This window comes from Paracoccus versutus (assembly GCF_029909795.1).
Taxonomy (GTDB): Bacteria; Pseudomonadota; Alphaproteobacteria; order Rhodobacterales; family Rhodobacteraceae; genus Paracoccus; species Paracoccus versutus.
Genome location: NZ_CP038196.1, coordinates 111,489 through 568,424, shown reverse-complemented (window position 1 = coordinate 568,424; position 456,936 = coordinate 111,489). Strand labels below are relative to the sequence as shown.

415 protein-coding genes, 29 pseudogenes and 2 other annotated features (2 of these 446 running past the window's edge) are annotated in these 456,936 nt (G+C 64.3%); of the genes and pseudogenes, 223 read left to right on the top strand and 221 right to left on the bottom strand.

The window, feature by feature from the left end; all coding sequences use genetic code 11:
• Positions 1–385, bottom strand: the 5' end (the start) of a protein-coding gene (gene arcA, locus E3U25_RS02750) for an arginine deiminase (RefSeq protein WP_036759509.1). Its footprint begins 842 nt before the window's first position; the window shows 385 of its 1,227 coding nt (coding positions 1–385); it begins with the start codon at positions 383–385; the stop codon falls past the left edge of the window.
• Positions 386–400: 15 nt separating this feature from the next.
• Positions 401–1,834 (bottom strand): YfcC family protein, encoded by a 1,434-nt coding sequence (locus E3U25_RS02745; protein WP_036759507.1) that lies wholly within the window; start codon positions 1,832–1,834, stop codon positions 401–403.
• 445 nt (positions 1,835–2,279) lie between these two features.
• Between E3U25_RS02745 and kdpF the strand changes: the two genes are divergently transcribed.
• Genes kdpF through E3U25_RS02720 form a run of 6 tightly spaced genes read left to right on the top strand, consistent with a single transcriptional unit; the run spans position 2,280 to position 10,108 of the window.
• Positions 2,280–2,366, top strand: coding sequence for a K(+)-transporting ATPase subunit F (gene kdpF / locus E3U25_RS24975; protein ID WP_036759505.1), 87 nt, complete (start codon positions 2,280–2,282; stop codon positions 2,364–2,366).
• A gap of 9 nt (positions 2,367–2,375) precedes the next feature.
• Positions 2,376–4,061: a potassium-transporting ATPase subunit KdpA gene (gene kdpA / locus E3U25_RS02740; protein WP_116221267.1), complete on the top strand. Its 1,686-nt coding sequence runs from the start codon at positions 2,376–2,378 to the stop codon at positions 4,059–4,061.
• 55 nt (positions 4,062–4,116) lie between these two features.
• Positions 4,117–6,141: a potassium-transporting ATPase subunit KdpB gene (gene kdpB / locus E3U25_RS02735; RefSeq protein ID WP_116221268.1), complete on the top strand. Its 2,025-nt coding sequence runs from the start codon at positions 4,117–4,119 to the stop codon at positions 6,139–6,141.
• Between the two features lie 12 nt (positions 6,142–6,153).
• Positions 6,154–6,732 (top strand): potassium-transporting ATPase subunit KdpC, encoded by a 579-nt coding sequence (kdpC, locus tag E3U25_RS02730; protein ID WP_116221269.1) that lies wholly within the window; start codon positions 6,154–6,156, stop codon positions 6,730–6,732.
• Positions 6,733–6,740: 8 nt separating this feature from the next.
• Positions 6,741–9,428, top strand: a complete 2,688-nt coding sequence (locus tag E3U25_RS02725; RefSeq protein WP_116221270.1) for a sensor histidine kinase — start codon at positions 6,741–6,743, stop codon at positions 9,426–9,428.
• Positions 9,425–10,108: a response regulator gene (locus tag E3U25_RS02720; RefSeq protein WP_116221271.1), complete on the top strand. Its 684-nt coding sequence runs from the start codon at positions 9,425–9,427 to the stop codon at positions 10,106–10,108. Before E3U25_RS02725 ends, E3U25_RS02720 begins: the two co-directional genes overlap by 4 nt.
• A gap of 311 nt (positions 10,109–10,419) precedes the next feature.
• On the opposite strand, the gene E3U25_RS02715 is transcribed toward E3U25_RS02720, so the two are convergent.
• The 9 genes and pseudogenes from E3U25_RS02715 to E3U25_RS02675 all read right to left on the bottom strand — a co-directional run bounded on the left by E3U25_RS02715 (position 10,420) and on the right by E3U25_RS02675 (position 16,088).
• Entirely contained in the window at positions 10,420–10,722 is a 303-nt protein-coding gene (locus tag E3U25_RS02715; protein WP_072463914.1) for a TFIIB-type zinc ribbon-containing protein, read from the bottom strand.
• A 288-nt stretch (positions 10,723–11,010) separates the two neighbouring features.
• Positions 11,011–11,364: a DUF2200 domain-containing protein gene (locus E3U25_RS02710; RefSeq protein ID WP_116221272.1), complete on the bottom strand. Its 354-nt coding sequence runs from the start codon at positions 11,362–11,364 to the stop codon at positions 11,011–11,013.
• Positions 11,365–11,678: 314 nt separating this feature from the next.
• A pseudogene (locus E3U25_RS02705) lies at positions 11,679–11,843 on the bottom strand (H-NS histone family protein); the annotation flags it as partial.
• Positions 11,844–11,921: 78 nt separating this feature from the next.
• Positions 11,922–12,353 (bottom strand): SAM-dependent methyltransferase, encoded by a 432-nt coding sequence (locus E3U25_RS02700; RefSeq protein WP_072463899.1) that lies wholly within the window; start codon positions 12,351–12,353, stop codon positions 11,922–11,924.
• 5 nt (positions 12,354–12,358) lie between these two features.
• Positions 12,359–12,769: a VOC family protein gene (locus E3U25_RS02695; RefSeq protein WP_036761387.1), complete on the bottom strand. Its 411-nt coding sequence runs from the start codon at positions 12,767–12,769 to the stop codon at positions 12,359–12,361.
• A gap of 33 nt (positions 12,770–12,802) precedes the next feature.
• Positions 12,803–13,648, bottom strand: coding sequence for an aminoglycoside 3-N-acetyltransferase (gene aac(3), locus E3U25_RS02690; protein WP_116221273.1), 846 nt, complete (start codon positions 13,646–13,648; stop codon positions 12,803–12,805).
• A gap of 4 nt (positions 13,649–13,652) precedes the next feature.
• A complete protein-coding gene (locus E3U25_RS02685) occupies positions 13,653–14,060 on the bottom strand; it encodes a cupin domain-containing protein (RefSeq protein ID WP_116221274.1) in 408 nt (135 codons plus the stop codon).
• Positions 14,061–14,168: 108 nt separating this feature from the next.
• Entirely contained in the window at positions 14,169–14,810 is a 642-nt protein-coding gene (locus tag E3U25_RS02680) for a Vgb family protein (protein ID WP_116221275.1), read from the bottom strand.
• Between the two features lie 9 nt (positions 14,811–14,819).
• Entirely contained in the window at positions 14,820–16,088 is a 1,269-nt protein-coding gene (locus tag E3U25_RS02675) for a helix-turn-helix domain-containing protein (protein ID WP_425355723.1), read from the bottom strand.
• A gap of 17 nt (positions 16,089–16,105) precedes the next feature.
• On the opposite strand from E3U25_RS02675, the gene E3U25_RS02670 reads away from it, so the two are divergent.
• The 3 genes from E3U25_RS02670 (at position 16,106) to E3U25_RS02660 (ending at position 18,129) form a co-directional block, all read left to right on the top strand.
• The gene (locus tag E3U25_RS02670) at positions 16,106–16,339 is read left to right on the top strand and encodes a hypothetical protein (RefSeq protein ID WP_116221277.1); all 234 of its coding nucleotides are present in this window, start codon (positions 16,106–16,108) and stop codon (positions 16,337–16,339) included.
• A 2-nt stretch (positions 16,340–16,341) separates the two neighbouring features.
• The gene (locus tag E3U25_RS02665) at positions 16,342–17,028 is read left to right on the top strand and encodes a DUF899 domain-containing protein (protein WP_116221278.1); all 687 of its coding nucleotides are present in this window, start codon (positions 16,342–16,344) and stop codon (positions 17,026–17,028) included.
• A 312-nt stretch (positions 17,029–17,340) separates the two neighbouring features.
• On the top strand, positions 17,341–18,129 hold the full coding sequence (locus tag E3U25_RS02660; RefSeq protein ID WP_116221720.1) for a phytanoyl-CoA dioxygenase family protein: 789 nt from the start codon (positions 17,341–17,343) through the stop codon (positions 18,127–18,129).
• Positions 18,130–18,226: 97 nt separating this feature from the next.
• Here the strand turns inward: E3U25_RS02660 and E3U25_RS02655 are convergent, their stop codons facing one another.
• From E3U25_RS02655 to E3U25_RS02640, 4 genes are all read right to left on the bottom strand, one after another.
• Entirely contained in the window at positions 18,227–19,603 is a 1,377-nt protein-coding gene (locus tag E3U25_RS02655) for a Do family serine endopeptidase (RefSeq protein WP_116221279.1), read from the bottom strand.
• A gap of 99 nt (positions 19,604–19,702) precedes the next feature.
• Positions 19,703–20,068, bottom strand: a complete 366-nt coding sequence (locus tag E3U25_RS02650) for an SPW repeat protein (protein ID WP_116221280.1) — start codon at positions 20,066–20,068, stop codon at positions 19,703–19,705.
• Between the two features lie 36 nt (positions 20,069–20,104).
• Positions 20,105–20,278, bottom strand: coding sequence for a hypothetical protein (locus E3U25_RS02645; RefSeq protein WP_181180950.1), 174 nt, complete (start codon positions 20,276–20,278; stop codon positions 20,105–20,107).
• Between the two features lie 107 nt (positions 20,279–20,385).
• Positions 20,386–20,637: a hypothetical protein gene (locus tag E3U25_RS02640; RefSeq protein WP_208861533.1), complete on the bottom strand. Its 252-nt coding sequence runs from the start codon at positions 20,635–20,637 to the stop codon at positions 20,386–20,388.
• A 30-nt stretch (positions 20,638–20,667) separates the two neighbouring features.
• Here E3U25_RS02640 and E3U25_RS02635 point away from each other — a divergent pair, with 30 nt between their 5' ends.
• Genes E3U25_RS02635 through arsH form a run of 4 tightly spaced genes read left to right on the top strand, consistent with a single transcriptional unit; the run spans position 20,668 to position 23,245 of the window.
• The gene (locus tag E3U25_RS02635) at positions 20,668–21,027 is read left to right on the top strand and encodes an ArsR/SmtB family transcription factor (protein WP_116221281.1); all 360 of its coding nucleotides are present in this window, start codon (positions 20,668–20,670) and stop codon (positions 21,025–21,027) included.
• Positions 21,028–21,029: 2 nt separating this feature from the next.
• Positions 21,030–21,455, top strand: a complete 426-nt coding sequence (arsC, locus tag E3U25_RS02630) for an arsenate reductase (glutaredoxin) (protein WP_116221282.1) — start codon at positions 21,030–21,032, stop codon at positions 21,453–21,455.
• Between the two features lie 12 nt (positions 21,456–21,467).
• Positions 21,468–22,541, top strand: coding sequence for an ACR3 family arsenite efflux transporter (gene arsB / locus E3U25_RS02625; RefSeq protein ID WP_116221721.1), 1,074 nt, complete (start codon positions 21,468–21,470; stop codon positions 22,539–22,541).
• Complete coding sequence (gene arsH, locus E3U25_RS02620; protein ID WP_116221283.1) at positions 22,538–23,245, top strand: arsenical resistance protein ArsH; 708 nt, start codon at positions 22,538–22,540, stop codon at positions 23,243–23,245. Before arsB ends, arsH begins: the two co-directional genes overlap by 4 nt.
• Positions 23,246–23,820: 575 nt before the next feature.
• Here arsH and E3U25_RS02615 read toward each other — a convergent pair.
• Genes E3U25_RS02615 through E3U25_RS02570 form a run of 10 tightly spaced genes read right to left on the bottom strand, consistent with a single transcriptional unit; the run spans position 23,821 to position 33,666 of the window.
• Positions 23,821–25,365, bottom strand: a complete 1,545-nt coding sequence (locus E3U25_RS02615; protein ID WP_116221284.1) for an ABC transporter substrate-binding protein — start codon at positions 25,363–25,365, stop codon at positions 23,821–23,823.
• Positions 25,366–25,404: 39 nt separating this feature from the next.
• Complete coding sequence (locus tag E3U25_RS02610) at positions 25,405–26,127, bottom strand: urease accessory protein UreF (protein ID WP_072463412.1); 723 nt, start codon at positions 26,125–26,127, stop codon at positions 25,405–25,407.
• Entirely contained in the window at positions 26,124–26,651 is a 528-nt protein-coding gene (locus tag E3U25_RS02605; protein WP_052095812.1) for an urease accessory protein UreE, read from the bottom strand. The genes E3U25_RS02610 and E3U25_RS02605 overlap by 4 nt, the downstream gene beginning before the upstream one ends.
• Positions 26,652–26,661: 10 nt before the next feature.
• The gene (locus E3U25_RS02600) at positions 26,662–27,477 is read right to left on the bottom strand and encodes an urease accessory protein UreD (RefSeq protein WP_036752936.1); all 816 of its coding nucleotides are present in this window, start codon (positions 27,475–27,477) and stop codon (positions 26,662–26,664) included.
• On the bottom strand, positions 27,474–28,088 hold the full coding sequence (gene ureG / locus E3U25_RS02595; protein ID WP_036752934.1) for an urease accessory protein UreG: 615 nt from the start codon (positions 28,086–28,088) through the stop codon (positions 27,474–27,476). Before ureG ends, E3U25_RS02600 begins: the two co-directional genes overlap by 4 nt.
• A 13-nt stretch (positions 28,089–28,101) precedes the next feature.
• Positions 28,102–29,817: an urease subunit alpha gene (ureC, locus tag E3U25_RS02590; RefSeq protein WP_062564123.1), complete on the bottom strand. Its 1,716-nt coding sequence runs from the start codon at positions 29,815–29,817 to the stop codon at positions 28,102–28,104.
• Between the two features lie 2 nt (positions 29,818–29,819).
• Positions 29,820–30,503 (bottom strand): urease subunit beta, encoded by a 684-nt coding sequence (locus E3U25_RS02585; protein ID WP_116221285.1) that lies wholly within the window; start codon positions 30,501–30,503, stop codon positions 29,820–29,822.
• A 4-nt stretch (positions 30,504–30,507) separates the two neighbouring features.
• Complete coding sequence (locus tag E3U25_RS02580; RefSeq protein WP_062564121.1) at positions 30,508–31,215, bottom strand: ABC transporter ATP-binding protein; 708 nt, start codon at positions 31,213–31,215, stop codon at positions 30,508–30,510.
• Positions 31,212–33,005 (bottom strand): branched-chain amino acid ABC transporter ATP-binding protein/permease, encoded by a 1,794-nt coding sequence (locus E3U25_RS02575; protein ID WP_208861534.1) that lies wholly within the window; start codon positions 33,003–33,005, stop codon positions 31,212–31,214. The genes E3U25_RS02580 and E3U25_RS02575 overlap by 4 nt, the downstream gene beginning before the upstream one ends.
• The gene (locus E3U25_RS02570) at positions 32,998–33,666 is read right to left on the bottom strand and encodes a branched-chain amino acid ABC transporter permease (RefSeq protein WP_208861585.1); all 669 of its coding nucleotides are present in this window, start codon (positions 33,664–33,666) and stop codon (positions 32,998–33,000) included. The genes E3U25_RS02575 and E3U25_RS02570 overlap by 8 nt, the downstream gene beginning before the upstream one ends.
• Before the next feature lie 78 nt (positions 33,667–33,744).
• On the opposite strand from E3U25_RS02570, the gene istA (E3U25_RS02565) reads away from it, so the two are divergent.
• On the top strand, positions 33,745–35,241 hold the full coding sequence (gene istA / locus E3U25_RS02565; RefSeq protein ID WP_116220988.1) for an IS21-like element ISPve1 family transposase: 1,497 nt from the start codon (positions 33,745–33,747) through the stop codon (positions 35,239–35,241).
• A complete protein-coding gene (istB, locus tag E3U25_RS02560) occupies positions 35,238–35,993 on the top strand; it encodes an IS21-like element ISPve1 family helper ATPase IstB (RefSeq protein ID WP_116220987.1) in 756 nt (251 codons plus the stop codon). Before istA (E3U25_RS02565) ends, istB (E3U25_RS02560) begins: the two co-directional genes overlap by 4 nt.
• Before the next feature lie 133 nt (positions 35,994–36,126).
• Here istB (E3U25_RS02560) and E3U25_RS02555 read toward each other — a convergent pair.
• The 5 genes and pseudogenes from E3U25_RS02555 to E3U25_RS02535 all read right to left on the bottom strand — a co-directional run.
• Positions 36,127–36,237: pseudogene (locus E3U25_RS02555) on the bottom strand (branched-chain amino acid ABC transporter permease); the annotation flags it as partial.
• A gap of 52 nt (positions 36,238–36,289) precedes the next feature.
• Positions 36,290–37,447: a substrate-binding protein gene (locus tag E3U25_RS02550; RefSeq protein WP_062564120.1), complete on the bottom strand. Its 1,158-nt coding sequence runs from the start codon at positions 37,445–37,447 to the stop codon at positions 36,290–36,292.
• 24 nt (positions 37,448–37,471) lie between these two features.
• Positions 37,472–38,347 carry a nitrilase family protein gene (locus tag E3U25_RS02545; RefSeq protein WP_116221286.1) on the bottom strand — a complete coding sequence of 292 codons (876 nt, stop codon included), beginning with the start codon at positions 38,345–38,347 and terminating at the stop codon, positions 37,472–37,474.
• A 215-nt stretch (positions 38,348–38,562) separates the two neighbouring features.
• Complete coding sequence (locus tag E3U25_RS02540) at positions 38,563–39,141, bottom strand: ANTAR domain-containing response regulator (RefSeq protein ID WP_062564128.1); 579 nt, start codon at positions 39,139–39,141, stop codon at positions 38,563–38,565.
• A 26-nt stretch (positions 39,142–39,167) separates the two neighbouring features.
• Positions 39,168–40,310: a transporter substrate-binding domain-containing protein gene (locus E3U25_RS02535; protein WP_116221287.1), complete on the bottom strand. Its 1,143-nt coding sequence runs from the start codon at positions 40,308–40,310 to the stop codon at positions 39,168–39,170.
• 692 nt (positions 40,311–41,002) lie between these two features.
• On the opposite strand from E3U25_RS02535, the gene E3U25_RS02530 reads away from it, so the two are divergent.
• Positions 41,003–41,500 carry a TIGR02444 family protein gene (locus E3U25_RS02530; RefSeq protein WP_116221288.1) on the top strand — a complete coding sequence of 166 codons (498 nt, stop codon included), beginning with the start codon at positions 41,003–41,005 and terminating at the stop codon, positions 41,498–41,500.
• A 74-nt stretch (positions 41,501–41,574) separates the two neighbouring features.
• Here the strand turns inward: E3U25_RS02530 and E3U25_RS02525 are convergent.
• The 6 genes and pseudogenes from E3U25_RS02525 to E3U25_RS02500 form a co-directional block, all read right to left on the bottom strand.
• Positions 41,575–42,124 (bottom strand): annotated as a pseudogene (locus tag E3U25_RS02525) (UbiX family flavin prenyltransferase).
• Between the two features lie 21 nt (positions 42,125–42,145).
• Positions 42,146–42,505 carry a Rid family hydrolase gene (locus E3U25_RS02520; RefSeq protein ID WP_116221723.1) on the bottom strand — a complete coding sequence of 120 codons (360 nt, stop codon included), beginning with the start codon at positions 42,503–42,505 and terminating at the stop codon, positions 42,146–42,148.
• Between the two features lie 92 nt (positions 42,506–42,597).
• On the bottom strand, positions 42,598–43,422 hold the full coding sequence (locus E3U25_RS02515) for an FAD-dependent oxidoreductase (protein WP_244295124.1): 825 nt from the start codon (positions 43,420–43,422) through the stop codon (positions 42,598–42,600).
• Positions 43,416–43,916, bottom strand: a complete 501-nt coding sequence (locus tag E3U25_RS02510) for an FAD-dependent oxidoreductase (RefSeq protein ID WP_116221290.1) — start codon at positions 43,914–43,916, stop codon at positions 43,416–43,418. Before E3U25_RS02510 ends, E3U25_RS02515 begins: the two co-directional genes overlap by 7 nt.
• A 22-nt stretch (positions 43,917–43,938) precedes the next feature.
• The gene (locus tag E3U25_RS02505) at positions 43,939–44,991 is read right to left on the bottom strand and encodes a UbiD family decarboxylase domain-containing protein (RefSeq protein WP_181180832.1); all 1,053 of its coding nucleotides are present in this window, start codon (positions 44,989–44,991) and stop codon (positions 43,939–43,941) included.
• A gap of 130 nt (positions 44,992–45,121) precedes the next feature.
• Positions 45,122–45,274 (bottom strand): annotated as a pseudogene (locus tag E3U25_RS02500) (UbiD family decarboxylase); the annotation flags it as partial.
• A gap of 22 nt (positions 45,275–45,296) precedes the next feature.
• Between E3U25_RS02500 and E3U25_RS02495 the strand changes: the two are divergent.
• From E3U25_RS02495 to E3U25_RS02490, 3 genes and pseudogenes are all read left to right on the top strand, one after another.
• Positions 45,297–46,097: pseudogene (locus E3U25_RS02495) on the top strand (aldehyde dehydrogenase family protein); the annotation flags it as partial.
• A gap of 11 nt (positions 46,098–46,108) precedes the next feature.
• A pseudogene (locus E3U25_RS24970) lies at positions 46,109–46,276 on the top strand (aldehyde dehydrogenase family protein); the annotation flags it as partial.
• Positions 46,252–46,851, top strand: coding sequence for an aldehyde dehydrogenase family protein (locus E3U25_RS02490; RefSeq protein WP_116221291.1), 600 nt, complete (start codon positions 46,252–46,254; stop codon positions 46,849–46,851). The pseudogene E3U25_RS24970 and the gene E3U25_RS02490, both read left to right, overlap by 25 nt.
• Positions 46,852–48,006: 1,155 nt before the next feature.
• Here the strand turns inward: E3U25_RS02490 and kynA are convergent.
• Positions 48,007–48,837, bottom strand: a complete 831-nt coding sequence (kynA, locus tag E3U25_RS02485; RefSeq protein ID WP_116221292.1) for a tryptophan 2,3-dioxygenase — start codon at positions 48,835–48,837, stop codon at positions 48,007–48,009.
• 237 nt (positions 48,838–49,074) lie between these two features.
• A pseudogene (locus tag E3U25_RS02480) lies at positions 49,075–49,716 on the bottom strand (kynureninase); the annotation flags it as partial.
• Positions 49,717–50,114: 398 nt separating this feature from the next.
• On the opposite strand from E3U25_RS02480, the pseudogene E3U25_RS02475 reads away from it, so the two are divergent.
• Positions 50,115–50,387: pseudogene (locus E3U25_RS02475) on the top strand (IS3 family transposase); the annotation flags it as partial.
• A gap of 125 nt (positions 50,388–50,512) precedes the next feature.
• Positions 50,513–50,797 (top strand): annotated as a pseudogene (locus E3U25_RS02470) (ceramidase domain-containing protein); the annotation flags it as partial.
• 451 nt (positions 50,798–51,248) lie between these two features.
• On the opposite strand, the gene aldA reads toward E3U25_RS02470, so the two are convergent.
• The 6 genes from aldA to E3U25_RS02440 are packed head-to-tail and all read right to left on the bottom strand — an operon-like array spanning position 51,249 to position 59,287.
• The gene (aldA, locus tag E3U25_RS02465; protein WP_116221726.1) at positions 51,249–52,715 is read right to left on the bottom strand and encodes an aldehyde dehydrogenase; all 1,467 of its coding nucleotides are present in this window, start codon (positions 52,713–52,715) and stop codon (positions 51,249–51,251) included.
• 32 nt (positions 52,716–52,747) lie between these two features.
• Positions 52,748–54,076 carry an NAD(P)/FAD-dependent oxidoreductase gene (locus tag E3U25_RS02460; RefSeq protein WP_244294994.1) on the bottom strand — a complete coding sequence of 443 codons (1,329 nt, stop codon included), beginning with the start codon at positions 54,074–54,076 and terminating at the stop codon, positions 52,748–52,750.
• A 36-nt stretch (positions 54,077–54,112) separates the two neighbouring features.
• Positions 54,113–55,966: an ABC transporter ATP-binding protein gene (locus E3U25_RS02455; RefSeq protein WP_244294996.1), complete on the bottom strand. Its 1,854-nt coding sequence runs from the start codon at positions 55,964–55,966 to the stop codon at positions 54,113–54,115.
• Positions 55,963–56,775, bottom strand: coding sequence for an ABC transporter permease (locus E3U25_RS02450; protein ID WP_036752903.1), 813 nt, complete (start codon positions 56,773–56,775; stop codon positions 55,963–55,965). The genes E3U25_RS02455 and E3U25_RS02450 overlap by 4 nt, the downstream gene beginning before the upstream one ends.
• Positions 56,772–57,719 carry an ABC transporter permease gene (locus E3U25_RS02445; RefSeq protein WP_036752900.1) on the bottom strand — a complete coding sequence of 316 codons (948 nt, stop codon included), beginning with the start codon at positions 57,717–57,719 and terminating at the stop codon, positions 56,772–56,774. The genes E3U25_RS02450 and E3U25_RS02445 overlap by 4 nt, the downstream gene beginning before the upstream one ends.
• Before the next feature lie 38 nt (positions 57,720–57,757).
• Positions 57,758–59,287, bottom strand: a complete 1,530-nt coding sequence (locus E3U25_RS02440; protein ID WP_116221295.1) for an ABC transporter substrate-binding protein — start codon at positions 59,285–59,287, stop codon at positions 57,758–57,760.
• A gap of 402 nt (positions 59,288–59,689) precedes the next feature.
• Here E3U25_RS02440 and E3U25_RS02435 point away from each other — a divergent pair, with 402 nt between their 5' ends.
• From E3U25_RS02435 to E3U25_RS02415, 5 genes are all read left to right on the top strand, one after another.
• The gene (locus tag E3U25_RS02435) at positions 59,690–61,744 is read left to right on the top strand and encodes a hydantoinase/oxoprolinase family protein (RefSeq protein WP_116221296.1); all 2,055 of its coding nucleotides are present in this window, start codon (positions 59,690–59,692) and stop codon (positions 61,742–61,744) included.
• A 2-nt stretch (positions 61,745–61,746) separates the two neighbouring features.
• Positions 61,747–63,345, top strand: coding sequence for a hydantoinase B/oxoprolinase family protein (locus E3U25_RS02430; protein WP_116221297.1), 1,599 nt, complete (start codon positions 61,747–61,749; stop codon positions 63,343–63,345).
• A 72-nt stretch (positions 63,346–63,417) separates the two neighbouring features.
• The gene (locus tag E3U25_RS02425; protein ID WP_166435428.1) at positions 63,418–64,212 is read left to right on the top strand and encodes a helix-turn-helix domain-containing protein; all 795 of its coding nucleotides are present in this window, start codon (positions 63,418–63,420) and stop codon (positions 64,210–64,212) included.
• Between the two features lie 17 nt (positions 64,213–64,229).
• A complete protein-coding gene (locus E3U25_RS02420; protein ID WP_208021329.1) occupies positions 64,230–64,931 on the top strand; it encodes an SDR family NAD(P)-dependent oxidoreductase in 702 nt (233 codons plus the stop codon).
• 11 nt (positions 64,932–64,942) lie between these two features.
• The gene (locus tag E3U25_RS02415; RefSeq protein WP_166435429.1) at positions 64,943–65,779 is read left to right on the top strand and encodes a sulfurtransferase; all 837 of its coding nucleotides are present in this window, start codon (positions 64,943–64,945) and stop codon (positions 65,777–65,779) included.
• Positions 65,780–65,839: 60 nt separating this feature from the next.
• On the opposite strand, the gene E3U25_RS02410 is transcribed toward E3U25_RS02415, so the two are convergent.
• Positions 65,840–66,835: a 1-aminocyclopropane-1-carboxylate deaminase/D-cysteine desulfhydrase gene (locus tag E3U25_RS02410; protein WP_116221300.1), complete on the bottom strand. Its 996-nt coding sequence runs from the start codon at positions 66,833–66,835 to the stop codon at positions 65,840–65,842.
• A 199-nt stretch (positions 66,836–67,034) separates the two neighbouring features.
• On the opposite strand from E3U25_RS02410, the gene E3U25_RS02405 reads away from it, so the two are divergent.
• The gene (locus E3U25_RS02405; protein ID WP_116221301.1) at positions 67,035–68,861 is read left to right on the top strand and encodes an ABC transporter ATP-binding protein; all 1,827 of its coding nucleotides are present in this window, start codon (positions 67,035–67,037) and stop codon (positions 68,859–68,861) included.
• Between the two features lie 6 nt (positions 68,862–68,867).
• Here the strand turns inward: E3U25_RS02405 and E3U25_RS02400 are convergent, their stop codons facing one another.
• From E3U25_RS02400 to E3U25_RS02380, 5 genes are read right to left on the bottom strand one after another with little or no spacing between them, the layout of a single operon-like run.
• Positions 68,868–69,815: an ornithine cyclodeaminase gene (locus tag E3U25_RS02400; protein ID WP_116221302.1), complete on the bottom strand. Its 948-nt coding sequence runs from the start codon at positions 69,813–69,815 to the stop codon at positions 68,868–68,870.
• Complete coding sequence (locus E3U25_RS02395; protein WP_116221303.1) at positions 69,812–71,155, bottom strand: M20 family metallopeptidase; 1,344 nt, start codon at positions 71,153–71,155, stop codon at positions 69,812–69,814. The genes E3U25_RS02400 and E3U25_RS02395 overlap by 4 nt, the downstream gene beginning before the upstream one ends.
• Positions 71,152–72,072 carry an ABC transporter permease gene (locus E3U25_RS02390; protein ID WP_036752876.1) on the bottom strand — a complete coding sequence of 307 codons (921 nt, stop codon included), beginning with the start codon at positions 72,070–72,072 and terminating at the stop codon, positions 71,152–71,154. Before E3U25_RS02390 ends, E3U25_RS02395 begins: the two co-directional genes overlap by 4 nt.
• Before the next feature lie 5 nt (positions 72,073–72,077).
• Positions 72,078–72,917, bottom strand: a complete 840-nt coding sequence (locus tag E3U25_RS02385) for an ABC transporter permease (protein ID WP_116221304.1) — start codon at positions 72,915–72,917, stop codon at positions 72,078–72,080.
• Positions 72,918–72,921: 4 nt separating this feature from the next.
• Positions 72,922–74,409: an ABC transporter substrate-binding protein gene (locus E3U25_RS02380; protein ID WP_072463438.1), complete on the bottom strand. Its 1,488-nt coding sequence runs from the start codon at positions 74,407–74,409 to the stop codon at positions 72,922–72,924.
• A 154-nt stretch (positions 74,410–74,563) separates the two neighbouring features.
• Here E3U25_RS02380 and E3U25_RS02375 point away from each other — a divergent pair, with 154 nt between their 5' ends.
• Positions 74,564–75,241 (top strand): GntR family transcriptional regulator, encoded by a 678-nt coding sequence (locus E3U25_RS02375; RefSeq protein ID WP_208861539.1) that lies wholly within the window; start codon positions 74,564–74,566, stop codon positions 75,239–75,241.
• A 96-nt stretch (positions 75,242–75,337) separates the two neighbouring features.
• On the opposite strand, the gene E3U25_RS02370 is transcribed toward E3U25_RS02375, so the two are convergent.
• The 6 genes from E3U25_RS02370 to E3U25_RS02345 all read right to left on the bottom strand — a co-directional run bounded on the left by E3U25_RS02370 (position 75,338) and on the right by E3U25_RS02345 (position 81,486).
• Positions 75,338–75,688 (bottom strand): hypothetical protein, encoded by a 351-nt coding sequence (locus E3U25_RS02370; protein ID WP_116221305.1) that lies wholly within the window; start codon positions 75,686–75,688, stop codon positions 75,338–75,340.
• A gap of 74 nt (positions 75,689–75,762) precedes the next feature.
• The gene (locus E3U25_RS02365) at positions 75,763–77,247 is read right to left on the bottom strand and encodes an aldehyde dehydrogenase family protein (RefSeq protein WP_116221306.1); all 1,485 of its coding nucleotides are present in this window, start codon (positions 77,245–77,247) and stop codon (positions 75,763–75,765) included.
• 21 nt (positions 77,248–77,268) lie between these two features.
• Positions 77,269–78,339, bottom strand: coding sequence for an ABC transporter ATP-binding protein (locus E3U25_RS02360; RefSeq protein WP_116221307.1), 1,071 nt, complete (start codon positions 78,337–78,339; stop codon positions 77,269–77,271).
• A gap of 4 nt (positions 78,340–78,343) precedes the next feature.
• Positions 78,344–79,186 carry a carbohydrate ABC transporter permease gene (locus tag E3U25_RS02355; protein ID WP_114537785.1) on the bottom strand — a complete coding sequence of 281 codons (843 nt, stop codon included), beginning with the start codon at positions 79,184–79,186 and terminating at the stop codon, positions 78,344–78,346.
• Between the two features lie 11 nt (positions 79,187–79,197).
• Entirely contained in the window at positions 79,198–80,124 is a 927-nt protein-coding gene (locus tag E3U25_RS02350; RefSeq protein WP_052095805.1) for a carbohydrate ABC transporter permease, read from the bottom strand.
• Between the two features lie 60 nt (positions 80,125–80,184).
• Positions 80,185–81,486, bottom strand: coding sequence for an ABC transporter substrate-binding protein (locus E3U25_RS02345; RefSeq protein ID WP_166435430.1), 1,302 nt, complete (start codon positions 81,484–81,486; stop codon positions 80,185–80,187).
• Between the two features lie 41 nt (positions 81,487–81,527).
• Here E3U25_RS02345 and E3U25_RS02340 point away from each other — a divergent pair, with 41 nt between their 5' ends.
• The 9 genes from E3U25_RS02340 (at position 81,528) to E3U25_RS02300 (ending at position 89,575) form a co-directional block, all read left to right on the top strand.
• Positions 81,528–82,706 carry a substrate-binding domain-containing protein gene (locus tag E3U25_RS02340; protein WP_116221309.1) on the top strand — a complete coding sequence of 393 codons (1,179 nt, stop codon included), beginning with the start codon at positions 81,528–81,530 and terminating at the stop codon, positions 82,704–82,706.
• Between the two features lie 74 nt (positions 82,707–82,780).
• Positions 82,781–83,803, top strand: a complete 1,023-nt coding sequence (locus E3U25_RS02335) for a proline racemase family protein (RefSeq protein ID WP_036752848.1) — start codon at positions 82,781–82,783, stop codon at positions 83,801–83,803.
• 12 nt (positions 83,804–83,815) lie between these two features.
• On the top strand, positions 83,816–85,483 hold the full coding sequence (locus tag E3U25_RS02330) for a choline dehydrogenase (protein ID WP_116221310.1): 1,668 nt from the start codon (positions 83,816–83,818) through the stop codon (positions 85,481–85,483).
• The gene (locus tag E3U25_RS02325; protein WP_052095804.1) at positions 85,480–86,025 is read left to right on the top strand and encodes a cupin domain-containing protein; all 546 of its coding nucleotides are present in this window, start codon (positions 85,480–85,482) and stop codon (positions 86,023–86,025) included. Before E3U25_RS02330 ends, E3U25_RS02325 begins: the two co-directional genes overlap by 4 nt.
• A gap of 5 nt (positions 86,026–86,030) precedes the next feature.
• On the top strand, positions 86,031–86,828 hold the full coding sequence (locus E3U25_RS02320) for an alpha/beta fold hydrolase (protein ID WP_116221311.1): 798 nt from the start codon (positions 86,031–86,033) through the stop codon (positions 86,826–86,828).
• Entirely contained in the window at positions 86,825–87,622 is a 798-nt protein-coding gene (locus tag E3U25_RS02315) for an aspartate dehydrogenase (protein ID WP_036752840.1), read from the top strand. The genes E3U25_RS02320 and E3U25_RS02315 overlap by 4 nt, the downstream gene beginning before the upstream one ends.
• Before the next feature lie 9 nt (positions 87,623–87,631).
• Entirely contained in the window at positions 87,632–88,387 is a 756-nt protein-coding gene (locus tag E3U25_RS02310; RefSeq protein ID WP_072463615.1) for an SDR family oxidoreductase, read from the top strand.
• Positions 88,388–88,391: 4 nt separating this feature from the next.
• Positions 88,392–88,706, top strand: a complete 315-nt coding sequence (locus tag E3U25_RS02305; protein ID WP_036752838.1) for an NIPSNAP family protein — start codon at positions 88,392–88,394, stop codon at positions 88,704–88,706.
• Complete coding sequence (locus E3U25_RS02300) at positions 88,706–89,575, top strand: DMT family transporter (protein ID WP_116221312.1); 870 nt, start codon at positions 88,706–88,708, stop codon at positions 89,573–89,575. Before E3U25_RS02305 ends, E3U25_RS02300 begins: the two co-directional genes overlap by 1 nt.
• Positions 89,576–89,582: 7 nt before the next feature.
• On the opposite strand, the gene E3U25_RS02295 is transcribed toward E3U25_RS02300, so the two are convergent.
• On the bottom strand, positions 89,583–90,800 hold the full coding sequence (locus E3U25_RS02295) for a metal-dependent hydrolase family protein (protein WP_116221313.1): 1,218 nt from the start codon (positions 90,798–90,800) through the stop codon (positions 89,583–89,585).
• Complete coding sequence (locus E3U25_RS02290) at positions 90,797–91,741, bottom strand: amidohydrolase family protein (protein ID WP_116221314.1); 945 nt, start codon at positions 91,739–91,741, stop codon at positions 90,797–90,799. The genes E3U25_RS02295 and E3U25_RS02290 overlap by 4 nt, the downstream gene beginning before the upstream one ends.
• A 104-nt stretch (positions 91,742–91,845) precedes the next feature.
• Here E3U25_RS02290 and E3U25_RS02285 point away from each other — a divergent pair, with 104 nt between their 5' ends.
• On the top strand, positions 91,846–92,799 hold the full coding sequence (locus tag E3U25_RS02285) for a LysR family transcriptional regulator (protein WP_166435431.1): 954 nt from the start codon (positions 91,846–91,848) through the stop codon (positions 92,797–92,799).
• A 20-nt stretch (positions 92,800–92,819) separates the two neighbouring features.
• Here the strand turns inward: E3U25_RS02285 and E3U25_RS02280 are convergent, their stop codons facing one another.
• The 4 genes from E3U25_RS02280 to E3U25_RS02265 form a co-directional block, all read right to left on the bottom strand.
• Entirely contained in the window at positions 92,820–94,034 is a 1,215-nt protein-coding gene (locus E3U25_RS02280) for a sugar ABC transporter permease (protein ID WP_036752829.1), read from the bottom strand.
• Positions 94,027–94,824: an ATP-binding cassette domain-containing protein gene (locus tag E3U25_RS02275; RefSeq protein ID WP_072463600.1), complete on the bottom strand. Its 798-nt coding sequence runs from the start codon at positions 94,822–94,824 to the stop codon at positions 94,027–94,029. Before E3U25_RS02275 ends, E3U25_RS02280 begins: the two co-directional genes overlap by 8 nt.
• Positions 94,825–94,856: 32 nt before the next feature.
• The gene (locus tag E3U25_RS02270) at positions 94,857–95,930 is read right to left on the bottom strand and encodes a substrate-binding domain-containing protein (RefSeq protein WP_166435432.1); all 1,074 of its coding nucleotides are present in this window, start codon (positions 95,928–95,930) and stop codon (positions 94,857–94,859) included.
• 171 nt (positions 95,931–96,101) lie between these two features.
• Complete coding sequence (locus E3U25_RS02265) at positions 96,102–97,721, bottom strand: GMC family oxidoreductase (protein WP_166435433.1); 1,620 nt, start codon at positions 97,719–97,721, stop codon at positions 96,102–96,104.
• A 192-nt stretch (positions 97,722–97,913) separates the two neighbouring features.
• On the opposite strand from E3U25_RS02265, the gene E3U25_RS02260 reads away from it, so the two are divergent.
• From E3U25_RS02260 to E3U25_RS02240, 5 genes are all read left to right on the top strand, one after another.
• A complete protein-coding gene (locus tag E3U25_RS02260; protein ID WP_116221317.1) occupies positions 97,914–98,705 on the top strand; it encodes a DeoR/GlpR family DNA-binding transcription regulator in 792 nt (263 codons plus the stop codon).
• 160 nt (positions 98,706–98,865) lie between these two features.
• Positions 98,866–99,894 (top strand): extracellular solute-binding protein, encoded by a 1,029-nt coding sequence (locus E3U25_RS02255; protein ID WP_147304477.1) that lies wholly within the window; start codon positions 98,866–98,868, stop codon positions 99,892–99,894.
• Positions 99,895–99,957: 63 nt separating this feature from the next.
• Positions 99,958–101,067, top strand: a complete 1,110-nt coding sequence (locus E3U25_RS02250; RefSeq protein WP_116221319.1) for a putative 2-aminoethylphosphonate ABC transporter ATP-binding protein — start codon at positions 99,958–99,960, stop codon at positions 101,065–101,067.
• Complete coding sequence (locus tag E3U25_RS02245; RefSeq protein ID WP_116221320.1) at positions 101,064–102,755, top strand: putative 2-aminoethylphosphonate ABC transporter permease subunit; 1,692 nt, start codon at positions 101,064–101,066, stop codon at positions 102,753–102,755. The genes E3U25_RS02250 and E3U25_RS02245 overlap by 4 nt, the downstream gene beginning before the upstream one ends.
• 25 nt (positions 102,756–102,780) lie before the next feature.
• A complete protein-coding gene (locus E3U25_RS02240) occupies positions 102,781–103,563 on the top strand; it encodes an inositol monophosphatase family protein (protein ID WP_116221321.1) in 783 nt (260 codons plus the stop codon).
• Between the two features lie 58 nt (positions 103,564–103,621).
• Here E3U25_RS02240 and E3U25_RS02235 read toward each other — a convergent pair whose 3' ends face one another.
• From E3U25_RS02235 to E3U25_RS02205, 7 genes are all read right to left on the bottom strand, one after another.
• Positions 103,622–104,821, bottom strand: a complete 1,200-nt coding sequence (locus tag E3U25_RS02235) for an MFS transporter (RefSeq protein WP_116221322.1) — start codon at positions 104,819–104,821, stop codon at positions 103,622–103,624.
• Between the two features lie 292 nt (positions 104,822–105,113).
• Positions 105,114–105,479 carry a MarR family winged helix-turn-helix transcriptional regulator gene (locus E3U25_RS02230; RefSeq protein WP_166435434.1) on the bottom strand — a complete coding sequence of 122 codons (366 nt, stop codon included), beginning with the start codon at positions 105,477–105,479 and terminating at the stop codon, positions 105,114–105,116.
• A gap of 241 nt (positions 105,480–105,720) precedes the next feature.
• Positions 105,721–106,398, bottom strand: a complete 678-nt coding sequence (locus E3U25_RS02225; protein WP_116221324.1) for a cupin domain-containing protein — start codon at positions 106,396–106,398, stop codon at positions 105,721–105,723.
• Between the two features lie 451 nt (positions 106,399–106,849).
• The gene (locus E3U25_RS02220) at positions 106,850–107,572 is read right to left on the bottom strand and encodes an amino acid ABC transporter ATP-binding protein (protein WP_116221325.1); all 723 of its coding nucleotides are present in this window, start codon (positions 107,570–107,572) and stop codon (positions 106,850–106,852) included.
• The gene (locus E3U25_RS02215) at positions 107,569–108,240 is read right to left on the bottom strand and encodes an amino acid ABC transporter permease (protein ID WP_083539254.1); all 672 of its coding nucleotides are present in this window, start codon (positions 108,238–108,240) and stop codon (positions 107,569–107,571) included. Before E3U25_RS02215 ends, E3U25_RS02220 begins: the two co-directional genes overlap by 4 nt.
• Positions 108,230–108,895: an amino acid ABC transporter permease gene (locus tag E3U25_RS02210; protein ID WP_114537807.1), complete on the bottom strand. Its 666-nt coding sequence runs from the start codon at positions 108,893–108,895 to the stop codon at positions 108,230–108,232. The genes E3U25_RS02215 and E3U25_RS02210 overlap by 11 nt, the downstream gene beginning before the upstream one ends.
• Before the next feature lie 9 nt (positions 108,896–108,904).
• Positions 108,905–109,738, bottom strand: coding sequence for an ABC transporter substrate-binding protein (locus E3U25_RS02205; RefSeq protein ID WP_166435435.1), 834 nt, complete (start codon positions 109,736–109,738; stop codon positions 108,905–108,907).
• 185 nt (positions 109,739–109,923) lie between these two features.
• Between E3U25_RS02205 and E3U25_RS02200 the strand changes: the two are divergent.
• A pseudogene (locus tag E3U25_RS02200) lies at positions 109,924–110,287 on the top strand (IS66 family transposase); the annotation flags it as partial.
• Between the two features lie 576 nt (positions 110,288–110,863).
• Here the strand turns inward: E3U25_RS02200 and E3U25_RS02195 are convergent.
• From E3U25_RS02195 to E3U25_RS02175, 5 genes are all read right to left on the bottom strand, one after another.
• Positions 110,864–111,949, bottom strand: a complete 1,086-nt coding sequence (locus E3U25_RS02195; protein ID WP_116221326.1) for an ABC transporter ATP-binding protein — start codon at positions 111,947–111,949, stop codon at positions 110,864–110,866.
• Between the two features lie 5 nt (positions 111,950–111,954).
• On the bottom strand, positions 111,955–112,773 hold the full coding sequence (locus E3U25_RS02190; RefSeq protein ID WP_036752799.1) for an ABC transporter permease: 819 nt from the start codon (positions 112,771–112,773) through the stop codon (positions 111,955–111,957).
• A gap of 13 nt (positions 112,774–112,786) precedes the next feature.
• Complete coding sequence (locus E3U25_RS02185; protein ID WP_036752796.1) at positions 112,787–113,632, bottom strand: ABC transporter permease; 846 nt, start codon at positions 113,630–113,632, stop codon at positions 112,787–112,789.
• Positions 113,633–113,693: 61 nt separating this feature from the next.
• Positions 113,694–114,821: a polyamine ABC transporter substrate-binding protein gene (locus E3U25_RS02180; RefSeq protein ID WP_116221327.1), complete on the bottom strand. Its 1,128-nt coding sequence runs from the start codon at positions 114,819–114,821 to the stop codon at positions 113,694–113,696.
• Positions 114,822–114,937: 116 nt separating this feature from the next.
• Positions 114,938–115,831: a LysR substrate-binding domain-containing protein gene (locus tag E3U25_RS02175; protein ID WP_036752790.1), complete on the bottom strand. Its 894-nt coding sequence runs from the start codon at positions 115,829–115,831 to the stop codon at positions 114,938–114,940.
• A gap of 99 nt (positions 115,832–115,930) precedes the next feature.
• Here E3U25_RS02175 and E3U25_RS02170 point away from each other — a divergent pair, with 99 nt between their 5' ends.
• Positions 115,931–116,710 carry a creatininase gene (locus E3U25_RS02170; RefSeq protein WP_116221328.1) on the top strand — a complete coding sequence of 260 codons (780 nt, stop codon included), beginning with the start codon at positions 115,931–115,933 and terminating at the stop codon, positions 116,708–116,710.
• A gap of 56 nt (positions 116,711–116,766) precedes the next feature.
• Here the strand turns inward: E3U25_RS02170 and E3U25_RS02165 are convergent, their stop codons facing one another.
• Both E3U25_RS02165 and E3U25_RS24965 read right to left on the bottom strand, forming a co-directional pair.
• On the bottom strand, positions 116,767–117,981 hold the full coding sequence (locus E3U25_RS02165; RefSeq protein WP_116221329.1) for a M24 family metallopeptidase: 1,215 nt from the start codon (positions 117,979–117,981) through the stop codon (positions 116,767–116,769).
• Positions 117,982–118,206: 225 nt separating this feature from the next.
• Entirely contained in the window at positions 118,207–118,383 is a 177-nt protein-coding gene (locus E3U25_RS24965) for a hypothetical protein (protein WP_425355722.1), read from the bottom strand.
• Between the two features lie 80 nt (positions 118,384–118,463).
• Here E3U25_RS24965 and E3U25_RS24960 point away from each other — a divergent pair.
• Positions 118,464–118,643, top strand: a pseudogene (locus E3U25_RS24960) (transposase); the annotation flags it as partial.
• A 99-nt stretch (positions 118,644–118,742) separates the two neighbouring features.
• Positions 118,743–118,859: a sequence feature (AL1L pseudoknot), on the top strand.
• Here the strand turns inward: E3U25_RS24960 and E3U25_RS24955 are convergent.
• From E3U25_RS24955 to E3U25_RS02145, 4 genes are all read right to left on the bottom strand, one after another.
• The gene (locus E3U25_RS24955) at positions 118,795–119,523 is read right to left on the bottom strand and encodes an MFS transporter (protein WP_370362699.1); all 729 of its coding nucleotides are present in this window, start codon (positions 119,521–119,523) and stop codon (positions 118,795–118,797) included. (Overlaps the previous feature by 65 nt.)
• Before the next feature lie 97 nt (positions 119,524–119,620).
• Complete coding sequence (locus tag E3U25_RS02155; protein ID WP_166435436.1) at positions 119,621–120,037, bottom strand: acyl-CoA thioesterase; 417 nt, start codon at positions 120,035–120,037, stop codon at positions 119,621–119,623.
• Positions 120,038–120,041: 4 nt separating this feature from the next.
• A complete protein-coding gene (locus tag E3U25_RS02150) occupies positions 120,042–120,962 on the bottom strand; it encodes a beta-keto acid cleavage family enzyme (RefSeq protein ID WP_116221332.1) in 921 nt (306 codons plus the stop codon).
• Between the two features lie 18 nt (positions 120,963–120,980).
• Entirely contained in the window at positions 120,981–121,235 is a 255-nt protein-coding gene (locus tag E3U25_RS02145) for a hypothetical protein (RefSeq protein ID WP_147304478.1), read from the bottom strand.
• Positions 121,236–121,271: 36 nt separating this feature from the next.
• Between E3U25_RS02145 and E3U25_RS02140 the strand changes: the two genes are divergently transcribed.
• The 3 genes and pseudogenes from E3U25_RS02140 to E3U25_RS02130 all read left to right on the top strand — a co-directional run bounded on the left by E3U25_RS02140 (position 121,272) and on the right by E3U25_RS02130 (position 125,090).
• Positions 121,272–122,381, top strand: a complete 1,110-nt coding sequence (locus tag E3U25_RS02140) for an AAA family ATPase (RefSeq protein ID WP_244294999.1) — start codon at positions 121,272–121,274, stop codon at positions 122,379–122,381.
• 648 nt (positions 122,382–123,029) lie between these two features.
• On the top strand, positions 123,030–123,266 hold the full coding sequence (locus E3U25_RS02135; RefSeq protein ID WP_140849445.1) for a hypothetical protein: 237 nt from the start codon (positions 123,030–123,032) through the stop codon (positions 123,264–123,266).
• A gap of 33 nt (positions 123,267–123,299) precedes the next feature.
• Positions 123,300–125,090, top strand: a pseudogene (locus E3U25_RS02130) (recombinase family protein).
• Here the strand turns inward: E3U25_RS02130 and E3U25_RS02125 are convergent.
• Positions 124,983–126,623, bottom strand: a complete 1,641-nt coding sequence (locus E3U25_RS02125) for a recombinase family protein (protein ID WP_116221333.1) — start codon at positions 126,621–126,623, stop codon at positions 124,983–124,985. The pseudogene E3U25_RS02130 and the gene E3U25_RS02125 sit on opposite strands and share 108 nt — an antisense overlap.
• A 16-nt stretch (positions 126,624–126,639) precedes the next feature.
• Complete coding sequence (locus E3U25_RS02120) at positions 126,640–126,852, bottom strand: hypothetical protein (protein ID WP_116221334.1); 213 nt, start codon at positions 126,850–126,852, stop codon at positions 126,640–126,642.
• Between the two features lie 242 nt (positions 126,853–127,094).
• Here E3U25_RS02120 and E3U25_RS02115 point away from each other — a divergent pair, with 242 nt between their 5' ends.
• Positions 127,095–127,523, top strand: a complete 429-nt coding sequence (locus tag E3U25_RS02115; RefSeq protein ID WP_116221335.1) for a putative toxin-antitoxin system toxin component, PIN family — start codon at positions 127,095–127,097, stop codon at positions 127,521–127,523.
• A complete protein-coding gene (locus E3U25_RS02110; RefSeq protein WP_116221336.1) occupies positions 127,520–127,771 on the top strand; it encodes a toxin-antitoxin system HicB family antitoxin in 252 nt (83 codons plus the stop codon). The genes E3U25_RS02115 and E3U25_RS02110 overlap by 4 nt, the downstream gene beginning before the upstream one ends.
• 117 nt (positions 127,772–127,888) lie before the next feature.
• On the opposite strand, the gene E3U25_RS02105 is transcribed toward E3U25_RS02110, so the two are convergent.
• Positions 127,889–130,204 carry a coiled-coil domain-containing protein gene (locus E3U25_RS02105; protein ID WP_281029265.1) on the bottom strand — a complete coding sequence of 772 codons (2,316 nt, stop codon included), beginning with the start codon at positions 130,202–130,204 and terminating at the stop codon, positions 127,889–127,891.
• A 209-nt stretch (positions 130,205–130,413) separates the two neighbouring features.
• On the opposite strand from E3U25_RS02105, the gene istA (E3U25_RS02100) reads away from it, so the two are divergent.
• The 4 genes from istA (E3U25_RS02100) to E3U25_RS02085 all read left to right on the top strand — a co-directional run bounded on the left by istA (E3U25_RS02100) (position 130,414) and on the right by E3U25_RS02085 (position 133,511).
• Positions 130,414–131,910, top strand: coding sequence for an IS21-like element ISPve1 family transposase (gene istA / locus E3U25_RS02100; protein ID WP_116220988.1), 1,497 nt, complete (start codon positions 130,414–130,416; stop codon positions 131,908–131,910).
• Entirely contained in the window at positions 131,907–132,662 is a 756-nt protein-coding gene (istB, locus tag E3U25_RS02095) for an IS21-like element ISPve1 family helper ATPase IstB (RefSeq protein WP_116220987.1), read from the top strand. The genes istA (E3U25_RS02100) and istB (E3U25_RS02095) overlap by 4 nt, the downstream gene beginning before the upstream one ends.
• A 94-nt stretch (positions 132,663–132,756) precedes the next feature.
• Positions 132,757–133,206, top strand: a complete 450-nt coding sequence (locus E3U25_RS02090; protein WP_425355726.1) for a PTS sugar transporter subunit IIA — start codon at positions 132,757–132,759, stop codon at positions 133,204–133,206.
• Between the two features lie 17 nt (positions 133,207–133,223).
• Positions 133,224–133,511: a PTS sugar transporter subunit IIB gene (locus E3U25_RS02085; RefSeq protein ID WP_116221339.1), complete on the top strand. Its 288-nt coding sequence runs from the start codon at positions 133,224–133,226 to the stop codon at positions 133,509–133,511.
• Positions 133,512–133,635: 124 nt separating this feature from the next.
• Here E3U25_RS02085 and E3U25_RS02080 read toward each other — a convergent pair.
• From E3U25_RS02080 to E3U25_RS02055, 6 genes and pseudogenes are all read right to left on the bottom strand, one after another.
• Positions 133,636–133,815 (bottom strand): annotated as a pseudogene (locus E3U25_RS02080) (transposase); the annotation flags it as partial.
• Between the two features lie 308 nt (positions 133,816–134,123).
• Positions 134,124–135,092 (bottom strand): sugar-binding transcriptional regulator, encoded by a 969-nt coding sequence (locus E3U25_RS02075; protein ID WP_116221341.1) that lies wholly within the window; start codon positions 135,090–135,092, stop codon positions 134,124–134,126.
• Positions 135,093–135,129: 37 nt separating this feature from the next.
• Positions 135,130–136,110: an ABC transporter permease gene (locus E3U25_RS02070; RefSeq protein WP_116221342.1), complete on the bottom strand. Its 981-nt coding sequence runs from the start codon at positions 136,108–136,110 to the stop codon at positions 135,130–135,132.
• A gap of 30 nt (positions 136,111–136,140) precedes the next feature.
• A complete protein-coding gene (locus tag E3U25_RS02065) occupies positions 136,141–137,631 on the bottom strand; it encodes a sugar ABC transporter ATP-binding protein (protein ID WP_116221343.1) in 1,491 nt (496 codons plus the stop codon).
• A 74-nt stretch (positions 137,632–137,705) separates the two neighbouring features.
• Positions 137,706–138,656, bottom strand: coding sequence for a substrate-binding domain-containing protein (locus E3U25_RS02060; RefSeq protein WP_116221344.1), 951 nt, complete (start codon positions 138,654–138,656; stop codon positions 137,706–137,708).
• A gap of 88 nt (positions 138,657–138,744) precedes the next feature.
• Positions 138,745–139,695 (bottom strand): carbohydrate kinase family protein, encoded by a 951-nt coding sequence (locus E3U25_RS02055; protein WP_244295003.1) that lies wholly within the window; start codon positions 139,693–139,695, stop codon positions 138,745–138,747.
• Positions 139,696–139,918: 223 nt separating this feature from the next.
• On the opposite strand from E3U25_RS02055, the gene E3U25_RS02050 reads away from it, so the two are divergent.
• The 3 genes and pseudogenes from E3U25_RS02050 to E3U25_RS02040 all read left to right on the top strand — a co-directional run.
• Positions 139,919–140,950 carry a zinc-dependent dehydrogenase gene (locus E3U25_RS02050; protein WP_116221345.1) on the top strand — a complete coding sequence of 344 codons (1,032 nt, stop codon included), beginning with the start codon at positions 139,919–139,921 and terminating at the stop codon, positions 140,948–140,950.
• Positions 140,943–142,562 carry a glycerol-3-phosphate dehydrogenase/oxidase gene (locus tag E3U25_RS02045; RefSeq protein WP_116221346.1) on the top strand — a complete coding sequence of 540 codons (1,620 nt, stop codon included), beginning with the start codon at positions 140,943–140,945 and terminating at the stop codon, positions 142,560–142,562. Before E3U25_RS02050 ends, E3U25_RS02045 begins: the two co-directional genes overlap by 8 nt.
• 214 nt (positions 142,563–142,776) lie before the next feature.
• Positions 142,777–143,143, top strand: a pseudogene (locus E3U25_RS02040) (transposase); the annotation flags it as partial.
• A 132-nt stretch (positions 143,144–143,275) separates the two neighbouring features.
• Here the strand turns inward: E3U25_RS02040 and istB (E3U25_RS02035) are convergent.
• The gene (gene istB / locus E3U25_RS02035; protein WP_116220987.1) at positions 143,276–144,031 is read right to left on the bottom strand and encodes an IS21-like element ISPve1 family helper ATPase IstB; all 756 of its coding nucleotides are present in this window, start codon (positions 144,029–144,031) and stop codon (positions 143,276–143,278) included.
• The gene (istA, locus tag E3U25_RS02030) at positions 144,028–145,524 is read right to left on the bottom strand and encodes an IS21-like element ISPve1 family transposase (protein ID WP_116220988.1); all 1,497 of its coding nucleotides are present in this window, start codon (positions 145,522–145,524) and stop codon (positions 144,028–144,030) included. The genes istB (E3U25_RS02035) and istA (E3U25_RS02030) overlap by 4 nt, the downstream gene beginning before the upstream one ends.
• Before the next feature lie 119 nt (positions 145,525–145,643).
• Here istA (E3U25_RS02030) and E3U25_RS02025 point away from each other — a divergent pair.
• The 6 genes and pseudogenes from E3U25_RS02025 to ptsP all read left to right on the top strand — a co-directional run.
• Positions 145,644–146,087: pseudogene (locus E3U25_RS02025) on the top strand (IS5 family transposase); the annotation flags it as partial.
• 131 nt (positions 146,088–146,218) lie between these two features.
• Positions 146,219–146,638, top strand: a complete 420-nt coding sequence (locus E3U25_RS02020; protein WP_116221348.1) for a transcriptional regulator GutM — start codon at positions 146,219–146,221, stop codon at positions 146,636–146,638.
• An 88-nt stretch (positions 146,639–146,726) separates the two neighbouring features.
• Positions 146,727–147,464, top strand: coding sequence for a PTS glucitol/sorbitol transporter subunit IIC (srlA, locus tag E3U25_RS02015; RefSeq protein WP_116221349.1), 738 nt, complete (start codon positions 146,727–146,729; stop codon positions 147,462–147,464).
• A 21-nt stretch (positions 147,465–147,485) separates the two neighbouring features.
• Entirely contained in the window at positions 147,486–148,490 is a 1,005-nt protein-coding gene (gene srlE / locus E3U25_RS02010; protein WP_116221350.1) for a PTS glucitol/sorbitol transporter subunit IIB, read from the top strand.
• A 62-nt stretch (positions 148,491–148,552) separates the two neighbouring features.
• Positions 148,553–148,933, top strand: a complete 381-nt coding sequence (locus tag E3U25_RS02005) for a PTS glucitol/sorbitol transporter subunit IIA (protein ID WP_116221730.1) — start codon at positions 148,553–148,555, stop codon at positions 148,931–148,933.
• A gap of 39 nt (positions 148,934–148,972) precedes the next feature.
• Positions 148,973–150,913 carry a phosphoenolpyruvate--protein phosphotransferase gene (ptsP, locus tag E3U25_RS02000; RefSeq protein WP_208861542.1) on the top strand — a complete coding sequence of 647 codons (1,941 nt, stop codon included), beginning with the start codon at positions 148,973–148,975 and terminating at the stop codon, positions 150,911–150,913.
• A 414-nt stretch (positions 150,914–151,327) separates the two neighbouring features.
• Here the strand turns inward: ptsP and E3U25_RS01995 are convergent.
• A pseudogene (locus tag E3U25_RS01995) lies at positions 151,328–152,109 on the bottom strand (IS5 family transposase).
• A 172-nt stretch (positions 152,110–152,281) separates the two neighbouring features.
• A complete protein-coding gene (locus E3U25_RS01990; RefSeq protein ID WP_116221351.1) occupies positions 152,282–153,316 on the bottom strand; it encodes a sugar-binding transcriptional regulator in 1,035 nt (344 codons plus the stop codon).
• 498 nt (positions 153,317–153,814) lie between these two features.
• Here E3U25_RS01990 and E3U25_RS01985 point away from each other — a divergent pair, with 498 nt between their 5' ends.
• Together E3U25_RS01985 and E3U25_RS01980 are read left to right on the top strand one after the other, a co-directional pair.
• Positions 153,815–154,243 carry a hypothetical protein gene (locus E3U25_RS01985; RefSeq protein ID WP_116221352.1) on the top strand — a complete coding sequence of 143 codons (429 nt, stop codon included), beginning with the start codon at positions 153,815–153,817 and terminating at the stop codon, positions 154,241–154,243.
• On the top strand, positions 154,236–154,823 hold the full coding sequence (locus E3U25_RS01980) for a hypothetical protein (RefSeq protein WP_116221353.1): 588 nt from the start codon (positions 154,236–154,238) through the stop codon (positions 154,821–154,823). Before E3U25_RS01985 ends, E3U25_RS01980 begins: the two co-directional genes overlap by 8 nt.
• Here E3U25_RS01980 and E3U25_RS01975 read toward each other — a convergent pair.
• The gene (locus E3U25_RS01975) at positions 154,820–155,473 is read right to left on the bottom strand and encodes an HAD family hydrolase (protein WP_116221354.1); all 654 of its coding nucleotides are present in this window, start codon (positions 155,471–155,473) and stop codon (positions 154,820–154,822) included. The two genes, E3U25_RS01980 and E3U25_RS01975, sit on opposite strands and share 4 nt — an antisense overlap.
• Before the next feature lie 192 nt (positions 155,474–155,665).
• On the opposite strand from E3U25_RS01975, the gene E3U25_RS01970 reads away from it, so the two are divergent.
• The 5 genes from E3U25_RS01970 (at position 155,666) to E3U25_RS01950 (ending at position 161,541) form a co-directional block, all read left to right on the top strand.
• On the top strand, positions 155,666–156,988 hold the full coding sequence (locus E3U25_RS01970; RefSeq protein ID WP_208861543.1) for an NAD(P)H-dependent oxidoreductase: 1,323 nt from the start codon (positions 155,666–155,668) through the stop codon (positions 156,986–156,988).
• 91 nt (positions 156,989–157,079) lie between these two features.
• Positions 157,080–158,108 carry a thiamine pyrophosphate-dependent dehydrogenase E1 component subunit alpha gene (locus tag E3U25_RS01965; RefSeq protein ID WP_116221355.1) on the top strand — a complete coding sequence of 343 codons (1,029 nt, stop codon included), beginning with the start codon at positions 157,080–157,082 and terminating at the stop codon, positions 158,106–158,108.
• A 24-nt stretch (positions 158,109–158,132) separates the two neighbouring features.
• Positions 158,133–159,128 (top strand): alpha-ketoacid dehydrogenase subunit beta, encoded by a 996-nt coding sequence (locus tag E3U25_RS01960; RefSeq protein WP_116221356.1) that lies wholly within the window; start codon positions 158,133–158,135, stop codon positions 159,126–159,128.
• Positions 159,128–160,462 (top strand): acetoin dehydrogenase dihydrolipoyllysine-residue acetyltransferase subunit, encoded by a 1,335-nt coding sequence (locus tag E3U25_RS01955; RefSeq protein ID WP_116221357.1) that lies wholly within the window; start codon positions 159,128–159,130, stop codon positions 160,460–160,462. Before E3U25_RS01960 ends, E3U25_RS01955 begins: the two co-directional genes overlap by 1 nt.
• A 161-nt stretch (positions 160,463–160,623) precedes the next feature.
• The gene (locus E3U25_RS01950; RefSeq protein ID WP_166435438.1) at positions 160,624–161,541 is read left to right on the top strand and encodes a LysR family transcriptional regulator; all 918 of its coding nucleotides are present in this window, start codon (positions 160,624–160,626) and stop codon (positions 161,539–161,541) included.
• A 23-nt stretch (positions 161,542–161,564) separates the two neighbouring features.
• Here E3U25_RS01950 and E3U25_RS01945 read toward each other — a convergent pair.
• Positions 161,565–162,366, bottom strand: a pseudogene (locus E3U25_RS01945) (IS5 family transposase).
• 244 nt (positions 162,367–162,610) lie between these two features.
• Between E3U25_RS01945 and trbB (E3U25_RS01940) the strand changes: the two are divergent.
• The 11 genes from trbB (E3U25_RS01940) (at position 162,611) to E3U25_RS01890 (ending at position 172,480) form a co-directional block, all read left to right on the top strand.
• The gene (gene trbB / locus E3U25_RS01940; protein WP_116221635.1) at positions 162,611–163,609 is read left to right on the top strand and encodes a P-type conjugative transfer ATPase TrbB; all 999 of its coding nucleotides are present in this window, start codon (positions 162,611–162,613) and stop codon (positions 163,607–163,609) included.
• A complete protein-coding gene (locus E3U25_RS01935) occupies positions 163,606–163,938 on the top strand; it encodes a TrbC/VirB2 family type IV secretion system protein (RefSeq protein ID WP_116221634.1) in 333 nt (110 codons plus the stop codon). The genes trbB (E3U25_RS01940) and E3U25_RS01935 overlap by 4 nt, the downstream gene beginning before the upstream one ends.
• 109 nt (positions 163,939–164,047) lie before the next feature.
• Positions 164,048–164,341 carry a VirB3 family type IV secretion system protein gene (locus tag E3U25_RS01930; protein WP_116221633.1) on the top strand — a complete coding sequence of 98 codons (294 nt, stop codon included), beginning with the start codon at positions 164,048–164,050 and terminating at the stop codon, positions 164,339–164,341.
• A 12-nt stretch (positions 164,342–164,353) separates the two neighbouring features.
• On the top strand, positions 164,354–166,939 hold the full coding sequence (gene trbE, locus E3U25_RS01925) for a conjugal transfer protein TrbE (protein WP_116221632.1): 2,586 nt from the start codon (positions 164,354–164,356) through the stop codon (positions 166,937–166,939).
• Positions 166,936–167,715 carry a P-type conjugative transfer protein TrbJ gene (gene trbJ / locus E3U25_RS01920; RefSeq protein ID WP_116221631.1) on the top strand — a complete coding sequence of 260 codons (780 nt, stop codon included), beginning with the start codon at positions 166,936–166,938 and terminating at the stop codon, positions 167,713–167,715. Before trbE (E3U25_RS01925) ends, trbJ (E3U25_RS01920) begins: the two co-directional genes overlap by 4 nt.
• A 20-nt stretch (positions 167,716–167,735) precedes the next feature.
• Positions 167,736–168,032, top strand: coding sequence for a putative entry exclusion protein TrbK-alt (gene trbK-alt, locus E3U25_RS01915; RefSeq protein ID WP_116221630.1), 297 nt, complete (start codon positions 167,736–167,738; stop codon positions 168,030–168,032).
• A gap of 6 nt (positions 168,033–168,038) precedes the next feature.
• Entirely contained in the window at positions 168,039–169,382 is a 1,344-nt protein-coding gene (gene trbL, locus E3U25_RS01910) for a P-type conjugative transfer protein TrbL (protein WP_116221629.1), read from the top strand.
• Positions 169,379–170,068: a conjugal transfer protein TrbF gene (gene trbF / locus E3U25_RS01905; protein WP_116221628.1), complete on the top strand. Its 690-nt coding sequence runs from the start codon at positions 169,379–169,381 to the stop codon at positions 170,066–170,068. Before trbL (E3U25_RS01910) ends, trbF (E3U25_RS01905) begins: the two co-directional genes overlap by 4 nt.
• 32 nt (positions 170,069–170,100) lie before the next feature.
• Entirely contained in the window at positions 170,101–171,102 is a 1,002-nt protein-coding gene (gene trbG / locus E3U25_RS01900) for a P-type conjugative transfer protein TrbG (protein ID WP_244295134.1), read from the top strand.
• Entirely contained in the window at positions 171,099–172,241 is a 1,143-nt protein-coding gene (locus E3U25_RS01895; RefSeq protein WP_116221626.1) for a TraB/TrbI/VirB10 family type IV secretion system protein, read from the top strand. The genes trbG (E3U25_RS01900) and E3U25_RS01895 overlap by 4 nt, the downstream gene beginning before the upstream one ends.
• A gap of 2 nt (positions 172,242–172,243) precedes the next feature.
• Positions 172,244–172,480, top strand: coding sequence for a DUF2274 domain-containing protein (locus tag E3U25_RS01890; RefSeq protein WP_116221625.1), 237 nt, complete (start codon positions 172,244–172,246; stop codon positions 172,478–172,480).
• A gap of 36 nt (positions 172,481–172,516) precedes the next feature.
• Here the strand turns inward: E3U25_RS01890 and E3U25_RS01885 are convergent, their stop codons facing one another.
• The 4 genes and pseudogenes from E3U25_RS01885 to E3U25_RS01870 all read right to left on the bottom strand — a co-directional run bounded on the left by E3U25_RS01885 (position 172,517) and on the right by E3U25_RS01870 (position 176,659).
• Positions 172,517–173,473: an aldo/keto reductase gene (locus tag E3U25_RS01885; protein WP_116221774.1), complete on the bottom strand. Its 957-nt coding sequence runs from the start codon at positions 173,471–173,473 to the stop codon at positions 172,517–172,519.
• A gap of 689 nt (positions 173,474–174,162) precedes the next feature.
• Positions 174,163–174,867 carry a hypothetical protein gene (locus tag E3U25_RS01880; RefSeq protein WP_147304498.1) on the bottom strand — a complete coding sequence of 235 codons (705 nt, stop codon included), beginning with the start codon at positions 174,865–174,867 and terminating at the stop codon, positions 174,163–174,165.
• A 63-nt stretch (positions 174,868–174,930) separates the two neighbouring features.
• Positions 174,931–175,326, bottom strand: a complete 396-nt coding sequence (locus E3U25_RS01875; protein WP_116221624.1) for a hypothetical protein — start codon at positions 175,324–175,326, stop codon at positions 174,931–174,933.
• Positions 175,323–176,659 (bottom strand): annotated as a pseudogene (locus tag E3U25_RS01870) (recombinase family protein). The gene E3U25_RS01875 and the pseudogene E3U25_RS01870 overlap by 4 nt, the downstream one beginning before the upstream one ends.
• Positions 176,660–176,954: 295 nt before the next feature.
• Between E3U25_RS01870 and E3U25_RS01865 the strand changes: the two are divergent.
• Genes E3U25_RS01865 through darG form a run of 3 tightly spaced genes read left to right on the top strand, consistent with a single transcriptional unit; the run spans position 176,955 to position 178,899 of the window.
• Positions 176,955–177,173: a helix-turn-helix domain-containing protein gene (locus E3U25_RS01865; RefSeq protein ID WP_116221623.1), complete on the top strand. Its 219-nt coding sequence runs from the start codon at positions 176,955–176,957 to the stop codon at positions 177,171–177,173.
• 21 nt (positions 177,174–177,194) lie between these two features.
• The gene (gene darT / locus E3U25_RS01860) at positions 177,195–177,851 is read left to right on the top strand and encodes a type II toxin-antitoxin system toxin DNA ADP-ribosyl transferase DarT (protein ID WP_116221622.1); all 657 of its coding nucleotides are present in this window, start codon (positions 177,195–177,197) and stop codon (positions 177,849–177,851) included.
• Between the two features lie 13 nt (positions 177,852–177,864).
• Positions 177,865–178,899 carry a type II toxin-antitoxin system antitoxin DNA ADP-ribosyl glycohydrolase DarG gene (darG, locus tag E3U25_RS01855; RefSeq protein WP_116221773.1) on the top strand — a complete coding sequence of 345 codons (1,035 nt, stop codon included), beginning with the start codon at positions 177,865–177,867 and terminating at the stop codon, positions 178,897–178,899.
• Positions 178,900–178,908: 9 nt separating this feature from the next.
• On the opposite strand, the gene E3U25_RS01850 is transcribed toward darG, so the two are convergent.
• Together E3U25_RS01850 and E3U25_RS01845 are read right to left on the bottom strand one after the other, a co-directional pair.
• Entirely contained in the window at positions 178,909–179,673 is a 765-nt protein-coding gene (locus tag E3U25_RS01850) for an HNH endonuclease (protein WP_116221621.1), read from the bottom strand.
• A 13-nt stretch (positions 179,674–179,686) separates the two neighbouring features.
• On the bottom strand, positions 179,687–181,663 hold the full coding sequence (locus tag E3U25_RS01845) for a chromosome segregation protein SMC (protein WP_116221620.1): 1,977 nt from the start codon (positions 181,661–181,663) through the stop codon (positions 179,687–179,689).
• 315 nt (positions 181,664–181,978) lie between these two features.
• On the opposite strand from E3U25_RS01845, the gene istA (E3U25_RS01840) reads away from it, so the two are divergent.
• Positions 181,979–183,475, top strand: coding sequence for an IS21-like element ISPve1 family transposase (gene istA, locus E3U25_RS01840; RefSeq protein ID WP_116220988.1), 1,497 nt, complete (start codon positions 181,979–181,981; stop codon positions 183,473–183,475).
• Positions 183,472–184,227: an IS21-like element ISPve1 family helper ATPase IstB gene (gene istB / locus E3U25_RS01835; RefSeq protein ID WP_116220987.1), complete on the top strand. Its 756-nt coding sequence runs from the start codon at positions 183,472–183,474 to the stop codon at positions 184,225–184,227. The genes istA (E3U25_RS01840) and istB (E3U25_RS01835) overlap by 4 nt, the downstream gene beginning before the upstream one ends.
• Positions 184,228–184,412: 185 nt before the next feature.
• On the opposite strand, the gene E3U25_RS01830 is transcribed toward istB (E3U25_RS01835), so the two are convergent.
• The 3 genes from E3U25_RS01830 to E3U25_RS01820 all read right to left on the bottom strand — a co-directional run bounded on the left by E3U25_RS01830 (position 184,413) and on the right by E3U25_RS01820 (position 188,209).
• A complete protein-coding gene (locus tag E3U25_RS01830) occupies positions 184,413–186,395 on the bottom strand; it encodes a conjugal transfer protein TraG (RefSeq protein ID WP_116221619.1) in 1,983 nt (660 codons plus the stop codon).
• Positions 186,396–186,490: 95 nt separating this feature from the next.
• Entirely contained in the window at positions 186,491–187,447 is a 957-nt protein-coding gene (locus E3U25_RS01825; RefSeq protein WP_281029262.1) for a LysR family transcriptional regulator, read from the bottom strand.
• 99 nt (positions 187,448–187,546) lie between these two features.
• Complete coding sequence (locus tag E3U25_RS01820) at positions 187,547–188,209, bottom strand: O-methyltransferase (protein WP_208861573.1); 663 nt, start codon at positions 188,207–188,209, stop codon at positions 187,547–187,549.
• A gap of 118 nt (positions 188,210–188,327) precedes the next feature.
• Here E3U25_RS01820 and E3U25_RS01815 point away from each other — a divergent pair, with 118 nt between their 5' ends.
• Positions 188,328–188,966 carry a TetR/AcrR family transcriptional regulator gene (locus tag E3U25_RS01815; protein ID WP_116221616.1) on the top strand — a complete coding sequence of 213 codons (639 nt, stop codon included), beginning with the start codon at positions 188,328–188,330 and terminating at the stop codon, positions 188,964–188,966.
• A gap of 310 nt (positions 188,967–189,276) precedes the next feature.
• Positions 189,277–189,756: a GNAT family N-acetyltransferase gene (locus E3U25_RS01810; protein WP_208861572.1), complete on the top strand. Its 480-nt coding sequence runs from the start codon at positions 189,277–189,279 to the stop codon at positions 189,754–189,756.
• Between the two features lie 9 nt (positions 189,757–189,765).
• Here the strand turns inward: E3U25_RS01810 and E3U25_RS01805 are convergent, their stop codons facing one another.
• From E3U25_RS01805 to E3U25_RS01730, 16 genes are all read right to left on the bottom strand, one after another.
• Positions 189,766–190,998, bottom strand: coding sequence for a DUF3363 domain-containing protein (locus tag E3U25_RS01805; protein WP_166435506.1), 1,233 nt, complete (start codon positions 190,996–190,998; stop codon positions 189,766–189,768).
• 1,060 nt (positions 190,999–192,058) lie between these two features.
• The gene (locus E3U25_RS01800) at positions 192,059–192,430 is read right to left on the bottom strand and encodes a hypothetical protein (RefSeq protein WP_244295091.1); all 372 of its coding nucleotides are present in this window, start codon (positions 192,428–192,430) and stop codon (positions 192,059–192,061) included.
• A complete protein-coding gene (locus tag E3U25_RS01795; protein WP_244295086.1) occupies positions 192,418–192,633 on the bottom strand; it encodes a hypothetical protein in 216 nt (71 codons plus the stop codon). The genes E3U25_RS01800 and E3U25_RS01795 overlap by 13 nt, the downstream gene beginning before the upstream one ends.
• Positions 192,630–193,298, bottom strand: a complete 669-nt coding sequence (locus E3U25_RS01790) for a lytic transglycosylase domain-containing protein (RefSeq protein ID WP_208861571.1) — start codon at positions 193,296–193,298, stop codon at positions 192,630–192,632. The genes E3U25_RS01795 and E3U25_RS01790 overlap by 4 nt, the downstream gene beginning before the upstream one ends.
• Positions 193,299–193,475: 177 nt before the next feature.
• The gene (locus E3U25_RS01785) at positions 193,476–193,808 is read right to left on the bottom strand and encodes a DUF736 domain-containing protein (RefSeq protein WP_116221612.1); all 333 of its coding nucleotides are present in this window, start codon (positions 193,806–193,808) and stop codon (positions 193,476–193,478) included.
• Between the two features lie 2 nt (positions 193,809–193,810).
• Entirely contained in the window at positions 193,811–194,380 is a 570-nt protein-coding gene (locus E3U25_RS01780) for a S26 family signal peptidase (RefSeq protein WP_116221611.1), read from the bottom strand.
• On the bottom strand, positions 194,377–194,895 hold the full coding sequence (locus E3U25_RS01775) for a DUF2840 domain-containing protein (RefSeq protein ID WP_116221610.1): 519 nt from the start codon (positions 194,893–194,895) through the stop codon (positions 194,377–194,379). Before E3U25_RS01775 ends, E3U25_RS01780 begins: the two co-directional genes overlap by 4 nt.
• The gene (locus E3U25_RS01770) at positions 194,892–196,382 is read right to left on the bottom strand and encodes a DNA cytosine methyltransferase (protein ID WP_244295084.1); all 1,491 of its coding nucleotides are present in this window, start codon (positions 196,380–196,382) and stop codon (positions 194,892–194,894) included. The genes E3U25_RS01775 and E3U25_RS01770 overlap by 4 nt, the downstream gene beginning before the upstream one ends.
• The gene (locus E3U25_RS01765) at positions 196,382–197,410 is read right to left on the bottom strand and encodes a replication initiator protein A (protein WP_116221608.1); all 1,029 of its coding nucleotides are present in this window, start codon (positions 197,408–197,410) and stop codon (positions 196,382–196,384) included. Before E3U25_RS01765 ends, E3U25_RS01770 begins: the two co-directional genes overlap by 1 nt.
• Positions 197,411–197,680, bottom strand: coding sequence for a helix-turn-helix transcriptional regulator (locus E3U25_RS01760; RefSeq protein WP_043868761.1), 270 nt, complete (start codon positions 197,678–197,680; stop codon positions 197,411–197,413).
• Between the two features lie 148 nt (positions 197,681–197,828).
• Positions 197,829–198,356, bottom strand: coding sequence for a DUF2285 domain-containing protein (locus E3U25_RS01755; protein WP_116221607.1), 528 nt, complete (start codon positions 198,354–198,356; stop codon positions 197,829–197,831).
• A 58-nt stretch (positions 198,357–198,414) separates the two neighbouring features.
• Positions 198,415–198,621, bottom strand: a complete 207-nt coding sequence (locus tag E3U25_RS01750) for a transcriptional regulator domain-containing protein (RefSeq protein ID WP_244630474.1) — start codon at positions 198,619–198,621, stop codon at positions 198,415–198,417.
• Positions 198,622–198,955: 334 nt separating this feature from the next.
• Positions 198,956–199,249 carry a hypothetical protein gene (locus E3U25_RS01745; RefSeq protein WP_116221606.1) on the bottom strand — a complete coding sequence of 98 codons (294 nt, stop codon included), beginning with the start codon at positions 199,247–199,249 and terminating at the stop codon, positions 198,956–198,958.
• 41 nt (positions 199,250–199,290) lie between these two features.
• Positions 199,291–199,968 (bottom strand): DNA methyltransferase, encoded by a 678-nt coding sequence (locus E3U25_RS01740; protein WP_116221605.1) that lies wholly within the window; start codon positions 199,966–199,968, stop codon positions 199,291–199,293.
• A gap of 351 nt (positions 199,969–200,319) precedes the next feature.
• Positions 200,320–200,877 (bottom strand): P-loop nucleotide/nucleoside kinase family protein, encoded by a 558-nt coding sequence (locus E3U25_RS01735; RefSeq protein WP_208861570.1) that lies wholly within the window; start codon positions 200,875–200,877, stop codon positions 200,320–200,322.
• Between the two features lie 16 nt (positions 200,878–200,893).
• Positions 200,894–201,241 (bottom strand): SdpI family protein, encoded by a 348-nt coding sequence (locus E3U25_RS01730; RefSeq protein ID WP_166435474.1) that lies wholly within the window; start codon positions 201,239–201,241, stop codon positions 200,894–200,896.
• Between the two features lie 327 nt (positions 201,242–201,568).
• On the opposite strand from E3U25_RS01730, the gene E3U25_RS01725 reads away from it, so the two are divergent.
• The 4 genes from E3U25_RS01725 to E3U25_RS01710 all read left to right on the top strand — a co-directional run bounded on the left by E3U25_RS01725 (position 201,569) and on the right by E3U25_RS01710 (position 204,759).
• Positions 201,569–202,195 carry a LysE family translocator gene (locus E3U25_RS01725; RefSeq protein ID WP_116221770.1) on the top strand — a complete coding sequence of 209 codons (627 nt, stop codon included), beginning with the start codon at positions 201,569–201,571 and terminating at the stop codon, positions 202,193–202,195.
• A gap of 178 nt (positions 202,196–202,373) precedes the next feature.
• The gene (locus tag E3U25_RS01720) at positions 202,374–203,255 is read left to right on the top strand and encodes a DUF3626 domain-containing protein (RefSeq protein ID WP_116221603.1); all 882 of its coding nucleotides are present in this window, start codon (positions 202,374–202,376) and stop codon (positions 203,253–203,255) included.
• A 66-nt stretch (positions 203,256–203,321) separates the two neighbouring features.
• A protein-coding gene (locus tag E3U25_RS01715; protein ID WP_116220537.1) for an IS5-like element ISPbe2 family transposase occupies positions 203,322–204,103 on the top strand; the annotation gives its coding sequence in 2 pieces (ribosomal slippage) (positions 203,322–203,652 and positions 203,652–204,103; 783 coding nt in all).
• Positions 204,104–204,456: 353 nt separating this feature from the next.
• Entirely contained in the window at positions 204,457–204,759 is a 303-nt protein-coding gene (locus tag E3U25_RS01710) for a DNA -binding domain-containing protein (protein WP_116221602.1), read from the top strand.
• Between the two features lie 69 nt (positions 204,760–204,828).
• Here E3U25_RS01710 and E3U25_RS01705 read toward each other — a convergent pair whose 3' ends face one another.
• Together E3U25_RS01705 and E3U25_RS01700 are read right to left on the bottom strand one after the other, a co-directional pair.
• Positions 204,829–205,587 carry an abortive infection family protein gene (locus E3U25_RS01705; protein ID WP_244295082.1) on the bottom strand — a complete coding sequence of 253 codons (759 nt, stop codon included), beginning with the start codon at positions 205,585–205,587 and terminating at the stop codon, positions 204,829–204,831.
• A 70-nt stretch (positions 205,588–205,657) separates the two neighbouring features.
• Positions 205,658–205,888: a DUF6429 family protein gene (locus E3U25_RS01700; protein ID WP_116221600.1), complete on the bottom strand. Its 231-nt coding sequence runs from the start codon at positions 205,886–205,888 to the stop codon at positions 205,658–205,660.
• A 148-nt stretch (positions 205,889–206,036) separates the two neighbouring features.
• On the opposite strand from E3U25_RS01700, the gene E3U25_RS01695 reads away from it, so the two are divergent.
• From E3U25_RS01695 to E3U25_RS01665, 7 genes are all read left to right on the top strand, one after another.
• Positions 206,037–206,234, top strand: a complete 198-nt coding sequence (locus tag E3U25_RS01695; protein ID WP_116221599.1) for a hypothetical protein — start codon at positions 206,037–206,039, stop codon at positions 206,232–206,234.
• 66 nt (positions 206,235–206,300) lie between these two features.
• Positions 206,301–206,555, top strand: a complete 255-nt coding sequence (locus E3U25_RS01690) for a type II toxin-antitoxin system prevent-host-death family antitoxin (RefSeq protein ID WP_036703366.1) — start codon at positions 206,301–206,303, stop codon at positions 206,553–206,555.
• Between the two features lie 10 nt (positions 206,556–206,565).
• Positions 206,566–206,991, top strand: coding sequence for a hypothetical protein (locus E3U25_RS01685; protein WP_116221598.1), 426 nt, complete (start codon positions 206,566–206,568; stop codon positions 206,989–206,991).
• A gap of 26 nt (positions 206,992–207,017) precedes the next feature.
• Positions 207,018–208,751: a recombinase family protein gene (locus tag E3U25_RS01680; RefSeq protein WP_116221597.1), complete on the top strand. Its 1,734-nt coding sequence runs from the start codon at positions 207,018–207,020 to the stop codon at positions 208,749–208,751.
• Between the two features lie 351 nt (positions 208,752–209,102).
• Positions 209,103–210,599, top strand: a complete 1,497-nt coding sequence (istA, locus tag E3U25_RS01675) for an IS21-like element ISPve1 family transposase (protein WP_116220988.1) — start codon at positions 209,103–209,105, stop codon at positions 210,597–210,599.
• Positions 210,596–211,351, top strand: coding sequence for an IS21-like element ISPve1 family helper ATPase IstB (gene istB / locus E3U25_RS01670; protein WP_116220987.1), 756 nt, complete (start codon positions 210,596–210,598; stop codon positions 211,349–211,351). The genes istA (E3U25_RS01675) and istB (E3U25_RS01670) overlap by 4 nt, the downstream gene beginning before the upstream one ends.
• A gap of 336 nt (positions 211,352–211,687) precedes the next feature.
• Complete coding sequence (locus E3U25_RS01665; protein ID WP_116221769.1) at positions 211,688–212,143, top strand: DIP1984 family protein; 456 nt, start codon at positions 211,688–211,690, stop codon at positions 212,141–212,143.
• A gap of 404 nt (positions 212,144–212,547) precedes the next feature.
• Here E3U25_RS01665 and E3U25_RS01660 read toward each other — a convergent pair whose 3' ends face one another.
• The 17 genes from E3U25_RS01660 to E3U25_RS01580 all read right to left on the bottom strand — a co-directional run bounded on the left by E3U25_RS01660 (position 212,548) and on the right by E3U25_RS01580 (position 244,895).
• The gene (locus E3U25_RS01660; RefSeq protein ID WP_116221596.1) at positions 212,548–214,710 is read right to left on the bottom strand and encodes a DEAD/DEAH box helicase; all 2,163 of its coding nucleotides are present in this window, start codon (positions 214,708–214,710) and stop codon (positions 212,548–212,550) included.
• Positions 214,711–214,722: 12 nt separating this feature from the next.
• On the bottom strand, positions 214,723–216,027 hold the full coding sequence (locus E3U25_RS01655) for an ATP-binding protein (RefSeq protein WP_116221595.1): 1,305 nt from the start codon (positions 216,025–216,027) through the stop codon (positions 214,723–214,725).
• Positions 216,027–218,462, bottom strand: coding sequence for a tellurite resistance TerB family protein (locus E3U25_RS01650; protein ID WP_166435473.1), 2,436 nt, complete (start codon positions 218,460–218,462; stop codon positions 216,027–216,029). Before E3U25_RS01650 ends, E3U25_RS01655 begins: the two co-directional genes overlap by 1 nt.
• Before the next feature lie 36 nt (positions 218,463–218,498).
• Positions 218,499–220,175 (bottom strand): hypothetical protein, encoded by a 1,677-nt coding sequence (locus E3U25_RS01645; protein ID WP_208861568.1) that lies wholly within the window; start codon positions 220,173–220,175, stop codon positions 218,499–218,501.
• Complete coding sequence (locus E3U25_RS01640) at positions 220,175–228,427, bottom strand: peptidoglycan-binding domain-containing protein (RefSeq protein ID WP_116221593.1); 8,253 nt, start codon at positions 228,425–228,427, stop codon at positions 220,175–220,177. Before E3U25_RS01640 ends, E3U25_RS01645 begins: the two co-directional genes overlap by 1 nt.
• On the bottom strand, positions 228,424–229,530 hold the full coding sequence (locus E3U25_RS01635; RefSeq protein WP_116221592.1) for a hypothetical protein: 1,107 nt from the start codon (positions 229,528–229,530) through the stop codon (positions 228,424–228,426). Before E3U25_RS01635 ends, E3U25_RS01640 begins: the two co-directional genes overlap by 4 nt.
• Positions 229,527–229,988 carry a hypothetical protein gene (locus E3U25_RS01630; RefSeq protein WP_116221591.1) on the bottom strand — a complete coding sequence of 154 codons (462 nt, stop codon included), beginning with the start codon at positions 229,986–229,988 and terminating at the stop codon, positions 229,527–229,529. Before E3U25_RS01630 ends, E3U25_RS01635 begins: the two co-directional genes overlap by 4 nt.
• Entirely contained in the window at positions 229,988–232,078 is a 2,091-nt protein-coding gene (locus E3U25_RS01625) for a hypothetical protein (protein ID WP_116221590.1), read from the bottom strand. Before E3U25_RS01625 ends, E3U25_RS01630 begins: the two co-directional genes overlap by 1 nt.
• A complete protein-coding gene (locus tag E3U25_RS01620) occupies positions 232,062–233,519 on the bottom strand; it encodes a hypothetical protein (protein WP_147304497.1) in 1,458 nt (485 codons plus the stop codon). The genes E3U25_RS01625 and E3U25_RS01620 overlap by 17 nt, the downstream gene beginning before the upstream one ends.
• A 92-nt stretch (positions 233,520–233,611) precedes the next feature.
• Positions 233,612–234,667, bottom strand: a complete 1,056-nt coding sequence (locus tag E3U25_RS01615) for an AAA family ATPase (protein WP_116221588.1) — start codon at positions 234,665–234,667, stop codon at positions 233,612–233,614.
• Positions 234,668–234,686: 19 nt separating this feature from the next.
• Positions 234,687–235,472 carry a hypothetical protein gene (locus tag E3U25_RS01610; RefSeq protein ID WP_116221587.1) on the bottom strand — a complete coding sequence of 262 codons (786 nt, stop codon included), beginning with the start codon at positions 235,470–235,472 and terminating at the stop codon, positions 234,687–234,689.
• Positions 235,469–238,021 (bottom strand): vWA domain-containing protein, encoded by a 2,553-nt coding sequence (locus tag E3U25_RS01605; RefSeq protein ID WP_166435472.1) that lies wholly within the window; start codon positions 238,019–238,021, stop codon positions 235,469–235,471. Before E3U25_RS01605 ends, E3U25_RS01610 begins: the two co-directional genes overlap by 4 nt.
• Positions 238,018–239,712 carry a hypothetical protein gene (locus tag E3U25_RS01600; RefSeq protein WP_166435471.1) on the bottom strand — a complete coding sequence of 565 codons (1,695 nt, stop codon included), beginning with the start codon at positions 239,710–239,712 and terminating at the stop codon, positions 238,018–238,020. The genes E3U25_RS01605 and E3U25_RS01600 overlap by 4 nt, the downstream gene beginning before the upstream one ends.
• Positions 239,709–240,704 carry a DUF58 domain-containing protein gene (locus tag E3U25_RS01595; RefSeq protein WP_166435470.1) on the bottom strand — a complete coding sequence of 332 codons (996 nt, stop codon included), beginning with the start codon at positions 240,702–240,704 and terminating at the stop codon, positions 239,709–239,711. The genes E3U25_RS01600 and E3U25_RS01595 overlap by 4 nt, the downstream gene beginning before the upstream one ends.
• Before the next feature lie 10 nt (positions 240,705–240,714).
• The gene (locus E3U25_RS01590; RefSeq protein WP_208861567.1) at positions 240,715–241,929 is read right to left on the bottom strand and encodes an AAA family ATPase; all 1,215 of its coding nucleotides are present in this window, start codon (positions 241,927–241,929) and stop codon (positions 240,715–240,717) included.
• A gap of 14 nt (positions 241,930–241,943) precedes the next feature.
• A complete protein-coding gene (locus tag E3U25_RS01585) occupies positions 241,944–243,902 on the bottom strand; it encodes a hypothetical protein (protein WP_116221585.1) in 1,959 nt (652 codons plus the stop codon).
• A gap of 315 nt (positions 243,903–244,217) precedes the next feature.
• Positions 244,218–244,895: a thermonuclease family protein gene (locus E3U25_RS01580; RefSeq protein ID WP_116221583.1), complete on the bottom strand. Its 678-nt coding sequence runs from the start codon at positions 244,893–244,895 to the stop codon at positions 244,218–244,220.
• Positions 244,896–245,197: 302 nt separating this feature from the next.
• Between E3U25_RS01580 and E3U25_RS01575 the strand changes: the two genes are divergently transcribed.
• The 4 genes from E3U25_RS01575 to E3U25_RS01560 are packed head-to-tail and all read left to right on the top strand — an operon-like array spanning position 245,198 to position 256,543.
• A complete protein-coding gene (locus tag E3U25_RS01575) occupies positions 245,198–248,191 on the top strand; it encodes a phospholipase D-like domain-containing protein (protein ID WP_244295080.1) in 2,994 nt (997 codons plus the stop codon).
• On the top strand, positions 248,188–250,755 hold the full coding sequence (locus tag E3U25_RS01570; protein ID WP_244295077.1) for a helicase-related protein: 2,568 nt from the start codon (positions 248,188–248,190) through the stop codon (positions 250,753–250,755). The genes E3U25_RS01575 and E3U25_RS01570 overlap by 4 nt, the downstream gene beginning before the upstream one ends.
• Positions 250,752–253,409: a PD-(D/E)XK nuclease family protein gene (locus E3U25_RS01565; protein WP_116221582.1), complete on the top strand. Its 2,658-nt coding sequence runs from the start codon at positions 250,752–250,754 to the stop codon at positions 253,407–253,409. Before E3U25_RS01570 ends, E3U25_RS01565 begins: the two co-directional genes overlap by 4 nt.
• A complete protein-coding gene (locus E3U25_RS01560) occupies positions 253,406–256,543 on the top strand; it encodes a UvrD-helicase domain-containing protein (RefSeq protein ID WP_116221581.1) in 3,138 nt (1,045 codons plus the stop codon). Before E3U25_RS01565 ends, E3U25_RS01560 begins: the two co-directional genes overlap by 4 nt.
• Positions 256,544–256,590: 47 nt before the next feature.
• Here E3U25_RS01560 and E3U25_RS01555 read toward each other — a convergent pair whose 3' ends face one another.
• From E3U25_RS01555 to E3U25_RS01530, 6 genes are all read right to left on the bottom strand, one after another.
• Entirely contained in the window at positions 256,591–257,631 is a 1,041-nt protein-coding gene (locus E3U25_RS01555; protein WP_166435469.1) for a helix-turn-helix transcriptional regulator, read from the bottom strand.
• A 31-nt stretch (positions 257,632–257,662) separates the two neighbouring features.
• Entirely contained in the window at positions 257,663–259,660 is a 1,998-nt protein-coding gene (locus E3U25_RS01550; protein WP_166435468.1) for an AAA family ATPase, read from the bottom strand.
• A gap of 311 nt (positions 259,661–259,971) precedes the next feature.
• On the bottom strand, positions 259,972–260,916 hold the full coding sequence (locus E3U25_RS01545) for a hypothetical protein (RefSeq protein WP_147304496.1): 945 nt from the start codon (positions 260,914–260,916) through the stop codon (positions 259,972–259,974).
• A gap of 41 nt (positions 260,917–260,957) precedes the next feature.
• Complete coding sequence (locus E3U25_RS01540; protein ID WP_116221578.1) at positions 260,958–261,626, bottom strand: hypothetical protein; 669 nt, start codon at positions 261,624–261,626, stop codon at positions 260,958–260,960.
• Positions 261,627–261,665: 39 nt separating this feature from the next.
• The gene (locus E3U25_RS01535) at positions 261,666–262,301 is read right to left on the bottom strand and encodes a hypothetical protein (protein WP_116221577.1); all 636 of its coding nucleotides are present in this window, start codon (positions 262,299–262,301) and stop codon (positions 261,666–261,668) included.
• Between the two features lie 87 nt (positions 262,302–262,388).
• On the bottom strand, positions 262,389–263,054 hold the full coding sequence (locus E3U25_RS01530; RefSeq protein ID WP_166435467.1) for a HEPN domain-containing protein: 666 nt from the start codon (positions 263,052–263,054) through the stop codon (positions 262,389–262,391).
• A 522-nt stretch (positions 263,055–263,576) separates the two neighbouring features.
• Here E3U25_RS01530 and E3U25_RS01525 point away from each other — a divergent pair.
• The gene (locus tag E3U25_RS01525) at positions 263,577–263,795 is read left to right on the top strand and encodes a hypothetical protein (protein WP_116221576.1); all 219 of its coding nucleotides are present in this window, start codon (positions 263,577–263,579) and stop codon (positions 263,793–263,795) included.
• A 601-nt stretch (positions 263,796–264,396) separates the two neighbouring features.
• On the opposite strand, the gene E3U25_RS01520 is transcribed toward E3U25_RS01525, so the two are convergent.
• Positions 264,397–264,579, bottom strand: a complete 183-nt coding sequence (locus E3U25_RS01520) for a hypothetical protein (protein WP_116221575.1) — start codon at positions 264,577–264,579, stop codon at positions 264,397–264,399.
• Positions 264,580–264,703: 124 nt separating this feature from the next.
• Here E3U25_RS01520 and E3U25_RS01515 point away from each other — a divergent pair, with 124 nt between their 5' ends.
• On the top strand, positions 264,704–265,111 hold the full coding sequence (locus tag E3U25_RS01515) for a hypothetical protein (protein ID WP_166435466.1): 408 nt from the start codon (positions 264,704–264,706) through the stop codon (positions 265,109–265,111).
• 407 nt (positions 265,112–265,518) lie between these two features.
• On the opposite strand, the gene tnpC (E3U25_RS01510) is transcribed toward E3U25_RS01515, so the two are convergent.
• From tnpC (E3U25_RS01510) to E3U25_RS01495, 4 genes are all read right to left on the bottom strand, one after another.
• The gene (gene tnpC / locus E3U25_RS01510) at positions 265,519–267,084 is read right to left on the bottom strand and encodes an IS66 family transposase (RefSeq protein WP_116221375.1); all 1,566 of its coding nucleotides are present in this window, start codon (positions 267,082–267,084) and stop codon (positions 265,519–265,521) included.
• 69 nt (positions 267,085–267,153) lie between these two features.
• Complete coding sequence (tnpB, locus tag E3U25_RS01505) at positions 267,154–267,510, bottom strand: IS66 family insertion sequence element accessory protein TnpB (RefSeq protein WP_425355721.1); 357 nt, start codon at positions 267,508–267,510, stop codon at positions 267,154–267,156.
• The gene (gene tnpA, locus E3U25_RS01500) at positions 267,507–267,944 is read right to left on the bottom strand and encodes an IS66-like element accessory protein TnpA (RefSeq protein ID WP_244295007.1); all 438 of its coding nucleotides are present in this window, start codon (positions 267,942–267,944) and stop codon (positions 267,507–267,509) included. The genes tnpB (E3U25_RS01505) and tnpA (E3U25_RS01500) overlap by 4 nt, the downstream gene beginning before the upstream one ends.
• Positions 267,945–268,417: 473 nt before the next feature.
• Positions 268,418–269,416, bottom strand: a complete 999-nt coding sequence (locus tag E3U25_RS01495) for an aldo/keto reductase (protein WP_116221573.1) — start codon at positions 269,414–269,416, stop codon at positions 268,418–268,420.
• A gap of 528 nt (positions 269,417–269,944) precedes the next feature.
• Here E3U25_RS01495 and E3U25_RS01490 point away from each other — a divergent pair.
• Positions 269,945–271,771, top strand: a complete 1,827-nt coding sequence (locus E3U25_RS01490; protein WP_244295074.1) for a DUF927 domain-containing protein — start codon at positions 269,945–269,947, stop codon at positions 271,769–271,771.
• 374 nt (positions 271,772–272,145) lie between these two features.
• Here E3U25_RS01490 and E3U25_RS01485 read toward each other — a convergent pair whose 3' ends face one another.
• Positions 272,146–272,325, bottom strand: coding sequence for a ribbon-helix-helix protein, CopG family (locus E3U25_RS01485; protein WP_116221572.1), 180 nt, complete (start codon positions 272,323–272,325; stop codon positions 272,146–272,148).
• 116 nt (positions 272,326–272,441) lie between these two features.
• Here E3U25_RS01485 and E3U25_RS01480 point away from each other — a divergent pair, with 116 nt between their 5' ends.
• The 3 genes from E3U25_RS01480 to E3U25_RS01470 all read left to right on the top strand — a co-directional run bounded on the left by E3U25_RS01480 (position 272,442) and on the right by E3U25_RS01470 (position 276,842).
• Positions 272,442–272,978, top strand: coding sequence for a hypothetical protein (locus tag E3U25_RS01480; protein WP_166435465.1), 537 nt, complete (start codon positions 272,442–272,444; stop codon positions 272,976–272,978).
• Between the two features lie 157 nt (positions 272,979–273,135).
• Positions 273,136–274,293, top strand: a complete 1,158-nt coding sequence (locus E3U25_RS01475; RefSeq protein ID WP_116221570.1) for a hypothetical protein — start codon at positions 273,136–273,138, stop codon at positions 274,291–274,293.
• A gap of 281 nt (positions 274,294–274,574) precedes the next feature.
• On the top strand, positions 274,575–276,842 hold the full coding sequence (locus tag E3U25_RS01470) for an AAA family ATPase (RefSeq protein WP_244295071.1): 2,268 nt from the start codon (positions 274,575–274,577) through the stop codon (positions 276,840–276,842).
• A 39-nt stretch (positions 276,843–276,881) separates the two neighbouring features.
• Here E3U25_RS01470 and E3U25_RS01465 read toward each other — a convergent pair whose 3' ends face one another.
• Complete coding sequence (locus E3U25_RS01465; protein WP_116221568.1) at positions 276,882–277,181, bottom strand: hypothetical protein; 300 nt, start codon at positions 277,179–277,181, stop codon at positions 276,882–276,884.
• 543 nt (positions 277,182–277,724) lie between these two features.
• On the opposite strand from E3U25_RS01465, the gene E3U25_RS01460 reads away from it, so the two are divergent.
• From E3U25_RS01460 to istB (E3U25_RS01440), 5 genes are all read left to right on the top strand, one after another.
• Positions 277,725–279,479: a recombinase family protein gene (locus E3U25_RS01460; RefSeq protein ID WP_116221567.1), complete on the top strand. Its 1,755-nt coding sequence runs from the start codon at positions 277,725–277,727 to the stop codon at positions 279,477–279,479.
• A 259-nt stretch (positions 279,480–279,738) separates the two neighbouring features.
• Positions 279,739–280,203 (top strand): excisionase family DNA-binding protein, encoded by a 465-nt coding sequence (locus E3U25_RS01455; RefSeq protein WP_116221566.1) that lies wholly within the window; start codon positions 279,739–279,741, stop codon positions 280,201–280,203.
• Positions 280,200–280,769, top strand: coding sequence for a PIN domain-containing protein (locus E3U25_RS01450; protein WP_116221565.1), 570 nt, complete (start codon positions 280,200–280,202; stop codon positions 280,767–280,769). Before E3U25_RS01455 ends, E3U25_RS01450 begins: the two co-directional genes overlap by 4 nt.
• Positions 280,770–281,138: 369 nt before the next feature.
• Positions 281,139–282,635: an IS21-like element ISPve1 family transposase gene (gene istA / locus E3U25_RS01445; protein ID WP_116220988.1), complete on the top strand. Its 1,497-nt coding sequence runs from the start codon at positions 281,139–281,141 to the stop codon at positions 282,633–282,635.
• Positions 282,632–283,387 carry an IS21-like element ISPve1 family helper ATPase IstB gene (gene istB, locus E3U25_RS01440; protein WP_116220987.1) on the top strand — a complete coding sequence of 252 codons (756 nt, stop codon included), beginning with the start codon at positions 282,632–282,634 and terminating at the stop codon, positions 283,385–283,387. The genes istA (E3U25_RS01445) and istB (E3U25_RS01440) overlap by 4 nt, the downstream gene beginning before the upstream one ends.
• A 79-nt stretch (positions 283,388–283,466) precedes the next feature.
• Here istB (E3U25_RS01440) and E3U25_RS01435 read toward each other — a convergent pair whose 3' ends face one another.
• From E3U25_RS01435 to E3U25_RS01420, 4 genes are all read right to left on the bottom strand, one after another.
• Positions 283,467–284,333, bottom strand: a complete 867-nt coding sequence (locus E3U25_RS01435) for a hypothetical protein (RefSeq protein ID WP_116221564.1) — start codon at positions 284,331–284,333, stop codon at positions 283,467–283,469.
• The gene (locus E3U25_RS01430; protein ID WP_166435464.1) at positions 284,326–285,678 is read right to left on the bottom strand and encodes an AAA family ATPase; all 1,353 of its coding nucleotides are present in this window, start codon (positions 285,676–285,678) and stop codon (positions 284,326–284,328) included. The genes E3U25_RS01435 and E3U25_RS01430 overlap by 8 nt, the downstream gene beginning before the upstream one ends.
• Positions 285,679–285,769: 91 nt before the next feature.
• Complete coding sequence (locus tag E3U25_RS01425) at positions 285,770–286,165, bottom strand: ubiquitination-like system serine protease family protein (RefSeq protein WP_116221562.1); 396 nt, start codon at positions 286,163–286,165, stop codon at positions 285,770–285,772.
• A complete protein-coding gene (locus tag E3U25_RS01420; RefSeq protein WP_244295068.1) occupies positions 286,165–286,362 on the bottom strand; it encodes a hypothetical protein in 198 nt (65 codons plus the stop codon). The genes E3U25_RS01425 and E3U25_RS01420 overlap by 1 nt, the downstream gene beginning before the upstream one ends.
• Positions 286,363–286,546: 184 nt before the next feature.
• Between E3U25_RS01420 and istA (E3U25_RS01415) the strand changes: the two genes are divergently transcribed.
• Entirely contained in the window at positions 286,547–288,043 is a 1,497-nt protein-coding gene (istA, locus tag E3U25_RS01415) for an IS21-like element ISPve1 family transposase (protein WP_116220988.1), read from the top strand.
• Positions 288,040–288,795: an IS21-like element ISPve1 family helper ATPase IstB gene (gene istB, locus E3U25_RS01410; protein WP_116220987.1), complete on the top strand. Its 756-nt coding sequence runs from the start codon at positions 288,040–288,042 to the stop codon at positions 288,793–288,795. Before istA (E3U25_RS01415) ends, istB (E3U25_RS01410) begins: the two co-directional genes overlap by 4 nt.
• 631 nt (positions 288,796–289,426) lie before the next feature.
• Here the strand turns inward: istB (E3U25_RS01410) and E3U25_RS01405 are convergent.
• The 9 genes and pseudogenes from E3U25_RS01405 to E3U25_RS01365 all read right to left on the bottom strand — a co-directional run bounded on the left by E3U25_RS01405 (position 289,427) and on the right by E3U25_RS01365 (position 296,303).
• A complete protein-coding gene (locus E3U25_RS01405) occupies positions 289,427–290,437 on the bottom strand; it encodes a nucleotidyl transferase AbiEii/AbiGii toxin family protein (RefSeq protein WP_116221561.1) in 1,011 nt (336 codons plus the stop codon).
• Positions 290,430–291,023, bottom strand: coding sequence for a DUF6088 family protein (locus E3U25_RS01400; RefSeq protein ID WP_116221560.1), 594 nt, complete (start codon positions 291,021–291,023; stop codon positions 290,430–290,432). The genes E3U25_RS01405 and E3U25_RS01400 overlap by 8 nt, the downstream gene beginning before the upstream one ends.
• A 93-nt stretch (positions 291,024–291,116) precedes the next feature.
• Entirely contained in the window at positions 291,117–291,932 is an 816-nt protein-coding gene (gene aac(3) / locus E3U25_RS01395) for an aminoglycoside 3-N-acetyltransferase (RefSeq protein WP_116221559.1), read from the bottom strand.
• A gap of 4 nt (positions 291,933–291,936) precedes the next feature.
• The gene (locus tag E3U25_RS01390) at positions 291,937–292,344 is read right to left on the bottom strand and encodes a cupin domain-containing protein (RefSeq protein ID WP_116221558.1); all 408 of its coding nucleotides are present in this window, start codon (positions 292,342–292,344) and stop codon (positions 291,937–291,939) included.
• A gap of 317 nt (positions 292,345–292,661) precedes the next feature.
• Positions 292,662–293,222, bottom strand: a complete 561-nt coding sequence (locus E3U25_RS01385) for a hypothetical protein (protein ID WP_116221557.1) — start codon at positions 293,220–293,222, stop codon at positions 292,662–292,664.
• Positions 293,223–293,351: 129 nt separating this feature from the next.
• Positions 293,352–293,654 (bottom strand): annotated as a pseudogene (locus E3U25_RS01380) (integrase core domain-containing protein); the annotation flags it as partial.
• A 4-nt stretch (positions 293,655–293,658) separates the two neighbouring features.
• The gene (locus tag E3U25_RS01375; protein WP_208861564.1) at positions 293,659–295,065 is read right to left on the bottom strand and encodes an IS30 family transposase; all 1,407 of its coding nucleotides are present in this window, start codon (positions 295,063–295,065) and stop codon (positions 293,659–293,661) included.
• 46 nt (positions 295,066–295,111) lie between these two features.
• Positions 295,112–296,043: pseudogene (locus E3U25_RS01370) on the bottom strand (IS3 family transposase); the annotation flags it as partial.
• Positions 295,646–295,762: a sequence feature (AL1L pseudoknot), on the bottom strand. It overlaps the preceding pseudogene by 117 nt.
• A 50-nt stretch (positions 296,044–296,093) precedes the next feature.
• Positions 296,094–296,303 carry a glyoxalase superfamily protein gene (locus E3U25_RS01365; RefSeq protein WP_147304495.1) on the bottom strand — a complete coding sequence of 70 codons (210 nt, stop codon included), beginning with the start codon at positions 296,301–296,303 and terminating at the stop codon, positions 296,094–296,096.
• A gap of 73 nt (positions 296,304–296,376) precedes the next feature.
• On the opposite strand from E3U25_RS01365, the gene E3U25_RS01360 reads away from it, so the two are divergent.
• Positions 296,377–298,800: an ATP-binding protein gene (locus tag E3U25_RS01360; RefSeq protein WP_208861563.1), complete on the top strand. Its 2,424-nt coding sequence runs from the start codon at positions 296,377–296,379 to the stop codon at positions 298,798–298,800.
• Here the strand turns inward: E3U25_RS01360 and E3U25_RS01355 are convergent.
• Positions 298,787–298,927, bottom strand: a complete 141-nt coding sequence (locus E3U25_RS01355) for a hypothetical protein (RefSeq protein WP_208861562.1) — start codon at positions 298,925–298,927, stop codon at positions 298,787–298,789. The genes E3U25_RS01360 and E3U25_RS01355 overlap by 14 nt on opposite strands.
• Positions 298,928–299,177: 250 nt before the next feature.
• Here E3U25_RS01355 and tnpA (E3U25_RS01350) point away from each other — a divergent pair, with 250 nt between their 5' ends.
• The 6 genes from tnpA (E3U25_RS01350) to E3U25_RS01325 all read left to right on the top strand — a co-directional run bounded on the left by tnpA (E3U25_RS01350) (position 299,178) and on the right by E3U25_RS01325 (position 305,873).
• Complete coding sequence (tnpA, locus tag E3U25_RS01350; protein WP_116221554.1) at positions 299,178–299,570, top strand: IS66-like element accessory protein TnpA; 393 nt, start codon at positions 299,178–299,180, stop codon at positions 299,568–299,570.
• A gap of 26 nt (positions 299,571–299,596) precedes the next feature.
• Positions 299,597–299,920, top strand: coding sequence for an IS66 family insertion sequence element accessory protein TnpB (tnpB, locus tag E3U25_RS01345; RefSeq protein ID WP_244295063.1), 324 nt, complete (start codon positions 299,597–299,599; stop codon positions 299,918–299,920).
• A gap of 124 nt (positions 299,921–300,044) precedes the next feature.
• Complete coding sequence (tnpC, locus tag E3U25_RS01340; RefSeq protein ID WP_420872912.1) at positions 300,045–301,532, top strand: IS66 family transposase; 1,488 nt, start codon at positions 300,045–300,047, stop codon at positions 301,530–301,532.
• A 149-nt stretch (positions 301,533–301,681) separates the two neighbouring features.
• Complete coding sequence (locus E3U25_RS01335) at positions 301,682–302,971, top strand: SIR2 family protein (protein ID WP_244295060.1); 1,290 nt, start codon at positions 301,682–301,684, stop codon at positions 302,969–302,971.
• A complete protein-coding gene (locus tag E3U25_RS01330) occupies positions 302,958–305,009 on the top strand; it encodes an ATP-binding protein (protein WP_116221550.1) in 2,052 nt (683 codons plus the stop codon). Before E3U25_RS01335 ends, E3U25_RS01330 begins: the two co-directional genes overlap by 14 nt.
• A gap of 96 nt (positions 305,010–305,105) precedes the next feature.
• Positions 305,106–305,873: a hypothetical protein gene (locus tag E3U25_RS01325; protein WP_147304494.1), complete on the top strand. Its 768-nt coding sequence runs from the start codon at positions 305,106–305,108 to the stop codon at positions 305,871–305,873.
• A 243-nt stretch (positions 305,874–306,116) separates the two neighbouring features.
• Here E3U25_RS01325 and E3U25_RS01320 read toward each other — a convergent pair whose 3' ends face one another.
• The 7 genes and pseudogenes from E3U25_RS01320 to E3U25_RS01290 form a co-directional block, all read right to left on the bottom strand.
• Entirely contained in the window at positions 306,117–306,614 is a 498-nt protein-coding gene (locus E3U25_RS01320; protein WP_116221549.1) for a GNAT family N-acetyltransferase, read from the bottom strand.
• 8 nt (positions 306,615–306,622) lie between these two features.
• On the bottom strand, positions 306,623–306,886 hold the full coding sequence (locus E3U25_RS01315; RefSeq protein ID WP_116221548.1) for a YjhX family toxin: 264 nt from the start codon (positions 306,884–306,886) through the stop codon (positions 306,623–306,625).
• 327 nt (positions 306,887–307,213) lie between these two features.
• Complete coding sequence (locus E3U25_RS01310) at positions 307,214–308,650, bottom strand: DUF6880 family protein (protein WP_116221547.1); 1,437 nt, start codon at positions 308,648–308,650, stop codon at positions 307,214–307,216.
• A gap of 184 nt (positions 308,651–308,834) precedes the next feature.
• Positions 308,835–309,565 (bottom strand): annotated as a pseudogene (locus tag E3U25_RS01305) (class I SAM-dependent methyltransferase).
• Between the two features lie 78 nt (positions 309,566–309,643).
• Entirely contained in the window at positions 309,644–309,904 is a 261-nt protein-coding gene (locus E3U25_RS01300; protein ID WP_147304493.1) for a hypothetical protein, read from the bottom strand.
• A 282-nt stretch (positions 309,905–310,186) separates the two neighbouring features.
• A complete protein-coding gene (locus tag E3U25_RS01295) occupies positions 310,187–310,774 on the bottom strand; it encodes a TetR/AcrR family transcriptional regulator (protein WP_116221545.1) in 588 nt (195 codons plus the stop codon).
• A 2-nt stretch (positions 310,775–310,776) separates the two neighbouring features.
• The gene (locus E3U25_RS01290; RefSeq protein WP_116221544.1) at positions 310,777–311,238 is read right to left on the bottom strand and encodes a MaoC family dehydratase; all 462 of its coding nucleotides are present in this window, start codon (positions 311,236–311,238) and stop codon (positions 310,777–310,779) included.
• 124 nt (positions 311,239–311,362) lie between these two features.
• Between E3U25_RS01290 and E3U25_RS01285 the strand changes: the two genes are divergently transcribed.
• Both E3U25_RS01285 and E3U25_RS01280 read left to right on the top strand, forming a co-directional pair.
• Positions 311,363–312,577: an MFS transporter gene (locus E3U25_RS01285; RefSeq protein WP_116221543.1), complete on the top strand. Its 1,215-nt coding sequence runs from the start codon at positions 311,363–311,365 to the stop codon at positions 312,575–312,577.
• Positions 312,574–312,717 (top strand): hypothetical protein, encoded by a 144-nt coding sequence (locus tag E3U25_RS01280; RefSeq protein ID WP_166435463.1) that lies wholly within the window; start codon positions 312,574–312,576, stop codon positions 312,715–312,717. Before E3U25_RS01285 ends, E3U25_RS01280 begins: the two co-directional genes overlap by 4 nt.
• Positions 312,718–312,759: 42 nt before the next feature.
• Here the strand turns inward: E3U25_RS01280 and E3U25_RS01275 are convergent, their stop codons facing one another.
• A complete protein-coding gene (locus tag E3U25_RS01275; RefSeq protein WP_116221542.1) occupies positions 312,760–313,029 on the bottom strand; it encodes a DUF6429 family protein in 270 nt (89 codons plus the stop codon).
• Between the two features lie 190 nt (positions 313,030–313,219).
• On the opposite strand from E3U25_RS01275, the gene E3U25_RS01270 reads away from it, so the two are divergent.
• On the top strand, positions 313,220–313,537 hold the full coding sequence (locus tag E3U25_RS01270; protein ID WP_116221541.1) for an H-NS histone family protein: 318 nt from the start codon (positions 313,220–313,222) through the stop codon (positions 313,535–313,537).
• 62 nt (positions 313,538–313,599) lie between these two features.
• Here the strand turns inward: E3U25_RS01270 and E3U25_RS01265 are convergent, their stop codons facing one another.
• Both E3U25_RS01265 and E3U25_RS01260 read right to left on the bottom strand, forming a co-directional pair.
• Positions 313,600–313,971, bottom strand: coding sequence for a hypothetical protein (locus E3U25_RS01265; RefSeq protein WP_116221540.1), 372 nt, complete (start codon positions 313,969–313,971; stop codon positions 313,600–313,602).
• Between the two features lie 285 nt (positions 313,972–314,256).
• On the bottom strand, positions 314,257–314,451 hold the full coding sequence (locus E3U25_RS01260; RefSeq protein WP_116221539.1) for a DUF1127 domain-containing protein: 195 nt from the start codon (positions 314,449–314,451) through the stop codon (positions 314,257–314,259).
• Positions 314,452–314,812: 361 nt separating this feature from the next.
• On the opposite strand from E3U25_RS01260, the gene E3U25_RS01255 reads away from it, so the two are divergent.
• The 15 genes and pseudogenes from E3U25_RS01255 to E3U25_RS01185 all read left to right on the top strand — a co-directional run bounded on the left by E3U25_RS01255 (position 314,813) and on the right by E3U25_RS01185 (position 329,732).
• Positions 314,813–315,769 (top strand): ArdC family protein, encoded by a 957-nt coding sequence (locus E3U25_RS01255; RefSeq protein ID WP_116221762.1) that lies wholly within the window; start codon positions 314,813–314,815, stop codon positions 315,767–315,769.
• On the top strand, positions 315,766–316,137 hold the full coding sequence (locus E3U25_RS01250) for a DUF2958 domain-containing protein (protein ID WP_116221538.1): 372 nt from the start codon (positions 315,766–315,768) through the stop codon (positions 316,135–316,137). The genes E3U25_RS01255 and E3U25_RS01250 overlap by 4 nt, the downstream gene beginning before the upstream one ends.
• Before the next feature lie 45 nt (positions 316,138–316,182).
• A complete protein-coding gene (locus tag E3U25_RS01245; RefSeq protein ID WP_028710442.1) occupies positions 316,183–316,467 on the top strand; it encodes a hypothetical protein in 285 nt (94 codons plus the stop codon).
• A gap of 89 nt (positions 316,468–316,556) precedes the next feature.
• A complete protein-coding gene (locus E3U25_RS01240; RefSeq protein WP_116221537.1) occupies positions 316,557–318,677 on the top strand; it encodes a ParB/RepB/Spo0J family partition protein in 2,121 nt (706 codons plus the stop codon).
• Positions 318,678–318,775: 98 nt separating this feature from the next.
• Positions 318,776–319,102 carry a hypothetical protein gene (locus E3U25_RS01235; RefSeq protein WP_116221536.1) on the top strand — a complete coding sequence of 109 codons (327 nt, stop codon included), beginning with the start codon at positions 318,776–318,778 and terminating at the stop codon, positions 319,100–319,102.
• Positions 319,099–319,396 (top strand): annotated as a pseudogene (locus E3U25_RS01230) (hypothetical protein). The gene E3U25_RS01235 and the pseudogene E3U25_RS01230 overlap by 4 nt, the downstream one beginning before the upstream one ends.
• Before the next feature lie 423 nt (positions 319,397–319,819).
• Complete coding sequence (locus E3U25_RS01225; RefSeq protein WP_166435462.1) at positions 319,820–319,984, top strand: hypothetical protein; 165 nt, start codon at positions 319,820–319,822, stop codon at positions 319,982–319,984.
• 175 nt (positions 319,985–320,159) lie between these two features.
• Positions 320,160–320,528, top strand: coding sequence for a thermonuclease family protein (locus tag E3U25_RS01220; protein ID WP_116221534.1), 369 nt, complete (start codon positions 320,160–320,162; stop codon positions 320,526–320,528).
• A 127-nt stretch (positions 320,529–320,655) separates the two neighbouring features.
• Positions 320,656–321,213, top strand: coding sequence for a hypothetical protein (locus tag E3U25_RS01215; protein WP_116221533.1), 558 nt, complete (start codon positions 320,656–320,658; stop codon positions 321,211–321,213).
• A gap of 70 nt (positions 321,214–321,283) precedes the next feature.
• A complete protein-coding gene (locus tag E3U25_RS01210) occupies positions 321,284–321,700 on the top strand; it encodes a hypothetical protein (RefSeq protein ID WP_116221532.1) in 417 nt (138 codons plus the stop codon).
• On the top strand, positions 321,693–322,337 hold the full coding sequence (locus E3U25_RS01205; protein ID WP_116221531.1) for an antitoxin of toxin-antitoxin stability system: 645 nt from the start codon (positions 321,693–321,695) through the stop codon (positions 322,335–322,337). Before E3U25_RS01210 ends, E3U25_RS01205 begins: the two co-directional genes overlap by 8 nt.
• A gap of 159 nt (positions 322,338–322,496) precedes the next feature.
• Positions 322,497–326,849 (top strand): strawberry notch-like NTP hydrolase domain-containing protein, encoded by a 4,353-nt coding sequence (locus tag E3U25_RS01200; RefSeq protein ID WP_116221530.1) that lies wholly within the window; start codon positions 322,497–322,499, stop codon positions 326,847–326,849.
• Positions 326,849–327,892, top strand: a complete 1,044-nt coding sequence (locus E3U25_RS01195) for a DUF7146 domain-containing protein (protein ID WP_116221529.1) — start codon at positions 326,849–326,851, stop codon at positions 327,890–327,892. Before E3U25_RS01200 ends, E3U25_RS01195 begins: the two co-directional genes overlap by 1 nt.
• Positions 327,893–328,223: 331 nt before the next feature.
• A complete protein-coding gene (locus E3U25_RS01190) occupies positions 328,224–329,159 on the top strand; it encodes a DUF2493 domain-containing protein (RefSeq protein WP_116221528.1) in 936 nt (311 codons plus the stop codon).
• Positions 329,160–329,312: 153 nt separating this feature from the next.
• Positions 329,313–329,732, top strand: coding sequence for a hypothetical protein (locus E3U25_RS01185; protein ID WP_116221761.1), 420 nt, complete (start codon positions 329,313–329,315; stop codon positions 329,730–329,732).
• A 231-nt stretch (positions 329,733–329,963) separates the two neighbouring features.
• Here the strand turns inward: E3U25_RS01185 and E3U25_RS01180 are convergent, their stop codons facing one another.
• Complete coding sequence (locus E3U25_RS01180; protein ID WP_208861560.1) at positions 329,964–330,620, bottom strand: hypothetical protein; 657 nt, start codon at positions 330,618–330,620, stop codon at positions 329,964–329,966.
• Positions 330,621–331,689: 1,069 nt separating this feature from the next.
• On the opposite strand from E3U25_RS01180, the gene E3U25_RS01175 reads away from it, so the two are divergent.
• The 29 genes from E3U25_RS01175 (at position 331,690) to E3U25_RS01035 (ending at position 354,509) form a co-directional block, all read left to right on the top strand.
• On the top strand, positions 331,690–332,094 hold the full coding sequence (locus E3U25_RS01175; RefSeq protein WP_116221527.1) for a single-stranded DNA-binding protein: 405 nt from the start codon (positions 331,690–331,692) through the stop codon (positions 332,092–332,094).
• 369 nt (positions 332,095–332,463) lie between these two features.
• Positions 332,464–332,838: a hypothetical protein gene (locus E3U25_RS01170; protein ID WP_116221526.1), complete on the top strand. Its 375-nt coding sequence runs from the start codon at positions 332,464–332,466 to the stop codon at positions 332,836–332,838.
• A 445-nt stretch (positions 332,839–333,283) separates the two neighbouring features.
• The gene (locus E3U25_RS01165; protein ID WP_116223323.1) at positions 333,284–333,532 is read left to right on the top strand and encodes a helix-turn-helix domain-containing protein; all 249 of its coding nucleotides are present in this window, start codon (positions 333,284–333,286) and stop codon (positions 333,530–333,532) included.
• Positions 333,533–333,630: 98 nt separating this feature from the next.
• Positions 333,631–333,906, top strand: a complete 276-nt coding sequence (locus E3U25_RS01160) for a DNA -binding domain-containing protein (RefSeq protein ID WP_116223324.1) — start codon at positions 333,631–333,633, stop codon at positions 333,904–333,906.
• A gap of 106 nt (positions 333,907–334,012) precedes the next feature.
• Positions 334,013–334,237 carry a transcriptional regulator domain-containing protein gene (locus tag E3U25_RS01155; protein WP_116223325.1) on the top strand — a complete coding sequence of 75 codons (225 nt, stop codon included), beginning with the start codon at positions 334,013–334,015 and terminating at the stop codon, positions 334,235–334,237.
• 67 nt (positions 334,238–334,304) lie between these two features.
• On the top strand, positions 334,305–334,784 hold the full coding sequence (locus E3U25_RS01150; protein ID WP_244295389.1) for a DUF2285 domain-containing protein: 480 nt from the start codon (positions 334,305–334,307) through the stop codon (positions 334,782–334,784).
• 140 nt (positions 334,785–334,924) lie between these two features.
• Positions 334,925–335,206 (top strand): helix-turn-helix transcriptional regulator, encoded by a 282-nt coding sequence (locus tag E3U25_RS01145; protein ID WP_116223327.1) that lies wholly within the window; start codon positions 334,925–334,927, stop codon positions 335,204–335,206.
• A gap of 18 nt (positions 335,207–335,224) precedes the next feature.
• The gene (locus tag E3U25_RS01140) at positions 335,225–336,400 is read left to right on the top strand and encodes a replication initiator protein A (protein ID WP_116223328.1); all 1,176 of its coding nucleotides are present in this window, start codon (positions 335,225–335,227) and stop codon (positions 336,398–336,400) included.
• Positions 336,397–337,050 carry a ParA family partition ATPase gene (gene parA / locus E3U25_RS01135; protein WP_116223329.1) on the top strand — a complete coding sequence of 218 codons (654 nt, stop codon included), beginning with the start codon at positions 336,397–336,399 and terminating at the stop codon, positions 337,048–337,050. Before E3U25_RS01140 ends, parA begins: the two co-directional genes overlap by 4 nt.
• The gene (locus tag E3U25_RS01130) at positions 337,047–337,790 is read left to right on the top strand and encodes a DNA-methyltransferase (protein ID WP_116223330.1); all 744 of its coding nucleotides are present in this window, start codon (positions 337,047–337,049) and stop codon (positions 337,788–337,790) included. Before parA ends, E3U25_RS01130 begins: the two co-directional genes overlap by 4 nt.
• Positions 337,787–338,041, top strand: coding sequence for a ribbon-helix-helix protein (locus E3U25_RS01125; protein ID WP_116223331.1), 255 nt, complete (start codon positions 337,787–337,789; stop codon positions 338,039–338,041). Before E3U25_RS01130 ends, E3U25_RS01125 begins: the two co-directional genes overlap by 4 nt.
• A complete protein-coding gene (locus E3U25_RS01120; RefSeq protein ID WP_116223332.1) occupies positions 338,038–338,523 on the top strand; it encodes a DUF2840 domain-containing protein in 486 nt (161 codons plus the stop codon). The genes E3U25_RS01125 and E3U25_RS01120 overlap by 4 nt, the downstream gene beginning before the upstream one ends.
• A complete protein-coding gene (locus tag E3U25_RS01115; protein ID WP_116223333.1) occupies positions 338,520–339,062 on the top strand; it encodes a S26 family signal peptidase in 543 nt (180 codons plus the stop codon). Before E3U25_RS01120 ends, E3U25_RS01115 begins: the two co-directional genes overlap by 4 nt.
• A 67-nt stretch (positions 339,063–339,129) precedes the next feature.
• On the top strand, positions 339,130–339,465 hold the full coding sequence (locus E3U25_RS01110) for a DUF736 domain-containing protein (protein ID WP_116223334.1): 336 nt from the start codon (positions 339,130–339,132) through the stop codon (positions 339,463–339,465).
• Between the two features lie 2 nt (positions 339,466–339,467).
• Positions 339,468–340,232 (top strand): lytic transglycosylase domain-containing protein, encoded by a 765-nt coding sequence (locus E3U25_RS01105; protein ID WP_116223344.1) that lies wholly within the window; start codon positions 339,468–339,470, stop codon positions 340,230–340,232.
• A 243-nt stretch (positions 340,233–340,475) separates the two neighbouring features.
• Entirely contained in the window at positions 340,476–342,215 is a 1,740-nt protein-coding gene (locus tag E3U25_RS01100; RefSeq protein WP_116223335.1) for a relaxase/mobilization nuclease domain-containing protein, read from the top strand.
• A 24-nt stretch (positions 342,216–342,239) separates the two neighbouring features.
• Positions 342,240–344,225 (top strand): conjugal transfer protein TraG, encoded by a 1,986-nt coding sequence (locus E3U25_RS01095; protein WP_116223336.1) that lies wholly within the window; start codon positions 342,240–342,242, stop codon positions 344,223–344,225.
• Between the two features lie 4 nt (positions 344,226–344,229).
• The gene (locus E3U25_RS01090) at positions 344,230–344,661 is read left to right on the top strand and encodes a CopG family transcriptional regulator (protein ID WP_116223337.1); all 432 of its coding nucleotides are present in this window, start codon (positions 344,230–344,232) and stop codon (positions 344,659–344,661) included.
• 183 nt (positions 344,662–344,844) lie between these two features.
• Positions 344,845–345,843 (top strand): P-type conjugative transfer ATPase TrbB, encoded by a 999-nt coding sequence (gene trbB, locus E3U25_RS01085; protein WP_116223338.1) that lies wholly within the window; start codon positions 344,845–344,847, stop codon positions 345,841–345,843.
• On the top strand, positions 345,840–346,169 hold the full coding sequence (locus E3U25_RS01080) for a TrbC/VirB2 family type IV secretion system protein (RefSeq protein ID WP_116223339.1): 330 nt from the start codon (positions 345,840–345,842) through the stop codon (positions 346,167–346,169). Before trbB (E3U25_RS01085) ends, E3U25_RS01080 begins: the two co-directional genes overlap by 4 nt.
• Complete coding sequence (locus E3U25_RS01075) at positions 346,169–346,450, top strand: VirB3 family type IV secretion system protein (RefSeq protein WP_116221359.1); 282 nt, start codon at positions 346,169–346,171, stop codon at positions 346,448–346,450. Before E3U25_RS01080 ends, E3U25_RS01075 begins: the two co-directional genes overlap by 1 nt.
• Before the next feature lie 11 nt (positions 346,451–346,461).
• A complete protein-coding gene (trbE, locus tag E3U25_RS01070; protein ID WP_116223340.1) occupies positions 346,462–348,978 on the top strand; it encodes a conjugal transfer protein TrbE in 2,517 nt (838 codons plus the stop codon).
• On the top strand, positions 348,975–349,742 hold the full coding sequence (gene trbJ, locus E3U25_RS01065; RefSeq protein ID WP_208861544.1) for a P-type conjugative transfer protein TrbJ: 768 nt from the start codon (positions 348,975–348,977) through the stop codon (positions 349,740–349,742). The genes trbE (E3U25_RS01070) and trbJ (E3U25_RS01065) overlap by 4 nt, the downstream gene beginning before the upstream one ends.
• A 16-nt stretch (positions 349,743–349,758) precedes the next feature.
• Complete coding sequence (trbK-alt, locus tag E3U25_RS01060; protein WP_116221360.1) at positions 349,759–350,049, top strand: putative entry exclusion protein TrbK-alt; 291 nt, start codon at positions 349,759–349,761, stop codon at positions 350,047–350,049.
• Between the two features lie 3 nt (positions 350,050–350,052).
• A complete protein-coding gene (trbL, locus tag E3U25_RS01055) occupies positions 350,053–351,411 on the top strand; it encodes a P-type conjugative transfer protein TrbL (protein WP_116221361.1) in 1,359 nt (452 codons plus the stop codon).
• Positions 351,408–352,097 (top strand): conjugal transfer protein TrbF, encoded by a 690-nt coding sequence (gene trbF / locus E3U25_RS01050; RefSeq protein ID WP_116221362.1) that lies wholly within the window; start codon positions 351,408–351,410, stop codon positions 352,095–352,097. The genes trbL (E3U25_RS01055) and trbF (E3U25_RS01050) overlap by 4 nt, the downstream gene beginning before the upstream one ends.
• Positions 352,094–353,119: a P-type conjugative transfer protein TrbG gene (trbG, locus tag E3U25_RS01045; RefSeq protein ID WP_116221363.1), complete on the top strand. Its 1,026-nt coding sequence runs from the start codon at positions 352,094–352,096 to the stop codon at positions 353,117–353,119. Before trbF (E3U25_RS01050) ends, trbG (E3U25_RS01045) begins: the two co-directional genes overlap by 4 nt.
• Positions 353,116–354,243 carry a TraB/TrbI/VirB10 family type IV secretion system protein gene (locus tag E3U25_RS01040; protein ID WP_116221364.1) on the top strand — a complete coding sequence of 376 codons (1,128 nt, stop codon included), beginning with the start codon at positions 353,116–353,118 and terminating at the stop codon, positions 354,241–354,243. Before trbG (E3U25_RS01045) ends, E3U25_RS01040 begins: the two co-directional genes overlap by 4 nt.
• A gap of 2 nt (positions 354,244–354,245) precedes the next feature.
• Complete coding sequence (locus E3U25_RS01035; protein ID WP_116221365.1) at positions 354,246–354,509, top strand: DUF2274 domain-containing protein; 264 nt, start codon at positions 354,246–354,248, stop codon at positions 354,507–354,509.
• Here the strand turns inward: E3U25_RS01035 and E3U25_RS01030 are convergent.
• Together E3U25_RS01030 and E3U25_RS01025 are read right to left on the bottom strand one after the other, a co-directional pair.
• Positions 354,463–355,377 (bottom strand): LysR family transcriptional regulator, encoded by a 915-nt coding sequence (locus tag E3U25_RS01030; RefSeq protein ID WP_116221366.1) that lies wholly within the window; start codon positions 355,375–355,377, stop codon positions 354,463–354,465. The genes E3U25_RS01035 and E3U25_RS01030 overlap by 47 nt on opposite strands.
• A 313-nt stretch (positions 355,378–355,690) precedes the next feature.
• A complete protein-coding gene (locus E3U25_RS01025; RefSeq protein ID WP_208861545.1) occupies positions 355,691–355,996 on the bottom strand; it encodes a YciI family protein in 306 nt (101 codons plus the stop codon).
• A gap of 389 nt (positions 355,997–356,385) precedes the next feature.
• Here E3U25_RS01025 and E3U25_RS01020 point away from each other — a divergent pair, with 389 nt between their 5' ends.
• The 3 genes and pseudogenes from E3U25_RS01020 (at position 356,386) to E3U25_RS01010 (ending at position 359,146) form a co-directional block, all read left to right on the top strand.
• A complete protein-coding gene (locus E3U25_RS01020) occupies positions 356,386–357,399 on the top strand; it encodes a zinc-binding alcohol dehydrogenase family protein (protein WP_116221735.1) in 1,014 nt (337 codons plus the stop codon).
• A gap of 108 nt (positions 357,400–357,507) precedes the next feature.
• Positions 357,508–358,020: a nuclear transport factor 2 family protein gene (locus E3U25_RS01015; protein ID WP_116221368.1), complete on the top strand. Its 513-nt coding sequence runs from the start codon at positions 357,508–357,510 to the stop codon at positions 358,018–358,020.
• A 74-nt stretch (positions 358,021–358,094) separates the two neighbouring features.
• A pseudogene (locus E3U25_RS01010) lies at positions 358,095–359,146 on the top strand (aldo/keto reductase).
• 59 nt (positions 359,147–359,205) lie between these two features.
• Here E3U25_RS01010 and E3U25_RS01005 read toward each other — a convergent pair.
• Complete coding sequence (locus E3U25_RS01005; protein WP_116221369.1) at positions 359,206–359,943, bottom strand: IclR family transcriptional regulator; 738 nt, start codon at positions 359,941–359,943, stop codon at positions 359,206–359,208.
• A 254-nt stretch (positions 359,944–360,197) separates the two neighbouring features.
• On the opposite strand from E3U25_RS01005, the gene E3U25_RS01000 reads away from it, so the two are divergent.
• The 7 genes from E3U25_RS01000 to tnpC (E3U25_RS00970) all read left to right on the top strand — a co-directional run bounded on the left by E3U25_RS01000 (position 360,198) and on the right by tnpC (E3U25_RS00970) (position 366,984).
• Positions 360,198–360,884, top strand: coding sequence for an SDR family NAD(P)-dependent oxidoreductase (locus tag E3U25_RS01000; protein ID WP_116221370.1), 687 nt, complete (start codon positions 360,198–360,200; stop codon positions 360,882–360,884).
• 180 nt (positions 360,885–361,064) lie between these two features.
• Positions 361,065–362,294, top strand: a complete 1,230-nt coding sequence (locus E3U25_RS00995; protein WP_166435439.1) for an MFS transporter — start codon at positions 361,065–361,067, stop codon at positions 362,292–362,294.
• 47 nt (positions 362,295–362,341) lie between these two features.
• On the top strand, positions 362,342–363,550 hold the full coding sequence (locus E3U25_RS00990; RefSeq protein ID WP_116221372.1) for an MFS transporter: 1,209 nt from the start codon (positions 362,342–362,344) through the stop codon (positions 363,548–363,550).
• A gap of 30 nt (positions 363,551–363,580) precedes the next feature.
• On the top strand, positions 363,581–364,474 hold the full coding sequence (locus tag E3U25_RS00985) for a LysR family transcriptional regulator (RefSeq protein ID WP_116221373.1): 894 nt from the start codon (positions 363,581–363,583) through the stop codon (positions 364,472–364,474).
• Positions 364,475–364,558: 84 nt separating this feature from the next.
• Positions 364,559–364,996: an IS66-like element accessory protein TnpA gene (tnpA, locus tag E3U25_RS00980; RefSeq protein ID WP_244295007.1), complete on the top strand. Its 438-nt coding sequence runs from the start codon at positions 364,559–364,561 to the stop codon at positions 364,994–364,996.
• Complete coding sequence (gene tnpB / locus E3U25_RS00975) at positions 364,993–365,349, top strand: IS66 family insertion sequence element accessory protein TnpB (protein ID WP_425355721.1); 357 nt, start codon at positions 364,993–364,995, stop codon at positions 365,347–365,349. The genes tnpA (E3U25_RS00980) and tnpB (E3U25_RS00975) overlap by 4 nt, the downstream gene beginning before the upstream one ends.
• A gap of 69 nt (positions 365,350–365,418) precedes the next feature.
• On the top strand, positions 365,419–366,984 hold the full coding sequence (tnpC, locus tag E3U25_RS00970) for an IS66 family transposase (RefSeq protein ID WP_116221375.1): 1,566 nt from the start codon (positions 365,419–365,421) through the stop codon (positions 366,982–366,984).
• 53 nt (positions 366,985–367,037) lie between these two features.
• On the opposite strand, the gene E3U25_RS00965 is transcribed toward tnpC (E3U25_RS00970), so the two are convergent.
• A complete protein-coding gene (locus tag E3U25_RS00965) occupies positions 367,038–368,066 on the bottom strand; it encodes an AraC family transcriptional regulator (protein WP_116221376.1) in 1,029 nt (342 codons plus the stop codon).
• Between the two features lie 187 nt (positions 368,067–368,253).
• On the opposite strand from E3U25_RS00965, the gene E3U25_RS00960 reads away from it, so the two are divergent.
• The 5 genes from E3U25_RS00960 (at position 368,254) to E3U25_RS00940 (ending at position 373,966) form a co-directional block, all read left to right on the top strand.
• A complete protein-coding gene (locus E3U25_RS00960) occupies positions 368,254–368,997 on the top strand; it encodes an SDR family oxidoreductase (RefSeq protein ID WP_116221377.1) in 744 nt (247 codons plus the stop codon).
• Positions 368,998–369,142: 145 nt separating this feature from the next.
• Complete coding sequence (locus tag E3U25_RS00955) at positions 369,143–370,168, top strand: alpha/beta hydrolase (RefSeq protein WP_425355725.1); 1,026 nt, start codon at positions 369,143–369,145, stop codon at positions 370,166–370,168.
• A gap of 106 nt (positions 370,169–370,274) precedes the next feature.
• Complete coding sequence (locus E3U25_RS00950) at positions 370,275–371,021, top strand: dihydrofolate reductase family protein (RefSeq protein WP_116221378.1); 747 nt, start codon at positions 370,275–370,277, stop codon at positions 371,019–371,021.
• A gap of 731 nt (positions 371,022–371,752) precedes the next feature.
• Complete coding sequence (locus E3U25_RS00945; RefSeq protein WP_208861547.1) at positions 371,753–372,511, top strand: SDR family NAD(P)-dependent oxidoreductase; 759 nt, start codon at positions 371,753–371,755, stop codon at positions 372,509–372,511.
• Between the two features lie 36 nt (positions 372,512–372,547).
• Positions 372,548–373,966, top strand: a complete 1,419-nt coding sequence (locus E3U25_RS00940) for an MmgE/PrpD family protein (protein ID WP_116221379.1) — start codon at positions 372,548–372,550, stop codon at positions 373,964–373,966.
• Between the two features lie 182 nt (positions 373,967–374,148).
• Here E3U25_RS00940 and E3U25_RS00935 read toward each other — a convergent pair whose 3' ends face one another.
• A complete protein-coding gene (locus E3U25_RS00935; protein ID WP_116221739.1) occupies positions 374,149–374,955 on the bottom strand; it encodes an IclR family transcriptional regulator in 807 nt (268 codons plus the stop codon).
• 568 nt (positions 374,956–375,523) lie between these two features.
• Between E3U25_RS00935 and E3U25_RS00930 the strand changes: the two genes are divergently transcribed.
• Both E3U25_RS00930 and E3U25_RS00925 read left to right on the top strand, forming a co-directional pair.
• Positions 375,524–375,979, top strand: a complete 456-nt coding sequence (locus E3U25_RS00930; protein WP_208861548.1) for a type 2 periplasmic-binding domain-containing protein — start codon at positions 375,524–375,526, stop codon at positions 375,977–375,979.
• Positions 375,980–376,080: 101 nt separating this feature from the next.
• On the top strand, positions 376,081–377,097 hold the full coding sequence (locus E3U25_RS00925; RefSeq protein WP_166435440.1) for a sugar ABC transporter substrate-binding protein: 1,017 nt from the start codon (positions 376,081–376,083) through the stop codon (positions 377,095–377,097).
• 176 nt (positions 377,098–377,273) lie between these two features.
• Here E3U25_RS00925 and E3U25_RS00920 read toward each other — a convergent pair whose 3' ends face one another.
• The 4 genes from E3U25_RS00920 to E3U25_RS24950 form a co-directional block, all read right to left on the bottom strand.
• Complete coding sequence (locus tag E3U25_RS00920; RefSeq protein WP_116221740.1) at positions 377,274–378,176, bottom strand: SMP-30/gluconolactonase/LRE family protein; 903 nt, start codon at positions 378,174–378,176, stop codon at positions 377,274–377,276.
• Between the two features lie 763 nt (positions 378,177–378,939).
• Positions 378,940–379,608: an NAD-dependent epimerase/dehydratase family protein gene (locus tag E3U25_RS00915; protein WP_116221381.1), complete on the bottom strand. Its 669-nt coding sequence runs from the start codon at positions 379,606–379,608 to the stop codon at positions 378,940–378,942.
• A gap of 32 nt (positions 379,609–379,640) precedes the next feature.
• Positions 379,641–381,266, bottom strand: a complete 1,626-nt coding sequence (locus E3U25_RS00910; RefSeq protein WP_116221382.1) for a GMC family oxidoreductase — start codon at positions 381,264–381,266, stop codon at positions 379,641–379,643.
• Between the two features lie 526 nt (positions 381,267–381,792).
• On the bottom strand, positions 381,793–382,041 hold the full coding sequence (locus E3U25_RS24950) for an aldehyde dehydrogenase family protein (RefSeq protein WP_276330409.1): 249 nt from the start codon (positions 382,039–382,041) through the stop codon (positions 381,793–381,795).
• Between the two features lie 294 nt (positions 382,042–382,335).
• Between E3U25_RS24950 and E3U25_RS00900 the strand changes: the two genes are divergently transcribed.
• The 5 genes and pseudogenes from E3U25_RS00900 to E3U25_RS00885 all read left to right on the top strand — a co-directional run bounded on the left by E3U25_RS00900 (position 382,336) and on the right by E3U25_RS00885 (position 386,771).
• The gene (locus E3U25_RS00900) at positions 382,336–383,295 is read left to right on the top strand and encodes a Bug family tripartite tricarboxylate transporter substrate binding protein (RefSeq protein ID WP_166435441.1); all 960 of its coding nucleotides are present in this window, start codon (positions 382,336–382,338) and stop codon (positions 383,293–383,295) included.
• Positions 383,296–383,373: 78 nt separating this feature from the next.
• Complete coding sequence (locus tag E3U25_RS00895; RefSeq protein WP_166435442.1) at positions 383,374–383,838, top strand: tripartite tricarboxylate transporter TctB family protein; 465 nt, start codon at positions 383,374–383,376, stop codon at positions 383,836–383,838.
• An 8-nt stretch (positions 383,839–383,846) separates the two neighbouring features.
• Complete coding sequence (locus E3U25_RS00890) at positions 383,847–385,349, top strand: tripartite tricarboxylate transporter permease (RefSeq protein WP_116221386.1); 1,503 nt, start codon at positions 383,847–383,849, stop codon at positions 385,347–385,349.
• 130 nt (positions 385,350–385,479) lie between these two features.
• Positions 385,480–386,106: pseudogene (locus E3U25_RS24945) on the top strand (MFS transporter); the annotation flags it as partial.
• Between the two features lie 266 nt (positions 386,107–386,372).
• The gene (locus E3U25_RS00885) at positions 386,373–386,771 is read left to right on the top strand and encodes a transposase (RefSeq protein ID WP_116221387.1); all 399 of its coding nucleotides are present in this window, start codon (positions 386,373–386,375) and stop codon (positions 386,769–386,771) included.
• Between the two features lie 73 nt (positions 386,772–386,844).
• On the opposite strand, the gene E3U25_RS00880 is transcribed toward E3U25_RS00885, so the two are convergent.
• The gene (locus tag E3U25_RS00880; RefSeq protein ID WP_166435443.1) at positions 386,845–387,816 is read right to left on the bottom strand and encodes a Bug family tripartite tricarboxylate transporter substrate binding protein; all 972 of its coding nucleotides are present in this window, start codon (positions 387,814–387,816) and stop codon (positions 386,845–386,847) included.
• 282 nt (positions 387,817–388,098) lie between these two features.
• Here E3U25_RS00880 and E3U25_RS00875 point away from each other — a divergent pair, with 282 nt between their 5' ends.
• Positions 388,099–388,272 (top strand): hypothetical protein, encoded by a 174-nt coding sequence (locus tag E3U25_RS00875; RefSeq protein WP_166435444.1) that lies wholly within the window; start codon positions 388,099–388,101, stop codon positions 388,270–388,272.
• Between the two features lie 309 nt (positions 388,273–388,581).
• Here the strand turns inward: E3U25_RS00875 and E3U25_RS00870 are convergent.
• From E3U25_RS00870 to E3U25_RS00860, 3 genes and pseudogenes are all read right to left on the bottom strand, one after another.
• Positions 388,582–388,736 (bottom strand): annotated as a pseudogene (locus tag E3U25_RS00870) (IS5/IS1182 family transposase); the annotation flags it as partial.
• Positions 388,737–388,745: 9 nt separating this feature from the next.
• Positions 388,746–388,850, bottom strand: a pseudogene (locus E3U25_RS00865) (IS5/IS1182 family transposase); the annotation flags it as partial.
• Positions 388,851–389,150: 300 nt separating this feature from the next.
• Positions 389,151–390,050: an SMP-30/gluconolactonase/LRE family protein gene (locus E3U25_RS00860; RefSeq protein WP_208861549.1), complete on the bottom strand. Its 900-nt coding sequence runs from the start codon at positions 390,048–390,050 to the stop codon at positions 389,151–389,153.
• A gap of 249 nt (positions 390,051–390,299) precedes the next feature.
• Here E3U25_RS00860 and E3U25_RS00855 point away from each other — a divergent pair, with 249 nt between their 5' ends.
• The gene (locus E3U25_RS00855; RefSeq protein ID WP_147304482.1) at positions 390,300–390,629 is read left to right on the top strand and encodes a putative quinol monooxygenase; all 330 of its coding nucleotides are present in this window, start codon (positions 390,300–390,302) and stop codon (positions 390,627–390,629) included.
• 70 nt (positions 390,630–390,699) lie between these two features.
• On the opposite strand, the gene E3U25_RS00850 is transcribed toward E3U25_RS00855, so the two are convergent.
• On the bottom strand, positions 390,700–391,479 hold the full coding sequence (locus tag E3U25_RS00850; RefSeq protein ID WP_116221742.1) for a glucose 1-dehydrogenase: 780 nt from the start codon (positions 391,477–391,479) through the stop codon (positions 390,700–390,702).
• A 175-nt stretch (positions 391,480–391,654) separates the two neighbouring features.
• Positions 391,655–392,620: a sugar ABC transporter substrate-binding protein gene (locus E3U25_RS00845; RefSeq protein ID WP_166435445.1), complete on the bottom strand. Its 966-nt coding sequence runs from the start codon at positions 392,618–392,620 to the stop codon at positions 391,655–391,657.
• A 612-nt stretch (positions 392,621–393,232) separates the two neighbouring features.
• On the opposite strand from E3U25_RS00845, the gene E3U25_RS00840 reads away from it, so the two are divergent.
• From E3U25_RS00840 to E3U25_RS00830, 3 genes are all read left to right on the top strand, one after another.
• Positions 393,233–394,756, top strand: a complete 1,524-nt coding sequence (locus E3U25_RS00840; protein ID WP_208861550.1) for a sugar ABC transporter ATP-binding protein — start codon at positions 393,233–393,235, stop codon at positions 394,754–394,756.
• A 92-nt stretch (positions 394,757–394,848) separates the two neighbouring features.
• Complete coding sequence (locus E3U25_RS00835) at positions 394,849–395,994, top strand: ABC transporter permease (protein ID WP_166435504.1); 1,146 nt, start codon at positions 394,849–394,851, stop codon at positions 395,992–395,994.
• 177 nt (positions 395,995–396,171) lie between these two features.
• Entirely contained in the window at positions 396,172–397,653 is a 1,482-nt protein-coding gene (locus tag E3U25_RS00830; protein WP_116221392.1) for an aldehyde dehydrogenase, read from the top strand.
• A 124-nt stretch (positions 397,654–397,777) separates the two neighbouring features.
• Here the strand turns inward: E3U25_RS00830 and E3U25_RS00825 are convergent, their stop codons facing one another.
• The 9 genes from E3U25_RS00825 to E3U25_RS00785 form a co-directional block, all read right to left on the bottom strand.
• A complete protein-coding gene (locus E3U25_RS00825) occupies positions 397,778–399,076 on the bottom strand; it encodes a TRAP transporter large permease (RefSeq protein ID WP_116221393.1) in 1,299 nt (432 codons plus the stop codon).
• A 27-nt stretch (positions 399,077–399,103) separates the two neighbouring features.
• A complete protein-coding gene (locus E3U25_RS00820; RefSeq protein ID WP_116221394.1) occupies positions 399,104–399,688 on the bottom strand; it encodes a TRAP transporter small permease subunit in 585 nt (194 codons plus the stop codon).
• 67 nt (positions 399,689–399,755) lie between these two features.
• Positions 399,756–400,841, bottom strand: a complete 1,086-nt coding sequence (gene dctP / locus E3U25_RS00815; RefSeq protein ID WP_116221395.1) for a TRAP transporter substrate-binding protein DctP — start codon at positions 400,839–400,841, stop codon at positions 399,756–399,758.
• A 349-nt stretch (positions 400,842–401,190) separates the two neighbouring features.
• Positions 401,191–401,904, bottom strand: a complete 714-nt coding sequence (locus E3U25_RS00810; protein ID WP_208861552.1) for a hypothetical protein — start codon at positions 401,902–401,904, stop codon at positions 401,191–401,193.
• Between the two features lie 172 nt (positions 401,905–402,076).
• Complete coding sequence (locus E3U25_RS00805; RefSeq protein ID WP_166435446.1) at positions 402,077–403,432, bottom strand: MmgE/PrpD family protein; 1,356 nt, start codon at positions 403,430–403,432, stop codon at positions 402,077–402,079.
• A 43-nt stretch (positions 403,433–403,475) separates the two neighbouring features.
• The gene (locus tag E3U25_RS00800; protein ID WP_116221397.1) at positions 403,476–404,420 is read right to left on the bottom strand and encodes an NADP-dependent oxidoreductase; all 945 of its coding nucleotides are present in this window, start codon (positions 404,418–404,420) and stop codon (positions 403,476–403,478) included.
• A gap of 128 nt (positions 404,421–404,548) precedes the next feature.
• Positions 404,549–404,935, bottom strand: coding sequence for an acyl-CoA thioesterase (locus E3U25_RS00795; protein ID WP_116221398.1), 387 nt, complete (start codon positions 404,933–404,935; stop codon positions 404,549–404,551).
• Positions 404,936–404,975: 40 nt separating this feature from the next.
• Positions 404,976–405,575: a VOC family protein gene (locus E3U25_RS00790; RefSeq protein WP_116221399.1), complete on the bottom strand. Its 600-nt coding sequence runs from the start codon at positions 405,573–405,575 to the stop codon at positions 404,976–404,978.
• 24 nt (positions 405,576–405,599) lie between these two features.
• A complete protein-coding gene (locus E3U25_RS00785; RefSeq protein ID WP_116221400.1) occupies positions 405,600–406,376 on the bottom strand; it encodes an SDR family NAD(P)-dependent oxidoreductase in 777 nt (258 codons plus the stop codon).
• Positions 406,377–406,611: 235 nt separating this feature from the next.
• Here E3U25_RS00785 and E3U25_RS00780 point away from each other — a divergent pair, with 235 nt between their 5' ends.
• Positions 406,612–407,997 (top strand): MmgE/PrpD family protein, encoded by a 1,386-nt coding sequence (locus E3U25_RS00780; protein ID WP_208861553.1) that lies wholly within the window; start codon positions 406,612–406,614, stop codon positions 407,995–407,997.
• Between the two features lie 12 nt (positions 407,998–408,009).
• On the opposite strand, the gene E3U25_RS00775 is transcribed toward E3U25_RS00780, so the two are convergent.
• Positions 408,010–408,603, bottom strand: a complete 594-nt coding sequence (locus E3U25_RS00775) for a VOC family protein (RefSeq protein ID WP_116221402.1) — start codon at positions 408,601–408,603, stop codon at positions 408,010–408,012.
• A 110-nt stretch (positions 408,604–408,713) separates the two neighbouring features.
• Positions 408,714–409,874, bottom strand: coding sequence for an acyl-CoA dehydrogenase family protein (locus tag E3U25_RS00770; protein WP_116221403.1), 1,161 nt, complete (start codon positions 409,872–409,874; stop codon positions 408,714–408,716).
• A 336-nt stretch (positions 409,875–410,210) separates the two neighbouring features.
• Here E3U25_RS00770 and E3U25_RS00765 point away from each other — a divergent pair, with 336 nt between their 5' ends.
• The gene (locus E3U25_RS00765; RefSeq protein ID WP_166435447.1) at positions 410,211–410,972 is read left to right on the top strand and encodes an SDR family oxidoreductase; all 762 of its coding nucleotides are present in this window, start codon (positions 410,211–410,213) and stop codon (positions 410,970–410,972) included.
• Between the two features lie 51 nt (positions 410,973–411,023).
• Here E3U25_RS00765 and E3U25_RS00760 read toward each other — a convergent pair whose 3' ends face one another.
• The 3 genes and pseudogenes from E3U25_RS00760 to E3U25_RS00750 all read right to left on the bottom strand — a co-directional run bounded on the left by E3U25_RS00760 (position 411,024) and on the right by E3U25_RS00750 (position 414,378).
• Positions 411,024–411,923 (bottom strand): IclR family transcriptional regulator, encoded by a 900-nt coding sequence (locus E3U25_RS00760; protein WP_147304483.1) that lies wholly within the window; start codon positions 411,921–411,923, stop codon positions 411,024–411,026.
• Positions 411,924–412,024: 101 nt separating this feature from the next.
• Positions 412,025–412,753: pseudogene (locus tag E3U25_RS00755) on the bottom strand (IS5 family transposase).
• A gap of 206 nt (positions 412,754–412,959) precedes the next feature.
• Positions 412,960–414,378, bottom strand: a complete 1,419-nt coding sequence (locus E3U25_RS00750) for an MmgE/PrpD family protein (RefSeq protein ID WP_116221406.1) — start codon at positions 414,376–414,378, stop codon at positions 412,960–412,962.
• A gap of 153 nt (positions 414,379–414,531) precedes the next feature.
• Between E3U25_RS00750 and E3U25_RS00745 the strand changes: the two genes are divergently transcribed.
• Positions 414,532–415,419, top strand: a complete 888-nt coding sequence (locus E3U25_RS00745; RefSeq protein ID WP_208861554.1) for an enoyl-CoA hydratase-related protein — start codon at positions 414,532–414,534, stop codon at positions 415,417–415,419.
• A 26-nt stretch (positions 415,420–415,445) separates the two neighbouring features.
• Here E3U25_RS00745 and E3U25_RS00740 read toward each other — a convergent pair whose 3' ends face one another.
• From E3U25_RS00740 to E3U25_RS00730, 3 genes are read right to left on the bottom strand one after another with little or no spacing between them, the layout of a single operon-like run.
• Positions 415,446–416,900, bottom strand: coding sequence for an FAD-dependent oxidoreductase (locus tag E3U25_RS00740; protein WP_166435448.1), 1,455 nt, complete (start codon positions 416,898–416,900; stop codon positions 415,446–415,448).
• Positions 416,901–416,943: 43 nt separating this feature from the next.
• Positions 416,944–417,597 carry an NIPSNAP family protein gene (locus E3U25_RS00735; protein WP_116221409.1) on the bottom strand — a complete coding sequence of 218 codons (654 nt, stop codon included), beginning with the start codon at positions 417,595–417,597 and terminating at the stop codon, positions 416,944–416,946.
• 47 nt (positions 417,598–417,644) lie between these two features.
• Complete coding sequence (locus E3U25_RS00730; RefSeq protein WP_147304484.1) at positions 417,645–418,415, bottom strand: SDR family NAD(P)-dependent oxidoreductase; 771 nt, start codon at positions 418,413–418,415, stop codon at positions 417,645–417,647.
• 263 nt (positions 418,416–418,678) lie between these two features.
• Here E3U25_RS00730 and E3U25_RS00725 point away from each other — a divergent pair, with 263 nt between their 5' ends.
• The 4 genes and pseudogenes from E3U25_RS00725 (at position 418,679) to E3U25_RS00710 (ending at position 424,715) form a co-directional block, all read left to right on the top strand.
• Entirely contained in the window at positions 418,679–420,046 is a 1,368-nt protein-coding gene (locus E3U25_RS00725; protein ID WP_116221411.1) for an MmgE/PrpD family protein, read from the top strand.
• Between the two features lie 64 nt (positions 420,047–420,110).
• Positions 420,111–421,934 carry a thiamine pyrophosphate-binding protein gene (locus E3U25_RS00720; protein ID WP_166435449.1) on the top strand — a complete coding sequence of 608 codons (1,824 nt, stop codon included), beginning with the start codon at positions 420,111–420,113 and terminating at the stop codon, positions 421,932–421,934.
• Positions 421,935–421,944: 10 nt separating this feature from the next.
• On the top strand, positions 421,945–423,405 hold the full coding sequence (locus E3U25_RS00715; protein ID WP_116221413.1) for an NAD-dependent succinate-semialdehyde dehydrogenase: 1,461 nt from the start codon (positions 421,945–421,947) through the stop codon (positions 423,403–423,405).
• Between the two features lie 163 nt (positions 423,406–423,568).
• Positions 423,569–424,715 (top strand): annotated as a pseudogene (locus E3U25_RS00710) (IS5 family transposase).
• Positions 424,716–424,971: 256 nt separating this feature from the next.
• Here E3U25_RS00710 and E3U25_RS00705 read toward each other — a convergent pair.
• The 3 genes from E3U25_RS00705 to E3U25_RS00695 are packed head-to-tail and all read right to left on the bottom strand — an operon-like array spanning position 424,972 to position 427,823.
• A complete protein-coding gene (locus E3U25_RS00705) occupies positions 424,972–426,204 on the bottom strand; it encodes an NAD(P)/FAD-dependent oxidoreductase (protein ID WP_244295013.1) in 1,233 nt (410 codons plus the stop codon).
• On the bottom strand, positions 426,201–426,524 hold the full coding sequence (locus E3U25_RS00700) for a 2Fe-2S iron-sulfur cluster-binding protein (protein WP_116221415.1): 324 nt from the start codon (positions 426,522–426,524) through the stop codon (positions 426,201–426,203). The genes E3U25_RS00705 and E3U25_RS00700 overlap by 4 nt, the downstream gene beginning before the upstream one ends.
• A gap of 36 nt (positions 426,525–426,560) precedes the next feature.
• On the bottom strand, positions 426,561–427,823 hold the full coding sequence (locus E3U25_RS00695; protein WP_166435450.1) for a cytochrome P450: 1,263 nt from the start codon (positions 427,821–427,823) through the stop codon (positions 426,561–426,563).
• Positions 427,824–428,073: 250 nt separating this feature from the next.
• Here E3U25_RS00695 and E3U25_RS00690 point away from each other — a divergent pair, with 250 nt between their 5' ends.
• Positions 428,074–429,033, top strand: a complete 960-nt coding sequence (locus tag E3U25_RS00690) for a LysR family transcriptional regulator (protein ID WP_166435451.1) — start codon at positions 428,074–428,076, stop codon at positions 429,031–429,033.
• A 33-nt stretch (positions 429,034–429,066) separates the two neighbouring features.
• Here the strand turns inward: E3U25_RS00690 and E3U25_RS00685 are convergent, their stop codons facing one another.
• On the bottom strand, positions 429,067–429,450 hold the full coding sequence (locus tag E3U25_RS00685) for a carboxymuconolactone decarboxylase family protein (RefSeq protein WP_116221418.1): 384 nt from the start codon (positions 429,448–429,450) through the stop codon (positions 429,067–429,069).
• A 309-nt stretch (positions 429,451–429,759) separates the two neighbouring features.
• Here E3U25_RS00685 and E3U25_RS00680 point away from each other — a divergent pair, with 309 nt between their 5' ends.
• From E3U25_RS00680 to E3U25_RS00660, 5 genes are all read left to right on the top strand, one after another.
• Entirely contained in the window at positions 429,760–431,850 is a 2,091-nt protein-coding gene (locus E3U25_RS00680; RefSeq protein ID WP_116221419.1) for an acetate--CoA ligase family protein, read from the top strand.
• 43 nt (positions 431,851–431,893) lie between these two features.
• Positions 431,894–432,640 (top strand): 3-oxoacyl-ACP reductase FabG, encoded by a 747-nt coding sequence (fabG, locus tag E3U25_RS00675; protein ID WP_116221420.1) that lies wholly within the window; start codon positions 431,894–431,896, stop codon positions 432,638–432,640.
• Between the two features lie 14 nt (positions 432,641–432,654).
• Positions 432,655–433,908: a thiolase family protein gene (locus E3U25_RS00670; protein ID WP_116221421.1), complete on the top strand. Its 1,254-nt coding sequence runs from the start codon at positions 432,655–432,657 to the stop codon at positions 433,906–433,908.
• A 3-nt stretch (positions 433,909–433,911) separates the two neighbouring features.
• Positions 433,912–434,772, top strand: coding sequence for a MaoC/PaaZ C-terminal domain-containing protein (locus E3U25_RS00665; RefSeq protein ID WP_116221422.1), 861 nt, complete (start codon positions 433,912–433,914; stop codon positions 434,770–434,772).
• A gap of 92 nt (positions 434,773–434,864) precedes the next feature.
• Positions 434,865–435,431 (top strand): FAD binding domain-containing protein, encoded by a 567-nt coding sequence (locus E3U25_RS00660; RefSeq protein WP_116221423.1) that lies wholly within the window; start codon positions 434,865–434,867, stop codon positions 435,429–435,431.
• Positions 435,432–435,586: 155 nt separating this feature from the next.
• On the opposite strand, the gene E3U25_RS00655 is transcribed toward E3U25_RS00660, so the two are convergent.
• Positions 435,587–436,663 carry a zinc-dependent alcohol dehydrogenase family protein gene (locus E3U25_RS00655; RefSeq protein WP_116221424.1) on the bottom strand — a complete coding sequence of 359 codons (1,077 nt, stop codon included), beginning with the start codon at positions 436,661–436,663 and terminating at the stop codon, positions 435,587–435,589.
• Between the two features lie 207 nt (positions 436,664–436,870).
• A complete protein-coding gene (locus tag E3U25_RS00650; protein ID WP_116221425.1) occupies positions 436,871–438,400 on the bottom strand; it encodes a xanthine dehydrogenase family protein in 1,530 nt (509 codons plus the stop codon).
• 249 nt (positions 438,401–438,649) lie between these two features.
• On the opposite strand from E3U25_RS00650, the pseudogene E3U25_RS00645 reads away from it, so the two are divergent.
• Positions 438,650–438,868: pseudogene (locus tag E3U25_RS00645) on the top strand (alpha/beta hydrolase); the annotation flags it as partial.
• A gap of 382 nt (positions 438,869–439,250) precedes the next feature.
• Here E3U25_RS00645 and E3U25_RS00640 read toward each other — a convergent pair.
• Positions 439,251–440,876 (bottom strand): MFS transporter, encoded by a 1,626-nt coding sequence (locus E3U25_RS00640; protein ID WP_166435452.1) that lies wholly within the window; start codon positions 440,874–440,876, stop codon positions 439,251–439,253.
• Positions 440,877–441,165: 289 nt separating this feature from the next.
• Between E3U25_RS00640 and E3U25_RS00635 the strand changes: the two genes are divergently transcribed.
• Complete coding sequence (locus E3U25_RS00635; protein ID WP_116221427.1) at positions 441,166–441,939, top strand: SDR family oxidoreductase; 774 nt, start codon at positions 441,166–441,168, stop codon at positions 441,937–441,939.
• Positions 441,940–441,989: 50 nt separating this feature from the next.
• Here the strand turns inward: E3U25_RS00635 and E3U25_RS00630 are convergent, their stop codons facing one another.
• The 4 genes from E3U25_RS00630 to E3U25_RS00615 are packed head-to-tail and all read right to left on the bottom strand — an operon-like array spanning position 441,990 to position 447,229.
• Positions 441,990–442,871, bottom strand: a complete 882-nt coding sequence (locus tag E3U25_RS00630; protein WP_116221428.1) for a carbohydrate ABC transporter permease — start codon at positions 442,869–442,871, stop codon at positions 441,990–441,992.
• Positions 442,868–443,959, bottom strand: coding sequence for a carbohydrate ABC transporter permease (locus E3U25_RS00625; RefSeq protein WP_244295015.1), 1,092 nt, complete (start codon positions 443,957–443,959; stop codon positions 442,868–442,870). Before E3U25_RS00625 ends, E3U25_RS00630 begins: the two co-directional genes overlap by 4 nt.
• A gap of 57 nt (positions 443,960–444,016) precedes the next feature.
• Complete coding sequence (locus E3U25_RS00620; protein ID WP_116221430.1) at positions 444,017–445,681, bottom strand: extracellular solute-binding protein; 1,665 nt, start codon at positions 445,679–445,681, stop codon at positions 444,017–444,019.
• Between the two features lie 45 nt (positions 445,682–445,726).
• Positions 445,727–447,229, bottom strand: a complete 1,503-nt coding sequence (locus tag E3U25_RS00615; RefSeq protein ID WP_116221431.1) for an aldehyde dehydrogenase family protein — start codon at positions 447,227–447,229, stop codon at positions 445,727–445,729.
• 311 nt (positions 447,230–447,540) lie between these two features.
• Between E3U25_RS00615 and E3U25_RS00610 the strand changes: the two genes are divergently transcribed.
• Positions 447,541–448,302, top strand: coding sequence for an SDR family NAD(P)-dependent oxidoreductase (locus E3U25_RS00610; RefSeq protein ID WP_166435453.1), 762 nt, complete (start codon positions 447,541–447,543; stop codon positions 448,300–448,302).
• Positions 448,303–448,313: 11 nt separating this feature from the next.
• Positions 448,314–448,841 (top strand): carboxymuconolactone decarboxylase family protein, encoded by a 528-nt coding sequence (locus E3U25_RS00605; RefSeq protein ID WP_116221433.1) that lies wholly within the window; start codon positions 448,314–448,316, stop codon positions 448,839–448,841.
• Positions 448,842–448,859: 18 nt separating this feature from the next.
• On the opposite strand, the gene E3U25_RS00600 is transcribed toward E3U25_RS00605, so the two are convergent.
• Positions 448,860–449,813: an SDR family NAD(P)-dependent oxidoreductase gene (locus E3U25_RS00600; protein WP_147304486.1), complete on the bottom strand. Its 954-nt coding sequence runs from the start codon at positions 449,811–449,813 to the stop codon at positions 448,860–448,862.
• A gap of 295 nt (positions 449,814–450,108) precedes the next feature.
• Here E3U25_RS00600 and E3U25_RS00595 point away from each other — a divergent pair, with 295 nt between their 5' ends.
• From E3U25_RS00595 to E3U25_RS00560, 8 genes are all read left to right on the top strand, one after another.
• The gene (locus E3U25_RS00595) at positions 450,109–450,705 is read left to right on the top strand and encodes a VOC family protein (protein ID WP_166435454.1); all 597 of its coding nucleotides are present in this window, start codon (positions 450,109–450,111) and stop codon (positions 450,703–450,705) included.
• Between the two features lie 72 nt (positions 450,706–450,777).
• On the top strand, positions 450,778–452,415 hold the full coding sequence (locus E3U25_RS00590) for a GMC family oxidoreductase (RefSeq protein WP_116221436.1): 1,638 nt from the start codon (positions 450,778–450,780) through the stop codon (positions 452,413–452,415).
• Positions 452,416–452,451: 36 nt separating this feature from the next.
• Positions 452,452–453,375: an SMP-30/gluconolactonase/LRE family protein gene (locus E3U25_RS00585; protein ID WP_116221437.1), complete on the top strand. Its 924-nt coding sequence runs from the start codon at positions 452,452–452,454 to the stop codon at positions 453,373–453,375.
• Between the two features lie 98 nt (positions 453,376–453,473).
• Entirely contained in the window at positions 453,474–454,538 is a 1,065-nt protein-coding gene (locus tag E3U25_RS00580; protein WP_116221438.1) for an ABC transporter ATP-binding protein, read from the top strand.
• Positions 454,539–454,570: 32 nt separating this feature from the next.
• Complete coding sequence (locus E3U25_RS00575) at positions 454,571–455,119, top strand: cupin domain-containing protein (protein ID WP_147304487.1); 549 nt, start codon at positions 454,571–454,573, stop codon at positions 455,117–455,119.
• 53 nt (positions 455,120–455,172) lie between these two features.
• Positions 455,173–456,144 (top strand): MBL fold metallo-hydrolase, encoded by a 972-nt coding sequence (locus E3U25_RS00570; RefSeq protein WP_116221440.1) that lies wholly within the window; start codon positions 455,173–455,175, stop codon positions 456,142–456,144.
• On the top strand, positions 456,141–456,698 hold the full coding sequence (locus E3U25_RS00565; RefSeq protein WP_166435455.1) for a TRAP transporter small permease: 558 nt from the start codon (positions 456,141–456,143) through the stop codon (positions 456,696–456,698). Before E3U25_RS00570 ends, E3U25_RS00565 begins: the two co-directional genes overlap by 4 nt.
• Before the next feature lie 11 nt (positions 456,699–456,709).
• A protein-coding gene (locus E3U25_RS00560; protein ID WP_116221745.1) for a TRAP transporter large permease crosses the window boundary here: on the top strand, positions 456,710–456,936 show its beginning. It continues 1,084 nt past the right edge of the window; only the first 227 of its 1,311 coding nucleotides appear in the window; its start codon is at positions 456,710–456,712; its stop codon lies beyond the right edge, outside the window.

The following is a 456,936-nucleotide window of genomic DNA, read 5'->3' as shown; positions in this document are numbered from 1 at the left end:
GTTCGGCCCGGCTCATCCCGCCCAGCAGGATCAGCGACAGCGGATCGGCGTCGATCTCCATCAGATGTGCGCGCAACTCGTCGGCCAGGCCCACGCCCACGGTGTTTTCATTGACGCGCCGCGCCAGCAGCCAGTCGCGGGCCTCGGGGATGCGCATCGTCTCGGCCAGCAACTCGCGCAGGAAGACGACCTCGGCCCCGCGATAGCGCATGGCATCGACGAATTCCATGTGATCGGTCCGCGCCTGCTTGACCCAGATCACGTCGTCGAACAGCAGCTCATGGCAATTCGAGGGCGTCAGCCGCGCCAGCGCCGAGCCGGGGCGGTGGACGAGAACCCGGCGCAGCTTGCCGATTTCCGAATGGACGCCATAGGGGATGGACATGTTCGCTCTCCGGTTTCAGGCGATCAGGGCGCCGATGCTGAGGCAGGCCATGATGATGACCGTCAGGATCACCAGCAGCGGCCACATGAAGCGCAGCCAGCGCTCATAGGGCACGCGCCCGATGGCCAGCGCGCCCATGACCACGGCGAAGGTCGGGTTGATCAGGTTCACCAGCCCGTTCGCCGACTGATAGGCCGTCACCACCAGGTCGCGCCCTACCCCGGCGAAATCCGCGACCGGTGCCATGATCGGCATCGACAGCACCGCCAGCCCCGACGAGGACGGCACGAAGAAGGACATCAGCACCTGCAGCCAATACATCACGTTGATGAAGGCCACCTCGCCCAGGCCTGCGACCGACATCTCGGCCCAATGCAGGATGGTGTCGGTGATGCGCCCGGCATCCATGATGACGACGATGCCGCGCGCCAGCCCGATGATCAGGGCCACGCCCAGCAGGTCGCGCGCGCCATCGACGAAGGAATCGACGAAGGCCTTCTCGCCCGGTCGCACGACCAGCCCGACAAGGATGGCCGAGCCCAGGAACAGCGCGCTCATCTCGCCCATCCACCAGCCGCCCATCAGCACGCCCCAGACCATGACCAGGAAGGTCAGCCCGAAGATCGACAGGACGATCTTGTGGATGGTGGTGAATTCGGTCTTGTCGCCCTGATGCCCGCTGAGGAAATGCGCCTCGTTCCGGGCCTTCATGTCGTAGACCAGCGATTTCGACGGATCGCGGCGGACCTTCTCGGCGTAGCGCATGACATAGATCACGCAGGCCAGCCAGCACAGGACCAGGATCGCCAGCCGCAGCACCAGCCCGCGCGTGAAGGGGATCCCGGCCGCATCCGAGGCGATCACCGTCGCGAAGGCGTTCACGGTCGAGCCCAGGACGCCCACGCCCGCCCCCAGCAGGATGATCGCCACCGCCGTCACCGCATCATAGCGCGCGGCGATCATGATCGGGATCAGCAGCATGTAGAAAGCCAGCGTCTCCTCGGCCATGCCGTAGGTGGTGCCGCCCAGCGCAAAGAGCCCCATCAGCACCGGGATCATCCATTTCTCGCGTCCCGCCAGCGCGGTCATGGCATGGCCGATCCCGGCATTGATCGCGCCGCTGGCGGCGACCACGCCGATGAAGCCGCCGATCACCAGCACGAAGACGGCCACGTCGATGGCATTGGCCTGATAGCTGTCGGGATCGTAGAGCCCGGCGATGGGCGCCATCAGCACATCGGTGATGCCCTGCGGGTTCGGCTCGGTCTCGGCATAGGTGCCGGCTACGGGAACCTCGCGGTCCAGCGCCTCGTTCATCTCGCGCTGGTACTGTCCGGCGGGCACGATCCATGTCAGCGCGGCGACCAGGATGATCAGGCCGAACAGGATGGTGAATGCGGTTGGGAAACGGAACTGTCGTTTCGCGGGCGTTTCGGGCGTCTTGTCCATGATTGCCTCCGGTGGCTGGAATGGCAGCTGGCGCAGCGTCCTGCCGGTGCTGGCCACTGGGGCGGCGCGACATCGCCGCTGTCGAACTCATCCGAAAACTGCAGGGCCGGCGATCGATGACCTTGCGAACTGTACCAAGTGTTTCGGAAATCCGGCGATGCCACTTTGACTCAGATCAACCAGCAGGAAGTTACAAGGCTCCTTTGGGGCTACCGCTTCCTGGTTCCGCCCAAGCGCAGTCCCACGCGACATGATCTTTACGCCGGATTTACGCCTGCGCCCTGAAATCCGCATAGCCCCTTGACGCGCCGCGGACAGATATTGGCCCGTATCGAAACTGCGGGAGTCCTGCCATGGCAGACATCGTCTATCTTGCGCTCGGCGTGATCGGCATCGGCGGTTTCGCCGCGGCGCTGCGCCTGATCGACAGGTCGTGAGGGCGCATATGGTCGACCTTATCCTGGGCCTCGCCGTCTCGGCGGGGATCTTCGTCTTCCTCATCCTCGCGCTCTTGCGCCCGGATCGGTTCTGAGGCGCGCAGATGCAAGACCTGATCGGATATGTCCTGTTCTGCGCCGTATTGACGGCGGGCGGCTGGGTGCTGGCGCCGTTCATGGCCCGCGTCTATGCGGGCGAGCGCAGCTTTCTTTCCCCCGTGCTCGGCCCCGTCGAGCGCGGGCTCTATCGCCTTTGCGGCATCGACCCCGGCGTCCGGCAAAGCTGGCGCGGCTATGCGCTGGCGCTGCTCGCCTTCAACCTTCTGGGCTTCGTCGCGCTTTACCTGATCCTGCGGCTGCAACAGTTCCTGCCCCTGAACCCCGAGGGCATCGGCGCGATCAGCCCGGACCTTGCCTTCAATACCGCCGCCAGCTTCGTGACCAACACGAACTGGCAAGCCTATTCGGGCGAGGCGCAGCTCAGCCATCTGTCGCAGATGGCCGGGCTGACAGTGCAGAACTTCGTCTCGGCCGCGACCGGCATGGCGGTCGGCGTCGCGGTGATCCGCGGCTTCACCGCACCCAAGGGGGTGGGCTTGGGGAACTTCTGGGCCGACATGACCCGTTCGGTGCTTTATGTGCTGCTGCCGCTGTCGGTGATCCTGGCGATCCTTCTGATCCTGCAAGGCGTGCCGCAAACGCTTCTGGGCGGGGCGCATGCGACCACGCTGGAGGGTGCGCAGCAGGTGATCCCGCGCGGCCCCGTCGCCAGCCAGATCGCGATCAAGCAACTCGGCACCAATGGCGGCGGCTTCTTCGGCGCGAACTCGGCCCATCCGCTGGAGAACCCGACGGTGCTGTCGAACATGGCGCAATGCTTGGCGATCCTGCTGATCCCGGTCGGCTTCTGCTTCCTCTTCGGGCGCATGGCGCGGGACCGGCGCCAGGGCTGGGCGATCTATGCCGCCATGGGCGTGCTGTTCCTCGCCGGGCTGCTGGCGATCTGGCTGGGCGAAAGCGGCGGCAACCCGGCGCTTGGCCTTGCCAGCAACCTGGAAGGCAAGGAGATGCGCTTCGGCACCGGCCTCTCGGCGCTTTGGGCCGAGGTGACCACGGCCGCCTCGAACGGTTCGGTCAACGCCATGCATGACAGCTTCATGCCGCTGGCGGGCATGGTGCCGATCATCAACATGGCCATCGGCGAGGTGATCTTCGGCGGCGTCGGCTCGGGGCTTTACGGCATGCTGCTTTACGTCGTGCTGGCGGTGTTCCTGGCCGGGCTGATGGTCGGCCGCACGCCGGAATACCTGGGACGCAAGATCGAGGGGCGCGAGGTCACCCTGGCCATGCTGGCCTTCCTGTCGATGCCGCTGGGCATCCTGGTCGGCGGCGCGATCTCGGTCACCGTCCCGCCGGCGGCCGCGGCCATCCAGGAGGCGGGGCCGCATGGCCTGTCCGAGACGCTTTATGCCTACGCCTCGGCGGTCGGCAACAACGGCTCGGCCTTCGCGGGCTGGGGCGCGGCGCTGCCCTGGCAGACCACCGCGCTGGGGCTGCTGATGATCCTGGGCCGTTTCGCGATCATCGTGCCGATGCTGGCCATCGCGGGCTCGATGATCGGCAAGCAGCAAAGCCCGGTCACGGCGGGCACCTTTCCGACGCATGGGCCGCTGTTCGTCACGCTGCTGGTGCTGACCGTGGTGATCCTGGGTGCGCTGACCTTCTTCCCGGTCCTGGCACTTGGCCCGGTCGCCGAGCAGACGGCGCTGAGCGCCGGCCAGACCTTCTGACAGCGCAGCCCCGCCCGCACGGGGCCGCGCCCTCTCCCAAGCAAGGACAACAGACATGTCCCCCGACATCACCGCCCGATCCGGGCTTTACGGCACGGCGTTCAGGGCATCCTTCCGCAAGCTTCAGCCCCGCGCGCTGATGGGCAACCCGGTGATCTTCGTCACTGCCGTCACCGCCGCGCTGACCACCGTCCTGTCGCTGCGCGACCTTGCCCTCGGGGCCGAGGGCGCAGGCATCGGCCTGCAGGTCGCCTTCTGGCTATGGCTCTGCGTGCTCTTCGCCAATTTCGCCGAGGCGCTGGCCGAAGGCCGGGGCAAGGCGCGCGCCGACAGCCTGCGCGCCACCAAGGCGGAAACCGTCGTCAAGCTGATGGCGCATGCGGACGATCCGGCACCGCGCCAGGTTCCCTCCTCGGGCCTGCGCGCCGGGCAGATCGTGCTGGTCGAGGCGGGCGACCTGATCCCGACCGATGCCGAGGTGATCCGCGGCGTCGCCTCGGTCGATGAAAGCGCCATCACCGGCGAAAGCGCCCCGGTGATCCGCGAATCCGGCGGCGACCGTTCCTCGGTCACGGGCGGCACGCGGATCGTCTCGGACCATCTGGTCATCCGCATCACCGCCGAGCCGGGCAAGAGCTTTCTCGACCGCATGATCTCGCTGGTCGAGGGGGCCGAGCGCCAGAAGACCCCGAACGAGATCGCGCTGAACATCCTGCTGGCCGGGCTGACGCTGATCTTCCTGTTCGTGACCGTCACGCTGGAGCCCTTTGCGCGCTATTCGGGCGTCGTCATTCCCGTCATCACCCTGGCCGCGCTGTTCGTCACGCTGATCCCCACGACCATCGGCGGGCTGTTGTCGGCCATCGGCATCGCCGGCATGGACCGGCTGGTGCGCGCCAACGTCATCGCCAAGTCGGGTCGCGCGGTCGAGGCGGCAGGCGACGTGGACACGCTGCTTCTGGACAAGACCGGCACCATCACCTTCGGCAACCGCATGGCCGACGCCTTCGTCCCGGCGCGCGGCACCGATGAGCGCGGGCTGGCAATGGCGGCTTTCCTGGCCTCGCTTTCGGACGAAACGCCCGAGGGCAAATCCATCGTCGAACTGGCCAAAAAGCTGCTGAAGGACGTGACCCGCATCCCCGAACCGGGGGCCGAGCCGGTGCCGTTCTCGGCCCAGACCAGGCTGTCCGGCGTCGATTTCTCCGGCACGCGGCTGCGCAAGGGCGCCGTCGATGCGATCGAGCGCTTCACCGGGCAGAAGGCCGACGCCGCCCTGCACGCCCGGATCGAGGAGATCGCGCGCTCGGGCGGCACCCCGCTGCTGGTGGCCGAGAACGAGCGCATCCTGGGCGCGATCCACCTCAAGGACGTGATCAAGCCCGGCGTGCGCGAACGCTTTGCGGAACTGCGGGCCATGGGCATCCGCACGGTGATGATCACCGGCGACAACCCGCTGACCGCCGCCGCCATCGCCGCCGAGGCCGGGGTGGACGATTTCATGGCCGAGGCCACGCCCGAGATGAAGCTGGACTACATCCGCCGCGAACAGGCCGGCGGCCGGCTGGTGGCGATGTGCGGCGACGGCTCGAACGACGCGCCGGCGCTGGCGCAGGCCGATGTGGGCGTGGCGATGAACTCGGGCACGCCCGCCGCCAAGGAGGCCGCAAACCTGATCGACCTCGACAGCGACCCGACCAAGCTGATCGAGGTGGTGATGGTGGGCAAGCAGCTGCTGATCTCGCGCGGGGCGCTGACCACCTTCAGCCTGGCCAACGACGTGGCCAAGTATTTCGCCATCCTGCCGGCGGTCTTCGTCGCCGCCTATCCGGGCTTGGGCGTGCTGAACGTGATGGGGCTGGAAAGCCCGCAAAGCGCCATCCTGTCGGCGGTGATCTTCAACGCGCTGATCATCGTCGCGCTGATCCCGCTGGCGCTGCGCGGCGTCGGATACCAGCCCGCCAGCGCGGCGGCCCTGCTGCGGCGCAACCTGACCATCTATGGCCTCGGCGGCCTCGTCGCGCCCTTCGTCGGCATCAAGCTGATCGACATGGGCGTGACCGCGCTGGGGCTGGCATAGGGAGAGCATGCCATGATGACGCATATCCGCCCGGCTCTGGCCATGCTGGTGGCGATGATCCTGCTGACCGGGCTGGCCTATCCGCTGGCGATGACCGGGCTGGCCCGCGCCGTGGCGCCCGGCCTGTCGCAAGGCAGCCTGGTCGAGCGCGACGGCCGGATCGTCGGTTCGGCGCTGGTCGGCCAGCAATTCGCCGGGCCGGGCTATCTGCACCCGCGCCCCTCGGCGGTGGATTACGCGACCATGCCCGGCGGCGCCTCGAACCTCGGCCCCACCTCGGCCCAACTGAAAGAGCAGGTCGCGGGGCGCCGCACCGCCTATGAGGCCCAGAACGGGACCGGCGCGCCGGAGGACGCGGTGACGGCTTCCGCCTCGGGCCTCGACCCCGACATCTCGCCCGAGAATGCGCAGGCCCAGGCCGCGCGCATCGCCGAGGCGCGCGGGATCGACACCGCCATCGTGCAGCAGATCATCCGGCAGCATGTCACGCGCCCGCTTTGGGGGCTTTACGGCCAGTCGCGGGTGAATGTCCTGCGAACCAACCTGGCGCTTGACCTTGCCGCGCCCATGCCGCCTGCTGGGGCGGACTGAGGAAACCGATGTCTGAGCCCCGCCGCCCCGAACCCGAGGCCCTGCTGTCCGAGGCCCGCCGCGAGGGCCGCGGGCGGCTCAAGGTCTTTCTGGGCGCGGCGCCGGGGGTGGGCAAGACCTATGCCATGCTCGAGGCCGCGCGGCTGCGTGCGGCCGAAGGCGTCAAGGTGCTGGTCGGCGTGGTCGAAACCCATGGCCGCGCCGAGACCGAGGCGCTGCTGCGCGGGCTGGAGGTGCTGCCGCGCCGCCGCGTCATCCACAGCGGCCGCATCCTGCACGAGATGGACACCGATGCCCTGATCGCCCACCGCCCCGACCTGGCGCTGATCGACGAGCTTGCGCATTCCAACCTTTCCGGCGGTCGGCACGAAAAACGCTGGCAGGATGTCGAGGACGTGCTGGCGGCGGGGATCGACGTCTATACCACGCTGAACGTCCAGCATGTCGAGACGCTGAACGACACCGTCGCCCGCATCACCGGCGTCCGCGTGCGCGAGACAGTCCCCGACCGCGTGCTGGAAATGGCCGACGAGATCGAGCTGATCGACCTGCCGCCGGACGAGCTGATCGCCCGGCTGCGCGCGGGCAAGGTCTATGTCCAGGACCAGGCCGCGCGCGCGGTGGCGAATTTCTTTGCCAAGGGCAACTTGACCGCGCTGCGCGAACTGGCCATGCGCACCGCCGCCGACAGGGTCGACGCCCAGTTGCAAGAGCATATGGCCACCAATGCCATCGCCGGGCCATGGCCGACGCAGGAGCGCATCCTGGTGCTCTTGCCCGAGGGCGCGGTCGGCCGCGACGCCATCCGCATCGGCAAGCGTTCGGCCGACCGGGCGCGGGTGGAATGGTTCGTGCTGGCGCTGACCAGCCTGCGCGACGAACAGAACCGCCGTGCCGATGGCCAGGACGAGACCGGGCCGGCGCTGCGGCTGGCGGAAAGGCTGGGCGCCGATATCTCGACCTTGCAGGTCGAGGGGGATGCGGTCTCCGAGGTGCTGGATTTCGCCCGGCGCCAGAACATTCGCCGGATCATCCTGCCGCGCCCACCCGCGCGGCCATGGCTGGCACGGCTGCTGCCCGATGCGCGGGAACGTTTCCTTGCCGGCCTGACAAGGCGCGCCACCGATTTCGAGCTGACCCTGGTCGGCGACGAGGCCCGCGCCGGCCGGAAACGGCACGCTCCGGCCCTGCCCGACCTGCCGCACGGCCTGCGTCTTGCGGGCATCGTCATCGCGGTCGTGGCCGGCGCCAGTCTGGTCGCGATCTCTGCCGACCGGCTGTTTCCGGTCCTCAGCTTGTCGCTGATCTATATGACGGCGGTGGTTTCCGTTGCCGCATATTTCGGCCTCTGGCCCTCGGTCGCGACGGCGGTCCTGAGCTTTCTGACCTACAATCTTCTCTTTACCGAACCGCGCCTGACGCTTCACATCTGGAGCCGGGGCGAATTCCTGACGCTGGTGCTGTTCCTGGCCGCCTCGATCCTGACCGGCAACCTGGCCGCGCGGCTGCGCAGCCGCGTCATCGCGCAGCGGGCCATCGCGGACCGGACCCGCAAGCTTTACGATTTCTCGCGCAAGGCGGCCGGGGCGGCCTCTTTCGACGATGTGGTCTGGGCGGCGGTCAGCCATGTGGCGACGGTGCTGGAATGCGAATCGATCCTGCTGGTCCCCGACGAAGGCGGCGCGCTTGCCATAGCCGGCGCCTTTCCGCCCGAGGACCGGCTGGAACCGCGAGAGCGATCGGCCGCGCAATACGCCTTCGACCATGGCGAGCCGGCCGGGCGCGGGTCGGGAACGCTGCCGGCCTCGCGCTGGCTGTTCCTGCCGCTGTCCGGGGCCGAGCGGCGCCTCGGCACGCTGGGCATCGCCTATGAGGACGGGCGCGAGCCCGGCCCCGGCGACCGCCGCCTGCTCGAGGCGCTGGCCGATCAGGTGGCGCTGGCGCTGGAGCGCATCCGCCTGTCCGAGGATCTGGCGCAAAGCCGCGTCACCAGCGAAACCGAGCGGCTGCGCAGCGCGCTGCTGTCCTCGGTCAGCCACGACCTGCGCACGCCGCTGGTCTCGATCCTGGGCGCCGCCGAGGGGCTGGACCAGCCCGGCCTTGGGCCCCAGGGGCGCGACATCCTGGTCGAGACCATCCGCGAAGAGGGCGAGCGGCTGGACCGCTATATCCAGAACCTGCTCGACATGACCCGGCTGGGCCATGGCGCGCTGCGCCCGAACGCGGTGCCGACCGACCTGCGCGAACTGGTGGGCGCGGCGCGGCACCGGCTGCGCGGGCCGCTGCGCGACAACCCGGTCATGGTGACCATCCCCGAGGACATGGCGCCCGCCCATGTCGATCCGATCCTGATCGAGCAGGTCGTGGTCAACATCCTGGACAATGCGCGCAAATATGCCGGTCCCGGCACGCCGATCCGCATTTCCGCAAGCACCCATGGCGCCCGTGCCACCCTGGCGATCGAGGACGAGGGCCCCGGCCTTCCCCCCGGCGCGTCGGGCCATGTCTTCGACATGTTCTGGCGCGTGGGCCAGGGCGACGGCGGACAGGGCGGCACCGGCCTCGGCCTTGCCATCTGCAAGGGAATCGTCGAAGCCCATGGCGGCACGATCCGGGCCGAGCCGGTGCATGGCGACGGCCGCGGCACCCGGATCGCGATCGACCTGCCGCTGACAAACCCGGAGCTGACCCATTGAGCGCCGCCCGCATCCTCATCGTCGAGGACGAAACCCCGATCCGCCGCTTCCTGCGCGTGGCGCTGGAGGCCGAGGGGCATCTGGTCTCGGAGGCCGCGACGGCGCATGAGGGGGTGGCCCTTGCCGCCAAGGAGGCGCCGGCGGCGATCATCCTGGACCTGGGCCTGCCGGATGCCGACGGGATCACGGTGCTGAAGCGGGTGCGCGAGTGGTCCGCGGTGCCGGTGCTGGTCCTGTCCGTGCGCAGCGACGAGGCCGGCAAGATCGCCGCCCTCGACGCAGGCGCGCAGGACTACGTCACCAAGCCCTTCTCGACCGGCGAGCTGCTCGCCCGCCTGCGCGGCCTTCTGCGCGACCGCGCGGCCGAGGCGGCGACAGCGGTGCTGACCCTTGGTTCGCTGTCGATTGACGCGGCCGACCACCGGGCAAGCCTGGCGGGCGAGGACCTGCACCTGACCCGCAAGGAATTCGACCTTCTTTGGCTTCTGGCCACCCATGCCGGCCGGCTGGTCACGCAGGACATGATCCTGCGCGCCATCTGGGGCCCGGCCCATGCCGGCGACAGCCAGTATCTGCGCGTCTATATCCGCCAGCTCCGCGCCAAGCTCGGCGACGATGCCGCCGACCCCCGCTGGATCTTCACCGAACCGGGCGTGGGGTATCGGCTGGCCGAGGGCTGAGACGAGCCGCTGGCCCGGCCGCATCCTGAAACGCAATCTGCATGCCCAATTCCACCGTTCGCAGGAGCGGCGGACTTTGCGTTTACGACGAGCTTGACCCGGCTACGCTGACGTGGCGCGGAATATCCGCGCCGCATTCCCACGCCGCGCGGGTCGGGGCCCGCGGGTTCTGCCCACGACATTCAGGCCCACGACATTCAGGATAGGTGGCAAAGGCTCGCCAACCCGGCCCCCGCCCAGATAGCCGCATGGCGGGATACATTCTTTGTGGATGAAACCCGAGGTGCGGACGCGGCCGGGGAAGCCAGGCGTCAGAAATCGAAGAGATCCCCGAGAAAGCTCTCACGCCGTTTGGGCTTCCTGCCATACCCACGGTCATCGTCCGCAGAGGGATGGCGAGAAAGGTCGCGCCGGTCATCTCTTCTGTCGCGATCCTGAAGCGGCCGACGGTCGCGTTCCGAATCCATGGGCGCGGTTGCCTGTGCCGCGCGCTCGATGATCTTGTCGAGTTCCCCGCGATCCAGCCAGACCCCACGGCATTTGGGACAGTAGTCGATTTCTACGCCCCCGCGCTCGGCAATCACCAGCGTCTCGTCGTCTATCGGGCATTTCATTTTGTGTTCCTCGATGGGGCTGTCGGAGAACTTAAGATGTGCTCCGTGGCGCGAGTACACAAGGCCACATTGAACCGTTGCGCGGAGATCGATCACGACAGGCTGCCAGAGGATGATACACGCCACCTGCGACTGCAGCTCGCTACGCCGGCAGCATCCTCATGACCCGGCGACTGGTCAAGCGAACAGACGGAACGCTCAGAGAATGACGCGGACAGATACCGGAAAAGGCCGCCAGCCAGCGGCATGTCGCCGGACAAGATGTTAACAGCCGTGCCAGTGGGCGGCTCACCCTTTCCGCAGGATCTTCTCCATCCGCTTTCCCTTCGCCAGTTCGTCGATCAGCCTGTCCAGATAGCGGATCTCCCGCATGAGCGGGTCCTCGATCTCCTCCACCCGGATGCCGCAGACCGTGCCCTTGATCAGGAAGCGCGCCGGGTTCATGCGCGGGGCCTCGGCAAAGAAGGTCTCGAAATCCGTTTGGTCGTCCAGCCGGGCCGCCAGTTCCTCCGGGCTATAGCCGGTCAGCCAGAGGATGATCTCATCGACCTCGGCCCTGGTCCGGCCCTTCTTCTCTGCCTTCGCCGCGCAATGCGGATAAACGCTGGCGAAACTGGTGGTGAAGATCCTGTGCCTGGTCATCTCGCCTCCTGACCGAACCGCCCCGGCGCATCGGGCCATGTCCAGAGCCCCTCGTCAGCCAGGATCGCATCCACGACCGCTTCCGCCTTTGGCCGGGCACTCGGGTTGTCGCCCATCCCCCTGTATTGGGTCTCGATGTCGACCAGGAAAGCGACGACATCGTCACGCGGCGTTCCCCTGCGCAGTTGGGATGCCGCCGCGATCAGATAGCTGTCGTATTCGTCCGCGAAGGACAGGTTGGCCTCGTCCTCCCGCCCGGCCGGCTTTCCGGGTCCAGCAAGCCGATGGGATCCCAGAGCGACCAACCGATATCGTGCGAGATCGCTCAAAGAAAGGCCGTGCTGCTTTGCCACCGTTTCCGCCGCTGCACGGGCCTCGGCCTTGCGGCGATCCTCGAAAGAAGCAATGGCCTTCGCCACGTTCTTTTCCAGCTGCTTCAGTTCGGCCAGCGACAAGGCATTCAGGTCGATATCGGCCATAAGCGTCCCCTGTTGTTATGCCGCTCGTTTAATTCAGCAGGGGTTCAGCGGCGATTCCCGCGCTCAATCCATAGCCCGTTACCTGTCCAGCCTGATCTCCCGAACCGGATGCCCCGTGTCGATGAATAGCCGCCCCGCCGGTTTCAATGCGGCCCGCACTCGTTCAAGGGCGCGTTGCCCGATCTCCGGCTGGCGGCCGTCCAATGCTCCGACACGCATCGCGAAGGCGATGTCGAAGGGCGCTTCATCGGACAGCAGTTCGAAATCCTCGATTGCCACCTGCCGGAACCGCAGGCGGCCCGAGGCGATCTCGGGTTTCGATCCGGCCACCGCGCTGTCGATCGCCCTGGCCGAGCGGTCGATGGCCAGGACGAAGCCGTTGCCGATGCGGCGGCAGACCTCGCGGGCCGCCACGCCGGGGCCGCAGCCGATCTCCAGCACCCGATGGCCCGGCACCAGCGGCAGGGCGTCCACGAAACACGCGATGCGGTTCGATATCCGCGGGGCCATGCGCCTCAGCCCTTGTCGGTGACCTTCGGCCACCAGGTGCCGAAGCACCACAGGTTGCCCTCGGGATCGCGGCAGATGAATTCGCGGCTGCCGTAGTCGCGGTCGGTCAGCCCCTCCTCGATCACCGCGCCGGCGGCCTTGGCACGGGCGAACATCGCGTCAGCGTCATCCACGGCGATATAGAGCGACTTGCCGCCCTGCCCCGACGGCTGGCCCACCATCCCGCCATAGGCGTCGTCCCTGTCGTCGCCGCACATGATCATGGACGAGCCGAAGGCCAGTTCGGCATGGGCGACCTTCTCGCCATCCATGTATTTCGCATGGGTGGTGAAGCCGAAGGCCCTTTCCAGCCAGTCGATCATCGCCGCCGCGTCGCGGAAGCGGAAGGTCGGGTAGATGCGCGGAGCTTCCATCATGCGTTCCTCCTGTCAGATTGGGGCCATGCCCGGTCAAATGTCTCGGCCGTCACGACGCATCTGCGGATACGCCACCGATCCGAACTGCCGCTCGAGCCAGTCGACACCAAAGGCGACGATATCCCGTGCGTCGAACAGATGGCAGTGCGCGGCGCCGACCACGCCCTCGCGGTGCCGGCCCGTCTGGACATAGGCGCGGGCAATGGTCTCGACCGCATCCGGCTGACCCTCGGCCGCGAAGCAATCGAGGATGCCGTTCGAGTCGAAATCCGTGGCCGCTTCCCAGATGGTCCGGCCATCCGGGCCCAGCATCGGCATCTCGTAGCTGACGCGGCGCTTGCCGGGGATGTCGGCGACGGCCTCGGCATAATGCAGCACGGTCACCGCATCGAGCGGCGCCCCCAGCAGCAGGGTCTTGCCGCCAAGGCGCACGAAGCGCTCCAGCGGCGAGCCCTCGCCCAGGGCCTGGCCCAGCCGGTGCGGTTCGACCAGGGTGCCGGCCAGCGGGCCGACCGCGATCATCGAGGCATCCGGGTGGGCGCTGCGCCGGGCCGCCGGCAGCGCCGCAAGAAACTGGTTCAGCAGGCCGAAGCCGCGATATGTCCCGGCGGTCCGGGGATCGAAGGCGGGCCAGTCGCGGCGCAGGGCCTCGTCCATGCGAGCGCCGTTCAGGGTTTCCTCATAGGGCGAGCGGTCCCAGGAGGCATATCCCATCACCGTGCCGCCCGGCCCCACGGCATCCATGAGCGCCTGGGCGACCCCGGCTGCGCCACCCTCGACCGGGCCGAGCGCCTTCAGCGAGGCGTGGACCATCACCAGATCGCCCGGCTGCAGGCCAAGCCGCCGAAGATCCGCCGTGATCGAGGACTTGCCGCGCATGACCCTACGGATTGTCCCTGAACCAATCCACGATGGCGGGCATGTCGCGCTCGAACCCGCCGGGGATGAAGACGTTCAGGACACCGACGCGCTCGGCGGTGCGGTTCCTGAAGTCATGCGTCGTCCCGGCCGGGATGCGCAGGAACGTCCCTTGCGGCGCGTCCAGCCAGTCCTCCCCGGCAAGGAAGCTGACCGTGCCGGCAATCACGTAGAAGATCTCGTCATTCACTTCATGCGCATGCGCGCCCGGCCCGTCGGCGCCGGGCTCCAGCCACCATTCCGAGACGCTGTAGCGCGCAGCCGTCTCATCCTCGTCGGCCTTGAACACCGCCGTCATCCGGCCGAGTTCATAGCACCGTCCCTCGCCCGGCGGCAGGTGCAGGACACCCTTGCCCGCGTGTTCGTCGCTCATCGCTGCCTCCCGGTGGCTGATGGAAAGGACCCCGACAGCATAGCCCGCCGAGGCCCCGCTGTCAGGTTCCGAGCGAGGGGCCGGTTTGCGCAGCAAGAACCGAAGGCCCTATGTCGCGTCCTGATCCGCCTTGCGCAGAACGACCCTCAACTTGCCGCTGCTGCCGCCGCCGCAGAAGAACCGCGCGCCGCCATCCGATTCCAGCCCCGAGACCCCGGTGCCCGGCGGCATCTCCAGCCGTTCCAGCACTCCGCCGGTGGCGGGGTCGATGCGCCGGATGTCGCTTTCCTCGCCCTGCCAGGTGCCGTGCCAGAGCGCGCCCTCGATCCAGGTGACGCCAGTGACGAAGCGGTCGCAGTCGATGCTGCGCAGCACCTTGCCGGTCTCGGGATCGACCTGGTGGATGCGCCGCCCGCGATGCTGGCCGACCCAAAGCGAGCCCTCGGCCCAGGCCAGCCCGGAATTGCCGCCCTCCGGCGCGGGAATGGTCGCCAGAACCTCGCCGCTCTCCGGGTCGATCTTGCGGATGACCGGCCCGGCGATCTGGAACAGATGCCGGCCGTCGAAGGCCGTGCCGGCATCGGCGGGGATCTCCAGCGCGCCCACCAGCTCGCCGCTGTCGGGGTCGAGTGCGTGCAGGTGTTCACCGCTGGCGAACCAGACCTGCCTTCTGTCGAAACTGACGCCATGCACCTCCTCGATCCCCGGAAAGGGGCCGTATTCGCGGATGATTTCGGCCATGCGTTTCATGCATCCACCCTAACGCATCGGCAGCGGCGCCGGGAGTAACAAGCTTGTCGGGAAACCCGGCACGGTTCGCGCGACCCAGCGCCGGGCGCGGCCGTGGCCCAGCCATTCGACCCTGCCGGCCCGCTCCAGCGCCTTGAGCCCGCGCTGCACGCTGCGCGGGCTGACATCCAGCGCCAGGGCCAGCGCCGAACTCGACCAGGCCTCGCCATCGGCCAGCAGGGCCAGCAGCCCGGCATGATCACCCTCGACCGGCGGGGCCAGCACGGCGACCCTACGCCCGACGTACGGCTCCAGCACAAAGCCCCGGCCCGTCGCGCTGATCCCGGCCAGCGGGGCGAGGTGTTCGCGCAGCCGCCCGATCTCCACCCGCAATCTTGCCCGATGCGACTCGTCGGCATGGCGGGCGCGAAAGGCACGCGCGAGCAGGGTTTCGCGCGGCACGTCGCCGGGCCATGCTTCGGCCAGCGCGCGCAGCAGCGCCATCAGCACCGGCCGCCCGGCCAGTGGCACCAGCATCGCGCCGCCGCGCAGAAGGTTGCGGCAGGCATCGACCAGCAGCAGGTCCGAGCCGATCAGCGCCTCGACCCCGGACAGGTCCAGCATGGTCTCGCGCCCGCTTTCGATCAGCCGCCCGGCCGGGGCGTCGAAGGCGGCGCGCGCCTGTGCGACCTCGGCCGCCAATGCAGCGATGCCCGTCTGATGCGCGGCACGGGCGGCCCGGTCCAGCGCGGCCCGCGCATCGCCGGCCCGGATGCGCCGCATGGCGATGCCGGCGGCGACCAGCCAGCAGCCGGGACGCGAGGCCGGGGGCAGCGCGGCGGCATCCAGCCCCTCAAGCACCGCCTCGGCCTGATCGAGACGCCCGGTCAGCAGCAGCAGCCGGGCCTGCAGGTAGCCGGCATGGGCGGCGTTCGCCCAGTCGCCTTGCGCCGCAAGCGCGCCTCGCGCCGTGCCAAGCGCCCGCTCCAGACCGCCCAGGTCGCGCGTGACCAGCGCGATTTCCGCCGCGGCCAGCCGGCAGCGGGCGCGGGCCAGGGGATCGGCACCCAACCCTCGCGCGGCGCGGCGCAGCAGGTCCCGCGCCCGGTCGAGATCGCCCAGCTGCGCCATGGCGATGCCGCGCAGCGCCAGCGCCGGCGGATCGTCGCGCAGGGCGACCCGCTTCAGCGCCGTCAGCGCATCCCCCGCCGCCAGCGCCTGCGCCGCTGCCGCAATCCCGTCATCCTTGTTACTCACGCCCGGATGCCGCCCCGTCCTAGAGTCGTTGCTGCAAAGCATCGGACGGGAGGCCCGGAATGACAACGCCCAGGGCAAAACCCGACCCGGCCCGCTGGCTGGCCCTTGCGGCGGCGCCCTGCTTCGCCGTCATGGCCTGGATCACGGCGGCCTCGCCCGCGCTCTGCCTGTCCGGGCCCGGTCCGCTGCCGCTGTACGGCATGACCATGATGTATCTGCTGATGGCCCTGTTCCACCTGCCGCCCTGGTTACGGCTGATGGCAGGCCAAGACCAAACCCGGAAAGGAGACTGACCATGACCCAAGCCATCGTTTCCCGCGAGGAATGGCTGGAGGCCCGCAAGGCGCTGCTGGCCCGCGAACGCGACATGACCCATCAGCTCGATGCGCTGCGGGCCGAGCGGCGGCGGATGCCCTGGGTCCGCATCGACAAGCCCTATCGCTTCATGGGGCCCGACGGCGAGGTGACGCTGGGCGACCTGTTCGGGACCCGCAGCCAGCTTGCCATCTATCACTTCATGCTGACGCCGGGTTCGGATCATCTCTGCTCGGGCTGTTCCTTCGTCGTCGACCATGTCGATGCCGCCCGGCAGCATTTCGAGCAGGCCGACCTGGCCTTCGCCGCCGTCTCGCGCGCGCCGATCCGACGGATCGAGGAGGTCCGACGGCGCATGGGCTGGCGCTTTCCCTGGCTGTCGTCGGACGACGGCGATTTCAACTACGATTTCGGCGTCTCGTTCACCGAGGAGGATCGCGCGGCCGGCCGGGCGATCTACAACTACGGGACGGTGATCGAGAGGAGCCCGGACATGTTCGGGGTCAGCATCTTCGTGCGGCAGGACGGCGTCCTCTTCCACAGCTATTCCACCTATCATCGCGGCGTGGAACTGCTGATGGGCGCGTTCAACTGGCTGGACCTGACCCCAAAGGGCCGCAATGAAAACGGCGCCATGAGCTGGCTCAGGCTGCATGACCAATACTGAGCCGGGCGCAGAGGATCAGGGCGGGCGATCACTTCCCGGCGCTCTGGACGATATCAGGGCATCTGTCCTGACGATGGGCTGGGGTGCCTGCTGGCCGGGCAATGAATGCCCCTCGATAACCGCGAGCAGGGGAAACAGGTCGCAAGCGGCCAGGGGACACGGCTTGCAGCCCCCGGCTGCCCGCCCTAAATTCCGACCATGATGTTCATGTCCACATTCTTCCCGCTGATCTGACCGGCCCTGCCGCCGGTGCTTTCGCGCCATCAGATCGACACGGCGCCCGCGATTGGGGCGCCAAGCGGAGAATGCGTGATGACCAATCCCGAACCCACCGGCCTGACCAAGCATCAGGTTCAAAGCTTCATCGAGGACGGCTTCGTCAGGATCGACGGCGCCTTCCCCACCGACCTCGCCCAGCAATGCCGGGACGAGTTGTGGGCGGCGACGGGCCTCTCGCCCGACCGGCCCGAGGGCTGGACGCGACCCGTCATCCGGATCGCATCGATGTCCACGCCCGCCTTCGTCCAGGCCGCCAACACCCCGCTGCTGCATCGGGCCTATGACCAGCTTGCCGGGCCGGCGCGCTGGCTTGCGCCGCAAGGGCTGGGCAGTTTCCCGATCCGCTTCCCCTCGCCCATCGCCCCCGGCGACGATGGCTGGCATGTCGACATGAGCTTCGGCGACAGCCCGGATTTCATGGAGTGGCGGGTCAATGTCAAAAGCAGTGGCCGCGCGTTGCTGATGCTGTTCCTGTTCTCGGATGTCGGGCCCGGCGATGCACCGACCCGGATCAGGCGGGGCTCCCACGCCACCATCGCCCGCGAGTTGCTGCCCTATGGCACGGCAGGCGCGACGCTGCAGCAATTGTCGGCGAACGGCTATGCCTCGACCGAGACCTGCCCCGAGGCACTGGCGACGGGCGCGGCGGGCACGGTCTATCTGTGCCATCCGTTTCTGGTCCATGCGGCGCAACCGCACCGGGGGACAAGACCCCGCTTCATGGCGCAGCCTCCCTTGCTGCCAAGAGCCGAGTTCGACCCGGCCTTGCCGCCCTCGCCGGTCCAACTCGCCATCCGCAGGGCTTGCGGGCCGGCGTTCTGAAGCCGGCAAGGTCCGGGGCTGCGTCAGATGAGCGACGCCCAGGCATCGGTGACGACACGCTGCGTCTTCCCGGTCCTCTCCATGCCACGGCCGTCGTTCACCTTGCGACCATGAAAAGACGGTTGCCGTCGCGGATCAGTTCCAGCGCCACGATGGCACGACGGCCGGCAAGCATGTCACGCAAATCCGCGACCGATGAAACCGGCGTCCGGTTGACGGCGACGATCATGTCGCCGCGGCGCAGACCGACCCATGCCGCAAGGCTGTCCGGCTCGACGCTGTCGACCGTGATCCCGGCACTGCCCGCCCGGCGCGCCTCCTCCGCCGAGGCGTTGCGCAACCGGGCGCCATCCAGCGGCGTGCCAGCGAAATCACCGGAGGAGGTGGCTTCGGCGGTGATGGACAGGTCGACTTCCTGCTCATCCCCCTCGCGCCTGACCGTCAGGCGAATGGTGCTGCCGACGGGCGTCAGGCCCAATCGGTTGCGCAGATGCGTGGCGCCCTGCACCGGCACCTCGTCGATGGCGGCCACCACGTCCCCCGTCTTCAGCCCCGCCTTCTCGGCAGGCGAGCCGGGCTCGACATTCGCGATGACCGCGCCGTGGATGCCGCCCAGCTCCAGCGCCTCGGCCAGATCGGGCGTCAGGTCGTGCATGCCGATCCCCAGCCTGCCGCGCCGCACCTCGCCATGCTTGATCAGCTGCTGCATCACGGCGACGGCCATGTTGCTGGGCAACGCGAAACCGATACCGATATTGCCCCCCGCCGGGGTCAGGATGGCGGTGTTGATACCGACCAGCCTGCCGTCCAGCGTCACCATCGCGCCGCCCGAATTACCCGGGTTGATCGAGGCGTCGGTCTGGATGAAATCCTCATAGCCCTCGCGGCTGATGCCGCTGCGTCCCAGCGCGCCGACGATGCCCGAGGTCACCGTCTGGCCCAGGCCGAAGGGGTTGCCGATGGCGGCGACGAAATCGCCGACCTGAAGGCGGTCGGAATCGCCGATCTCCAGCGCGACCAGATCCTCGGCCTCGATTCGCAGCAGGGCGATTTCCGTGGCCTGGTCGGCGCCGACGAGTCCGGCCCGGAACTGGCGCCCGTCCTTCAGCGTGACGCTGATCGCGCTGGCCTCGGCGACGACGTGGTGATTGGTCAGCACATAGCCGTTCTGGGCGTCGACGATCACGCCGGAGCCGGCGCTCATCTGCCGCCGCATCGGCGGGTCGGGAAGATCGAAGAAACGGCGGAAATAGGGATCGTTGTAAAGCGGGTTCGATACCGCCGGCGTTTCCGAGACGACCGCGATATTGACCACCGCCGGGGTGACGCGCGACAGCATCGGGGCGATGGTGGGAATGCCGCCCGCCGCCTCGGGCATGGGTTGGCCGACAGCCGCCGGGGACGGCGCGACCAGCGCCAGGATCGTGCACAGCGTGATGGCAGCCGCGCGCAGTCGGAGGATTTTCATCGACATCGGCAATTTCCGTTTGATCGGTGGTGGATTTCCTTTCCCGCCCGAGACCAGACGGAGAACGTGAAAACGGCCCGGCGGGTTGCCGGGCCGTTCGGGACGTCACGCTGTCGAATAGGGCCGGTCGTCGCCCGACCACAGGCTGACGCCTGCCAGGATCGCGACGACCAGACCGGCGATCACATGCACCCACATCGCCGCCGCGAGGGTCGCGAAGCCCAGAACCCAGGGCGCGATCACCGCCCAGAGGCCAAGGGCGGCATTGGCCCATTCCTCAAGCCTGTGGAACGCGAAGAGCGCGGCCAAGGCGATCAGCGTCATCGCGGCCCCGATGATCCAGGCGTTCCCCGCCGCGGCGGTCTCGGCCGCGAAGCCGAGATACCAGGGCGACAGCAGAAGACCGAGACCGGCAACGACATTGGCGATGTCGAATGCCGTCCGGCGATCGAGAGACAGGGATTTCAGCATCGTTCACTCCTCCTTGTCGGTTGCTTGGTGATCCCGTCAATGGACCTTCCCTTGCGGGGGAAGGCTGGATGCGGCGGCGGGCCCGGGCGGCGGCAGGGCTGCCCGGCCTGCTTCGGGCGGGATCGCTGCGATCTCATCCCGCGTCAGCAGCCCCGCCGCGATCTCGTGCAGCGCCAGTTCTGCAGGGCTGGCGCCCGGCATGTCGAGCATCGCCCCGGCGCCCTGAAGCAGCGCCCTGCTGCGGCCAGCGTCAGGGCGAACCTGTCCGGCCGCACCTTCTGGCAATCAAGCACGACGAGCGGGTCCATGGCCGCACCTCATGCCGCCTTCCGCGCGCCGGAAGCGGCCCGCCCCGCCGCCTTGCGCTCCAGCGCCAGCAGCGCCTGCCGGGCCTCGGCCAGATACGAGGGCCGGCCGTTCTCGGGCATGCCCTCGTTGGTCGCCTGGTCGATCAGATATTCGGTCCAGGCTCGGTTCGTCAGGATCCGGCGCCTGACCCCCGCGGATTCCCCGAGCAGCCATCGTCGAGACACACCTGCTGGCTTGACACCCCCAAGTCTCACCTTCATTATATCAACATATCTTGAGAGGTTGATTCGATGGAGGAGCAACGCGCCCTTGCCGGCTTCGCGGCCCTGTCGCAGGAAACCCGGCTGCGCATCGTCCGGCTGCTGGTCAAGGCCGGGCCGGAGGGCATGGCGGCCGGGGCCATCGGCGAGGCCCTGGGGGACGCGACCACTTCGCGGCTATCCTTCCACCTGACCCACCTCGAACATGCCGGGCTGATCCGGTCCCGGCGCGAGGGGCGTTTCATCATCTACAGCGTTGTCTTCCCGACACTGGCGGGGCTGATCGAATTCCTGATGCGCGATTGCTGCGACGGCCATCCGGAAATCTGCGCGCCGGTCGCGGCCGCGCTGGATTGTGCCTGTGACCCCACTTTGACCCGAGAGACCTGAGCATGGATGTCGTCATTTACCACAACCCCGACTGCGGCACCTCGCGCAACGTCCTGGCCATGATCCGCAATGCCGGGATCGAGCCGCATGTGGTGGAATACCTCAAGACGCCGCCCACGCGCGCGATGCTGGAGCGGCTGATCGCCCGGATGGGCATCGCACCTCGCGCGCTGCTGCGGGAAAAGGGCACGCCCTATGCGGAGTTGGGCTTGGACGACCCGGCACTGCCCGACGCGGCGCTGATCGAGGTGATGCTGGCGCATCCGGTGCTGATCAACCGGCCCATCGTGGTCAGCCCCAGGGGGGTGCGGCTCTGCCGGCCCTCGGAGCAGGTGCTGGACCTGCTGCCGCCGCAGCGCGCCGCCTTCAGCAAGGAGGACGGCGAGTCGGTGGTCGATGCCCAGGGCAACCGCATCCGCTCGGCCTGAAAGGAACAGATGATGACCCTCGACAGCCCGGCCCGCCGGCTCTCCTTTCTCGACCGCTACCTGACCGTGTGGATCTTCGCGGCCATGGCGTTCGGCATCCTGCTGGGCACCGTGTTCACCGGCCTGCCGGATGCGCTGAACGCCATGGCGGTCGGCTCGACCAACATCCCCATCGCCATCGGGCTCATCCTGATGATGTATCCGCCGCTGGCCAAGGTGCGTTACGAGGACCTGCCCCAGGTCTTTGCCGACAGGCGCGTGCTGGTGCTGTCGCTGGTGCAGAACTGGCTGATCGGGCCGGTGCTGATGTTCGCCTTAGCGGTGATCTTCCTGCGCGACAGCCCCGAATACATGACCGGGCTGATCCTGATCGGCCTGGCGCGCTGCATCGCCATGGTGCTGGTCTGGAACCAGCTGGCGCGGGGCGACGGGCAATATGTCGCCGGGCTGGTGGCCTTCAACGCGATCTTCCAGATCCTGTTCTTCTCGACCTACGCCTGGCTGTTCCTGACCGTGCTGCCACCCCTGTTCGGGTTGCAGGGCAGCGTGATCGAGGTGGGCTTCTGGACGGTGACGGAGGCGGTGCTGATCTATCTCGGCATTCCCTTCGCCGCCGGCTTCCTGACCCGGCGCCTGCTGATCCGGCGCCGGGGCGAGGAGTGGTATCAAAACGTCTTCCTGCCGAAGATCAGCCCGATCACGCTGGCCGCGCTGCTGTTCACCATCGTCGCGATGTTCAGCCTGAAAGGTGGCGATGTCGTGCGCCTGCCACTCGACACCGTCAGGATCGCCGTGCCGCTGGTGCTCTACTTCGCCATCCAGTTCGTCGTCAGCTTTGCCATGGGGCGGCTGATCGCGCGTGACTATCCCCGCACCACCGCCATCGCCTTCACCGCCGCCGGCAATAACTTCGAGCTGGCCATCGCCGTCGCCATCGCCGCCTACGGCCTCGCCTCGCCCGTGGCCTTCGCCACCGTGATCGGCCCGCTGGTCGAGGTGCCGGTGCTGATCCTTCTGGTCAACGCCGCCCTGTGGCTGGGCCGCCGTTGGTTTCCCGAAGCAACCCCGCAAGAGGCCCGCGCATGATCCCCGACCTGCCGAACCTGTCGCCCGACTGCCTGCGCGCGCCCGCGATCCCAGCCATCCCCCGCGCGACGCATCCGCCGCGCATCCTGCTGCTCTACGGCTCGCTGCGCGAACGCTCCTGCAGCCGCTTCGCCACGCTGGAGGCCGAGCGCCTGCTGCGGCATTTCGGCTGCGAGACGCAGGTGTTCCACGCCAACGGCCTGCCGCTGCCCGAGGATGCCGAACCGTCGCATCCCAAGGTGCAGGAACTGCGCGACCTGTGCCTGTGGTCCGAGGGCCAGGTCTGGACCAGCCCCGAACGCCACGGCGCCATGACCGGGGTGATGAAGGCGCAGATCGACTGGATTCCGCTGTCGATGGGAGCGATCCGGCCGACGCAGGGCCGCACGCTGGCGGTGATGCAGGTCTCGGGCGGCTCGCAAAGCTTCAACGCGGTGAACCAGATGCGGGTGCTGGGCCGCTGGATGCGGATGCTGACGATCCCGAACCAGTCCTCGGTCGCCAGGGCATGGCAGGAGTTCGACGAGGCCGGGCGCATGCACCCGTCGAGCTATTACGACCGCATCGTCGACGTGATGGAGGAACTGGTGAAGTTCACCCTGCTGACCCGCGACCTCTCGGCCTTCCTGACCGACCGCTACAGCGAGCGCAAGGAAGGCGCGGTGAAGCTGGAAGCACGGCTGAACCTCAAGGCCGCGACGTGAGGCTGAGGATGCGCGATATCGGCTGGGGGCTGATCGCGAGATGCAACCGGATCGTGCCGTGAAGAGCTGCTGATCAGGTCTGAACCGGGTATGGAAGGCTCAAGGCCCGACCTGCTGCATTAGCAGGCTGGTGAAAAAGTCCTTGCGACAGGACAGCGCGGGCGGGGAACCGGGAAATCCGCCTCAAATTTGCCGAGAACGCCCCATTTTCGGGCCGATATTAGCTGGATCCAGAACGATTTCCGCTGCGTCGCCCTCTCAAAATCCTTTTTCAGCAGCCTGTTAAATAATCAATCTTGCTGCCGAGCAGTTGATGGGTAAGGAGGCGGGCGCCAAGACCGCCGCCGACTACGATGAGAAGCCCACTGAGCGGCAACAACTCTCATGACTCGGACTGGCAGACTTGGGCCTGCAGCTAGGGTTGTACATCCCCCGCCTACATCCCGAATACTGTTTCCCTCGTCCCTCGAACCGCCGTCTCGTCCATCCGATATCGCGGATGTATCTTTTATCGTCCATGCGGTTCCGTGCAATAATTACCTACGACAGTTTGTCGGGTTTGGACAAATCAGCTGCTAATCGAGATCGACTCCACGCAGATCGTGCCAGCATTGGTTTATGGAAACCAATCCCTTCACCCGGGCCGAAAGCGCGACCATGCCCCGCCGCGTGTTCAGAAGCGGCAAAACCGGCAGTTCTTCCATAACCCGCCGACCGGCTTCCCGATAAAGCCGCAGGCGTTCGGCCCCCGCGAGCGTTCCTGCTGCGCGATCAAGCAATTCATCGAGAAGCGGATCGGATGCATAACCCGCATTGAATCCGACAGGCGAGGCGTTGCGGCTGTGCAATACCTGCCGCAGCCAAAGATCGCTGGACATCGCCCAGCTCATCTCGCTGAAAGAGATGCCGGATGCCGCGCCCTGCCGCCACTCGTTGCAATAGCCGACCCAGTCGGGACGAAGCGTAACCTTCAGCCGGATGCCGACCGCGGCGAGGTTCTGTTCCATCTGCCGGTAGATCGCGCCGGGATCGAGCTGGGCCGAGCCTGCGCGCGCGCCCAGGGCATGAAGCGTCAGCCCTTCTGCCGCGCCCGCCTCGGCAAGCAGAGCGCGGGCACGATCCGGATCGTAGGGATACAGATCCCCGGCCTGCGGATCATGGGACGGCGAGCCGGGAGGCAGCATGCCGAATGCCGGAACCGCGGCACCCGGAAACAGTTTTGCGCACAAGGCTTCACGGTCAATCGCATGGGCAATCGCGCGGCGGACCCTGATGTCGGCCATCTGCGGATCGCGCAGATTGAAGACCAGATACCAGATGTATGGCGGATGGTATTCCGGAATGGTGAAGCCCTGCGCAGCCAGTTCTTCGAGATCGGCGCCCTCGAGGCTATAGGCCATATCCACCCGCCCCTCGGCCAGAGCCCGCAGTCGGTCGCCCAGATCGGGAAAGGGCAGAAAACGTATCCCCGAGAGCCGTGGCCGACCGCCCCAGTAATCGTCGTTCCGCACCAGTTCCACCCCCGAACCATGGGGCGTGTCAAAGCGCCGATGAAAGCGGAACGCGCCGGTTCCGGGCGCGCGGTCGGCGCATCCGTCGGGACCGAAACGCTTCAGCGCCAGCGGGCTGACCAGCGACTGCGCGCCAGGCGCATCCTCTTGCGTCATGTAGCGCAGGAATTCCGGCGACGGCTCTCTGAGCGTGATTTCGACCGTCAGGGAATCGACTGCCCGGACCTTCGCGATCAGCTCTGCCGCCGCGCGGTTCAGATCGGCCGCTTCATGCGAAAACATGGGCGATTCCGGATCGCAGAACCGGGCGTAGTTCAGAACCACGGCTTCGGCATCGAGCAGCGCGCCATCGTGAAAGCGGATGCCGGGGCGCAGACGGAACAGGAACCGGCGGGCGTCGTCCGAGACGTCGCAGCTTTGGGCCAGGCGCGGGACGATTGCGGTCGGCTGGCCCGGACTTGCCGGAGCAGCGTCGAAATCGTCCTCCATCAGGCTTTCATGGGTCTGCTGGACCACGCGACCGGTATTCCAGCCGCCAAAGGACCGGGGCGGGTCGATCCCGTCCACCTCCCAGTCCAGCGCCACGCGCAGAACATCTCTCTCATCCATTCCCATCACTCCGTGCCGGCCCCTGCTTCGTTGCGGTACTCATGTGGCGAACAAGCGACCGTGGTCCCGCGCATGGCGCATGGCGGCCGTCTCGATCACGGCAGCCGCGCTGCATTCCATCTCGTCCAGCGCGGTCGCCAGGGCGATCCGGCTGGCCGCCAGGATCTCGGGCGCGAAACCGGCGAGCACCGCCTGCGACGCCGCCGCAGGCACGATGTCCAGGCGCACCGCCGCCGACAGGATCATCGTGGCGATGCCACGCAGTTCCATCAGAACCGCAGCCGGGCGGGAAACGCCGCAGGCCGCCGAGGTTGCCGCCGAGATCACCGCCAGATGGCCGGGACTGCGGCCCGTGGCGATGGCACCCGCATAATCCGCCAGCACCGCGTCGCGCGACAACGAGGGTGCGAGCACCGCCAGCCTGCGACCGCATCGGCGAGAGGCCGCCTGTGCTGCATCGGTCAGCTTCAGGCAATCGAGCCGGGCGTCGATGGCCAACAACCGGGCCTCGTCCCCGGATGTCAGGGCCTGATGCGCAAGGGATGCCGCCGCCCCGTCGCAGCGGGCGCCCCCCTGCATCAGTGCCGAGACAACGATCTGCCGGAGGCGTCTTTCGTCGGGCACCCGGCCGTCGCGCAGCAGGCGCTCCAGTCCCAGGGCATGGGCGTGCCGCCCGATGGGCAGGGCGGTGTCCGACAGCTGCATCAGGGCCAGCAACGCCGGGCCATCCGCCAGCGCGCCAGACGTCGTGTCATGGGTCATTCTGCGTGATGGTGGTGGTGATGATGACGCGGACGGTCCGCCGGATGATCGTGCCCGGCCCCCGCGCAGACAGGCGGGGCATCCGCCGCAAAGGGTATGCGCGCGAAACGGATATGCGCGGGGTCGATATTGTGCGCCAGCAGCGGGCGTGCGGTCAGTTCGGGGGTCTCGGTCACGGGAACGATGACTTCGCGGCCCCGCAACTCACAGGGGGCGTGGCGATTTCCAAGGGCATGCCCGACCCGGAACGCCGCCAGAATATCGGTTTCGGACAGGGTGACGATCATCACCTCTTCCGGCAGGCGGGCCACGGTCAGGATACGGGTTCCGTCATCGTCCAGAACCGCGCCATCCGACAGCCAGCCTGGCTTTTGCAGGTCGATGCCGACATCGGCGCCCGCTTCGCTGGTCCTGCGAAGCCGGCGCCGGCCCGCATCGGCGGCGGCGATCCATATCCTGTCCCGCCGCCGGTGGCGAAAACGCGTTTCATCGGCATGACCCAGGATTTCACCAACGATCAGCATGATCTTTCCTTCATTTTCTAAGGACAGGCGCCGGACGGTTCCTCATCCGGCGCCTTGCCGCGTCCCAGGCCCGGTGGCTGGCCGCGCGCAATGCTGGAGCATCCGCGGCAAGAAAGCGCGCGACGACGCCGTAACCCGATGCCAGCGGGGCCGCGCCGCCGAAGGCCCCCTGCGTGCCGTCAAGCGAAGCAGCGATGTCGGCGGCCAGAGCCACGGAATCCACCTGCGCGCTCAGGGCAAAAAGCGTTCCGACATAGCCCTCTTCGCCCAAGGCGCCTGCCAGGGCGGGATCGGCCTCTGCGGGGCAGAAGCGCGCGCCGTCGATCAGGATGTCGCGGCCCTCGCACGTCACGACCAGCCGCAGCAGGACAAGGGCATAGTCGTGCCGCTCGCCCCGCGCCACACGGCCCGGCGCCATGCTGTCCAGAAGGATCGCACTCGCATCCCTTTCCATCGCCAACCGGGTAATCTGGTGATGGCAGGCCCCTGCATGGGGGATGACCATGTCCGGCACGGATTCCAGAAAACCGTTCCGCGCCACGGAAATACGGGTCGTCTGCACCGAGAGGACGTCCCCCTGCAACCGCGTCGCGGCGGGTGTCGAGAGGCAGAGTTCCGCCCCCTCATCCAGCCGGATATCGACCGACAGCCTGTCGCCGCCGAAGACCGATCCCGCGGCATTCTGGACATAGATCAGCGCCGTGTCCTCTTCAGCAAGGGGCAGGACCGCCGTCGTCGTCAGGGGATAGCATTGCCGCCGGCGGGCAAGCCGGGTCCGGCCCCCGCCATCCCGGACCAGATGCAGCGACAGATGCCCCTCGTTCATTCGGCGATCCTGTGGAACAGCGCGGATCGGGCGATCTCGTCGAAAACCGGGCGCACGCCCCGATCCCGGCGCAGATCGGTGAAGAGCGAGGGGCGACCCGGCCGCGCGGCGGCGACGTCCTGCCGGATCCGGTCCAGATCGGCATCGACATGCGGGGCCAGGTCGATCTTGTTCACGATCAGCAGGTCGGCACGCAGGACACCCAGGCCCCGCTTGCGCGGAATGTCGTCGCCAGCCGAGACGTCGATGACGAACGCCCACCAATCCACCAACTCGCTGGAAAAGGTCGCGGCCAGGTTGTCTCCACCGCTTTCGATCAGGATCAGGTCGGGGGAAAAGCGGCTTTCCAGATATTCCGCCGCCTCGATGTTCACCGAAGGATCCTCGCGGATCGCCGTGTGCGGGCAGGCCCCGCTTTCGACGCCCAGCACCCGGTCGGGGTCGATCAGGCCGGAACGGCGGACCCGTTCGGCATCCTCGGCAGTCACCAGATCGTTCGTGATCACGGCGACCGATACGCCCTCGTCCTGGCAGATCGGCAGCAAGCGTTCGACCAACCGGGTCTTGCCGCATCCGACCGGGCCGCCGATTCCGATCCTCACCGCCGCCATGTCATCCTCCGTCTCATTTCAGCATGTATCCTTGGCCCAGCGAAACACGTTCTGCCGGGGGGCTGTCCGCCACCTCGCCGTTGATGCGGACCTGGAAGCTTTCGGGATCGACGGCGATGTCGGGCAGCGCGTCGTTCAGCACCATGTCGCGCTTGCGCAGCGCCCGCGTGTCCGAGACGGCTGAAAGCCTTGCGCGCAGGTCCAGCCGCTCGGCAAGGCCGTTCCCGACCGCCGCCGGCGCAACGAAACGCAGGCCAAGGCTTTGCGGAGCGCGCCCGAAACAGCCCCACATCGGGCGATAGCGGACCGGCTCGCATGCCATCAACGAGGCGTTGGCCTCGCCCAGCGGCGCCCAAACCGGGAAGCCCGCCTTCAAGACCAGCTCCGGCTTGACCCCGAAGCTGTCCGGGCGCCAGAAAACCAGGTCGGCCAGCATGCCGACCGCGATCGAGCCGACCTCGTGGCCGATGCCGAACATCAGCGCCGGATTGACCGTGTATTTCGCCACATAGCGGCGGATACGGAAGTTGTCGGCGCCGGTGCCGCGATCCTCGTCCAGGCTGCCGCGCAGGTCGCGCATATGTTCCGCCAGTTGCCAGGTGCGCGCGATGGTCTCGCCGATCCGGCCCATGCCCTGGCTGTCCGAGCCGATGGCGCTGATCGCGCCCAGATCGTGCAGGACGTCCTCGGCCCCTATCGTCTCGCGCCGGATGCGGCTTTCGGCGAAGGCCACATCCTCGGGCAGGCGGGGATTGAGGTGATGGCTGGTCATTGCCATGTCGAAGTGTTCGTCGAACGTATTGATCGTGAACGGGTTCGTCGGGTTGGTCGAGGAAGGCAGGACATTGTCGCGCCCGCAGATGCGGATGATGTCGGGCGCATGACCGCCGCCCGCACCCTCGACATGATAGGCGTGGATGCCGCGGTCGCCGATGGCGCGGATCGTGTGTTCCACGAAACCCGATTCGTTCAACGTGTCGCTGTGCAGCTGGATCTGGCCGCCCCCGATCCCGGCCGCCTTCAGCGCCGCGTCGATCACCGCCGGACTTGCACCCCAGTCCTCATGGATCTTCAGCCCCGCCGCCCCGGCGGCAAGCTGTTCCAGCAGCGGCTCGACCCGATGCGAGGCGGCCTTGGCGATGAAGCCGAAATTCATCGGGAACGCCTCGGCCGCCTGCAGCATCAGCCCAAGGTTGGTGGTCCCGGTCGAGGCGATGGGCACCGTCGTCGGGCCCAACCCACCGCCCATCATTGTGGTGACGCCCGCGCAAAGCGCCTCGTCCACCTGGCCGGGGTCGATGAAATGCACATGGCAGTCGATGCCGCCCGCGGTGACGATCAACCCCTCGGCCGCGCGAACGTCCGTGTTCACGCCCACGGTCAGGCCCGGCGTCACGCCGTCCATGATGTTGGGATCGCCGGCCTTGCCGATCCCGATGATGCGACCCTTGCGGATGCCGATATCCGCCTTGAAGATCCCGGTCACGGCGTCGATGACCAGGGCATTCGTCACGATCAGGTCGGGCATGCCCTCGGCAGCGGTCAGCGCCCCGTCGCAGCCGGTTCCGGCGCGCAGGGTCTTGCCGGCACCGAACACCAGCTCATCGCCACCCACGCACAGATCCCGTTCGACCTTCGCCCACAGGCCCGTGTCGCCCAGCCGCACGCAATCGCCGGTCGTCGGTCCGTAGAGTTGCAGGTAGCGGCTTCTTTCGATGCTGCAAGCCACGCTCAGCCCTCCAGAAACGCGGCGAGACGCGCCATGGCGGCGCTGCGGATGCCGGGATCGTCCAGCGGACCATCGACCAACCCCGCAAGCCCATGCACGATGCGCGCGCCGCCGATGGCCACCAGATCCACGTCGCGGCTGTCGCCGGGCTCGAAGCGCAGCGTCGTCGCCGAGGGGATGTCCAGCCGAAAGCCATAGGCCGCCTGCCGGTCGAAATGCAGCGCGGGATTGACTTCGAAAAAGTGATAATGCGACCCGATCTGGATCGGCCGGTCGGCGGTGCTGACCACGCGCAGCCGCAGGGTGGCGCGGCCGCTATTGACCTCTACCGGCTCGGTCCCCGTTCGCCAGCGCGGCGGCAGGGCATCCGAGGACCGCTTGCCCGGCGCGATGGGGTCATGCACGCAGACAAGCTTCTGGCCGTCGGGAAACAGGGCCTCGACCATGACGACCGGGACCATCTCGGCCACGCCGGGCATCACGTCGTCCTCGGTCAGGGCCGAGGAGCCGAGCGCAACCATATCCGCGACCGTGCCCCCCGCACGCGCGCCTTCGCAGATCGTATCCGCGATCAGGGCGCGCGCCTCGGGTTCGGTCAGGGACAGGCCGTTCGCTCGGCGCAGGCGGGCAAGCTGGGCCGCCTGGAACAAAAGCAGCCGGTCGGTCTCACGCGGGGTCAGGCGCATGGCGTCACACCGCAAGATGGGCGGCAAGCCCGTCACTGGCGGCAAGTTCCTGCCGCGTGCCCTCCTCGACGATCTCGCCCAGCTTCATCATCGCCACCCGATCGGCAACCGACAGCGCGAAATCCAGATGCTGCTCGACCAGCAGGACGGCGATGCCCAGCTCGTCGCGGGCGCGAAGCAGCGCCTGGGCGATGCGGTCGACCATCGTGGGCTGCAAACCCTCGCTGATCTCATCGACCAGCATGATTTTCGGCCGGGCAATCAGCGCCCGCGACATCAGCAGCATCTTCTGTTCGCCGCCCGACAGGGTGCCCGCACGCTGGCCCAGCCGTTCGATCATCCGCGGAAAGACCGCCTCGACCTCGGGCAGGCATTGCCGGAACAGCCGATCCGTCGCCACCCCTAGGCGCAGGTTGTCCCCGACCGTCAGATCCTGGAACAGCGTATGTTCCTGCGGTGCGTGCGCCATCCCGGCACGAGCCATGAAGTTCGGTGCGGCACCGGTCACGTCCCTGCCGTCAAGGGTGATGCGGCCGCTGATGGGACGCACGAAACCCATGATGGTTTTCAGCAGCGTCGATTTGCCCATGCCGTTCTTGCCGAGGATCGCCACGATCCGGGCCCTGTCCACCTGCAAGGAAACATCGTGCAACACCGCTGCGGAACCGTAGCCGCTGGTCAGCGCATCGACAGTCAGAAGGGGCGTGCTCATTGCGCGGCCTCCACATGATGCCCGGCATAGACGGACCTGACCAGCTCCGAGGAAACGACCTCGTCCACGGTGCCCTCCATCAGGATCGAGCCCTGATGCAGCACGACCACGCGGTCGCTGATCTCGCGCACGAAATCCAGGTCATGTTCGATCAGGACGATGCACAGGCCGTAGTCGCGCGTCAGGCGGCCCAGCACCTTGCCGATCACCATGCGCTCGGGCCTGGTCAGCCCGGCGGTCGGCTCGTCCAGCAAAAGCACCGACGGCTCGGTCGCCAGCACCATCGCAAGCTCCAGCCCGCGCTTCATGCCGTGGGACAGGTTGCCCGTCTCATCCGCCAGCCGCTGATCCAGCCCGGTGGCGCGCAGGATGTCCAGCGCGGGTTCCGGCAGGGCGATGCCGACGCCGCTGCGAAACAGCCGGGCGCCGTCGATCCGGTAGCGGGCAAGCAGCAGGCAATCGGCGACGGTCAGCGTGTCGAAAAGATTGGTGTTCTGAAAGCTGCGGCCGACGCCCAACGCCACGATGTCTTGCGGCGCGCCGCGTCCGATCTCGGCACCGTTGATCTCGACCTTTCCGCCGCTACGTTCGCTGCCGTCGCTGATGCAGCGCATCAGCGTCGTCTTGCCCGCCCCGTTCGGCCCGATGATGCCCAGCAGGTGACTGGCCCGTCCGGTCATGGTCACGTCAGTCAGCACGCTGAGGCTGCCGTAGCGGCGCGACAGATGCTCGATCCTCAGCGGAGGTTTCTGGTCGTCCGCCCCCTGCCCCAGGCGGCTGCGCGTGTCGGGGACAAGGACACGGGCCGGCACGCCGGCCGTGCGGACCGGCAGGATCCGGCGAAACAGGCCGCCGACAAGAGGCGCGAAGCCACGCGGCAGAAGGACGATGACCGCCACGAAGACGACGCCGATCAGCAGCTTCCACAGAAAGGGCATCGTTCCCGACAGCCACGAAGACATGGTGTCGATGCCAAGCGCCGCGAATATCGGACCCAGCAGCGTTCCGCGCCCGCCCAGTGCCGTCCAGATCAGGAATTCGGTACCAAGCTGGAAGCTTGCCAGTTCGGGCGCAACGACGTTCGAGAACGCGGCATAGCCGAAGCCCGCAGCCGAGGCGATCACCGCCGAAGCGATCATCAGCATGATCTTTATGCGCGACACCGGGATACCAAGATAGGCACAGCGTTCCTCGTTCTCGCGGATGGCGACCATCACGCGTCCAAAGTCGCTGCGGACCAGCAGCCAGGCGGCGGTGGTCGTCAGCACAAGGAATGTCCCCGCGGTCCAGAACCAGATCCTCAGATCCCAATAATAGGTGGGAAAGCCCGACAATCCGCTGGAAGAGCCGGTAAAGTTGCCGCCAGAAAAGATCACCTGCGTCAGGACGATCGGCAAGGCCAGCGTGATGATCGAGGCGTAAAGCGGCGACGAACCGTGAAAGAAGGCCAGCCAGCCGGTCGCGGTGGCGACGACCGCCGCAACGCCGATCCCCAGGGCAAGTCCGGCCAGCGCCCAGCCTGGACCGAAGCCGTAATGGGTAAAGATCAATCCGCAGGCATAGGCCCCGATGCCGAAGAAGGCGGACTGGCCGAAGGTCAGGATTCCGACCGAACCCCAGAGGATGTCCACAGTCATGACGACCGTGGCCAGAAACAGCGTTCGGATGAGGATATTGGTCAGGTAGGTGTCCAGCAGCCAGGGCGCGACGGCCACGACCAGCAGGCCGATGATGCAGCCGGTCGCCGCCACGCGGAACCGGGTTGTGATGGCGGCGGAAATGTCACGCACGACTGAATCCTTTGGGACTGATGCGCAGAACCAGCGCGGCTGCGACCACGATGGTCATGCCGCCCAGAATCGGGTTCGCATAAGTGCTGACGACGACCTGCGCCCCGCCCAGGATCAGCGAGGCGACGAGGAGACTGGGAAAGGATACGCCCGCGACCATCACCAGCATGAAGCTGTTGACCAGCCAGGGCAGCCCCATGTTCGGATCGACCGATATCAGCGGCGTGATCAGCGCGCCGGCGGCGCAGGCAAGGGCTGCGCCCAGCCCAAAGGTCAGCGCACGCACGCGGGTGCTGTCGATGCCAAGCCCGCGCGCCAGTCTTTCGTTCATGATGACCGCGCGGGCGTTCAGGCCGAAGCGGGTCAACTTCAGCAGCGCGCTCAATGCCACGACCAGAAGCACGGCGATGACCGCGACCGCAAGGCGATAAGCCGAATAGTCCACGCCGAACAGTTCCGTCGTGCCGCTGATCGGGTTCGGTGCAAACTGCACGCCACGGCCGAAGCCCAGCGTGATCAGTTGCCCAATCACGATGCCAAGTCCCCAGGTGGCAAGGATCGCGTCCAGAGGACGATCATAGAGCGGGCGCACGATCACGCGCTCGATCACCAGCCCGCCTGAGAATGGCGGTGCGAAATTAGTCCACGTTAGCGGCGGCATGGTGCTGCTGCGGGCGGCGTAAAAGTCGTCCACCTTTTCCCTTTCTGCGGCTGCAGGGAGGATGGGAGGATCTACAGCGTGGAACTCTATCTCAAGGTTCGTCAGGCCTGTGCTGCTGGTATGAGCCAGCGTCAGGCGGCGACGACATTCAACATATCGCGCGACACGGTCGCAAAGATGATGACGTTCTCGGTTCCTCCGGGCTACCGGCGGACGGCCGAGGTCAGGCGCCCGAAGCTCGATCCGTTCATCCCGATCATCGAGGGTTGGCTGGAGGCGGACCGGACCATGCCGCGCAAGCAGCGGCATACGGCGAAGCGTGTGTTTGACCGTCTGCGCGAAGAATGCGGTTTCACCGGCGGCTACACGATCATCAAGGATTATATCCGGGAACGTGAGCGGCGGGGCCAGGAGGTGTTCGTGCCGCTGGCGCATCCCCCAGGACACGCGCAGGCCGACTTCGGCGAGGCAATGGTTCGGATCGGAGGTGTCGAACAGAAGGCGCATTTCTTCGTGCTGGACTTGCCGCATAGCGACGCCTGCTACGTCCGTGCCTATCCGGCGGCGGTTGCCGAGGCCTGGGTGGACGGTCATGTCCATGCCTTTGCCTTTTTTGGGGCGGTTCCGCAGTCGATCGTCTACGACAATGACCGCTGCCTGGTGGCGAAGATCCTGCCGGATGGCACCCGCAAGCGGGCGGCGCTGTTCAGCGGGTTTCTGTCGCATTACCTGATCCGGGATCGCTATGGCCGCCCTGGCAAGGGGAACGACAAAGGCAATGTCGAAGGCCTGGTGGGCTATTGCCGCCGCAACTTCATGGTGCCGATGCCTGAGTTCGCCAGTTGGGAAGAATTCAACCTCTGGCTGGAGGAGCGCTGCAAGCGGCGTCAGCACGATGTCCTTCGCGGCGAGAGCGAAACGATCGGCGAGCGACTGCAGCGCGATCTCGCCGCGATGCGCCCGCTCCCGGCGGCGCCCTTTGATGCCTGCGATCAGGCGACCGGCCGCGTGTCGTCGCAATCGCTGGTGCGCTACAAGACCAACGATTACTCGGTGCCCGTCGCCTACGGCCATCAGGATGTCTGGATCCGGGGCTATATCCATGAGGTGGTGATCGGCTGCCGGGGCGAAGTGATCGCCCGCCATCCCCGGTGCTGGGATCGCGACGAGATCGTCTTCGACCCGCTCCATTACCTTCCGCTGATCGAGCAGAAGATCAATGCGTTGGATCAGGCGGCACCATTGCAGGACTGGGACCTGCCAGAGGAGTTCGCCACCCTGCGCCGGCTGATGGAGGCACGGATGAACCGGCACGGCCGACGCGAATATGTCCAGGTCCTGCGGCTTCTGGAAACCTTCGATCTGGCCGATCTGCATGCGGCCGTGAGGCAGGCGCTGCAGATGGGGGCGATCGGCTTCGATGCGGTGAAGCATCTCTTGTTGTGCCGGGTGGAGCGCCGGCCACCCCGGCTGGATCTGGACTGCTATCCCTACCTGCCCAGGGCAACGGTCGAGAAGACCGAGGCCCGCTCCTACATGCGGCTGCTGTCTGTCAATGCGGAGGGCGTGGCATGAGCGACGCCCCGGAAATCCTGCTTGCCCATCACCTCAAGGCGCTGAAACTGCCGACCTTCCTGCGAGAACACCAGAAACTGGCCCGGCAATGTGCGGCGGAAGGCGTGGACCATGTCCGATATCTCGCCCGGCTCGTCGAACTGGAACTGATCGACCGGGAACGGCGGATGGTCGAGCGGCGCATCAAGGCCGCCAGGTTCCCGGCCGTCAAAAGCCTGGACAGCTTCGACTTCACGGCCATCCCGAAGCTCAACAAGATGCAGGTGCTGGAACTGGCCCGGTGCGAATGGATCGAGCGGCGCGAGAACATTATTGCTCTCGGCCCCAGTGGCACGGGCAAGACGCACATCTCGCTCGGCCTTGGTCTGGCCGCCTGCCAGAAGGGCCTGTCCGTCGGCTTCACCACCGCCGCGGCCCTGGTCAGCGAGATGATGGAGGCCCGCGACGAGCGCCGCCTGCTGCGCTTCCAGAAGCAGATGGCAGGATACAAGCTGCTCATCATCGATGAACTCGGCTTCGTGCCGCTGTCGAAGACCGGCGCCGAGCTGCTGTTCGAACTGATCTCGCAACGCTACGAGCGCGGATCGACCCTGATCACCAGCAATCTGCCTTTTGACGAATGGACCGAGACATTCGGCTCCGAACGCCTCACCGGCGCGCTTCTCGACAGGCTGACCCACCACGTCAGCATTCTCGAAATGAATGGCCAGAGCTATCGTCTCGCCCAAAGCCGCGCCCGAAAGGCCGGCTGACCCCTTTCAAAAAATACCAACGGCACAAGCACGGAACTCTGGTCGGGCTACGCCCTCCCGACGTTCCGTGCTTGTGCCGCTAACTGGCAGACTTTTGCGCCGCCGCGTGGCCGGGTTTTACTCCGCCGTTGACACCATGGGCGAAGTTGATCAGCTTCATCACCCCGAGGATGATCAGCAGGCCAGCCGATACCGCAAACAGGATCGCGGCGGTCGTCAGTATGTCGAGGACGAGAATAGCCATCTTGCGCTCTTGTCGGAAAGGGATGCGGGGCACGCCCCGCATCATTCAGGGGTCAACCGGCGAGCTGCGGGCACTGCTCGCCCGGATCCACGTCGGGGAAGGACTTGATCACCTCGACCGATCCGTCGGCCGCGACACGACCCAGATACATGGTCAGCGGCGAGTGGCGCTGCTTGTTCATGGTGATCGAGCCGCGCGGGCCGTCCACGGTCACCTCGCCCAACGCTTCGACCACCTTTTCGGCATCGGTCGAGCCGGCTTTCTCGACCGCGGCGGCATAGGCGAGGATGCCTTCGTATTGCGGGACGGACAATTCGCTCGGGGTTTCGGCCTTGGCTCCGAACTTGGCGTTCAGTGCCTCCAGGAACGCCTTGTTCGCGGCGGAATCGATGCCGGTGATGTAGGAGGCAGCGATATAGATGCCCTCGGCATCCGTCCCCATCGTGGCGGCGGTCCCTTCGTCGATGGCGTAGTTGCCATAGGGAATGTCCACGCCGGTGGCGCGAAGCTGCTTGGTCAGGGTGACATTGGGCGCACCGCCCGCGGTCGAGGTGATCAGCGCATCGGGACTGGCGGACCGCATCTGCGAGATGATGGCCGTCCAGTCCGAGCCGTCCATCGGCAGATATTCCTCTCCGACGACCGTGCCGCCCTTGGATTCGACATATTCGCGGGTGAATTCCAGCATCCCCCGGCCAAAGGCGTAGTCGCTGCCGATCAGGAAGAACTTTTTGGCGCCCATCTCGTCCATGAACTGATCGACGATGGGGGCGACCTGCTGTTCGGGAACCCACGCGTTGATATGCATCCAGGGCGAGCAGGACCGGCCCTCGTAGAACGAGGTATAGATGAGAGGGACCTTGCCGCGGTTCACGATGGGCAGGCCGGCATTGCGCGCGGCGCTGGTCTCCATTGCGACGATGGCATCGACCTTCTGCTGGAAGACCAGGCTGTCATAGGCGCGTTGCGCGCCCTGCGCACCCGAGCCGTCATCCGCGATCACCAGTTCCAGCCGACGTCCAAGCACGCCGCCCTTCGCGTTGATCTGGTCCACGGCCAGTTCCGACGCCTGCACCACCGATGGCGCGACAACGCTGTTCGCGCCGCTGAGCCCGACCGGAATACCGATCCTGATGGTTTCCTCGGCCTGTGCGGAAACGGCACAGGCAAGGCCCATCCCGAGTCCAAGAAGAAGTTCACGGATTTTCATGTCGTTTTCCCCTGTTGCAGCGCATTATGGGCGCCGGTCCGATGGCTTTGCTCCCAGTCGTTCGGCATAGATGTCCGTTCGCCTGTCGCGGAGCGGGTGGTTGAAGCTGTTCCAGTTGCGCGCGCGCCGCGCGGCCGAAAGGTCGACCTCGGCCAGAACGATTTCCTCGCTGTCACCGCTGGCCGGACCCGCGACGGGCCAGCCGGTATGGCCGACGATCAGGCTGTGGCCGACAAAGGGCTGACCACGTTCGGTCCCGACCCGGTCGGCACAGGCGATCACCATGGAGTTGCTGTGCGCGGCGGCCATGTGAAGGATGTTCGCCATGGGCCCCCGGCCCTCGGCCTGCCCCGGAATCGGCACCCAGTTGGTCGGCACGCAGACCAGATCCGCTCCTTCGACGGCGGCCAGCCGGAACACCTCGGGGAACCATCCGTCATAGCAGATCGCCACGCCGATGCGGCCATGGGGAGTAGAGAAAACCGGCAGGCCCAGATTGCCCGCCTCGAACCAGAGGTTCTCGTCCGCCCAGAGATGCAGCTTGCGATAGACCCCCAGCACCCCGTCCGGCCCAATGACGACCGCGCTGTTATAGAGCCGATCCCCCTCGCGCTCGGCAATTCCTGCCACCAGGAACAGCTTTCTGCGGGCGGCGACCTCGGCCCAGGCGATCGTGCTGGGACCGTCGGGGATCGGTTCCGCAAGGGCAAAGGCCTCGGCCCTGCTTTGAAACATATAGCCCGAGATCACCAGCTCGGGCAGGATCACGATCCTTGCCCCCGCATCCGCGGCCTGCTCGATCATCGCGATGCTGCGCGCCCGGTTGTCCGCGACCTCGCCAAAGCGCGGCTCGAATTGCAGGCAGGCGATCATGAGCTTTTCTTCGTGTTTTTCAGCCATTCTTCCACTGCCGCCCAGCGGCATCCAATACGCAAAAAGCCTCTGCCATCGCCCCCGGTGGGGTGCGCAATGGAACAGAGGCTTGCCAGCCAGATATGTCGAGAAGGCGGCCTGCCGGGCGCCGTGATCCAAATCACGCCCCCATGCGGCTCAAAGTCAATTTGGTGCTTCGGATAATCCTGCCCGAGACGGAAACTGCCGCGAATGCGAGCAGGCTAGATATCCTTTGACATGTCTTTCAGCACATCCTGCGCATTGATGATGCTTGCAGCGACATCGGCCATCGAGATACGCCGCCGCGTCGCTTGCGCGCGAATGGTTTCGAATGCATCCGATTCCGGCACGCCTTTCACCTCCGCAAGAATACGGGCGGCCTTCGATATGTCGCGTTGCGCCTTTATGGTCTCTTCCAGCTTGCGGACCTTTGCCTCCAGCCGCCGATGGTATCCATGAAGCCAGCGCCCCAGCGTCAGCGTGGACAGGACGCCCGCGGGCCGCAGGGGCTTGACCAGCACGCCATGGACGCCGGTGTCCACAAGGGCTTTCAGGATCACCGGGTTCTCGTATTCCAGGATCGCGATGACAGCGGGGGCATCTTCATCCACGGCCCAGCTTTTCGTGGGCTGAAAGCGATGATCCAGGCTGAGAAAGATCAGGTCCACCCCCCGCGGCGGCATGTCGGGCAGGGGCCAGACCGGCAGAACCTGACAGCCGATGCGGCGCAACTGGCCGACCAGGGCATCGCGATCCTGATCGGGTGCGTGAATGACAGCCACCCGCAGGTCGCGCAGCATCTCGACCACATGGTTTCCGCCCCGGCTCACGCAACACCTTCATCGGTCCGAACCGGGGCAACCGGAGAATTGGCAAGATAGGGATCCGGCCGGACAAGCTCACTTGCCGACCAGACGATATCGAACGCGCCATTTGCATTGGCCCGCCCGATCCTCGGCGTCATCCAGGCATGGTTGTTGTCCGGGTCGATCAATACGGGCCCATCCGGTGCGTCAAACGCCATCCCGTGCAGTACCTGAAGCAAGTGATCCGTGTCGATCGATTGGGTCAGTTCCAGCGCATGACCAAACATCCGCGCCTGGCTGTATGAGGCAGCCGCCCAGCCGCTGACAGGACGATCATCGCCAAAGCTCTTGCGCAGACTCGCCAGGAAACGGTCATTCTGATCGCTCTTCAGAGAAGAGAAATAGGACGAGGCCGTGACGATCCCCTCGGCTCGCTCGGCTCCGATGCGCGCAAGCTCGCACTCGGTCAGGGAAATACCGCCAATCGGGCGTGTTCCGCCAAGATCCAGCCCAGCATCCTGATACAGCCGCGCGAATTCCTGGCCGGTTTCGCCCACCAGGGTCGAAAAGACGAATTCCGGTTGAAGTCTGCGGATCTCGATCAGAACCTTCTGGATCTCATTGCGCGAGGCCATTATCGGCAGATAGCTTTCCCCGACGACCTGTCCCCGCCGCGCCTCGATCAGATCCCGCATGACGCGATTGGTTTCACGCGGGAAAATATAGTCGCATCCGACCAGGAAACCCTTTCCGCCATGCTCGGCGACCAGGTAGTCGGCCAGAGGAAAGATGCATTGATTGGCAACGGGGCCTGTATAGAGAATGTTCGGCGAATATTCGAAGCCCTCATAGCTTGCCGGATACCACAACAATCCGTTGCGGCGCTCGACCGAGCGCGAGACGATCTTGCGCGTATCCGAGGTGTGGCAGCCGAAGATGACCGAGATGCCCTCGGCTGTCATCATCCTTTCGGCATGCTGCCTGAAGGCATTGGGATCACCTGCGGGATCATGTTCCGCAATCTCGACCAAGCGGCCGAGGATCCCTCCATCGCGGTTGAGTTCGTTCACGGCCAGTCGAACGCCCAATGCATGTTCGCTTTCGGGCAGTCCGGTCGGGCCACTTCGAGAGAAGAGCAAACCGATCCGCCAAAAGTCGTTCATCGCATCATCCCTGCCTGATCGCCTCCGAACGAATTGGGTTCGATCCGGGCGAAGCCATCCGCAAGAAGTTCTTGCGACGTTGATACGGCAGCTGCGAAATGGTTAAAAGCCCTCGTCATCGTTGCCGTATAAACTCCGCCCGTAATCGGATCGAGCTCCCATCACACGCAATCTTGACGCATCAATGCCGATTGTGAACGGCCCTTCACCGCTTGCGACCTACCTGCAACCTCTTGGGCTTATAAGTCGACCATGGGCTTGGTCCGTCGGACCTGTTGACCATTGGACCGGCGGGTTGCTGCTGCAGCTCTCACCTGCGCGGCCCTGCGTTGCTCAGCCTGGCCCAACGGTCCAACGGCTTTCCAGGAGGGAGGTGTGCAGATTTTCTCCTTTTGTGAACCTTGCTCATCGCCTCAACCCGGAGCCCCTCCTTGTTTGGCCGTGCGGGTTATCCCCAAGATTCGCATGGGGCGCGCCTCTGTCCACAATATCCCGCCGCCCTGCCGCTGACGTGCACGCCGATCCGCCCCATCATGATGGGCATGGCGCATTCCCGCGCCCAGCCGGGAAAAACGATGCCGGACAACAGCCTTATCGACGCACAGGACCGCAAGCCGGTCGTTGAGAGGAAGGGTCATCGCAGTCTCCGTTCCGAGCCAGAATGTGGCCAATACCATGAAGGCTGAACAGGCATGGACGACAAGAAAACCAAGAAAACCGGAAGGCCGGACCTCTGGTCCTCCGCGCTGGCCTTCTACGCGCAGCCTGGCATCGCGCCGCTGTGTCTGCGCCGGCAGGCCGAGGGCGGGACGGATGTGATGCTACTGATCGCGCATTGCCATGCCCTTGCCCGGCAGGACGCGCCGCTGACCGCGACCGAACTGGACGCCCTGCGCGACCATATGGCCGAGTGGCGCGGCCGCACCGTCCTGCCGCTGCGGGCGCTGCGGGTCGATCTGCGCGAGCCCGTCGCCCATCTGCCGGAAGCCGAACGCGAAGCCCTCCGCGGCCGGCTGAAGCAGGTCGAACTGGCGGCGGAAAAAGTGCAAGCCGGGATGATCGCGGAATGGTTCGCCGCACGGATTCCGGCAGGGAACGGCGATTTCGCGCAGGGATTGCGCATCCTCGCCGGGACCGCCGCGCTACCGGACGCGGATATCGCCCTGCTGCATCGGGCCGCGACTGCCTGACTGGCTTTCCGGTGCGGGCCGGTTCGCTCAGTGGTGTGTCTCAGTGGCCTGCCATTGACAGGCTATGCGAAAAGCTATTCCTTCCAGCGCCTGACCAGGCCTTCGGTCTCGATATCGAACAGGTCCAGCACCCTGCCAAGCGTGTGGTCGATCATGCCCTCCAGCGTTCGGGGCCGGGCGTAGAAGGCCGGGACCGGCGGGACGATGATCGGCCCATCTCGGACAAGGCGGTCATGGTCCGCAGATGGCCGGTATGCAGCGGCGTCTCGCGGACCATCAGCACTAGGCGGCGGCGTTCCTTCAACATGACATCCGCCGCCCGGCTGAGCAGCCCCGAGGTCACGCCCCCTGCGATTTCCGCCATCGAGCGAATGGAACACGGCGCGACCACCATCCCCATGGTGCGAAACGACCCACTGGACACCGGGGCGGCAATGTCGGTCGCGGAATGGACGTGATCGGCCGACGCATGGACCTCGGCCAGCTTGCGCCGGGTCTCATGCGCCAGCGTGATCTCGGCGGCGCGGATCATGACCAGATGCGTCTCGATCCCGCTGCCTTGCAGGATCTCCAGCAGGCGAATACCGTAGATTACGCTGAGGCACCCGAAATGCCGACAACCAGACGCTTGGGGCGGCCACCGCCTCAGCCCGCGCGCGAGGCGGTGATCTCGATCTCAACCTTGGCGCCCTGGGTGGGGATCTGGCAGATCAGCATCGTGTTGGTGGGGCGTATGTCGCGGAACACCTCGCCCAGCCAGGGGGCATCGGTGATATAGACCCGGCAGGCCACGGCATCGGTTAGTCCCGATCCGGCCTGTTTCAGCGCCTTGTCGATGCTGGCCAGCGCGTTGCGGGCCTGCTGGCCTGCGTCATCGGGCGGTTGCCCGTCCTCACCCTGCCCCAGCGTCCCTGAGACATGGATCGTCATCCCGTCGATTACCGCCTTGGCATAGCCTGCGAAATCCTCGGAAGGGGCGCCGTTTCGGATGCCCGATCCGGGCATGATGACATATTCTGCCCGAAAGCTATCCACGGGCGCGGGGCACGCCACTGGGCAATCCTTGCGCGATCGGACGCAAGGGTTTCGACGATGGTCTATGCACCCTGCGCCACAAGCCGCCCGGCCGCTGCCTTGCCGCTGGCTGCCGCCCCGGTAACCAGCGCCTGCGCCAGATAGTCGCAGCAGAAATGCAGCCGCCCTCGGCTCGCTGCCTGACGATCCAGGAAGCGGCGGACCTCGGCCGCGCAGCCGGGATAGAACTCGGGCAGCATGCGGGCGACCCATTGGTTGTGATGGTCCACCCGGTCGGCATCCAGCGTCGGATAGAGCCTGCGAAGATCCTTCGCCACGATCTCGTGGATGCGGTCCGTCATGCCCTCGTCGCGGGCGCAGCGGTTGGCCTCGGGTATCAGCTGCGCGTAAAGCTGCGGATGGCTGCCCTGCGCCTCGTTGCCGGGGATTTTCTGGTAGGTGGCAATGGCGCCGCCTGCCCGATCCGTGAAGAAATTCATCCGGGCCGCTACCTGCCGGTTCAGACGGACATGCACCATCCCCGGCGGGTTGTCGCGCACCTTCGCCATGAAATCACGGTCCTCGGGGGCGAGATCGGGAACCAGCGCATTCGCATGCCCACCCTCGACCGCGCAGACGACCCGGTCGGCTTCCAGTGTCTCGCCCTGGCCGTCCCGCTCAACCTCCACCCGGCACGGGCCGCTGGCCGGGGCCTCGAACCGTAGGGCGCGGGTGTTCAGCATCAGCACCAGGTCGCGCGAAAGCGCCGCAGCCAGGCTGTTCATGCCGCCCTTCAGCACATGCACCGTGCTGCGCCCGATCATATGGGGCATGGTGGTGGCGAAGAAGGCGGCCGAAGTGGCGCCGGCATCCCAACTCCGCGTGCCGCGAAAGACTGGGTTCACCATCCCCTCCAGCACGCGGCGGCTGAGGTGGCGGGTGACATGGGCAGCCAGCGTCTCGCCATTCGCTGCGGGGGCCGAGGTCGCGTCGTCCGGATTGGTGGCGAAGCGCGCTGCCGGCATCCGGGTCCCGCAGCCAGGAAGCGTAGCCGGTCCCCCATCGTCAGCCCCGGCGTCCTCAGCGAGCGCGGGCCGGGCATCAACTCGACTGTCCATGCCTCGTCCGGCCCGTGGCATTCGGCGGCAAGGTGGCGGACCGGCACCAGATCCGGGGTCAGCCCGATATCCAGCAGGCGATTGAAATCCTTGCTGAAGACATAGAGAAGCCGCGCCCCGGTATTGTAGCGGATGCCCCGCGTCTCGCGCGCGCCGACGCGGCCGCCCGGCCGATCCGAGGCCTCGATCACCGTAGCTTCCCATCCCGCACGGCGCAGGTGCCAGGCGGCGATCAGTCCGGCAATCCCGGCGCCCACCACGATAACTGAAAGCTGCTGGGGCATCGATCGCCTCCTTTTCTGGGTTTCAGCCCTCCTGGGTCAACCAGTCGGCCAGGTTGATATCGTCCTGACCGGGGATAGATTTGCGGGCGAACTCCGCCTCGCGCCTCCAGGGCATCGTCGCGTCGATGCAGAGCCTGCCCCAATGGTCCTTCTTCGGATCGCGGTAGAAGCCCGGAATGTCGTTCAGGATCATCGCCCGCGTATCCGCCCGCCTGCGCGTCAGGTAAGCCCACATCACGTCGTCCAGATCGTAGCTGTCCACGTTCTCATCGACCACGATCACCACCTTGTTGTAGTCCAGATAGGATCCCAGCGCCGACAGGAACACATGCCGGACATGGCCCTCATAGGCCTTCCTGATCTTCACGATGGAAATCATCCTGTTCGGGCAGCAGCACACGTCGATGACGCCGGGCACCTGCGCCGCGACATGGCGATAGACGCGGGCGGCGGTCACGGCCTCCAGCGGGCGCAGGTCCTCGGGACTGCCGCAGACCAACCCATGCAGCACCGCATCGGGGCGATAGCTGACATGGGTGATCTCAAGGACGTGATTGTCACCGACCTCGACGTAATTGCCCATGAACTCGCCGAAGGGCCCCTCGGGGCGCTTGATATGGGGCAGGAAGCGGCCCTCGTCCACGATATCGGCGCTGGCGGGCACTTCGAGGTCGATGGTCTCGCAGCGCCGCATGGGGATCTTCTCGGCCTTGATCTGCGCCGCCATCACCAGTTCGGACGCCTCATAGGGCAAGGAGGCGCAGGCCGACAGGAAGATTTCCGGCGGGCAGGACAGCAGCAGCGCGGCCTCCAGCGCCTCGCCGCGTTCCTCGGCCTTCTTCTGATAGCGCGTCAGGTCGTGGGTGCCGCCAAGACGCACCCGCAACTCGGTATCGCTGACCTGCATCGAGCGGCGGAAGGACAGGTTCGGCACGCCGCTGTCGGGCTCCTTCGCCAGGCAGATCGCCGAGGTGAAGTAAGGCCCGGCATCGCGACCGTGATAGGTCACCGCCGGCAGGTCCGACAGCTGGCCGGAGACGAAGCCGCCGGCCTGTCCGGCCGTGGCCGGGACCATCACATCGGTGTCGCGCGCGGCAAGGCGGGCATCGGTCAGTTCGATCCAGCGCTTGCAGAAGGTGGCCGCCGGCGCCGATCATCCGGCATAGCCGGCCATGGTTGCCGTAGAGGTTCGAGACCACTGGCATCGCCAACCCCGCCACGTCCTGGAACAGCACCGCATGTTCGCCCGCGCGCTGCACGGCGGGGGTCACGGCGGCGAACTGGTGGCGCGGATCGACCTGCCGCGAGACGCGTGCCAACTCGCCACGGGATTCGAGATCACGAAGGAAATTCTGCATATGGGCCTCGCGGGTTACAGGGTTGCGGCCAGTAAACCCGGCCGCCGGGCCGGGATACAGCGCGGCGATTTTGCCCGCCCGGCCTTTTCCTTTGGATATCCGCCCCAAGCGCCGCCGGGCCATTCCCCGAAAGCTCCGCCCCGCGCATGTTCAGGCGAAACCAGCCTTTACGAGACCCCGGAGTTCCCATGACCCACAGCATCGACTCCGCAATCCCCGCAGCGGCAAGGTGGATTACCAGATCACGCCGCTGGACCCGCCCGCCCTGACCACCCACACCGAAGCCCTGCACGCCGGACAGGCCAAATGGCTGGAGATCGGCCTTGACGGCCGCATCCGCGCGATGGAGGCGCTGTGCGACGCGGTGGACCGCCATTACCAGCCGATCCTGGACCTGCTTTGCGCCGATACCGGGCGGCATGAATGGTCCGTGAACGAAATCGAGGGGCTGAAGGGCATCACCCGCATGCGTTGCGCCACCGCCGCCGAGGCAATGGCCGAGGCGACCGGCAACTCCTCGGACCCGGCCCTACGCTTCCAGCAGCAATATGTGCCCTATCAGCTGGTCGGCATCATCTCGCCCTGGAACTATCCGCTGATCCTGGCGATGATCGACGCGATCTGCGCGCTGCTGGCGGGCTCCGCCGTCGCGATCAAGCCCAGCGAGGGGACGCCGCGCTTCATCGCCCCCTTCCGCAAGGCCATCGCCGAGGTCGAACACCTGCGCGACGTGCTGGACGTGTTCGAGGGCGGGGCCGAGACCGGCGGCTGGCTCGTGGACCTGACCGACACGCTAGTCTTCACCGGCTCGGTCCCGACCGGGCGCAAGGTAAGGTGCAGGCACGCGCCGCCAGCCAGTTCAAGACCGCCTTCCTGGAACTGGGCGGCAGCGACCCGGTGGTTGTGCTGGACAGCGCCGATGCCGACATGGCGGCGGAAATCATCACCCGCGGCGCGACGGAAAACTCGGGCCGGCTTTGCTGCGCGATCGAGCGAGGCTACCACGGCATCCTCGACCAGGTGACCAAACGCACGGTCGCGCGGATGCAGGCGCTTGGCATGAGCATGCAGGACATCAAGCAGGGAGACTTGGCCCGGTGATCTTCGCCCGCCAGGCCGAGATCCCGCGCGCCCAGCTTGACAACGCCGTCGCCAAGGGCGCGCGCATCCCGACCGGGGGCCGCATCATCGACCACGAAAGCGGGCTGTGGTGCGAACCGACCGTGCTGGCCGACGTCACGCAGGACATGGCGGTGATGCGCGACGAGACCTTCGGCCCCATCGTGCCGATCATGAGCTTCGATACCGTGGACGAGGCCGTGCAACTGGCCAACGACACCGAATTCGGCCTGCCGGCGGCGATCATCGGCGACGAGGATGCCGCCATCGCGGTCGGCCAGCGCATCAATGCCGGCGGCATGTGGATCAACGATTTCGACACGATGAGGGGCGTCGGCGCGCGTGCCGAAAAGACCGCCTTCGGCTCGTCGGGCCTTGGCGGCAGCCGTTACGGCCATGGCGGCTTCCTGCGCTTCCTGTGCAAGAAGGCCATCGTGGTGCGCGGCGCGGCGGCGTGACGGAAAGGGGCGCTTCTGGCCGCACTCGCCAGCCATTGGCCCATCCCCTAGACTGGCGGCCTGGAATCACCGCCAGTCTAGAGACCCCCCGCCATGTCATCCCGCCCTCCGGGAATCAGCATCGTGATTCATCCCGATACCAAGGGGCTGTTCCGCGCCGCCCTTGTCGGGCCGGGCAGCGCGATACGCACGGCCCTCGAGATCATCGCCCAAAGCCCCGGCAACCATCTGCGCCGGATCGACAGTCGCTGGAACATCGCCTTCACCCGTGTCGATCTGCCCCCCGACGAGGGCACCGGCTGCTGGAAGCTGATCTCGATCGGCGACGAGATCTACATGATCGTCACCGATTGCGATTATGTCTCGACCCGCTTCGAGAAGGTCCCCTCGGAAGGGCTGGTCGAGTTCCATTTCCTGCTGGAAGGCTCGGTCGAACTGGCCATGCCCCGCCCCGAGGAACCCGGCCTGACCGCCTCGACCATCATGGCCTGCCACCAGGCGCCGGGGGTCAGCTACGACGTCTGCTGCCTGCCGGGGCGCTTCCGCATGATCAGCCTCTATGTCCGGCCCGAACTGTTGGCCGACAGCTTCGGCTTCGGCGCGCAGCCCGGCAGCCGGGCAGAGCGGCTGATGCGCCCGGCGGCGGGCGCGATGGCACTGGTCGAGGCCGCGACCACGGTCAAGATCGTCACCGCCCTGCGCGACGTCTTCGCGCTGGAATTCAACAGCCAGCGCGACCTGATGATGGTGGTGGCGCGCATCTTCGAACTGCTGTCGCTGACCACGGCGGCGCTGGAGGCCGATCCCGTGGACAGCAACAGCGGGATCGCCTTCACCGAGCGCAGACTGGCCATGTTCGCCCGCGCGCAAGAGATCCTGTCCGACGATGCCGGCGGGCGGCTAACCATCGCCGACCTGGCGCGCGAGCTTGGCACCAACTCGACCAAGATGCTGGCCGATCCCGACATCCCCATCGCCCCCATCGCGCATATGGTGGGCTACGACCACCAGGCCAGCCTCACCACCGCCTTCAAGACCCATTTCGGCCTGCCCCCAAAGAGGCGCGCAAGCTGGCCGCGCCTTCCGGCATCGGCGCCGATACGCAGGCTTGAGATAGGGGCTGGCCCCGGCGCGAAATCAGGCCGGGGGCCGGGTTCACAGCTCGGTGCGCACGCGCCACAGTTCGGGAAACAGTTCCACCTCCAGCATCCGCTTGAGATAAGAGATTCCCGCCGTGCCCCCGGTGCCGCGCTTGAAGCCGATCACGCGCTCGACCGTAGTGACGTGGTTGAAGCGCCAGCGGCGGAAGTAATCCTCGAAATCGACCAATTTTTCGGCGACTTCATAGGCTTCCCAGTATTTTGACGGATTGCGATAGATGGCGGCCCAGACCGCCATGACACCTTCGTTGAATGTCCATGCCTGCCACAGGTCCCGGTTTAGAACCTCTTCGGGGATTGGTAGCCCGGCACGCGCCAGACGCCGCAGCACCTCGTCATAAAGCGAGGGGCGGGCCAGTTCGGCCTTAAGCTTTTCCAGCAAGTCCGGTCGATGTTCATGCGGTTTCAGCATCGCGAGGTTGCGGTTGCCGACAGCATATTCGATCAGCCGGTATTGCCACGACTGGAAGCCCGAGGACTGCCCCAGATCGTCGCGGAACTCGGTATATTCCGAGGGGGTCATGGTGCGCAGTATGTCCCATGCGTTGTTCAACTGCTCGAAGATGCGCGAGACGCGCGACAGCATCTTCAGCGCCTCGGGCGCGCGGTCGGCGGCGATCATGTCCCGCGCGCCGTTCACCTCATACAGCGCCAGTTTCATCCACAATTCGGAGGTCTGGTGCTGGATGATGAACAGCATCTCGTCATGGGCGGTCGAAAGCGGCTTCTGCGCGGTCAGGATCTGGTCGATTTGCAGATAGTCGCCATAGGACATGCGCTGGCGGAAATCCATCTGCGCGCCGTCCCTGGAAGGATCGTAACTCATGTTCGCTCTCTCTTTTCGCTGAAATGGATGCTCAGGGAAAAGTGACTCGCTGGTCCAGAATGGCACATTGCCCGATCCGCCGCCACAGCGCGATCCAGCCCGAGGGGCGGCAGACGCAGGGAAGGATGCGCGCGCGGATCATGTCACCCGCGCCCGCGCCTTGAATTCGGGCCGGTCCCAGCGGCGTTCCTCCATGATCCGCGCCAGGATATCGACCGCGCGGTTGACATCGTCATGGCTGAGATACAGCGGCGTGAAGCCGACGGCGAAATCTGCGCCTTCGGCCGCGACGTGAAGCGGCAGTGCGCCCGCCGAATGGGACAGGTTCCAGATCGCCAGCGCGCCCTTTTCATGCGCGCGCGCCGTCAGCGCCTTCATGTCGTGGCGCCGCCCGGTGCGGCAATCGACCTCGGTGATCAGGATCGCGGCGACGGTTTCGCCGATGGCGTCCAGCACGGCCTCGGGATCGGCGATGCGCAGCTCGTAGCCCTGGCCCAGCGTCCTGACCAGCCCCTGCGCGATATAGAGGTCAGAGGGGAAGTTGCCGTTGTCCGAGAGAACCACGCGGCGGCAGGGGTTCATCTCGAAGGCCGAGGCCAGCGCCTGATAGACCTTGATCCACAGCGTGTCGCCCATCACCACGCTGCCGGGTTCAGCCCCAATCAGCCCGGCGATGCGGTCGCCCACGCGACGGGGCTGCTCCATCCAGCCGGCCTCGTTCCAGCCCCGGATCAGCATTCCGCCCCATTCCTCGCCGACGACGCGGCCCATCCGTTCCTTCACCGCAAGCGGCAGCGGCCCCAAAGAGTTGCTGTCCAGATAGATCACCCCTTCGGGCAGGTCGAACATCGCCCGTGTGAGGGAAAAATCGGTGGTCATGAGTCGCTATCCTGCTGCATGGGTCGATGCGTGACGCCTCCGGAGCGGTTGCCCGGAGGGCCCCCTGATCAGCCCGCGCTGTCCCTCGTTCCGGGTCGATCCTACGAAGAAACCGCGTGGCACCGCAACATCGCGGACACGCCCCGCGCTGGTTCTTTTAATGAATGTCGCCGGATCTTTTCAGATTTTGGGCAGCCCGCCGATACGGCTCGAACACGGCTTGGACGGCATCTCCCGTTTATTCTGCCCATGTCGGGCAGATTGTCACGGGACATTACTGCTGGCGCGCATTTTTCGGCCGACGCTTGCAGGTTGAGCGTGCCGACCGATGCAAATCCGGACAGTTCGTCCATGTCGAGGGTCTCTCCGGGATCTTCTCGTTCGTAACCGCGTGGGTGGTTGATCCGACTGTCAGTTCCGGCATGGACCTCGACTCGCCGCGTGCATCGCTCGCAGCCCTGGCCGAGACGATCAACGGCCTGTTCAAGGCCGAGGTCATCCATCGGCGCGAACCATGGCGCGGCTTCGAAGCGGCGGAATACGCCACGCTCGAATGGGTTGACTGGTTCAACAACCGCCTTCTGCTGGAGCCGATCGGGAACATCCCGCCCGCCGAAGCCGAGGCCAACTTCTACGCCGCGCTGGAAATTGAACCCTTGGCCGCGCAATAAAGCAAGTCAGCCTCTGGCAAGCACGGGCCGTTTTAGGGTGAACTGGCCTCCATTTCGGCCGGACAGTTGGGCGCTGCGCCCCGCACAGCTGGATCCTGACCTGTGTCCAGAAGGATTCCGATGACCTGGCTTGCCCTGTGGAGGCTTATTGCGAACGGACCGGCCCGGACGACTGGGCCGAGCCGATCAACGCGATGACGAACCTCGCCTTCCTGATCGCCGCCCTTGTTCTCTGGCCGCGGCTGCGCGGGCCAGAGATGGCGATGGGTCGGGCGCTGGCGGCGGTGCTGTTCGTGATCGGCGTCGGATCGCGGCTGTTCCACACCCATGCGAGCCAGCTGACCGGGTTGATGGACGTGCTGCCGATCCTTGGCTTCATCCTGCTCTATGTCTTCGCCGCCACCCGCGACTATTGGGCAGAGCCCCGGACAGCGCAGGAAGCGGACGGACTCGCGTCCTTGCTGAACTGCGAAAGCGGGAGCCCGCCGGTGTCACATGGACAGTCGGCGACAATACCCACGCGATTGCTCCCCGAAGCCATGCCGTAACCTCTAGGCCCGCACATAGTCCCCGGGCTGGATGGGTTCGGTTGTGTGTTGGTTGCGGGGGCTGGCAGCACCTGCTGCCATAAGATCTGTTCTCCCCTGTTCCATCGCAACACCGAGGATGCCGATCGACACGCCGCTTAGCTCCGCATAAACCTCCCCGCATTTCTCGCCGGACGCGACGTCCACCTCACCGATGGGGGTGCATAGCGCCTTGGCGAAGCGCACGATATCATGGCTGCAGTTGCCCGCCGATATTCGGATGAACATCCGGCACATCGGCGAGCGTCTCGGCCACGGCAGCAAGCGAGCCGGCTTATCCTTTGATATAGACGGTATGGGTCACGGTAAACTCATACAATCCATGCTTGCCGTCCGCCCCGCCGATGCCGGATTTGCGACGGCCGGCGTGGAAGCCCTGCATTGCCTCGAAATTCTCACGGTTGATATAAGTCTCGCCAAACTTCAACTCGCGCGCCGCTTTCATCGCGGCATTCAGATCGCGGGTATAGATGGACGAGGTCAGGCCATATTCGCTGTCATTGGCCAATGCGATGGCTTCGTCGAGACTGTCGACCGGTTGAACCGGCAGAACTGGACCAAAGGTCTCGCGGCGCATGATGTCCATTTCGGCATTCACCCCGGTAATCAACGTCGGCTCGTAATGGAACCCCTCGGGCAGGTCGGCGAGCTTGCCGCCTGTTACCACGGTCGCCCCCTGCTCGCATGCCCGGTCGACGGCGCCCGCCACCTTGTCCAGACCGGCCCGATTGATCAGAGGGCCCATGTCCAGATCATCCGTGACCGAAGGATCGCCATAGCGCGTTTCCTGAAACAAGGCCGCGAGCTTCTCGACCAGCGCATCGTGGACGGACCGTTCGACATAGACCCGCTCGGCACAATTGCAGACTTGCCCGGTGTTGATCACGCGCGAGGCATGAATCGCCTGCGCGGCCAGGTCGAGATCGGCGTCCTTCAGCACGATGGCCGGAGCCTTGCCGCCCAGTTCCAGATTGACCTTGGTCAGGTTTCGGCCCGCCGCCTGCATGATATGCGCACCCGTGCCGACGCTGCCGGTAAAGGTGATCAGGTCGATGCCGGGATGGGTCACCAATGCCTCGCCGGTTGTCGCGCCACGGCCGCCGATCAGGTTGAAAACCCCCTTCGGCAAGTCCGTTTCCGCCAGCAGTTCGGCGAATAGATAAGCGTTCAGCGGGGTTTCCTCGCTGGGTTTGATGACGATGGTATTGCCGGTCACCAGTGCCGGCGCCATCTTGCGCGCGATCAGGAAGAACGGAAAGTTCCAGGGCAGTATGCCCGCGACCACGCCGATGGGCTTGCGCAACAGCAACATGGTTTCATTCGGGCGATCGCTGGTCAGCACCTCACCCTCGATCCGGCGGGCCCATTCGGCCATGTAGTCGATGTAATTGGCGGTGAAATCGACCTCGACCTGGGCCAGGCCGCGCACTTTGCCCTGCTCCTTGACGATGACGTCGGCAAGCTCCAGGCGATGCTCGCGCAGCTTGGCCGAGACCTGGCGCAGATACCCCGCGCGCTCGATGGCGGGCAGCCTTTCCCAGCCGGCCTGCGCATGGCGGGCGGCCTTCACGGCAGCATCGACCTGGTCCGGCCCCGTGTCGGGGATTCGGCCCAGAAGCCTGCCGTTGGCGGGGTTCAGCACCTCGATTACTCCGGTGCCGCTCTCCACGAACGCGCCGTCGATATAGTTGCGGTAGTCCTGCGGCTCACCCTGGAAAGCCTTGGCGGGAATGCGGGTCATATCGGGTTCCTCCTCCGAAGTCATGAAACGGGTCAGGTAGCCGTCGCGCCATAGCGCGGGCGCAGGCGGCTGATGTCGAAAACCTTGGCATCGACGCGGGTAGGCTCGCCGGTGATCAGGTCGGCCATCAACTGGCCCGCACCGGGGCCGATGCCGAAGCCGTGTCCCGAAAAGCCCGAGGCGACGTGCAGGCCGGGGACGGTATGGACGGGGCTGATGACGGGGATCGCGTCCGGCGTCGCGTCCATGACGCCCGCCCATTCGCGGCGGACGCGGGCACTCGCGAAGCGCGGAAAGGCACGGCCGAGATTCTTCAGCGCCTTGCGGGTAAAGCCGGGCACGGCAGGCGGGTCCATGACCCGGCAAGCCTCGAACGGGGTAGCCTCATCCGCTCGCCAGGATCGCCGGATCAGCGCTTCCTGCAGGAAGATCCCGTTCAGGCGCAGGCTCAACTCGCGCCAGGTGGTCAGGAAGGTCGGGAAGAACTCGGTCAGCAGCCGGAAATGATCCGGCGTCAGGGGGGCAAGGTTCTTGTTCCTGACCGCCACGGTGAACCCGCCATCCAGCCGCTTGCGATAGGCAAAGTCCCCTGCCCCGACCGGCATGTCCGTCAGCCCTTCGACCCCGTCTACGCAGGCCACCGGGCCGATCACCTTCAGTTGCGGAAAATCCAGCCCCATGTTGCCAAGGAACAGCCGCGACCAGATCCCCCCGGCGACGACCGCCACCTGGCAACGGATCGTGCCGCGTTCGGTCACCACGGCGCTGACCCGCCCGGCCGAGGTCTCGACCGTCCGCACCGCGCAGCCGGTCAGGATATGGGCGCCCTTTTCGCGCGCGGCCTCGGCGATGGCGGGAACTGCGATCCACGGTTCGGCCCGCCCGTCCGAGGCAGTATGCAGCACGCCCAGGATACCGCCATTGTTGCCCGGCAGCTTTTCGGCGATCTCGGCCTGCGACAGCATCCGCGCGTCCAGCCCGTGGCGGCGGCCGATCTCTTCCCAGGCCAGCCAGCCTTTCAGGTCGCGGCGGTTATAGGACAGGTAGCTGATGCCGGTGCGGCGCCAGCCGGTGTCGCGCCCGATGCGTTCGTTCATCTGCGACCACATCTCGACCGAATGCATACACAGGGGCAATTCGCGTTCATCCCGGCCCATCTGCCGCGTCCAGCCCCAGTTGCGGCTGGACTGTTCACCCGCGATCACGCCCTTTTCGCAAAGCGCGACCGAGATCCCGCGTTCGGCCAGTTCCAACGCGGTGGTGACTCCGATGATGCCCCCGCCGACGATCACCACATCGACCGCAGCAGGAAGGGTATCGTCACCTGGAAAGGGGGCGACGGGAATGGAAAGCATGGACATGGATGTTGGCTCGCATCGTCAGAATGGGGACTGGCGTCATTGCCAGTCTTCCCCGGAGTCCAGGACAAAATGATCGTCCGAGATTTCAAGATAGCGCCGGACGGGGCGACGATAGTCCGGCGGGCGGACGGGGCTGCGCAGTTCGGTGACTACAGCTGCACCGCGCTGGTGACGCCGGGCCGGATCGGGCACCGGAACCGCGCCCAGCAACCGCCGCGTATAGGGATGGCGCGGATTCTCGAAAATGGCCGCGCGCGGGCCGATCTCGACGATCTCGCCCAGATACATCACCGCGATCCGGTGGCTGATGCGTTCGACCACCGCCATGTCATGGCTGATGAACACGAAGCCCAAGCCCATTTCCTGTTGCAGGTCCATCATCAGGTTGACGACCTGCGTCTTCATCGTCACATCCAGCGCCGAAACCGCCTCATCGGCCACGATGACCTTGGGCTTCATCACCAGGGCCCGCGCGACGCAGATGCGCTGACGCTGGCCTCCCGAGAATTCATGCGGATAGCGCCCGGCCATTTCCGGCTGCAACCCGACGCGGGTCAGCAGCGATGCGGCAATCTCGCGTTGCTCGGTCGCGCTCGCCTTGCCGTGGATGCGCAACGGCTCGGTTATCGCCTCTCCGATGCGCAGGCGGGGGTTCAGGCTGGCATAAGGATCCTGGAAGATCATCTGGATGTCATGGGCGCGTTCGACCGCCGGGATGGCGCCCAGCTCGCGCCCGGCCAGCACGACCCGGCCTTCGTCGCGGTCGTGCAGCCCGGTGATCAGCTTGCCGGTGGTCGATTTCCCGCAACCGGATTCGCCGACGATGGACAGCGTCTCTCCCTGTCGCAGGGTAAAGCTGACGCCTTCGACCGCATGAACGCGGGCGATGGTGCGCTTCAGAATCTTGCTCTGGATGGCAAAGCGCTTGGAAAGGTCGCTGACCTGCAACAGATAGGGCGGCCCCTCGCGCAGCGTGTTGGAACGACGCTCGGGCTCACGCAGTTTGCCGCTGGCGATGTCAAAGACCGGATAGGGCGTCGGCACCGCATTGCCGGTCATCGAGCCCAGACGGGGCACGGCAGAAAGCAGCGCACTGGTATAAGCCTTGGCAGGGTGGCGGAAAATCTGCTCGGTCGTGCCGGATTCGATTACGTCGCCGTGATACATGACCAACGTGCGGTCCGAGACCTCGGCCACGACGCCCATGTCATGGGTGATGAAGATCACTCCCATGCCGCTTTCGGCCTGCAGCTCCTTGATCAGGTCCAGGACCTGCGCCTGGATCGTCACGTCCAGTGCCGTCGTCGGTTCATCGGCGATCAGCAGATCGGGCTGGCAAGCCAGGGCGGCCGCGATCATGACCCGCTGCCTCATGCCGCCGGAAAACTGGTGCGGGAAATCGTCGTAGCGGCTTTTGGCCGAGGGAATGCGCACGCGATCCATCATCGCCAGCGCCTCGGCGCGGGCCTCGGCCTTGCCGATACGACGATGCGTCAGGATCGATTCCGCGATCTGCGCGCCGATGGTCATCACCGGGTTCAACGAGGTCATCGGCTCCTGGAAGATCATCGAGATCCGGTCGCCCCGGATGCGCTCCATCTGGCGTTCGTCCAATTGCAGCAGGTCGATGCCCCGGAACAGCGCCTGCCCCGAGATGCGCGAATTGTCGCGCGGCAGCAGCTGCATCAGCGCCATCGAGGTGACGCTTTTGCCCGAGCCGGATTCACCGACGATGGCCAGCGTCTCGCCCCCGCTGACCGAGAAGCCGACATCGCGGACAACATCGTTCCATTGGCCGCCGCGGCGAAAGCCCACGGTCAGGCCCTGGACCTGCAGCAGCGGATGTTCTGCGGATTGCGTCACCGTCATGTTCTCCCGATTGCGGCTCATGCGCCCGATTCCCGTCTGGGATCGAAGAGCTGCCGCAGGTGGTCGCAAAAGGCGTTCAGGACCAGCACCAGCACGATCAGCGACAGGCAGGGCGCCAGCAGCAGCCATGGTTCCTGCGCGAAGGTCGAGCGTGCGGTGCCGATCATCATGCCCAGGGACGGCTGTGGCGGCAGCACGCCAAGGCCCAGGAACGACAGGCCGGATTCCAGGATCACCGACATCACCACGACGAAGCTGAACTGCACGAACAGCGGTCCGACGATATTGGGCAGGATCGTGCGAAAGATGATGCGGGTCGCCGATGCACCCATCAGGCGCGTGGCGTCGACGTAATCCTGCCCGCGCACGGTCATCACGCTGGCATGGGCCACGCGGGTGAAGCTGGGCACGAAGACCAGCGCCAGCACCGGCACCAGCGTGGACGGGCCGGCACCGTAAAGCGTCGCGGCCAGCATCGCCAGCAGCAGCGGCGGAAAGCACAGGATCACATCCATCACGCGCATCGACAGCGCCTCGGAAAAGCCGCGGACATACCCCGCGACCACGCCGACCGAGACACCGATCACCGCCGAGATCATCGCCGCGCCTCCCGATATCAGGATGGCCGAGCGCAGCGCGTGGACCAGCCGCGACAGCAGGTCGCGCCCGTACTCGTCCTGTCCCAGCGGATGCGCTGCCGAGGGTCCGCCAAACCGCGCCGCCACATCCATGGCCAGAGGATCGGCCAGAGGCAGCAGCGGCCCGATAAAGGCTATGGCCAGGATCAGCGCCAGCAGGATGCCCGATGGGCTTTGGAAAGCCTGTTTCATTTGCGCACCCTCGGGTCGGTGATGCCGTAGATGATGTCGACCAGCAGGTTCAGCCCGATATAGAAGGCCGAGACGACGACCAGCACGCCAGTGACCACCGGGTAGTCGCGCGCGTTCACGCCCGCGACCAGCATTCCCGACAGGCCGGGCCAGTTGAACACGGTCTCGACCAGCACCGTGCCGGCCAGGAGGCCGCCCAGTTGCAGCGCGAACACGGTGATGACCGGCATCAGCGCATTGCGCAGGGCATGGCGGATGATCACCCGGCGGGCGGGAACCCCCTTGGCCCGCGCCGTGCGGATGAAATCCAGCGGCAGCACGTCCAGCATCGATGCCCTGGTGATGCGGAAGACGATGGCGGACAGGCCGATGGCGATGGTCGCGGCCGGCAGGACCAGCAGTTGCAGATGCTTGCCCGGATCGCGCGAAAACGGCACGAAGCCTCCCGCCGGCAGCCAGCCCAGGACCTGGGCGAACAGCACCACAAGCAGCGTGCCCAGCACGAAGACCGGCACCGACTGCGCCGTCCCTGCCACCACCGCCGCACCCCGCGAGAAGCGGCCCCTGGGGCGCAGCGCCGACAGCACCCCCGCCGGAATGCCGATCAGGAGGCTGAGGATGCCCGCCGCCGCGATCAGTTCCAGCGTGCGCGGCAGGCGGCGCATCACCTCCTGGCCGACCGAGCTGCCATCGACCATCGAGGCGCCCAGATCGCCTCTCAGAATCCCCATGACGTTGTGGGAATACTGCTCGGGCAGCGGGCGATCGAGGCCGAGCTGCTCGCGCAGCATCTGCACCATCAGGGGATCGGGCGAACCGCCGTCCTGCGCCAGCAGCAGTTCGGCCGGATCGCCCGGCACGAAATGGATGGACAGGAAGACCAAGGAAACAACCACCCAAAGCATGACGAGGCTTTGGGCCAATCGTCGGACAAACCACCCCATCAGGTCGCCTTTCGTCTGGTTATCGGACGCTGGGCCGTTCAGCCCAGCTTCAGCTTGTCGAACAGCACCGAGGAGAACGGAGACAGTTGGTCGGGCAACATGGCGAGATCCTGCACGCTCGCCTTGGCGGCGAAACCCGTCGCGCGATAGCACAGGCCGCAGAAGGTGGTCGCCTCCAGCACCATCTGGTCGGCCCGGCGATAGATATCCACGCGCTTGGCTTCATCCATCTCGCTGCGCCCCTGCGCCAATGCCTCGCCGAGGCCCTCGACCTCGAAATTGCGGCTGCGCAGGTAAGTGGGCGACAGCGAGGGATCGACCAGCGTCGTGACCGCATCGGGGTCGAGGTTGTCCAGCCCGATGCCCTGCACCGCGAAATCGCCCGCGCCCTGGTTGCCAAGGTTCACCCGCGTCGCCCAATCGGGCATTGTCAGGTTGACGGTGATGCCGATCTCGGCCAGTTGCGCCTGCACCAGCACCGCCGTGTCGCGATGCATCGAATATTGCGACGTCGAAAGCAGCGAGACGGTCAAGCCGTTCTCGTGGCCGGCCTCTTTCAGCAACGCCTTGGCGCGTTCGGGGTCATAGCCCCAGAAGGCGGCCTGGTCGTCATGGCGGTAGGGGCTGCCGGCGGCGCGCGGCAGGCCCGTCATCTCGGCGCCGAAGCCGAAGAAGATCGACTTGACGAACTCGTCGCGACGCAGGCCGAAGGCCACCGCCTGCCGCAGGCGCGGATCGGCAAAGACGCCGCCGCCGTTGAAGCTGAGATACATGAAGGCGCCCGCATCGACCTTGTGCAGAGCCAGAGCCGGATCGGCCTCGATCGCGGCCATGGCCGACCAGGGCACATAGTCGATCATGTCCACATCGCCCGCGTTCAGCGCCGCTACCCGGGCGCTTTCATCGACATAGGGCGTGATGGTGATGCCGGCCAGGGTGGGCAGGCCGGGCTTGAAGTAATGCTCGTTCGGCTCCAACTCGATCGAGACGCCCTTTTCCGCATAGGCGATGCGATAGGGACCGGCGCCGATCCCCTGATCCTCGGCATCGGTCGAACCGGCCTTGAGGATCGAGAGGAACGGAAACGTCATCAGCGCCGGCAGCGTGGCCAGCGGTTCATCCGTGGTCAGGCGGAAATTGCGCTCGTCTATGACCTCGAAGCCGGTGACGGGGCGCAGGGCGTCGAACATATAGGCGCCCGAACCGTCTGCCTGGATCTGCTGGAAGGTCCATTCCACATCCTGCGCCGTGACCGGGCTGCCGTCGTGGAAATGCGATTCGCGCAGGGTAAAGCGCCATGTCTCGGGCGTCTCGTTGTCCCAGCTTTCGGCCAGTTCGCCCACCAGCTGCCCCTGCTCGTCGTAGTTGATCAGGGTGCGATTGATCAGCGAACACAGCAGATGCCCCGAATAGCCGACATTCACCCAGGGACGCAGATGTGGCGGATAGGTCGAAAGCCCGACCCGCAGGGTCTGCCCCCCTTGCGCCTGGGCGAAACGCCCGCCAAGCGCCAGCACCGCGCCCGACATCGTGGCGATCTTCAACAAGTTCCGTCTGTTCAATTGCATGACCTTGCTTCCCTGCTGTCGCCCCTGTGCCAGGGCGGTTTTCCAAGGCCCCTTCGACAGGTCCGCATGGGAGGTGCCGCCGGGCTTTCACTGATGGAAGGGTAGCGATTCATTTTTTCCTCGGTCAAGTATATTCCATTTATCAGATGACAATTTGTAATAAATTCTTATTAACAGAATATAATGCATGGTACTGCTCATCTTTTGGGCAGATTCCTGGACTTCATATCCATTTAATTCTTGTAATCAGAATATATTATAGTTTTTATACCTGATTCAAGAATATGATTGACCATGCGAGCGCTCTGTCCTGATATGGCTCCATGTCAAACCAGGGCAGACGGGCCGGCGCCGAGGGGCTGCCGCGCCTGAACGCCTAGCAACGAATGCAGGAAAAAACCCATGACTTGGCGTATCGGCGTGGATTCGGGCGGCACCTTCACGGATGTCTGCCTCTTCGATGACACCTCGGGCGAGGTAACGATCTGGAAAGTCTCATCGACCCCCGACGATCCGTCGCGCGGCATTACGCAAGGGGTAGCCGAAGGGCTGGAACAGGTTTCTGCCAGCGCCGAGACCATCAGCTTCCTGGGACATGGCACGACCGTTGCCACCAATGCGCTGATCCAGGGCCGCGGGGTCAAGACCGGCCTCATCACCACCGACGGCTTCCGCGACTTGCTGGAAATCGGCCGCCAGAAACGGCCCGACCTTTATGACCTGCAAGCCGACAAGCCCGAAACCCTGGTCACGCGCGACCTGAGGCTGGGGGTGGCCGAGCGCGTGCGCGCCGACGGCTCGGTCGAAGAGGCGCTGGACGAAGGCGCCTTCCGCGAAGCGGTGCGGGAACTGAAGGCACAGGGGGTCAAATCGGTCGCGGTCAGTTTCCTCTACAGCTTTCTCAACGACGCGCATGAGCGCCGTGCGGCCAAGATCATCGCCGAGGAGTTCCCTGACGCCTTTACCGCGATCTCCTCCGATATCGCGCCCGAGTTCCGCGAATACGAGCGCCTGTCCACCACGGTCGTCAACGCCTATCTGGGCCCGGTGATGCAGGGCTATGTCCGCGCGCTGAAGAAGAAGCTGACCGATCTGGGCCTGAAGGTCGCGCCGCAACTGACGCAGTCGAACGGCGGCGTGATCGCCTTCGACACGGCGGCGGAAATGCCGGTGCGCACAGTGCTTTCCGGTCCCTCGACCGGCGTGGTCGCCGCGCAGGCCATCGGGCGGATGACCGGCATCGACAACCTGATCACCTTCGACATGGGCGGCACCAGTTCCGACGTCGCACTGCTGTCGGGCGGAGAATGCCGCGTGGTCAACGAGGCCGTGGTCCATGGCTATCCCCTGAAGGTGCCGATGCTGGACATCCATACGGTGGGCGCAGGCGGCGGTTCGATCGCCTATGTCGACAACGGCGGGCTTCTGAAGGTCGGACCGAGAAGCGCGGGCGCCAATCCCGGCCCGGCCTGCTATGGGCTAGGCAATGACGAACCCACCGTCACCGACGCCAATGTGGTCTTGCAGACGCAGAACCCCGAATATCTGCTGAACGGGCGGATGAAGATCGACCGCACCCTGTCCGTGGCCGCGATCCAGAAGCTGGCCGACAGGCTGGGCATGGAGATGCTGGAGACCGCAAACGGCATCCTCGACATCGTCGTCGCCAACATGGCCAAGGCGATCCGGGTGATCTCGGTCCAGCGGGGACATGATCCGCGCGACTATACGCTGGTGGCTTTCGGCGGGGCGGGGCCGGTCCAGGCCGCGCGCCTGGCGCGCGAACTGGGCATGAGCCGGGTGCTGATCCCGCGCACGCCGGGCGTGCTATGCGCGCTGGGGCTGCTGATGACCGACCTGCGCAGCGACTTCTCGGCAACCAGCCTGATGCGACTGGACCAGGCGACGCCCGAACAGGTCCAGGCGATCTTCGACGACCTGCGCGCCCGCGCCCGCGCCTGGTTCGAGGCCGAAGGCATCGCGCATCCCGCCCGTGTCCTGAATCTTGCCGTCGACGTGCGCTATGCCGGACAGAACTATGAAATAGCCGTGGCTCTTCCCGACGGCCCCGTCGACGCCGCAACCTTCGACACCATCCGCGAGGGTTTCCTGGCCGCGCATCGCCAGCTCTACGGTTTCGTGGCCGAGGGCGAGCCGATGCAGCTTGTCACTTTCCGCGCCGCCGCCAGCGGGCTGGTGCAAAAGGCCGATTTCGTGCCCCAGCCGCTGGAAGGCGACGATGCCAGCGCGGCCGTCACCGGCTCGCGGCCCGTCTGGATGCTCGAGGCGCACGATTTCGTCGAGACCACTCTTTACGACCGCGCATTGCTGAAGCCGGGCAATGTCGTCCGCGGCCCGGCGATCATCGACCAGATGGATTCCACCAGCGTCGTTCCCCCCGGCATGGCCGCGACGGTCGATCCCTATCTGAACCTCATCCTGGAGGCAGCCAAGTGAACATGATCCCCCAAGTGAAACTGAACCCGATCACCGTCGAGGTCATCGGTTCGGCCTTCGCCTCGACGGTCGAGGAAATGGGCGAGGCGCTGGTGCGCGCCTCTTATTCCACCAATATCAAGGAGCGTCGCGACTGTTCGACAGCGCTGTTCGACGCCGAGGGTCGGATGCTGTGCCAGGCCGAGCATATCCCCATGCATCTGGGCAGCTTCATCGGCTTCGTCCCCTATGTCCTGCGCCATTTCGGGCAAGACGGGATCCAGCCGGGCGACGTGTTCATGGGCAACGACGCCTATGAGGGGGGAGGCACCCACCTGCCCGACATCGTCCTGGCCGAGCCGGTCTTCGTCGAGGGCAAGCTGGTCGCCTGGGCGATCAACACCGCGCATCATTCGGATTTCGCGGATCGCGGCCATGCACATATCTATCAGGAAGGGCTACGCATTCCGCCCGTGAAACTGTACCGGCGGGGCGAGCTGCAAGAGGACATACAGCGCCTGTTCCTGCTGAACTGCCAGGTTCCGGCAGAGCGCATCTCGGACCTTCGGGCACAGTTGGCCGCAAACCGGCTGGGCAATATTCGCATGACCGAGCTTTGCGGCAAATACGGGCTGGACACCGTGCTGGCCGCAGGTTCCGAATTGATGGACTACGCCGAGCGCAAGATGCGCGCCGGCATCAGCGCGATCCCCGACGGGCGCTATGCCTTCTCGGACGTCTTCGACAGCGAATCGCTGGAGACGCCATTGGAAATGTCTGTGACCATCGAGGTCAGGGGCGACGAGATCGCGCTGGATTTCACCAGCCCGCCGCAGGTCCGCGCCGGCCTGAACGTCGTCTATACCGCACTGCTGGCGACGGTCTATTACGCGGTCAAGACCGTCGTGGACCCGACGGTCCTGCCGAATGCGGGCCTGGCCCGGCCGATCACCGTCACGGCCGGCGAAGGCACGCTGCTGCGCTGCGCCCATCCGGCGGCTGTCGATGGCCGCATCACCGCCTGCCAGCGGGTCGTGGACCTGATCCACGGCGCACTGGCCCCGGTCGTGCCCCACCGTGTCACCGCAGCCTCGAACGGCTCGGTCGCGGTCGCCAGCTTCGACGGGCGGCGCCAGGATGGCTCGCTGTGGGTCTATCTGGAAACGATCGGCGGCGGGTTCGGCGCGCGCCACAACAAGGACGGACTGGACGGCGTGCATGTGCACATGACCAACACCTCGAACCTGCCGGTCGAGGCGCTCGAGAACGAATATCCCATCACGCTCCGGCGCTATGAACTGGTGGACGGCTCGGGCGGGAACGGGCAATTCGTCGGCGGCATGGGCCTGCGCCGCGTCTATCGCGCCGAAAAGCCCTGCCGCGTGCAGGTGATGGGCGCACGCCTGACTTCGCAGCCCTGGGGGCTGGACGGCGGCAATCCGGGCGCCAGCGGCTATTTCACCCTGAACGGCGCGCGCAGCGGGTTCGAGCGCGCGTCCGTGGACCTGGCGCCGGGCGACATTCTCGAGATCGTGACCCCCGGCGCGGGCGGCTATGGCGACCCGGCCCTGCGTGATGCGACATCCCGCGTGCGGGACTTGCGGGAAAAACGCTTTGCATAGAGGCGCAATGCTTGACTTGCCCGCCGTTCCGGCCAAACCCGGATGGCGGGCAGACCTCAGCTGGAGCGACATTTGGCCAGACAATCCTCTTCGAATGCCGGGCGGGCGGCGGAAATCCTGATCCTGCTGGGACAGGCCGACCGCAAGGGCATGGCGCTGGCGGCCCTGGCAGCCGCCACGGGCGAGGCGAAATCCTCGGTCCACCGGACACTGGTGGCATTGGCCGAATACGGGCTGGTCGTGCAAAACGGCAATCGCGGCAATTACATGCTGGGGCCGGCCACCTATGCGCTGGCTCATCGCAGCCTTGGCGTGAACGAGATCGTCGCCACATATCGCCCGGCCCTCATCGACATCACCGGGCGCACCCAATTCTCGACCTATCTCATGGTGCGTTCAGGGCTGGATACGATCTGCCTGGATTACCAGATGGGTCAGATCGTCGCGCAACCCTATGTCTCGGGCATCGGCGGGCGGATCCCGATGGGGGTCGGCATCTCGGGTGTCTGCATTCTCGGCATGATGGACGCACGCAGCCGCGACCGCTGCCTGGACCTGCTGGAGGATCGCCTGGCCCAATGGGATCTGACCCGGCCGCAAATCGAAGCGGAAATAGCCGAGTTTCAGCGCCTGGGCTTCATGCGGGGCATCCGCCGCAGCGCGGGCATCGAAAGTCTGACGCTGACCGTGCCGATCAACAATGACCACCTGCGCGGGATGGAGACCGCGATTTCGCTTCTGGCACCGCTGAACATCCTTGACGCCGCTGGCGAGCGGGCGGCGATCGCCGTCATGCGCGACGCCATCTCGACGGCCGAGCGACATGCCAGTTCCCCGACCCGCAGCGACGATATGTCTGGCAGATGACCCGAATGGAAGAAAGCATGACGCGAACCGTGATGATTTCCGGCGCCTCGCGCGGGATTGGCGCCGCGATTGCGCAACGGATGCAGGCGGCGGGCTGGAATGTCAGCCTCGGCCTGCGCCGTCCCGAGACGGCAGGCCCTGACACGCCGCAGCGCCTTGCCTGCCGCTATGACGCGCTGGAGCCGGATTCGGAGCGCGCCTGGATCCGCGCAACCATCGCCCGGTTCGGCCGGCTGGATGGGCTGGTGCTGAGCGCAGGCATCCACAGCCGCGCCACCGTGCTGGAGGCCGCCGACGAGGAATTCGATCAGTTGATCGCAGTGAACGTGAAATCGCCGATGCGGCTGGCCCGGCTTGCATGGCCGCATCTTGAAGCCCTGCCGGACGGCAAGCCGCATCCTGGCCGGATCGTGCTGATGTCCTCGCTGTCGGGCAAGCGGGTGAAATCGGCAGGTTCGGGCCTTTACGGCATTTCCAAGTTCGCGCTGATGGGACTGGCGCAGGGCCTGCGACAATGCGGGCGCGACAATCGCGTGCGCACCACCGCGATCTGTCCCAGCTTTGTCGCGACGGACATGGCGGCAGGCGTCGTCCAGGACATGTCCGAACTGACCCGGCCCGAAGACATAGCCGCCATCGTGGAAACCGTCCTGGGCCTGCCTCCCACCGCCTCGGTCGCCGACATTCCCGTCCACTGGTCGGTCGAGGATTGCTATTGAGGAACATGGCCATGCGATCATCACCGCTGATCTTTGCCGCCGAGGCGCTGGCGGCGCCGGAAGGAACCGTCTTCGTCGACACCCGCCCCAGGGAGGATTGGGCAAAGGCGACGATTCCCGGCGCCACCTGCCTGAACGTCTACGACTATTTCATCGCCCACAGCGACGAGAGGGGCATTGCCGCGATGGTGGCCGGCGCCCGCGCGGCGTTCCGGCAGCTTGGCCTCGACCGGGCGCCGCTGGTCGTTTTCTTCGAAGAGCAAACGGGGATGCGGTCGCCGCGCGGGCTATGGTTCCATGAGCTTTGCGGCTTCGACGGCGGCCGCATTCTCGACGGCGGGCTGGCTGCCTGGCGCGCGGCGGGCGGTGGGACCGCCGCCGGAGCCGGTGCGACCGGCAGGATCGGCGACGGCGATCCAGCACAGGCAGGCGCCTTTCGCAGCGAACTGGTCGCAGCCACCGAGGAATTGCTGGAGCCGGGTGCGCCGGAGTTGCATGTCCTGGACGCACGCCGCCCAGCCGAATGGGACGGAAGCTATGTCCACGCCTGCTGCGCCCGCGCGGGCCGCATCCCCGGCGCGGACCTGCTGTTCTATGAAGACCTGTTGCAGGACGGCCGCTATCGCAGCCCCGACGATATCCGCCGCATCGCCGCGGCGGCGGGCTTTGGGCCGGGCCAGCGCATCGTCACCTATTGCCACCGGGGTGCACGGGCGGCGACCACGCTTTACGGGCTGCGCTCGGCCGGCTTCGACAATGTCGCCATCCATCCCGGCAGTTGGCACGAATGGGCAGGCGAGCCCGACCTGCCCGCCGTCGAAGGAACCGGCGCCTTCGTCCACCGCTGAGGCGTGGAAGCACGAGGGGTGCCGGAAATGCGGCGCCCCCTCCCCGTCACGATGGCCGGGTCACAGCTTCGCAAGCTGCTCGGCATGGGGATAAAGCGCCGGCGAGCCGCCCGTGTGCAGGAACAGCACCCGCGCCCCCTTCGGAATCGTGCCGTCCTCGACCAGCCCCAGAAGGCCCGCCATGCCCTTGCCGGTATAGACCGGGTCCAGCAGCAGCCCCTCTTGCATGGCCAGCCGCTTGATCGCGGCATTGCCCGCCTCGGAGGGCACGGCATAGGCCTCGCCGAAATAGCCGGTCTCGACATGGATCTCCTCGGGCCGCCACACCCGGTCCAGCCCAACCAGCTTGGCCCCCTCGGTCGCCATCGGCGCGATGCGGTCGGGAAAGGGGACGGCCGAGCCCGAAACAGCGATGCCGATTGCCTTGGTGCCGGGCCAGTATTGCGTCAGGCCGATCTCGATCCCGGCCAGCGTGCCGCCGGACCCGACGGCAGTGACGATGACATCCGGCGCAGGCAGGGCAAGGGCGGCGAATTGCTCGGCCAACTCGCGCACCGCGCTGGCATAACCCAGCGCGCCAAGCGGCGTCGCCCCGCCGACCGGCATGATATAGGGTTCCTGCCCCCGTTCGCGCGCACGGTCGGCATGGGCCTGCATCCGCGGCCCGATCAGGTCGAAATAGGCGTCGGGGTCCAGAAACTCGATCTCGGCCCCGAACAGCCGGTCGAGCAACAGGTTCCCCTGAAAGCCGGACGGTTCATTGCCGCGCAGCACCAGGACCGGGTGCATGCCGAAATGCCGCGCCGCCGCCGCCGTCATGCGGGCGTGGTTCGACTGGTGCCCGCCCGTGGTGATCAGCACCTTCACCCCCCGCGCCACGGCATCGGCCATCAGGTATTCCAGCTTGCGCACCTTGTTCCCGCCGCCGCCGAAGCCGGTGTAATCGTCGCGCTTGACGAACAGCTCGATCCCCAGATCCGCGCCCAGCCGCATCAGCCGCTCCACAGGCGTCGGTGCGAATGCAAGCGGGATCTTCGGGACATCTCCAAGTTTCATCGTGCCATCTTCCTGTGCAGATTGCGTCCTCTTGCGGGGACATGGGCAAGGCAATGCCCCCTGGATGGGAAAAACCTTGCATTGCCTCGGTTATGAATGAAGATATATCATATATTGATATTGGCAAGCCGCTCCGGCCATCGCGTGCATCTCGGCGCGCATCGCTACGGAGCACAGCCAGAAGACGCGAGGAGTGCCGATGACAGACCCCGTGCTTTCCGTCGCCGACCTGCGTGTGGCGTTTCGCGGCCGTCGCGGCTGGACAGAGGTCGTGCATGGCCTGGATTTCGACATCGCCCCCGGCGAAACGGTGGCGCTGGTCGGCGAAAGCGGCTCGGGCAAAAGCGTGACCTCGCTGGCGGTGATGCGGTTGCTGGACCCGGCCGCCAGCAGGATCACCGGCTCGGTCCGGCTGGAGGGGCGCGACCTGCTGTCCCTTTCCGAAGGCGCGATGCGCCGCATCCGGGGCGACCGGGTCGCGATGATCTTCCAGGAACCGATGACCTCGCTGAATCCGTCGATGAAGATCGGCGAGCAGATCGCCGAGGTTCTGACGACCCATCGCGGCATGGACCGGCAGAAGGCCATGGCGGAAACCGTTCGACTGCTGGAGCGGGTGCGCATCCCGGCGGCCAAGCGGCGAATGCTGGAATATCCGCACCAGTCCTCGGGCGGGATGCGGCAGCGCTTCATGATCGCCATGGCCCTGGCCTGCCGGCCGCGCCTGCTGATCGCGGACGAGCCGACCACCGCGCTGGACGTGACGGTGCAGGCGCAAATCCTGGAGCTGATCCGCGAATTGCAGGCCGAAGAGCAGATGGCGGTGCTGTTCATCACCCATGACATGGGCGTCGTGGCCGAGGTGGCGGATCGCACGCTGGTCATGCTGCGCGGCGATGCGGTCGAACAGGGGCTGACCGCCGAAATCTTTGCCCATCCGCAGCAGCCTTATACCCGCGCGCTTCTGGCAGCCGTGCCCCGGCTCGGCTCGATGGCCGGAACCGGCCGGCCGGCGCGATTCCCGCTGGTCGATGCGGCAACCGGCGCGGCCAGTCCCGGAACCGAATTGCCCGACACCCTGCGCGGCACGGCGCCGCTGCTCGAGGTGCGCGGGCTGACCACCCGCTATGATGCCGGCACGGACCTCCCGGGCCGGACGCAGGCGCGCGTTCATGCGGTCGAGAACGTCTCTTTCGACATCCGGCAGGGAGAGACGCTGGCCCTGGTGGGCGAATCCGGTTGCGGCAAATCCTCGACCGGGCGCTCGATCCTGCGGCTGACGCAGCCCTTCTCGGGCTCGGTAAGACTGGACGGGACCGAGCTGCTGGAGCTTGACCGCCCGGCCCTGCGCCGAATGCGGCGGCAGATGCAGATGATCTTCCAGGACCCCTTCGCCAGCCTCGATCCCCGTCGCCGGGTCGGCGATGCCATTGCCGAGCCGATGGTGACGCATGGCCTGGCGCGAGGATCGGAACTGAAGGACAGGGTCGCGGACCTGCTGACGCAGGTCGGGCTTTCCCCCGACATGGCGCGGCGTTTCCCGAACGAGTTCTCGGGCGGGCAACGGCAGCGCATCTGCATCGCCCGCGCCCTTGGCATCGCGCCGAAGCTGATCGTCGCGGACGAGGCGGTGTCCGCGCTGGACGTGACCGTCAAGGCGCAGGTGGTGAACCTGATGCTGGATCTTCAGGCCGAGCTTGGCCTGTCCTATCTGTTCATCAGCCATGACATGGCGGTGGTCGAACGGATCAGCCACCGCGTCGGCGTGATGTATCTGGGCGAGATCGTCGAGATCGGCCCTCGCGAGGCGATCTTTGGAGCCCCCGCGCATCCCTATACCCAGCGACTGCTCCAGGCGATCCCGGTACCCGACCCCGCCCTTCGCGGCAACCGACCCGCCGGTGAGTTGCGCGAGTTGAAAAGCCCCTTGCATCCGGTGGGTTATCAGCCCCCGGCCCGCGAATGGCGCGAGGTCTCGCCCGGCCATCAGGTGCAGGTTGCCGGCCCGGAATGGCAGGCCGCCTGAGCGGGATCAGCCGGGCAGGCGCGTGCCGATCCCCTGCCCCGACGCGGCGCGCAGCAGCCGCGCCGCCAGCGCGATGTCGAAGATGTTCAGCCCGAAGCTCGAAAAATAGACCGACTCGCCCGGCGCGGGCCGCCAGTCGTCGCAAAGGATGGCCGGCAGGTCGGCCGCGACCTGTGCGGGATCGAAAAGCCCCGCCCGATACATCTGGAACAGGCTCTTGGCACTGGTCCGGGCGAACTCGCCCCACAGGTCGCAAGTCACCCGGTCAAAGGCGGCGATGCCCGCGAAGCTCATCTCGTGAAAGCCTATCTGAAGGACCAGCCGGCCGCCGGTCGCCGCTTCGGGACCAAGGAAGGGCTGAGGCGCGGAACTGCACATCAGCACCGCCTCGGCATTCGCGATGGCCTGCTCGTGATCTGGATGGACGGTGATCCCCGCTCCCAGCCGCTCGACCTCGCGACCCAAGCGGCTCCAGACCGCGATCCGCTCAAGGTCCGGGAACAGGGCGCGCAGCATGGCGAGATGCGCCCGCGCCTGCGCACCCGCGCCCAGCAAGGCGATCCGCCGCAGACCGGGCCGCAATGCGCGCAGCACATGGGCCGAAACGGCGGCCGTCCGCACCCGCGTCAGCAGCGCCGCTTCCACCATGCCCAAGGGCCGGGCGGTGGCCAGATCCTCGATCAACGTGGTCGACGTGATGGCCTCGCCGTCCTCGGGTGCCGCGGGCCGATGCACGGTCCATTTGATCCCGGCGGCGGCAAAGCGGCCCCCAAGCCGGGCCGGAAGCCCGTATGCCTTGGCGCGCGGATCATCGCCAAGCGGCAGCACGGATTCGGCAACCATCTCCGCATCGCCCCGACGCAACAGCCGCACAGCCTCGGCCACATCGTCCAGCGCGGCCTGCCAGTCCAGCGCGCCGGCGCGAAGCAGATCCTTGCGTCCCAGCCAGATCATGCCGCCATCCCTTGGATCCATGCCGAGACCGAGGCGATGAAACGGCCAAACCCCTCGATATGCAGGAACTCGTTGACGCCATGCGCATTGCCGCCCCGCCCCGAGCCACCGATCAGGAAGCTTTCGGTATGGCGGCCGAAGGCATAGGCCGGCGCGGCGCCGATCGCCCAGGGCCAGACCTGCGGCGCCGGACCACCGGCATAGGCATCGTGCAGGGCGCGGACGCCGGCAGCGGACTCGAGAACCCGCGCGCCCGGATAGCTGTCATCAACGCACAGCGCAGCCCCGGCAAAGGCAGGCTCGGCGGCCAGCAGGTCGCGAATGCCCGCGACAAGTGCATCCGGTGCAAGGCTGGGCGGGGCGCGCAGATCGAACGCGGCCGTGGCCGCGGCAGGGATGACCGCGTCGCCGGCTACGGGATCGGTCGCCAGCACAGCGATGTTGAAGGAAGCCGTGGTCAGGACATGGCGCAACAAAGCCTCGGGATCGAGGCAGCCGTATCGGGGCCGGGCGAAACAGGCTGCATGCCGGAAGCGCAGTTCGGCCGCAGGATCGAAATCCCGCGCCAGCGCCGCGACCACGCGCGCCGCATCGGCATCCAGATCTATCTGCGCAAGCTCTCCGGTCTCGGGTCCGCCGATCCTTGCCAGCACATCGACCAGAACCCGTGCGGGATTGGCGATCCATGGCGCATTCGAGGAATGGATGGCCCGCGCAGGGCCGCCCCAGCCCCCCGCAGCCACCTCCAGCCTGCCCTTGGCCATGCCGGAAAACCCCAGGTACAGCCGGGGCGGCCCGCCGCCATATTCGCAGAAGGACGGGAACAACGCCCCTGCCGAAGGTCGCAGCGGGCAGTCCGGCGCCGCCAGCCAGCGGCGCAACGCGGGCGAGGCGCGCTCTTCCTGCCCGTCCAGCAGGATTTCGACATTGACGCGCAGCCGGCCGGAGCGCTTCAGGTCGCGCAGCGCGATCAGCATGCCGGCCAGCGGCCCCTTGTTGTTCTCGGCCCCACGCGCGACGAAGGCACGGCCGATACCGGGCATATCCGCGATGCCGCCCGCCCAGGGGTCGTGCAGCCAGCCCTCGGGCGTGGCGGGCATGACGTCGTACATGTTGTAAAGCAGCACCGTGCGGGCCGAGCCGCTGTCGATCCGCGCATGGATCACCGGTGCCGGCTCGGTTTCGGACGGAGAAGAGGACAGCAGCGCCGCGCCCAGTTCGCCGGACAGCCAGGATCGCAACTCGCGGGCCTGCCGCATCTGGCTGGCGGGATCGCCGGCGTGCGATGGGATCGCGCACCAGCGCGCCGTCAGGGCAAGGGCATCATCCAGCGCGCTCACAGCCGGATCCGGGGGTTGAGCCAGGTATAGGCAATATCGACCAGGAAATTGGCTATGACGAAAACGGCGGCGGTGAACAGCACCACCGCCTGCACGACGGGGAAATCGCGGTTCTGGATCGCCTCGACCGCCAGCCTTCCGATGCCCGGCCAGGCAAAGACGATCTCGGTCACCAGCGCCCCGCCCAGAAGCGCCGCGAAATACATGCCCTGCACGGTGATCACCGGGATCATGGCATTGCGCAACCCGTGCCGCACGACGATCCGCCACTGGCCAAGCCCCTTGGCGCGGGCGGTTCGGATATAGTTCTGGCCCAGCACCTCGATCAGCGAGGCGCGGACCAGCCGGGTCATGGCCGACACATAATAGGCTCCCAGCGCGATGGACGGCATGACCAGATGCTGCCAGCCCCCCATCCCCGACGAGGGCAGCCACCGCAGGCGCAGCGAGAAGAGCAGGATCATCAGCAGCGCAAGCCAGAAGACCGGCACCGCCTGCCCCAGCAGGGCGATGACGCGAATGACGAAATCCAGCCCCGAATTCTTGCGCACGGCCGAGACGACCCCCAGCACCATGCCAATGGCCGAGGACCAGATGAGCGCCGAAAGGGCCAAAAGCGCGGTCGCCGGCAGGCGCTCCCACAAGAGATCGGTCGCCGGCCGCTGATAGCGCAGCGACAGGCCCAGATCGCCTTGAAGCAGATTGCCGAGAAAACGCAGATACTGCAGCCAGATCGGATCGTCGAAGCCCATGGCCCGGCGAAACGCTTCGATCTCGGCTTGGCTGGCGTCGGGCGACATCATCAGCGCGGCGGGATCGCCGGTCAGGAACAGCGCGAAAAAGACCAGCGCCGACACGCCCAGCATCACCACCAACCCCTGAAGCGCACGCGAAAGCAGAAAGCGCAGACCCTTCATGGCAGTTACGACATCTTCATATCGGCCCGGCGGACCAGCCAGTCGCCAAGCAGGTTGCAGCCGACCACCACCGCCCCGATCATCAGGCCAGGATACAGCACCAGCCAGTCGGCAATCAGGATGAAGGATCGCCCCTCGCCGATCAGGTTGCCAAGCGTGGGCCAGGGCGGCTGCACGCCGAGGCCCAGAAAGCCCACCGAGGCCTCAAGGATGATGAGGCGCGGCAGGTCCAGCGTCAGCAGCACGGTCAGCGGGGCAACGATATTGGGCAGGACATGGCGGAGGATGATCGTGCCATCGCTCTGGCCGATGGCGCGGGCGGCCTCGACATATTCCAGTTCGCGCACCGCCAGGGTCTGCCCCCGCGCGACGCGCGCGAACACCGCCCAACCCGTCAGCCCCAGGATCGCCACCAGGTTGGCGATGCTTGGCCCAAGGATCGCCACGAACAGCAAGATCAGAAGGATGAAGGGAATCGCCAGCTGGATGTCCACCAGCCGCATGATCAGCACGTCCACCCAGCCGCCGAAATAACCCGCAACCATGCCCAGGATCGTGCCCAGAACGACCGAGATCGCGGCCGAGGCGAGCACGATCCCCAGCGAGATCAGCGTGCCCAAGCCCAGCCGGGCCAACAGATCCCGGCCAAGCTGGTCGGTGCCAAGCGGATGCAGCCCCGCCTCGGTCACCGTCATCGGAGGCTTGAACGTGGCGGTCAGGGTGCCGCGCAGCGGGTCCAGGGGCCAGAACAGCGGCACAAGGATGCTGACCGTCACGACCGCGACGATCAAAAGCACCGCAAACACGGCATCCTCGTTTCCCCGCAGCCTTGCCCCGGTCCACATCCCGTCAGTCCTTCGTGATGTCGAACAGGACGATGCGGGCATCCGGGCGGCCCTCGAAATGCACGTCCGACGCACGGCCCAGCAGTGCGTCCTCGCGGTAAAGCGAGATCAGCGGCACTTCCCTCGCGGCAAGTTCCTGCACCTCGTGCAGCACTTTTTCGCGCGCGGCAGGATCGACGACCTGTCGGCTTTCGTCCAAGAGCCGGTCCAGTTCAGGCAAGGCCGCGCCGGAATAGGGCTCGCCCGAGCGCATGATGGCATAGATCGCTGCATCGGCATCCAGCGTCTGCGTCGAGCCCCAGCCCAGCATGTAGATCGGGCCGTCGAAGGGCTGCTTCTGCGTATAGACCGACCATTCCAGCACCTGCTGGTTCACCTTGACGCCGACATCGCCAAGCTGCTGGGCAATGGCCTGCGCCACCTCGTTGTTCTTCATATAACGGGTTGAGGATTGCATGGTGATCTCGAAACCGTCGGGAAGGCCCGCTTCGGCCAGCAGCTTGCGCGAAAGCTCGGGGTCGTAGGCGGGGACCGGCAGGTCAAGATAGCCGAAATCGCTTTTGCCGACCTGACCTCCGACCGGAGTTGCCATGCCTTGCAGCAGGTTGTCGGTGATCCCCTGGCGGTCGATCGCGTGATTCAGTGCCTGACGCACCTTCACGTCATCCAGTGGCTCCTTGTCCATGCGCAAGCCAAGATAGATCGTCAGGCCGCCATCCTTGACCTGGACAAGCTCCACATCGGGAGAGGCGGTCAGCATCGGCGCCAGATCCACCGGCACGTCCTCGATCAGGTCCACCTCGCCGGTGACGAGCGCGGTGATGCGGGCGGTGCTATCGGGAATCGGGCGCCAGGTCACTTCGTCCAGCGCCGGCTTGCCGCGCCAGTAGTTCTCGTTGGCCGCCAGCACCACCCGCTCATCGGGCACGAATTCCACGAACTGGTAGGCGCCGGTTCCCACCGGCTGCGAGGCGAACTTGGCATCGCCCATCTCCGCTACGTATTTCGGCGGCACGATGTAGGCGGGATAGCGGCTCATCCGGGTCGGCAGCAGGGGATCGGGCGCCGACGTCGTGATGCGCACGGTCAGCGGATCCACCACCTCGACCGACGCGACGGTGCGGATATAGGATATCGCCGGCGAGTTCGCCGCAGGGTCCAGCACGCGGTCGAGGGTGAACTTGACCGCCTCGGCATCGAAGGGCTCGCCATTGTGGAAGGTGACGCCTTCCCGCAGCTTGAATTCCCAGGTCAGATCATCGACAGCGCGCCATTCGGTGGCCAGGCCGGGGACAAGGTTCATCTGCTTGTCGCGCATGACCAGCGTGTCGAAGATGTTGTCCACGATGGTCGCGGCCTCGCGCATGAAGCCCGGGTCCATCGCATTGGTCGAGACGGCGCGGCCGATGACCAGTTCCGTGTCCTGTGCAAGAGCGGGGATCGCAGGGATCGCAAGCGCGACCCCGAGTGTCAGAGCGGAAAGAAGACGCATCAGTTTTCTCCTGTTGGTGGGCCACCCCTTGCCTGACCATCATTCCGGCGGAATCGCCTTTGCGCAAGTGAAAATATATCATATATTGTCATTCGGCATGCGACTTCTACGCTTGTGTTGATAGGATGTGCATTGTGTCACGCGAGGAATGGCATTGGATTTTGAAGCATTTGAACAGGTGCCCCGCCGCAGCCTGGTTTCGCATGTCGAGGCGCAGATCCGCGACGCATTGGTCGAAGGCAGGCTCGCACCCGGCACGCGGCTTGTGACGAAGGAACTGGCCGACAGGCTGGGAACGTCGATCACCCCGGCGCGCGAAGCGCTTGTGCGTTTTGCGGCTTCGGGCATTCTTGCAGCCGAGCCGGCGTCCTCCTTCCGGGTTCCAGAACTGACCGAGGAGCGGCACGAGGAAATCAGGCTGATCCGCAAGCGTGTCGAGGGGCTGGCAGCCGAAATGGCAACGCAGCGAATCGCCGATGAGGGCATCGCCCGGCTGGAAGCACAGATCGCCGCCTATACCGACTTGCGTCACGCACCGGATCTGCATCTGGCCCTGAAAGCCAACAAGGAGTTGCGCTTCACCCTTTACGCGGCTGCCGGGATGCCAGTGCTGCTTCAACTCATCGAGACACTCTGGCTACGAGCCGGGCCTGGCTTTGCCTATCTGCCCCGCAGTATCGGCGCCGCCGGCGAGGATCACCAGAATTACACCCATCTTGTCCAGGCCCTTCGCGCACGCGATTCCCTCGCGGCCAGCGCTGCCATCATGCGGGCGATCGACGATGGGGCCGATCAAGTGCTGTCTGCGTTGCGCCGCCGACAGGAAGCATAAGCATTGGCGAACGCGCTCCGCCTGTGCGGATGAATAGTGTGGCGCGCCATTGCGCAAGGCCGCGGGCTTGCAGGGCCAGTCCCATCACGTGTCCTCTTAACCTTCTTGGCTACCGAACAACAGGACGGTTTCGACGGGTCTGCGGCCCATGTTGCGGTAGCCGAGATGGGGCCGCTCGGCAGGCAGCAAGAATTGTATCGGCCAAGTCGAGTCCGGCAAGCCGAGGTCGCAGTTCGCATGGGCCGCTGCCTCCTTGATCGCGGCCATCGCGACGATCAGGTCGGACGTGATCGAGGGCGTCTTACCGGCAATCGGCAAGTTCTCGACCGCACGCAGGGTATGGACACCCGAGTATGCGGGTGCGGGAACTTCCCCGCTCCCGATCGAATCGTGCTTGACACGTATGGAAGTGGAATCAGGAATGACGATGGCTATGCCGCCTCTCATGTTGTAGAAGGTGCCCCCGCAACGGTGCTGCGAGGACGCTTGGCCAATCGGCCCAGATGCATCCCCTCACCCGGTCATACCGTATGGGGCAAGACCGCATTGCGCTCGCCCAGCTTGATGAAGGTCGACTTGACCTCGGTATATTCCAGAAGGCCGTCGATGCCATTCTCGCGACCGATGCCCGATTGCTTGAAGCCGCCGAAGGGCATCTGCACCGAGGTTTCCAGGAAGGTGTTCACGAAGACCGTGCCCGAGCGCAGCCGGCGCGAGATCAGGATCGCCTTGTCCAGATCCTTGGTCCAAAGCCCGTTGCCGAGACCATAGACCGTGTCGTTGGCCAGCGCCACCGCCTCGTCCACCGTCCTGAAAGTGGTCACGGTCAGCACGGGTCCAAAGATTTCCTCGCGGAAGATACGCATGTCCGGGGTCACATTGGTGAAGATCGTCGGCATGACGAAATAGCCCTTAGCGAGCGCGCCCTGATCTGCACGGCTGCCGCCGACGGCAACGGTCGCCCCCTCGGCCTTGCCGATTTCCAGGTAGTTCATCACCTGGTCGAACTGCGCCTGATGGATCATCGCGGCCTGGTCGGCATCCTCGTCCAGCGGCAGGCCGGTGCGGATCTTGCGGGTGCGCTCGACAAGGCGCGAGACGAACGCATCGGCCACGGATTCCTCGATCAGCAGGCGGGCACCGCAGACGCATTCCTCGCCCTGGTTCAGGACATAGCCGAACAGCACGCCATCGACAGCCGCATCCAGATCGGCATCGGCAAAGACGACGTTCGCAGCCTTGCCGCCCAGTTCCAGCGCGACGCGCTTGACGCTGTCGGCACAGGTGCGGGCAATGGCCTTGCCCACCTTCGTCGAACCGGTGAAGGAGATCATGTCCACCTCGGGGTGGCGGGTCATCGCCTCGCCCACGACGCCGCCCGTTCCCGTCACGACGTTGTAGACACCCTTCGGCAACCCGGCGCGGATGGCCAGTTTCGCCACCTCCAGCGCGGTGCCCGAGGTCAGTTCCGAGGGCTTGACCACCACCGAGCAGCCTGCCGCCAGCGCATAGGGCAGCTTCTGGAACAGCGTGACCATGGGAAAGTTCCAGGGCACGATCATGCCGACCACACCGCGCGGCTCGCGGCTGACCAGGCCCAGCGCCTGCGGGCCGACATTCTCGAACGCCTCGCCATGCAGCTGCAGACCCAGCGCGGCGGCATAGCGCAGCATGGATACGGAGTGCTCGATCTCACCGCGGGCGAAACGGATCGGCTTGCCGGATTCCTCGGCCTCGATGACCGCCAGCCGCTCCAGGTCGGCGGCGATCAGGTCGCCCCAGGCGTTCAGGATGGCCGATTTCTGCGTGGCGGCCATCTGCCGCCAGGGACCATGCTCGAAAGCCTCGCGCGCAGCGCGGACGGCGGCGTCCAGATCCTCGGCCGTGCCGGCGGCGAAATCGGCCAGCGCCGCGCCATGGGCGGGCGAATGGCGGCGGATCGTCTCGCCAGAGGCGCCGGGACGCTCGGCCCCGTCGATGAAATGGACATAGCTGCGAACGGTCATCGTGAATCCTTCCTTATGCGTTCAGCGATCAAGACCCACCGCGCGGACCTTGTCGCCCGGGGCGATGACCCCGATCGTGTCTCCGGCGCAGAGGGTGGTGCGGTCGGTCACCACGACATATTTCGTGTCGCCCGACAGCAGGTAGATGTTGGTGGTCTGGCCCAGCGGCTCGACCAGCTCGACGATGCCCTCGATCGAGCCGGGCGTGCCAGCGGCGACGCATTGCAGATGTTCGGGGCGGATGCCGACGGCGAAATGGCCGTGACGGTCGGCCATGGCGCGGGCACGTTCACGCTCGGCATCGTCCAGCGCGTCGCCGAAGCCTTGGACCTGGCAAACGACGCGGCCGTTGTTGGCCAGCTCGGCCTTGAACAGGTTCATCGGCGGCGAGCCGATGAAATCCGCGACGAAACAGGTCGCCGGGCGGTCATAGACCTGAAGCGGCGGCGCCACCTGTACCATGTCGCCCTTGCGCATGACGGCGATGCGGTCGGCCATCGACATGGCCTCGATCTGGTCATGGGTGACATAGATGGTGGTAATGCCCAAGTCGGTGACCAGCTTCTTGATCTCGGTTCGCATCACGGCGCGCAGCTTGGCGTCGAGGTTCGACAGCGGCTCGTCCATCAGGAACACCTTGGGATTTCGCACCAGCGCGCGGGCCAGCGACACCCGCTGGCGCTGGCCACCCGACATCTGCGCCGGCTTGCGGCCAAGATAGTCGGAAATGCCCAGGCGGCCCGCCGTCTCCTCGACCTTCCTGCGCCGCTCGGCGGGGGCAAGCTTGCGGATCTTCAAGGGAAACTCGATGTTCTGGAACACCGTCATGTTGGGATAGAGGCCATAATCCTGAAAGGCCATGGCGATGTCGCGGTGGCGCGGCTCGGCATGGGTCATGTCGCGGCCGTTGATGAAGATCCGGCCCTCGCTGGCGGTCTCAAGCCCCGCGACCATGCGCAGGGTGGTGGTCTTGCCGCAGCCCGAGGGGCCGAGCATGACGAAGAACTCGCCGTCCGCGATATCCACCGACACGCCGTTGACGACGGTCAGGCTGCCGAAGCGCTTGTAGATGTTCTTGATCTCGATACCCATGGGATCAGCCTTTCACCGCGCCAAGCGTCAGGCCGCGGACAAGATAGCGTTGCATCATCAGGACCAGCACGACGACCGGCAGCGACATCACCACCCCCGCCGCCGAGGCCAGCCCCCAGGCGATGGCCTTGGGCTTGATCGCATTGGCGGCGATCACCGGCAGGGTCTTGGCGTTCTGCGAGGTCAGCATCGAGGCCAGCAGGAACTCGTTCCAGGCGAACATGAAGACGATGACCATCGTGGCGGCGAGCCCCGGCAGCAGCAGCGGCAGGGTGACCCGCCAGAAGGTCTGGAACCGCGAGCAGCCGTCGATCATCGCGGCCTCCTCGATGGATTGCGGGATGTCCTGGATGAAGACGCGCATCACCCAGACCACGAAGGGCAGGCCCGCGAGGCCATAGGCGGCGGCAAGCAGCCAATAGGTGTCGAAGATTCCCAGCGCGCGGGCGATGATGAACATCGGGATGACGCTGACAATAGGCGGCAGCATGCGGATCGAGAGCACCTCGAAGGCGATGATCTCCTTGCCCTTCACGTCGAAGCGCGCCAGCGCATAGGCGGCCATGGTGCCGCAGACCATGGCGAGCGTGGTGGCCAGCCCGACGATCACGGCGCTGTTGACGAAAGCGTCGAAGGCGTCGAGCTCGCTGGCCAGCTTGGCATAGTTCTCGAATGTCGGGGTGAAGCTCCAGACCGGCGGGTATTGCGAGATGTCGAGTTCGCTCTTGACGGAGGAGCTTGCCATCCAGAACACCGGGAAGGCGAAGAAGGCCGTGGCGACCAGCGCCAGCGCATAGGCAGCGGCCAGCTTGACCGCACGGGACAGCAGGGGTTTTTGCGATGCCATGTCCGCCCTCCTCAGCGGTTTTCCTTGTCGGCCACCAGCTTCATGAAGCCGGTCAGGCGGACGAAGATCAGGACGACAAGCAACACGATGATCAGCACCAGCCAGGACAGCGCCGAGCCGTAGCCGAGATCGAAGAAGCGGAAGTTCACCCGTTGCAGATAGACGCTGACCAGGTCGGTCGAGAAATCCGGGCCGCCGCGGGTGATGATGTAGACCGTGTCATAGGTGCGGAACGCATCGACGATGCGCAGCAGCGTCGCGATCACGATCACCGGCTTCAGCATCGGCAGGGTGATCGAGAAGAAACTGCGCAGCGGCGAGGCACCGTCGATGGCCGCCGCCTCGAACGGGCTTTTCGGCAGCGAGGAGATACCGGCAAAGACGATCAGGAACATGAAGGGCGTCCATTGCCAGATATCGACGAGGATCACCGACAGCAGCGCCGTCGAGGCATTGCTGGCCCAGAGCTGCGGCGGAATGCCGATCAGCCCCAGCAGATAGTTCAGCACGCCCAGGTCCGGCATCATCATCACGCGCCACGTGATGCCGACCGCGATGGGGGTGATCAGCATCGGCACCAGGATGATGGTGCGCAGCACGACGAAGCCCGGATGGCGCTGGTTGAACAGCACCGACAGCGCCACCGCCAGCACCAGCGAAGCCGCCACGCTGATGGCGGTGAAGATCAGCGTCAACCCGACCGCGTTCCAGAACTGTGGGTCCGAAAAGGCGCGGGCGTAATTCTCGAACCAGACGAAGCTGGAGCCGCCGCCGAAGGTCGGGTTGTAGTTCGTCAGCGAGATATAGAGCGAATGCAGAAGCGGATAGAGCCCGACGACGGTCATGACGATCATCGTCGGCGCCAGCAGGAGCATCGCGATCCGACCCTCTCCCGCGCGCTGCGCCTTGTCGGCGGTCTTGGTGTCTGAACGAGCCATGGTTGGTCCCTTCGCGAAAAGCGGCGGGGCGCCGTGGTGGACGCGCCCCGCCCAGGCGGATCAGCGAATGACTCGCGCCAGGCGCGATTCGGCATCCGCCATCGCCTGTTCGGGGGTCTTGCGGCCGTTCACGCCCGCCAGGATCTCTTCGTAAAGCACGCGCTGCACCTCGACGGCGTTCTGCAACCGATAGGGCGGGATCGAGATCGGCGCGGTGCCGCGGGTCTCGAAATCGTGGAAGGCCTGCAACATCGGGATCGCCTCGACCGTCTGGGGGTTGTCGATGTCGCGCTGCAGGCAAAGCGAGGATTCGCCGGCCTCGCGGAACAGTTCATAGGCCCTGCCCTCGCTCATCCAGGCGAGGAAGCGATAGGCATCCTCGAGCTGTTCGGAAGCGGCATTGGCCATGATCGACCAGCCACCAACCATCTGCTGTTCATATCGTTCGGTCGGGGCAACGGTATACCCGAAGCGGCCCTTCATCGGTCCGTCCTCGATGCCGACGATCACGTCCGACCAGGTGATCATCATGGCAGCGCGGCCCTGCTGCATCAGCGACGAGCCCTCGGCATAGTCCAGCCCCTCGACCCCGTTCGGGGTATAGGGCAGCACCTCGCGCAGCCGCTCGATGGCACGGGCGCCCTGCCCTTCGCTGTTGAACACCGGTTTGTTGGCCTCATCCAGCACGCCGTCGTCATGGGGAGCGATCTGGGTCATGCCCATCAGGCGTGACCCCCAGTCGCCGCTCATATGCGCGTCCTGGCCTCCCAGCAGCAACACGTTGCCCGCGACATCCGAGGAATGCAGCTTCGCCGCAGCCTCGCGATAATCGTCCCAATTCTTCGGCACCTCGATGCCGGCCGCTTCCAGCAGATCCTTGCGATAGACGAAGACCGGGGTAGTCATCACCAGCGGCAGGCCCCAGCGTTTCCCCTCGTATTCGGTATAGGTCAGCGAGGCGGGGGCGAAGTTCTGCAGTTGCAGCTCTGGCAGCTCGGCATTGCCCGCCCGGATCTCGTCCAGCGGCGCGGCCCAGCCGTTGCGCATGGGCTGGCGGATCCAGAGATTGTCGGTGGTGAACAGGTCGAAGGTGGAGGAGCCCTGGCTAAGCTCGATCAGCAGCTTTTCGTAATGCGCCTCATAGGGATTGGCCTCGCCGGTGATCCGGGCGCCGTCATAGGCATCGGCGACCGATGCGGTCAGTGCCTCCGCCCATGCGGTATTGCTGTTGAGAATGTTGAGCGCCGCCCCGGATTGCGCAAAGACGCCGCGCGGCGCGGCGGCAAAGGCAGCCATCAAGGCCGTCAGCGTCTTGAGCATGTGCCGGCGGGTAAAGTCGGAACGGGACTGAAATCGGGTCATGGTGCAACCTCCTGTGGGCATAGCCGTGGGCGTTTCTTATCGTGATTTGTAAACGTTTACTGTCCTCAGCATGCATCCCGTGTCAAGAAAAACTTGCCAATCCGTGTCATTTCGGGTCCGAGATAGGGGCAGGTGATTCAGAAAACTTGCAGCAAACAGGAGAAAACCCCGTGGCTAAGCCCAAATCCCAGGCAATCCAGGCGCGCCGGATCCGCCCGACGATCCATGACGTCGCCAAGGCGGCAGGGGTTTCCATCGCCACGGTGTCGCGCGCGCTCAATTCCCCCGATTCGGTGCGAAAGGAGTTGCGCGAGCGTGTGGTGGCTGCTGCTGATTCAATGGATTACATGGCCGATTCGGTAGGCAAGGCGCTGCGCCGCCAGCGCACCCAGATCATCAGCACCATGCTGCCCAGGCTGGCAGACCCGCTGTTCTCGGCCGTGGCCAGCGCCATTCAGGAAACGCTGGAAGAAAACGGTTACCTGGGATTCGTGCAAACCTCGGGCTTCGACAACACGAACCTGTTCGACCGCGCGAAACGGCTGATCGAGCACGGCACCGAGGGGTTGATCATCTTCGGTCGAATCGACGATCAGCGCCTGCTGGACTATTGCCGCGCCCATCAACTGCCCTTGCTGTCTGCCTATTCCTATTTCGAAAAGTCCGAAGTGCCGACGATCGGCTTCGACAACTACCTTGCCACCCGGCAGCTGGTCGAAATGCTGCACACCTTGGGCCACAGCCGGATCGCCATGATCTCCGGTTCGGACAAGGGCAACGACCGGCAGCAATCCCGCATCCGCGCCTTCCGCGACATCAATGCCGAGCTGGGGCAGGAACCGGTGATCGAATTCACCCACATGGATTTCGACATGGCGGATGGCGGCGCCGCCCTGCGGCGAATCATGGAAAACCACCCCGAGACCACGGCGCTGGTCTGCAATCGTTGCGTGATCGCCTTCAGCGTCATGGTCGAGGCCCGCCGCCTGGGTATCGCAGTCCCCGAGCATCTGTCGCTGACGGGTTTCGACGATATCGACTATGCGGCGCTGTTCGACCCGTCCCTGACCACGGTCGCGGTTCCTTCGGAAAAGATCGGCCGCGCCGCCGCCAAGGCCATGATTGCGCATCTGGAAACCGGCGCTCCATTGGGCAGCCGGCGCTTTGAGACCGAGGTGATCTTGCGCCGATCCGTCGCTCGCCCTCGCGCCCCGACATAATTCTGCTTGACAGAAGGGGGTTGCTCCGTCAGATAAAGAAAACGTTTACAAATCATCTGAACGGGAGGTTCGCCATGCGCTTCAGGCGAATGGTCAATGTCGTCAGCGCCCACGCCGCCGGAGAACCCAACGACGTCATCACCGGCGGCGTGCTGAACGTGCCCGGCCAGACCATGTTCGACAAGATGACCTGGCTGCGGGACAAGGGCGACGACCTGCGCCTGTTCCTGCTCAATGATCCGCGCGGCAAGGTCAGCCTATGCATGAACCTGATCCTGCCCTCGAATAATCCCGAGGCGGATTTCGGCTTCGTCATCATGGAATCGGACTACTATGTGCCGATGTCGGGCACGAACACGATCTGCACCGTGACCGTCGCGCTCGAAACCGGCATGGTGCCGATGACCGAGCCCGAGACCCGCATCGTCCTGGAAGCGCCCGCCGGGCTGGTCCCCGTCACCGCGAAATGCCGCGACGGCAAGGTCGAAAGCGTCACCTTCGACAACGTGCCCTCTTTCGTCTTCGGCCTCGACCAGACCGTCGAGGTGCCGAACCTCGGCAGGCTGACGGTGGATGTCGCCTATGGCGGCATGATCTACGTGCTGGTCGATGCCGCGGCGGTCGGCTTCGAGATCAAGCCCGAAGAGGCCCGGCATATGGTCGAGATCGGCGAGCGCATCAAGGCGGCCGCCGCCGAACAGCTTCCCGCCATCCATCCGGAAAACCCCGGTATCCACACCATCAACCAGACGCTCTTTGCCGGCCCGCTGCTGGAAACCGAACGCGGCAAGGTCTCGAAGAACGGTGTGATCGTCTCGCCTGGGCGGCTGGACCGCTCGCCCTGCGGCACCGGAACCAGCGCCCGACTGGCGGTCCTGCATGCCCGCGGCCAGATCGCCGAGGGCGAGACCTTCATCCATCAAAGCATCATCGGCACCGAGTTCACCGGCACCGTCATCGGCACCACCAAGGTCGGCGCGTTGCCCGCGATCCGCCCCGCCATCACGGGCACGGCCTGGATCACCGGATTTCACCAGCATGTGCTGGATCCCGGCGATCCCTTTCCCACCGGCTACCGCCTGAACGACACCTGGTAAAAGGACCGCCTCATGGCCACGCTGCTGCGCGCCCCGAAGCGCAAGAAATACGATTACGTCGTCATCGGTTCCGGCTCTGCGGGCAGCGTCATGGCCTCGCGCCTGGCCGAGGACGGCAAGAACAGCGTCCTGCTGCTCGAGGCCGGCCCCTCGGACCAGCATATCCACATCCGCATGCCCGCCGCCCTGGGGCTGCCCCTGGGCAGCGATCGTTTCAACTGGCGCTTCGAATCCGAGCCCGAGCCGGGCCTGAACGGCCGCACCATCCTTGAAGCGCGCGGCAAGGTCTTGGGCGGCTCGTCCTCGATCAACGGCATGAACTGGGTGCGCGGCAATCCCTGGGATTACGACAACTGGGCCTCGATGGGGCTGGAGGGCTGGTCCTATGCCGAAATCCTGCCCTATTTCCGCCGCGCCGAAAGCTTCGACAAGGGCGCCAACGACTATCGCGGCGACAAGGGCCCGATGCTGGTCGAGACCTGCAAGGCCGAAGGCCCGCTCTACGACGCCTTCATCCAATCCGCCAAGCAGGCCGGCATGCGGCATGTCGAGGATCACAACGCCTATCGTCAGGAGGGCGTGCATATCACCCAGCGCAATGTCGGCAAGGGCATCCGCTGGAGCAGTTCGCAAGGCTATATCCACGCCCGCGGCGACCGGCCCAACCTGGACGTGGTGGTGGGCGGCCGACTGCTGAAGATCAATTTCTCGAACAGGCGGGCGACCCGCGCCGACATCCTCGTCAATGGCGAGCGGCAGTCGGTCGAGATCGACGGCGAGATCATCCTCTGCGCCGGCGCGCTGAACTCGCCGCAACTCTTGCAGCTTTCCGGCATCGGCCCGGCGGACATGTTGCGCAGCGTCGGCATCGACGTGCTGGCGGACATGCCGGGCGTGGGCGCAGGGCTCAAGGACCATGTCGCCGCGCCGGTGCAGTATCGCGCCACGCAGAACGTCTCGGCCGCCCGGCATCTGAACAATTTCGGCAAGCTCAAGCTGGGCCTGCAATGGCTGCTGGCCAAGAAGGGCCTCGGCGCCACGAACTTCTTCGAGGTCGGCGTCTTCATGCGCACCAGGCCGGAAATCGCCGTGCCGAACGTCCAGTTCGAATTCGTCCCCATGCTGGGCGAGATGCAGCACGGCAGCGTCAAGTTGGAGAACGGATTCCAGTATTTCTTCAGCCTGATGCGGCCCAAAAGCGAGGGCAGGGTGTGGCTGCGCGACGCCAACCCGCTGTCCGCGCCGCGCTTCGTGTTCAACTATTTCGCGCATGAGGAGGACCGCCGCGACGCCATCGACGCCGTGCGCGCCATCCGGCATGTCGTCTCGCAGCCGGCCTGGGGCCCCTATCGCGGCGAAGAAGTCACGCCCGGCAAGCTGTTCCAGACCGACGAGCAGATCATGGAGTTCCTGCGCAAGGAGGCGGGGACGAACTATCACCCCTGCTGCTCGGCCCGCATGGGCAATGACGACAATTCCGTGGTCGATGCCCAGGCACGGGTGCATGGGTTTGACAACCTGCGCGTGGTCGATGCCTCGATCATGCCGGAAATTGTCAGCGGCAACCTGAATGCCCCCGTCATCATGATGGCCGAGAAACTGTCCGATATCGTGTTGGGCAAGCAGCCCCTGCCACGCTCAGACGCCCCCTATTACCGCCCCGAAGGAGATGCAGCATGATCCCGTCGAAGAAACCCGAATGGGCCGCCGATCCTGAAAACGACCTGGGCCAGATTCTGGTTCTTGGCCCGCAGGAGGGCAAGAATTTCTATCAGCCCGTGCCCGCCAACGGCAATATCTCGGTCCGTATCGCGCCGGAATTCGTGGATATCCAAAGCCCGTTCAGCATCGGCACCCAGACCCTGCCGCCCGGCGGCTATGTGCGCGAGCATTCGCACCCCGAACATGACGAGGCGCTGCATTTCATCCGCGGCACCGGCAAGGCCGTGGTGGATGGCGTCGAATATCCGATCGAGCCGGGCGTGACAATCTTTGTCGGCAGGAACCGCCGCCACATGTTCATCAACGACTCCGATGCCGAGTTGCATTGGTTGTGGTTCATCCAACCCAACGGGCTGGAGGTGTTCTTCGAAGAGGTCGGCCGGCCGGTGATCCCCGGAGAGCCCGATCCGACGCCCTTCCCCCGCCCCGACAACGTGCTGGAGATCGAGCGCCGCACCGCCTTCGCACCGCAGCCCGCCGACCAGCGCCGGCCAGAGTAAGGCCGATGCCGGTCCATGTCGCCGATGACGGCTGCCGCATTCATTACCAGTTGGACGGCAACGGCCCGCCTTGCCTGCTGATTCCGGGCCTGGGCGGCGAGGCCGGATTCTGGCAAGGGGTCGTATCCACGATTGAAAACGATTACCATCTGATCCGCATCGACCATCGCGGCGCCGGCGGCAGTGATCGCCCCACGGGCGGTTATTCCATCCCCCGCATCATGCGGGACGTGCTGGGTGTGCTGGACGACCTGCATATCCGGCGCGCGCATGTCGTCGGACATTCGACCGGCGGCATGATCGCGCAGACCCTGGCGGTCGAGGCACCGGAGCGCGTCGCCGGCCTCGTGCTCAGCGGCACATGGGAACGGGTGGATACCCGTTTCACCCGGCTGTTCCAGGCCCGGCTGGCGCTGCTGGAACAGGCCGGGCCGGTGGCCTATCACAAGCTGACCCAGGCACTCGGCTATGACGCCGGCTGGATCGAGGCCAATCGCGCCGCGCTGGACGCCGAGCTGGAGCAGGCCGATACGCGCCTGCAACCCATCGCGGTGCAGGCCGCTCGCATCCGCATGCTGATGGAACACGACGTCTTCGACCGGCTGGGCCGGATCACCGCGCCGACGCTGGTGATCGGCGGCAGCGACGATGCGCTGATCCCCTTCGCCTCGTCCGAGCGGCTGGCGGCGGCGATCTCCGGCGCGCGGCTTGCCTCGCTGCCGGGCGGGCATTTCTTTCCCAAGGCCTATCCGGCGCCCTATGCGGCGCTGCTGGCCGATTTTCTCAAGGAGATCGACATATGACCTCTCCGCTCATCGTCTCGATCGGATTCGGCGCCATGGCGCGCAGCCTTGCTGCATCGCTGGAAAAGGGCGACAGCGGCCTGCATCTGGGCGGCTTCCTAGTGCCCGAACACTTGCCGAACGACGCTCCCGCGGGGATGCAGCGCTGGAACAGCGTCGATGAACTGATCGCTGCCAAGCCCGATCTGGTCATCGAATGCGCCACGCATGAGGCGGTGCGCGAAACCGTGCCGCAACTTCTGGAAGCGGGTATCGACGTGGTGATCGTCTCGATCGGCGCGCTTGGCGATGCCGGAACCGTGGCGCGGATCGAAGCGGCGGCCAAGACGGGCCGTGCGCGCGCCATCGCGGTCTCGGGCGCCATTGGTGGGCTCGACGTGTTGCGCTCGGCCAAGCTCGCCGGGCTCGACAGCGTCGCCTATATCGGCAGGAAACCTCCAACAGCATGGAAGGGCACGCCGGCAGAACAGCTTCTGGACCTGCCAAACCTCAAGGAGGCGACCGTCTTCTACGAGGGCGATGCCGTCGAGGCCGCCCGCGACTATCCCAAGAATACCAACGTCACCGCCGCCGTGGCTCTGGCGGGGCTTGGCTTCAAGGACACCAGAGTGCGACTGATCGCCGATCCCGCCGCATCCGGCAACACGCATGAACTGGAAGCCAAAGGCGCGTTCGGCAGCTTCCACATCCTGCTGAACAACAAGCCGCTGCCCGAAAACCCGAAAACCTCCTGGCTTGCCGCGCTCAGCGTCGAACAGGCGGTGTTGCGTCATTTCAGCTCTCTGGAGGTTTGAACCATGGATATGCATCTCAAGGACAAGGTTGTCCTCGTCACCGGCGCGGGCGCCGGCATCGGCGCCGCCACGGCGAAGCTGTTCGTCGAGGAAGGCGCCAAGGTCGTGGTCGCCGACTATCTGGGCGATGCCGCCGGACAGGTCGCGGCCGAGCTGGGCGAAAACGCCCGTGCCTTCACCGTAGACGTTTCGAAGGCCGAGGATTGCAAGGCAATGGTCGATTTCGCCGTGGCCGAGTTCGGCGGGCTGGACGTGCTGGTGAACAATGCCGGGCGCGGCTCGCTGGGCACCGTCGAGACCCAGGACGAGGACGACTGGCGCAGCATCATCGACGTCAACCTGACAGGCGTCTACCTGTGCAGCAAATATGCCGTGCCGGCGCTGCGCAAGCGCGGCGGCGGCGCCATCGTCAACACCGCCTCGAACATCGCCATGGCGATGGCGATCAAGGATCGCGCCGCCTACGTCGCGGCCAAAGGCGGCGTCGCCTCGCTGACCCGCGCCATGGCGCTGGACTTCGCGGCCGACAACATCCGCGTGAACTCGGTGGCGCCGGGCGTGATCTGGTCGAACTATTACAACAAGATGCTGACGCAGGTTGCCGATCCCGAGGCTTTCAAGGCCGGGCTGCGCGCTCGCGCCCCCTCGAACAGCTGGGGGGAGCCCGACGACATCGCCTCGGCCATCGTCTGGCTGGCCTCTGACCGCGCCCGCTTCGCTGTCGGCACCATGCTGACCGTGGACGGCGGTGCCTCGATCTGGTGATGCGATGATCCTCGAGGAACGCGACTATCGCCTTGTGCAAGGCATGACAGGGCCTTTCCTGAAGGCCTATGAAACGCTCGGCCTGCCGGTGCAGCGCAAGCACCTGGGTGAGCCCGTGGGCTTCTTCACCACCGATATCGGCGAGCTGAACCATGTGGTCTCGATGTGGCGACATGACGACTATGCGCAGCGCAGCGCGCGGCGGGCAGCCATGCTGGCCGATCCAGACTGGCCGGCCTATCTGGACGCGATCAAGGGCATGATCGAGGTCCAGACCGTCCGCATCCTGGCACCGGCGCCATTTTCACCGCTGCGCTGATGCCGACTGCAAGGTCCGATGACTGGCGCGGCGCCGGCTTCATGCTGCTGGCAATGGCCGGTTACGGGCTGAACGACCTGATGGTCAAGCTTGTCGCCGCGCACCTCCCCGCCGCGATGATCCTGGCCATCAGGTCGGCCATGGCCGTGCTGCTTTTGTTGGGGCTATTGGCCCTGCGGCGCGAGATCTGGCAGATCCGTGCCAGCCTTACGGGCCGGGCGTTGCTGCGCGCCTTGCTGGATACCGGCGCCACCATCGGCTATGTCCACGCGCTCACCGGCCTGTCGCTGGCCAATGCGGCCGCGATCTACCAAATGACCCCCATCGTATTCATGCTGGCCAGCGCCGCCCTGCTGCGCGAGGCGATCCCGCGCAGCGGCTGGATCGGCACCGCCCTGGGCTTTGCCGGCGTGCTGCTCGTGATCCGGCCCGACGGCGCTATGCTCGACCCGCATGCGCTGGCGGTCGTCGTCGCAGTCCTGTGTTCGGTCGCGCGCGACCTGCTGATGCGGGACAGCCTGATGCCCTCGCCCATCTGCCTGGCGCTGCTGAGCGCGGCCTGCACCAGTCTTTTCGGGCTGGGTGCATTGACGACCAGCGGGACAGCCGCGCCGGAACCGGCGCAGATCGCCCTGCTGGCGCTGGCGGCGACGGCCATCGCCGTGGGCTATGTCTTTCTGGCGCTGGCCACCGCGACGGGGGGAAGCGGCTTCGTCTCGCCCTTCCGCTACAGCATCCTGGTCTATGCGACTTTCCTGGGCATGGTGGTGCTGGGGCAATATCCCGATGCGCCGGCACTGCTGGGGATCGGGCTGATCATGCTGGGCGGCGTCACCGTGGCGCTGCCCAGCAGCCGGCCGCGGCCCTAGCGGCCATTCACGCCGCCTCGCGATAGATGCGGCCGTCCTTCATGATCAGCGACAGGTTCTCGGGCGCCTGCAGCAGACCCAGATCCTCCAGCGGATTGCCCCGCAGCGCGATCAGGTCGGCGCGCAGTCCCTCTTTCACCCGGCCGATCTGGTCCTGCATGTTGAACAGCGCCGCGGCGTTGCAGGTCGCCTGCCGGATCACCTCGGCGGCGGGCAGCACCTCGCCGCGAATGCGGAACTCCAGCGACTGGTGGCGGTGCAGCGGCCCGATCAGGTCGGTGCCGTAGACCATGGGCACGCCGTGCCGGGCGGCGATTTCCAGCTGCCGCGGCCCGGCGTCCAGCACCGGCCTGATCTTGGCGTGAAGCTCGGCCGGCATGCCGACCTGCAGGCCTTCCTCCCACATGGTGGTATAGGCCGAGAGCGTCGGCACCAGATAGGCCCCGGACTCGCGCATCAGCGCCGCGGTCTCGTCGTCCAGGAAATTGCCGTGCTCGATAGAGCGCACACCGCATTCCACCGCATGCCGGATGCAGCGGTTGGTATAGGCATGCGCCATGACATAGGTCGAGGCGTTCCCGGCCTCCTCGACCGCCGCGCGGATCTCCTCGCGCGAGAACTGCACGTAATGGATCGGGTCGGTATAGGAGGCGATGCCGCCGCCGACCATCAGCTTGACCTGATGCGCGCCGCGCCGGATCTCGTCCCGCACCGCCGCCCGGACCTCGGCCACGCCGTTGCAGATGCGGCCGAGGCTGGGGACATAGTAATGGTCGTCATGGGCGGTCTCGCCCGGGCCGCGCATGTCGCCGTGGCCGCCTGATTGCGACAGCGCCTTGCCGGAATACAGGATGCGCGGGCTGGGGATCAGGTCTTCCTCGACCGCGCGGGCCAGGCCGAAATCGGCACCGCCCGCGTCGCGCACGGTGGTAAAGCCGCGCATCAGCATGTCCCGCAGGATCGGCATGGCCCGGATCGCGGTGTAGAAGGGCGACCATTTCGTCAGCAGCGCGAAGCTGTTCATCGGCACGATGACATGGACATGCGCGTCGCACAGCCCAGGCATCAGCGTGCGGCCCTTGAGGTCTATCACCCGCTCGGCCGTCATGGCTCGGCTGCCGATCTCGGCGATACGCCCCTCGGCGATCAGCACGTCGCAGGTCGCGGACAGGCTGCCGGCATCGACATCAAGGATGCTGGCGTTTTTCAGAAGGGTGGTGGTCATGCCGTGAGGTTCCGTTCATGCAGGGGGGACAGGGCCGCGGGGCGATAGATCCGCGCCGCCGTGCCCGAAAGGATCGCCATGCGCTCGGCGGCCGAATAGCCGCCCGTCACGGTCAGGTAGCCGTCGAAGATCTCGCGATAGCCGCGAAACAGCCGGTCAACCGGGAAGTTCGAACCCAGCATGACCCGGTCCGCGCCGAAGGCTTCGACCGTCACCTCCATGACGTGCCGCAACTCGGCCAGCGTCCAGTCCGGCTTCAGCATCGCCAGACCCGAGACCTTGGCACTGACATTGGGCAGTTCTGCCAGCCGCGTCATGCCCGCGCGCCATGCCCGCAGGTCGCCGTCGATCAGCCCGTCGGGCATGCCCGCCTGGTTCAGGATGATCTGCGTGTCTGGGAAGTCGCGCGCCAGTCGGGCGGCATCGCGCATCTGGCCAGGAAAGACCTGCAGGTCGAAGGACAGGCCCGCCGGCCCCAGTCGAGCGAAACCGCGCCGCCAGGCGGGATCGTCCATCAGGTCGCGGCGCACGCCGTAGCTGAGACGCGGGTTCTGGTGCCAGGCCAGGATCTGCCGCACGCCGCGGAACAGGGACGAGGCCGCCTGATGCGCCTCGATCAGCGCCGGCGCCTCGGGCGCAGCCAGATCGACCGCACCGACGATGGCGTTCGGAAAGCCATGCGCCCGATGCGCGGCATCGGCGAAGCGCGTCTCGCCCACCGGGTCGCGCGGATCGAATCCGCCATCCAGATGCACCGTGCCGACCAGGTTCAGCCCAACGCTGTCGGCCAGGAAATCCCCGGCCAGATAGTTGCGGCGGATCGCGCTGGTGTCGCCCACGATGCTGGGCCTGCCCGGCCGCAGCCAGGGATAGTCATGCGCATCGATATCCCAAAGATGGTGATGCGCATCGATGATTGGCGGAGTTTCTGCGGGATTCATGGGCTTTTCATGGTTCCTTCTCTGCGGCCAGACTGCGGCGCGACGGGATGGATTGACAATCGGGCGGCAGTTGTAATCCCATGACTGAAAATCATGAGGCCGGCATGAAGACCCCGAATCCCGCCCCCCGCGACGCGGTCGAGCGCGAGGGCGACCTGCCCTCGGTCAGCGCGTTGCGCGCCTTCGTCATGGCGGCACAGTTCCGCAGCTTCTCGCGCGCGGCGGATGAGCTGGACATCACGCAGAGCGGCATCAGCCGCGCCGTGCGCAGCATCGAGGACATGGCCGGCACCCAGCTTTTCGAGCGCACCGGCCACGGGCTGGTGCTGACCGAGCCGGGCAGCATCTATTACGACGAGATCACCTCGATCCTCAGCGAGTTGGGCGCCGCAACGCTGCGGCTGTCCACCTATGCCGAGGTGGCGGACCAATTGACCATCGCCACCCTGCCCAGCCTCGGCGGGCGCTGGCTGGCGCCGCGCATCGGCCGGTTCATCGCCCAGAACCCCGCCATCGAGGTCTCGATCACCGCGCAGATCGGGCATTTCGATTTCGAGGGCAGCTCCATCGACGCCGCGATCCATTACGGCAACGAGGTCTGGGCGGGTTGCCTCAGCGAGATGCTGATGGACGAGGTGCTGGTCCCGTTCTGCGCGCCGGCGCTGCTGCGGGGCACGGTGCCGCAAGCCCGGCTGCTGCTGGACCTGCCGCTGATCCAGCACCTGCATCGTCCCACCGCCTGGCGCGAGTGGTTCCGCGAGGTCGGCATCGAACATCCCAACCCGACGCGCGGCATGCGGTTCGAACAGTATCAGATGGGGATCGAGGCGGCCAAGACCGGCCTTGGCGCGATCCTGATGCCGCCCTTCATGGTATCCGAGGAAATCCGGAACGGGCAGCTCGTGGCCTTGCACAACCTGCCCGTCGCCTCGCCCTGGCGCTATTACCTAGTCTATCCCAAGGCCAAGCGGTCCAAGCCGGCCGTGCAGAAGCTCCGCAGCTGGATCCGGGCCGAGGCGCGGCGCAGCCTGCAACAGACCGCGCAGATGATCGGCTGACCGCGCCCTGCCCTCCGGCGCTATCTCGCGCCGCCGCGGCGCGACAGCAGCGCATCCAGCACCACCGCCAGGGTCAGGATCGCGCCCTGCACCTCGAGCCGGGTCTGGGTCGAGGCGTTGATCAGCAGCATGCCGTTCGAGACCGAGCCGATGACCAAGGCACCGATCAGCGCCGCCCAGACCGAGCCGCGCCCGCCGAACAGGCTGACCCCGCCGATCACCGCCGCCGCGATGGCTTCCAGCAGCAAGGTGGTATCGGCCGAGTCCGGCGAAACCCCCAGCACCCGCCCCGCCGCGATCATGCCGCCCAGCGCCGCGAACAGCCCGGTCAGGGTGAAGGCGGCGATGCGCACGAAGGGCACCGAGATCCCGGCCCGCCGCGCCGCCTCGGCATTGGCGCCGACGGCGTAAAGGTAAAGGCCGAAACGCGTCTGCGTGGTGACATAGGAAAACGCGGCCAGCAGCACCAGCAGGAAGGCGACCAGACCCGGCACGCCGCGATAGGCGTTGAACACCGCGACGGCGGCTGCCCCGGCGATGGCGATGGCGGCGGTGGGCAGCAAGACCTCGCGCAACAGCGAGCCGCCAAGCGCCTGCTGGTGGCTCGCCCGCCAGGACTGCCAGGACAGGAACCCATAAAGCGCCGTCATCGCCCCAAGCAGCGCGATGCCCATGCCGGGCGACAGATACAGCGTCGCGATCTTGCCCAAGGGCGTGCCGACCAGCGAGATCAGGTTGGTGCCCTCTGGCAGCAGGTCAAGCAGGATGCCTTGCAGGATCAGCGACATGCCCAGGGTCACGATGAAGGCAGGCGCCCGGAACCATGTGACGATCACCCCCTGCAAGGCGCCGATCCCCGCACCGACGCCCAGGCCGACCAGGATGGCGATGCCGATATCCACGCCGGCATTGACCGCAAGCCCGGCCGAGATCGCGGCCGAGACCGCCCCCGAGGCAGCGACCGACAGGTCGATCTCGCCGATGACCAGCACGAACATCAGCCCCAGCGCCACGATGGCGGTCACCACGATCTGCAGCGACAGGTTCGAAAGGTTGCGGGGGCTGATGAACAGCGGGTTCGCCCAGCTGAAATAGGTCCAGATCAGCGCCAGCGCGATCAGCACCGGCACCATGCGCCAGCGCGTGGCCAGCGCCGTCATCAGGTCGTGGCGGTTCATGGGGGGAAATCCTGTCCTGCCCGAGAGGGCCTTGGGGTCCGAACTCAGGTCAGCCATGGGCCAGCTCCTGGCGCAGGGCGGCAAGTTCGGCCGCGTCGAGGGCACCAGTCATCGCGGCGATCAATTCGTCGCGGCTGTAGCCGCCGCGCGTCACCTCTGCCACCTTGCGGCCAAGGCGCAACACCACGACACGGTCGGCGATCTGCTGCACGTCGCCGATGTCATGCGAGATGATGACGACCGCCCTGCCCTGCGCCTTGAGCCGCTCGATCAGCGCCAGCACCTGCTTGCGCTGCGCCACGCCAAGCGCGGCGGTCGGCTCGTCCAGCAGAACCACCTGCGGGTTGGCCAGGATCGAGCGGCAGATCGCCACCGATTGCCGCTGCCCGCCCGAAAGCGAGCTGGATGGCACTCGCGTATCGCGGATCTTGACGTCCAGGTCGGACAGCACCTCTCGGGCGCGCTTTTCCATCCGCGCGCGGTCCATGCGGCGACCCTTCCACCAGGGCAGGCAGATCTCGCGCCCCAGGAACAGGTTCTGCACGGTGTCGAGATTGTCGCAGAGCGCAAGATCCTGATAGACGGTCTGGATGCCCGCAGCGGCCGCATCCTGCGGCCCCTTCATCGCATGGGCCCGACCGGCAACGAGGATCTCGCCCGAGTCCGGCTGCTGGATACCCGAGATGGTCTTGACCAGCGTGGACTTGCCGGCGCCGTTGTCGCCGACCAGCGCCACGACCTCGCCGGGCCAGACGGCCATGGAGACATCGGTCAGCGCCGCGACCCCGCCGAAACGAACCGAGACATTGCGCACTTCAAGCACGGGGGGAGGAGTGTGGGTTGCCATTGCCATTCCCTGTCGATTGTGGCGCCCGGCCGTCATTGGCAAAACGCGGCCTGTTTTCCGATCCCGCGGCAAAGCTCGTCGCGGGTATAGAGCCCGGCGTCGATCACGGTTTCCTGCACGTTCTCGGGGGTGATGAAGATATTCGGTTCGATCCGGGCCGGCACGCCACCCTCGGCATAGCCGTTTTCCCAAGTGCCGTTGACCAGCCCCTCCGGCGCAGCTTCACCCTGGGCGGCGGCCACCACGAGTTGCACCGCCGCATCGGCCATCGCTTGATAGGGCGGCGCCATATCGGCCCTTTGCCAGCCCAGCAATACGCGCTGGATCCCCTCCAGCGTGGCATCGTAGCCGCCATAGATCGGCACCTCGCCGACCAGATCCTGCGCCGCCAGCGCCGCGATCACCCCGCCGCCGGTATCGTCGTTCATGACCACGACCCCATCGACCTCGTTATTGGTCCGGGTCAGGCATTGCTCCATGTTCTTCTGCGCATTGGCGGCAAGGTAAAGCAGCGCATCGGCCCGGCAGACGATCTCGACTTCGCCCGAGGCAATCAGCGGCTCCAGATATTTGTCGAACCCCTTCATCTGCTCGGCATAAAAGGCGAATTTCGGATCGCCCAGCATCAGCGCCAGCTTGACCGGGCGCTTCTCGGGCAGGTTCTCGGCCAGATACTTGCCCTGCGCCTCGCCGATATCTGCGAAGGGCACCGAGACGTGATAGCTGACCGGGCCGGGACCGGGATCATGGGCATAGGTGACGACCGGCACCCCGTCGGCCTCGGCCTTGGCGAGGATGCTGGCCGAGCGCGGCGGATCGACCGAGATGAGGATGATGCCGCGGGTGCCGCTGGCTAGCGCCGCATCGGCCTGCGCCATCTGCGCCTGCATGTCGTCATTGGCGTTCAGCACCTTCAGCTCGACCCCCGGCGCGTGCCGGGCGACCGCGGCGGTGATGTTCGGAATGTCGAACTTGGCGATCCGGCTGGTGGTGACGTTCGGCACCAGCAAGTAGATCGTGCCGGCCAGCGCGTCCGCCGCCGCGGCCGGCATGGCGCCCAGCCAGCTTGCGCCGAGCATGAGCGATGCGGTGAGGAGTTTCTTCATCTTCGTTCCCTGTCGATGTGGCATGCTGAGTGATCGGCGCGGCAGGCTCCGGCCATTGTTGCGGGTCTTTTCCGGCCGTGCCGGCGCCCGCTTGTCCTGTTGCCCGGAAAGGCTAGCGCCGGGCCCGGCGCGCGCTCAAGCGGCGCGCCGTCATTGCTGCATGAGCCAGGCTCATGACGCGGCCAGCATCATGTCGGCCGCCTTCTCGGCGATCATGATGGTGGCGGCATTGGTATTGCCGCTGACCATGGTCGGCATGATCGAGGCATCGGCGACCCGCAGCCCGCCGATGCCGCGGACCTGCAGCTGGTGATCGACCACGGCCATGGCGTCCTGTCCCATCCTGGCGGTGCCGCAGGTGTGGTGCCCGATGCCCGAGCTCTGGCGGATATACTGGTCCAGCTCGTCATCCGAGCGTATGTCTGCGCCAGGTGCCAGTTCCTCGCCCCGCACCGCGTCGAAGGCAGGCTGGGCAAAGATGCGGCGCGTCTCGCGGATCGCCGCGCGGGTCAGTGCCAGGTCGGATTCCTCCGACAGGAAGTTGGGATCGAATACCGGCGGCGCCTTGGGATCATTCGAGGCCAGCCACATTCGCCCTCGGCTCTCGGGCCGGTTCGGCCAGACATGGGCAACGAAACTGTGCCCCTCCATCCTGTCGGCCCAAGGCATCCACAAGCGCAGCCCGCTGCCCGGATACCAGGGAATGAACACCGCCTGAAACTCGGGCGCATCCGCGCCATCTCGCGAGGAAAAGAAGCCCCCTGCCTCCAGCGGGCTTTGTGTAATCTGGCCGCGTTTCAGCAGCACGCCCTGCAGCATCGCCGCCGCCAGCCGATGCACCCGCAGCGTACGCGCGAACGATATCGGCTGTGTGGCTGCGTGCGCCACCGACACGTTCACATGGTCCTGCATGTTCTTGCCGACACCCCGCAGTGCATGGGCAATGGGGATACCATGCGGTGCCAGGTCCTGCGGATCACCGATCCCCGACAGCATCAGGATCTTGGGCGAATTGAACGAACCCGCCGCCAGCACGATCTCGTGCCGGACCATGGCGGTGTCGATCCTGTCACCGCGCTCGTATTCGACCCCGACCGCTTGTCCATCGTGCAGGATCACGCGGCGAACCAATGCTTCGGTCACGACATTCAGGTTCTCGCGCGACATTGCGGGGCGCAGGAAAGCGCGCGCCGTTGTCATGCGACGACCATCTATGATGTTGAAGTCATAGAGGCCGAAACCCTCCTGGGACGCGCCGTTGAAATCCTCGTTCAGCGGATGGCCGGCTTCAACGCAAGCCTTCAGATAGATGTCGGTCAGCGGGTTGCACATCCGGGGCTTGGCCACGGCTAGCCGTCCGCCGGTGCCGTGATAAGAGCCTGGAGAGCCGCGGTAATCCTCGGACTTGCAAAAATAGGGCAGCACGTCCTCGTAGCTCCAGCCCGGATTACCCAGTTGCGCCCAGTGGTTGAAGTCCGCGGGGTTGCCCCGAATATACTGCGCGCCATTGAAGATGAAGGAGCCGCCCAGCATCTTTCCGCGCGGAAAGAACTGAGTGCGCCCGTTCATGCCCTTCTGCGGCACGCATTCGAAGGCCCAGTTGTTGGCCTTGAACGAGAACAGCTTGGCCGCAAGGAAAGGCAGGTCGTAGGGCAGCACATGCCTGTCCGCACCCGCTTCCAGCAGCAGGACGCGCGCGCCCCGCTCGCTCAACCGAGCGCCGAGGATCGAGCCGGCAGAACCGCCGCCCACCACGATGAAATCGTATTCCGTTGCGCCTACCCTGCTCACGCCAATTCTCCGATCGGGATCATTCATCGGGATGGTTGTCCCAATCGCGGGGCTTCGGCAAGATTGAGCTGCGCGTAGACCCATGACTATGAGTCATGATGGAGCCTCGTGCAGGGGACAATTTTTCGCATTTGCACATTCTGTCAGGGGAGGCCATCATTTCCGCGACGGATAGCAGCATAGAGCGAGCGGATGAGCGACAGCATTCTTTTTACCGGGGCCGACAAGAAGCTGCGCCGGCAGGAGTTGCTGCTCGAACAGGTGCTCAGGACCGGCTATGTCTCGGTTGAAGAGATCTCGCGCCGTTTCAACGTGACGCCCCAGACAGCTCGGCGTGACCTAGCCGATCTTTTGACCACTGGTCGGGTGCGACGTTGTCATGGCGGCATGACCCCCGCCGTGCCCTTCGACGCGATGACGCGGCGAGTGCGGCGCAGCCAGAATACCGCCGCCAAGCGCCGTATCGCCGACATCGTGGCAGATTTGGTGCATGACGAATCCTCGGTTTACCTGGACTCTGGCTCAACCATGGAAATCATCGCCGAGGCACTTGCCAGCAAGCGGCGCGGGTTGACAGTTACCACGACTAGCGCCCGTATTGCCGTCGAGTTGAGCGAGCGCGAGGATTTCATCGTGCATGTCCCGACCGGCACGGTGCGCGGCGGCGACAACAGCATCGTCGGCGAGTCGGTGGCGCCATGGCTGCAAGAGCAGCGATTCGACATACTCGTGATGACCGCAGGTGGCGTATCCGAAGACGGGGGCATCTCGATCGATACCCCGATCGAAGTGCCGATCCTCACCGCCGCCGTCGCAGCAAGCAGTCGGGTGATCCTTGCCGTCGATGCCACCAAGCTGGAATTCATGGCACCGGAACGGCTGATGGATATAAGTAAAATCAACGATTTCGTTACCAATGCACGACTCTCGCGCGGGTTGATGAACCGCGTCTCTGCCGCCGGCATCAACCTGCACTCATTTTGATCGAAAGCGAACAAACTGATTGACAAGCGGCAGAGGGCTACGCATCATCCAAAATGTTCGATTTAGAACATAATGGCATGCCCGGCCAAACCGGACGCCGGGATCAGCAAAAACCTATCGCCGGGTCGTCTTGACCGGCTGCAACGACAGGGAAACCATCATGAACACTGCAATCCGTCGCGGGCTTTCCGCGACCGTTGTCGCACTGGCCGCCTATCTTTCTGCTGCGGGCGCTCAGGCGGGCACACTGACCGTCTATTCCGGCGCAGACGAGGCGCTTGTGACGGAATTGATCCCCGTCTTTCGGGCGAAACACCCAGACATCGACCTGCAGATGATCCGCGATTCCGGTGGTGCTATCGTTGCCCGGCTTCTTGCCGAGAAGGACAGTCCAAGGGCCGATGCAATCTTCACCCTTCCCGCCAACGCACTCGTGCTTTTGGGCCAGCAGGGCATGCTGGAGCCCTATAGGCCCGCAGACTTCGACGAGCTGAAACCGGGTATGCGGGACGAGGTCAACCCTGTTCCGACCTGGGTGGCGCAGGACGCATGGACCAACGCCATCTGCTTCAACACTGCTGAGGCCGGCGACCTGCCGCCGCCCCAAAGCTGGAAGGATCTCGCCGATCCGAAATATCGCGGCAAGATCGTCATGCCGGACCCCGGCTCTTCGGGCACGGCGCTGACCATGGTGGCCAACTGGTTGCAAGTCATGGGCGAAGAGGAGGGTTGGAAGTTCATGACGGCCCTGGACCAGAACGTCACGCAATACGTCCATTCCGGCTCGGCGCCCTGCCGGATGGCAGCGCGAGGGGAGACGCTGATCGGCCTTTCCTATCCCTATCCCGGCGTCAAGGAGATCAATCAGGGCGCGCCGTTGCAAGTCATCCTGCCGCCCGAAGGCAATGGCGCCGAGGTCGAAGGCAATGCCATCGTCAAAGGCTCCAAGAATGTGGCTGACGCGCAGAAGCTGATCGACTTCATGATGAGCGAGGAGGCCCAGCAGATCACCGCGAAATATCTGCCCGTGGTGGCGCGGAAGGGTGTGCATGCCGACATTCCGAACTATCCGGCCGAGGAAGAGGCCCGGATGCGGCTGATCGACTACACCTGGCTGGCCGATCACAAACAGGCCTTGCTGGACGAGTGGAAGAACCGTTTCGGCAGCAAGAGCGCACCGAAAAACTGATCCTCTTCTCCAGTTCGGGTGGCCGCTCAAGAGGCCGGCTACCCGCATCACACGGACCTTCCCATGATCAAGAAGACAGGCACCGCGCCCGACAAGGGCTATCTGACGATCTCAAATCTCGAAAAATACTATGGCCCCTATCACGCGCTGCGTGACGTATCGCTGTCCGTGCGGCGCGGAGAGTTCGTCTGCTTTCTCGGCCCCTCGGGCTGCGGCAAGACCACGCTCCTGCGCGCGATTGCGGGACTCGACCCGCAAAGCTCCGGCCAAATCTGGCAGGACGGGCGAGACATCTCGCTCCTGCCACCCGCGCGGCGCGACTTCGGCATCGTGTTTCAGTCCTACGCCTTGTTTCCAAACCTTTCGGTGATCGACAACGTGGCCTTTGGATTACGCAATACAGGTGTTTCGGCCAAGGACGCCCGCACACAGGCTCAGGAATTGCTCGCGATGGTCGGCATCGCGGAGCACGCGCAGAAATATCCTTCACAACTGTCCGGTGGCCAGCAACAGCGCGTCGCCATAGCCCGAGCGCTGGCCATGTCCCCCGGTCTGTTGTTGCTGGATGAGCCGTTGTCGGCGCTGGATGCCCGCGTCCGCGTCCGCCTGCGCGAAGAATTGCACGATCTGCAACGTCGCGTTGGCGTCACCTCGATCATGGTTACCCATGACCAAGAGGAAGCGCTTTCCCTGGCCGACCGCATCGTGGTGATGAACGCCGGCCGTGTCGAGCAATTCGATACGCCGCAGCGCATCTACAGCCATCCCGCGAACCGCTTCGTCGCCGAGTTCGTCGGCGACATGACGTTGATCGACGGGCAGTCGGACGGGCAGGACGCCGTGCGCATCCGCCAGCAGCGGCTGGAGCTTGGCCAACTGCGGAAAGGAGCGCCGACAGGTGCAACCGCCATCGGCATCCGCCCGGAGGATCTGGTGCTGACCCAGAGTGGAACCGGCCCGAACACCGTGACGGCGACGGTGGATGCCGTCGAATTCTCGGGGGCCTCGGCCGTCGTTCGCCTGCATGCACCAACGCTATGCGACATACCGCTGCGTGCAAGGCTGTCGCTTGCCACGCTCGCACAACTACAACTTGCAGAAGGCATCAGCATCGGCGCACATCTGCCACCCGACGCGCTGCATGTCTTTCCGGTTCACGGAGGCGCGGGATGAGCGGAAAGACACCACAAGCGATCCGCATCCCCGCAACCGGGGACGACCGCGCCATGCGCACCATGCTGCTGTGTGTCGCGGCGGTGTTGTTCATCGCGCTGATCGCACCGCTTTACGCGCTCTTGTCCCGCAGCACCCGCGACAGCGACGGCGTCTTCATCGGCCTAACCAATTTCCAGCGTTTCCTTGGGGATTCGACTTTGGCGCTGGCGGCTTGGAACAGCTTCTTCATCGCCTTCCTCTCAACCGCGATCACCATTCTGCTTGCGCTGGGTTTTGCCTATGGCCTGACCCGCAGTCGAATGCCGGGGCGGCCGCTGTTTCGCAGCTTTGCCATGATCCCGCTGCTGGCCCCCTCGCTGCTGCCGGCCATCGCGCTTGTCTTTCTGCTTGGGGAAAAGGGACTGGCACGTGGCATCCTGATGGGTAACAGCGTCTATGGTCCCATCGGCATCGTCATCGGCGAGGTGATCTTTTCCTTTCCACAGGCTGTACTGATCCTCTCTACCTCGCTCGCCATGGCAGACCAAAGGCTGTACGATGCAGCCCTGACCCTGCGCGCCGGACCCTTCAAGACCTTCACCACGGTCACGCTGCCGGGGATCCGCTACGGGCTGATCTCGACCGCATTGGCGATCTTCGTCAAGGTCTTTACTGATTTCGGCGTTCCGGCAGTGATCGGCGGCAGCTATCCTGTGCTCGCGACCGAGATCTACAAACAGGTCGTGGCGCAGTTCGATTTCGGCATGGGTGCGGTGGTGGGTATCTTCCTGTTGATCCCGGCCGTGCTAGCCTTTGCTCTCCAGCGCTTCCTGCAAAGGTTCGAAGTCGCCACGGTGACCGCGCAATCGGTGCCGCTGGACATCCGGCCGCAGAAGACCCGTGACTTGGCCTGCCTAGCCTTTTGCCTGCTGATCGCGGCCTGCCTGCTGGTCATCATCGGCTTCGCCGTCTTCGGCTCTCTGGTGACTTATTGGCCCTACAACCTTGGCCTGACGCTGAAGAATTATCGCTTCGGCGAGGCAAGCACGGCAGGCTGGAGCCTTTACGTCAACTCGCTGACCCTCGCATTTCTGACCGCGACCTTCGGCACGGCACTGACCTTCATCGGGGCCTGGTTGATCGAACGGACACGCGGGTGGGACGGAGCGAAGGCATTGTTGCAACTGATGGCGACCCTGCCTGTCGCGGTGCCGGGGTTGGTGCTGGGCCTGTCCTATATCTTCTTTTTCAACAGCCCAGCCAATCCGCTGCACTTCGCTTATGGCACCATGGCCATCCTGGTGCTGTCGAGCATCATTCACTTCTACACCGTGCCGCATATCATCGCGACCGCCGCGCTCAAGCAGTTGGACCGCGATCTGGACGTTGTGGCGACCTCGCTGAAGGTGCCTTTCTACGTCATGCTGCGCCGCGTCACCCTACCCTTCTGCATGCCCGCGATCATCGACATCTGGGGCTACCTCTTTGTCAACACCATGACGACCGTCTCGGCTGTGATCTTTCTTTACTCCGCTAATACTCTGCTGGCTTCGATCGCCATCGTGCAGTGGAACGACAGCGGCCGGATGACCGAGGCCGCCGCCATGTCGGTGTCTATCTTCGCCACCTCGGCACTGGTGATGGGCGCCAAGACTCTGCTCATGCGCCGTTACTTTTCCCGCAGCCAAGCCTGGCGTAGGCGCTGACCCCCGCAAACAAAGGACAAGACTGATGAAATGCCCCCAAGAGTTCGTCTTCGCGGCGAACTATCTGGCCGATATGGCGCGCTCGCGCTCGCTGGAGTTCTTCCGCGGCGAGATTGGCGCCGAAGTGAAGGCCGACACCTCCCTGGTGACCATCGCCGACCGCTCGGTCGAAACAATGATGCGCGATGCAATCCGTGAATGGTTCCCGGACCATGGCATCGTGGGTGAGGAGTTCCCGGTTCACAACCCGGATGCGGAATACCAATGGGTCCTCGACCCGATCGACGGAACCTATCGTTTTGCTGCGGGCCATCCGCAGTTCGGCACCCTGATCGCGCTGGCCCGGCACCGCAAGCCGATACTTGGCGTGATCGACATCCCCGCCATGGACGAGCGCTGGTCCGGTGCCCATGGCTGGCCCACCGTGCATATTCGGCAGGGTCGCCGAAGCGAGGTCCGCACCCGATCCTGCACCGCCGTCAAGGATGCGACGGTTTTCTTTTGTAGCGGCATCATGTGGCGCAACGACCCGATGGCAGTCTGGAATGGCATGCATGGGGTGAACCGGCTATTGGACGGGGATTCCTACAGTTATGGCCTGCTGTCGTCGGGCTTTGCCGATGTAATCGTGGATTCGGGCATGAAGCCTTGGGACTTCATGCCCATCGTCCCGATCATCGAAGGTGCTGGGGGGCGCGTTACCGACTGGCAAGGCATGCCGCTGACGCTGGATTCCGGCATCGAGGTGGTAGCGCTTGGCGATCCTGCGCTGCTTGACGACGTGCTACGCCGCGTTTCGGCAGCCTGACGAAAGGAAATGCCCCGGTCCGCTGGCCCGGGGCGTCTATACTGCTTGGATAGCAGGATCATCCAGCAGCAATCTCGGCTGAAGATTTCAGCGCCGTCACAAGGCGGCAGCCGAAGGCGATGACCATCATAGCGACCAGAACCAGCAAAAAGGCGGACTTCAATCCCCAGCTTTCCGACACTAGACCCAGCGCCAGCGGCCCACCGATATAACCCAGGTAGCCGATGGTGTTGACCAACGCGATGCCAAGCGCCGGCGATGAAGGGAAGGCAGCAGCTGCACGGGTGAAGAACATCGGCGTGCAGTTTGCCAAGCCCAGGCCGATGGCTGCAAAGCCGATCAGTGCCGTAGGCTGCGAAACCACAGTGACTGCCAGCAGCACGCCGGCCGCAGCGATTAGTCCGCCGCCAATCACGACACGTTCGGCGCCGAAGCGGCGGATGGCGGGGCTACCGAGCAGCCTGCCGATCGCCAGTGCGAACTGGAAGGCGGCGAAGGCGGTGGCCGCGGTAGCCGGATCGGCCATGACCACATCCTTAAGATAAACGCCGCTCCAACCGTTCATCGCGTTTTCAACGAACAGCGCCATGGCGACAAAAATGCCGAGGATCAGGACAGCTGGCGAGCGCAGGACTACGGCAGCGGTGTGACGACGATCCTCTGATTTCTCCGCGATCGTAGGCTTGAGATTGCCCAAGATGACCCAGCCGAGAACAATCACGGCAACCATGGCGATGCCGGCCAACGTCAGTGAAGAATAGGCGCCGCCGGTGGCGCGAATCAATTGTGCCGCCAGCGAGGCGCCCGCGAAACCACCGAAGTTGTAGGCGGCATGGAAGGAGGGCATGATTTCTGTCCGGTATTCACGCTCGACCAGCGAGGCGTGAGCATTCATTGACACGTCGATGAAGCTGTTCGAAGCGCCAAGCGCCAGAATCGCCAGTAGAAACCCGGTATACTGCGAGGCAAAGCCCACGGCCTGGAGCGCCAGTGCCAGCAACACCGCGCCAAACAGCATGGTGGCGCGGGTGCCAAACTTGGTTGCCACAAGGCTACCAATGACCACGAAGATCACGGTCCCGAGCCCCTGCAGCCCAAGCGCAGTGCCCAAACGTGCATCGCTGAGTGCGATCAGCTCCTTGAGCAATGCGATGTTGGAAAAGAACAACGCCAGCGCCATGCCATTGATGAAGAAGACGGCGGTCGTCGCTATCCGCGCCCGACGCATCGCCGGCGCAACCGGAAATCTGTCAATCATGTTAGTCCCCTCCTGCCAACTGGCCGATAGGGCTATGTAGGGATAAATCGGAAGTTTGTAAACGTTTTCTTAATAAATTAGCAGTATCGAGCTTACCCCATAAAATTTCGCGATTATTTGGTTGATAAATCGCCTAAACGATTACAAGAACTCCATGCATCAGCAACAGATCAGTCCGCGACGCGCTTGGCCGGATCCCCCATCATGTGCAGCGCCTGGCTCAACCCACGAGTCAGGCCCCACAGTTTTGCGTAAAGCTTCTGCAGCTCTGCGTCGAACATGCCATCAAAAATCATGCATTGGCCGCGCGACGCAGCGCCTCCACCGCATCCAGCCGCACAACCCCTTCATCGATCAAGAACAGCTCGGCCACGCGCCGATCACGACCGGAGGCCTGCCTATGCACCAGTCTCGCTCGGACAAGTTTGCCGACCTCGGCGGTGACGAAGGGACCCGAAACCAGCAGCGGGTTGGCCACCTCGCCGACGCTGGTGCCGGGGGATTCGCGGATTGCGGTCAGCACACTGAACTGCGGCGCGGTCACCCCTACGGTAGCGGCGTAATGCTCGCGTGTCTTCAGCAGCAAGCTCGAAACATGCAGGAGCTGATAAATCACCGGGCGATAGCACAGTTCGGGGTCAGGCTGGGCCTCTGCCATCGGATGATTTCTCTTCATGATTTCGGATCGTGCGCGGCGCTTTGCCCAGCTATAGCTTCCCCCGCACACCAGCCACAATCCACAAGGCTAGAAGGGCCGTGCTAAGCGTCCAACCCCACAGATCCGGCCATACTTACCGCTGCGCATCCGCCGCGCCGGCCTTGATCACAAAGCCATAGCGGTCATGCAGGATTTTGCCGGCCTCCGGACTGCGTACGATATCGTCAGGCCAACTCTCGCCCTAGGTACGTAGACGCCCGGTAAGAGCCAGCGCCCCCTCGACGCCCGGCGGATCAATGACGGCAAAGTTCTGCGCATCTCCCTCCCCCGCATGGCCCCACCAGTGCCAGACGTTGCGGCCGATGACGATGACCGACCCCTTGGGACAAATCGCTTCGACGCCGTCCAACGCGGCTCTGGCGGTCCCCTTGGTGATGATGAAGAATTCGTTCAACTGGTTGTGGGCATGTTCGCGCACGGCCGCCCCAGGATAGAGCGTCTGCATCAACAAACCGTAATGATGGACATTGTGGGTGAAAGGCGCGAGCTTCACCTCTACCCAACCAACACTGGGCTTCGCCTGCCAGAAGGACGGACCAGTGTCCGGCAGTTGATAGACCAGCTCGCCCTTCTGTCTTTCCGACAGATCCTTGGCTTCGGTCAGCGTCAACAGGCCGAAGGCAGCACGCAGATCGGTGGTGAATTCCAGCGTCGGTTCGTCGTCTTGGATGGGCATTAGATCGATACGCGCCTCGGGGCTGCTGCCGAAGACGATGCTGAACACTTGCTGCACACTGTCACGGGTGTTTTCAAGCGCGACGTGATGACCCTCGCCGATATGGGCGAAATGCTCCTCGGCGAAGGGCTTGCGCTCGCCGTTCAGGATGATGGTGCCCGCGCCGTCGAGACAATAAATCATGCGCCCGGAAAAGCGGGAGGCATAAAGATCGAGCTTTGCACCCGGCTACAAATCGAAGCGAACTGCGGTGAACTTGTAATGTGGGTATTCTCCGGGGCCGAGCTTGATCTGCCCCGGAGAATACCCTTGCCATTCATGCGGAAGCGCGGCCCATCATCCGGCAAGATTATGGCCTTGGGGCCAACGTGCTGCTCCATCTGACGATCGATATCCAGACTGTCCCCTTTCCCGATGATGTCTGCCGCGGTAACTATATTGATATATAAATAATATTTGTTACTTATGTAATAAAGATATATTTATACGCTGAAAAGGACGCCCGCCGGAAATCCCACGGGCAAAGAGCTTGGCAAAGACTGCGCAGTTGCAGGCCATAATACCTGGCAAACGCACGGCCCTCCTGAACCACGTTCGGCCGCATGATCGGGCCGCCTGGTAGATATCGCAGCGCTCAGCCCGCGCAAGAAACAAAGGCCCGCAGCCTTTCGGACTTGGGGTTGCCGAATATCTGCTCGGGCGGGCCGGATTCTGCGATCACCCCTTCATGAAAAAAGACCACCCGATCTGCGACCTCGCGGGCGAACTGCATCTCATGGGTCACCAGGATCATCGTCATCCCCTCAGCGGAAAGCTGGCGGAGAGTTGCCAAAACCTCGGCCACCAGTTCGGGATCAAGCGCCGAAGTCACCTCGTCGAACAACATATATGACGGGCCCATGGCAAGCGCGCGGGCAATACCCAGGCGCTGCTGCTGTCCGCCCGACAGCGCGGTCGGATAGACATCGGCCTTGGCCAGAAGACCGACCCGCTGCAATTGTGTCTCGGCGATGGCATTGGCCTGGTCGCGAGAGACGCCCAACACCTTGGTCAGAGCCAGCGTTACGTTCCGGCGCACGGTCATGTGCGGGAAGGCATTGTAGCTTTGGAAGACGATGCCCAGCTTACGGCGCAGATGGTTCAGGTTCGTCGTCTTGTCAAAGACGCTGACGCCATCCACGATGATCTCGCCCGAGGAAATGGTTTCCAGTCCGTTGATGCATTGCAGCAGCGTGGACTTGCCTGACCCCGAAGGCCCGATCATGACGACGACCTCGCCTTTGTCGATGGTCAGGTCGATCTCTTTCAGAACCTCCAGCGAGCCATAGCTCTTGCGCACCTGCTTGATCTCGATCATCGCACGGCACCTCCGTTCATCATGTGCTCAAGCCGCCGCCCCAGCATCGAGAGCGGAAAGCAGATCAGGAAATAGAACACGGCGGCCAGCGACAGCAGCGGCAGCGGGTCCTGCGTCCGGGTAATGATGTTCTGCGTTGCACGCAGAAGCTCGACATAGCCGATCACCGCCACGACCGATGTGTCCTTGACGATGCCCAGGATGATCCCCAGCCAGGACGGAAAGCCCTGCCGGATGCCCAAGGGCAGGACCACATACCAATATTCCTGGAAACGCGTCATGCCCAGGCCACGCGCAGCGCGCCGCAGATTGCCGGGCACGGCTTGCGCGGCCTCGCGCACCACCTCGGAAATATAGCCCGCGGCAAAAAGACCAAGCGCGACCGTCCCGGCGGTAAACGCACCGATGCGAAATCCCAGCACCGCCAGCCCGGAATAGATCAGCGTCACCTGCACCAGCAGGGGCACACAGCGCAGGCTGTCGGTCACCGTATCAAGCAAATGTCGCAGCCCGCGCCAAGGCATGAGTTTCAGCAGCCCCAGCGCCACACCCAGCAACGTTGCCAGCACTCCGGCCGATAGCGTCATCAGAATCGTGCGCCATGCGCCTTCGGCCATCAGCCAATAGTCCTGCGGGGCGATCCCCGATGCAAACATGTCAGGCGGCATGGCGTGCGCCTCCAGGCTTGAAACGGTTCGCCAGGAACAGCACCAATTTGGCCAGGATGAAATAGATCACCGCAATGGCCAGGAAGAACTCGAAAGTCTTGAAGGTCCGGGACTGGTAATCCATAGCAACGCCGCTGAGATCGTAAAGTCCGATCAACGCGCCCAGCGAGGTATTCAGAAGCGCCCAGATGAACTGGTTGCCGATCGAACTGAACGTATTGGTGAAAACCTGCGGAAAGACGACGTAACGATAGGCGCCAACAGGACCGAAACCTAGCGAGCGAGCGCCCTTCATCTGGTTCGCGTTCACGCCTTTCAGGCCGCCGCGAAAGATCTCGGCCAGATAACCCGCGTTGTTGAAGCACAGCGCGATGCCGACAGCGAGCCAAGGCGAGAGGAAGATACCGAAGGCACCAAGCCCGTAGAAGAAAAAATAGATCTGGGCGAGGCACGGCGTATTCCGCGCAAGCTCGATCCAGGATCGCGACAAGAAGGTGACTAGCCCCTTGCCATTCCATGATCCGACGGCAAGGGGCATTGCCAAGACGATGCCTACCGCCATCGTGACGATGGCAATCGACAGGCTCAAGGCGGCCCCTCGCATCAGATCGGGCAGAGCGTCAAGGACGATGCCGAACTGAAAGTTGTAGCTCATTGCTCGATCTCAGTTTCCCGGCTGCAGGCTGGGGGCTTCGGTGCCATAGTATTTCTGGTAGAGTTCGGCATAACGACCGCTGTCTACTTGCCAGAAGATGAACAGGTTCAACCAGTCGCGCAGACCATATTCACCTTTCGGCACCGCGATCGAGGTCCAGTCGGTAAAGCCGGGCACGTTGCAGCAGATCTCCAGGTCCGCGCCTTGGGGCGAAGCCTTCAGCGCAGACATGAACGAGTTTGTCTCGATCATTGCATTTGCGCGGCCCTGCCGCACAGCGGTGATCTGTTCGGCATTGTTCGCCAGCGACAGGTTCTTGCAGCCTTCGGACCAACCGTTACAGGCTGCCAGATAGGCGGTTTCAGGCAGAGTTCCGCGAACCAATGCGACGGATTTGCCCTTGAGTTCGTCAAAGCCAGAGATCCTGTTGGCGCTGCCTGTCACGACAACCAGCTTGCCGACGTTATAGGGGTCGGTGAAAGTCACGGTCTTGGCGCGCTCCAGGGTGGGGGTAGTGCCACCAACGACGATGTCCACCGTTCCCGAAACCAAGGCCGGCACCCGCTGCGGCGCCTGGGTCTCGACAATTTCGGGCTTGACGCCCAGTTGCGCGGCAATGTCATTGCAGGTCTCGACATCGAAGCCGGCCGGGTTGCCCGAGGCGTCACGATAGCCTAAAGGCGGGAAATCAAGCATCACACCACAGCGCAGCGCGCCGCTGGAAACGATATCATCCAGCTTGTCCGCCAATGCCGGGGTCCCCACTAGGAAAAGCGGAAGCGCCGCGATGCCAAGCACTGTGCAAACTTGACGAAATTGAAAAAATTTCTCTTTATTTTTCATTATTTTAATCATTCCACACTCCCTCTTGATCGCGACCACCACAGATGATTCTGAATCGCAATGTTGCGATAGAAAACGTTTTCTTCACTTAGGTCAATACTTCACAATTGGACGCATGCCATATGTTCCCAACCCACCAATCCCGGTCATGCCTTCGAGGGACAGGCCGTCGCGCTGGGTTCGGCGATCTGCATGACTGGCTGCGATCCGAACGCGCCCGGATGTCGAAGCACAACCCCATCGCCAAGGCCATCACTACATGCTCGAGGAAGACGGCCGCTGGGACGCCTTCACATGCTTCCTCGACGATGGTCGCATCTGCCTTACCAACAATGCCGCCGAACAGGCCCTGCGCGGTATCGCCCTCGGCAGGAAAGCCAGGCTCTTTGCCGGTTCGCCCCGCGGTAGCGACCGCGCCGCCTTCATGTATTCCCTGATCGGCACCGCCAAATAAGCGACGTCGATCCCCAGGCCTGGCTCGCCGATGTGCTCGCGCGACTGCCCGACACACCCCTGTCCCGCCTGCCAGAATTACTGCCCTGGAACTGAAAGGGCGGCCCTGCCGCAAAAGCTGCGTAACAATGGCCTACGCCGGATGCATACGCTTGATCCAGTCGGCTCCACCATAAGCGACCGTATGGATGAGAACCTCCCGCGTCATCATCGACCTTGAAAACAACCACTCCGTTGCCAGCCGCAGAAACTTCCCGAAGCCCAAGCTGCAAGCCGAAACAGCGCATGTCGGGAAACTGCCCCCCTAGACAGGCAATCCTCGCAGACGGCCACGAGAGATCCGCGAGGCATAGGGCGCTGACCTCTCAAGAAGGGAGGAGTTGCCGCCCGGCAGGCCCAGCCGCCCTGCTACGCGGTTTCGGATCGCGGAAGCAGGAAACGCCGGACCCGTCTCACCCACAAGGCCATTCCAACAGGCATCCTGCCTGTTGCCGGCCCTGACCGGCAAGCAGCGAGAAGACTCCGTCCCCGCGACACGGCAGATGGGACGTGCCCCACCCCCCCGCAAGCGCAAAGGGACAAAGCCGCCCGGCATAGAACAGCCCATAGGCCCCGGCATGGGAAAGGCGGCCAGGACCGCCGGCCAGGGGCGGCGGCGCGTCACGTCCCGGGCTATTCCGGCACGAGATGGCCGTCGGCGGGCGACCAGGACAGATGGAAGGAGCGGCCCACGGCCAGCGGAAGATCAGCCAGTTCTTCATGCGATTTCTGCACCCGTATTTCCTGTCCCGCGCCGGTTTCGAAATAGATGGTGGCGGTGGCGCCGATGAATTCCTCGCCGATCATGCGCGCCTCGATCGTGTTCACGGCGTCCGACGGCGGCTGGAAATGGATCTGCATCTTGGTATCCAGCACGATCAGGCTGGCCGCCTGCCCCGGCGTTGCCGCCCGCCCGCCCCCGGCAAGGACGAAATCGCCGCTGGGGGTGGCGATGGCTGCGCGGCCGCCCGCGTCGCGCGTCAGCTGGCCGGGGAAGATGTTGGACGAGCCCAGGAAATCGGCGACGAAGCGCGTGCGCGGCGTGCGATAGATCTCTTGCGGGGTGCCGATCTGCTCGATCTTGCCGCGGCTCATGATGACGACGCGGTCGGCCATCGAAAAGGCCTCGGACTGGCTGTGCGTGACATAGACGAAGGTGATGCCGGTCTCGCGCTGCAGGTTCTTCAGTACCGATTGCATCCTGACCTTCAGCGCCGCGTCCAGCGCCGACAAGGGCTCGTCCAGCAGCAGGATCTCGGGCTCGACCACCAGCGAGCGCGCCAAGGCGACACGCTGGCGCTGGCCGCCGGACAACTGGGCGATGTTGCGGTCGGCGAATTCGGCGATCTGCATGCGCTCCAGCCATTGCTCGGCCCGCCGCCGGCGCTCGGCACGGCCTATGCCGCGCATCTTCAGCGCAAACTCGACATTCTCGATCACGTTCAGGAACGGAAACAGCGCCAGGCTCTGCCAGACCATCGGCGTGTCGCGGCTCCAGCTCGGCAGGTCGTTGATGGCTTGGCCCGCCAGGCGGATCACGCCCTCGCTAGGCGCCTCCAGCCCGGCCAGCATGCGCAACGTCGTGGTCTTGCCGCAGCCCGACGAGCCCATGATGGCCAGGAATTCGCCCTTGTGGATCTGCAGGTCCATCTTTTGCACGGCGACATAGCTGCCGAAACGCTTGGCGACGCCCTCGAAGGAAACCAGGGGTTCTTGCATCGGATTCATTCCTTGTCGGTTGCGGGGCCGCGCCCCGACAGCAGCAGCTGCGCCAGGATCACGAGGGTCATCGAAGTCACGAAGACGAAGGTGCCGATGGCATTGATGCGCGGGCTGACCTGGCCCTGCAGGAAACCCAGCACCTTGACCGGCAGCGTCTCGTTCAGGCCGGACACGAACCAGGCGATGGCGAATTCGTCGAAGGAGACCGCCATGGTGATGAACAGCGCCCCCAGGATCGCCGGCCGGGTGAAGGGGATGATGACATGGCGCATCGTCGCCCATTCCGAGGCGCCGAGGTTCCAGGCCGCCGGCTCCAGCGAGGGGTCCATCTGCGACAGCCGCAACCGGATCACCGCCATGGCGAAGGGGGCGCAGATCACCACATGGGCGATGATGACCGACAGCGCATTGCCCGACAGGTCGATGCGCGACAGGTAAGCCAGCATCGCCAGCCCCATGATCACCACCGGGATCGTGGGCGGCAGCAGCGCCAGCGCCAGGTAGACCTGCTTGCCGAAGAACCGATAGCGGTAATCCGTATAGGCCGCCCCGAACCCCAGCGCGGTCGAGATCATCCCCACCGCCGCGCCGACCCCCAGCGTGTTGCGCAGCCCCTCCCAGACCAGCGGGTCCGCGGCGACGGCGCGATACCATTCCGTCGAGAAATGCCCCAGCGGGATCGACGGGAAACGGTCCGAGTTGAAGGAAAACACGAAGCTGGCAAGGATCGGCGCAAAGACGAACAGATAGGCCAGGATCACGTAGAGCTTGAGCGCCGCGTCGATCAGCGGATTGCGGTTCAGTTCGTTCTGTTCGTTCATTTCGTGCAACCCCTCATTTCGTGCGCCCCTTGTAGGCGAAGCGGACGGCCAGGAAGGCCACGACCATCAGCGTCGCGATCATGGTCAGCGCGATCACCGCCGCGCGGGGCCATTGCTGGCCGGACTTGGTGGTGTCGGTGATCAGGATGGACAGCGTGGTCGGATCGCCCCCACCCAGATAGATCGGGCTGACGAAATCGCCAAAGCACAGGATGAAGCTGAACAGCGCCGCGATCACCAGCCCGACCCGCGCCGAGGGGATGACCACCGCAAACACCGTGCGCAGCCTGCCGCAGCGCATGTTATGCGCCGCCTCGATCAGCGTGCGGTCGACAAAGACCAGGCTGAACAGCTGCAGCAGCACGACCAGCGGAAAGCCAAGCGTCATGTAGCCCAGCATGGTCGCGCCGATGGTGTTCAGCAGCCGGAAGGGGCCCAGCCCGATCCAGCCCAGCATGACGTTGATGATGCCGACATCCGACAGGAAGACCTGCCAGGAATAGACCCGCACCAGATAGCTGGTGAAGAAGGGGATCACCATCAGGAACACCGCCCAGCGGCGCGCGGCGGGCGACAGCTTGAAGGCGATGGCATAGGCGCAGGGAAAGGCCAGCGCGCTGGTCAGCGCCGCGGCGCCGGCCGCCATGGCCAGCGTGGTGGCATAAGCCTGCCAAAAGACGGGGCGGCCGAACATCGTCACCCAGTTCACCGTGTCGAACCCCGCCTCCAGGCGGAAATTGCGCACGGTCCAGAAGCTGAGCGCGACCAGGAAGACCAGCGGGAAGACGAAGAACAGAAGCTGCCAGATCAGCAGCGGCAGAGAGAAAGTCAGTCCGTAAAGCGAGACGGGACGTCGCATCTAGCAAGCTCCGGCGGGGGACGGGCGGCGCGGCCGGCGCGCTGCACCGGCCACCTCGGGCTCAGGCGCTCTTGTAGTCCGACCAGAAGTCGTTCCACTCTTCCAGCGATTGCTGCACCGGAAGCTGGCGATACTTGATGCGCCCCGAGCGGATCAGGTCCATGACGTTGCTTTCCCCCGGCACCATGCCCTGGCGCCGGGCCTCGTCGGGATTTTCCGCGTTCAGCACCTCCCAGCCCTTCTGGCTGGGAATCAGGCAGGGATAGGCCGCCATCTGCGCCGATTTCGACTGCCCCTTGGCCGAGGTGATGTATTGGATCCATTTCTTCGCCAGATCTGCCTTGGACGAACCCTTGCCGATCGAGAAGCTTTCGGTGAACTGCAAGCCGCCCTGCTCGGGGATGATCGAGCGAACCTTGGCGCCGTTTCGCTCCAGCGTGCCGGTGATCCAGTCGCCGATCCCGGCGAAGGCCAGCATCTGGCCGTTGTTCAGTGACGAGAAGGTGCCGCCATAGTCGAAGAAACCGCCGATCTGCGGGCGCAGGGTCATGGTCTTTTCCTTGACCGCATCCCAGGCCGCCCCGTCGATGTCATAGGGGCTGGCATTGCCGTTGAGCAGGCTCATCTGGCCAAGGTTCGGCAGGTGCCAGTCGAAATGCCCGACCTTGCCCTTCAGCGCCGGATCCCAGAGCACGTCATAGGTCGAAGCCTGCGCCTCGGTCAGCGCGTCGGTGTTGTAGGCCACGCCCAGGAAGCCGAAGCGGGTGATGACGGAATACAGCGTGTCGCCGTCCCAATGGCCGGGGAACTTCTGGAATTCCGGGAAGAACTCGTCGAAGGGATAGTCGGCCGGGTCCAGCGCCTCGATATAGCCGGCCGCGTTCAGCTGCTGGACATATTCCGCATCGGACAGGATCACGTCGAAGGTGCCGGGCGGGCTTTGCGAGATCAGCCCCAGCATGTTGTCGCCGCCGGTATAGTATTTCGGCACGAACTTGACGTTGTTCTCGGCCTCGAACTCGGCCACGATGTCGGGCTCGGCATGGCCGTACCAGGCCAGCATGGTCAGCTGCGTCGGCGCGGCGAATGCCCGGCGCGACAGCATCGGCGTGGCCAGCGCCGCCGCACCCATCGCCAGCACCCCTCGGCGCGACAGCGCGGGGCGCGCGCCCCGATCATCCTGTGTCATCTCATCACCCTGTCTGATTGTTCTGATTGTTTGCTATGGACAGGCTAGGAGAAGGCGGCATCCATGCAAAATCGGTTCTTCCAATCCTGACATTTGCAGGCGTTATGGCCCCGGTTTCACACGGAAACCGCATGGATGCCCGATCCCACGCTGTCTAGGTCGGCCACCAGATCGCTGACCAGCTGCAACCCCGCCGCCGACAGGCGCGGATGCTTGTAGAACAGCCCGACCCGCAAGGGCTCCAGCGCCGGGAATCCCTCGGCCTCGGTCAGGATGCGCATGCCGGGCAGCATGGTGGCGCGGGTCAGGGCGGTCACGCAAAGCCCGTTCCTGACCGCGTTCTGCAAGCCCGAGATGCCTGGCCCGGTATACACGATGCGCCAGCGCCGCTCGACGGCGTCCAGCGCCTGGATCATGCGGGCGCGATAGTCACAGCCCTCGGGATGGGCGCCCAGCGGCACCGGCGCATGGGCGGCCGGATGGAAGTCCTCGGCCGCGGCCCAGATCGGCTGCTCGGTCCACATGCGCGAAAGATAGGGCATGCGCGCCGTCGGCATCACCGCCACGATGATGTCCAGGTCGTCCGAGCGCAGGTGCTGGTGCAATTCGCGGGACAGGTCGCAATGCACCTCCAGCTCGACCTCGGCATGGTCGCGGATATAGCGGGTCAGCGTGCCTTGCAGGAACGCCACCGCATAATCGGTCGGCAGGCCGATGCGCAACACGCCGGTCTTGTCCGAGCGGTGGAAATAGCTGACCGCCTCGTCGTTGATGCGCAGCATCTCGCGGGCATAGCTCAGCAGCGCCTCGCCCGCCGGGGTGGGCAGGATGTTGCGGCCCTCCTGCGTCAAGAGCGGCGCACGCACCAGCTCCTCCAGCCGGCGGATCTGCAGCGAGATCGCCGGCTGGCTGCGCCCCAGCGCCGCGCCTGCCCGCGAATGGCCGCCCAGTTCCACCACGGCGATGAAGCTGCGCAACAGATCGGTCGGAAGATTGGTGATCCCAGCCATGGATTTGCCCCCGCAATGCAAGGATTGCGACTATATATTTCATTTATATTCAAGGCGAAACTCTAATTCCGGCATCCCCCTTTCCCAAGAAGGTGCATCATGCCGAAGAAGACAGCATTCGCGTCCGAGCTTGCCTGGCCCGACTACCACGCCGCGGTAAGGGACGGCGCCACGCCCATCCTGATCCCCATCGGCTCGATGGAGCAGCACGGCCATCACATGCCCTTGCATGTCGATGTGCTGTTGCCGACTGAATTCGCCCGCCGCGCCGCGCTGGACATCGGCGGGCTGGTGGCGCCCCCCTTTACCTATGGCTACAAGTCGCATCAGAAATCCGGCGGCGGCAACCACCTGCCCGGCACCACCAGCCTGGACGGCGCCACGCTGGTCGCGGCCTTGCGCGACGTGATCAAGGAATTCGCCCGCCATGGCGTGCGCCGGATCTGCATGGTGAACGGGCATTTCGAGAATTCCTGGTTCATCATCGAGGGCATCGACCTGGCCCTGCGCGAATTGCGCTGGGACGGCATCCGCGACATGAAGATCGTGGTGCTGTCCTATTGGGATTTCGTCGGCGAAGCGGACATCGCCCGGCTTTACCCCGACGGCTTTCCCGGCTGGGATCTGGAGCATGGCGGCGTGCTGGAGACATCGCTGATGCTGGCGCTCTACCCGCAATTCGTGGACCTGTCGCGGGCGGTGGATGTCGAGCCGGCCAGCTTCCCGCCCTATGACGTCTACCCGGTCAAGCCGGAATGGACGCCCGCACCGGGCACGCTTTCCTCGCCCAAGGACGCCTCGGCCGAAAAGGGCGAGTTGCTGCTCGAGGTCTGCACCAAAGGCATCGTCGCCGCGCTGCGGGCCGAGTTCGGCACCTGACCAAGGCGGAAGGGGCCCGCAATCGCGGGCCCGCCCCTTTCCTGCCCGCAGCCGGGTCAATTGCGGATGATGTTATGCTCGGGACCAAAGGGGAATCCGGTGATGTTCTCGGCCCCGTCCTCGGTCACGATCAGGATGTCATGCTCGCGATAGCCACCGGCGCCGGGCGCGCCCTCGGGCAGCATGACCATCGGCTCCATGCTGACCACCATGCCGGGCTTCAGCTCGGTCTCGATGTCCTCGCGCAGCTCGACCCCCGCCTCGCGGCCGTAATAATGGCAAAGCACGCCGAAGCTATGGCCATAGCCGAAGCTGCGGTATTTCAGAAGATCCCATTGCCGATACATGTCGTTCAGTTCCAGCGCGATCTCGTTGCATTTCGCGCCGGGCTTGATCAGCTCCAGCCCGCGGCGATGCACGGCCACGTTCTTTTCCCAGATGTCCAGGCTCGCATCGTCCACGCTGTCGCAAAACAGCGTGCGTTCCAGCGCGGTGTAATAGCCGAAGATCATCGGGAAGCAGTTCAGCGACAGGATCTCGCCGGACTTGATCTTCTTGTTCGTCACCGGATTATGCGCGCCGTCGGTGTTGAGGCCCGACTGGAACCAGGTCCAGGTGTCCATCAGTTCGACGAAGGGAAAGGAGGCGGCGATCTCGCGGATCATGGCATTGGTCGAGGCGATGGCGACCTCGTGCTCGGGCACGCCCGCCTTGACCGCCGCGGCCACCGCCGCGCCGCCCACGTCGCAGATGCGGGCGCCCTCGCGGATCAGCTTGTGTTCCTCGGCCGACTTGATCGAGCGCATCCACATCGAGGGCTGGCCGACATCGACGAACTCCACCCCCGGCAGCGCCGCTTCCAGCTGGCGGCGGAAGTCCAGGTTGACGTGGTCGAACTCGATCCCCAGCCGCTTGACGCCGGGGGTCAGCTGCCGCACCGCACGATAGAAATTGTCGCGCCGCCAGTCGGTATAGGTGACGTTGTTGCCGAAGCTGCGCCGCCAGGGCTGGCCGCCGTCGATGCCGGCGCTGATCGTCGTCGCCGCATCCTGGGTAATGACCATGCCGTATTTGCGGCCGAAATAGCAGTAGAGCCAGCCCGAGTAATAGTTGATGCAATGATACGAGGTGAACAGCGTCGCATCGACGCCGTTCTCGGCCATCCAGCGGCGCATGTCGTCCTGGCGCCGCTGCATCTCGGCATCCGAGAAGGGGGAATAATCCTTCTCGCCATTGTGCCATTCCATGACATGAAGCATGTCGTCGGTCATCGGATCCGTCCTCCATCGGTTTGCTGGGGACGAGGCTATCCGCCGCTGCAGCGGGACTAAAATTTGTTTTGATAATCCCAGGATTTGGACGAATGAGGGGCTGCGCCAGTGAACCGCGCCGGATTTGCCGGAGGCGCCAACTCCTGAGTAGGAACTGTGTTTTAGGCGATTGCGTCTCGGTAGTCCGTTCCGGTTCTCATCATCGCGTTGAGCACAGTCAGGAATTTACGCACGCAAGCGACGATGACGAGCTTCCTGGCCTTTCCGGACGCAAGGAAGTGCTCTTTGAAGGCGTGGAACCCGCGGGTCGAACCTGCTGGCGGTGAGTGCTGCTAGATAGAGAGCCGGCCTGATCGCAGCACGTCCACCCCATATACTGCGTTTACCGCGGCGGTGTCCCAACTCATTGGCATGTGGTGCGAGTCCGACAAGGGCCGCGATCCGTCGTCGATCGAGTTGACCAAGTTCAGGGATGGAGCATCATGAGCAAGACGACGAGCAAGTTTTCCCCTGAAGTGCGCGGACGTGCCGTGCGGCTGGTTCTCGACAACGAGGCCCAGCATCCATCGCGCTGGCAGGCGATCATGTCGATTGCAGCGAAGATCGGCTGCTCGGCGCAGACGTTGAACGACTGGGTCAAGAAGGCAGAGGTGGACAGCGGAAGGCACAGGGATCCCGACCGAGATGGCCGCGAAGCTGAAGGCCCTGGAGCGCGAGAACCGCGAGCTGCGGCAAGCCAACGAGATCCTGCGCAAGGCGAGCGCGTATTTTGCCATGGCGGAGCTCGACCGCCGGTTGAAGTGATGGTGTCGTTCATTGATACGCTTCGGGAAACACACCGGGTCGAGCCGATCTGCAGCGTGCTGCCGATCGCCCCGTCCACCTATTACGATCATCTGGCGAAGCGGGCTGACCCGGCGCTGCAGTCGGACCGCGCACGCCGCGACGAGGCTTTGCGGCCGGCCGCGCGCACTCTTGCACCGCCATTGGCCGCGCTGGCTGGGTTGGCAGGAAGGCAGTCACCCCCGATCCTGCCGCGAGGATAGCGAGGCCGATGATCAGAAAGCCTGCGGTCGGATCCGTCTCACGGATTGGTTGGGCAAAGAGGCCCGACAAAACAACCCCGCTGATCGCAAAGGCAGCCATCGCCAGCCCGAGACCCAGGCTCCGAACTCTGGTGGGTAGCCGGGTCACCAATGCGAGCGCCAGCCCATAGCCGAGTCCCGCTCCCAGCCCGAACAGCATACCATAGCCAGTCAGCAGCGCCGCGTAGCCTCCGTCGAAGGCAAAGAGAAGATGCCCGCCGCCTGCGAAGCCGAAGGCAAGCAGCGAAAAGGCTCGGAATCTCAATGCCGCGAGCAGCCGATCATGCACCATCATGCCGAGAGTAAAGGTGACGAGTGCCAACGCAGGAATCAGGCTAAGCGCTGAACGCGGCGCCCCGAGCGCAGCCTCAAGCGACAGGAGAAACAGGCTCCAGACATAGAGAAGCCCCATTACCGCATTGGTCAGACAAGCCAGGATAAGCAGGCGTAGCGTCATGCTGGACTGTCTTCTCACTTCGGGATTACCCATGACCTTGGTTCCGAATGCCTTGGAAGGAAGATGCTCCGGGTATCCATGCAGATCAAAGGGCTACTCAACCTGGCGGTGAATGGGACTCTTTCGACAGAGCTGCCCGCAGGGCCGCAGGGATCGGACAGCTCCGGCGGCTTTTTGGGTGTATAAAGACCTCGACCACCTCACAGATGGCCAGTTCATCACCGCCCGCTTCACGCATAGTAAAGGTCAGGCCAACAGATTTGTTGCCAACCTTGCTCACCTGCGCCTCAATGCGGACTACGCTGCCGGCGGGAATTTCCTGGCGGAAACTGATCTTCACCTCCAACGTGACCGGCATCGGACTGTCAGAGTCAGGCCGGAAGCCAAGGCCGCTCCAAAACACGAAGGTCGCGTCGTCGAAGGCGGCCGCGTAATGGCGGGCGTTCAGATGGCCGAAATGATCGCAATGCCAGCGATGCGCGACCACCGCATTGAGCGGAACGGGAAAGCGCATCTCCTCAGCCCGCCAGGCGTTTTTCGGCAAGCGCATCGAGGCCCAGGATGGCGCGCGCCTCGTCCGGGGTGGCGACCTCGCAGCCCAGGTCGGCGATGATCCGGGCGGCGCGCTCGACCAGCTGGCCGTTGGTGGCGAAGACGCCGCGTTCCAGGTAGATGTTGTCCTCGAGCCCCACCCGGCAATGGCCGCCCAGGATCGTGGACAGCGCCACGATGTCCATTTGCCAGCGCGAGATGCCGAAGGCGCTCCACGACGCGCCCTCGGGCAGCAGTTCCTTCATGTAGATCAGCGTCTTGGCATCGGCGGGCGCGGACCATTTGACGCCGAGGCAGATCTGGAACAGCGGCGCCGGGTCGATCAGCCCCTGCTCGATCATCCGCCGCGCCAGCAGGATGTCGCCGGGGTTGAAGACCTCGATCTCGGGCTTGACGCCGCCTTCGCGGATCAGCTGCGCCATGCGGTTCAGCGTGCCGGGCGTGTTCATGAAGATGCAGTCCGGCGCCCCGGCGATGCCGCCTTCCAGGTTCATCGTGGTCACGTCCAGCGTGCAAAGCTCGGGCCGGTTCTCCAGCACATGGCCGACGCGCTCGACGGCACTCGCGACATCGGTGGTCGGATGGGCCAGGGCCTCGTCTGCGGGATCCGGCACGAAGGTGGCGCCCATGCCGGTGGTCAGGTTGATGACCACGCGGTCGTTCCTTTCGCGGACGCGCTGGACGATCTCGCGAAAGATCTCGGGCGAGCGGTTGCCGAGGCCGGTTTCCGGGTCGCGGCCGTGGATATGCACCACCGAGGCGCCCGCATCGGCGGCCTCGATGCAGGCATCCGCGATTTGGGCGGGCGTGACCGGATAGTTCGGAAAGCGGGGGTGGATCGGCCCGTCGCCGGTCACGGCACAGGTCAGGACGATTTTGCGTTTCATGGGATCTCCTGTCGGTCTCTAGGCGTGTTCGGGGGCGGCAGGCGTCTTGCGGGTCTCGCCAAGCGCCTTGAGGACCGCGACCAGCTGGTCGTCGCGCTGCCGGCGCAAGGTGGCGTAGTCGCGGCCGTCGATTTCCTCGGCCAGGCCCTCGACCAGCCTGTCGATGGTCGCGGGCGTCAGCTGCGGCTTGCCCAGGTCGTCCCACCATTCGGTGTAGCTTTGGGTGAACTGCTCGCAATAGGCGCGCAGGCCCCCTGGCTCGAGGATATCCACGGCGACAGTCCGGCACTTCGCGCGGCGCGCCAGATCGTGCGCGACCTGCGCGGCTGGAAGACCGGCGAGGTCGCCTGGCCGGACCTGACGCGGACGCTGCTGCTTTACGGGCCGCCCGGCACCGGCAAGAGTTGGATCGCCCGCGCGATGGGCAACAGCGCAGGGTTCAGCGTCGTGACCGGCACCTTCGGCGAATGGCAAGCCGCAGGCCATCTCGGCGACATGCTGCGCGAGATGCGTCGGACTTTTCGTGATGCGCGCACCAAAGCCCCCTCGGTCGGCACCTGCAATCACCCGGACTTGATCGATCCGGCGGTTCTCAGGGCCGGTCGCTTCGACATGAAAGTCTCCCTGCCGCTGCCGGATGCCGAGGGTCTGTTCAGCGTCTTCCGGCATTGCCTGCCGGACTGGCGCGAGGCCGATCTGCGCGATCTCGCCGCGCGGGCCGTCGGTTGCTCCGCCGCCGATGTCGATGCCGTCATCCGGCAGACGCAGACAATGGCGCGGGGACAAAAGCGTGACATGACGCTGGATGACCTGCACCAGATCTTCCGTCTCACCCATGACGCCGACATCGACCGCCGCGTCGCTCTGCATGAATGCGGTCACGCCATCGCCTGCGCCCCCCTTCGCCTCGGCCCGGTGCGCCGTATTTTCCTGGGACGCGACGGCGGCGGCGGCACGGTGTTCGATGCAAATGCCAAACATGGCTTGCTCAGCGACATGCAGGATCGTCTGGTGCAATTGCTGGCCGGGCGTGCCGCCGAGCGTCTGATCCTCGGCGATGTTTCGGCCGGTGCGGGCGGCAGCGCCGACTCCGATCTGGCAATGGCCACCGCCATCGCTTCGGGAATCCAGATGCGATACGGGTTGGGAGGCCACGGCCCGGTCTGGACCGCCGATCCCGAGACCCTGCTCGCCCTTGACCCCGACATGCTTTTCCGTGTGCGCCGCGAACTGGAGGCTGCCGAGAAGCGTGCTGTCCGGATCCTCAGCGTCCATCGCAATCTGCTCGAGGAGATGGCCGAAGCCCTGATGGCATCGCGCGACATGGACCGCGCCGAGGTGCAGGACTGGCTCGCGCGTGTGGACAATGCTGCACCGGACGAAGACCGTGACGCGCGCCCCGCGCCGCAACCGCAATAGAGACAGAGGGGAGACACCCCCCGAGGATCACGCATCACCCCATCAAAGCGTGCTCCCCGTAAACATAAGACAAAAAACCAAAGAGAGCGGCAAAGCCGCCAGTTCAAAACCTTAAAAACAAAGACAGCACTCCCAGCGGCGGGCCCTGCCCGCCGCCCACTCCATGTCCACGGGATAAAAAAGAAAGAACGCAAAGACCAGGAACCAAAAAATCAAAAGACCCGGAATACATCCGACGTTTCCGCAAACTCGCAGCAGGAGCGAGAAGGACAGCGGCGCCCGGAGTGCTGTCTTTTGGCACGGTGTGCTGGAGGGCATCATTGTCCCGCCAGCGCATTCCAAAAATCCGGATAATTCGCGCCCGATGTTCCGCTTCGCCCGGCTATTGCCTCGTGGGCCGGTCCAGATGCGGTGGTCGCGCAAATCCAGGAACGACAGTCATCTCCGGCCCGCCCCTCTTGAGAGTGAGATTTCCGTATTTTCAGCTGGTTATCCACATTCACATGACACGAGAGCCGTGTTTTGCCCTGAGAGAGCCGTGCCCATGCCCTATGATCATCTGAGCAGCAGCGGGCTCATCCCCGCCCAGAATCATCATCATCGAACGCCGACGGGCCTTGCCCTCAGGCGCAGGGAGAAACTCGGCCCATGGTGCGAGACCGGAGAGATATTGCCAGGAAGGACGGCGCCGCAAAAGCGGCCGCCGCTTCGGCCTCTCCCGGCCCCTCTGCTTCGGCCCCTTCGGCTGACACCACCGACAAAGCCCTTGCCGGGAATCGGCAGCCCGCGCCGCATCACGACCAATTGCTCGCCCTCATCCGGGCGCTCGCCCGCGATGCCGCCCGCGCCGATCGCGCCGCCGAACGCGGCGCGCCTGACGATTGACCTGCCCCTCCGCACGGAGATCCGCCCATGACCCTGCGCGCCGTCATCTACGCCCGCTACTCCTCCGACCTGCAATCGGCCTCGTCGATCGAGGACCAGATCCGGCTCTGCCGCGAACGCGCCGCCCGCGCCGGCTGGCAGATCGTCGGCAGCTACGAGGACGCCGCCACCTCCGGCGCCTCGCTGATGCGTCCCGGCATCCAGCGCCTGCAACAGGATGCCCGCGAGCGGCGCTTCGACGTCGTGATCTCGGAAGCCCTCGACCGGCTCAGCCGCAACCAGGCCGATATCGCGGCGCTTTACCAGAACCTGACCTTCGCCGGCGTGGCCATCGAGACCCTGGCCGAGGGCCGCATCGATGAGATGCATATCGGCCTCAAGGGCACAATGAACGCGCTGTTCATCAAGGACCTGGCCGCCAAGACCCGCCGGGGCCTGCGTGGCCGGGTCGAGGACGGCAAGTCCGGCGGCGGCAACTCCTACGGCTACGACGTGGTCAAGAAGTTCGACGCCCACAGCGAGCCGATCCGCGGCGACCGCACCATCAACGCGGCGCAGGCCGCCGTCATCCGCCGCATCTTTACCGAATACAACGCCGGGCTGTCGTCGCGCACCATCGCCATGACGCTGAACCGCGAGGGCGTGCCCGGTCCGATGGGCCGGGAATGGGGGCCGTCGACCATCCATGGCAACCGCGAACGCGGCACCGGGATTCTGAACAACGAGCTTTATGTCGGCCGGCTGGTCTGGAACCGGCAGTCCTTCGTCAAGGATCCCGACACCGGTCGCCGGGTCTCGCGGCTCAACCCGGAAAGCGAATGGGTGATCTAGGACGTGCCCGACCTGCGCATCGTCGACCAAAACCTCTGGGACGCGGTCAAGGCGCGGCAGGGCGAACTCGCCTTCTCGACCCGCACGCGGCCGGAAGGCAATCCGCTGAACGACCGGCGGCGCCCAAAGCACCTCTTCGCCGGCCTGGTCAAATGCGGCTGCTGCGGGGGCGGCTATTCGATGATCTCGAAGGATCTTCTGGGCTGCTCGACGGCACGCAACAAGGGCACCTGCGACAACCGGGTCAACATCCGCCGCGACGCGCTCGAGGCCTCGATCCTGAACGGGCTCAGGAAACACCTGATGGAGCCGGAGCTGTTCCGCGAGTTCTGCGCCGAGTTCACCAAAGAGGTGAACCGGCTGCGCATGGAGCGCGGCGCAGATCTGATCGCCATGCGCGACGAGCTTCCCCGTATCGACCGGGAACTGTCGAAGCTGCTGGCGGCACTGAAGGCCGGCGGTCCGATCCAGGCCATCGTCGACGACATGAAGCGGCTGGAAGCCCGCAAGGCCGAGTTGACCGCAAAACTGGCCAATGCCGACGAGCCGCCGCCCCTGCTGCACCCGAACATGGCGGCGCTTTATGCCCAACGCATCGGGGAGCTTTCCGAGAACCTGCAGCACGAAGACAGCCGCGCGCAGGCAGCGGAGATCCTGCGCTCGCTGGTCGACCAGGTGACGCTGGTGCCGGAGGGTGGCGAACTGGCCATCGTGCTGCGCGGCGATCTCGGTGCCATCTTGCGCTTTGCTGCCGGCAAGAAGAACCCCGACTTCCTGTCGGAGGCCGAGGCGCTGGACAACCTGCTGGGTCGGATGGCGGTATCGCGGAAGCCCGGGCGTAGAAACGCAAAAACCTCCGCGCTTTGTGCTACGGAGGTTTCGCAATTATCTTTGGTTGCGGGGGCCCGCAACTACCGCTGTCATAACTCGGGTTTGCCCCTCATCCGGCTGAATGGCGGCGATGCCGAGGATGCCCATCAACTCGCCGCGTAGCTCGGCATGGACCTCGCCCCGCTTCTCTCCGGGCGTGAGGATCACCTGACCGATCAGTGACCGCAGCGCCTCGGCCGCTTGTCGGCCACCATCGGGATCGTTCAAGGCCTCGGCGAAGCGCGCGACGTTGCGGCTGTAGTTGGTCGCCACGTTCGGGTGAACGTCCGGTACGTCCACCGGCGCCTCCGCCAGGCGCGCGGCGATCTCGGCCTTCTGGCGCTCCAGATCGTCCATCCGCGCCTTCATCGATGGCTGATACATGCCGTCCTCTATGGCCGAAAAGATCCCGGCAATGGCGCGCTCGATCTTCGCCAGCGCGCGGCGGTCGGTGTCCTGCTGCGCGCGGCGCTGGTGGTTCAGCCGGTTGGTTTCCTCGACATAGGCGCGCACCGCCTCCTCGACCGCCTCGGCCGAGACCAGCTTGTCCTGCAATCCGGCCAGAACCCGCGCCTCCAGCTTCTCGCGCAGGATGGTGCGGTTGTTGCTGCAGGTGCCGCGCCGATGATGGTTGAGGCAACCAAACCGGCCCGAGAGGACCATGCCGACCTTTCCGCCACAGGATCCGCAGGTCATCAGGCCGGACAGGAGCGAAACGGGCCGGTTCGCCAGATGCAACCGCGCCACCCTGCCCTCCCGTCTGTCGGCGCCGTAAGCTTCGGCGATCCGCTTCTGGCGTTCGCGCACCGCGTTCCACAATGCGTCGTCCACGATGCGCAGATGCGGCACTTCGGTCCGGATCCATGTAGATTCCGGGTTCGGGCGCGACACCCGCTTGCCGGTGCTGGGATCCTTGATGAACCGCATGCGGTTCCAGACCAGCACGCCCGCATAGAGTTCGTTGTTGAGGATGCCGGTGCCACGCGTGCGGTGACCCCGGATGCTGCTGTCGCCCCAAGCGCGGTTCAGCGGCCCCGGAATGTCTTCCCGGTTCAGACCGACGGCGATGGCCTTGGGGCTTTTGCCCGAGGCGAACTCGCGGAAGATACGCCGGACGATCTCCGCCTCCTCGGGCACGATCTCACGGTCGCCCCGGATCGGCTCGCCATTACCGTCGAGCTTCTTCAGCACCCTGTAGCCGTAGCAAAGACCGCCGCCCGCCTTGCCTTTCTCCACCCTGCCCCGCAAACCCCGGTGGGTTTTCATGGCGAGGTCTTTCAGGAACAGCGCATTCATGGTCCCTTTCAGACCGACATGAAGCTCGGAGATCTCACCCTCCGCCAGCGTGACGATGCTGACGCCCGCGAATTTCAGCTGCTTGAAGAGCGTGGCGACATCGGCCTGGTCGCGGCTGATGCGGTCCAGCGCTTCGGCCAGCAGGATGTTGAACTCGCCGTGCAGGGCATCGCGCATCAGCCGCTGGATGCCTGACCGCAGGATCGTGCTGGCGCCGGAGATCGCCGCATCCTCGTAGGAGCCGACGATCTGCCAGCGCTCCCGTCCCGCATGCTCCCGGCACAGCCGGAACTGATCCTCGATGGACGCCTCGCTCTGCTTGTCGTCGGAATAGCGGGCGTAGAGTGCGGCACGGGTCATGATGGTCTCCGTTCGGTCAGTCCTTGTCCTCGGTGACCGGCCCTGCCCCCTCGCGGGCCGGTGGCGCATTGTCATTGGCGGCGCGCATGGCCTTGTCGTAATCCTCGCGCGCCATCCGCCTGCCGATCAGCCGGGCGATGATCAGCACCACCTCGTCCAGCCGCTCGGCGGCATCGGTCTCGGTGCCCGCATCCCGCCCGTCGGGCGCCCAGTTGGCGTTCGCCGGCATCCCTCCGGCCCGTCCCGGTGAACCGTTCCCTTCCATGTCCTTCCCCTCTCTGTTCGATGGGAAATGCCATGAAACGACGCGGTTTCCTCTCCGCCAAACCCTTATCCCGCCTCGGAGAACCACAGCGCAGGAACAGAAAGAAAAAGGACGGTCGGCCTCTGCGAGCCGCAACCACGGTAACTCTGAACCGGCATCAAAGCAATATCACTTGCAATATCCTGCCACCGATCCAATATCTCTGCATGAGACTGATTCTGGACACCGCAACCATGGTAGCTGCGATCCGCAGCGATGCCGGGGCCTCCCGCCGACTTCTGGTGGCGGGGCTGGAGCGGCGGATCACGATGCTGGCCTCGGTGCCGCTGATGATCGAATATCAGGCGGTGATGACGCGGCCCGAGCATCTGGAGGCGTCCGGCCTGTCGGTCGAGGACGTGAATGTGCTGCTCGACGCGGTGGCGGCGGTGGTCGATCCGGTGCGGCTGGCCTTCCTGTGGCGGCCGGCCGTGCGCGACCAGAACGACGACATGGTGCTGGAGGCGGCGGTGAACGGAAGGGCCGATGCCATCGTGACCTTCAACCTGCGCGATTTCGGCCAGGTGGCCGAGCGCTTCGGGATAGAAACCCTCGCGCCGGGCGCGGCGTGGCGGAAAGTGGAGAAGAGGCTATGAGAAAGAGCAATTTCGCGCTGCGGCTCCAACCCTCGCTGCTGGAGGAGGCCCGCAAGGTCGCCGAGACCGAGGGCGTGGCGCTGAACCAGCTGATCAATGTCGCCGTGGCCGAGAAGCTCTCGGCCCTGCGGGTGGAGAGCTATTTCGAGGAACGGGCGGCGCGAGCCGACATCCCCAAGGCGCTGGACGTCCTCAAGCGGGCTGGCAAGGGGAAGAAGCCGATGCAGGGCGATGAACTGGCAAGGTGAGATCGGGCGGGAAGCCGCCTGACCGCTATGCGGCATGGCATCCGCAGAAAACCCGGGAAAGGGGTCATCCATGCGCGGCGCAGCAAAAACTGCCTGCGACCCGTGGCGGGCGGAGAACTAAGCGCCGATCGGGTAAACCTGCTGCTGACTGACACCGAGACGGCCGTTGCCGGTCAGCTCGATGACGCGCATTGCGGGGTTCTTCGGATCGTCCGATCCGGTTGCGCTGAATTTCTCGACCATGTGCCGCGCTAGGTTGCGGCTTGACGTGGTGATCACAAGTCTCACCCGACCGCCGCCCTCGATGGCAACGGCGCGGAATACGTCCATGAGCCCTACACGATTGAGGTCATCCAAATGCGCAACGGGCTCATCCAGGAAGAACGTGCCACCCAACCCGCGTGCCCGGGCAAGGAACAGTGCCAGTGCGAGATCTTGCCTTTGTCCCTGGCTGAAATCACGACCAGGGTCGAGCTGCGCGACCCCCGCATCTGCGAACCAGTGCAGGAATGACTCCGACTGGCCAAGATCGATCCGATCAACAATACGGTTCGCGTGCATCCGAAGGAACAGCGCGTTCACGACGCGGCTCAAGCCGCCGACTTGGGCTTGGCTCGTCGCCGTGTAGTTCTCGCGAAACGCTTTCTGGAGCCGCTCGGCGACGTTGCTGCTCGCCTTCAGGCGAGCATGTCTCGCGGTGATTGGTGCCAGATCGGCTTCGATCTTCGCCAGCTTGGTGTGCTTGGTTTCGACATCCCAGGAAGCCCGTGCGGCCGCCACTTCATTGTCGGCGGCATCAAGCTTGGCGATCCCCGCCTTGACCTCGCCCCTCAAACGCTCAAGCCCGTCCGCTGTCCACGGAGCCTGGCCGGCCGCGGACGTCCAAAGTTGGGAGATTGTGGCGCGCTCACGTTCAGCTGCGGCCTTGTCGCGGCGGACCGATTCCAGCTCTGTCTGCCGGGTCCTCTCTACCGTGACCTTTTCGGCGAGCGTCGCTTGCGCGCGCCCCAAGCCTTCAAGCGCCGTTCGCAAGATGTCTTCCAACACCGTACGCCTGCCGAGGATGGTCTGGGTCAGTCGACCGCTCAGGTTCGCAATCGGGAGTGCGTGATCTAGGAAGCGTTGGCCGTCTGCGCTGACGATCGATTGATATTCGGTCTGGGCGGCGCTCAACGCCGCCAGCGCATCGCCGAGATCCAAGCGACGCTCCGCCCAATCCAGGAAGCGCCGCCGGTCTGATCCTGACAACGGTGCGTCGAGCGCGGTCAGAAGCTGTCGGTCCGCGTCGAGGCGACGCTCCAAGTCCTGTGACTCCCGATCGAGGGTGGCGACCTGGCTTTGGATTTGGATCGCGTCAGTGACCGCCTTGCGCGCGGCGATTGCGGCCGATGCCGCGCTACTCGCCAGCCTTCGGGCGGCCGCCACCATTGCTGGCGCTGCGCTCAGTGTGCGCTCGACCGCTGCAACGAGTTGGGCGCGCCCCTGCCAGTCGTGGCCGCAGAGCGGGCAATCGGTATCGCCGTCATGCTGATGATCGATCACAATTCGGCCCGCCGACTGCAGCGTGGCAAGCGGGCCGGCGAGCGCCTCGGCATCAGCGCGCGCCTGCAACGACGCCGCTTCGCTCGCTTCGGCAACGCTCCGCAAATGTTGCAGCTCTTCAGGGCTGACAACCTGAGCGGCGAGCTCACCACGGCGGGCCGTAAGCTGGGCGCGTTCGGAGAGCATCGCATCGATGCGCGGCTCCGCCTTGACGGCATCGCGGAGTTGCGCGCGCCGCGCCGCTCTGGTCGTTGCATCCCAACGCGTCTCAGGCGCAGCCTCCACAAGATTCGCGAGGGTCGCTGGCGTGATTGTCAGGTAAGGCTCTGCGAGCGCCGCCGCTCTCAGTGTGGTTTCGAGACGAGCGACCACCGCGTCCTCGGCCGCGCCGAGCCGGCCAACCTGTGTCGAGGCCAGCTGGACAACGGCCTCCGCCACGATCACAGCTTCCTCTGCGGTCTTCCGATCGTCTTGGGCCGACAGAAAGGTCTCGGCCGCCGCCGTCTCCAAGGGAAGAAGGTTGGTGATCTGCGCCTCAACCTCGGCCTTGCGCGACCAAACCGGCGCGAGCTCATCCAAGGCTTTGAAACGCCGCGCCTGTTCGGAGCGCCCCTTAGCGATCGCCCCGACGGCGGCCTCGATCCGGTCGGGGATGTCCAGGCCGGTGCCGGAAAGAGCCAACAGGTCTTCGGCCGCCGCTAGGCTGGCGTCCGCATTCTTCGCCGCGGCGGCGGCGTCTTTGAGCTCGGCACGGAGCTGAGAGGCTTCCGCGCTCAGGGCTTTACGCCGCGCGTCCAAGTCCTTCAAGAGCGGCGCAAGTTCGGCGATGTACTTCCCACTCGCCTGCTCGGCGTCCCGGAGGTGCCGGATTCCCAGCAAGTCGGCGAACACGTCTTTCCGCCGGTTCAAGCTCTCCGGACTGTTGTCGACGAGCGCCGCAAGCGCCTCGCTGGTCAGGAACCGCGTGCCGCGGAGGTAGTTGAGAATGGCGGTGCGAAATTAGTCCACGTTAGCGGCGGCATGGTGCTGCTGCGGGCGGCGTAAAAGTCGTCCACCTTTTCCCTTTCTGCGGCTGCAGGGAGGATGGGAGGATCTACAGCGTGGAACTCTATCTCAAGGTTCGTCAGGCCTGTGCTGCTGGTATGAGCCAGCGTCAGGCGGCGACGACATTCAACATATCGCGCGACACGGTCGCAAAGATGATGACGTTCTCGGTTCCTCCGGGCTACCGGCGGACGGCCGAGGTCAGGCGCCCGAAGCTCGATCCGTTCATCCCGATCATCGAGGGTTGGCTGGAGGCGGACCGGACCATGCCGCGCAAGCAGCGGCATACGGCGAAGCGTGTGTTTGACCGTCTGCGCGAAGAATGCGGTTTCACCGGCGGCTACACGATCATCAAGGATTATATCCGGGAACGTGAGCGGCGGGGCCAGGAGGTGTTCGTGCCGCTGGCGCATCCCCCAGGACACGCGCAGGCCGACTTCGGCGAGGCAATGGTTCGGATCGGAGGTGTCGAACAGAAGGCGCATTTCTTCGTGCTGGACTTGCCGCATAGCGACGCCTGCTACGTCCGTGCCTATCCGGCGGCGGTTGCCGAGGCCTGGGTGGACGGTCATGTCCATGCCTTTGCCTTTTTTGGGGCGGTTCCGCAGTCGATCGTCTACGACAATGACCGCTGCCTGGTGGCGAAGATCCTGCCGGATGGCACCCGCAAGCGGGCGGCGCTGTTCAGCGGGTTTCTGTCGCATTACCTGATCCGGGATCGCTATGGCCGCCCTGGCAAGGGGAACGACAAAGGCAATGTCGAAGGCCTGGTGGGCTATTGCCGCCGCAACTTCATGGTGCCGATGCCTGAGTTCGCCAGTTGGGAAGAATTCAACCTCTGGCTGGAGGAGCGCTGCAAGCGGCGTCAGCACGATGTCCTTCGCGGCGAGAGCGAAACGATCGGCGAGCGACTGCAGCGCGATCTCGCCGCGATGCGCCCGCTCCCGGCGGCGCCCTTTGATGCCTGCGATCAGGCGACCGGCCGCGTGTCGTCGCAATCGCTGGTGCGCTACAAGACCAACGATTACTCGGTGCCCGTCGCCTACGGCCATCAGGATGTCTGGATCCGGGGCTATATCCATGAGGTGGTGATCGGCTGCCGGGGCGAAGTGATCGCCCGCCATCCCCGGTGCTGGGATCGCGACGAGATCGTCTTCGACCCGCTCCATTACCTTCCGCTGATCGAGCAGAAGATCAATGCGTTGGATCAGGCGGCACCATTGCAGGACTGGGACCTGCCAGAGGAGTTCGCCACCCTGCGCCGGCTGATGGAGGCACGGATGAACCGGCACGGCCGACGCGAATATGTCCAGGTCCTGCGGCTTCTGGAAACCTTCGATCTGGCCGATCTGCATGCGGCCGTGAGGCAGGCGCTGCAGATGGGGGCGATCGGCTTCGATGCGGTGAAGCATCTCTTGTTGTGCCGGGTGGAGCGCCGGCCACCCCGGCTGGATCTGGACTGCTATCCCTACCTGCCCAGGGCAACGGTCGAGAAGACCGAGGCCCGCTCCTACATGCGGCTGCTGTCTGTCAATGCGGAGGGCGTGGCATGAGCGACGCCCCGGAAATCCTGCTTGCCCATCACCTCAAGGCGCTGAAACTGCCGACCTTCCTGCGAGAACACCAGAAACTGGCCCGGCAATGTGCGGCGGAAGGCGTGGACCATGTCCGATATCTCGCCCGGCTCGTCGAACTGGAACTGATCGACCGGGAACGGCGGATGGTCGAGCGGCGCATCAAGGCCGCCAGGTTCCCGGCCGTCAAAAGCCTGGACAGCTTCGACTTCACGGCCATCCCGAAGCTCAACAAGATGCAGGTGCTGGAACTGGCCCGGTGCGAATGGATCGAGCGGCGCGAGAACATTATTGCTCTCGGCCCCAGTGGCACGGGCAAGACGCACATCTCGCTCGGCCTTGGTCTGGCCGCCTGCCAGAAGGGCCTGTCCGTCGGCTTCACCACCGCCGCGGCCCTGGTCAGCGAGATGATGGAGGCCCGCGACGAGCGCCGCCTGCTGCGCTTCCAGAAGCAGATGGCAGGATACAAGCTGCTCATCATCGATGAACTCGGCTTCGTGCCGCTGTCGAAGACCGGCGCCGAGCTGCTGTTCGAACTGATCTCGCAACGCTACGAGCGCGGATCGACCCTGATCACCAGCAATCTGCCTTTTGACGAATGGACCGAGACATTCGGCTCCGAACGCCTCACCGGCGCGCTTCTCGACAGGCTGACCCACCACGTCAGCATTCTCGAAATGAATGGCCAGAGCTATCGTCTCGCCCAAAGCCGCGCCCGAAAGGCCGGCTGACCCCTTTCAAAAAATACCAACGGCACAAGCACGGAACTCTGGTCGGGCTACGCCCTCCCGACGTTCCGTGCTTGTGCCGCTAACTGGCAGACTTTTGCGCCGCCGCGTGGCCGGGTTTTACTCCGCCGTTGACACAACAGCTTCGACAAGCGAAGAGATCATAAGGCTTCTGGCCTTGAGATTGTATGCCCTTGGCTATGTGAAAGAAAGCTATGCCGACGCAGTCGTAGAACGGGAGCAGATTTTGCCGACTGGCCTACCACTGGGTCGCGAGGATAGTATTGCCATTCCACATACCGATCCGAAGCATGTTTTGCGGTCCGGCGTAGCTTTGGCGACCCTCACTGCCCCGATAATGTTCGCCAATATGGAAGAGCCCGACGAAGTGGTATCCGTCGGGACAGTATTTCTGCTTGCCATTGATGACAAGGACAAGCAGATCTCCACACTACAACAAATAATGGAAACGATCCAAAACCCGGCGGCACTTGACTCCTTAAAGCAGGCAAGAACTTTCGACGACATACGTACGATTATCGGTTAAAAAGGGGAGATCCAGACATGACCAGGCAAAAGACCATTCTTTTCGTATGCGGAACAGGCGTGGCGACTTCAACCGCCGTCAATGCGGCTGTGACTGAGGAAATGAAAAAACGCGGACTTTCCTTCGACGCCCGTCAAGCAAAGGCAACTGAAGTTCTCTCATTGGTAGACAACGTCGATTTCATCGTATCGACAACACCAATCTCCGTCTCAGTAACGAAGCCAATTATCAAAGGACTGGCATTCTTGACCGGGATCGGCAAGGATAAAATCCTTGATGAAATCGAGGCAGAGCTTCGGAAGTAACACCTTGCCACATTAGGCGGTATATTCCTGTCGATCAGATCCGTGCCATTTAGTAGGCACGGCACTCTGAATTCACGGTGTTTTCACAGAATCTTGCTTATTGATCTTGTTTGATCCTTACAACTCCGCTGTCCACCGTGGCCTTCTTGACCCATTCATTCAGGGTCTTGGGCGCACAACCAATCGTCGCGGAAATCAACAGGAACGCCTGGCACTGCGATCCATGCTGCCCCTCATTGTCGAGAACCAGCCGCACCGCACGTTTGCGCACTTCAGGGGAAAACTTATTCGTCGTCTTGCTCATGGTGCTCCATCCGACTCAGGAGTTGGAGCCTCCGGCAAACCGGCGCGGTTCATATCCCAGCATATGGTGGGATCGAAGCTAATCATCAACGACCTCCGGCGCTTGAGCGCTTCGTTATATGCCGGCCGGTTCTCCGCCGTGTAGGTCCGGGTCTGCTTATATAGCCCTGCTGCCACCTTGGATCACAAGGTGAGTTTTACATCGGATTAACGCAACAGAGCCTCGGCAATGTTGAATAGAGAAGTGCAAAGGTCGGCGGTTTTAACGTGGTGGTGCTTAAACCGGAAATCTAACAGCAAACTGTGGACTCACCTGCCAGCAATCAAGCGCTCCGCGACATGCTCATCTACGATCAGCACCTGTGGCTGCAGTCGAATCAGACCGGCACGAATGACAGCGTGCTTCTGCCAACCGCCCGAAGCAAGAACGAGGGTCTTCGCGCTACGCAAATCATCAGGATGGACCGCCAGCACCCGACGATTGACCGAGTGATCGACGACCTTGCCCTCGGCATCTATGAAGTGGCAAAGCGCATCGCCGATAGCTCCCGCAGCCTCCAGAGACGCGAGTTCATTCGCGCTCAGCAAGCCGTATTCACGGAAAACCGAATGCGGTGTGAGATCGCCGACAGAAATCACCGCCATATCCAGCGCGCGCGCAGACGAGAAAATATCACGAATCCCCACATGACCTGCCAGGGCATCCCGCGTCCGCTCATCCGGGGCGAAAACCGGACCGGCCATCATATGGCATTCGGCTCCTAGCCGCGCAGCCACGCGCCAAGCGAATTCGGAGGGGTTCTGGGCGCTTACCCGGGTAAGGCCACCCAACAACGACAGTACACGTATGCCATCTGGATTGCGGGGAACGATGGCCCGCACCGCCGCCGAGAGCGTTTTGCCCCAGCCCAATCCAATCGTCATGTTCGCAGACAGATTCTGCGACAGAAAGTTGCCAATCTCGGCGCCGATGATATCGCGCAGCTGAGCCTCGTCCTGGGGGTTGGGGACGACAATAGCCTGCCCCAGCCCCCAACGTGTCTCAAGCTCACGCTCCAGTTCGACACAGCGCGTCAGTTTGGTCGTCACGCGGATCTGCACCGTTCCGTCATGACGGGCATTGGACAGAATTCGCAGAACCCGCGAACGGCTGATACCGACTTTCGCGGCAACCTCATCCTGCGTCAGGCCCTCCATGTGGTAGAGCCAGGCCACACGTGTTCTGAGATTCTCATTCACTTCGGGGGTCTGCACTTGCGACAACGGTCCTTCCAGCATGGACGTTTCGGGGTAAATCGCCCTACCCCTTCCTGCCTCAGTTGCCCCGGCGGCGCAACAGATCAACAAGAACTGCGACCAGCACGACCAACCCAACGATAACACGCTGCCAGAAGCCGGAAACATTCAGCAGCACTGTGCCGTTGGCCAGCGCGGCAAGCAGTAGCGCCCCCAGTATCGTGCCGATAATCGAACCCTGCCCACCGCGCAGGCTGGTTCCGCCCAGAATTGCCGCTGTGATCGCTCCCATAAGCCAGCCTTCGCCGACCGATGGCTGGCCGGCATCCATCCGGCTGGCGTAAAGGATGCCCGCCAGTGCCGCGAACATACCGGCCAGTGCGAAGGTCGCGAACTCGACCCAACGCACCCGGATACCGGCCAGAACCGCTGCGTCGCGGTTGCCCCCAAGCGCAAAGATGTTGCGTCCGAAACGGGTTTGGCGCAGCACCCAGATGAGAATCATCCCAGATACCAAGAATATGACGACCGGAGCCGGGACACCAAAGATCGCGCCCTTGCCGAAGATACCGAAGGCCTCGCCCAGCGGGCGGACCGGATAGCCACCGGTGATGACCAAGGTCAGCCCCGCGAATATCTCCCAGGTGGCCAGTGTGACGATAAAGGGATTCAGCCCAAGTCCCGCCACGAAAATTCCGTTGATCGAGCCAAGTAGAAGTCCGAAGCACATCGTCAGCGGAATGATCAGCCACGGATGGATGCCCCATTGCGTCAGGGCGATGGACCCGACAATGGCGCTCAACCCTGCAGCCGCACCGACGGAAAGATCGATCCCCCCCACCATCAGCACCAACGTCTGCCCCAGAGCGACCAAGCCGACGAAGGCGGCCTGCCGGGCGACCGTCGAGATGTTATAGGCCGAAAGGAAACTGTCGGTCATGATCGCAAGAAGGGCAATCAATGCCACAAGCGCCACGAGAATGCCGCTGGCTTCCCACTGCCAGAACCTTGCCAGCGAAATGGTCGAGGGCCGCTTTGCGGTCGAGGAAGTGCTTTTCATGATTTTCCACCTATCAACTGATGCCCGCGATCAGGTCATCGCCAATCGCAGAAGCGATTCCTGCGTCTCGGCCCTTGCCTGGACGATTCCGCGTCCCCGGCCTTCATGCATGACGAGAATCCTGTCGGCGACATCAAGCACCTCCTCCATCTCGGACGAGATCATGATGATCGACAGGCCCTGCTCTTCGGTCAGGCGCCGCAGAACGGCCTGGATTTCGTATTTCGCATTCACGTCGATGCCGCGCGTCGGCTCATCCATAATCAGAACCTTGGCCCCGCGCATGAGCCAGCGGGCGATAATGACCTTCTGCTGGTTGCCGCCCGACAGGGTCGTGATCGCATCGCTGGCGCTGCCAAACTTTGTCTTCAGCGCAGCAAGGCTGTCCTTTACCTCGTCCAGCATCTCGCGGTTGCGCATCTTCAGCGCACCGCGAAAACGAGCCATGCTGGGCAGCGCTGCATTCTCAACAATCGAGAGAAGCGGGAAGATGCCCTCTTGCTTGCGCTCCTCCGGCAAATAGATCAGCCCCGCCTGGATCGCCTCAATGGGAGAGCGGAACCTCACCGGTTTGCCCATATAGCGGATTTCACCGGACGCAGCCTTGGTCAAACCGAAGATACATTTGGCCATTTCTGTTCGCCCCGACCCGATCAGGCCCGAGACACCGAGGATTTCGCCCCGGCGCAGATCGAATCTGAGATCATCGAATTCTCCGGGACGCGAAAGTCCCTCGACTTCAAGGACCAACGGCGCATCCGCAGATACATCGCGGCGAGGTTTGCGTGCCGCACCCGGCGGCCTCCCCGCCATCAACGTCACCATCTCCTCGCGCGTCGCGGTGACGGGATCGAGCGTCCCGGCCAGAGCACCGTCCCGAAGCGCGGTGATGCGCTCGGACAGCATCTTCACCTCATCCAGCCGGTGCGAGATATAGAAGATCGAGTGGCCGCGCGCTTTGAAGGAGCGAATATATTCGAAGAGTTTTTCTGTTTCCCGATGCGTCAGCGTCGCCGTCGGTTCGTCAAGGATCAGTATGCGGGCATCCGTCGCCGCCGCCCGCGCGATCTGGACCAGTTGTTGCTGCGCCTTGGACAACGATCCGACTCGGGCTGCCGGGTCGATCTGGTCATCGACCTCGTGCAGGTGCCGGACCGCCTCGATGCGGGTGGCTTTCCAATCAATGACCGCCCGGCCGCCAAGATGAGCGCCCAGCATGATGTTTTCGGCGACGCTCAGCTCGGGGACCAGGTTGATTTCCTGCGGGGCAATGGCGATGCCTGCCGCATTGGCCTGTTTGGGCGAGGAAAGATGCACCGGCTGTCCGTCGATCCTGATCTCGCCAGTATCGGGGCGAAGCCTTCCGCAGAAGATGTTCATCAGCGTAGATTTTCCCGCGCCATTCTCACCGATGATCGAATGCAATTCGCCAGCGCCGATCGCAATCGACACGCTGTCCAGCGCGCGGACCGGGCCGAACCTCTTGGATATATCGACAGCTTCGAAAATTGGACTGACCATCAGAGCCTCTGACATATCGGGTGAAAGAAAGAAGGAGTTCGGGACCCGGCCTGCGGTTGGGTCCCGGCGCGGGATCAGTCGCAGTCCGCCTTGGTGATCAGTCGCGATCCGGTATTGTGATCCATTGGGAAGGTATGGCCTGCATTCGCGGCGACCATGTAGATCACCGACCAGTAGCCGATGTCCCATTGGCGTTGCGCCTTCAGTGCAGTGATCGTGCCATCGCATACGAAATCGACAGCCTCGGGCAGATCGTCCATGCCGACGATGGCAATTTCGCCCGCCTTTCCGGCATTCTGGATGGCCCGAGCCGCACCGATCGGGTTCGACGCGTTCGATGCGAAGAACCCCTTGATGTTGGGATGGGCCAGAAGCGCATTCTCGGTCAGCGAGACGGCTTCCTCCAGGACGTCGTTGTCGGGCTGCTCGAACACGACTTGGATGCCGGGATGATCCTTGATCGCCTCCTTGAAACCCTTGATGCGGTCAACATGATCCGTCGCCGTCAAGCTACCAGAAAGAATGCCGACTTCACCCTCTCCGCCAAGGTGCTCGACCAGATAGGCCCCCAGGTCATAGCCGTCCTGATAGCTGTCGCGCTGGCCGACGAAGGGGAATTCTTCAGAACAGAACGAGTTGAAGGTGAAGGTGTTGACACCGGCGGCCTTGGCCTCCTTGAGCATCTGCACATTGGTGGCCTGATCAAGGCAGGCAACCGATAGACCGTCGGGCCTGCGGCCTATATTGGCTTCGATGCGCTGGTTCTGGTCCACAACATCGGCCTGCGGCGGCTGATCCCAGATTACGTTGACCTTGATGCCACGTTGGCCCAGTTCCTCTGCCGCGAACCTGCTGCCCTCGGCGACAACATCGTACCAAGGGTGGATGACCTTGGGGATGAAGACGAGGGTAAGCTCCCTGTCAATGGGCTTGATCAGGTCTGCCTGACTTTGTGCATATACCGGGACTGCGACAGCAAGGCCGCCGATCAGAGCCATCGTGCTGAGTCCGAAGGTGAGTTTCATTGTGTGAATCCTCCTGTTATGCATGCGCCATCACCCGACGCGCGGTTTTGTTGCGGAACGACCTGACCTTGATCTTTTGCGAATGCGCTCAGGCGACCCTGACGTCGCAACTCCGCATGAAAGCGAGCGTCGCATCCAACGAAACGATTCCCGCCTGACTGCCGAGCCCGGTCGCGTTCAACGCAGAACTGGCCTGGGCAAGGCGGACTGCCTCATCGGCCTTCATTCCGTTCAGAAGTCCAGCCGCGAAACCCGCATTGAACACGTCGCCGCAACCGCAGGTACAAATGACATCGACGTTGAAGGCAGGTATGTGGAATTGCTGGCCCGTCTTGTCCCGGTACCATGCCCCTTCGGCGCCTAGCGTGAAGACGCACGCTCCCGACCCCATGCCGAAGAAAACCTCGGCCATGGCATCGAGATCGGTAAGCCCCGTCAGCGCTTGAGCTTCCTCGACCGAGGGAATGAAATAGTCTGTCCACGGCAGGACGGCAGCGACATCAGCCATGTCGTCGGGCGAGCCAGCAAATACATCGACCGTGGTGATGCATCCGCGTGCGCGGGCATGCTTCATCAGCGCGGCATTGCGCTCACCGTCCATCGCGTCCATCAGGCCGACCCCGCCCAGGTGGAACAGCCGCGCATCGGTCATCCGATCGAAGTCCTGCGGCTCGATAACGAAGGCGCCCGTCGCGCCCTTGACGTGCAGTGCGGGCCGCGACCCGTCGTCGCGGGTCAGCACGATCGAACTGGATGTCGGAACTGCTTCGAATCGCTGAAGTCCGGAGGTGTCGACGCCGAAGCTTTCCAGGTGCCCGATCGCCCAGTCGCCCATCATGTCCCTGCCATATCCTCCAATGGCCAGGGTCTTCAAACCCAGCTTAGCGCCAGCGATGGCAGCCGTTCCCGCCGCCCCGGAAACCGCAAGTGTGATTTCCGAGATGAAGTTCGTGCCGCCTCCGTCCGGAACCGACGTGAACGGCCAGCCGAGACAGTCAAAGGTATAGAACCCCGCAGATGCGTAGTCGTGGCGCATCATTTCCCTCCCCTATGATGCCGGCAATGATCCAGAACATTTGTTCTTGAGTCAAGATATTTGTTGCTCTTTCATCTCCAAGCATCATTTTTGTTCGACGATCTTGCGGAAGTCTCGCTGAGAAGAAAGGGAAATTTCTACGGCTAGACCGATCAAAAGTATTTTCTTGAGAAGCTTTGTGCGATCAGTGTATCTAGATCAAAACCATTCCTTCTGGAGGCACGTCATGAAGGCCGCGATTCTCAACGCTCCCGATCAGTTGACCGTGGAAGACATCCCCGAACCGCAGGCAGAGCCCGGCGACCTGATTCTCAAGATGCGTGCGGCAACGATCTGCGGCACCGACATTCGCATCTATCGCGGCAGGAAAACGGCCGGAGTCCGCTATCCATCGGTCATCGGGCATGAGTTCTCCGGCGAGGTCGTTGTGGCTGCAGGCGGCTTCTCTCTTGGCCAGCGCGTCAGCGTCTGCCCACCGATCCCCTGCGGCGGTTGCATCTATTGCCAACGCGGACTCGAGAACCTCTGCCCCAACCTTCAGGCCATTGGGTACGAGATCGATGGCGGGTTCGCGGAATACATTAGAATCCCCGCCCGCGCGGTTGAGATGGGCAATGCCTTCGCGCTGCCCCGACATGTCAGCTACGAAGAGGCCGCGCTGATCGAGCCATTGGCCTGCGTTCTGAACGGACAGAACAAGGTGAACCTCGGCCTGGGCGAGACGGTCGCGATTCTGGGGTCTGGACCCATCGGCACGCTGCATATCAAGCTGGCACGCCTTCGTGGCGCGGGACGCATCCTGGTTAGCGAGCCGAATCCTGCACGCCGGCAGATCGCACTCGAAGCGGGGGCTGATGTCGTAATCGACCCAGACGCCTGCGACCTGCGCGAGGCAGTCCTGGCGGAAACCGGCGGCCTTGGCGCCGATGTCGTCATCTGTGCCATCGGCATTCCCGCTCTGGCGAGCCAAGCGATCGGCCTTGCCCGCAAGGCAGGCCGGATCAGCCTCTTCGCCGGCTTCTCGAAGGGCGAGCAAAGCGCGCTTGACGTGAACGCCATCCACTATGACGAGTTGGTCGTTACGGGCGCATTCGGCCTGTCCCGACGCGACTATGGCGATTCGATGAATCTGATCGCGGATGGCCGCATCGACGTTGCGTCGATGGTAAGCCATCGCTTCAACCTTGCCGAGTGCGTAGACGCTTTCCATGCGGCAGAGAACGGCGACGCGATAAAGGTGGCGGTCCTCAATGCATGAAATCAGCGCAACAGTCGAAGAGTACGACGTCATCATATTGGGCGCCGGGATCAACGGCTGCGGGACCTTCCGCGATCTTTGCGCGCAGGGCGTGCGCTGCCTGATGATAGAGCGCGACGACTATTGCGCGGGCGCTTCGGCAGCGTCGTCACGACTGATGCATGGCGGGTTGAAATACCTGGAGACCGGCGAATTTCGGCTTGTCCGGGAATCGCTTTACGAACGGAACATGCTTCTGACGACCGCCGCCCATCTCGTGCTGCCGCTGGAATGCCTTGTGCCGGTCCGCTCTCATTTCGGCGGCGTGATCGGCTCAGTGGCGCGCTTCCTGCGTATAAAGGCGACGATCAGGGATCGAGGCACACTGATCACCAAGCTGGGCCTGGCTCTCTATGATCTTTACGGTCGAAAGCTGCGCAGGATGCCTGCTCATCGCATGCTGAGCCGCCGAGGCATCGACCGCGAAATGCCGCAACTGGGGCCGGACATCATCGCCGTCGGCGTCTATTTCGAAGGCCAGATCACGCATGCGGAACGTCTGGGGCTGGAACTAGCACTGGACGGCGAAGCCCTGAACCCATCCAGCCGCTCGGTCACGCATGCCGAGATTCTGGGCTGCGACGGCGGAGTTCTGCGTTGGCGGGACCGCGATGGCGAACACCTTTCCCGCGCGAAGGTCATCATCAATGCGGGCGGGGCCTGGATAGACGCGGTCAATCACCGCCTGGGGATCGAAACCCGGCTGATGGGCGGCAGCCGGGGCTCGCACCTGGTCATCGACCATCCGGAGCTTTTCGCCGAATTGGACGGCTGCATGGTCTATTTCGGCACAGCCGATGGGCGGGTGAATCTGATCTATCCGTTCGCGGATAAGATCCTTGTCGGCTCGACCGACATCGCCCAGGACGATCCCGATCTGGCCGAATGCAGCGAGACCGAAGAAACCTATCTGCGCGAAGCCGTCCGCGAAGTATTCCCGAACCTGATCGTTAAGCCCTCGCACGTCATGTACCGATTTTGCGGGGTCCGCCCCCTGCCGCGGGCCGATGGTACCGAGGACATCGGGCTGGTCACGCGCGACCATTCCATCGCCCGGCTGAACCTGCCTAACAGCAGCACACCTGTTCTTTGCCTGATCGGCGGGAAATGGACAACTTTCAGGGCATTCTCAGCACAGGCAACGGACGAAGCGCTGAAGTTCCTTGGACAGTCGCGCCGCATTTCTACGGCCGGCATGGCAATCGGCGGGGCACGTGACTTCCCTCTAAGCGAAGCGGGGCGCGCAGAACTTACTCAAGAGTTGGCGCAGCGGTTTGGCCTGCCCAAGCAGAGAATCGAAGCATTGATCGCGCGCTACGGCAGCCGAGTGCGGGAATATTTGGATCATCTGAGCGGACCGGAGACGCCCCTCGCCGACTGTCCGGAATATTCCGTCGAGGAAATCGCTCACATCTGCCGGACCGAGCGCGTTCAGACGGTGGATGACGTGCTGCGACGGCGCACGCTGATTTCTCTTCGTGGGATGAGTACCGACGAAGTGCGCCAGGCCGTGTCCGCGATTCTGGATCGCATCATGCAAGATGGCCACAAGCGCGCCGTCTTCAACGGCTGACGGCACAGGGATGTGTCGTCGCATTGCCCCGTCCGACTCCTCGTGGACGGGGCATCAGCTCATGCAAACAATTGGAATGTCATATAATCAATAGTTCTCTCTGCGCGGACTTAAGCTGATGAGATCAGCCTTTCCTCTGCTACAGTCAGGACCCATAAATCTGCTTGAGTGCAGGCGGGCGTCATGATTCATCTTCCCGACCTGGGAAGGGATCATGGACGAACTTTTCTGGCTGACCAACGAGCAGATGGAGCGGCTGCGGCCGTTCTTTCCGAAGTCCCGGGGTAAGCCGAGGGTCGATGACCGGCGTGTGCTGAGCGGCATAATCTTCATTCAACGCAATGGGTTGATGTGGAAGCACGCACCCAAGGAGTATGGCCCGCCGACTTGAAGGGGACCGTGGCCCCGGTGGGGCCGCGTAAACCCCTGAAAGGCTCTACAATCGCTGGAAGCGGTGGAGCCGCATGAGCGTGTTCGCCGCGATCATGACCGAACTGGCAGCCCAGGCCCAGGAAACCGGGATCGTGATGATCGACGCAACCCACGCCAAGGCGCACCGGACCGCATCGAGCCTTGCGGTGTCAACGGCGGAGTAAAACCCGGCCACGCGGCGGCGCAAAAGTCTGCCAGTTAGCGGCACAAGCACGGAACGTCGGGAGGGCGTAGCCCGACCAGAGTTCCGTGCTTGTGCCGTTGGTATTTTTTGAAAGGGGTCAGCCGGCCTTTCGGGCGCGGCTTTGGGCGAGACGATAGCTCTGGCCATTCATTTCGAGAATGCTGACGTGGTGGGTCAGCCTGTCGAGAAGCGCGCCGGTGAGGCGTTCGGAGCCGAATGTCTCGGTCCATTCGTCAAAAGGCAGATTGCTGGTGATCAGGGTCGATCCGCGCTCGTAGCGTTGCGAGATCAGTTCGAACAGCAGCTCGGCGCCGGTCTTCGACAGCGGCACGAAGCCGAGTTCATCGATGATGAGCAGCTTGTATCCTGCCATCTGCTTCTGGAAGCGCAGCAGGCGGCGCTCGTCGCGGGCCTCCATCATCTCGCTGACCAGGGCCGCGGCGGTGGTGAAGCCGACGGACAGGCCCTTCTGGCAGGCGGCCAGACCAAGGCCGAGCGAGATGTGCGTCTTGCCCGTGCCACTGGGGCCGAGAGCAATAATGTTCTCGCGCCGCTCGATCCATTCGCACCGGGCCAGTTCCAGCACCTGCATCTTGTTGAGCTTCGGGATGGCCGTGAAGTCGAAGCTGTCCAGGCTTTTGACGGCCGGGAACCTGGCGGCCTTGATGCGCCGCTCGACCATCCGCCGTTCCCGGTCGATCAGTTCCAGTTCGACGAGCCGGGCGAGATATCGGACATGGTCCACGCCTTCCGCCGCACATTGCCGGGCCAGTTTCTGGTGTTCTCGCAGGAAGGTCGGCAGTTTCAGCGCCTTGAGGTGATGGGCAAGCAGGATTTCCGGGGCGTCGCTCATGCCACGCCCTCCGCATTGACAGACAGCAGCCGCATGTAGGAGCGGGCCTCGGTCTTCTCGACCGTTGCCCTGGGCAGGTAGGGATAGCAGTCCAGATCCAGCCGGGGTGGCCGGCGCTCCACCCGGCACAACAAGAGATGCTTCACCGCATCGAAGCCGATCGCCCCCATCTGCAGCGCCTGCCTCACGGCCGCATGCAGATCGGCCAGATCGAAGGTTTCCAGAAGCCGCAGGACCTGGACATATTCGCGTCGGCCGTGCCGGTTCATCCGTGCCTCCATCAGCCGGCGCAGGGTGGCGAACTCCTCTGGCAGGTCCCAGTCCTGCAATGGTGCCGCCTGATCCAACGCATTGATCTTCTGCTCGATCAGCGGAAGGTAATGGAGCGGGTCGAAGACGATCTCGTCGCGATCCCAGCACCGGGGATGGCGGGCGATCACTTCGCCCCGGCAGCCGATCACCACCTCATGGATATAGCCCCGGATCCAGACATCCTGATGGCCGTAGGCGACGGGCACCGAGTAATCGTTGGTCTTGTAGCGCACCAGCGATTGCGACGACACGCGGCCGGTCGCCTGATCGCAGGCATCAAAGGGCGCCGCCGGGAGCGGGCGCATCGCGGCGAGATCGCGCTGCAGTCGCTCGCCGATCGTTTCGCTCTCGCCGCGAAGGACATCGTGCTGACGCCGCTTGCAGCGCTCCTCCAGCCAGAGGTTGAATTCTTCCCAACTGGCGAACTCAGGCATCGGCACCATGAAGTTGCGGCGGCAATAGCCCACCAGGCCTTCGACATTGCCTTTGTCGTTCCCCTTGCCAGGGCGGCCATAGCGATCCCGGATCAGGTAATGCGACAGAAACCCGCTGAACAGCGCCGCCCGCTTGCGGGTGCCATCCGGCAGGATCTTCGCCACCAGGCAGCGGTCATTGTCGTAGACGATCGACTGCGGAACCGCCCCAAAAAAGGCAAAGGCATGGACATGACCGTCCACCCAGGCCTCGGCAACCGCCGCCGGATAGGCACGGACGTAGCAGGCGTCGCTATGCGGCAAGTCCAGCACGAAGAAATGCGCCTTCTGTTCGACACCTCCGATCCGAACCATTGCCTCGCCGAAGTCGGCCTGCGCGTGTCCTGGGGGATGCGCCAGCGGCACGAACACCTCCTGGCCCCGCCGCTCACGTTCCCGGATATAATCCTTGATGATCGTGTAGCCGCCGGTGAAACCGCATTCTTCGCGCAGACGGTCAAACACACGCTTCGCCGTATGCCGCTGCTTGCGCGGCATGGTCCGGTCCGCCTCCAGCCAACCCTCGATGATCGGGATGAACGGATCGAGCTTCGGGCGCCTGACCTCGGCCGTCCGCCGGTAGCCCGGAGGAACCGAGAACGTCATCATCTTTGCGACCGTGTCGCGCGATATGTTGAATGTCGTCGCCGCCTGACGCTGGCTCATACCAGCAGCACAGGCCTGACGAACCTTGAGATAGAGTTCCACGCTGTAGATCCTCCCATCCTCCCTGCAGCCGCAGAAAGGGAAAAGGTGGACGACTTTTACGCCGCCCGCAGCAGCACCATGCCGCCGCTAACGTGGACTAATTTCGCACCGCCATTCTCACCTTGCGGTTCAAAAGGGGGCGCGGGCGACTGATCGGCAGGACCAAGGGTGGGTTGAACTCAAAGTTGCACGTCCTGGCCGACGCGAAGGGCCGCCCGATCCGCATGTTCCTGTCGGCCGGCCAGACCTCGGACTGTATCGGGGCGCGGGCGCTCCTGTCCTCCATCCCTCGGGCCGGGGCACTACTTGCCGACCGGGGCTATGATGCCGGCTGGTTCCGCAACGCACTGATCGAGATGGGCATTTCGCCCTGCATACCATCACGCATCGGACGGAAGGTCCCGATCCCGTACGACGCGGACCTCTACCGCCAGCGCCACAGGATCGAGAACATGTTCGCCCGCCTCAAGGATTGGCGGCGGATCGCCACGCGCTACGATCGCTGCCCCATCCTGTTTCTCTCAGCCTGCGCGCTGGCTGCTACCGTAATCTATTGGTTGTGAGTCCTGACCGTAGCCTTAGTCAACACGGCCAAGTCAGAACATATTGACATTTTACTTTACATCTGTTCATATGGCGAAAGCTCGTGGAGGCGAGCCGACTTTGCTGATTGCTGTCGGGAGGAGACGACGGGATGGAAATCTGGAAGATTGCCCTTTTTCTGCTGGGCGTTGTCTGGTTGCTTCAGTGCTTCGGCACCTGGATGCAGATGCGGCATTTCCGCAGTGTCATGTCGGCGATCACCGACAAGTGGTCCGACGGGCACCTGGGTGCGGGCAATGCACGAAGCCGGCTTGGCAAAGGCGTCATCGCGATCGTCGTCGTCGACTCGGCAGCCGTCATTCGCAAGGTCTTAGTGATGGAAGGGCGCAGCGTGCTTGCCAAGTTCCACCCCCTTCTCGAACACGAAGGCAAGGATCTTGCTCAGCTCAAGGCCGAGCTTGAGCAAGTCGAGACGCAGAAAGGGCGAGGCAGCGCTCTGAATCAGGCAATCCAGCAACTGGAAAAAATCAAGCAGTCCTCGGAGCACGCCCTGCAACCAGTGCGGATCTGATCTGCGACCCTGCTTTTCGATAGTTCCAACACCACCTCAAGGGGAGGACAGAGTGTCCATATCAGAACTGGCCGTCCATGCGACGGACATGGCGCCGCATTACCTCGCATTCATAGGGTCATATGCGGACCCGTCAAGCATCGACGCGTATCACCTGCTTCATGCTGATGCCGCCGATGCGACCGCCGAGCTTGTGCGCTTCGCCCAGGCTGCAACCACCGCCACGGATGCAAGCAGCTACGCCGAGCAGGTGGAAAGCCTGACGCAGGAGGAACAGCTTACCTGGCTGACCAGCATCGGCAAGCATTTCATCGGCGTCTTCCAGAAGGGTGGCGAGACCTTCGCCGGCTTCGTCACCGGGATCATCCCGACGCTGATCGTGTTGATGACCGCCTTCTATGCACTAACCGAGATGGTGGGCGAGCAACGTGTTCACGGATTCGCCCGCTTCGCCGGCCGAGTGGCCCTGACGCGCTACACCGTGTTGCCCGTCCTTGCCATGTTCTTCCTGACCAACCCGATGGCCTATACCTTCGGAACCTTCCTCGAAGAAAAGCACAAGCCAGCCTTCTACGATTCCGCCGTGTCCTTCTGCCACCCTATCCTGGGCCTTTTCCCGCATGCCAACCCCGGCGAATACTTCGTCTGGGGCGGCGTCCTGGTCGCGCTGCAACAGCTCGAAGCCAGTGGCGCGGTGCCGCCGAACTATCACATCCGTCTGGCAATGTTCTATTTCGGCGTCGGCATCGTCGTCATCCTGCTGCGCGGCATGATGACCGAATACGTCACCCGTCTCATGGCTTCGCGCCAGAAGATTGAGCTTTGACAACGGTGCGGGAGAACTATCATGAGCAATAAATTCAAGGCAGTCCGCATCGAACGCGGCCCCGGCGGCTGGGGCGGTCCCCTGGTCCTTCAACTGACCCCGCAGCGCGACAAGATCGTCGCGGTCACCGGCGGCGGCATCCCCGCCATCGCCAAGCGCATTGCCGAAATGACCGGCGGCACGGCGGTGGACGGCTTCCGTTCGCCTCCGCCCGAGGGCGAGATCGCGGCCGTGGTGATCGACTGCGGAGGAACCGCGCGCTGCGGCGTCTATCCGCGCAAGCGCATCCCGACGATCAACCTGACCCCCGTCGGCCAGTCAGGCCCCTTGGCGCAGTTCATCACCGAGGATATCTATGTTTCGGACGTGAAGGCCGAGGGCATCACCCTGGCGGATGGCAGCGAAGCGGCACCCGCCGCATCCACGGCCGCCATCCCCTCCGCCGCCGCAGCCCCATCGGCCGGGGCGACGCTCGACGATGATGCCCCGCAGAGTGGCTTTATCCATGCGATCACCTCGGTCGGGCGCGTGATGGGGCGGGTCGTCAACGTCTTCTTCAATGCCGGACGCCGGACCATTGATCAGGTCATTCGCAACGTGCTGCCCTTCATGGCCTTCGTGACCATGCTGATCGGCTTCATCCTCTACACCGGGATCGGCGATCTGCTGGCGGCTCCGATGGGACCGCTTGCCAACAATATTGTGGGCCTCGTGGTCCTGTCGACGATCTGCTCGCTGCCCTTCCTGTCGCCCATCCTTGGACCGGGCGCGGTCATCGCCCAAGTCATCGGCATGGCAATCATAGGACCACAGATCGCCAATGGCACAATCTCTCCGGCCATGGCCCTGCCCGCGCTGTTTGCCTATGACAGCCAAGTGGGTTGCGACTTCGTGCCGGTCGGATTGGCCTTGGGAGAGGCAAAGCCCAAGACCATTGAGATCGGCGTGCCCGCAGTCCTTCTGAGCCGTCAGATAATGGGTCCGGTTTCGGTCCTGATCGCATGGGTTGCCAGCTTCGCGCTGTGACCCGTGCCGGGGCGATCCGCCGTCCCAGCACCTCTCGCAAACAATCCCAGGGAATGACAAAGATGAAAACCCATTTGCGCACTATCATCACCGTCGTCGGTCCGGATGTGGCCGATCTGGTTGAAGGAGGCGTCCTGATCCTCTTCGCGGAAGGCGCGCCGGATGAGCTTGCCGAGGTCTCCGTCCTGCATCGCGTCGCCGAAGGGCCCGATGCCGAGGCCCCCGCCCCCGGCGCCGAGATCCTCGTCGGGGATGTCTCGGCCATCCTGACCGGTATCGGCGAACTGGCCTGGAACAAGATCCGCGACATCGGCCATGTTGTCATTAATTTCAACGACAGCGACACGCCGGAACGCCCCGGAGAAATCTGCGCCAGCAGCGTCGAGTCCGCTGCTCTCATCGCCGCGATCGCGGCGGGCAGCGAGATCACCATCCGTTCCTGATCCGGCCATGTGCCGCCTCGCGTTTCGAAAGGACAACCCATGATTGAACGGAGTTTCCTCGTCAGGGTGCATGACGGGCTGCACGCCCGTCCCGCCACCCAATTCGTCAAGCTGGCAAAGAGCTTCTCCTCGGACATCCAGATCACCTGCAATGCCCAGACCGCCAGCGCGAAATCCGCGGTCAAGCTTATGCTGCTGGGCATCAAGGAAAACGACGAGGCCACGTTGCGGGTCGAGGGTGAAGACGAGACCGAGGCGCTTTCGGCATTGGCGACTTTCCTCCAGACCCCGACCGCCGGCGACGTGGCGCTGAAGAAATCCGACGAACCCGCCAGTCCCTCCGATCCGGCGCCCCAGGCCGGCCGCGCCAAGCGCGCCGGCTGGGGGATCGCGGCCAGCGAGGGGACCGCCATTGGGCCGGTCTTCGCCTTCTTTCCGCCTGTCCTGAAGATCGAGCCGCATCGGGTCGAAGATACCGACGCCGAGGTGGCGCGCTTTGCCGAAGCAGTCGACTCCGTGACTTCGGCCTTTGCCCGGAACAAGGAACGCCCCGAAATCAGCGCCGATGCCGTCGGCATCATCGACGCGCTGATCGACTTGGCCCATGACACCGATTTCTCCGATGAGGTCGGAGCGGCGATCCGCACCCGCCAGGATGCCGCCAGCGCCGCCATGGCCGTGGGAACCCGCCTGACGGAAAGCTTCGAGGCGATGGAAGACCCCTATATCCGCGCCCGCGCCGAAGACATGCGCAGCGTAACGCGCCAGATCGTTCTGGCCCTTCTAGGGCAACGCGACGTTTCATTGGATGAATTGAGCTGCGGCTCGATCATCGTCGCGGACGAAGTCACCGCTTGGGACCTGGCCAAGGCACGACTGTCGGATGTGGCGGGGATCGTTTGCCGAAAGGGCGCCGCTACCTCGCATGTTGCGATCATGGCACGTGCCTACGGCATTCCGGCCGTACTGGGCGCTGCGGTCGATGAGGAGCACTTGAAATCCGCGCAAATCATCGGTCTGGACGGGACGACCGGCCAGGTTTTCGTCGATCCCGACACAGAGACCCGAATGTCGCTTACCCAGGCGATTGAACGCGAAACAGCGGACCGCAAGGCGCTTGAAGCGTATCGCACCATCGAGCCGGTCACTTCGGACGGCAGGAAGGTCGAGGTGGCCGCAAATCTCGGCACGCTGGCCGAGATTCCAGCTGCGCTCGAAGCGGGGGCCATGGGCGTGGGCCTTTTCAGGACTGAGTTCCTGTTCATGGAACGCAAGACCCTGCCGACCGAGGACGAACAGGCTGAAACCTATCGCAAGCTTGCCGAAGCTTTCGCACCCTATCCGGTTGTCATCCGTACGCTTGATATCGGCGGCGACAAGCCGATCGCCGGAGTGGATTTCGAGCATGAAGACAATCCGTTCCTGGGGTGGCGGGGCGTGCGTATGTGCCTTGAACGGACGGATGTCTTCAAGCCACAACTTCGCGCGCTGCTTCGGGCCTCGGTTGTGGGTAATGTCAAGGTGCTGCTGCCGATGATCGCCGACGGTAGTGAGGTAGAGGCCGTCCGCGACCTGTTCGCCCAATGCCAGGACGAGTTGGAGCGAGAAGGCATTCCTTGCGGAACCTTCGAACTGGGCGTGATGATCGAAACCCCTGCCGCGGTCTTCCTGGCCGGCGACCTCGCCCAGAAGGTCGATTTCTTTTCGGTCGGCACCAACGACCTGACGCAGTATGTGATGGCGGCAGACAGGCTAAACCCGAAAGTCGCAAACCTGAACAGGACCGAGCATCCGGCAGTTCTTGCCGCTATTGCAGCCGCGTGCAAAGCCGCGCGCGAAGCGGGCATCTGGATCGGTGTCTGCGGTGAGGCGGCCGCTCGACCGGACCTGATCTCCTTCTTTGTGGAAAACGGTGTGACGGAACTCTCGATGAGTTCGGCTGCTATCCCGCGCGCAAAGCGCTGCGTGACCGAACTCTGATCTCTCTGCCTCCCGGAGAGATCGCGGCCCGCAGTCTCCGGCTGCGGGTCGCTCAATTTCCGCAGCCCGTTTTCAACGGACTGGCTCGATAGAAATGATGCGCATCGTCAGGAAGAGTCGTGCTCGATCACCTGCGGGTGAGAAGGGATTCCATGAGGGCCGTCCGTTCAAGGAGAGTCGCGCGAGGCTCGACAAGTATACGAGCCAATTGATGCATTATGACGGCAAAATAAAATACCGACCCAGCAGCCTGGATCGGTATTAACCAAAAATCTGGGCAGATCAGTTTGCCCCGATTTCTGTCTCCCAGCGCTTCAGAATACTTGCTCGAGTTTCCGCATCGCCGTATTTGATGAAATCGTAGTCAATAACTTTGAGATTATTCATATCCGGCGCACCCTCCGGAAGCTTAGGTCATGTTGACAAATGGCGGATCCATAGCCTGATGCAGGCGACGTCGATGAAGCCGAGAAAGCTTTCGGCGGTTTTGTCGTAGCGGGTTGCAAGCCGACGGCTGTTCTTCAGCTTGTTGAAGCAACGCTCGACCATGTTGCGCAGCGTGTAGATCGTCAGGTCTACAGCCTTGCGCACCTTGCGGTTCTTTCGCATCGGTATCATCGGCAGAGCATTGCGGCTCTCGATGTCTTCTCGAATTTTGTCAGAGTCATAGCCCCTGTCCGCGACCAGAACGGCTGGCTGCGGCAGATTGTCGGCCATCACCAGATCATAGCCGGTGTAGTCGGAATCCTGCCCCGGCGTGATCTCGGTCCTCATCGGGAGACCTGCGCCGTTAACGCGGAGGTGGATCTTGGTCGAGAACCCACCTCTCGAACGGCCAAGAGCCTCTTTTGGAGTCCCCCTTTTGCGCCCGCCGCATGATGATGGGCGCGGATCACAGTACTGTCGACCATCTGCAGCTTGTCCGGCGCAATACCCGCGTGGTTCAACGCATCCAGGATATCCTCCCACAGCCCCGCAAGGGTCCAGCGGCGGAACTGGCGGTAGACAGACGACCACTTTCCGAACTCTTCGGGCAGGTCACGCCATGGCGCACCAGTCCTTGCGATCCAGAAAATACCATCCAGAACAATACGATGATCCGCAGGCTTCCGCCCATTCGGGCGTCTGACGGCGCGAATGAAGCCCTCGAAGAAGGCCCACTCGTCGTCGGATATCAAATTGCGCGCCAAGCTCACCTCCCACGTGGAGATGAGTTTGAATCACAGGGCGCAGCTCAAGAGAACCCCTTTTGTCAACACGGCCTAGGCTCGCCCATCTTCATTGGATCTTCCAACGAAAAAGCATGAGCCGCACGAATAATCATCGGACATGACGGACTAGCATGCCGAATCTGGTGAGTGCAGCTTATTAATCAGAACCTCCTTCAGGAACTAAACCGTTCTTCGGATTTGAAACTCTCGAACCATCCCCGGAGCCGGAAGTTCCATTCATCAGTGCTAACCCGGTTTGTTCATCGGTGATAAGCACCGTGGGAGCAAGGCAATGTACCGCAGCGCGCACTGCGGCAACTTTTTCCTTGCCTCCTGAAATCAATATCCTGCTCGGTGTTTTGAGAATCTGGGCCACATCTGTGGCAATGATACGTTTATTTACCTGATGATCCAGTACGCGTCCTTGAGCATCTATAAAATTGTAAAGGACGTCTCCCACCGCACCCGCCTCAACGAGTGAGCGACGGTCAGCTTCAGAAAGATAGCCGGTCCGATAACTGGTCGTGAGGGAGTCGATATCTCCGACAGATACCAATGCCATATCCATCTTATCCGCCATCTCGAATATGGCCGCGAGACCGCAGCGTTCGAGCAACGCATGCTTGGTGTCGGCGCTGTCAACGACAGCCGGCGCAGGTATCAGATAGCCTTCTGCCTGGAAAAGTTCGGCGAAACGCCAGGCGAACTCTGCCGGGTTGTAACGCCTCGCAGCGGCAATTCCGCCCAATAGGGAAATGATCTTGAGATTTTCCAGCGCAGATGCAGAGATGAAGGGAAGCGAAGCATAAAGAGTACGCCCCCAACCTACACCGATCGTCATGCCGGATCTGATCTCGTTCGAGAGATACGCACCGGCCGCCGCTGCGATCACGGGGATGGGATCCCCCTCGGGATCCGAACTTGGCGCCAGGATCACACGCGAGATCCCAAAGCGTTTCTCGAGATCCAACTCAAGCTGAGCAAGCTCGCTGAGAGCGGACGAGATGGTGATACGCACTTCGTTGCGACGGCGAGCCTCCGCGAGCAGACGAACGACCATGATCCGGTTGATGCCGAGCTGCTTGGCGATTTCGCTCTGAGTTCGTCCATCGCCGTAGTAAAGCCATACTGCGCGAGCTCGCAGCATGTCCGCTTCGTTCTGGGGTGCAATGAGGTGTGACGCTGCAGACATAGCTTCTCCTTGATGGCGAGGGTAGCGGGAATCTGGCTGTCTGCTGGCCTTTCCCATGGCAAGACAGGTCCGACAGCCCGCGCTCCTCCACTCGGTCCTTGAACTTTCCCCGTCAATCTATAACACGTGTACGAAGACGTAAATCAATCCCCCGCGCCCCGCGGCGGTTGAGCAGTTCAACATTCTTCGCACCGACCTTCTCTGAACTGCACGAATGATTATCTGTAAGCCGAGAAAGGAGGGCTTCCCGTGGCACCCACCCCCCCAATCGCACCCGACATCATCAGCCTACGCGACGCCCTGAGAGGGCTACGTTACGCCTTGCGTCGTGGCGGGGAAACGCTCTCAGAAATCCCCGTGGCAACGCTTCCGGAGCCTGCTGGGAGAATTGCGGGAGCTGTCCTGCGTCAAGGCGGAGAACTGGCCAAAGGTGCAGATCAGGTTGTGTCAAATGTCGCAAAACGTCTCTTGGGATCGGAGGCCGGCCCCATACCTGCGATGCCGGAGATCATCTCTGACAGCAACAGCCCCGAGCGATTCGCCGCCGCTTGCTACACGGCCCTGAAGGCGGCGTTGAGGCAACTCAACTTTGGCGAGGCGCTCATAGTCGAATCGGCAGCGCGCTTAGCCTATCGTCGCATTGCTCCGACGATCGGCAACCTGCCGGAGCCGGTGGTGGCCGCCGAGCTTACGGTGCAGCTTCTCGACCTGCATGCGATCCACGGAGCCGAGGACGCCGAGGCGCTTGCTGTCTTTGCGGTGCTGTTGTGGCTGCAGTCCGATAGGGCTGATGTGGAAGAGCTCGCATCGCTCGAAGCTTCCGTCGATCTGGCGAAGGTTCTCCGGGACGACGTACTTTCCGCCAGCGCGGCCCGCGACAAGGAGCGTCTGGGGAAACTCTATGCCGAGTTCATCAACCATGTCTAATACCACAAATGCCTTGCCGTTGACCAATGAGCCGCTTCGAATCGCCGTTCGGCGCCTGCATTGGTTTCGAAAAGCGTTCGCCCAATATGCCCAGCTTGTTGGAGAGGAAATTGGCTGCGACTTTGCTGTGGACCAGACGATCCTGACCGGCGTCTTCGTGCGTTGGCTGCGCGCGATCAAGAAACAAAAGCCCAAAAGCAGCGAAGAGCGTAAGGACTACTTTGAATTTGCGGCGGCATTGATGCTTCGCGAGTTGAACCGAACCATGCCCCTGACGGCACGTTCGGCTCCGCGCCTGGCTCCAGCAGACACTGCCGCAGCCTTTTGGCCGGAAGGTTATGTCTGCACAATGTTCTGCATAAAAGTCCTGACCGCCGCCGTCGAACAGGAATTCCATCAGCACCCGGAAGTCGGCGATGCATTCCATGACCTGCGGCATTGGTGGTCATACCGTGAGAATGTCGCGCAGGATTCCAGTTTCGCTGCGGGCTTCCTGCAACTGCTGATGGGTCATGAACCGAACTGGATGATGCCTGACGTGTTCAGGACTCGCCTTCACCGTGATCTGCAGACAGACTAAGTCGATGCGGAGATAACAGGCAGCGCCTCGTCCCAGTGCTCGATAAGCGCACGCGCGCCTGCCGCGCGCAGCAGTTCAGCATGCGAGGGAGGGAGGTGACCTCCACCGAGATAGCCAACGGGATACATACCCGCCGCCTGCGCAGCAACAATCCCCGCAACCGAATCCTCGAATACGATGCATTCCGCAGGCGGTACGCCGAGACTCTCTGCGGCAAACAAAAACAGGTCTGGCGCGGGCTTTCCATTCTTGACCATGCTTGATGAGAAGACCCGCCCTTCGAACCGAGGCAACAACCCAGCTGTCTCCAGCGAAAGGCGGATGCGCGCCACGTCTGATGACGAAGCGACGCAGAACGGCAATTGCAGCCCCCGCAAAACATCAGCGATTCCCGGCGTCGCCTCGACGTGAGCGCGGATAAGGTCAAGAATTTCAGTTGTCAGCTCAGACTCCGCCTCGGCGGGAAGCAGCCCGCCTTCGCTACCACGAAGGGTCTTGAGGATATCGCCCTGTTTCAGTCCCAGCACCTTCTGGAACGCCTCGGGATCGACAGTCAGGCCATGGCGCGCATAGACGTTGCGATAGGCTCTGGCGCTAAGGATTTCGGTGTTCACCAGAACTCCGTCGCAGTCGAAAATGATGGCGGTCATCTTTGTATTTATCTCCTCTCCGTCATTGGCTCCCACCGGCTTTCCGACATTCAAGATGCAGCGGGCACAGCCCGAACTCCGGGCGCGACACCTCCTATAGCATCCTCATCTCCGATTGAACAGTTGTCTTTACAAGCTCACACATGTGCAGTAGGGTGACTTGAAAAGGGAGCAAACTGGAGGAGTCTCAAAGTGCAGATCGCGAATGTCGGCTTGGCGGCCGAGCTGCTTGCATATGCCGAAAAACACGGCGAAGTTGTGGTCGGACTGGCCGGAGCCGGGCAGATGGGCACGGACATGGTTGTCCAAATCGGGCTTATGCCCGGAGTGCGCCTCGGCGCGCTGTCGGAGGTGAACCTTGATGCCGCGCGTGACGCTCTTGTTCTCGCAGGTTGGAATCAGGGCGACATCGCGGCTACCAATACCGCGCAGGACATTGATCGAGCCATCGAAAGCGGCAAGGTCGCCCTAACCGAGGATTTCAAGGCGATGTGCGCCTCGGGTCGGGTTCAGGTCATCATCGACGCGACCGGCAACCCCAATGTCGGCACGCTGATCGCCCTGGAGGCGTTCAAGAACGGCAAACATGTCGTCATGCTGAACGTCGAAGCCGACATCACCATCGGCCGCCACCTAGCTGCCGAAGCCAAAAGCGCGGGAGTCGTCTACACCGGCGCGGCGGGCGACGAACCCGCGTGCACGCTGGAGATCATGGGCTTTGCCCAATCGCTCGGGTTCGAAATCGTGGCCGCCGGAAAGGGTAAAAACAACGCCCTGAAATTCGACGCCATGCCCGACCAATACGAGGAGGAAGCAAAACGGCGCAACATGAACGCCCGAATGCTGGTCGAATTCGTCGATGGCTCAAAGACCATGATCGAGATGGTCGCGGTCGCCAATGCCACCGGACTTGTCCCCGACGTGCCAGGCATGCACGGTCCCTCCGCCACGCGCGAGGAACTGGCCCAGGTTCTCTGCACCAAGGAGGATGGCGGCATCCTGTCGAAATCCGGCGTTGTGGATTATTCCATCGGCAAGGGCGTCGCGCCCGGCGTGTTCTGCATCGTCAAGCCGAAGCATCCCCGCGTGCTGGAGCGGATGGCCGATCTGAAGGTAGGCCCCGGCCCCTGCTTCTCGATCTTCCGGCCCTATCACCTGACCTCGCTGGAAGTACCGCTGTCGGCGATCCGTGCGGTCATCAAGGGCCAGCCCGACATGGAGCCGGCCGATCATCCCGTTGCAGAGTGCGTGGCCGTGGCCAAGCGCGACCTGAACCCTGGTGATACCTTGGGCAAGATCGGCGAGTACGATTATCGCGGCTTTGCCATGACCTGGAAGGATGCGCGCAATCAGAAAGCCATGCCGCTGGGTCTGGCCGAACGTGCCGTGGTCAATCGCCCGATCAAGGCGGGCGAGCGCCTGACCTATGAGAACTGCACGCCCTGTGACGATTTCATCGTGACCAAGATCCGTCAGCGCATGGATCAGGCCGATAGCCGTTTCGCCGACGCCTGACCCCAGGCCTTTCCGCGGTTCGTGACTGTCCGATGGCCGGAGCTTTCCGGCCATCGCAGATGACCTAATTCCCGCAAAAGGATTCGCTTTTATGTCCAGAACGAGCGCCAAAGTGGCCGATTCTGCGTCCTCCGGGGACAACCGTCCCTATGCCTTTCGCAGCTATGCGCCCGAAGTTCTGCGCGATGCCCTGCGCCAGATGTATCTGATCCGCCGCTTCGAGGAGGGCGCCGAGGAGAGTTATACGCGCGGCCTGATCCACGGCACGATGCACCTGTCCATCGGCCAAGAGGCCAGCGCCGTCGGATCCTGCCTCGGCCTCGGCGACACCGACCAGATCACCTCGACCCATCGCGGCCATGGTCATTGTATCGCCAAAGGCGCCGAGGTAGGCCGGATGTTCGCCGAGTTCTTCGGCAAGGAGACTGGCTATTGCAAGGGTCGCGGCGGCTCGATGCATATTGCTGATGTAGGCAAGGGAAACCTTGGCGCGAACGGAATCGTCGGTGGCGGTATTCCGATCGCGGTAGGCGCTGCCCTCTCCATGAAGATGCAGAAGCGCAACGACGTCGTGATCTGCTTCTTCGGCGACGGAGCCAACAACGAAGGCGCCTTTCACGAGGCGCTGAACATGGCTGCCATCTGGAAGCTGCCCGTCGTCTTTGTCTGCGAAAACAACAAATACGGCATGTCGGTCTCGACCGAGCGCTCGACAGCGGTGAAGCATATCGCCGAGCGGGCGGCGGCCTATTCCATGCCGGGCGTGACGGTCGATGGCAACTCGCTTTCCGACGTGGCCGAGGCGGTCGATACCGCAGTGGCCCGCGCCCGCGCCGGTGAGGGACCGAGCCTGGTGGAGAACCTGACCTATCGGCATCGCGGCCATTCCAAAAGCGACCGCAACCGATACCGCACCAAGGAAGAGATCGAAGACTGGATCTCTCGCGATCCAATCGGCCGTTTCGAGGCCGAGCTTCAGGAGTACGGTGTGATGGATCAGTCCCAGATCGATGCCCTGCGCACCGATGTGGAACGCGAGATCGCCGAAGGCATCGAATTCGCCAAGAACAGCCCCGCACCCCGTTCCGAAGACGCCACGCGCTTCGTCTATACCGAATGACCGGGCATTAACGGAAAAAATGACATGAGCGAGACCCGCGAACTTTCCTATTCCCAGGCCATCCAGGAAGCCATTGCCATCGCAATGGAGGCCGATCCCCGCGTCTTTCTAATGGGCGAAGATGTCGGCGTCTATGGCGGCGCCTTCCAGGTCACCGGCGATCTGGTGCATCGCTTCGGTGAGGACCGCATTATCGATACGCCGATTTCCGAACTTGGCGGTGCCGGAGTCGCCGTAGGCGCGGCTCTGACCGGCATGCGCCCGATCTTCGAGTTCCAGTTTTCCGATTTCGCGACGCTGGCGATGGAGCAGATCGTAAACCAAGCCGCCAAGCTGCGCTTCATGCTGGGCGGCGAGGTTTCGGTCCCGCTGGTGATGCGCTTTCCCAGCGGCTCGGGTACCGGCGCAGCGGCGCAACATTCGCAGAGCCTTGAGGCATGGCTGGGCCATGTGCCGGGACTGAAGGTCATCCAGCCTTCGACGCCGCATGACATCAAGGGGATGCTGCTCGCGGCCATTGAGGATCCCGATCCAGTGATGATCTTCGAGCACAAGCTGCTCTACAAGATGAAGGGCGAGGTTCCCGAGGGTCACTATACCGTACCCATCGGCAAGGCCGCTGTTCGGCGACAGGGTGCTCATGCGACCGTCGTTGCCACCTCGATCATGGTGCACAAGGCGCTGAGCGCCGCAGAGGAACTAGCCGCTGAAGGGATCGATCTGGAGGTCATTGACCTTCGCACCATTCGTCCGATGGATACGGCGACGATCATCGAAAGCGTTTGCAAGACCGGCCGATTGATTACGGTTTACGAGGGAGTCAAAACACTGGGCATTGGCGCGGAGATCTCCGCAGCCATCGCCGAAAGTGAGGCTTTCGACTATCTCGACGCACCGATCATGCGGCTGGGTGGGGCAGAATCGCCCATTCCTTACAATCCCGAACTCGAGAAAGCCGTCGTGCCCCAGATCCCTGACATCATTCGCGCCGCCCGCGCCCTGGTGAAAGGAGAGCTGTAATGCCGACCGAGGTCATCCTGCCCAAGGTCGACATGGATATGGCGACCGGACGCATTTCGCGCTGGCTCGTGGAAGACGGCGCGAGCGTGGAGAAGGGCGCAGCCCTGTTCGAGATCGAGACTGACAAGGCGGCGATGGAAATCGACTCGCCTGCCAGCGGGACGCTTCAGATCACAGAACCCGATACCGGCAAGGAAATCTCGGTGGGCGAGCCTGTGGCCTGGATCTATGCGGAGGGAGAGGCTCCAATCGAAAAGCCGGCTTCCTCCTCACACACTGCCGCTCGATCGGAAGCCGAGACACCGACGTCCGTTCCAAAGACCGAAGCTCCCCGGAAGCCCTTGGCGCCCTCCGCCGCAGACGGCTTGCGTGCAACGCCACTCGCTCGACGGCTTGCACGGGAAAACGGACTGGATCTCGCCACGGTGAATGGCAGCGGTCCGCGTGGTCGCATCCAGCGCGCCGACATTGAGGCAGCGCTGAACGCTCTTCCCGCCGCCCCTACGCCAGCGCCAATGCCGACTGCGGCTGCCCAACAGGCGAAACCTCAATGCAAGCCGCAACCTGCGCCGAAGGTGTCGTCGGGCCCTCTGAACGCTGTCTGGCTACGGCAGGGCACCGGAACGCCCGTCGTCTTGATCCACGGCTTCGGTGCCGAGCTAGACTCCTGGCGTCCGCTGCTGCCCGAGATACCGGCGGATCGCCCCATCTTTGCACTGGATTTGCCCGGTCATGGAAAATCGCTTGGCAGTGAGGTCGCGTCCTTCGACGATCTGGTAATCCAGGTCGAGGAAACCCTGGCCGAGAGCGGCATCGGTGCCGCTCACCTTGTCGGCCATTCCCTCGGTGGCGCGGTTGCAGCCTCCATCGCATCCGGCATCCGCATCGAAGCCGCAAGCTTGTTGTTGATCTCTCCTGCAGGTCTCGGCCCGGAAATCTCCTCGTTCGTCGAGAACTTCGCCCGGGCTACCCATCCCGGGGCGGTCGCGAGTTGGCTGCGCGAGCTTGTCCACGACCCCGCAACCCTTACGGACAGCTTCATCCGCACGGTCGCGCGTGGCCGCGAGGACGGGCGCTTGGCGGAGGCCCAGACACGCTTTGCTGCGGCAGTCTTTGGCGGAGGGGCGCAGGGTTTCTCGATCCGTTCCGCCTTGGCTCAACTCGGCTGTCAAGTGCGCATCATTTTCGGCATTGAAGACAGAGTAATTCCCTGGCGCCAAGCTTTCGGGTTGCCTGGTACGGTTGCCCTGCATCTGCTTCAACAGACCGGACACATGCCACAGCTCGAGCAACGGGAAACCGTCGGAAGAATATTACGGCAAATCTACGACTGAACCCTTTTTGACATCACGGCCCTGCGCATTCTCGGATGCGCAGGATCTTACCACCCTCATCGCCATTTAAGGTTAAATCTGTCCACCGAGCTTCTAAGAAAACAGCATTCCTACTAATCGCCTTTTGAACTCGGCGGGATTGACTAATGAATGGAGGCGTCATGCCAGACCTCGCCCTCGATCTCCGCTTTCTCCACTACGCGATCCTCGTCGCGCGTCTCGGAAGCTTCAGCGCGGTGGCGGAAAGCCTCGACCTTTCGCACACTACCGTGAACCGTCGCGTCAGCCTTCTGGAACGCAGGCTGGGTTTCCAGCTCTTCGAACGCGACGCGACGGGAGCCCATCTCACCCCAGCCGGGGCCAAGTTCGTAGAGGATGCCGAACGCGGCATGACCACGCTACTCCGGGCGGTCGACAGCGCCCGGAATTTCCAGAAAGGCGCCACAGGGGTTCTCCGCATCGGCGTCATGACCTCCCTGTCCGGCGGATTCCTTGCCGAATTGTTGAATGCGTTACATGCGAAATATCCTGAAGTCGAGTTCGAGATCAGCGAAATCACCTCGGAGACAGGCGTCACAGGAGTGCTCTGGGGCCATCTCGACGTGGCATTCCTTCCTCGGACGGAAGATATCGCCGGCTGCACGGTAATCGATCTCTGGCGAGAACGAGTCAATCTCGCCGTTCCCGAGGGGCATCATCTTTCAAACTCATCCAGGGTTACATGGGACGAGCTTCGTACTGAGTGTTTCCTCGTTCCGTGCGGCAACGCCGGCGCGGAACTGGATCAGCGCTATCTGGAACAACTGTCCAAGTCCGGTCCCTCTCCGAAGATATCCACCCACGACGTCGGGCGCGAAAATCTGCTCAGCCTTGTCGGCCATGGATGCGGTGTCGCATTGGTCCTGTCGTCTTCCATGCACAGCCAGCATGCCGGTGTCCGTTTCCTGCCGATCGGGGATCCACCCGAATTCGCCTCGTTCAGCGCTGTCTGCCTGAGCAAGAACCAAAGCATTCCGTTGAAGAACCTGATCGATCTGGCACAAGTGCGCGCCAAAACGGCCAGCGGTCCCAACAATTGACTCCTGAGCGCTACGGTCAGGACTCACAACCAATAGATTACGGTAGCAGCCAGCGCGCAGGCTGAGAGAAACAGGATGGGGCAGCGATCGTAGCGCGTGGCGATCCGCCTCCAATCCTTGAGGCGGGCGAACATGTTCTCGATCCTGTGGCGCTGGCGGTAGAGGTCCGCGTCGTACGGGATCGGGACCTTCCGTCCGATGCGTGAGGGTATGCAGGGCGAAATGCCCATCCTGATCAGCGCGTTGCGGAACCAGCCGGCATCATAGCCCCGGTCGGCAAGCAGTGCCCCGGCCCGAGGGATGGAGGACAGGAGCGCCTGCACCCCGATACAGTCCGAGGTCTGGCCGGCCGACAGGAACATGCGGATCGGGCGGCCCTTCGCGTCGGCCAGGACGTGCAACTTTGAGTTCAACCCACCCTTGGTCCTGCCGATCAGTCGCCCGCGCCCCCCCTTTTGAACCGCAAGGCTTGATGCGGTCCGGTGCGCCTTGGCGTGGGTTGCGTCGATCATCACGATCCCGGTTTCCTGGGCCTGGGCTGCCAGTTCGGTCATGATCGTGGCGAACACGCTCATGCGGCTCCACCGCTTCCAGCGATTGTAGAGCCTTTCAGGGGCTTACGCGGCCCCACCGGGGCCACGGTCCCCTTCAAGTCGGCGGGCCATACTCCTTGGGTGCGTGCTTCCACATCAACCCATTGCGTTGAATGAAGATTATGCCGCTCAGCACACGCCGGTCATCGACCCTCGGCTTACCGCGGGACTTCGGAAAGAACGGCCGCAGCCGTTCTAACTGTTCGTTGGTCAGCCAGAAAAGTTTGTCCATGATCCCTCCAGGTCGGGAGGATGAATCATGCCGCCCGCCTGCACTCAAGCAGATTTATGGGTCCTGACTGTAGTCTTCTGCTACTGAATAAGCGCTCCCAGCCTGCCATCCTTTTCCTTTCTTTTCCTGCGCCGCAGTACGCCGATCCGGTTTCCCTTGTTGCCAGCGCCGGTTTTCTGTCTCTTCTACTTGTCCCCGATCCAGGGCCGCCCGTCGCGGGTGACCGTAACGGAACGAGGACGAGATGGCGGCTGCTCACCAGAAACCTGAAGCGATCCGGCGCGGTGCCCGCATGCTCCGCACCGCGCTCGGACCTGCCATCGCCCGGTTTCTGGAAGATCCCGCCATTGTCGAGGTCATGCTCAACCCCGACGGGCGGCTCTGGATCGACCGGCTTTCCGAGGGGCCGAGCGACACGGGCGAGCGGCTCTCTCCCGCTGACGGCGAGAGGATCGTGCGCCTGGTGGCGCATCATGTCGGCACCGAGGTCCATGCCCGCAGCCCGCGTGTCTCGGCCGAATTGCCGGAGACCGGCGAGCGCTTTGAGGGCCTGCTGCCGCCGGTGGTTGCGGCCCCGGCCTTCGCCATCCGCAAGCCCGCCGTCGCCGTCTTCACGCTCGACGATTACGTCGAGACCGGGATCATGACCCGAATGCAGGCCGAGGCGCTGCGCCTCGCGGTTGCGACCCGCGCCAACATCCTCGTCGCCGGCGGCACCTCGACCGGCAAGACCACCCTGACCAATGCGCTGCTGGCCGAGGTGGCGAAGACGCAGGACCGGGTGGTGATCATCGAGGACACCCGCGAATTGCAATGCGCCGCGCCCAATCTGGTCGCCATGCGGACCAAGGACGGCGTCGCGACCCTGTCAGACCTGGTCCGGTCGTCCCTGCGCCTGCGCCCCGACCGCATCCCGATCGGTGAGGTGCGCGGCGCCGAGGCGCTGGATCTGCTCAAGGCCTGGGGCACTGGCCATCCCGGCGGCATCGGCACCATCCATGCCGGATCGGGGATCGGTGCGTTGCGACGTCTCGAACAGCTGATCCAGGAAGCCGTCGTCACCGTCCCGCGTGCCATGATCGCGGAAACCATCGACATCGTTGCCGTCCTGTCCGGGCGTGGTGACGCACGCCGGCTGGCTGAACTCACCCGCGTGGACGGGCTCGGCGCGGATGGGAACTACCGCATCGCCTCCGTCATTCCCGACACCGACACAACGCTCAGCACTGGAGAACCAGAATGATCCGTCATGCCTTGCGCATCCGTCATTACCTCACGATGGCGGCAACCGCTGCCTATGTCAGCCTTGTGCTGACGCCGGCCGCGCATGCCGCCGGTTCCTCAATGCCCTGGGAGGCGCCGCTGACCAGCATCCTGCAATCGGTCGAGGGGCCGGTCGCCCGCATCGTCGCGGTGATCATCATCATCGTCACCGGGCTGACCCTGGCCTTCGGCGATACCGGCGGCGGTTTCCGGCGGCTGATCCAGATCGTCTTCGGCATCTCCATCGCCTTCGCGGCCAGTTCCTTCTTCCTGTCCTTCTTCAGCTTCGGCGGTGGAGCGCTGGTTTGATGATGACGACTGGTGCGGCGAAGACGCACGCGAGGGTGAGCGCAATTAGTGATTGCTCCTCGGGGAGCAATCGTCTCGCGAACGGGGGGCGTCGCGAAGGAGGAACGCCATGAGCAGTAGCGAATGGCAAGGCTTCGAACAGCTTTCCGAAGTACCGGGCTTCTCGGTCCCGGTGCATCGCGCCCTGACCGAGCCGATCCTGCTCGGTGGGGCGCCGCGCGCCATCGCCATCTTGAACGGCACGCTGGCCGGAGCTGTGGGCCTCGGGCTGCAGCTCTGGCTGCCCGGCATCCTGATCTGGGCGGTCGGCCATCTGGCTGCTGTCTGGGCGGCGAAGCGCGATCCGCTCTTCGTCGAGGTCGGGCGGCGGCATCTGCGCCTGCCCGGCCATCTCGCGGTGTGATGGAGGCCTCCCATGATGAATCTCGCGGAATACCGTCGCACCGCCAGCCGCCTCGCCGACTTCCTGCCCTGGGCGGCGCTTGTCGCGCCCGGCGTGGTGCTGAACAAGGACGGCTCGTTCCAGCGCACCGCCCGCTTCCGAGGTCCCGATCTGGATTCCGCCGTCGCCGCCGAACTGGTCGCCGTCGCCAGTCGGCTCAACAACGCCTTCCGCCGTCTCGGTTCGGGCTGGGCGATCTTCGTCGAAGCGCAGCGCCAGGAGGATTCTTCCTACCCCGAAAGTCTGTTTCCCGATCCGGCCTCGGCCCTGCTCGACGCCGAGCGCAAGGCGGGCTTCGAAGAACAGGGCACGCATTTCATCTCCGCGTACTTCCTGACCTTCCTCTGGCTACCCCCGGCCGAAGAAGCCGCCCGCGCCGAAAGCTGGCTCTATGAGGGACGCGAGCAGTCGGGCGTCAATGCGCGCGATATCCTGCACGGCTTCATCGACCGCACCGACCGGGTGCTGGCGCTGCTCGATGGGTTCATGCCCGAATGCCGCTGGCTCGACGATCCCGGGACGCTGACCTACCTGCATTCCACCATTTCTACCAACCGGCAGCGGGTGCGCGTTCCCGAGGTGCCAATGCATCTCGACGCGCTGCTGGCCGATCAGCCGCTCACCGGCGGGCTGGAGCCACGCCTCGGCGAGCAGCATCTGCGGGTGCTGACCCTGAACGGATTCCCGACCGCGACCACGCCCGGCATTCTCGACGATCTGAACCGCATCGCCTTTCCCTATCGCTGGTCGACCCGCGCCATCCTGATCGACAAGCCTGACGCCGCCCGGTTGCTGACCAGGATCCGGCGGCAATGGTTTGCCAAGCGCAAGAGCATCGCCGCCATCCTCAAGGAGGTGATGACCAGCGAGCCTTCTGCCCTGGTCGATACCGATGCGGCGAACAAGGCCGCCGATGCCGATATGGCGCTGCAGGAACTCGGGGCCGATATCGCGGGCTTGGGTTATGTCACCGCGACGATCACCGTCTGGGACCAGGATGCCCGCGTCGCCGACGAAAAGCTGCGCCTGGTCGAGAAGCTGGTCCAGGGCCGGGATTTCACCGCCATGATCGAGACGGTCAATGCCGTCGATGCCTGGCTGGGTTCTCTGCCGGGACATGCCTATGCCAACGTCCGCCAGCCGCCCATCAGCACATTGAATCTCGCCCATGTGATCCCGCTTTCGGCGGTCTGGGCGGGAGAAGCGCGAGATACGCATTTCGACGCCCCGCCGCTGCTTTACGGACGTACCGAGGGGTCGACGCCGTTCCGCTTCTCGCTGCATGTCGGCGATGTCGGCCATACGCTGGTCGTCGGGCCGACCGGGGCAGGCAAGAGCGTGCTGCTGGCGCTGATGGCACTACAATTCCGGCGCTACGCAGGATCACAGGTCTTCGCCTTCGATTTCGGCGGCAGCATCCGCGCCGCCACGCTGGCCATGGGCGGCGATTGGCACGATCTCGGCGGGGAGCTGACCGAGGCTTCCGAACTGTCCGTTTCGCTGCAACCACTGGCCCGTATCCACGAGACGGCCGAGCGGGCTTGGGCGGCGGATTGGCTCGTAGCCATCCTCCGGCGCGAGGCCGTCGAAATCACGCCCGAAGTGAAAGAGTACATCTGGACGGCGCTGACGTCACTGGCCTCGGCGCCCGTCGGGGAACGCACCATCACCGGGTTTGCGGTGCTGCTGCAATCCAACGATCTGAAGCAGGCGCTACGCCCCTATTGCGTCGGCGGGCCCTATGGCAGATTGCTCGATGCCGAGAACGAGCATCTCGGATCGGCCGATGTCCAGGCCTTCGAGATCGAGGGGCTGGTCGGCACCGGCGCGGCCCCAGCGGTTCTGTCCTATCTGTTCCATCGCATCGGCGACCGGCTCGACGGACGACCGACGCTGCTGATCATCGACGAGGGCTGGCTGGCGCTGGACGACGACGCCTTCGCGGAACAGTTGCGAGAGTGGCTGAAGACCCTGCGGAAGAAGAACGCCTCGGTCGTCTTCGCCACGCAATCTCTCAGCGACATCGACAATTCCGCCATCGCCCCGGCGATCATCGAGTCCTGCCCGACCCGGCTGCTCTTGCCGAACGAGCGCGCCGTCGAGCCGCAGATCACCGCGATCTATCGCCGCTTCGGCCTCAACGACCGCCAGATCGAGATCCTCGCCCGGGCGACGCCCAAGCGGGACTATTACTGCCAGTCGCGGCGCGGCAACCGGCTGTTCGAACTGGGTCTCAGCGAAGTCGGCCTCGCCCTCTGCGCCGCCTCGTCCAAATCCGATCAGGCACTGATCTCGAATATCCTCGCCGAGCATGGCCGCGACGGCTTCCTCGCCGCCTGGCTCAAGGCGCGCGGCGTGGACTGGGCCGGAGAGCTGATTCCAGATCTGACAAATCTGGTGGCGGAGCACGCCAGCATCCCCGGACCTGAACCAACCAGTTCGGAAGCCCTGCCCGCTGACGCCGATATCCATGCCACCACCGCCACCGAACCAGACGATTCCGTTCCGGCTGAACCCGAACCCGGACCCACTGACGCCACAGAGGAGATTCTTCCATGACACGAACCCGCATGCACCGCGTCGCCGGCACCTCGCTGCTAGCGCTCACCCTTGCCGCCCCGCTGGCGCTGGCCCCGGTCCTGACGCCCCCGGCCCATGCCTTCTTCGGTGGGTTCGGGCGCATCGTCTACGACCCCACCAACCATGCCGAGAACCTGCTGACCGCGGCGCGGACGCTGGAGCAGATCAACAACCAGATCGCTTCGCTGCAGAACGAGGCGCAGATGCTGATCAACCAGGCCCGCAATCTCGAAAGCCTGCCGCATAGCTCGCTGCAGCAACTCCAGCAGAACGTCGGCCGCACCCGGCAGCTGCTCGACGAGGCCCGGAACATCGCTTTCGAGGTGCAAGAGGTCGATCAAGCGTTCGAGCGGGAATACGGCACGCCGGACCTGTCCATGTCGGAGCAGCAACTGCTGACCGATGCCCGCACCCGCTGGAGCAACACCATGGGCGGGCTGCAGGACGCCATGCGGGTTCAGGCCGGTGTCACCGGCAATATCGAGGCGCAGCGGGCCGAGATGGCGACGCTGGTCGAGCAGAGCCAGGCCGCCACCGGTGCATTGCAGGCCAGCCAGGCCGGCAACCAGCTTCTGGCCCTGCAATCGCAGCAACTGTCCGACCTGATCGCCGTCGTCTCGGCTAATGGCCGGGCCGAGGCCCTTTCCGAAGCCGAGCGCGCCACCGCTGCCGAGCAGGGCCGCATCCAGCGCGAACGCTTCCTCACCCCCGGCACCGGCTATCAGCCCGGCAACGCCCGGATGTTCAACAATTGACCGCCCGAGGAGGCGCAATCATGGGAGGCAAGGCGATGGCCCGGCTGATTGCCATTCTGTTCCTGGCGATCGTCATGACCGTGACCCTGATCCGTATGGAACGGAGTGGCGATCTGCCGCCGCTGCCCGGCCGGCAGGTTCAGCCGCAGGCCGAGGATTCCCTGCGAGAGGGCCAACGCCGCTGCCAGCAAATGGGCGAGGCCGCGGCGGAGGATGCCGAATGCCTAGCGATCTGGGCCGAGACCCGCGACCGTTTCCTCGGCCGGGCACCGGCGCAATCTACTCCCCGCCCTGCCACCTCCCCTGAAGCGGAGTGACGGCACATGGGCGGCTCCGGGGTCATCGACAATTTCCTGGCGGTGTTCACCAGCTATATCGACAGCGGGTTCGGTCTGCTGGGCGGCGAGGTGGCCTTCATCGCCACCACCCTGATCGTCATCGACGTGACGCTCGCCGCTCTGTTCTGGGCATGGGGCGCCGAGGACGACATCATCGCCCGCTTGGTCAAGAAGACGATCTTCGTCGGGGTCTTCGCCTGGCTCATCACCAACTGGAACAGCCTCGCCCGGATCGTCTTCGACAGTTTCGCCGGTCTCGGGCTGATGGCCTCCGGCACCGGCTTCTCTGCCGCCGATCTCATGCGGCCCGGCCGCGTCGCCCAGACCGGGCTCGATGCCGGGCGGCCGCTGCTGGAATCCATCTCCGACCTGATGGGCTGGGTCGCCGTCTTCGAGAACCTGATCCAGATCCTCTGCCTGTTCTTCGCCTGGGCCTTGGTGATATTGGCCTTCTTCATCCTCGCCGTGCAGCTTTTCGTCACGCTGATCGAGTTCAAGCTGACCACGCTGGCCGGCTTCGTGCTCATCCCCTTCGGATTGTTCGGAAAGACGGCGTTCATGGCCGAGCGGGTGCTGGGCAATGTCGTGTCCTCGGGCATCAAGGTGCTCGTGTTGGCGGTGATCATCGGCATCGGCTCGACGCTCTTCTCGCAATTCACCGTTGGTTTTGGCGGCGTCGCGCCGACCGTGGACGATGCGATGGCCATCGTGCTGGCGGCGTTGTCGCTGCTCGGCCTCGGCATCTTCGGCCCCGGCATCGCCACCGGCCTCGTCTCCGGCGGACCGCAGCTGGGTGCCGGCGCCGCCGTCGGCACCGGCCTCGCCATCGGCGGCGCGGCCATGGCCGCGGGCGGCGGCACCATGCTCGCGGCCCGTGCCGGCGGCATGGCGCTCTCGGGTGGGGCCGCCACCGTTCGCACCGGTGCGGCTGCGGCAGGCGCCGCCTCGACCGCCTACCGGCTCGGCGCCATGGGTCATTCCGGCGCCGGTGGTGTCGCCTCCGGCATGGGCGGCGTTGCCAGCGCCACCGGATCGGCGGCGATCTCGCCGCTGCGCCGGATGCTCGGCAAGGCCGCAGGCGGCATCAAATCCAGCTATGCCTCCGGCGCCAAGGGCAGTTTCGTGACCACCGGCGGCACTTCCACCATGGGCACCGCCACGACTAGATCAAACACCGATGCGGCAGACGGTGCACCCGCGTGGGCGCAAAAGATGCGTAAGGGGCAAGCGCTGAGCCGTGGCCTCTCGATCGCCGGCCATGCCATTCGCTCCGGCGACAATCATGCCGGCGGCGCTTCGATCAATCTTTCCGAAAGAACCCGCCGATGAACATTTTTCGACGCCCCGCCACCCATTACGGCAAGACGCCGGAACCCGAGACGCCCTATCAGAAAGCGGCACAGGTCTGGGACGAGCGCATCGGCTCCGCCCGGGTCCAGGCACGCAACTGGCGGCTGATGGCCTTCGCCTGCCTGTTCCTGGCCGCCTGCTTCGCGTCCGCCCTGGTCTGGCAATCGGCGCGCGGCACCGTGGTGCCCTGGGTTGTGCAGGTCGACGATCTCGGCCAGGCCCAGGCCGTCGCGCCCGCCTCTGCCGATTACCGGCCCAGCGATCCGCAGATTGCCTGGCATCTCGGCCGCTTTGTCGAGCAGGTGCGCAGCATCCCCGCCGATCCCATCGTCGTGCGGCAGAACTGGCTCCGGGCCTATGAGTTCACCACCGACCGTGGTGCCGCGGCCCTGAACGAATACGCCCGCACCAACGATCCCTTCACCAGGGTCGGCCGCCAGCAGATCGCCGTCGAGGTATCCTCGGTCATCCGCGCCTCGCCCGACAGCTTCCGCGTCGCCTGGACCGAGCGCCACTACGAGAACGGCCAACTGTCGGCCACCGAACGCTGGACCGCGATCCTGACCGTGGTGATCCAGACGCCGCGCAACGCCGAACGGCTGCGGGCCAATCCGCTCGGCATCTACGTCAATGCCGTCAACTGGTCCCGGGAGATGTCGCAATGACCACAATGCGCTTTGAACCACCAGCCCGCGACATGACGGGAACATCCTGCAAATCAGCAATCCTCCTGGCCCTGTTGCTTGTGGTAGCGGTTTCCGGCTGTGCCACGACCAGGACGCCGCAGTTCAGTTACGACGACGATGTCCCGCCCTTGCCCTCGCCTCCTGCCACCGCTCCGGCCGATCCCGTCCCGAAACCGCTGCATGTGCCGCCGGGCTGGACGCCAGCGCGCGGCGGCGGGGCGGCCGGAACGCCCGAGGGCCGGGTCACCAATGCCAATGCCGCCGCCCGAATCGAGCCCCGCCGCGAGGGCTATTACAACGCCATCCAAGTCTATCCCTGGTCCGAGGGTGCGCTCTATCAGGTCTATGCCGCACCGGGGCAGATCACCGATATCGCGCTGGAGCACGGCGAGGTGCTGAGCGGCGAGGGATCGATCGCCGCCGGCGACACCGCACGCTGGATCATCGGCGATACCGAAAGCGGCAGCGGTGCGTCCCGCCGGGTCCACGTCTTCGTCAAACCGACCCGCGAGGACATCTCGACCAATCTGGTGATCACCACCGACCGGCGGATCTACATGATCGAGTTGCGGGCGCGCGAGGCGCTCTACATGCCCTCCGTGGCCTGGACCTATCCGGCCCGGGTGGCGGGCAAGCGCCAGCCTGCGGTCGCCGCGCCGATCATCCCGGCGCCTGCCGCCCGCAATTATCGCTACGGCTTGCAGATCGAGGGCACCAGCCCGCCCTGGCGGCCGGTTTCCGTCTTCGACGACGGTCGCCGCACCTATGTCGTCTTCCCGCGCGGCATCGCTCAGGGCGAGATGCCGCCCCTCTTCGCCCTCGGCCCCGATGGCGAGGCGCAGATCGTCAACAGCCGCAGCCATGGTAATGTGCTGATCGTCGACCGCATCTTCGCCGCAGCGGAACTGCGCCTCGGCTCAGGCGAGCGCCAGCAGGTGGTGCGAATCCTGCGGGTGGAGCCGCGTCAGCTGAGATCCCGCCAGGTGCCGACCACCGGAGGGCAAAAGACATGACCGGCAAATCCTCCGACTCCGCCGCACCGATGCGCCTGCACGCCGAGCCGCCGAAGGTGACCCGGCTGTCGCGCAAGGCGCTCACGGCCTTCGGCCTGGTCGCCTCGCTGGCGATCGGCGGGGCATTGATCTATGCCCTACAGCCACGTGACCGCAACCAAGGTGGCGAGGAACTGTTTTCCACCGAGAACCGCGCCACTGCCGACGGGTTGGCGGACCTGCCCCGCGACTATAGTGGACCCGTCCTCGGCCCACCTTTACCGGGCGATCTCGGCAAACCCATTCTCGAGGCGCAGAACCGGGGCGAGCCCGTCATGTCCCCGGCGATCACACCGCCTGCCGCCGATCCCGATGGACAGCGCCGCCTCGCGGAGGAAGAAGCCGCGCGGGTCAGCCAGCTGTTCTTCGAGACATCGCAGCCCACAGGCGCTGCGCCGGTGGCTGGGCAACCTGGCATGGCGGGCATCGGCACAGGCGGTATGATCGATTCACCCACGTCTCAGACCCCGCAACAAGCGTTCCTGAACGCCGCGCCGGACCGCCAGCCGGTCTCGGCAGAGCGGATCATGACCCCGGCCTCGCCCTATCTGCTACAGGCTGGAGCTGTCATTCCCGCCGCCCTGATCACCGGCATTCGCTCCGACCTGCCCGGCCAGATCGTCGCCCAGGTCACCGAAAACGTCTATGACAGCCCCTCGGGACGCTACCTGCTGATCCCGCAGGGCACGCGGGTGATCGGCGAATACAGCGATGCGGTCGGCTTCGGCCAGCGCCGGGTGCTGCTGGTCTGGAACAGGCTGATCTTTCCAGACGGCCGTTCCCTGGTGCTGGGGCGCCTGCCGGGCGCCGATGCGCAGGGCTTTGCCGGGCTGGAGGATGGTGTCGACTATCACTGGGCGGAAATGGCCAAGGCCGCCGGCCTTTCGACCATTCTCGCCATCGGCACCGGGATCGGCAGCGAGGACGACGATCCCTTGGTCCGCGCAATCCGCGAAGGCGCCGGCGACACCATCGCCGATGCCGGACAGCAGATCGTCGAGCGCCAGTTGCAGGTCGCGCCGACCCTGACCATCCGGCAGGGATTTCCGGTCAGGATTCTCGTGACGAAGGATTTGGTCCTGGAACCGCGGGGAGGCTGATCATGGTGAAGCTGAAACTCGGCCCCATTGCCGACGACAAGCCGGTGAAGCTGACGGTGGAACTGCCGGCGGCGCTGTTCCGGAATCTTGTCGCCTATGGGCAGATTCTCGGGCAGGAATCCGGGGGACCGCCGGTCGTGCCCGCAAAGCTCGTCGTGCCGATGCTGGAGCGCTTCGTCAGCACCGATCGAGGGTTTGCAAAGGCGAAGCGCGCTCGCAAGGCTGATAATGCAGGCTGACTGGGTGAGGGGCCGGGATGCCCAACCCCTTCGCGATCATTCGCCCGCCTGCGTCAACGCCTGAAGCTGATCCTCGCTCAACGTCAGCGCGGCTGCCCTGGCGAAGCTTTCGACCTGCGCCACGCTCGTCGCGCTGGCGATCGGCGCGGTGACACCAGGTTGCGCCATCAGCCAGGCCAGCGCCACCTCGGCGGGCTTGGCGCCGTGGGCGCTGGCGACCTCGTCCAGTGCTGCCAGGATCGCCATGCCCTTCGGCGTCAGGTATTTCCCCACCCCGCCGCCGCGCGCCGATTTGCCAAGGTCGGCCTCCGAGCGGTATTTCCCCGACAGGAATCCCGAAGCGAGGCTGTAATAGGTGACGACGCCGATATCCTCGGACATGCACAGATCGCGCAGCGGCCCCTCGAACCCGTCGCGGTCATAGAGATTGTATCCCGGCTGAAGCACCTGATAGCCCGGCAGGCCGGCATTCTGGGCGGCCTTCAGCGAGTCCCCAAGCTGCACCGCATCGACATTGGACACGCCGACGGCGCGGATCTTCCCGGCCTGCCGCAGCTTGTCGAAAGCCCCCAGCGTCTCGTGATAGCTGGTGCCGAGCGGGTCGGGCCAATGCGCGAAGTAAAGGTCGATGGCTTCGATCCCCAGCCGCTTCAGCGACGCGTCGCAGGCGGGCAGGATATAAGCCTGGGTCAACCCGCCCTCATGCGGGCCGCCGGTGATCGAGCCGATCTTGGTGAAGATCGTCACCTTGTCGCGCATGCCGGGACGGGCCTTCAGCCAGTTGCCGATGATCGTCTCGGATTCGCCGCCCTTGTTGCCGGGCGCCCAGGCGGAATAGCAATCCGCCGTGTCTATGGCGTCGAAGCCATGGTCGACGAAAGCGTCCAGCACGGCAAAGCTCTGCGCCTCGTCGATGGTCCAGCCGAAGACATTGCCGCCGAAAACCAGCGGCATGATCTTCAGGCCGGTCCTGTCAAGATCGCGATGTTCCATGAGGGCCTCCATCCGGTGTCGGTTGCGGGACCAGTTCCAACACGTCGCCAAAGCGAGGGCAAGCGCCGCTGGCGCTGCTCGCCGGCGACGTGGTCTGTCCAAACGCTGGGAAATAGGCAGTTCCTCAGCGTCGCCGAAGACCAGATGGAGCGTGAAAACGCTAGGGGAGTCGGCCTAAGCCTTTGCTATATTTTAACTATCATTGAGTTATGACGGCGGTGGTTGCGGGGGCTCGCAACCTACGAGACCGACACTGCCTTGAAGCGGTGATTTAATATTCATTATTTCACGACACCCTTTCGGCGTACAGGTTCGAATCCCGTTTGGTCCGCCATTATCTTGTAGCGAACCCGAGATGATGCCCCGCCCGCGGGCCTTTTTGTTTTTGTTTCAAAGGGGTTTGCGTACGCCACCCGAACCTCGGAGACTGACGCCAGGTCCAATTTCCGTCTCTGAACGGCCATCCGTCTCTAACCGAGCGAACCTCGTCCGGCCCGGTTCGGTTTCGCGCACACCAACGTTTTCAGCAAGTTCCGCGCTCTGCGTGGGCGCACCTTTTGCAGCCGTTCTCGCGGTTGGCGTCGGTGTCAAGAGAACGCGAGGTAGGCGTTCTATGGCGAAGCGCACCGCAGCCCCAAGTGATCCATGAGGTTGTCATGCGTCGTGGAGCATCGGGATCGGTCGGCGGTTCACAGAGCAGCAATTGCTTGGGTGATGATGCCGACGTCCTCCCCTCGTGCGCTTCCATTGCTCATTTCGGTGAGAACGCCCGAAAGAACGACGGTGCCCTTGAGCAGGGCCAAGCTGTCTACCATAGGGCCACCGGAAAGTCCTCTGGGGGTCGGCGATACCGCTGAAACGCCCGTAGACGTATTGACGTTTCGGCGCTTGAGGTGCCGCAATCCTATCATGCCTGGCGCGGCGGGAGCGGCCACGTTCGTGTACACGCGTGGAGCGGGGCGCAGCGTATTCCCAGATCTCTTGAAATCTCGGCAGAGATAACCTCCCATCGAGATCATCGCGGAGCCAATGGGTACTGAATTCGGGGCATCCAAACACCGGTCCAGCGAGAACTCATCCATGAACATAACGGATAGATCCCGGCCCATTGGTTCAACGAGTGTTCGAGCACCGTCACCCACGTAAACCCAACGGCCATTTATGTGCACGGCTTTCTCGGCCGGATCGTCGTTGAACCCATGACCTCGCAAAACGTGCTTTGCGGTGATCAAGACCGGCCTTGATTGATGCTTTACCAGAAATCCCGTACCGACCTGAACTGGCGTATCTGGCCTCGACCCATGGGACGCATAAATTGCGATGGTGCTGGGCTGAACGAGTCTTTGAAAATTTGCTGCAATCTCAGCAGTCAGTATACGCGCGACGCTACTCATTTGCGATCCGCTGGCCCCCAATGTCATCATGAAAGCCGAGCAGATGTCGGCGCTTAAACGAGTCTACGTTTCGGACAACTCGAACACCATATCCATCTGCTCCGCCCACGGCTGGTCGGCGACAGCGACAAGGTCGTTCAGCGACAGCGCCGGTGGCACGCGCCTGATAACGAGGTGTTCGAGCACCTCCGGCGACAGATAGGCGAGTCGCATCATTCGGCTCACGAACCGGTCGGAGACCTTCTCCGCTGCGGCCATGTCCTGGATGGTGGAGGCGGTGCCGGTTTCCAGCTGCCGCCGCCAGCTCCATGCGCGGGCGATGGCGCGCAGCACATGCGGATCCTGCGCCCGGCCGTTTCGCTGGTCCATATCGTCGGGCGGCAGGATCTTCGGCCGCCCGTTGCGCTTGCGGATCGTCAGCGGAATGAAGACGCGGATGGTTTCCGAGGAGGCGGTCATGCGCAGGCCTCCGTTTGGCGGGGGGCCATCATGTCCCGCAGGACCGAGCCCAATCCCTCATAGCGCAGATCGACGGCAATACCGTCTTCGCCGACGGTCACCCGCTCGACCAGGAGCTGGACGATGCGGGTCTGCTCTGCTGGATAGAGCGCCGCCCATAGCTGATCGAACTCGCCGAGCGCCGTGACGACCGCCTTCTCTTCGACGGTCGGGTTCTCCTCTCGAAGGGCCTTGATCGTTCGGGCCGCGATCTCGGGTGCGCGGATCATGCGGCGGATTTCGCCGACCACGGCGTCCTCGACCATGCCTGCGGGCAAGCGCAGCGGGCCCGAGGCGTCGCCGGTCGGCCGGTTTCGGATTAGGTCCATCGACGCGTAGTAGCGGTAGAGGCGCGTGCCCTTCTTCGTCGCGGTCGGCGTCATCGCCGTGCCCGTCTCAGTGAAGATGATCCCCTTCAGCAGGGCCGGCGTCTGGCGGCGGTGTTCTTCGCCCGCAGGCGCGGGCTCTCCTGCAGGATGCTATGCACCTTGTCCCAAAGGGTCTGATCGATGATGGCCTCCTGCTCGCCCGGATAGGCCGTGCCCTTGTGCACGGCTTCACCGGGGTAGACCCGGTTGTTGATCAGTTTGTACAGGGTTCCCTTGTCGATCGGCTTGCCGCGCTTGTTCAGCACGCCTTCGGCCGCGAGCGCTTTCGCCAGCGTCGTGGCGGAGCCGATGGCGACGAACCTCTCGAAGATCATCCGGACCGTCGCGGCCTCGGCCTCGTTGACCACCAGCTTGCGGTCACGCACGTCGTAGCCCAGCGGGACGTGACCGCCCATCCACATGCCGCGCTTGCGGGATGCCGCGACCTTGTCGCGGATGCGCTCGCCGATCACCTCCCGCTCGAACTGCGCGAAGCTCAGGAGGATGTTCAGGGTCAAGCGGCCCATCGAGTTCGTGGTGTTGAACGACTGCGTGACCGAAACGAAGGTCACCTGATTGCGGTCGAAGATCTCGACCAGCTTGGCGAAATCCATCAGCGAGCGCGACAGCCGGTCGATCTTGTAGACCACGATCACATCGATCAGACCGGCCTCGACGTCCTGAATGAGACGCTTCAGGCCGGGCCGTTCCAGCGTGCCACCGGAGAAGCCGCCATCGTCGTAGCGTTCGCGAATGGTGGCCCAGCCTTCCGCTTTCTGGCTCGTCACGAAGGCCTCGCAAGCCTCGCGCTGGGCGTCGAGGCTGTTGAACTCCATGTCGAGTCCTTCCTCGCTCGACTTGCGGGTGTAGATGGCGCAGCGCAGGCGGCGCGGAACGACCGCGACGGCTTCCTGAGGACGGCTCATCGGTCGTCCCTCCGCGCCTCGCGGAGGCCGAAGAAGCGATAGCCGCGAGTTCCAGGCGCGCGCAGCCGACGAGCTCGATCTGCTGCCAGAGGGGTCGGCTCTCGCCGAAATGCTCGCCGATTACAGCGTCATGCGGGATCAGGCTCGGGCGTGTCGTTGACTCGGCATTAAGACAGGTCGAATGCGCTGCCTGGCGAGAAAGAACTTTAGGGGAATACGGGGTCGTGCTATACGAGTTTCATCGACTCTTGCCGAGTCAAGCCGATACACACAGGCCAACGGGGATGGCTGCGGGATGACTGAACCATGGGTTTCCGTTGATCAAGTGGCCGCCCACCTGGGGGTCGCGAAGGACACGGTGTACCGCTGGATCGAGGCTAAGAGCTTGCCCGCTCAGCGTGTTGGGCGGCTATGGAAGTTTAAGCTGAGCGATGTTGATCGCTGGGTCATGGATGGGATGGCAGCGGAAGATGCAGCCTCTCTCTCCAATAAATCGACGAGCAAAGATGAGTGATGTGAGACTGGCTGACTGACAATGCCGATCCCTGAGCGCCCCAAGATCTACCACATCGTTCATCATGATCGAATTCCTTCGATCTTGTTAGACGGCTTTCTTTGGTCGGACGCTCAGATGAACCAGCGACAGGGAACTGGCACTACCATCGGCATGAGCAACATCAAAGCTCGTCGCCTTAATGAGCTTCGCCTCTCATGTCACCCAGACTTATATGTAGGCCAATGTACACCATTTTACTTTTGCCCAAGATCAGTGATGCTTTATTTGATTTTTCGTCGTAATGACGAGCTGTCTTATAAGGGTGGTCAGGAGCCGATTGTCCATCTTGAGGCTGATCTTGAAGCCGCGGTCGCGTGGGCAAACGCCCATAACAAGCGTTGGGCATTTACGCTGTCCAATGCGGGCGCCTATTATTTTGAGGACCGCTCGGATATCGCCGCCCTTGGCGAGATCAACTGGGATGCTGTCCAAGCTCGCCAGTGGTCTGGCAACGGGGTTTCTCGATCAGTCAAAGAAGGCAAACAAGCCGAGTTTCTCGTCGAAGAGGCATTTCCTTGGCACCTGGTCGAAAGGATCGGCGTTCACTCACAGGGGATCGCTCAGCGGGTCTACGCTGCCATGAACGGGGCCGGCCACCGGCCGAGCGTCGAAATCCGAAGAGAATGGTATTACTGAGGGGAGGATGACCATGATCAGATATACGACAGGAGACATCTTGAGGGCGGACGCAGAAGCGATCGTCAACACGGTGAACTGTGTCGGCATCATGGGCCGTGGCATCGCCCTCCAGTTCAAGAATGCATTCCCGGTCAACTTCAAGGCATACGAAGCGGCCTGCAAGCGCGACGAAGTTCAGCCGGGGAAGATGTTCGTCTTCGAGACGGGCACCTTCACGAATCCCAAGTACATCATCAATTTCCCGACGAAGCGGCATTGGCGCGGGAAAAGTCGGATGGAGGACATCGATTCCGGGCTTGTCGCCCTTGCCGAAGAGATTCGGCGGCGTGGCATCCGATCGATCGCCATCCCGCCGCTTGGGAGCGGCCTTGGTGGCCTAAACTGGGGGGATGTACGTCCCCGGATCGAAGCAGCGCTGCGCGACCTATCGGACTTGGACGTCATTGTCTTTGAGCCCAACAATGCGCCGGTCACGACCAAGTCGCGGGAAGTTCCGGCCATGAGCCCCGGACGAGCCGCACTGGTGGTTCTGATGAACCGCTACCTTGGCGGGCTAATGGACCCGTTCGTGACGCTCCTTGAAGTGCATAAGCTCATGTATTTCATGCAGGAGGCAGGTGAGCCACTCCGCCTCAAGTATGCGAAGGCGCCATATGGTCCCTATGCCGAGAACCTGCGACACGTCCTTCGCGCGGTCGAAGGACACCTTGTGTCGGGATACGCCGATGGTGGTGATGCGCCCGACAAGCAGCTCGAACTGGTCCCCGGTGCGGTGAAGGACGCGGAGTCCTTCTTGTCGGATAAGCAAGATACAGCCGCTCGCTTTGATCGTGTGGCGGAGCTTGTAGAGGGGTTTGAGACGCCGTTCGGCCTGGAACTCCTCGCAACCGTGCACTGGGTGACGACTCGCGAGAACGCTGCTAGCGCGGAAGATGCGATGGCCAAGGTTTATGCGTGGAACGAGCGGAAGAAGCGGTTTTCGCCGCGCCAGATCGGCATCGCCCTTCAGACCTTGCAGAACAAGGGGTGGCTCGCGAGCGCCTGAACCGTTGTCCTACGCTCCTGCTTGACTGACGAAGAGATTGGTACGGTGCCAGGTCAGGCGCTTCCGATGTTTGTCGGTCAACGGGATCGGATCCTGCCAGCGCAATTCGGCGCGAGCGCTGTCGCTCAAGGAAGGTGAGAATTGCGGCTGGCCTTCGTCATCGAACGTCACCAGCCCTCGATCGAAGGCAGCATCCCATAAGGCCGAGAGCAGAAGGCCGTTGTGAACGTCCAAGCGCTCGGCGTCGCTCGTGCAATCCTTCCACGGCACGATGTGCGACGCGCGCAGCAGCGCCGTATCGGTGATGCCGGTCAGCGGGCATTGGCCCTGCCAATAGTCGATCAGGCCCGAGCGGAAGATGTCCTGACCAATTCGCTGGACGATGAGACGTTCGGCCTCGGTCGTCTTCGGCAGGTTCTTGACCTTCGTCTTGAACTCCTGAAGCGGCGCATCAGGAAGGCTTGCCGCCAGCTGGTAGATGCGCGGCAACACCGTATAGACTTGTCCCAGCGTCTCGCAGGCGTAGCGGGCAAGACCTGGTCCCAGCATGTCAACGACGGGTATATCGAGCTCTTCAACAACGCCCGCATGATCGAGGGCGAGAAACCACGGGCCCTGTGCGCCTGCCGCGGCGAGATGGATCGTACCGGGCACCGTGGTCGAGCTGAAGCCCGCCCAGCCCCCGCATTCGCCCAGCTTGCGGCGGAAGCCATTCTGGAACGCGACCTTGTCGCATTCCTGGCGGATGATGAAGGGCTGCGGCGCTTCGATCATTGCATATTGATCCTCATAGGTCGCAGCCCAACAACCGCTCGCGGCCAGGCGCGCCGCGCAAAACCGCACGCCGCCAAGGCTCTTTGTTGATATCCTGCGGCGGCCTTGTTGTCGTTGTGATCAAATACTGAAAAGTACCACCCGCCAAATCTTCTTCGAGTGCCCGCAAAAGCCGGAAATGCTCATCATAGATCGTTTGCCCCAAATCGGCCTCGCGCGGACTATCGTGGATCAGAAACGCGGGGATGCGCGTTCGGCCTTCAATACTCAGGCAAAGACAAGCCAGATCGAAGGCGAGCACTTTTAAAGACTGAATGGCGGCTGTTCGCCTGTCGCCCCCAGCCTCAACACCAATCTCAAGACCTTTGCCGGTCAGACGCACGATACCCTTGGCGTCCTCACCGAGCAGGCGCTGAATGACCGCTGAAAATTTCTGCGATATAGCACCTATAGCCTTTGCCTGCTTATCCTCGAATCCTCGAAGTTGTTCGCGGACGCGTTGCAAATCCTCTTCCAGTTTTCTGATCGCGGATTCGGCACGCGCCAGCTCATCGACAAGTTCTGTGGAACGCTGAACATCTTCAACATTTCGGGTAGCTGTGCGCCAGCTTGTGCTTCGAGCGTCAGCAGCCTTCTCAAGGCGATCCACGCGCTCTTCCGCTTGCTGCGCCTTCTGGCTGGCCAGTGCGATTTTGGGCGTTAGGGCAGCAATTTCAGCCTTAATGCTAGCTATCGTTTGTCGCTGGGCCTCAATTTCCTGACGTTTCGCTTCCCATCGCGCGCGACACTGGGCTTGATCAGGCAGTTTGTGGGACAGATTGCAGCCATCCGCCAGCGCTGTGTCGATTGGCACCTCGCAGATGGGACAGACCGGACTAGCCGCGGATTGAGCGGCTGCCGAAAGCCCCGGAATTTCACTGCTCATCTGTGTGAGTAGCTTTTCTTCGAGAGGCAATTTCGCATCGAGTTCAGCGGCCTTCAGTTCAGTGTCGCGCAATGCAATGCGCGCATTTTGAGAGGTACGCCTCGCTTCATCGAGTTCGGCGCTAACTCCTGATGGAAGTTTTGCCGCCGCTGCGAGTTTCTCCTCCGCGACCGACTTCAGGGTCTCCAGAAGAAGAGGCGTGTCCGGCAATGATGCATCGCCAAGACCGAGATCGCGAACGAGGCGTTCCAGGCGCCGCCCTTGATCCCATTCGAGAAAAGACCTTTGCCGTTTTGCTTGATCGAGTTGGCTTGCAAGGTCCTGTTCCTGGCGCCGTGCGGCTTGCTCTTCTTCCGTAATAGCGTTCAGAAACGCCCGCATCGCAAGCAAACGAGGCCCCTTGGCGTCACCACTTCCGGGTTGTGGCGTATCCGATCCTGATGCCGACGAGCGCCAGTCGAGGACGTCGTCAAAACGGCATTCCTGATCGCGCGCCGCCCACGCGAGAGCAACCGGCCAGGCCCGCTGACCAACCGAAAGTCGCGCCAACTGGGAGGTCCCTTCGCCAAGGATCGTGGCCTCGATGGCGTCGATGAGCGGCTCTATGCCGGTCGCCGTTCCCTCCATCTTCGCAACAATATCGAGGTTGCCGTTCACAATAGCGAAGTGCTTGCGGGCAATGCCGAGCGGCCTCGTTACCGCCCAGCACACTCCGTCAAGCATCACTTCAGCACCGACGACGCCGTTCAGAAATGTCGTGGAGATGGCATCGCGCTGGAGCTCATCGGCGAAGCGGGGCTCGCCGAGGCAATACCGCAGCAAACGGCAGAACAGCGTCTTCCCGCTGCCATGGCCGATTGCACGTCCGCCCCCTTCCGGATCGTCATCTCCGTCAGGCGACCAGATGATGTTGAGCCCGGGCCGCAACTCGATGTCTCGAATGATCTCGCCGCCCGGTTCTTTCCAGATTTTCAGCCGTCGCACCCAAAGCCTCGGCTCCGTGAGGTTTTTCGGAACCTCAACGCTCAGTGGCTGAACCGGAAAGAGATCATCCTGCTGCGACATTTGCGATCCAGTCCCGAATCTCGCCGGGAGCAGCCTTCATGGTTGCGTCGATGTCCAGGTTTCGCAGCGCGTCGATGACAAACCTTGCGCGCCCTTCTGGCCAGCCCGCCGTCTCAAAGGCTTCCAGACCTGTGCCTGGCGCCCAGGTTCCCTCTGCAAGGTCCTCGATCAGTCGACCGTTGCCACGATGGTTTGTGAGAATGGCGGTGCGAAATTAGTCCACGTTAGCGGCGGCATGGTGCTGCTGCGGGCGGCGTAAAAGTCGTCCACCTTTTCCCTTTCTGCGGCTGCAGGGAGGATGGGAGGATCTACAGCGTGGAACTCTATCTCAAGGTTCGTCAGGCCTGTGCTGCTGGTATGAGCCAGCGTCAGGCGGCGACGACATTCAACATATCGCGCGACACGGTCGCAAAGATGATGACGTTCTCGGTTCCTCCGGGCTACCGGCGGACGGCCGAGGTCAGGCGCCCGAAGCTCGATCCGTTCATCCCGATCATCGAGGGTTGGCTGGAGGCGGACCGGACCATGCCGCGCAAGCAGCGGCATACGGCGAAGCGTGTGTTTGACCGTCTGCGCGAAGAATGCGGTTTCACCGGCGGCTACACGATCATCAAGGATTATATCCGGGAACGTGAGCGGCGGGGCCAGGAGGTGTTCGTGCCGCTGGCGCATCCCCCAGGACACGCGCAGGCCGACTTCGGCGAGGCAATGGTTCGGATCGGAGGTGTCGAACAGAAGGCGCATTTCTTCGTGCTGGACTTGCCGCATAGCGACGCCTGCTACGTCCGTGCCTATCCGGCGGCGGTTGCCGAGGCCTGGGTGGACGGTCATGTCCATGCCTTTGCCTTTTTTGGGGCGGTTCCGCAGTCGATCGTCTACGACAATGACCGCTGCCTGGTGGCGAAGATCCTGCCGGATGGCACCCGCAAGCGGGCGGCGCTGTTCAGCGGGTTTCTGTCGCATTACCTGATCCGGGATCGCTATGGCCGCCCTGGCAAGGGGAACGACAAAGGCAATGTCGAAGGCCTGGTGGGCTATTGCCGCCGCAACTTCATGGTGCCGATGCCTGAGTTCGCCAGTTGGGAAGAATTCAACCTCTGGCTGGAGGAGCGCTGCAAGCGGCGTCAGCACGATGTCCTTCGCGGCGAGAGCGAAACGATCGGCGAGCGACTGCAGCGCGATCTCGCCGCGATGCGCCCGCTCCCGGCGGCGCCCTTTGATGCCTGCGATCAGGCGACCGGCCGCGTGTCGTCGCAATCGCTGGTGCGCTACAAGACCAACGATTACTCGGTGCCCGTCGCCTACGGCCATCAGGATGTCTGGATCCGGGGCTATATCCATGAGGTGGTGATCGGCTGCCGGGGCGAAGTGATCGCCCGCCATCCCCGGTGCTGGGATCGCGACGAGATCGTCTTCGACCCGCTCCATTACCTTCCGCTGATCGAGCAGAAGATCAATGCGTTGGATCAGGCGGCACCATTGCAGGACTGGGACCTGCCAGAGGAGTTCGCCACCCTGCGCCGGCTGATGGAGGCACGGATGAACCGGCACGGCCGACGCGAATATGTCCAGGTCCTGCGGCTTCTGGAAACCTTCGATCTGGCCGATCTGCATGCGGCCGTGAGGCAGGCGCTGCAGATGGGGGCGATCGGCTTCGATGCGGTGAAGCATCTCTTGTTGTGCCGGGTGGAGCGCCGGCCACCCCGGCTGGATCTGGACTGCTATCCCTACCTGCCCAGGGCAACGGTCGAGAAGACCGAGGCCCGCTCCTACATGCGGCTGCTGTCTGTCAATGCGGAGGGCGTGGCATGAGCGACGCCCCGGAAATCCTGCTTGCCCATCACCTCAAGGCGCTGAAACTGCCGACCTTCCTGCGAGAACACCAGAAACTGGCCCGGCAATGTGCGGCGGAAGGCGTGGACCATGTCCGATATCTCGCCCGGCTCGTCGAACTGGAACTGATCGACCGGGAACGGCGGATGGTCGAGCGGCGCATCAAGGCCGCCAGGTTCCCGGCCGTCAAAAGCCTGGACAGCTTCGACTTCACGGCCATCCCGAAGCTCAACAAGATGCAGGTGCTGGAACTGGCCCGGTGCGAATGGATCGAGCGGCGCGAGAACATTATTGCTCTCGGCCCCAGTGGCACGGGCAAGACGCACATCTCGCTCGGCCTTGGTCTGGCCGCCTGCCAGAAGGGCCTGTCCGTCGGCTTCACCACCGCCGCGGCCCTGGTCAGCGAGATGATGGAGGCCCGCGACGAGCGCCGCCTGCTGCGCTTCCAGAAGCAGATGGCAGGATACAAGCTGCTCATCATCGATGAACTCGGCTTCGTGCCGCTGTCGAAGACCGGCGCCGAGCTGCTGTTCGAACTGATCTCGCAACGCTACGAGCGCGGATCGACCCTGATCACCAGCAATCTGCCTTTTGACGAATGGACCGAGACATTCGGCTCCGAACGCCTCACCGGCGCGCTTCTCGACAGGCTGACCCACCACGTCAGCATTCTCGAAATGAATGGCCAGAGCTATCGTCTCGCCCAAAGCCGCGCCCGAAAGGCCGGCTGACCCCTTTCAAAAAATACCAACGGCACAAGCACGGAACTCTGGTCGGGCTACGCCCTCCCGACGTTCCGTGCTTGTGCCGCTAACTGGCAGACTTTTGCGCCGCCGCGTGGCCGGGTTTTACTCCGCCGTTGACATCTGGGTCAAAATAGACATTCATGCGGGTGCGTGTGGTCATTGGCGGTCCTTCAAAGTTCGATCCCGTCATCGGGGTTCATGGCGACTTGCCGCGCGACCGCGCGCATACGCTGGCGCATGGCGTGGGCCTTGGCCGCGTCCACGTCCGGTTCGTCGTCGAGGATGTCGAACTCCCGCGCCGGAGACTGCGACGGCCGGACGATTTCCTCATGCTCGGGCAATTCCGGTTCACGGCGGATGCCCGCATTGGCTGGATCGCCTTCCGTCCCCTCGCCTGCGGACTGTGTATCGGTCGCCGCCGCGACCACGCGGCTCGACCAACCGTCGGATGACGGCTTTGTGGCGGGATCGGAAGCCGGATCGGGCGGAGCCAGGAGACGTTCCTCGAAGCGCGCATCCTCGTAGTAGCGGGCCTTGGAGGCACGGATCGGAGGCGTGCCCGCGACCATGACGATTTCGTCCGTAGGTGGAAGCTGCATGATTTCGCCGGGCGTGAGCAGCGGCCGGGCGGTCTCCTGCCGCGACACCATGAGATGCCCAAGCCACGGGGCCAGTCTGTGCCCAGCATAGTTGGTGGAATCGCGCAGCTCGGTCGCGGTGCCGAGCGCGTCCGAAACGCGCTTGGCCGTGCGTTCGTCGTTCGTCGCAAAGCTGACGCGGACGTGGCAGTTGTCGAGGATCGAATTGTTCTGGCCGTAAGCCCGCTCGATCTGGTTGAGGCTCTGCGCGATCAGGAAGGACTTGAGGCCATAGCCCGCCATGAAGGCCAAGGCGGACTCGAAAAAATCCAGACGGCCGAGGGCCGGAAACTCGTCCAGCATGAGCAGCAGCCGATGGCGCGTGCCGGAACTGGTCAATTCCTCGGTCAACCGTCTGCCGATCTGGTTCAAGACGAGCCGGATGAGCGGCTTGGTGCGGTTGATGTCGGACGGCGGCACGACGAGGTAGAGCGTGACCGGATGACGGCTGCCGACCAGATCGGCAATGCGCCAGTCGCATCGCGCCGTCACCCGCGCCACCACGGGATCGCGGTAGAGGCCGAGAAACGACATGGCGGTGCTCAATACGCCCGACCGTTCGTTCTCGGATTTGTTCAGCAGTTCGCGGGCCGATGACGCGATGACGGGATGAACGCCCGCCTCGCCGAGATGCGGCGTATCCATCATCGCCCGCAAGGTCGCCTCGACCGGACGGCGGGGATCGGACAGGAAGTTGGCGACACCCGCCAGCGTCTTGTCCTTCTCCGCATAGAGAACATGCAGGATCGCGCCGACAAGCAGGCTGTGGCTGGTCTTCTCCCAATGGTTTCGCTTGTCGAGACTGCCTTCTGGGTCCACTAGAATATCCGCGATATTCTGCGCGTCTCTGACCTCCCATTCCCCTTGCCGGACCTCCAGCAACGGGTTGTAGGCCGACGATCCGGCGTTGGTCGGATCGAACAGCAGGACGCGGCCATGCTTCGCGCGAAAGCCAGCCGTCAGCGTCCAGTTCTCGCCTTTTATATCGTGGACAATGCAGCTTCCCGGCCATGTCAGCAGCGTCGGCACGACAAGGCCGACGCCCTTGCCGCTGCGGGTCGGCGCGAAGCAAAGAACGTGCTCCGGGCCGTCGTGCCTCAGATAATCCCTATCGTATCGGCCGAGCACCACCCCATCCAGCCCGAGCAATCCGGCCGCGCGGATTTCCCGATCCTCGGCCCATCGCGCCGACCCGTAGGTGGCGACGTTCTTTGCCTCCCGCGCCCGGATGATCGACATGAGGATGGCGGCGCCGATGGCAATGAAACCGCCGGACGCGGCAATGATCGCACCTTCGACGAAGATTGCGGGCGCATAGGCGTCGAATGAAAACCACCACCAGAAGAAGGCCGGCGGGTAATAGACCGGCAGGTCCGCCAGCTCGAACCATGGTGCTCCAAGCTGGGGCTGAAAGCCGAGGCGAAACGCTACCCATTGCGTCGCCGTCCACGTCATCACCAGAACGATGGTGAAGACAACAGCGATTTGACCCCAAAGAATTCGGCCTCCGCGCATACGGCTCCTGCCTGCGATAAGGGACGGAGCCGATCAGAGAATAGGCAAATCCACGACAGGCAACAGGAAAACAGATACGGGAGGACTGGCGGATACTATCGGCGGAAAATAGGACGGGTTGCATCTGCGCTAACGGCAACATGATTACCGTCGTGCAGCCGGTAGGCGAACCTTGATTGGTGGTCCATTTTCGCGGCAAGACTGAGAAGATTCTTGAGTGCCACATTGCGGTTAGACGGCACCCAAACAGCGGTGAAGACAACCGGCTCAGGTTCATCGGCGAAGGGTAAGAACACGATGCCGGTCGTCGGCAGAAACGACGTTGCAGCACCGGCGATGGTGACACCGAAACCTTGCCCAACCAATGATAGCAGAGTGCTCCGTCCCACGTCGAAGCGCCGAATTGACGGCGCGGGCCAGCAACCCGCAAGGCGCAGCACAATATGATCGTGGACCTGGGGGCCGGTCCCGCCATAGCCAGCAAGGAATGTTTCGCCCGTCAGATCAGCCCAGATCACGTCCCTCTGTTTAGCGAGATGATGCCCCTCAGGTAGCACAGCCATCAGCGGCTCGGTCCAGATCGGGCGTGTATGACAGTCGGGAAGCTCGGGAACACCTGCCACGAATGCCATATCCAGTTGACCAGCGCGAAGCCTCATAACCGCTTCACGAGCCGTGCTCTCGATGATCTCAAGATCAATGCACGGATAGTCTTTGCGGTATTGCCAAATCAGTCTGGCGAGAAAGCTTCGCGGTATCAAAGCGTGAATGGCCATGCGTAAGCGGCCGCATTCTCCCAATGCTGCCATACCAGCAGTCTTCACAGCATGGTCTAGTTGGTCGACGCCTATAGAGACTCGCTCCACAAACAAGCGTCCAGCCTCTGTGAGCCGAACACCTCGCGTGTTGCGCTCGAACAGGAGCACACCAAGATCTTCCTCTAATGTCCTGATCCGCGCACTAACGCTAGATTGGGTTGTGCCGAGCGCTTGGGCGGCACGATAAAAGCTCAGATGTTCGGCAACTGCGAGCGTCTGGATCAACGACGCCAAGGGGATGCGCGTGCCAAGCAAGGTCCCGCAAATCTGCCTGGGAGACACGCTGGCTGATTTTCCTCGGGACCTCGACCTCCGCCGCATGTGCCACCACGACTACAGCTTTCTGACGAGCGTCAGTCCGTCCCTCCATGGCATAAGGACCATCTCCACAGAGGCCTGAGCATGGATCGTTTCGTTCAGGGCACGGACCGCATCGGTAGCAGGGCCTACATAGTCTGGGTCGGTAGCGAGCGGGCCGGTTACCACTCGACCGTGGATGAGCGTATCATCTACGACTATCACTCCCCCCGAGCGCACGAGCCGCAGCGCTTTCTCATAGTAAGCGGGATATCCTGGCTTATCGGCATCGATCACAATAAGATCGAATGAGCCCTCACCCCGAAGCCGGATGAGATCGTCCAAGCTTTTTGCAGCGTCCCCGATGATAGCTTCGATACGGTCGGCAACATTCGCCTGTTCCCAGAACGTACGCGCCAAACCGACGTACTCTTCCGATATATCCAGCGTGGTCAGCTTGCCTCCCTCTGGCAAGGAAAGCGCCATCGCAAGCGCACTGTAGCCGGTGAAAGTCCCTATCTCCAGAACCCGTCGAGCTGAGAGCAGGCCGATCAACATCTGGAGGAACGCAGCCTGCTCAGGGGCAACTTGCATCATGGCCATTTGCCCACGAGTCTGAGCCTCGTTGCGGCAAGCAGCAAGCGCCGGATGATCGCGATATGCGACTCGGTCGATATATTTCTCGATGTCGTCGGTCATAGGGATGTTGATACGTATCATCGGCATATTCCAAGTTTCGTGCTATCAGGTGGCCGGAGCGCCGGTACGGAGCGGCAGCGCTTGTTGACGCACGTACCTCCAGTCCGAGGTATATTTATTGAACAGCGATTCAGAAAATGCAAGAGGCGTACGAGGACGCCCACGCAAAGCCAGTGATGAAGAGCTGCTTAAGGCAGCCTACCGGGCGTTGGGTGAGGTCGGCCCCCAACAGTTGACGCTTGGACACGCCGCTCGTCAGGCCAAGGTGTCTCCAGCGACGCTGGTGAATCGCTTCGGCAGCCGGGAAACCTTGTTGTTCAAGGTATCGGAGATGGTCACTGTCGAGACAGAAGAACGAAGCAGCCGGAAGTTTTCCTCACAAGCTGCACTTGATGATCTATTCGAACTCGTAGGGCAGGTCAGCGATGTAGCGACATCGGCATCCACACTCGCCAATTATGTATCATTCCTGCAGATGGAGCTAGCGTCCCCGGCTATGCGAGTGTCTGTTGAGCGAAGGCTGATTGCGCTGGGATCGGGACTTAAGGCTAGACTCGAAGCGGCTATACAGAACAATGAAATAATCGAAACCGATATTGACAATCTTGCTGAACTGATTTTGGCGGTCATTACCGGCACCCAAATTGGGTGGCTACTGAAAGCAGACGAATCCCTGCCGGAACAGGTCGCAGAGAACATCCGCAGGCTATTGCAGCCGTACCGAAGGCCGCCCGCATCGGGTAAACCGAAAGTTTAGGGTTGAAGCCCTGGGGCTTGAACTGGTCGCCGGCGCGTTCGATGTCGCCACGGATAAGGTGTTCGTGTTAGCCGCCTCCGCTTATCCTGTCCCCATGATCGTCGGCAGGACAGCGGCTGGGATCAACCTTCCGCGAAAGCTTACGGACAGGTGTATTCGCCCGTATAAATCCAAAATGTCACGGGGCGATCAAACTAGAGATGGCAACAGTAGGAAAATGAACAAAAGGGCCGCAAGGCATAGCGAATGCAAAGTTCGGAATTTTTTGAAGGCTCTGCCCATCTCTGACGGAGCGGTAGCGGTCAGGGTAATGTCACATGCTGATGCAGAAGCATACGCTTCTGGAACTGATGATGCGCTGGTCAGGCGCTTCGCTCACTTGCCCTTGGAAAATTACACGCCACAGGTTGTGCATAATCTCATCCAAGGTGCGATAGCAGACGGATTGCGCGATGGGACCCTCGCGGTTCTGACGATCTCGAATGCAAGTTCGGATTCGTTTCTCGGAAGTCTGGTGTTCTTTGACGTGACATCTGACGATGCGGAGATCGGCTATTGGGTTGCTCCCGAGCATCGGGGGCGAAGGGTTTCGGGCCGAGCACTTATGCTCGCTATGGAAATTGGCCGCAAACTGGGGCTGAAAAAGCTTCGTGCTCGCACAGTTCAGAACAACCCTGCCTCCGGCAAGGTTCTCTTAGGTGTGGGATTTGAACAAGTAGGAAATCCTCTGCCGCAGGTTGCTCCGTCTGGCAAAACCGAAATGAGCGTGAATTATCTGGTTGAGTTATGAGCGAGGCATTTAGATGCTTAGCTCGTTCTGTCGGCCTATTTTCCATGACGCTGACCCGCCCTGCACAATGCCCGTCACCTCGCGGCCGAGTTGGCGGTCAATAACGGGCCGCCAAGGGACAAGGGTGAACTCATGGCTCTTTTCAACGATGGCGAACTTGCCGCTCGTTAGCTGGACAGTCCCGGTGAACTTGCCGCTGACACTCTCGCCATCCTTGGCGGCGCCGAACGGCAGCGCCTTGCCCTCGGCTATCTCGGAGCCGGCGCGGGCAATCTCCCGCTCGCGCAACGTGACGAGAAGATTGCGCCGATAGAAGATTCGGCCGTCCCGGCTGCGCGCGGCGTCGCGCTGTTCGATATGGTGTTCGCGGCGCTGGTCCATCGCCTCGCGGACCTGTTGGCCGAAACCGGCCGGGGCGAGATCCGATGCGTCGGCGGATAGCAACCGCCTGTCGAGCCAGGTGGCGCCATCCGCGCCGATCTGCTTTTCAAGGTCGAAGGCCGACAGGACGCGAACGCTGGCCTGCCGGTTGCGCCCGGCGTCGTAGGCGGCGGCGCGGCTCTCGAAATCATCGGGGATGCGCCATTGATCGGCGTCGATCCGCTCGACGATCCCGGCGCGGCGCAATGCCTCCAGCCGGCGCACATGGGCATCGACATATTCCCCGTATTCACCGCCTGGAACACGGCCCTCGAACTTCGCCTGCTCCAGATGGCGGCTCGGTCGATAGACGCCATCCTCGGCGATGGCGGCAATACTTCGGTCGGATGGCCGCTGCGCGGTGTCAGCCGGGCCAATCTCGACGACGCTGCCGATCCGCGCATCCTCGATACGGGCCGGGTCGATGCCGGCGATATGGTGCGTCCGGCCGTCGATCCCGTCCACCACAAGGGTCAGGTTCTCGCCCAATTCGTCGGACAGATACTTATCGACGACACGGCCGACGATGGGAGCCTCGGGCGGCCCGTCATGGATTTGGAAGGTGAGCGGGTCGCGCTCCAGGCCATCCGCCTTTAGCGCCTTGTGCATGTTGCGGATGATGTCGCCGCGCTCGCCCATGTTGCGCAAGGTCGGCTCCAGGCGCTCGCTCAACTCCCAAGCGCCCGGCGCATGCTCGGTCGCCAGCCCCATCTTCTCCAGCTTGGCGAGACGGCGCAGACGAAGCGCCCGGTTGAACTGGCAGCGCGGTTCGTCCGGCTCATGGCGCAGGTCGAGGAACCTGTCGTCGGCTTCCTCGATCATGGCCCGGTCGATCCGGGTGAAACGGTCCTGGTCTATCTCGGCCGACAGCTTGCGGGTCTGCTCGATCTCGGTCACTTGCCCCAGCTCGAGTGTGGTCAACTCGCTCGCCCGCTCGCGGATGCCGTTGGCGAGATAGTCGCCGTTGATGACAAGGTTCTCGCCGAGGCCGTCCTTGCCGCGGACGATGACATGCACATGGGGGTGGCCGGTGTTGTAGTGGTTGACGGCCACCCAATCGAGTTTCGTGCCAAGGTCGGCCTCGATCTGGCTCATCAGGTCGCGGGTGTGCCCGGTCATGTCCATGAGGTCGGCGCCGTCCTCCGGCGAGACGATGAACCGGAACTGGTGCCGATCCTCCTTGCCGCGCTCGACGAAGGCATCGCCATCGGCGCGGTCCTCGGTCGCCGAATAGAGCTGGCCGCGCTCGCCGTCACGGGATGTCCCGTCGCGCTGGATATATCGAAGATGGGCGGCCGATCTGCCGTTCCTGCCGGCGTCCTTGACGTAGCGAGTCTTGACGACGACGCGGCGCATCCCCGGCGCGCTGTGGCGCCAGCCACCCGACAGGGTGCGGGCACGGACGAAGGCCGCGCCGCGACCGCGCCGGACGCCCGGCCCCTTGGCCGAACGGGAACCCTTGCCGCCCTTCGCGGCCGTGCGGGATTCCAGGCGCGGCGCGTATTTGGGATTGGCGGTCTGATGCTGCCGGGCGAGCTTCCTGGCCTGGGTGAGAAAACTCCTGGTCCTGCCCGCCTTCGGCGTGTCGGCTCGGATGCGTCCGGGCTTCGGACGGAAGCGGTTTTCGTCGTCGGCGCTCATGGACGCGCCTCCGGCCAAAACTGCCGAAAACAGACCGATATGGGCCTATAGTGCCGCTCGAAACCCTGCAAAGCCAAGGCTTTGCGCGATATCGCGGCACGCGGGGTCCGAAAACAGGGTGCCGCTCGCGGCTCCCCTAAACAGTGTGCAGACAACGATAATTTCCAGAACTGGCCCGACATGGTGCCATGTTCCTTTATCTTGCCCTCGTAAAATCCCGCCCTTTCCGCCCCTCCGGTCCTCATGATCCCGCCCCGTCCGTCTGCCGTTCCTGCACACCGCGAGGCGCGACGCGCGCCGCCGGCTCGTCCGGCAAAGCGAATTTGAGACGCCATGTGCGCCACGCTTCCGCGACCGCGCCGGTGCCGGGAAACAGGTCGTCGAGCGTGTCGTCGGGGTGCGCGGCGACCATCTCGAACGCCCAATGGCAGACCGCTTCGGGCTTCGCGCCGGTGAGGCCGCGGCGAAGCGTGATGCTCTCCTGAATCCAGTCCCGCATCACCAGCCGCTTGCTGACAACGGGCTTTCGCGCCGCCTTCACGATGACCGGCTCCCACGCGAAGGCGACAGGGACGCCGCGCTTGAACGCGGCGAAACCTTTCACCCAGGCCATCCACCGCGCGCCCGTCCGCTCGACCAGCGGGGCGAGCGTTGCGATGGAGCGCGGCGTCGCGGCGGCGTGTAAAATCCAGCCGTCATAGTCGCGTCAAGCCGCTCTATCAGGCGCACATGATCGACCTCGCCGGCATAGTCTGGATGGTCGCGGTAGAGGTGGGCGCAGCCGATATAGGGCGGATCGGCATAGGCGATCTTCATCGACGATCCCCCTCCGAAACAGCGGCGAACAGGTCGCCGGAGTGTGCGTCGGACGGCGGCGTGACGGTCGCCCGGCTGCCGTCCGGGCGCATGACGAACATCGGCGCATCGCGCCAATCAGGCGGCGGCGCCGGTTGCGGGGACGGCGCATCCGATGGAGCCGCGCCGCCAAGGATCGGGGCGAGCGCGGCGACATAGGCGCGGGTTTCGGCGGGAAGCTGGCGGCCCGTTGCGCGGTGCTCGTCGTAGCGGCCGGGGCCGGCATTGTATGCCGCCAGCATTGCCGCGACATTGCCGTATCTGTCGAACATTTCGCGCAGGTAAGCCGTCCCTGCCATGATGTTGTCGCGCGGGTCGTAGGGATCGCGGCCGAGGCCATGACGGACGCGCAGGCCCGCCCATGTGTCGGGCATCACCTGCATCAATCCCATCGCCCCGACCGATGAAACCGCACGCGCGTCGCCCGCGCTCTCGGCGCGCAGCACGGCGACAATCCAGTGCTCGGGAATGCCGAACCGCTGCGACGCCTCGGCGATGTGCGCCGCATGGGGATGGGCGGCCGCCGGGCGCTCGACGGGCGCGGACTGCGCGACAGCGACGCCCGACCCGGCGCAGACGGAAAGCGCCCCGGCGAGCAACAGAGCGGCGAAACGCCATGCCGCCATGTCTCCGCAATGGCTCCAGCCTGCCAGCGTCCTCGCTGCGGTCAAGGGCAAGGCGCAAGCACCGGCCGGGGGCCGCCCCTGACCTTCGCTATGGGCGCTGGCCGTCCTGCGCCCGAGCGGGACGAAGGGATGAGCCGGATTTCTTGCGAACAAAGGAATGACGGGAACGCGCACCGATCAGCCCCGGTCCTCGCGCGCCCGTGGCCGCTTCCATGCGAGCCGGAAGGTGCGCCCTTCGTCGTCGGCCTGGAACAGCGCCGGACGAAACAGCGCGGGAAAAAGCGGGCTGTCGATCTCCAGGGCGATGTAATCCCCGGCGCGTTCGCCGACACGTTTCCACGCCCCGCCGATCTCGGGGCCGTCCTCGTCGTCGAGGTGGACGCGATAGGCGGGCGTGTTGTCGGCGTCTCCCGGCTCGATGGCGACCAAGACGATTGCCTCGTCTATGCCGAACAGCCGGACGCGGCCGGTGTAACCGTTGGTGATGGGTTCAAAGATGTTAGCGGGCATGGTCAGTCTCCTGCTGGTTGGGGGAAATCAGTGGTTGGCGCGCGCCACTCGTAACGGCCGACGCCTTCCTCATCGGTCCAGAGCGGGACCGCCCGGCCGATGACGGAACTTGTGGGAATGGGTCCGAAATACCTGCCGTCCAGGCTGTCGCGGGCCTCCCAATTCATGAGGAAAATCTGGCCGTCGCCGATGACGCGGCAGCCCTGCCAGATGGGCAGTTTCCGCCCGATCCGGTCGCGGTCGAGCGCGTCGCCCATCTCGATCCCGTCAACCGTGATGGTGCGGCCGGTGCGGCAAACCCGCTGTCCCGGCAGGCCGAGGACGCGCTTCAACAGCGGGACGTCTCGCGCGATATAGCCGCGCCCGGCCATGAAGGCGGCAAGCGGTTCGGGCGGCATGATTGCGACCAGCTCCGGCACGTCGAGCGCATCGGTCGGCTCGACTGTGTAGAAGCCGACCGGCGCGCTGGCGGTGGCGTTCCAGATCAGTTTCGGCGGCGCCTCGACGGCGGCTGCGGCGGCGATGCCCATTGCGGCCAGCGCCGTCACCGCGAGATAGCGGCGGCGCGTCATGGGCCGATCCTCCGGCGTCCGATCCATGCCGCATGTCGTTCCGGCGTGTAGGCGCTCGGCTCCAGATTGGCGGTCAGGCGGTTGTGCGCATGACGCCAATAGTCCGGCGATATGTCGGCGGGGTCGAGGCCGAGCGCTTCCACGGCGTCGATCACGGCAAGGGCACGCTGCACCTTCGGCCAGCCGTCGAGCCGCAAGAGGATTTCGCCGCCCGGCCGCACGAAGGGCAACGTCTGGAACGGTTCCCCCCGCCCGATGGCCCGCACGATGTCGATGCGCGAAACGACCGTGCCATGCTCGCCACTCGCCCATCGCACGAAGGCGAAGATGCTCTCTGGCGCGAAGCCGACGACGCTGCGGCGGCGGTCGATGATCTGTTCATAGCTCTTGCGGCCGAACCTGATCCAATGCTCGACCTTGCGTTTCTCGAAGGTGAGTTCGACCAGGGTTGTGAAGGGCGCGGGTCCGTCCGCCAGCGGACGGCCGTGCGCGCTGCGATGGGCGCGGCGGGTCATGATTCGTCTCCGGGAATGTCAGGGGTGGAGCGCACCAGCACCGCGTCGAGCGCGGCTTCGGTGCGCAGGATGGCGCGGCCTATGGCTTCCGGGATTTGCGGGAGAACGGCGTCGCCGAAGGCTTCAACGATCAGGCTGGCAGCAGAAGTCCCTTTGCGACTGCCGAGCGCAATGGGCGTGTCAGCCACCCAGGCGGAAAGCCCATCATCCAGCCGTAGGTGATGGGCAAGGCCGCCGTTCCAGTCAGCCCATGGCTCCTGAGCATCGCCGCCAGCGCCCGCGCTCCCGCCCATTTGTCCGGCGCGCGATCCGTCATCGCCCCATCCATAACCGCGTCCATCGTCGGGGATTTCCTGCGGTCGTAGGCCGGACTCCAGCCGTCCATGCGGCTGTCGCGCTTCGTCGGCGTCGGCAGGATTTCCGCCGCATGGCGCAGCAGGTTCGGCGTGTCGATCTGCGCCTTCGCCCCGTTCGCCCGGCGTCCCGTCTCGATCTCCTGAGCGCTCAACCTGCGCCCGCCGTTCGGCTTTACCGGCGTCGGCATCATGCCGTGGGGCATGTCCGGCCTGTCGAAATGCAGCACCTCGCTCATGGTCGGCGTCCGGTCGAAACCGTCCTGGTCCGATGTCATCCGGCCCTTGAGCTTGCGCAGGACGCTCCCCCGCGGCGCTGCATTCGCTGTCGGCGTTCCCATCATCCCAGCATGGCGGCTGGCATGGCCCTGCAACTGGCTCAACACGTCGCCCCGGCCACCGCGATCCGCATCTGACTTCCTCGGTGTCGCCAGGATCATCCGTAGCGGATATGTCGAACCCGCGCCGCCGCCCGCTCCATTCATCATGCCATCCGTCGCCATTGGCGTCGGTAGCGGTCGATTGCGGAACAGGTTGTAGAGGCCCGATTCCTTCATCGCCGTGCGCGCGCCCGATCCACCCTCCAGGCGGATGCCACCCTGCTGGGATTGCGATACGGGTGTCGGCAAGCTGGCCGGGGTCGTAGCCGATAAGCCATGATCGCTTGCGGACATGGTTGGCGCCAACGCTGTCAGCACCCACCACGCACGGTTCGACGGCGTAGCCGAGCGCTTCCAGTTCAGCGAGCAGCCGGTCAGCGCCGCGAGTTCTGAGATTAGGGCTGTTCTCAAAAGCGAACCAGCGAGGCCGGCAATCTCCGACAAGCCGGACGGCTTCGAGGTAGAGGCCCGACCGCTTGCCGTCGATCCCTTTGCCCTTGGTGTTGGCGCTGCTGATGTCCTGGCAGGGCGGGCTGCCGACGATGATGTCGGGCAGGATTCCAAGGTCGGAAACAAGGTGAGCTGCCGTGAGTCCGCGCACGTCCTCGTAGAGTCTGACATGGGGATTGTTCTCTGCATAAAGGATGCGCCGCCATTCGACGATTTCGCAGGCGGCGATGGTGACGAAGCCGGCGCGGTGCAGGCCGAGCGACCAGCCGCCCGCGGCGGCGCTGAACAGGTCGAGTGCGCGCATCATGGCGCACCTCGCGGCACGGCGCCGGCACCATGGGTCGCCCGCGCGTGCGTCAAAGAAGAAGAGTTAGATTTTTTGTTAGATTCTTCTATAGAGTCTGGCGAACGATTTGCGCCTGATGTCCCGATATTGCGTGCGCCTGATGTCCCGATAGGATTCACATGGTTATCAACAGGCACTGTGGATAGTTTTTCGGGAAGGAAACGCAGCAGCTCCTGCCCGTTCTCCCATTCGATCTGGAGCAGGTAGCCGGGCAGCGACTGGCGGGCAGCGATCCGCCGGAGGTCGAGCGCGAAGTCGGACGGCCGGGCGAGGCTGCCGGACTTCTGGTGAAGGTGAGCGACCTCGAAAGACCAGCCTTCCGGCTGGCGGCCGGCGTGCTTGCGCGCGACGCGGTAAAGCCAGCGCTCGATGCCACCCTTCAGCCGGAAATAGGCCGGATCAATCGCCAGCACGAGCGAGCGATCAATGACGCTGTTGTAAAACCATTCGGGCAGGACAAATTCCATGCCCTCGACGCGGCCGGCGCGCGTGGTCATTTCCTCCCATTCGTTGATCCAGGAAAATTGCCGCCGCCGCCAATGCGCGCCGTTGCGGATCGTGGTGGCGATGACAGTGGATTGCAGCCGTGCGAGTGCCGCCTTGAGCAGAAGATAGTCCCGGTTGCCCGTCGCCCGCCCGATGGCGCGCAGAAGCTGGTAGGGCATGAAGCGAAAGAAGCGCGACGTGATGAGGCCGTTGTTCTCGGCCGCGACGATCTGGCTCGCCGCCCATATCAGCACGTCGGCGTCCCAGATGGTTGCCATGCCGTGCTCGGGCATACCGAGGACTTGAACCTCGACATCGGCGGCTTTGTAGAGAATCGGCTTGGTGCGCGGCGATTTCGCCAGGGAGAAGAAAGGCCGCTCCATCAGGTCTCGCTGGTCGCGCGGTGCGGCGTCGCCGGTTGCGACCACGAAGGGGTGGAGGCGGCTGCGCTCGCTGGCGCCCTCCGGTCGGGCGGGGCTGTGATCGTTGTCCCGCGACATTCAGAGCCGATTCCGTTCGTCGGGCGTGAGCGGGTGCGGGGGAAAGACCGTGCCGGCGTCCTTGTCCCGCGTGCATTTGCGGGCGCCAGTTTCGGTCCAGGCTTCCAGATCGCGGATCGAATAGAGGACGCGGCCGCCAACCTTCCGATAAACCGGGCCGGTGCCATAGGTGCGATGCTTCTCAAGTGTTCGGCGCGAAAGGCCGAGGAAATACGCGGCCTCCTTGGTGCGCAGGAATCTCGGTGGCAGGTCCGCCAGCGGGTCGGGCATGGGATCACCTCAGGTTCGTCGGTCGATGCTGCTGTCAGCGGCGACAGCGGGCTGTGGCGAACCTTGGCGAGGAATCGGCGACCTGTAGCGGGCCGAATTTGCGTCTATACTTTCACGGCCCCCATTGCGGCCGTCTGCGATGGCGGGGCTATTCGTGTCGGCGCTTGACAGGATAGTGCAGCAGCAGCCGGTAGCCGCCTTTCATCATGGCGAGGCCATGGGCGACCAGGCGGCGGGTCCTGTTGCGGCGCGGGTCGTTCTCCCAATCGGTCTTGTCGCCACGAAAACCGAGCAGCACTTCGGCGATGGTGCGATGGCTCTCGCCATGCAGCTTTGCGTCAAGCGCGCGCAGAGAGAGGATATGAAACTGGCGCAGCTGCGAGGGCATGGTGCGGAAATCCGGGCCTGGCGCGCGCCCGTTCAGGGACCGCCACAAGCGCCGCGCCGCATGGGCACGCAGCTCGAGAAAGGAATCCATTGGCAGGGTGACGGCATAAAACGCCGCCGCGTCGGGGACCGCCTCGGGAAGCCAGAACTGATGCGCGACGCCATCCACGCGCCAGAGTCCATGCCAGCCATCGTCCGCCCGCCGCAGATCGAGACCATCGAGGTGGGCGAGCGTGAAGCCCGGCGTCTCTGCGCTGGCCGGCTCCGGCGCTGGCGCCGGCGACAACATGACGGCCTGGGGCTGAAGGCTCGGAATCCAGAATTGGGATTGCCGGTCGGCGAGCGTTTCAGGATCGCAGGGGAAATCGCAACCCCCAGCGTCGTGCGAATGCATCGAGCCGGGGGCCTGTAGGGTTCTTCATTCGCGAAATTGCGCGGAAATCGTGATGATACTCGTCGTCGCGCCGCAGATATTCCCAAGCGAAACCGGCGGCAGGGATGGTCTTCGTATGTCTGTAGTCCGCCGATGTACGCCAATCGATGCCCAACAGCATGGCGTCACCTCCCTATGTAGGGCGGCGTTTCGATTTCAGTACTACCGCCCCGATCACAAGCGTCAGCCATGGCTAGTGACCGAGGTAGCTAATCTTTCCAGATAACCGGATCGTATAACTAATGAACGCATTGGATGTGCGCCCTCAAAGCCCCGTTCGCTTCGACTCGCGAGCCGGCGGCGCCGGCGAGTGCAATTTCCGACGCGGCCAGTGGGACACGCAGCAACAGCAGATCGGTCCAGCTGATCTGGTAGACGCTATCCATTGTTTTCGGCAGAGTACGGAGCCAAGCAAAGGCTCCGGAACTCCTTCAACTCCCGCCTTAGCGTTCGGCTTATGGCTGCTTAAGCAAGCGCCAGGGTTCTTTGCTTCCAGCGCGGCGATAATAGAGGCGACGACAACGGAACGTATTCCAAGTTGCGATAAGCGGCTCAAAGCCATGCCACCAATCCGCTTCAATGTCGCCGCAACGGCCCTCGAACACCACATTTTCTTTGGCGTCGCAAAGCCAGAACTCCATCGGCAGAGCGTCGCCCTGTTCCGGCGTGCCGCGGGCGGGAACGCCGTCCGCGTCCTCTCCCATGCCAAGGCAGTCTCCCCAGTAGTCGGCGGTCACGATCCAGCGCATTGCAACATCCTCTCTCGGTTCGTTGGGAAGCTAGGGGCGGCTCATGCCGCCGCCCTTCCGTTCTGCTGCTGCATCCATGCAAGCCGTCTACTGGCCGTCTGGTGGTGCCGGCTGTCCAGTTCGATGCCGATCCAGTCACGGCCGAGTTGCTGCGCCGCCGCCAGTGTGGAGCCGCTGCCGCTGAACGGGTCCAGCACGAGGTCGCCGGGCTTCGTGAAAGCCTCGATCAACGGGCGCAACGCCTCGACCGGCTTTTGCGTCGGATGCAGCTTGTTGCCCGCATATGGGAAGTCGATCACGTCCGGGATGGGATTTTCGGGCAGAAGAACATTGCCCTTCGCCAGCAAGTAAGCCTGTTCGTGCTGGTAGCGCAGAAACTTCGCCGAGGACGCATAACGCTTGCGGAAAACGATATGCCCGACGACGCGGAAGCCTGCCGCCTTCCATGCGTCCATGAACAAATCGACCTTGTTCCAGCCGTAGAAGCTGATGCAGAAACCGCCGTCCTTCAAGACGCGGTGCATCTGGTTGAAGGCGGGGCGAAGCCAGCGGGCGTTGTCGTCGTTCGCAACCTTCCTGCCGCTGCGGTCCCGATAGTTCACCAGATAGGGCGGATCGGTCAGGATGAAATCAACCGCTCCCCTGTTGAAAGAGCGCATCGCCTGGATGCAATCGGCCTTGAAAATCACGTTGCGGGGGGTGTTGGCGGTTCCGGTCATCGTCTTTCTTCCTTCGGGGTTGGGGGTTCAGAGAAGCGAAGCGCCGCTCCTGAACCCTTGCCCGTCGGCGAGACCGGGGTAGCAAGGTGCAAGGTAAGTCTCTGGCACCGTGGAATAAATGGAGGGGACCCGCTTGCGGGGAGCGGGCCGTTTATGCCGCGAAAGGCCGGAGAGTTTCCTTGTGCCGCGCGAGGGCAGCGCCCTTAGTAATCTGGCCCGACGCGTGGCCAACCGTTCGCACCGGACTGGCCAAACCTGGAGATGTGGTCGATATCAACGGAATATGCTTCAGTGGAGTTGACGAGCGAAAAGAGACGACCTGACTTGCCCACAAGAGTCTTTGACAATGGATTATTCTACGGTCCACGCATCTTGACCGGAGGGAGGCTCAAAACCTTGGATGTAGCGCTGTAGGAGATCGTCTGTAATTGGAAAGGCCGCATTAGCATCGCGACGGGAAGCTCTATTAATTAATCGCTCCCGCAGCACATTCTCTGGAACTTTCAGAAATACGATTTGGCAATGGTGATCACTGCGATGCACGAGCTCGCGGTAGTCGGCTCGTGTTTGGGATTTCCAGAAACTGAAGTCGATCACCGCCTTTGTCCCCGTCCGCAGCATTTCAACGAGTTGCTCGCGCAGTATCTTCTCTGCCGAAGACTGCAAGATGGGATATTCATCCTCAGGATAGTCGACACCAAAGCGACCGTAGGTGCGCCAAATTTCCTCATCTATAGATAGCCGTCGGCAGCCCATGCCCTCTAATGCTTGGGCGAAGGTTGTCTTCCCTGATCCTGCTATCCCGCACATCATGAAGACGATGCGAGGGTGAGTACGCAGGAGCGAGGACGCGCGATCAAGTGCTTGCTGAAAGCAAAAGACTTCCCCGTCTTCAGCGGCGCTGATCAACGTACCACTCCAAGCGTCACGAGGCGATTATGCCTGCAACAGCCATCGCTCCCGCAACGACGACAGTTGCAGATACTGTCATGAGCATCTTCATGTTGTCCGGTATGGACGCGGATCTATGAATAGCGGCGTTCGCACCCGCCGCAAACAAGCCCAAAACAACTGCGACCAGGCCAGCCCAGAAATTTGCCTTGTACCAAACTGATGCCGAGGCCAAGGTGGTTTCCGTGCGCACCCCGTAAAACGGGTTCGGCGGGACCATCTTGAGCACGAGGGGCATTCCTACCACCGCAAAAAGCAGTGGAATAAAGCGAACCCAGGCAACCTGTTTGTATCCGCGCACATTCTCCTCCGAAGTCTTCACAGCGAATATCCACTGGACCATGTCGCTGACTTTGCAACTGATCCGACCACGTCCTACTGGTGAGGTAACATCGACAGAGTCGGCGTCGCGGAAGAACCCAGCTACATAGCACTGGAAACGGCTGTGGCGATGGCTATGCTGACCTCACCAGTCCACTCACTATGGCATCTTACCGCAGAAGCCCAGGCACGAAAATCAAGGTGACATGGGCAGCTTGGCATTGCTCCAGAGAAGAGCATCGTGGCACTTGCCGAACATAACACCAAAACGCGGTTGCGTACCAAAAGCAAATGATGCTTGATGGTGCTGAGCTCAGGAGACTACAGTATGATCGATCCCGCGACGCTGCTTACATATTGCGCAATTGTTCTTGGCTTCGTCTTCATTCCGGGGCCGGCGACGCTTCTCACTCTTGCACGAGCATCGACCTCAGGCACTAAAGTCGGCATAGCGACCGGAGCCGGAATAACGGCCGGCGACATCATTCACACTGTCTTTGCAGTCGTAGGGATTTCCGCGATCATTGCGGCCTCAGCGACCTTGTTCAGCATAATCAAGTATGCGGGCGCGGCCTATCTCTTCTACCTCGGCATCAAGGCGATCCTGGACAAAACGCCAACGATGCCGGGGCAGGATCAAATCCGCCTTTCCGCTTCCCAAGCATTCCGCCAAGGCATTCTTGCCGAAGTCCTCAACCCTAAAACCGCACTGTTCTTCCTGGCATTCCTACCACAGTTCGTCCACCCCGAAAACGGTGCGGTCTTCATGCAGCTAATGATCTTGGGAGTGCTTTTCGCTGTTCTCGGCTTCGTGAGCACGATTGTTTTCGCAATTGGCGCCGGTAGTCTCGGTGCCTTCGTTCGCCGTCATCCGGTCGTCCTGAAATGGCAGAGCAAGGTGGTCGGGGGAATCTACTGTGGCCTTAGCGTTCGCTTGGCCCTTCAGCAACGATAGTCACCCTCTGGCTCGGACGGCATCGGCCGTAGGATGCTCATCAGCAGCACTGCGTGTGCGGACCAGAGTGAGCGTAATCAGGTAAGCGCATCGATTGCCTCAACATCCCCGAAGCCACTTTTGATGAAAGGTTTGGAAACCGCCACAGGGGTTCTGGGGATTTGGGTTGGCCGTGATTATGAAGACCGCTTATTCGGGAAGTTCAGTTGGTTCCGAGATAACTAGCCCGGTCGGACGAGCTCTGGCGCATCTACGTCAAAAAAGTCCGCATGGCGCAGAAGACGTATCCTACCCAATCACGTTAAACTTCCACCCTGATGTCACCGTCAGCGGCGCTTTGGTTATTGATCTCATCGCGCGGCACGGAACCTATCGATCACAATTCGAGACTGGTACCAGCAGTGGTGGTCTCACAGCCTATGAAGGCGGAGACCGCTGGAGTTGGGAAAGCCGGGTGTTCGGCGGCGCCTATGATAACGCTCACCCGTCGCTGCGCCCAAAGTATGGGGCCTTGAACTATCGCCATGACCCCGCCGGCGGGTCTCGCCGGTTTGGCTCATGCCATATTCGTCTAGCCTCGCACGTCCGCTCGCGAACCTCATTCTGCTATCCAGACAGTTATTGGGAGCCTCACCACTATGCCGTCGATGACGTTCGTCCGCTCATCGTTCTCGCAGAGGAAAACGCATTAGACCTCGACCCATTTCTCGACAACTATATCGAGGCGCATGTCCATGGCGCGCTCAGTGTGCCGGAGGACGTCGAGGCCGTCGTTCTTGACCCATCCTTCAAGGGCACCCGCATCGGAACAGCAGCAGCCTCGCTCGGGTGCGCGGTAGAGTGGCACGGCGGCTTTCGACTTTCTTTGAATTGCCTGGCCAACTGCGAAACATTCCGAGGTGCTGCTGTGGCCGATGCAATTACCCAAATCGCTGAGTGCGGCGTAGTGACACCAGTTGCAATATGGCGCGCTCGAAGTCATCTGCTCGATTATCAAATGGCGAAGTGGGTTTGGCATTGCGTTGCACGATATGGGGGCAATTCTCTCGTGGCGACCTAGGCCGTGTTGACAAAAGGGGTTCTCTTGAGCTGCGCCCTGTGATTCAAACTCATCTCCACGTGGGAGGTGAGCTTGGCGCGCAATTTGATATCCGACGACGAGTGGGCCTTCTTCGAGGGCTTCATTCGCGCCGTCAGACGCCCGAATGGGCGGAAGCCTGCGGATCATCGTATTGTTCTGGATGGTATTTTCTGGATCGCAAGGACTGGTGCGCCATGGCGTGACCTGCCCGAAGAGTTCGGAAAGTGGTCGTCTGTCTACCGCCAGTTCCGCCGCTGGACCCTTGCGGGGCTGTGGGAGGATATCCTGGATGCGTTGAACCACGCGGGTATTGCGCCGGACAAGCTGCAGATGGTCGACAGTACTGTGATCCGCGCCCATCATCATGCGGCGGGCGCAAAAGGGGGACTCCAAAAGAGGCTCTTGGCCGTTCGAGAGGTGGGTTCTCGACCAAGATCCACCTCCGCGTTAACGGCGCAGGTCTCCCGATGAGGACCGAGATCACGCCGGGGCAGGATTCCGACTACACCGGCTATGATCTGGTGATGGCCGACAATCTGCCGCAGCCAGCCGTTCTGGTCGCGGACAGGGGCTATGACTCTGACAAAATTCGAGAAGACATCGAGAGCCGCAATGCTCTGCCGATGATACCGATGCGAAAGAACCGCAAGGTGCGCAAGGCTGTAGACCTGACGATCTACACGCTGCGCAACATGGTCGAGCGTTGCTTCAACAAGCTGAAGAACAGCCGTCGGCTTGCAACCCGCTACGACAAAACCGCCGAAAGCTTTCTCGGCTTCATCGACGTCGCCTGCATCAGGCTATGGATCCGCCATTTGTCAACATGACCTAAGGCGGCGCCCCAAGATCGGCCCAGTGCGGCTGTTCCTGTATGATCGGTATGGCGCGGCTCGTCCCCAGAAACCGCGGGACATTTCACGTTTGACCCGCTAGATTGGACCCCAGAGCAGACGCGCTGCTCTGGGGCGTCGAAACCCCTACCAGTGGCTGGTGCTGGCCAGGATGGCACCACACTCCTTGACCTTATGGTCGGGGAGCCCGTGGCGCATGTCCAGGGCTACCCGCCTAAAGGCCACGGGGCCGTCTGGTACGGTTTCGAACTCCCCGATCACCAGGGTGACAAGGATGGTTTGCGGGGGCGCACCGCGGACACCATCCCGAGAAGTAGGGAGACGAACCGATGCGTGTCCAGCCGGAACTGGACCCCAATGTCGATGATGAAGCCCCGACCGGCCCCGACATTACAACCTACGACGAAGAGCATTTCGTGACTTATCTGCGCCTGCTCGACGCAGACAAGGAAGGCGCCGACTGGACCGAGGTTGCGCGGATCGTCCTGCACCGTGATCCCGCCGCCGATCCGGCGCGCACGCGGCGCTGCTGGGAAAGCCATCTCGCCCGCGCCCGATGGATGACGAAGATCGGCTATCGGCGGATTCTGGAACAGGCCGTCGAGGAACAGATTCGGCTCAACCGACATTGAATCGACACGAGGCCATTGTGGCATTGGCCGCTTCCAAATTGACCCGTGCGGCAGAACTGCGAGCGACGACTACCGCCCCTGCCGCTCCAAGAACGTTTCGACCAGAAAAGTCGCTATCGCTCCCGCCGTATTGACCGCCAGGCTTGCATGACGCGGCGATGGCCTAACCGGCAATTTCCCCCCGCGCCCATGAGAATCGGACAACCGATTTCTTAGCGTTCCAATGCCGTTCACGAGATTCATAGCCCCGCCCAGGATCGCTTTGATCGGCTCCTCGGTATGCTGGTTGGGCGCAAGGTTCAGAATCCTTGCCGCGCTGGCGTATAGTTTCGGCAGATCGTCCTTGTCGGAATATGCTTCTCCCGACTTGTCGAGGATTCGCTTTGTCACGGTTTCGAGCAAGGTTCTGGCGACCGTGATCGCTCCCTCGGGGTCGGTATTGCGGCGGGTTATAGCCTTCGTCCAAACGGCGTGAACGCCATCAACATCAAATGTTTCCAACGCATCCGACGCCACCTTATCGCCGGGAGCTGCGTTGCGCCCCTCAAGATGATCCATCAAAGGCGTGAATGCACCGCTTATGATCTGGCGGCGTTCGGCGTAGGTCCCAGCCTCGTGCTTGATGAACGGCCAGAAGGCATTGAGGTTGCGATAGGTGCGCACGAATTGCGGGAGCAAATCCCGAATGGTCGGGTCCGCCATGAACTCACGACGCAGGTGCTCATAAATATGATTGTCTGGAGAGCCTCCGGTCGCGGCTGCGATAAGGATGCCCTCCATCATGGCGATCTGCTCTATCGTCGAGGTGGGAATTTCACTCAAATCCATCATCTACTTCCAACGGCTGAGGCCGTTCACTTGATTTGTTCGCTTCCATTGGGGCACACGATCAGAGGGTTCAACTTCGGACCATGAACATCTCACGGAAGAGCTGTTCCGATCTGGCGATTCCCTTGTCGGTAAGCCAGACGGATTTTGCCTTGTTGACGGGATCGCCAATAAAGCCCTTCTCGTGCAGCCGGCTCATCGCGCTCCAGTCGAATCCCTTCCAGGCGCGGCCTTCTCGGTCGAGCGTCAGGTAGAGCAGCGCAAGAATCGCATCGTCGATCTTGTTCTTGTCGATCTCCATTGCGCGATGTCCTTTCGATTACGGACCAACCCTATTTTACTCTACAGTATCCCATATGCCACACGGCTGCGATGCCGGGCTTTCCTTTCAGGTGCGAGCGGTTCTTCGATGGTCCCTGCCCCTTCCGGGCAAGGGAATTTCGGAGACGATGGCGCCCAAACGCGACAGGATCAGCATCGAGGTCATAGGGCCGGAAGCGGGCCGGAACGATCCTGCGCGCGCCGATGCAGCCATCCGGTCCCTCGCCCGGCTGATCGGCCGCCAGATCGCCCGCGAGCAGTTCGAGCGCAAGATCGCGCTGGAACGCAAGGCGCAGAAGAAGCGCCCGGCAGGCGAGGATGCGTAACTCCATCCTTGCAATAACACGAATTACACGTATAATTCGGGCATCCCAATCGAAAGGATGCCTGCCATGCCGACAGTCGGTTCCCTCGAATTCCAGCGCAAGTTCGGCGAGTTCCAGCATCAGGCGCAGCGCGAGCCGGTGGAGATCACCCGGCACGGCCGCCGCGAGTTCGTGCTGATGACCGCCGATCACTACGACTGGCTCCGCGCAGCCGCGCAGCGGACACATCGCACGGCGGACGCCGCCGATGTGGTGATCGACGCCGTGGAGCGGGCCGAGATGGACCCCGAACACGCCCATCTCGATGATCTGCTGAAGTAAGGCGGGCGACGTGGCGATCCCTGAACCCAAGCCCGGCCTCGTCCTGCGCTACGATTACCTCTGGACGCATGAGGCTGCCGCCGGCCAGGATCAGGGCAAGGACCGTCCGGCCTGCCTCGTCGCCGCGACAGATGCGCTTGTCCGCCCCCGCCATGTGGTGCTGCTGCCGATCACCCACACGCCGCCCTCCGGCGATACGGTCGGCATCGAGATCCCGGCGAAGGTCAAGCAGGCCATCGGCCTCGACGACGCGCCGAGCTGGGTGATCGTGTCGGAGCATAACATCGACGAATGGCCCAATGGCGGGCTGTCTCCGGTTCCCGGCAAGCGGAGCGAGTTCGCCTATGGTTTCATACCGCCGGGGCTGTTTGCGAAGATCAGGGCCAGCTTCCTCGAACTGGCCCGCGCGAAGAAGAGCGGCGCCGTGCGCCGCTGACCATGGAGTTTTGAAAGGACCGGCCGATGACCCGCGTTGCCCTCTATGCCCGCTTTTCTTCCGACAATCAGCGCGAGGCGTCGATTGACGACCAACTGCGCATCTGCCGCGAGCAAGCCAGGCGCGAGGGCTTGAAGGTCGTCGGCACCTATAAGGACGCAGGAATCTCGGGTTCGAGCATGATCCTGCGCCCCGGCATCCAGATGCTGTTGCAGGACGCGCAGGCGGGACAGTTCGACATGGTGCTGGCCGAGGCGCTGGATCGCATTTCGCGCGACCAGGCCGATGTGGCGACGCTGTTCAAGCATCTGAAGTTCGCCGGCGTTCCCATCGTCACGCTGGCCGAGGGCGAGATCAGCGAGCTTCATGTCGGCCTCAAGGGGACGATGAACGCGCTGTTCCTCAAAGACCTTGCCGCCAAGACGCATCGCGGCATCCGTGGCCGCGTCGAGGACGGTAAATCGGGCGGCGGGCTTTGCTATGGCTACAGGGTGGTCAAGCAACTCGACGCGCGCGGCGATCCGATCCGGGGCGACCGCGAGATCGACGAGGCCGAGGCCAATGTCGTGCGGCGCATCCTCCGCGATTATGCCGAAGGCATCAGCCCGCGCGTCATAGCAAAGACGCTGAACGAGGAAGGCGTGCCCGGCCCCGAAGGACGGCTCTGGAACGACACCACCATCCACGGCCATACGAAGCGCGGCACGGGCATCCTGAACAACGAACTCTATATCGGCCGCCTGATCTGGAACCGGCTGCGCTATCTGAAAGACCCGTCGACCGGAAAACGCGTCTCACGCCTCAACCCGGAATCGGAATGGATCGTCAAGGACGTTCCCGGCCTGCGGATCGTCGACGACGAACTCTGGCAGGCGGTGAAGGCGCGGCAGGCCGTGACCTCGGCCAAATACGCCAATGTCGCCGAAGGTGTCCGCGCTCATCACAAGCGCAACCGGCTGAACGGCACCCATCGGCCGAAGACCCTGCTGTCGGGTCTGATCTTCTGCGGCTGCTGTGGCGGCCCCTTCGCCATCCGAGGCTCCGACCGCTTTGCTTGCTCGACGCATGTGACCAAGGGCACCTGCTCCAACAATCGCACCATCCTGCGCGAAGACCTGGAGCGGCGCGTTCTCGCCGGCCTGAAAGAACGGATGATGGCGCCGGAAGTGGCTGCCGAGGCGATGCGCGCCTATGCCGAGGAAACGAACCGGCTGAACCGGGAACGCCGCTCGAACGGCGATTCCTGGAAGGCCGAACTGGTGAAGGTCGAGAAGCAGATCAGGGGCATCATCGAGGCGATCAAGGAAGGCATGTTCCATCCGAGCATGAAAGGTGAGATGGATGCGCTGGAAGCGCGCAAGGCCGAACTGACCGAGCAACTTGCCGACATTCCCGAGGATGCGCCGGACCTGCTGCCGAGCGCCTCGGCGATCTACGCGAAGAAGGTCGCGGCGCTGACCGCCGCGCTCGCCAAGCCCGACGAACGGCCCCAGGCGGCAGCGGCTTTGCGGATGCTGATCGAGAAGATTGTGCTGACGCCCGGCCCGGAACGCGGCGAGATTTTCGCGACGCTGCACGGCGAACTGCGCACGATCCTCGAATGGACGGAGCGGCAAGCCGTTGGAAAGACTGCTAAAACGGCACAACCCGCCGTTGGAGCGACGGGTTTGTCGGTTTCGATGGTTGCGGGGGCGCGATTCCAGAAATACTTGCCTTTGCACCAAGGTGACTGGCAGCCGGCAGGATCCTTGGCCGCATGAGCATTACGGTTCGGGAATACCACCCTCCAAGATCGCACCCGAAACACCCCGACGACCGGATCCGCCATATAGCGACCGGCATCGGCACTATCCCCTGAATCGCCTCCGCTTGATCCAGTCGGCCCTTCCGTAGGTGACGGCATAAACGAGAACCTCCCTCGTGCCATCGTCGACCTTAAAGACCACTACACCCTTGCGCCCCGCCGGGATCGCGCGGAGGCCCGGCGCAATTGAGAATGGCGGTGCGAAATTAGTCCACGTTAGCGGCGGCATGGTGCTGCTGCGGGCGGCGTAAAAGTCGTCCACCTTTTCCCTTTCTGCGGCTGCAGGGAGGATGGGAGGATCTACAGCGTGGAACTCTATCTCAAGGTTCGTCAGGCCTGTGCTGCTGGTATGAGCCAGCGTCAGGCGGCGACGACATTCAACATATCGCGCGACACGGTCGCAAAGATGATGACGTTCTCGGTTCCTCCGGGCTACCGGCGGACGGCCGAGGTCAGGCGCCCGAAGCTCGATCCGTTCATCCCGATCATCGAGGGTTGGCTGGAGGCGGACCGGACCATGCCGCGCAAGCAGCGGCATACGGCGAAGCGTGTGTTTGACCGTCTGCGCGAAGAATGCGGTTTCACCGGCGGCTACACGATCATCAAGGATTATATCCGGGAACGTGAGCGGCGGGGCCAGGAGGTGTTCGTGCCGCTGGCGCATCCCCCAGGACACGCGCAGGCCGACTTCGGCGAGGCAATGGTTCGGATCGGAGGTGTCGAACAGAAGGCGCATTTCTTCGTGCTGGACTTGCCGCATAGCGACGCCTGCTACGTCCGTGCCTATCCGGCGGCGGTTGCCGAGGCCTGGGTGGACGGTCATGTCCATGCCTTTGCCTTTTTTGGGGCGGTTCCGCAGTCGATCGTCTACGACAATGACCGCTGCCTGGTGGCGAAGATCCTGCCGGATGGCACCCGCAAGCGGGCGGCGCTGTTCAGCGGGTTTCTGTCGCATTACCTGATCCGGGATCGCTATGGCCGCCCTGGCAAGGGGAACGACAAAGGCAATGTCGAAGGCCTGGTGGGCTATTGCCGCCGCAACTTCATGGTGCCGATGCCTGAGTTCGCCAGTTGGGAAGAATTCAACCTCTGGCTGGAGGAGCGCTGCAAGCGGCGTCAGCACGATGTCCTTCGCGGCGAGAGCGAAACGATCGGCGAGCGACTGCAGCGCGATCTCGCCGCGATGCGCCCGCTCCCGGCGGCGCCCTTTGATGCCTGCGATCAGGCGACCGGCCGCGTGTCGTCGCAATCGCTGGTGCGCTACAAGACCAACGATTACTCGGTGCCCGTCGCCTACGGCCATCAGGATGTCTGGATCCGGGGCTATATCCATGAGGTGGTGATCGGCTGCCGGGGCGAAGTGATCGCCCGCCATCCCCGGTGCTGGGATCGCGACGAGATCGTCTTCGACCCGCTCCATTACCTTCCGCTGATCGAGCAGAAGATCAATGCGTTGGATCAGGCGGCACCATTGCAGGACTGGGACCTGCCAGAGGAGTTCGCCACCCTGCGCCGGCTGATGGAGGCACGGATGAACCGGCACGGCCGACGCGAATATGTCCAGGTCCTGCGGCTTCTGGAAACCTTCGATCTGGCCGATCTGCATGCGGCCGTGAGGCAGGCGCTGCAGATGGGGGCGATCGGCTTCGATGCGGTGAAGCATCTCTTGTTGTGCCGGGTGGAGCGCCGGCCACCCCGGCTGGATCTGGACTGCTATCCCTACCTGCCCAGGGCAACGGTCGAGAAGACCGAGGCCCGCTCCTACATGCGGCTGCTGTCTGTCAATGCGGAGGGCGTGGCATGAGCGACGCCCCGGAAATCCTGCTTGCCCATCACCTCAAGGCGCTGAAACTGCCGACCTTCCTGCGAGAACACCAGAAACTGGCCCGGCAATGTGCGGCGGAAGGCGTGGACCATGTCCGATATCTCGCCCGGCTCGTCGAACTGGAACTGATCGACCGGGAACGGCGGATGGTCGAGCGGCGCATCAAGGCCGCCAGGTTCCCGGCCGTCAAAAGCCTGGACAGCTTCGACTTCACGGCCATCCCGAAGCTCAACAAGATGCAGGTGCTGGAACTGGCCCGGTGCGAATGGATCGAGCGGCGCGAGAACATTATTGCTCTCGGCCCCAGTGGCACGGGCAAGACGCACATCTCGCTCGGCCTTGGTCTGGCCGCCTGCCAGAAGGGCCTGTCCGTCGGCTTCACCACCGCCGCGGCCCTGGTCAGCGAGATGATGGAGGCCCGCGACGAGCGCCGCCTGCTGCGCTTCCAGAAGCAGATGGCAGGATACAAGCTGCTCATCATCGATGAACTCGGCTTCGTGCCGCTGTCGAAGACCGGCGCCGAGCTGCTGTTCGAACTGATCTCGCAACGCTACGAGCGCGGATCGACCCTGATCACCAGCAATCTGCCTTTTGACGAATGGACCGAGACATTCGGCTCCGAACGCCTCACCGGCGCGCTTCTCGACAGGCTGACCCACCACGTCAGCATTCTCGAAATGAATGGCCAGAGCTATCGTCTCGCCCAAAGCCGCGCCCGAAAGGCCGGCTGACCCCTTTCAAAAAATACCAACGGCACAAGCACGGAACTCTGGTCGGGCTACGCCCTCCCGACGTTCCGTGCTTGTGCCGCTAACTGGCAGACTTTTGCGCCGCCGCGTGGCCGGGTTTTACTCCGCCGTTGACAGGCGGTAAAGAAATGGGCCATGCGGGAACCTCTCGACTGGGGGGCACGACCAATATCGCGATATGGTGCCGGCCGTAAAAGCCCCCGGTTTCTGCGACACGTCCGAAAATGACGCATGAGGCGGCTAGAACCCAGCGGACATCGGACAGATCAACATCGGCGGAACATCCTGCCTGCAACGCCGAATAGGGGGAAGATGACCATGAAGCTCGCCGAAGCGCTGGTCCAGCGCAGCGATATGACAAAGCGCCTGGAGCAGTTGAAAGCCCGTTTGCTGCGCAATGCCAAGGTGCAGGAGGGCGATGAAGCCGCCGAGGATCCGGCCAGCCTTCTGGCCGAGCATGACCGGCTCGCGGCGGATCTGCAGCGCATGATCGCCCGGATCAACCGCACCAACAACCGGACGGCCTTCGACGGCGGTGTCCTGACCGATGCGCTGGCTGCCCGCGACGTGTTGCGGCTGCGACAAGGCGCCTATCGGGATCTTGCCGAAGAGGCCACGCTGACATGGATGGTCGGCACGCGCAGCGAGGTGCGCTGGCGTCCAATGATATCGGTGGCGCAGATACAAAAGACGGCCGATGCGCTGGCGAAGGAATTGCGTGATCTCGATTCTCGAATTCAGGAGGCGAACTGGCATACGGAATTGATGGACTGACGGTGTTTGGCCGGTATCCGGCGATCGGAAGCGAATACATCCCCACCGGCGGGCGAAGTCCGGAACCTGCAGCAGCGCCAGGGGCGGCGTGCCTACACAACTCATGCCCAGCACTGTGACAGGAGCAAGGTAAAAGTGACACCTGACAACCGCGTATTGATCCGATTGCAGGAGAGGGAGGGCAAGGGGGATTGTTCTGCGCCGAGCAGAATGATCATGGCCAAAATCGTCAAGGCGGCGAAAACGGTGGGCGAGAGAGGCACGGTTATCTGACAGGACCACCGGCCCCCGGCTGCCGGAAATGACGGGATGTGGCCACCGAATGGAGCGCCTGTCCAGTTCCAGGATTCCGTGGCCGAGAGACAGGGGCGCAGTCCCCCCCGCCGCGCCACGGCTGTCGGCCTTCAATCCGTCAGCTCTTTGCAAAGGCCTGCAAGCGCAGCCAGATCGACCCGCGAGGACGACGCGTCCTGCTCCAGCAGCCGTCGGGTCAGAAAGGGATGGAACTTCTCGAAGCACAAGGGCGGGTCATGGGCGAAGAGGTCCACGCTGGCGCCCCGGGCGATGCCGGTCAGGAAGGCGCGCAGATCGGGGGTGGCGTCGGTGGCCAGAACCTCCAGAACGCCGTCATAGGGGTGCACCCGGAAGCCCACGGATTGCAGCGCGAGCGCCAGCGTGGTCGAGGCGACCGTTCCCCGTCGCGTCATCAGCAGAAAAGCCATTGGCGAAAGTTCATGGATGCGCTCGCTGCCCAGCGCCGAATAGCTGCTTCGCGCCTGTTCCAGCAGCGCGACGGCAAGCGGTTCAAGATAGACCGGCACCGCGCGATCGCCAAGGATATGGAACATCCGCTGGATCACGCGGTCGTGGATCAGACCCGGGCTGCTATCGAAATCAGGTACAACGCCGGCCTTGGCCGGATCCACCACGATCACCCGCGCTTCGGCGTGAATCTCGCGCACCTGCCAGCGTCGACCCGAGAAGATCATCAACGAGCCCGGTGCAAGAATATTGTGCACGGGCAATGTGCCGAGTTTCTCGGCGCCGTTCTGCAGGCTGTATTCCTCGGGCGTCTGGAAAACGGCGTAAAAGCTGTAGTGCTCGACCAGCTTTTCGCCCCGGCGTCCCAAGAGCAGGATGCCGTTGCCGGCCTGCTCGATCAGGGCGGTGTCCGGGTGGCCGATGGCGCGCAGGACCTGCTGGAAAAGCGCGGCATCGACACTGCGGAACGGGCCTTCCCGGCAGAGCAGGCGGTGCAGACCCGCAGCCGTCGCGCCGCCGCGCTCGGCGATCACCGACAGGATCTGGTGGACCAGCGTCGACAGATGCAGCGCCTGGGGCGCCGGCGGTTCGCACCATCCTTCGATCAGCAGGTCGATCATCGCGACGGCACGCACCAGATCAAGCCGCAGCCGATCCGCCAGGTTGGCGTCCGGGCGCGGCCATGCCTCGATCACATATTGCCGCAGGATGGCCGGCTGACCGGCGCGACGTCCGGATCGGCCAAGGCGCTGCCTCAGCGAGGCGACGCTGAATGGTGCGCCGATCTGGGCCACGCAGGTCACGTCACCGATGTCGATCCCCAGTTCCAGCGTCGAGGTGCAGATCGCCGTGGTCGGCAGTCGCCCGTCCTTGAGCCGCCGCTCGACGAAATCGCGGTGCTCGCGCGACAGGCTGGCGTGATGGGCATGAAATTCCTGCGGCAATCCCGCCGCGTCGCACAGCTGGCGCAGCTTGTCGGCATAGATCTCGACCCGTTCGCGGCTGCCGGCAAACACCAGGTTGCTGCTGCCGCGAAGCTTTTGGAACAGGTGTCCGGCGACCAGATCGGCAGCCGCCGGCTCATCAGGATCGGGGCCGCCCGCGACATAGCCGCGAAGCTGCACACGCAATTCCGATCCGCCGCCGGTCGCGGCAACATGCCCGACCCCGCCCGGATCGTCCGGGCGCAGATAGGCGCGGGCCAGGCCGATGTCGCCCAGCGTGGCCGACAGGCCGATCCGACGCAAGGGGCGGCCCAGCCGGCTTTCGATGCGGTTCAGCAGCGACCGCATCTGCACCCCGCGCTCGCTGTCCAGCACGCTGTGCAGCTCGTCGATCACCACCGCCCGCAATGCGCCGAACAGTCCGGGGATTTCATTGCCACGCCGGATGAACAGCGCCTCGAGCGATTCCGGGGTGATCAGCAGGATGCCGCGCGGATTCTTCAACGCCCTCGTCTTGATGCCGCCCGCGATGTCGCCATGCCAGGGAACCACGGGCAGGCCGGTTTCGTGGCACATGCCGTCCAGGCGTCGGGCCTGATCGGTTATCAGCGCCTTCAGCGGGCCAAGATACAGCAGGTCGAACCCGGCACCCGCCTGCGGGTCGTCCAGCACCTGCGAGATCAGCGGCAGGAACGCGGCCTCGGTCTTGCCGCCGGCGGTCGAGGCCGTCACCACCAGATCCGCCGTCCCGTCCATGATCGCGCCTATGGCCTCGGCCTGCAATGGACGCAACCCGGTCCAGCCCTGCGCCCTGATCCACTTTTGCACCGGGCGCGACAGGCGATCGAAGGCCGGCGTCATGCCGCGCCGCGCCTAGAGCCGGAAGCTGGCAAGGTCGTCCTCGGGGGGTGTGCCACCCGTGCTTTCATCGACATCGGCCATGTCCTCCCCCGTGTCCTCGCGCAGGTCGAGTTGCGCGATCAGATCCGTCCAGACCAGCCCGGGGTTCTGCTCCAGAACCGCCAGCATATTGACGAAAGCCGTGACCGTGTTGCGTGGCGTACGGAAATAGGCCTCGCCGATGCGTTCCTGGCAATGGGCCATGAAGGCCTCCAGCGCCTCGTCTGGCAAGGTCTCGCCATCGCCCTGCATGACGGCGCGGACATTGCACAGCAGCACGAACAGGTCTTCCTGCGTCAGGTTCGTCAGGCGGATGACCGGGCCCGACAGATCGACCAGCCCCTCGCGCGCGAAGCTGTTGGCGGCGAGGCGCGACTGCAGGGCTTCGTAACTGTAAAGCCCGCGGCGGGTGTTCATCAGGAACTCCGGCGTTCCGCCCATCAGGAAGCCCAGGTGGCGGGCACTGCCCTGAAGCACATCGTTCAGGATGCGCAACACCTGTTCATAATTCGCATTCCGCGCCTGCGCCGAATTCAGTTTGAACAGGTTCACCATCTCGTCCCAGCCGACAAGCAGGCCCTTGTAACCGGCAGCAAGTACGAATTCCGACATCAGCTTGAGATGGTCGTAGACGCTGGCGTCATCGACGATGCCGCGCACGCCCAAGGCCTTGCGTGCATCGGTGCGCGTGGCAAATTCGCCGCGCAGCCAGCGCAGCGCCGCGGATTTCAGGTCCTCGTCGCCTGCCTCATGGCCCTCCCAGTAGCGGCGGATCACCTGCGCAAAGTCGAACCCGCCGGTCAGTTCCTCGAAATGGGCCAGCTTTTCGCGGATGACCGCGGTGGTGGACAGGTCGCGGTCGTCCGCCTCCTGATGGGCTTGCGAAACGAAGCGTTCGACGACGCTGGCCAGCGCCCCGCCATCGGGCTTCGTCCGCGTGGCCAGATTGCGCGCCATTTCCGCATAAAGGTTGCGCGCCTGGCCTGCGGTCGCATGCAGCCGCCGATCCGGGGCCAGGTCGGCAAACATGACGACCATGCCCTTTTCCAGGGCAACCAGCCGCGCAAGGTTCATGAAGAACGTCTTGCCCGAGCCGTAATCACCGATGATGAAACGGATCGACGCGCCGCCGCCGGCAATCCGGTCCATGTCGCGCAGGATCTCTTCGATCTCGCGGGCGCGGCCGACCTGGATATGCCGCAGGCCCAGCCGCGGCACCACCCCGGCGCGCAGGGCCTGGACAATGGCATCGCGTTCACGCGGTTTCAGCTTGGACATCACATTCCCTTCCCTGTCAGTTCCGCCTTGATCCGCCCGATCAGCGTGGTCGAGACCTCATAGCCGTCATATTCCTCGATCAGCGCCTCGTCATAGCAATTCCATGCCCATTCGTTCAGGGCCTCCAGCGCCCCGGCCGGCATCAGCCCGTGGCGCTGGACCAAGTCCGAGAACGCTGCCTCGGACCAGCGTTCCGATCCGATCAGGTCGCCAAGCAGGGCGGTAAGACGCAGGTCCAGTCCCGGCAAGGCTTGCGGCGCATCCGTTGCCGAAGGCTCGGGCGCTTCCGGCTCGGCGGCAAAAATCTGGCCCAGCACCGCCGAGGCGCGGGCGGTATCGGCGCGGATGGCCGCAATCCGTTCGGGGTCAAGGCCGCTGCTGCGGCGCGCGGACGGGATCGCCTCGGCGTCGGGTGCGGGGTCGGCATCGCGGACGCGCACCGGCTCGTCCGGGGTCCCGCCGGCATGGAGGTCGGAATAGACATGCGCCGGGTCCAGGCCCAGGGCGCGATAGATCCGCTCGACGCCCGCCACTTCGGCCGCGGCGACGGCGCCATCGGCATGGGTGACCGAGACGACGGCGCGGCGCAGGTTTTCCTCTTGTCCCGTGCCGACCTCCTTCATGCGGCCGCGCAACTGCACCATGTCCGGCGGCACCGCCAGGAACCAGTCCAGATTGGCCTTCAGCATGATGCGCTCGACCTCGGTCAGGCCCGCGATCTCGTCAAGCTGTGCCCGCAGCGCCCGCTCTTCGTCGGGCGAGACCTGTCCGTCCGCTTGTGCGACGACGCAGCCCAGCGCGATCTGCAACAGCCCGCTCCGGAATTCTTCGCCCACGTCCTCCAGCCGGGCCACCGGCCGCGGCAATTCGAACAGCACCACCGGCTCATCAAGCCGCGGCGCGCGCAGGGCAAAACGCGGATCCGGCGCCAGGCCGAAACCGATCCGCGCCAGCGCATCCGCCGCATCGGTCAGTTGCCGGCGCGCAAGCTTTGGTCCGACCTGCCCTTCGAGACGGGTCAGCAAGGCGCTGACAGGGACAAGACCATCGCCTGCGACGATCCCGCGCACCCAGTCGCGCAGCGCGTCGAGCTGATCGGAGGGAAAGGCCGACGCCAGCTCGATGGGCAGAAGGGCCTGGGCCTCCAACGACCCGCGTCCCTCGGGATTGCGGCCCAGATAACGGCTGAACTTGTCCAGGGCCTCGCAGGCCTCTTCCGCGATTTCCTGCGCGATCTCGATCGGCTTGTGCAGGCCGGTGATGTCGGGAACCGCGCGACCCGCGATCTTCGGAGCGAACTCGAAGTCGAATTCGCCCGAAGCGGCGCGGTAGGTCACGCTGAGCGCCTTGCGCGGCGCCCGCACCTGCAGTCCCTGCGGGAAGCGCCTGTCGAACAGGATCCGGAACAGGGCGTCGAACTCGGCCGCGCATCGCCGCGCCGGGGTGCGCAGGCTGCCTTCGGGATGGGCCTTCAACCACGCCAGCAGCCATCGGGCATCCAGCGGCTCGCCCGCGGCGATCCGCCGGCCCAGGGCAAAGCGCAGCGCAAGAGGCAGCTCCCAGCCGCCCTCGACCTCGGGCGGGGTCGTGCCGGCGTCATCCATCATGCAGCAGGCCAGTTGCAGGAATTCGCCCAGATAGCGCCGGGCGGAACCGCTGTCAGGGTAAAGCGCCATGAGCCGGGCAACCTCGGCCCGGATGACGTGGCGCTCATCCTCTGCCGGGTCGTCGCACAGGAACCGCCGCTCGAGTCCATAAAAATACAGGAACATGTAGCCGACATCATAGTCGGCACTCGCCCGCCCGCCTGCCAGCCAGTCGAGATAGGTTGCCCGGCTGCGCGGCGGGAGGGCGGCATAGGCCGGCCAATAGGGCAGATCCTCGCCGGCCTTGTCGCGCCCGCTGGCGCCTGCCGGCAGCGCAGGATCGATCCACGCCCGCGACCGCCCTGCCTGCCCAGAAGGCGCCCCGGCATAGATCATGCCGCCGATCGTCCGTCCCGCCACGACCACCTGGCCGCCCGGAGGCACCCACCCCCCTTTCGCCGGCTGTCCTGCCGAACCCCAAGGCGCGGCGGCCTGGCTTGCTGGCCGCGCATCGGCCGCCGAAGGCCGAGGCGCCTTGCCATCGGCCCGCGCCCCGCCGATCCATCGCAGGGCCGGTTCCCGCGCCCGAGCCTCCTCGAATTCCTCCAGCGTTTCGGGATCCCTTTGCGGCCCGGGCGGTGCCGCATCGGCCGCAGGCGCGGCGGGCGACGCGGCGGTCTCTGGCGCAGCCCGCCTACGCGTGCTGCGGCGGACCAACCAGGCGGGAACTCCGAAAAACAGCGCCAGCTGCAGCAGCACCGGCGCGTCCGGCATCGCCCAGGCCACGACCAAGACGGTCAGGAACATGAACACGAGATACAGGACAATGGCGCGGAGCACTCTCAGCATGGGCGTCTCCTCCTGGCTGGCAGCGGGGTCATGGCGTCATTCCTCGGCCATCGCGGCAACCGCCTGGGCGCGGGCGAAAACCTGCCGCAGCCGGGCCGAGACGCGCAGGTCGGCCAGCGGTCGACCCTCGTGCAGGAAATGGCGGCGCGGCTCGTCCAGCCCACCGCCCAAGGATTCATAGCGCGCCACCAGTTCGACCCTGGGCGGGGCGAACCGCAGCCCATCGGGCGCAATCTTGCGCAGCCCGGCCCGGAAGCGTTCATCGCGGGCCTCCTCCGCGCCCGGGCAGACCGTGGCAAGGGCACAAAGATCGTCCTGCCCCAGCACATCGCCATCGGCCAGCTTCCGCGCGGTGGCGACCAGAATGCTCAGCGGTCCCTCGTCGACCAGCGCCGCCAGCCCGCGCCGACCGGTGGCGCCCAGCCAATCGAGCAGATGGCGGGCCCGGGCCTGCAATGGCGCATCGACCAGATCGGCAAGCGCGCGGATTTCCCCGACAAGCACCTCGCGCTCCTCTGGCGGGGCGAGGTCGGTCAGCAGCCGGTGCTCCAGTCCCTGCAGATAGCTCAGGGCGAATTCGGGCCGAAGACCCGGAGCCCTGCGCTCGCCCCTCAACCAGTCAAGAAAGGCTTGTCTCTGATCCGGTGGAAACGGGCTTGCGGGCGACAAGGCGAAAGGCAGTTGCGCCAGCACACCGCCATGGTCGGTTCCGGCATAGGTCCAGCGCGGCAGGTCTTGCGTGTCGCTTGCCCGCCATGCGACCGGCTGCGGGGCAGCGTGGTCATGCCACGACAAGCCCTCGGGGCGGGTCAGCGGCACCAGTTGCGGTGAAAGCCCGCCATCGCCAAGCCGGGTCCAGACCGGCTCTGGCGCCTCCTCGTCAAGCGCCTGCGCCAGCCGATGCGCCAATCGCTCCAGGGGCAGGCCCCAGCTTTCCGGACCGATGGTCAAGCGCACCGCCTGCCCGTCCAGCCCGGAATGGGCGGCCTCGACATCCAGCCGGGGCAGCGCGCCGGCCCAGCAGCCCGCCCAGAGGCGGGCAAGCTGCACGGCCCGCACCAGCGCGACAAACCGCGCCGCGAGACTGTCCGATTGCAGCTTTTCGGACTTGCTGCCGATGGTGATGGGATAGGCACCCTTCTTGTCGGACGGCATGGCGGACACGGCGTCCAGCAGCCGCTCCAGCGGGCCGTTTTCCTCCATTTGCAGCATCCAGCGGCCCGGCGCGACGCACCAGAGCCGGACCTCGCTGCGGGACGGCACCGTCATGATCTGCAGCTGACGCAGCAGCAGCGCAATGGCATCGGGAACCGTACGCGCCCCGGCACCGGAATGCACGACCCGGCGATAGTCCTCGACCTGCGCGGCGCGGCCGGTCTCTTGCGTCAAGGGCTGGAGGATGCGCCGAGGCTGCAGTCCCGCCATGGAGCGTGGCGCACCGGCCGTCAGATCCGGCAGCAGCACCGCCCGCGCGGCCAGCCAAAAACCGCGCAGCCGCACAAGACCCCCGGCCGCGGCGTCTTCGTTCGTGCAGACGAACTGGCCGGAGGCCGGATCGCAGGTCATGCCGCCGGCCAAGAGCTCGGGCGGCAGCCGGAACGCCCAGAAGCGGCCGGCCAGATGATAGCCCTCGGGATGCGCGCCATCGCCGGTGCGAAGCACGGCGGCGCCGCGCGGTTCGATCCCGACGCGGAACGCTGTCTGACCAGACATCATTCCCCCTCTCCTTTCAGGCGATACCACTGCGGCACGCTGAGAAAGCCCGTGGGTTTGCTGCCGATGCGCGACTGCCAGGCGGCGATGGCACGACGGGACGCGGGTCCGATCACCCCGTCCGCGCCCAGATCGACCCCCAGCTCGCGCCGCAATGCCAGCTGTAGCGCCACCGGATCATATTTCGGCTCGAACTGCGCGGAGACGGCCGAAGGCAGGGGCCGGCCAGACGGGGAGATATCCTTCGCCGGCCTTCGCGCAACGGCCGGCCGCTGCGAGACCCGAGGCGACTCGACCGACGCCGACGGCGGCTCGGCAGCCGAGGGAGCGACAGCCGGCGAAGGGGCGACAGCCGGCGGGGCGGCAGCCGGTGCGGTGACCGGAACCGATTGGGCTGGCGGCACAGCGGCAACGCCGCCATGCAATGCGCCGATGGCAGCAGAGACCGAGATCGACAGCAACCGATCGTCACCCAGCAGGAAGATTTCCCCGCCATCCGGCCGCGGCACCATGCCCTGCAGCCGGGCGACAGGAAAATCGGCGGCCGCAGAGTTCCGCCCGTCATCCAGGCTGATCTGCGTCCCGGTCATGGCGACCGCCAGCATACCGGCCTGCGCCGGCCCCGCCGCCAGCGCACGCGGATGGCTGCTGATGTCGACCACCGCTGTCCATGCCCGACCTGGAGCCGGGTCCTCGCATTGCAAGAGCACCTGGCGCGATGCCTCACCGCCCTCGACCATCGCCGAGACGCGGTTATCCGGCAGCATGTCGCCACGCGCGATACGATAACCCTCCGGCAAGGCCGCGGCCAGACCGGCAAGAGCCGGGCAGGCCAGCCCGTCCGCAGGCGCCGGTGCAGGAGCATCCTCGACATAATGCGCGCCCTGCCGGCCCAGCTGCACGACGCGACCGTCGAGCGCCCGCGTCAGCAAGACGTCATCGGAAGCGGAATGGATCGCAACGGGCTGCGCGGTTTCGGAATCCAGCACCAGAACACCCAGGCCGCCGGCCGCCAGCAGCCGGCCGTGCGGATCCCGCAGCGGTGCGCCCCGGACGATGAGATCCTCGAACCGGCCACCGACGATGCGGCGTTCAAGCGGGCGGCCTCCGGCCGCTTGCGCTGTTGCCAGAGCTGCGTCCTCCTGCCTCCACCAGCGCCACAGCGGATCCCTGCCCCGAACCTCGCGGCAATGGGCCGTCGCCTCGACCCCGGCGGCGCCGTCCCACCACAACGCCTTGCCCCCGGGCAACGCAAGGCACAGGCCAAGCGCATCGCTGCGCTGCGATCGGTCGCGGGTCATGGCCCGGACATCGCGAAAGGCAAGCTGCCCCGATTGCACCCGACGGGTTTCCGAAAGGCGCGGCACACCCGCCGGCGCCCGCCACCAGCCCGTTTCGGTCAGAAGCTCGGTCAGCCCGGAAAACGGGGCCGCAATGGCGCGGAAGGCGTCGAAATCGAAACGGCCCGCCGCCAGGCGCGCGGGTTCGCCTTGGAATGTGATGCGTGTCGCCTGCACATCGCCCTGCGCATCCAGGTCTTGCTCAACCCGCCACAGCGGCGGCGCATCGACCAGGATCCTCGCGCGGGCGGCACCGGCTGTCGCGGCAAACGCACCCAGGTCCTTGCTGTTATCGGCCGCGCCCTGCAACCAGGACCCGTCCTTGCAGAATAGGCGCAAAGGACGCCCGGCCTCGGCCGGCAAGCCATGCGCGCGGCCGTCCAGGATCTCGACGCGGCTGGCGGCACAGGTTGCAAGCGCATCGTCATCGGCACCGGACATGACGACCAGCCGCGCCGGATCGAGATGGCCCGGCGGCGCGTCGAAGACGCCCGCATCGGTCACCAGCTGCAGGCCCCTGTCATGCCAGGCCAGGAAACGCGGCTGGTCGAGCAGCAGGCGCCCCGCCACCCAGCCGGTCGGACGCCACTGCCCGGCCAGGTCGAGGCGATGCACCGTGACCTCGTCCCCATCGATGCCATAGCGCAGCCGGCCGGTCTCGAGCACCACGCGGCCCGAGGCACGATCCCGGACGGCAGCCGCCTGGATCGGTCCGACCGCAGCCATTGTCGCCGCATCCGCGCGCAGCACGCCCGCCGAGGTCAGCACGTAAAGGCCGGCCTCCAGTCGCGCGGTCCCGTCCAGCGGAACCGATGCCGGCTGACAGAACAGTTCCTGCGCGCCGGCGACCTGGACCTGCTTTCCGGCCAGACGCAGCACCTCGGCATCCCGCCACAGCTCGGCGCGCAGCGACCCGCAGGTCATGCCATCGGCAAGGTTGTCATGCGGCAACCGGCCCTGCAGCGGTTGCCGCAGCGGCAGCTGCGCGCCGCCTTCCAGCAGATATTCCCCCTGCACGGCCCCGTCGGATTTGCTCCAGCGCCAATATCCGGTCCGGGCGACGAATTTCGCGGCAAGACCCGACGCATCGTTGCAGGCGGTGGGCGTTGCCGTGATCGCCGTGAACGCCGCGCAGCCCGAGGCGAATTCGGCGACGATCCGGTCGGGAGACGCGGCGGGACGGCCGACCGCACGCACGGCAAGCCCCGTCGCGCGGTCGCCTGGCACGATCAGGCGCTGATTGGCATAGCCATCCGCTTGCGATGTCAGCCGACGCAGGCCAAGTCGCGTCCCCACCAGCAGGGCGGGATCCGCCGGATCGCCATGGATCGCGGTCACCTCGTCGAATGGCATGACCTCGCCCGCATTCCAGGTGAAGGGCAGCCTGGCCGGGGACTGCTGCCCGATGACGTCGACCGCAATCTCGAACCAGGCTTTGCCACGATAGCCGGCGCTGATATCCTCGACCGAGGCCAGCGCACGCGTCTCCCAGGGGCGTTCGTCAGCCTTTGGCAGCCGCCATTGCGACTGCTGCTGGTCCCAGATCCGATACCCAGTCGCATCCCGATGAAACAGCACGCGCTGCGCTGGGGCGGACCGGATGGTATCGAGTTCGCCCGCACCCGGCGCAGGACCGACCGGAGCGGCCACGCCCGCCAGACCGGCAAGCGCGGGCGCGACATGGGTGCCCGCACGGGTGATCGCCACCGCCAATTGCGGCGTCGCCGCAAAGGCCTGCAACTGGTCGATGTCGAAATCCAGCCCCTGCCGCGCCAGCCGCCAATCTTCCCCAGGCCGGGCAGGGCGCAATACGACCGCACCGTCCTGCCTGTCCCAGATGCGGCCATTCTCGGACGCAAGGGGACCGTCCCTGAAAGGCTCGGAAGCGCCCTGCCACTGGCCCTGACCGTCCTGCTGCAGCCATCCGGCGCCCGTGCGCAGCAGCAGGCGGCCATGTTCGGCCTCAAGCCGCTGGGCGCCCATGGGAAGCGACTGGGCGCCAGCCAGCTGGGCCTGCGGGATCAGCCCGACGGGGGTCAGATAGGTCACCGCTGCGTTCACCTGGGCCGCGGATTGGCGCTGGTCATGCAGAAAACCGCGTGCGGCAAGCGCCGGTGCCTTCCCGCCCGCCACGGCGATGGTCGCCGCAACCTGCTGTTGCCGGGGGTCGATGGTGAACTCCAGCGCATCGATGCGCAAGGTCCGCGGCCCCGCCCCGGCAGTCGCGGTGCCATCCGCCGCAACCAGCCCGCGCGCGCTGTCGAGGAACACGCCCTGATAGGCCGCCTGCGGCAGCGCCATGCCCTGGTCCGAGACGCGGCGCAGGCCCTCCGCGCCCTGGTGCCACAGGCCAAAGGCATTCAACCAGGCGATCTGCCCGCCCGCCAGGGCCAGGCCGCGTGCCGGATGGGCCGGCAAGAAGCGACCGTCGCGGATCGCTTGGTCGGGCGCCATCTCGATCGGTTCAGACGATGTCGCAAGACGCACCCGTCTGCCTTGGCGCTGCCAGCCGATCCAGCCCTCGTCGAAAGCCTCCAGCATTGCTGGCGTCAGCGGCGACAGGCTGATCCGATTGCGCAGCCCCGTCATCTCGGCCGCCGAAATGCGCGGCGGATTCAGATAGGACCGGCCGTCGATCTGCGCCAGCGCCCCGCGCAACTCGTCCTGCCCTTGGGAATCGTTGACCAGCGGGGTCGCCGCCACCGCCTCGGCCAAGGCGCCATCGGGGCTGAACAGCAGGCTACGCCGGTTGGTCACGACGGACAGCCCGCCCGCCTGCGCCTCCGACAAGGCGATCACATGCTCGTCCGCATCCAGGCGGCCCGGAAGGTCCTGGGCCTTGACGCAGGGCCTGATGACCGGCGGCAATTGCACGAACGGCGCCGGAGGTCCGATGAAGTCGGCCGGCAGGGGCGCAGGCGGTGGAGCCGGCACTTCGCAGCGGTCCGCCCAGATCAGGTTCAGCCGTCCGCCCCGGATTTCCTGCAACCAGCGCTGCCGGCCCTGGCCGTCACCCGGCACGGGCAGCACGGTTACCAGATCGGCCGCAAAGCGGATCAGCGGGTCCGAGCGCAGGCCACCCTGCTCGGCCGATGCGACACCGGCCTTGCTCAGCACGACATGGCCGCGCTGCGTGTAATGGGCATGCACCGCCGGATCGTCGCGGGAAGAATCCGGTTTCAGCGGCTGGAGCAGCTGGCCATCGGCAATGCCCTTCACCTCGTCTCCGACCAGCGCGGCATAACTCCTGTCGGTGCGATGCAGGAAGTCTACATTGTCCAGCACGCGGATCGCCTTGCTTCCTTCGATCCGCCACAAGGCACGGCCCGGCCCTTCCCACAGCATCGGCACACCGCCGCTGCTGAAAAGCACGGTCTCGGCGCCGGGCGCCGGCCCCTGCACCCGGCCAAGCGGGCGTCTGGCCTCGTCCAGCAACCACAGCGCGTCGCGCGTCAGCATGAGATTGACGGCCAGCAGAAAGCCGCGGACATCCGACGCCTCGATCCGCATGGGCGGGCCGGCCAGCAGCTGGCAATCCGGCGCGGCCTGGCCGCGCACCAGGCTGCAGCGCCAGGCGTTCAGAGCCTGATCGATCCGGAAAAGCTCGGTTTTCTGGGACGTGGAGGAATAGCTGTATGTCCGGTCCGTTCCCGGCAGATAGCGGGCTGAAAGCGCGGCCAGCCCTGCCTTCCCGGCGACCGAGCCATCAAGGCGATGAATGGCGACCGGGGCGGTGATCGCGCCGTCGATCAGGATCAGATCCCCGCTGCCGTCCGAGGCCAGCTGCCATCCGACATCCGGCGCCGGCAGCGCGATGTCCGCCCGCGGCGCCTCGCTGCCGGAGGCATAGATCAACAGGCGCCAGTCCGAGAGAACCGCGATGCTGCTTCCGAAGCGTGCCATGTCCCGGATCTCGGCCGGCGCGATCGGGATCACGGGCAAGACGGGACGCGCGGCGCGCGCGAAAGCGATGGTATCGCCTGCCGCGGATTGTCCCTGCCACAGGGCGCCATCGCCATCCCAAAGCGAGATCAGCGCCGGGTTGCTGCCGGGGGCAAGGTCGAACTGGGTCACCTCGCGCGGCGCACCGGCAAACGCCTGGCTGCTCCAGGTCCGCGCGGACAGGTCATAGCGCCACAAGGCATCGGGCATCAGGACATGCAGGCCGCCACCCGCCGCCGCATAGACCTTGGCGGGTCCGGACATGGCGGGACCGTCGCCCGCCGCAGGCGCCACCTCGGCGACCTGACCGCCTGCCCAGCGCCGCAGGCTGCCGTCCCCCATCAGAACCAGAACCTCCGGTGCGCCGTCGACCTGGCTGGCCTGAAGACCCGTCAGACTGACCTGCCAGTCGATGCCGACAGGCTCGGTGGCGCAGGACGGCACGTCCTGGATCGCGGCGACCGGCACCGAGAAAATGCCGTTCGGCGCCAGCCGGACCAGATGCCCGCCCAGATTCAGCAATCGGCCGTCCCCGCCTGCGCCCAGACCCTCGACCCGCAACCAGCGATGCAGGTCGGGCTGATAGATCCCGGCCTCGGTCGCGGTGCGCACCAGCAGGCGCCCCCGGTCGAGCGGCACGACATCCCTGACATCGCCTCGAGGGGCAGCCACGCCCATGTAGAGACAAGACTGGCCGGACGAGACATAGCGCCGGCCATTGCGTTCGGCCATGGCCACGGCGCCATGCGCGCCCAACCAGCCGTCGATGAACCGATCGCCGACGAAGATCGGCTTGTCGCCGGCATGGATGCCGCCGCTGTTCTTCCACAGCGGGACATCATTCGCGACGTCCAGGATCTCGGCATCCCGGCCCGGCGCCGTCCAGCTGGCGCCAAAGCGCCGTTCGCCCGGCGTATAGCTTTGCACGACCGAATCCGAGGCGAGGAAAAGCCGCCGCCCCGACGCCATGACATCCTGCACCGCGGCCGCGCCGAACCGCGCCCGGACCGGACCGCCATAGACCTGCCGCCAGCCGTCCTCGGCCGAGGAATAGACGGTTCCGTTTCGATCCAGCCCCAGCAGCCGGTCGCCGGCGATGGCAATATCGGCCAGGCCCGCGCCCCCCTCCGGCGCCGCCATCGGCCCAAGCCAGCCCCGCTGGTCCTGATTGTAAAGCCAGAGCCGGTCCCTTGCCGCGAAAAAATAGGCCGCGCCGGATGCCGCCATCGAGACCGGTCGCAGGCCTTCGGGCAAGCCGGGCCCGACCTGCGGGACGATCTGCGCATCGGGCGATGCCAGTTGCAGCAGCGTGCCATCGGCGGCGACAAGCGTCAGCCCCGCCCCGTCCGCCCGCGCCCGCGCGACGGCCCTGGCCGCGCTGCCGTGACTCTCGACCGAAAGCTGCTTGGCCGGGAAATCACCCGCGATCTTCAGGGACCGAACATCGCCAGAGCTTTGCGAGACGATCCACAGACGCCCCTGTCCCGGCACTAGCAGCGCATCCGTTACCGGCAGCGGCGGCAGCGCGGCAGCAGGGGTGAAGCTGTAGCGGCGCGCGGCGCTGTCATGCACCAGAATGCCATCCGGACCCAGCGCGACGAACAGGGATCCAACCGCCGCCGCGCGCGTGAAGCGCGCATCGGGCGGCGCGCCGGGATCCGCCTCGGCCAGCACCTGCGCCGTTTCGCCATCCAGCTTGAGCACCCGGCCGCGGTCGTCCAGCCCGAAGACCTCGGCCCCCGCGCCCGACAGGATCTGCCGCAGCGGCGCCTCCAGCGTGGTGCGGCGAGCCACCTCGCCGTCGCTGATGACAAGGAAGCTGTCCGGCAGGCCGACAAGCAGCCGGCGGCCGTCGGTCTCGGCGAAATAGGCGGTCGGTTCCTGCGCGGCCAAGGTAGTCCAGCGGCGCGCCGCCGACGCATAGACATGCACCCCCGCCGACCCGAGCGTCACCAGGTCTTCGCCCTGAAGCGCGACATGGCGCAGGCCGCTGTCGTTCAGATTCGGGTCGACCTGCAGTTCCGCATGCAGCACGGCGACCCCGCCCTCGGCGTCGATGCCCAGCAGGGAAAGGCAACCGCCCTGCCCGTCGGCACAGGCCGAGCGTCGCAACGCCAGCAGCCCGTCCGAGACACTGTCCGCCAGCGCCAGGATCTCGCCCTCGGTGCCGGCAACCAGCGTGCTGGCCGCATCGAAACCGGGCTGATCCGGCGGCAGCCGGTGCAGCCCGTCCCGGGCACCCAGCCAGAACGCACCGGCATGGAACAGCGGGCCCTGGCCGGCATCGGCAATGGCCGCACGGCGGCGCCAGACGCCGCTGCGCTGGTCGAACAGGCCAAGCCCCTTGCTTGCCGCATTGACCAGCACGAACCGGCCATCATCCGAAACCGCCCAGCCCGCGACATCCGCCTGTTCGACGGGCGTGCCATCGGCCGCGCGAAAGGCGCCGTCGCCCAGCCGCACCTGCCAGGTGCCGTCCCGCCGCTCGGCCAGGCCGCCCTGTGCGGTGACGGCATAGACGCTGGCCCCTTCCGGACAACCGGCGGCCGGGCAGTCGGCAGAGAGCAGGGCCAGATCACCGCTGAACTGGGCCGAGCGCGGCAGGCTTTCCGCGGCGAAGGTCCGCCCGGCCATGTCGAAACGGTCGACCGAACCGTCCTGCCGGCCAAGCAGAAGCTCACCGCCCACGGCAACCATGTCGCGCATGGGCGAAGCGTTGTCGCGGTAATCCGTCAGGATCCGCCGGTCCTGAACCTCGGTCACCAGCGGCGGATCCAGCCGCCCCAAGGCCGCGATCCACGAGGCCGCGGCATAGCTTCCTGCTGCGGCCACGGCGATCAGCGCCGCGCCGATCACCAGCAACGCACCGTCCAGGCGCTGCCGCGGGCGCGGGTCGGCGAAGCGGCGTTGCGCGTCCTTGATCGCCGCTTGCCGCGCGGTGGCGCGCATATCGCGCATATCGCTGCTCATTCGCTGTTCATCCTGCCGATCACCAGAGGCTGTCGGGCCATCGCGATGGCGGCCACCTCTCCCAGCGGCCGATCCATGTCCACGCCCGCCAAGAGCCCGGCAAGCCAGACGGGGCGGGCGCGGGCGAGCTGTGCGCGCTCACAGACCGCTGCCCAGAACTCGAAGTCGATCATGCCCTCGGCCTGGGCCAGGTCCTCGCGCGGGATGTCCGGGCGATAGCGTTGCAGCGCCCATTGCGTGAACCAGGCCGAGGCAGCGTCGGGCTGTGACAGGACCGCGCGACGCACGACACCCAAGGTCGACAGCGCCAGGTCGGCCGGTGCCCGGCCCGGCGCCGACAGACCGCTTGCGGCATCGGGAATGGCCTCGTCCGGGATCATCGTCATGGCCTCGACATTGCCTGCGGTCTCATCGCCCCAGATCCGGCGCAGATCGGATCGCAGAGCGGCCGCCTTGTCAGGCTCCAGCAGCGCGGCCAGCAAATGCTGCTCGGCGCAGCGCGTCTGGACCGGCGGCGCATTGGCGCGCAGATAGGCAAGGCCGATGGTCATGCGGCACAGCATCGTCACATCCGTCGCCCGCCCCGCCTCGATGGCCGCCTTGGCCTGGGCCTCGGCCTGCCGCAATTCGCTGTCGATGACCGCGACCAGCAGCCCCTCATGCCCGCGCTTCCAGCCCAGGATCTGCTGAAATCCGATCAGCGCACGTGTCCAGTTGTGGCGCAGCCCATAGCGCAGGGCCGCCACCTGCAGGCGTCGCAGCGGCGTGCCGAAACCCAGGAACTCGGTCAGCGCCAGCAACAGCAGCACCGCGACAGGACCGAACCACAGCAAGGACCAATACCCCGACCGCAGCCACAGCCAGGACCATAGCGGCAACCAGATCCGGTCATGCGCTGCATAAAGCAGATATCCGATGCCGGCAGGCCGCAACCATTCCGTGGCCACGATCCAGCCCAGCAGGACGAGACCTCCAAGGACAGCCGCGACCGCCATCCGCCGCCGCATCCATGGCCGCCGGCGCAGGGGCGGTTCCCGGCCGATATCCAGCACGGTCGAGCGGCCCGGCCGCCTGTCCTGCGGTTGCGACGGGACGGCGGTCATGGCCCGGCTCCGCTCGCCGGAAGGCGCGGACCGATGAAATCGGGCGTGACAGAAGGCTGCAGCACCGGGCCGCGCAGGTTGGACAGCTGAAGGCTGATCCAGGGCCAGTAATGCACCAGCAGCAGGATCAGACCGGCCACGACCAGCAGCAAAAGCAGCCACCAGCGGACCCGGCGCCAGAAGCGCAGCAGATGCAGGCCCAGGATCCGCCGCCGCAGGCGCGCCTTGCGGCGCAGCACCGCAGTCTGGAAGCCCCGGCGCGCTTGCTGCATTCCGGACAGGGTCGCGGCCCAGCGTCGCCTTGCGAAATCCAGCCCCTGCCGGTCGCTCAGCCGCGCGCGAAGCGCCTCGGCCCAGCCGCGCAACCTGTCGGACCGGGCCAGCGTGTCATCGACGCCTTCAAGCGACACATGCGCAGCCTGCAACAGGGTGGCCAGCCGATGCGAGGGATCCTGCATCAGTCCAGCTCCAGCCTGTCGCGCAATGCGCCGATGCGATCCTTCATCGCGGCGATCTCGGTCTCGGCATCGCGCATGATGCGGTCGCCCGCGGCCATCTCGGCGCCATACTGCTGGAAGAACGCCAGGCGGGCTGCGGCCATCTCCGGCAGTTCCTCGGCCATCGCGACCATCTCCTGGTCCAGCCCGCCCAGCGCCGTGCCCAGACCGTTGAGCGAGCCGGTGACCTGCGCCAGCCTGCCCTGCGCCATGTCGATGAAGCGCCGCGCCGTGTCCAGTTGCGCCTGCAGACCCCTGACCTCATCCGCCACGGCATCGGACAGGCGATCGAGGCAATGGATCAGCTCGACCTGGGCCTGCTGCCATTCCAGGCGCAGCCCCTCCACCTCGCCCGACATGGTCTTGCGCAGGTCGCGGGCAAGCTGGCCGGCATAAAGCGTTTCGGCCAGTTCGCGCAGTTCCTCCGGATCGGCCACGCGCGGAGAGCTGGCAAGGATATGCTCGTTGATCCAGCGCAGGCTGAGCTTCAGCGGCGCGAACCGCGCCAGGTCCAGCAGCTCCACCCCGATTTCGTCGCGGCCAGCGGCCAGATGGCTGAACACGAAAGCCGGCTGCGCCTGGCTGTCGTCCAGAACCGCCGAGGCGTCGGCGAACAGATTGCCCAGCACCAGACGCAATGTGCCCGAAACCGAACTGCCGAAACTGTCGATATAGGGCAGGATCCGCTGGCCATGCGGCACGAACACCATCGGCTCGTCCGGATCCGAAGCGCGCGCCTCTTCGGCATGCGGGTCAAGCCAGAATGTGATCGGAGTGTCACCCGACACGGCCCGCCAGTAGAATTCGGGCAGCACCCCTTCGAACTGCACCAGGTCGGGATCGTAAAGCACGAAATGCGCGGGCTCCGCCCGATCCGCGGCATGGCTGGCGGCATATCGCAGCCCGGCATTCTCGCGCAGCGCGCGCGGCATACGGCGCAGCCCATCCACCAGCGCAGGCAATTGCGCGTCGCTGAACCGCAGCAGGCGCAGCTGCGGGCCCCCGAGGGCCTGGATCAGCGCGATCCGCGCCTCGCGCTCGTCGATTTCCGCACGAAGCTTCTCGACATCCTCCTCGCTGCGAGAAAGGTCGCGGATCACGTCCAGGCTGATCCGGTAGCCCAGCGGGAAACTGCGGTCATTCAGCCGCCGGTTCAGATCCTGCTGCGCCTCGGCATCGGGGCGCAGGTGCAGCACCTGCATCCGCAGCGCAGGGCCGGTTTCGTCGGGCAGATCGGCGCCGGTGATCGTCCTTGCCAGCGCCTCGACGGGGGTCATTTCCGCGGACGCTTCCCCGGAAAGCACCAGGACGCGGCATTCGTCGTTGAAGCCCGGCACGAAATGCAGCTCGTCGTCACGCTGCAACAGCCCGGCATCCGCCAGGCCGTTCAGCAGTTCCGAGACGGCCACCCGGTCCTGCACCGCGAAGGCCCGGCCTTCGGGCAGCCACAGCGACATGGCGGCAAGCCCATGATGGCGCAGCAAGGTCACGCCCGCAGGCAGGCCGCCGGCGCGCAATCCAACAAGGGTGGCGCCGCGGGCGGGGTCGTCGTCAAACTCGAGGACCGTGGCCGCGGCTCCGTCCGTCATGAAACGCACGTCCCGCGAACGGCGGGCAATGGCACTGAATACGGCGGCGCGGGCGTCTTCGTCCGACTCGACAACGGCACGGATGGCGCCGGGCGCGGCGTCGTCCTGCTGATCCGCCGCGGTCCCGGTGACACGCGACCACAGGAAGGCCAGGATGCCTTCGGTCAGGGACGGCTCGCCCTGCAGATCGCGGCTTTGCGTCGGCAGGCGCTCCAGCTCCGACGCCAGCCGTCCAGCGGCTTCGAACGCCTGTGCCAGGCGGCCGAACAACGGGGCCGCGTCGCCCGGCGCCACGTCGATCCGTTTCGGCAAGAGCGCCAGCAAGCTGCCGCCCGGGTCCAGCCGCAGCCGCAGATCCATCTGCGCGGCCAGCGCAAGATGCGGCGCAAGTGCCAGCAGGAACGGCTCGACGGCCTGCGCCCGCAGGCGCGGCAGGACCAATGTATCACGCTTCAGCGACATCAAGGGCCTCCAGCGTCACGTCCATCATCCACAACACGAGTGCGCCCATGAACTCGGCCAGCGCCTCGGCGCGCGGTTCATCCGACGGCTGCGGCAGAGTCAGGTGCAATTCCTTGCCGCCATCGGCAAAGCCCGACAGCTCGGGCGCCTGTGCCCCGGCGCCGCCGCGCCATGTCAGGCAGGCCATATGTGCCCTGCCGCCCAGGGCGCGACCGAGAGTCGCGGACATTTCCGCGCGCAGCTCGCTCCAATCCGTTTGCCACGTTGCCGGCCGGCAGAGCAGCACCATGCGCCGCCCGTAATCGGCAGCCAGGCCCGCAGGATCGCGCCGGCGCGCCGCAGCCAAGGGCGCAAGCCCCGCCCGCCACAGGCGCAGCACGGCGGCTGCTTCTGCGCTGGCCGGGTCCGTCCCCGGCGCCGGCGAGGCTGTGCGCCCGGGCAGGACGACAAAGCCCGGCAACAGGCGCGAGCGCATCAGCATGTCCGCCCGCACCCGCCCATCGATCAGCAGCGGCGGCAGCTTGCCCAGCCCCGGCTCGGGAAGCTGGCAGTCCAGCACCGTGGCGTCGCAGCCCTGCTGCGACCAGACCAGATCGGAATTCGCCAGCCCCATCTGCGAAAGCGCCACCCGCAGCCGGATCGCGGCATCCGCCCAGGCGGCCTTGACCAGCAGGCCCATGCCGTCATCGCGGTCCGCCCCCTGCAGCGCAACCGCCAGCAGGTCGCGACGAGGGTCGCGGCGCGGCGGGCGATGCCGCACCAGCAGGCCTTCGTGCAGCAGCTTGTTGGCCAGCAGCATCCGGGGCTGGATCATCTCGCTGAACAGGCCGTCCGGCAGATCCTCGAGGCTGCGGGACTGGCGGATACCGGCCACGCCGCCCTCTTTCGGTCGTATGCCAGCCCGGCGATGGGCCGACACCTGCCTGGCCCTGCGGCGCGGCCGTTCATGCTGGCGCGTCAGATCGAAGCGGGGCGGATGCAGGAAGATCAGCGCCGCCAGCGCCGGATCGCATTCCCCAGACGCCGCAGCGGCGCTTGTCCGCGCCCTGGCTGTCGCCAGCCGGTGCGCTTCCTGCAGCAGGTCCAGCGCGGCATGCACCCAGAAGGGTTTCCCCATCACCTCGGGGTCGGCCAGCGCGGCCTGGGTCGCCAGTTCCAACGAGGCTTGCGCCTTCTGAAACGCCTCGGGCTCGACCGGTTCGACGCCATGGCCGACCAGCGGCAAAAGCCCGGCGCGCCTTGCCGCATGGCGCAGGACCGGTTCGGCCACGATCAGCGGAAAGCGCAGCCTCGCGTTCAACATCACGGACTGGCCGCCGACGGCACCGGAAATTCCCAACGATTTCGCCATGCAGCCAAAGGCCCGTCCCCAGAACGGGTCCAGCAGCGGTTGCCGCGACGCAAGAAACCGCTCCAGCATGCTGGCCAACGCCCCGGACAAGGGAACATGCCTTTGGGCGAAAGCATCGCGCAAGCGCATGGCTCCCGTGCCGAGCGGGCCGGATTCGCCGGAGATGATCAGCCGCGGTTCACTCATGCAAGCAAGAGTTCCTGCCGCATCTTCGAGAGCGCACCCGGATCACCCTGGTCCAGCCCATAGGTCAGGATGACGCCCAGATCGCGCGGCAGCACCTCGGCCTCGGCCGCTTTCGCCTGCGCGCTGCGCAAAAGCGCCTCGGCCAGGACTATGGCCGAGAACTTGACCAGGCGCCGGTTCGACATCTCGGACAATTCCCTGGACCGGACCATCGCGACCATGGCGGCAAGCTGCGGCAGGGCCTTGCCCAAGGGATCGACCACCAGCTTGCCCTCGGTCGTCATGGTCTCGATCGTGTCCCGATAGGTTTGCAGAGTGCCGGGCAGGTCCTTGAAATGGCCTTGCCCGGCATCGGCGTGGCTGTGCGTTTCCGTCCAGGCGGCCGAAAGCAGCCTCGAGAGGGCGTCGTGCCCGGCCGGAGCATTCTCCATCCGGCAGCGCAGCAGAAAGCGGTCATAGACCGCGCCCAGCCCCTCTTCCCGCGGCGCATGGTTGGTCGCGCCGAACAGCATCTTCAGCGGCGTCGGATAGACCACGCCCCTGTCATGGAACTTGCGTTCGTTCATGAAGGTCAGCAAGGCGTTGAGGATCGCGGAGGAGGCGTTGAACACCTCGTCCAGAAACACCACCTCGGCGCGCTGCATCTGTCCGATGACGTTGCGCTCCAGTCGCGGGTCTTTCGGGTCCATCAGCTTGGACAGATCGAAATAGCCGAAAAGCTCGGACGGCTCGGTGAATTGCGTCAGCAGGTATTCGAAATAGCGCTCGTCCTTCCGGGTGGCGCCGGCAAGGGTTGCCGTGTCCTGTTGGCGCGGGTCGTGGTCCAGCACGCCGATCAGGCTGCAGAATGCGCGGATCAGGCGTGACTTGGCCGTGCCGGGCGGGCCGATCATCACCATGGCCTCGCCCGTCATGGCGGACAGCATCATGCAGCGGACGGCTTCTTCCATGCCGTAGAAACGGCCGATCAGCGCCTTTTCCAGGTCGAGCACCCGGTCCAGCATCGCCCGGTTGCTTTTATAGATCGCCGTGACGGCTGCTGGGGTGAACATGAGGAAGGCTCCGGCTTGATCAGGGGGCAAGGTCGAGGATGCTGGGCCAATAGGCGGGCAGACCGGCCGCGACGGCCGCGGCCGCGTCGAACCCGGCCTCGGGGGCCCAGACGACCCAGGGCAGGCCGGCCAGATCCGGCGGCGCCGCCCATCCGGGGGCCTTGCCCATCAGGCGCAGCAACCATTGGTCCCAGGGCCGGCAGGGCTCGGCCAATTCGGCCACCGCCGCCCTCAGCAAGGCATGGCCGGCATTGGGGGCGAACAGGTGCCCGGGCTGCGAGACGATCAGCAGGCCCAGCCCCGCCGGCGAAAAATCCGGATGCGGTGGCGGGCCGGGATGGAACAGCACATGCTGGCACAGAAAGGTCCGGCAGACCTCTCCGAGTTCGTGCAGGAAGACCGGATCGGCGAAGGCCTGCCGCAGCACCACCCGCAACAGGATCTCGGGACCGAAGTCAGGCCCCGGCACGGCAACCGACGCCAAGGATTGCGGCTTGCGCAACAGCAAACGAACCGCCTCTGGTCCAGGCTGCATCACGGAAACAGGCGGCTGTTTCCCCGCACGCCGCAGCCGCCACCGCCGCCTGGCCGGAGGCGGCCGGACCAGGGCTTCGACATCCTGCGCCGTCAAGGCCACCGGCGCCTGGTTGGCAAGCAATGCGCGAAGATTGGCCAGAACCCCGCGTTGCAGCGCCTGCGCCAGCGCAGCCATCTCGGGCGCGCGAAACCCGCGCAGGCCCTCGGCCGCCAGATTGCCGTCGAAAAGCCGGTTGGGGTGGAAGACGCGCGGAAGAACGGATCTCATCGCGAATTCAGGTTTCGGGACCAGACGCCCGCGGCAAGAAAGGCAAAAGCGAGCGACAGGAACACATGGGCAAGAATAACGACCTCGTGAATACTCCTTGAGGGGTAAGCGGAAATTTGCCGCTCCGCAAGCGAAATTCCGCCGGTTTTCTGCTCGGCTGCGCGCAGGATTTCGGCATTCACGCCGAAATCGAGGCGTTCCGCCCGCAGCCCGGAAAGGGCGGTGGCGGGCGGGAAATCCACCGGGATGCGCTGGATGTTCGCCCCCTCCTGCAGGACCAGCAGCGCGCGTTGAAACCCGCCGGCCGCAGGTGCCGGGACGCCGCCGACAAAGGCCCCCTGCCGCCGATCGAACTGCAGGGAGATGCCGTTCGACGCGCCATTCGACCAGGTCAGGCTGGCCGACAGGGCGCCCTGATGGATCACCCCCGCCGCGCTGGTCGGGGTCACGCGCAGCATATAGCGGTCGCCGTCGTCAAGCAGTTGCACCAGGTAACGGTCCTGATCGGGCCAGCCCAGCAGGCGCTCCAGCATGGCCTCGGTCGCCGGCAGGGCAGACTGCCCCCATTGCGCGTCCATGGGCCCAAGGAACACCCCCGCGACGACGCCCGGCCGACGGGCATCCCGGCGCCAGGCAAACAGCGGATCGGGCGGCGGAAGGGCGTGCAGCCACTCGACCCGCGCATCGCTGCGCGGATAGGTGATGGCCATCCCGTTCACGCCCAGCCCGGGATCGGGAAGTCCGTCCCCGCCGACGGACAGCGGGGTGAACAGGCCGTCCCGGTAATATTCCTTGCGCTCCTCGGGCTGAAAATAGCGGAACGGGATATTGTCGGCGCTTCCGTCCTCACCCAGCAGAATCTCTTCGCCCCAGGCGCTGACATCCATCGGAAACCGCGAATCCGACACCGAGATCGCGGTGGTGAAGCATTGCGGCGCGGATTTCGGCGGCTCGAACTCGGCGTCCGAAATGAAGAAGAAGGCGCAATAGTTCGACACGAAGCGGGCCGAGGATTGCAAGGTCGTCTCTGGCGCCGTGCCGCCGCCGGCAGAAAGCCCGTCGGTATATCGGCGGGCGGCCTCCAGCGTCTTTTGCGTGGCCGCGCTTTTCTGGAATGGCCTGTGCGCATCACTGGAAAACGGCAATATCGCGATGCTGTCCTGCGGCCGCAATTGCGCCAGGATGGCGCGAATGGCGCTTTGTGCCGATCCGAGGCGGCGCCCGCCCATCGAGCCGGACACGTCCACCATGACGACGATGTCGCGCGGCGGCGGCTCTTGCACGAACAGGCGCGGATCGGAATCGACCGGCAGGATGGGGCCCAGGACCGAGCGGTTCCAGGCAGAGATCACCTGCTCGTCCGTCACGCTGCCCCGCAACCCGCCGTTGACGATCATCAGTCCGGTCCCGTCCGCCGCCGCCAGCAATTCGTCGACATGGCCGGGCGGAAAGTCCTGCGGCTCGAGCCCGTCGATCACCACCAGATCATAGTCAGCGGGCGGCAGCGGCGTGGCAGGGCTGGCCCGTTCGACCCGCCAGCGCGCTTCGGGCAGCGCATCCGCCCAGGGCGCCGGACCATAGATCAGCAGGCGCGCCGGACCGCGGACCAGGGTGAAAAGATTGCGCTGCTGCCGCACGCTTGCCATGTCGAAGCCAAGTTGCAGCCCCTGCAAACCCCGCCGATCGAAAACGGTGGTCAGCCGCAAGGGCCGAAGCGTGTCGCCGCCTGCCACCTCCAGCGTATCGCTGCGTTCCTTTTGCGTGACCACCAGGCTGCCGGCGCCCAGAGTCGTGCCGCGCAGCACCGCCTCCTGTCCGATGCGGTGCTCCGGGCCGAGGTTGGCCGCCACCAGCCCGGACGCAGGCGTCGACGCGCCCGCCGCGATGACGTCCACCGGAACCCCCAGGGCCCGGAATTCTGCCCATAGCGCGTCATCCGGAGCCTCACTGGCCAGCCCGTCGCTCAGCAGGATGACCCTGCCTTGCCCGTCGCCGCCCCGCAAGGCGGCAAGGCCGTCCAGCAGCCCGGCCCGCAGGTTGCTGGCGTCTTCGGCCCGGTCCACCCGGTAGCTCCGCAACGTGTCGGCCAGATGGGCCGCCGTGCTTTCGCCGCCAAGCCCGCCGCTGGCCCTGCCAAAGCCGCGCAATTCTCCGCGCCACCCGGCCGCCTGACCGTCCGGCATCGAGGCAAGGAACGCCTCGATCCGGTCGGCTGCCAGGTTCAAGGCGCCGCGCGCCCGGGCCGGGTCGCGCCAGAAGCTTTCCGACTGGTCCAGCAGGACGACGATCTTGCCGCCCTGGGCGCGGTCGAGAGAGCGCCGCAACTCCGGGCGTTCGGTGGCGACCGCCAGCAGGATGAAGCCAAGGGCGAACAGCGCCGCGGTCAGGATGCGCAGCGGCAGGGGCCGTTTCCGCGCCCGCAGCGCCAAAAGCAGGCTTGCCGCGATGCCCGCGATTGCGGCCGCATAGGCCCAGGGCGCGGCGGATGCGGCGGGGCAGGCAAGCTGCCAGGCGCCAAGCGTGATGCCGTCGATCAAGCGACAGATCATGACACGGCCTCGGATCGACGGGCCAGCCGCAGAAGCCTTTCCGCCAAGAGCGCCAGCAGCGAAGCCAGGACGAGCCAGGGCCAGAACGGAGCGCCGGTGCTGACCCGCGACAGCTGCGCCAGGCGATGCAGATCGGCGGGCGGGCCCAGCGGGCGCCCGGTCATGCTTTCGCGCCAGGCATTGGCGACGATGCCACCCCGGCCGTCGCGCCATTCCAGCGCCTGCTGCTGCGCTTCGGGCATCGCCAGATCCGCCAATGCCGAAAAGAACAGCGTCAGCGACAGGCTGCGGGCAGGATCGGGCAGGCCCGGGACCGGCGCTGGCACGATCAGGCCTTTCGGCTGTTCACGGCGCGCGACCAGCACACCGCCCGCATCATCGACCAGGGCCGGCGCAAAGCCGGGCGGAAGCGGGCCGGGCCAGGCGGCAGGCATCGCTGCCTCGAGCGCGTCGAAACTGACCAGGGAAAGCAGCGCCGCGTCCTCGATGAACGGGCCGATATGGCCTGGCTGGCGACCGAGGCCGAAGCCGGGATAGGTCAGCAGCACGGGCCGCGCCAAGGCATCCGCGGGCAGTCCATCGCCCTCGGCGACCAGCAGATCGCCGGGGCCGCCCTGCGCCAGGCCCGCGGGACGGGCCAAGGCATCCGCGGGCAGTCCATCGCCCTCGGCGACCAGCAGATCGCCGGGGCCGCCCTGCGCCAGGCCCGCGGGACGGGCCAGGTCGGAAAGGCGCCAATCGACCGCGAGGCTCGCCGGCCGTTGCAGCCGGGCCACGACCTTGTCGTCGCCGTCATAGCCATCGGCGGCCGCAAGCCGCGCCGCATATTCCCCGGGGCCGGCATAGGCCGCCGTTGCGAACCATCGCCCCTCGGCTTCCGGCATCGGATGGATCGACAATTGCTGCTGGCCCGACGGACCGTCAAGAACAAGCGCGTCTGGAAGATCCTGGCCGGACACCACACCCTCGACGCGGATCTCGGAGGTCGTCTGGCCGAAGGCCGATTGCATCACCTGCAACTGCCGGATCCCGGCATTGCCGACGGGGGCGCCGACCTGATCCCAGATCACGTCCACGCCCTCGCCCGCCGTCATGGCGACCGGAGGCATGTCGGTCAGCACCAGAACATGCGTCAGCACGCAATCCACCTGCGGCAGCATGGCGGCGGCGACAAGGCTGCCGACCTCGGCGCCCTCGTGGCGCAGGCCACCCGCAAGCGGCGCGGGCAGATCACCGGCAAGCGGCAGGGCCTGCACGGCTCCGGGCTCGGCCCCAACGGCCACCAGTTCCAGACAGGCCGATTTCGGGCCAGCCCCGGCAACCTGGCGCCGCGCCTCGTCCAGCCGGGCGAGCGCCTGCGCCAGACGCGTCGCGCCGGCATCCCGGACACCCATCGAGGCCGACAGGTCCAGCACCACCCGCAGCCCCAGATGCCGGGGCCGGGATGACTGGTATTCGCGCCGCCCATCCAGCAGCGCCCAGATGGCCAGCGCCGCCGCCACAAGCAGACAGGCCAGCGCCCAGCCATCGCGGGGCCAGGTCAAGGCGAAGCGCGCCCGCGACGGCGCCATCGGCAATTGCGGGACGAAACGCGCGAAGGAAACCGCCATGCTGCGCGGCCTCGGCCGTTGCATGTGCCAGCCAAGGATCGCCAGCCCCGCAAGCGCGATGATTGCAGCCGCCCAGATCACGCGATGCCTCCCAAGGACAGGCCCGCCAGCATCGGCAGGCCGGGAAAGGTCCGGGAGAAATGCGATTTCAGCATCTCGGCGCCCGAAAGACCGGGCTCGGGCCAAGTCACCGGCTCGAGCGGCCAGTCCAGCCCGCCGGCATGGATCGCATGACGCGACATGGCCAGATGTCCCGCAACCGCGTCCGCTGCTGCCGCAAGCACGCTTTCGTCAAACTGCTGCGTTCCCGCGTCAATGGCATGTCCGGGGCGGATCAGCCTGAATTCCCGCTCCCGGCGCAAAAGGGCGGTCTCATGCTGCAGGCTGTCCAGTTGCAGCACCGAAAGCGACCGCCTCTGCCTCTGTGCCGCGCGGGCAAACTGCATGAAGCGGTGCTCGGGATCGTCGAAAAGCATGTCCGAGATCACCACGACCGCCCCCGCCGGCCGCAACCGTCGGACCACCCCGGCGAGATCCGCGAAATCGGGTTGCGCCGCAACGCTGGCCCGGGAATCTGCGGATCGGGCATCCCCGTCCTGCCAGATTGCATCGGCCCAATGGCGCGCCTGGATCTGCCCGCTGCCACCGCGCAAACGGGCGATCGCCGGCGCCGCGCCGGAAAACAGCCGGGCCAGTACCACCTCGTCCCCCTGACCAAGGGCCAAGGTCGCAAGCGCCCGCACCGCCCACAGCGCGTAAAGCAGCTTCGGCATCGCCTCGGGCAGCCGCATGTCGGGACGGTTGTCCAGGACGATGACAAGGGTCAGCTGCTGTTCCGCCTCGAAGCTGCGCACCAGCAGGTCAGACCGGCGCGGCAGGCGCGACGAGGCGCGCCAATCGACCGTGCGGATATCGTCTCCGCGCTGATAGGGGCGATATTCCCGGAACTCGAGGCTGTGGCCCTGGCGCCGCCTGACATGCACGCCCAGGCCCGCGGCGGGCACGGTCTGCCGCATCCGCAGCACGGCGCGGCCAAGCGCGGCCAGCGGGATCGGGGGATCGGTGACCGACATCGCCCTTGACCTAAAGCCGGATGTCCTTGCGGGCCCGATCGAGGAAATTCGCGAAATCCTCGACATAGCGGCCCGCGGCGGGACCGTCGGGGGCGCAGGCGACCGCAAGCTCGCGGATGAAATCGTCCAGGGCAGCCGCCTCGGCATGCGGCGTCGCCATGGCCGCATAGTCATGCGAGATCCTGATGCGATGCCGCAGGACCGGCACGAGGATCTCGGCCAGCGCGCGCGGCGTCTGCGCCGTGGTGGCATGGCCCGCCTGCGCCGGCTCTACCAGCACCGCGGCGGCCCATCCCACGGCGGCCCGCGCCAGGGCCATGCCCGCCCGCGGTCCCAGCGGATAGGTCACGCGGCGCTCGACCAGCTCGCGCAGCCGGGACACCCGCGCCGGGCCAATGCCGCGCAGCTGGTCGAAATGCCGGTTGCTGGCCTGCACCAGGTTGTTGATGTGATCCAGCACCAGGGGCGAAAGGCCGACCGAAAGCACGGATTGCGCGATTTCGTGCAGCCGCGCGCCGGCTGCGGCGACCTGAACCGGATCCTCCGCCGTTCCCTGCCGTTGCTGCGCTGCATCCAGAGGCTTCAGCGCCTTGGCGATGATCCTGCCCATGACCTCGGCCCCGGGCATGGACAGGTTGATCTTGAACATGAAACGATCGGACTGCGCTTCGGGCAGGGCATAGGTGCCCTCCTGGTCGATGGGGTTCTGCGTGGCCATGACCATGAACGGCGTGCGATAGCTCTGGCGGCCCGCTTCGCGCCAATGCCGCAGCGGATAGGTCTTGCCCAGCACGGTCACCTGGTATTCGGCCATCGCCTCCAGCATCGCGGATTGCGTCTTGGGCGTGGCACGGTTGATCTCATCCGCAAGCAGCAGGCTGCAGAACACCGGACCGGGGCTGAAGGCCAGCCTGCCCGAACCGTCATCGGCGGGCATTTGCGTGCCGGTGATGTCGGCGGGCATCAGATCCGGGGTGAACTGCACCCGCCCGACCGCCTGTCTCCCCAGCCCCAGGGCCGAGGACAGCGCGCGCACCAGAGCCGTCTTGCCAAGGCCGGGGTTGCCCTCCAGCAGGACATGCCCTTCGGTCAGCAGCGCCACCACAAGCGCGTTCACCACATCAGCCATGCCATGCATGTCCAACGCCTCGACCGCGGCCGGGATGCCGCGGAGATAGGCGATATGGCCGGCCTCAAGCGACGAAGGGTCAATGATCTGGTCCATGGGCATCGCTCCTGTCATTTCATCAATTCGTCGATCCAGGCGGGCAGGATCTGCCGCGCCTCGCCAGGCATAGCCTGCGATGGGGGCGGAGCGGACTCATCCGGCAGCAGCCGCGCCTCGACCGCCTCTGGCACCGCGCCCTTCTCGGCAAAGAGCGCGGCCGGACCGCCCGCCTTCAGGTCCAGCGCCACATCGGCCTGGGGTGGCTGCGCAGCCTCGCGCAGCCCCGGAGCCTCGACCGGTGTCCCGGCCGTGTCATCGGAAAGTGGCGGCGAAATCCGCAATTCCTGATCCGCTTCGCCTTCGGGCTCTTCGGTCCAAGTGATCCGGCCGCCCTCGGGCAACTGATCGACATGCTCGCGCATAGCGCCCGAAGCGTCGCCGGCGACCTCATCGGCCGGCACAGCATCCGAAGACGCGCCCTCCCGGCCCGGCTCGACCGGCACAGTCGCATCCGCAGCAGATGTATCCTCGGGCCCGGCGCCAGCACGCTCGGTCGCGCCCGGATCGCTGCCGGCCTGTGTGCCCTGCGTCGGCGCCGAATCGCCAGAGCGGCTCGGTTCCGGCCGGCCGCCTTCGCCCGCAGCACTGTCAGCCGGCGCAGCCTTCGCGCCGCCCGCTTCCCGGGATGCTGCATCGCCCCCGCCTGCGTCAGCGGTTTGGCCGTCGCCGGGGTCCTGACCCTCTTCACCTGCGCCGGGCTTGCCACGGCCGGCGGCATCGGATGCAGCCTCCGCACCTTGCTGACCTTGCTCAGCCGCATCCTTGCCGGCCTGGGCGCCGCCCTCGCCCGCCTGGCCCTGCTGATCCGCAGCTTCCTGCCCCGGGCCGCTGCCGTCCAAGGCTTCGCTTGGGGCTCCACCCGCGCCAGAGGCCGGGCCTGCGCCGGGCTGCTGGCCCGACCCTTCGCCATCCGCGCCCGGCTGTTTGCCATCGGCGCCGCCGGCCGCATCCGACGCGGCATTCCCGCCTTGCTGTGCCGCATCCTCGCCGGCCTGGGCTCCGCCTTGGTCGGGCTGGCCCTCATCCGCCGGTGCCTGCCCGCCTTGTCCCTTGCCAGTGGCACTCTCGCCGGATGTCGGGTCACCCCCCTGCTGTCCAGCAGAGAAATCGCCGGCACCGGCAGCCCGCTCGCCGGATGCGCCCGACGGGCCTGGCCCGGCCTCATTGCCACTCTGGTCCCGACCCCCAGCCGGCGTGTCAGGATCTTGCGGTGACTCGTCGGGCGGGGACTGCAAGGCCGGCAGCTCCAGTTCATTCAGCGCCGGGATTCGCAAAAGATCGCGCGGCAACAACAGCACCGCCGCCAGGGCGAGGATTGCCGCCAGCGCCATGGCCGCGCCGCCGACGCGCCCGCCGGCAAGCATCAGGCGAAGCTCGGAGCCGACGGATTTCGGCACCAGCCGGACCGGAACGAACATGGCGTGCGGGCTGTATTGCGCCAATACGATCTGGCGAACCTCCTGCGGCAGATCCGAGCGCAATGCGGCGGCCCGGCGCAGCACCGCCACCCGCCCATCCAAGGTCCAGCCGGCGCGAAACCGCGCCCATGCGTCGGCCGAGCCTGTCATGTCCAGAACCACCTCGTCCGGTATGAGCGCGTCGAAAAACCACCCGCCCCCGGTCCGATAGCCGACCGCACCGCAAAACCTCAGCAAGACCACGGCCAGAAGCGCCGCGGCGATCGGTGCCGCGATGACACGGCCCGGAAAGGCTGCCGCAATGACGCAAGCCATGACCGCCGGCCCCAGGCAGATCACCGCCATTCGAAAAGACAATGCGGCCCGGGCGCATGGGTCGAGACGTTCGAGAAAGCTTTCCGTGTCCAGCCGCCCCTGGGCATAGGCCGCGACGATCCGCTTCGCAGCGCCAGCCCGAAAGGCCGAGACCAGGCAGATCACGCCCGCCGCCACCCCGATCAGCATGGGGATCACGATCCCGCCGGCACCGTTCGCCCAGACGACCGTCGCCATCGCGGCCGCAAGGGACGCCGATACCGCCAGCAATACCAAGTCGGACAAGAGCCGGAAGTTTGACGATCCCTGGAGAAGCCTGTTCCGTATCACCGATAACAATGTCGTTGCATCCGAATTGCAGCATGTGAGGACCACCGGGGCGACGGCGGGCCACTTCCCTTGTCTAATCGGCCCGATCTGCGAGTGATAGCAGAAATCTCGCTGATTTCCGTGGATTGTCGGCGCGCTGGTCGTCGCCGATGATGCCGTCGGCTGTTGCCGGCGCCGAACGGGGGACCGGGCTGGTGCCATGCGTGACGCCGCTCGGCGCGGTCAGCAGATGCTTTCGCATGGCACTCCGTCCCCGTCCCGGTCCAGCTTTCCGCCCCAGCCGCAGTTCTGCAGATACCAGACCGCCTCGTCGCAGCTGTTGATCGCCTTGCAGGTCCTGCGCGGATCGCAGGAATAGGACCGCGCGCTCAGCAGCAGGCGCTGGATGGGCGGGGGCAAGGCGCTGCCGGCGTCACGGCGGGCCTGCCGCCAGTCCCATGGCATCTCGAACGCGGCGGACCATATGCCTCGCCGAGCGGCCCGGGCCAGATCCTCGTCATGTGAATAATCGTCAGAATAGCGGACATAGGCCACCGCCCATCCGTCATGCACCATCCAGCGGTTCAGGTTCTCGCGCCCCATGAAACACTCGGCCACGGTCCGGCCATAGCGGTCGATGTCGGTCGGGACGCAGTCCACCGTGCCGCGGCCGATCCGGTTCGACAACGCCAGTGCCGCCTGCTGGCCGCAGCGCCATGGCTTGCCCTGCGGGTCGATGCAGGACTGCCCGCTTTCCGGGGCGTCGATGCCGTGAAGCCGGATGCGGATATCGTGGATCTCGACCGTATCGCCGTCGATCACCGAGGCCACGCCCCGGATGACGGGCTCTTGCCCCTCTGTCGGGATGGCGGGCGAAGCACTGGCAAGAAAAGCTGCGAGAAGTGCGGGAAACGATCTCATGGTTAAGCCTCGGTTACTTTTCAGACAGTAACCGGAGGCGCGCCGGGGGCGAAAGATCGCTCCGGGCAAAAATACGAACAATTTGTTAACAAACTTAACGGACCGCCAGGAACGCGGGGATTTCACGCCCGCGCGCCGGGCCGCCCGCAGGCCCGACCGATCAGGACCGGCGGCGCTTTCACCAAATTTAGCGAAATATTTCCTTTCCTTATGGACTTTCCCGCGCGCCGCCCAAAACATGCGTCCTGATTTGACGTGACGGTCTTTCATACAGGACCGGAGTGGTCGGACAGGAGCAATTGATGCCTTGGGGAATACTGGCGCCGGATACGGTGATTTCGCAGCGCCGGCAGCAGAATCTGGGCCTTGCCGCAGCGGTGCGGCATTTCAACGACAGGGCCGTGCCCGGGCTGGGCGGCATGTGGTTTCCGATGCCGCTGCTCTGGTCGGTGCTGGCGGTCTCGATCGCCGAAGAGCTGGCGCGGCCGGCCCTGCCCGTCGGCAATGCGGTCGAGGCGCTGATGATGCGCGCGGCCAAGGACGGGCCGGCCGACCGCCGGGTCCGTGGCGCCCGCAAGATGCACGGCCTGAGCGACTGGAGCTTTCAGAACCTGACCCGCCGCGGCACCTATGTCGTGCAGCCGATCCGCATGGCGATGGTGCAGCCGCTGGTCGCCCTGGGCTTCGTTCGGGGCAGCCGCTATGGCGCCTTTCGCATCCATGACGCCGGTCGGCAGATGCTGGCCCTGCCGGTGATCAAGGAATGCCACGCCCTGCTTGCCGGTTGGGCACGCGGCGACAGGCCCCACGGCCTCGCGGATCTCAGCAAGCGGCTTTCGCCCGTTGCACCGGTCCCCGAAGAGGTCCGCAAGCTGATCCGAGCGCGCCTGCTGGATGGAGATGATTCAGGCGCCACGCGCCGCCGCAATCTGGTCGCCCTCGGCACTGGCCCCAGCACCGCGCAGCTTGGCAGCCCCGACCCGTTGCCGGGGATCGACCCCGCGCATTGGATCGACCTGCGTGCTGGCGCCGCCTTCATCGACCTTCGCGACGCCGCGCTGAAGGTGCTGGCCCGCATCGAGCAGGTCCTGCTGCAAAGACGAGACGCCAGCCGGCCCGCGCGCCTGTCGCCGCAGGAGGCCGAGCGGGAGACCGGAACCCAGCTCGAGGAACTGCGCCGCATCGCCGGGGCCTTCGGCGCACGCATCGACGCAGCGGCCGAGCCTGTCAGCCGCGCCTTTCTGGCGCAGATCCTAACGCTTTCGCCGGAGCGCCTGCTGCAGGTCCTGGCCGAGCGCGACGGCACGGTCGTCATCCGGCGCGGCGATCATCTGGCCCTCGGCCCGGCAGCGGGCGACCCCGTCGCGGACGATGATGCCGATGCCGGCAGCCAACCGGTCAATGACGCGGCCTTCGCGCCGCAATTGTTCCGGCTCTACAACCTGCATTGCCTCGCCACCGCTGCAGGGGCAGGTCAATCCCGGATGCCGCGATGCCATGGCGCAGGAGACCGCCTGATGCACACGACGCTCTACACCCTGTTCATGCCGCCCGAGGGCTGTTTCGGCGATTTCGGCCTGTTCTGCGGCTTCACCGCAACGCCGCAGGTTCTGGGCCAGATCCGGCGCAGTTTTACCGGAGAAATGGCGCGCCCGGTGCTGGCCGCCTTCATCCATCCGACGGTGAATGCCGTTTCCGACATTCCCGGCCTGGCATGGATGTGGATGCGCAAAGACGGCTATAACCTGCTGCATGCCAAGGTGGCGCTGCTGGGCTTTCGCAGGCAGGGCGGCGACGGCTATGTCATCCGCCTGGCCGTCAGCACCGGGAACTGGACGCAGGATCCGCTGACCGATAGCATCGACCTGTTCTGGTCGGTCGACGTCGACAGCACCGCAGCCGATCCCCAGGACGTGGCCGATCTGCACGCCGCCTGGGCGATGTTCGACTGGCTGCGCGCGCGCGCCGATTGCAGCCTCGTCGAGCGGGACTATGACGGGGAACGCCCCGATGACAGGCTGCGCAGCGCCCTTGCCAGCCTGCCGCCGACAAGGCGGACGCCCCGCTTCATCGACAGCCGGGCGCAGGCGCTGAACGCCCAGGTCGTCGAGCGTCTGGGCTCGGCGAGCAAGGCGGATCGGCTGATCCTTGGCTCGGGCTATTTCGAGGCCGAGGGCGAGGACGGCGGCGTCCCCGAGCGGCTGCGCATGGCGCTGCTGCAACGGAAGCTGCTGCGCCAGGATGCCCGGCTTGACCTGTTCCTGAACCCGCAATCCTGCCAGGGTCTGGCGCCCCGCGCGCAGGTGCTGGAGAATGCAGGCTGGACGATGCGCCGTGCGATGTCCGACCTGCATGGCCCCGATGCCAGGCTGCACGCGAAATTCGCGCTGCTGGCCCGCGGCGACAGGCAGGCGTCCGGGCGGATCTATCTGGGCTCGGGCAATCTCAGCCGCGCAGGCTTCGAGACCGCCGCCAATGCCGGCGGCAATCTCGAGGCCGGGGTGGTCGTCGATCTGCCGGAAGGTCTGGATTGGCACGGCCGCAAGGGTATTCGCCGCCTGCTGCCGATCCAGTTCGACGACACGGTCGCCCCCTCCGCGCTGCAGGCCGGCGAGGATTTCACCCGGCCCGAGGAACCCGACTCGCCGCCGCCGGTGTCCTGGCTGATCTGGCATCAGGGGATGCTGTCGGCCCCCGGCGATCTGGCGGTGGCGGTGCTGGGTCCCGACGGCGCGGATCTTGCCACCCCCTGCCCCTGGCCGGCACCGGCCCCGGCCATCATCACGCTTGCCCAAGGCGGCTGGCGGCTTCAGGTCATCGCCGAGGGCGTGCTGGTCATCCCGCCGCCGCCCGAGATGACGGTCGAGGATGTGCTGGCCGGCCTTGGCAGTTTTCCCGAGCCGCCCGACCGCGATCGCCCCGAGGATGGGCCGGAAGGTGGCGAGGCCATGGCCGATGCGGCGGATGCGCCCGGCGCGCCGCCCGCGACCTATGCCATCCGCCGCATGATGGGCCTGCTGGTGCGCCTGGGCGAAACCCAGGCCGGCATCGACCCCCGCGACTGGCAGCGCTGGTGCCGCGAATTGCGCCAGAACCTCTGCGCCATCGCCGCGCAGGAACAGGCGATGCTCGGCTTTTTCCGGAGCGCCGGGGCCAATCCTCTGCCGGTGCTGGCCGACCCGAGGCTGTGCCCCGACGGTGCCGACCTCGCCCTGCTGGACGCGGCCCTCGCCGCTGTGGCGGCCGCGTGGAACCTGGACGACTGCCCCTCCCTCTGGATCGAAGAGGCCGCATGATGATGGATTGGTCAAAAGTCGCCGCGACGCTGGAAAGCCATGCCCGCGCGGCGTCGGATCCGCTCGGCGAAGGACTGCTCGACGAAGGACAGCGCGCGACGCTTGTCGAACTGGCCCGCCGCATCCGCGCCGGTCAGCGCGCCGCGCTGCTGGCGGACGAGGTCGGCATGGGCAAGACGCGCATCGCCGTCGCGCTGATCGAAGCCGTGCGCCGCGCCGGCGGCCGCAGCGCCATCGTCCTGCCCGCCGGGCTGGGCGCGCAATGGCAGGCCGAGCTGCGCCGCTTCAATCCCGACGACCGGACCCTGCTGCCGCTGCGCAGCTATGAAGGGTTCATCAACGGTTTCGTCGAGGAAAACGACGCCGAAGGCAGCGACCGGCGCAAGCGCAGCCATCGCGAATGGCTGCTCGACCGCCGCCAGCAGCGCGAATTGCCCGCGCAGGGCTGGGCGGCCGAGCCGATCCTGATGATCTCGCACAGCTTTGCCGCGATGCGCTTTCCAAGCAGGGGCGATGGACCGGCCGGAGGCTGGCGGCGCGAGCTTTTGCCGAATGTGGCGCGCCTTGTCGCGGGGCGGGGGCGGAATTTCATCCGGGACAGCTTCCACCAGGGCGAGGTCGGGCATGTCTATGCCAGCCGCCGCGCCGCCCACAGCATCGCCACGACCATCCTGCAACACGATCTGCCGCACGATCTGGCCGGGGATCAGAAATGGCTGCCGTCGGACGCGTATCGGCAAAAGATCCTGCCGCTGATCGGCTATGGCCTCGGCCAGTTCGACCTTGTCGTGGTGGACGAGGCGCATAAGGCGCGCGGCAGCGATTCCAGCCTGTCGCGCATTCTCGGCCCGGTCAGCTGGGAAGGCCCGGACCCGTTCCGCCTAGGCATGACCGCCACGCCGGTGGAACTCGACTCGCAGCAATGGATCGACACGCTGGGCCGGATCAGCGGCCGGGACGATGGCGAGGACATGGCGGCGCTTGACGCGCTGCTGGAGTGGATCGGCGGCTATGTCGGCAAGGTGCAACGCCTGCAGATCGAAGAGCTGGACGACCCGCTGACCTCGGGCTTCGAGGCGGCCGCCGCGCGCTTTCGCGACGGCTTGCGCCCCTATGTCCTGCGCCGCGACAAGCGGCACGATCCCGAGTTCCGCGCCTTTCAGGACCGTCATGGCGACTACCGCAATGTCTGTGATCTGGCGGTGACCCCGGACAGCCAGGGCTTCACCCGCGACTGGCTGCGCCGCTTCTGCGCGGCCGAGGCGCTGTCGCTGCTGCCGCAGGACGATCCGCGCGTCAAGCGGGCGCGGCTGTCGGTGGCGCAGGGCTATGGTTTCGGCATGACCACGGATGACGAGGCCGAAGCCGCGGCGCAGACCGCCCAGGCGCAGGGCCCGCATTCGGTCTGGCTTGATGCCTTCACCCGCGCGCCGGCCGATCTTTACAGCCACCCCGCCCTTCTGGCCGCCGCGCGGCTGATCGAGGGTTACGCGGCCAAGGGCGAAAAGGTGCTGGTCTTCGGTCGCTTCCTCAAGCCGATGGAGGCGCTGACCCGGCTGCTCGACGCGCGCGAGATGCTGCGCAGGCTGCGGGACGGGCAGCACTGGCCGGCCACCTCGGTCCGCAAGGAGAGCCGCGCGGCCGTGCGCGCCGCCGCGCGCGACCCGGATCTGGGCGCGCCGCCGGGCGGGATGGACGAAATCGACCGGATGCTGGCCGAGCGTTACCGCGAATGGTCCAGCGCCCGCAGCACCGAACTGGCGCGCCTGCACCGCGAGATCGAGGCCATGGCGCAGGGCGATGCCACCGCTGCCCTGCTGGTGCGGTTCCTGCAACGCGAACCGGGCGAATTGCACGGCGACATCGCGGCGCTGCTCGAAGCACTGGACACGCGCAGGCCCGATCCCGCCACGCCCTGGACCGGCACCGAAATGCTGGCGCTGTTCCGCGCCCTGCTGTCCGAGCTTGCCGGCGAGGACGAGGACGACAGCACCGAGACGCTGCAATCGCGCCTGTCCGCGCATCTTGCGGATTACTCGGGGCGCGAGGGCAATTTCGCCCGCATGATGTCGGGTAGCACCGCGCCGCAGACGCGCCGGCTGCTGCAGGCCGCCTTCAACCGCCCGGCCAGCTGGCCGATGGTGCTGCTGGCGCAATCCCGCGTCGGGCGCGAGGGGCTGAACCTGCACGAGGCCTGCCGCACCGTCGTCCTGCTGCATGCCGAATGGAACCCCGGCATCGTCGAGCAGCAGATCGGCCGCGTCGATCGCAAGAACAGCCGCTGGCTGAGGGATCTGCGCGCCTGGCAGCAAGGCGGCTGCGTCGATGACCCGCCGCGGATCCGCATCCATCCGGTCGTGGTCAGCGGCACTTATGACGATCACAACTGGCAGGTGCTGAAAACGCGCTGGCTGGAGCTGCGCGCGCAGCTGCACGGCGACGTGCTGCCGCATGTGGCCGGTGGCCCGGCGCCCTCGCCCGAAAAGCAGGCGCTGATCGACCGCATCCACCGCGCGACGCCGAATTTCGCGCCGCCCGGCCTGGCAACAAGGACCGGCCAATGATCGAGCATCTGCTGACCGCGCATCCCATCACCGGCGCGATCCGGACGCTGACCCCGGGCCTTTTGCACGAGGCGCTGCTGCTGCCGCGCCCCCGCCCCTTCGATCCGATGCCGGCGCTGGTGGCCCGGACCGATGCGCCCTGGGCCGAGAGCCTTGCCCTGGCTCCGGCCGAGACGGCGGCCGGCATATGTGCCGAACTGACCGGCCTGATCCTGGCCGCGCCCGAGATGCGGCCGGAGGGCATCGACCTGTCGCGGATGCCCGAAAGCCGGGCCCGGCGGCACCTTGCGGCGCTTCTCGATCTGTGGCGCGCGCTGGACGGTGCCCTGCCCGAAGGTCTGGAGACCATCCGCCGCGTGATCGCCGGCGAAGGCGTGCCGCTGGAGCCGCTGCCGCTGCTGGACCTGCCGCTGCCCGAAGATGCCCCGGCCGCGATCCATTCATTGCGGGCGGCGCTGGTCGCCCGTTTCGGACTGGCCCCGGCGGCGGCCTTGCAGGCATGGCAGGCCGAGCAGGCCAGGCTGACGGATGGTGCGCCGCCGGGCTGCAGCCTGGCGCATGCCCAGCGCCACCTGCTGAACGCGGTGCCGCCCGTGCCGCAGGACGACAGCCTGACCATCCGGGGTCTGCGCGACCTTGTCGAAGAGACCGAGGCCTGCGCCGCCATGGTGCAGAAGCTGATCTCGCAGGGTGCGCGCCCGCAGGACATCGCCCTGCTGGTCCCCGAGGCGTCCGCTTATCACCGCCATCTCGCCCGCGCCTTTTCCCGCACCGGCGTGCCGCTGTCGGGCCTGCCGCAACCCGCGCCGGAGCGGGATCTGGCAGGCGAGGCGCTGACGCATCTGCTCTCGGCGCTGCAAACCCCGGCGCCGGCGATGGCCATGGCCAGCCTCTATGCGTTGCCCGGTATGCCCTGGCCGGCCGAAACCGGCACCGCCCTGGCCCGCGAGGCGCTGGACGGGCGCGCGCAACCCCACTGGGCCGCCGCCGCCGAGGGACCGCTGGCCGAGATCACCGGGCTGATCGCCCGCCCGCGCCCCGCCGATGGCGAGGAATTGCGCCGGCGGCTCGACCGCTTTGCCGCATTGCTGCCGGAGACGGGGCTGCGCCACGGCCTGCAAACGCGGCTGAACCTGCTGCGCCCGTTCCTGCGCAGCGCCACGGCACCCGACTGGGCGCTGCTGACCGCGCTGGCCGCTCCGCGCCCGCCCGAACCGCCCGCCCCCCTGCGGATCGTCGAGGGCGTCAGCATCATCCGCGAGGGCGAGCCGCCCTGGCGCCCGGCCCGCATCCTGATGGTGCTGGGGGTCAACGACGGCCGCTATCCGCGCCCGCCGGCCAATTCCGCGATGTTCATGGACTCGGAACGCGAGACCACCGCCCGGGCCACCGGCTTGCGGCTGGAGGGACGCTCGGAGCGGCTGGCGCGCGATCTCGCGCTGTTCCGACGCCAGATCGCCTTGCCCTCGCAGCGGCTGGTGCTGTTCTGCCCGCGGCAGGGGCTGGATGGCTCGCCGCTGATGCCTGGCCCGGCGCTGGCGCTGATCGCCCGCTGCGTCGCCGACCCCGCCGACCCCGGCCGGCCGGTCGCCGAGCCCGGGAGCCTGATCCGCGACCTGCGCCACGACCCCGCCGCATATCGGCTCTGCGCCACCGAGGCGGCGGCACCGGCGCCGCCCCGGCCCGCCCTGCCGGCCGAGGGGATGGTGCAGTTGGGTGGCGACCTGCTGATGCTGCGCCGGACCGAGGACGGGACCGCCGCGCCGCAATCGCCCAGCCGGCTGGAAACGCTGCTGGTCAGCCCGCTGGCCTGGCTTCTGGAGCAGGCCGGCGCCGGGCCGGTGGAGTGGCTGCCACAGGAATGGGACATCATGACCGCCGGCACCCTGGCCCATGACGTGCTGGAACACCTGTTCCGTCCCGGCGAACCCATGCCATCCGACAGCGAGATCGCCGAGCGCACCCCCGCCATCATCGCCGAGGCCATCCGCCGCAAGGCGCCCTTCGCCCAGGGCGCGCTTTGGGCGGTCGAGCGGGACAGCCTGACGCGCGAGGCGGTGCTTGCCGCCCGCAACTGGGCCGCCGCTCTGCGCGCCATGCAGGCCGAGGTCGTCGCCAACGAGGTCGGCGTGCGCGGCCAATGGCACGGCATCGCGCTGCGCGGCTTCGCCGACAGCGTGCTGCGGCTGCCGGGCGGCGACCTGCTGATCGTCGATCACAAGAAATCCCGCACCGGCCAGCGGCAGGACCGCATGCAGGCCGGCTGGGATCTGCAGACCGAGCTTTACCGCGCCATGCTGCGCAATCCCGCGCCGCTGCCCGAGGGTGCGCCGCCCGGTCCGTTGGCCGGCACGAACGGCCGCATCGGCGTCGCCTATCACCTGCTCAACGACTCCGGCATCCTGTGCCACGGCATCGAGATCACGGCCGAGGGCGTGACCCCGATCACCGCCGACATCTCGGTCAACGCGCTGGAGATGCTCAGGGAAAGGCTGGCCGACGTGGGGTCGGGACGCATCCGGCTGAACAGCGACGAGGACGCCGATTTCTTCAGCAAGACCTGCAAATTCACCCCCTATGCGCTGGAGGCGAGCCCGCTTATCGCCGCCTTCACCATCGGGGCCGGTGCCGCCGATGACGAGGACGCGGAATGAACCAGAGCCTGAAGATTCTTCCCGCCGGCGCCGGCTCGGGCAAGACCTATCGCATCAAGACCGACCTGGCCGACTGGGTGGAACGGGGGCTGGTGCGCCCCGAACGCATCCTGGCCGTGACCTTCACCGAGGCGGCGGCCGGCGAATTGCGCGACCGCATCCGCTTCACCCTGATGGCCGCCGGCAAGGTCGAGGCCGCCATGGCGGTCGAGCGCGCCTATGTCTCGACCATCCACGGGCTGGGGCTGCGGCTGCTGGGCGAACACGCCTTTGCCGCCGGCAGCTCGGTCAGTCCGCGCCACCTGTCGGACCCGGAACGCGACGTGATGATCCGGCAATGCATCGCGCGCTGCCGGGTGCTGGATCAGGTCCGCGGCGACCTGCCGCGCTTTGGCTATCGCTTCGACTTCAACAGCAAGACCTCGGCCGAGTATGCGTTCCGCGCCCGGCTGTTCGGCGTGATAGACCTGCTGCGCAGCCTGGGCGACCGGGGCACCGCGCCGGGCCTTGCCGATGAGCTGGCCCGGGCGACCCGCAGCCTTTACGGCAAGGTGGACCGCGACGGCGCCCCGCTTGGGACCAGGCTGCGCGACGCGGTGCAGGCGATGCTGCGCGCCTTCCCCTCGGGCTGCACCGATCTGGATTTCAACGCCTCGGCCAACAAGGACTTTGCCCGCGACCTGCGGAACCTGCGCCGCGCGCTGAACTCGGATGCGCTGGCATGGGACTGGCCATTGTGGCAGCAGCTGCGCGGATTGCGGCAATCCAAACGCGGTGCCGCGACGCCCGCAGGGTATGACAGCGCCGCCCAGGCGGTTATGGATGCCGCCGAGGGCCTGCTGCGCCATCCCGGCCCGCTGGCCGATATCTGCGACCATGCCTCGGCCCTGATCCGGGGCGCGCAAGAGATCATGGCCGAGTTCGCGGCGGCCAAGCGCGCGGCGGGGGTGATCGACTTTGCCGACATGATCGTCGATGCCGAACGCTTGCTGCGCACCCGCCCCGAGGTGCTGGATGCCGTTCTGGCCGAGATCGACTGCGTGATCGTGGACGAATTCCAGGACACCAACCCGGTGCAATTCGCCCTGCTGTGGCGGCTGGCGCAGCGCGCGCCGCGCGTGGCGCTGGTCGGCGACATCAAGCAGTCGATCATGGGTTTTCAGGGCGCCGATCCCCGGCTGACCGAGGCGCTGGTCGATCAGCATCCGGACCGGGTCGAGGCGCTGGACCGCAACTGGCGCAGCGACCCGCGCATCATGGCTTTCGTCAACGCGCTTGGCCGCAAGGCTTTCGGGCCGGGCTATACCGCCTTGACCCCGCAGCGCGACGAGACCGGCCAGACCCCGGCCGTCGAGGTTCTGCGCCTGCAAAGCGGTCCGAAAGCGCGCGGCGGCAAGGCCAGGCCCTGGCAGCATGTCGCAACCCATATCCGCGACGTGCTGGCCGAAGGGGCGCAGATCGTCGATCGCCACTCGGGGCAGTTGCGGGCGATGCGGCCGGCCGATGTGGCGGTGCTCTGCCGCTCGCATGCGCAGGCGGCGCGCCAGGCGACGGCCCTGCGGCAGCTGAATGTGCCGGTGCGGATCGCCGAGGGTGGCTGGCTGCAATCGGCGGTGGTGCAGGCGGCGCTGAACGCGGCCTGTTTCGCCTTCGATCCGGACGATCTGCATTCCGGGCTGGCGTTGCTGACGCTGGGCCCGCCGGCGCAGCCGCTGGAACAGGCGCTGGCGCTGCTGCTGGCCGGCGACCTGGCGCGGCATCCGCTGCTGGCGGCCCTGGCGGGTTTGCGCGATCTGGCACGCGCCGCGCCGCTGGACCTGGTCATGGACCGGGTGATCCAGGCCGCCGGCCTGCGCGATTGGGCCGAGGGCCAACCCGATCCCGCCCAGTCCCGCGCCGATCTGTTGCGGCTTGAATCCGAGGTTTCGGCGTTTCTCGACGCGCATCGCGACATGAAGGTTGCGGCAGGGTTTCATGGCGAAACGGCGCCGGTGTTCCGCGGCTGGCTGTCGCAGGAATCCGGCAGCCGCGACTTCGACCGCCATCCCGATCCTGGGGCCGGCACCGAGGGGGTCGAGATCGTCACCTGGCACGCCTCGAAAGGGCGCGAGTGGAACTGGACCATCGTCACCGGGCTGGACGGCGACATCCGCAACCGGCCCGGCACCATGTGCGCGGCCTTTCCCGATTTCGACGATCTGGCCGAGGTGCTGACCCGTGCCGGACTGCACCTGCTGCCCGAAACTCCGGTCCCGGAAAAGCAGGAGGCGATGATCGAGGCCGACCGCGACAGCTTCGAAAAGGACGCGCACCGGCTGATCTATGTCGCCACCACCCGCGCCCGCGACCGGCTGACGCTGGCCTGGCCCGAATATGTGTTTGCCAAGCTGGACGGCTCGGAGCCTCCTGCCACCTATGCCGCGCTGATCCGGCGCGATGCGGGGATGGCGATGACCGCCACCTCGCTGACGCTGGGCGACGAAACCCTGCCCGCACAGGTGATCCTGTGTCCCGACACGGCGCTTGACGGGTTCGGAGACATCACCCCTGGCGACTGGTGGCGCTGGGGCACGCCAGACGCGGCGCCTGTCACGGCCGGGCGGCCATGGCGGCAGCTGCCCTCGGCGCTGACCACGGCCGCCGTGCCGCATGGTCCCTTGCACCACGTCACCGGCCTGCCGCGCGTGGCGGTCGGCAGCGGTTTCGCCAGCGTAGCGGATCGCGGCACGGCGCTGCATCTGGCGATGCGCGCCGCTCTGGTCGCGCCGGACAATCAGGATGCCGTCGCCGCCGCCACCGGGCTGACGCCGGACGAGGTCGCCGCCGTCGCAGCCCAGGCCGGGGCGCTGCGCGACTGGCTGCGCGGGCTGGGCTTCGACCGGCTGCACAGCGAACTGCCGCTGCATCTGCGCGATGATGCCGGCGCCGGCATGAATGGCACCATCGACCTGCTGGCCGAAGGTCCGGCCGGTCGCATGATCGTGGATTACAAGAGCGGCCCGGCCCCGGACCCGGATGGCCGCTTTGCGCTCTATTGGCCGCAGCTTGCCGCCTATGCCGAGGCAAGCCGCGCGGATCAGGTCGCCATTCTGTGGTTCGAGACGGGCACGGTCACCCATGCCGCGACCGGCTGACGGCGCGGATCGTTCGGACAGTCGCGAGTGTCGCCGCCGATGTCCGGTCAGGAGCGGCTTTTGCCCGTGAGCTTGCCCTGGCCGCCGCCCTGTCCGCCGTCCAGGGCCGCCTCGGCGGCGGCCAGCATCTCCGCGTAGCGCTCGCGCAGCGCATCGGGCGCGACCACCCGCACCGCATCGCCCCAGCGGAACAGGTGCCAGCCCATCTCATCCAGGCCGCTGGCGGTGAAGCGCACCGTCACGCTGCCGTCGGTCTCATCTGTCAGGCGCTGGTCGGGATGAAAGCGGAACTGCCGCACATCCGCCGCGACATGCGCGGCAAAGCGCCATTCGACCGCCTGCGGCTGATCGCGCCAGGTTCCGAAGGAACGCGCCAGCCAGCGCGACAGATCGAAGCCCTCGGGCCGTTCATAGGCCTCGGACAGCACGCGCGCGCCGCGCAGCCGCGCAAGCCGGAACAGCTGCACCTGCTGGCGATAATCGCTGAAACCGACCAGATACTGCCGCCCCTCGCCCAGCAGAAAGGCGATCGGCCCGACCCGGTTGCGCCAGGACATCCGTCCGGCATCGGTCTGCATGTCCAGCTCGACCCAGCAACCGCCCAGGATCGCCTCGCGCAGGCAACCGACGACCTCGGCGTCCAGAACCTCGCGCGGCCCGGGGCGGTGGACGACGCCATCCGCTTCCAGAAGCGCCTCAAGGTCGATCTCGAAGCGGGCGCGCGACCGGCGCTCCAGCGCCGCACGCAGCCGGTCTGACAGGGTCGAGAGGCAGTCGGCCGTCCCGGCATCGCCGCTGGCCTCCAGCACCGCGACCGCCCGGTTCAGCGCCGCAAGATCCTCCAGCGTGGGTGCCAGGCTGCGGTTCAGCACCGGCGCCTCGAGCCGCCAGCGTTTCGAGGCGCCTTCGCGGACCTCTTCCAACTGCGGCAACGCGCGCAGCAGAACGTCGCGCATCCGTTCGGCCGCGCGGCGCTGGATGCCCGCGACCTCCTCGATATCGGCGATGCCGATACCGTCGCTGCGCCCTTCCAGCATGATGAGCAGGCGCAGCAGGTTTTCATATTGGGCATAGCGGGCGTCGGTCATGGCCGCAGGTTTCGTCGCCGCCAAGGGCTTGTCAATGCGTGACAAAGCCGATCTGCCGCATCGGCTCGCCCCGCGCGGCCAGCTCACGGCGCAATTCGCGCAACAGCCCCTCGGGCGAAGGATCGTCCAGCCAGTCGCGCCGGCCGGCCACGCAGGCGAAATCGCCCGGCACCAGCCCCTGCATGTGATCCAGCCCCGCAGGCGCCTGCGCCGCGAAGAACTGGCCGAACGCCCGCCGCGCCTGCGCCGCATCCAGCGGGCCGAACTGGATCTTCAGGCTGAAACGGCGCAGGCTGGCCGGGTCCAGCCGCTCGACCAGATTGGTGGTGCAGGCAAAGGGCAGCGGATGGTTTTCCATCCAGGTCAGCATCTCGTTGACCTGGCTGATTTCCCAGGAATGCCGCGCCCCGGTCCGGTCGCCTAGCAGCGAATCCGCCTCGTCGAAGATCAGGAAGCCGCGGGTATCGCGCGCCTCGGCAAAGGCCGTGGCGATGTTCTGCTCGGACCCGCCGACCCACATCGACAGCAGATCCGAGGCGCGCTTCTCGATCACCTCGAACCCCATCTCGGCCGCGAGATGCCGGGCGAAGGCCGATTTCCCGGTCCCCGGCAGGCCCGAGAGGCACAGCGACACCCGCCGGTCTCGGCCGCCGCGCAGCCGCCGCGTCAGTGCCGCGAGGTCGAGATCGGCCGCGCTCAACGCCGGGTCGAAATCGTCGCCGACGGGCTGCGGCCGCGGCGGCCGCCCTTCGACCAGCCGGCGCGAGGTGCTGAGCGCCTGTTCCAGCGCCGGCATGCCGCCCCCAGCCAGCGCGGCGCTGCGTAACGCGGTGGCCAGCACCGCCGGGGCGACCGGGTTCTGCCGCGCCAGCCGGTCCAGTTGCCCGGCCGGCAGGTCAAGCCCCTGCCCCGCCGCCAATCGCGTCAGCACACGGCTGCGCACCGGGGCGGCAGGCGGCCGCATCTCGATGGAAAAGCCGATGCGCCGCCGGATCGAGGCCGGGATGCCGCTGATATCATTGGTCGTCCACAGGATCGGCACCGGATTTTCCTCGAACAGGACGTTTTGATGCACCTTCGAGCCCTCGCTGCGCGAGAACGGATTGTAGGCGGGCATCAGATCCTCGATCTCGTCGAACAGGATCAGCGTATCGCCGGCGTCGCGGAACAGGGTCTGCGCCAGCCGCAGGTGGTTCAGACGCTCGCGGCGCGAGGGTTCGTCGCCGTCCTCGTCCTCGGTCATCACCATGCGCAGCGCGGCCCCCAGCTCGGCGGCGAGCAGGTGGCAAAGCTGGGTCTTGCCGGTGCCGGGCGGACCATAGAGCAGGATGTTCACCCCCTTGGCCCGTCCGGCCAGCGCGCCGCGCAGGATGTCGCGGGCGAAATCACGCGCAGCGGCGATGTGGTCGAAATCGGACCAGCTGGTATCGGGCGCACGGCCGGTCGGCACCAGCAGGTCGACCATGTCGCCTTCGGCGCTGACGACGCGGCGCAGCAGTCCGCTGATCTCGAAGCCGAGCCCGCGGTTCCCACCCAGAAAATCCGGCTCTAGGTCCAGAAGCCCGGTGCGGAACAGCCGTGATCGTGGACCCAGCGCGGCGCGGACCGCCTGCCGCTCCAACCCGCCCATCAGCGCGAGCGCCCTGTCGCGCGGCCATTCCAGTTCGTTCACCATCAGTTCGGCAAGGCCCTGCGACTGGCTGGATCGGGCCAGCCGGACGCCGAGATCCAGCAGGCTGGTCTCGGTTTCGTCCAGCCCGGCGCGGCGGGAAAAATCGCGCAGCCGGGCGACGAAGGGCGCAGGCGCGTCAGGCTTGCGCCGCGCCATGACCCTGGCCTTGCGGCACAGCTTGCGCCATTGGGCGGCTGTCGGCGGCTCGGACTTTTCGGTCTCGAACAGCCAAGCGATGTCATCCTCGCGGTTCAGAAAACGCGACACTTCACGCGCGGTGCGGGACGTGGCCGCAGTGCCGGCGATCAGCCGGTCGAGCGCGGGCCAGAACAGGTCGGGATGGTTGATCTCGTGCATGGTCACCTCTTGCATTGAGGCGATGTATAAGGGGGCCATACGTCGGATCAGGACGGGTATGGTCGGAGAAGGAAGCATGTGCCACCAAGATGGGCGACGAGGCGACCCGAGCTGCGCCGAAGCGCAGGATCGGCAACCTGCCGGCCGCGCTGCCGCGCATCAAGGAAGGTCCGTCGAACGAACGGCCGGATCGCATCGTCGCGGAAATGCGTATCGGCCTTGCACCAATGCGCCACGACACCGCTTGTTGCAGAGGAGACCAAGGCTGGTCCGCCCGGGTGCGCGGTGCGGCGCCGCGGCGACTGACGGGATCAGGCGGGCAGAAACAGCAGTTCGCGCTCGCGCTCCTGGCGCGCCTCGCGCAGATAGGCCAGGCCGCTGGTGCCTGTCGCGGACAGCGTGCGGGCAATCGAGATCTGTCCGACCAGCGATTCGACCCCGCCTCGCAATCCGTCGCTCAGCAGATGCGCCTGCTGCAGCGCCTTGCCATGCGCCGCCGGATCATGGCGCGCCACCAACCGGGCAAGCTGATCCGGGCTGACCATGTCCAGCAAGTCAATCTGCCCATCGACAAGCGAGAAGCCGTTGCTCTCGGCTGTTGCCAGGTTGTTACCGATGAACAGCGCCTGCAGGCTGGCCTCATGGCACAGCCGGATCGCAGCGGCCAGCATCCACAGGCGCTCGAGGTGATCGAGCGTCATGGAAGCGCGGCCATCCGTCTTGGCCTCACGCTGGAAATGCTTGCCCAGCCGGCTGGCGTGACGATCGAGCGCGATCTGCAAGGTATCCGCCGCGCGGCCAGGGCTCTCGCGTGTTGGCAGGCTATCGATATTGCGCAGGTCGGCGTGGATATCGGCCAGCGTGCTGCGGATGTCGTCGTCGCGCCGGTCTGTCGTGACCTGCCCGATGGCATCCTCGATCCGATCCAGATGCCTTTCCATGCCGCGCAGCCGCTTTTCCATCAACGCGAAGCCCGCAACCGACACGCCCAGGTTCAGCCCCGACAGTGCAAGCGTGCCGTATTGCAGGGTCTGCATCAGGGCCATGCCATCCTGAAGCTGGCGGATGCCGTGCTTGATCTGTTCGTTCTGAACGACGGAAACAGCGCCGAGCGGTGAGAAACCGCCTGACGACAGCCTCGTTACTCCGTCGAGCAGTTCCTGCATCACGCCAGTCTGCTGGACATGGCCGAGGACCTTACCGGTCAGGTTGTCCTTGACGATTGCCCCGACGAGCGATGCGCTGCCGTCAGCCATGCGCCCCTGCAGCAACGGAGGAATATTGTATAAAAGAACCATCACGCCTCCAATGCAGTTTGCGCGGCCTTCAAAACTGCCGCCTGGGTGTCGCTGACGACGCAGCGGTCCCAGGGATTGCGCCCGTCGCCGAAAATGGCGCTGCGGGCCTGCCGCTTGATCCGTTCGGCCAGATGGGTGCGGCCTCGTTGCTTCGCCTTTCCGATAGCGGCGGAGCCGGTCAGCGACATGACCGCCAGCACGGCACCACCCGCCAGCAACAGCGGCGAACTGGTTGTCGCAAGAAATCCGAAAACCGTGACAGTGGCAAATGACAGGACGGTTGGCATCGCAAGCACGGAGGCCGCAATCAGCCCCAGGCCGCCAACGGCGGGAAGCACGGTCCAGGCATGGGACGCAATGCCATCCTGGGGCAACAGCGCGATGACCTCGGCCAGATCATCTTGGGCGCGGACGGCGGCGATCTTGGTCTGCGCCTCGACCCAGGGGGCCAACAGCCTTCCCGTCGCGGCCGGAACATTGGAATGGGCGCGGGCCACGGCAAACAGAGACAGCTCCGCGACATGCCGGTCGATCGCCATCTCAAGCTCGGGCCAGGCGGCCGCGAACTGATCGGTGATCTGCTCGGTCTGGCTGTTGCGCCATGCGATCAGCCGCAAATGGCCCTGGATGACGGCGAATTTGCTGTCGAATTCGGATTGGTGAAGCATGTGGGACACTCATGAACGTAAAGAAATCCAAGCCTGGGATCACGCTTGCGGATCTGGGTTTATTGTCAACTTCTTTCCTCTGCGCGCCGGTTTGTCTACCTGAATGTCCACGGAAAACCCGGCAAAGGGCCAACGGAAACAATCCTCCGCTTCCTCGATCGCATTTTCGGCAACGATCAGGCGAAGTTTTCGCAGGCCTTGCAGATCTCCGATCGCGTTCTGGAAGGTGTCGACATCATTTTCGGAAAAATTCCGACCGCCGATGCTGATGGTAAGATCTTCGATCTTTGACAGGTGATACAGACCGGCCGCATCCTGCAAAGCGTCCGATGCAAGATGTGCCGCCTTGATGCGCCCTGCCCAACACCTTTCTTCAAGATCGGAGAGAAGAAGCCAAGGCTCCGCTCTGGAACTGCCCCGCCCGGGAGCCGGGGCCACCGTCACCTCGACTTCATATTCGGACAGACAATCCGCAAGATATCCGCACGGCTCGCCTTTCAGCGTGATCGCGGAAACGCATTCGGCGAAAAGCGCGGGGTCGTCGTAGTCAGGGACGGGCATGGTCGGTTGGCTCCTTTGATGGTGAAATTTGGCGGCGACGGCCGGCGACGGCGCAGGGCGGATCAGCAGGTCCTGCGAAGACCCTGCCCCGACAGAATCGAGAAGCGCCAGCAAATCGGACTGCCGCGCCTGTCCCGTGCAGAATGGGCACGGTTGTGCATCTTGTGGTTCAGGAAGGCTGCGGCGCCATCATGCAACCTCCTAGGCGACCACCGGATAGAACGGCCTGCCCCAACCGGTCGCGGGGTTGTCCATCATCAGATCCACGAAAACCGGCAACAGGAACCCTAGGATCGCCGCGCCGTCACGCACCTGCGCCCGGTTCACGCCGCTGTTCCAAGTGGCACCGCCATGCACCAGCTGATTGCGCAAGACATAGAGCCGGTCGAAGACGTAGCTCAGGACGCGGACACTGTCGCCCGCCTGGAATGCCTGAGCGAAGCTACGCGATGATGCTCTGAATTTTTCCTCCCAATCCTCGAACCCGTCAATCCCGTTGTGGTGCTGCCAGAACGGATTGAAGACATAGCGGTTTTCCATGAGTATCCGCACCGGACCCGTAAATCGCTGCCACAGTGCCTTGTCGATCCGTCGCTCCCCGTCGCGCGCTACCAGCCTGCGGAAATAATCGACGAAGGCAGCGCGTTCGCCGGGCGCGACCGACTGGAACTCCCGCTCATCGGCATAGGCAGCATTGAACGCGATCCAGAGGAAGATGAAGCGGGCGTCGTCATCTTCGCCGCAGGCTTCGGCACGACCGATCCAGCTGATAGCACGATGGACGCGCAGGCCCATGGTTTCGGGAAAGCCATTGCGGATGGCGCGCTGCTTGGTTTTCAGCGCTGCGTGGTCAAGAACATCCTGCATTCACAATCCCCTTTGAAATCCGGTCGCGGCAAGGTGTCGCAACCTGATATATCCCTCTGCCAAGGTCCGCACCCATCACGCGTGACCTGCCCTCGGAGGCTCTTTCGCTGACGATTTCCGTCGAGAACTGACCCGCCTTGAGATTATGCGAAGGGGGTTATGGCTCGGTCAAGACATTGCTGGTTTCCTTTTTCTTGCGCCGCGGCTTCCGTGCTGGCCTTGAATCGGAAGCTGCCGTCACCGGCTTCCGGGATGTGGCGGCGGTGGCTCTCCGCCTGTTCTTCCGGACGGTGTGGCCGTCGGCATACCCTGCCAAAGGTGGGTCAAATCTCAGGGCGCTCTGCTGCCAGGCGGGAAATCGTCATCGACCTCGACCCCCTCGCCGCCGCCAGCATGTCGCTAGAACTGACCCAAAGCGGAGTCGAATCCATGGGCCGGTCGCTACGCAAGCTGGGTGCGCGCATCTTGGCGCAGCATTAGCGGCAGCTTTATGATCTGCTCTGCGGCGATGGCAAGGATGACGTGGCCAGCCGCGACGCGCTGCGCGATACGCTGAATCTGTCGGAAACGGCGCTGACCGGGACGCTGTCGGCGGCGCTGATCGGCATCGGCTGCCCGCCCTTCCTTGCCCCGCTGATTGCCGCCATCGTCGTGCGACGCGGGATTAATCCAGCATATCAGGAAACCTGCCGTATCTGGGATGAAAGCTTGGCGAAGGCGGATAGGGAAAAGCAGTCTTAGCAAGATGCTGAAGAAGTCGGGCCTCGACCTTGTTTGGGGGACATGCCTCACCCGTGGTAGAGTAACGGCGAGGGTAAAGATGGGCCTTTCAGATGAACTTGACCGTTTCCGGTTCCACCTTGGCCCGAGTAGATGAGTAAGCCCAATGACCCTCCCATAACCGCCGTGTCACCCGTTTCATTGCAATACCGAGGACGGTCGCCTTCGAGGGCCTCGATTGGGTTTGCGTCAGCAAACCTCATTGGTCAGGAAAGACACAACTTGAACTCCGCGATACCTCCTGTCGGAACCTCGCAGCGGCCACAAAGGACTCTACCGAGATTTGTGAAGGGGGATGATAACGGCGAGCGAATACGGCGTAACGAAGATGCGACCCGAAACAGGGCGACCGAGAAAAACTTCGGCGACGAAAGTCCGATTTCGCGGCCTGCGCAGCATCCCGTGGCAATGCAGTGACGCTGCTTCCCGCCCTCCGCGTCGATGGCAGGCTGGAATCGCTGCACCATGCGTGAACGGCTGCTCTCATGCGACGCTGCGGCCGCACCGCCGCATGACCGCTTTCCGCCCCTTACGACAACCCTCGTTCCACCCCATCCATGGCTTACTGTTCCTTCGCGACCTTTTCGAGGAAGTCTGCCATGACCCTTCTGATCACCTCTGGCCGTGTAGGGAGGTCGTCGAGGGTCCTGCGATAATCGTCGATCTGGCGGATCATGTCGCGCTCCATGCGGATGGTGACGGGCATGGTATCGACTTCGGGCCGGCCCATTTTTTTCTCTGTCATGCAGAATCCATTCCGTACTTACTTGACTTTATGCCAACAAGGTAACAGAATGGGCGAGCCAGGGCAAGAGTTGCAGCTCCCATCCTGGCCCTGACCACACCGATCTCGTCTGAGGAGACCGCTCATGGCTGATGCCAGTCCTACCACGCCCTTCGAGGCGCAGAAAGCCGCCTGCGCTTTCACCCACACCAGTGTTTCACGCCGCTTTTCCGAGCTTCTGGGCACGCTGGCGCATGCCATCGAAGCGGAGCGCGACATCCAGCATGGCTGGTCGCGCGACGCAGCGTTCGCGCACTGGCTGCGCGAGTCGGAACTGCTCTGGCAGCGGGCTGCGGCCGAGGCAAGCGATCTCGCCGATAGCCCGGCCCTGCGCGCCGCCGACCGGGTGCTGATCCGGGCCGCGCGGATCCTGCACTTCGCCCTCGGCTGCGAGCATCCGGCGGAATATGACGCCGCGGTGGCGGATCTGGCCGGCTGCGGCGACAACCAAAGCAGATTCTTTCTTCGCATTCTATCACTTGCCCGGCTCTGATTGTGCGCCCCGGACGGCGGCGGATCCCCTGCATGTCGGAGACGTCTTGGAGAGCACTGCTCTGTAACCGATGGGGTGGACGCCCTTCGGCGGCATCGGTGTGCAACTGTGGCGGGCGTTGAAGCACCGCTACGGAGGGGAGCGTCCATGTCCTCGTCGATCTTGGAGACTTTCTTGTCACCCCGCTTGAACGCAGGCTCGACTGCCCGATAACATGGCCAAACGCCCCTCGCCCCATATTATCGAGCTTGTAAAATACGCCTGCTCCGTTTGTGAGGCCCGCTAGGCGGGGGCGATGCTTGAAAGGGCATGACCGGATGCCCTCTCCCCTCGAGGAAATGAGAGCAGACAGACGGTTTTTATTCCGACACCGAATGATGCCGAAAAGTAAGCGCGACGACGTGGCCCTATGCAGCGAGGCTTGACGTCTGGACGTAGCACCAGGGCATGAGGTCCTCGATGCGGGATCTGGGGTGTCCGTCGAGGATGGCCCGGAGGGTATCGGCGAGGTAGTCGACGGGGTTCACGCCGGACAGCTTGCAGGTTGCGACGAGCGAGGCGAGCATGGCCCAGTTTTCGGCTCCGTTCTCGTTGCCCGCGAAGAGGGCGTTCTTGCGGGTCAGGGCGATGGGGCGGATCTGGTTCTCGACCGGGTTGGTGTCGAGCTCCAGCGTGCCATCGTCGAGGAAGCGGATCAGGCCCGGCCAGTGTGCGAGGGTGTAGCGGATGTCCTCGGCGAGCTGGGATTTCTGCGGGATGCGGGAGAGCTGGGCCTCGAGCCAGGGTTTCAGCGCGGCGATTATGGGGGCGGAATGCTCGCGCCGGGCAGTCAGCCGGGTGGCAGGATCCTTGCCGCGGACGGCCTTCTCGACCCCGTATAGGACCGCGATCCGGCGCAGCATCTCCTCGGCGATGGGCGAGCCGTCGCTCTCGAAGCGCTTGACGAAGCGGCGGCGGACGTGGGTCCAGCAATAGACCAGCTGCCACGGCCCCTCATCGCGCGTGATCTCGGTCAGCGCGTTGTAGGATTGGTAGGCGTCGCATTGCAGGAACCGGCCGCGGTATCCGGCCAGGAACCTAAGCGGATGTTCCCGTCCCCGACCGGGAGCGTAGTGGAACAGCACGATGGGCGGTCCGGCACCACCATGCCCGCGATCGTCGGATACGACGGCCCAGAAGTAGCCGCTCTTGGTGGCCTTCCGGCCCGGATCCAGAATCGGCGCGCGGGTCTCGTCGACGAAGATCCGGTCGGCGGCGCGCAGATTGGCCTTCATGTGGTCGATCACGGGCATCAGGTGGAAGCAGGCGCGGCCGACCCAATTGCCGAGTGTGCCGCGGTCGAGGTGGAGTCCCTGTCGCTCGAAGATCCCCGCCTGGCGGTAAAATGGAAGGTGGTCGCCGAACTTGGAGACGATGATCCATGCGATCAGCCGCTCGGTGGGCAGGCCGCCCGGCACGACATGCTCGGGGGCATGCGTCTGCACTACGGCCTGCGAGCAGCGGCGACAGGCATATCTGGGGCGGCACGTCACCAGAACCTGGAACTGCGCCGGGATCACGTCGAGACGCTCGGAGATGTCTTCCCCGATCCGGGCCATCTCACCACAACCGCAGGGGCAAAGGGTGCTGGCGGGCTCGATCACGCGCTCGACCCGGGGCAGATGCGCCGGCAGATGCCCACGGTTGCGCGCGGGCTTGCGAGGTTCTTCCCCTCGCGCCCGTTGCAGCGCGGCTTCAGTCTTCTCCTGTGCGGCCTCAAGCACGCCCTGGGCCAGTTCGGCGTCCTCGAGCGGCAAATTGAACTGGTCGGGTGACAACTTCTCGGAACTCTTGCCAAAGCGCTCGCGCTGCGAGGCGCGCAGGATACCCTCCAGCCGGCGGTTGGCCTCCTGCACCTCCGCGAGCGCTGCCTCAACCTCCGCGAGGCGGGCCTTCAAATGAGCGTTCTCGCGGCTGAGAGTGTCGGCATCCATGCCTCGAAGTGAATCATGCTGATGCTGTTCTGGCCAGTAAAAACAGGGCCTCCAGTGCATCGGACGCACTTACCCTGCAACCAGCGGGCGGCGCACCCGCTCGGGTCTTACCAGTCTCCAGTCCAACCCCTCGAACAGCGCCGCCAGCTGCGCCGAGGACATCCGCATCACCCCGTCCCGCACCTGCGGCCAGACAAACTTGCCACCTTCGAGGCGCTTGTGAACCAGCACCATTCCGGTCTGATCCCAGACCAGGAGCTTGATGCGCTCCGCACGCTTGGCCCGGAACACGAAGACCGCCCCGCTGAACGGGTCGAGCCCGAACATCTCCTGAACCGCCAGCGCAAGCCCGTCGATCCCCTTGCGGAAGTCCACCGGGCGCATCGCCACATAAACCTTCACCGGCCCGCCCTGACCGAGCATCATGACCTCGACGCCCGCGCCGCCCGGATCGACCGCGTAAGCAGAACCTCATCGGTATCTGCGCCGACGCGGATCACGACATCACCCACAACGATCTCCACGCCGGTGCTGGCCTCCGTCTCTGCCGGCATCTCCGCTGCGGCGCCCTCGACGACCAGTTCTGCAAACATCGGCAGTGCCGCCACGCTCTCGGGCACGACAAGCTGTCCGTCCCGTAGCTTCTTCCGCCAGTCATAAACCTGCCAGCGCGTCGTCCCGTGCCGCCGCGCGACATCGGTCACCGACGCTCCCGGCACCAAGCTCTCCGCCGCAATCCGCGCCCGCTCCGCCTTCGTGCGTCGCTGACGCCCGGTCGGCCCCTCGATCACTTCCAGCCGCGAAACCCCACCATCCGAGAAACCGTCCAAATGGCCGCCCATTTTGCCGTCTCGTTCCAAGCCAACACCTCCGACCTTCATGCGCACGGAGATTGGCCCGTTCAGATCACCAGCGGCAGGAGGGGATCAGCGTCGCGCTTACGCCGAAAAGCCTGTCTGTGGCGGCTCGGAAATCGCCACGATAAACGTCTGCTCTCCCGGCAGGGTGCAGCCTGCACGACTATCCGCCTTCGATCCTTTGCCTGTCGAGCCGATAGACCCGCGCCCTGCCGGATCGACACAGCGGGGCAGGCGATACTAATACCATCTCTGCAAACCACTGGGAACGAGCAGCCCCACATCGCCTAGCAGTTTCACCGTCAGGCCAGCCGACATGAAGCCGTTAGCGTGGTGTTTCGCCGACCCTATCACTTCTCCGGCCCAGCTTCCCTGTCTTCTACCCTGGAGATCGATCTGTTCCTTGGAGCATAATGAGGACAGGTTCCTTTGACATGGCCCGCCCGCTCGGGGTTGCAGCCATCTAACCGGACGTGTCAGCAATAGCGTTCCGGCCCATACCACTGTTCGTCGGAATATCGGTCGCCGCAGGCCCATCCGACCGGCAGCACCGCGTCGATCCGGTCCAAATCTGTCTGCGACAGGTTCAGCTCTGCCCCGGCCACGCATTCGCGCAGATGCGCGACCGATCGGGTGCCCGGGATCGGAAGCACATGCGGCCCCCGAGTCAACAGCCAGGCATTGGCCAGTGCTGCGGCGCTGGTTCCCATCTCGGCCGCCAAAGCCCGGAACCCCTGCATTATCCGCAGGTTCTCAGTCAGGTTCGGTTCCATGAAGCGCGGGTTTGCGCGCATGAAGGGCAGATTCACCAGCCGTTCGCGCGGGATCGGATTGTCGGTCAGCATTGACCGCCCGACGGGCGAAAAGGCCACCATGGCTACGCCCAGTTCCGCGCAGGCCTGCACAAGCCCAAGATCCGGCGCCCGACTCAAGAGCGAATATTCTGACTGCACCGCCGCCACCGGGAAGGCATTCATCGCCAGCCGCAGCGTCGAGGGCGCAATCTCCGAAAGCCCGATCGCCTTGGCCTTGCCCTTCTCGACCAGCCGCCCGAGATTGCCCGCCAGTTCCTCGGGCGGGAAGCCCGGCGCGCGGCGATGGGCATAAAACAGATCCACACAGTCCACTCCCAGCCGTTTCAGCGACTTGTCCAGTTCGGTCTCAAGATGCGCGGCGGAATTGTCGAAAACCCGCTTGCCCTCGGCATCTGTTCCGATCGACGCCTTGGTCGCGATCACGAATTCGTCCCGCACGCCTGGATTGGCCCTCAGGTAGGTTCCGATGGCGCTTTCCGATTTGCCCATTCCATAGATATTGGCGGTGTCCAGATAGATGACGCCCAAGTCCCGGCAGGCGTCGAGGATGGCGTGACTCTCGGCCTCGTTCGTAGGGCCATACATATCCGAGAACGACATCGCCCCGTAGCCGATTGCGCTGACCTCTGGCCCGTTCTCCCAAAGCCTGCGTCGTTCCATGGTCACCCCTCGATTCTTCGACCGTCGTATTCGGGCGGCAGGTTAGAGATCGCGAGCCTTGGCTTTCAACCGCAATATGCGTCTCGTTGTCGGATTGCCAAGCCACCCCTGTGGGGGATCACGCCACAGCAATCCGTCGCCGCCAGCATGCCGCTGCCTAGGCGCGCTATCATGAGACGCAGGGCCTCCGTCACCAAACTGCTGGACCAATGCCGGCAAGACGTGGCCATGATGATGCCGAGCAGCATGCTGGAGAGCCTCGCCCAAAGCGTGGCTTGAGCCATGTCACTTGGACAGTCGGACAATTGGACGGTTGCTGCGTGCCCTGACCGAAACCACGGTATTTTCGCGATCTCACCCGTCCGCCTGCCCAACTGTCCAACATGATCTGCCCTCTCCAAATCCGATCCGCCCCTGATCAGCGCGCGTCCTCCGTCGATTTTTGTGGATTACGCAAAGCATTCCGCTGACAGGGCTCGCCCGATCCATCACAATCGGGGCATCCCTTTCCATTGCCGGAGACGTCCCATGACCTCGCGCAATTCCGCGCCCGAACCCGCATGCCCTGTTGCTGCCGATCCCGAGAACGACGAGAACCGCGGCTACCGCTGGAGCGAAGAAGAGCATGTCCGGACCGATATCACCGGCCTGCCGGTCGGCTATCTCTATGATGATCAGGCCAGGATGATCTGCCTCGTGAAGTCCCATGGCGTCCAGCCGCTCTGCGGTCCGTTGCGTGTTGCCATGAGCCTCACCAATCAGCAGGAGAACGCCTCGGCCATCTTGATCGAGTTCTTCAATGCCAGCGGCACCCGTCGCCGGACGGTGATCACCGCCACGCAGCTGATGAGCGCCCCCGGACCAGTGGCCGCCCATCTCGCCGAACTGGGTCTGATGATCCCCGGCAGCCCGGCGCAGCTCGTGCATCTCCTGCGGCAATGGGTTCCCGACAGACATGGGCTGTTGGCCGAGCAGCCGGGCTGGATCCATGCCGAGGGACAGATCGGCTGTGTGACCCCGCAAGGCAGGATCTTCAGCGGTGATCAATGCACAGAAGACCGGCCCATCATCGCGCTCGGCGGCGAGACGGCTGTCGATCAGGCGGGATCGTTCCAGGGTTGGCATGATGGCCTGGCCCGCCTCGCGCGCCACAACCCCCTCCTCATCTTCGCGATCTGCGTCGCGCTCGCCGCGCCGTTGCTCGCGCTTCTTGGTCTCGCAGGGGGCGGTTTTGGCATCTTCGGCCGGACGAGCTCGGGCAAGACCACGGTTCTCCACGTCGCGCGGAGCGTTTACGGCGCACCTGGGAAACTGATGAGCTGGCATGCCAGCACAACCGCTTTCGAGACCGCGGCGCATCGCGCCAGGGACGGGTTGCTGGCGATCGACGAGATCCCGACGCGGGAGTCCACCGTGGCCCGCGAACTCACCTCTGTCCTCTATATGCTCGCGAATGGGGTCGGCAAGAAGCGCAGCAACGTCTCACTCGACGATCTGGACCCGCGGGCCTGGCAGACGATGATCCTGACGACCGCCGAAGCCCCGCTGCCGGAGATCTACACGCAGTCCCGGTTGACCATTCCGGAGGGCTTGACCACCCGCCTTGCCGACATCCCCGCCACGTCCTGGCAGCACGGCGGTTTTGCGCATCTGCACGAATACCCGGACCCTGCCGCCTTCGCAGATGCCCTGAAGGCGGAATGTGGTCAGCATCATGGTCATGCCGGCCCGCGCTTTATCGAGCGGCTGGTGGCGGAGCAGGTCAGATCCGGCACGGGTCGCCTGAAGACTCTCTACAATGCGGTGCTCGCCGACATCCTGAAACGGCTTTCGGCAAGCTTTTCCCAATCGCCCGACGGGCCGGAACGGCGGGTCATCGGGCGATTTGCGGCCGTCTCCGTGGCGGGCCAGCTCGCCTGTCACTGGCAGATCGTGCCCTGGCAAGCGCAGGAGGTCCGGACCGCGATCATGGAGGTCGCCAGCCTGTGGCTGGAGCAGCGTCGCGCGCTGATGCCCCCGCCTCAGACCGAGATTTCCGAGCGGCTGATGACCTACTTCAAGGAGCATCAGGACAGCTTTGCCGATGTCGATTCCGGTGAGACCTTCTCTGTCCACGCCCATGCGGGCTGGCATGATGCCGAGCGCCTGGTGATTTCCTCCGAGGTATTTGCCCAGATCGTGCGTCCCCTCCTGCCCCGGACCGCAGCACGGCAATTACACCAGCTCGGGATTCTGATCGCCGGCGGTGAGGCGCGGTCGCTGCAACAGCGCAGATCGCCGCGGATCGACCCGTCGCGGGGGCGGGAATACTGGCTGTCGAAGGCCGGGCTCGCACGGAACAGTCCGACGATCTGACAGCTGATCCTGGCCCCGGCGGTCTCGCTTGCCGAGGGACGAATGACGATGGCTATGTCCCTACCACAGGGTTGGAGGACTTGGAGGAGAAGGCCGCCCTCCCTCCCAAGTCCTGACGCGCAGGGGAGGCCCGGACAAGGTCGGCAGACAAGTTTCGTATTGGGAAGATTTCGGCCCATCGTCGGGGTCACACTGGGTGACTGTTCCAAAGAACACGCCATTCGGAGCCTGCTCTGAAGATCCAACTGTGATGGCAGATGTTAAACGAAACGCCAGCCTTTCCGCCATCACGCGCCGCACCCTCTCTGGACGCGACGGCAGGTCAGCTTACTCTCTTCGGCAATCATCAACCGTGCGCAGTGTTCCCGGTCCCGTCAGCGTTCCGGGTCCGTCATCTCCAGCCACTGGACCAGTGCCCGTCGGATCATCTCCGGCCGCGTAGGCAGGTCCGGCTCAAGCCGGCGGCGGTTATCTAGGGCTTCTATAAGCTCACGAGGAAGCCGAAGATTGATCGCCTCCGAATCCACAGGAGGGCGTCCGCGTTTTTTTTCCATTTTTCCGAATCTATTACTTGATTTTCGGTTTAATGGTGTCATATAATTCGGGCACAGGCAAGGGCTCCTACCCCCTTGCCTGGCCCTAACCACAACTGATCCTCAGGAGATCACTCATGGCTGTTCAAACGCCTACCATTCCGCTGTGCCTTTCGGAAGCGGCGCCTTCGTTTCGTCCGACGCCTGTCACCATCCAATTCGGTGCCGTGACGCGCGATCTTTCCGCCTACATCGAAGCTGAGCGGGACCTTGAGCACTGCGATAGCTGGGACCCGGCCTGCGACGCGTGGATCCGCGATGCCGAACAGTCCCGGGCGCGGGTGCTCGACGGGATCAGCGCGCTGCGCAAAGCACCGAACCGGCGCCACGAGGATCTGCCTCTCCAGCGCTATGCCAACCTGGCGCAGCTGCTGATCGAGAGCGACTGCCCCGAGCAGGTCCGCGATATTCTCGCCCTGCCCGACCGCTTCCCGCACTTGTTCCGCTGTGCCGGCGATAGCCCCGTTGCACGGCGCGCCGACCTGATGGTTGCGGCCTTCCAGCAGCATCTGCGCGTCCTTGCGACCTTGTCCGATTTCACGGGGATGGTCGAGGCGGAGGATCCCGCTATCGAACCCGACGCGCCCAATCTCATGCTGGCGCCCGCAGCCTGATCGCCGCACATATCTGACGACTTGGGTGCCCATCACAGATGGGCAGCCATAGCCGCGCACCTGTCCCATTTCTTCCGCCACCGGCTCCTGGTCGCACGTCCTGCGTGCGCCCGAGGTCTGGCTTCATCTTCTCATCCTGTTTTCGGGAGGACTTCCTATGTCCACGACCATCCTGCCTTCTCACGCCCTCCACCATCTGCTTTCGGTCTCCGACCTTCCGCTCGTCATCTATCCGGGCAAGATGCATGCCCACTGGGCCGAGGCCGCCCGCGCCAAAGGCTTCGACCTGATCGCCCGCGTCCGCGACCGTCTGCATGTCGCGCTGCGCTGCCAGACCTGCGGCGGGGTCCATGTGGCGCGCCATTTTGTGGTGATGAATGCTCAGCCCCTGTGCCCGCATTGCATCGAGGCGCGCTGGCGCGAGACCGCCCTCGCCGCTGGCCTGACGTGGCTCGGCCGGGATCCGGATCACCGCCATTACGGCCGCTACCTCCTGCCCTGCGACCACGAAGTTCGGCGACAGTTCAGTTTCGTTGAACGTGTCGCATCCGGCGAAGTTGCACCGCGCTGCGAGACCTGCCTTGTTCATCGCGAGGAAGCCGAAGCGCTGCGTTTCGGCTGGATGCGCCTCGGCCGCGATCCGCAGGGCAATCCCAACTATCGGCTTTACCGCCACAGTTGCGGGCATGAGCAGCGCATCGCTCGCGCCAATCTGCAATGGGGCCAGTGCGACTGCGCCGGCTGCGGGCAAAGCTGGACGGCCAAACCGTCCTACATCTACCTGCTCGACATCCGTCACCCGGGAACCAGGAGGCACTATCTCAAGCTGGGATATTCGTCGCATCCCCTAAAGAGACACAAACATCAGCTTGGGCTTCCCAAAGATGCTGAGGTCGAGGTTGGCCGGGTCGTCGCCATGCCGACCGGCCACGATGCCTGCGCGAGGGAAAAAGCCGCCCACGCGGAACTTCGCCGTCTCTATCCGGAAGCCGTGGTTCCCAATCCGGAATACGCGGACATCATGAACGTGGTGTCCGAGATCTATCGTCCGGAAGCTCTCGCCATCCTTCAAAAGACCCTCGACCGGATCGAGACCGAGGTCGCCGCAGGCGCATGCATCCGGACTCCGAATGGCTTGTCCGACCAGGGTCAGATCGCAGGGGGCAACAATCCGGAAACGCCGCACTCTGATCCAGAGGCCCACACGCCCGACGAGGCCGTGACCCGGAATCCGGAAGCCATGCTGCAGGACCGTGCCGCCGCGTGGCGTGGTCGCCTCCCGATCCTGGTCCGACATTGGGGCTTGGCCGGATAACGGTTTCCGGACAGTGGGCATCTGGGTCATGGGCCAATACCCATGATCCGGAGTTCTGCCAGAACCAGGCAGCGGGAAGCCGTCTCCGGCAATCCGCATCCCGGACTCCGGATCCAAACAGCTTCGACACCTCCGAACCATCGCGGTTTCCGGATCCCCCGCCCGCCCCGACCCGCCGCCCACCGCATCCCGGCCGTCGGGATCGCACCACCCTCTGCGACCTGCCCCGCTGCCATCCGGAGAGCCGGATGGCCCTCCCCTCTCATACCCGGAATCCCGCCATGACCCAGACAATCTCCACCCCGTCCAGCAATCCTGACCCCAATTCCGGAACCCGTCATCCCGCGCCCTGGGCTTCCCTGGCCCGTCATGCCATCCACCGCCTGCGGGCCGATCTGGCCGAGAGGCTGACCCCGTCCTGGGATCCGGCGCTCGACCCGGAAGACATGGACCTGCCCGAACTGCTGGAAGCCGCACCGTCGCCTCCGGGATCCGCCGCGCTTGATGCCCTGAACACCAGCCCCGCCGCGCAGAACGTCTCGCCCGAAGAACACGACGCCATTGCGGAAGCCGGAGGCGATCCCGCCGCCACCGCAAGCAATGGCGCGTCGCAGCCCCGCATCCGCCTGCCGGCGAACAAGCTGTTCCCGCTGCTGCGCCTTGCCGCCAGTATCGGCAGCCTCGAGGACCGCGACGCGATGCTGGTGCCGGGCGCGATCACCGTGATCGAAGGCATTCCCGGCAACCTGATCGATGCGCTCAAGAAGCTGCTGCCGCATGTGTTGCCGACCGGCTGGTCACTGGCCATGTCCATGGGCCGGCTGCCTCGCGACAAGCCTTATCTGCTGGTGCTGGGCCCGGAGCTTATGAACGGCAAGATCTCCGAGCACGCCGGACGCGGGTTTGCGGCGGAACTCGCCACGGCGATCGACATGCGGGTCCCGATCCTGATCCTGCTGCCGGATGTGGCGACAGCCCCGGAGGTGCTGCGCCACCCGCCAGTCCAGCGACGGGCCTTTGCGCCTCTGTCGGCGGAGATCCTGATCACCGCCCTGCGCGCCACGCACAGCGCCACCGGCCGGGTCGACGAGACCGCGGTGCGCGCCGCCCTGCCGGACGATGCCGTGCTGTCTGACCTGGAGCCACTGGCCCTTGGTCTGGCCATGCGTGCGCCGACCGCGAAGGCGGTCGCCGAACGGATCGCAGCCCTCACGGCCCAGGCGCCACGCGCCGCGGCTGACGGCCCCTGGCTCGAGGATATCCATGGCGACAGTCCGGCACTACGCGCGGCGCGCCAGATCGTGCGCGACCTGCGCGCATGGAAAACCGGCGAGGTCGGCTGGCAGGACCTGACCCGGACGCTCCTGCTCTACGGCCCGCCCGGCACCGGCAAATCGTGGATCGCCCGCGCGATGGGCAATTCGGCGGGGTTCAGCGTCGTGAGCGGAACCTTCGGCCAGTGGCAGGCGGCGGGGCACTTGGGCGACATGCTGCGCGAGATGCGCCGGACCTTTGCCGAGGCGCGGTCCAAAGCCCCAACCGTGCTGATCATCGACGAGATCGATGCCGTCGGCTCGCGCGAAGATCGCGATCAGCACAACAGGTCCTACCGCACGCAGGTCATCAATGCCTTTTTGGCCGAGATGGACAGTATCGCCCGGGAAGAGGGCGTGATCGTTGTCGGCACCTGCAATCTTCCGGACCTGATCGACCCCGCCGTGATGCGGCCAGGACGGTTCGACATGAAGGTCGCCCTGCCGCTGCCGGACGCCGAGGGTCTGTTCAGCGTCTTCCGCCATTGCCTGCCGGACTGGCGCGAGACCGATCTGCGCGATCTCGCCGCGCGTGCCGTCGGCTGCTCGGCGGCAGATGTCGATGCCGTCATCCGGCAGACGCGGGCGATGGCGCGGGAGCAAAAGCGCGCCCTGACCCTCGACGATCTGCGCCAGGTCTTCCGCATCACCCATGATCCCGAGATCGACAGCCGCGTCGCCCTGCACGAATGCGGTCACGCCATCGCCTGCGCCGCGCTTCGCCTCGGCCCGGTGCGCCGCATTTTCCTGGGCCGCGACGGCGGAGGCGGCACGGTTTTCGACGCAGATGCCAAACATGGTGTCCTCAAGGATATGCAGGATCGTCTGGTGCAATTGCTGGCCGGACGCGCCGCCGAGCGCCTGGTCCTCGGCGATGTCTCTGCCGGTGCCGGCGGCAGCGCGGATTCCGACCTCGCCCATGCGACGATGATCGCCACATCGATCCAGACGCGGTTTGGACTCGGGGCCCAGGGTCCGGTCTGGACCGCAGATCCCGACACACTGCTGGCGCTGGACTCCGACGTGCTGTTCCTTGTCCGCCGCGAACTGGAGGCTGCGGAAAAGCGTGCCACTGAGATCCTCACCGTCCATCGTTCCCTGCTCGACGAGATGGCCGAAGCCCTGCTGGCATCGCGTGACATGGACAGGGCCGAGGCGGAGGACTGGCTCGCGCGGGTGCGCCATACGGCACCGGATGAAGTTCATGACGCGCACCCTGCGCAGCAACCGCAATAGAATTCAGCGGGGTGGCGCCTGCCGGAGGCGCGCGTCATTTCATCGAACCAATTCCCTCACAAACGAAGAGACCAAAACAAAAGAAAGCGGCACCGCAGCAATCAAAAAGCCAAAAACCAAAAACGGCACTCCCAGCGGCGGGCCCTGCCCGCCGCCCACTCCATTCCCCACGGAATAAAAAAGAAAGAACGCAAAGAACAGGAACAAAAAAATCAAAAGACCCGCAATATATCCGACGTTTCGGTAAGGACGCAGAAGGAACGAGAAGGACAGCGGCGCCTGGAAAGCGCTGTCCTTTGGCATGGTGCGCTGGCGGGTATCGTGGTCCCGCCCGCGCATTCCAAAAATCCGGATAATTCGCCCCCGATGTTCCGTTGCACACCGCTATAGCCCTTCCGGCTATCAGGATGCGGCCACCGCGCGCCCCATGAACGACAGCCATCCGCGCTCTGCCCCTGTCGAGACTGAGATTTCCGTATTTTCAGCTGGTTATCCACATTCATGAGACCCGATAGCCGTGCTTCACCCTGAGAGAGCCTATCCCATGCCCTATGATCATCTGAGCAGCAGCGGGCTCATCCCCGCACAGGATCATCATCAGCGAACGCCGACGGGCCCTGCCCTCCGGCGCAGGGAGCAACTCGGCCCATGGCGCGAGACCGGAGAGATATTGCCGACAGGGAGGGTGCCGCGCAGGCGGCGGCTGTCCCGTCGGCACCTCCGGCCGACAAAGCCCTTGCCGGGAATCGGCAACCCGCGCAGCATCACGACCAGTTGCTCGCCCTCATCCGCGCCTTGGCCCGCGATGCCGCCCGCGCCGATCACGCCGCCGAACGCGGCGCCCCTGACGATTGACCTGCCACTCCCCGCGGAGAACCTGCCATGACCCTGCGCGCCGTCATCTACGCCCGCTATTCCTCCGACCTGCAATCGGCCTCGTCGATCGAGGACCAGATCCGGCTCTGCCGCGAACGCGCCGCCCGCGCCGGCTGGCAGATCGTGGGCACTTATGAGGACGCCGCCACCTCCGGCGCCTCGCTGATGCGCCCCGGCATCCAGCGCCTGCAGCAGGATGCCCGCGAGCGGCGCTTCGACGTCGTGATCTCCGAAGCCCTCGACCGCCTCAGCCGCAACCAGGCCGATATCGCGGCGCTCTACCAGACCCTGACCTTCGCCGGCACCGCCATCGAGACCCTGGCCGAGGGCCGCATCGACGAGATGCATATCGGCCTCAAGGGCACGATGAACGCGCTGTTCCTGAAGGACCTGGCGGCCAAGACCCGCCGGGGCCTGCGCGGCCGTGTCGAGAAAGGCAAGTCCGGCGGCGGCAATGCCTTCGGCTATACGGTGCTGCGCCACATGGGCGAGGACGGCGAGGTCAGGCGCGGCGACCGACAGATCAATGAGGACGAAGCCGCCATCGTGCGGCGGATCTTCACCGCCTATGCCGATGGGATGTCGCCGAACCGCATCGCCGACCAGCTGAACCGCGAAGGCATTCCCGGCCCTCGCGCGGGCAAGTGGGACAAATCCACCATTCACGGCAATCCCAAACGCGGCACCGGCGTGCTCAACAACGAGATCTATATCGGCCGCCTGGTCTGGAACCGGCAGAGCTTCGTGAAGGACCCCGCCACCGGCAAGCGCCAGGCCCGCCCTAACCCGGAATCCGAATGGATCATCACCGATGTGCCGGAACTCCGCATCATCGATCAGGCGCTCTGGGACCGGGTGAAGACCCGCCAGGAGGGCCGCAAGATCGAACAGACCGACCGAGAGGCCTGGGAACGACGCAAGCCGCGCTTCCTGCTCACCGGGCTGGTCAAATGCGGCTGCTGTGGCGGCGGCTTCTCGACCATCGGCAAGGACCGCTTCGGCTGCAGCAATTCCCGCAACAAGGGCACCTGGGTCTGCAGCAACCGCACCGGCATCACCCGCCAGGAGCTGGAGGGCCGGATCCTGTCGATCCTCTCCGAGCGGCTGATGGACCCGGAACTGGTGAAGGTCTTCGCCGAGGAATATATCGCCGAGCGCAATCGCCTGGCCGCCGCCCATGTCGATGACCGGGCCGTCAAGGAGAAGGAACTGACAAAACTCATCAAGGAACAGGATGCGCTGGTCAACGCGCTCCTCTCCGGCCTGCCGCCCGAGCGGATCAAGGCGAAGATGGAACAGCTGGAGGCCCGTCAGAAGCAGCTGGAACGAGAACTGGCCACTACCTCCGTCCCGAACACGACCGTGCGGCTCCACCCCAGGATGGCCGACACTTACCACGACCGCATCCAGGCGATGATCACCGCCCTTTCCGAGCCCGATCGCGAATCCGAAGCCCGCAAGGCAATCCGGGGTCTGATCGAGAAGATCGTGGCGACCCCGGTGCCCACCAAGGGCAAGCGGATGGCGCTCGATCTGACGCTTCACGGCGATCTGGCGGGCATTCTGGCGCTGAGCCTGAATGCGGATCGGTTGAGCGGACAGCAAAAAACCTCCTGCGAACAGGAGGTTGAAGAAAGTGCAGGATTTCTGGTTGCGGGGGCGTGCAACCATCTCAAATTGCGGCTCCTCTCGGCATATCGCGCCCTCCTTGAGCAGTCGGCCTTGGCGTGGTCCAGAGGGCTGCTTCGTAGTGCAGCGTAGAATTGGCCGTGTCCCCCGCTAGTCCGTTACAACAACATGATAACACAGGACTCTCTCTCGACAGCCCACCTTGTTTGTCGTCCCCAGATGCCTCAGATTGGCCCCTGCCCCGCCTTTCGGCGAGGGCCGCCCCCGCCCCGATACAGGTCGAGACCTGCTTCAGCCGCTCGAAGCATCCAACGCCACCCAAGCAGCGGCTTCGCCTGTTGCATTTATTTCACTTGATCCCATATAGTGAGGCAGGAAAGGAGCCCTGCCCATGACCATGCTAGCCCATCGACAGCTTCCGCCCTCGGCGCAGGATGCCGCGATTGCGCGCGTGTCCGGCCAGCTTCTGTCCCGCTATGCCCGTCAGAAGCGGCCACTGACCCTGCGCGTCACCGATGCCGAACAGGAACGCCCGCTGGAACTCCCTGCCGGGGCGGTCGCCCTGCTGATGGACATCCTGGAGGCAATGGCCGCCGGGCGCGGCGTCACCCTCATGCCCGAGAACGCGGAACTGACCACAGTGCAGGCCGCCGAGGTGCTGAACGTCTCGCGCCCATTCCTCATCAAGCTGCTGGACGAAAGCGCGATCCCGCACCGCAAGGTCGGCAAGCATCGCCGCATCCGCATGGAAGACGTGATGGCCTACAAGGCCGCCATCGACCGCGAACGCGAGGCCGTGCTCGACCAGCTTGTCAGCGAGGCGCAGGAACAGGATATGGGCTACGGCCGCCCATGAGCCGTTACACCGCTCTGCTGGATGCGAATGTCCTCTATCCCGCGCCGCTGCGGGATCTGTTGTTGCAACTGGCCGTCACCGATCTGTTCAGGGCGCGCTGGACGGCCGACATCCATCGCGAATGGATCGAGGCGCTGCTGCGCAACGAACCGGGGCGGGACCGCGCCGCGCTGGAACGCACCCGCGACCTGATGGACCGGGCTACGCGCGACAGCCTGGTCGAGGGCTACCACGCACTGATCCCGGCGCTGGAACTACCGGATGCCGATGACCGGCATGTGCTGGCTGCCGCCATCATCGGGCGTTGCGACGTGATCGTGACCCAGAATCTGGCCGACTTCCCGGCCGAGGCGCTGGCGTCGTTTGGCATCGACGTGCAGCACCCGGACGAATTCCTGGTCAACCACCTGCACCTCGCGCCCGGCCTGTTCTGTGCTTCCATCCGCAAGGTGCGCGCCCGGCTGAGGAACCCGCCTTATAGCGTCGAGGATTATCTCGGCACCCTGACGCAGATCGGGCTAGTCGCCACAGCGGCCGAGCTCGGCGGGTTTGCCGAGCTACTTTGACGCGACCCGTCACAGACGCTGCGTCGTTTGGTGAAGTCGGCCCTAAGCGGACGGTCGGCCGCGACCGATGCTGCGTGGCCGCATGCCTGGAAGCCGACGTTCGAATATCACTGCAGCAAATCTCGGCCAAGATGGTATCGGTGCGGGACCAAGCTGCCGTTCGCTGTTGCAGCACAAGGATCAGCTGCGCCTCAGGTTCACCGCCTCAACAGGGCGGAAACCGGACCTTCTCTGCGATTGCGAAGAGACTGAGAATGGCGGTGCGAAATTAGTCCACGTTAGCGGCGGCATGGTGCTGCTGCGGGCGGCGTAAAAGTCGTCCACCTTTTCCCTTTCTGCGGCTGCAGGGAGGATGGGAGGATCTACAGCGTGGAACTCTATCTCAAGGTTCGTCAGGCCTGTGCTGCTGGTATGAGCCAGCGTCAGGCGGCGACGACATTCAACATATCGCGCGACACGGTCGCAAAGATGATGACGTTCTCGGTTCCTCCGGGCTACCGGCGGACGGCCGAGGTCAGGCGCCCGAAGCTCGATCCGTTCATCCCGATCATCGAGGGTTGGCTGGAGGCGGACCGGACCATGCCGCGCAAGCAGCGGCATACGGCGAAGCGTGTGTTTGACCGTCTGCGCGAAGAATGCGGTTTCACCGGCGGCTACACGATCATCAAGGATTATATCCGGGAACGTGAGCGGCGGGGCCAGGAGGTGTTCGTGCCGCTGGCGCATCCCCCAGGACACGCGCAGGCCGACTTCGGCGAGGCAATGGTTCGGATCGGAGGTGTCGAACAGAAGGCGCATTTCTTCGTGCTGGACTTGCCGCATAGCGACGCCTGCTACGTCCGTGCCTATCCGGCGGCGGTTGCCGAGGCCTGGGTGGACGGTCATGTCCATGCCTTTGCCTTTTTTGGGGCGGTTCCGCAGTCGATCGTCTACGACAATGACCGCTGCCTGGTGGCGAAGATCCTGCCGGATGGCACCCGCAAGCGGGCGGCGCTGTTCAGCGGGTTTCTGTCGCATTACCTGATCCGGGATCGCTATGGCCGCCCTGGCAAGGGGAACGACAAAGGCAATGTCGAAGGCCTGGTGGGCTATTGCCGCCGCAACTTCATGGTGCCGATGCCTGAGTTCGCCAGTTGGGAAGAATTCAACCTCTGGCTGGAGGAGCGCTGCAAGCGGCGTCAGCACGATGTCCTTCGCGGCGAGAGCGAAACGATCGGCGAGCGACTGCAGCGCGATCTCGCCGCGATGCGCCCGCTCCCGGCGGCGCCCTTTGATGCCTGCGATCAGGCGACCGGCCGCGTGTCGTCGCAATCGCTGGTGCGCTACAAGACCAACGATTACTCGGTGCCCGTCGCCTACGGCCATCAGGATGTCTGGATCCGGGGCTATATCCATGAGGTGGTGATCGGCTGCCGGGGCGAAGTGATCGCCCGCCATCCCCGGTGCTGGGATCGCGACGAGATCGTCTTCGACCCGCTCCATTACCTTCCGCTGATCGAGCAGAAGATCAATGCGTTGGATCAGGCGGCACCATTGCAGGACTGGGACCTGCCAGAGGAGTTCGCCACCCTGCGCCGGCTGATGGAGGCACGGATGAACCGGCACGGCCGACGCGAATATGTCCAGGTCCTGCGGCTTCTGGAAACCTTCGATCTGGCCGATCTGCATGCGGCCGTGAGGCAGGCGCTGCAGATGGGGGCGATCGGCTTCGATGCGGTGAAGCATCTCTTGTTGTGCCGGGTGGAGCGCCGGCCACCCCGGCTGGATCTGGACTGCTATCCCTACCTGCCCAGGGCAACGGTCGAGAAGACCGAGGCCCGCTCCTACATGCGGCTGCTGTCTGTCAATGCGGAGGGCGTGGCATGAGCGACGCCCCGGAAATCCTGCTTGCCCATCACCTCAAGGCGCTGAAACTGCCGACCTTCCTGCGAGAACACCAGAAACTGGCCCGGCAATGTGCGGCGGAAGGCGTGGACCATGTCCGATATCTCGCCCGGCTCGTCGAACTGGAACTGATCGACCGGGAACGGCGGATGGTCGAGCGGCGCATCAAGGCCGCCAGGTTCCCGGCCGTCAAAAGCCTGGACAGCTTCGACTTCACGGCCATCCCGAAGCTCAACAAGATGCAGGTGCTGGAACTGGCCCGGTGCGAATGGATCGAGCGGCGCGAGAACATTATTGCTCTCGGCCCCAGTGGCACGGGCAAGACGCACATCTCGCTCGGCCTTGGTCTGGCCGCCTGCCAGAAGGGCCTGTCCGTCGGCTTCACCACCGCCGCGGCCCTGGTCAGCGAGATGATGGAGGCCCGCGACGAGCGCCGCCTGCTGCGCTTCCAGAAGCAGATGGCAGGATACAAGCTGCTCATCATCGATGAACTCGGCTTCGTGCCGCTGTCGAAGACCGGCGCCGAGCTGCTGTTCGAACTGATCTCGCAACGCTACGAGCGCGGATCGACCCTGATCACCAGCAATCTGCCTTTTGACGAATGGACCGAGACATTCGGCTCCGAACGCCTCACCGGCGCGCTTCTCGACAGGCTGACCCACCACGTCAGCATTCTCGAAATGAATGGCCAGAGCTATCGTCTCGCCCAAAGCCGCGCCCGAAAGGCCGGCTGACCCCTTTCAAAAAATACCAACGGCACAAGCACGGAACTCTGGTCGGGCTACGCCCTCCCGACGTTCCGTGCTTGTGCCGCTAACTGGCAGACTTTTGCGCCGCCGCGTGGCCGGGTTTTACTCCGCCGTTGACACGTCCGGCCGTCCGCTCTGTCGCTGCTGTCGGCGCCTCTGGTGCGAGCAGCACGATATCGTTCGGGGCGCCGGCAGGCAGCAGGTCGATGCTAAGGGTGAACCCAGTCGGCCGGCGCTCCCTCAGGCCAGCAACCGGCCGCACAAACAAGCTGCCGACGGTGGTCAGGCGATGTTGCAGGGCTTCCAATTGCGCGCGGACGGCATCGCCGGAGACAGCAGGATCTGGGCGGAACAGATCAACCAGATAGCCACCGATAATCCCCTCTTTCTCAAGTGCCGCAACGGCCTCGGAAGCGGAAAAATCCAACCGGTCCGGCGCTTCAAGCAAGCCAATACTGGCGATGCCGCCAAGCTCGCTGCGATATCCGGAAACACGCTCTTCGAACTCTCCGGTGCGCGGGTTTTCCCGTTCCTGCGGCATGTCCTCAGCCCGCTCGGCAATGAGCTTATCGAGCGCGTCCAAGGCGTCCGGCGTTGCCTGGAAGAACATCTCTCCGATACCGCGCCCGCCAACGAGTGCGAACCGGTTCCGCTCGCAGAACAGCCTCTCGGTCGGACGATAACTTTTCGCCAAGGCGTCCTCTCGCATCTGCACCAGTACGAAGCCGAGAGCCGAGTGCTGTTCCCGCAGTCGCATGCTGCTGGCACGGAGTTGCTCTCGCATCCTTGCCTTGTGGCGACGGAAGCCCTCGTTATCGCCTTGGAAAAAATCCTTGCTGGGCCCCCGCGTTCCGGGTGCAGGCGGGTGAATGAAGCGTCGGGTGTCGAGGAAAACCTGGACAGGGCGCTGGATACTGTCCCGTTCAGCCATCGCTCACGGTCTCCGTTCCAGATGATGTCTCCCGTGCCGCATGGCTGCGCTCCCGCAGGCGGCGCGAGACCGTTGACTGAGATACACCGACGATGGCTCCTGCTGCATTCTGAGTCAGCCCGGCCTGCTCTACGAAAGCGGCCGCAAGGTCCTCCTCCGGTCCAAGCAGCAGCGCCTTGCGAATCCCGCCGAACAGGTGGCCGTTTAGTGTTGCCTGCCGCCGAAGCCCCGCCAGCATGGACTGGCCGCGACTGACGCGGTTGCTGCTTCCCTTTGGCTGATGCAGCACCAGGAAACGTTTGCCCCCGGCGACAAGCGTTTCGAGATCGGCGCCACTCATGCCTTCCGTGAGCCAGACCAGCATGTCGATTTCCTCGCGGGTCAGTTCGATCGGACGCACGAAGCGCTCGAGCAAAACCCGGCGCGCCGTCTCATCCGGCAGCGCTATCTCGATACGTCCATCGAACCGACGCCAAACGGCAGAGTCGAGAAGATGCTCATGGTTGGTGGCCGCCAAGGTGAAGCCCCTGTTCCCTCGCGCATCAAGGCTTTGCAGAAGCGTGTTCACCACCCGCTTGATCTCGCCCACTTCCTGAGCGTCATCGCGGGCTTTGGCGACGGCGTCGAATTCATCCAGGAATAGAATGCAGCGATAGCGATTTGCGAAATCGAAAAGTGCGCCGATATTACGGGCGGTGGTTCCGAGGAAGGACGAAACAAGGCCATCCAGCCGGGCTTCGACAAGTGGAAGCCCAAGCTGCGCCCCGATGTAGCGGGCGAGCATAGTTTTGCCGACACCCGGCGCGCCGTAGAGCAAGCAACGCAAATTCGGTTGCACGCCGAGCGCCGCCAGTTCCTTCACCCGAGACCACTCTTCAATCAGGTCAGTCACAGCAGCCTTGAGCGCTTCATTGAACACTGGCTCCGCATCGGCGGCCTCCTCCGGCTGCACCACACGCGCCAGCGGTGTTCCGGTCTCCTTGTCGTGTGGCAGCGGCGTATTCCGACTCAGCACTTCGCCGGGCAGTGCCGGCACCGACCCAGCGCGCATGCGTTCAAGGGACATCGGCGCGACCGATTGCTTGCGGACCTCACGCGATAGCAGCCTGCTCAGCTTCTCGGCCTGCCGCGGCTCCGACTCCCGCAGAGAGTCCCGCAGTCGCTCGATCTGATAACGCGCGCGGCTGCTGTCGCCGCTTGCGGCAGCTCGCGACAGGGAGAGGATGATCTCGAAGTGGTCCATATCCGCCATGCGCCCGTCATATTCACTATCTTCTGTCCATGATGCGATTTCTGGCAATATTATGCAACGATGTTCATCATGATGCGGCTTTAGGGTTTCCATTCCACCGGACCGTGGGGCAATGCTCCGCTGCTGACCGGTTGCAGTCATCCAGCCCATAGACTTTGCCGTTTCGATCCAGGGTGTCGGCATGTCATGCGTCAGCGCGGTCTCGTACCAACCGCCCGTTGGCGTGACCGCTATCCCGGCACCATTCAACACGGCCGCCTTTCACCCAGAAATGACACCGGCAAGCATTGGTTTGTCGAATCGACGGCGAGATGCTCGGGCGGCCGAACCAGTCGACCGAAATCGACCATCGTGGCCTGCGCTGTTGGCTGAGCGACAGCTGCAACTTCTCGCCACAACCGCCCGGGCAGCGGAAGCAGACCCATTTGTCGAGGCTGCCGCTCCGCACGATGACCAGGCGTCCTGACCGTAGACGTTCGAGGTCCGGATGCGCGTCCTGAACCGAGGCGACCAAATGGCTTTTGGGAAGCCACCCAACCCGCTCCAGAACGATACGACAAAGTACCTTGATACGCCCCATCAGCCGATCCGATCGAGAAACGGCTCGACATCGGCCCGGCCCCAGTAGTGCGTGTCGACGCAGATCGGGCAGTCGGGCCGCTGCTTTGCGCCCTGACGGCGCTCCTCGCCCCGGTCCAGCCGCCGGACCCGCTGCCAGGCCCACCGACCTTCGCCTCGATAGTCCACCAGTCCCTGCAGGAGTTCGTTGACTGCCATGCTGGCCGCTTCCGTAGTGAACGTCACCACGGCAGGTGCAGGATCGCCGCCACCCCGGACATAGTGAGAATGGCGGTGCGAAATTAGTCCACGTTAGCGGCGGCATGGTGCTGCTGCGGGCGGCGTAAAAGTCGTCCACCTTTTCCCTTTCTGCGGCTGCAGGGAGGATGGGAGGATCTACAGCGTGGAACTCTATCTCAAGGTTCGTCAGGCCTGTGCTGCTGGTATGAGCCAGCGTCAGGCGGCGACGACATTCAACATATCGCGCGACACGGTCGCAAAGATGATGACGTTCTCGGTTCCTCCGGGCTACCGGCGGACGGCCGAGGTCAGGCGCCCGAAGCTCGATCCGTTCATCCCGATCATCGAGGGTTGGCTGGAGGCGGACCGGACCATGCCGCGCAAGCAGCGGCATACGGCGAAGCGTGTGTTTGACCGTCTGCGCGAAGAATGCGGTTTCACCGGCGGCTACACGATCATCAAGGATTATATCCGGGAACGTGAGCGGCGGGGCCAGGAGGTGTTCGTGCCGCTGGCGCATCCCCCAGGACACGCGCAGGCCGACTTCGGCGAGGCAATGGTTCGGATCGGAGGTGTCGAACAGAAGGCGCATTTCTTCGTGCTGGACTTGCCGCATAGCGACGCCTGCTACGTCCGTGCCTATCCGGCGGCGGTTGCCGAGGCCTGGGTGGACGGTCATGTCCATGCCTTTGCCTTTTTTGGGGCGGTTCCGCAGTCGATCGTCTACGACAATGACCGCTGCCTGGTGGCGAAGATCCTGCCGGATGGCACCCGCAAGCGGGCGGCGCTGTTCAGCGGGTTTCTGTCGCATTACCTGATCCGGGATCGCTATGGCCGCCCTGGCAAGGGGAACGACAAAGGCAATGTCGAAGGCCTGGTGGGCTATTGCCGCCGCAACTTCATGGTGCCGATGCCTGAGTTCGCCAGTTGGGAAGAATTCAACCTCTGGCTGGAGGAGCGCTGCAAGCGGCGTCAGCACGATGTCCTTCGCGGCGAGAGCGAAACGATCGGCGAGCGACTGCAGCGCGATCTCGCCGCGATGCGCCCGCTCCCGGCGGCGCCCTTTGATGCCTGCGATCAGGCGACCGGCCGCGTGTCGTCGCAATCGCTGGTGCGCTACAAGACCAACGATTACTCGGTGCCCGTCGCCTACGGCCATCAGGATGTCTGGATCCGGGGCTATATCCATGAGGTGGTGATCGGCTGCCGGGGCGAAGTGATCGCCCGCCATCCCCGGTGCTGGGATCGCGACGAGATCGTCTTCGACCCGCTCCATTACCTTCCGCTGATCGAGCAGAAGATCAATGCGTTGGATCAGGCGGCACCATTGCAGGACTGGGACCTGCCAGAGGAGTTCGCCACCCTGCGCCGGCTGATGGAGGCACGGATGAACCGGCACGGCCGACGCGAATATGTCCAGGTCCTGCGGCTTCTGGAAACCTTCGATCTGGCCGATCTGCATGCGGCCGTGAGGCAGGCGCTGCAGATGGGGGCGATCGGCTTCGATGCGGTGAAGCATCTCTTGTTGTGCCGGGTGGAGCGCCGGCCACCCCGGCTGGATCTGGACTGCTATCCCTACCTGCCCAGGGCAACGGTCGAGAAGACCGAGGCCCGCTCCTACATGCGGCTGCTGTCTGTCAATGCGGAGGGCGTGGCATGAGCGACGCCCCGGAAATCCTGCTTGCCCATCACCTCAAGGCGCTGAAACTGCCGACCTTCCTGCGAGAACACCAGAAACTGGCCCGGCAATGTGCGGCGGAAGGCGTGGACCATGTCCGATATCTCGCCCGGCTCGTCGAACTGGAACTGATCGACCGGGAACGGCGGATGGTCGAGCGGCGCATCAAGGCCGCCAGGTTCCCGGCCGTCAAAAGCCTGGACAGCTTCGACTTCACGGCCATCCCGAAGCTCAACAAGATGCAGGTGCTGGAACTGGCCCGGTGCGAATGGATCGAGCGGCGCGAGAACATTATTGCTCTCGGCCCCAGTGGCACGGGCAAGACGCACATCTCGCTCGGCCTTGGTCTGGCCGCCTGCCAGAAGGGCCTGTCCGTCGGCTTCACCACCGCCGCGGCCCTGGTCAGCGAGATGATGGAGGCCCGCGACGAGCGCCGCCTGCTGCGCTTCCAGAAGCAGATGGCAGGATACAAGCTGCTCATCATCGATGAACTCGGCTTCGTGCCGCTGTCGAAGACCGGCGCCGAGCTGCTGTTCGAACTGATCTCGCAACGCTACGAGCGCGGATCGACCCTGATCACCAGCAATCTGCCTTTTGACGAATGGACCGAGACATTCGGCTCCGAACGCCTCACCGGCGCGCTTCTCGACAGGCTGACCCACCACGTCAGCATTCTCGAAATGAATGGCCAGAGCTATCGTCTCGCCCAAAGCCGCGCCCGAAAGGCCGGCTGACCCCTTTCAAAAAATACCAACGGCACAAGCACGGAACTCTGGTCGGGCTACGCCCTCCCGACGTTCCGTGCTTGTGCCGCTAACTGGCAGACTTTTGCGCCGCCGCGTGGCCGGGTTTTACTCCGCCGTTGACACCCACGAGGCATTCTCGCACGGTGCTCACCTCCTCCGGTTCGAGGACAGGCGCGAGCCTCAGGTCGCAATAGCTTGCAATCCTGTGCGGTGTGAGGGACGAACGTGTTGATTTCATTGTTTGTCTTCCGATAGTCGCGGGGCGGCTGAGCTAGCGGAAGTATCGGCGCAACGGAAGAGCGTGGCTGCACCTTCTGGTTGCGGGTTCAGTGAGAGCAATCAGGCTCTAGCGTAGTGCTGCGTCGGGGAAAATCGTAGTTTGTCGTAGAATATCGTGCAAAATCGTAGGAATGGTTGCGGGGGCCTGCAACTACCGAGACCAACACTCTCTTGAAGTCTTTGTATAGAAAGAGATAATCGCCTTTCCGGCTACTCTCCGTGAACGCGAGAACCAAGCTCGAACATGGTAGGAGCCGTGACTGGCCCTATTCCTTGACCTTACCCTTCCCGCTCAATCTGTCAATGCCAAGCCGGACTGCCGACCCGAATGCTACCGGCGCTATCTCTGATTAGCCCGGGCCTGGATTTCACCGCATCGCTCGATGACGGCCTCGAAAGGCGGCGCATCCGCGAGCAGAAGCCCGTCCTCGGTCATGCGCCGGTAATCATCGCCAAGCGCCACCAAGGTATCGCCTTCGGGGACAAGCCGTAGTTGCCCTGCCACGGCCGCACTGTAGTTGATCATCGAACGGTCGGCGGCCTTTTCGGAAAAGAACATCTGCTTATGCGCGGCGACCGCCTGCGCCAGGTCGCGATCAGCCAGCGCGGCATCGGCAAGACCTGCCTCATCCAGCTTGGCCAGGTCATACCAATGTCGGGCAAAGCGATCACCGCGCAAGCGTGCCTGGAGACAGAAGACATGCGCGGCAGTCGCCTTTTCCCAGAATGTCCGCTCGGCATGCATGACCCGTGGTCGGGCTGCGGGAAAGGATACGCCTTCGACAAAGCCGGCAGCATCGCAGGCTATGTCCTGAGGACTCGCCGGCTCACCGGTGGAGCGAGCCCCGAACTCCAGCATCACCGAGGGTGACACGTAGCCCGATCCGCGCCCGGCCGGTTCATAGTCGATGAACAGCTTGTCGCCCTCGATACGGATGGTGCCCGGAACGCCCTCCCTTATCATCGCTTCGGCGATCAAGGGCTGGACATCCTTCACCACCCATTCCGGCAGGCGCTCGCGAACCGCAGCGGACCAGCGCTTCTCCTCGCTGCGGGTTTTCGGCAGGACCTCTTCGCCGTCTCCGACCAGATCGGGCACCAGCCTGCGAATATCATAGGTCAGATCGACATCCTCGGAGAAGCGCTGGATGACGCCATAGGCCTTCGACAGCGAGGTGCCACCCTTGAACACGAGGTGTTCCCCGAGCGCGGAGCCGAAGAGTGTTTGCAGCGCCCAGACGACCCAGATATCCTTTTCCAGCAGATGCGCCGGACGACCGGAGCGATCGGCGGCCACGCGCAATGCCTCCCGCCGGTCCTCGGTCGACAGGGTGAAGAAAGCCTCAGCCATGGGCCGCCTTGCTGACACTTCTGGCAAGCCAGGCCGGGAATTGCGGCGCAGCCGTCACCAGTTCCATGAATGCCGCCGGTGGCAGCTTTCGCTTCAGGGCATTCAGCGCCAGATCGGCCTTTTCGGGCCCGAGCCATGCCAGGGCGCGAACAGCCTGCCCGGCCGGCTTGTCGGCCAAAGCAAGCTGCCAGCGCGGCGCGTGTCGCAATTCCACGACCTGCTTGCCGAGGAACATCGTCCGGCTGCGCCCCGAAGTCAGATAGACCGACCGTATCGGAACCTGGGTGGTCAGGCCGAGTTCGTTCGCGGCCGCCGCACCGTTTGGCACGATCACCTCGCCGCGCTGCATCGCCAGTGCTTCGACGGTCTGTTCCACCGAAGGCGCGCGGGTGCCGAACCGGCTGGTGACCGGGCGCAGGTAAAGCCCCCGGCCGGCGCGGATCAATTGCCCGCGCTCGGCAAGACGCGACAAGGCCTGGTCCACTCCCGCCCGGCTGCCGAGATGCAGCAAGCCCTTTGCCGTCAGCGGCGTTCCTTCGGGAAGCCGCTCCGCATGCGCCAGAATCTGTTCGGTCAATCGTTGCATGGGTTTTATCTCCTGTCAGGAATATATTCAGTTTTCTGACAGTTTGCAACGAGCGCTCCCGGGATGGGGGCAGGCCGCACCGGCACGGCGAATCTAAGGGTTTACCGATCCGAAATGCCGCTCGAGCCAGCCGACCCCAAAGGCGACGATATCCTGCGCGTCGAACAGATGGCAGCGCGCGGCGGCGACCACGCCCTCGCGGTGCCGGCCGGTCGCGACATAGGCGCGGGCGATGGTCTCGACCGCATCCGGCCGGCCCTCGACCGCAAAGCAATCGAGGATGCCGTTCGAGTCGAAATCCGTCGCCGCTTCCCAGACCGTCCGGCCATCCGGGCCCAGCACCGGCATCTCGTAGCTGACGCGGCGCTTGCCGGGGATGTCGGCGACGGCCTCGGCATAATGCAGCACGGTCACCGCATCGAGCGGCGCCCCCAGCAGCAGGGTCTTGCCGCCAAGGTGGACGAAGCGTTCCAGCGGCGAGCCCTCGCCCAGGGCCTGGCCCAGCCGGTGCGGCTCGACCAGGGTCCCGGCCAGCGGGCCGACCGCGACCATCGAGGCATCCGGGTGGGCGCTGCGCCGCGCATCCGGCAGCTCCGCCAGAAACCGGTTCAGCAGGCCGAAGCCGCGATAGATCCCGGCGGTCCGGGGATCGAAGGCGGGCCAGTCGCGGCGCAGGACCTCGTCCATGCGGGCGCCGTTCAGGGTTTCCTCATAGGGCGAGCGGTCCCAGGAGGCATATCCCATCACCGTGCCGCCCGGCCCCACGGCATCCCTGAGCGCCTGGACGACCCCGGCCGCACCGCCCTCGACCGGGCCGAGCGCCTTCAGCGAGGCGTGGACCATCACCAGATCGCCCGGCCGCAGGCCAAGCCGCCGAAGATCCGCCGTGATCGAGGACTTGCCGCGCATGACCCTACGGATTGTCCCTGAACCAATCCACGATGGCGGGCATGTCGCGCTCGAACCCGCCGGGGATGAAGACGTTCAGCAGACCGACGCGCTCGGCGGTGCGGTTCCTGAAGTCATGGGGCACGCCGGCCGGGATGCGCAGGAACGTCCCTTGCGGCGCGTCCAGCCAGTCCTCCCCGGCAAGGAAGCTGACAGTTCCGGCAATGACGTAGAAGATCTCGTCATTGCCCTCATGCGCATGCGCGCCGGGGCCGTCGGCACCGGGCTCCAGCCACCATTCCGAGACGCTGTAGCGCGCAGCCGTCTCATCCTCGTCGGCCTTGAACACCGCCGTCATCCGGCCGAGGGCGTAGCGCCGTCCCTCGCCCGGCGGCAGATGCAGGACGCCCTTGCCGGTGTGATCGTCGCTCATCGCTGCCTCCCGGTGGCTGGTGGAAAGATCGAAACAGCATAGCCTGCCGAGGCCCCGCAGTCAGGATTCTCGCTTTAGGAACGTCCTGTTTCCACCCAATAGCAAGTCAAACAGGCCGGCATGGCAGCAGCGCAGGCACAGCTTATGAACGGCAAAGGTGGGCGAAAGCCGTCTGAAGGCGGTGCCGCATCTCGGTTGTGTCTATCCAGTGAGACCTCGGGCCGACGGGTAATCCGGTCGCCAGTGTGCAGCCCCTGACTCGCTAGGTCAGGGGCTGCACACGACATCCAAGCTTCCTTGGACGGCTGGCTATCGCGTCACGCCCGATAGATCTGAAGAGATTCGATCAACCCAAGCGGATCAGTGCTGCGGTTAACCTTAATCGTCAGGCCGGTCCGACCCTTCATCACTATACGCTCAACGTTTGAGATTTTCGTCTGTGCATCAACGAAATGCTCGCTGGTCTTGAACTTGCCTCTCTCCCTCGCGTGCCAGAAGCATGTCAGTTCATTTTCATCCAGATAACTTGCGCGCTTTATCCTCTTGATGATGGGTTCGTAGAACGCTTCTGGATGGGTGTCGAATCCAAGTCTTTCAAGCCAGATAAGGACTGCTGCAAATGCAGCCGGACGCAGCCCGGATGTCCCATAAACAGTCTTCTCGCGAGCTTTCGGTCGGTCAAAGCGGGATACCGTTTCGACCTCCGACATCTTGAGCAGATTTTCGACATGCATGTCGAAAACCATACCACCCAAAACGACGTCCAATGTGTCGAGCCACTCCTCGAGCGAAATCAACTCAATTATCTCAGCCTTCCAAAGCTCTTTAGCCTTGGCAACGGTCTTGGCGCCTACAGATGTTTCTCTGGCGCGCTCCAAGCCCCTCCAGAGCGCCTGAAGCGCCCGTTGCTCAACATGATGAGCTGGCAGTCCATCGCCTCGTCCTGACTTGGCGGGTTCTGCAATATCTGAACCGCACCGGGTTTGCCGGAGGCTGATTTCGGTTAGTTACGCGGCCATGTCTTCAATTTCCAGAGCCGCGTAGAAGTTTGCCTCTGCTTCTGCCGGCGGGATGTTCCCGATCGGCTCGAGGAGGCGGCGGTTGTTGAACCAATCGACCCATTCGAGGGTGGCATATTCGACGGCCTCGAAGTTGCGCCACGGCCCGCACCGATGAATGACCTCGGCCTTGAATAGACCGTTTATGGTCTCCGCCAGAGCGTTGTCATAGCTGTCGCCAACGCTGCCCACGGAGGGCTCGATCCCCGCCTCGCCCAGCCTCTCGGTGTATTTTATGGACAGGTATTGGGCGGATTCAACCGGTCGTCGCAACACCTTCGATCATATCCTGTTTGAGTAGCCGGTCGAGAGCCTCTGCCGGTGTTTGCCACGCCAGCGTTTTCCGGGGGCGCGTATTCAGCGCATGGGCAACGGCGCTCAGCTCTTCGGCACCGTGTTGGCTGAGATCCGTGCCCTTTGGGAAGTATTGGCGGAGCAGGCCGTTGGTGTTCTCGTTGCTGCCGCGTTGCCAGGGGCTCTGAGGGTCACAGAAATAGATCTCGAGACCAGTATCCATCCGAAGCTGCACATGTTGGGCCATCTCGGCGCCTTGGTCCCAGGTCAACGAGCGACGTAGCTGGGCAGGCAGGCCGCTGATCGTCCCTGCGATGGCATCCCGAACGGCCTCAGCGCCGTGACCGGCAAGGGCTGGCCCGTTCTTGACGGACTTGCCTGTCCCGTGCCCTTCCATGCGCGGCAAGTGGAGGAGCATGGTGAAGCGGGTCGTGCGTTCGACCAGCGTGCCGATCGCCGAGCTGCCAAGGCCGAGAATGAGGTCACCTTCCCAATGACCAGGAATAGCCCTGTCACCGATTTCAGCTGGGCGGTCGCTGATCATCAACGCGTCGGCAATGAAGGCCTTGCCGCGGTTCCGGGCACGTTCGCGGGGGAACCTGAGGGCACGGCCGGACCTCAGGCAGGCTGAGAGCTCTCGCCTCAGTCCGCCGCGCCCCTGAATGTATAGCGCCTGATAAATGGCTTCGTGGCTGATGCGCATGGTCAGATCCTCGGGGAAGTCCACCTGCAAGCGCTGTGAGATCTGCTCCGGGCTCCAGGCCGATGACCAGCGTCGGCTTTGCCGGTGAACGGCTCGCCGTCCTTTCCATACCACGACAGGCCCATCGAAGGCGATGCCGTCCGGTGTGGTAATGACGCCGGACAGCCGATCCTGCACGTAGTCGCGCAGGGCGGGGTTGAGCGCGAGCTTGCTGATTTTTGGACGTCTGGCCGCACGATCCGCATGCCACTGTGCGGCAATGGCCCGATAGTCGAACTCTCCGCCGCGCGTTGCCGAGTTGCGCCTGATCTCACGCGAGATCGTGCTGGCGGATCGGCTAAGCTTGCGCGCGATTGCCCGCACGCCGGTGCCCCGAGCGCATTCGAGGGCTATCTCCTCGCGTTCGGAGAACGAAAGGCTACGGCGCTTCGGCACAGGAGCCCATGGTGCAAGATGAGTGGGAGGCATTCCACCAGAACTCCGAAACCATCGGGTTCCGACCGGAGCTGAAACACCTGCTGCAACAGCGGCTTCTTCGCTGGACAGCCCCGCTGCAATCTCCCGCCAGAACCGGCACAGATGTTCACGCTGCCAGACTGGCGGCCGACCTGGCGAGGACAATTTGCGCCGCGTCGATCGCTCCGACTTCCGTTTGCCTGTCGTCATCAGCACCTCCAAAATCGGGGTGTTGCGACGACCGGTTGAATCCGCCTTGCGACCCCCGGTCGGAATGGTGGACGAGCCCCGCGCCCTTGACTGGGCGGCGATCGTGGACGGCCTGTTCGAGAGCATCGAGCACGAAGCCTGCGTGTGCGGTTTGGCTCGCCCGCCAGCCGACGATCCGGCGGGCGTAGGCGTCGATGACGAAGGCGACATAGACGAACCCTCGCCAAGTGGCGACGTAGGTGAAATCGCTGACCCAGAGCATGTTCGGCGCGGGCACGCGGAACTGGCGGTTCACCTTGTCCTGCGGGCACGGGGCCTTCTTGTCGGGGATGGTCGTCTTGTGCGGCTTGCCCCGGATGATGCCTTGAATACCCCTGCACTTCATCAGCCGGGCCACGGTGCAACGGGCAACCGCGAAGCCTTCCCGATCCAGCTGACGCCAGACCTTGCGCACTCCGTAGACACGCCAGTTCGCCTCGAACACGCGCTCGATCTCGGGCCGCAGCGCAGCGTCCCGCCGGGCACGATCCGATAGCCGGGCCGGATCGGCCCGCTTCGCCAGGTGATCGTAGTAGGTGGACGGGGCGATCGGCAGAACCTTGCAGATCGGCTCGACCCCATGTTCACCACGATGATCGTCAATGAACCCGACCATCACTTCGACCGGCGGTCGAGCTCCGCCATCGCAAAATATGCGCGCGCCTTGCGCAAGATCTCATTGGCCTGGCGCAACTCCCGGTTCTCCCGTTCCAGTGCCTTCAGCCGATCCGCCATCTCGGTGGTGACACCGGCCCGCTTGCCGCCGTCGACCTCGACCTTCTTGACCCACTCGTTCAGGGTCTGGGGCGCACAGCCGATCTTCGCGGAAATCGACATGACTGCCTGCCAGCGCGATTCATGCTGGCTCTCATTGTCGAGAACCAGCCGCACCGCACGCTCGCGCACTTCGGGGGAAAACTTGTTCGTCGTCTTGCTCATGATGCTCCATCCTACTCAGGAGTTGGAGCCTCCGGCAAACCCGGAGCGGTTCAATCCGTTGCCGCCGACCCAACTTTAGCAGAGGTGCTTATGAGCGAGTTCAGCCGACCCCAGCTCTGCTCTCCATGGACGCGGGCGATCAGTTCGAGCGCCTGACTGTGGCCAATGTTGAGATTGGTAGGTAAAGCAGAACGAAGGCGTTTCGCCTGAGCCTTAGCGATGTCGGTAGTGGCCGGAAGGCCAAGATTTTGATCGGTCATAATGTTGCCTTGTCAAAGGGTCGTCGAACTCGAGGGCTCGGTCCATTGCCGCCACGAAGACCCAGAGAGAAGGATGCTTTGTCGCGATCAAGATGCGCATGTTCTTCATAGGGAAACCCCGGACCGGAACGGCCATGCGCAGCACATCACCAATATGACTGCTGTAGGCATCCGAGGCAAGACGGCACGAAGGCCTCCCTGCCAGCCTCTGCCAAGCGCCCGGCTTTCCTCACCTGCGGAGGTCAATGACGGACTGATGATCGTCCCGAAAATTTCTTGGCGTGCCGCGCGCATCTTCCCTACAAAGACCTCAACAACATACGGGGGACGATTCATGGACGAACTGAGGCTCGATCTTGAGCACTGCTACGGCATACGTAGGCTTAAGCACACAGTCGACTTCAGACAGTGCCAGGCAGCCGCGATCTATGCGCCCAACGGCGCCATGAAGTCTTCGTTAGCCAGAACGTTCCAAGACATCGTTGACGGCAAGAAGTCGTTGGACCGGATGTTCCCGGAACGGACCACAAAGCGCGTCATTGTCGATGAGAACGGAGCGGAACTCACTCCAGAGTCTATCCTTGTCGTCCGGCCATACGACGAGGAGTTCGGCGCGCACGAAAAAACCTCTACTCTGTTGGTGAATGCCGCCCTGCGCAGGGACTATGAGAAGCTCAATGCTGGCGTCGAAGACGCCAAGAAGGCATTCCTCGCCGCTATGAAAGAACAGTCCGGTTCTAACCGCGACCTTGCTGCGGAGATCTCGGCTACATTTACTCGGACACAGAATCAATTTCTGACTGCGGTGCTGCGGATCAACGATGAAATAAATATTCAAACCGACGCTCCTTTTGCGGCCATTCCCTACGACCTCATCTTCGACCCGAAGGTTGTAGAGATGCTTGAGAAGCGGGAGGTCCAGGAGGCGCTGGAAGATTACGTGAAGCGCTTCAACGAGCTCATTGATCAATCAACCTACTTCAAGCGCGGCACATTCACTTACTATAATGCCGGTGAGATAGCGAAGGCGCTTGAAGCGAACGGCTTTTTCAACGCTTCCCATAGCGTCCGTCTTAACGCAGATCAGCATGTAGAAATAACCACAAAGAAGCAACTTGAGGATCTAATCAAGACAGAAAAAGAAGGTATAGCATCAGATGCAAAGCTGCGGAAGACTTTGGAGGCTGTAGAGAAGCTTCTCCACAGGAACGTCAGCGTACGAGACTTCAACACCTTTATCTCGGATCATGAAGAGATTGTCCCTGCCCTCTCAAATATTGGAAACTTCAAGGAACAGGTCTGGAAAAGTTACATTATCAAGCATCGCGACGCTTACAATCGACTTGTCAACGAGATCCGCGAGGCGGCTGAGCGACGGAAGCAGATCGAAGAAGCCGCTCGGAATGAGCGGACGGCGTGGCAGGAAGTTATCGAAATTTTCAACAGCCGTTTCTTCGTTCCCTTCGAGTTACATGTAAAGAACCTTATTTCGGTAATCCTGGAAGAAGAAAAAATCCCGAAGCTGGGCTTCACGTTCAAGGAGGGAGAGGACCGGAAGGATGTTGACAAGAATGCTCTTCTTGAAGTGTTGAGCACTGGGGAAAAGAAGGCGCTGTATATCCTGAATATTATCTTCGAAGTTCAAGTAAGGATCAAGACCGGCCAACAAACATTGATGATCGTTGACGATGTGGCGGACTCGTTTGACTACAGGAACAAGTATGCCATTATTCAGTATATGAAGGACATTTCCGAAGATAATAACTTTCGCCAGTTAATTCTCACCCATAACTTTGACTTTTTCCGGACGCTTGAAAGCCGCTTCCTTAAGAGAGATTCCTGCTTTATGGTTGCAAGAAGAGAAGGTGGCACTGAAATTGGTGCCGCGGTTGGCATTAGAAATATCTTTGTCAACGACTGGAAAATTAACTTTGGAAATTCACCGCGCAAGCGCATCGCCTCCATTCCTTTCATGCGGAACCTGTTGGAGTTTACAAAAGGCTCGCAGGACGCGGATTATCGCGCCTTGACGGCGCTCCTTCATGTCAAGCCGAACACTGCAACTATCACGGACGCAGAACTGTTCGCCTTCTATGATCGAATATTCGATGGCCCCGCGAGAAACGCTGCGCCGACGCCCGGAACAGTCCTTGACCTGATTTATCAGCAGGCTGATGAATGTTTGGCTGAGGCGGATGGAGCCAACTTCGAGAACAAGATTGTCCTGTCGATCGCCACGAGGCTTCGCGCGGAGCAATACATGATCGCGCGCATCAACGATCCCGAGGAAGTGGGAAGAATACGAGGAAACCAGACGACTGCTCTCCTCAGGTGCTTCAAAGACCGCTTTCCGTCTGACGGCGCAACAGCAGTAATGGATCGGGTCGTTCTCATGACGCCCGAGAATATTCACTTAAACTCCTTCATGTACGAACCCATATTGGATATGTCCGACGAGCATCTTCGGAAGATTTATGACGAGGTCAGGGCACTGTGAAATTGGGTTTGATCATCCCTGGGCTGAGCAGTGCGAGTGGTGGTGCGCCCATCTGGCCAAGGGCGTAGCGCCGTTCCTCGCCCGGCGGCAGATGCGGGACACCCTTGCCCGCGTGATCGTCGCTCATCGATGCCTCCCGATGGCCGATGGACCCCAACAGCATAGCCTGCCGAGGTCCCGCTGCCAGGCTCCTCACCTCAGGAGTCCGCCCGAGAGCAAGCCAGACAGGCCCAAATGGCGGCAGCGCAGGCGCGACTTATGAACGGCAAAGGAGGGCGGAAAGCGGCCATTCGGTAAGCGGCGGCTGGACCGCACCTTCCAGGCTTTGACCTGATTGTCGCATTGGATGTTCGTGATGATCAGGACGGAGTTTCTCCATGGAGACTGCATTGGAGGTTCTCCCGGTTGGCGGCCGAGGCCGTCGGAACCGGAAGTGGCCAGATGAGGTGAAGGCTCGGGTCGTGGCGGAGACGCTGGAGCCTGGTGCAACGGTGAATGAGGTGGCGCGACGGCACGGCTTGCCTGCAAACCATGTATCATCGTGGCGGACGCTGGCGCGGAAGGGGCGGCTGGTTCTGCCCGCGCCGGAAGACCCCGTAGAATTCGCGACGTTGATGCTGGGCCCGGGCGAGGAGCCGCCCCCTGTCGTCGTGCGGCCTGTGGCGGACAGGGCCGAGATCGTCATCGGTGCCGTGACCATCCGCCTGGAAGCCGGGGCCTCGGCAGATCGGATAGCATCGGTGGCCCGCGCGCTGACGGCTGGCGCATGATCTTCCCGTCGAACCGGGTTCGGATCATGGTCGCGACGAAAGCGATCGACTTCCGGAAGGGGCATGACGGGCTGGCCGCGCTGGTGTCGTCGGTGCTGCGCAAGGACCCGTTCACCGGCACGGTCTTTGTCTTCCGCTCGCGCCGCGCGGATCGTCTCAAGCTTTTGTATTGGGACGGCACTGGTCTGGTGATGGCCTACAAGCGACTGGAGGGGGGAGGCTTCACCTGGCCTGCCATCAAGGATGGGCTGATCGCGCTGAACCATGCCCAGTTCGAGGCGCTGTTTGCCGGGCTGGATTGGCGCAAGGTGAAGGCGTTGGACGCGCGCCCGCCGGCTGCGGCAGAGTGAACCAACAGGTTGGTTTTGCGTGTTTTTACTAGTGGTTTGATGATAGCATCGGGTCATGCAGACCCTCACCACTCTTGATCTTTCCACTATCCCGACCGCGCAACGTGCGGCGGTGCAGGCGTTGATGGAAACGGTGGCTGCGTTGACGGAAATCACCCGGCGGCAGGAGCACTTGATCGCTGAGCTGAACCATGCCCTGCATGGCAAACGGTCGGAAAAGCTGTCCGAGGACGAGCGGCAGTTGGCTTTCGAGGACTTGTCCATCGCGCTGGCCGAGGTCGAGGCCGAGAAAGAAACCCGTTCCGCCAAAGGGGGCGACGGGGCAACCAGGCCCGCGCCGCAGCGCACCATCGGCAACCTGCCGGCTGCATTGCCGCGCATCGAGGAAATCATCGAGCCTGACAGCCTGATCTGCCCCTGCGGCTGCGGTGTCATGCACAAGATCGGCGAAGATCGCTCGGAGCGCCTGGACATCGTGCCGGCCCAGTTGCGGGTCATCGTCACCGTGCGGCCGAAATACGCCTGTCGGACCTGCACCGACGGGGTGACGCAGGCCCCGGCCCCCGCGCATCTGATCGCAGGAGGGCTGCCGACCGAGGCCACGCTCGCCCATGTGCTGGTCAGCAAATATGCGGATCACCTTCCATTATATCGCCAGAGCCAGATCCTGTCGCGGTCGGGCCTCGATCTGCACCGCTCGGTGCTGGCCGATTGGGTCGGCAAGGCCGCGTTCCATCTGAAGCCCGTCGTGGACCGGCTGGCCGGGCATCTGAAACGATCCGGCAAGCTGTTCATGGATGAAACCACCGCCCCGGTGCTGGACCCGGGGCGCGGGACGACCAAGACCGGATATCTCTGGGCGCTCGCCCGCGATGACCGCCCCTGGGGCGGCGAGGATCCGCCCGGCGTGGTCTACTTCTATGCTCCCGGCCGTGCGGGCGAGAATGCCGAAACCTTCCTCACCGGCTTCGACGGCATCCTGCAAGTCGATGGCTACACCGGCTACAACCGCCTGACCAAACCCTCGCGCAAGGGCGGCGATCCCATTCGGCTGGCGCATTGCTGGGCGCATGCCAGGCGCAAGCTGAAGGAGGTCTTCGACCGCGACAGCTCCGAGATTGCCGCCGAGGGCCTGCGCCAGATCGCCGAAATCTATGCCGTCGAGGCCGACATCCGCGGCATCTCGCCCGGCCAGCGTCTCTCCGCCCGCCAGGCCCGTACCGCGCCGCTGGTAGCGGCCTTCGGCGGCTGGTTCCAGGCGCAACGTCGGAAAATCTCCGCCAAATCCCGCCTGGGCGAAAAGCTGGCCTACATCCACAACCAATGGGACGGGTTGCAGACCTTCCTGACCGACGGCCGCGTCGAGATCGACTCCAACAGGGTCGAAAACCTGATCCGACCCATCGCCCTTAATCGCAAGAATGCACTCTTCGCCGGTCACGACGAAGGCGGCACCGCCTGGGGACGCATCGCCTCATTGATCGAGACCTGCAAGATCAACGGCATCGAGCCCTTCGCCTACCTCGAGGCAACCCTCGCAGCCATCGCCAGCGGGCACCCGCAAAGCCGCATCGACGACCTGCTGCCCTGGAACTTCAGGCCGTCAAGCTAAGCAGACCGTGCTGCCCAGAGACCGCTTACGCCATTCGCTGCATCCACCTATGATTGAGGAACAACGACCGAAACCGGACTTACAACATTCGAGTTCCTGCGCTACCGTGTGGCGAGACAGCAAGGGCGAGATTTACTTGGAGTGGTCACTTGATCAATTTTAGAAAAGGGAACAAAGACGAGCTTGCGAAACTCTCCCCTGAAGCAGGATATGATGACCGCGCTGAAATTATTCGGCGACATCTGGCAGAGGCCTTCGGTTCGAAGAACCTGTCTTTTCTCATCGGCTCCGGTTGCTCGTCCTACATGCCCGAAGGCAATGATCTTGGCATTCCGACGATGGGGCCGCTTGCCGCAGAGTTCCAGGCAACGCTTCAAGAAATTCCTGGTCTAACTGGCGTCGGAGCGTTTGTGACAGCTGAACAACGAAAGACCCTCAACCATCAGCTGGGGATCGATCTAACCCATGAAGCCTTTCGAAAAAACCTGGAGCGGTTGATGGAAGCCCTCATGACGGCGCAGCAGTTTTGTAAGAGAAGCGGTAAGGCGGATCTTCAAGGTGCCCTCGGAACCGTTGAGGCTGTCATCGCAGGCGTGAAAAAGTTCATCCTTCAAAAATGCACCGAAGGACCGTTTGCAAAAGGCGACGAAGCAGTCGTGACGCTGTATCGGCGCTTTTATCAGTCGCTGGCCACCAGATCCCGTGGCCTTGCGCCGCCTTGGGTTTTCACCACAAATTACGACCTCTTTAACGAGAGGGCGATGGATCGATCCGGCATTCCTTATTCCAACGGGTTTTCGGGAACAGTTGAGCGCCGTTTCAACCCTTCCACATACCGCCGCGCCCTCGCTGAGCAGCTCGATATTTCCTCAAAGAGGTGGGCGGCGGTCGATGGATACGTGCATTTCTGCAAGCTCCACGGGTCTGTAAACTGGACGGAAGAGGAGACAGGTCTTTTCCCGATCCGTGAGTCTGCTGATAAGCTCGACCCTTCCAAAGATCGCGTCATGATCTATCCGACGCCCTCGAAGCAGACCGCGAGTTTTGGCTCGCCCTACTCGGACATGTTCCGTGAGTTTCAGCGCCAGATCGTTCAAGACCAAAGCGTCCTTTTCGTGATGGGCTTCAGCTTTGGCGACGAGCACATTAACAATATTATTTTTCAAGGGCTGACGCTCCCAGGCTTCCGCCTGATCGCGTTCCTCAACCCTGACGACGCCAATAATCCGGTAGCTAAAGAACTCGCTGCGCTAGGAGATCCGAGGATTTCCTTCATTTGGGGCAGCGACGAGGGGACGGGCAAGAAGGCGCACTACTTCGACAGTATCGTGCAGGACTTGATGCCAACGAGTGCTGACCAGAAAGAAGAACAGGCTATCGAGAAAGTCTTCAAGAAGCTACTTTCCAAGCAGCAGGGCGGCGAAAATGGCGAGGGATGATGCAAGCCGTGCCATAGGCAAGATCGTTAGCGTTTCAGCGGATCGCCTCGTTGTCGAGCTGCATAGGGGCAGCGACAACTTCACGGTCATTGGCTTCGATGATGTCCATTATGTCGCGACCTTGGGATCATACCTCATGGTACCGGCCCAATCCGAGTATGTCGTGTTGGAGGTTATCGGCCTTAGAGAAAAGGATTTTTCGCCGGCCTACGGGAACGGCTCAGAGATGGACAAAGCCACAGCGGCAAAGTTCCTAGACGTGGTTCCGGTCGGCTCTATGCCAGTCCAAGGAGGCTCCTTCAAATTCGGTGTCTCGACGTTTCCCCCGCTGTATGCAGACGCCCTTTATGCGCGTGACGAAGACCTGGACCGCATCTTCAACGTGGAGCAACCCTCGGATGAGGAAACCAAGACCGATGCCGAGGGGGCCGCAAAGCAGGGGGCGGTGCCGCACACAATCGAGATTGGCACATCTGCAGTCTTCAAGGACTACCCTGTTAAGGCGCAGATTGATGCGCTGTTCGGCGGGCATATTGCCGTTTTGGGGAATACCGGCAGTGGCAAATCCTGCACTGTCGCGTCGATTATTCAGTCCGTATTTGATCGAGCTGAAGAATTCTGGGCGATTGGTGCGTCGTTCGTGCTTTTCGATGTGAATGGTGAGTATCGACAAGCCTTTGAAAATATGCCGTGGCAGATTCAAGCGAGCTTCTTCAAGGCAACCAATTCGGAGTTAGAAGCCGAAGGGCTAGAAGAAGGCTTCCTAGGCGCCGATTTGGTCGATCGCTTTCGTCTGCCGCATTGGTTCATGACAGTCGATGAATGGGCGCTTTTGCTGCGCGCGAGTGAAAAAACGCAACTCCCGGCATTGCGAACGGCGCTCGGGCTAACAACGCTATTTCAGGAAAATCCGGAAGAATTTGTGCTGGACGATCCTGTTAAAAAGGATGAATTGATTGAAATTCAGAACCATGTTCTTGCGAAGATCATCTATTCGATCCTGCACGGTGACGCTAGTTCACCCAGTAAAGTCGACCGAATCTTGGCGATATTGGGCACATTCTCGACCGATGAGATCAATAAAGCCGTGGTCTCGCCTGGGCTAACTATCGACTTTGGGCAATTCAAAGATGGTCCCAAACGGGAGACATCCATTAAATACGAGTCCCTTTTGGAACTTTTGCAGAAGCATCAAAAAGACGAGCCTGTTCTTCCAAGTTACGCGAATAAACCATTTTCGTTTGATAGACTTCAAGATGCGCTCGACCTAGCTCTCTTTTACGAGGAGGCGAATGGAAACAAACAAATAAGAGACTATTGCTCACAGCTGGTCACGCGATTGAAGTCTGTATCGGACAATCCAGATTTCGAGTTTTTGCGGGCATCTGTAGAAGGCTTGCAGGATTACGACAGGGAGCCAACGCACTTCGTTGACCGACTCCTTGGTCTTGCACGGGAGGGTACAAGCTACCGGAAAGACCGTCAAATCTGCATCATCGACCTAAACGATGCGTCGGACGAGATCGTCGAACTAGCCTCTGCCGTTGTTGCACGGCTGATCTTCGACCGGATGCGCCGCGCGACGCCCCGAAACAAGATGCCTGTCCATCTGATCCTTGAAGAGGCGCACCGCTACATCTCTGAGCGCCCGAGCCGCTTTGCCATCGACGCGGGCATAACCTTCCAGCGGATTGCCAAAGAAGGCAGGAAATACGGGGCTTTCTTGATTGTGGCTTCACAACGGCCAAGTGAGCTCTCGAAGACGGTTCTCTCGCAGTGTAACAACTTCATCATTCACCGCATCCAAAACCCCGACGATCTTTCGCAGATTAAACAGATGACGCCATTCATCTCGGAAACGGTTCTGAGGCGCTTGCCATCTCTACCGAAGCAGCACGCGCTGATCTTCGGAAGCGCGGTGAAGATTCCGACCACCTTCCGCGTCAGGGATGCCGATCCCACGCCTAACAGCGACGATACGCAGGTTCGCGACCTTTGGTATGTCCCCCAGAATCCAAGTTTGCACTGGAAAGCATAGCCTCTTGGACTTCCACTTCTGAAAGTAGGCCGCACGAGTATGACAACCGCCACAGCATGGCTCTCGGTGTCAGCCATAGGCAAAAGGACATTTTACTTGGGGGCTGATAGCCAAGGGACATCTCTTCAAACTGGTCAAGCAGTGTCTTTGCGAGAAAAGAAGGTCTTTGAAAGCGTTTTCACCCCAGAAATCTTTGCCCTCTCAGGGGATCTCCAATGGGGGCAATCTTTCCTGCGGCAGCTCCTGAATGAAATTCAGCGTGATGCGATCCGATCTTCGCCCGGGACCCGAGAGCGGGCTGAAGAATTTTGTGGATTGCCTTGTGCTACACCTCCGAAGGTGCCCATTTGTGAGCTTGGAATCCTATACGGTGCACGCTGCGATGCCGAAGGGCCTGCAGACTTTCAACTGTATCGCTTGCATCATGCCGGGCGCGCGAATTTAAGTTGGAGCGTGAACCAGATTGGTGAGAATGAGTTGAACAGCAAAAAGTCGGCGCATGTCTATAGTTCGGGCCTAGGTGGTCACGCGAACAAGGACCGGCAAAAATGGATTGCCAAAGGTGATCAAGGCGACGTGGCTCGGACCTGCTTTTGGTCCCTCTGTGATCTAGTCAATGGCATACCTTCAAAATCCTTCATGACGGGAGGTCATCCACAACTTGTAAAGCTTGATCAACGCGGCTTCGGCCACGCTGTTGGAGTGAAATTCAATGGCGTCCCGACTGTCTACGGAAGGCGGACCACTAATCCCCAAAGTTTTGCGAAATTTTGGGTCGATGAGAATTTCACTCAGCTAAATCCCGAAACCTTGGAGAAATACAGTCAAGCGCAGAGATATGGTCGAAGTAGAAGCGGGCGATGACGATTAGGCTCAATTGGCAATGTCTGCCTTGATGAAGCTGCACCGCAGCATCACTTCACTCGATGAAGGTCGGCTCTGGGCCGGGGACTACACTGTCGCTGGATGTTCCCCGGGCTCAAGGCCGATGTTGCGTTGCGGCGTGATACAAGCACCCAAAAACGACGCTCAGCCGCGAAACCTGAGCGCCTCGATCAGCGCGGCCAGCGCGGGCGGCATCGCGCAGGCGGCGCCGCCCGCCGCGCCTCAGCTTTCGTAGAAGGCCGCATGATAGATCACGGCACCGGAAGGCGGCGGTCCGGCAAATGCCAGCGCCATGAAATATTCCGGCGGCACCCCTTCAAACGTCAGGCCCGGATCGACGGCAAAGCCGAAGCGCCGGTAATAGCCGGGATCGCCCAGCACCACGCAGCCCTGCGCGCCCATGCCGCGCAGCCGCGCCAGCCCCTCGCGAATCAGGACACCGCCCGCGCCCTGCCCCTGCCGGTCGGGTCGCACCGCGACCGGACCAAGCCCGAACCAGCCCGCATCGCGACCGCCGATCATGACGGGCGAGAAGGCGGCATGGCCGATGACCTGGCGGCCCTCCTCCGCGACCAGCGACAGGGTCAGCGTCCCCGCCGCCCTGAGGCTGTCGATGATCGCGCCTTCTGTGCCGGAACTATGCTCGGCCCCGGCGAAGGCCTCTTGCGTGATCTGGCGGATGGCGGCTGCGTCGGCCGGGGTTTCAAGGCGGATGTCCATGCTGGTCCTCATGATGTGCGGTTGTCGGGCTGCGAGCGGACCGCCCGGCGGCCCGTCCCCGAGATGCGGTAGGGGCCTGAGTTGCGCGACTCGATCAGCCGCTTTCGCCGCAGCCGCGAGATGATGTCGAGCGTACAGCCCACCAGCAGCGAGCCGTCATGCGTGAAGCAGTCGGCCTCGATCAGCTTACCGTTGGATGCGCGCGTGTAGCGGATGAGACCGCCCTGCGCCAGCACGTGCAACACGCGCTGTTCGTCTTTCGAGATATTCATGATATTGCCTGTTCCAGAACCACAAAGCATCAGGCGAAGGAGCGTAAGCGCCTCGCCCGGTTTGCGATCACCCCGGCATCCGGTGGTGATCAGTGGTTCTGTACAAGCTCCAACATCGACAATTCCCGGCTGGATTTAGGAACGAACCCGTGGGTAATTGCTCTGCCATTGCGGGTCAAGAGAGCGGCCGCTGCATGCCTCCTCGACCGGAGGGGTGAAACATTCCGTATGTCTTCCGGCTCAACCCGACCGCACCGCAACCGAATTGCATTCGGAAATGCCACCTTGCCACCTGAGTTCTGCCCTATCGGCAAGAATGGGCGACCCTCACCCATCGATCAGTTGCCAGAAGCCATGTTTCCGCCCGTGCTTCTGCCTGAGTGCCGCGACGAATTGCTCATGTGTGGGAAAACTGCCGTAATCGTCGATGGCCGGTGCGCATGACCGGCATTCGGCAAGGTGGCGGGCGGCATAACGGTATCGCTTCGCTTTCCCGCCATCCAGGCTGTCCTGAATCATCGCCCGGCGCATCAGCGTGGCGGCAAGCGGATATCCGGCTTCAAGAGCGTCGGCCGCCGTCGAGAGCAGATGGTAGGCATTTCCGTCCAGTTCCTGCGCCCGCAGGATCACGATCCGGGCCGCGCGCTCATAACTGGGCCAGCCCACAAGAAAGCCGATCGCGGCACCGAGATGGGGGTAGGTTTCGGCGAATTCGAGCGCCTTCTCTTCGGCCTCGACGTAGTCGAAGTCCGGCAGCGATTGCAGGTATTTCCGAAGGCTGCGCTCGCTCAGAATCCGCTCGAACGTGTCCCACAGGTGCTTGCGCAGCTCATCATGCCTGCCCAGCTTCTCGAGACATTCCTCGTAGACCTCGTCGAGATCGTAGCGGAACATTCGAAACGGTTTGCCGTCTTCGGCGGCCCGGGCGCGAGCGACGATATCGAAGGCCTCGTCGATGCGGCTCGCATCGAGCAATCTGCGCGCGACATCGGGCGCGATGGTGCCGTAAGTCAGCTGCTCGGCGGAATACCGGGCCATGTAGGCATCGACATCGCCCTGTGCGTCGGCGACATCCGCCAGGATGATCGACCTCGTGCCTTGCCTGTTGCGCAGGACGCTGTCTTCGGGGGAAGATAAAAAGCCGAAGCCCCGGTATTTCGCCAACTCGTGCTCGCTGGGGCGCGACGACGCCCAGTCCTCGGTGATCCGCTTGAGATGATCCAGTCCCTCCGGGCCGAGGGCCTCCGCCGTCGCCGGGATGATCCCGTCGAATTCGCCATAGCCCGCGTCGGCCACCGCATCGAGGACCCGCTCCGCCAGCGCCCTGGGATTCACGGATATCCCGGGCGACAGTTTCGAGATGGCATCCACGGCTTCCCGCATGACATCGCCGACCGACCCATGGCTGTCATCCGTGCGCTCATGAAGCGACGGGGCCAATTGCAGGAACGACCAGAGCAACTCGAACGCCTCGTCGGCATCATCCGGCGCGATCCTGGTCTCGATCATTCCCAGCAACCCGTTGAGGTCCTTGACCAGTGCCCGCTGCCCGCTCCAGTCGACAAAGCCGGTCGAGCGTCGGAGCGACGCGAACCGCTTGCGGATATCGGCGGCCACTTCCTTCGGACCCTGGGCGGCGCTGAGTTCCATCCTCGCGCGGCGTTGGAGGGCCGCACTCCCCTCCACCAGATCCATGACCAGTTCGGCGAGCTTTTCCGCCCCCAGCTTTTCGAGATTGGCTTTGTTCAGGGTTTTTCTCGACATGGTGGTGCTATGGGACTCTGCTTCCTGCGCTGCACCGCCGAGATTGCCTCACATATGCCGGTGCAACAAGCGCGCAAGGTCAGATCCGGAATGCCCGACGGCCCCACAATCCCGCATGGAGCCTGGAAACCGGCCAAGGCCTGTGCGACGACCGCCCAGGCAAGATCGCGGGCGGCGCAAGGAGTCATATTCTGCGCGCGGCGACCAACAACATCATCGGCCGTTCCAGTTCCTCGGCCAGCGCGGGCATCTCGGCGATCTGCGCGGGCGTCGGTGCGAATTCCTCGATCCGACGCAACGCGAAACCCGCGCCGATCAGCGTGTTGAGCGTGGTGGCCAGCATCCGATGATGCTTCAGCACCCCCTTGGCAAACCAGTCGGTGCGGCGCTCGCCTTCGACGGAATAGCCGTTGACCGGCCAGGTCTTGCGACCGTCCTCGTCCAGCAGCCAATGCGGATGCGCGGTGGCCATGAAGATCGGATGCTCGATGGTGAAGACCAGATCGCCGCCCGGTGCCAGCGCCTTGTGGATCATGCGGATCAGCCGGTCGAATTCCGCGACATAGTGGAAGGCCAGCGCGCTGTAGACCAGATCGAACGCCGCTGCGGGCAGGTTGAGCGTGTCCAGATCGGCGATGCGATAGGCGATGGCCGGATCGGACGTGGCCGCCTTGGCCCGCTCGATCATGTTTTGCAACAGGTCGAAGCCTGTGACCGAAGCAGCGCCCTGCTCGCGAAACCAGCGCGAAGCCCAGCCGAAGCCGCAGCCCAGATCGGCTACGCGTTTGTCCACCACATTCGGCAGCATGGCGCGGATGGCAAGCCATTCGGGCGCGCCGTCCAGCCCATGCACCTGCCGGGGCAACCGGCTGTAGCCGGCGAAGAAATCGGGATGTCGTAGATGTTCTGCGCCATGCTCACCTCCAAGCGTCGCTATGGACGAGCCATGGTTTCGCGCCCGGTGCAACCGGAAAGCCCGCGCCCAATGAGCCCTCAATCCGCCGAGGCATAAAGCAGCGCGATGTCGCGGTGGTGCAGGGCGCAGGCATCTCCTTCGGATTTGACCACGGCGCGCTGCGGTTCCAGGACGATGACGCAGCCGTTCTTGAAACCGTATTGACGGTCGCCATTCGGCAGGCGCTGCTGGCGAGGCACCTCATCCATCGGCCTGCCTTCGCCGGGCGCCTCCGGCACGCCTTCCGCACATCCGGCGAGCAGCAGAGTCACGCAAAGGGGCAACGTCATCATCCTCATGGCGGCTTTCCTGTCCAAGGCATCGCAACCGGCTCAACGCTCGCACAAGCTCAAGGGTTCGGCGCACCCTTTTCCGACGAGCAACAGCTGTCGATTGCCGCACCGCGCAGGATACATGGCAACATCGCAGAAAACGGCAAAAAGCCCGCGCCAAGCATCCGCTTCAGCCCCCTGCCCCGCCGATATCCCGATCGACCCGGGGATGCCATTTTGATTTCAGCACATAAGCGATCACTTCGAAGCCGTCGCGAGCGACGGCATCGCAGCCGATTATGGCCGTGCTCATCTTTTCGCCACCGCCTCCACCACGGCCTTTCTGACCGCACCGACCCAGGGAGCATCCCCTGCGGCCTCGCCCAGAACCCGGGCGCCGATCATGGCGGCGAACAGAAGCAGAGCTTCGGGGTCGGGCGGCTCGGCATCGGATTTCGTCCCGTCCGGTGCTGGGCCGGCGGAAAAGGTTTCCAGCAGCGCCGCGGTGCCCTTGTCATAGGCCTCGCGCGCGGGTGCGCTGCCGTCCTTGCCGGCCGCGTGGGGCGCAAAGGCGATGATGGGGCAATGCCGTTGCGGGTCGGGCCGCAGATACCGTTCGACCAGCCCCGCGCGCAATTCCTCCGCGGTCCGGCCGGTCTTGCCCAGGACCTTGCGCCACAGCGACAGCGCGTCGGCGAACGCAAAGGCACTCGCCTCCTCGACCAGCGCCTCCTTCGAGGCGAAATGCTTGTAGAAGCCGCCGACCGTCATCCCGGCGGCGGCCATGATGTCGGCCACCGAAACCGCCTCGACGCCGCGCTCGCGGAACAGGCGGCTGGCGATCTCCACGATCCTGGCACGGTTCTGCCGCGCCTGCTCGGCTGAGGATCGTCCCATCGCTATGCTTCCTTCCTGAAGACCAGCAGCCTCGCCCTGAAGTCCTGCAATACCGCATCCGCCTGGTTCAGCGTCACGCTATGGGTCAGGACCATAGCCCGGTCGGGCCGCGAGCGCGATGGCCGGATCTCGGCGATGCGGCTTTTCACCCGCAGGATGTCGCCCGGCCGTGTCGGACGCGGCCAGGAGATTTCCCCGCCCGCCCCGATGATGCCCTGGGCAAAGGGCATGCTCTGGACCAGCAGCCGCATGGTGATCGCCATCGTATGCCAGCCGCTGGCGGCGAGGCCCTGAAAGAAGCTCTGCCGTGCCGCCTCCGGGTCCAGGTGGAAAGGCTGGGGATCGAACTCACTAGCGAAGGCGACGATCTGTTCGGCATCCAGCGGATGCGCATCGCTCAGGAACTCCTGCCCGACCGTCAGATCGTCGAGCCAGAGGCGGGCTGGCGGTTCTTTGCTTTCCATGGGGCATTCCTTTTTCTGGCCGGGAATGTCCCGGCGGCGCTGTCTGGACTGGTCAATATAGATTATAATTGTTATCTAATTTGACAAGCCCGTCCCGGACCCGATTCCCAGCCTCAGGAAAGCCATGCCGCCCGTCACATCCTCGCCCCGCAATCCTTGGATCGTGCTCATCTGTGCCGCCACGCTGGTCACCATCGCCATGGGCATCCGGCAGTCCTTCGGCCTGTTCCTGCGTCCGGTCGAGCTGGAGATCGGCGTCGGTCGCGAGGCGTTCGGGCTGGCGATCGCCGTCCAGAACCTGATCCTGGGGCTGGCGCAGCCCCTGGTCGGCGCCCTGGCCGACAAGCATGGGGCCGGGCGCGTGGCGGCGGCGGGCGGGGCGCTCTATGCCCTTGGCCTTGCGCTTGCCGCCGGGATCTCGGATGCGTTCGGGCTGAACCTGACGCTGGGTGTTCTGGTGGGATTCGCGATGACGGGCGTGACCTTCGTCGTGGCCATCGGGGCGGCGGTGCGCGCCGTGCCGCCCGAGAAGCGCGGCCTGGCGGCCGGGATCGTGACCGCCGGCGGCTCGGTCGGCCAGTTCCTTCTGGTGCCGGTGGCGCAGGGGCTGATCGGCGCCTTCGGCTGGCGCGGGACGTTGCTGATCTATGCCGCGCTGGCCGGAACGATGGTCCTGCTGGCCATCGGTATCGCCGGACGGCCGAAGCTGCCGGAAGCCGGCGCCACCGGTTCGCAGAGCTTCGGCGAGGCCCTGCGCGAGGCCGCGGGCCATTCCGGCTTCTGGCTGCTGACCGCGGGCTTCTTCGTCTGCGGCTTTCACGTCGCCTTCGTCGGCACCCACCTGCCGGCATTTCTGGTGGACAAGGGCCTTGACCCTGCGGTGGGCGCGCGGGCCCTGGCCCTGGTCGGGCTCTTCAACATCCTCGGCTCCTATGTCTTCGGCATGTCGGCGGATCGCTGGCGCAAGAAGCATGTCCTGGCCGGGATCTACCTTGCCCGCGCGGTGGTGATGGCGCTGTTCCTGGCCTTTCCGATCACCTCGCTGTCGGCAACGCTGTTCGCCTGCGCCCTGGGCTTCCTGTGGCTCGGCACCGTGCCGCTGACCAGCGGCCTCGTCGGGCAGATCTTCGGCGTCCGCTATGTCTCGACGCTGTTCGGCATCGTCTTCCTGTCCCATCAGCTCGGCTCGTTCTTCGGGGCCTGGGGGGCGGGATATGCCTATGCCGCCACCGGCTCCTACGACCTCGCCTGGCAGGTCTCGATCGCCATCGCGGTGTTTGCCGCGCTGCTGCATTGGCCGATCAGGGACGCGCCGGTTGCAAGGCTGGCCGCGGAATGAAGGAGGCGCTGCCGCCCTTGACCCGAACCCAGCGACTGCTGGCCTGCGGCATCGCCCTGGGCCTGGTCGCCGCAGGGCTGCTGCTATGGCGGGCCTATGGGCTCCCCGTCGCATTGCTCACGGCCTTCATGCTGTGCTGAAAAAGGGTGCCGCCTAAACCCACGCTCCGTAGAGAAGAATAATCATTCGGAAATCCTGCTCTCGTCGTCGACCGAGCGCCGGTCTTCCTCCTTGCCGAACATCTCGCGGAAGAGCTTTTCCGATCTGGCTATCCCCTCGTCGGTCAGCCAGACGGATTTCGCCTTGTTGACCGGATCGCCGATGAAGCCCTTTTCGTAGAGCCGGTTCATCGCGCCCCAGTCGTGTCCTTTCCACGCCCGGCCGTTACGATCAAGCGTCAGGTAAAGCAGGGCCAGGACCGCTTCATCTATCCTGTCTTCATCAATCTCCATTGCGTGATCTCCTCTCGGTGAGCCCCCGTCCCTTTCATACTTCATGCTATCCGATAAGGCGCTTGGCTGCGAAGACCGAAGCAATACGGTTTACGGGACATCGCAATCCTGCAGGAAACATGGCCAACTGAAATAATTGCCGGGTCACATCCAATCGTTTAAGCGGGGACCGGAAGAAGCGAGGATACCCATGCCCGATATCGATCTGAACACCCTGTCGCTGGCCGAATTGAAGCAGCTGGAAAAGAACGTCGCGAAGGCCATCGCCTCATTCGAGGTTCGCCGGAAGGCCGAGGCCCGCGCCGCGGCGGAAGCGGTGGCGAAGGAACACGGTTTCGCTCTGGGCGATCTGGTCGACGCCACGTCGTCCCGGAAGAGCGCCTCCTCGGTTCCGAAATACCGCCATCCGGAAAACCCGGAAATCACCTGGAGCGGCCGGGGCCGCAAGCCCGCCTGGATCGTCGAAGGGCTGGACGCGGCAAAATCGCTGGAAGATTTCGCCATCTGAATGAGCCACGGACCGCAGAATGGCCTGCGGTCCCTTGCATCATCACCCCGCGAGCAACGGGATCATTCCGTCCACGACCCGGTCTTTGCCAGACCGGGATCGAGAACGGGATCGTCCCATCTCGCCGCCGCATTCATCCATGGATCGATGGCATCCCGGAACGCCGGATCCTCGATGCGCAGCAGAAAGGTGTAGAGGCGATCGACCACCTGCCGCATCAGGTCGCGCATCTCACCGTCGTCGAGCCGCGACAGTTCCGTCCAGGGAATCCGCCTGCCCGTACCGTCGATGACGACGACATCGGAGAAATCCCCGGTCTTCGTCATCAGCACATATCCGGCGTGAAGATCCTCCAGCACGGTGTTGCGGACGCAGATCATCGCCATGCCCCTGGCCAGGCTGGCGGCGGCCCTTTCCTCGTCCTTCCGCTTCATTCGCCCCTCCCGATCAATCTTTCTTACAGCCCAGGCAGGCCGAGGCTGAGCTGCTCCTCTCCGCCGTCCTCGCCCTGCGGTTCCAGCGAGGATAGCGTGACGCCGAGCAGCCGTATGCCCTTTTCCACCGGGAAAAGCGGGATTTCCGGTGAAAGCCTTCGGCACGTGACAGTGCAAGTGCGGCGATGGTCACATTCGGAGCTGGATGAACCTTGCCCCTACTCGCACGCGCAAGAAAAAACCCCGCAGCACCGCCACGGGGTCCGTTCATCGTTCAGAAGGACTTCAGATGCCGCGGGCGACACGCTCGATATCGCCGCGGGCCAAGCCGATATCGTTCAACTCGCGATCCGTCAGCGCATTCAGTTCGCGGCGGGTGATGCGAGCGTCGTTCCAGCCGGCGATCATCGCGGTCACGCGCGAAAAGACCCCACCAAAGCCGGCGGCAGCATGGTTATGGCTCATTTCGACAGCGGACATTTCGACACCTTTTTCATCTTGCCCAATCATCGGGCTCGTTTCGGACAAGGCGGATATATGCTGAGCAAATCGTGGAAAGTAGCCGTGATACCGGCAAGGCCGCTATGCATTCTGCGCCGCAGCATGGGTGCCTGGACGCCTTTCGATACTGTCCGACGCGCATGGCCATGCATGCGAGCGGCATGACGAGACCAGCATCGCCCGGAACCTGTCAGTTTCCTCGGCCAGGCTCAGCCGGTCGGTACCGGAGTCCAGCGGATCCCTGGAACATCTGCCGGAGAGTCAGAGTGCGGTCGGGATTTGCGTGACGGGTTTGTGGCTGGGAGAGTGGCTTCCGGCGCCCGTCGCGGAGATCATCCCGATGGCCAGACAGGACCGCGCCGGCGGCAGCAAGCGCACGAATCTTTACGACGAAATCACCGGCAAGATCATTGCCGAGCTCGAAGCCGGCCGCTTTCCCTGGGTCCAGCCCTGGGGTAAGGCCGCGGCCAAGGCCCCGCTCGGCCTGCCGCAGAATGCCAGCACCGGGCGGCGGTATTCCGGCATCAACATCCTGATCCTCTGGGGCGCCGTGGTCCAGCATGGCTTTCCCGGACAGGGATGGCTCACCTTCCGCCAGGCGCTATCGCTCGGCGGCTATGTCCGCAAAGGCGAGCGCGGCACCACCGTCGTCTATGCCGACCGCTTCACCCCCGAGGACGAGAAGCGCCGCGCGAGGGAAACCGGCGATGAGCCGGGGAAGCTCCCGTTCCTGAAGCGCTTCACCGTGTTCAACACCGCGCAATGCGAGGGGCTGCCCGAGGATATCGCCATGGCCGCGCCACCTCCGCCCCCCGGCCTGATCGAGCCGCGGGTCGAGGCGCTCATCAAGGCCACCGGCATCGACTTCCGCATCGGCGGGGATCGGGCCTATTATGTCCCGGCCCTCGACCATGTGGTCGTCCCGCCCCCGCAGGCCTATTTCGAGCCGATCAACTGGCACCGCACCGCCCTGCACGAGATTTCGCACGCGACAGGCCATGCCTCGCGGCTGAACCGTGATCTTTCCGGCTCGTTCGGCACCAGGAAATACGCCTTCGAAGAGCTGATCGCCGAAATAAGCGCTGCCTTCTGCTGCGGCTCGCTCAGCATCGCGCCGACGGTGCGCCATGCCGATTACCTGGCCTCCTGGCTCGACGTGCTGCGCGAGGACAGCCGCGCCATCGTCCGCGCCGCCTCCCAAGCCAGCAAGGCCGCCGACTGGATTCTGGCGCATCTGCCCGCCGAGGACAGTAGCAAGGCGGAGGCGGCCTCGACCGATGGGAGGACGGCGGCATGATCCTCCTGACCGATGAGTTGCGTGACCGGCTTCTCGCCAACGGCCGCCGGCGCGATGTCGACCATGTGCCGGTGGTGAAGTTCTTCAACCCCTTCGGCGCCGGTGTCTGGCCGGCCACCGCACTGGACGAGGACGGCGACCTCATGTTCGGCCTCGCCGATATCGGGCGTCCCGAACTCGGCTGTTGGTCCTTCACCGAGATGCAGGCGATCCGCCTGCCCTTCGGCATGGGGCTAGAACGGGACGTCCTGTTCACCGGCGATGTACCGATCTCGGTCTGGGCCGAGGCGGCACGGCGGACGGGCAGCATCCGGGAGGCCGAGCGGATCCTCTATCAGGCTGCCCGGGCCAGGACACTGAATATCTGATAGGCTTCGCCCGGTGACAGTGTCGCGCGACAACCGGAGGCACGAATGCGGTTCACCTTCACACATAGCCATGCCTTCCCGCATGGTCGCGTCACCGTCGAGAATGACGGCGCCGACCCGCCGGGTTGCCTCGTCGAGTTCGGCGACGGAATGACGGTCGTGGGCGCATGGCAACAGGAGGGCGCGGATTATCTCGTCGACATCCCGGCTCGCAGGACAGCCAAGGGCACGGAAATCTCCGCGCAGCGCTGGCGGCTGGTGCGGAACGGCAAGGGGGTCTGGCGATCCGTCCGGGCGGGCTCGACCGCTTCGCCTTCGGCCCCGACGTGAGGGCTGGAGAGTCAGAGGAGTGACGGGAGGTCTGCGACGGGTTGGAGTTCGAGAGAATGGCTCTCGGCGTCCGTCGCGGAGTTACCCCGATGGCTGTTGCCGCACAGAAGATCACCCTGTCGTCCTCGCGCGACATTCCCTTCAACAAGCTGGCCCTGAGCCAGTCCAACGTCCGCCGGGTCAAGGCCGGCGTCTCGGTCGAGGAACTGGCCGAGTCCATCGCCCGGCGCGGGCTGATCCAGTCCCTGCATGTCCGCCCTGTCGTCGATGACGGCGGCAAGGAGACCGGCATGTTCGAGGTGCCCGCCGGCGGCCGCCGGTTCCGGGCGCTGGAACTGCTGGTCAGGCAGAAGCGGCTGGCGAAGACCGCACCGGTGCCCTGCGTCGTCTCCGAGGCTGGCGTCGATATCCTGATCGACGAGGTGTCCTTGGCAGAAAATATCGAGCGCGCGCCGCTGCATCCGCTCGACCAGTTCCGCGCCTTCCTCGCCCTGCGGGAGAAGGGCATGACCGAGGAGGCCATCGCCGCCGCCTTCTTCGTCGACGTCAAGGTGGTCAGGCAGCGCCTGCGCCTGGCCTCGGTCTCGCCCGTGCTGCTCGAGACCTATGCCGAGGACGGCATGACGCTGGAGCAGCTCATGGCCTTCACCGTGGTCGAGGATCATGCGCGGCAGGAACAGGTCTGGGACGCGATCAAGGACAACTGGGCAAAGGAGCCCTGGCAGATCCGCCGCATGCTGACCGAGACCACGGTGCCGGCCTCGGACAAGCGCGCGGCCTTCGTCGGCATCGAGGCCTATGAGGCGGCCGGCGGCTACGTCCTGCGCGATCTCTTCCAGCAGGACGAGGGCGGCTGGCTGCAGGATCCCATCCTGCTCGACCGGCTGGTCAGCGAAAAGCTGAAGGCCGAGGCCGAGGCCGTCGCCGCCGAGGGCTGGAAATGGATCGAGGTCGCGGTCAGCTTCCCCTATGGCCATGACCACGGGCTGCGGGAGCTTGTCGGCACCCCGGTCGATCTGACCGAGGAGGAACGTGCGACCCGCGAGGATCTGCGCGACGAATACGACCGGCTGGAAGCGAACCATGCGGGGGCCGACGAACTGCCCGATGCGGTCGATCACCGGCTCGGGGAGATCGAGGAGGCGCTGCGGGCCTTCGAGTTCCGGCCGATGGTCTACGATCCGGCCGAGATCGCCCGCGCCGGGGTCTTCATCTGCATCGACGGCGACGGCTCACCGCTGATCGAGCGCGGTTTCGTCCGGCCCGAGGACGAAGCATCCGCCGATCCTGACGGTGAAGATGGTGACGGCGGCGGCGCCATGGCTGGCGGCGTGGAACCCGGCAGCCACCAGCGCGCGGTCATCACCATCGGCGGGGAACCGTCCGAACCCGAGGACGAAGACGATGAGGGCGATGCCATCAAGCCGCTGCCCGAGCGGCTGGTCATCGAGCTGACCGCGCACCGGACCCTGGCCCTGCGCGATGCCGTTGCCTCCAATCCCCGCATCGCCATGACCGTGCTGCTGCACAAGCTGGTGCTCGACTGCTTCGGGGCGCATGTCTCCGGCTGCGCGCTGGAGGCCCGGGTGCGCGACGTGCATCTACCAGTGCAATCGCCGGAACTCGGCGACAGTGATTCGGCAAAGCGGATCGACGAGCGCCACGAGGCCTGGAAGCGCGACATTCCGCTCGGGCAGGACGACGACCGGCTCTGGGACTGGCTGGACCAGCTCGACCAGGCCAGCCGCCATGCCCTGCTCGCCCATTGCGTCAGCTTCGGGGTCAATGCGCTTTACGAACGCCCCAACCCCTATAGCGGCACGGGTATCAGCCAGCAGGGTCTGGAGCGCCGCCTGCGCGAAGCCGACCGGCTGGCCCAGACCACCGGCCTGGATCTGGTCGAGGCGGGCTGGAAGCCGACCGTCGGCAATTATCTCGGCCGCGTCACCAAGGCGCGGATCATCGAGGCGGTGCGCGAGGGTGCCGGCGATCATGCCGCCGAGTTGATCGGGCATCTGAAGAAGGGCGACATGGCCAAGGAGGCCGAACGCCTGCTGGCAGAGACCGGCTGGCTGCCGGAACCGCTGCGCCCCACCATCGAGGCGCAGGCTGTGGATGGCGCTGCCGATCAGGACGAGGATGGCATGGTGCTGCCCGACTTCCTCGCCGGTGACGACGAGGGCGCGGACGATCCGGTCGCCGCCGAATGACGCGCACCGGCAGGGCGGCTCCGGTCGCCCCGCTTTCCATCCTCTTCGCTTCAAAGGCCCGGCATCTCGCCGGGCTGTTTTCGTCTCAGGAGATGACTATGCCGACCGAACCCACATTCATCCGACCAGCCCCTCAGCGGGTCTATGTCGCCATCTATGAGCATCCGCATGGCACGGATGTTCGTGTCTTCGCCAATGAAGACCAGGCCATGTGCTGGCGCACAGGCTTGGCCAAGGAATGGTGGAGCAATGCCTTCGAGGATGTTCCCCCGCCCGACGATAAAATCGGCGAGGAATATTTCGAGCGGATGCTGGAGCGCGACGAGTTCTTCTCGACAGTGCAGCGCGACATCGAAACCAGCGATCACGCCCAGGCCGATCCGGCGGGCCTCGGCCCGAACTCCGACACGGAAAGTTTGGCATGATGACGGTCGACGAAATCCTTGCCGACGACGGCCGCAATCCTCCCTCGGAGCGCTCGCTTCCGTGGGAGGAAACCCGCGGTCGCGTCACCGTCGTCGTGGAGCCGAAGCCGCATTGGGCCGAGGAGATGCGCGCCTTCCGGCTCGATGCCCGCGAATATTGCCGCTATGCCGACTGGAGCGCCCATGGCTCCCGGACGCGGTTCTACGGCCATATCGACACCTCTGGCGGACGATGTGATGATGAAGGCCCGCGCCATGATCGCCCGTGAAATCGCCGATGGGTTCTGGGACTGACCGGCTCTGAAAGCTATGCCTGCACACCGGGCCACCGGGTATCGCTGCTCAGGCAGCGATGGATCGAGATCCAGCTTCACCATTGCGTCACCCTTTCGTCGTCACGATGCAGCGGGTTCCGTCTCCGGCCTGAAACACGTCCCGGAAATCGGCCCGGCAACAAGGCTGGCGTGGCGGGGCATCTGCGACGGGATTCCGGCCCCTGTCGGAGGCAAAACACCACCCCCGCTTCCATTCGCGAACCTTGGTCCGACCGTCTCTTCGTCAATCAACCCGCAAGGGGTCGGCTTACGCGAGCGTGCCGCCCTCGGGGATTCGGAAAGAGTCCGAACGCCCGAGGGTGATTGCAGATCCGGCCGGACACTTCGGGCGCCTGTCGCGCGGGGGATGGTCCCCCGCCTCCAAAGACAGGAGCCGGAACCCATGTCCTATGCAGATGCCACCGCCTTCGCCGCCAGCCTCGCCACCACCCTGATGGTCGAGATCGTCGTGTTTCAGGCCGGGGACGGAACCCACGGCGCTTGCCCCGCCGCCGAGTTCGACGGCGACGAGGAAATGGTGGAGCTGGAACTCGATCCATGGAGCTGAGGCGCGAAAGCGCCTCGCCCCGACGGCCCGGTGCCCAAGCGCAGCCGGGCCTCTTCCCGTCAATCGCCGCCGATTGCCGCTTGCGTGCCGGGTGGCATTGCGATCCCGGCTCGCATCGGAAAGAACCGGCGGCGATCACGCCGATTTCGCTCCTTCAAGATGAAAGCCATTCGTCATGCTCAGCCATATCGTCGTTTCCGTTCTGCTCTGCACGGCATCCTGCGAACCGGCCGCAATCCGGGTCTGGGACGGAGACTCCATCCGCCTGGGCACAACGCGGCAAGCGGAAGCGGTTCGGATCCTCACCATCGATGCCCCCGAGATCGAGGGCCGTTGCACCTATGAATCCGATCTCGCGTTGCAAGCGAAGACCAGGCTCGCCGATCTCCTGCATGGGCGGCGCGTTGAAATCCTGCGCCAAGGCACCGACCGCTATGGCCGAACCCTGGCGGCGATCCGCGTCGAAGGCCACGACGTCGGCGATATTCTCGTCGGCGAAGGGCTGGCGAGAATCTGGGCAGGACGGCGCGAGCCCTGGTGCTGAGCGTCGGATCATTCCGGCGCAGACCGGAACAATCCTCAATCGAAGGAAGAGTGAGAGTGCGGGCGGTTGGCCGTGACGGGTTGCAGGCGGGAGAGAGGCTTCCGCCGTCCGTCGCGGAGTATTCCCCATGACCCTATCCCGCCAAACTGCGTTCGCTCCCATCGGTGAAATCCTCGCGCGGCAGGTGCTGCCCCGGCTGCACCGCGCCCAGAGGCTGCCCCTGCGCATCTCCTGCATCGGCACCGCGCGTTACGATGGTCTCAGTGATGCCGACGGTTTCGACCGCACGGTCGTCATCGGCAAGTGCCCGTCTCCCGAAGACGCCATGACCTTCGCCAGCCAGCGCGTCGCGCGCGGCGACCTCCGCATCGGCTCGGACGATACGCTGCGCTTCCGCCCACGCATCATGATCATTCAGGATAGCGACAAGGGCCTGGTTCTCGCCGGAGAGATCCGGGCCGGGATCATTCTCTGGCGGCAACCTGTCGCGTCCGATGCCGAGGCCCGCCGTGTCGTGACCGAAGCCAGCCGGTTGCGCGGCGCGGCCTTCGCGGCATCGGGGCGCGGCGATGCGGCATCCGCTCGCGATCACCGCTACCGCGCCAGCCTGCTCGAGGCCCGGCTGGTCGATCCCTTCTGGCGCGAAACCGCGACCGACCTGCTGCGGCTGCCGCAAGCCGCCTGATCACACCAACCAGTTTCCACCCATCCTCGCCCGGCCTCGCCGCCGGGCTTTGTCGTTTCAGGAGCCTGACATGGCCAACTATTTCACCCATTTCTCCTGCCTGCTCGATGTAGGCACCCCCGAAAACGCGGCCCGAGCGCTCGAACTCTACAATGCGTTGTCCGAGGAAAACGCCGCGGAAGACCCTCCCTCCGAGGGCTTCCTGCTCTCGATCCAGCCCGAACATGGCGGCACGCAGCTCTGGATGCGCGATGACGAAACCGGCGATCCCGAGCATGTCATCCAGTTCGTCAAGCGCTGCGCGGCCGCGTTCGGCCTGACCGGACTCTGGGGCTTCCAATACGCAACCACCTGCTCCCAGGCGCGGGTGAACGCCTTCGGCGGCGGCGCGCATGTTCTCGATCTCGCCACCGGCGAGACCGTGGACTGGATCTTCAGCGGCAGTTGGCTGGAGATCATTCTGGACGGAGGCGATCCCTATGCCTGAGATCATCGAAACCACCGTCTATCGGCTCGACGAGCTTTCCAACGAGGCGAAGGACAAGGCCCGCGCCTGGTATCGCGAGGGAGGCTTCGACTACGACTGGTATGATGCGGTCTATGAGGATTTCCAGCAGATCGCGGAAATCCTGGGTGTCCGCTTCAAGACCCGCACCGTTCGCCTTATGGGCGGCGGCTCGCGTCAGGAACCGCGCATCTTCTTCTCGGGTTTCTGGTCGCAAGGCGATGGCGCCTGCTTCGAGGGCTACTATTCTTACCGGAAAAACGCCACGGCCGAGATCCGGTCCTATGCGCCGCAGGACAGGATTCTGCACGGCATCGCCGATGCCCTTCAGAGCGTCCAGCGGCGCAATTTCTACCAGCTTCGCGCCGAGGCAACACATCGCGGCCATTACCACCACGAATATTGCATGGCGATCTCGGTCGAGCGCGACAGCCCGACCTGGCAGGACATGACCGCCGATGCCGAGGAAGTCGTCACCGAGGCGCTGCGCGACCTCGCTCGTTGGCTCTATCGCCAGCTTGAGCACGAATACGACTACCTGACCTCGGATGAGGTGATCGACGAGGCCATCGTCGCCAACGACTACACCTTCACCGAAGCCGGACGCCGCTTTGGCTGATCCTGACAAGCGCCCCGCCTGACGGCCGGGCGCTTGTTTCATGTCTGCTCTCGCCACGGATTGAGAGGGAGAGAGCGGCCGGAAGGGATTTGAGCCGGTGCGGTCGAGAGAGAGCGCTGCGCGGCTAGGTCTCTTTCCGCTCTCCCGAGGAAACCCCCGATGAACATGATTTCTGCATCCGCGGCGGCATCCGCCACCGCGCCGCTTCCGCTCGACCATGACGCTGAAACCGCAGCCTGCGTCTTCACCGCTGCCGGTCTGCTGCTGCCGCATCTGGAGCGCGGTCAGCGTGTCGATGCCGCCACGCTGCGCGGCGCGATGGAAGCGGGTTTCGGCGGTTCCGACGCCACCGGCGCATGGACCTGGAAGACCGCTTATGATGCCTGCGAGGCGGCGACCGTGCTCTTCCTGCGCAAATACGGAAAGGCGCTTTTCCGCAAAGCCGTGTCACCTGCGACGATTCTGCCGCAACTCGACAAGATTGCCGGGCTCCTGCCGACCCACACCCGGCGTTCCGAGGAAGCGCAGACCTTCCAGCAGTTCTCTACCCCGATCCCTCTCGGCTTCGCGGCACTGACGGCGGCGGCGATTACGCCCGCCGACCGGGTGCTGGAGCCTTCGGCCGGCACCGGGCTCCTCGCCATCCTGGCCGAGATCGCCGGCGGCACGCTCCTGCTCAACGAACTCGCCGAGACGCGCGCCGGCCTGCTTTCCTCCCTCTTTCCGGCCCTGTCCGTGACCCGGCTTGATGCCGCCCAGATCGACGATCACCTCGATCCGGGCCTGATCCCGACCGTGGTGCTGATGAACCCGCCGTTCTCGGTCATGGCCAATGTCGAGGGCCGCAGGTCTGACGCCGCCTTCCGCCATGTCGCCTCGGCGCTGGCGCGCCTGGCGCCCGGCGGGCGGCTCGTGACCATCACCGGCGCGAGCTTTGCCTCCGACAATCCGGCATGGACCGCCTCCTGGACCCGGCTGCAGGAACGCGGCCGCGTGGTCTTCTCCGCTGCCGTCGATGGTTCGGTCTATGCCAAGCACGGCACCACCATCGACACACGGCTGACCGTCATCGACAAGCTGCCCGCCGAAAATGCGGCGGTGTTTCCGGCCGCGCCCGGTGTCGCCCCGGACGTGGCCACGCTGATCGGCTGGCTGGCGGAGCTTCCGGCCCGGCGGCCTGTCGATTCTGACGTTGCCGTGCCGGTCGCACGACCCACCGCGCCCCGCACCGTGCGCGGCTACGTCAACCGCGCCGCGCGATCCGCGCCCGCCGCGCCTCTGGCCGAGCCGGAGGCCGTGCCGCTCGCCTATGAGACCGTGGATTGGGAACCGGCCGAGGGCGGCCGCCTCTCCGACGCGATCTACGAGGATTACGGTCTTCAGACCATCCGCATCGCCGGGGCGCAGGCGCATCCGACCCAGCTCGTGCAATCGGCCTCGATGGCGAGCATCGCGCCGCCGAAGCCGAGCTATCGGCCGGTGCTGCCGAAGGACATTCTCGGCAAGCTGTCCGAGGCGCAGTTGGAAACCGTGATCTATGCCGGCGAGGCCCATGCGGGTTTCCTCGCCGGGGGCTGGACTGTCGATGATACCCTCGACAATCTCGCCGCCGCGCCGGAGGATGCCGAAGGCGCCATCCGCTTCCGGCAGGGTTTCATGGTCGGCGATGGCACCGGCGTCGGCAAGGGCCGGGAATCCGCGGCGATCATCCTCGACAACTGGATGCAGGGGCGGCGCAAGGCGGTCTGGATCTCGAAGACCGACAAGCTGCTGGAGGATGCGCAGCGCGACTGGTCGGCGCTTGGCATGGAGCGGCTGCTGGTCACGCCGCTGTCACGATACCCGCAGGGCAAGCCGATCACGCTGAACGAAGGCATCCTATTTCTAACCTACGCTACGCTGCGCTCCGATGATCGCGGCGAAAGGGTTTCTAGGGTCAGGCAGATCGTCGAATGGTTGGGCAAGGACTTCGATGGAGTGGTGATTTTCGACGAGGCGCATGCCATGGCCAATGCTGCCGGGGGCAAGGGAGAACGCGGCGATGTCGCCGCCAGCCAGCAGGGTCGTGCCGGGCTGCGCCTGCAGCACGCCCTGCCGCAGGCCCGCGTGGTCTATGTCTCGGCCACCGGCGCCACCACCGTCCACAACCTCGCCTATGCGCAGCGGCTCGGCCTCTGGGGCGGCGAGGATTTCCCGTTCTCGACCAGGGCCGAGTTCGTTGAGGCGATCGAGGCCGGCGGCGTCGCGGCGATGGAGGTCCTGGCCCGCGACCTGCGGGCGCTCGGCCTCTACACCGCTCGCTCCCTCTCCTTCAAGGGCGTCGAATACGAGTTGCTCGACCATGAGCTGACCCCGGAACAGGTCCGCATCTACGACAGCTATGCCGATGCCTTCGCGATCATCCACAACAACCTGGACGCCGCGATGCAGGCCGCGAATATCACCGGCGGCGACGGCGGTTCCGGCACGCTGAACCGGCAGGCCAAATCCGCGGCGCGCTCGGCCTTCGAGTCCGCCAAGCAGCGTTTCTTCGGCCATCTCCTGACCAGCATGAAGACCCCGACGCTGATCCGCTCGATCACCGCGGATCTGGAAGCGGGCCATTCGGCCGTCATCCAGATCGTCTCGACCGGCGAGGCGCTGATGGAACGGCGTCTGGCGGAGATCCCCACCGAGGAATGGGGCGATCTGAACATGGACCTGTCGCCGCGCGAATATGTCCTGGACTATCTCGCCCATTCCTTCCCGGTCCAGCTCTACGAGCCGTTCACAGATTCCGAGGGCAATCTGTCCTCACGCCCGGTCTATCGGGACGGCCAGCCGGTCGAGAGCCGCGAGGCGGTTGCCCGGCGGGACGAGATGATCGCGAGCCTTGCGAGCCTGCTGCCGGTTCCCGGCGCGCTTGACCAGATCATCCAGCATTTCGGCACCGACACTGTGGCCGAGGTGACGGGGCGCTCGCGCCGTATTATCCGCAAGCGCGGCGATGGCGTCACCATCGACCGCCTCGTCGTGGAGAACCGTGCCGGCTCGGCAAATCTCGCCGAGACGCAAGCCTTCATGGATGATGCCAAGCGCGTGCTGGTGTTCAGCGATGCCGGCGGCACCGGGCGTAGCTACCACGCCGAACTGTCGGCGAAGAACACCCGGCTGCGGGTCCATTACCTCCTCGAAGCCGGGTGGAAGGCGGATGCCGCCATCCAGGGCCTCGGTCGCACCCATCGCACCAACCAGGCGCAGCCGCCGCTGTTCCGCCCGATCTCGACCAATGTGAAGGCGGAGAAGCGCTTCCTCAGCACGATTGCCCGCCGCCTCGACACGCTCGGCGCGATCACGCGCGGTCAGCGACAGACCGGCGGTCAGGGCCTGTTTCGCCCTGAAGATAACCTGGAGTCGCATTACGCGCGTGATGCCCTGCGCCAGCTCTATCTCCTCTTGGTGCGCGGCAGGGTCGAGGGTTGCAGCCTTGAGCGGTTCGAGGCGGCCACCGGGCTGAAGCTGATGGACAGCAACGGCATCAAGGACGATCTGCCCGGCATCACGACCTTCCTCAACCGCCTGCTGGCCCTGACCATCGAGCTTCAAGGCATCCTGTTCACCGCCTTCGAGCAGCTTCTGACTGCCCGCATCGAGGGCGCCATTGCCTCGGGGACATATGATGCCGGGCTGGAGACGCTGCGGGCGGAGTCGTTCACCGTCACCGACCGGCAGGTGATCTACACCCATCCCCGCACCGGAGCCGAGACCAGCCTGCTGACCATCACCGAACGCAGGCGCAACCACCCGGTGACGCTCGACACCGCCCTGGCGGAACTCGACGATCCACGCGCCAGGCTGCGGATCAACGAGCGCTCGGGGCGCGCAGCGGTGCAGATTCCGACCACCAGCGTCATGCTGGACGATGGCGAGATCGAGCGCCGCGTTCGCCTGATCCGGCCGATGGAGGCCCATAACGTCCCGGTCAGGATGATGGGCGAAACCCATTGGGTCGAGGCCGACCGGAAGGCCTTCGCATCGGCCTGGCAGGCCGAGGTTGCCGAGGTGCCGGAGTTTGCCGAGTCCACCCTGCATATGGTGACGGGGTTGCTGCTGCCGATCTGGAAACGGCTGCCGAACGAGTCCACCCGCGTCTATCGCCTCCAGTCTGACGCGGGCGAGCGCATCATCGGCCGCAAGGTCTCCCCGGCCTGGGCGGCCAATGCGACCGAGACCGGCATTGCGTCGGTCACGCCGGAGGATGCCTTCGCGGCGCTGATGGAAGGCAGGACGATCCTCGATCTTGCCGAGGGCCTCCAGCTTCGCCGGGTCCGCGTCATGGGTGCGAACCGCATCGAACTTACGGGCTTCACCGACACCATGCGCCAGCGGCTCACCGCTTATGGCCTCTTTCACGAGATCATCTCCTGGAAGCTGCGCATGTTCGTGCCGGTTGATGCCAGCGGACCTGCCGTGCTGGCCAAGCTCTTCGACCGCTGGTCGGTCGAACGCATCGGCGAGCGGGAGGCAGCCTGATGCCCCGGCACGACGCCTCCGAACTGGCGATCCGTCTCGGCCGGGAGGCCGAGGCGGTGTGCCGCCACTACCTGTCGTCCGGCCACCGCGCCGGGCGATACTGGCTGGTCGGCGACGTGCAGAACAATCCCGGCCGGTCGATGTTCGTCCGCCTGACCGGGCCGGAATTCGGCAAGGGCGCGGCTGGCAAATGGACCGACGCATCGACCGGGGAGCATGGCGATCTGCTCGACGTCATCCGCGAGGCGCTTGGCGTCGCCGACTTCAGGGACGTGGCCGAGGAAGCGCGCCGTTTCCTGTCGCTCCCGCATCCCGAGCCGGAATTGACGAAGACGCCAACCGGCAGCACATCCGGCAGCGCGCCCGGTTCGCCTGAAGCGTCGCGCCGCCTCTTCGCCATGGCGCAGCCGATCCATGGCACCCTTGCGGAGATCTACCTCAACGGGCGGGCGATCACCTCCCTCTCGGGCACCGCCGCGCTGCGCTACCATCCCCGGTGCTACTATCGGCCCGACGAGCATTCGCCCACCGAGATCAGGCCGGCACTCGTTGCCGCCGTCACCAATCTCTCCGGCCAGCAAACCGGCGCGCATCGCACCTGGCTCGCCCCGGATGGGTCCGGCAAGGCGGCTGTCGAGACACCGCGGCGGGCGATGGGCGATCTTCTCGGGCACGCCGTCCGCTTCGGCACCGCCGCTGAGGTGCTTGCCGCCGGCGAGGGCATCGAGACCGTGCTGTCGCCCCGTCAGGTTCTGCCCCGCATGCCGATGCTGGCGGCGCTTTCGGCCGCTCACCTCGTTGCCATCCTGTTCCCGCCGTCGCTGCGCCGGCTCTATGTCGTCAGGGATCGCGATCCGGCCGGGGATGGCGCCGGAGACAGCCTGGTCGCCAGAGCAGAGAGCCTCGGGATCGAGGCGATATCGCTCACGCCGCGCGAGGGCGATTTCAACGACGATCTGCGACGCCACGGCGCCGATGCCCTCCGGGCGCGTCTGAAGGATCAGCTTCATCCTGATGACGTCCGCCGGTTCATGGAGGGGTGAGGGTGTGATCGGCCCCGCAGGCACGGCCCGGCTCGGCCTCTGCCGGTTTCGGTCTTTCGCCATCGGCACGTGCATCCATCGTCAGAGAGTCCCGCACCCACGGCCTTCTGAGAGGGCGATCGGCGCACAAGCGGGCCGGGCAGGCAATGGCCGCGTCCGGCTAATTTCCGCCGGCGGCTGCGCCGCCTTTGCATCGCGAAAGGCAAATTAGCCGCACCCGGCCATCAAGGCCCTCGCGGAGCGGGCGAGGGCTGCCAACCCGTCCCGCCCGTGCGCTTCGACGCCTGCGAAGGCCGCGATGGGCGCGGTCTCCAGACGAAGGACGCAACCGATGGAAAACGAAACCGAATATGCAGGGGCCGAGCCGGTCCACACCTCCTCCCAGACCGATCATGCCCTCTCCGAACTCCAGCTCTACGGCTGGCGCCCGTTCCAGGACGAACCCGATCCGAGGCCGCTGCCCGAGGGCAACACCGTCGCCGCCGCCGTCACAGACATCTTCGACGCCCTTGTCTCGACGCTCGATGACACCCGCCTCGAGCCCGATCTCGAAGAACTGCTCTGGGGGGCCGTCAATCTCTTCCACCGCGCCAATGCCCGGGTGGAACGCGATCTCGACGACAACGAGCAGGCGCAGCGCCGGATGCAGCGGGAACAGGACGGCAGCGAGGTGAAGTCGGTCGAACTCGAACGCCTCACGGCCGAGGGGCAGACCCTGATCGAACGGCGGAGCAGCATGGAACTCTTCCGCGACCTCGCCGCCGAGGCTTTCGAGCACCACACCGGCAGCGCCTGGCGGCCGCGCAGCGGCTCGATGGTCAACCATCGCAACCTGACCGCCGCGATGATCGACAGCCGCGACTTCCTTGCCGCGAAACGCCGTGCCGAGACCGAGGTGATGCTGCCCGCCGGCCCGAAGGTGGCCGTAACCGGCGGCGCCGACTTCAACGACCACCACCTGATCTGGGCGAAGCTCGATCAGGTCCATGCCAAGCACCCGGACATGGTGCTGCTGCACGGCGGCTCGCCCAAGGGGGCGGAACTGATCGCCTCCCGCTGGGCCGATCACCGCAAGGTGCCGCAGGTCGCCTTCCGGCCCGACTGGGCGAAGCACGCCAAGGCCGCGCCCTTCAAGCGCAACGATGCCATGCTGGACGTGCTGCCGATCGGCGTCCTCGTCTTCCCCGGCACCGGGATTCAGGAGAACCTTGCGGACAAGGCCCGCAAGCTCGGTATCCCGGTCATGAAGTTCGACGGCGGCGCGTAAGCGCCACCCCGAATTCCCTCGCCTTGACGCATCATGCCCTCCCGGGCATGATGGTCCCCACTCGAAGTAACGGCGTAGACGCAGAACCGCAGGCGGAGCCTATTCTCGGACAGCCTGGCGTGATCCCCTGTCACATCCTCCATGGAGGCTTCGATGTTTCTGATCCTGCTCGCCCTTTCCCTGACGATCGCCGCCGCCGTGATCGCCTTCAAGCTCGCCGTCTTCGCCCTGCCCTTCTGGGTCGCCATGAGCGTGTTCCAATATGTGCATGGTACCGATGCCGGCGTCTTCCTGTCCGGGCTTGCGGCTTTCGGCGGCGCTATCCTGTCGGTGACTTTCGTCATCGCCGTCCTGGCATTCGCCACGAATCCCTATTTCCGGCTTGCCGCCCTCGGGCTCTTCGCCATCCCGGCCACCATCGCGGGCTATGCGCTGATCTACGGCATCGCCAAAAACGCCATCGATTCCAGCATCGCCCTGAACATCCTCGGCGGTATCGGCGGCGTCATCATCGGCGGTTCGGCCATGGCGCATCTCAATGCCCTCGGCGTGGCCTTCTTCTCACGTATCTAGGTGTCGGAGGCATCGGATTTGGGCTCTGGCGGGCCGTATCGCTGGCCCGTTGGGCCAGCGCGTCAGGCGGAAGCACGTCCAAACCCCAGCCAAAACTGTCGCACTTCGCATGACGGTAGTGGTCTGCAATCGGGACGCAGCGGACGAAGCATACGGTCATCGTGCGCGATTTCGTGGTCGGCTTGGCTAAGGTCGCCGTTTTGTCGCACCTGTCGCGCTTATGCCCAGAACTTATCCCCGCCTTGGCCCAGGTTTCTTTTTAGGCTTCGTGTATGAATGAACGTCAACTTCATCGAAGCCTTTTTTGTTGTCTGATCGACAGAAGAGCTTGATGTTGACTTCGAACAGGGCTGACGCCTTCGTCAGGGTCTCAGTCAATCTTGCGCGGTTAAACTTCTCGGCATCTTTGAGGAACATGAGATGGTACAAGGAAGCCCAAAACAGCGCAGCCCGATGAAATTCAATGTCATCTTCAGGCCCCATAATGGAAAAGCATTCCGTCTTCGGGATCACGTAAGCTGCCATGTCGTTGTGGACCATAGAGCAAGCTGATAAGAAAAGCCTCCTGCCCTTGAGATGGGGCCGCAACATGTCGCCCAACTCGTCGAAGTCGATAGTTTCCTGATTGGTGGTGCACAGTCCCTCCGGGTCTCCATGTGCGGAAATATGGAGATATCGGTATCTGGACTTGCCAAATTCCTTGACTGCCGCCTTGAATTCTTCGATCGTTCGGACGTACCGATAGAGCGGTTGCTTTCTATGCAATCTCAAAATTTGCGAGATCACGCCGCCTTCAAATCGGCCGTTACCCTCATCATCCGGATCCAAGCTCTCGATAATAAAAACGTCAGCCTTTGTGCGCAATGTAGCCTCATGCAGTTGGGACATCAACTCAGCCGTCCTGAGTGACTAACTGCCCAAGAAATATTTCGGCAGCCTGGAAAACGCAAACAACGCCGGAGTAGCCGACCGTCCGGTAAGGGCTCGCACCGGCCACGGAGTGGCGGCCGCAATGCAAACCCGTTCAGAATTCTGACAGAAAACTTTCTAAGTATTACTGACAGAGGACAGCAGGAAGCTGGGCGAGCCCCCTTCGGAGGACGGCTCTACTCGCGCCCCGCGGGGCGCTCACCGAACCCGCGATGCGGTTTCGGCCGATGCCGGTGACGATCCTCTCGCAAGGTCGCGTGGGCGGCGGGCGTGGTTCGATTTTCTGCTGTCCCGCGCCCGGACAGGGAACCGCATTTGCGGGCGTGATCCATTGCTCCCGGAAGGAAACCCGGTAGCCGGTACCACCAGCCTCCGGGTTCCCGCGCGAAAAATCGGTTCGTCATCCCTTCGCCAGTCCTGCCGCCATCGTTCCCGGCCTGCTTTGCCGGCTTGGGAAATCCTTCTTCTGCGGCATCACCGCACGCACCACGCTGTCCCTGCCCTGCTGGTCGGTCCATTTCGTGACGTGACGATGGGCGCGGGGACCTTCCGCACCCAATCTCGCAATATTGCCGGGCCTGGCCGGCCGTTCTCTGGATCGGCGGGGCAGTGCCATTCCATCTCCCCAACCCGACAGCCTGATCGTTCTCGTCCCGGATCACCCGGCCTTCCGGCGGATGCCGCGAAGGTGGCCGGAAAGGGAGGCAAGCGGGTGCCTGGCCCGAAGGTCCTTGCCTCGATGAGCCGATGGTGCCGGCAAGGACGATGAAGTTGCGACCTGTCTCCGATCCTCTCCCGGACGCACCAATCCCTCCGCCTGACTGAGCCCCTAACTCCGTTCGGTTTTCACCGGCAACCCCCAAGGCTCCGGACCGTGTTGCCGCGCAAGCGCGGCTGCCCGCCCCACTCCGAAGCCTTGCGGGCAAGCTGCCGCCCAAGGGGGCGTCAGTTGCAGGTGCCTCCCGACGGACTTTCCCGGGTCTCGTCGGAGGGAATGGTCCCTCCGGGGAAGCAACGGAGACCTACAATGCAGAACATCGTCATCCTCGCCGGCAACATCGGCAAGCACATCGAAGCCAGGACCACCCAGGGCGGCACCGCCATCACCCAGTTCACCCTGGCCACCTCGCGCCCCCGCTATTCGGAAGGCCGCGTGATGCGCGACAAGAACGGCTATCGGGTCGAAGAGACGGAATGGCACCGCATCACCTGCTTCAACGGCCTCGGCAAGACGGTCCAGGAATATTGCGAGACGGGCATGAAGGTTCTGGTCCGCGGCCGCATCCACTATACGAAATGGACCGACCAGCAGGGCATAGACCGCTACGGCTGCGAGATCATCGCCGAGACGATCAGTTTCCTGAGCCGGGCAAAGCAGGCCGAGAACGACGACGGCGAATATATCGACAGGGAGGACGAGATCCCGTTTTGACGCGGGAAACCCGGAGCCCGGCGGCGCCAGCCGCCGGGTTTTCCATGTTCGCACCGGATCGCACCAATGTCGCGCCGGCAAGAGAAGGCTTCCCGGTCGGATCGACCGGCCGGAAAGCCTCCGGCGGGGTCGCCCCCTCCGGACCTCCCCGGTCTTAAATGTCTCCTTTCGGTCTCTCTCGTCCGGAGGTTTGCACCTGCCGCTGCGCTGTCGAGGACGAGCGGTCCCCCCAATTTCCAGCCGCCGCCCAGGGGCGTCGTCAGGAAATCGGCTCCCCCACTCGCCGCCCCAGGGCGGTCGCTGCGCGATCCCGACACCTTGCGGCGACGGTGCTGCCTCCTCCCGTCAGAGACCGAAAGGAGACACGCCATGACCAACCGCACGCACAACCCCATCGACCCCGGCAGCCCGGCCTACTGGCGCGACCGCCGGCGCGCCTTCCGGCTGATCTGCGACGCCGAACTGGCCGCGCAGCGTCTCGCCGAGGCGTCGATGTACCTGCATGGCGGCTACGACGAGGACGGCGACGTGATCGCCATCGAGAACCTGGTGCCGCACGACGACATGGAAACGGCGATCCGTGCCGTCGAGGCCGACCCGACTGCCGTCGGCATCCTCGCCGCCCAGGGCCGAACCCGTATCGGCGGATACGCCATCGAGGCCGTGATCCGCGAACTCGACGGCACGGCCCGCTTCGCCGAGGATCCGGCGCGCAATCCGCTCTGGGGACCGGACACCGACTGAGCCCCACGGAAGGCGGCATCCGCCGCCTTCCGCTCCTGGTCTGCCACCAATAGCCCCGCCGGCCGGATCGACCGGCCGGCAGGCCTGATGAAAGGGGGGCAAGCCCCCCTCTCAACGCTCTCCCCATGAAGGAAGGGGCAAGCCCCCTCCTTCAAACATCCTCCCCAAGGGAGGGGAAACCCCTCCCTTGAACCCACCCATGGGGAAGGGGACGGTTCCCTCCCCCCTTCCCCAAACCCCATCCCTCTCCCTTTGCACGAAACGAGAATCTTCTCCCCCGGCAAGGGCAAAGCTTCTCGGCGACCGAATCAGATGAGAGGCAATACGACCAAGTTCCGCTGGACAAGGCGTTTCCATATAGAATCAGGGTAGCGCGGCGGCACAGAACAGCTAAAATAGTCGTAGTTCTGGAGTGCGTGCAGGTCCGAATGGGAGGTGATCATGTATGATCACCGCCCGACAGTCACGGGCCGCACGCGCGTTGCTGGGTTGGACGCAGGAGACGCTCGCTGACAAGGCCCGAGTATCATTGACCGCGCTCAAGCGCCTCGAATCGGAGAACCGGCTCGAGGTATATGAGTCCACACGCGATGAAGTGCGCCGGGCACTCGAAGCCGCCGGGATTGTTCTCCTCTCCACCGACAAGGGCGAAGGCGTGCTGCTGCTTCATGAAGGCACCAACGCGAGACGGTAGCATCGAGGCCGTCGCAACAACGCGCTCTTGTCAAAAATGGTGGCCATCTCTTCCGGGAGGTGGTTAACAAATACGTTACAGGGGACGACGAGAGCGTGATGGGACAGGCAATAGAGGCGTTTCAGGACAAACCGCCTTCAAGCGATTCGCTGACATCGTATGATCGCAACCATATGAAACTCTATTTGCGCCTGCTCGATGCCGAGCGCGACGGCGCCGATTGGCGCGAGGCGGTGCAAATACTTTTTGGCCTCGATCCCGAATCCGATCCCGACCGCTGCCGGTCTATCCATGATGCTCATCTTGACCGCGCGCATTGGATGACCGAACACGGCTATCGCGAGTTGGTCCGCGAAAGCCAGCATAAAACCTGATCGTGATGCGTCGGACGCATCACCTGTTGACCGTCACCTTGCTTCCCCAGCTCAACCCGTGAGGGAATCTTGAGTCTTCCCCCTCGGAAAGGCTTGGGAGGCCGCAATGACACCTGACGCATCAACCTGGCGTTCTTCGACCGAATATGACCACCTGGATGCACTGACGGCATCCGACCTGGCATGGGAATGCCTTCGCCGCAACGAAGCCTATGACGCAGACTTCGAGGAGTCGGCTTCTGACCTTGGGGACCCCGAACCGCTGGCGGAGCGAATCCGGCAGCGGTGGGGCTTGCGATTTCCCGGTCGATCCTCAGGCCGCGCCACCTGATGCTCCGGTTTTCTGGCTGCCTCAGGAGGACACCAGCGTCGTTATATTGACTGAAGCCCCATCTGAGTTGACGAACGATCAGCATCGCGCCCCAATGATATGGCGCGTTACCTCCCCTGGAGATGTTGCCGACAGGGACTTCCGCTTCATTCTCGACAATGGCCAATACCTGCAGATTCTCGACTGCGCCATCGCCGCGGACAAGGTTGCCGTCGCCGTGGTGCCGCTTGATCTCGGCGGCTTTGATCGCATCGAATCCATACGTCGCCTTCTTTCCGCCCTTCATGGCCGTGCGATACCACCCGATACACGCCTGACGCGCCAGCAGCGCATGCGCCTTCGGCGCATGTTGCGTGCTTTCGACGGCGAGAGAGCCGGCGCCACCCAACAGGAAATCGCGCAGGTTCTGCTGAACATCCCTCGGCTCGACCGCGACGAATGGCAGGCATCGTCTGCCCGCCATGCCGTCAAATCGCTGCTGCGCGATGCCCGGTCCATGGTCGCGGGCGGTTATAGGAAACTCCTGCGTCATCGGCGTCCACGCTAGCGCGATTCCGCACGCCCGATGGTGGGCGATTTCGATACCCCCCAAGTTCGCCCTGCACCTCGCCGGTTCTTCTTCGCCACCGTGGTCGTTGCCCGCCGCTGATCCGCAGCGGCCGTCCCAACACCACGGAGGCCCGTTCCATGCCGCACGAACCCGTCGTTTTGCCGCCGCGCTTTCTGCGCACCAAGGAAGCCGCCGAATTTCTCAGCCTCTCGGCTCGCACCCTCGAAAAGCACCGCACCTACGGCACTGGACCGGCCTATCGCAAACTCGGCGGGCGTGTCGTCTATGCCATCGACGATCTCGAAACCTGGGCAGATCGCGGCGCGGTTACATCGACCTCCGATCCACGCGGCTCCGTTCTGCCCGCCAAGCGACAAGCCATTCCGAACGGACCGCAAGCCGGTCGCTACGCTCGCTAACCGCTCGCGGTTCACTTCATGGCGGTGCGACGTCGATCCCTTTCCGAGCGCGGGCAACTCGACCTGTTCAGGGCGCTCCCCGGCGACTTCGCGCCACGAGATGCGCAGGACCTCATGGCCTATCCCTTCTTCTCCCTCGCCAAGTCGAAGCGCGTTGCGCCCATCGACTTCGCTGCCGGCAACGTGACCATCCGGGTCGAGGCGGTTCCCGATCACGGCATGGCCACGATCTGGGATGCCGATATCCTGATCTGGGCAGCCAGCCAGATCGTCGAAGCCCGCGATAACGGGCTTCGAACCTCCCGGCTGATGGCCGCTACGCCCTATGAAATCCTCACCTATGTCGGGCGCGGCACGTCGCTTCGCGACTACCAGCGCCTGAAGGCCGCGCTCGACCGGCTGCAATCGACCACGATCTCGACCTCGATCCGGCAACCGGTCGAAGGACGCCGGCATCGTTTTTCCTGGATCAACGAGTGGCAAGAACGGACTGACCGCAACGGCCGCCCGGACGGTATCGAGATGATCGTGCCGGACTGGTTCTACCAGGCCGTCCTCGTCGATGCCCTCGTGCTGACCATCGACCGGACCTATTTCGACCTGACCGGCGGCCTCGACCGCTGGCTTTACCGCTTGGTGCGTAAGCACGGCGGCCGCCAGCAGGGTGGCTGGCGCTTCGACTTCCACCATCTCCACCAGAAATCCGGTAGCCTGTCGCCCTTCAAGCGCTTTGCTTTCGAGCTGCGCGACATCATCCGCCGCCAGCCGCTGCCGGGCTACACGCTATTCCTGGAGGCCGAGATCGGCGGGCGGATGCTGCTCGCTTTCGAGCCCGTTCCGCCCTGTGGAAAGCCTGTGAATGGCCTCGTGCTATCGGGAACCCAGGCTATCGTGCTATCGGGAACCGGACTATCGTGCTATCAGGAACCGAAACCGGCCCTAACGCACGGAAACCGTTCACGAAATCGCTCCCTTAACTTAGAGTCTAACATAGACTCTAACCTTGAAGAGCGGGCGCGCGATGTGGAAAACCTCATCCGCGACACCGCGCGAAGCCTCCGCATTGAGGCAAAGAAGACGGAATCCGCCACCCCTTCGGCATCTCGCACTGCCTCCAATCAGCAGGCGACGGCGGCTCCAGAGGACACCGAAGCACCCCGCCTTCCTCTCGATCCTTCGGGAGGTGGCAAATGATCATCGCGCTCCTCAACCAGAAGGGCGGCGTCGGCAAGACGACGCTTGCGCTGCACATCGCTGGTGAATTGGCTGGCCGGGGCAATCGCGTCACCCTCGTCGACGCCGATCCACAGGGATCGTCGCTCGACTGGTCGCAGCAGCGTGCCCGCGAGGGACTGCCACGGCTGTTCGGCACCATTGGCCTCGCGCGCGACACGCTTCACCGGGAGGCACCCGAGCTGGCTCGCGATGCCGATCACATCGTCATCGACGGCCCGCCTCGCGTCGCCGGCCTCATGCGCTCCGCGCTCCTCGCCGCCGACTTGGTGCTGATCCCGGTGCAGCCGTCACCCCTCGACGGCTGGGCCTCGGCCGAGATGCTGGCCCTCCTGGCGGAGGCCCGCATCTACCGGCCGCAGCTCACCGCCCGCTTCGCGCTCAATCGCTGCGGCGCGCGCACCATCATCGCGCGCGAGACGGCGGAAACGCTCGCCGATCACGATCCGCCGATGCTCGCCACCGCCATCGGCCAGCGCGTCGTCTTCGCCGACGCGGCGCAGGCCGGGCGGCTGGCCAGCGAGATCGACCGCCAGTCTCCCGCCGCCCGCGAGATTGCTGCACTCACCGCCGAGATCGAAGGGCTGGGCATCGGGAGGGCCGCACGATGACCGTCCTCACCGGCGATTGCCGCGAAGAAATGCCCTGGCACGCGCCCTTTGACATGATCCTCGCCGATCCGCCCTATGGCGACACGTCGCTCGCTTGGGATCGGCGCGTCGAGGGTTGGATCGCGCTGGCGCGCGCCGCCCTCCGCCCCACCGGCTCGCTCTGGGTCTTCGGCTCGCTGCGCTGCTTCATGGCGACCGCCGACCGCTTCGCCGATGCCGGCTTGCGGATTGCGCAGGAGATCGTCTGGGAAAAGCAGAACGGCACCGGGTTTCATGCCGATCGCTTCAAACGTGTGCATGAGCTGGCAGTGCAATTCTATCCAGCAGAGACGGCCTGGCGGGACATCTACAACGACGTCCAGACCACGCCCGATGCAACGGCGCGAACGGTTCGCCGCAAGCGCCGTCCTCCCCATACCGGCCAGATCGACGCCGGCCACTACGTCAGCCAGGACGGCGGGCCGCGCCTGATGCGCTCCGTCATCTACCTGCGCAATTGCCACGGCCGGGCCATCCACCCCACCGAAAAGCCCTCGGCGCTGCTGGAGATCCTGATCCGCACAAGCTGCCCCGAGGGCGGGCTGGTCGGGGACTGGTTCGCCGGGTCCGGCGCGGCCGGCGAAGCCTGCCGGCTATCCGGCCGGCGCTATATTGGCTGCGAGATCGACCCCGACATGGCCGAGCGCGCGCGGGCGCGCATCGCCACGGTGCTGCCGTTCCACGACGGAGGTGCGTCATGACCGGACGCACCGACAAGCGCGGCTTTGCAGCGCGCCCGACCGATCCCGACGGCTGGATCAAGGCCGGTGATACATCCGCTGCGCGCGAAGGTGCCGCGCCCGCCAATACCGCCCGGCTGACCATCGATGTCACCCCTGCGATGCGCGGCCGCATCAAGGTTGCTGCCTTCAATCGCGGCATCACGGTCGCCGACATGCTGCGCGAACTGCTCGCGCGCGAGTTCCCCGACACATCAGGAGATCGGCCATGATCGGTGCGGGCGCACACGACGACGATCTCACCCGCGTCGAACTGACATGGGTGGAAAAGCGGATCGAGTTCTGGATCAGGTTCGGCCACGAGGTCGAAACCCAGATCCTCGACCGCTCCCATCGCATCGTTTCGTTCCGACCCAATGCGGTGTTCGGCTTCGTCCGCTGGGCGGCCAACGACTACGGCACGATCATCTCGCGCATCGACATCCTGCGCGCCGTTGCACCCGGCAGCGCGTATCAAACGCTGCCCTTCGTGCGACCGGGCGGCGAAATCCTGCTCCGGATCGAGGGCTGGCCCAAGGTCGAGGGAGTCCTTCGCCATGTCGATGCCGTCGAATCCCGAGGCATCGACCCCGCCGAGGTCGACCCGGATCACTGGCGTCATGTCGGTCACTGGATGAACGCGGGCGAGGCACCGCGCCCCTACACGGACGAGCGCCACCGGGCATGGCTCCGCCGCCGGGAGATCGGACTGTGAGCCGCGCCCGCTATGTCACGGCAACGGCGGCCGCGCTCGCGATCATGCTCGCGAGCGGCGTTCCGACCGCGCCAAGGCTGGTCTGGAACGCTTCGGCCAGCGTGCCGATCGGCTTCTACACGATTGCGCCCGCAGACAGGATCGAGGTGCCCGATCTTGTCGCCGTCCTGCCTCCCGAGCCTATCGCCGACTTCATGGTCCATCGCGGCTATATCGCGCCCGATGTGCCGCTCCTGAAGCACGTCGTCGGATTGCCGGGACAGTGGGTTTGCCGCGACGGCCGCGCGATCATGGTCGATGCCGTTCCGCTCGGCGAGGCGCGGGACCGCGACAGCCAAGGCCGCGACCTGCCGGTCTGGCAGGGCTGCCGCATCATCGCCGAGGGCGAGGTTTTCCTGATGAACCTCGACGTGAGCGACAGTCTCGACGGGCGCTATTTCGGCCCGCTGCCGGCCTCGACCGTGATCGGTCGGGCCACCCCGCTTTTAACCGACGAAGACGGCGATAGCCGCTTCGTCTGGCGCGCGCCGGTGCGGTGACGGCGCGTCCACAGCGGGGCGTGCGAGCGGCCCGCATCTCATCCACCGCATGAGGAAGGAACCTCCAATGCCACAGATCGGTCAATTCACCCGCACTCCGTCCGGCTTTTCCGGGCAGCTTCGCACCCTCTCGCTCGACCTGGAACTGACCTTCGTTCCTGCCGACAATGCCGAGTCCGAGAAGGCGCCCGCCTACCGCATCCATCTCGGCGACGAGGATGGCCCGGAAGTCGGCGCAGGGTGGAAGCACACCGGGGAAAGCGCAGGGCCATACATCGCGGTGCTGCTGGATGATCCCGCCTTCCAGCAGCCGATCCGCGCCCGCCTGTTCCAGTCGGACGAGGACGGCCGCGACTGGAACCTGCGTTGGACCCGCCAGAAGAAGCGCGACGAACAGGAGTGATGATGTTCACGTCCTGCACTCGTCCCGCCTCTGGTAGATGCGGCGCCCGCCGCCGCATCATCCTCTTTCTCCTTTCCGGCCTGCTGATCCCGGCCGCCGTCACGCCGCCTGCTTTGGCGCAGTCGGCTGCGCAGGATCGTGCAGCCGCAGCGCATCCGCACGACGCCCATATCGCCGAGGCGTCGCAACGCTTCGGCATCCCGGCGGCATGGATCATTGCCGTGATGCACGCGGAAAGCGCCGGAGATCTGCGCGCCGTATCGTCAGCCGGTGCGATGGGGCTGATGCAGGTCATGCCCGACACCTGGGCCGATCTGCGCATCCGTTACGCCCTTGGCCACGATCCCTATCATGCGCGCGACAACATCCTCGCGGGCACGGCCTATCTGCGCGAGATGTGGGACCGCTACGGCAATGTGGCCGCGATGCTCGCGGCCTACAATGCCGGTCCGGCCCGCTATGACGAATACCGCGTGGCGGATCGACCGCTGCCGGCCGAGACACGCGCCTATGTCGCTGCGCTTGCGCCCGCTTTGCTCGGCGAGCTGCCGGTCGGCGGCGGTGCGGTGCCCGCCCAACCGCTCGACTGGCGCGAGGCGGAGATCTTCGTCGCTCGCGGCGGAGGAGCCACGACCGCCGATCCGGCGTCGCCCGATCGCGCGCCGGACGACGCCTCTTCGCTCCTCCCGGCGCCCCCGGAATCGCTCACGGCATCGCAGCCGGAGGGGCTCTTCGTCACACCCCATGCCGGTGGGGACCAGCCATGACCCTCCACGGCGCATTTCGCATTGCATCGGGCTCTGGCGCGTCATGGACGGCGCTGGGGGTGGCGGCAGGCACCACGACGGGAAGATGGCAGGATAAAAGAGCGCACGGTGCGGCTCATGTGGGCGGTTGTTTTTGTTCATGTTTCCGGCGCGTTCCGCACCGTGCAGCGCTTTCGCGCACCGTGCGCCCTGCGCCCATCTTACTGATTTTCCGCCGTGTTTTACGCCGTGCGGGGCATTGCCATGTCCGATGAGAACGAGTTCCGCATCCGTCCGGGGCGCATCCGCTCGACCCGCGCGCAGCAGGCCCGGCCTTTCATCGCGCAGGCCCTGGCAGCCGCGAAGAAAGCAGGCGGCGGCGTCTCGCGATCCGGCCGCGTTTCCTCGCCCAACCGATCCCGCTTCGGGCGCGGGCAGCGCGCCACCGTCCAGGCCAATCGCCTCATCTCCAACCGGACACGCGGGGCTGTCGTCAAGGCACGGGTGGTTCGCCATGGCGCACGATCCGCGCCGATGGGCACGCATCTCGACTATCTGCGCCGCGATGGCGTGACCCGCGACGGGGAGAAGGCACGGCTGTTCGGGCCGGGAACCGAGGATGCCGATGGCCGCGCCTTCGCCGAACGCTGCGGCGACGACCGGCATCATTTCCGGTTCATCGTTTCGCCCGACGACGCGCCGGATATGTCGGACCTCAGATCCTTCACCCGCGATCTTGTCAGCCAGATAGAAGCCGATCTCGGCACGCGGCTCGATTGGGTCGCGGTCGATCACTGGAACACCGCCCATCCCCATGTCCATCTGATCGTGCGCGGCGTGCGCGACGACGGCCAGGACCTCGTGATCTCCCGCGATTACATCAAGGAAGGGATGCGCGACCGGGCGCGCGACCTCATCACCCAGGAGCTTGGACCGCGCACCGATCACGACATCCGCCGCACCCTCGAAAGCCAGATCGAGGCAGAACGCTGGACCCAGCTTGACCGGCAGCTTGTGCGTGACGCCGGCAAGTTCGGCATCGTCGACCTCGCTCCGTCCGCAGACCGCCAGCCGGACGAGTTCCATGCCCTGAAGGTCGGCCGACTTCGCACCCTTGAAATCCTCGGGGTCGCCGGTCAGGTCGGGCATTCGCAATGGTTCATCAAGCCCGAGGCCGAGACGGTGCTACGCGAGCTCGGCGAGCGCGGCGACATCATCAAGCGCATGCACCGCGCCCTGACCGAGCGCGGCATCGAGCGCGGGTCGGCCAGTTATGTCCTCGCCGGCGAGAGCCTCGACGTTCCCGTCATCGGCCGGCTGGTCGAGCGCGGCCTTGATGACGAGTTGAAGGCCTCGGCCTATGCCGTGGTCGATGGTGTCGACGGGCGCACCCACCACATCAAGCTGCCGCATCTTGACGCTGCGGGCGACAGCCCGCCCGGCTCGATCGTCGAGTTGCGATCCTATGAGGACGCGCAGGGCACACGCCGGGTCGCACTCGCCGTTCGTTCCGATCTCGACCTTGGGGCACAGGTCGGCGCCACCGGCTCGACCTGGCTCGACCGGCAGGCCATCGCCCGCGAGCCCATCGCGCTTTCCGACAGCGGTTTCGGCGCGGAAGTCCGTCAGGCGATGGATGAGCGGGCTGAACATCTCATCGGAGAGAACCTTGCCGAGCGGCAGGGCGGTCGCGTCGTCTTCGCGCGCCGGCTGCTCGCCACCCTGCGCAATCGGGAACTGCGGGCGGTGGGAGAACAACTCGCCGCCGAGACCGGCATGCCGTTCAACCGCGCCGGAAGCGGTGAGTATGTCGCCGGCACCTATCGCCAGCGCCTCGCCCTCGCGTCTGGCCGCTTCGCCATGCTCGACGACGGCCTTGGCTTCCAGCTCGTGCCCTGGTCGCCCTCTCTCGAAAAGCAGATCGGCCGCCATGTCTCCGGCGTCGCCCGCGACGATGGCGGCGTCGATTGGGATTTCGGGCGCAAGCGCGGCCTCGGCCTCTAGCCTCAATCGGAAAGGACCATCGCAATGTCCGCGACCAAGATTCTCTGGGGACAGATCACCATCGTCTTCCTCATCATCCTCGCCACCACCTGGGGCGCGACACAGTATGTCGCCTGGGGCCTTGGTTATCAGGCCCAGCTCGGCCCGCCCTGGTTCGTCCTCTTCGGCGTGCCGGTCTATTTTCCGCCCGCGCTCTTCTGGTGGTGGTATTTCTATGAAGCCTATGCGCCACCGATCTTCGCCACGGGCGGGATCATTGCGGCATCCGGTGGCTTCATCGCCATCGCCGTTGCCATCGGCATGTCGGTCTGGCGGGCACGCGAGGCCAAGAACGTCGCCACCTACGGCTCGGCGCGATGGGCCGAGAAATCCGAGATCAAGGAGGCGGGCTTGCTCGATCCCGACGGCGTCGTTCTCGGCCGCTTTGAGAAGGACTACCTGCGTCATGACGGGCCGGAGCATGTGTTGTGCTTCGCGCCGACCCGATCCGGCAAGGGCGTCGGCCTCGTCGTCCCCTCGCTATTGACCTGGCCCGGCTCAGCGATTGTTCACGATATCAAGGGCGAGAACTGGCAACTCACCTCCGGGTTTCGTGCCCACCACGGCCGCGTTCTCCTGTTCGATCCGACCAACCCGAAGTCCTCGGCCTACAATCCGCTCCTAGAGGTGCGGCGCGGCGAATGGGAAGTGCGGGACGTCCAGAACATCGCCGACATCCTCGTCGATCCCGAAGGCAGCCTCGACAAGCGCAACCACTGGGAAAAGACCAGCCACTCGCTCCTGGTCGGGGCGATCCTCCATGTCCTCTATGCGGTGCCCGACAAGACCCTGGCGGGCGTGGCGAAATTCCTTTCCGATCCCAAGCAGCCGGTCGATACCACGCTACACGCCATGATGAAGACGCCACACCTCGGAAAGGCCGGACCGCATCCGGTCGTCGCCAGCGCCGCGCGCGAGCTTCTGAACAAATCCGAGAACGAGCGCTCCGGCGTTCTGTCCACCGCAATGTCGTTCCTCGGCCTCTACCGCGATCCGGTGGTGGCAGAGGTCACGCGCCGGTGCGATTGGCGGATCAGCGATATCGTCGGCGGTGAGCGACCGGCGACACTCTACCTCGTGGTGCCGCCCTCCGACATCAACCGCACGAAGCCGCTGATCCGATTGATGCTGAACCAGATCGGCCGACGTCTCACGGAAGACTTGCAGGCGAACGCGGGGCGGCACCGGCTGCTCCTGATGCTCGATGAGTTTCCTGCGCTGGGCAGACTCGATTTTTTTGAGACGGCGTTGGCCTTCATGGCCGGGTATGGGCTGAAATCGTTCCTGATCGCGCAGTCGCTCAACCAGATCGAAAAAGCCTACGGGCCGAACAACTCGATCCTCGACAACTGCCACGTCAGGGTCAGCTTCGCCACCAATGACGAACGCACCGCCAAGCGCGTCTCGGATGCTCTGGGCACCGCGACCGAGATGAAGGCGATGAAGAACTATGCCGGGCACCGGCTGTCGCCTTGGCTTGGCCACCTCATGGTGTCGCGCTCCGAAACCGCCCGGCAACTGCTGACGCCGGGCGAAATCATGCAGCTTCCGCCGGCGGAGGAGATCGTCATGGTCGCGGGCATTCCGCCGATCCGGGCGATGAAGGCGCGCTACTACGAGGATGCCCGGTTCCGTGAGCGCCTGCTGACACCGCCGGAACTGAATCAGCCCGACGAAACCCGACCCGACGATTGGACCACGTTGCCCATTCCGGTCCGGCCGGAGAGTTTGGAGGATACGCCCGATCCATCCGTCGACGATGAAGATCCGACAGAATCCGAACGCCGCCTGCAACCGGAACTCAGCCGCGCCAAGCCTGTCGAGAAGAAAAAACCCATCGACAACGAGTGGGAGGCCGGGCTGACCGACGATGCCGATGAGGATGCCGCCCAGAACAGGCGTATGATCCAGCGTGTCCAGGGAATAGCGCGTCAGGTCGCGATGGACCCCCATGACGGTATGGATCTCTAGCGCCATGGCCAATCCCCGGAAAAAGAGAAAGGTCACGATCTACCTGGACCCCGATATCGAGAAGTCTCTGGCCGATTTCGCCGCGCGCCGCGACCAGTCGCAGTCGATGATCGCCGAGGCCGCCATTGCATCCTTCCTGTCCCCCGACGATGCGGAGCGGCGGGAGGCCATCATCGCCCGGCGTCTCGACCAGCTCGACCGCCGCATGGGACGGACAGAGCGGGATGTCGGCATCGCCGTCGAGAGCCTAGCCGTGTTCATCCGCTTTTGGCTGACGACAACGCCCGCGCTGCCCGAACCCGCGGCCAAGGCCGCCAAGGCCAAGGCTGGCGAGCGGTATGAAGGGTTCATCACCGCGCTCGGGAGGCGGCTGGCGCAAGGGCCGACGCTCCGGCAGGAAATACCGGAAGACATTCCCGAATCAGAAGGCTCATGACCTCGCACGCCATGTGGGCGCGAATGTGATAGCTTCAAGAACAACGCGCCACCGCCGTTCTCCTGTATTTTTATCCCACACTACTACGACGACCGAAACTTGTTGCCCTGACCCGTTTTGGGTCTCTTTTAGTCATCCCCATCCGGGGATCGTCTCTCGCCTCCCCGGTGGAACGGGGACGAGATGGCAGGCATCAACCACAAACAGGCAACTGTGGACCGCGGCGCGCGCATGCTCCGAACGGCGCTCGGGCCTGCCATCTCAACCTTGCTGCAAGACCCCTCCGTCGTCGAGGTGATGCTCAATCCCGATGGCCGGATCTGGGTGGACCGTCTGTCCACCGGATTGGCCGATACCGGCGAGGTGCTGTCTGCCGCCGATGGCGAGCGCATCGTGCGGCTGGTTGCCCACCATGTCGGCGTCGAGGTTCATGCCCGCAGCCCGCGGGTCTCGGCTGAATTGCCGGAAACGGGTGAGCGGTTCGAGGGCCTGTTACCGCCCGTCGTCGCTGGGCCCGCCTTCGCGATCCGTAAACCCGCCATCGCAGTGTTTAGCCTCAACGACTATGTGGCGGCCGGCATCATGTCCGCCGATCAGGCCGCGACGCTGCGCGCGGCAGTTGCCGCCCGCGCCAATATCCTCGTTGCGGGCGGCACCTCGACCGGCAAGACCACGCTGACCAATGCGCTACTGGCCGAGGTGGCAAAGACCTCGGATCGCGTCGTCATCATCGAGGATACGCGCGAGCTGCAATGCGCCGCGCCCAACCTGGTCGCCATGCGAACCAAGGACGGCGTTGCCACTCTCTCGGAACTGGTGCGGTCGTCCCTGCGCTTGCGTCCGGATCGTATCCCGATCGGTGAAGTGCGCGGCGCCGAGGCGCTCGACCTGCTCAAAGCCTGGGGCACCGGCCATCCCGGCGGCATCGGCACCATCCATGCCGGGTCCGGGATCGGTGCGCTGCGCCGGCTCGAGCAACTCATACAGGAAGCCGTCGTCACCGTCCCGCGCGCCATGATCGCGGAGACCATCGACCTCGTTGCCGTCCTTGCCGGTCGCGGCTCCGCGCGTCGGCTGGCCGAACTCGCCCGCGTCGAAGGACTGGGGCCGGACGGCAACTACCGGATTTCCCCCGCCTTTTCAGAACCCGACACCATTCACAACACTGGAGACTCCGCATGATCCGTCGCGCCTTTCGTATCCGCCGTCACGTCGCAACTGCCGCCGCCTTCGCCTGGGTGAGCTTGATGACTGCCCCCGCATGGGCCTCGGGCTCCTCCATGCCCTGGGAGGCGCCCCTGCAATCCATTCTCGAATCCGTTGAAGGGCCGGTGGCGAAAATCGTGGCCGTGATCATCATCATCGTCACCGGCCTCACCCTGGCCTTCGGCGATACCGGCGGCGGTTTCCGTCGCCTGATCCAGATCGTCTTCGGCATCTCCATCGCCTTTGCCGCATCGAGCTTCTTCCTGTCCTTCTTCAGCTTCGGCGGCGGGGCGCTGGTCTGATGGCCGCGAGTTTCGAGGCGCTCGACACAGTGCCGGGCTTCAGCGTGCCGGTTCACCGTGCCCTGACCGAGCCGATCCTGCTCGGCGGGGCACCCCGCAGCGTCGCGATCCTGAACGGCACGCTGGCCGGGGCGGTCGGCCTTGGCCTGCAACTCTGGTTCGCCGGCATCCTGATCTGGGCCGTCGGCCATATCGCGGCGGTCTGGGCGGCGAAACGCGATCCGTTCTTCGTCGAGGTTGCGCGCCGCCATCTGCGCTTGCCCGGCCATCTCGCGGTGTGAGGACGAGAGCCATGATGAACCTTGCCGAATATCGTCGCACTGCCTCCCGCCTTGCCGACTACCTGCCGTGGGTGGCGCTGGTCGGCGGCGGGATCGTCCTGAATAAGGACGGCAGCTTCCAGAGGACCGCGCGGTTTCGCGGTCCCGATCTGGATTCCGCGGTCGCGGCCGAACTGGTCGCCGTCGCCGGACGGTTGAACAACGCTTTTCGCCGGCTCGGCTCCGGATGGGCGATCTTCGTCGAGGCGCAGCGCTCGGAGGCCGCAACCTATCCAGCGAGCCGCTTCCCCGATCCGGCCGCGGCGCTGGTCGACGCCGAACGCAAGGCCGATTTCGAGGAAGAAGGCAGCCATTTCGTCTCAGGCTATTTCCTGACCTTCCTCTGGCTGTCGCCCGCCGAAGATGCGGCGCGCTCCGAATCCTGGCTCTACGAGGGTCGCGAGACCTCGGGCGTGAATCCTTGGGAACTGGCTCGCGGATTTGCCGATCGCACCGACCGGGTGCTGGCGCTGCTCGACGGCTTTATGCCGGAGTGCCGCTGGCTCGATGACGGCGAGACCCTGACCTACCTGCATTCGACGATCTCAACCAACCGTCATCGCGTCGCTGTGCCGGAGACGCCGATCTATCTGGATGCGCTGCTGGCCGATCAGCCTCTGACCGGAGGGTTGGAGCCGCGCCTCGGCAATCATCACTTGCGGGTGCTGACCATCACGGGCTTTCCGGGCGCCACCACGCCGGGCCTGCTCGATGAGATGAACCGGCTTGCCTTTCCCTATCGATGGTCCACGCGCGCGATCCTGATGGACAAGATCGACGCGACGCGGCTGCTGACGAAGATCAGGCGGCAATGGTTCGCAAAGCGGAAAAGCATCGGCGCCATCCTCAAGGAGGTGATGACCAACGAGCCATCCGCTTTGGTCGATACCGACGCTGCCAATAAGGCCGCCGACGCGGACATGGCCTTGCAGGAGCTTGGCGCCGATGTCGCGGGGCTGGCCTATGTCACCGCGACCGTCACCGTCTGGGACGCCGACCCACGCCTTGCCGACGAGAAGCTGCGCCTGGTCGAGAAAATCATCCAGTCCCGCGATTTCAGCGTCATGGTCGAGACGGTAAATGCCGTCGATGCCTGGCTCGGCAGCCTGCCCGGCCATGCCTATGCCAATGTCCGGCAACCGCCCATCAGCACGTTGAATCTCGCCCATATGATCCCGCTTTCGGCGGTGTGGGCGGGGCCGGAACGGGACGATCACTTCGGCGCACCCCCGCTGCTCTACGGCAGGACCGAAGGATCGACCCCGTTCCGGTTTTCTCTTCATGTCGGCGATGTCGGACATACGCTGGTCGTCGGGCCGACCGGCGCGGGCAAGTCGGTGCTGCTGGCGCTCATGGCGCTGCAATTCCGGCGCTATCCGCGCTCACAGGTCTTCGCCTTCGATTTCGGCGGGTCTATCCGCACCGTCTCCCTCGCCATGGGCGGCGACTGGCACGATCTCGGCGGCGAGCTGACCGATGCTTCCGAAACGTCCGTTTCGCTGCAACCGCTGGCCCGTATCCACGAGACTGCCGAACGCGCCTGGGCGGCGGACTGGATCGTCGCGATCCTGCGCCGCGAAAATGTCCAGATCACCCCGGATGTGAAGGAACACATCTGGACGGCGCTGACTTCACTCGCCTCCGCACCCGTTGGAGAGCGGACCATCACCGGCCTTGCCGTGCTGCTGCAATCCAACGATCTGAAACAGGCACTGCGCGCCTATTGCGTCGGTGGTCCCTATGGGCGGTTGCTCGATGCCGAAAGCGAACATCTCGGCTCGGCCGATGTGCAGGCGTTCGAGATCGAGGGGCTTGTCGGGACAGGTGCCGCGCCGGCGGTCCTCTCCTACCTGTTCCACCGCATCGGGGACCGGCTCGACGGCAGGCCGACGCTTCTGATCATTGATGAAGGCTGGCTGGCGCTGGACGACGATGCGTTCGCGGAACAGCTCCGAGAATGGCTGAAGACGCTGAGGAAGAAGAACGCCTCGGTCGTCTTCGCCACGCAGTCGCTCAGCGACATCGACAATTCGGCCATCGCCCCGGCCATCATCGAGAGTTGCCCGACCCGACTGCTTCTGCCGAACGAGCGCGCCGTCGAGCCGCAGATTACCGCAATCTATCGGCGTTTCGGGTTGAACGACCGTCAGATCGAGATCCTCGCGCGGGCCACGCCCAAGCGCGACTACTACTGCCAAAGCCGCAGAGGCAATCGGCTGTTCGAGCTGGGGCTCAGCGAAGTGGGCCTCGCGCTCTGCGCCGCTTCGGCCAAATCCGATCAGGCGTTGATCGGCGAGATTCTCGCCGAGCATGGCCGCGATGGGTTCCTCGCCGGCTGGCTGAAGGCACGCGGCGTCGAATGGGCCGCCCAACTGATCCCCGACCTGAGCAATCTCGCGACCGACAACGAGGACCTGTCACCCCTCATCCTCGACGAGGACGAGTCCGAGTTCGAGTTCACCCTGGAAGAAGAGGAGATTACCCCATGACGCGGACGATGCCCCGGATGTCCCGGATGGCCAGCGCCTCCATGCTCGCGCTGACGCTGGCCTTTCCCATCACGCTCACCCCCATGCTGACGAGCCCGGCCCATGCCTGGCGCATCGTCTATGATCCGTCCAACTACGCGCAGAACGTGCTGACGGCGGCGCGCACGCTGGAACAGATCAACAATCAGATCACCAGCCTCCAGAACGAGGCGCAGATGCTGATCAACCAGGCCCGCAATCTCGCGAGCCTACCCCACAGTTCGCTTCAGGCGCTTCAGCAGAACGTCCAGCGCACCCAGCAGCTTCTCGGTCAGGCGCAGAATCTCGCGTTCGAGGTCGGCCAGATCGACCAGGCGTTCCAGAGCCAATATGGCAATGTTGCGCTCTCGTCGACCGACGCCCAACTGGTCGCCGACGCACGTTCGCGTTGGGAAAACACCGTCGGCGGCCTGCAGGACGCCATGCGCGTTCAGGCCGGTGTCGTCGGCAATATCGACGCCAACCGCTCGGAGATGGCCACGCTCGTCGGTGAAAGCCAGGGAGCAACCGGAGCGCTACAGGCAACCCAGGCCGGCAACCAGCTCCTCGCCCTGCAATCGCAGCAGCTCTCCGACCTGATCGCAGTGATTTCGGCCAATGGCCGGGCCGATGCCCTGTCCGAGGCGGAGCGTGCGACCGCAGCCGAGCAGGGGCGTATCCAGCGCGAGCGCTTCCTGACGCCGGGCCAGGGCTACCAGCCCGGCAACGCACAGATGTTCAACTGAGGAAAGGAGGGAGGCCATGGAAGGGAAGGTGCTGGCCCGGATCGCGGCCATCGTGTTCGTCGCCGTAGCCATCACGGCGACCGTTATCGAGATGACCCGCGAGGACGTCTCCACCGCGCCCGCACCTTCCGCACCTTCCCTCCAGCCGCCGACCGATCCGTTACGCGAGGGGCAGCGCCGTTGCCAACGATTGGGGGAAGCTGCGGCCAACGACGCCGAATGCCTGCATATCTGGGCCGAGACCCGCGACCGCTTCCTCGGCCGGACACCGGCACCGGCAACACCAGCACCGATTGGAGGGCGATGAGCCATGGGCGGAACGGGGGTCATCGACAATTTTCTCGGCATCTTCACCAGCTACATCGACAGCGGTTTTGGCCTGCTCGGCGGCGAGGTCGCCTTCATCGCCACCACCCTGATCGTCATCGACGTCACCCTGGCCGCACTCTTCTGGGCCTGGGGTGCCGATGACGATGTGCTGGCCCGGCTGGTGAAAAAGACGCTCTTCGTCGGCGTATTCGCCTACATCATCTCGAACTGGAACAATCTTGCCCGGATCGTCTTCGAGAGCTTCGCCGGGCTGGGCCTGATGGCCTCGGGCACCGGCTTCTCCGTCGCCGATCTCCTGCGCCCCGGCCGCGTCGCCCAGACCGGGCTCGATGCCGGGCGGCCGCTATTGGAATCCATCTCCGACCTGATGGGCTGGGTCGCGGTCTTCGAGAATCTCGTGCAGATCCTCTGCCTCTTCTTCGCCTGGGCGCTGGTCATCCTCGCCTTCTTCATCCTGGCGATCCAGCTCTTCGTCACCCTGATCGAATTCAAGCTGACCACGCTCGCCGGTTTCGTCCTCATCCCCTTCGGATTGTTCGGGAAGACCGCCTTCATGGCCGAGCGCGTGCTGGGCAACGTGATTTCCAGCGGCATCAAAGTGCTGGTCTTGGCCGTCATCATTGGTATCGGCTCGACGCTGTTCAGCCAGTTCACCGCGGGCTTCGGCGGAGCGACCCCCACCATCGACGACGCCATGGCGATCGTGCTGGCCGCGCTGTCCCTGCTCGGCCTCGGCATCTTCGGCCCGGGCATCGCCACGGGTCTCGTCTCCGGTGGTCCGCAGCTTGGCGCTGGCGCTGTCGTCGGCACCGGACTCGCCGTTGGTGGTGCCGCTGTGGCAGCCGGAGGCGCGACCATGCTCGCCGCGCGTGGCGGAGCCGCTGCCCTGTCTGGGGGCACCGCGCTCGCGCGCGGTGGTGCTGCGGCCGCCGGGGCTGCGTCGTCGGCCTATACACTTGGCTCCATGGGCGCATCCGGTGCGGCTGGTGTCGCTTCCGGCCTGGGCGGCGTGGGTCGTGCCGGCGCTGCGGCGACCATCTCGCCCCTGAAGCGCACCGCATCACGCTTCGCCGACACCATGAAATCCAGCTATGCGGACGGCGTCCGTAGTGGGTTCAGAGCCTCGGGTGGCAGCTCCTCGATGGGCACCGTCGGCGGAAACCCGTCGCCCGAGCCGCCCGCTCCTCCCACCACCGAGGGTCCGCCAGCTTGGGCACAGCAGATGCGCCGCAGCCGAGCCATCGGTCACGGCGTCACGGCCGCAGCCCATGCGGTGCGTTCCGGCGACAGCCATGGCCCCGGCTCATCCGTCAGCCTTTCCGAAAGTGACCGCACATGAATCTCTTCAAACGACCGACAACCCATTACGGAAAAACCCCGCAGCCCGAGACGTCCTACCAGAAGGCCGCGCAGGTCTGGGATGAACGCATTGGTTCCGCCCGCGTGCAGGCGAAGAACTGGCGCTATATGGCGTTCGGTAGCCTGATCCTCTCGGCCGGTTTTGCCGCTGCCCTTGTCTGGCAATCGGCGCGCGGAACTGTGGTGCCATGGGTGGTGCAGGTCGATAATCTCGGCCAGGCGCAGACCGTAGCGGCGGCCGTTGCCGACTATCGCCCGACCGATCCGCAGATCGCCTTCCATCTCGGCCGCTTCATCGAGCAGGTGCGCGCGATCCCGTCCGACGCGATCATCGTCCGCCAGAACTGGCTTCGTGCCTATGAGTGGACGACGGATCGCGGCGCGGCCGCCTTGAACGATTACGCGCGGAGCAACGACCCTTTCACCAAGGTCGGCCGCCAACAGGTTGCCGTCGAAGTGTCATCCGTCATCCGGGCTTCTCCGGACAGCTTCCGCGTCGCCTGGACCGAACGCCACTATGAGAACGGGCAGCTTTCCACCACGGAACGGTGGACCGCCATCCTGACCATCGTGATCCAGACCCCACGCGACGCCGAGCGTCTGCGCGCCAACCCTCTTGGAATTTACGTCAACGCGATCAACTGGTCGCGGGAGATGAGCCAATGACCGCCACGTCTTTCCGTATAGTCGTGTTTCCGGCTTTCCGTAAACCCGCGCTCGCGGCTTTGCTGCTTTCCGCCACCATGTTGGCGGGCTGCGCCACCAACAGGACGCCGCAGTTCAGCTACGATTCCGACGTGCCGCCGCTACCCACCGCGCAGGTCGCCGTGACCGACAATAGGCCCCGTCCGCTGCATATACCTCCAGCCTGGACGGTGGCACGAGGCGGCACTGCCGCCGGCACGCCGGACGGCCGCGTGCAGAACGCCAATGCCGCCGCCCGTGTCGAGCCGCGCCGCGAAGGCTACTATAACGCCATCCAGATTTATCCGTGGTCGGAAGGCGCGCTCTATCAGGTCTATGCCGCCCCCGGCCAGATCACCAATATTGCGCTGGAGCCGGGCGAGAGCCTGACCGGCGCGGGGCCGATTGCGGCAGGCGATACGACCCGCTGGATTATCGGTGACACCGAGAGCGGATCAGGCGCGAGCCGTCGTGTCCACATCCTTGTAAAGCCGACGCGCGAGGACATCTCGACCAACCTGGTCGTGACCACCGACCGGCGCGTTTACATGATCGAGCTACGCGCGCGGGAAGCCCTCTACATGCCCTCCGTCTCATGGGCCTATCCCGCGCCGCCGGCAGGGAGCCGCGTCACCACGCCCGCCGCGATCATTCCGGCCGAGGCGGCCCGCAACTATCGCTACGGATTGCAGGTGCGGGGCGACAGTCCACCGTGGCGGCCGGTTTCCGTCTTCGACGACGGCCGCCGGGTTTTCGTAGTGTTCCCGCGCGGCATCGTGCAGGGCGAAATGCCGCCTCTGTTCGTCATCGGGCCGGACGGAGAAACGCAGATCGTCAACAGCCGAGTCCATCAAAATGTCCTGATCGTGGATCGCCTGTTCGGCGCGGCGGAGTTGCGTCTGGGCAGTGGCGATCGCCAGCAGGTCGTCAGGATCGTCCGAATGGAACAGACACAGGCCGCATTCCGGACTGCCCGCACAAAAACGGGAGGGTCGTCCTCATGAGTGAGACCAACACCACCGCCCCCATGCGGCTCCGTGCCGAACCGCCGCGCGTCACCCGGCTGTCCAGGAGGATGCTGGCAGGCGTAGGCGCGGTTGCGTTTCTCGGCATCGGCGGCGCGCTCATCTACGCGCTGCAAACCCGCGATCCCGGCCAGGGAGGCGGTGAACTCTATTCGACTGAAAACCGGCCCACGGCCGATGGCCTGTCCGGCTTGCCGCGCGACTATACCGGCCCTGTCCTGGGGCCGGCATTGCCGGGTGACCTGGGCCGTCCGATCCTCGAAGCGCAGAACCGAGGACAGCCGGTGGGACCTCCAGCCATCACGACGCCCGCCATCGATCCGGACGAACAGCGCCGTCTCGCTGAGGAGGAGGCCGCGCGACTCAGTGGCGTATTCTTCCAGTCCGGGCCTCGCACTGGAACACCTGCGGGCACCACCGCGCCCGGTTTGGCTAGTCTGGGCCTCGGAGGTCAGCCGGAAGCTCAATCCCGTCACACCACCTACCTCAATGGTCCGGTGGACCGGCAGACCGTCGCCCCGGATCGCGTCGCGCCGCCGGCATCGCCCTATATCCTTCAGGCCGGGGCCGTGATCCCCGCAGCGTTGATAACCGGCATCCGTTCCGATCTGCCCGGCCAGATCTCCGCACAGGTGACGGAAAACGTCTATGACAGTCCGACCGGCGCGCTGCTGCTGATCCCGCAGGGCACCCGCATCATCGGCCAATACGACGATGGCGTGACCTTCGGCCAGCGCCGCGTGTTGCTGGTGTGGAACCGCCTGATCCTGCCGGGCGGCCGCTCCATCGTGCTGGAGCGCCTGCCGGGCGCGGATGCCAGCGGCTATGCCGGCCTTGAGGATGGCGTCGACTATCACTGGTGGGATCTGATGAAGGCCGCAGGGCTGTCCACGCTGCTCGCAGTCGGCACGGAGCTGGCGACAAGCGATGAGGACCGGCTGATCCGCGCCATCCGCGACGGGGCCCAGGATACCGTCAATCAGGCCGGCCAACAGATCGTGCAGCGCCAGTTGCAGGTCGCGCCGACGCTGACCATCCGCCCCGGTTTCCCCGTCAGGGTGATCGTCACCCGCGATTTAGTATTCGAACCCGCAGGAGGTTAACCATGACCAAGCTGAAACTCGGCCCGCTGCCTGACGACAAGCCCGTCAAGGTGACGGTTGAGCTGCCGGGGCCGCTTCATCGCGATCTGGCCGCTTATGCCGAGGTTCTGGCCCGCGAGAGCGGCCAGCCCGTTGCCGATCCCGTCAGGCTGATTGTGCCGATGCTGGAACGGTTCATTGCAACTGATCGGGGGTTTGCGAAGGCGCGGCGCGCTGCCCCTACACAGATCGCGCCGATCGGTCCGCAACGGTCTTCGCCAGACTGAGCAGTCGTCGGAAGGCCGGATTGTCGTTTTTGGCGGACCACACTGCCGAGAAGGGGAGAATCTCTCCGAGGATCGGACGATAGGCAACGCCAGGAAATTGTGCGACGGTCATGGCTTCGCTCACAAGTGTCAGCCCCCGGCCGAGCGCAACGAGCGGCACGAGGTTATCCCGGCTGACCTTCTGCACTAAGATCTCAGGGTGTCTTCCGAGGCCGGCAAGGCAGCGAACTAGATGATCGTGAATCTCCTGACCCGGTGCGGTCTCGCTCACCATGAAGGTTTCCTCGGACAAGTCACGCCAGGTCAGCCCCTCACGGCAGGCCAAGCGGTGATCGGATGGCAAAACAGCGAACACGCGCTCGGACCACAGATGCTGGCGTTCGCAATCAGGCCAATCCCTTGTCCCAGTGACGAAGGCGACATCGAGGCTCAATTGCCGAATCGCCGAGATGTGCTCAACAGGATTCCCGTCGACTATCTCGATCTCAACCTTGTGGTGGCGACGACCATAGGTTCCAAGCAACTCGGCCAGGAAGCCCGAGGCGATCGAGGAATAGATGCCGATCCGTACCCGGCCATCCTCTGACCGTCCGGCAGATGCAACCTCATGGGCGCCTTCGCCAATGGTCCTGATGGCTCTTCTGGCCCGAGCAAGGAACCGTTGACCGGCAAAGGTCTGAGACACGCCCCATGTATGCCGATGGAAGAGTGATGCGCCGATTTGGTCTTCGAGATCAGCAACACAGCGACTGATGGCCGACTGGGACAGTCCGAGGGCAGATCCCGCCTTTCGGAAGCTGCCGTGCTCAGCCGCGGCTACAAAATAGCGGAGATGGCGAAGCTCAATTGATTCCAGGCTGTCATCCATACCTATTTCGCTCCGATCTCGCTATATCGCGATTATCCGGTCGAACATCATGGAATGCTCGAAGCATCGGGCCACCAGAGCGGAAAAAGCTTCCGCTACATTATCGGAATTGACAGTCGTCTCATTTTTGCAGGCACTCTTGCCCTTTTTCGGGAATACGCTGATGACAACTTCGTCCACGAAAAGGTCGCTGAGTTTAAAGGGCTGGGCGGTATTCCGGTCGTTCACGACCGTCAGGTCTCTACCGAAATCCCTGTGTTTTCGCGTCTCCTGGCGGGGCGATCTCGTGCAACAGCTACCGGCGGAGGAAAGATCACTCACCAAGCTGATCCGCCATCATTGCCGGCTCGAACCCAGAAATATGAAACTCGGCAAGCTCCAGCTTCTTGAATGGATCCTCTAGAAGGATCGCTTCGAGCTGCGCGCGATTCTCGGCGACGGCTATGATGAGCCCACCGTCGCCCGTATCCTTTCGTCCGGAAGCGATGAAGACACCGGCGGCGAAGTTGGCTTTGACAAACTGAATGTGCTCAGGGACGGCTGCGTCCACGCGCTCGATCGGAGCGGTATAGCGAAGGTCAACGACGAATATGCTGTGGCCGTTCGGGACTAGGGGCATTGAAGTCTCCATTGCTGTAACGGCCCGTCTCGGCCGGAAGAAACCGAAGTGATGCGCATCGGCATCAAGACAAGTTTCGGAGATTGCTCAGCAATCTAGATTCGGTCTCGGATGCTTGGAAGTTAGGCGTGACGGAATGGAAATACTATCCACCTATGATGACATACTGTCATAGACATAGATTATAAATCTGATGCTTCACGTTTTGTTGGAACGTCTTTCACCTATGGGCCAAGAGGACGATTTATAACTGACATCTATAACACCAATCCATCAAAGCGGCCTAATCCAGCAGCCAGAAATAACTATATCCAAGGTGGCGCGATCCTCTCGGGTCTGACCCGACGAAGAAACTTCTCGGTACAATAAAAGAGTAGGAAACCAAGATGATGAAAGCCGTAGGTTACAAGCAGAAGGGCTCGATCGACCGCGACGACGCTCTGCTGGATGTCACCCTGCCCAAGCCCGCTCCGACCGATCATGATCTTCTGGTCAACGTCGCTGCGATCGGAGTGAATCCTGTCGATTGCAAAATCCGGAATAACGGCGCACCTGCCGAGGGACAGGTCAAAACCCTTGGCTGGGATGCCGCAGGCACTGTCGTAGAAGTCGGCTCGAAGGTCGAGGACTTCAAGGTCGGCGATCGCGTGTATTACGCCGGCGACGTGAGCCGACCAGGCACGAACTCGGAATATCACCTTGTCGATGCCCGGCTCGCGGCGAAGGCTCCGGCTTCCCTGTCGGATGCAGAAGCGGCGGCTCTGCCGCTGACCACCCTTACGGCATGGGAAATGCTGTTCGACCGCCTCGACGTAACGCGGCCCGTTCCGGGTGCTGCCCCCGCCGTGGTCATCATCGGCGCGGCAGGCGGCGTCGGATCGATGGCGATCCAGTTGCTTCGGGCACGCACCGACCTCACCGTGATCGCCACGGCCTCGCGGCCGGAAACGAAAGAGTGGTGCTTCAGCCTTGGCGCGCATCATGTTGTCGATCATAGCGAGCCGCTCGCCCCGCAAATCGAAGCGCTGGGTATCGGAGCGCCCGGTTTCGTGTTCTCGACGGCCGGATCGGTCCAGTATCGCGACGACATTGTGAAGCTGCTCTCGCCGCAAGGTCGCTTCGGATTCATCGATGATGCCGACGTGTTCGACGTGAATCCCTTCAAGTGGAAGTCGATCTCGGTGCATCTGGAAGCGGTCTTTACCCGCGCCATGATGAAGACCGCGGATATGAGCGCGCAGGGCGAAATCCTTCGGCAGGTTGCCGAGCTGATCGAGGCCGGGAAAGTCCGTTCGACGCTCACCGAAACCATGGGCACGATCAACGCCGAGAACCTGAAGCGGGCGCACAAGCTCGTGGAAACGGGCAAGGCGCGCGGCAAGGTCGTGCTCGCGGGCTTCTGATCCCGCCCTTTTTTGGCCGTTGGGGGATGGCGCGACGCAATCCCCCCGGCTTGTTTCCGGCCGCCGAAAGGCGGGCAATACACCAAATCTCTATCGAAGGGATGACAGATAACAAGCCCCGTCCTGAGCGATGCCCAGCGGCTCCAACGTCTGGAAGATATCGAGCAGATCAGAACGCTCAAGGCGCGATACGCCGAAGCGCTCGACAACCGATTCAACGGCGATCAGGTTTCCGCGCTGTTCGCAGAGGATGCCACATGGCATGTCGGCGAAGATCAGGCCCCGCAGAGAGGGCGCGAGGAAATCAAGCGTCTCTGCGTGAGCCTCGCAAAGCAAATCTCATGGTCGATCCACTACTTCCTGCCATCCGTGATCGAGATCGGCGCAGACGGAAAGACCGCCAAGGCCAGCTTCTACATTCTGGACTTCCAGACCCTCAAGAACGAAGCCGGTGAAGATGAAGCCTATATGTTTGCTGGAACCTTCAACGACACGTTCACGAAGATCGACGGGGCTTGGTATTTCCAGAGCATCAACGGGAAGATCGATGTGGTTACGCCGTGGACCGAAAGCTGGGTGAGCAAGCCGTTCATCCCGGATTTCTTCGCCAAGAGCAAATAGCGCAGGCCGTCCCGCATAGGCCCCAGCTCCCCCGCACGCCTGCCCCAGCCGTTTAACGATGAGAGGATATCGATATGGAATATCGCTTGTTGGGGCGATCGGGCCTCAAAGTCTCGACGGTCACGTTCGGAACGATGACCTTCGGCGGCACGGGCTTTTTCGCCAAGGCCGGCACGACCGGCGTTGATGACGCCCGGCGATTGCTCGATGTAGCAATTGACCACGGCGTCAATTTCTTCAACACCGCGAACGTCTATTCGCATGGCGTGTCCGAGGAAATACTAGGGCAGACGATCAAGGGGCGGCGCGACCGCCTGCTGATTGCCAGCAAGGTCCGCATGGGCATGGGCGACGGGCCGAACGACGCCGGCCTGTCACGCAAGCACATCATCGACCAATGCGAGGCGAGCTTGCGCCGGTTGGGCACCGATCACATCGACCTTTATCAGGTCCATGAATGGGATGGCCTCACGCCGCTCGAAGAAACGCTCGACGCGCTCGACTCGATGGTGAAAGCCGGGAAGGTCCGATACATCGGCAGCTCGAACTATGCCGGCTGGCAGTTGTCGAAAGCGCTCGGGATCTCCGAACGCCACGGCTACCAGCGCTTTATCTCCCAGCAAATCCACTACACCCTTCAGGCGCGCGAAGCCGAATACGAGTTGCTGCCGATCGCAGAGGACGCCGGCGTCGGCGTGCTGGTGTGGAGCCCGCTCGCCGCTGGCCTCCTTTCGGGCAAATATCGCCGTGGCCAGCAGCCGCCAGAGGGCTCGCGCCAGCTTTCCGGCTGGGGCGAACCGCCTGTCCGCGACGAGGACGCCCTTTACAACATTGTTGATGAGCTGGTTGCCATCGGTGACGCGCGCGGGGTTTCGGCGGCTCGGTATCCTTGGCCTGGCTCCTGGGTCGCCCGGGCGTGGCCTCGCTGATCGTCGGAGCCCGCAACGAACAGCAACTCGTTGACAATCTCGCGGCAGCAGACCTCGAGCTCACCGACGACGAGCGCGCCCGGCTGGACCGGGTTTCCGCCCCGGCGCTGATCTACCCGTATTGGCACCATGCGAAGTCCGCTTCGGACCGCCTCGGACCGCACGATATCGTCGCCACCGAGGCGATCAAACGGTAGCGCTCGATCTTGGCGGGCGCTCGAACTACGGTTCGAGCGTGCCCCGCTTCATCGCTTTCCTACAGCCAGCCATGACCAGCCGGCCGCACCTTGTCCAATTCGATGCGGATCTGTTCGGCGATTGTAACGAGGCGTGATTTCGGAAGGCGATTGGTCGGCCCGGCAACAGCGATAGCGGCGCGCGGCGTGATTGCGACCGCGACACAGGAAATCCCGGCGCGCTGGCTATCCAGATCGAGGGCGTAGCCCTTGCGCTCGGCGTCGGCGATCTCTTCGCCATGGCGCTCCCAGCGTTCAGGGTCATTTGCGCGAACGGCTTTCGCAAGGTCGGGATCGGATGCAAGCAGGGCATGGCCGAGCGCTTCGCCGATCAGCGGCTTTCGCTCGCCCGGCTTGACCGCTAGATGCAGCGGCTTGTCCGACTGCACAGCATCGACGCACAGATAGTCATGGCCGGTGACGAGAGCGAGGAAGGTAGATTCGCCCGATTCCGCGCTCACGGTCGCAAGGACGGGCTGGATGCGAGCGCGCAGTGCGTGTTCCTCTTCAGCATCGGGCCGCAGCAGTCGATTGAGCTTGCCGGTCAGCCGGTAGGCCGCGCCTTTCTTCCCTTGGGTGATGTAGCCCAGCTCCTCCAGTGAGGCGAGCAGGTTGTGAGCGGTGCTGCGATTGAGGCCAGCACCATCGGCAAGCTCGCTCAGCCGCGCACCGTCGGGCTGGGACGCGATGCGCTCAAGCAGATCAAAGGCTCGCTGGACAGACTGAATCACGCGGCCGGAAGACGACATTTGTTCCATATTACTGAACCTATTCCCGTTCTGGCAGGGCGTCCAGCAGCCGAACCGGGCTTCTCCCCGGTAGGCTGGTGCTGGATTCCATGCTTCTGTTCATATAATTCCACAATGCTGAACAATATAGCGAAAATTAATAAAAAGATTTGACATTGTGGAGATGCGCACCTAGATGATGCCCGTAGCCAGCCAGCCGCCGACGCATTGGAAGCGATCTTGGGGCGGGCCGAACCCACCGGAAACCACATGGAGAAATAGACATGGCACGCATCATCCTCATCACCGGCGCGACGCGCGGCATTGGCCGTGAGCTGGCCTCGCAGCTCGCCGCCAACGGCGACACCGTTCTGCTCAGCGGCCGCAACCTCGACGCGGCCACCAAGGCCGCCGGCGAGATCGGCGGCAACGTCCATCCGATCCAGCTCGACACCGCCGATCAAGCGAGCGTCGAAGCCGCAGCCAAGAAGATCGAGGCCGACTTCGGCCACCTCGACGTGCTGGTCAACAATGTCGGCGGCATCTTCGACTATGCGCAGCAGGCGTCGAACGCCGACCTGTCGGTCGTCCAGCAGGCGCTCGACATCAACCTGTTCAGCACTTGGCGCGTGACGCAGGCGATGTTGCCGGTTCTGCGCAAGGCGCAGGGCGCCCGCATCGTCAACGTGTCCAGCGAACGCGGTTCGATCGAACAGATGGCCGCTGGCGTGCCCGCCTATGCCGTGGCGAAGGCCGCCGTTAATGCGCTGACCCGGAACCTCGCCGCAGAGCTGGAAGAGGCGGGCATCACCGTTAATGCGGCCTGCCCGGGCTGGACGGCTACCGATCTCGGCGGCGAGGGCGGTCGCCCGGTCGCCGAAGGCGCGGCCAGCGTCCGCTATGTTGTCGATCTGCCGGCCAACGGCGGCACGAGCGGCTTCTATCAGGATGGCAAGACCCACGCCTGGTAATCACGCTCTGCATCGCCTGACGGCAGGCGCACACGTTGCCGCAGTCGTCCGGGCTGCATGAACTGCGCAGTCGGAAGGTCGGGACCGTGCAAACGGTCCCGACCCCATCAATCTCCAAGGGTCAGGTTCCAGCGGTCAAAAACCGGCGAAGCCGCCCTTCGGCATCGAAGCCCGGAAGCCATGACCGACAATTCAGCCCAACGCCAACAAAATCCCAGCCAAACCACCGCGTCAGGTGCGACCCGGCCACAGGTGCCGGTGTGGTGGCTCGCCCTCATGGCATCGCCGGTCGCCGCCGCGAACAACGCCACCGTCCTCATTCTGGACGATGTTGGCAATGCGATGGGCACAAGCACGGTCAACGCCTCCTGGGTCGCGACCGTGTTCGCGCTCGCGCTCGCTGTCGCGACGCCGTTGCAAGCCACCCTCATGCGGCATCGCGGCCAGCGCGCCGTCCTTTGGACGAGCGCCTTGCTGGTCGCGGCGGGCACACTCATCGTCCTGCTCTCCCCCTGGCTGTCCCTGACCGTTGGCGGGCGAGCCGTTCAGGCCGCAGGAGGGGCGGGGCTCAACGTGCTTGCTATCGCCATGGCCGGCAATCTACGCCGCATCGGCGTCATCAGCGCCGGCATGGGCATCTTCGGGGCGGTCGGCCCGCTTTTGGGCACGCAGCTCACCGACGTCGTATCGTGGCGGGTTGCCTTGTCCCTTCTGGCGATCACCCTGATCGCCGTGCCGGTCGTTCACCGCTACACCTCGCAGGGCTCGGCCAGCACCAACCGCTTTGACGCATGGGGCGCGTTGCTGGTCGGGGTGCTTTCGGGCGGCATCGTCCTTCTGGCCGCCTATTCTCTTCCGGCGCTGGCCGCTATCGTCGTCTCGCTCGTGCTGCTGGCCATCCATATCCGTCGCCGGCCGGAGGGCTATGTTCCTGTCGCGACCATTCGCTCGGCGAGGTTCCTGACCGCCGCCGCGCTCACCCTTGCCCTTTCGGTCGCATATTTCACGCTGCTGTTCGTCATTCCCCAATTGCTCACCATTCGCGCCGAATGGTCGAAGGATGCCGCAGCCACGGGCCAGCTCATCGCCATGGTCCTCGCCTCCTTCGCGACCTTGGGCTTTACGTCCATAGCGTCGCGGTTTCCCCTTGCAGGCGTCCGCACCCTGCTTATCGCGGCCGGATTCGTAGCGATCCTTACCGCGCTCTATGCGAGTTCGCCGCTCCTACTTTTGGCCGGGATATTCTTCGCCCTGTTTGGTGCGACCTCTGCAAATGCTACGCAGGTTGCGGAGGCGGTCGCGGCCGTGCCCGAACACCAAAGGCCAATCGCGATCGGTCTGTTCACGCTCACCTATCTTCTCGGTGGCGCAATCGGTCCGGCAATCGCCGCCGTGCTCGTGCTTTCCTGACCGCATAGGCAACGAGTGCGAAGGGAGAACCGCGTGAGGGAGGTTTGATGAGGCAGGCAGATGATCCGAACAGCGGGACCAGCGGAGGGGCGGTCCCGCACCCAACGGGCCAGTCGCCGACAAGGCTGGCCTTTTCGATCATCCTCGCCGCCATGTTGAACGTGCCGCTCGCCGTATGCCGGCTGCTGTTCCCGCTCGTTGCCATGACTACGGGGGCGGGCACGCTCCAGATCGGGATCATCGTCTCCTTCATGACGGCGATGCCCATCCTCTTCACGATCCGGTTCGGCCGATGGGTAGATCGCGCGGGCGCCTTCATTCCGTTCGCCTTCTCGGCCGGGTTGGTCATCTTGGGCGGACTTTGCTTTGCCGTGCTGCCCTCCACCTACACGCTTTTCGTCACGTCCAGCCTGGTCGGCCTTGGGGCGATGTTTGCCCATGTGGTTGCCGCCCGCACTGTCGCCGATAAGGGGCCGCCGGAAGGCAGGGCCGGACGGCTAGGCTTGCTCGTGCTCAGCTATTCCGTCGTTCAGTTTCTCGGGCCGCTGTTGGCGGCCGCGATCTTTGAACGCCATGGATCGCAAAGCGCGCTGCTGACCGTCTCGGCGTTCGGGACGGCCGCGCTTCTCGGCCTGTTCGTCGCCCCGCACCACTACATGCGCGGGAAGAAGGCGGGCTCGCCGAAGGATGCACCGTCCCATGCCTTCGATCTGTTGGCCATGCCTTCCTTGCGGGCCAGGATCATCGTCAACGGCGTGTTCTTCGGCGCATTGTCGATCTATCCCGTGGTGCTCGCATTTCATTCGGTGGAGATCGGGATCACAGCGACACAGGCCGGACTTGTTCTTGGAGCCTTTGCGGCGGGCAATGCCTTCTCGCGGTTGAGCGCAGGGCGGGTTTTGCGCTGGTTCGCGGCCGAAAAGGTCCTCATCGGCACGCTCATCGTCAGCGCATTATCCTTTGCCCTGCTACCTCTCTTTCATGCGATTCCGACGTTGGCTGGTGTCAGCGTCATGCTGGGCCTCGCCATGGGGCTCGCCAATCCCACGGCCTTGAGCCTCATCTACTCGGCCGCGCCGGAGGCCCGCCTGACCGAGGCGATCGGCATGGCTGTCGCCGTGGGCAATTTCTTCCAGACGTTAGTGCCACTAGTGCTCGGCGTGATCGTATCCATGTTCGGTCTTCCCGCGATGGTCTGGTTGCTCAGCCTTGGGATGCTCGCAACGACTTTGCTGTTGCGCGCCGGGAACCGATAGAATCTGCGTCATGACATGAGAGGAGCTGGTGTGTCGCGCGAGAATGTAAACGATCTTCTAGCCTTCCTGGCGGTCGCCAGAGAGCGAAGTTTCACCAGAGCTGCCGGCAAGATCGGCATCTCACAACCCGCGCTCAGCCACACGATCCGCCAGTTGGAGGCCCGGCTTGGTGTCCGGCTGCTGACCCGCACGACGCGGGCCGTGACCCTCACGGAAGCCGGCGAGCGGCTGCTAAACGGGCTGGGGCCTGCCTTCGATGAAATTGACGCTCAAATCGCATCGCTCGGAGATCTGCGCGACAAGCCTGCCGGAACCATCCGGATTTCGGCGTCGGACCATGGCATCGACAAAATATTATGGCCCAAGATCAGCAAGTTCCTGCTCAACTACCCGGATATCAATGTCGAGCTGGCGCGCGATAATGGGCTCACCGATATCGTGAAGGAACGCTACGATGCCGGCGTTCGCATGGGTCATCGTCTCGCCAAGAACATGATCTCGGCGCGTATAGGCCCCGACTTGCGGTTCGCCGTCGTCGGAGCCAAGTCCTATTTCAAGAAGCACACCGAACCGGCGCATCCGCAGGACCTATTGCGCCATTCCTGCATCAATATCCGCCTGCCGACGCTAGGCGGCTTCTGGACGTGGGAGTTCGTTGAAGACGATAGGGCCATCAAGCTTCGCGTTGATGGCCAGCTCGCGTTCAACAATCTCTATGATGCGCTCAAGGCGGCGATCGCCGGTCACGGCCTGGCCTACGTCCCCGAGGACATGGCCTTGCCGGAAATCGAGAAAGGGCGGCTCAAGCGCGTTCTCGAAGACTTTTCCCCTTGGGTGGACGGCTACCATCTTTACTATCCGAGCCGTAGGCAGTCCTCGCCGGCGTTCGTTGCCCTGGTGGAAGCGCTTCGCCACCGGGGATGACGGTAAGCGCGACGCTGATCCCCTCCTGCCGCTGGTGATCTGAACGGGCCAATCTCCGTGCGCATGAAGGTCGGAGGTGTTGGCTTGGAACGAGACGGCAAAATGGGCGGCCATTTGGACGGTTTCTCGGATGGTGGGGTTTCGCGGCTGGAAGTGATCGAGGGGCCGACCGGGCGTCAGCGACGCACGAAGGCGGAGCGGGCGCGGATTGCGGCGGAGAGCTTGGTGCCGGGAGCGTCGGTGACCGATGTCGCGCGGCGGCACGGGACGACGCGCTGGCAGGTTTATGACTGGCGGAAGAAGCTACGGGACGGACAGCTTGTCGTGCCCGAGAGCGTGGCGGCACTGCCGATGTTTGCAGAACTGGTCGTCGAGGGCGCCGCAGCGGAGATGCCGGCAGAGACGGAGGCCAGCACCGGCGTGGAGATCGTTGTGGGTGATGTCGTGATCCGCGTCGGCGCAGATACCGATGAGGTTCTGCTTACGCGGTCGATCCGGGCGGCGCGGGCGTCGAGGTCATGATGCTCGGTCAGGGCGGGCCGGTGAAGGTTTATGTGGCGATGCGCCCGGTGGACTTCCGCAAGGGGATCGACGGGCTTGCGCTGGCGGTTCAGGAGATGTTCGGGCTCGACCCGTTCAGCGGGGCGGTCTTCGTGTTCCGGGCCAAGCGTGCGGAGCGCATCAAGCTCCTGGTCTGGGATCAGACCGGAATGGTGCTGGTTCACAAGCGCCTCGAAGGTGGCAAGTTTGTCTGGCCGCAGGTGCGGGACGGGGTGATGCGGATGTCCTCGGCGCAGCTGGCGGCGCTGTTCGAGGGGTTGGACTGGAGACTGGTAAGACCCGAGCGGGTGCGCCGCCCGCTGGTTGCAGGGTAAGTGCGTCCGATGCACTGGAGGCCCTGTTTTTACTGGCCAGAACAGCATCAGCATGATTCACTTCGAGGCATGGATGCCGACACTCTCAGCCGCGAGAACGCTCATTTGAAGGCCCGCCTCGCGGAGGTTGAGGCAGCGCTCGCGGAGGTGCAGGAGGCCAACCGCCGGCTGGAGGGTATCCTGCGCGCCTCGCAGCGCGAGCGCTTTGGCAAGAGTTCCGAGAAGTTGTCACCCGACCAGTTCAATTTGCCGCTCGAGGACGCCGAACTGGCCCAGGGCGTGCTTGAGGCCGCACAGGAGAAGACTGAAGCCGCGCTGCAACGGGCGCGAGGGGAAGAACCTCGCAAGCCCGCGCGCAACCGTGGGCATCTGCCGGCGCATCTGCCCCGGGTCGAGCGCGTGATCGAGCCCGCCAGCACCCTTTGCCCCTGCGGTTGTGGTGAGATGGCCCGGATCGGGGAAGACATCTCCGAGCGTCTCGACGTGATCCCGGCGCAGTTCCAGGTTCTGGTGACGTGCCGCCCCAGATATGCCTGTCGCCGCTGCTCGCAGGCCGTAGTGCAGACGCATGCCCCCGAGCATGTCGTGCCGGGCGGCCTGCCCACCGAGCGGCTGATCGCATGGATCATCGTCTCCAAGTTCGGCGACCACCTTCCATTTTACCGCCAGGCGGGGATCTTCGAGCGACAGGGACTCCACCTCGACCGCGGCACACTCGGCAATTGGGTCGGCCGCGCCTGCTTCCACCTGATGCCCGTGATCGACCACATGAAGGCCAATCTGCGCGCCGCCGACCGGATCTTCGTCGACGAGACCCGCGCGCCGATTCTGGATCCGGGCCGGAAGGCCACCAAGAGCGGCTACTTCTGGGCCGTCGTATCCGACGATCGCGGGCATGGTGGTGCCGGACCGCCCATCGTGCTGTTCCACTACGCTCCCGGTCGGGGACGGGAACATCCGCTTAGGTTCCTGGCCGGATACCGCGGCCGGTTCCTGCAATGCGACGCCTACCAATCCTACAACGCGCTGACCGAGATCACGCGCGATGAGGGGCCGTGGCAGCTGGTCTATTGCTGGACCCACGTCCGCCGCCGCTTCGTCAAGCGCTTCGAGAGCGACGGCTCGCCCATCGCCGAGGAGATGCTGCGCCGGATCGCGGTCCTATACGGGGTCGAGAAGGCCGTCCGCGGCAAGGATCCTGCCACCCGGCTGACTGCCCGGCGCGAGCATTCCGCCCCCATAATCGCCGCGCTGAAACCCTGGCTCGAGGCCCAGCTCTCCCGCATCCCGCAGAAATCCCAGCTCGCCGAGGACATCCGCTACACCCTCGCACACTGGCCGGGCCTGATCCGCTTCCTCGACGATGGCACGCTGGAGCTCGACACCAACCCGGTCGAGAACCAGATCCGCCCCATCGCCCTGACCCGCAAGAACGCCCTCTTCGCGGGCAACGAGAACGGAGCCGAAAACTGGGCCATGCTCGCCTCGCTCGTCGCAACCTGCAAGCTGTCCGGCGTGAACCCCGTCGACTACCTCGCCGATACCCTCCGGGCCATCCTCGACGGACACCCCAGATCCCGCATCGAGGACCTCATGCCCTGGTGCTACGTCCAGACGTCAAGCCTCGCTGCATAGGGCCACGTCGTCGCGCTTACGGATGACGCGAACAGGGCGGGGGATTCGAGGCGTCAGATCGGAGCTTGGGAGCCCATATTCGACTGTCGATCGCCCCTGTCGGCATAAGATCGGCGTAGGTCGGCGTCCTGCCCCTCGATTTGCGGTGTCAGCTTCCCGGCCTTTTCCCGCATTTCGGCGACATCGCGTTTGGGCGGCGCACCGAAGAGGCGGCTATATTCGCGGCTGAACTGCGAAGGGCTTTCGTAGCCGACATGAAAGCCGGCATCGCCGGCGTCCAGATGCTCGTTGAGCATCAGACGCCTCGCCTCATTGAGCCGAAGCCATTTCTGATATTGCAGCGGGCTCATCCCCGTGAGCTGCCGGAAGTGCTGATGTAGGCTCGACGCGCTCATGTGGACATGGGCGGCAAGGTCGTCGATGCGCAGCGGCTTGGCGAAATGGACCTTGAGCCAGTCGATAGCTTGCGCCACCCGATGACTTTGGCTCCCTACGGAAACGATCTGCAACAGTCGCGGTGCGAGATCTGTTTGCAGAAGCCGGTAATGTATTTCCCGCTCGATCAGCGGGCCGAGGACGCCCGCGGCCTTCGGTTCATCGAGAAGCGCCAGCAGCCGTGAAAACGGCTCAAGCAGCGCAGGGGACAGCATACCGATCGCGGCGCTTTCATCGACGGCACGATTGCGGGGCGAAGGCGGTCTAACCTGTCCGATCAGATCGGAGATTACGCGCATGTCGAGCTTCAGCGACAGGCCGAGGGACGGCTTTTCCGGACTCGCCTCGAGGACACGCGAGCCGCCCGGCAGCTCCAGCGATGTCAGCAGGAAGCGCTCGGTATCATAGGTGTAGCCCCGCTCCCCGATCAGCAATTCCTTGGCCCCCTGGGTGACAAGCACGATGCTGGGCTCGACAAGGCAGGGCCGGGGCTCGGTGGGCTGTTCGCGCCGGAAGAAGCTCAGATTCGGGATCGCGGTTGCACAGTCCTCTAGCCCCACGGTGCGGCGCGCGATGGTTTCGCTCAAGTCGGCCTGAAGGCGGGCAACGGCGTCCATGTCTCCGCCGAATACGGTTTGCGCTGGCATGAAAATCTCCGCTCTCAGACCTCGATCCTAGCTCACTCGGCTCGCACCGTCGAAAGGAAATGGAGCGTCTTGGAGGATCAGGCAAAGAAAATGCCGGATTGTTCTACCGCAGGAGGCTCCAACCGAGGGAAAGTGCAAACGACCTCTCAGGAGGCATCTTCCCGCAAGCCAGATTGGAGCCGCCATCATGATAAAGGATAAAGTCGTCATCATCACAGGCGCATCGTCGGGCATCGGCGAAGCATCTGCGAAGTCCCTTGCCGCGAAGGGCGCGAAAGTCGTGCTCGGCGCGCGCCGCGAAGACAAACTTCAGCAGCTCACCGCAGAAATCGAGAAAGCCGGCGGCAAGGCCGTCTATCAGACGTTGGACGTGACCAAGCAGGCCGAGAACGACGCCATCGTGAAGCTGGCGAAGGACACCTTCGGCGGCGTCGATGTGATCTTCCTCAATGCAGGAATCATGCCCAATTCGCCGCTTTCCGCGCTCAAGACGGACGACTGGCATGAAATGGTCGATGTGAACATCAAAGGCGTCCTGAATGGTGTCGCGGCCGTCCTGCCGACCTTCATCGAGCAGAAATCGGGACACGTCATCGCAACGTCGTCGGTGGCCGGACTCAAGGCTTATCCCGATGGTGCGGTCTATGGCGGCACCAAATGGTTCGTGCGCGACTTCATGGAAGTGCTGCGCATGGAATCCGGTCTTGAAGGGACCAATATCCGCACGACCACCATCTATCCCGCCGCGATCAACACCGAGTTGCTGAATACCATCAGCAACCAGCAGACGGCCGACACGATGACGGGGCTCTATGCCAAGTATGGCATTTCCCCCGACCGCATCGCCAATATTGTCGATTTCGCCATCGACCAGCCCGACGACACCACCGTCAACGAGTTCACGGTCGGGCCGACCGGCCAGCCATGGTGAGTGTCGTTTCAGGCAACACATCCCACGCTTTCAGCATGAACCCATGGAGATGAAGATGAACGATACAAGCGAATCCCGTTCCGTGGTGGCGACTGCCGATCTCAACATCGATCGGCGCAAGCTGCTTAAAGTCACCGGCGCAGGGATGGCGGCTCTCGGCGCTATGTCCATTTTGAATATCCCAACAGCAGAGGCTCAAGATATGTCCAACGGTGCTGACAACTTCTACACCAGCGATCAGGTTTCCAAGGAAACCGTCACCTTCCCCTCGCAATACGGCCTCAAGATCGCCGGCAATCTCATCATTCCCAACAATGCCGACCGCAGCGCCCGGCTTCCCGCGATCGTCGTCGGGCATCCGATGGGCGCGGTGAAGGAGCAGAGCGCCACGCTCTACGCGACCAAGCTGGCCGAACAGGGGTTCGTCGCCATCGCGATCGATCTTCCGTTCTGGGGCCAGAGCGAGGGGCAACCCCGCAACGCCGTGGCTCCCGACCTCTATTCCGAGGCGTTCAGCGCCGCCGTCGATTTCCTCAGCACGCATGAGCTGGTCGATCCCGAGCGCATCGGCGGCATCGGCGTTTGCGGCAGCGGCGGTTTCCTCGTGAGCGCGGCCAAGATCGATCCGCGCATTAAGGCCGTCGCCACCGTCAGCATGTATGACATGGGCGCGGTCACGCGAAACGGCTATGGCAAGTCGCGTTCGGTCGAGCAGCGCAAGGAGCTGGCCGCGCAGGCCGCCCAGCTTCGCCTTGATGAGTTCAAGAGCGGCGAGCAGATTTTCCAGAATTATCTGCCGATCGAGCGGCCGGCCGACGCCGACCCGGTGACGGCGATGTATTGGGATTTCTACCGGACTCCGCGCGGCATCGCCATTCCCGAGGGTCGGACGCTGGAGTTGACGCAGAACCGCACCCTTGCGGGCGAAATCAAGTTCCTCAACTTCTATCCGTTCAACGATATTGAGACGATCTCGCCGCGCCCGATGCTGTTCATCGCCGGCGATCAGGCTCATTCCCGCGAGTTCAGCGAAGACGCCTATGCGCGGGCCGCCGAGCCGAAGGAGTTGCTTTGGATCGAAGGGGCGAACCACGTCGATCTCTATGATCGCGTCGATATGATCCCGTTCGAGAAGCTGACCGGCTTCTTCGACCAGCATCTTGCGGTCTGAAACGGCTGACGGGGGGCGCTTGATCGGCGTTCCCCCCTTTGCAGGACATGACAAACCGCCTTCGATTCCCAGTCCGACACGAACAGAAAAGCCAAGGAGCGCAACGATGACACGGCCCCGCGTCTTCATTCACACCCATATGTCGCTCGATGGCAAGATCGTGGGAGCCTATCTGCCGACCGAAGTCGGCGTTGCCTCCCAGCGGCAATACTACGAGCTGGTTCTTGGCCCGGATCGCGCGTTCGACCGGCATAAGGGATGGCTGTGCGGCCGGGTTTCCAGCGACGATAACTTCACCCACTACCGCACGCCTGATCTGGATGAAGCGGCATCGCCCGTGCCCGATGGGGATTTCATCACCGTCGCGGATGCCCCGATGTACTATTTTTCGGTCGATCCGTCAGGTGTGCTGGCATGGGAAACCAATTCGATCACCTATTTTGAGACCACGGCCCATGTCGTCGAAATCCTCTCCGGACGGGCCAGCAACGCCTACAAGGATTTTCTACGCCGCAAGGGCGTTTCCTATATTGTCGCAGGCGGCAATCAGCTCGACCTTGAGGAAGCTGTCAGGAAGATAGGCGAGATTTTCGGCGTGCAGGAAATCATGCTCGGCGGCGGCGGCAGCTTGAATTGGTCATTCATTCGGGCGGGTCTGTGCGATGAGGTAAGCATCGTCATGACCCCGGCCGCGGATGGCACGAAAGGTGCGCAAACGCTGTTCGAGGCAAACGAGCGCTACGCCACGCCCCTGCCTACCGCCTTCAAGCTCAAGGGTATGAAGCCGCTCGCCGACGGCAGTATATGGCTCCGCTATGATGTCATTGGACCGATCCCCAAGGCTGGAGGCTGACATGACGGATTCGTCCATTGTGCTGACTTGTGCTGATCACCGCCTTCGCGACAGTGATCTGCAGCGCTATCTTCTTGTGATGGCGGCGGCAGGCTGCCTCGCTACGGGATTGGCCCGGGATGCATGCAAGCGCGAGTGTCATTCAGGCCAACGCGAACCAGCAGAAGTCGACGCCGACATCGGACTGGCGACGGGGCTGCCGCAATCCCGTAGAGGCGGTGCGTGAGATCCCTGCGATTGCCGCAGAGGTCATCAGCCACCGTCCCCTTGTGATGGCCTGTTCGAATCATTGGTCTGTAGCGCCGCAGATTGGGCTGGCTTGGGGGGAGAGCGGGTGCGCGGGCTCAAACGTGTCCCACCATTCTGGATGTTTTGGTTGATTCGGGTTTGGCCGTTGCGCGTTATGTGGGACAGCCCCCGGCCCGCATCGGTGGGCCGCGCAGTCACCGGGACCGCGTCATTTTCCCCTATTCTTTGCCAGCTACGTCTTTTTTTATATAAAAGTAAATTTTCTATATGAATTTCAATCGGGATTTGCCATGCTGACGCCAAGACGCCAAGACGCCGGGCGTCCGGTCGCACTGGAGAGGCCGCACGCCCGCGAACCCGCCAGGCAGGTGCTTGCGGATTTCGCGCGTCGAACACCCGGTTCCGAACCCCATCGGTGCGCTGTTGGGGCCAGGACAGCAATTTCCTGACGTTGGTCAGGCCAAGCACCATGGGAGGAAAACATGGATATGAAACGCTTCGAGGGTATGAACGTCGTCGTCACGGGCGCAGGCAGCGGCATTGGTGCGGCCTGTGTCGACCGGCTCACCGCCGAGGGCGCGACGGTCGTCGCCGTCGACCTGTCGCAAGAGGCCATCGACAAGCTGCATGAGACCTATGGCACCGACCGGGTCAAAGGCGTCGTGCTAAACGTCTGCGACAATGCCGCCGCCATTCAGACCATCGCGGACAAGCGCAAAGAGCTGGGTCCGCTGCGCGGCATCATCAACTGTGCCGGCATTGCAGGCACGGGCGGGATCGCCGACGTTGATCTCGACGTCTATCGCCGTGCGATGGCGGTCAACGTGGATGGGACCGTGAACATGTGTCAGGCCTATGTCCGAGCGGTTCAGAACGACGAAGGCGACCGCTCGATCGTGAACTTCTCGTCCGCTGCCGGCATCCTCGGCGTGCCAAACCGGGTGCCCTATGTGGCTGCGAAATTCGCGGTGTCCGGCATCAGCAAATCCATGTCACCGGAACTCGGCCCGCTCGGCATCCGGGTGAACGCCATTGCGCCGGGCATGACCAAGACGCCGTTCATCGACTATATGCTGAAAGAAGAGGGGGCTGAAGAACGCTTCAACGCCAAGCATCCCATCGGTCGCCTCGCTGAGCCGTCCGAGATCGCGGCGGTCGCGGTGTTCCTTTTGACCGATGACGCGAGCTTCATGACCGGCTCGGTCGTGTCCGTCGATGGCGGCCAGACCGCCTGCATCTAATCCGCACCCCTCACTTTCATCCACAGGAGAAAGATCATGACAGATCAAGACGATCTGGTGCGGCACCTGTCGCGCCATGCCGCCCTGACCCGTTACGACGACGTGACCGAAGTCGCGCGGTTGCGTGCCAAACAGGGGATCATCGACACGCTCGGCGTCATCCTCGCTTCCACCGGACGCGAGCCGCGCATCGCGCCGGTCCTTGATCTCGTGACCGAGAACGGAGGGCGGCCGGATGCCTCGGTGTTCGGGACCGACATCCGTGCGCCCGCCGCCGCCGCGGCTCTGGCCAATGGCACCCTCGCCCATGCCCTGGATTTCGACAGCATGACGCCGTGGGGCGCCCATGCCGACAGCTCCATCGTGCCGACCGTGCTGGCTCTGGCCGAGAAAAAGGGAGGCATCACTGGCAAAGACCTCATCACGGCCGTGGCGGTGGGCGAGGATATGTTCATCCGCTTCATCACCAATGTCGGCTGGAAGATGGACTGGAACCTGTCAACGTCGGTCGGTGCGTTCTCGACGACGGCCGCAGGCGGCGCCGTCGCCGGGCTGAACGAAACCCAGATGCTCCACGCGATGGGCCTGGCAAGCACGCATGCCGCCGGGATCATGGAACAGATCTTCGGGATCGGGAGTGACATGCGCGGCATGTATGCGGGCTTTGGCGCGCAGGGTTGCGTCAACGACGTCCTTCTCGCCGAGAAGGGCATGTATGGCCCGCCGGCGCTGTTCGACGGCCCCGCAGGCTTTTTCAACGTCTACTTCAAAGGCGACTACAAGCGCGACGGCATTCTCGACGGTCTCGGCCAGGAGTTTCGCGGCGACAAGATGCTTTACAAATACTGGCCTGCGGTCGGCACCGCCTTTACCCATGTCCATGCGGCGATCGAGTTGATCCGGGAGAACCAGATCGACAGCAACGACATCGAGGAAATCTTCGTCTATGTCGGCAATTTCCACCAACGCATGTGCTATCCGCTCGACGTGCGGAAGCGGCCCGACCTTCTGATCGATGCCAAGTTCAGCCTGCCGTTCGTGATCGGGCTCACGATGGCCAAGGGCGACCTCAAGATCGGTGATTTCGCGGTCGAGACACTGAAAGACCCCGCCGTTCTCGCCATGGTGGACAAGGTGACGCCGGTCGAGGACAGCGCCTTTGACTGGACCGATCAACTGCCCGCCGGCAAGGTCGACGTGGTGCTGAAAAATGGGCGCCGCCTGTCGCGCGTTGGGGACGACATGCCCGGCACTCTGGACAGGCCGCTGACATGGGATCAGCTCGGGCAGAAGTTCGCGCAATGCGCCAAGGCCGCCGCCCGTCCGCTGCAAGGCGAGGCAATCGAGCGCGCATTGCGCATTGCGCAGTCGCTCGAGTCGATGGATGACCTGTCGGATCTCGTATCGGTCATTCAAAGTGGCGCTGGCGCTATTGCGGGGTCCAAGGTGGCGTGACCTGGATATCCATGTGTCAGACAGGTGGGTCTTCGCGCCCGCCCACGTCTGTCCCGCGCTAGACGTGCCCTGCCGCCAGCGCCTTGGCCGTGCGGCCGCGCAGCGAACCGCAGGCCCGGCGCGCGACGATGGCCCGAGCACGATCCCATGTATCCGGCGATAGGGGGAGCGAGCCCCCGGGGTCAGTCGGTGCCGTAGATATCGTCGATCTTGGCACCGGCACCCATGCGGCGCGACAGGTCCCGGCAGACCGCCACCAGATGTGCGCGCGCCTCGTCCACCGGCATGGTCTCGCGTCCACCCAGACGGTGCACGAAGGGCACGGTGACCGCCGCGACGGCATTGCCGCGATAGTCAAAGATCGGAGCGGACAATGTGGTCACGCCCGCCAGAATCCGCGACGGCCCCTGACAGAAGCCCTGTTTGGCGACCTCGGGCAACTCGGCGAGGATCTGATCCCCCGCCTGTCCGTCGCCGGTCTCGGCTGCGATCATGCTGAAGAGCGAGGCGAGCTCCTCGTCGTTCATGTAGGCCGCGAGAATCGTGGTCGAAGGCGAATTGGCGAGGGGCAGCTGCGCCCCGAGTCGCGTCGTCACCAGACTGACATCCGGACCATCGACCTGAGCGATCACCAAGAGCTTGTCCATGTTCAGGATCGTCAGGTGGATGCACTGGTTAATCGTGTTGGCGAGGGTCTGCATCGCCGGACCTGCGATGGCCGTCAGGCGTTTGAGCATGGGGTGGCGGTTGGCCACTTCGAACAGCCGCATGGTGATGCGGTATCGTTCATCCGATCCAAGCTCGGCATAGCCCCGTTGCCGCAAAACCACGAGCATCCGAAAGATTTCCGACGTCGTCCGGCCAAGCTGCTTGGCGATTTCCACCTGCGTGAGCCCCTGCTCGCTGGAAGCGAGCAGTTCGAGGATGTCGAGCCCCTTGGTCAGCGCTGGAGCGCGGTATTTCTCCGACCCTTTTTCGTCGTCTTTCATCTCTGTCCCGGCCTTTCCCGCCGCGCCTTCGCGCACCTGTCGTGGCGCGAGGCGTGCTATCGTTGTGGTGCATTAGAAACGCTCTCAGGTTCATTTCATATATGAGACCTTTGTTCATTCAAGGTGTGGGCAAGCGTGCGCGACTGGTTTCGTCGCCCTGCAATGAAAAAACGCCCTCATCGGGAATTATATCACGGACCCTCTGGGTAGGCCCCGAGGGGCACCGGTGTATTTCGCGGCCCGGTTCGTTCCGGGAGGAATTTGTGAAAACTGAACGAAATTCGGTCGAACCATTCGATGCAGCGCTCTCGCGATCGCCGCCGTGCATGCCTAATGGGTCGAGTGGCAACTCGCCTCGGCCTGTGGCGACGACGCCATCGCGATCAGGAACGTCCGTATGTTCATCGAATAGGTCGAAGCGGAATTCGAAGGTTGATGCCCAGTCGCCCTCGGACCAACGCGAAGCGCATAAAAATGCCCGAGATTGAACGGATGATGCGGTCCGGGCAGGGCCTTTCCTCGCGCCAACCAATCGAGTCGATCAACGGTTTCGCGGAAACCAAGCAGCGTGATGACCCCCCTGGGTGCGAAATGGGCCGAGGTCAAAGGCACGACCGGCGTTCTGGTGCAATACGCCGACATAGGTCAGGCGCTGGCGATTGACACGGTGGATTCTTTCTTTGTCGCTTCGGCCGCGGTGGTCGACCAGAAGGCTTGGAAAGCGCTGAACTCCTTCTATCCGGTGTGTCTGATGCGTAGCAAAGGACGCCGGGTGGTGAACCAGCAGGCCTGTGACGCGCTGCCCGACCATCTTGACGTCCGCGTTCACCGGAGAAGCGATGAGACTCGAAAGCGTGATGCCCGTGCCCAAGGCCTCGGCACGCTTCGTGATAATCCTGCTCTTGGGCATCGTGCTGCTGGTGGGTGTCCTGTACGCGCCGGAGAGTGTGTTTTTTTGCCGCGTTGCTATGATCCGTATGTGAAACAATCATTTATATATGATGACTCAGTCAGTTCCACATGATAGGATTTTCCTGAGCGTTCGGGAGGAGCCGTTCGCCCGAGCCAGAAGGCTCGACCGCCGCGCTTGGAGGAGCGCGGACCATGCGATCTAGGGAGAATCCAATGAAAATGACTTACACGGGGAAAGCCTTGAACCTTGCTCTTGTCGGATCCGCAGCCCTGGCCCTGTCGGTGACCTGCGCGATGGCGCAAGACGCGGCGACGAGCGGTTCGGCCCAAGGGATGCGGCTCGGCTTTATCATGGCGAGCGCGCAGAACCGCCCGGACTCGGCAATGGCCGAGGGCTTTCGCAGGGCGGTCGAAGACGCCGGCGGCGAGGCTGTGATCCTGAGCGCGAACGGCAGCATCGAGCGGATGTCCAACGGCATCATGGACCTGATCTCGCAGGGCGTGAAAGGTGTCGCGACCGTGACGATGGACAGCGTCGTCGCGCTGAACTGGGTCGAAAGCGCCAAGGACGCAAAGATAGGGTATGTTTCCGTGACGCAGCAGATCGGCGACCCCAAAACGACCCCGTTCGAGGACGTTAACCCGGACGTGACGGCGGTCGTTGCCGAGAACTACCTGACCACCGGCCACCGCCTTGCCCGCGCCGTGATCGACCGTGGCATGTTGCCCACGGATAGGACCGCAAAGATCGGGATCGTCGAAGGTCAGCCGGGCTACGCGATGGTCGATCAACTCAGCGAAGGCTTCACCGCCGAACTTGATGCAGCCGGCATCGATTACGAGGTGGTTTTCGCGCAACCGACCGACTGGACGCCTGCGAACGGGCAGGAGGTATGCACCAATGGCCTGATGGCCGCGCCGGATACGGACGTGATCTTCAGCCACGCCGAGGATATGGCCATCGGCTGCGCACAGGCGATGGAAGATGTCGAGGCGCCCGGCAAGCTCGTCACCGCAGCGGGCGGAGCGGAGCGGGCATCGGGCCTCGTGCGGTCTGGCGCCATTGCGCTGTCCACCTGTATGGCTTGGGCCGATATGGGTGCCAAGGCCGCGGCGGCGCTGATCGAACAGGCCAATTCGGGCGAAGGCGCCACCGGACGCCTGATCGAAACCACCTCTGCCCTGATCGATGCCGACGACCTTGACGCGGCGTGTCCGAATCTCTGGTGATTGGCTTTCGGCGGGGCCAGCCGCCTGCTCGACCCTGTTAGTGAACCGCGCCCTTTCGGGGGCGCGGTTTTCGCGACCTGAAGTCAGAACCCAGGTTAGACCGAGGGGACAAGCAAAACGCCGGACCATCTGGCCCGGCCGTTCGCTTGATTACCCTTGTCGCGTATCGGTGGCACTCAGCCTGCGAAGCGCGGCTCTGGCAGACCCGTGACACCCAGACCGCGAACCGCGAAAAGCCCACCCGCGCCGGGCTGCGTTGTCGGCACCCCATACATCGCCTTTGCCATCGACGTGAAATAGAGAGTGTCGAGTTTCTCGCCGCCGAACATCACGCTCGTCACATTGCGCACAGGCAGTTCGATCTCGCGGTCTATGCTGCCATCCGGGGCATACCGCACGATCCGTCCGCCCAGCACCTTGGCGTTCCAGATGTAGCCTTCGGAATCCACCGTCGCCCCGTCCACCGTGCGGGCAAAGGTCTTGTCGGACGCGAATTCGCGTTTGTTCGACACCTGCCCCGTCGCGATGTCGTAATCATAGGCCCACAGCGTTTCATGCGAGGAATCCCCGAAATAGAATGTCTTGTCATCCGGGCTCCAGCAGGGTGCGTTCGAGCAGATCATGCCCTCATCCAGTACGTGCACGGTAAGATCAGGGTCGAGCCTGTAGAGCTTGCCGTTCTCTGGCGGCTTGCGCCCCATCGTGACGTTGAGCGGATCGAAATCGTGACCCATCGCCCCCGAGATGAAACGTCCGGCGCGATCGACTTTCCCATCGTTCAGGCGGTAATCGGGCAGGTCCGCCAAGGGATTGGCCACCTGCACTGTCTCCTGCGTGTCGAAGTCGTAGAAGTTGAAGCCATTGGCCAAAGCCAGCACGGCGCCGCCATTCTCACGCAGCGCCATTGAGCCGATAAAGCTCGGAACGTAATGTTGCTTCACCTCGGACCCGTCGGCACGGCAGCTCCAGATCACACATGCGGTGCTGTCGATCCAATAGAGACGCTGGTCGCGAACGTCCCATAACGGACCCTCGCCAAGGTGGTTTCTGGCATCCACCAGTAGGTCAATCTTCGGCATGTTTCCCTCCCTGCCGGGTCTCCCCGGCACCGGGGAGGCTTGGTTCCAAATCGTTCAGATCCATGAGAGGGGCCGCGTTATGCGCTGCACCGGGCCAGCCCAATAGGTCCCGTGATTGCGGACATCAGGTCCAGGAAAGCTGCCCGGTACGCCACTTGGGCGTTCGAAAAGTCACATGGAACATGCGGGAATCCCTATGACATGTACTTCGACGCAAGGTGCGTTCTCTCAGCCGATGCGGGCCGAAAAAACGGCGCAGATGGTCGGAAACCTCTCGCGAGTGATCTGTTGGCGGCGGCCGTATCTCCTCCTGACCGCTCACCAAGTTTCGTATATAGATTATAGTTCCATATAGGGAATCGCACGTCAAGCGCGTGATATGCCAATCGAGATGGCTGAGCGGAAGGAGAGCTGTCCATTCGGCGGAATGGATGGGAGCACTAAGGGACAAGTTCGTCACGGCAGCGCCAACACCACGCACGTCGCCTCAGGACGCTCGCCAGCCATGGTCCTCGGACCGATGGCGGGCGATGGTGGGCCCTCACACCCTACGCATACATCTGCAAGATCCGGACTTCAGCGTCAGACAGTTTTATCGTTGATCCGATCCACTAGCAGGCTGCTGAAAAAGTCCGCACGATGAGAGGGTCCAGGTCGGAAACCGGGAAAACCGCCTCAGATTGGCCGGGAATACCCGGTTTTCAGGCCGATCCTCACCGGATCCAGAACGATTTCCGCCACGTCACCCTCTCAGACCCCTTTTTCAGCAGCCTGCTAGGTCTCGGGCGTCGATATAGCTGAACGCCAGACGCCTGCGCTGGCCGGGGTCCCTGGCGTAGTCCGCAAAGTTCACGTAGTCGCCGGGCTCCTGCACGTTTCCGATGCGCAGCTCGTAGATGTCGGCGCCGGTACGCTTCTGGAAGCCTGCGGCGATCACCTCGCCGACGCGCTTGGACAGCCCGTATGCGTCAGTCGGGCTGGTCGTGAAATCCTCTTCCAGCGGCAGCCGCTCGGGGTTAGGCATCCCGTCGGCAAGACACATGCCGTAAACCGTCTCGGACGAGGCGATGACGATCTTTCGCACGCCCATCTTGGTGGCCGCCTCAAGGATGTTGAATGTGCCCATGACGTTTACCCGCCAGGTTTCGGGATCCGCGGGGATGACCTTGTCGGTCAGCACCGACGCGGCGAAATGCACCACCGCGTCAAAGACGCGGCGCCCGCCGCCCGCGTAGATCTCGTCGAACCCGGCATAGCTGTTGAGCACGGAATAGACCTGCCCGAGATCGGTGATATCCGCCCGCGCGTCGGTCACGCCAGGATGGTGCAATGGTGTCGCGTCCAGGTTCAGGATCCGGTGCCCCTGCTCTTGCAGATAGGGCGCGACATGGCGGCCGGCCTTGCCTGACCCTCCGGTAAACAGAATTCGCATGGCACTTTCTCAGATGGGCTGAGCCCCAGTGTTCAGAGGCTTGGCACGGGCCTGCGGGGCATCTTGTCCGCGCAGAGCATGTCTCCTCCCTTGACCCCGATCACGATGGAGGGGGAGTTTGTGTTGCCCGAAGTGAGCTGCGGCATGATCGAGGCGTCGATCACCCGCAACCGGTCGAGCCCGCGCACCCGTAGACGTTCATCGACAACGGCCATCGCGTCGCGCCCCATCTTGCAGGTGCCCACGGTGTGCTGCGGCGTCGCACCATGGCTGCGCATATAGCCGAAGATTTCCTCGTCGGTCTGGACCAAGGGGCCGGGAAGCTCTTCGCCCAGAATGCGCCGTGCCATCGGTTCGGCGTTGACGATCTGGCGCATGATCCTGAAGCCGCGCATCAACGCGATATTGTCATCCTCGTTGCTCATGAAGTTCGGATCGCAGACCGCTTTTTCCATCGGATCGGCCGAGCGCAGCGTGATGCGCCCCCGCCCCTTCGGACGGGTCGGATAGACCGAGGCCCCGACGCCGGGGAAGCTTTCGACCACCATGCGGCCGCTGGGATGGAAATCAAAGGTCATGGGGCGAAAGCTGATCTGAAGATCGGCATAGTCCTCGCCCGGATTGCTTTTGACAAAGGCCGCGACCTGCGACGCGCCAAGCGCGAGATAGCCCTTGTGGGTCATCAGGTACTTGAAGCCCTGCCAATATTTCCGCAGTCCGCGCAGGCTGCGGTTGTAGGAACTGTCCTCGGTGGCGCGCCAGCCTGCATGGACGTAGAAATGATCCTGAAGGTTTTCGCCCACGCCAGGGCTTTCATGAACCATCTCGATACCGTGCCTGCCAAGCTCTGCCGCAGGTCCCACGCCCGAAAGCAGCAGAAGCTGCGCCGAGTTGATCGCCCCGCTGGACACGACGACCTCACGTGCGGCGGCAAAGCGCTTGCGCTGACCCTTGTGCTGGATCTCGACGCCGGTCGCGGTGCGGCCCTCGAAGGTGATCTTGCGGACATGCGCCTCGGTCAGGATTGTAAGGTTCGGGCGCCCCTCGACCGGCTTGACGAACGCCTTGTAGGCAGACCAGCGACGCCCGTCGCGAATGGTGTGCTGCATGAAGCCGACGCCATCGTGGACTTCACCGTTCATGTCCTCGGTCACCGGGATCTGAAGCGAATTGGCTGCTTCGATGAAATCGAAACTCGACGGCATCTTTACCACCGGGTCGCTGACCCAAAGCGGCCCGCCCTGTCCCCGCCATTCGTCGCTGCGACGCTCGAAATGCTCCATCTTCTTGAAATACGGAAGCAGATCGTCATAGCCCCAGCCCGGATTACCCTGATCCCGCCAGTAGTCGAAATCCTTTGGATGCCCCCGAATGTAGATCATCCCATTGATCGAGCTCGACCCACCAAGCAGCTTTCCGCGTGCCCAGTACATCCGCCGATTCTGAAGGTTGGGCATCGGCTCGGTGTGGAAGTTCCAGTTGAGCACCTTGTGAAAGAACATGGTCGCCATGCCCGCCGGCGTGTTCACCCAGAATCTGTTGGCGTGAGGCCCCGCCTCGATCAGCAACACCTTGTTTTCAGGGTTGTCGACCAGAGCCCGTGTCACCGCACACCCTGCAGACCCCGCCCCGATGACGATGTAATCGTAGGTTTCCAAAATCCGCTCCTCCAGCCAGACCTAAAACGCAAAGCCGCGAACTCCCCCACCCAGGAAGACCCATCAAGACCGGCGTCCGCTTCGGAGCAAAAGACAAGAGAAACTGGCGATTGTCAAATAATCCCACATAGCGCCATTTTTGTTAGTCCAAGAGCGGCGCAAACGACGCAGGCGCCTATCCATCGAACTTGCGATTTTTCCTGTGTTTTTTGAACATAACCCTCGGATTTTTTCCGCATGGCACAGTTCGCTCCGGAGCGCTCTGTCCCAAAAGTTGGTCTAATCCCACTATTTCGGATATTTCTATTGTTATCGTGTCGACTCGGCGACTCGCTGAAAGCACCAGGGAGGGCACCATGAAACGAATCACCAAGCTCGCCGCCACGCTGGCCCTCGGGCACCCGCCCTCGAAGGTCCGCAGAATACGCCCCGCTCATGCCTAGCCTCGCCGTTGTTCGAGGCCAAGACTCGCATACCCACGCGCGCCCGTGAATCCACCGATAAATAGGGGATCAACGAAAATGCTCTAATAGCCCTGCGGGGCCTTGAACCCGCGGCCGTCGACGACGATCTTCGCGCCCTCCTTCACGCCGGCATCGACGTAACCCCGCACCTTCGCGAGGTGCTGCGCGGTGACGAGCAGGCCCATCTCCGAGGCGCGGTCCGCGGCCGGGCCGTGTTCGCCGTCTCCTCGCCGACCGGGACCGCGTAGGCGAAGACGCGGACGCGCCGGAGGAGGTGCGCGACCGGACGATCTGGCAAAGAGGCTGAGCAACCGAGCGGCCGAGCCTGGTGTCCTACGCCGGCCCCGTTCGACGGCTTCACTCGACGCCGGTCTCGCATCGATTCAGAGAATTTTCGACCTGTCACCGGTCACATCAGTTCAGAGCCCTGAGTTTCCGCCGCGTGTTGTTGACATATTCCTACATAGTGAGATACAATTATGACGGGCTTCAACGCGGCGACACCCCTTCAAGGTGCTTCCAGGGGCGTTGCACCTACGAACCGGTTGCAGGGAGGAAAATCGCGACCGGGCGTACATATCCAACAGACCCGGAGGAGTAAGTGCATGAGACTGTTTCTGCGGATTATCGCGGGATTGGCAATTCTCTGGCCGGTGCTGGCGAGCGCTGATACCTGGCCATCCCGGACCGTGACCTTCATCGTGCCGTTCGCGCCGGGCGGCTCGGCAGACGTGACCGCACGTTTGCTCGCCACCGAACTCTCGGACCGGCTAGGACAGGCCTTCGTCGTCGAGAATCAGCCGGGCGGCGGTAGTATCATCGGGACCCGTTATGTCGCGAAGGCGGCACCTGACGGACACACGCTGCTCATGACGAGTTCGGCGATCGCGATCACCCCCCATCTCAACGATCTCGACTACGATCCGACCAAGGACCTCGCCCCGGTCAGCCAGGTCATGGAGACCAGGGGCGTCGTGCTCGTCGGCGCGACCTCCCCCCTGACGTCGATCGAGGATCTGTTCGACGCCATGAAGGCGAGGCCGGGCGAGATCAGCTATGGCTCCGCCGGCAACGGCAGCGGCACCCACCTCTGGGCCGCGGAGATGCTCCACGACGCGGGCTTGCAGGCGGTGCACATCCCCTACAAGGGCGCGGGGCCGGCCAAGACCGGCGCGATGAGCGGCGAGGTCGATTTCATTACCGACGCGATCGGCGCTGCCATGGGGCAGATAACCGGGAACCAACTGCGTCCGCTCGCCGTGCTCAGCGCCGAGCGCGACGGGTCACTCCCAGACGTCCCGACTCTCGCCGAGACCGTCATTCCCGGCTTCGAGTTCGGTTCGTGGGTCGCGCTGTTCGCCCCGGCCGGCACGCCGCCCGAAACGGTCGATGCCATCAGTACGGCGATGCGGGATATCCTCGACACGCCCGAGATGAAGGACTTGGTGAAGCGGCAGGGCCTCATTGCGGCGCCTTCCACCCCTGGGGACCTGGCGATCCTGCTCGATGCCGAGAGCCGGCGTTACGCGGACCTCATCGAAGCCACCGGGCTCGCACCCGAATAGGGCATCCGAGAGCGTCCCTACCGGTCAATGCCGGCAGGGACGACGCTTACCAGAGAAACTGTTCAGTGGGATCTGCCGATGCAGTTGCGCAAACCGAAGGACCTCATCGCGGGTCTCCTCTTCCTCTCTGCCGGAATTTTGGTCACGGCGATCTCGTCGAACTATCCCTTCGGCACCTTGAGACAGATGGGGCCCGGCTTCTTCCCGGTCGTGCTCGGCCTCCTGCTCTGCCTGCTGGCGGCACTCATCATCGTGGGCAGCGTCGTGGGCGAGGCTGAGGCGATGGAGCCATGGAGCGCGCAAACGCTGCGCGCGGCCCTGCTGATCCTCGGCGGCACGACGATCTTCGGCCTGACCGTGCGGTCGGCGGGCGTCATCCCGTCGATCTTCGCGATGGTTCTGCTCGGTAGCTTGGCGATGAAGGGCTACGGGCTCAAGACCGCCCTCGTCACCGCGGTCATTCTGTCGACGGGGACGGCGGTCGTCTTCGGGTGGATGCTCGCGCTTCCGCTTCCGCTCTTCGGCCCGATGTTCGGTTTCTGAGGCTCGCCATGGATCTCATTCACAATCTCGGAATCGGCTTCGGCGAGGCGCTGTCGCTCACCAACCTGTTCTATTGTTTCCTCGGCACGCTCCTCGGCACGCTGATCGGCGTCCTGCCAGGACTGGGGCCTGCGGCGACGATCGCGATGCTGCTGCCGGTGACGTTCACGCTGGAGCCGACGACGGCCCTGATCATGTTGGCGGGCATCTACTACGGCGCCCAGTATGGCGGCTCGACGACGGCGATCCTCGTGAACCTGCCCGGCGAGCCTTCCTCCGTCGTGACCGTCCTTGATGGCTACCAGATGGCGCGCCAAGGGCGGGCGGGTACCGCGCTCGCGACCGCCGCCCTCGGCTCGCTGTTCGCCGGCTGCGTCGCCACCCTGCTGATCGCCTTCGCCGCCCCCACCCTGAGCGCCCTCGCGCTGCAGTTTCATGCGGCCGACTATTTCTCGCTGATGGTGCTCGGTCTCATCGCCTCGGTCGCGCTGGCGCAGGGGTCCCTGCTCAAGGCACTGGCGATGATCGTGCTCGGCCTCATTACCGGCATCGTCGGCACGGACGTGACGTCGGGCGCCTATCGCCTAACCTTCGGTTTCCCCGAACTGCTCGACGGGGTCTCGATCGTCTCGGTGGCGATGGGGATCTTCGGAATCGGCGAGATCATCCAGAACCTCTCTGCGCCGGAAGAGGCGCGCACCGCACAGAAGGCCAAGATCGCCAGTTGGCTGCCGACCCGTGAGGAGTTCAGGCAGATCACCAAGCCGGTGCTGCGCGGCACCGCGCTCGGCTCGGTCCTCGGTCTCTTGCCGGGCGGCGGCGCGATGCTCTCCTCCTTCGTGGCCTATGCGGTCGAGAAGCGAGTTTCCGATCATCCCGAGCGCTTCGGGAAGGGGGCGATCGAAGGCGTGGCTGCGCCCGAGAGCGCCAACAATGCCGGCGCGCAGACCTCGTTCATACCGATGCTTACCCTCGGCATTCCGTCGAACGTGATCATGGCGCTGATGACGGGCGCCATGCTGATCCAGGGCATCCAGCCCGGGCCGAGCATCATCCACGAGCAGCCGCAGCTGTTCTGGGGCCTGATCGTATCGATGTGGGTTGGGAACCTCATGCTGGTGGTGTTGAACCTGCCCCTAATCGGGCTCTGGGTGAAGCTGCTCACCATCCCCTACAAGTACCTCTTCCTCGCCATCCTGACCTTCTGCGCGATCGGAGCCTTCACGCTGAACTTCTCGAGCTTCGACGTCTACGTCATGGTCCTGTTCGGCTTCATCGGCTTCCTGTTCCGGCGACTTTCTTGTGAGCCGGCGCCGTTCCTGCTCGGCATGGTCCTCGGTCCGATGATGGAAGAGTACCTGCGCCGGGCCATGCTGCTGTCGCAGGGGGATGCGGCGATCTTCGTCCAGCGGCCGATCAGCGCCACGCTTCTGGCCCTGGCCGTGTTCTGCATCGTCGCGGTCTCATTGCCGGCGATCCGCACCAAGCGCGAAGAGGCCTTCCACGAATGAGGCGTCATTCTTAGCCCGGTACGTGGAGGAGGCTCGAACCGCCACCCGGCGATCGGTGGCGGTTCCGCTGTCTTCCCCAATGTCCACCAACGAACGTTTCGCCCACGAACCCTGAAGGGAGCACGCCTCCTTGCCCTCGTCTCTCGATCTCCTGAGGGAGCGGCGCTTCCTCGTCTACTGGCTGGCGGGTTTGTCGGCGAACATCGGGTGGCAGTTCCAGCTCGTCGGAGCGTCGTGGCTGATGACCTCGCTCGGGCGGACGCCTGAGCTCATCGCGCTGGTTCAGACCTCGGTCGCCTTGCCGGTCATGCTCTTGTCGCTGCCGGGCGGGGCGATCTCCGACATGATCGGGCTGCGGACACTGGTCATCTGGGCGCAGGCCTTCCTTCTCGTCGTCTCGGTCGGCCTCGCGATCTTCGCCTACCTCGACCTACTGACCCCGATGCTGCTTCTCGCCTTCACGTTCGTCATCGGGTCGGCCCGGGCACTCTACTATCCCGGCTGGCAGGCAAGGGTGTTCGAATTCCTGCCACGTAACCAGATCGCCAGCGCGGTCACACTGAACGCCAGCAACCTCAACATCGCCCGCAGCCTCGGCCCGGCCCTCGGCGGCATAGTCGTCGCGACGGCCGGCGCCTTCACGGCCTTCGTCGTGAACGCACTCAGCAACCTCAGTGTGATTCTCGTAGCGCGCCGCTGGCCGCGGCCGGCCGCGCCCTCCGGCATTCCGCCCGAGCCCTTCGGCGTGGCGATCATGGCGGGGAAGCGCCCCGCGCCCACGCGGCTGCACGACGAGGCCGCCGAGAGCTTGCGCGAGCTTGTCCGCCACCGCGACCGGCTGCGCCAGGACTTCGACAACCGGGTGCGCCAGCTGCACCGGCTAGTGTACCTCGGTTTCCCCGAGTTCAGCCGCTATGTCCGCAGCCTCGACAGCATGCTCGCCACCGCGCTGATGGCCGAGCAGCCCAACCGCGCAGGCCTTCGCCCGCGCCAACCCCAGGCGTCTCGCCAAGCTGCGCTACGATGGCCGCCACTTCGTCGGCCTCAAGTTGGCCGATCAGCTCGTGGCGGCGGCGAAGCGCTCCGTCGGTCAGCATCACGGCCCGCTTTCGAAGCGCCAGCGCCTTCGCCGCCTACGTCGGCGTCGTTGCGGGGCTCCGGCAGTCCGGCAAACAGTCAGACCGCATCCGTGCGCCGATCACCCCCATCGGCAACGCCCGCCTGCGCCGGGCCCTTTGGATGCCCGTACTCGTCGCCGTTCGCCGCAACCCGTGGCTGCGCGCCTTCTACGAACGCCTGCGCGCTGCCGGAAAGCCGCCCAAGCTCGCGCTCGTCGCCGCCCTCCGCAAGCTGCTCCACGCCGTCTACAGCGTCGCCAAAACCACAGGCCTATCGTCACCGCGACCGCGGAGGCGCGAGTGACATAGGCCCCACAACTCGCAGTCGATCGCGACCCCGCGGTCGACACAAAGCCCTTGCTCGGCGTGACGGTATCTCATTCTGGCTGCAACCCGGAGCGCTCGACCAGTGCCCCGAACTTTTCGAAGTCGGCCTTGATGTGCGCGGCGAACTCGGCGGGCGACGCGAAGAACGCCACAAGGCCCTGTTCGTCCGAGAACTCGTGGAAATCGGGGTTGACCACCGCCGTCTCGCAAGCTTTCGCGAGCGTGTCGATCACCTCCGCGGGCGTGCCCACCGGAGCCGCCAGTCCGATCCAGCCGATGAGCTCCATGTCCCCGAAGCCGAGTTCCTCGAACGTCGGCACGTCCGGAAGTGCCGGCAGTCGCTGCGGGCTCAACACGCCAAGAGGAACGAGCTGACCCTCGCGGATCGCTCCAAGCATCGGGCCGGGCGATTCGAACATCAGCTTTGTGTGTCCCGCGATCGTGTCGGTGATGGCGGGACCGGTGCCCTTGTAGGGCGCATGCAGGAAATCGACGTGCATCCGCGACTTGAGCATCTCCTGCGCCAGATGCGAAATCGTGCCTGGCCCCGACGACGCGAACGGGATCGTCTCGGTCTTGGCCTTCTCGACGAGTTCGGCGGCCGTCGTCACGCCGAGCGAGGGATTGGCCGCCAGCAGCTGCGGCGCACCGCCGATTCGGCAGATAGGTGCGAAATCCGCCATCGGATCATAGGCCAGATCCTCGCGAAGGTGTGGGTTGATCGAAAAGGAGGAGGCCGCGGCAAGCACCAGCGTATAGCCGTCCGGCGCCTCCTGCTTCGCCGCCGCGGTTCCGATGGCGGCGCCCGCGCCGGGCCGATTGTCGATCACCACGGAAGTCCCGAGGGTCTTCGCGAGATCGGGCGCGAGCTTGCGGATCGTCAGATCACTCAATGAGCCAGGCGACAGCGGCACGATGATCTGGACGGGGCGATCAGGGTAATCCTGCGCCGAAGCTGCAAGCGGCGAGGCCATCGTGAGCGCCAGCCCGATCGCAACGGCAAATTTGGTGTGAAGCTTCACGTACGACCTCCCAGTCCCTTCCCCCGGCCGATTCCGGCCCATTACTGAACTTATCCCATATTGCAGGATTTGTAAACGGCAGCATTATTCTCCTCTCTCGCATTGTTCCGGTAGGCCCATCACGACCGCCCGAAAGATCCGCAGGATCACGATCAGGATCCGACGCGCGACGAGGTTGCTGGACCGACCCCTAGAATGGACCGGGTGAGAATCCGGGCGCTCGATCTGTCAGGCGAGCGCCTAGCTCGCGCCCGGGGTTCCGGTGACGCCGACGGGTCTCGCGTGGAGCGCGTCGATCTGGCTGGGATGCAGGCCGATGAGGGGGCGGTGTTGCGAGCCCGGCTGCCGGTCAGCGCGGCGCGGATCGCTTCCGGACTCGCCTTCAGTGCCTTCTTCAGCTGGTCGAGCTGGCCATCGGTGTCGAACGCCCGGGCGTCGGTGCCGTCAAGCAGCTGATCAAGCAGCGCTTCGGCGCTTGCGGCTGGCTTGTGTCGGGACATGTTTGCCCGCCCGCACACGAAATTCCTGACCGTCTCGTCGCTGGCAGAAAGTTCTCGAGCACCCCTCGCTTCCCGCCTCGCCGCCCAACCTGGACTATGACGTCAATGGTTCGGGTGGCGTACTCAAGTACATCCCGACGCGTTTGTCGGGCGCCTAACCGCAGTACCATCAGCGCCAGCCGCTCCAGTGCGAGTGTGGGGCTATCGGCATAGATCGTTCAGATCGACCCCGGATGTCGGGGCAAGCGGTCACACTGAAGGGCTAACGCGTGGCACGCAGTATCTCGTTCTTGACGGTCGCAGCCGGGCTGTCGTCCTTCCAGACGCGCCCGTTGCGGCGTATGGGATGACCGCATCAGCACCGCGTTCGATGACTGCCGCGTGGCATCGCGGAGTGTCATAGGCGCCATCCGCAGTGACAGCGGTGTTCATCCCCGGATCGAACCAGACCGAGAGCGATCCCCGGCGTCGTAGCGACGCGTTATACTCTGACGAGTTGGTCGTGCAGTAGCGGATGCGAGATGGCGATGGCATGCGCATCAGTTAACATGCCTAATTCACAGCGTGAATCCACATCGCCGATAAGTGCAACAACGCCGCGATGAGCCGAAAAAGCCTGATGTCGGTCGCGGTGGCGTCTCTGCCTTGCTGCTTATGTTGCTGGATCGTGCTGCTCGTTGCCTTTCCGCAGATCGCGCTCTGGCTGCCAGACAAGGTGCCTGGACCGGGGGTCTGACGGCGCGGCGCCAGCCGGTCTTTGTGCGCATTCACAGGAATACATCATGCCGGGCCCGGAGGGACAGGTTCTCCCTTCGGATCTGGCAGTCGTGTGTTTCAGACGTTCGACGGAGCGCCGACGCTGACTTTGGTCGAGAACAGCCCGGCCTGACGCGCGCCCTTGGCGATTGCGGCCTCTTCCCCGACATAGGCGGTCATGAACAGGGTGTGCCCGTCTGCACCGCCGATCACGCAGGACACGCCGCCGCCGTCAAAGTGGATGCGGTCGGTGATCTCGCCGCCGTTTAGTACCCGCAGGAAATCACCGGTGTTGTAGCTGCCGACCCAGATCGCGCCCTCGGCATCGGCGCACATGCCATCGGGCTGGTGATCGCCCAGGTCCGCATAGATCCGTCGGTTCGACAGCGTGCCGTCTTCGGCCAGATCGAAGGCAGTAACGCGCCCAACCCACGTCTCGTTCACCACCAGCGTCCTGCCATCGTTGATGATCACCGCGCCGTTGGGAAACTCCATATCCGGTGCGACCTCGGTGATCGAGCCGTCGGGATCGAGCCGGACCAGCGGGGTGGGACGCAGCGCCTCGCCGCCGTGGAAATCGCAACCGAAATTGCCCAGATAGATCCGGTCTTGCGCGTCGATGGCGAAATCGTTTGGCGGGCCGGGCAGGGCGGACAGGTCTCGGAAGTCGGACAGCGCGCTGTCCTTCCACCTAAGCAGCTTGCGGTCGGTAAGCGAGGCGATGATCAGGCTGCCGTCGGATAGAAAGCCGATGCCGGCGGGCATTCCGGGAACGTCGCAGACCTTTTCGGTCGTGCCGTCCTCTGTCACGCAATAGATGGCCTTGCCCATCACGTCACTCATCCAGATCTTGCCGTCGCGCCATTTGGGCGCTTCGAGAAAAATGAACCCGTCGGCGACGGTGTTTGCTTTGTAAGTCTTCATGTATCCTCCCAGTGCAGCCTCCCCGAAGCCCGCCTCCTGCGATGCCCTGCCCATGACGATGCCCGAGCAGCCGGTTCATCATTATAAATCCCACAATAAGGGATAACTCAAAGAATTTCTTTTTGTAAATCGGCAATTCAGAGGCCGGGGAAGCGCATTGCCTGCCTTCGAGTAGCCATTCCGGTCCATTTTCTACTGAAGAAGGCCAACCGAAGGGACGAGCCCAGTCGCGACGATAGGGTTTGAGCTCTATGTCTTGTGTAGTAATATCTTATTATATGATATTATCGACAGGAGGAACACTTGCCCGAACTCAAGAACATGGAAGTCGCCGTTGTCGCAACCCTTTCGTTTCCCGAGGGGGCCGCGGGGCGGGCGGTGCCCGAGCTGCTGGAGGTGATCGAGCTCTTTCGCGCTCACGAAGGGTTCATCGCCTATGACCTGTCACGGGATTGTGTCGAACCGGACGTCCTGCGCGCGAGCGAGCTCTGGACCACACAGGACTGTCTGAACCGGCACGCCGCGCAGGCCGATGTCGACCGTTGGAACGCGGTGTTGGCTAAACATGGTGTAATTCAACAGCAATATGCAGTCTGTTCGGTGAGCGGCGTTGACGTGATCTCGATTCCGTGACGCCGGGCACCGAACAAGAACAGGCGGCCAGGCATACTGGCCGCCTATTGCCTGCATTTGCCGGGCCGGCTCAGCCGATGCCTGCGCTCTGCCCGCCGTCGATGTTGATCGCTGCGCCCACGACAAAAGCGCTGTCGTCGGAGCACAACCACATGCAGGCGCGGGCCATTTCCTCGGGGCGGGCATAGCGCCCAACGGGCTCCTGCGCGACGAGGCGTGCGTGGCCCTCTTCAGTGCCGCCCGAGACGCGCTCGATCATCGGGGTGTCGGTGATGCCGGGGCAGAGTGCGTTGATCCGCACGTTCTGCCCGGCGACTTCGAGCGCGGTGGATTTCGAGAGTGCGACCACAGCGTATTTGGTGGCGCAGTATGCTCCCTGATTGCGGATCGACAGAACGCCTGCGGTCGATGAGGTGTTCACAATGGTCCCGCCGCCCTGTTTCTCCATCACCGGAATCTGGTGCTTCATGCACAGGTAAACGCCCTTGACGTTCACATCGAACAGCTTGTCGAACAGCTCTTCGGTGACATCGGTCAGCGGATAGACGCCTTGTTCGATACCCGCGTTGTTGAACGCGCAGTCGAGCGAGCCAAAACTTGACAAGGTCTGATCGACGGCGGCTTTGACCTCTGCGCTTTTTGTCACATCGCATTTGATCGCAATGGCCTTGCCGCCGGCCGCTTCGATCTGGCCGACGGTTTCTTGCGCCGCCGCCTCGTTCATGTCGATGGCGGCGACCTTCGCGCCGGCCTGCGCGAAGGCGAGTGCGGTGGTCCGGCCGATACCGCTTCCCGCGCCGGTGATGAACACGGATTTCCCCGAGAAATCGTAGTTTTGAGCTTTGGTCACGGAGGTTTCCTCCCTCTTTGGATTGTCTTGCGGCGTGAGCGGGCCCATGGGTCTCGGTGCCCATGGTAGTAGGGCCGCAGGTAGAAATGCGGGCCTTTGGCGGTCGTTGCGAATCGGCATGCCGAGGCGCGGTGCGGGGTCACAAGCCTGCGTCACGCCCCGGCCGGTCGGGTCGTCACCATTCCGGCTTGCAGCTGTCCACGTTTTCGGCGGTGTAGATCGGCAGCTCGAGCGTCACGAGCTGCGGGGTTTCGACATCCGTTCCGTCGATGGACGCGATAAGCGTCTCGGCAGTGCGGGCACCGATTTCGTGCCAAGGCTCGCAGACTGCCGCGGCGATCTGGCCGCGTTGCACATAGGGGTGCCCCAAGGCCAAACCGCCGGCGGCGGTCACGATCTTGGCCTGAGAGCCGACATCGTCCACCGCGTCGGCGCAGCCGACTGCCATGGTCTGGGCGTGGGCATAGAACAGATCGATGTCAGGCGTGGCGGTCAGCGCGTTCTGGCAGACCTCCTGCCCCTTGACCTGGGTCCAGTCGGTGGGTTGCGACATCACGATCTCGTACTCTACACCGGCCTCCTCCAGCCCTGCCTTGAAACCGTTGGTCAGGTTGATCACGGTCGAATAGCCCGGCATCCCTTCGACGAGGCCAATCTTGAGCGGCTTGCCCTCGTCGAACAGGCTCGTTGCGTATTTCGCGATCCTTGCGCCGGTCGCATAGTCGTCGCGCCCGACAAGCGAGGCGAGGCCGGGATAGACCTCGGACCACGGGTTGCTCGGGTCGCCGACCTGCACTGCCATGGCCGAGAATTTGACGTCCATGTCATTGGCATTGTCCACCCAGCTTGCGGCGACCGCGCTGTCAAGCACAATTGCTGCAATGCCTTTGACGCCTTGGGCGATGGCGTCGTCGATGGCGTTGGCTTGGCGTTCGACGCTGCCTTTCGAGTCCATTTCGACCACGTCGTAGCCAAGCTCTTTGGCTTTGGTCGAGAAGCCTTCGGCCATGCTGACCTCGGCAACATTCTGAAAGTTCGTCACGATCACCGCAACGGTGCCGTCGGCCTGTGCGGCCGTGCCAGCGATGACAAGGCTGGTCGTCACGCCGAGGGTGCGACTGATTTTCCTGAGTCTATTCATGGTTCCTCCCGGTCTGTCGATTATTGAGCCGCCGAGCGTCGGCGGCCTGTTTCCTCCTACAGGTCCTGCCGGGCCAGCTCCCCCGAAATGGCGCTGCGGCAGATCCGGCGCTGTTGGTCGTTCCGGCCCCGTCCCAACGGACCATCGGGTCGGACCCGAGTCGCCGTGGATTTGCGATTCAACCATAATCCTATAATGCGAGAAATTGTCAAACGCAATCTTGTGAATCTGGTCGGACGTCTTATCGCTCCGTCGATATCGTGAGACCCGAATCGGCCTTCGGGAATACGCTTCTGTTGTCAATTTCTGTTAGAAACGCACAAGTTTTGGCCAAGCATCGGTGCCTGTGTCCGGCCGATCTGGAGGAGATGTTGGTAAGTGAATTGACAAAATCTCAATAATAGGGATTAATGATAGATGGAGGCGATCACAAGGTCGCAACGACCCGCGATGCCGATGCCGGACGACCGTTCTGGCCCAGGCCCTGCGGGGCGATAGGGAAAACTGGAGGAGGACACATCGTGAGATATCGCGTCGTGATCCCGCGGTCGGCTTGCAAGCCGGTCCGTCGCAGAGCGCCGATCCGGACTATGGATCGCCGGAAGGTGTACAATGGCAGCGAATGAGATCGTGATGCGGCTCGACGGGGTGCGCAAGCGTTTCCCGAACGGCACAGTCGCACTGAGCGGTGTCGATCTCGAAATCCAGAAGGGATGCGTCCATGGCCTGCTCGGTGCCAATGGAGCCGGTAAATCAACGCTGATCAAGGTCTTGTCGGGGGCGCTGAGGGCGACGGGCGGCACCATCTACTGGAAGGGCGAGGCCGTCATGCCGTCGGGTCCGCGCGCCATGCAGGACATGGGTGTCGAAACCATCCACCAGCATATCCCGCTGATCCCTACGCTTTCGGTCATCGAGAACATCTATCTTGGCTCCAGGTCGTTCTGGCGGGACACCAAGGCCATGCGCCGACATTTCCAGGAGGTCTGCGACCGCGTTCAGTACTGGATCGACCCCGACGCGCCGGTTGGCAGCCTGTCCATCGGCGCGCGCCAGATGGTGGCGATCCTTCAGGCCATCGCAGGCGACGCCGAGCTGATCGTGATGGACGAGCCGACCGCATCGCTTGCCAGCGAAGAGCGCGAGCTCGTCTACCAAATCGTCCGCCGCTTGTCACGACAGGAGGACAAGGCGATCCTGTTCGTGTCGCATTTCATCGACGAGATCATCGACCTGACGGACGAGGTCACGGTATTGCGCGATGGCCGTGCGGTGATGCATGCGCGCACCGATACGCTGGACGAAAGCATGATCGCCGAGGCCATCGTGGGGCGGGCCATCGCCCAGATGGAAACCGCAGGCTATGACCGCGACCCGAGCCGGCTGGACGGCGCTCCGGCGCTGTTGGAGCTGCGCGATCTCAGGTCCCCCGGCAAGCTGGCGCCGCTGTCGCTGACGCTGCGCAAGGGCGAGGTGATCGGCATTGCCGGGTTGCTGGGCTCGGGGCGCAGCGAGTTGCTGCATGCGATTTTTGGCGCTGACCCTGACGCAAGGGGCGACGTCGTGCTGGAGGGCCGCACGCTGGGCCGCAGCACCGGCGCGGCCGTGGCCGCCGGGATCGGGCTGGTGCCCGAGGACCGGATGGAGTTGGGCCTGATCCCGGGCTTCGAGATCTGGCGCAATATCTCGCTGCCGGCACTGAGCGGCGTGTCTGTCGGCCGGGTCATGCCGGTCGAGCAGCGCGAGCGTGCGCGGGCGGTCGATGCGATCCACAAGCTGGGGATCAAGGCCGGATCACCCGACGAGCTTGTAACGGAACTGAGCGGTGGCAACGCGCAGAAGGTGACCATCGCGAAATGGCTTTACAGCGATGTGAAGCTGTTCCTCTTCGACGAGCCGACCGCGGGGATCGATATCGGCGCCAAGACAGATATTCTGATCCTCGCCCGCCAGCTCGCCAGCCAAGGCTGTGGGGTCGTCTTCGTGTCCTCGGAATTCGAAGAGCTTATCGCGGTCAGCGACCGAATCCTCGTCATGCGTGACGGGCGCTGCATTGCCGAGCGCGCGGTGGGGCAAACCAATGAACATGACCTGGTCCTTCTGGCCGGTGGCCAGATGGCTCCGGCGGACGCCTGAATACGGTCGCAGCAAGGCAGATAGAGACAATGGACAGCACACAAGACAAAGCAGCCGACGCAGATTTGGCCAACGCAACGAGCCGGCCCGCAATGACGGCGGAGAAGCGCGTCGACTGGATGCAGACATTCGGGCTGAGGGAAATGGGCGTGTTCTACGCCCTGCTGATTCTGGTGGTCGTCCTGTCGATCACGACAGCGATGCTGGGGCGCGCAAATTATCTGAGCGTTCTCAATGTGATGAATGTCCTTTACCAATCGTCGTTGATCGGGTTCATGGCCGTGGCGATGACGGTGATCCTGATCTCGGGGAACTTTGATCTGTCGGTCGCCTCGGTCGCGGCACTGTCGGCGGCGGTTTTCGTCGGATCTGCGAATGCGATGGGGTTGGGCGGCGCCTTTGTCATGGCCATGGGCACGGCGATCATCGCCGGGGTGGTCAATGGCTCGATCGTGCAGTTTCTGGGGATCAACGCCTTCATCGTCACCTTGGGATCGCTGACCGCGATCCGAGGGCTGGTGCTGATCTACACCGACGGCGCGTCGCTGACGATCAAGGATCCTGCGGTGGAGCAGGCCCTCCGCGTCTTCGAATCCAATCGCGTCGATGTGGGCATTGCGCTGACGGTGCTGGCGGTGCTGCTGCTGGTGCTCGGAATCGTCAAGCTGGTCCGCGCGGGCGGGCTTCGTCCGTCCTCGCTTGGTCTGCTGCTGTCGGGCGCTGCGATCATGGCCTTCGCCTTTGCGGCAGGGTTTGAGGTGATGGTCAAGAAGCCGGTCATCTATCTGGCGCTCTTTACGACGGCCGTCTGGTTCGTGCTGCGCTTCACCAGTGTTGGGCGACGGATTTACGCGGTCGGCGGTAATCCAGAGGCGGCCAGGCTTTCGGGCATCAACGTCACCCAGTACAAGCTGATGGCCTTCGTGTTCTGTAGCGCGACCGCCGGGTTCGCGGGCATCCTGTTCGCCGCGCGGCTGCGCTCGATGAACCCCACCGGACTTCAGGGCGCAGAGTTGACGGTCATCGCGGCGGCGATCCTCGGCGGAACCTCGCTGTTTGGCGGCGCCGGTAGCGTCGTCAAGACGGTGGGCGGGGCGCTTGTTCTTTACTCGCTCACCAACGGCTTCAATATCCTGAACCTCGGGGCCAATTACCAGGGGCTGATCGAGGGCGTGGTGGTGGTGGCCGCAGCGGCGATCTACACGGTCGGCGGCCGGGGCGCCGGTAAAGGAAAATGAGCCAGCCCGCCCCGGACAGCCCGCCCTGGCCAGTTCGGGGCGGTGCAGGGCAGGATTGGTGCGGCCGCCCGCGTCGATGCGTGCGGCGCGCCTGCGGTCGGGCTCACGCGCGGCGGCCTTCGGCGCGGGTCGCTATGCCTTTCGAGGCGCACGACAACTTGAAATAGGAGAATTCACATGCACGACCATCCGATGTTCATCGACGGGTCGCACCAACCGGCAGCGGGTGGTGCGTGGCTGGAATCGACCGATCCCTACAAGGGCGAGGTCTGGGCCCGCATTCCCCGTGGTGGCGCCGAGGATGCAGACCGCGCGGTCAAGGCGGCTCGCCGCGCGCTGAAATCCGGGCCGTGGTCCACCATGTCGGCGACGAAACGGGGCCATCTTCTGCGCGCCATCGGCGACGGGATCGCGCGGAATGCCGACCGGCTGGCCGAAATCGAGACGCGCGACAACGGCAAGATCCTGGCCGAGATGAAGGGCCAGATGAACGCGCTTCCCGAGTTCTGGTATTACTATGCCGGCCTCGCCGACAAGATCGAGGGCTCGGTCCCGCAGGTCGACAAGCCGGATACGCTTGCAATGACCGTGCGCGAGCCGGTAGGCGTTGTGGCGGCGCTGACGTCGTGGAACTCTCCGCTGACCTTCGTTGCCATGAAGTGCGCGCCGGCGCTTGCCGCCGGTTGCACGGTGGTGCTCAAGCCATCGGAATTCGCCTCGGTCAGCACGCTGGCATTCGCGCAGATCGCCAAAGAGGCGGGCTTGCCCGACGGCGTCATCAACATCGTGACCGGGCTTGGATCCGAGATCGGCGGCCCGCTGGTGCAGCATCCGCTGGTAGACAAGGTAACCTTTACCGGATCGGATTCCACCGGCCGGATGATCTACCAGCTTGCCGCCGCGTCGATGAAACGCGTGACGATGGAGCTTGGCGGGAAATCTCCGAACATCGTGTTCGAGGATGCCGATCTGGATGCGGCGGCGGTTGGTGCCGTTGCGGGGATTTTTGGCGCGGCGGGGCAGATGTGTACGGCAGGTTCGCGCCTGCTGGTGCAGAACTCGATCAAAGAGGCGTTTACGGAAAGGCTGGTTAGCCTGACGCGCACTATTCGAATGGGCGACCCCAATTCGTCCGAAACGAATATCGGCCCGATCGCGACCCCGCCCCAGTTCCAGAAGGTGCTGTCCTATATCGAGGCGGCCAATGCCGATGGCGCGCGCTGCGTGATCGGCGGCAAGGTCGCCACGGTCGACGGATCGAGCGATGGCCAGTTCATCGAACCGACCATCTTCACCGATGTGACCAACAATATGAAGGTCGCCCAGGAAGAGATCTTTGGCCCGGTCCTGTCGATCATCGGGTTCGAAGACGAGGCCGAGGCGGTCGAGATCGCCAACGACGTGATCTTCGGTCTTGCCGCCGGGGTCTGGACGGCGGATTTCGGGCGACAGTACCGTATGGCACGCGCGCTGGAGGCGGGCACCGTCTGGGTGAACACCTATCGCGCCTATAGCCCGATCCTACCCATTGGCGGGATGAAGCAGTCTGGCCTGGGCCGCGAAGGCGGGTTGGTCGGCATCGACGATTATCTCGAAACCAAGAGTATCCTGTTCTCGACTGGCAAGGGACAGACAGCGAACCCGTTCCTTCAGCGATAGTCTGGCGACGTCGGCACTCTGTCGCGCCCACCGGGGCAGGGGGCTTCTCCAAATTGTCGGAACAAAAAGGCCGGGCATGACATCATGCCCGGCCTTTGCCGTTTCTGAGGGGCCGACGCTCCTGTCAGCGGTAGACCGTGTCCGGCAGCCAGGTCGCGAGGCCGGGCAGCAGCATCAGCAGCAGCACGAGGCCCAGCATCGGCAGGAGGAACGGCAGCGCGCCGCGGGCGACATCACCAAACGCGCCTCCGCGTGTGCGCACGCCTTGTGCCACGAATAGGTTCATCCCGATGGGGGGCGTGATCAAAGCCATCTCCATCAACAAGGTCAGCACCACCCCGAACCAGACGTCCGAATATCCCGGCACGTTCAGGCCCATCACCAGCGGAAAGACCAGCGGCAGCGTGAGCAGCATCATCGACAGGGTTTCCATGAACATCCCGATCACCAGATAGAACACCACCAGCACCAGCAGGATGAGCACCGGCCCGAACCCGAGCGAGGTGATGGTGTCCAGCACGGTGCGCGTCACGCCGATGAAGCCCATGACGAAGTTCAGGAAAAGCGCGGTGAAGACGATGATGAGGATCATCGAAGTGGTCAGCATCGTGCGCTCGAAGGCTTCGAGCAGCATCTTCACGCTGAGCGTCCCGTAAAAGGCCGACAGAATAACCGCCGTCACAACCCCGAATGATGCGGCCTCGGTCGGCGTCGCGATCCCGGCATAGATCGAGCCGACAACCGCTCCGATGATCAGCAGCGGCGGAACGAGCTGAGGCAGACCGGCCAGGCGCTCTTTCCAGGTGCTCCGGATCTTCTTGCCGCCCCAGTCCGGGCGCAGCAGGCACGCCCCCATTGCGGTGCCCGAAAAGAGCATCGCCAGAAGCGCGCCGGGCACGATGCCCGCCAGGTAAAGCTCGGGGATCGAGGTGTTGGTCATCACGCCGTAGACGATCATCACGATCGACGGTGGGATCAGGATGCCCAGCGTGCCGCCCGCCGCCAGCGAGCCAAGGAACAGCCCCTCGTGATAGCCCTTCTTCTCGATCTCGGGATAGGCCACCGTGCCCACGGTTGCGACGGTGGCGACGCTCGACCCGGAGGTGGCCGCGAAGACGGCGGAGGCGCCAATATTGGCGTGCATCAGCCCGCCCGGCAGCCAGGACAGCCATGTGGCGATAGAACCGTACATGCGCGAGGCGATGCCCGAGCGCAGGGTGATCTCGCCCAGCAGGATGAAGAGCGGCACGGACAGCAGCACGAAGCTGTTGCTTTGCTCCCAGATGATGTTTGCCATGCCGCTGAGCAGGCGCTCGCGCCCGTTCACCTCGGCAAGCACGACGGCCAGCATGCTGAGCACCGCGGCGACCGGGATCGACATCGCGATCATGACCAGAAGGCCGATGACGATTAGATATGACATTGAATTTTCCTGTTTCCAAACGGCACCTTACTGGGTGCGGTCGGGCGCCTCGGTGAATTCCTCGATCTCTTCGCCGAGCGAGGGGATGCCGACGAGCCTGTTCACTCTGTCGTGCTGGCCGCGAACGAGGGCGGCAATCGCGTATAGCGTGACGATGCCGCTTACGATACACAGCAGGACAAAGCCGATCGCCCAGGCAAGCTGCGGGATCCACAGCGGAAAGGCCATGGACGAGACCGATTGCGATCCGCCCTCCCACGACGCGAACACCAGCCGCGCGGCGTGACGGGTGAGCATGACCATGACGACGAAGAAGCAGATCGCCGAGATCACATCGAACACCGAACGCATGCGCAACGGCATGAGGTTATAGGCGGAATCGATGCGGACGTTCTGGCGCCGGACCAGCACGAAGGCGAAACCGAACGACACCGCGATGGCAAAGAGATAGCCCGCGACTTCCGCCGCGTCGGAAAAGGTCACGCCAAAGTATTTCCGGCCAAGCGTGTTGATGGTGACAAGGATCGCGATGACAAAGATGATGCCACCACCGACACGGGCGACGTATTTCGCCCATGTGTCGAGGTGGCGAATGAGCGCTGGCTGCTCCATGGGCGGCCCCCTTTTCGAGCGTGAGAGGGGCACCGTGCCGTGACGGTGCCTGTGAAAGATCGGACGATCAGTTGCCGTCGTAGGTGACGTCGGCGATCGGGCCGATCCGTTCGTTCCATTCGGCGATGCAGGGCCGATCGCCGCAGCGCTCGGCCCAACGCGGCAGCACCTTCTCTGTCAGGATGGTCTGCATGAGCTGCGTGTCCGCCTCGGTCTGCGGAATCATGATCAGGTTGCCCGGCTCGCCGTATTTGCAGGGCCCTGCGCCAAGGCAGGCCCAATAATCGATCTCGTCCACGCGGGCGCGTTCGGCCATGTGGGCGTGCAGCATGTTCATCGCGGTCTGGAATGTGCCCTGCAACTCGGGCGACATGCGGTTCCAAGTGTCGAGGTTCATCGCCGAGAACTGAATCGAGTAATTCGCCGCGATCTGGAAGACGTGGGTGGTGATCTGCGGGAACTTGGTCGCATAGGCCGCGGTGGTCGAGGTGGCGAGGCAGTCGACGGAGCCGCGCTGGATCGCGGTCGAGACCTCTGCGAAAGGCATCAGGACGGGCGTTGCGCCAAGACCTTCGATGAAGTCCGAAATCGCGGCGCCGTAGCTACGTACTGTCTTGCCCTTTAGATCTTCGAGAGTGGCGTCTTCGCCAAGGCCGGGCAGGTTGCAGATGATCGAGACGACAGGATCGAAATAGGTCGCGATCAGCTTTGAGTTGAAGGTCTTCTCGAAGACATCCTCGAGGATCGGGCGGTACGCTTTGTCTGCCGCAAGCACGTCGTCAATGTCCTGCAGCGAGCCGGGCAGGTTCACCCCTTCGAGCATTGGGTTGTCGCCGGTGACATAGGCCAGCGTGCCGTTAGCCATGTCATACGTCCCCATCTTGAGCAGCTTCATCATCTCGAAACCGCCAAGCCCCACCTGATCCCACGGAATCGGATTCGAGGTGATCTGTCCCGCGGTGAGCGACGGCAGCCATTCCTTGAAGAAGGGCTGCTGGAAATAGACGTTGTACGGATTCGTGGTGAAATGGGTCACGACCTCGAGATGGATCGGGTCGTCCTGAGCGCTTGCGACACTCGCAAACAGGGCAAGGCCGGTCACTGTGGCAAGAAATCCCGTGCAGATGCGGGCTCGGGTGTGTGTGTCTGTCATTCTTGAATACCTCCTCGTTGCTTTTTCGTGGCCCTGCTACGACAGGCGGCGGGCCAAAGGGGAAACGTGAAGGGGCTCTCTGAATGCCCGGTGCGCTTCCTTTCCTCCCCCCGGCAAATACTACTAGAATACATAAAATCTCACAATGCAAGATTTTATGTGACTCCAAGCACAAGAGCGCGCCCAGCCGTAAGGCGCCCGCGCTCGCTGGTTTGCGGCCCTGCAATCAGGCCGTGCTGCCGTGTCACTTATCCGGGCGCCGGTTTTACGCCGCGCTACTGACACGAAGCTCCAGATCAGCAGCAGCGTCACGCCAAGGATCGAAGCGGTGATCGGCCGCTGGAAATACTCAGTGAGATCGCCACGATAGACCGTCATCGACCGGATGAAATTCTCTTCGAGGCCCGGCCCGAGAATGAAGCCGAACAACAGGGGGATCGCCTCGAAGCGCAGCTGCAACATCAGGTACCCGGTCGATAGCCCTGTTGGTTGAGCAGTTCCGCGATCTCGGAATAGATGTGATCGTCGAGCAGCCTATCGACCAGTTAGATGATGCCCGCTGCGTCTTGATCTGTTGGGCGGCGGATTTGGGGCTGGGGATGGTAAGCGTTTGCAGCTTTCCGCCCTTGAAATGCACGTGCGCCTTGGTGATGCCTGCCGCGGGCACTTTGACGAGAGTAACATCTTCGACGATGTGGGCGATCAGGCGCTTGCGTTCGCGGTTTGGGGTATCTGGGTCGGCCCAAAGCTTGTGGAAATCGACTGTCATGGCAACCAGCCGCTCGCGGACAGCCTGGTCGAGACAAAATTGGTCGCGCTCCCGTGCCCGCTCGCGCTCTTCCCGGGCATTGGCCAGAACGCGGAGCTTCTTCTTCCATTCGCCTTCCAGCGTGTCGGTGACGAGGCGATTGCCGGGGTCGACAAGCATGAAGCGGCGCTGCGCAAGGTCGGCCTCCGCCTGGGCCCGCTCTACCGCGCGACAGCTAAGCTGGTCGGCTTCCTGGTGGCTGGCTTCGATCTCCGAGCGGACATCAAGCGCCAGTTCGACCGCCGCCGGCGTCATCTGCTGGGCAATCAGCCTGCCGACCGCTGGACAAGCACGAAGGCCTGCTGTCAAACCGCAAAATCCGCGACATGCTGGGCGATGAAGAGCGCTACAGATGGCAAGATCAGGTCCCAAAGTGATCGCGAAAGGCCCCGCGCGCGCTCTTGCAAGCATCGCGCGGGTGCTGTGATCAGCAGGCCGCGCGGGCCAGATCCGCCGCGTTTGCAACGGCTTCGAGGCTCCAGCACAGGTCGGGAAGCTTATCTGCTCGTTCCGCGCCGATGGATTGTGCCGCCTGGGACCGGCATTTTTCCACGATATCGTCGTCCGTCATCGGGGCCGCGGGGCTGCCGATGCAATGGTCGACCTTGGCCTCCACTGTCTGCCCCGAGCCGAGCGTGACGCACAGCGTGGTCGCGTTCCAGGCGAGCTCGCCTTTCTCGACAAGCTTGGTCGCGGCGCGGAGCCGGCGGATCTCGGGATCGTGGACCACCTCGTCGCGTCCCAGATCCAGCCCAATCCGCCCATGCAGGCCGGCGGCAGCGATCCAGTGTTGCGAACTGAACTTTGCTTCCAGGCTGTTGGCCGGGGCCGGCCGGTCGCAGAAGTCTTTCGCCAACTTGCTGGATTGCACGGTGATGCCCGAGATGTCGGCACCCTCGAAGCCATGGGCGCACTTGAGCGCGAGCATGGCCTGAATCTGCGCGTGGATCGCGATGTCGGTCGGATAGGGTTTGTAGTTGGTCCTGGCGACCTCCCATACCGTGCCAAGCCCGGCGACCAGCGCGGGCAGGTTGGTCTTGTGTGCGAAAAGTTCGGTATAGCCGAAGCGGCCGTATAGCGAATGGGCGGGGCTGGTGAAGCCCTCGCGGGCGAGGATCGCGGCGCGCAGGCCGGTCTGCGATGCCTGCCCATACAGCATGGACGCGGTCATCGATCCATGCGCGATCCGCATTCCGGCGGCTTGCGATACGGCAATGCCAAGCGCCCAGACCATCTGTTCCTGAGACAGGCCAAGCAGCCGCCCGGCCGCAAGTGCGATCGATAGCCCGTTGACGATACCGCCGGTGGACCAGCCGACATCCATCTCGGCGGGCGCGTGGGCGATGGCCTTGGTCAGGCGGCAGGCGATTTCCATCCCCGTCGCATAGGCCAGCAACAGCTCTTGCCCGGACACGGCCTTCCATTCGCCGAGCGCAATCAGCGCGCCTGCATGGCTGCCCCCGGCGTGCAGATGGGCCGCCGAATAGTTGTCGAAGAACGAATAGGCGGCCCCCGCCGTGCCATTCAGCAGCGCGGCGTGCAGCACGTCGGCCTGCTTGCCTTGTCCGAGCAGCGAGGCTTGGGCGGGTCCGAAAAAGGGCGACAGCGTAGCGGTTGCGCGGGTCACAAGCGGGTGGCTGCCGCCGCCGGTGATGCAGCCCAGCGAGTCAATGAGCGAGCGTTTGCATTCGTGCATGACGGGCGCCGGGATGTCTTCCTTGGTCACGGTGCGCGCGAAGGTCACGAGCTGCGTCACCAGGGCGTGGTTCTGGTCTTCAGTCATGTGGATCATGCCTTTGAACGACGTTGCGTGGGAGCGGGGACGGTCATGTGCCGAAGGTCAGAACGACCCGGCCACGATAACCGCCAGCCGCCGCCATCAGGTAGGCATTCAATGCCTTGCTGAAGTCGAACACGCCGCCATCGGCGAGGCGCGGCGTCAGCTCGCCCCGTTCGAGCAACCTCGCGATGAGTGAGATCTTGTCCGTGTCCTCGACCCCGCTGGTGACCGCGACGTAACCGACGTCAAGACGAGGATCGTCGATGCGGTAGACAGCGCGCGGTGAGACGATGCGCCCGCCGTCTCGCACCAGATGCGCCAGATCCTTGCTGATGAGCGCGCCGTCCATGACCCCGTCGAGACCTTCGGGGGCGGTTGCGCGAATCGCGTCCTCAAGCCCCTTGTTGCGGGGCAGCACCTCGTTTGCGCCGAGCTGGGAAACCAGCCTGCGGTCACTCTCAGATGCGTTGGCGAGCACGCGAAGGCCAGCGCGCTTGGCAAACTGGACTGTCAGTCCGCCAAGCATCCCCGTGGCACCGGTCACGAGCAGGGTCTGGCCGGGATCAAGCCGAAGGTGGTCAAGGGCCAGAAGCGCGGTCAGCGCGTTCATCGGAACGCTCGCCGCGGCGACAAGATCGACGTCCGGGGCGATGGCCGCCACGGATGCTGCGGGGACGCGGATCTTTTCGGACTGAGCGCCGCCACGTGCGCTGCGTGGTTTTGCGACCCCGATGACGGTCTGTCCCGGCACGACATTCGTGACGTCATCCGCGACAGAAATCACCCGCCCGGAAAAATCCATGCCCGCGGTATAGGGCGGCGGAAGATCGTCCGGCACACGGATACCGTTCAAGAAATCCTGATCAGTAGGATTTATGCTGCTTGCGATCACCTGCACAATGACTTCGCCAGCTTGCAGGACTGGATCTGGTCTTTCAGAGATGGAAATCTTGTGTGCGCCGCCAAAATCGGAAAATGTAACTGACTTCACGTCGTCTCTCCTCCTGAGTTCGGCGGAAGTCTAGGCGGATTCCCATCCTTAGCAAATGAAATATCCTATATAATAGGAATAATTATATAACCGAATGGTGTGGTTCCGCTGGTGTGGGCGATGCCGGTTCAGTCCTGCGTAACAAGCTGTCTGGGCCGACCTTCGGGGTCGATCGCCACGAAGGTGAACATGGCGTGGGTCACCTGTTCGGACTGGTGCCCATAGCGGTCGCGGCGCCAAGCCTCGACCCCGATCCTCATCGAGGTGCGCCCTGTCGAGATCAACGTGGCATAAAGCGATACTTCGTCGCCGACCTTGACCGGGCGCAGAAAGGTCATCGCCTCAACCGCAATGGTTGCGGCGCGCCCTCGAGCGGTGCGCGCCGCCAGATTGCCCGCCGCGAGATCCATCTGGGCCATCAGCCACCCGCCGAAGATGTCTCCGGACGGGTTGGTGTCGGCAGGCATGGCGATGGTGCGGATCACAGGCATCGTATCGGTGTGGGGATTGGGCATCTGGCGGGGTCTTTCCTGGCGGAGATGTGTTCGGGGGTCTTCAGGGGCGGCAGTCGTCCGAGGCGAGATATGCCTTGCGGCTGGCAAAGCGGCGCACAGGGCGCGTCCCGTCCCAAGTTTCGGCCAGCTTTCGGATCCCGCCGAAATAGCGCATCCGCGCGGGGCTGTCGGGGGCAAGCTCGACCATGTGGCCGAAATGCGCAGGCCCTTCAAAATAAGCCGCGCTCAGCTTGCCGTCCTCGGTTTCGATGCGCGTAGACAGGGCAAAGCCCAGAGCGTCGAGGCGCGCGCAGGCCGCAGCATGGTCTGAGGGCCAAAAGCCCATATGATGCAGCCCCTCGCGCCCGCTTGCGAGGAAGTCGGTCCATGGCGTCGGGTCAGTCGAGCGGGCCGTGACAAGCTCGATCTGGACATTGCCCACATAGGAAAAGGCCAGCGACATGGTCACGCGGCTTCGCTGGCCGCGATAGGCGATGATGCGGTCCTTGGCGGCATCCTCGATGACGACAAAGGGGCCGACCCCGAGGTTTTCGGTCCAGAAGCGCAGCGTCGCGTCGAGATCATTCACGACATAGGACAGCTGCGCGGCATCCCCGAATATGCCGCGCAGCATGGCGGCGGGGCCGGGAGAGATCTGCATGATCGGGGTCCTTCTTGCGAGGGGTCAGGCGTAGCGGATATTGACGCCGCCATCGACCACGAGTGTTTCGCCGGTGATGTAGCTGGCCATATCCGACAGCAGGAACAGGGTTGGCCTGGCGATCTCGTCGGGATCGGCAAGGCGCTTGATCGCCGCGCGATCCACCACCGCATCGAGCGCGGCGGTCGAGCCGAGGAAAGAGGCGCTCGCCTCTTGCATTGGCGTTCGGACAAGGCCGGGCGCGATGCAGTTCAGGCGGATCCCGTTGGGGCCGAGTTCGAGCGCGAGCGCGCGGGTCATCTGTATCACGGCGGCCTTGGTGGTGGCATAGGCCGTCCGGTCGAGCCGGACGCGCAGCCCACCGATCGAAGCCACATTGACGATCGCCCCGCCGCCGTTCTGTGCCATCTGGCGCGCGGCGGCGCGGCAGGCGTGAAGGGTGCCGTTGATGTTCACGTTCATGACGGATTGCCAGTCCTCTTCGGGCATGTCCATGGTCTTGCCACGCCAGACCCGCGCGGCGCAGGTCACTGCATGGGTCACCGGGCCGAGGTCGCTCAGGATTTCAGAGAACGCCGCATCGACCGCGCCCATCTCGGATACGTCGAGGATATGGCCATAGGGATCGCGCATCTCGTCTGGGTAGAGCATGTCAAGCGCGCGCCGGACTGCCTCGGCATCGCGGTCGATCAGCACGGGGCGGGCGCCTTCGGCACGGAGATTGCGGCAGATTGCGAGTCCGATACCCGAGGCACCCCCTGTTACGGGTACAATCGCGCCGGAGAGATCGCATCTTGTCATCTGTGGCGCAGCCTCCTTGACTAATAATATCCCTATATTCAGGATAATGTCAAATATATTCGGACGTCTGGTCTGGCTCGATGCGGTTTGTGCCGAGAAGCATAGCTCGGGGAACGGATGAAATCAGGAACGAGATCGTTGCGAAATCCTAAATATCAGGATATTTCATAGTCGTCTTGACGGCTGATCGTCCGCCGTCGTTTTCATGCGCCGTCACACGGCAGGGGGGGCAATCGTGACCATTGAGGACATTTCACAGGACTTTGGCAAGTATATCGCCGGGTGCCGCTATGAGGATCTTCCGCCTGAGGCCATCGAAAAGGCCAAGATGGGGATCCTTGATCTGCTGGGCGTCATTCTTGCCGCCGGGGGCACGGTGCCGGCGATCCTGGGCGTGATGAACGTTGTGCGCCAGAACGGCGGCGAGCCGCGCTGTACCGTCCTGGGCTTTGGCGACCGCACCTCGCCGCTGATGGCGGCTTTTGCAAACGGCTCCATGGCGCATTGCCTCGATTTCGATGACGTTGCTCCGGACGGCAATCACGCCAGCAGCAGCCTGATCCCCGCCGCCATCGCGGCGGCAGAGCATCGTGGCGGGGTGGATGGCAAACAGCTCATCACCGCCGTTGCAATAGGGCAAGACATCTTTCTGCGCCTGCGCCGCAGCCTCAACCATCAGCGGCTCGACTGGCTCACCACCACGGTGTTCGGCGCCTTTTCCGCAACCGCCGCTGCGTCCAAGGCCCTCGGGCTGAGCGCCGCGCAATGTTCCAACGCGCTTGGCATCGCAAGTCTCGGGTGCTGTGGCACGCTGGAAATGCGTTTTGGCACCGGCAGCGATCTGGGCGAGCTGTACGCGGGATTCGTCGCCAAGACCGGCGTTCTATCCGCAATGCTGGCCGAGCAGGGCACTACGGGCCTGCAACGGGTGTTCGAAGGTCAGGCCGGGATCATGCCGGTCTATTTCCAGAACGATTTCAACCGCGCGCGCGCGGTTGCCGGGCTGGGCAGCGTCTTTGGCGGCGCGTCGATGCAGTTCAAGCCCTGGCCGGTTTGCGGCATTGCCAATACCTATATCTACGCGGTGCTGAAGCTTATCGAAGAGCATCGCCTCGGGCCGGCCGATATTGTCGAACTGCGCGCATATGTCGGCGACTTTCAGCAGCGCATGTCCTATCCGGTCGAGGAACGCCGCCGTCCCAAGATGTCGATGGACGCAAGGTTCTCGTTGCCGTTCACCCTTGGCGCGGCCGCTGCCTATGGCGCGGTTCGAATCGAGCATTTCACCCAAGCCGGGCTGCGCGATCCCAGAATCCTTGCCATGGCGGACCGCGTCGTGCCGGTCGATGACAGCGCCTTCGACTGGACCGGCGCTATGCCGGATGCGAAGGTCGAGATAGTCACCGCTGACGGGCGCACGCTGGAAGGACGCGGTGGGGCGGAAACCCCTGGCAACACGGGCAACCCGATGGAATGGGACCACTTGGCGCAGAAATTCGCCGAATGCGCTGCCGTCGCCCCGCGCCCGTTGTCGCGCGAGACCGTGGACAGCGCCGTCGCGATGGCACAGGGGCTCGAATCCTGCGAGGATGCGATGGATCTCGTCCGCCTATTAGGCTGAGATCCGCGCGGATCAGCCCTCGGCGCCTTCGCCCGAGGCGAGAAAAGCAGCCCGGTCGGCATAGCGGCGGACCGGGCGCGTTGCGCCATCCCAGCTTTGCGAAAGCCGCTGGATGCGCCCGTAGTAGGCGATGCGGTCGGCGCTCATCGGCAGGATTTCGACGACGGGCCCGATCTCGGCGGGGGATTCGTAATAAGCCACCGCGCGCGAACCATCGGCGGCAAGAACGCGCGTGACCTCGGTGAATCCGTTCGCTTCGAGATGCGTGCAGGCAGCGTCGATGTTCTCGGGCCAATAGGCGAGATGGTGCAGCCCCTCGCGTCCGCTGTCGAGGAACTCCTTGTACGACGATGGCGCGTCGTTGGACTGGTGGATAAGCTCGATCTGGACATCCCCCTGGTAGGCAAAGGCCAGCGTAAATTCGAGCGGCGTGACCGCGCCTCGGTGGATCACGTCGCGCCCGGCCCGAGCGTTTTCGATGACCACGAAAGGGCCGACCCGAAGCGTCTCGGTCCAATAGGCCATTGCGGCGTCGAGATCGCGCACGACAAAGGCAAGCTGAACGCGGTCTCCGAGAAACCCGGCTGGCGGTTTGGACAATGTCATGGAACGCTTCTCCTGGTTTCTGAGAAAAAAACTGCCCGGCCCAGGGAGGAAGGGCCGGGCAGATCCGAAGCAGCGAGCGAGGCCGGCTGAGACGCGCGGCCTTGGGAGTTTCAGGTCGCAGGCTTCGGGGGACGTTGGCTGAACCGACGATCAAAGATAAACTCGGCCATCCTGTTCTTCATCATTTCGACAGAGCCGCCCGCGATCATCCACCCCTTGGTGCGCAGCATGCAGTATTCTGCCAAGGTTTCGCGGGTGTAGCCGGTGCCGCCCATGCATTGCACCGCCTCGCAGGCCACTTCGAACCCGACCTGGTTGCAGGCCATTTTGGCGAGGGTCGTGTCATAGGCCGACGGCAGTCCCTTGTCCGCACCGACCGCGGCCTTGTAGAGCAGCAGCTGCGCGCTTTCGAGCTTCATCGCCATGTCCGCGAATTTCCACTGCAACCCTTGGAATTCGCAGAGCGGACGGCCGAACTGTTCGCGCTCCATGGCGTAGGTCCGAGCCAGGTTATAGGCGTGACGGCCAATCGCAAGCGAGCGCGCCGTGTTGCCGATCCGCTCGGCGTTGAAGGCCGCGATCTGGCGCTTGAACCCGCCCGGTCCGAGCAGGAGGTTTTCCTTGGGCACACGGACGTCGTCGAAATAAAGCGGGCACCATTCCTCGCCGCTCATGAATTCGGCGGGCTCGCCCACGGTGAAGCCGGGCGTGCCGCGTTCGATCAGCAGCGAGCCGATGCCGTCGATGCCGGGCGCGAAGCGGCAATAGATCAAGAAGATGGTTGCGTCGCGGCTGTGGGTGCCGAACACCTTTTGGCCCTTGACGACGTAATGGTCGCCATCTTCCTTGGCGGTGGTCTTGAGGTCGGTCGCGGCGGACCCGGCTTCGGGTTCGCTCATGCCGAGCGAGATCACCATTTCCCCCGAGAGCAGATCGGGGAGCCACTTGGCTTTTTGCTCGGCCGAGGCGTATTCCGCAAAGGTGCGGATCGCGCCGAAATTGCCGGCCTGGATGATGTCAGCGCTCTTGGGGCAGACCAGCGACATCTGTTCGATGGCGATCACAGCGTCCATGAGCGTGCCGCCCATCCCGCCATCTTCTTCCTTGAGGGTGATTCCCAGCAGGCCCTGCTGCGCAAGCAGCTTGGCCACGTCCTTGGGGTATTGCTTGGAATGCGCGCGGGCGAGCGCACCTTCCTTGAGCTTGTCCTCGGCGAAGCGCCGAATGCTGTCGGCAAACAGCTGTTGTTCTTCGGTGAATGAGAAATCCATGGTGTCTCCAGTCGTCTGTTCTGCCGACGCTCTTTGCCGCAGGTCGCGGTTTGCGGGATCGCGCATTCAGGCGCCCGGCGTCCGGACTGTTCTATCGTAGATTAATCCCAATTAATAGGACTTTATTACATCAAGGGCGAAAAATCTGACCTTACGCCCGTCACGCCGTTGCGATTCCTCGCGTTGTATTGTCATGTGTAGCATGCACTAAGAGTCTTGGAGGTCGGTCGCGGTCAGTTTTTTGCACGAAGACCCTTGATGCGCACTTATCCTACAATATAAGATTTCGTTGAAATGTTGGACTTGGGCCGCCTCGGCCCGTTGGGAGAGAGATGGATGGAACTGGGGATTGCGGGAAAACGCGCCGTTGTGATCGGCGGCAGTCAGGGCTTGGGGCTTTCGGTGTGCGAACGTTTCGCGGATGAAGGCGTTGATCTGGTGATCTTCGCGCGCAATGAGGAACGTCTGGCCAATGCCCGTGACGCCCTGATCGCCCGGAACCCGAAGATCAAGGTCGATACGGTGTCAGGCGACATTGCGGACGCGGAGGATATCGAGCGGCTGAAGCAAGAGGTCGTCGATACCGGCGGAATGCAGATCCTGATTCTGAACACGCCGCCGCCGCCGCGCCCGATGACCGAGCTTCTGTTGGAAACAGACGATAAGCGCTGGGAGAATGCCTATCGATGGCAGCTCAAGGGCGCGCTGCTAGTGCTCCGCCGCCTGGCGCCGCTGCTCATCGGGCAGGACAACGCGCGGATTGTCGCGATCACCTCGGCTTCGATCAAGGAGCCGCTCGAGAATCATGCGCTCTCGACGGTCTACCGGGCCGGGGTGCAGGCGGCGCTCAAGCATCTCTCGTTGGAAATGGCGAAATACAATGTGACGGTGAATTCGGTCGCGCCCGCTGTCGTCGTCACGGACACCTATCACACCGTGCACAACATCGACGACAGGATCAGCAAAATTCCCCTCGGGCGCGCAGGCAAACCCGAAGAGCTTTCTGCCGCGGTCGCCTTCTTTGCGTCAGAACTTGCGGGCTTTACCACCGGCGCCACGCTTCAGGTCGACGGCGGCTGCACACGGGCGCTGGTCTGATCTCTTGTTCGCGCGGGCGACTGCACAGCAGTCTGCCCGTGCGGATGACGGTCAGCCCACCGATCGCGCGGCTCGGTCGAGGCCGGTTCCGATGACTGCAACCCTGTCGGTGACCTTCTTGGCCGCCTCTCGCACGGCTTCTTTCACGTCGTTAAGGTTCTTGTGGTCGAACTTGCTATCGTCACTGGCGACGCCAATACTGCCGAGGATCTGTCCGGAATGATTGAAGATGGGGGCCGCGACACCGATGACGCCGGGGTTGAATTCGCCGATGGATACCGAAACTCCCGCGCTGCGGATCTTCGTCAGGTTCTCGCGGAAGGTCGACCAGTCGGTTCCGAGTCCCGAGGTCGCGATGATGCCTGAGTGCTTATTGTAGATGTTGCGAAGCTGATGGGCACCGAGATGGGCGAGAATCGCTTTGGACGCCGCGCCTCGGAAAAGCGGACGCCGTTGTCCGCGCGAAAACAGGCGCGGCGGGCTATCCGGAGCGAGATGTTCCCGAACGCAAAGCACCGAGCCGCTGAACAGCGAACAGACGACCCCCGACAGTCCTGTTGAGTCGACGAGCGTGCCAAGGGCTGTCCCCGCGGAATTGTAAAGCGGGTCGCAATTGCGAATCTGAAGGTCCAGCTCGATGATCCGGGGACCAAGGATGTAATGCCCGTTTGCGACCGGGGTCAGCATCCCGACATCCGCCAGAGCCTTGATGTAGCGATATCCGGTAGAGCGGGACGTTCCAAGGGCCTGGATCAAGGCATCGCTCGACCAGGACGGGGCTGCGGAGGTAAAGAGATCAAGCAAGCCGAGCATGCGCGCAAGACTGTTGGTGGGTGATTGATCGGCCTGATCTGTCGAACGCTTCTTGTCGTAATAGGTCGAGTCGGGCTGCTTCTTGTCGATTTTGGTTCGTTGCTTTACCATTCCGATCCGACCTTGTTGTTCGATCACTACCCCGCGCCTTGCTGCGGAGCACACGATCGCTCTGTCATTTAATCCCACTATATTGAAGCAAATCCTCCCTGTCCACGCTGTCAGTCTACGGTCAGGACTCACAACCAATAGATTACGGTAGCAGCCAGCGCGCAGGCTGAGAGAAACAGGATGGGGCAGCGATCGTAGCGCGTGGCAATCCGCCGCCAATCCTTGAGGCGGGCGAACATGTTCTCGATCCTGTGGCGCTGGCGGTAGAGGTTCGCGTCGTGCGGGATCGGGACCTTCAGTCCGATGCGTGAGGGTATGCAGGGCGAAATGCCCATCTCGATCAGCGCGTTGCGGAACCAGCCGGCATCATAGGGGGATGGAGGACAGGAGCGCCCGCGCCCCGATATAGTCCGAGGTCTGGCCGGCCGACAGGAACTTGCGGATCGGGCGGCCCTGCGCGTCGGCCAGGACGTGCAACTTTGAGTTCAACCCACCCTTGGTCCTGCCGATCAGTCGCCCGCGCGCCCCTTTTGAACAGCAAGGCTCGATGCGGTCCGGTGCGCCTTGGCGTGGGTTGCGTCGATCATCACGATCCCGGTTTCCTGGGCCCGTGCGGCCAGTTCGGTCATGATCATCGCGAACACGCCCAGGCGGCTCCACCGCTTCCAGCGATTGTAGAGCGTCTTCGGCGGGCCATACTCCTTGGGTGCGTGCTTCCACATCAACCCATTGCGTTGAATGAAGATTATACCGCTCAGCACACGCCGGTCATCGACCCTGGGCTTCCCGCCGGACTTCGGAAAGAACGGCCGCAGCCGCTCCATCTGCTCGTTGGTCAGCCAGAAAAGTTCGTCCATGATCCCTCCCCAGGTCGGGAGGATGAATCGTGACGCCCGCCTGCACTCAAGCAGATTTATGGGTCCTGACTGTAGCAATGGCACTCTAACGTGGTCATATCCGCCAGAATTTCGATCACCTGCCAGCTTATTTTGCGCAGCGCTTTTAGGCAAGTCGGCTCTGTTGTGACGGCGCTAGCGGATATTGCCACAGCGCCGCCGTGAGATCAGCGTGTTTGCGAGACGACTTTCAGCAGCGCGGTCAATGAGGTCAGCGGTGTGTCCGGCGCAAGGTCGTCGATCATCTCGTAAAGTGACAGGGCATTTTCGTGCCCGATGACCGGAAAGGTGAGTTCGTCGAGCTTTTCACGATGCTGCTCGGGCGTGAAGGGACGGTTGGGCATTCCCTTGGCGCCATCCATGAAGATATTGCGGCTGGTGCCGTCGGTGAAATGGATATCGACCTCGCCAACAAAGTTGAACGGGTATTTCTCGTCCAGCCTTGGCGCGTGAATGATGTTCAGTTTGCGCGCGAATGCGGTGACCGGAGAATCTGGCCCGATGTCGATCTTGCCGTCCAGAAATGCCCGGTGCGTGGCATAGCCGTTGCCCATTCCCAGCGCCGCCAGCCCAAGCTGCAAGGCCATCGAGAACTGCAGCTCTTCGATATTGGCCGTGCCGTTCTGCTGAGCGACGGGGTTGTCGCTGAGCGTTCGCGTCATCGCCTGGACGTGAACGTCGATCGAAGATATCTCGTCTACTCTATCCGAGACCATCCGCAGCGCGTCGATATAGGCGTGCACGGCGCCGCAGCAGCAATAGGGTTTCAGCCACATCCCCGGAATGCGCAGGGGCTCGTCCGGGGCAAAGGCCTTGCGCGCATCGTCCAGCATGACATCGCGCCGGATGAACGCCCGGTAGAAGCCCTTGGGTCCAGTGAGATAGCGCTTCGGTCCGGTGATGCCGACGCGGGCGAGGCGGGCGGATTCGATGCCATTGCGAACGGCAAGGCCTGCATGGACGCGTTTGATCGACCCGCCGCTCTTGGTGTATTCGGTCGTAGCTGATGCATGGCTGAGCGCGATGGCCATGGCGTGGCTCGTGGTTTCGGCGTTGAAGCCGTAGAGCTTGGCTGCAACGGCGGCGGCACCGAAATTGGACAGCACCGCATGGACGTGCCAGCCGCTGTTCACCAGATCGGGTGCGGCAAGGCGGCCGATGCGCACATAAACCTCGTAGCCAGTGACCATTGCCTCGACCATCTGGCCCAGTGTTGCACCGGTTTCCTCGCCGATGGCGATGGCGGCGGGCACGACGCAGGCACCTGGGTGTCCGTTAGCCGCGACATCGTCATATTCGAAGCCATGCCCATAGGTCGCATTAATGTAACCTGCGTCGGCGGGATCCATGGTGGTGTCTTCAGCAGCCACGGTGGCGGCGCCGGCGCGCGGCCTTTCGAAGAAGCGGCGCGCATCTTGGGACCAAGTGAGATCGGCGGCGCTGACCTGAAGCGCGAGTTGGTCCTTCAGGATCGCCTTGACGGCCGACATCGCGGCTTCGTCGATATCGGCAAAGCGGAAACCGACGATAAAATCGGCGACTGCGGCCTCGTAGTCGAACGCGCTGGGTGTCTCGGTGGCTGCCATATGCTGTCTCTCTTCCTGTGACGCCTCGCTCTTGCAGGGGCACCCGAGCGACTGCCGAAAAGACCGCGCGGGACCCCGACCCGCGGGATGATCATTGTATATCCCGTAATATGAGATTATGTCAACTCATGCAGGTGCATCCGACAGGCTGGGATGTGGTCTCGCATCAGGCCATATCGTCACGTTGCGATCGCACGGTCTGATCACGGAAACACGCGATCATGGCCATATGCAGACGGCCAGGAGGAGAGCAATATGTCAGACAAAGGGTCTCAATTCGTCCATAGCACACTGCACGACAATGGCGTGATCGTGGTGACGATCAACCGTCCCGCGCGCCGCAACGCCCTGAACCTCGAGATAAAGCGCAAGCTGGCCGACGCGGTCCTTGCGGCAGACCGTGACGACGCGGTGCGGGTGATTGTTCTGGTCGGTGCCGATCGCTGCTTTGTCGCCGGAACCGACCTGGACGAGCAGATCGAGATGTCCCCAACCGACCATATCCTGTTGGAGACCGACGGGATTTTTTCGGCCTTGCGGCGCTGCACGAAACCGCTGATCGCCGCAGTCGAGGGATATGCGCTGGGGGGCGGTTGCGAGATCGCGCTGGCTTGCGATCTGATCGTGGCGGGGCGGACGGCAAAGTTCGGGCTGCCGGAGGTCCGTCTCGGGGTGATGCCCGGTGCGGGTGGCACCCAGCGGCTGATGCGAACCATCGGGCGCTACAAGACCATGCGCATCGTGCTGACCGGCGAATTCATCGAAGCGCAGGACGCCTATGACATGGGTTTCGTTTCAGAGGTGACCGAGGACGGCGGCGCGCTGGACCGGGCGCTTGAGCAGGCGGGTCGGATCGCGGCGATGCCGCCGCTATCGGTCAAGTCGATCAAGGAAGTGGCGCAGGCCGGGGCCGACATGTCGCTGGATGCGGCTCTGTTGCTGGAGCGCAAGGCATTCCAGGTGTTGTTCGATTCCGCCGATCAGTCCGAAGGCATGGGGGCTTTCGTCGAAAAGCGCAAACCCGTCTTCAAGGGGCGCTGAGCCTTCCGCGGGGCCGGGCAGGGCTGTTACCTGTCCGGCTCGGGCGTGTTGAGATCGAAGAGGACCATCTTTGGCAGGGTCTTGGCTTCGAACGGGCGGCTCTGGGCGGGCGCGGTGAGATGGGGCAGGGCGCTGGGGCCGGCCACTGCGGCGCGCCCTGCAAGCCTGCCTTGGACCAGGGCCGAGGCGATATGCGTGCCGCCCATCCCCGAGATCACGTTGATGCCGCCGGTGGTATCTCCGACGGCGAAAAGCCCGTCCACCGGGTCGCCCATCACGTCCACCACCTGCATGTCGCGGGTCACCGCAAAACCGCCCCAGGTAAAGGTCGTCGCCCGCACCATGCGCAACGCGTAGAACGGAGCGTCGCGCAGCGGGCGGCGGCCTTTGGGCAGGATTGTGCGGCCCGTCACCGGATCGGTCTGCGCCCCGCCCGCAAGAAAGCCGTTCCAGGTCTTGACCGTGGTTTGCAGAGTGGCCGGATCGCAGTCGATCGCTTCGGCAAGGGCGCTCAGCGTCGGCGCCTCTATCGGTGGCTCGGGCATTGTTGCAACCAGCGCGGATTTGGTGCGAAAGGTCGCGGCGTCGATGATGTAATGCCCCGTGCCGCCGGGTTGCGCGGCAAGCCCCTTGACTCGATCCCCGTATTTGCCGGTCTCGTCGTGAAACCGCTCGCCCGCGCGGTTCACGGCGATGGCGTCCTCTGCCAGAAGCGAGGGGATGACGATCATTGGCTGGATATAATCCATGTTGATCAGATCGCCGCCCATGGCCGCGCCAAGCACATGGCCCATGCCGCGACAACTGCGGACACCGCTGAGATAGCCGTTGATCTCCTCGGCTTTCTGGTGGCGGCGGCGCAGCTCATAGCTGCCCTGATAGCCTCCGGTCGCAAGGATCACACCGCGCTGCGCCCCGGCGCTGCCGGTCCGGGGCGATCCGCCGGCACCCCGGGTTTCGAACGCAACGCCGGTTGCGCGACCCTCGGTCGTGATCAGGCGGGTGACATCGGTGTTGTAAAGAACCTCGACCCCGAGTGTTTCGAGGCGTGCGGCATAGGCCGCGCCAAGCTGCGCGGGATCTTCCAGCGCGTGCATCCTGTCGTTGCGGTGCTGCGACGGCTTGGCGAGCAGCCGCGAAAACCGCACGCCCATGGCGGTCAGCTCGTCATAGGTGGCCGCGCTTTCGCGGGCGTAAAGCTCGGTCAGTTCTCGGTCCCAGATCATCGGGCCATTTTCCAGTTCGAGCCGGATCTGCCTTTCCCCGTCGGCCATGAAATCGGCAACAGAATCGGACACCTGATGCTGGCGCTGAAGCGCGGTGCCGACCATCACGAGGTAACCGGTCGAATGCGATGCGTTGCCGCCAAGTGTATCCAGCGACTCGATCAGCAACACAATCCCCCCTGCCTCGACCGCGCTTGCCGCGGCTGCGAGCCCGCCGGGACCTCCGCCGACCACGATGACGTCATACCGTTTCATCCCGTCCTCCAATGCATCTGTGTGCCGCCGGCCTCGCCGGTCGTTACAGCGCGATCTTTCGCAGGACCTGTGTTTCCTGCCGGTGATAGATTCCGTCCGACGCATCCAGATACGCGCGCCAATCGGGGTCGGCGTTGCGCTTGTCGCGGCGCGCTTCCATGTCGCCGAGGCTGTCGTAGCCCCAAAGATGCGTGATCTCGTTCAGGTTGCCGACGATGGTCTGAAAATAGCCGATGGGCGCACCGATGTTGCGCATCATGACGGGCAGGGCGAATTCTGCGCTGGTGTCCAGAAAGGTGCCCATCCTGTTGTTGTGGATATGGTAGACGCGGAAATCGACCACGGGCTTGGCGCGGGCCTGCGCTGCCCCCTCGTCGGCGCCATCGAACATGACCTGCCGCGTCAGGCGGGTGGTGGTGAAGCGTGTGATGTCCTGGGTCGCGTCGCGATAGGCGGCCCAGTCGGGGTCCGCCTCGACCGCCGCGCGCTGTTCGGCATAGGCGGCGACGGACTCGTAGCCCCAAAGCTGGATGGCGCAGTTGATGCGCCCGACGAGCGAGGTGTAATACGCCATCGGTGTGCCGATGATCCGCTCCTGAAGGGGCAGGGCAAGCGCTTTTTGCGCCGCGAGATAGCGCGGAAGCGTGCCCCGTGTGTACTCTTCGACGCGAATTTCGACGATGGGCTTGGTCCACATGACGGTGTCCTTTCTGCGCGGATGCTGTCCGCGGTCTTGCGTTCTGGTCAGACGTAGCGGGCGGTCAGTCCGCCATCGACGACGATGGTTTCGCCGGTCACGAAGCTGGCGAGATCGGACAGCAGGAATAGGGCGACGTTGGCGACCTCGTCCGCGGCTCCGTTGCGTCCAAGAGCGGCGCGGCTTGCCTGCATGTCGCGATAGTCGCTGCTGTTGCGGGCTTGCTGCGCGGTCAGGATGATCCCGGGCGCGACACCGTTCACGCGGATGCCGTGCTTGCCAAGATCCAGCGCTAGGGCGCGGGTCATGTTGACGATGGCCCCTTTCGAGGCGCAATAGGCAATGCGGTCGTGCTTGCCGTTGAAACCCGCCAATGAAGAGACGGTGACCATGGCACCGGTTCCGGCCTTTCGGTCCGCAAGGCGCCGCCCGACCGCGCGGCAGGTGTAGAACTGACCGTCGAGATTGACCGACAGAACGCGTTTCCACTGCGCGTCCGTGATCTCGAGCGTGCCCGCAGGCGGATTGATCCCGGCATTCGCCACCGCATGCGTCACCGGCCCGTGCGTGGCTTCGAGCCGATCCAGCGCCGCGTCGATGGAGGCGGAGTCCGAGACATCGACCGCCGCGACATGGCGCCGTGCCTCGGCCTCCGACCCGAATAGCTCGGTCGCGGAGCGCAGCAAGGCGTCGCCGTCGATATCGAGCATAAGCGGTCTGCCGCCAGCTTCGATAATTTTTCCTGAAATATGAAAACCGATGCCAGAGGCGGCGCCGGTAACGGTTATGACGGCCCCAGCCATATCAAGGAATATCACGACTTTCCTCCGATCTTTCCACGTCAGAGTGGGATGTGCTTGACAATAAGTCAGTCATGGTAATTAGTGTCAATATATGAGATAACGTAGAACAAGACGTGATTCATGGTTGGGCCGCGGGGCTCGCGTCATAGGTCCTTCAGGGTCGGTAGATGCCATGCGCCGGGGCCGCGAAAAGGAGTTGACGCCGTTCGGCGTCCGAGGAAGTCGGGTTTCGGAATGGCACAAGCGTGCTGGCGAGCCCTCACGAAGAGGAGCCGAAAATGGGCAATTTAACCGCCGACATAGGGGCATTTCTGTCTGATATCAAATATCGGGACATCCCCGAGGACCTGCTGCCGGTCGTTCGCGATGCCTTCACCGATACGGTCGGTGTCATCATGGCGGGCATCGACCTTCCGTTGGCGGAAATCCTTCGCAAGACGCTGGTCGAACCGGCGGGGCGCACGGAAACGCGTGCCTGTCTGTCGTCGCATATGGTCGACGGTCCGGGTGCCGCGCTGCTGGCCGGGGCCATCGCGCACGCTTTGGATTACGGCTGTCAGACCGCCTCGGGTCATCCGGGCGGGGTCATCATCCCCGCCATCCTCGCCGAGGCCGAGGTTCTCGGGTCCTCGGGCGAGGACATGGTGACGGCCTTTGTCGCGGGCTACGAGACCTGGTGCGAAGTCTGGCGCCGCAACAAGTATTATCACAAAGCCGGCTGGCACCCGACTGCGCTGCTGGGCCCGATCGCCTCGGCGGCGGCCTGTTCGGTGCTGCGCAAGCTTTCGGCGGAAAAGGCGCAGATGGCGATCGCCATTGCCGCAAGCCACGCCGGCGGGCTCTTCTCGAACTTTGGTTCGATGACCAAGGGCTATCATTCGGGCAAGGCGGCGCGCGACGGACTCGTGGCGGCACGGCTCGCCGATGCGGGCATGACCGGCGGCCCCGACGCGCTGGAGCATCCGCAGGGTTACCTCGCGGCCTTTTCGTCGAACGGGGTGCCCGATCTCGACAGCCCCTCGCAGCTTGGCAAGCAATGGTACCTGCCGCGTAACAAGTTGCAATTCAAGATGCACCCGAGTTGCTTTTTCTCGCACCGTTCCTTTGAGGGTACGCTCGCGATGATCAAGGATCGCGACATCAAGCCCGAAGAGGTCGAGTCCGTTGAGGTGCAGATGGGCCGGGGCCAGGTCACCGTGCTGACCCATCACCAGCCCAAGACCATGTACCAGGCGCAGTTCAGCGGTCCGTTTGGTATCGCTGCTGCGGTGATCCTCGGTCGGTTCGGTCCGCCCGAGATCAAGGACGAAGTGGTGAATCGCCCGGACATGCAGGCCTTTTATCCCAAGGTTACGCTGATACCGATCGACGAGGAGGATCCGCGCGATCCGGTCTTCTCGCCGACCGAGCGGGTGATCATGAAGATGAAGGATGGCGAGGTCCTGGACAGCGGACCGATTGCTACCATCCCCGGCTACGCGGCCGAGCCGCTGACAAAGGACGAGCTTTGGGGCAAGTTCCGCGACTGCACGCAGTTCACCCACAGTGACGACGAGGCCAAGGCGCTGTTCTACCTCTTGCAGAAGGTGGAGCAGCTGGCCTCGGCCAAGGATCTGCCGACCTGCACCACGATTTTCAAAGACTGAAGACGCGACGCGCGCCCGGAAACGGGCAGCGCCACGCGCCCCCTGAATGACGGAAGGAAGACCAATGGAAAAGAAAATGATCACGGTGTCGCAAGGCATCGCCCGCTTGCTCGAACAGATGGGGACCGAGTTCGTCTTTGGCCTGAACGGTCACGGCAACTGGGGACTTCTCGATGCGCTCGTCTACGAGACGAACATCGAATGCATCGGCGCGCGCATGGAGGACCAGGCGGTCGAGCTGGCCGATGGCGTCTGGCGCTACAAGCGCGGCGGCGCGCTGCCCATCGTGACGACGTCGGTCGGGCCGGGCAACGCGAACATTATGCCCGCCATCGCCACCGCATATTATGAGTCCATCGGGATGCTCGCGCTAGTCGGCGTCGGCGCGACCCATTGGTTTGACCGTGGCGGCATCGAGGAAGCCTATCGCGACGGCCCCGAGGATTTTGCCGGCGCAATCCGCGGCATCTGCAAGCGCGCCGTCATGGCGACGCGTCCCGACACAACCATCGACATGTTCCTTCGGGCCTACAAGACCGCGCTGACGGGCCGTCCGGGTCCGGTCGTCATGGCGATCCCCTTCGACATCCAGCACGCGCTGATCCCCGAGGACAGCCTGCCCGATCCGCGCCCCTACATGGAGGTGCACCGTCCCGCCGCCGATCCGGCAGGTATCGCGCGGGCCATCGAGCTGATGAAAAAGGCAGAGCGTCCGCTGGTCGTCTTCGGTTCCGGTGTCGCGAACTCGGGCGCGCATCAGGCGCTGATCGATTTCGCCGAAGCCACTGGCACGCCGGTGGTCGCAACCTCGGCGGGCAAGGCACAGTTCCCTGAAACCCACCGCCTCTCGGCGGGTGTCATGGGCCGGGCGGGCACGCTCGACGGCAACCACATGGCACGGCGGTCTGACCTGATCATCGGCGTCGGCACTCATTTCACCGACATCGACACTGGCGGCTGGACCCTATTTGATATCCCCGGCAACGCAAAGCTGGTGCATATCGACATTGACGAAAACGAGCTGGGCCGTGCCTATCCGACCGATGTGGCGCTCAACTCCGACGCGCGGCTGGCGCTCGAGGCACTGACCTTGGCCGCCAAGGATGCGGGCATCACTGAAAACGCCGCCTGGACCACTGAACTGGCCACCGAGCGTGACAAGTTCAACGAGGCCGTGGCCCCGCTGCGGACGTCGAACATCTCGCCGCTGCACTATGCCCGCGTTTGCGAGGACGTGAGCCAGGTCATCGCCGAGCTCGAGCCGGAAACCACGGTGACCTTCGACACCGGCCATATGCTCAGCTACGGCCCCCCCTTCGTGCGCGCCTCGTCCAGGAACGTCTTCCACTCCAGCTTCATGCACCGCATGGGCTGGTCGGCATCCTGCGCCATCGGGGCATCGATGGCCTCGGGTGGTAAGCCTGCGGTCGCGCTGCTAGGCGACGGTGCCTTCATCATGCGCTCAACCGTCATGCTGACCGCTGTCGAGCAGAAGCTGCCGGTGATCGCCGTGGTCTTCGACAACAAATCGCTTCAGATCGAACGTGAGGCGATGTTCAAGATCTATGGACGGGAATCCCTTTGCGACTATCGCAAAAAGGGCGAGAACGACCTGTGGGGGCCGGATTTTGCCAAGATGGCCGAGGGCATGGGCTGCGTCGGTGTCACCGTCACCAAGGCCGAAGACTTCAAGCCTGCGTTCGAGGCGGCAATGAAGAGCGGCATGCCGACTGTCATCAGCGTGGCGACCGAGATCGAGACCCCGCAATATCGCTCGGCGTGGTATCCCTATCCAAAAGACTTCAGCGCCACTTGGAAGCCGGGACAGGTGCCTGGTGCGGAAAACCATGGTTTCGAGATGCCGACTTTTGCCAAGGACGGGGAGTGAGGGCGATCGCATGACAAGCCTTGCATTGAGAGATCCGTCGCTGCTGCGCGAGCAGTGCTATCTCGGAGGCGACTGGGTGGATGCCGTTAGCGGCGCCACCATCACCGTGCGCAACCCGGCGACGGGCGAGGCGGTGGGGACCGTGCCCGACATGGGCGCCGACGAGGCGCGTCTTGCGATTGCCGCTGCGGAAACGGCGCAGAAGGCGTGGCGCCGGACCATTGCCAAGGACCGGGGGCGCCTCTTGCGCCGCTGGTTCGACCTGATCATCGAGAACGCCGATGATCTGGCGCTGATCCTCACCTCGGAGCAGGGCAAGCCCCTGCACGAGGCCAAGGGCGAGGTCGTCAGCGGCGCGCAGTTCATCGAGTGGTTCGCCGAAGAGGCGCGCCGCACCTATGGCGAAACCATCCCGACCCCCGCGCACGACCGTCGCATCGTGACGATCAAACAACCCATCGGGGTCTGCGCGGCGATCATCCCGTGGAACTTTCCCAATACGATCATCACCCGCAAGGCTGCGGCGGCGCTTGCTGCGGGCTGCACGATGATTGTGCGCCCCGCCAGCACGACACCGTTCACCGCCATCGCGCTGGCGGTTCTGGCCGAACGCGCCGGCATTCCCAAGGGCGTGCTGAGTGTCATCACGGGAAGCTCGCGTGGCATCGGGGGCGAGTTCACCTCGAACCCCGTTGTCCGCAAGATCTCTTTCACCGGATCGACCCGGGTCGGCAAGTTGCTGATGGAGCAATGCGCATCCTCGGTGAAGAAGCTCGCACTCGAACTGGGCGGCAACGCGCCCTTCGTTGTCTTCGAGGATGCCGACATCGACGCGGCCGTGGCCGGGGCGATGGGTTCGAAGTTCCGCAATTCGGGGCAGGCCTGCGTGGGGACCAACCGCTTCTACGTCCAGGACAGTGTCTACGACGAGTTCGTCTCGAAGTTCCTCGCAGAGGTCGCCAAGCTCAAGGTCGGAAACGGCGTGGAGCCGGGGGTGACCTTCGGTCCTGTCCATGACATGGGCGGGGTCACGAAGACCGAAGAGCATATCGCCGATGCGCTCGAAAAGGGTGCGACGCTTCTGGCGGGGGGCAAGCGTCATCCGCTGGGGCACAGCTTCTTCGAGCCCACGGTGGTGGGCGATGCCAACGCGACGATGAAGGTCGCGAAGGAGGAAACCTTCGGACCGCTCGCCTCGATCTTCCGGTTCTCCACCGAGGAGGAGTTGCTGGCGGCAGCCAACGATACCGAATTCGGGCTCGCCTCCTACTTTTACAGCCGCGACATCGGCCGGATCTGGCGCATGGCCGAAGAGCTTGAAACCGGCATGGTCGGTGTGAACATCGGGCTGATGGCCAACGAGGCGGTGCCCTTCGGCGGCATCAAGGAGTCGGGTATCGGCCGCGAGGGCTCGCACTACGGCATCGACGACTACATGGAAGTCAAATACATCTGCATGTCTGGGATCTGAACGCCCGCAGACGTAGCGACAGAACCGCGCCAGCCTGGGCTGGCGCGGCTTTTTTGTAAGCGATGGGGCGGACGCCCCCCGACGGCCTCAATGTGCCAATGTAGCGGGTGTTGAAACACCGCTATAGAGGAGATTCATCCTTGGCACGGGAACGAGGGTGATGATGCGCGGAACAGACGAGGCGAGCTGTTCTCTTTTCAGCTATATCGATCTTGAGGCACGCATCCCGGCGCGGCATCCGTTGCGCACAGGTGGTGAGCGAGGCGCTTGCGAGCCTGGATGGCGATTTCGAGCCCCTCTACCCCGACTTTGGTCGTCCCTCGATCCCACCGGAACGGCTGATCCGGGCCAGCCGGATCCAGATCCTGTTCTCGGTCCGCTCCGCGCGGTAGTTGATGGAACAGATGCAGTATAACCTGCTGTCCCGCTGGTTCGTGGGCCTTCATCGACGATCCGGTCTGGGTCCCCACGGTCTTCACCAAGAACCGCGACCGGCTGCTGACGACGGAGATGTCACGCAAGGTGATGGCGGCGATCCTGGCGCATCGCGAGGTCGCGCCGCTCCTGTCGGACGATCACTTCTCGGTCGATGGCACGCTGGTGAAGGCCTGGGCCTCGATGAAGAGTTTCCAGCCGAAGGCCGGGGACACTCTGCCCGGGTCGTCGCCGGGCAGCCCGCCCGGACCTGACATGCCCGCCAATAGCCACCCCGAACCGACCCAGGGTGAGACTGACCCGATGCCACCTCTCGGCCGCCAGAACCGCAATGCCGAGGTCGATTTCCGGGGCGAGAAGAGGTCCAACGCCACCCATGCCTCGACCACCGACCCGGATGCCCGGCTCTACAAGAAGTCGCCAGGCTCCGGGGCAATGCTGTGCTTCATCGGCCATGCGCTCATGGAGAACCGCTCGGGTCTGATCGTGCAGGGCGATCTGACACAGGCCGAACGGCGCGCCGCCCTCGGCATGGTTCACCGCCATTCCCCGGATCAACCCGGCAACTGACGCTGGGCGCGGACAAGGGCTTCGACGCCGCCGGGTTCGTCGCTGACCTGCGCCAGGCGTGCGTCACCCCGCATGTCGCGCAGAAATCCCGATATTCAGCGATCGACGGCCGCACTACCCGGCGCGAGGGTTACGCCCTGTCGATCAAGCACCGCAAACGGATCGAAGAGGCCTTTGGGTGGGCCAAGACCGTGGGGGGCATGGTCCAGACGGTCTATCGCGGTCTCGAATGGGTGCGTTCCCGCTTCATCCTGACGATGGCCGCCAACAACCGCGCCCGACTGCCCCGGCTGCTGGCCGCATGACGACCAGGGGGCGTCAGGCTCCCAAACCAATTACATCGACCAGTCCGATGCTGACCGCAGCCGCCTACGCAGAAAGGAAACCGTTCCGCCGAGCCGACTATTTCAGCGGCCTGTTAAAGTCCAGCGGTGATGGGCCTGCATGATGTGCAGAATCACCAATATGGACATGCATCACTATATCGATTATATCCCTAAATGCGAGATTTATTAATATTATGATGGCCTTCCGGCCGTCGAGAAGCCGCACGAGGGTGGTTCAGGCGCTTTCCAGGATCTGCCGCAGATGCGCTGTGCTGCCACCGACGTCCTCGGGGCGCACGCGGCATCCCTTTTCCAGCAAGCGTCGTCCCAGCATGAAGCTGGCTGGATCGTTGAGGGCGTCGACCGCCTTCATCGAGCCGCCCCTGAAATACCAGTGCGATACCGCCCCGTCGCGCTTGCCGGGCCGGATTACGACCTGTTCGTGCCCATGGCCCAGCCCCGCGATCTGAAGTTTCAGATCGTATTGATCCGACCAAAACCACGGAACAGGATGGTAGGGCGTGGCCTGGCCAAGCATGTTCGCCGCGACGTGCTCGGCCTGATCTACGGCGTTCTGCACCGATTCCAGGCGGGTCGGCACGCCATCGAAAGGAAAGCGCGCGCAATCTCCTGCCGCATAGATCGCGGGGTCGGAGCTGCGTCCGAAACGGTCGACAAGAATGCCGTCCTGTACCGCAAGACCGGCGTCCCGCGCCAGCCCGTCCCGCGCAACGGCGCCGATCCCGGCAAGGACAAGATCGGTCGGCAGGGTTGTCCCGTCGGTCAACACGGCCTCTTCGACGCGGCCATTGCCGCAGAGCTCGGCAAGCCCGGTGCCTTCCAGAATCGTCACGCCATGCGACAGGTGCAGATCGCGAAGCCGATCCGCGGTTTCAGGCGCCGCGACACGGGACAGGATGCGCGCGCCCAGTTCGACCAGCGTCACCTCGATGCCGAGGCCACGGAACACCGCCGTCGCTTCAAGCCCGACATAGCCGCCGCCAACCACCAGCGCCCGCCGCGCGCTGCCGCAGGCCTTTGCCAGCGCGCGGGCATCGTCGATGTTGCGCAGCACATGCACGCCGCGCAGACCACCGGTCACCGCATCCGGAAGCTTCCTCGGCGCGCTGCCGGTCGTCAGTGCCAGCGCGTCGTAACCCAGCGCCTCGTCTTCAAGCCGGACAAGCTGGTCTTGCGGCAGGATCTTTTGCACCGTTTGCCCGGTCAGCAGGGTGATCTCTTGCTCGCGGTAGAAAGAGGGCGGGCGCAGCTGCAACCGCTCGGCGTCGATTTTGCCAAGCAGAAAGGCCTTGGACAGCGGAGGGCGTTCGTAGGGAAGCGCGGCCTCGGCGCCTATCATCGTGATCGCGCCCGCGAATCCCAACCGCCGGAGCTTGGCCGCAAGCGCCGCGCCCGCCTGTCCGGCGCCGACGATCACGATCCGCGTCGGGGTCTTTTGCTCCATCATGCCTGCTCTTTGGCCACATGCACAACAAGCCCGTCGAGCGCCTCGGTCACGCGGATCTGGCAACTGAGCCGCGAGGTCACAGGATCGACGTCGATGGCAAAATCAAGCATGTCCTCCTCCATCTCTTCACGGCTCGGGATCTTGTCGACCCATTCGGGCGCGACATGCACATGGCAGGTCGAGCACGAGCAGCTGCCGCCGCATTCCGCGACGATTCCCTCGACGCCAGCGTCCCGCCCGCCCTCCATGACCGTGTGGCCGACGGGAACGTCGATGTCGTGACGCAGGCCCGAGGCCTCGATATAGGTTATTTTTGGCATGGCCTCTTTCCTTTCTGGCTGAATCGCTGGGCGGTATCAGATCGCCCGCAGGATCATCGGCATGGTTGCGAAACGGTCGTTCATCGTGCCGGTCGCGCGTTGGGGCGGGCTGTCAGGGTCCAGCTCTGCACCGAGGTCGTAAAGTGCCTTGAGTAGGCGAACCGCCGTCCCATGGGTGCCGAGCTTGGCGTCGCCCTTGTTCTGGATGCCGGTCACAAGGTTTTGCCCGATGCAAGTGTGGACGCCCGCACCAAAGGTCAGGCCCCAGGGCTGCATCCCTTTCGGCACTTCGCGATAAGGGTTGAAATACCGCGTGTCCTCGCCCCAGACCGTCGGGTCGAGATTGCCGCGCGGCTGATGCATCGCGACTAGCTCGCCCTTGGCCACCTTGCGCCCCGAGGCAAGCGTCAGGTCGCGCAGCGCGCGCCGGAATCGCACCGGAGAGGTCTGGTGCAGCCGAAAGGTCTCGGCGGCGGCGCGATGCAGGAATTCGGGATCGCCAAGCTTGTCGCGATCTTCGGGATGCTCGCGGATCCATTCGTCGATGTGAAAGAAGATATGCGGCAGCGTGTGGCTGGTCGTCTTGATCGACCCGGTCAGGAACAACGTACATTGGCGCCAGACATAGGGGATCTTTTCGCTGTCGTCGGGGCGTGCCAGATCGTTCTGCAGGCAGAGCGTCATGAGCACGTCGCGCGGCAGGTCTTCCTTGGCGATCCTCCCAGCCTCGAAATCGAGGGTCAATTGCTTGCGGCGCTCCAACGACGGCTGAAGAAACTCGGCGACCAGCGCATCCAGCGCCTGCTTGCCGAGGTCGATCACCTCGTCTTGGGGGATGGCCGAGAAAATGCCAGTCGTCGCCTCGCCCAGTTGCAGCACGAGCGCCCGGAACCGGGCCGTGGTTTCCGGCGTGTCGATGCCATCGACGCCGGTCACCCGCGCCGAGATCCGCGTCAGTGCTTCCTTGATCAGCGCGCAGGCATCGATCCTAACGACGCCGCCGTCGTCGCGGTTGTTCCGAAGGTCGCGGATGACCTGCTCGATGACCGGGGCGAGCAGGTGCAGCTCGTAGTAGGCCAGAACCTGACGCGAAAACAGCGGGGCGGCGAGCTGCTTCAACTCGCTGTGCCGCGCGCCTTCGGACATGATCAGCGTGTCCTCGAGAAAGATCGTGCGTTCGGCGGCGCCGGCCATTTCAAAATCCCGCGATGTCAGGATCTCTCTGAGTTCGGCATAGGTTTCAATCGCCTGTAGCGCGTCCACGAAATCCGGGACTTGGGGATCCTGTACGGCAAGCATGGGTGTTCTCCTTCGCATGGGCAGACCGCGCGTCGTCGACCCGTGGGGGCCGTCGCCGGTTTGCAGGGTGTCGGCCGATGGGCTGATGCTTGCCAGACCCTGCGAATTGGCCGACCATCGGTCAATGACGGGTGCAGGCAGGATCGGCTATGCCGTCACAGAGCATCGGGTTTTCCGATGCCTCGCCGCCACGGTTGCGATAGGCTTGGCTTGGCCGCAGGCTCGGCGGGGCAGGGGGGAGGACGAGACCATGACGAAAGATTACAACCTACCACGGCTGGACCTTCGACAACTGACATATTTTCTTTTATCGTCGGAACTTGGATCAATTTCGGCCGGGGCGGCGGCGCTCGGGCTGGCACCGGCCACGGTTTCGGAGGGGATCGCGCGGCTCGAAGATCGGCTGGGGGCGCAGCTGGCTTCGCGCGGGGCGAACGGCCTGACGATGACGGCGGCGGGCATGACGCTGGTGCAGCATGCACCTGGGCTGCTGAAGGCCGCGGACGCGCTTGCAGATGCGGTGGGAGCGCGCTGTCATCCGGGCGGGCCGCTCTCGCTCGTCTTGCCGCCGAGCCTTAACGTGCTCCTGAGCGTGCCGCTGTCCGAAACGGTCAAGAGCGAGTATCCCGAAGTACGGCTCAGGGTGCCCGAGGGGATGTCGGGCGACGTCCTCGACTGGATCTTCAGGGAATCCGTCGACATGGGATTCGCCTATGAGATGGCCGGTTTGGGCGGCTTTTCATCGCGCTATGTCTACACCGAAGAGCTTTGGTTCATCAGCGCGCCCGACTTCCTGCCGGACGCGCTGAGCCGCACGCCGGAGGGGTTCGAGATCGGGCTCGCGCAATTGCCGCAGCTGCCGCTGGTCACCTCAAGCAAGCGCCACAAGACGCGCCAGCTTTTGGAACAATATGCGCGCTCCGCAGGCGTGGCGCTGAACATCGCGAGCGAGCTGGAATCACACTCGCAGATCCTTGAGATGGTCTTGCGCGCAAGCGCTTATACCATCGTGCCGAAAGCGGCGATCCTTCCACAGCTCACACGCGGCGATCTGGTGGCGATCCGTTTCCGCGAAAGGTTGCAACGGCGCTGCTACCTGCTGCGCAAAACCGGCCGCGTGGTGACGGCAGCCAGCCTTGCCGTCGAAGAGACGGCGATCAGCATCCTGAAGGAGATGAACAAACGGCACGCGCTGGACCTGGCCTTTTGAAGGCGGACGCAGAGGGCGCGCCGGTCAGTCTTTTCACTGAGCGGACTTGAACGCTTCGAATTCCTCCACGACCACGGGCAGCGCCCTGGACATGCCGTGCAGGTTGGACAGCGCGACGATTTCGAGCGCTTCAAGGATCTCGTCCTCTGTCGCGCCTGCTTTCAGCGCCGCACGCGTCTGTGCGCGCACGCCGAATTCGTGGAACTGAAACGCGTTCAGGCAGATCATCAGCGTGAGCTTGGTCTTGAGCGGCAGGCTGCTGCGATTGTACAGCGGATGCATGATCGTCTCGTGAATGCGTTCGAGCATATCCGGATCGCGCTCGGCCAGAATCCGCGTCCATCCGCGCGCCATGCCCCGGTCGCGTTCGACCCGTTCGAGCACCTGTTTCGTTCTTTCTGGATCGACGTTGGTCATCTGCTTTCTCCTCCGCAAATTTGACGTGTGTTGTATGATTTTCTGATTCTATCCAGAATAATGGGATAATTGCGACATGTTCAACAGCCGAGCGCGAAGTGCCGTCAGGGCGGCGAAATACAGCATTATAGCGCTTTCACTGTACCAAAGCCGCGACTGAAGTCCATCCTTGCCCTTGCGCTACATGTTATCCCACAATATGATAAAAAATAATATATCGTGGGCGCGGTGAGCTCCGGCGATGACGCGGCCGCTTTTCGGGCGGCTGCGGCTGTCGGGCCGGGAGGCGCCAGAAGGGAAGGAGCCCCAATGAACGATCAGGACAAGCGGCAGTTCGAAGCCCTGTTCGCACCACGGACCATCGCCTTGATCGGCGCATCTGCCGACCAGGCGAAACACACCTCGCGCCCGCAGCGGACGCTGCGCAAACACGGGTTCACCGGGCAGATCATCCCGATCAATCCCAAGCGCGACGAGGTTGGTGGCGACAAGGCCTACCCCTCGCTTCTGGAGGTGCCGGGTGATGTCGACCACGCCTTCATCATGGTGCCGCGCGATGCGGTCCACGACGCAATCCGCCAGTGCGCCAATAAGAAGGTGCTGGTGGCGACGATCTTTACCGACGGCTTCGCCGAAACCGGCGACGAGGGGCGCGCGCTTGAGGCCGATATCCTGAAAACCGCACGTGAGGGCGGTGTGCGGCTGCTCGGGCCCAATTGCAGTGGCATCTATTCAAGCACACCGGCTTGCGCGCTGTCGATCAACGCCGCCGTAGAAAAGCTGGACATCGTGCCCGGCCCGCTCGCGATCATCTCGCAGTCGGGCAGCATGACGGGCGGTCTGATGTCGCGGGGACTTGGGCGAGGCGTCGGCTTCTCGCGCATCGTATCTATCGGAAACGAGACCGATCTGTCGGTCGGCGAGATCGCCGAATGGCTGGTCGACGATCCCGAAACCGGCGCGATCCTGCTGTTCCTTGAAACCTTCCGCATGTCGGAGCGGCTGGCGCGGGCTGCGCGCAAGGCCGTCGCGGCGGGCAAGCCAATCATCGCCTATAAGCTGGGGCAGTCCGATCTGGGCCGCGATCTGGCCGCGTCGCATACCGGCGCTATGGCTGGCGGCGACGAAGTGTCCGATGCCTTCTTCCAGGCCCACGGCATCCTCCGGGTCAACTGCCTGGAAACGCTGTTCGAGATTCCGACTCTGCTGCGCGACCAGCGGCCGCCGCAAAGCCACCGCGTGGCGGTGATGACCACGACCGGCGGTGGCGCGGCCACCGTGGTCGACCGCATGGGCACGCTTGGCGTGAACGTTGTGGCGCCCAGCGACGCGGTGGTCGACACGCTCGCGGCGCAGGGCATCGACATCCCGCGCGGCAAGCTGACCGACCTGACGCTCGCCGGGACCAAAGCGGATGTCTACAGCGCCGTCGCCAGCGCGCTTCTGGCTTCGGATCACTGCGACATGCTGGTCGCAATCGCGGGCAGTTCGGCGCAGTTCTCGCCCGAAATCACGGTCGGATCGCTGGTCAAGGCGGACAAGCACGGCAAGCCGCTGGCGGTGTTCATTGCGCCCCATGCCAAGGACGGGCTCGACCAGCTTGCGGCGGCGGGGATCGCGGGCTTCCGCACGCCGGAAACCTGCGCCGACGCGGTCAGCGCCTGGTCGCGTTGGCGGACCCCAGTGGACATGCCCGCGCCCGACGCGGCCGTCACCGACGCCGTGCAGCAGGCGCTGGACGCGCTCGGCGGGCGCCGCCCCAACGAGCGAGAGGCGGGGGAAATCTTTGCGACGCTGGGCATCCCGACCGCGCCGTCGCAGGTCATCGCGGCGCCATCCGACAAGGTCGATCTGGCCTATCCGGTGGTGGCCAAGATCCTTTCGGCGGATGTGCCCCACAAGACCGATGCGGGCGGTGTCGAGCTGCGCATCGCCGGGGACGCCGAACTAGAACAGGCGGCCACGCGCATCCTGGCGAACGTCGGTGCAAAGCACCCGGATGCGGCAGTGGACGGCATTCTCGTGCAGCAGATGGAACGGGGCGGCCTCGCCGAGGTCATCCTCGGCTTCCGCCACGATGCAGAGGTCGGTCCCATCGTGGTGCTCGGCGTCGGCGGCGTGTTGGCCGAGATCTACAAGGACGCGTCGATCCGCCTGGCACCGACCACACGCGACGAGGCGCTGGCGATGATCGAAGAGGTCAAGGGCTTGGCCATCATCCGCGGCTATCGCGGCATGCCCGAGGGCGACACCGAGGCGCTGGCCGATGCCATCGTGTCGATGTCGCAACTCGCCGCCGTGCGCGGCATCGCGGATGCCGAGATCAATCCGCTGTTCGTCAAGCGCAAGGGCGAAGGCGTGGTCGCAGTCGACGGCCTCGTCCTCCCGGAACACAACTGACGGCCTGCGCAAGGCTGTCGCGACGATTGAAAGGAAACGCGACATGGAACTGGATCTGGCAGGCAAGACGGCCATCGTGACGGGGGCGGGAAACGGCATCGGCGCGGCGATCGTCGCCCGCTTCGTCGCCGAGGGGGCGAATGTCGTTGTCTCGGACATCAACGGTGAAGCCGCCGAGGCGCAGGCCGAGGCGCTGCGCAAGGCGGGCGGCAAGGCGATTGCGGTCACCGCGAACGTGGTCGACGCCGAGCAGGTCGAGGCGATGGTCGCCAAGACCGTCGAGACCTTCGGCACGGTGGACATTCTGGTGAACAACGCCGGTCTGACGCGCGACATGCGCATCACCAAGATGACCGAGGCGGATTGGGACATCGTCATCGACGTGATCCTCAAGGGCGCGTTCAACTGCACCCGCGCGGTGCTGCCCCACATGAACGAAAACAAGTGGGGCCGGGTGGTGAACATCTCGTCCCGCGCGCATCTGGGCAATAGGGGCCAGGCCAACTACTCCGCCGCCAAGGCGGGCATCATCGGCTTTACCCGTGCAATGTCGCTTGAGGCGGGGCGCAACTACATCACCGTGAACGCTGTCGCGCCGGGCATCATCAGCACCGAGATGGTCCGCTCGCTGCCGCATTGGGATTCGATCCGCGAGAATGCCGAAAAGACCACGCCGATCCCGCGCGTGGGTGAGGTCGAGGACATCGCTGATGCGGTGGCCTTCCTCGCCTCTGAACGCGCAGGCTACATCAGCGGCGACGTGCTTCACGTCACCGGCGGCCGTTACTGAAAGGGAGATTTCACATGACTGACGCGTATATCGCCGGGATCGGCATGACGCCGCTGGGCAAGCATTGGGACACCAGCGTGCGCCAGCTTTCAGCAGAGGCCATCTCCGAGGCGCTCACCGACGCTGGGCTGGACAAAGAGGCCATCGAGGCCGCCTGGTTCTGCAACACCCGGCTGGGCGTGCTGGAAGGTCAGCACAACATACGCGGCCAGACCGTTCTGCGGCCCTACGGGTTCGAGAACATCCCGATCTTCAACACCGACAATGCCTGCGCATCGTCCAGCTCGGGGCTCGCGCAGGCCTGGATGGCGGTGAAGTCCGGGGTGCATGATATCGTCCTGGTTGTCGGCGCCGAAAAGATGAATTTCAAGGACAAGTCCGAACAGATGTTCGCCGCCTTCAAGGGCTCGACCGATCTGGAAACATTCGACGACCAGCTCGATTCCCTGCTGTCGCTGGGCGACGGCCTAGAACTGCCGCAAAAGGCGCTGGATCAAAGCGGCCAGCGATCGGTGTTCATGGACATCTACTCGGCCATGGCGCGCTTTCACATGAAGCGCTTCGGCACGACCGAAGAGCAGATCGCCGCCGTCGCCGCCAAGAACCACTGGCATTCGCAGTTCAACCCCAAGGCGCAGTACCGCTTTACCATGACGGTCGAAGAGGTGATCGCGGACCGGCTCGTGTCCTACCCGATGACGCGCGCGATGTGCGCGCCGATGAGCGACGGCGCCGCCGCGCTGGTGATCGTGTCGGACCGGATGCTGGACCGCATCGACTGCAGCCGTGCTGTCAAGATCCGCGCCGTTAGCGTGTCGAGCGGGTCGAACCGCGCGCCCGACGAATTCGAAAAGCACCTGACCCGCACCGCCGCGGACCGCGCCTACGAGCTCGCGGGGCTGGGGCCGCAGGACGTGAACATCGCCGAGATGCACGACGCCACCGCCTTTGCCGAGATCATGCAGGCCGAGCATTGCGGCTTTGCCGCCTATGGCGAGGGCGGGCGGCTTGCGGAAAGCGGCGACAGCAAGCTGGGCGGCAAGCGCCCGATCAATGTGTCGGGCGGGCTCTTGTCCAAGGGCCATCCCATCGGCGCAACCGGCGCGATCCAGGTGAACGAAATCGTCCAGCAGCTGCGCGGCGAAGCGGGCGAGCGGCAGGTCGAGGGCGCGCGCATCGGTTTGACCGAGAACGGCGGCGGGTTCTACGGCTATGAAGAGGCCGCCTGTGTCGTCTCGCTCTTCGAAGCGCCGGCGAAAGGGGCCTGATCCATGGCCATCGACGCCGACCACCTGCTGAACTACCGGGTCGAGGATGTTCGGCAACGCTACACTAGCCGCGACAGCGCATTCTACGCGCTGTCGGTCGGCATGGGGCAGGATCCGCTGGACAAGGCTAGGCTGGCCTTCGTCGATCCCAATGCCGGGGCAGAGCAGAAAGTGCTGCCGTCGATGGCGCTGGTGCTCGGTTACCCCGGCCCATGGCTGACGCGGCCCGACACGACGGTCGATACCAAACGCTTCCTGCACGGCATGCAAGCGATCGAATGGCATCGGCCCTTCCCGGCCGAGGGCGATGTGATTGGCAAGACCCGTGTGCTGCGGCTCGTGGATCGCGGCGAGGGCAAACATGGCATGGTCCTGTCCGAACGCCGCATCGTCGATGCGACGACCGAAACTCCCTATGCGACGCTCACGCAGGTCCACGTGCTGCGGGGTCAGGGCGGGTTCGGCGGCGATCCGACGCCGCTTCCCGCGCCGCTTGCGCTTCCGGACACGGCACCCGATTTCGTCGTGGAGGTGCCAACCATGCCGGATCAGGCGCTGTACTACAGGCTCAATGGGGACCTGTTCGCGCTACACGCGGATCCCGACATGGCCCGCGCCTCGGGCTTTGAACGCCCGATCCTGCACGGCATGTGCGTGTCGGGCATCGCAACGCAGGTGATGATGGGACGGCTCGCCGGAAACGACCCGTCACGCATGCGCTCGATCGCCATGCGGTTCTCATCCCCGGTCTACCCGGGCGAGACCATCCGCATCGAAGGCTGGAACGACGGCGCGTTCCGCGCGCGCTGCGTCGAGCGTGAGGTGATCGTTCTCGACAATGGCCGCGCCGTGGTTGCGGGTTGACCGGACGGCCAGGCGCGGGGCCGCTCCTGCCTGCCCCGCGCCCGTTCAGGAAACAGGGGCTGGTGCGACACCATCCAGGGAGGTGAACTGCGATGATTTACGCCAGACTGGCCACACTTGACGAGGCCGTTGCGCAGCGTTCCGGGGGCGAAAGCGTCGCCGACGTCCCTGCGGGTGGCACGCACCTGTCGGTTCAGATGACTGCCGGGAGGCGCAAGCGGGACATCGTCGCCGACATCAAGCGGATCCCGGAACTGACCGCGACCACCTGCGATGACGCCGGGTTCCACATCGCGTCCACCGTCTGCGGCGCCAAGCTCAACGAACATGCTGCCCTGCGCACCGCTTGGCCGGGGTTCCGCGAGGGGATGGACTTCATCGGTTCGATGCAGGTGCAAAACAAGGCGACACTTGCAGGCAATCTCTGCACTCGCTCACCCGCCGCGGACAGTGTGCCGGGCATGATCGCCGCGGGCGCCACCGCGACTGTCGCCGGCCGGACCGGCAGGCCCGAGGTGCCGGTGGCCGAAATCCCCCGCCGGCCCTGGCCGCACGACGCTTGCGCCGGGCGAACTGATCGCGGCGATCCATCTGCCGCCGCGCCCCTCCCGTGCGGGCGACCTATAAGCGATCCACGCCTCGGACAGAGACGGCCATAGCCGTTGTTGGCGTCGCGGTGAACCTCGAACTGGGTGTCCAGGCCACTGCCGCCGCGTTGCGCGAACGCGCCTGACCCCGGCATCTTCGGCCTCCGAAACGACACCGCCCCGGTTTTACGACCGGGCGGTGTTGCTTTGACGGGCCGCCGGCCGCGTCAGTCAAAGACGAACACGCCCTTGCCGCCCGCCTGCTTGTCGAATTCGCGATAGGCGGTTTCGGCCTCGTCGATGGACCAGCGGTCGGAAAAGATGTCATCAACGGCGATGCCGTGATCCGCGATGAACCAGGCACAATCCTTCATTCCGGTAATCGGGAAGGTCCAGGACCCGAGGACTGTGCGCTGCTTGCCGATCATGTCGTTCCAGGCCACCAGGTCGAGATCGCCGCCTACCGCCACCAGCGCGATGCGCCCCCAGGGCGCCGTGCTGCGCACCGCCTGCTGCTTGGGCAGCTTGCCCCCGGCGCAATCCATCGCGCAGCTCACGCCTTTGCCTCGGGTCAGCTTGTGGATCTCTTCGACCGGGTCGTGTGTTTGGCCATTGATGACATGGGCCGCGCCGAACCGCTTGGCCTGCGCCACGCGGGCCGCGTCGATGTCGACCCCGATCACCTCGATGCCCATCGCCGCCGCAAGCTGTACCGCCGAGAGTCCGACAGGACCAAGACCAAAGACCGCCAGCGTGTCGCGGGCGCTTGCCTCCAGCCGGACAAGGGCGCCAAAGGCCGTGCCGGTGCCGCAGGCGACGGCCGCGCCCGCCACGAACGAGATCTCGTCCGGCATCTTGACCAGCGTGCTCGCGGGCACACGCATATATTCGGAATGTCCGCCGTTCAACACGTGGCCATGCGGCTTGGTGCCCTCGTCGCACATCTGGTTCCAGCCGGTGCGGCAATGGTCACAGGTGCCGCAGCCTTCGTAATGAAACACGATGACCCGGTCACCGGGCTTGAAACGGTCGGGGCGCACGTTGCGCCCCACCGCCTCGATGACGCCGCAAGGTTCATGACCGGCAATGATCCGCGTTTCAGGGTCCATACCGCCCTCGCCAAGCGTGATCAGCCCCTGCTTGGCCATGTGTTCGAGCGGATTGTTCGCCCGGTAGAGGTGCAGGTCGCTGCCGCACATCCCCGACGCCTTCATGCGGATCACCGCATCGTCCGGCCCTGGTGTGGGATCTTCGAAGGTCCTGACCTCGAGATTGCGGTTTCCGGTGAAAACGACTCCGCGCATGTGTTTCTTCCCTTGTTGCACTCGGTTCTGGACGCGCCCACGCGGCCACGCCGATGGGCGGTTATGAAACGGGCGGCGCGCGCCGACAGAGCGACGGCTGCCGATCCGCGATCGCCGTCAGGGCGGTTTCGGGCTTGAGCGGTGCGGTGGCGATCCGCCGCCCGCTAACCACCAAGACCGCGTTGGCCACGCAGGCCGGCCCCAAGATCAGGCTCGCCTGGGCCACGCCACTGACCCCGAAGGCGTGATTGGGGGTTCGGCACCGCCACGATGACGGTCTCGGCCATCGGCAAATCCGCTGCGACCCGCGGCCGGTAACCCCGCCAAGAGGCGTTTTGCAGCACGCCGTCCGCGCCGTAGAGATTGCCCACATTTCGCGCCGTGACGAAATCGAGGAATTCGACAGCGCCGGTGTCCGGATTGACCTGAACATTGCACGTCATGGCGCACAGACCGGGAGCATGGTCGGACATGGTTTCGCCATAAGAGATGCTCAAATGGCCGCCTGTCGCACCCGCCCGTTGCGCCAGCGCGGCCAGTGTGAGCGGATTGAATTCTCCGGCTTTCGACGAAGAAGCATGGGGTGCAGGCGACGTGGATCGCCTTGCCGGTGGCAGAGGTCACCCGGCTGCCCCCCGTCACATCACCGAAGCGGACATAGGCAATATCGCGGATCTCCGTTTGGTCGCGCTCGTAGGGCATGCCACACGTGCTGGCTGCCATCGTCGCCATCGAGGTCCAGCTGTCGTCGCGGCGGGGCAGGCAGGTCGCGCCGAAATGGCCCGACCCGTTGTGCCAGATGCCGGTGGTAACCCCGCGCCTCTGGTTCGGCCCGAGACGACGGGTATCGGTCGGATGCGCGCGCAGCGCCTCGACGATCTCGGCGCAGCCCTCATGCGCCGTCTGGCGGTCGCCGATCTGCGTATCGCCCACCCGGATAGCGTTCTTCAGTCGGAGCTCCAACGGGTCCATGCCGATGCGCTTGGCGAGCACACCCGACGCCTCCTCTGCGGCGAAACAGGACGGCATCGCGTCGGGCGCGCGATGGGCCGCCGTGGTGGCGCGATTCGAAACGAGGTGATAGCCGGTGCCATGCGGGTTCGAGAACGCGTCTTGCGAAAACGCGCAGGGAACGCCGTCGATGAAGGGCGCGCCGGGAAAGGCGCCAGTGTCGTCGCAGAGCTTGATCTCTGCCGCGGTCAGCGTGCCGTCGCGGCGCGGGCCGATCTGTACCCGGACCCTGGGATCCGAGTCCGGGCTCGTTGCGCGGAACACCTTCTCGCGCGACATCATCATCGTGACCGGCAACCCCGCCTTGCGCGACAGCGGCATGGCGACCGGTCCGAGGTAAACCTTGCTCTTGCCGCCGAACCCGCCGCCGATTTGGGCGGGGGTGGCGCGGATGTCGCCGGGCGACATGCCGGACATCTTCGCCGTCAGGTCGCGCATCCGGAAACGGCCCCGGTTCGGCCCCCACGGCTGAGAGGCGCCATCGGCGCCGGTTACCACCGCATCTACGCCGTTCAGGTCTTCTGCGGCAGATGTAACGATCCTGCGGATATGCGCATGTGCAGGAACCGGGCGCAGAACCTTGCCCGTCAGAACCCCGTGCGGCGCGTTGTCGCGGCCGTAGCGCGCGGCGCCGGTGACCGCCTGGACTCTGTCAGGGCGCAGTGGGCGGTCGCCGGTGCGGGTCCTGCGGTCGCCCTGCGGGCGTCGCGCGGTGATCTCGTTCATATTGACCTTCCTCCTCGCGCGTCGATGGATACGCCGCTCTGACGGCGGGGATCGGACGTCCCCGATCCCCGTCAGCACACGCCGCGGAAGGGTGCGCCTTTCTGGATTGTATCTCAAATTATGCGACAATATTCAACATCTAACTGATATACCCGCAAGGCGCCACGCCGGTCCAGGGAAGTTGTCGCCGAGCCCGGCGCTGTCGGTTTCCATCACAGGCGCGCCCGCTGACGGACCAAAGGACAGGGCATGAAACTGACACAGACCTGGGACAAGACATTCACGAAAGGCGACAAGGTCTCGCATTGCAAGGTGACCATTACCAACCGCTACGGCATGACCCCTGCCGGCGACCTCTACACGCCTCAGGGCGATGGCCCCTTTGCCGCCATTGCGGTCAGCGGTCCCTTCGGCGCCGTGAAAGAGCAGTCGTCGGGCCCATATGCGCAAACGCTGGCCGAGCGTGGCGAGCGCCCGTATGCCTGCGTGGCCTCGGGCAATCTCGATCACCGCATCCTAGTGACGCTGACTTGGCTGAGGCTGAATCGCGACACGCAGATCCGCGGCTAAGATCTTGCCGAGCGCGCCGGGATCAGCGGATCAATCTACCACCAACGCTTTCGCGACCTGGCAATGATCAGACCGCTTCAATACCGGAAATGGCTGCGGCTAAAAGAGGCGTGGCGCCTGACGCTCGATTCAGCATTTCGATGCGTCCAGCGCGTCGTTCCGGGCCGGTATGACCGGCCCTCGCAGTTCAGTCGCGACCATGGGCGCCTGTTCGGCACCCCCTCGAAACGGGATCTCGACAGGATCAGAACGCAGGTCGTGGGTGCCCCCGCGCCGCGGATCAGGGGGTTCGGTGCGGCAAGAATCCCCCAACGGATGTGCTCTGGCCCGGCTGGCGGATCAACTCGTAGTGCACTTCCGGTGCCTCTGCGCCATCGTGCAGTTTGCGCACCGTTTCGTTCACCAGCGCGCCCGCGACCGTGCGCCGCGCGTGCAGGCGCTGCGCATCCGCCCAGGTCGCGACCTTGAAACGCTCGGTCCAGATCATCGGGTCGAGGATGTCGCGCGACAGGGTCCAGCGCGTGCCGCCATCGCGAATGCGGTTGCGGCGCTTCTCTCGCATGGCGTCTAGGAACGCTCCGGTGTTCGCGTCGCGGATCCGGTAGGTGATCGAGGTCATGATCGGACCGCTGCGCGCCACCAGGTCGATCGCGGGTTGAGGCGGGGTCCAGGTGCCGTGTGGCGCCAGCCCGCTGGCGCTGGGTTCGCGGATGCGGAAGGACAAGGCCAGCAGGGCGCTGGCCGCACACACCGTGGCCGAGACCAGAAGCGAATCCGGCGTACTGTAGCTGTCCGCCAGCCAGCCCCAGACGAAACTGCCGATCGCATTTCCTCCGAACACGAAGGTCAGGTAGATCGAGATCGTGCGGCTGATGACCCAGCGCGGCGACTGAACCTGCACGAGGTAATTGTACAGCACCTGCGTGATGATCCAGCAGAAGCCGCCCAGCATCCCCGCCAGAAGCGACACCGCCAGCGACGAACTGAGGGCCAGTACCGCCGTGGCTACGGCGAAACCGACATGCGTTCCCGCGAAAATGCGTTCCAGCGGCACCTTGGTGCGCAGCGCATCGGTGACAAAAGAGCCGAAGATCGCGCCGACCCCGAAAGAGCCGAGCATGACGCCAAGCGTCGTGGGGCCGCCTCCGATCAGATCGCGCGCGACCAGCGGCAAAAGCGCCATGGCCGAGATCGCCGCGATGTTGAACACGAAGGACCGCAGCGTGACCGCGATCAGGGTTGTGGACAGGCTCATGTAGCGCAGGCCCGCCATGATCGCGCTGCCGAAGCTTTCCGGCGGCAGCCCGTCGGTCGCCGTAACCTTGGGCCAGCGGCGCGCGACAAGGATCACCGTGAGATTGCAGATCCCGTTGATGACAAAGGCAACAAAGGCGCCCGATGCGGCCAAGATTGCCCCGCCGATGGCGGGGCCGACACTGCGGGCAATGTTCAGGTTGGACGAATTGATGGCCAGCGCCGGCCCGACATTCTCGCGCGAGAAGAATTCGAAGACCATGGACTGCCAGCCCGGATAGTACAGCGCCCGCCCGCTGCCGATCAGAAAGGTGCAGGCCAGCAACAGCGCGGGGGTCAGGGCCTGAAAATAGGCCGCCGCCGCAAGGCCAAACGACACTACAAGCAGAAAGCACTGCGCCCAGATGATGAGTTTGCGCTGACCGACAAGGTCGGCCATGACCCCGCCTGGCAACGACATCAACATCACCGGAAGCGCCACGGCGGTCTGCACCAGTGCGACCTGCTGGGCGCTTCCGCCCATCTCGACCATCAGCCAGGAGGCACCGACAAGCTGGATCTGCCAGCCCAGATTCGCCGACAGACCGGCCAGCCAATAGCCGAGGAATCCCCGGCTCCGGAAGGGGGCAAGCGGGGACAGGAACCTATGCAAGGTGCAATGCCACAGGGATGGCTCTGCCCAGCCTGCCATGGGCCCGGAGCCAAAGCGTCCGGCAGATCTGCTTTGCAGGCGCGGGCAAGATGTGCTTGCGCGGGGGCATCGGGGTGGACTCCTAAATGCGGTATCATCCCATTTTCGGGGCCTTGGCTTCAATTCGCAATATAAAGTTGTCTCGATTTGTGAGATTTTTTATGATACTGGCTCTGCGCCGGGGCGGGGCATGGCCGGTCGATTCCGCAGGTGCCCGCCACAGAGGAAAGTGACGCTGAAAGGACCCCTCATGGGCAAGGTAGTATATGATTTCACCGGCGAGGTCGCCCTCGTGACCGGGGCTGCGGCAGGCATGGGGCTGGCCACGGCAAAGGCCTTTGCCGAGGCGGGCGCCAGCGTTGTTCTTGCAGATGTCGCGCCCGACGCGCTCGACCGGGCCGTCGAAAGCATCCGCGCCAATGGCGGTGTGGCGACGGGCGTCGTCTGCGATGTCTCGGATGATGCCGCCGTCAAGGCGCTGGTCGATCGCACGGTCGAGGTCTATGGGCGGCTTGATTGCGCGTTCAACAATGCGGGGATCATCTCGGCCACGACGCCCGTGGTCGACATGGCTTTGTCGGATTACGACCGCATCATGGGTATCAATCTGCGCGGCGTCTTCAGCGCGCTGAAATATGAGATCGCCCAGATGCAGAAGCAGGGGCAGGGCGGTGCCATCGTCAACAACGCCTCGCTCGCCGGCAAGATCGGCGTTCCGGGCCGGGCACAATATGCCGCCGCGAAACACGGGATGCTGGGGCTGACCAAGTCGGTCGCGCTCGAGGCCGGTCGCGACAATATCCGGGTGAATGCCATCTGTCCGGGCACCATCGCCACGCCGATGGTCGAGCGCATGGCGGCGGCAAAGGATCTGGACACCGAGTTGGCAGGCGCCGCCGTGCCGCTCAACCGTCTCGGCACCGTCGAAGAAATCGCCCAGGTGGTGCTGTGGCTGTGCAGCGAAGGGTCGAGCTATGTGCTTGGCGAGCCGCTTTCCGTCGATGCGGGCGTGACCATCCAGTAAGGCGCGGGACATCCGTACCGGGGCCGCCAGCACGTGGCGGCCCTGGTTCGTTACTTGACCGATCCTGCCGTAAGCCCCTTGACGATGAAGCGTTCGAGGAACAGCCCCACGATCACCAGCGGAAAGATCGATGAAAAAGACAGCGCGGCCATCGTCCACCAGCCGACCCCGGATGTGCTGGTCTGGCTTGCAACCATGACAGGCAGGGTCTTGGCGTTGCTGCTGGTCAGAAGCGCCGCGATAAAATACTCATTCCAACACAGCACCAGCGACAGAATGAATGCCGCCGCCATGCCCGGCCCCGCCAGCGGTAGCACGATCCTGAGGAATACGCCCCAGACCGAACAGCCGTCGACCATGGCCGCCTGCTCCAGTTCGTGCGGGATCGACGCGAACTGGTCGCGCATGATCCAGATGACGATCGGCAGCACAGACAGCGCATAGATGCAGATCAGACCGATGCGCGTGTCCAGCATGTCGAGGCTCTGGTAGAGTACGAGGATCGGCAGGGCCAGAACTACCGGCGGCAGGATGAGCTGCGACAGAAAGAAGAACGAGATGTCCTTGTTTTGCAGGAACCCAAAGCGGTACTTGAACCGCGCCAGCCCATAGGCCGCAAGCGTGCCCAGCACCAGTGCGAAGCCCGCAGCGCTCAGCGAGACGACGATGCTGTTCTCGAAGCGCAGCAGAAACTCGTCTCGCACCGTAGAAGTCACCCCGAGCCGGTCGGGCGACAGGCCGAGCGACTGCCAGCCCAGCCAGCCCGGCTGGTAATCGACCCAAGGGATGACCGCGCCGCGCAGAATATCGCGGGCGGATTTGAACGAGGTGGTCAGCGTCCAGTAGATCGGAAAGAGGCAGACAAACGCCCAGAGACTGAGGCTGCCGTAAATTCCGATGCGCGCCGTCACGCGAAGAAACCGGTGGTTCATGCATCACCTTGTGTTCTGTGAGTAAGCTTTTCCGCGAACTTGAGAAACAGCAGCAGGAAGATGACGATACAGACGAGATAGAACATCGCCATCATCGTGCCGTAGCCTACATTCGCCCTGTCGCGGTATTCGCGGAAGATGAAACTCGAAATGGTGTCCGTCGCGCCGCCCGGTCCGCCGTATGTCGTGTTGATCACGATATCGGCCAGCTTGAGTTGGAAGATGATCCGCACGAGGAGCGCGGTGATTGAAACCGGCATCATCAGGGGAAAAGTGATCTCCCAGAAGTTCTGCCAGCCAGAGGCGCCGTCGATCTTCGAGGCTTCGCGCAGATCACGCGGGATCGCTTGAAGACCGGCGAGCAGCAGGATGACCGAGAATGGAATCCAGACCCAGGCGTCCAGGGTGGCCACGCTGATGCGGGCGATCCAGGGCGAGGTAAAGAAGCTGGGTTCGGACCATCCGAGCAGACGCATCAGGTCGCTGATCGGGCCGGTGCGGAAATCCATCATCGACTTGCCGATCATCCAGGAAACCGCGACGGGGCTCAGCATAAACGGCAACAGGAATGCCACGCGAAAGAATTTTCGTGCGCGGATCTCGGCATTGAGAAGCAGCGCCAGACCGAAGGCCAGCGCGTATTGGACGACGACTGCAAGCAGATAGAAGCCCATGTTGAACAGGGCGTTCCAGAAATACGGATCCGACATCATCCGGCGGAAATTATCTAGCCCGTTGAAGCGCGGCGGGGCGGCGCTGGAGAGATTCCAGTCGGTAAAGGCCGCGGCGATGGCAAAGACCGTCGGAAACAGCACGACCGCCACGGTGAACAGTGCCGCGGGCAGAATGAACAGCGCGCGCCAGCCGTCGTCACCGCGCATGATCACCTGTCCTGCCGATAGGGCGACACCCCAGATTGCATATGCATAAAGCACCGGTCGCCAAGTGTCGAAACCGAAGCCCAGCCGCCCAGTGACGTGCAGAATCTGCACCGCGAGCGCCACGAGCATGAGGAAAAAGGCGGCCCAGACAATGGCTTGCCCGGTGCGATACCTTCCGACGGAAATGCCGAAGGGAATGTCGGTCATGAAAGAATGTCCCATTCCTGCGGAGCCAGCCGGGACGGCCGGCCCCATGAGGCAGGCTTATTGCCCAAGCGCTTCGCGGTAGAAGGCGATCTGGCTTTCCCGGCCGAGCCGGTCGGTGATCTCTTCCCATGCGGCAGCAATGGCATCCGCGCCCTCCTGAGCGCCAACCTGCCCGGCATAGATCTTGGCCAGTTCGTCCTCGGCGATACTGTAATACTGGAACAGCCCCGGGATGCGCGGCTCGATTGCGGCGTTCGGATGATTGTAGGAGTCGCGCTGCGACGCGAGGTAATTCGAGATATACGCCTCGTCATAGCCAGCAGCGACCCATTCGGCGACGTTGAACTGGCTGTTGCGATAAGCTTGCTGGCCCGTCGGATAAAGGCTCATCCACAGCGCGATATCCTTGCCGCCCAGATGCGCCGCGCAGGACCAGGCCGCCTTGTGGCGCGTTGCGTCCGCATCGACCTTTGAGGTGACGTAAAGGCCTAGCCCGAGGAACGCCATGTTGGGCGCGTGGTTGGGACCCGAGGGCAAAACCTCCCAGCTTTGGGTCGCGGCGTTGTAGACGTCGTCCGATCCGGGAAGGATGGAAAAGCCGGAGATATCCCCGATCACCGAGCTTGCGTTGTTGCGCGCGTTCGAACCGACATCGCCCCACCAGGCTAGCATCGAGCCGGTGCCGCCAAGGAACTGCGTAAATGCGGTGCCAAGCGCGTCCATGGCAAGCTGGTCTGCAGGCTCGTAGGGCAGGGCATCCACGACGTCCTGAATCGCGCGCACCCAAGCCGGGTTGTTGATCCGGGGTTTCATGGTGTCGGCGTCGAACAGCCACGCTGGATCGTTCGGATGCTTGGCATAGGCCGAGGCCCGCGAACCGAGGAAGTAGAAGCCCAGACCACCCCAAGGTTTGCAATGGTCGAGATAGCCATGGGTGGGGAAGCCGTCGACCTCCTTGCCGGCAAGGAACTTGGTCGCGGCCTGCACCTGCTGCCAGGTCTTCGGAACGCCCCAGCCGTCGAGCCCGGCCTTGTCGCCATCCCACGCCGACCATTGCTCAGCCAGCGCCTCGTCCGAGAACACGTCGGTCCGATAGTTGAAGTTGTGGCAATCGCCGTCTATAGACACGCGGTAGACCTTGCCGCCCCATGTGCCGACCGGTGGTTTGAGGTAATTGACATAATCGTCCATGTCGATCTGTTCGGCGACCCAGTCCGGCACCTCGGACATCAAGCCCCGGCTGCCGAGGTCGCCCTCGAACGCCGGCCCCATCTGCACGATGTCGAAATCCACCGAGTCGAGCGCGATGGCCTGCTGAATGCGCGAGTTCAGATCCGCCGTGGCCAGATCGATCCAGTTGATCCGGGCGCCGGTATAGGTCTCCCACGCCTTGCAAAGGCCACGAAAGATGACGTTATGCGCCCCGGCGGTGTTAAGCCCCATGAAGGTCAGCTCGACCCCGGCAAACTCGCCCTCTGCGACATTGGCCTTGGTCGGCTCAAGGCAAAGCTCGCCGACCCTGAGCCATTCGGCATCGCTGGGCGTGCCCATGCCGACGCCGGGCAGCCGCGCGAGTTGCAGGCGCAGGTCGCTGCTGCTCTGCTGCGCAAAGGCGCTCCCGACCGAAAAGATCCCGCTCGCGAAGGCCGCCGCCGAGGCGGCCCCCTTCAACAGGTTCCGGCGGCTGATCCGCGACAGGTGCTTGTAGTGTTCCAACTTCATGACGTCTCCCCCCTCATGCAGCGATCCGATGTCTATATCACTGATCTATATTATATTAATGTAGACGCTCTTGGTGTAGAGATAGGTATCGAGATGCGCCGAAGTGCCCTTGGCGCCGTATCCGCTCATCTTGGTTCCTCCAAACCCGACAAGTGGATCCACCTGGCCGTAAAAGTTCACCCACATCACCCCGGTGTGGATACCGTTGACGACTTTCATCGCGGCCGAGATATTGCTGGTCCAGACCGCGCCGCCCAGCCCGTATTCGGTGCTGTTGCCGATACGGATCGCCTCCTCGGCGCTGTCGAAGGGAATGATCGACATCACCGGACCGAAAATTTCTTCGCGCGCGATGGTCATATCGTTGCTGACCTCGCTGAACACGGTCGGCTCGACGAAGTAGCCGTTTGCAAAGTCGCCGCCCAGCCGCGAGCCGCCGCAGACAAGCTTCGCGCCTTCCTTGCCGCCGATCTCGATGTAGGACATCACCCGCGCGATCTGCGCTTCCGAGATGACCGGGCCGAGGTTGGCGTTTTCGTCCATCCCGTAGCCGATCCGCAGTGTCTTGACGAAGGCGGCGACGCGCTCGGCGAACTCTTTTGCGATCGAGCGTTCGACCAGCACGCGGGTGCCCGCGTAGCAGATCTGGCCAGAATTGTTGAACACCGCGAGCGCCGCCCCCGGCACCGCCTTGTCCAGATCCGCGTCCGCAAAGATGATGTCCGGCGACTTGCCGCCCAGTTCAAGCTGAAGCTTCTTGATGTTGACCGCCGAGGCCTCGATGATCTTGCGGCCGGTTACGGTCGAGCCGGTAAAGGCGATCCGGTCCACGCCGGGGTGCCGCGCAAGCGCATCGCCCGCCACGCTGCCCCGCCCTGTGACAACGTTCACCACCCCGTTCGGAAGCCCGGCCTCGTGCAGCATCTCGACGGTACGCAGGATACTCAGGCAGGCATCCTCGGCGGGTTTCAGCACGACGGTACAGCCCGTCGCCAGCACTGCGCCTAGCACCCACCACTGACTGCCCAGCGGTCCGTTCCACGGGATGATGCCGCCGATGACCCCGACGGGCGCCTTGACCGTCATCGAGGCGACATTGCCCGCAAGCCCGTTCTGAAGTGTCTCGCCCTTGATGTTCAGCGCCTGCGACGCAAAGAACTGGATGGTCCGCAGGATGAAGTCCTTGGTGCCGCGCGTGCGGGTGATGGGCATGCCCATGTCGGTGGATTCGATCTGCGCAAGCTCTTCGTAATTCTGATCGATATGGTCGTAGAGCCGCATCAGCATCGCCTGCCGCTGATAGGGTGACCATTCGCTCCACGGGCCTTCGAAGGCGGTGCGTGCGGCGCGGACGGCGGCGTCGATATCCTCAGCGGTGCCCGCCACGATATGGCCGAGCGAATCGCCGGTCGAGGGATTGAAGGTTTCGATCAGATCGGTCGATCCGGCCCCCGTCTCGACGCCGTCGATCAGCGGACCGTATCTGCGGCGGCCGAGATAGTCTCTTGCTGCCGGGCAAAGCTCAAGGTGGGTATCGTCTTGCGGCATGTCGCTTCCACTATTTGTTCTGATCGGGGTTTGCCCGGACCGATGTGGACCGGGTCTGCGCCTCGGTCCGTATGGCGCCATGGCACACCCATTGTCAGGACTCTAGTCGGCGCCCAAACGTCGTGTCAACACATATCCCAAATAGTGAGAAAATTGTGTAATTTGGCCGGCGAAGCGCCGGCCTCGATATGCCATTGCAAGATAGGTTTAGATCAAGCGAAAAAGGGATGCACGGGAAATGCCTGCCTGAATGTTGACAAAGTCCTGCATAATGGGATTAAACATAAATAATGTATCGTTGGGAGGAAAACATGAACGTGACCGGACTGGAAGCCGCTATTGTGCCCGTGACGGGCGGGGCGTCGGGCATAGGCCTTGCGATCTGCCGCAAATTGCGGGCGGCGGGCGCGTTTCCGATCCTCGTCGACGTGAATGCGGATAGCCTCGAAACCGCCGTGGCCGAGGTCTATGCGGGCGAGGAAAATCCCGGGCGCTTTGGCTATGTTGTGGACGTTGCCGATTCAAAGGCGGTCGACGCGTTCTTCACCAAGCTGAAAGAGGACCATGGCCCGGCGACCCATGCCGTTGCCAATGCCGGCATCGTGCGTCCCGTCGCCGCAAACGAACAGAGCGACGAGAACTGGCTTTCGGTGATCAACGTCAACCTGAACGGTGCCTTCTTCTTCTGCCGGGGGGCTGGCCGCCAGATGGTCGAGGGTGGCCGGGGTGCGATTGTGAACATGGGTTCCATCGGCGGCATGTTCGCCCGCGAGGGGCGGTCCGCCTATGGCGCATCGAAAGCTGGCGTGATGCAGATGACCCGGACCCTTGCACTGGAATACGGGCCGTCGAACGTGCGCGTGAATGCCATTGCACCGGGCCTGATCATGACCCCGATCCAGGCCGCCAACGCCGCCACCGTCTCCGAGACCTCGTCGCGTTCGGCGCTCAAGCGAATGGGCACGCCCGAAGAGATTGCCGATATCGCGGTCTACCTGCTGTCCGATCAGTCCAGCTTTGTGACGGGCGCGACCGTCGTGGCGGATGGCGGCCTCAGCATCCGCTACAACTGAGGATCGGGAGCATGCCGCGCCTTCCCCTTCTACCCGAAGCGATTTGCGAGCCGCGCGAGGTGGTCGATGCCATGCGCGCGCGGCGCGGCGGCACTCTGCGGCCCATCGACCGCCTGATCCTGCATAGCCCTTCGGTCGCGGCGGGCTGGACGGCGCATGCGGATGCGGCCCTGGGTCAGACGATTGTGCCAGTGCGCCTGCGCGAACTGGCCACGGTGGCGACCTCGGTCCTGATGGCGCATGATTACGAAGTGCGCACCCATGAGCCCGCCTTTCTTGCCGCGGGCGGCACGCCCGAGCAATTCACCGCGCTGGCGGATGTGGAGGCGGCGCGGCACCGAGACGATCTGTTCGACGAGACCGAGCGCGCGACGCTTGGCCTTGCCATTGAGATGAGTCGCGACATCGACGTGTCGGACCAGACCTTTGCCCGTATCGCAGACGCGCTGCCGGACAGCCGGTCGTTGGTCGAGCTGATCACGATCATCGCGACCTATCACATGACCAATCGGGTTCAGCGGGCGCTCGATTTCTGCTGAGCGCCCGCCAGCCCGCGCTCAGGATTTGACGAACGCGGCGCGGGTGCCGCCATCGACGGGCAAAAGCGCACCGTTCACATATTTCGCGGCATCGCTGAGGAAGAAGCCGATCACGTCGACAACATCGTCCGTGGTGCCGATCCGCCCCAGCGGAGAGGCACCCGACAGCCCGAAACCCGATTTGCCGCTGGCCATCTTCTGCATTTCCTCGATCATCGGCGTTTGGGTCGTCCCCGGGGCTACGGAATTTACCGTGATCCCGGACGGCGCAAGTTCCACCGCCATGATGCCCGTCAGGACGTGAGCCGCCGCCTTGGTCGCGGAATACATCCCCGCGCCCGCCTTGGGCCGCATCCCCCCAATCGAGCCCAGGACAATGACCCGCGCCGGGTCGTCGGTGCTGGCATTGCGGCGCAGCAGCGCAAGGGCGGCGCGGGTGCAAAGCCACGGCCCCGTCATGTTCACCCCGATCAGAAGATCGGCCTGTTCGGGCGTCATCTCTTCCATCGACCCGGCAATGTTGGCGCCGGCCGAAAGGATCAGTGCGTCGATGCTGTCCGTTACCGCGCCGATGGCCTCGAAGGCGGCGGCGATGCTTGCCGGATCGGCCACGTCGCAGAGCTGCGTGTGCAGTGCGCCGTCTGCAGTCAGCCTTGCGGCCTGTTCGTCGAGCTTCTGCTTCGAACGCCCCAGTGACCACACGGTCCAGCCTTCGCCAAGAAGGCGCTCCACCGTGCGCTCTCCGATCCCGGAAGTGCCTCCTGTCACGACCGCAACCTTATTCATTGTCCTTCTCCCTTTTTGGTATGGATGAGTTCCGGGCTGTCCTTCGCGGCCGCTTGCGCCCGCCGCTTCTGACAGTCCTATTGTACCGTTATGCGGTGCGAGCGACCCGGCGCCCAACGCGCCGCCGCTTGGATCGGCGCGCGCCTTTCCGTGCGCCTCCGTAAGACGGTTGATCTTATGTCCCACAATAGTGGATTTCAGTCAAACATCGCTTCATCGCCTGGAGGCGGATGAGGCAATGGCGCCGGACAGGAGTCAGGTGCTATTTTGTGTATGTAACATATTGATAATTATTCATATCCTAGCAGGGAGCAAAACAGCTGCGTTCGCATCGGACGCAACCTGCACTCATCGTAAATAAAAATATCTTATTAGTTGAGATTTTAGTATATTGAGGATACAGATGTCCTTGGGGATGACTTCCGAATAGACGCGCGACGCTTCGCAGCGCGTGTCGCGCGGAAGCTAGATGGGGGGACGCATGATCACGACGCCCGATGCGACGCTACTCGAACCGCTTTTGGGAAAGGCACGGCAGCTTGGCTACGTTGTCCGGGATCTGGACGCCGCCATGTCGTTCTGGACGCAGATGCTGGATGTCGGCCCTTTTGTTGTCATCGAGGAGGCCGTGGGCAACCGCGACTACATGCACCGGGGCGTGAAAAGCGACGTGCAGATGTCGCTCGCCTTCACCTACTGCGGCGACGTGCAATTCGAACTCGTCCAGCAGATCAACGATGCTCCCTCTCCCTACATGGAATTCCTCGGCGAAGGACGCGAGGGGCTGCATCATATCGCGTTCTATCCCGACGATTACGAACAGGCCCGCGCCGAATTGCTGCGCCGGGGGATGGAAGAGGTGGCTTGCGTGCAAACCCTCGACGGGGAGCGGCAGAACAGCTTTTTCGCCACGCCGCCAGAGGTCGGTTTCATGATCGAACTCACGCCGGTGACACCAGAGCGGGAACATTACTACAGCGGGTTTCGCAAGCTGACCGAGACCTGGGACGGTACCCGCCCGGTGCGCCGCTACAAGAATCGCGCCGAATATGTAGCGTCGGAGGACTGCAAGATCTGACGCGACCGCGCGGGTACATTCGGGCGGCCGAGGCGGCCGCGCTTGAAAAATTCAACGGCTTCGGGAGGATACATGGGCCGTGAGGAGGGGGACCGCTCTGGCGGGGAATGGGATTATATTGTCGTCGGTGCGGGCAGCGCGGGCAGCGTCGTCGCAGCGCGGCTAAGCGAGGTCCCGGCGAACAAGGTGCTCGTTCTGGAAGCCGGGGCGCCGGACAGCCTGCTGCTCAAGGCGTTCGGCCTTGGCTATTACTTCGATCTGTCGCGCTACGAATGGGGCTACTGGTCGGAACCCGACCCAAGCCGCAACGGCCGTGTCGATCATTGGCGGCGGGGCCGTGTCGTGGGTGGCACGGGCAGCATCAACGGCATGAACTATGTGCGCGGAACGCGGGCCGATTACGACCGCTGGCAGGCGATGGGCAACCATGGCTGGGGTGCCGATGACGTGATGCCGCTGTTTCGCGATCTCGAACGCTGTGTGCCATCCTACCAGACGCCGCCCGATCCGGCGATCCGGGGTACCGCCGGCCCGATACCGATCCGCGAGGTGCATCATTGTCATCCCACCACCGAGGCCTTTCTTGAGGCCGCTCATGCGGCGGGCTATCCGCGTGCCAGCGATTACAACGGTGCCGATCAGGACGGGGTCGCGCGCGGACAGTTCAATCAGTTGCGCGGCTTCCGACGCACCTCGGCGGACATGATCCTGAAGCCCGCGCTGCGCCGCGACAATATCGAGCTGCGCACCGGGGCGCTGGTGTGCGGTCTCAAGGTCGCGGATGGCGCGGTACGCGCAGTGACATACGAGCAGAACGGGGAGCTCCATGAGGTGCGCGCCCGCCGGATCATCCTGTGCGGCGGCGCGATCAACACGCCGCAGTTGCTTATGCTGTCGGGCATCGGCGATGCCGAAACGCTTCGCGCGCATGGCATCGCGGTGGTGCTGGACCGCCCGCAGGTTGGACAGAACCTTATGGAACATCCGCTGATCCGCACCGCCTTCCGCGTCAATATTCCAAGCTACAGCCCCTCGGGCGGGTTGATGCAGAAGGTCGGGTTTCTGGCGAAATTCCTGGCGTGGGGGCAGGGGCCGATCGCGACACCTGCCGAGGCGCAGGCCTTTCTGCGCACCTCGCCGGACGAGCCGGTGCCTGACATCCAGATGCATTTCTCGCCACTCGCGGCGGTATTCTCGAAAGGGCGGACGAACTTCTACAAGAGCGTCAGCATCCTGCCTTATCCGTCGATTTCGATCCATATCAACAAAAGCCACCCGGTAAGCCGGGGCCAGATTATGCTGGCGAGCGCGGATCCGAAGGCTGCGCCAAGGATCGAGCCCAACCTGCTTGGTGACGTGCGCGACGTTCAGACGCTTGCACGCGGGATCAAGGTTCTGCGCCGAATCGCCGCGCAAGAGCCTCTGCGCGGCATGATCACCGAACATGTCGACCCTGCACCCGAGATCGCCAACGATGCCGAACTTGAAGCCTATGTCAGGGACAGCGCGAGCCTTGCCTACCACCCTGCGGGCACCTGCCGCATGGGGCCCGATGATGGCGCCATCGTGGACCCGGATCTGAGGGTTCGCGGGCTTGAAAACCTGTGGATCGCGGATGCGTCGGTCATGCCCGACTTGGTCAGCGGCAACATCAATGCCGCCTGCATGATGATCGGTGAAAAGCTGGGGCGCGCCCTGCGCGAGCGCTGATGCGGTCCGGAAAAGACGGATCAACGGGAGGAGATAATGGAGATAAAAGCGCATTACGAGATCCGGGACGCGATCTTCGAGACATTGATTGACCCCGAGGCGCCGCTCGAGTGCCTGCATACCGGCACCGGCTATAGCGAAGGCCCGGCCTATTTCGGCGGCGGCAGGTATCTGGTCTGGTCGGACATCCCGCGCAGCCGGATGTTGCGCTACGACGAGACCGACGGCTCGGTCAGCGTGTTTCGCGAACCGACCAAGCATTCCAACGGCAACACCGTCGACCGGCAGGGCAGGCTTGTGACCTGCGAGCACGACTCGCGCCGCGTCACCCGTACCGAGCACGATGGCAGCATCACTACGCTGGCCGAACGCTGGGAGGGCAAGCGCCTGAACTCGCCGAACGACGCGGTGGTCAGATCCGATGGCTCGATCTGGTTCACCGACCCGCCCTATGGCATCGACAACAACTACGGTCGGCCCAAGTTCGAAAGCGAGATCGGCGGCAATTACGTCTTTCGCCTCGATCCTGAAACCGGGGATCTGACGCCGGTCGTGACCGATATGGACAAGCCCAACGGGCTGGCGTTCTCGCCCGACGAAAGCGTGCTTTACGTGGTCGATAGCGGGCTCACCCATGACCCCGAAGGCCCCGCGCATATCCGGCAATACCGGGTCGAGACCGATGGGTCGCTGTCGGGCGGTGAGGTGGTGATCGGCCCCTGCGACAGCTTCATCTACGACGGTCTGCGGATCGACACCGAGGGGCGGATCTGGACCAGCGCCGGCGACGGCGTGCAGTGCTTCACCCCGGACGGGCGTATGCTTGGCAAGATCCTGACCGGCGAAGTCTGCGGCAATGTCGAGTTCGGCGGAGGCCCCTCGCGAAGCCGTCTCTACATCTGCTGCGCCTCGTCGCTTTACGCGGTGAACCTGCGGGTCAGCGGCATGAAAACGCGCTGAGGCGGGAAAGATCGGTATGTTCTGCGGATCACGACACCCCGCCCACCGGCTTTCGGAGATCGCGCGGACCTTCCTCAATACTCAAGGAGGCCAGAAGAATGGCATCGGTTGAAATTCGCGACGTGCGCAAGTCCTACGGCGCGTTGCAGGTCGTGCACGGGGTTTCTGCCCAGATCGCGGATGGTGAATTCGTTGCTCTGGTCGGCCCTTCAGGCTGTGGCAAGTCCACGCTCTTGCGGATGATCGCGGGGCTGGAGCCGATCTCGGGTGGCGGTATCCGCATCGGTGAGCGAGAGGTGAACCAATTGCCGCCCAAGGATCGCGACGTTGCCATGGTGTTCCAGAGCTATGCGCTCTATCCGCACAAGACCGTCGCCGAGAACATGGGCTTTGCTCTCAAGATCCAGAAGGTGTCAAAGCCAGAGATCCAGGAGCGTGTGCGCCGTGCGGCTGAGATCCTGGACCTTACGGAATATCTGGACCGCTATCCCCGCGCGCTCTCGGGCGGGCAGCGGCAGCGGGTGGCCATGGGGAGGGCCATCGTGCGCAGCCCCGCCGTGTTCCTTTTCGACGAGCCGCTGTCGAACCTCGACGCGAAGCTGCGTGTGCAGATGCGGGGCGAGATCAAAGAGCTGCATCAGAAGCTTCGCACGACGACCGTCTATGTGACGCATGATCAGGTCGAGGCGATGACCATGGCCGACCGGATCGTGGTGATGAGGGACGGACGGATCGAGCAGATCGGCAGCCCGCTCGAACTCTACGACCGGCCCGCGAACATGTTCGTTGCAGGGTTCATCGGCTCACCTTCCATGAACTTCCTGCGCGGAAGGGTCGAGGAGGGGCCACGCCCACAGTTCCACTCGAACAGCGGCGCCGTGCTGCCCCTCGGCCGCGTACCCCGCTCGGCCATCGGGCGCGAGGTGGTCTACGGCATTCGACCAGAGCACCTGCACTTGGCCGACGACTGTGTTCCTGCAGAGGTGCTCGTGGTCGAACCCACAGGTGCCGAGACCGACGTCGTTGTCCGGCTAGGAGATGACAAGGTGATGGCGGTGTTCCGCGACCGGTTCAGTGCCATGGCGTCATCGACGATCCACATCGCACCGAACCTGGACGAAATCCACCTGTTCGACGCGACAACCCAAGAGCGGCTGGTTTGAGCCAGACCGCCCCGATGAGGCAGGAGAACTCAATGGCGCAACCAGGCAAGGTACAGACCGACCACAAGAACGTGCGCGCGCGCCGCGTGGTCACGGGGCTCACCCCGAACGGGCGCTCGACGATCGTGAGTGACACGCTCTCCGAAGAGCGCTTTCTCGGCGATGCCTATGCGGTCAACATGATTTTCCGCACTGCCTCGCTCCCGGCGACAATCGGTGCGGGCAATGGGATCGACGAGATCAATTTCCGGCCGCCGCCGGGCGGCTTCACGCATATGATCACTACCTTTCCGCCGGACAGCAGCTATGACTATTACGCGGGCTACAAGCAGTCGCTCGAGGGCTGGGGAGCGAACCATCGCCCCGACCCGGCGGATAACCCGGCAATGCATACCACCAACACTATCGACATCGTCACGATCCTTTCGGGCGAGCTCTGGGCGATCCTAGAGGACACCGAAACGCTGCTTAGGCCCGGCGATACGCTGATCCAGCACGGGACTAAACACGCGTGGGAAAACCGTGGCGACTGCGATTGCGTGACGCTTGCGGTCGTCATGAGTGCCGAGCGCAAGAGTTGAAGACCGGCGCGTCCAATCTATGCATTGGAATGTGAAGAAAAAAGGACTGCAGCATGGATGTGATCAGGAACTGCATCAACGGGATCGACATCTATCAGGTGATCGAGATGGATATCGGCATCGAGGTCCACTGGACATTCGAGCATGTCGCGACGACCGAAGAGGTGCGAAAGATCCCGTGGCTTTTCCCGACCTATGTCGCCGAGGATGGCTCGTTCCAAGCCATCGTCCAGAGCTTTGTCGTCGCCATCGGCAACCGTGTCGTGGTGATCGACACCTGCATTGGCAATGAAAAGGACCGGATGATCGAACTGCCTCGCTGGTCGCATCTGCAGACGAATTTCATGGAGTCCTTTCGCAAGACCGGCTTCGCGCCCGAGGATGTCACCGATGTCCTCTGCACCCATATGCACATGGACCATGTCGGCTGGAACACCAGCCTGAGAGACGGCAACTGGGTGCCGACCTTTCCCAATGCGAAGCACTATTTCTCGCGGACCGAATACGAATACTGGTTGGGTAATCCCGACGGGGCTGGCGAGGGCAACCATCTTGCCTTCGCTGATTCCGTGCAGCCCGTCATCGACGCCGGGATGGCGGTCTTTGTCGACGACAACGCCGATCTCGGTGACGGTATCTCGCTATTGCCGACGCCTGGGCACACGCCCGGCCATGTCAGCATCCGCCTGCGCACCGAGCAGGGCGCGCTCTATATCACGGGCGACAGCATCCACCACCCGTGTCAGCTTGCACGGACAGAATGGTCGGCGCGCATCGATTGGGATCAGGAGGTCTCGCGCCAGAGCCGGCGCAAGCTGTTGGATCTGGCCTCGTGCGACAATGCCTATCTAGCAGGATCGCATTTCTCGATCCCGTCCATCGGACGCGTCGTGCCCGCCGAGGACGGCAGAGACTTTGCCTTCGTGGGGATTGGCGCGGCCATGCCGAATGCGGTCGCGCCAACGCAGGAAAACCCGCCGCGCGGTCATCAGGCGTGCGGAGGAGAGGGGAGGAGGAAAGGATGACGAATGAAAATGCTGCGATCCGCGCCGTCGACAGGCTGTTCAACGGGCTTGCCGTGATCGCCGGGCTGCTGCTGATCGTGATGATGCTGCATGTCAGCACCGACGTCGTGATGAAGCTGTTTTTCAATACCCCGATACAGGGCACGCTGGAGATCGTCTCGGCCTACTACATGGTAATTGCGGTCTTCCTGCCGCTCGGACTTGTGGAGTGGACGCGCGGCTCGATCACCGTCGACATCTTTTTCTCTCTTTTTCCCGGCTGGATGAAGGTGGTCTGCGTCGTCTTCGTGCTCCTGTTCATGGCAGTGGTCTACGGCATGCTATCCTACCATACTTGGGGCGGCGCGACGACGTCCCTCGCGCGCAATGATTTCCTGATGGGCGGGGCTTCTTTCGAAATCGTGACCTGGCCTCCGCGCTTTGCGCTTCCAATCGGCTTCGGCGCTGCCTGCCTTGTCACTGTCTGGCACCTTTTGGCCTTCCTGTTCGGTCTCGACCGCGAATCGTGGCTGAACGACCACGTGCCCGACGCCGAAGAGCACACTCAGGAGTAATCGTGATGATGATTGAAAAGGTCGATATAGGTCTCATCAGCATCGGCCTCACGCTGCTGCTCATGGCGTTGCGCCTGCCGATCGGGATCGCCCTGATCGGCGTCTCCATTGGCGGCATCGCTACCGTCCTCAATTTCCGCGCCGCCTGGAGCATCGCGAACTCGATCCCCTACAGCTTCGTGGCATCGTGGGAACTGAGCGCCGTGCCCATGTTTCTCCTGATGGGCTATCTCGCGGC

Coding starts and splice junctions, on each gene's coding strand:
- E3U25_RS02270 (WP_166435432.1), bottom strand. CDS start 95,930: ATGAAGAAACTCCTCACCGCATCGCTCATGCTCGGCGCAAGCTGGCTG.
- E3U25_RS02310 (WP_072463615.1), top strand. CDS start 87,632: ATGCATCTCAAGGACAAGGTTGTCCTCGTCACCGGCGCGGGCGCCGGC.
- trbB (WP_116223338.1), top strand. CDS start 344,845: ATGGCAGGCATCAACCACAAACAGGCAACTGTGGACCGCGGCGCGCGC.
- E3U25_RS00670 (WP_116221421.1), top strand. CDS start 432,655: ATGACTGACGCGTATATCGCCGGGATCGGCATGACGCCGCTGGGCAAG.
- E3U25_RS01200 (WP_116221530.1), top strand. CDS start 322,497: ATGAACATGATTTCTGCATCCGCGGCGGCATCCGCCACCGCGCCGCTT.
- E3U25_RS00940 (WP_116221379.1), top strand. CDS start 372,548: ATGACAGATCAAGACGATCTGGTGCGGCACCTGTCGCGCCATGCCGCC.
- E3U25_RS00655 (WP_116221424.1), bottom strand. CDS start 436,663: ATGCGCGGAGTCGTTTTCACCGGAAACCGCAATCTCGAGGTCAGGACC.
- E3U25_RS02355 (WP_114537785.1), bottom strand. CDS start 79,186: ATGGCATCGCAAAAACCCCTGCTGTCCCGTGCGGTCAAGCTGGCCGCT.
- E3U25_RS02280 (WP_036752829.1), bottom strand. CDS start 94,034: ATGGCTGACCTGAGTTCGGACCCCAAGGCCCTCTCGGGCAGGACAGGA.
- E3U25_RS01605 (WP_166435472.1), bottom strand. CDS start 238,021: ATGATCTGTCGCTTGATCGACGGCATCACGCTTGGCGCCTGGCAGCTT.
- E3U25_RS01985 (WP_116221352.1), top strand. CDS start 153,815: ATGCCGGAGATCATCTCTGACAGCAACAGCCCCGAGCGATTCGCCGCC.
- kynA (WP_116221292.1), bottom strand. CDS start 48,837: ATGAGTTACGATCCTTCCAGGGACGGCGCGCAGATGGATTTCCGCCAG.
- E3U25_RS02700 (WP_072463899.1), bottom strand. CDS start 12,353: ATGGCCCCGCGGATATCGAACCGCATCGCGTGTTTCGTGGACGCCCTG.
- E3U25_RS00830 (WP_116221392.1), top strand. CDS start 396,172: ATGCACGACCATCCGATGTTCATCGACGGGTCGCACCAACCGGCAGCG.
- E3U25_RS01845 (WP_116221620.1), bottom strand. CDS start 181,663: ATGTCGCAGCAGGATGATCTCTTTCCGGTTCAGCCACTGAGCGTTGAG.
- E3U25_RS01805 (WP_166435506.1), bottom strand. CDS start 190,998: ATGATCGAGGAAGCCGACGACAGGTTCCTCGACCTGCGCCATGAGCCG.
- E3U25_RS02320 (WP_116221311.1), top strand. CDS start 86,031: ATGCCGGTCCATGTCGCCGATGACGGCTGCCGCATTCATTACCAGTTG.
- E3U25_RS01575 (WP_244295080.1), top strand. CDS start 245,198: ATGCCTTGGGGAATACTGGCGCCGGATACGGTGATTTCGCAGCGCCGG.
- E3U25_RS02300 (WP_116221312.1), top strand. CDS start 88,706: ATGCCGACTGCAAGGTCCGATGACTGGCGCGGCGCCGGCTTCATGCTG.
- E3U25_RS01425 (WP_116221562.1), bottom strand. CDS start 286,165: ATGGGGCGTATCAAGGTACTTTGTCGTATCGTTCTGGAGCGGGTTGGG.
- E3U25_RS01635 (WP_116221592.1), bottom strand. CDS start 229,530: ATGACCGCCGTCCCGTCGCAACCGCAGGACAGGCGGCCGGGCCGCTCG.
- trbK-alt (WP_116221630.1), top strand. CDS start 167,736: ATGGGAGGCAAGGCGATGGCCCGGCTGATTGCCATTCTGTTCCTGGCG.
- E3U25_RS02325 (WP_052095804.1), top strand. CDS start 85,480: ATGATCCCGTCGAAGAAACCCGAATGGGCCGCCGATCCTGAAAACGAC.
- E3U25_RS01820 (WP_208861573.1), bottom strand. CDS start 188,209: ATGACCGACGACATCGAGAAATATATCGACCGAGTCGCATATCGCGAT.
- E3U25_RS01850 (WP_116221621.1), bottom strand. CDS start 179,673: ATGATCGAAGCGCCGCAGCCCTTCATCATCCGCCAGGAATGCGACAAG.
- E3U25_RS02680 (WP_116221275.1), bottom strand. CDS start 14,810: ATGAAACGCATGGCCGAAATCATCCGCGAATACGGCCCCTTTCCGGGG.
- E3U25_RS00965 (WP_116221376.1), bottom strand. CDS start 368,066: ATGCCAGCGCAAACCGTATTCGGCGGAGACATGGACGCCGTTGCCCGC.
- E3U25_RS01220 (WP_116221534.1), top strand. CDS start 320,160: ATGCTCAGCCATATCGTCGTTTCCGTTCTGCTCTGCACGGCATCCTGC.
- E3U25_RS01205 (WP_116221531.1), top strand. CDS start 321,693: ATGCCTGAGATCATCGAAACCACCGTCTATCGGCTCGACGAGCTTTCC.
- E3U25_RS00750 (WP_116221406.1), bottom strand. CDS start 414,378: ATGGCAGCCACCGAGACACCCAGCGCGTTCGACTACGAGGCCGCAGTC.
- E3U25_RS02115 (WP_116221335.1), top strand. CDS start 127,095: ATGAGACTGATTCTGGACACCGCAACCATGGTAGCTGCGATCCGCAGC.
- trbJ (WP_208861544.1), top strand. CDS start 348,975: ATGACGCGGACGATGCCCCGGATGTCCCGGATGGCCAGCGCCTCCATG.
- E3U25_RS01550 (WP_166435468.1), bottom strand. CDS start 259,660: ATGCACGAGATCAACCATCCCGACCTGTTCTGGCCCGCGCTCGACCGG.
- istB (WP_116220987.1), top strand. CDS start 183,472: ATGAGCGACGCCCCGGAAATCCTGCTTGCCCATCACCTCAAGGCGCTG.
- E3U25_RS01960 (WP_116221356.1), top strand. CDS start 158,133: ATGAGCGAGACCCGCGAACTTTCCTATTCCCAGGCCATCCAGGAAGCC.
- E3U25_RS01640 (WP_116221593.1), bottom strand. CDS start 228,427: ATGAGCAGCGATATGCGCGATATGCGCGCCACCGCGCGGCAAGCGGCG.
- kdpB (WP_116221268.1), top strand. CDS start 4,117: ATGTCCCCCGACATCACCGCCCGATCCGGGCTTTACGGCACGGCGTTC.
- E3U25_RS00625 (WP_244295015.1), bottom strand. CDS start 443,959: ATGACCGACATTCCCTTCGGCATTTCCGTCGGAAGGTATCGCACCGGG.
- E3U25_RS02695 (WP_036761387.1), bottom strand. CDS start 12,769: ATGATGGAAGCTCCGCGCATCTACCCGACCTTCCGCTTCCGCGACGCG.
- E3U25_RS00825 (WP_116221393.1), bottom strand. CDS start 399,076: ATGTCATATCTAATCGTCATCGGCCTTCTGGTCATGATCGCGATGTCG.
- E3U25_RS01375 (WP_208861564.1), bottom strand. CDS start 295,065: ATGACGACAGGCAAACGGAAGTCGGAGCGATCGACGCGGCGCAAATTG.
- E3U25_RS01140 (WP_116223328.1), top strand. CDS start 335,225: ATGGCGGTGCGACGTCGATCCCTTTCCGAGCGCGGGCAACTCGACCTG.
- E3U25_RS01480 (WP_166435465.1), top strand. CDS start 272,442: ATGGCTGTTCAAACGCCTACCATTCCGCTGTGCCTTTCGGAAGCGGCG.
- E3U25_RS01745 (WP_116221606.1), bottom strand. CDS start 199,249: ATGCGCTGGATCGTGACCGCCGACTACTGGGGAGACTGCCTTGGCATG.
- E3U25_RS01980 (WP_116221353.1), top strand. CDS start 154,236: ATGTCTAATACCACAAATGCCTTGCCGTTGACCAATGAGCCGCTTCGA.
- E3U25_RS02315 (WP_036752840.1), top strand. CDS start 86,825: ATGACCTCTCCGCTCATCGTCTCGATCGGATTCGGCGCCATGGCGCGC.
- E3U25_RS00575 (WP_147304487.1), top strand. CDS start 454,571: ATGGCGCAACCAGGCAAGGTACAGACCGACCACAAGAACGTGCGCGCG.
- E3U25_RS01625 (WP_116221590.1), bottom strand. CDS start 232,078: ATGTCGCTGAAGCGTGATACATTGGTCCTGCCGCGCCTGCGGGCGCAG.
- tnpB (WP_425355721.1), bottom strand. CDS start 267,510: ATGATGCTCGGTCAGGGCGGGCCGGTGAAGGTTTATGTGGCGATGCGC.
- E3U25_RS01450 (WP_116221565.1), top strand. CDS start 280,200: ATGAGCCGTTACACCGCTCTGCTGGATGCGAATGTCCTCTATCCCGCG.
- E3U25_RS01660 (WP_116221596.1), bottom strand. CDS start 214,710: ATGACGCCGGCCTTCGATCGCCTGTCGCGCCCGGTGCAAAAGTGGATC.
- E3U25_RS00995 (WP_166435439.1), top strand. CDS start 361,065: ATGACCGACAATTCAGCCCAACGCCAACAAAATCCCAGCCAAACCACC.
- E3U25_RS00895 (WP_166435442.1), top strand. CDS start 383,374: ATGCAGTTGCGCAAACCGAAGGACCTCATCGCGGGTCTCCTCTTCCTC.
- E3U25_RS02585 (WP_116221285.1), bottom strand. CDS start 30,503: ATGCGCCTGACCCCGCGTGAGACCGACCGGCTGCTTTTGTTCCAGGCG.
- E3U25_RS02385 (WP_116221304.1), bottom strand. CDS start 72,917: ATGTGGACCGGGGCAAGGCTGCGGGGAAACGAGGATGCCGTGTTTGCG.
- E3U25_RS00740 (WP_166435448.1), bottom strand. CDS start 416,900: ATGAAACGGTATGACGTCATCGTGGTCGGCGGAGGTCCCGGCGGGCTC.
- E3U25_RS00565 (WP_166435455.1), top strand. CDS start 456,141: ATGACGAATGAAAATGCTGCGATCCGCGCCGTCGACAGGCTGTTCAAC.
- E3U25_RS01265 (WP_116221540.1), bottom strand. CDS start 313,971: ATGAAGCGGAAGGACGAGGAAAGGGCCGCCGCCAGCCTGGCCAGGGGC.
- E3U25_RS01895 (WP_116221626.1), top strand. CDS start 171,099: ATGACCGGCAAATCCTCCGACTCCGCCGCACCGATGCGCCTGCACGCC.
- E3U25_RS02610 (WP_072463412.1), bottom strand. CDS start 26,127: ATGACCCATGACACGACGTCTGGCGCGCTGGCGGATGGCCCGGCGTTG.
- E3U25_RS01770 (WP_244295084.1), bottom strand. CDS start 196,382: ATGCGCGCACTCGACCTGTTCAGCGCCGCCGCGGGCGGCTGGTCGCTC.
- E3U25_RS02370 (WP_116221305.1), bottom strand. CDS start 75,688: ATGAGAGGCGGCATAGCCATCGTCATTCCTGATTCCACTTCCATACGT.
- E3U25_RS02305 (WP_036752838.1), top strand. CDS start 88,392: ATGATCCTCGAGGAACGCGACTATCGCCTTGTGCAAGGCATGACAGGG.
- E3U25_RS01180 (WP_208861560.1), bottom strand. CDS start 330,620: ATGTCCCAACTGCATGAGGCTACATTGCGCACAAAGGCTGACGTTTTT.
- E3U25_RS00955 (WP_425355725.1), top strand. CDS start 369,143: ATGGCGGCTCTCGGCGCTATGTCCATTTTGAATATCCCAACAGCAGAG.
- E3U25_RS02390 (WP_036752876.1), bottom strand. CDS start 72,072: ATGAAGGGTCTGCGCTTTCTGCTTTCGCGTGCGCTTCAGGGGTTGGTG.
- E3U25_RS01530 (WP_166435467.1), bottom strand. CDS start 263,054: ATGCAGGATGTTCTTGACCACGCAGCGCTGAAAACCAAGCAGCGCGCC.
- E3U25_RS01280 (WP_166435463.1), top strand. CDS start 312,574: ATGAAGGAGGCGCTGCCGCCCTTGACCCGAACCCAGCGACTGCTGGCC.
- E3U25_RS01120 (WP_116223332.1), top strand. CDS start 338,038: ATGATCGGTGCGGGCGCACACGACGACGATCTCACCCGCGTCGAACTG.
- E3U25_RS02600 (WP_036752936.1), bottom strand. CDS start 27,477: ATGAACGAGGGGCATCTGTCGCTGCATCTGGTCCGGGATGGCGGGGGC.
- E3U25_RS01540 (WP_116221578.1), bottom strand. CDS start 261,626: ATGCTTCACCAATCCGAATTCGACAGCAAATTCGCCGTCATCCAGGGC.
- E3U25_RS01955 (WP_116221357.1), top strand. CDS start 159,128: ATGCCGACCGAGGTCATCCTGCCCAAGGTCGACATGGATATGGCGACC.
- E3U25_RS02215 (WP_083539254.1), bottom strand. CDS start 108,240: ATGCCGCCTGACATGTTTGCATCGGGGATCGCCCCGCAGGACTATTGG.
- E3U25_RS02675 (WP_425355723.1), bottom strand. CDS start 16,088: ATGCTTTGCAGCAACGACTCTAGGACGGGGCGGCATCCGGGCGTGAGT.
- E3U25_RS02165 (WP_116221329.1), bottom strand. CDS start 117,981: ATGACCGACGACATGCTTCATGTCATGGAATGGCACAATGGCGAGAAG.
- E3U25_RS02120 (WP_116221334.1), bottom strand. CDS start 126,852: ATGCCGGCGAACGCCAACTGGGCGCCCGACGGGCGGGATGCGGGCACC.
- E3U25_RS01495 (WP_116221573.1), bottom strand. CDS start 269,416: ATGGAACGACGCAGGCTTTGGGAGAACGGGCCAGAGGTCAGCGCAATC.
- E3U25_RS02655 (WP_116221279.1), bottom strand. CDS start 19,603: ATGTCGATGAAAATCCTCCGACTGCGCGCGGCTGCCATCACGCTGTGC.
- E3U25_RS01155 (WP_116223325.1), top strand. CDS start 334,013: ATGACACCTGACGCATCAACCTGGCGTTCTTCGACCGAATATGACCAC.
- E3U25_RS02020 (WP_116221348.1), top strand. CDS start 146,219: ATGGAAATCTGGAAGATTGCCCTTTTTCTGCTGGGCGTTGTCTGGTTG.
- E3U25_RS01040 (WP_116221364.1), top strand. CDS start 353,116: ATGAGTGAGACCAACACCACCGCCCCCATGCGGCTCCGTGCCGAACCG.
- E3U25_RS01485 (WP_116221572.1), bottom strand. CDS start 272,325: ATGGAAAAAAAACGCGGACGCCCTCCTGTGGATTCGGAGGCGATCAAT.
- E3U25_RS02195 (WP_116221326.1), bottom strand. CDS start 111,949: ATGCAAGAACCCCTGGTTTCCTTCGAGGGCGTCGCCAAGCGTTTCGGC.
- E3U25_RS00705 (WP_244295013.1), bottom strand. CDS start 426,204: ATGATGGAGCAAAAGACCCCGACGCGGATCGTGATCGTCGGCGCCGGA.
- E3U25_RS02380 (WP_072463438.1), bottom strand. CDS start 74,409: ATGCGTCTTCTTTCCGCTCTGACACTCGGGGTCGCGCTTGCGATCCCT.
- E3U25_RS01615 (WP_116221588.1), bottom strand. CDS start 234,667: ATGTTCACCCCAGCAGCCGTCACGGCGATCTATAAAAGCAACCGGGCG.
- E3U25_RS01320 (WP_116221549.1), bottom strand. CDS start 306,614: ATGGACATCCGCCTTGAAACCCCGGCCGACGCAGCCGCCATCCGCCAG.
- istB (WP_116220987.1), top strand. CDS start 35,238: ATGAGCGACGCCCCGGAAATCCTGCTTGCCCATCACCTCAAGGCGCTG.
- E3U25_RS01560 (WP_116221581.1), top strand. CDS start 253,406: ATGAACCAGAGCCTGAAGATTCTTCCCGCCGGCGCCGGCTCGGGCAAG.
- E3U25_RS01025 (WP_208861545.1), bottom strand. CDS start 355,996: ATGCCCCTAGTCCCGAACGGCCACAGCATATTCGTCGTTGACCTTCGC.
- E3U25_RS00890 (WP_116221386.1), top strand. CDS start 383,847: ATGGATCTCATTCACAATCTCGGAATCGGCTTCGGCGAGGCGCTGTCG.
- E3U25_RS02410 (WP_116221300.1), bottom strand. CDS start 66,835: ATGAAACTTGGAGATGTCCCGAAGATCCCGCTTGCATTCGCACCGACG.
- E3U25_RS00695 (WP_166435450.1), bottom strand. CDS start 427,823: ATGCTTGCCGTACAGGATCCCCAAGTCCCGGATTTCGTGGACGCGCTA.
- trbE (WP_116221632.1), top strand. CDS start 164,354: ATGATGAATCTCGCGGAATACCGTCGCACCGCCAGCCGCCTCGCCGAC.
- E3U25_RS02420 (WP_208021329.1), top strand. CDS start 64,230: ATGACGCGAACCGTGATGATTTCCGGCGCCTCGCGCGGGATTGGCGCC.
- E3U25_RS01760 (WP_043868761.1), bottom strand. CDS start 197,680: ATGCCCGACCCGCTGGCGGACCTGCCACCGAGATTCCTGCGCACCAAG.
- E3U25_RS01470 (WP_244295071.1), top strand. CDS start 274,575: ATGACCCAGACAATCTCCACCCCGTCCAGCAATCCTGACCCCAATTCC.
- E3U25_RS00610 (WP_166435453.1), top strand. CDS start 447,541: ATGAACGTGACCGGACTGGAAGCCGCTATTGTGCCCGTGACGGGCGGG.
- istB (WP_116220987.1), top strand. CDS start 210,596: ATGAGCGACGCCCCGGAAATCCTGCTTGCCCATCACCTCAAGGCGCTG.
- E3U25_RS00840 (WP_208861550.1), top strand. CDS start 393,233: ATGGCAGCGAATGAGATCGTGATGCGGCTCGACGGGGTGCGCAAGCGT.
- E3U25_RS02360 (WP_116221307.1), bottom strand. CDS start 78,339: ATGGGTATCGAGATCAAGAACATCTACAAGCGCTTCGGCAGCCTGACC.
- E3U25_RS01430 (WP_166435464.1), bottom strand. CDS start 285,678: ATGGAAACCCTAAAGCCGCATCATGATGAACATCGTTGCATAATATTG.
- E3U25_RS02220 (WP_116221325.1), bottom strand. CDS start 107,572: ATGATCGAGATCAAGCAGGTGCGCAAGAGCTATGGCTCGCTGGAGGTT.
- E3U25_RS01490 (WP_244295074.1), top strand. CDS start 269,945: ATGACCTCGCGCAATTCCGCGCCCGAACCCGCATGCCCTGTTGCTGCC.
- E3U25_RS02285 (WP_166435431.1), top strand. CDS start 91,846: ATGAAGACCCCGAATCCCGCCCCCCGCGACGCGGTCGAGCGCGAGGGC.
- kdpC (WP_116221269.1), top strand. CDS start 6,154: ATGATGACGCATATCCGCCCGGCTCTGGCCATGCTGGTGGCGATGATC.
- E3U25_RS01590 (WP_208861567.1), bottom strand. CDS start 241,929: ATGGACCAGATCATTGACCCTTCGTCGCTTGAGGCCGGCCATATCGCC.
- fabG (WP_116221420.1), top strand. CDS start 431,894: ATGGAACTGGATCTGGCAGGCAAGACGGCCATCGTGACGGGGGCGGGA.
- E3U25_RS00805 (WP_166435446.1), bottom strand. CDS start 403,432: ATGACTGAAGACCAGAACCACGCCCTGGTGACGCAGCTCGTGACCTTC.
- trbF (WP_116221362.1), top strand. CDS start 351,408: ATGAATCTCTTCAAACGACCGACAACCCATTACGGAAAAACCCCGCAG.
- E3U25_RS01565 (WP_116221582.1), top strand. CDS start 250,752: ATGATCGAGCATCTGCTGACCGCGCATCCCATCACCGGCGCGATCCGG.
- E3U25_RS01975 (WP_116221354.1), bottom strand. CDS start 155,473: ATGACCGCCATCATTTTCGACTGCGACGGAGTTCTGGTGAACACCGAA.
- E3U25_RS01270 (WP_116221541.1), top strand. CDS start 313,220: ATGCCCGATATCGATCTGAACACCCTGTCGCTGGCCGAATTGAAGCAG.
- E3U25_RS02515 (WP_244295124.1), bottom strand. CDS start 43,422: ATGGTGAACCCAGTCTTTCGCGGCACGCGGAGTTGGGATGCCGGCGCC.
- E3U25_RS02150 (WP_116221332.1), bottom strand. CDS start 120,962: ATGAAACGCAAAATCGTCCTGACCTGTGCCGTGACCGGCGACGGGCCG.
- E3U25_RS02060 (WP_116221344.1), bottom strand. CDS start 138,656: ATGAAACTCACCTTCGGACTCAGCACGATGGCTCTGATCGGCGGCCTT.
- E3U25_RS00595 (WP_166435454.1), top strand. CDS start 450,109: ATGATCACGACGCCCGATGCGACGCTACTCGAACCGCTTTTGGGAAAG.
- E3U25_RS01170 (WP_116221526.1), top strand. CDS start 332,464: ATGACCAACCGCACGCACAACCCCATCGACCCCGGCAGCCCGGCCTAC.
- E3U25_RS01630 (WP_116221591.1), bottom strand. CDS start 229,988: ATGCAGGATCCCTCGCATCGGCTGGCCACCCTGTTGCAGGCTGCGCAT.
- parA (WP_116223329.1), top strand. CDS start 336,397: ATGATCATCGCGCTCCTCAACCAGAAGGGCGGCGTCGGCAAGACGACG.
- E3U25_RS02650 (WP_116221280.1), bottom strand. CDS start 20,068: ATGCTGAAATCCCTGTCTCTCGATCGCCGGACGGCATTCGACATCGCC.
- E3U25_RS01160 (WP_116223324.1), top strand. CDS start 333,631: ATGGGACAGGCAATAGAGGCGTTTCAGGACAAACCGCCTTCAAGCGAT.
- E3U25_RS00700 (WP_116221415.1), bottom strand. CDS start 426,524: ATGCCAAAAATAACCTATATCGAGGCCTCGGGCCTGCGTCACGACATC.
- E3U25_RS02530 (WP_116221288.1), top strand. CDS start 41,003: ATGGACGACAAGAAAACCAAGAAAACCGGAAGGCCGGACCTCTGGTCC.
- E3U25_RS01030 (WP_116221366.1), bottom strand. CDS start 355,377: ATGGATGACAGCCTGGAATCAATTGAGCTTCGCCATCTCCGCTATTTT.
- E3U25_RS00820 (WP_116221394.1), bottom strand. CDS start 399,688: ATGGAGCAGCCAGCGCTCATTCGCCACCTCGACACATGGGCGAAATAC.
- E3U25_RS02240 (WP_116221321.1), top strand. CDS start 102,781: ATGAAATGCCCCCAAGAGTTCGTCTTCGCGGCGAACTATCTGGCCGAT.
- E3U25_RS01555 (WP_166435469.1), bottom strand. CDS start 257,631: ATGACCGACGCCCGCTATGCCCAATATGAAAACCTGCTGCGCCTGCTC.
- E3U25_RS00680 (WP_116221419.1), top strand. CDS start 429,760: ATGAACGATCAGGACAAGCGGCAGTTCGAAGCCCTGTTCGCACCACGG.
- E3U25_RS00790 (WP_116221399.1), bottom strand. CDS start 405,575: ATGCAGATCTCTCCCGGCCCCGCCGCCATGCTGCGCGGCATATTCGGG.
- E3U25_RS02225 (WP_116221324.1), bottom strand. CDS start 106,398: ATGATTTATTGTCTCGACGGCGCGGGCACCATCATCCTGAACGGCGAG.
- E3U25_RS01190 (WP_116221528.1), top strand. CDS start 328,224: ATGGAAAACGAAACCGAATATGCAGGGGCCGAGCCGGTCCACACCTCC.
- E3U25_RS02110 (WP_116221336.1), top strand. CDS start 127,520: ATGAGAAAGAGCAATTTCGCGCTGCGGCTCCAACCCTCGCTGCTGGAG.
- E3U25_RS00835 (WP_166435504.1), top strand. CDS start 394,849: ATGACGGCGGAGAAGCGCGTCGACTGGATGCAGACATTCGGGCTGAGG.
- E3U25_RS01035 (WP_116221365.1), top strand. CDS start 354,246: ATGACCAAGCTGAAACTCGGCCCGCTGCCTGACGACAAGCCCGTCAAG.
- E3U25_RS00590 (WP_116221436.1), top strand. CDS start 450,778: ATGGGCCGTGAGGAGGGGGACCGCTCTGGCGGGGAATGGGATTATATT.
- trbG (WP_244295134.1), top strand. CDS start 170,101: ATGACGGGAACATCCTGCAAATCAGCAATCCTCCTGGCCCTGTTGCTT.
- E3U25_RS01645 (WP_208861568.1), bottom strand. CDS start 220,175: ATGTCTGGTCAGACAGCGTTCCGCGTCGGGATCGAACCGCGCGGCGCC.
- E3U25_RS01100 (WP_116223335.1), top strand. CDS start 340,476: ATGTCCGATGAGAACGAGTTCCGCATCCGTCCGGGGCGCATCCGCTCG.
- tnpA (WP_116221554.1), top strand. CDS start 299,178: ATGGAGACTGCATTGGAGGTTCTCCCGGTTGGCGGCCGAGGCCGTCGG.
- E3U25_RS01000 (WP_116221370.1), top strand. CDS start 360,198: ATGGCACGCATCATCCTCATCACCGGCGCGACGCGCGGCATTGGCCGT.
- E3U25_RS02230 (WP_166435434.1), bottom strand. CDS start 105,479: ATGGCAGAGGCCCAGCCTGACCCCGAACTGTGCTATCGCCCGGTGATT.
- E3U25_RS01930 (WP_116221633.1), top strand. CDS start 164,048: ATGAGCAGTAGCGAATGGCAAGGCTTCGAACAGCTTTCCGAAGTACCG.
- E3U25_RS01420 (WP_244295068.1), bottom strand. CDS start 286,362: ATGGCAGTCAACGAACTCCTGCAGGGACTGGTGGACTATCGAGGCGAA.
- E3U25_RS01950 (WP_166435438.1), top strand. CDS start 160,624: ATGCCAGACCTCGCCCTCGATCTCCGCTTTCTCCACTACGCGATCCTC.
- E3U25_RS02245 (WP_116221320.1), top strand. CDS start 101,064: ATGAGCGGAAAGACACCACAAGCGATCCGCATCCCCGCAACCGGGGAC.
- E3U25_RS02295 (WP_116221313.1), bottom strand. CDS start 90,800: ATGACCACCACCCTTCTGAAAAACGCCAGCATCCTTGATGTCGATGCC.
- E3U25_RS00660 (WP_116221423.1), top strand. CDS start 434,865: ATGATTTACGCCAGACTGGCCACACTTGACGAGGCCGTTGCGCAGCGT.
- E3U25_RS00915 (WP_116221381.1), bottom strand. CDS start 379,608: ATGCGAATTCTGTTTACCGGAGGGTCAGGCAAGGCCGGCCGCCATGTC.
- E3U25_RS01090 (WP_116223337.1), top strand. CDS start 344,230: ATGGCCAATCCCCGGAAAAAGAGAAAGGTCACGATCTACCTGGACCCC.
- E3U25_RS01080 (WP_116223339.1), top strand. CDS start 345,840: ATGATCCGTCGCGCCTTTCGTATCCGCCGTCACGTCGCAACTGCCGCC.
- E3U25_RS01405 (WP_116221561.1), bottom strand. CDS start 290,437: ATGGCTGAGGCTTTCTTCACCCTGTCGACCGAGGACCGGCGGGAGGCA.
- E3U25_RS00585 (WP_116221437.1), top strand. CDS start 452,452: ATGGAGATAAAAGCGCATTACGAGATCCGGGACGCGATCTTCGAGACA.
- E3U25_RS02290 (WP_116221314.1), bottom strand. CDS start 91,741: ATGAATCCCGCAGAAACTCCGCCAATCATCGATGCGCATCACCATCTT.
- E3U25_RS01520 (WP_116221575.1), bottom strand. CDS start 264,579: ATGACAGAGAAAAAAATGGGCCGGCCCGAAGTCGATACCATGCCCGTC.
- E3U25_RS01765 (WP_116221608.1), bottom strand. CDS start 197,410: ATGTCGCGGGACAACGATCACAGCCCCGCCCGACCGGAGGGCGCCAGC.
- E3U25_RS01570 (WP_244295077.1), top strand. CDS start 248,188: ATGATGATGGATTGGTCAAAAGTCGCCGCGACGCTGGAAAGCCATGCC.
- E3U25_RS01125 (WP_116223331.1), top strand. CDS start 337,787: ATGACCGGACGCACCGACAAGCGCGGCTTTGCAGCGCGCCCGACCGAT.
- E3U25_RS00735 (WP_116221409.1), bottom strand. CDS start 417,597: ATGTGGACCAAGCCCATCGTCGAAATTCGCGTCGAAGAGTACACACGG.
- E3U25_RS01460 (WP_116221567.1), top strand. CDS start 277,725: ATGACCCTGCGCGCCGTCATCTACGCCCGCTATTCCTCCGACCTGCAA.
- E3U25_RS01245 (WP_028710442.1), top strand. CDS start 316,183: ATGCGGTTCACCTTCACACATAGCCATGCCTTCCCGCATGGTCGCGTC.
- E3U25_RS02260 (WP_116221317.1), top strand. CDS start 97,914: ATGAGCGACAGCATTCTTTTTACCGGGGCCGACAAGAAGCTGCGCCGG.
- E3U25_RS01465 (WP_116221568.1), bottom strand. CDS start 277,181: ATGCGCGGGCGGGACCACGATACCCGCCAGCGCACCATGCCAAAGGAC.
- E3U25_RS00885 (WP_116221387.1), top strand. CDS start 386,373: ATGGCCGCCACTTCGTCGGCCTCAAGTTGGCCGATCAGCTCGTGGCGG.
- E3U25_RS01705 (WP_244295082.1), bottom strand. CDS start 205,587: ATGGATTTGAGTGAAATTCCCACCTCGACGATAGAGCAGATCGCCATG.
- ureG (WP_036752934.1), bottom strand. CDS start 28,088: ATGGCGGCGGTGAGGATCGGAATCGGCGGCCCGGTCGGATGCGGCAAG.
- E3U25_RS02350 (WP_052095805.1), bottom strand. CDS start 80,124: ATGGCTCGTTCAGACACCAAGACCGCCGACAAGGCGCAGCGCGCGGGA.
- E3U25_RS02075 (WP_116221341.1), bottom strand. CDS start 135,092: ATGCTGGAAGGACCGTTGTCGCAAGTGCAGACCCCCGAAGTGAATGAG.
- E3U25_RS00580 (WP_116221438.1), top strand. CDS start 453,474: ATGGCATCGGTTGAAATTCGCGACGTGCGCAAGTCCTACGGCGCGTTG.
- E3U25_RS02345 (WP_166435430.1), bottom strand. CDS start 81,486: ATGACCCGATTTCAGTCCCGTTCCGACTTTACCCGCCGGCACATGCTC.
- arsH (WP_116221283.1), top strand. CDS start 22,538: ATGATCCCCGACCTGCCGAACCTGTCGCCCGACTGCCTGCGCGCGCCC.
- E3U25_RS01690 (WP_036703366.1), top strand. CDS start 206,301: ATGCCGACAGTCGGTTCCCTCGAATTCCAGCGCAAGTTCGGCGAGTTC.
- E3U25_RS00715 (WP_116221413.1), top strand. CDS start 421,945: ATGACAAGCCTTGCATTGAGAGATCCGTCGCTGCTGCGCGAGCAGTGC.
- istB (WP_116220987.1), top strand. CDS start 288,040: ATGAGCGACGCCCCGGAAATCCTGCTTGCCCATCACCTCAAGGCGCTG.
- E3U25_RS02175 (WP_036752790.1), bottom strand. CDS start 115,831: ATGGCTGGGATCACCAATCTTCCGACCGATCTGTTGCGCAGCTTCATC.
- E3U25_RS01215 (WP_116221533.1), top strand. CDS start 320,656: ATGACCCTATCCCGCCAAACTGCGTTCGCTCCCATCGGTGAAATCCTC.
- E3U25_RS00635 (WP_116221427.1), top strand. CDS start 441,166: ATGGGCAAGGTAGTATATGATTTCACCGGCGAGGTCGCCCTCGTGACC.
- E3U25_RS01880 (WP_147304498.1), bottom strand. CDS start 174,867: ATGAGTAGCGTCGCGCGTATACTGACTGCTGAGATTGCAGCAAATTTT.
- E3U25_RS01650 (WP_166435473.1), bottom strand. CDS start 218,462: ATGCTGAGAGTGCTCCGCGCCATTGTCCTGTATCTCGTGTTCATGTTC.
- E3U25_RS02400 (WP_116221302.1), bottom strand. CDS start 69,815: ATGATCTGGCTGGGACGCAAGGATCTGCTTCGCGCCGGCGCGCTGGAC.
- E3U25_RS02510 (WP_116221290.1), bottom strand. CDS start 43,916: ATGCCCCAGCAGCTTTCAGTTATCGTGGTGGGCGCCGGGATTGCCGGA.
- E3U25_RS01250 (WP_116221538.1), top strand. CDS start 315,766: ATGATCCTCCTGACCGATGAGTTGCGTGACCGGCTTCTCGCCAACGGC.
- trbL (WP_116221361.1), top strand. CDS start 350,053: ATGGGCGGAACGGGGGTCATCGACAATTTTCTCGGCATCTTCACCAGC.
- E3U25_RS01775 (WP_116221610.1), bottom strand. CDS start 194,895: ATGACCCGCCGCGCCCATCGCAGCGCGCACGGCCGTCCGCTGGCGGAC.
- E3U25_RS01545 (WP_147304496.1), bottom strand. CDS start 260,916: ATGGCTGACGGCAGCGCATCGCTCGTCGGGGCAATCGTCAAGGACAAC.
- E3U25_RS00690 (WP_166435451.1), top strand. CDS start 428,074: ATGACGAAAGATTACAACCTACCACGGCTGGACCTTCGACAACTGACA.
- E3U25_RS02055 (WP_244295003.1), bottom strand. CDS start 139,695: ATGATGCGCCACGACTACGCATCTGCGGGGTTCTATACCTTTGACTGT.
- E3U25_RS01365 (WP_147304495.1), bottom strand. CDS start 296,303: ATGACCGATCAAAATCTTGGCCTTCCGGCCACTACCGACATCGCTAAG.
- E3U25_RS00665 (WP_116221422.1), top strand. CDS start 433,912: ATGGCCATCGACGCCGACCACCTGCTGAACTACCGGGTCGAGGATGTT.
- E3U25_RS02640 (WP_208861533.1), bottom strand. CDS start 20,637: ATGAAGGTGAGACTTGGGGGTGTCAAGCCAGCAGGTGTGTCTCGACGA.
- E3U25_RS01275 (WP_116221542.1), bottom strand. CDS start 313,029: ATGGAGATTGATGAAGACAGGATAGATGAAGCGGTCCTGGCCCTGCTT.
- E3U25_RS00685 (WP_116221418.1), bottom strand. CDS start 429,450: ATGACCAACGTCGATCCAGAAAGAACGAAACAGGTGCTCGAACGGGTC.
- E3U25_RS01810 (WP_208861572.1), top strand. CDS start 189,277: ATGTCACATGCTGATGCAGAAGCATACGCTTCTGGAACTGATGATGCG.
- E3U25_RS01175 (WP_116221527.1), top strand. CDS start 331,690: ATGCAGAACATCGTCATCCTCGCCGGCAACATCGGCAAGCACATCGAA.
- E3U25_RS01005 (WP_116221369.1), bottom strand. CDS start 359,943: ATGGAACAAATGTCGTCTTCCGGCCGCGTGATTCAGTCTGTCCAGCGA.
- E3U25_RS00720 (WP_166435449.1), top strand. CDS start 420,111: ATGGAAAAGAAAATGATCACGGTGTCGCAAGGCATCGCCCGCTTGCTC.
- istB (WP_116220987.1), top strand. CDS start 131,907: ATGAGCGACGCCCCGGAAATCCTGCTTGCCCATCACCTCAAGGCGCTG.
- E3U25_RS01515 (WP_166435466.1), top strand. CDS start 264,704: ATGGCTGATGCCAGTCCTACCACGCCCTTCGAGGCGCAGAAAGCCGCC.
- E3U25_RS00745 (WP_208861554.1), top strand. CDS start 414,532: ATGTGGTCTCGCATCAGGCCATATCGTCACGTTGCGATCGCACGGTCT.
- E3U25_RS01795 (WP_244295086.1), bottom strand. CDS start 192,633: ATGAAGATCGCCTATGCCGATCCGCCCTATATCGGCTGCGCCCACCTC.
- E3U25_RS02005 (WP_116221730.1), top strand. CDS start 148,553: ATGAAAACCCATTTGCGCACTATCATCACCGTCGTCGGTCCGGATGTG.
- E3U25_RS01165 (WP_116223323.1), top strand. CDS start 333,284: ATGATCACCGCCCGACAGTCACGGGCCGCACGCGCGTTGCTGGGTTGG.
- E3U25_RS01210 (WP_116221532.1), top strand. CDS start 321,284: ATGGCCAACTATTTCACCCATTTCTCCTGCCTGCTCGATGTAGGCACC.
- E3U25_RS00900 (WP_166435441.1), top strand. CDS start 382,336: ATGAGACTGTTTCTGCGGATTATCGCGGGATTGGCAATTCTCTGGCCG.
- E3U25_RS01020 (WP_116221735.1), top strand. CDS start 356,386: ATGAAAGCCGTAGGTTACAAGCAGAAGGGCTCGATCGACCGCGACGAC.
- tnpB (WP_425355721.1), top strand. CDS start 364,993: ATGATGCTCGGTCAGGGCGGGCCGGTGAAGGTTTATGTGGCGATGCGC.
- E3U25_RS00950 (WP_116221378.1), top strand. CDS start 370,275: ATGACACGGCCCCGCGTCTTCATTCACACCCATATGTCGCTCGATGGC.
- E3U25_RS02745 (WP_036759507.1), bottom strand. CDS start 1,834: ATGGACAAGACGCCCGAAACGCCCGCGAAACGACAGTTCCGTTTCCCA.
- E3U25_RS01740 (WP_116221605.1), bottom strand. CDS start 199,968: ATGACCGGAACCGCCAACACCCCCCGCAACGTGATTTTCAAGGCCGAT.
- E3U25_RS02185 (WP_036752796.1), bottom strand. CDS start 113,632: ATGCGACGTCCCGTCTCGCTTTACGGACTGACTTTCTCTCTGCCGCTG.
- kdpF (WP_036759505.1), top strand. CDS start 2,280: ATGGTCGACCTTATCCTGGGCCTCGCCGTCTCGGCGGGGATCTTCGTC.
- E3U25_RS00925 (WP_166435440.1), top strand. CDS start 376,081: ATGAAAATGACTTACACGGGGAAAGCCTTGAACCTTGCTCTTGTCGGA.
- E3U25_RS00615 (WP_116221431.1), bottom strand. CDS start 447,229: ATGCCGCAAGACGATACCCACCTTGAGCTTTGCCCGGCAGCAAGAGAC.
- E3U25_RS01800 (WP_244295091.1), bottom strand. CDS start 192,430: ATGGCCTGGGTGAAAGGTTTCGCCGCGTTCAAGCGCGGCGTCCCTGTC.
- srlE (WP_116221350.1), top strand. CDS start 147,486: ATGAGCAATAAATTCAAGGCAGTCCGCATCGAACGCGGCCCCGGCGGC.
- tnpC (WP_116221375.1), top strand. CDS start 365,419: ATGGATGCCGACACTCTCAGCCGCGAGAACGCTCATTTGAAGGCCCGC.
- E3U25_RS02445 (WP_036752900.1), bottom strand. CDS start 57,719: ATGGGGTGGTTTGTCCGACGATTGGCCCAAAGCCTCGTCATGCTTTGG.
- E3U25_RS02710 (WP_116221272.1), bottom strand. CDS start 11,364: ATGACCAGGCACAGGATCTTCACCACCAGTTTCGCCAGCGTTTATCCG.
- E3U25_RS01580 (WP_116221583.1), bottom strand. CDS start 244,895: ATGAGATCGTTTCCCGCACTTCTCGCAGCTTTTCTTGCCAGTGCTTCG.
- E3U25_RS02210 (WP_114537807.1), bottom strand. CDS start 108,895: ATGAGCTACAACTTTCAGTTCGGCATCGTCCTTGACGCTCTGCCCGAT.
- trbJ (WP_116221631.1), top strand. CDS start 166,936: ATGACACGAACCCGCATGCACCGCGTCGCCGGCACCTCGCTGCTAGCG.
- E3U25_RS01330 (WP_116221550.1), top strand. CDS start 302,958: ATGGCGAGGGATGATGCAAGCCGTGCCATAGGCAAGATCGTTAGCGTT.
- E3U25_RS00725 (WP_116221411.1), top strand. CDS start 418,679: ATGGGCAATTTAACCGCCGACATAGGGGCATTTCTGTCTGATATCAAA.
- trbF (WP_116221628.1), top strand. CDS start 169,379: ATGAACATTTTTCGACGCCCCGCCACCCATTACGGCAAGACGCCGGAA.
- tnpC (WP_116221375.1), bottom strand. CDS start 267,084: ATGGATGCCGACACTCTCAGCCGCGAGAACGCTCATTTGAAGGCCCGC.
- E3U25_RS01110 (WP_116223334.1), top strand. CDS start 339,130: ATGCCACAGATCGGTCAATTCACCCGCACTCCGTCCGGCTTTTCCGGG.
- E3U25_RS02435 (WP_116221296.1), top strand. CDS start 59,690: ATGACTTGGCGTATCGGCGTGGATTCGGGCGGCACCTTCACGGATGTC.
- E3U25_RS02365 (WP_116221306.1), bottom strand. CDS start 77,247: ATGACCGTTCGCAGCTATGTCCATTTCATCGACGGGGCCGAGCGTCCC.
- E3U25_RS01390 (WP_116221558.1), bottom strand. CDS start 292,344: ATGAGCGACGATCACACCGGCAAGGGCGTCCTGCATCTGCCGCCGGGC.
- E3U25_RS01475 (WP_116221570.1), top strand. CDS start 273,136: ATGTCCACGACCATCCTGCCTTCTCACGCCCTCCACCATCTGCTTTCG.
- E3U25_RS02405 (WP_116221301.1), top strand. CDS start 67,035: ATGACAGACCCCGTGCTTTCCGTCGCCGACCTGCGTGTGGCGTTTCGC.
- E3U25_RS01865 (WP_116221623.1), top strand. CDS start 176,955: ATGACTGAACCATGGGTTTCCGTTGATCAAGTGGCCGCCCACCTGGGG.
- E3U25_RS01260 (WP_116221539.1), bottom strand. CDS start 314,451: ATGTCCGCTGTCGAAATGAGCCATAACCATGCTGCCGCCGGCTTTGGT.
- E3U25_RS02660 (WP_116221720.1), top strand. CDS start 17,341: ATGACCAATCCCGAACCCACCGGCCTGACCAAGCATCAGGTTCAAAGC.
- E3U25_RS02615 (WP_116221284.1), bottom strand. CDS start 25,365: ATGGATGAGAGAGATGTTCTGCGCGTGGCGCTGGACTGGGAGGTGGAC.
- istB (WP_116220987.1), top strand. CDS start 282,632: ATGAGCGACGCCCCGGAAATCCTGCTTGCCCATCACCTCAAGGCGCTG.
- E3U25_RS00990 (WP_116221372.1), top strand. CDS start 362,342: ATGAGGCAGGCAGATGATCCGAACAGCGGGACCAGCGGAGGGGCGGTC.
- E3U25_RS00765 (WP_166435447.1), top strand. CDS start 410,211: ATGGAACTGGGGATTGCGGGAAAACGCGCCGTTGTGATCGGCGGCAGT.
- dctP (WP_116221395.1), bottom strand. CDS start 400,841: ATGACAGACACACACACCCGAGCCCGCATCTGCACGGGATTTCTTGCC.
- E3U25_RS01145 (WP_116223327.1), top strand. CDS start 334,925: ATGCCGCACGAACCCGTCGTTTTGCCGCCGCGCTTTCTGCGCACCAAG.
- E3U25_RS02430 (WP_116221297.1), top strand. CDS start 61,747: ATGATCCCCCAAGTGAAACTGAACCCGATCACCGTCGAGGTCATCGGT.
- E3U25_RS01965 (WP_116221355.1), top strand. CDS start 157,080: ATGTCCAGAACGAGCGCCAAAGTGGCCGATTCTGCGTCCTCCGGGGAC.
- E3U25_RS02125 (WP_116221333.1), bottom strand. CDS start 126,623: ATGACCCGTGCCGCACTCTACGCCCGCTATTCCGACGACAAGCAGAGC.
- E3U25_RS01830 (WP_116221619.1), bottom strand. CDS start 186,395: ATGCGCGGAGGCCGAATTCTTTGGGGTCAAATCGCTGTTGTCTTCACC.
- kdpA (WP_116221267.1), top strand. CDS start 2,376: ATGCAAGACCTGATCGGATATGTCCTGTTCTGCGCCGTATTGACGGCG.
- E3U25_RS01790 (WP_208861571.1), bottom strand. CDS start 193,298: ATGGCGGCATGGCGTTTCGCCGCTCTGTTGCTCGCCGGGGCGCTTTCC.
- E3U25_RS01750 (WP_244630474.1), bottom strand. CDS start 198,621: ATGCTGTTGGGCATCGATTGGCGTACATCGGCGGACTACAGACATACG.
- E3U25_RS01720 (WP_116221603.1), top strand. CDS start 202,374: ATGAAGACCGCTTATTCGGGAAGTTCAGTTGGTTCCGAGATAACTAGC.
- E3U25_RS00920 (WP_116221740.1), bottom strand. CDS start 378,176: ATGCCGAAGATTGACCTACTGGTGGATGCCAGAAACCACCTTGGCGAG.
- E3U25_RS02535 (WP_116221287.1), bottom strand. CDS start 40,310: ATGAACGACTTTTGGCGGATCGGTTTGCTCTTCTCTCGAAGTGGCCCG.
- srlA (WP_116221349.1), top strand. CDS start 146,727: ATGGCGCCGCATTACCTCGCATTCATAGGGTCATATGCGGACCCGTCA.
- E3U25_RS01665 (WP_116221769.1), top strand. CDS start 211,688: ATGAAGCTCGCCGAAGCGCTGGTCCAGCGCAGCGATATGACAAAGCGC.
- E3U25_RS01075 (WP_116221359.1), top strand. CDS start 346,169: ATGGCCGCGAGTTTCGAGGCGCTCGACACAGTGCCGGGCTTCAGCGTG.
- darT (WP_116221622.1), top strand. CDS start 177,195: ATGCCGATCCCTGAGCGCCCCAAGATCTACCACATCGTTCATCATGAT.
- E3U25_RS01435 (WP_116221564.1), bottom strand. CDS start 284,333: ATGGCTGAACGGGACAGTATCCAGCGCCCTGTCCAGGTTTTCCTCGAC.
- E3U25_RS02275 (WP_072463600.1), bottom strand. CDS start 94,824: ATGGCAACCCACACTCCTCCCCCCGTGCTTGAAGTGCGCAATGTCTCG.
- E3U25_RS02670 (WP_116221277.1), top strand. CDS start 16,106: ATGACAACGCCCAGGGCAAAACCCGACCCGGCCCGCTGGCTGGCCCTT.
- E3U25_RS01290 (WP_116221544.1), bottom strand. CDS start 311,238: ATGGAAAGCAAAGAACCGCCAGCCCGCCTCTGGCTCGACGATCTGACG.
- E3U25_RS02645 (WP_181180950.1), bottom strand. CDS start 20,278: ATGCTCGACATGCCGGGCGCCAGCCCTGCAGAACTGGCGCTGCACGAG.
- trbB (WP_116221635.1), top strand. CDS start 162,611: ATGGCGGCTGCTCACCAGAAACCTGAAGCGATCCGGCGCGGTGCCCGC.
- E3U25_RS02580 (WP_062564121.1), bottom strand. CDS start 31,215: ATGAGCACGCCCCTTCTGACTGTCGATGCGCTGACCAGCGGCTACGGT.
- E3U25_RS02550 (WP_062564120.1), bottom strand. CDS start 37,447: ATGAAAATCCGTGAACTTCTTCTTGGACTCGGGATGGGCCTTGCCTGT.
- E3U25_RS02725 (WP_116221270.1), top strand. CDS start 6,741: ATGTCTGAGCCCCGCCGCCCCGAACCCGAGGCCCTGCTGTCCGAGGCC.
- tnpC (WP_420872912.1), top strand. CDS start 300,045: ATGGAAACGGTGGCTGCGTTGACGGAAATCACCCGGCGGCAGGAGCAC.
- trbG (WP_116221363.1), top strand. CDS start 352,094: ATGACCGCCACGTCTTTCCGTATAGTCGTGTTTCCGGCTTTCCGTAAA.
- E3U25_RS00845 (WP_166435445.1), bottom strand. CDS start 392,620: ATGAATAGACTCAGGAAAATCAGTCGCACCCTCGGCGTGACGACCAGC.
- E3U25_RS00620 (WP_116221430.1), bottom strand. CDS start 445,681: ATGAAGTTGGAACACTACAAGCACCTGTCGCGGATCAGCCGCCGGAAC.
- E3U25_RS01725 (WP_116221770.1), top strand. CDS start 201,569: ATGATCGATCCCGCGACGCTGCTTACATATTGCGCAATTGTTCTTGGC.
- E3U25_RS01235 (WP_116221536.1), top strand. CDS start 318,776: ATGCCGACCGAACCCACATTCATCCGACCAGCCCCTCAGCGGGTCTAT.
- E3U25_RS01105 (WP_116223344.1), top strand. CDS start 339,468: ATGTTCACGTCCTGCACTCGTCCCGCCTCTGGTAGATGCGGCGCCCGC.
- E3U25_RS02460 (WP_244294994.1), bottom strand. CDS start 54,076: ATGTCCATGCTTTCCATTCCCGTCGCCCCCTTTCCAGGTGACGATACC.
- E3U25_RS02520 (WP_116221723.1), bottom strand. CDS start 42,505: ATGCCCGGATCGGGCATCCGAAACGGCGCCCCTTCCGAGGATTTCGCA.
- istB (WP_116220987.1), bottom strand. CDS start 144,031: ATGAGCGACGCCCCGGAAATCCTGCTTGCCCATCACCTCAAGGCGCTG.
- E3U25_RS01990 (WP_116221351.1), bottom strand. CDS start 153,316: ATGTCTGCAGCGTCACACCTCATTGCACCCCAGAACGAAGCGGACATG.
- E3U25_RS01885 (WP_116221774.1), bottom strand. CDS start 173,473: ATGGAACATCGCGATCTTGACAGGACCGGCCTGAAGATCATGCCGCTG.
- E3U25_RS01890 (WP_116221625.1), top strand. CDS start 172,244: ATGGTGAAGCTGAAACTCGGCCCCATTGCCGACGACAAGCCGGTGAAG.
- aldA (WP_116221726.1), bottom strand. CDS start 52,715: ATGACCCGCATTCCCGCCAAGGCTTTCCAGGGTGAGCCGCAGGACTAC.
- E3U25_RS02235 (WP_116221322.1), bottom strand. CDS start 104,821: ATGATTGACAGATTTCCGGTTGCGCCGGCGATGCGTCGGGCGCGGATA.
- E3U25_RS02415 (WP_166435429.1), top strand. CDS start 64,943: ATGCGATCATCACCGCTGATCTTTGCCGCCGAGGCGCTGGCGGCGCCG.
- darG (WP_116221773.1), top strand. CDS start 177,865: ATGATCAGATATACGACAGGAGACATCTTGAGGGCGGACGCAGAAGCG.
- E3U25_RS01935 (WP_116221634.1), top strand. CDS start 163,606: ATGATCCGTCATGCCTTGCGCATCCGTCATTACCTCACGATGGCGGCA.
- E3U25_RS01875 (WP_116221624.1), bottom strand. CDS start 175,326: ATGACCGCCTCCTCGGAAACCATCCGCGTCTTCATTCCGCTGACGATC.
- E3U25_RS00935 (WP_116221739.1), bottom strand. CDS start 374,955: ATGAAAGACGACGAAAAAGGGTCGGAGAAATACCGCGCTCCAGCGCTG.
- E3U25_RS02635 (WP_116221281.1), top strand. CDS start 20,668: ATGGAGGAGCAACGCGCCCTTGCCGGCTTCGCGGCCCTGTCGCAGGAA.
- E3U25_RS00630 (WP_116221428.1), bottom strand. CDS start 442,871: ATGAACCACCGGTTTCTTCGCGTGACGGCGCGCATCGGAATTTACGGC.
- trbL (WP_116221629.1), top strand. CDS start 168,039: ATGGGCGGCTCCGGGGTCATCGACAATTTCCTGGCGGTGTTCACCAGC.
- E3U25_RS01285 (WP_116221543.1), top strand. CDS start 311,363: ATGCCGCCCGTCACATCCTCGCCCCGCAATCCTTGGATCGTGCTCATC.
- E3U25_RS02570 (WP_208861585.1), bottom strand. CDS start 33,666: ATGCCGCCGCTAACGTGGACTAATTTCGCACCGCCATTCTCAGGCGGG.
- ptsP (WP_208861542.1), top strand. CDS start 148,973: ATGATTGAACGGAGTTTCCTCGTCAGGGTGCATGACGGGCTGCACGCC.
- E3U25_RS00945 (WP_208861547.1), top strand. CDS start 371,753: ATGGATATGAAACGCTTCGAGGGTATGAACGTCGTCGTCACGGGCGCA.
- E3U25_RS01130 (WP_116223330.1), top strand. CDS start 337,047: ATGACCGTCCTCACCGGCGATTGCCGCGAAGAAATGCCCTGGCACGCG.
- E3U25_RS24955 (WP_370362699.1), bottom strand. CDS start 119,523: ATGACGCTACGCCTGCTTATCCTGGCTTGTCTGACCAATGCGGTAATG.
- E3U25_RS01595 (WP_166435470.1), bottom strand. CDS start 240,704: ATGTCGGTCACCGATCCCCCGATCCCGCTGGCCGCGCTTGGCCGCGCC.
- E3U25_RS01240 (WP_116221537.1), top strand. CDS start 316,557: ATGGCTGTTGCCGCACAGAAGATCACCCTGTCGTCCTCGCGCGACATT.
- E3U25_RS02070 (WP_116221342.1), bottom strand. CDS start 136,110: ATGAAAAGCACTTCCTCGACCGCAAAGCGGCCCTCGACCATTTCGCTG.
- E3U25_RS01785 (WP_116221612.1), bottom strand. CDS start 193,808: ATGCCCGCTAACATCTTTGAACCCATCACCAACGGTTACACCGGCCGC.
- E3U25_RS00770 (WP_116221403.1), bottom strand. CDS start 409,874: ATGGATTTCTCATTCACCGAAGAACAACAGCTGTTTGCCGACAGCATT.
- E3U25_RS01295 (WP_116221545.1), bottom strand. CDS start 310,774: ATGGGACGATCCTCAGCCGAGCAGGCGCGGCAGAACCGTGCCAGGATC.
- E3U25_RS02085 (WP_116221339.1), top strand. CDS start 133,224: ATGACCAGGCAAAAGACCATTCTTTTCGTATGCGGAACAGGCGTGGCG.
- E3U25_RS02045 (WP_116221346.1), top strand. CDS start 140,943: ATGCATGAAATCAGCGCAACAGTCGAAGAGTACGACGTCATCATATTG.
- E3U25_RS02545 (WP_116221286.1), bottom strand. CDS start 38,347: ATGGCTGAAAAACACGAAGAAAAGCTCATGATCGCCTGCCTGCAATTC.
- E3U25_RS01400 (WP_116221560.1), bottom strand. CDS start 291,023: ATGCAACGATTGACCGAACAGATTCTGGCGCATGCGGAGCGGCTTCCC.
- arsC (WP_116221282.1), top strand. CDS start 21,030: ATGGATGTCGTCATTTACCACAACCCCGACTGCGGCACCTCGCGCAAC.
- E3U25_RS01455 (WP_116221566.1), top strand. CDS start 279,739: ATGACCATGCTAGCCCATCGACAGCTTCCGCCCTCGGCGCAGGATGCC.
- tnpB (WP_244295063.1), top strand. CDS start 299,597: ATGGTCGCGACGAAAGCGATCGACTTCCGGAAGGGGCATGACGGGCTG.
- E3U25_RS01310 (WP_116221547.1), bottom strand. CDS start 308,650: ATGTCGAGAAAAACCCTGAACAAAGCCAATCTCGAAAAGCTGGGGGCG.
- E3U25_RS00860 (WP_208861549.1), bottom strand. CDS start 390,050: ATGGGCAGGGCATCGCAGGAGGCGGGCTTCGGGGAGGCTGCACTGGGA.
- E3U25_RS01700 (WP_116221600.1), bottom strand. CDS start 205,888: ATGGAGATCGACAAGAACAAGATCGACGATGCGATTCTTGCGCTGCTC.
- E3U25_RS02065 (WP_116221343.1), bottom strand. CDS start 137,631: ATGGTCAGTCCAATTTTCGAAGCTGTCGATATATCCAAGAGGTTCGGC.
- E3U25_RS01355 (WP_208861562.1), bottom strand. CDS start 298,927: ATGAGCGACGATCACGCGGGCAAGGGTGTCCCGCATCTGCCGCCGGGC.
- E3U25_RS02330 (WP_116221310.1), top strand. CDS start 83,816: ATGGCCACGCTGCTGCGCGCCCCGAAGCGCAAGAAATACGATTACGTC.
- arsB (WP_116221721.1), top strand. CDS start 21,468: ATGACCCTCGACAGCCCGGCCCGCCGGCTCTCCTTTCTCGACCGCTAC.
- E3U25_RS01315 (WP_116221548.1), bottom strand. CDS start 306,886: ATGAATATCTCGAAAGACGAACAGCGCGTGTTGCACGTGCTGGCGCAG.
- E3U25_RS00605 (WP_116221433.1), top strand. CDS start 448,314: ATGCCGCGCCTTCCCCTTCTACCCGAAGCGATTTGCGAGCCGCGCGAG.
- E3U25_RS00795 (WP_116221398.1), bottom strand. CDS start 404,935: ATGCCCAATCCCCACACCGATACGATGCCTGTGATCCGCACCATCGCC.
- E3U25_RS01195 (WP_116221529.1), top strand. CDS start 326,849: ATGCCCCGGCACGACGCCTCCGAACTGGCGATCCGTCTCGGCCGGGAG.
- E3U25_RS02505 (WP_181180832.1), bottom strand. CDS start 44,991: ATGGTCCCGGCCACGGCCGGACAGGCCGGCGGCTTCGTCTCCGGCCAG.
- trbE (WP_116223340.1), top strand. CDS start 346,462: ATGATGAACCTTGCCGAATATCGTCGCACTGCCTCCCGCCTTGCCGAC.
- E3U25_RS01695 (WP_116221599.1), top strand. CDS start 206,037: ATGGCGCCCAAACGCGACAGGATCAGCATCGAGGTCATAGGGCCGGAA.
- E3U25_RS01610 (WP_116221587.1), bottom strand. CDS start 235,472: ATGAGATCCGTTCTTCCGCGCGTCTTCCACCCCAACCGGCTTTTCGAC.
- trbK-alt (WP_116221360.1), top strand. CDS start 349,759: ATGGAAGGGAAGGTGCTGGCCCGGATCGCGGCCATCGTGTTCGTCGCC.
- E3U25_RS01755 (WP_116221607.1), bottom strand. CDS start 198,356: ATGTTGTCGCCGGCGCCAGCGCCGGAGCCGGCCAGCGCAGAGACGCCG.
- E3U25_RS01710 (WP_116221602.1), top strand. CDS start 204,457: ATGCGTGTCCAGCCGGAACTGGACCCCAATGTCGATGATGAAGCCCCG.
- E3U25_RS00960 (WP_116221377.1), top strand. CDS start 368,254: ATGATAAAGGATAAAGTCGTCATCATCACAGGCGCATCGTCGGGCATC.
- E3U25_RS01255 (WP_116221762.1), top strand. CDS start 314,813: ATGGCCAGACAGGACCGCGCCGGCGGCAGCAAGCGCACGAATCTTTAC.
- E3U25_RS01680 (WP_116221597.1), top strand. CDS start 207,018: ATGACCCGCGTTGCCCTCTATGCCCGCTTTTCTTCCGACAATCAGCGC.
- E3U25_RS02540 (WP_062564128.1), bottom strand. CDS start 39,141: ATGCTGCGCGACCTGCGGGTGGCTGTCATTCACGCACCCGATCAGGAT.
- E3U25_RS01360 (WP_208861563.1), top strand. CDS start 296,377: ATGCTTTGTCGCGATCAAGATGCGCATGTTCTTCATAGGGAAACCCCG.
- E3U25_RS01585 (WP_116221585.1), bottom strand. CDS start 243,902: ATGGCGACGGTCGTCTGGGCGAACGGTGCCGGCGGGATCGTGATCCCC.
- E3U25_RS01225 (WP_166435462.1), top strand. CDS start 319,820: ATGTCCTATGCAGATGCCACCGCCTTCGCCGCCAGCCTCGCCACCACC.
- E3U25_RS02190 (WP_036752799.1), bottom strand. CDS start 112,773: ATGAACGAACAGAACGAACTGAACCGCAATCCGCTGATCGACGCGGCG.
- E3U25_RS02450 (WP_036752903.1), bottom strand. CDS start 56,775: ATGAAACAGGCTTTCCAAAGCCCATCGGGCATCCTGCTGGCGCTGATC.
- E3U25_RS01655 (WP_116221595.1), bottom strand. CDS start 216,027: ATGTCCAAGCTGAAACCGCGTGAACGCGATGCCATTGTCCAGGCCCTG.
- E3U25_RS00810 (WP_208861552.1), bottom strand. CDS start 401,904: ATGACGCCGGCGGCGGTCGAACTGGCGCTTGATGTCCGCTCGGAGATC.
- E3U25_RS02440 (WP_116221295.1), bottom strand. CDS start 59,287: ATGCAATTGAACAGACGGAACTTGTTGAAGATCGCCACGATGTCGGGC.
- E3U25_RS00650 (WP_116221425.1), bottom strand. CDS start 438,400: ATGAACGAGATCACCGCGCGACGCCCGCAGGGCGACCGCAGGACCCGC.
- E3U25_RS00570 (WP_116221440.1), top strand. CDS start 455,173: ATGGATGTGATCAGGAACTGCATCAACGGGATCGACATCTATCAGGTG.
- E3U25_RS02135 (WP_140849445.1), top strand. CDS start 123,030: ATGGTGCGAGACCGGAGAGATATTGCCAGGAAGGACGGCGCCGCAAAA.
- E3U25_RS01300 (WP_147304493.1), bottom strand. CDS start 309,904: ATGAGGATGATGACGTTGCCCCTTTGCGTGACTCTGCTGCTCGCCGGA.
- E3U25_RS02255 (WP_147304477.1), top strand. CDS start 98,866: ATGAACACTGCAATCCGTCGCGGGCTTTCCGCGACCGTTGTCGCACTG.
- E3U25_RS00785 (WP_116221400.1), bottom strand. CDS start 406,376: ATGACAAGATGCGATCTCTCCGGCGCGATTGTACCCGTAACAGGGGGT.
- E3U25_RS02605 (WP_052095812.1), bottom strand. CDS start 26,651: ATGCTGATCGTTGGTGAAATCCTGGGTCATGCCGATGAAACGCGTTTT.
- E3U25_RS02715 (WP_072463914.1), bottom strand. CDS start 10,722: ATGAAATGCCCGATAGACGACGAGACGCTGGTGATTGCCGAGCGCGGG.
- E3U25_RS01095 (WP_116223336.1), top strand. CDS start 342,240: ATGTCCGCGACCAAGATTCTCTGGGGACAGATCACCATCGTCTTCCTC.
- E3U25_RS02250 (WP_116221319.1), top strand. CDS start 99,958: ATGATCAAGAAGACAGGCACCGCGCCCGACAAGGGCTATCTGACGATC.
- E3U25_RS01780 (WP_116221611.1), bottom strand. CDS start 194,380: ATGACGCGCCGCCGCTATCTCGCGGTGACGGCGCTGGCCGCAATGGGC.
- E3U25_RS02335 (WP_036752848.1), top strand. CDS start 82,781: ATGCGCTTCAGGCGAATGGTCAATGTCGTCAGCGCCCACGCCGCCGGA.
- E3U25_RS01185 (WP_116221761.1), top strand. CDS start 329,313: ATGTTTCTGATCCTGCTCGCCCTTTCCCTGACGATCGCCGCCGCCGTG.
- E3U25_RS02155 (WP_166435436.1), bottom strand. CDS start 120,037: ATGCGCTTTCCCGTTCCGCTCAATGCGGTGGTCGCGCATCGCTGGCAT.
- E3U25_RS02205 (WP_166435435.1), bottom strand. CDS start 109,738: ATGAAAAATAAAGAGAAATTTTTTCAATTTCGTCAAGTTTGCACAGTG.
- E3U25_RS02665 (WP_116221278.1), top strand. CDS start 16,342: ATGACCCAAGCCATCGTTTCCCGCGAGGAATGGCTGGAGGCCCGCAAG.
- E3U25_RS02170 (WP_116221328.1), top strand. CDS start 115,931: ATGCCGAAGAAGACAGCATTCGCGTCCGAGCTTGCCTGGCCCGACTAC.
- E3U25_RS02685 (WP_116221274.1), bottom strand. CDS start 14,060: ATGAGCGACGAACACGCGGGCAAGGGTGTCCTGCACCTGCCGCCGGGC.
- E3U25_RS02180 (WP_116221327.1), bottom strand. CDS start 114,821: ATGACACAGGATGATCGGGGCGCGCGCCCCGCGCTGTCGCGCCGAGGG.
- E3U25_RS02050 (WP_116221345.1), top strand. CDS start 139,919: ATGAAGGCCGCGATTCTCAACGCTCCCGATCAGTTGACCGTGGAAGAC.
- E3U25_RS02455 (WP_244294996.1), bottom strand. CDS start 55,966: ATGAGCCGCAATCGGGAGAACATGACGGTGACGCAATCCGCAGAACAT.
- E3U25_RS00775 (WP_116221402.1), bottom strand. CDS start 408,603: ATGACATTGTCCAAACCGCCAGCCGGGTTTCTCGGAGACCGCGTTCAG.